The organism is Pseudomonas sp. E102, from assembly GCF_052660185.1.
Genome location: NZ_CP084025.1, coordinates 1715001 through 2176373, shown reverse-complemented (window position 1 = coordinate 2176373; position 461373 = coordinate 1715001). Strand labels below are relative to the sequence as shown.

General features: G+C 59.8%; 370 protein-coding genes, 3 tRNA genes and 10 pseudogenes (1 of these 383 cut by a window edge). 166 read left to right on the top strand and 217 right to left on the bottom strand.

What is annotated here, in order from left to right:
- Positions 1-726, bottom strand: the 5' portion of a protein-coding gene (locus DOCECA_RS09850; protein WP_434606115.1) for a LysR family transcriptional regulator. 150 nt of this gene lie to the left of the window's left edge; the window shows 726 of its 876 coding nt (coding positions 1-726); the start codon lies at positions 724-726; its stop codon lies off the left edge, out of view.
- Between the two features lie 117 nt (positions 727-843).
- Here DOCECA_RS09850 and DOCECA_RS09845 point away from each other — a divergent pair, with 117 nt between their 5' ends.
- The 3 genes from DOCECA_RS09845 (at position 844) to DOCECA_RS09835 (ending at position 5016) form a co-directional block, all read left to right on the top strand.
- Positions 844-1713, top strand: coding sequence for an NmrA/HSCARG family protein (locus tag DOCECA_RS09845; protein ID WP_445571882.1), 870 nt, complete (start codon positions 844-846; stop codon positions 1711-1713).
- Positions 1714-1826: 113 nt separating this feature from the next.
- Positions 1827-3188, top strand: coding sequence for a chromate efflux transporter (gene chrA, locus DOCECA_RS09840; RefSeq protein ID WP_445571881.1), 1362 nt, complete (start codon positions 1827-1829; stop codon positions 3186-3188).
- Between the two features lie 271 nt (positions 3189-3459).
- Entirely contained in the window at positions 3460-5016 is a 1557-nt protein-coding gene (locus DOCECA_RS09835) for a TerC family protein (protein ID WP_445571880.1), read from the top strand.
- 93 nt (positions 5017-5109) lie between these two features.
- Here the strand turns inward: DOCECA_RS09835 and DOCECA_RS09830 are convergent, their stop codons facing one another.
- Together DOCECA_RS09830 and DOCECA_RS09825 are read right to left on the bottom strand one after the other, a co-directional pair.
- Positions 5110-6012: a LysR substrate-binding domain-containing protein gene (locus tag DOCECA_RS09830; protein ID WP_445572157.1), complete on the bottom strand. Its 903-nt coding sequence runs from the start codon at positions 6010-6012 to the stop codon at positions 5110-5112.
- Positions 6013-6039: 27 nt separating this feature from the next.
- Positions 6040-6612 (bottom strand): TetR/AcrR family transcriptional regulator, encoded by a 573-nt coding sequence (locus DOCECA_RS09825; RefSeq protein WP_445571879.1) that lies wholly within the window; start codon positions 6610-6612, stop codon positions 6040-6042.
- Between the two features lie 116 nt (positions 6613-6728).
- Between DOCECA_RS09825 and DOCECA_RS09820 the strand changes: the two genes are divergently transcribed.
- Positions 6729-8165 (top strand): amidase, encoded by a 1437-nt coding sequence (locus DOCECA_RS09820; RefSeq protein ID WP_445571878.1) that lies wholly within the window; start codon positions 6729-6731, stop codon positions 8163-8165.
- 101 nt (positions 8166-8266) lie between these two features.
- Here DOCECA_RS09820 and DOCECA_RS09815 read toward each other — a convergent pair whose 3' ends face one another.
- Positions 8267-8674 carry a VOC family protein gene (locus tag DOCECA_RS09815; RefSeq protein ID WP_420763671.1) on the bottom strand — a complete coding sequence of 136 codons (408 nt, stop codon included), beginning with the start codon at positions 8672-8674 and terminating at the stop codon, positions 8267-8269.
- A 23-nt stretch (positions 8675-8697) separates the two neighbouring features.
- Complete coding sequence (locus DOCECA_RS09810) at positions 8698-9123, bottom strand: YciI family protein (RefSeq protein ID WP_445571877.1); 426 nt, start codon at positions 9121-9123, stop codon at positions 8698-8700.
- 52 nt (positions 9124-9175) lie between these two features.
- Between DOCECA_RS09810 and DOCECA_RS09805 the strand changes: the two genes are divergently transcribed.
- From DOCECA_RS09805 to DOCECA_RS09795, 3 genes are all read left to right on the top strand, one after another.
- Entirely contained in the window at positions 9176-9745 is a 570-nt protein-coding gene (locus DOCECA_RS09805; RefSeq protein ID WP_434701946.1) for a hypothetical protein, read from the top strand.
- Positions 9746-9817: 72 nt separating this feature from the next.
- Positions 9818-10765 carry a glycosyltransferase family 2 protein gene (locus DOCECA_RS09800; protein WP_445571876.1) on the top strand — a complete coding sequence of 316 codons (948 nt, stop codon included), beginning with the start codon at positions 9818-9820 and terminating at the stop codon, positions 10763-10765.
- A gap of 25 nt (positions 10766-10790) precedes the next feature.
- Positions 10791-11627, top strand: coding sequence for an NAD-dependent epimerase/dehydratase family protein (locus tag DOCECA_RS09795; RefSeq protein ID WP_434647831.1), 837 nt, complete (start codon positions 10791-10793; stop codon positions 11625-11627).
- Here DOCECA_RS09795 and DOCECA_RS09790 read toward each other — a convergent pair.
- From DOCECA_RS09790 to DOCECA_RS09775, 4 genes and pseudogenes are all read right to left on the bottom strand, one after another.
- Positions 11594-13753: a glycosyltransferase gene (locus DOCECA_RS09790; RefSeq protein WP_445571875.1), complete on the bottom strand. Its 2160-nt coding sequence runs from the start codon at positions 13751-13753 to the stop codon at positions 11594-11596. The two genes, DOCECA_RS09795 and DOCECA_RS09790, sit on opposite strands and share 34 nt — an antisense overlap.
- Positions 13746-14432 carry a 2OG-Fe(II) oxygenase gene (locus DOCECA_RS09785; RefSeq protein ID WP_434647836.1) on the bottom strand — a complete coding sequence of 229 codons (687 nt, stop codon included), beginning with the start codon at positions 14430-14432 and terminating at the stop codon, positions 13746-13748. Before DOCECA_RS09785 ends, DOCECA_RS09790 begins: the two co-directional genes overlap by 8 nt.
- A pseudogene (locus DOCECA_RS09780) lies at positions 14426-15739 on the bottom strand (polysaccharide pyruvyl transferase family protein); the annotation flags it as partial. The pseudogene DOCECA_RS09780 and the gene DOCECA_RS09785, both read right to left, overlap by 7 nt.
- A gap of 153 nt (positions 15740-15892) precedes the next feature.
- Positions 15893-17149 (bottom strand): annotated as a pseudogene (locus DOCECA_RS09775) (ABC transporter ATP-binding protein); the annotation flags it as partial.
- A gap of 181 nt (positions 17150-17330) precedes the next feature.
- Here DOCECA_RS09775 and DOCECA_RS09770 point away from each other — a divergent pair.
- The 10 genes from DOCECA_RS09770 to DOCECA_RS09725 all read left to right on the top strand — a co-directional run bounded on the left by DOCECA_RS09770 (position 17331) and on the right by DOCECA_RS09725 (position 30633).
- Positions 17331-18149: an ABC transporter permease gene (locus DOCECA_RS09770; RefSeq protein WP_420763665.1), complete on the top strand. Its 819-nt coding sequence runs from the start codon at positions 17331-17333 to the stop codon at positions 18147-18149.
- A 122-nt stretch (positions 18150-18271) separates the two neighbouring features.
- Complete coding sequence (locus DOCECA_RS09765; RefSeq protein ID WP_445571874.1) at positions 18272-20746, top strand: glycosyltransferase; 2475 nt, start codon at positions 18272-18274, stop codon at positions 20744-20746.
- Positions 20747-21033: 287 nt separating this feature from the next.
- Positions 21034-23343: a phospholipid carrier-dependent glycosyltransferase gene (locus tag DOCECA_RS09760; RefSeq protein WP_445571873.1), complete on the top strand. Its 2310-nt coding sequence runs from the start codon at positions 21034-21036 to the stop codon at positions 23341-23343.
- Between the two features lie 12 nt (positions 23344-23355).
- Positions 23356-24378: a glycosyltransferase family 2 protein gene (locus tag DOCECA_RS09755; protein ID WP_445571872.1), complete on the top strand. Its 1023-nt coding sequence runs from the start codon at positions 23356-23358 to the stop codon at positions 24376-24378.
- A 92-nt stretch (positions 24379-24470) separates the two neighbouring features.
- The gene (locus DOCECA_RS09750; RefSeq protein WP_445571871.1) at positions 24471-25157 is read left to right on the top strand and encodes a class I SAM-dependent methyltransferase; all 687 of its coding nucleotides are present in this window, start codon (positions 24471-24473) and stop codon (positions 25155-25157) included.
- A complete protein-coding gene (locus DOCECA_RS09745; protein ID WP_445571870.1) occupies positions 25154-25555 on the top strand; it encodes a GtrA family protein in 402 nt (133 codons plus the stop codon). The genes DOCECA_RS09750 and DOCECA_RS09745 overlap by 4 nt, the downstream gene beginning before the upstream one ends.
- Positions 25556-25558: 3 nt before the next feature.
- The gene (locus DOCECA_RS09740; protein ID WP_445571869.1) at positions 25559-26833 is read left to right on the top strand and encodes an NAD-dependent epimerase/dehydratase family protein; all 1275 of its coding nucleotides are present in this window, start codon (positions 25559-25561) and stop codon (positions 26831-26833) included.
- Positions 26823-28409: an NAD(P)-binding protein gene (locus DOCECA_RS09735; protein WP_445571868.1), complete on the top strand. Its 1587-nt coding sequence runs from the start codon at positions 26823-26825 to the stop codon at positions 28407-28409. Before DOCECA_RS09740 ends, DOCECA_RS09735 begins: the two co-directional genes overlap by 11 nt.
- Positions 28406-29515 carry a non-hydrolyzing UDP-N-acetylglucosamine 2-epimerase gene (gene wecB, locus DOCECA_RS09730; RefSeq protein WP_434647854.1) on the top strand — a complete coding sequence of 370 codons (1110 nt, stop codon included), beginning with the start codon at positions 28406-28408 and terminating at the stop codon, positions 29513-29515. Before DOCECA_RS09735 ends, wecB begins: the two co-directional genes overlap by 4 nt.
- On the top strand, positions 29506-30633 hold the full coding sequence (locus DOCECA_RS09725; RefSeq protein WP_445571867.1) for a glycosyl transferase: 1128 nt from the start codon (positions 29506-29508) through the stop codon (positions 30631-30633). The genes wecB and DOCECA_RS09725 overlap by 10 nt, the downstream gene beginning before the upstream one ends.
- 66 nt (positions 30634-30699) lie before the next feature.
- On the opposite strand, the gene DOCECA_RS09720 is transcribed toward DOCECA_RS09725, so the two are convergent.
- On the bottom strand, positions 30700-31617 hold the full coding sequence (locus tag DOCECA_RS09720) for a LysR substrate-binding domain-containing protein (RefSeq protein WP_420763655.1): 918 nt from the start codon (positions 31615-31617) through the stop codon (positions 30700-30702).
- 195 nt (positions 31618-31812) lie between these two features.
- On the opposite strand from DOCECA_RS09720, the gene DOCECA_RS09715 reads away from it, so the two are divergent.
- The 6 genes and pseudogenes from DOCECA_RS09715 to DOCECA_RS09690 all read left to right on the top strand — a co-directional run bounded on the left by DOCECA_RS09715 (position 31813) and on the right by DOCECA_RS09690 (position 38932).
- Positions 31813-32562 carry an SDR family NAD(P)-dependent oxidoreductase gene (locus DOCECA_RS09715; protein WP_420763654.1) on the top strand — a complete coding sequence of 250 codons (750 nt, stop codon included), beginning with the start codon at positions 31813-31815 and terminating at the stop codon, positions 32560-32562.
- Between the two features lie 99 nt (positions 32563-32661).
- Positions 32662-33959 (top strand): annotated as a pseudogene (locus DOCECA_RS09710) (MFS transporter).
- Positions 33960-33976: 17 nt separating this feature from the next.
- Entirely contained in the window at positions 33977-34825 is an 849-nt protein-coding gene (locus DOCECA_RS09705; protein ID WP_434701934.1) for a transketolase, read from the top strand.
- Positions 34822-35844 carry a transketolase family protein gene (locus DOCECA_RS09700; RefSeq protein WP_434647864.1) on the top strand — a complete coding sequence of 341 codons (1023 nt, stop codon included), beginning with the start codon at positions 34822-34824 and terminating at the stop codon, positions 35842-35844. The genes DOCECA_RS09705 and DOCECA_RS09700 overlap by 4 nt, the downstream gene beginning before the upstream one ends.
- A gap of 64 nt (positions 35845-35908) precedes the next feature.
- The gene (locus DOCECA_RS09695) at positions 35909-36880 is read left to right on the top strand and encodes an alpha/beta hydrolase (RefSeq protein WP_445571866.1); all 972 of its coding nucleotides are present in this window, start codon (positions 35909-35911) and stop codon (positions 36878-36880) included.
- 108 nt (positions 36881-36988) lie between these two features.
- Positions 36989-38932: a sigma-54-dependent Fis family transcriptional regulator gene (locus tag DOCECA_RS09690; RefSeq protein WP_434647870.1), complete on the top strand. Its 1944-nt coding sequence runs from the start codon at positions 36989-36991 to the stop codon at positions 38930-38932.
- A gap of 55 nt (positions 38933-38987) precedes the next feature.
- On the opposite strand, the gene aldA is transcribed toward DOCECA_RS09690, so the two are convergent.
- Both aldA and DOCECA_RS09680 read right to left on the bottom strand, forming a co-directional pair.
- The gene (aldA, locus tag DOCECA_RS09685; RefSeq protein ID WP_434606128.1) at positions 38988-40424 is read right to left on the bottom strand and encodes an aldehyde dehydrogenase; all 1437 of its coding nucleotides are present in this window, start codon (positions 40422-40424) and stop codon (positions 38988-38990) included.
- A 41-nt stretch (positions 40425-40465) separates the two neighbouring features.
- A complete protein-coding gene (locus DOCECA_RS09680) occupies positions 40466-42643 on the bottom strand; it encodes a PQQ-dependent dehydrogenase, methanol/ethanol family (RefSeq protein ID WP_445571865.1) in 2178 nt (725 codons plus the stop codon).
- A 290-nt stretch (positions 42644-42933) separates the two neighbouring features.
- On the opposite strand from DOCECA_RS09680, the gene DOCECA_RS09675 reads away from it, so the two are divergent.
- Together DOCECA_RS09675 and DOCECA_RS09670 are read left to right on the top strand one after the other, a co-directional pair.
- Positions 42934-43830, top strand: a complete 897-nt coding sequence (locus DOCECA_RS09675; protein ID WP_434606133.1) for an alpha/beta fold hydrolase — start codon at positions 42934-42936, stop codon at positions 43828-43830.
- A 66-nt stretch (positions 43831-43896) separates the two neighbouring features.
- Positions 43897-44013: pseudogene (locus tag DOCECA_RS09670) on the top strand (ACT domain-containing protein); the annotation flags it as partial.
- 57 nt (positions 44014-44070) lie between these two features.
- On the opposite strand, the gene glcC reads toward DOCECA_RS09670, so the two are convergent.
- Entirely contained in the window at positions 44071-44838 is a 768-nt protein-coding gene (glcC, locus tag DOCECA_RS09665; RefSeq protein ID WP_434559267.1) for a transcriptional regulator GlcC, read from the bottom strand.
- A gap of 232 nt (positions 44839-45070) precedes the next feature.
- Between glcC and glcD the strand changes: the two genes are divergently transcribed.
- From glcD to glcF, 3 genes are read left to right on the top strand one after another with little or no spacing between them, the layout of a single operon-like run.
- Positions 45071-46570 carry a glycolate oxidase subunit GlcD gene (gene glcD, locus DOCECA_RS09660; RefSeq protein WP_434647880.1) on the top strand — a complete coding sequence of 500 codons (1500 nt, stop codon included), beginning with the start codon at positions 45071-45073 and terminating at the stop codon, positions 46568-46570.
- Positions 46570-47634 (top strand): glycolate oxidase subunit GlcE, encoded by a 1065-nt coding sequence (gene glcE, locus DOCECA_RS09655; protein ID WP_445571864.1) that lies wholly within the window; start codon positions 46570-46572, stop codon positions 47632-47634. Before glcD ends, glcE begins: the two co-directional genes overlap by 1 nt.
- Before the next feature lie 3 nt (positions 47635-47637).
- Complete coding sequence (glcF, locus tag DOCECA_RS09650) at positions 47638-48855, top strand: glycolate oxidase subunit GlcF (protein WP_434647883.1); 1218 nt, start codon at positions 47638-47640, stop codon at positions 48853-48855.
- A 52-nt stretch (positions 48856-48907) separates the two neighbouring features.
- On the opposite strand, the gene DOCECA_RS09645 is transcribed toward glcF, so the two are convergent.
- Positions 48908-50074 (bottom strand): MFS transporter, encoded by a 1167-nt coding sequence (locus DOCECA_RS09645; RefSeq protein ID WP_434647884.1) that lies wholly within the window; start codon positions 50072-50074, stop codon positions 48908-48910.
- A 94-nt stretch (positions 50075-50168) separates the two neighbouring features.
- Between DOCECA_RS09645 and DOCECA_RS09640 the strand changes: the two genes are divergently transcribed.
- Positions 50169-51062, top strand: coding sequence for a LysR family transcriptional regulator (locus tag DOCECA_RS09640; protein ID WP_445571863.1), 894 nt, complete (start codon positions 50169-50171; stop codon positions 51060-51062).
- A 25-nt stretch (positions 51063-51087) separates the two neighbouring features.
- Here the strand turns inward: DOCECA_RS09640 and DOCECA_RS09635 are convergent, their stop codons facing one another.
- The 3 genes from DOCECA_RS09635 to DOCECA_RS09625 all read right to left on the bottom strand — a co-directional run bounded on the left by DOCECA_RS09635 (position 51088) and on the right by DOCECA_RS09625 (position 54129).
- Positions 51088-51633 carry a cytochrome b gene (locus DOCECA_RS09635; RefSeq protein ID WP_420763639.1) on the bottom strand — a complete coding sequence of 182 codons (546 nt, stop codon included), beginning with the start codon at positions 51631-51633 and terminating at the stop codon, positions 51088-51090.
- Between the two features lie 130 nt (positions 51634-51763).
- Complete coding sequence (locus tag DOCECA_RS09630; RefSeq protein ID WP_434606148.1) at positions 51764-53086, bottom strand: APC family permease; 1323 nt, start codon at positions 53084-53086, stop codon at positions 51764-51766.
- 161 nt (positions 53087-53247) lie between these two features.
- Positions 53248-54129 carry a DMT family transporter gene (locus DOCECA_RS09625; RefSeq protein WP_434647890.1) on the bottom strand — a complete coding sequence of 294 codons (882 nt, stop codon included), beginning with the start codon at positions 54127-54129 and terminating at the stop codon, positions 53248-53250.
- 135 nt (positions 54130-54264) lie between these two features.
- On the opposite strand from DOCECA_RS09625, the gene DOCECA_RS09620 reads away from it, so the two are divergent.
- The 3 genes from DOCECA_RS09620 to DOCECA_RS09610 all read left to right on the top strand — a co-directional run bounded on the left by DOCECA_RS09620 (position 54265) and on the right by DOCECA_RS09610 (position 57656).
- Positions 54265-54972 carry a TetR/AcrR family transcriptional regulator gene (locus DOCECA_RS09620; RefSeq protein WP_445571862.1) on the top strand — a complete coding sequence of 236 codons (708 nt, stop codon included), beginning with the start codon at positions 54265-54267 and terminating at the stop codon, positions 54970-54972.
- 72 nt (positions 54973-55044) lie between these two features.
- On the top strand, positions 55045-55434 hold the full coding sequence (locus DOCECA_RS09615; protein ID WP_434606155.1) for a DUF2946 family protein: 390 nt from the start codon (positions 55045-55047) through the stop codon (positions 55432-55434).
- Between the two features lie 71 nt (positions 55435-55505).
- Positions 55506-57656 carry a TonB-dependent receptor gene (locus DOCECA_RS09610; RefSeq protein ID WP_434647895.1) on the top strand — a complete coding sequence of 717 codons (2151 nt, stop codon included), beginning with the start codon at positions 55506-55508 and terminating at the stop codon, positions 57654-57656.
- Between the two features lie 111 nt (positions 57657-57767).
- Here DOCECA_RS09610 and DOCECA_RS09605 read toward each other — a convergent pair whose 3' ends face one another.
- From DOCECA_RS09605 to peaA, 9 genes are all read right to left on the bottom strand, one after another.
- The gene (locus DOCECA_RS09605) at positions 57768-58694 is read right to left on the bottom strand and encodes an AEC family transporter (protein ID WP_434611594.1); all 927 of its coding nucleotides are present in this window, start codon (positions 58692-58694) and stop codon (positions 57768-57770) included.
- Between the two features lie 188 nt (positions 58695-58882).
- Entirely contained in the window at positions 58883-59761 is an 879-nt protein-coding gene (locus tag DOCECA_RS09600; RefSeq protein WP_434559287.1) for a LysR substrate-binding domain-containing protein, read from the bottom strand.
- A gap of 45 nt (positions 59762-59806) precedes the next feature.
- Entirely contained in the window at positions 59807-60175 is a 369-nt protein-coding gene (locus tag DOCECA_RS09595; RefSeq protein WP_420764028.1) for a RidA family protein, read from the bottom strand.
- Between the two features lie 165 nt (positions 60176-60340).
- Positions 60341-62326 (bottom strand): M10 family metallopeptidase C-terminal domain-containing protein, encoded by a 1986-nt coding sequence (locus DOCECA_RS09590; RefSeq protein ID WP_445571861.1) that lies wholly within the window; start codon positions 62324-62326, stop codon positions 60341-60343.
- Positions 62327-62399: 73 nt separating this feature from the next.
- Positions 62400-64100, bottom strand: coding sequence for an AMP-binding protein (locus tag DOCECA_RS09585; protein WP_445571860.1), 1701 nt, complete (start codon positions 64098-64100; stop codon positions 62400-62402).
- An 80-nt stretch (positions 64101-64180) separates the two neighbouring features.
- A complete protein-coding gene (gene peaD / locus DOCECA_RS09580; protein WP_445571859.1) occupies positions 64181-65299 on the bottom strand; it encodes a quinohemoprotein amine dehydrogenase subunit beta in 1119 nt (372 codons plus the stop codon).
- Between the two features lie 24 nt (positions 65300-65323).
- Positions 65324-65647 carry a quinohemoprotein amine dehydrogenase subunit gamma gene (gene qhpC, locus DOCECA_RS09575; RefSeq protein ID WP_007933151.1) on the bottom strand — a complete coding sequence of 108 codons (324 nt, stop codon included), beginning with the start codon at positions 65645-65647 and terminating at the stop codon, positions 65324-65326.
- Between the two features lies 1 nt (position 65648).
- Positions 65649-67079: a quinohemoprotein amine dehydrogenase maturation protein gene (peaB, locus tag DOCECA_RS09570; RefSeq protein WP_434606170.1), complete on the bottom strand. Its 1431-nt coding sequence runs from the start codon at positions 67077-67079 to the stop codon at positions 65649-65651.
- Positions 67080-67160: 81 nt separating this feature from the next.
- Positions 67161-68741, bottom strand: coding sequence for a quinohemoprotein amine dehydrogenase subunit alpha (gene peaA / locus DOCECA_RS09565; protein ID WP_445571858.1), 1581 nt, complete (start codon positions 68739-68741; stop codon positions 67161-67163).
- 476 nt (positions 68742-69217) lie between these two features.
- Here peaA and DOCECA_RS09560 point away from each other — a divergent pair, with 476 nt between their 5' ends.
- Positions 69218-70708, top strand: a complete 1491-nt coding sequence (locus DOCECA_RS09560; RefSeq protein ID WP_445571857.1) for an aldehyde dehydrogenase family protein — start codon at positions 69218-69220, stop codon at positions 70706-70708.
- Positions 70709-70829: 121 nt separating this feature from the next.
- Here DOCECA_RS09560 and qhpG read toward each other — a convergent pair whose 3' ends face one another.
- Genes qhpG through DOCECA_RS09540 form a run of 4 tightly spaced genes read right to left on the bottom strand, consistent with a single transcriptional unit; the run spans position 70830 to position 76411 of the window.
- A complete protein-coding gene (gene qhpG, locus DOCECA_RS09555; protein ID WP_445571856.1) occupies positions 70830-72125 on the bottom strand; it encodes a flavin-dependent monooxygenase QhpG in 1296 nt (431 codons plus the stop codon).
- Positions 72122-72799 carry a subtilisin-like serine protease QhpE gene (qhpE, locus tag DOCECA_RS09550; protein WP_434647920.1) on the bottom strand — a complete coding sequence of 226 codons (678 nt, stop codon included), beginning with the start codon at positions 72797-72799 and terminating at the stop codon, positions 72122-72124. Before qhpE ends, qhpG begins: the two co-directional genes overlap by 4 nt.
- A complete protein-coding gene (locus DOCECA_RS09545) occupies positions 72789-74507 on the bottom strand; it encodes an ABC transporter ATP-binding protein (protein ID WP_434647923.1) in 1719 nt (572 codons plus the stop codon). The genes qhpE and DOCECA_RS09545 overlap by 11 nt, the downstream gene beginning before the upstream one ends.
- Positions 74507-76411, bottom strand: coding sequence for a sigma-54-dependent Fis family transcriptional regulator (locus DOCECA_RS09540; protein ID WP_434611597.1), 1905 nt, complete (start codon positions 76409-76411; stop codon positions 74507-74509). Before DOCECA_RS09540 ends, DOCECA_RS09545 begins: the two co-directional genes overlap by 1 nt.
- 367 nt (positions 76412-76778) lie before the next feature.
- Here DOCECA_RS09540 and DOCECA_RS09535 point away from each other — a divergent pair, with 367 nt between their 5' ends.
- Complete coding sequence (locus DOCECA_RS09535) at positions 76779-77774, top strand: lipase family protein (RefSeq protein WP_434647926.1); 996 nt, start codon at positions 76779-76781, stop codon at positions 77772-77774.
- A 143-nt stretch (positions 77775-77917) separates the two neighbouring features.
- Here DOCECA_RS09535 and DOCECA_RS09530 read toward each other — a convergent pair whose 3' ends face one another.
- Both DOCECA_RS09530 and DOCECA_RS09525 read right to left on the bottom strand, forming a co-directional pair.
- Entirely contained in the window at positions 77918-79162 is a 1245-nt protein-coding gene (locus DOCECA_RS09530) for a cation:proton antiporter (protein WP_445571855.1), read from the bottom strand.
- Positions 79163-79190: 28 nt separating this feature from the next.
- A complete protein-coding gene (locus DOCECA_RS09525; protein WP_434606183.1) occupies positions 79191-80003 on the bottom strand; it encodes a DUF1206 domain-containing protein in 813 nt (270 codons plus the stop codon).
- Between the two features lie 197 nt (positions 80004-80200).
- On the opposite strand from DOCECA_RS09525, the gene DOCECA_RS09520 reads away from it, so the two are divergent.
- Positions 80201-80704: a MarR family winged helix-turn-helix transcriptional regulator gene (locus DOCECA_RS09520; protein WP_434559309.1), complete on the top strand. Its 504-nt coding sequence runs from the start codon at positions 80201-80203 to the stop codon at positions 80702-80704.
- Positions 80705-80864: 160 nt separating this feature from the next.
- Here the strand turns inward: DOCECA_RS09520 and DOCECA_RS09515 are convergent, their stop codons facing one another.
- Positions 80865-81368, bottom strand: a complete 504-nt coding sequence (locus DOCECA_RS09515) for a YkgB family protein (protein WP_445571854.1) — start codon at positions 81366-81368, stop codon at positions 80865-80867.
- Positions 81369-81515: 147 nt separating this feature from the next.
- Between DOCECA_RS09515 and DOCECA_RS09510 the strand changes: the two genes are divergently transcribed.
- Positions 81516-82511, top strand: coding sequence for an MBL fold metallo-hydrolase (locus DOCECA_RS09510; protein WP_445571853.1), 996 nt, complete (start codon positions 81516-81518; stop codon positions 82509-82511).
- Between the two features lie 105 nt (positions 82512-82616).
- On the opposite strand, the gene DOCECA_RS09505 is transcribed toward DOCECA_RS09510, so the two are convergent.
- A complete protein-coding gene (locus DOCECA_RS09505; RefSeq protein ID WP_445571852.1) occupies positions 82617-83867 on the bottom strand; it encodes a serine hydrolase domain-containing protein in 1251 nt (416 codons plus the stop codon).
- Between the two features lie 280 nt (positions 83868-84147).
- Here DOCECA_RS09505 and DOCECA_RS09500 point away from each other — a divergent pair, with 280 nt between their 5' ends.
- Positions 84148-84681 (top strand): sterol desaturase family protein, encoded by a 534-nt coding sequence (locus tag DOCECA_RS09500; protein ID WP_434647935.1) that lies wholly within the window; start codon positions 84148-84150, stop codon positions 84679-84681.
- Here DOCECA_RS09500 and DOCECA_RS09495 read toward each other — a convergent pair.
- From DOCECA_RS09495 to fni, 5 genes are read right to left on the bottom strand one after another with little or no spacing between them, the layout of a single operon-like run.
- Positions 84563-85564, bottom strand: coding sequence for a phytoene/squalene synthase family protein (locus DOCECA_RS09495; RefSeq protein WP_445571851.1), 1002 nt, complete (start codon positions 85562-85564; stop codon positions 84563-84565). The genes DOCECA_RS09500 and DOCECA_RS09495 overlap by 119 nt on opposite strands.
- Positions 85561-87051 carry a phytoene desaturase gene (locus DOCECA_RS09490; protein WP_445571850.1) on the bottom strand — a complete coding sequence of 497 codons (1491 nt, stop codon included), beginning with the start codon at positions 87049-87051 and terminating at the stop codon, positions 85561-85563. Before DOCECA_RS09490 ends, DOCECA_RS09495 begins: the two co-directional genes overlap by 4 nt.
- On the bottom strand, positions 87048-88226 hold the full coding sequence (crtY, locus tag DOCECA_RS09485) for a lycopene beta-cyclase CrtY (RefSeq protein WP_434606195.1): 1179 nt from the start codon (positions 88224-88226) through the stop codon (positions 87048-87050). Before crtY ends, DOCECA_RS09490 begins: the two co-directional genes overlap by 4 nt.
- Entirely contained in the window at positions 88223-89521 is a 1299-nt protein-coding gene (locus DOCECA_RS09480) for a glycosyltransferase (RefSeq protein WP_445571849.1), read from the bottom strand. The genes crtY and DOCECA_RS09480 overlap by 4 nt, the downstream gene beginning before the upstream one ends.
- Positions 89518-90573: a type 2 isopentenyl-diphosphate Delta-isomerase gene (gene fni / locus DOCECA_RS09475; protein ID WP_445571848.1), complete on the bottom strand. Its 1056-nt coding sequence runs from the start codon at positions 90571-90573 to the stop codon at positions 89518-89520. Before fni ends, DOCECA_RS09480 begins: the two co-directional genes overlap by 4 nt.
- A gap of 157 nt (positions 90574-90730) precedes the next feature.
- On the opposite strand from fni, the gene DOCECA_RS09470 reads away from it, so the two are divergent.
- A complete protein-coding gene (locus DOCECA_RS09470; protein WP_434676370.1) occupies positions 90731-91708 on the top strand; it encodes a polyprenyl synthetase family protein in 978 nt (325 codons plus the stop codon).
- Positions 91709-91711: 3 nt separating this feature from the next.
- On the opposite strand, the gene DOCECA_RS09465 is transcribed toward DOCECA_RS09470, so the two are convergent.
- The 6 genes from DOCECA_RS09465 to DOCECA_RS09440 all read right to left on the bottom strand — a co-directional run bounded on the left by DOCECA_RS09465 (position 91712) and on the right by DOCECA_RS09440 (position 98822).
- Entirely contained in the window at positions 91712-92212 is a 501-nt protein-coding gene (locus DOCECA_RS09465; protein ID WP_434559329.1) for a hypothetical protein, read from the bottom strand.
- 161 nt (positions 92213-92373) lie between these two features.
- Positions 92374-93681, bottom strand: coding sequence for an OprD family porin (locus DOCECA_RS09460; protein WP_445571847.1), 1308 nt, complete (start codon positions 93679-93681; stop codon positions 92374-92376).
- A 113-nt stretch (positions 93682-93794) separates the two neighbouring features.
- Positions 93795-95384, bottom strand: coding sequence for an AMP-binding protein (locus tag DOCECA_RS09455; RefSeq protein WP_445571846.1), 1590 nt, complete (start codon positions 95382-95384; stop codon positions 93795-93797).
- Entirely contained in the window at positions 95381-96127 is a 747-nt protein-coding gene (locus DOCECA_RS09450) for a nitroreductase (RefSeq protein WP_434647958.1), read from the bottom strand. Before DOCECA_RS09450 ends, DOCECA_RS09455 begins: the two co-directional genes overlap by 4 nt.
- A 41-nt stretch (positions 96128-96168) precedes the next feature.
- On the bottom strand, positions 96169-97512 hold the full coding sequence (locus DOCECA_RS09445) for an MFS transporter (RefSeq protein WP_445571845.1): 1344 nt from the start codon (positions 97510-97512) through the stop codon (positions 96169-96171).
- A gap of 284 nt (positions 97513-97796) precedes the next feature.
- Positions 97797-98822, bottom strand: a complete 1026-nt coding sequence (locus DOCECA_RS09440; RefSeq protein WP_445571844.1) for an AraC family transcriptional regulator — start codon at positions 98820-98822, stop codon at positions 97797-97799.
- 321 nt (positions 98823-99143) lie between these two features.
- On the opposite strand from DOCECA_RS09440, the gene DOCECA_RS09435 reads away from it, so the two are divergent.
- Positions 99144-99608: a MaoC/PaaZ C-terminal domain-containing protein gene (locus tag DOCECA_RS09435; RefSeq protein WP_445571843.1), complete on the top strand. Its 465-nt coding sequence runs from the start codon at positions 99144-99146 to the stop codon at positions 99606-99608.
- A gap of 77 nt (positions 99609-99685) precedes the next feature.
- On the opposite strand, the gene DOCECA_RS09430 is transcribed toward DOCECA_RS09435, so the two are convergent.
- Positions 99686-100564 carry a LysR family transcriptional regulator gene (locus DOCECA_RS09430; protein ID WP_445571842.1) on the bottom strand — a complete coding sequence of 293 codons (879 nt, stop codon included), beginning with the start codon at positions 100562-100564 and terminating at the stop codon, positions 99686-99688.
- Between the two features lie 184 nt (positions 100565-100748).
- On the opposite strand from DOCECA_RS09430, the gene DOCECA_RS09425 reads away from it, so the two are divergent.
- The 4 genes and pseudogenes from DOCECA_RS09425 to DOCECA_RS09410 all read left to right on the top strand — a co-directional run bounded on the left by DOCECA_RS09425 (position 100749) and on the right by DOCECA_RS09410 (position 105642).
- Positions 100749-101879 (top strand): serine hydrolase domain-containing protein, encoded by a 1131-nt coding sequence (locus DOCECA_RS09425; protein WP_445572156.1) that lies wholly within the window; start codon positions 100749-100751, stop codon positions 101877-101879.
- A 69-nt stretch (positions 101880-101948) separates the two neighbouring features.
- Positions 101949-103160: an MFS transporter gene (locus DOCECA_RS09420; RefSeq protein WP_445571841.1), complete on the top strand. Its 1212-nt coding sequence runs from the start codon at positions 101949-101951 to the stop codon at positions 103158-103160.
- 432 nt (positions 103161-103592) lie between these two features.
- Positions 103593-104585, top strand: a complete 993-nt coding sequence (locus DOCECA_RS09415) for a zinc-dependent alcohol dehydrogenase family protein (protein ID WP_445571840.1) — start codon at positions 103593-103595, stop codon at positions 104583-104585.
- Positions 104586-104698: 113 nt separating this feature from the next.
- A pseudogene (locus tag DOCECA_RS09410) lies at positions 104699-105642 on the top strand (LysR family transcriptional regulator).
- A 288-nt stretch (positions 105643-105930) separates the two neighbouring features.
- Here the strand turns inward: DOCECA_RS09410 and DOCECA_RS09405 are convergent.
- The 3 genes from DOCECA_RS09405 to DOCECA_RS09395 form a co-directional block, all read right to left on the bottom strand.
- A complete protein-coding gene (locus DOCECA_RS09405; RefSeq protein WP_434676362.1) occupies positions 105931-108321 on the bottom strand; it encodes a TonB-dependent siderophore receptor in 2391 nt (796 codons plus the stop codon).
- A gap of 119 nt (positions 108322-108440) precedes the next feature.
- Positions 108441-109421 (bottom strand): FecR domain-containing protein, encoded by a 981-nt coding sequence (locus tag DOCECA_RS09400; RefSeq protein WP_445571839.1) that lies wholly within the window; start codon positions 109419-109421, stop codon positions 108441-108443.
- A complete protein-coding gene (locus DOCECA_RS09395) occupies positions 109408-109923 on the bottom strand; it encodes a sigma-70 family RNA polymerase sigma factor (protein ID WP_434676569.1) in 516 nt (171 codons plus the stop codon). Before DOCECA_RS09395 ends, DOCECA_RS09400 begins: the two co-directional genes overlap by 14 nt.
- A 250-nt stretch (positions 109924-110173) precedes the next feature.
- Here DOCECA_RS09395 and DOCECA_RS09390 point away from each other — a divergent pair, with 250 nt between their 5' ends.
- Entirely contained in the window at positions 110174-112264 is a 2091-nt protein-coding gene (locus tag DOCECA_RS09390; RefSeq protein WP_434676353.1) for a TonB-dependent siderophore receptor, read from the top strand.
- Positions 112265-112318: 54 nt separating this feature from the next.
- On the opposite strand, the gene DOCECA_RS09385 is transcribed toward DOCECA_RS09390, so the two are convergent.
- Positions 112319-112480 (bottom strand): EAL domain-containing protein, encoded by a 162-nt coding sequence (locus DOCECA_RS09385; RefSeq protein WP_445571838.1) that lies wholly within the window; start codon positions 112478-112480, stop codon positions 112319-112321.
- A gap of 520 nt (positions 112481-113000) precedes the next feature.
- Here DOCECA_RS09385 and DOCECA_RS09380 point away from each other — a divergent pair.
- The 3 genes and pseudogenes from DOCECA_RS09380 to DOCECA_RS09370 all read left to right on the top strand — a co-directional run.
- Positions 113001-113432, top strand: a complete 432-nt coding sequence (locus DOCECA_RS09380) for a LexA family protein (RefSeq protein ID WP_420763597.1) — start codon at positions 113001-113003, stop codon at positions 113430-113432.
- Positions 113419-114699: a translesion error-prone DNA polymerase V subunit UmuC gene (gene umuC / locus DOCECA_RS09375; protein WP_445571837.1), complete on the top strand. Its 1281-nt coding sequence runs from the start codon at positions 113419-113421 to the stop codon at positions 114697-114699. Before DOCECA_RS09380 ends, umuC begins: the two co-directional genes overlap by 14 nt.
- Before the next feature lie 189 nt (positions 114700-114888).
- Positions 114889-115017 (top strand): annotated as a pseudogene (locus DOCECA_RS09370) (LysE family translocator); the annotation flags it as partial.
- A gap of 595 nt (positions 115018-115612) precedes the next feature.
- Here the strand turns inward: DOCECA_RS09370 and DOCECA_RS09365 are convergent.
- From DOCECA_RS09365 to DOCECA_RS09325, 9 genes are all read right to left on the bottom strand, one after another.
- Complete coding sequence (locus tag DOCECA_RS09365) at positions 115613-116056, bottom strand: PaaI family thioesterase (protein WP_445571836.1); 444 nt, start codon at positions 116054-116056, stop codon at positions 115613-115615.
- A gap of 36 nt (positions 116057-116092) precedes the next feature.
- Positions 116093-117790 carry a fatty acyl-AMP ligase gene (locus DOCECA_RS09360; RefSeq protein ID WP_445571835.1) on the bottom strand — a complete coding sequence of 566 codons (1698 nt, stop codon included), beginning with the start codon at positions 117788-117790 and terminating at the stop codon, positions 116093-116095.
- Positions 117772-118503 (bottom strand): thioesterase II family protein, encoded by a 732-nt coding sequence (locus tag DOCECA_RS09355; RefSeq protein ID WP_445571834.1) that lies wholly within the window; start codon positions 118501-118503, stop codon positions 117772-117774. Before DOCECA_RS09355 ends, DOCECA_RS09360 begins: the two co-directional genes overlap by 19 nt.
- A 20-nt stretch (positions 118504-118523) precedes the next feature.
- Entirely contained in the window at positions 118524-119774 is a 1251-nt protein-coding gene (locus DOCECA_RS09350) for a cytochrome P450 (protein ID WP_445571833.1), read from the bottom strand.
- Positions 119775-119799: 25 nt separating this feature from the next.
- A complete protein-coding gene (locus DOCECA_RS09345) occupies positions 119800-120663 on the bottom strand; it encodes a class I SAM-dependent methyltransferase (RefSeq protein WP_445571832.1) in 864 nt (287 codons plus the stop codon).
- Positions 120660-120935 (bottom strand): acyl carrier protein, encoded by a 276-nt coding sequence (locus DOCECA_RS09340; protein WP_445571831.1) that lies wholly within the window; start codon positions 120933-120935, stop codon positions 120660-120662. The genes DOCECA_RS09345 and DOCECA_RS09340 overlap by 4 nt, the downstream gene beginning before the upstream one ends.
- Positions 120936-120951: 16 nt before the next feature.
- Positions 120952-121941 (bottom strand): acyl-CoA desaturase, encoded by a 990-nt coding sequence (locus tag DOCECA_RS09335; protein ID WP_445571830.1) that lies wholly within the window; start codon positions 121939-121941, stop codon positions 120952-120954.
- Positions 121942-122023: 82 nt separating this feature from the next.
- A complete protein-coding gene (locus DOCECA_RS09330; protein ID WP_445571829.1) occupies positions 122024-122425 on the bottom strand; it encodes a PaaI family thioesterase in 402 nt (133 codons plus the stop codon).
- A gap of 66 nt (positions 122426-122491) precedes the next feature.
- Entirely contained in the window at positions 122492-123277 is a 786-nt protein-coding gene (locus DOCECA_RS09325; RefSeq protein ID WP_445571828.1) for an alpha/beta fold hydrolase, read from the bottom strand.
- Between the two features lie 792 nt (positions 123278-124069).
- Here DOCECA_RS09325 and DOCECA_RS09320 point away from each other — a divergent pair.
- Both DOCECA_RS09320 and DOCECA_RS09315 read left to right on the top strand, forming a co-directional pair.
- Positions 124070-125501 (top strand): annotated as a pseudogene (locus DOCECA_RS09320) (IS1182 family transposase).
- Between the two features lie 334 nt (positions 125502-125835).
- Positions 125836-126831: a hypothetical protein gene (locus DOCECA_RS09315; RefSeq protein WP_445571827.1), complete on the top strand. Its 996-nt coding sequence runs from the start codon at positions 125836-125838 to the stop codon at positions 126829-126831.
- A 431-nt stretch (positions 126832-127262) separates the two neighbouring features.
- Here DOCECA_RS09315 and DOCECA_RS09310 read toward each other — a convergent pair whose 3' ends face one another.
- The 6 genes and pseudogenes from DOCECA_RS09310 to DOCECA_RS09285 all read right to left on the bottom strand — a co-directional run.
- On the bottom strand, positions 127263-127883 hold the full coding sequence (locus DOCECA_RS09310; RefSeq protein WP_420763594.1) for a hypothetical protein: 621 nt from the start codon (positions 127881-127883) through the stop codon (positions 127263-127265).
- Positions 127884-128307: 424 nt separating this feature from the next.
- Positions 128308-128946 (bottom strand): DUF2459 domain-containing protein, encoded by a 639-nt coding sequence (locus DOCECA_RS09305; protein WP_445571826.1) that lies wholly within the window; start codon positions 128944-128946, stop codon positions 128308-128310.
- A 319-nt stretch (positions 128947-129265) separates the two neighbouring features.
- A complete protein-coding gene (locus DOCECA_RS09300) occupies positions 129266-129865 on the bottom strand; it encodes a hypothetical protein (protein WP_434647988.1) in 600 nt (199 codons plus the stop codon).
- A gap of 359 nt (positions 129866-130224) precedes the next feature.
- The gene (locus tag DOCECA_RS09295) at positions 130225-130608 is read right to left on the bottom strand and encodes a hypothetical protein (protein WP_434559377.1); all 384 of its coding nucleotides are present in this window, start codon (positions 130606-130608) and stop codon (positions 130225-130227) included.
- A 741-nt stretch (positions 130609-131349) separates the two neighbouring features.
- A complete protein-coding gene (locus tag DOCECA_RS09290; protein WP_445571825.1) occupies positions 131350-131772 on the bottom strand; it encodes a hypothetical protein in 423 nt (140 codons plus the stop codon).
- Between the two features lie 24 nt (positions 131773-131796).
- Positions 131797-132125, bottom strand: a pseudogene (locus DOCECA_RS09285) (GNAT family N-acetyltransferase); the annotation flags it as partial.
- A gap of 85 nt (positions 132126-132210) precedes the next feature.
- Between DOCECA_RS09285 and istA the strand changes: the two are divergent.
- The 4 genes from istA (at position 132211) to DOCECA_RS09265 (ending at position 135585) form a co-directional block, all read left to right on the top strand.
- Positions 132211-133233: an IS21 family transposase gene (gene istA / locus DOCECA_RS09280; RefSeq protein ID WP_445571824.1), complete on the top strand. Its 1023-nt coding sequence runs from the start codon at positions 132211-132213 to the stop codon at positions 133231-133233.
- Entirely contained in the window at positions 133230-134018 is a 789-nt protein-coding gene (gene istB, locus DOCECA_RS09275) for an IS21-like element helper ATPase IstB (protein WP_445571823.1), read from the top strand. The genes istA and istB overlap by 4 nt, the downstream gene beginning before the upstream one ends.
- Positions 134019-134083: 65 nt before the next feature.
- Positions 134084-134725 carry a hypothetical protein gene (locus DOCECA_RS09270; RefSeq protein WP_445571822.1) on the top strand — a complete coding sequence of 214 codons (642 nt, stop codon included), beginning with the start codon at positions 134084-134086 and terminating at the stop codon, positions 134723-134725.
- 503 nt (positions 134726-135228) lie between these two features.
- A complete protein-coding gene (locus tag DOCECA_RS09265; protein WP_445571821.1) occupies positions 135229-135585 on the top strand; it encodes an antitoxin Xre/MbcA/ParS toxin-binding domain-containing protein in 357 nt (118 codons plus the stop codon).
- A 663-nt stretch (positions 135586-136248) separates the two neighbouring features.
- Here DOCECA_RS09265 and DOCECA_RS09260 read toward each other — a convergent pair.
- Positions 136249-136587: an ATP-binding protein gene (locus tag DOCECA_RS09260; protein WP_445571820.1), complete on the bottom strand. Its 339-nt coding sequence runs from the start codon at positions 136585-136587 to the stop codon at positions 136249-136251.
- Positions 136588-136886: 299 nt separating this feature from the next.
- On the opposite strand from DOCECA_RS09260, the gene DOCECA_RS09255 reads away from it, so the two are divergent.
- Both DOCECA_RS09255 and DOCECA_RS09250 read left to right on the top strand, forming a co-directional pair.
- Positions 136887-137336, top strand: coding sequence for a hypothetical protein (locus tag DOCECA_RS09255; RefSeq protein ID WP_445571819.1), 450 nt, complete (start codon positions 136887-136889; stop codon positions 137334-137336).
- 516 nt (positions 137337-137852) lie between these two features.
- Entirely contained in the window at positions 137853-139253 is a 1401-nt protein-coding gene (locus DOCECA_RS09250) for a hypothetical protein (protein WP_445571818.1), read from the top strand.
- A gap of 423 nt (positions 139254-139676) precedes the next feature.
- Here the strand turns inward: DOCECA_RS09250 and DOCECA_RS09245 are convergent, their stop codons facing one another.
- The gene (locus DOCECA_RS09245; RefSeq protein ID WP_445571817.1) at positions 139677-140744 is read right to left on the bottom strand and encodes a DNA-binding protein; all 1068 of its coding nucleotides are present in this window, start codon (positions 140742-140744) and stop codon (positions 139677-139679) included.
- Between the two features lie 196 nt (positions 140745-140940).
- Here DOCECA_RS09245 and DOCECA_RS09240 point away from each other — a divergent pair, with 196 nt between their 5' ends.
- The 3 genes from DOCECA_RS09240 to DOCECA_RS09230 all read left to right on the top strand — a co-directional run bounded on the left by DOCECA_RS09240 (position 140941) and on the right by DOCECA_RS09230 (position 146572).
- Positions 140941-141888: a tyrosine-type recombinase/integrase gene (locus DOCECA_RS09240; protein ID WP_445571816.1), complete on the top strand. Its 948-nt coding sequence runs from the start codon at positions 140941-140943 to the stop codon at positions 141886-141888.
- Positions 141889-142403: 515 nt separating this feature from the next.
- Positions 142404-144701 (top strand): AAA family ATPase, encoded by a 2298-nt coding sequence (locus tag DOCECA_RS09235; RefSeq protein ID WP_445571815.1) that lies wholly within the window; start codon positions 142404-142406, stop codon positions 144699-144701.
- The gene (locus DOCECA_RS09230) at positions 144698-146572 is read left to right on the top strand and encodes a UvrD-helicase domain-containing protein (protein ID WP_445571814.1); all 1875 of its coding nucleotides are present in this window, start codon (positions 144698-144700) and stop codon (positions 146570-146572) included. The genes DOCECA_RS09235 and DOCECA_RS09230 overlap by 4 nt, the downstream gene beginning before the upstream one ends.
- A 109-nt stretch (positions 146573-146681) precedes the next feature.
- Here the strand turns inward: DOCECA_RS09230 and DOCECA_RS09225 are convergent, their stop codons facing one another.
- Complete coding sequence (locus DOCECA_RS09225) at positions 146682-147320, bottom strand: HAD family hydrolase (protein ID WP_445571813.1); 639 nt, start codon at positions 147318-147320, stop codon at positions 146682-146684.
- A gap of 241 nt (positions 147321-147561) precedes the next feature.
- Between DOCECA_RS09225 and DOCECA_RS09220 the strand changes: the two genes are divergently transcribed.
- Complete coding sequence (locus DOCECA_RS09220; RefSeq protein ID WP_314399582.1) at positions 147562-148335, top strand: hypothetical protein; 774 nt, start codon at positions 147562-147564, stop codon at positions 148333-148335.
- A gap of 160 nt (positions 148336-148495) precedes the next feature.
- Positions 148496-148993 carry a hypothetical protein gene (locus DOCECA_RS09215; RefSeq protein ID WP_445571812.1) on the top strand — a complete coding sequence of 166 codons (498 nt, stop codon included), beginning with the start codon at positions 148496-148498 and terminating at the stop codon, positions 148991-148993.
- Between the two features lie 64 nt (positions 148994-149057).
- Here the strand turns inward: DOCECA_RS09215 and DOCECA_RS09210 are convergent, their stop codons facing one another.
- The 5 genes from DOCECA_RS09210 to DOCECA_RS09190 form a co-directional block, all read right to left on the bottom strand.
- Positions 149058-150962 carry a caspase family protein gene (locus DOCECA_RS09210; protein ID WP_445572155.1) on the bottom strand — a complete coding sequence of 635 codons (1905 nt, stop codon included), beginning with the start codon at positions 150960-150962 and terminating at the stop codon, positions 149058-149060.
- Complete coding sequence (locus DOCECA_RS09205) at positions 150962-151582, bottom strand: hypothetical protein (protein ID WP_445571811.1); 621 nt, start codon at positions 151580-151582, stop codon at positions 150962-150964. Before DOCECA_RS09205 ends, DOCECA_RS09210 begins: the two co-directional genes overlap by 1 nt.
- Positions 151583-151814: 232 nt before the next feature.
- Positions 151815-154661: a UvrD-helicase domain-containing protein gene (locus tag DOCECA_RS09200; RefSeq protein ID WP_445571810.1), complete on the bottom strand. Its 2847-nt coding sequence runs from the start codon at positions 154659-154661 to the stop codon at positions 151815-151817.
- Between the two features lie 278 nt (positions 154662-154939).
- A complete protein-coding gene (locus DOCECA_RS09195) occupies positions 154940-156046 on the bottom strand; it encodes an AAA family ATPase (RefSeq protein WP_445571809.1) in 1107 nt (368 codons plus the stop codon).
- 264 nt (positions 156047-156310) lie between these two features.
- Complete coding sequence (locus DOCECA_RS09190; protein ID WP_445571808.1) at positions 156311-156640, bottom strand: hypothetical protein; 330 nt, start codon at positions 156638-156640, stop codon at positions 156311-156313.
- Positions 156641-156984: 344 nt separating this feature from the next.
- On the opposite strand from DOCECA_RS09190, the gene DOCECA_RS09185 reads away from it, so the two are divergent.
- Positions 156985-157788: a hypothetical protein gene (locus tag DOCECA_RS09185; protein ID WP_445571807.1), complete on the top strand. Its 804-nt coding sequence runs from the start codon at positions 156985-156987 to the stop codon at positions 157786-157788.
- A gap of 57 nt (positions 157789-157845) precedes the next feature.
- On the opposite strand, the gene DOCECA_RS09180 is transcribed toward DOCECA_RS09185, so the two are convergent.
- The 4 genes from DOCECA_RS09180 to DOCECA_RS09165 form a co-directional block, all read right to left on the bottom strand.
- A complete protein-coding gene (locus DOCECA_RS09180) occupies positions 157846-158052 on the bottom strand; it encodes a hypothetical protein (RefSeq protein ID WP_281881656.1) in 207 nt (68 codons plus the stop codon).
- Between the two features lie 83 nt (positions 158053-158135).
- Positions 158136-158633, bottom strand: coding sequence for a hypothetical protein (locus DOCECA_RS09175; RefSeq protein WP_445571806.1), 498 nt, complete (start codon positions 158631-158633; stop codon positions 158136-158138).
- Between the two features lie 194 nt (positions 158634-158827).
- Positions 158828-158959, bottom strand: coding sequence for a hypothetical protein (locus DOCECA_RS09170; RefSeq protein WP_256576552.1), 132 nt, complete (start codon positions 158957-158959; stop codon positions 158828-158830).
- A gap of 177 nt (positions 158960-159136) precedes the next feature.
- Positions 159137-159868: a metallophosphoesterase gene (locus DOCECA_RS09165; protein WP_445571805.1), complete on the bottom strand. Its 732-nt coding sequence runs from the start codon at positions 159866-159868 to the stop codon at positions 159137-159139.
- A 222-nt stretch (positions 159869-160090) separates the two neighbouring features.
- On the opposite strand from DOCECA_RS09165, the gene DOCECA_RS09160 reads away from it, so the two are divergent.
- The gene (locus DOCECA_RS09160; protein ID WP_445571804.1) at positions 160091-160546 is read left to right on the top strand and encodes a helix-turn-helix domain-containing protein; all 456 of its coding nucleotides are present in this window, start codon (positions 160091-160093) and stop codon (positions 160544-160546) included.
- 135 nt (positions 160547-160681) lie between these two features.
- Here the strand turns inward: DOCECA_RS09160 and DOCECA_RS09155 are convergent, their stop codons facing one another.
- The 10 genes from DOCECA_RS09155 to DOCECA_RS09110 form a co-directional block, all read right to left on the bottom strand.
- A complete protein-coding gene (locus tag DOCECA_RS09155) occupies positions 160682-160942 on the bottom strand; it encodes a hypothetical protein (protein WP_445571803.1) in 261 nt (86 codons plus the stop codon).
- The gene (locus DOCECA_RS09150) at positions 160935-161384 is read right to left on the bottom strand and encodes a hypothetical protein (RefSeq protein ID WP_414880915.1); all 450 of its coding nucleotides are present in this window, start codon (positions 161382-161384) and stop codon (positions 160935-160937) included. Before DOCECA_RS09150 ends, DOCECA_RS09155 begins: the two co-directional genes overlap by 8 nt.
- A gap of 846 nt (positions 161385-162230) precedes the next feature.
- On the bottom strand, positions 162231-164405 hold the full coding sequence (locus DOCECA_RS09145) for a TniQ family protein (protein ID WP_445571802.1): 2175 nt from the start codon (positions 164403-164405) through the stop codon (positions 162231-162233).
- Positions 164406-164477: 72 nt separating this feature from the next.
- A complete protein-coding gene (locus DOCECA_RS09140; protein WP_445571801.1) occupies positions 164478-165440 on the bottom strand; it encodes a TniB family NTP-binding protein in 963 nt (320 codons plus the stop codon).
- Positions 165437-167371, bottom strand: coding sequence for an integrase (locus tag DOCECA_RS09135; RefSeq protein WP_445571800.1), 1935 nt, complete (start codon positions 167369-167371; stop codon positions 165437-165439). Before DOCECA_RS09135 ends, DOCECA_RS09140 begins: the two co-directional genes overlap by 4 nt.
- Before the next feature lie 8 nt (positions 167372-167379).
- On the bottom strand, positions 167380-167898 hold the full coding sequence (locus DOCECA_RS09130) for a hypothetical protein (protein WP_445571799.1): 519 nt from the start codon (positions 167896-167898) through the stop codon (positions 167380-167382).
- Between the two features lie 465 nt (positions 167899-168363).
- A complete protein-coding gene (locus tag DOCECA_RS09125) occupies positions 168364-169803 on the bottom strand; it encodes a hypothetical protein (RefSeq protein WP_420763958.1) in 1440 nt (479 codons plus the stop codon).
- A 73-nt stretch (positions 169804-169876) separates the two neighbouring features.
- Positions 169877-171025, bottom strand: coding sequence for an iron-containing alcohol dehydrogenase (locus DOCECA_RS09120; RefSeq protein WP_434564043.1), 1149 nt, complete (start codon positions 171023-171025; stop codon positions 169877-169879).
- Positions 171026-171196: 171 nt separating this feature from the next.
- Positions 171197-172570: a sigma-54 interaction domain-containing protein gene (locus tag DOCECA_RS09115; RefSeq protein WP_434611435.1), complete on the bottom strand. Its 1374-nt coding sequence runs from the start codon at positions 172568-172570 to the stop codon at positions 171197-171199.
- Positions 172571-172737: 167 nt separating this feature from the next.
- Positions 172738-174591, bottom strand: coding sequence for an ABC transporter ATP-binding protein (locus tag DOCECA_RS09110; RefSeq protein WP_434564041.1), 1854 nt, complete (start codon positions 174589-174591; stop codon positions 172738-172740).
- Positions 174592-174772: 181 nt separating this feature from the next.
- Between DOCECA_RS09110 and DOCECA_RS09105 the strand changes: the two genes are divergently transcribed.
- Complete coding sequence (locus DOCECA_RS09105; RefSeq protein WP_445571798.1) at positions 174773-174913, top strand: hypothetical protein; 141 nt, start codon at positions 174773-174775, stop codon at positions 174911-174913.
- Positions 174914-174950: 37 nt separating this feature from the next.
- Positions 174951-175685, top strand: a complete 735-nt coding sequence (locus DOCECA_RS09100; protein WP_445571797.1) for an NADPH-dependent F420 reductase — start codon at positions 174951-174953, stop codon at positions 175683-175685.
- 4 nt (positions 175686-175689) lie between these two features.
- Here the strand turns inward: DOCECA_RS09100 and DOCECA_RS09095 are convergent, their stop codons facing one another.
- The 6 genes from DOCECA_RS09095 to pstS all read right to left on the bottom strand — a co-directional run bounded on the left by DOCECA_RS09095 (position 175690) and on the right by pstS (position 180927).
- Positions 175690-176316, bottom strand: coding sequence for a hypothetical protein (locus tag DOCECA_RS09095; RefSeq protein ID WP_420763962.1), 627 nt, complete (start codon positions 176314-176316; stop codon positions 175690-175692).
- On the bottom strand, positions 176316-177014 hold the full coding sequence (locus tag DOCECA_RS09090; RefSeq protein ID WP_420763963.1) for a hypothetical protein: 699 nt from the start codon (positions 177012-177014) through the stop codon (positions 176316-176318). The genes DOCECA_RS09095 and DOCECA_RS09090 overlap by 1 nt, the downstream gene beginning before the upstream one ends.
- Positions 177015-177108: 94 nt before the next feature.
- Positions 177109-177870, bottom strand: coding sequence for a phosphate ABC transporter ATP-binding protein PstB (gene pstB, locus DOCECA_RS09085; protein WP_025214260.1), 762 nt, complete (start codon positions 177868-177870; stop codon positions 177109-177111).
- Positions 177871-177945: 75 nt separating this feature from the next.
- Entirely contained in the window at positions 177946-178857 is a 912-nt protein-coding gene (pstA, locus tag DOCECA_RS09080) for a phosphate ABC transporter permease PstA (protein ID WP_039588462.1), read from the bottom strand.
- Entirely contained in the window at positions 178857-179822 is a 966-nt protein-coding gene (gene pstC / locus DOCECA_RS09075) for a phosphate ABC transporter permease subunit PstC (RefSeq protein ID WP_420763964.1), read from the bottom strand. The genes pstA and pstC overlap by 1 nt, the downstream gene beginning before the upstream one ends.
- 73 nt (positions 179823-179895) lie before the next feature.
- A complete protein-coding gene (pstS, locus tag DOCECA_RS09070) occupies positions 179896-180927 on the bottom strand; it encodes a phosphate ABC transporter substrate-binding protein PstS (RefSeq protein WP_420763965.1) in 1032 nt (343 codons plus the stop codon).
- 246 nt (positions 180928-181173) lie between these two features.
- Here pstS and DOCECA_RS09065 point away from each other — a divergent pair, with 246 nt between their 5' ends.
- Entirely contained in the window at positions 181174-181932 is a 759-nt protein-coding gene (locus DOCECA_RS09065) for a hypothetical protein (RefSeq protein ID WP_445571796.1), read from the top strand.
- A 77-nt stretch (positions 181933-182009) separates the two neighbouring features.
- On the opposite strand, the gene DOCECA_RS09060 is transcribed toward DOCECA_RS09065, so the two are convergent.
- Positions 182010-183017, bottom strand: coding sequence for an NAD(P)-dependent oxidoreductase (locus tag DOCECA_RS09060; protein ID WP_445571795.1), 1008 nt, complete (start codon positions 183015-183017; stop codon positions 182010-182012).
- Between the two features lie 109 nt (positions 183018-183126).
- Between DOCECA_RS09060 and DOCECA_RS09055 the strand changes: the two genes are divergently transcribed.
- Positions 183127-183762 (top strand): TetR/AcrR family transcriptional regulator, encoded by a 636-nt coding sequence (locus tag DOCECA_RS09055; RefSeq protein ID WP_445571794.1) that lies wholly within the window; start codon positions 183127-183129, stop codon positions 183760-183762.
- Positions 183763-183784: 22 nt separating this feature from the next.
- On the opposite strand, the gene DOCECA_RS09050 is transcribed toward DOCECA_RS09055, so the two are convergent.
- The 10 genes from DOCECA_RS09050 to DOCECA_RS09005 all read right to left on the bottom strand — a co-directional run bounded on the left by DOCECA_RS09050 (position 183785) and on the right by DOCECA_RS09005 (position 195425).
- Positions 183785-184216, bottom strand: coding sequence for a DUF1810 domain-containing protein (locus tag DOCECA_RS09050; protein ID WP_445571793.1), 432 nt, complete (start codon positions 184214-184216; stop codon positions 183785-183787).
- Positions 184217-184271: 55 nt separating this feature from the next.
- Complete coding sequence (locus tag DOCECA_RS09045) at positions 184272-184964, bottom strand: type 1 glutamine amidotransferase domain-containing protein (protein ID WP_434611422.1); 693 nt, start codon at positions 184962-184964, stop codon at positions 184272-184274.
- Positions 184965-185084: 120 nt separating this feature from the next.
- The gene (locus DOCECA_RS09040) at positions 185085-186407 is read right to left on the bottom strand and encodes an NTP/NDP exchange transporter (RefSeq protein ID WP_434674854.1); all 1323 of its coding nucleotides are present in this window, start codon (positions 186405-186407) and stop codon (positions 185085-185087) included.
- 70 nt (positions 186408-186477) lie between these two features.
- A complete protein-coding gene (locus DOCECA_RS09035) occupies positions 186478-187533 on the bottom strand; it encodes an SDR family oxidoreductase (protein WP_434647339.1) in 1056 nt (351 codons plus the stop codon).
- 41 nt (positions 187534-187574) lie between these two features.
- Complete coding sequence (locus tag DOCECA_RS09030) at positions 187575-187835, bottom strand: DUF2790 domain-containing protein (RefSeq protein WP_434564033.1); 261 nt, start codon at positions 187833-187835, stop codon at positions 187575-187577.
- A gap of 1611 nt (positions 187836-189446) precedes the next feature.
- Positions 189447-190820: a heavy metal sensor histidine kinase gene (locus DOCECA_RS09025; RefSeq protein ID WP_420763974.1), complete on the bottom strand. Its 1374-nt coding sequence runs from the start codon at positions 190818-190820 to the stop codon at positions 189447-189449.
- A complete protein-coding gene (locus DOCECA_RS09020) occupies positions 190820-191524 on the bottom strand; it encodes a heavy metal response regulator transcription factor (RefSeq protein WP_420763975.1) in 705 nt (234 codons plus the stop codon). The genes DOCECA_RS09025 and DOCECA_RS09020 overlap by 1 nt, the downstream gene beginning before the upstream one ends.
- Positions 191525-191637: 113 nt before the next feature.
- Entirely contained in the window at positions 191638-192891 is a 1254-nt protein-coding gene (locus DOCECA_RS09015; protein WP_445571792.1) for an OprD family porin, read from the bottom strand.
- 91 nt (positions 192892-192982) lie between these two features.
- Positions 192983-194287 carry a CitMHS family transporter gene (locus DOCECA_RS09010; RefSeq protein ID WP_420763976.1) on the bottom strand — a complete coding sequence of 435 codons (1305 nt, stop codon included), beginning with the start codon at positions 194285-194287 and terminating at the stop codon, positions 192983-192985.
- A 55-nt stretch (positions 194288-194342) separates the two neighbouring features.
- Positions 194343-195425 (bottom strand): 4-oxalomesaconate tautomerase, encoded by a 1083-nt coding sequence (locus DOCECA_RS09005; protein WP_434564030.1) that lies wholly within the window; start codon positions 195423-195425, stop codon positions 194343-194345.
- Positions 195426-195583: 158 nt separating this feature from the next.
- Here DOCECA_RS09005 and DOCECA_RS09000 point away from each other — a divergent pair, with 158 nt between their 5' ends.
- Entirely contained in the window at positions 195584-196474 is an 891-nt protein-coding gene (locus tag DOCECA_RS09000) for a LysR family transcriptional regulator (RefSeq protein WP_039588554.1), read from the top strand.
- A gap of 138 nt (positions 196475-196612) precedes the next feature.
- Here the strand turns inward: DOCECA_RS09000 and DOCECA_RS08995 are convergent, their stop codons facing one another.
- On the bottom strand, positions 196613-199717 hold the full coding sequence (locus DOCECA_RS08995) for an efflux RND transporter permease subunit (RefSeq protein ID WP_445571791.1): 3105 nt from the start codon (positions 199715-199717) through the stop codon (positions 196613-196615).
- Positions 199714-200853, bottom strand: coding sequence for an efflux RND transporter periplasmic adaptor subunit (locus tag DOCECA_RS08990; protein ID WP_445571790.1), 1140 nt, complete (start codon positions 200851-200853; stop codon positions 199714-199716). Before DOCECA_RS08990 ends, DOCECA_RS08995 begins: the two co-directional genes overlap by 4 nt.
- Positions 200854-201062: 209 nt before the next feature.
- Here DOCECA_RS08990 and DOCECA_RS08985 point away from each other — a divergent pair, with 209 nt between their 5' ends.
- Genes DOCECA_RS08985 through DOCECA_RS08970 form a run of 4 tightly spaced genes read left to right on the top strand, consistent with a single transcriptional unit; the run spans position 201063 to position 204085 of the window.
- Positions 201063-201866 (top strand): MipA/OmpV family protein, encoded by an 804-nt coding sequence (locus DOCECA_RS08985; RefSeq protein ID WP_434651066.1) that lies wholly within the window; start codon positions 201063-201065, stop codon positions 201864-201866.
- A complete protein-coding gene (locus tag DOCECA_RS08980; RefSeq protein ID WP_434564026.1) occupies positions 201866-202552 on the top strand; it encodes a response regulator transcription factor in 687 nt (228 codons plus the stop codon). The genes DOCECA_RS08985 and DOCECA_RS08980 overlap by 1 nt, the downstream gene beginning before the upstream one ends.
- Positions 202521-203930, top strand: coding sequence for a sensor histidine kinase (locus tag DOCECA_RS08975; RefSeq protein WP_445571789.1), 1410 nt, complete (start codon positions 202521-202523; stop codon positions 203928-203930). The genes DOCECA_RS08980 and DOCECA_RS08975 overlap by 32 nt, the downstream gene beginning before the upstream one ends.
- The gene (locus DOCECA_RS08970) at positions 203927-204085 is read left to right on the top strand and encodes a hypothetical protein (protein ID WP_445571788.1); all 159 of its coding nucleotides are present in this window, start codon (positions 203927-203929) and stop codon (positions 204083-204085) included. Before DOCECA_RS08975 ends, DOCECA_RS08970 begins: the two co-directional genes overlap by 4 nt.
- Positions 204086-204198: 113 nt before the next feature.
- Here DOCECA_RS08970 and DOCECA_RS08965 read toward each other — a convergent pair whose 3' ends face one another.
- The gene (locus tag DOCECA_RS08965; RefSeq protein ID WP_445571787.1) at positions 204199-205128 is read right to left on the bottom strand and encodes an MBL fold metallo-hydrolase; all 930 of its coding nucleotides are present in this window, start codon (positions 205126-205128) and stop codon (positions 204199-204201) included.
- 260 nt (positions 205129-205388) lie between these two features.
- Here DOCECA_RS08965 and DOCECA_RS08960 point away from each other — a divergent pair, with 260 nt between their 5' ends.
- Together DOCECA_RS08960 and DOCECA_RS08955 are read left to right on the top strand one after the other, a co-directional pair.
- Complete coding sequence (locus tag DOCECA_RS08960) at positions 205389-205862, top strand: (2Fe-2S)-binding protein (protein WP_420763984.1); 474 nt, start codon at positions 205389-205391, stop codon at positions 205860-205862.
- A 14-nt stretch (positions 205863-205876) separates the two neighbouring features.
- Positions 205877-208117 (top strand): molybdopterin cofactor-binding domain-containing protein, encoded by a 2241-nt coding sequence (locus DOCECA_RS08955; RefSeq protein ID WP_445571786.1) that lies wholly within the window; start codon positions 205877-205879, stop codon positions 208115-208117.
- Between the two features lie 71 nt (positions 208118-208188).
- Here the strand turns inward: DOCECA_RS08955 and DOCECA_RS08950 are convergent, their stop codons facing one another.
- The gene (locus DOCECA_RS08950) at positions 208189-208452 is read right to left on the bottom strand and encodes a DUF2790 domain-containing protein (RefSeq protein ID WP_445571785.1); all 264 of its coding nucleotides are present in this window, start codon (positions 208450-208452) and stop codon (positions 208189-208191) included.
- Positions 208453-208664: 212 nt separating this feature from the next.
- Between DOCECA_RS08950 and DOCECA_RS08945 the strand changes: the two genes are divergently transcribed.
- Positions 208665-209813: a MalY/PatB family protein gene (locus DOCECA_RS08945; RefSeq protein ID WP_434611394.1), complete on the top strand. Its 1149-nt coding sequence runs from the start codon at positions 208665-208667 to the stop codon at positions 209811-209813.
- A gap of 147 nt (positions 209814-209960) precedes the next feature.
- On the opposite strand, the gene DOCECA_RS08940 is transcribed toward DOCECA_RS08945, so the two are convergent.
- Positions 209961-210365, bottom strand: a complete 405-nt coding sequence (locus DOCECA_RS08940; protein WP_434564019.1) for a VOC family protein — start codon at positions 210363-210365, stop codon at positions 209961-209963.
- A gap of 185 nt (positions 210366-210550) precedes the next feature.
- Here DOCECA_RS08940 and DOCECA_RS08935 point away from each other — a divergent pair, with 185 nt between their 5' ends.
- Entirely contained in the window at positions 210551-211408 is an 858-nt protein-coding gene (locus DOCECA_RS08935; protein ID WP_420763989.1) for an SDR family oxidoreductase, read from the top strand.
- 62 nt (positions 211409-211470) lie between these two features.
- Here the strand turns inward: DOCECA_RS08935 and DOCECA_RS08930 are convergent, their stop codons facing one another.
- The 3 genes from DOCECA_RS08930 to DOCECA_RS08920 are packed head-to-tail and all read right to left on the bottom strand — an operon-like array spanning position 211471 to position 212950.
- Positions 211471-211914 carry a DUF421 domain-containing protein gene (locus DOCECA_RS08930; protein WP_420763990.1) on the bottom strand — a complete coding sequence of 148 codons (444 nt, stop codon included), beginning with the start codon at positions 211912-211914 and terminating at the stop codon, positions 211471-211473.
- A 7-nt stretch (positions 211915-211921) separates the two neighbouring features.
- The gene (locus DOCECA_RS08925; RefSeq protein ID WP_420763991.1) at positions 211922-212440 is read right to left on the bottom strand and encodes a hypothetical protein; all 519 of its coding nucleotides are present in this window, start codon (positions 212438-212440) and stop codon (positions 211922-211924) included.
- Positions 212441-212449: 9 nt separating this feature from the next.
- Positions 212450-212950, bottom strand: a complete 501-nt coding sequence (locus DOCECA_RS08920; RefSeq protein ID WP_420763992.1) for a CinA family protein — start codon at positions 212948-212950, stop codon at positions 212450-212452.
- A 167-nt stretch (positions 212951-213117) separates the two neighbouring features.
- Here DOCECA_RS08920 and DOCECA_RS08915 point away from each other — a divergent pair, with 167 nt between their 5' ends.
- Complete coding sequence (locus DOCECA_RS08915) at positions 213118-213729, top strand: Yip1 family protein (protein ID WP_420763993.1); 612 nt, start codon at positions 213118-213120, stop codon at positions 213727-213729.
- A gap of 152 nt (positions 213730-213881) precedes the next feature.
- The gene (locus DOCECA_RS08910; protein WP_445571784.1) at positions 213882-218027 is read left to right on the top strand and encodes a CheR family methyltransferase; all 4146 of its coding nucleotides are present in this window, start codon (positions 213882-213884) and stop codon (positions 218025-218027) included.
- 109 nt (positions 218028-218136) lie between these two features.
- Here DOCECA_RS08910 and ligD (DOCECA_RS08905) read toward each other — a convergent pair whose 3' ends face one another.
- From ligD (DOCECA_RS08905) to DOCECA_RS08890, 4 genes are read right to left on the bottom strand one after another with little or no spacing between them, the layout of a single operon-like run.
- A complete protein-coding gene (gene ligD / locus DOCECA_RS08905) occupies positions 218137-220779 on the bottom strand; it encodes a DNA ligase D (RefSeq protein ID WP_445571783.1) in 2643 nt (880 codons plus the stop codon).
- Positions 220776-221939 carry a carboxylate-amine ligase gene (locus DOCECA_RS08900; RefSeq protein ID WP_420763996.1) on the bottom strand — a complete coding sequence of 388 codons (1164 nt, stop codon included), beginning with the start codon at positions 221937-221939 and terminating at the stop codon, positions 220776-220778. Before DOCECA_RS08900 ends, ligD (DOCECA_RS08905) begins: the two co-directional genes overlap by 4 nt.
- The gene (locus DOCECA_RS08895) at positions 221911-222912 is read right to left on the bottom strand and encodes a methyltransferase (RefSeq protein ID WP_445571782.1); all 1002 of its coding nucleotides are present in this window, start codon (positions 222910-222912) and stop codon (positions 221911-221913) included. Before DOCECA_RS08895 ends, DOCECA_RS08900 begins: the two co-directional genes overlap by 29 nt.
- Before the next feature lie 9 nt (positions 222913-222921).
- Positions 222922-224307 carry an iron-containing redox enzyme family protein gene (locus DOCECA_RS08890; protein WP_434611385.1) on the bottom strand — a complete coding sequence of 462 codons (1386 nt, stop codon included), beginning with the start codon at positions 224305-224307 and terminating at the stop codon, positions 222922-222924.
- A 197-nt stretch (positions 224308-224504) separates the two neighbouring features.
- On the opposite strand from DOCECA_RS08890, the gene DOCECA_RS08885 reads away from it, so the two are divergent.
- Positions 224505-225848 carry a cation:proton antiporter gene (locus tag DOCECA_RS08885; protein WP_434674865.1) on the top strand — a complete coding sequence of 448 codons (1344 nt, stop codon included), beginning with the start codon at positions 224505-224507 and terminating at the stop codon, positions 225846-225848.
- Here DOCECA_RS08885 and DOCECA_RS08880 read toward each other — a convergent pair.
- Complete coding sequence (locus tag DOCECA_RS08880; protein WP_420764000.1) at positions 225845-226381, bottom strand: hypothetical protein; 537 nt, start codon at positions 226379-226381, stop codon at positions 225845-225847. The two genes, DOCECA_RS08885 and DOCECA_RS08880, sit on opposite strands and share 4 nt — an antisense overlap.
- A 141-nt stretch (positions 226382-226522) precedes the next feature.
- On the opposite strand from DOCECA_RS08880, the gene DOCECA_RS08875 reads away from it, so the two are divergent.
- A complete protein-coding gene (locus tag DOCECA_RS08875) occupies positions 226523-226753 on the top strand; it encodes a hypothetical protein (RefSeq protein ID WP_434564014.1) in 231 nt (76 codons plus the stop codon).
- A gap of 69 nt (positions 226754-226822) precedes the next feature.
- Here DOCECA_RS08875 and DOCECA_RS08870 read toward each other — a convergent pair whose 3' ends face one another.
- From DOCECA_RS08870 to DOCECA_RS08860, 3 genes are all read right to left on the bottom strand, one after another.
- Positions 226823-228757 (bottom strand): PAS domain S-box protein, encoded by a 1935-nt coding sequence (locus DOCECA_RS08870; RefSeq protein ID WP_445571781.1) that lies wholly within the window; start codon positions 228755-228757, stop codon positions 226823-226825.
- Between the two features lie 114 nt (positions 228758-228871).
- Positions 228872-231208 (bottom strand): ATP-dependent DNA helicase, encoded by a 2337-nt coding sequence (locus tag DOCECA_RS08865; RefSeq protein WP_445571780.1) that lies wholly within the window; start codon positions 231206-231208, stop codon positions 228872-228874.
- Positions 231205-232857 carry a VRR-NUC domain-containing protein gene (locus tag DOCECA_RS08860; protein ID WP_434674868.1) on the bottom strand — a complete coding sequence of 551 codons (1653 nt, stop codon included), beginning with the start codon at positions 232855-232857 and terminating at the stop codon, positions 231205-231207. Before DOCECA_RS08860 ends, DOCECA_RS08865 begins: the two co-directional genes overlap by 4 nt.
- 221 nt (positions 232858-233078) lie before the next feature.
- On the opposite strand from DOCECA_RS08860, the gene DOCECA_RS08855 reads away from it, so the two are divergent.
- A complete protein-coding gene (locus tag DOCECA_RS08855; RefSeq protein ID WP_420764005.1) occupies positions 233079-233303 on the top strand; it encodes a YgdI/YgdR family lipoprotein in 225 nt (74 codons plus the stop codon).
- A 96-nt stretch (positions 233304-233399) separates the two neighbouring features.
- Here DOCECA_RS08855 and DOCECA_RS08850 read toward each other — a convergent pair whose 3' ends face one another.
- The gene (locus DOCECA_RS08850; protein WP_445571779.1) at positions 233400-234302 is read right to left on the bottom strand and encodes a LysR family transcriptional regulator; all 903 of its coding nucleotides are present in this window, start codon (positions 234300-234302) and stop codon (positions 233400-233402) included.
- Positions 234303-234425: 123 nt separating this feature from the next.
- Here DOCECA_RS08850 and DOCECA_RS08845 point away from each other — a divergent pair, with 123 nt between their 5' ends.
- Both DOCECA_RS08845 and DOCECA_RS08840 read left to right on the top strand, forming a co-directional pair.
- Positions 234426-235889, top strand: a complete 1464-nt coding sequence (locus DOCECA_RS08845; protein WP_445571778.1) for an MFS transporter — start codon at positions 234426-234428, stop codon at positions 235887-235889.
- A 192-nt stretch (positions 235890-236081) separates the two neighbouring features.
- Positions 236082-236360 (top strand): DUF1652 domain-containing protein, encoded by a 279-nt coding sequence (locus DOCECA_RS08840; protein WP_003201764.1) that lies wholly within the window; start codon positions 236082-236084, stop codon positions 236358-236360.
- A gap of 60 nt (positions 236361-236420) precedes the next feature.
- On the opposite strand, the gene DOCECA_RS08835 is transcribed toward DOCECA_RS08840, so the two are convergent.
- From DOCECA_RS08835 to DOCECA_RS08815, 5 genes are all read right to left on the bottom strand, one after another.
- The gene (locus DOCECA_RS08835) at positions 236421-238889 is read right to left on the bottom strand and encodes a UvrD-helicase domain-containing protein (protein WP_445571777.1); all 2469 of its coding nucleotides are present in this window, start codon (positions 238887-238889) and stop codon (positions 236421-236423) included.
- Between the two features lie 220 nt (positions 238890-239109).
- The gene (gene pgm / locus DOCECA_RS08830) at positions 239110-240756 is read right to left on the bottom strand and encodes a phosphoglucomutase (alpha-D-glucose-1,6-bisphosphate-dependent) (RefSeq protein WP_445571776.1); all 1647 of its coding nucleotides are present in this window, start codon (positions 240754-240756) and stop codon (positions 239110-239112) included.
- Between the two features lie 90 nt (positions 240757-240846).
- Positions 240847-242244, bottom strand: coding sequence for an aminotransferase class I/II-fold pyridoxal phosphate-dependent enzyme (locus tag DOCECA_RS08825; RefSeq protein WP_434564005.1), 1398 nt, complete (start codon positions 242242-242244; stop codon positions 240847-240849).
- A 75-nt stretch (positions 242245-242319) separates the two neighbouring features.
- The gene (locus DOCECA_RS08820) at positions 242320-243807 is read right to left on the bottom strand and encodes a hypothetical protein (RefSeq protein WP_445571775.1); all 1488 of its coding nucleotides are present in this window, start codon (positions 243805-243807) and stop codon (positions 242320-242322) included.
- Positions 243808-244477: 670 nt separating this feature from the next.
- On the bottom strand, positions 244478-245503 hold the full coding sequence (locus DOCECA_RS08815) for a zinc-dependent alcohol dehydrogenase family protein (protein WP_420764012.1): 1026 nt from the start codon (positions 245501-245503) through the stop codon (positions 244478-244480).
- 258 nt (positions 245504-245761) lie between these two features.
- Between DOCECA_RS08815 and DOCECA_RS08810 the strand changes: the two genes are divergently transcribed.
- Entirely contained in the window at positions 245762-246676 is a 915-nt protein-coding gene (locus DOCECA_RS08810) for a LysR family transcriptional regulator (protein ID WP_434564004.1), read from the top strand.
- Between the two features lie 124 nt (positions 246677-246800).
- On the opposite strand, the gene DOCECA_RS08805 is transcribed toward DOCECA_RS08810, so the two are convergent.
- Together DOCECA_RS08805 and DOCECA_RS08800 are read right to left on the bottom strand one after the other, a co-directional pair.
- On the bottom strand, positions 246801-247307 hold the full coding sequence (locus DOCECA_RS08805) for a nuclear transport factor 2 family protein (protein WP_434651033.1): 507 nt from the start codon (positions 247305-247307) through the stop codon (positions 246801-246803).
- A 79-nt stretch (positions 247308-247386) separates the two neighbouring features.
- On the bottom strand, positions 247387-248145 hold the full coding sequence (locus DOCECA_RS08800; RefSeq protein WP_434611365.1) for an SDR family NAD(P)-dependent oxidoreductase: 759 nt from the start codon (positions 248143-248145) through the stop codon (positions 247387-247389).
- A 221-nt stretch (positions 248146-248366) separates the two neighbouring features.
- Here DOCECA_RS08800 and DOCECA_RS08795 point away from each other — a divergent pair, with 221 nt between their 5' ends.
- Positions 248367-249824, top strand: coding sequence for an MFS transporter (locus DOCECA_RS08795; protein WP_445571774.1), 1458 nt, complete (start codon positions 248367-248369; stop codon positions 249822-249824).
- Between the two features lies 1 nt (position 249825).
- Here DOCECA_RS08795 and DOCECA_RS08790 read toward each other — a convergent pair whose 3' ends face one another.
- From DOCECA_RS08790 to tssB, 29 genes are all read right to left on the bottom strand, one after another.
- Positions 249826-250686, bottom strand: a complete 861-nt coding sequence (locus DOCECA_RS08790) for a LysR family transcriptional regulator (RefSeq protein ID WP_434563984.1) — start codon at positions 250684-250686, stop codon at positions 249826-249828.
- A 128-nt stretch (positions 250687-250814) separates the two neighbouring features.
- The gene (gene cydB / locus DOCECA_RS08785) at positions 250815-251825 is read right to left on the bottom strand and encodes a cytochrome d ubiquinol oxidase subunit II (protein ID WP_445571773.1); all 1011 of its coding nucleotides are present in this window, start codon (positions 251823-251825) and stop codon (positions 250815-250817) included.
- Positions 251825-253198 (bottom strand): cytochrome ubiquinol oxidase subunit I, encoded by a 1374-nt coding sequence (locus DOCECA_RS08780; RefSeq protein ID WP_445571772.1) that lies wholly within the window; start codon positions 253196-253198, stop codon positions 251825-251827. Before DOCECA_RS08780 ends, cydB begins: the two co-directional genes overlap by 1 nt.
- A gap of 13 nt (positions 253199-253211) precedes the next feature.
- Entirely contained in the window at positions 253212-253694 is a 483-nt protein-coding gene (locus DOCECA_RS08775; RefSeq protein ID WP_434563978.1) for a DUF1641 domain-containing protein, read from the bottom strand.
- Positions 253694-256669, bottom strand: a complete 2976-nt coding sequence (gene fdhF, locus DOCECA_RS08770) for a formate dehydrogenase subunit alpha (protein WP_445571771.1) — start codon at positions 256667-256669, stop codon at positions 253694-253696. The genes DOCECA_RS08775 and fdhF overlap by 1 nt, the downstream gene beginning before the upstream one ends.
- Positions 256670-256872: 203 nt before the next feature.
- Positions 256873-257859, bottom strand: a complete 987-nt coding sequence (gene acuI, locus DOCECA_RS08765) for an acrylyl-CoA reductase (NADPH) (protein ID WP_434651019.1) — start codon at positions 257857-257859, stop codon at positions 256873-256875.
- A 54-nt stretch (positions 257860-257913) separates the two neighbouring features.
- Positions 257914-258726, bottom strand: coding sequence for an oxidoreductase (locus DOCECA_RS08760; protein ID WP_420764019.1), 813 nt, complete (start codon positions 258724-258726; stop codon positions 257914-257916).
- A 241-nt stretch (positions 258727-258967) separates the two neighbouring features.
- Positions 258968-260086 (bottom strand): OmpA family protein, encoded by a 1119-nt coding sequence (locus DOCECA_RS08755; RefSeq protein WP_445571770.1) that lies wholly within the window; start codon positions 260084-260086, stop codon positions 258968-258970.
- Positions 260083-260550 (bottom strand): type VI secretion system baseplate subunit TssE, encoded by a 468-nt coding sequence (gene tssE / locus DOCECA_RS08750; protein WP_434651015.1) that lies wholly within the window; start codon positions 260548-260550, stop codon positions 260083-260085. Before tssE ends, DOCECA_RS08755 begins: the two co-directional genes overlap by 4 nt.
- 3 nt (positions 260551-260553) lie before the next feature.
- Positions 260554-261090: a type VI secretion system lipoprotein TssJ gene (gene tssJ / locus DOCECA_RS08745; RefSeq protein ID WP_445571769.1), complete on the bottom strand. Its 537-nt coding sequence runs from the start codon at positions 261088-261090 to the stop codon at positions 260554-260556.
- Complete coding sequence (gene tssG / locus DOCECA_RS08740) at positions 261071-262168, bottom strand: type VI secretion system baseplate subunit TssG (RefSeq protein ID WP_434651011.1); 1098 nt, start codon at positions 262166-262168, stop codon at positions 261071-261073. Before tssG ends, tssJ begins: the two co-directional genes overlap by 20 nt.
- Positions 262132-263901: a type VI secretion system baseplate subunit TssF gene (gene tssF / locus DOCECA_RS08735; protein ID WP_445571768.1), complete on the bottom strand. Its 1770-nt coding sequence runs from the start codon at positions 263899-263901 to the stop codon at positions 262132-262134. The genes tssG and tssF overlap by 37 nt, the downstream gene beginning before the upstream one ends.
- Positions 263902-263920: 19 nt before the next feature.
- Positions 263921-265507: a type VI secretion system protein TssA gene (gene tssA, locus DOCECA_RS08730; RefSeq protein ID WP_445571767.1), complete on the bottom strand. Its 1587-nt coding sequence runs from the start codon at positions 265505-265507 to the stop codon at positions 263921-263923.
- A complete protein-coding gene (locus tag DOCECA_RS08725; protein WP_445572154.1) occupies positions 265504-268809 on the bottom strand; it encodes an ImcF-related family protein in 3306 nt (1101 codons plus the stop codon). Before DOCECA_RS08725 ends, tssA begins: the two co-directional genes overlap by 4 nt.
- Positions 268810-268843: 34 nt before the next feature.
- Positions 268844-269974: a hypothetical protein gene (locus DOCECA_RS08720; protein WP_434674883.1), complete on the bottom strand. Its 1131-nt coding sequence runs from the start codon at positions 269972-269974 to the stop codon at positions 268844-268846.
- Positions 269971-270228 (bottom strand): PAAR domain-containing protein, encoded by a 258-nt coding sequence (locus tag DOCECA_RS08715; protein ID WP_420767927.1) that lies wholly within the window; start codon positions 270226-270228, stop codon positions 269971-269973. The genes DOCECA_RS08720 and DOCECA_RS08715 overlap by 4 nt, the downstream gene beginning before the upstream one ends.
- Before the next feature lie 27 nt (positions 270229-270255).
- The gene (locus DOCECA_RS08710; RefSeq protein WP_445571766.1) at positions 270256-270780 is read right to left on the bottom strand and encodes a DUF3304 domain-containing protein; all 525 of its coding nucleotides are present in this window, start codon (positions 270778-270780) and stop codon (positions 270256-270258) included.
- A gap of 37 nt (positions 270781-270817) precedes the next feature.
- Positions 270818-273109 carry a T6SS phospholipase effector Tle1-like catalytic domain-containing protein gene (locus DOCECA_RS08705; RefSeq protein ID WP_445571765.1) on the bottom strand — a complete coding sequence of 764 codons (2292 nt, stop codon included), beginning with the start codon at positions 273107-273109 and terminating at the stop codon, positions 270818-270820.
- Positions 273097-273582, bottom strand: coding sequence for a DUF3304 domain-containing protein (locus DOCECA_RS08700; RefSeq protein WP_445572153.1), 486 nt, complete (start codon positions 273580-273582; stop codon positions 273097-273099). Before DOCECA_RS08700 ends, DOCECA_RS08705 begins: the two co-directional genes overlap by 13 nt.
- A 338-nt stretch (positions 273583-273920) precedes the next feature.
- Entirely contained in the window at positions 273921-274442 is a 522-nt protein-coding gene (locus DOCECA_RS08695; RefSeq protein ID WP_445571764.1) for a DUF3304 domain-containing protein, read from the bottom strand.
- A gap of 4 nt (positions 274443-274446) precedes the next feature.
- Complete coding sequence (locus tag DOCECA_RS08690; protein ID WP_434650997.1) at positions 274447-275181, bottom strand: DUF4123 domain-containing protein; 735 nt, start codon at positions 275179-275181, stop codon at positions 274447-274449.
- A gap of 59 nt (positions 275182-275240) precedes the next feature.
- Positions 275241-277631 (bottom strand): type VI secretion system Vgr family protein, encoded by a 2391-nt coding sequence (locus tag DOCECA_RS08685; RefSeq protein ID WP_434650995.1) that lies wholly within the window; start codon positions 277629-277631, stop codon positions 275241-275243.
- Positions 277628-280285, bottom strand: a complete 2658-nt coding sequence (gene tssH, locus DOCECA_RS08680) for a type VI secretion system ATPase TssH (RefSeq protein WP_445571763.1) — start codon at positions 280283-280285, stop codon at positions 277628-277630. Before tssH ends, DOCECA_RS08685 begins: the two co-directional genes overlap by 4 nt.
- Before the next feature lie 141 nt (positions 280286-280426).
- Complete coding sequence (locus DOCECA_RS08675; protein WP_420234474.1) at positions 280427-280918, bottom strand: Hcp family type VI secretion system effector; 492 nt, start codon at positions 280916-280918, stop codon at positions 280427-280429.
- A 13-nt stretch (positions 280919-280931) separates the two neighbouring features.
- Complete coding sequence (locus DOCECA_RS08670; RefSeq protein WP_445571762.1) at positions 280932-282659, bottom strand: OmpA family protein; 1728 nt, start codon at positions 282657-282659, stop codon at positions 280932-280934.
- An 8-nt stretch (positions 282660-282667) separates the two neighbouring features.
- Entirely contained in the window at positions 282668-283336 is a 669-nt protein-coding gene (gene tssL, locus DOCECA_RS08665; protein WP_420766879.1) for a type VI secretion system protein TssL, short form, read from the bottom strand.
- The gene (gene tssK, locus DOCECA_RS08660; RefSeq protein WP_445571761.1) at positions 283333-284688 is read right to left on the bottom strand and encodes a type VI secretion system baseplate subunit TssK; all 1356 of its coding nucleotides are present in this window, start codon (positions 284686-284688) and stop codon (positions 283333-283335) included. Before tssK ends, tssL begins: the two co-directional genes overlap by 4 nt.
- Positions 284689-284711: 23 nt before the next feature.
- Complete coding sequence (gene tssC / locus DOCECA_RS08655) at positions 284712-286247, bottom strand: type VI secretion system contractile sheath large subunit (protein WP_434700837.1); 1536 nt, start codon at positions 286245-286247, stop codon at positions 284712-284714.
- 35 nt (positions 286248-286282) lie between these two features.
- A complete protein-coding gene (tssB, locus tag DOCECA_RS08650; RefSeq protein WP_434674892.1) occupies positions 286283-286786 on the bottom strand; it encodes a type VI secretion system contractile sheath small subunit in 504 nt (167 codons plus the stop codon).
- A gap of 477 nt (positions 286787-287263) precedes the next feature.
- On the opposite strand from tssB, the gene DOCECA_RS08645 reads away from it, so the two are divergent.
- From DOCECA_RS08645 to DOCECA_RS08615, 7 genes are all read left to right on the top strand, one after another.
- Complete coding sequence (locus DOCECA_RS08645; protein ID WP_434651121.1) at positions 287264-288016, top strand: substrate-binding periplasmic protein; 753 nt, start codon at positions 287264-287266, stop codon at positions 288014-288016.
- Positions 288017-288227: 211 nt separating this feature from the next.
- Positions 288228-289481 carry a multidrug efflux RND transporter periplasmic adaptor subunit MexE gene (gene mexE / locus DOCECA_RS08640; protein ID WP_445571760.1) on the top strand — a complete coding sequence of 418 codons (1254 nt, stop codon included), beginning with the start codon at positions 288228-288230 and terminating at the stop codon, positions 289479-289481.
- Positions 289482-289496: 15 nt separating this feature from the next.
- Positions 289497-292676: an efflux RND transporter permease subunit gene (locus tag DOCECA_RS08635; protein ID WP_420766874.1), complete on the top strand. Its 3180-nt coding sequence runs from the start codon at positions 289497-289499 to the stop codon at positions 292674-292676.
- Entirely contained in the window at positions 292673-294097 is a 1425-nt protein-coding gene (locus DOCECA_RS08630) for an efflux transporter outer membrane subunit (RefSeq protein ID WP_434611311.1), read from the top strand. The genes DOCECA_RS08635 and DOCECA_RS08630 overlap by 4 nt, the downstream gene beginning before the upstream one ends.
- 213 nt (positions 294098-294310) lie before the next feature.
- Positions 294311-295366, top strand: a complete 1056-nt coding sequence (locus DOCECA_RS08625; protein WP_445571759.1) for a tetratricopeptide repeat protein — start codon at positions 294311-294313, stop codon at positions 295364-295366.
- A gap of 152 nt (positions 295367-295518) precedes the next feature.
- The gene (locus tag DOCECA_RS08620) at positions 295519-297021 is read left to right on the top strand and encodes an ATPase domain-containing protein (protein ID WP_420766871.1); all 1503 of its coding nucleotides are present in this window, start codon (positions 295519-295521) and stop codon (positions 297019-297021) included.
- Positions 297018-298688, top strand: coding sequence for a response regulator (locus DOCECA_RS08615; protein WP_434611306.1), 1671 nt, complete (start codon positions 297018-297020; stop codon positions 298686-298688). Before DOCECA_RS08620 ends, DOCECA_RS08615 begins: the two co-directional genes overlap by 4 nt.
- 248 nt (positions 298689-298936) lie before the next feature.
- Here the strand turns inward: DOCECA_RS08615 and DOCECA_RS08610 are convergent, their stop codons facing one another.
- Genes DOCECA_RS08610 through DOCECA_RS08590 form a run of 5 tightly spaced genes read right to left on the bottom strand, consistent with a single transcriptional unit; the run spans position 298937 to position 305456 of the window.
- Complete coding sequence (locus DOCECA_RS08610) at positions 298937-299314, bottom strand: response regulator (protein WP_030142671.1); 378 nt, start codon at positions 299312-299314, stop codon at positions 298937-298939.
- The gene (locus DOCECA_RS08605) at positions 299307-300572 is read right to left on the bottom strand and encodes a hybrid sensor histidine kinase/response regulator (RefSeq protein ID WP_434611303.1); all 1266 of its coding nucleotides are present in this window, start codon (positions 300570-300572) and stop codon (positions 299307-299309) included. Before DOCECA_RS08605 ends, DOCECA_RS08610 begins: the two co-directional genes overlap by 8 nt.
- 5 nt (positions 300573-300577) lie before the next feature.
- Entirely contained in the window at positions 300578-301165 is a 588-nt protein-coding gene (locus DOCECA_RS08600; protein ID WP_420766868.1) for a chemotaxis protein CheB, read from the bottom strand.
- Positions 301162-301977, bottom strand: a complete 816-nt coding sequence (locus DOCECA_RS08595) for a CheR family methyltransferase (protein ID WP_420766867.1) — start codon at positions 301975-301977, stop codon at positions 301162-301164. The genes DOCECA_RS08600 and DOCECA_RS08595 overlap by 4 nt, the downstream gene beginning before the upstream one ends.
- Entirely contained in the window at positions 301977-305456 is a 3480-nt protein-coding gene (locus DOCECA_RS08590; RefSeq protein ID WP_445571758.1) for a response regulator, read from the bottom strand. The genes DOCECA_RS08595 and DOCECA_RS08590 overlap by 1 nt, the downstream gene beginning before the upstream one ends.
- 257 nt (positions 305457-305713) lie before the next feature.
- Between DOCECA_RS08590 and DOCECA_RS08585 the strand changes: the two genes are divergently transcribed.
- The 10 genes from DOCECA_RS08585 to DOCECA_RS08540 all read left to right on the top strand — a co-directional run bounded on the left by DOCECA_RS08585 (position 305714) and on the right by DOCECA_RS08540 (position 317158).
- A complete protein-coding gene (locus DOCECA_RS08585) occupies positions 305714-306085 on the top strand; it encodes a response regulator (RefSeq protein ID WP_420766865.1) in 372 nt (123 codons plus the stop codon).
- A 76-nt stretch (positions 306086-306161) separates the two neighbouring features.
- Complete coding sequence (locus DOCECA_RS08580; RefSeq protein WP_445571757.1) at positions 306162-307451, top strand: glycosyltransferase; 1290 nt, start codon at positions 306162-306164, stop codon at positions 307449-307451.
- Positions 307452-307533: 82 nt separating this feature from the next.
- On the top strand, positions 307534-308439 hold the full coding sequence (locus tag DOCECA_RS08575; protein ID WP_420766863.1) for an AraC family transcriptional regulator: 906 nt from the start codon (positions 307534-307536) through the stop codon (positions 308437-308439).
- A 297-nt stretch (positions 308440-308736) separates the two neighbouring features.
- Positions 308737-310047, top strand: coding sequence for an ABC transporter substrate-binding protein (locus DOCECA_RS08570; protein WP_445571756.1), 1311 nt, complete (start codon positions 308737-308739; stop codon positions 310045-310047).
- A gap of 164 nt (positions 310048-310211) precedes the next feature.
- Positions 310212-311144, top strand: a complete 933-nt coding sequence (locus DOCECA_RS08565; RefSeq protein WP_030142680.1) for a carbohydrate ABC transporter permease — start codon at positions 310212-310214, stop codon at positions 311142-311144.
- A gap of 10 nt (positions 311145-311154) precedes the next feature.
- The gene (locus DOCECA_RS08560; protein WP_445571755.1) at positions 311155-311985 is read left to right on the top strand and encodes a carbohydrate ABC transporter permease; all 831 of its coding nucleotides are present in this window, start codon (positions 311155-311157) and stop codon (positions 311983-311985) included.
- 39 nt (positions 311986-312024) lie between these two features.
- Positions 312025-313128, top strand: coding sequence for an ABC transporter ATP-binding protein (locus tag DOCECA_RS08555; RefSeq protein WP_434611291.1), 1104 nt, complete (start codon positions 312025-312027; stop codon positions 313126-313128).
- A gap of 16 nt (positions 313129-313144) precedes the next feature.
- Positions 313145-314626 (top strand): mannitol dehydrogenase family protein, encoded by a 1482-nt coding sequence (locus tag DOCECA_RS08550; RefSeq protein ID WP_445571754.1) that lies wholly within the window; start codon positions 313145-313147, stop codon positions 314624-314626.
- Positions 314627-314719: 93 nt separating this feature from the next.
- The gene (xylB, locus tag DOCECA_RS08545; RefSeq protein ID WP_445571753.1) at positions 314720-316207 is read left to right on the top strand and encodes a xylulokinase; all 1488 of its coding nucleotides are present in this window, start codon (positions 314720-314722) and stop codon (positions 316205-316207) included.
- Positions 316208-316219: 12 nt separating this feature from the next.
- Positions 316220-317158 (top strand): carbohydrate kinase family protein, encoded by a 939-nt coding sequence (locus tag DOCECA_RS08540; RefSeq protein WP_445571752.1) that lies wholly within the window; start codon positions 316220-316222, stop codon positions 317156-317158.
- A 71-nt stretch (positions 317159-317229) separates the two neighbouring features.
- On the opposite strand, the gene DOCECA_RS08535 is transcribed toward DOCECA_RS08540, so the two are convergent.
- From DOCECA_RS08535 to DOCECA_RS08520, 4 genes are all read right to left on the bottom strand, one after another.
- Positions 317230-317508, bottom strand: a complete 279-nt coding sequence (locus DOCECA_RS08535) for a DUF1652 domain-containing protein (protein WP_420766886.1) — start codon at positions 317506-317508, stop codon at positions 317230-317232.
- 380 nt (positions 317509-317888) lie between these two features.
- The gene (ilvA, locus tag DOCECA_RS08530) at positions 317889-318896 is read right to left on the bottom strand and encodes a threonine ammonia-lyase, biosynthetic (protein ID WP_445571751.1); all 1008 of its coding nucleotides are present in this window, start codon (positions 318894-318896) and stop codon (positions 317889-317891) included.
- A 256-nt stretch (positions 318897-319152) separates the two neighbouring features.
- Positions 319153-320301: a PQQ-dependent sugar dehydrogenase gene (locus DOCECA_RS08525; protein WP_434650969.1), complete on the bottom strand. Its 1149-nt coding sequence runs from the start codon at positions 320299-320301 to the stop codon at positions 319153-319155.
- A gap of 40 nt (positions 320302-320341) precedes the next feature.
- A complete protein-coding gene (locus DOCECA_RS08520; protein ID WP_445571750.1) occupies positions 320342-320683 on the bottom strand; it encodes a hypothetical protein in 342 nt (113 codons plus the stop codon).
- Between the two features lie 221 nt (positions 320684-320904).
- On the opposite strand from DOCECA_RS08520, the gene ku reads away from it, so the two are divergent.
- Both ku and ligD (DOCECA_RS08510) read left to right on the top strand, forming a co-directional pair.
- Positions 320905-321795 carry a non-homologous end joining protein Ku gene (gene ku, locus DOCECA_RS08515; protein ID WP_420766855.1) on the top strand — a complete coding sequence of 297 codons (891 nt, stop codon included), beginning with the start codon at positions 320905-320907 and terminating at the stop codon, positions 321793-321795.
- Between the two features lie 33 nt (positions 321796-321828).
- Entirely contained in the window at positions 321829-323817 is a 1989-nt protein-coding gene (ligD, locus tag DOCECA_RS08510; protein ID WP_445571749.1) for a DNA ligase D, read from the top strand.
- 4 nt (positions 323818-323821) lie between these two features.
- Here the strand turns inward: ligD (DOCECA_RS08510) and lpxO are convergent, their stop codons facing one another.
- Positions 323822-324721 (bottom strand): lipid A hydroxylase LpxO, encoded by a 900-nt coding sequence (gene lpxO / locus DOCECA_RS08505; RefSeq protein WP_445571748.1) that lies wholly within the window; start codon positions 324719-324721, stop codon positions 323822-323824.
- 404 nt (positions 324722-325125) lie between these two features.
- Here lpxO and DOCECA_RS08500 point away from each other — a divergent pair, with 404 nt between their 5' ends.
- A complete protein-coding gene (locus tag DOCECA_RS08500) occupies positions 325126-326712 on the top strand; it encodes an ABC-F family ATPase (RefSeq protein WP_420766852.1) in 1587 nt (528 codons plus the stop codon).
- A 345-nt stretch (positions 326713-327057) separates the two neighbouring features.
- The gene (locus DOCECA_RS08495; RefSeq protein ID WP_445571747.1) at positions 327058-328251 is read left to right on the top strand and encodes an MFS transporter; all 1194 of its coding nucleotides are present in this window, start codon (positions 327058-327060) and stop codon (positions 328249-328251) included.
- Here DOCECA_RS08495 and DOCECA_RS08490 read toward each other — a convergent pair.
- Positions 328245-329282: an alpha/beta hydrolase family protein gene (locus DOCECA_RS08490; protein WP_445571746.1), complete on the bottom strand. Its 1038-nt coding sequence runs from the start codon at positions 329280-329282 to the stop codon at positions 328245-328247. The genes DOCECA_RS08495 and DOCECA_RS08490 overlap by 7 nt on opposite strands.
- Before the next feature lie 183 nt (positions 329283-329465).
- Entirely contained in the window at positions 329466-330074 is a 609-nt protein-coding gene (locus DOCECA_RS08485; RefSeq protein WP_434650961.1) for an FMN-dependent NADH-azoreductase, read from the bottom strand.
- Between the two features lie 129 nt (positions 330075-330203).
- Between DOCECA_RS08485 and DOCECA_RS08480 the strand changes: the two genes are divergently transcribed.
- Both DOCECA_RS08480 and DOCECA_RS08475 read left to right on the top strand, forming a co-directional pair.
- Positions 330204-331112 (top strand): LysR substrate-binding domain-containing protein, encoded by a 909-nt coding sequence (locus tag DOCECA_RS08480; protein WP_420766848.1) that lies wholly within the window; start codon positions 330204-330206, stop codon positions 331110-331112.
- Positions 331109-331459: an MmcQ/YjbR family DNA-binding protein gene (locus DOCECA_RS08475; RefSeq protein WP_445571745.1), complete on the top strand. Its 351-nt coding sequence runs from the start codon at positions 331109-331111 to the stop codon at positions 331457-331459. Before DOCECA_RS08480 ends, DOCECA_RS08475 begins: the two co-directional genes overlap by 4 nt.
- 4 nt (positions 331460-331463) lie before the next feature.
- On the opposite strand, the gene DOCECA_RS08470 is transcribed toward DOCECA_RS08475, so the two are convergent.
- Complete coding sequence (locus tag DOCECA_RS08470) at positions 331464-331886, bottom strand: DUF1294 domain-containing protein (RefSeq protein WP_445571744.1); 423 nt, start codon at positions 331884-331886, stop codon at positions 331464-331466.
- Positions 331883-332713, bottom strand: a complete 831-nt coding sequence (locus DOCECA_RS08465; RefSeq protein WP_420766845.1) for an undecaprenyl-diphosphate phosphatase — start codon at positions 332711-332713, stop codon at positions 331883-331885. The genes DOCECA_RS08470 and DOCECA_RS08465 overlap by 4 nt, the downstream gene beginning before the upstream one ends.
- A 273-nt stretch (positions 332714-332986) precedes the next feature.
- Between DOCECA_RS08465 and DOCECA_RS08460 the strand changes: the two genes are divergently transcribed.
- The 9 genes from DOCECA_RS08460 to DOCECA_RS08420 all read left to right on the top strand — a co-directional run bounded on the left by DOCECA_RS08460 (position 332987) and on the right by DOCECA_RS08420 (position 341200).
- Complete coding sequence (locus DOCECA_RS08460) at positions 332987-334621, top strand: methyl-accepting chemotaxis protein (protein WP_420766844.1); 1635 nt, start codon at positions 332987-332989, stop codon at positions 334619-334621.
- Between the two features lie 235 nt (positions 334622-334856).
- On the top strand, positions 334857-335420 hold the full coding sequence (gene pnuC / locus DOCECA_RS08455) for a nicotinamide riboside transporter PnuC (protein ID WP_420766843.1): 564 nt from the start codon (positions 334857-334859) through the stop codon (positions 335418-335420).
- Complete coding sequence (locus DOCECA_RS08450; RefSeq protein WP_420766842.1) at positions 335417-335941, top strand: AAA family ATPase; 525 nt, start codon at positions 335417-335419, stop codon at positions 335939-335941. The genes pnuC and DOCECA_RS08450 overlap by 4 nt, the downstream gene beginning before the upstream one ends.
- A gap of 306 nt (positions 335942-336247) precedes the next feature.
- Positions 336248-336694, top strand: coding sequence for a hypothetical protein (locus DOCECA_RS08445; protein ID WP_420766841.1), 447 nt, complete (start codon positions 336248-336250; stop codon positions 336692-336694).
- Between the two features lies 1 nt (position 336695).
- Positions 336696-337271: an adhesin gene (locus tag DOCECA_RS08440; protein ID WP_445571743.1), complete on the top strand. Its 576-nt coding sequence runs from the start codon at positions 336696-336698 to the stop codon at positions 337269-337271.
- A 60-nt stretch (positions 337272-337331) separates the two neighbouring features.
- Positions 337332-338309 carry a heme utilization protein gene (locus DOCECA_RS08435; RefSeq protein WP_445571742.1) on the top strand — a complete coding sequence of 326 codons (978 nt, stop codon included), beginning with the start codon at positions 337332-337334 and terminating at the stop codon, positions 338307-338309.
- Between the two features lie 76 nt (positions 338310-338385).
- A complete protein-coding gene (locus tag DOCECA_RS08430) occupies positions 338386-339066 on the top strand; it encodes a C39 family peptidase (protein WP_420766838.1) in 681 nt (226 codons plus the stop codon).
- A 57-nt stretch (positions 339067-339123) separates the two neighbouring features.
- A complete protein-coding gene (locus tag DOCECA_RS08425) occupies positions 339124-339870 on the top strand; it encodes a hypothetical protein (RefSeq protein ID WP_420766837.1) in 747 nt (248 codons plus the stop codon).
- A gap of 46 nt (positions 339871-339916) precedes the next feature.
- Entirely contained in the window at positions 339917-341200 is a 1284-nt protein-coding gene (locus DOCECA_RS08420) for a hypothetical protein (protein WP_434563902.1), read from the top strand.
- A gap of 286 nt (positions 341201-341486) precedes the next feature.
- On the opposite strand, the gene DOCECA_RS08415 is transcribed toward DOCECA_RS08420, so the two are convergent.
- On the bottom strand, positions 341487-342812 hold the full coding sequence (locus tag DOCECA_RS08415) for a sigma-54 dependent transcriptional regulator (RefSeq protein WP_420766835.1): 1326 nt from the start codon (positions 342810-342812) through the stop codon (positions 341487-341489).
- A gap of 343 nt (positions 342813-343155) precedes the next feature.
- Between DOCECA_RS08415 and DOCECA_RS08410 the strand changes: the two genes are divergently transcribed.
- Entirely contained in the window at positions 343156-343422 is a 267-nt protein-coding gene (locus DOCECA_RS08410) for a hypothetical protein (RefSeq protein WP_030142711.1), read from the top strand.
- A gap of 113 nt (positions 343423-343535) precedes the next feature.
- Here the strand turns inward: DOCECA_RS08410 and nhaA are convergent, their stop codons facing one another.
- From nhaA to gnd, 4 genes are all read right to left on the bottom strand, one after another.
- Positions 343536-344681, bottom strand: a complete 1146-nt coding sequence (nhaA, locus tag DOCECA_RS08405) for a Na+/H+ antiporter NhaA (protein ID WP_434650942.1) — start codon at positions 344679-344681, stop codon at positions 343536-343538.
- A 207-nt stretch (positions 344682-344888) separates the two neighbouring features.
- A complete protein-coding gene (locus DOCECA_RS08400; protein ID WP_445571741.1) occupies positions 344889-345710 on the bottom strand; it encodes an HAD family hydrolase in 822 nt (273 codons plus the stop codon).
- Positions 345707-347227: a glucose-6-phosphate dehydrogenase gene (gene zwf, locus DOCECA_RS08395; RefSeq protein WP_434563900.1), complete on the bottom strand. Its 1521-nt coding sequence runs from the start codon at positions 347225-347227 to the stop codon at positions 345707-345709. Before zwf ends, DOCECA_RS08400 begins: the two co-directional genes overlap by 4 nt.
- Positions 347224-348204, bottom strand: a complete 981-nt coding sequence (gene gnd / locus DOCECA_RS08390) for a phosphogluconate dehydrogenase (NAD(+)-dependent, decarboxylating) (protein ID WP_434563898.1) — start codon at positions 348202-348204, stop codon at positions 347224-347226. Before gnd ends, zwf begins: the two co-directional genes overlap by 4 nt.
- Positions 348205-348477: 273 nt before the next feature.
- Here gnd and DOCECA_RS08385 point away from each other — a divergent pair, with 273 nt between their 5' ends.
- Both DOCECA_RS08385 and DOCECA_RS08380 read left to right on the top strand, forming a co-directional pair.
- Positions 348478-348651, top strand: coding sequence for a DUF6026 family protein (locus tag DOCECA_RS08385; RefSeq protein WP_196304772.1), 174 nt, complete (start codon positions 348478-348480; stop codon positions 348649-348651).
- 269 nt (positions 348652-348920) lie between these two features.
- Positions 348921-350660: a phosphoethanolamine transferase CptA gene (locus DOCECA_RS08380; protein WP_445571740.1), complete on the top strand. Its 1740-nt coding sequence runs from the start codon at positions 348921-348923 to the stop codon at positions 350658-350660.
- Between the two features lie 17 nt (positions 350661-350677).
- Here DOCECA_RS08380 and DOCECA_RS08375 read toward each other — a convergent pair whose 3' ends face one another.
- The 4 genes from DOCECA_RS08375 to DOCECA_RS08360 form a co-directional block, all read right to left on the bottom strand.
- Entirely contained in the window at positions 350678-351172 is a 495-nt protein-coding gene (locus DOCECA_RS08375; RefSeq protein WP_420766829.1) for a GNAT family N-acetyltransferase, read from the bottom strand.
- 54 nt (positions 351173-351226) lie between these two features.
- Positions 351227-352348 (bottom strand): cell division protein ZapE, encoded by a 1122-nt coding sequence (zapE, locus tag DOCECA_RS08370; protein ID WP_445571739.1) that lies wholly within the window; start codon positions 352346-352348, stop codon positions 351227-351229.
- 93 nt (positions 352349-352441) lie between these two features.
- Positions 352442-352783 (bottom strand): nuclear transport factor 2 family protein, encoded by a 342-nt coding sequence (locus DOCECA_RS08365; protein WP_434611252.1) that lies wholly within the window; start codon positions 352781-352783, stop codon positions 352442-352444.
- Positions 352784-352834: 51 nt separating this feature from the next.
- The gene (locus DOCECA_RS08360) at positions 352835-353551 is read right to left on the bottom strand and encodes a helix-turn-helix transcriptional regulator (RefSeq protein ID WP_434563892.1); all 717 of its coding nucleotides are present in this window, start codon (positions 353549-353551) and stop codon (positions 352835-352837) included.
- A 147-nt stretch (positions 353552-353698) separates the two neighbouring features.
- On the opposite strand from DOCECA_RS08360, the gene DOCECA_RS08355 reads away from it, so the two are divergent.
- Positions 353699-354169, top strand: a complete 471-nt coding sequence (locus DOCECA_RS08355) for an LEA type 2 family protein (RefSeq protein ID WP_434563890.1) — start codon at positions 353699-353701, stop codon at positions 354167-354169.
- 1 nt (position 354170) lies between these two features.
- Here DOCECA_RS08355 and DOCECA_RS08350 read toward each other — a convergent pair whose 3' ends face one another.
- The gene (locus tag DOCECA_RS08350) at positions 354171-355094 is read right to left on the bottom strand and encodes a carbon-nitrogen hydrolase family protein (protein ID WP_420766824.1); all 924 of its coding nucleotides are present in this window, start codon (positions 355092-355094) and stop codon (positions 354171-354173) included.
- An 84-nt stretch (positions 355095-355178) separates the two neighbouring features.
- Here DOCECA_RS08350 and DOCECA_RS08345 point away from each other — a divergent pair, with 84 nt between their 5' ends.
- Positions 355179-356087 carry a LysR family transcriptional regulator gene (locus tag DOCECA_RS08345; protein ID WP_420766823.1) on the top strand — a complete coding sequence of 303 codons (909 nt, stop codon included), beginning with the start codon at positions 355179-355181 and terminating at the stop codon, positions 356085-356087.
- Between the two features lie 4 nt (positions 356088-356091).
- Here the strand turns inward: DOCECA_RS08345 and DOCECA_RS08340 are convergent, their stop codons facing one another.
- Positions 356092-356346 (bottom strand): hypothetical protein, encoded by a 255-nt coding sequence (locus DOCECA_RS08340; protein WP_039591001.1) that lies wholly within the window; start codon positions 356344-356346, stop codon positions 356092-356094.
- A 164-nt stretch (positions 356347-356510) separates the two neighbouring features.
- Between DOCECA_RS08340 and DOCECA_RS08335 the strand changes: the two genes are divergently transcribed.
- Complete coding sequence (locus DOCECA_RS08335; RefSeq protein WP_420766822.1) at positions 356511-356828, top strand: DUF883 family protein; 318 nt, start codon at positions 356511-356513, stop codon at positions 356826-356828.
- A 60-nt stretch (positions 356829-356888) separates the two neighbouring features.
- On the opposite strand, the gene DOCECA_RS08330 is transcribed toward DOCECA_RS08335, so the two are convergent.
- Positions 356889-357920 carry an Ldh family oxidoreductase gene (locus tag DOCECA_RS08330; RefSeq protein ID WP_445571738.1) on the bottom strand — a complete coding sequence of 344 codons (1032 nt, stop codon included), beginning with the start codon at positions 357918-357920 and terminating at the stop codon, positions 356889-356891.
- Positions 357921-358697: 777 nt separating this feature from the next.
- On the opposite strand from DOCECA_RS08330, the gene DOCECA_RS08325 reads away from it, so the two are divergent.
- Positions 358698-362990 carry a dermonecrotic toxin domain-containing protein gene (locus tag DOCECA_RS08325; protein WP_445572152.1) on the top strand — a complete coding sequence of 1431 codons (4293 nt, stop codon included), beginning with the start codon at positions 358698-358700 and terminating at the stop codon, positions 362988-362990.
- Between the two features lie 190 nt (positions 362991-363180).
- Positions 363181-364179, top strand: coding sequence for a FecR family protein (locus DOCECA_RS08320; RefSeq protein ID WP_445571737.1), 999 nt, complete (start codon positions 363181-363183; stop codon positions 364177-364179).
- Between the two features lie 44 nt (positions 364180-364223).
- Here the strand turns inward: DOCECA_RS08320 and pvdQ are convergent, their stop codons facing one another.
- A complete protein-coding gene (pvdQ, locus tag DOCECA_RS08315) occupies positions 364224-366572 on the bottom strand; it encodes a bifunctional acylase PvdQ (protein ID WP_445571736.1) in 2349 nt (782 codons plus the stop codon).
- A gap of 294 nt (positions 366573-366866) precedes the next feature.
- Between pvdQ and DOCECA_RS08310 the strand changes: the two genes are divergently transcribed.
- The gene (locus tag DOCECA_RS08310; protein ID WP_434563878.1) at positions 366867-367247 is read left to right on the top strand and encodes a fe2+ zn2+ uptake regulation protein; all 381 of its coding nucleotides are present in this window, start codon (positions 366867-366869) and stop codon (positions 367245-367247) included.
- A 7-nt stretch (positions 367248-367254) separates the two neighbouring features.
- Here the strand turns inward: DOCECA_RS08310 and DOCECA_RS08305 are convergent, their stop codons facing one another.
- Positions 367255-367443 (bottom strand): hypothetical protein, encoded by a 189-nt coding sequence (locus tag DOCECA_RS08305; protein WP_186631798.1) that lies wholly within the window; start codon positions 367441-367443, stop codon positions 367255-367257.
- Positions 367444-367700: 257 nt separating this feature from the next.
- On the opposite strand from DOCECA_RS08305, the gene DOCECA_RS08300 reads away from it, so the two are divergent.
- The 7 genes and pseudogenes from DOCECA_RS08300 to DOCECA_RS08270 form a co-directional block, all read left to right on the top strand.
- Positions 367701-368936, top strand: a complete 1236-nt coding sequence (locus DOCECA_RS08300) for an MFS transporter (RefSeq protein WP_445571735.1) — start codon at positions 367701-367703, stop codon at positions 368934-368936.
- A gap of 24 nt (positions 368937-368960) precedes the next feature.
- On the top strand, positions 368961-370088 hold the full coding sequence (locus tag DOCECA_RS08295; protein WP_445571734.1) for a LuxE/PaaK family acyltransferase: 1128 nt from the start codon (positions 368961-368963) through the stop codon (positions 370086-370088).
- A 1-nt stretch (position 370089) separates the two neighbouring features.
- Positions 370090-372504 carry an acyl-CoA reductase gene (locus tag DOCECA_RS08290; RefSeq protein WP_445571733.1) on the top strand — a complete coding sequence of 805 codons (2415 nt, stop codon included), beginning with the start codon at positions 370090-370092 and terminating at the stop codon, positions 372502-372504.
- A 48-nt stretch (positions 372505-372552) separates the two neighbouring features.
- Positions 372553-373827, top strand: a complete 1275-nt coding sequence (locus tag DOCECA_RS08285) for a phenylacetate--CoA ligase family protein (RefSeq protein WP_445571732.1) — start codon at positions 372553-372555, stop codon at positions 373825-373827.
- On the top strand, positions 373824-374768 hold the full coding sequence (locus tag DOCECA_RS08280) for a GNAT family N-acetyltransferase (protein WP_445571731.1): 945 nt from the start codon (positions 373824-373826) through the stop codon (positions 374766-374768). Before DOCECA_RS08285 ends, DOCECA_RS08280 begins: the two co-directional genes overlap by 4 nt.
- Positions 374769-374873: 105 nt before the next feature.
- Positions 374874-375959, top strand: a pseudogene (locus tag DOCECA_RS08275) (cache domain-containing protein); the annotation flags it as partial.
- A 378-nt stretch (positions 375960-376337) separates the two neighbouring features.
- Positions 376338-376865 (top strand): annotated as a pseudogene (locus DOCECA_RS08270) (methyl-accepting chemotaxis protein); the annotation flags it as partial.
- 172 nt (positions 376866-377037) lie between these two features.
- Here DOCECA_RS08270 and DOCECA_RS08265 read toward each other — a convergent pair.
- Positions 377038-379464 carry a hypothetical protein gene (locus tag DOCECA_RS08265; protein WP_445571730.1) on the bottom strand — a complete coding sequence of 809 codons (2427 nt, stop codon included), beginning with the start codon at positions 379462-379464 and terminating at the stop codon, positions 377038-377040.
- A gap of 265 nt (positions 379465-379729) precedes the next feature.
- Between DOCECA_RS08265 and DOCECA_RS08260 the strand changes: the two genes are divergently transcribed.
- The 15 genes from DOCECA_RS08260 (at position 379730) to DOCECA_RS08190 (ending at position 401833) form a co-directional block, all read left to right on the top strand.
- Positions 379730-380176, top strand: a complete 447-nt coding sequence (locus DOCECA_RS08260; protein WP_420766811.1) for a DUF411 domain-containing protein — start codon at positions 379730-379732, stop codon at positions 380174-380176.
- Positions 380176-380610, top strand: coding sequence for a YqaA family protein (locus DOCECA_RS08255; protein WP_434650915.1), 435 nt, complete (start codon positions 380176-380178; stop codon positions 380608-380610). Before DOCECA_RS08260 ends, DOCECA_RS08255 begins: the two co-directional genes overlap by 1 nt.
- Before the next feature lie 86 nt (positions 380611-380696).
- Positions 380697-381728, top strand: coding sequence for an alpha/beta fold hydrolase (locus DOCECA_RS08250; RefSeq protein WP_434650913.1), 1032 nt, complete (start codon positions 380697-380699; stop codon positions 381726-381728).
- Between the two features lie 11 nt (positions 381729-381739).
- Complete coding sequence (locus DOCECA_RS08245) at positions 381740-382702, top strand: D-2-hydroxyacid dehydrogenase family protein (protein WP_445571729.1); 963 nt, start codon at positions 381740-381742, stop codon at positions 382700-382702.
- A gap of 640 nt (positions 382703-383342) precedes the next feature.
- Positions 383343-384914: a glycogen synthase GlgA gene (glgA, locus tag DOCECA_RS08240; RefSeq protein ID WP_420766807.1), complete on the top strand. Its 1572-nt coding sequence runs from the start codon at positions 383343-383345 to the stop codon at positions 384912-384914.
- Between the two features lie 8 nt (positions 384915-384922).
- Positions 384923-386725 (top strand): malto-oligosyltrehalose trehalohydrolase, encoded by a 1803-nt coding sequence (gene treZ, locus DOCECA_RS08235; RefSeq protein WP_420766806.1) that lies wholly within the window; start codon positions 384923-384925, stop codon positions 386723-386725.
- On the top strand, positions 386722-388800 hold the full coding sequence (gene malQ / locus DOCECA_RS08230; protein ID WP_434563852.1) for a 4-alpha-glucanotransferase: 2079 nt from the start codon (positions 386722-386724) through the stop codon (positions 388798-388800). Before treZ ends, malQ begins: the two co-directional genes overlap by 4 nt.
- Positions 388797-391583, top strand: a complete 2787-nt coding sequence (locus tag DOCECA_RS08225; RefSeq protein ID WP_445571728.1) for a malto-oligosyltrehalose synthase — start codon at positions 388797-388799, stop codon at positions 391581-391583. Before malQ ends, DOCECA_RS08225 begins: the two co-directional genes overlap by 4 nt.
- Positions 391584-391603: 20 nt before the next feature.
- Positions 391604-391960 carry a DUF2934 domain-containing protein gene (locus tag DOCECA_RS08220; RefSeq protein ID WP_420766803.1) on the top strand — a complete coding sequence of 119 codons (357 nt, stop codon included), beginning with the start codon at positions 391604-391606 and terminating at the stop codon, positions 391958-391960.
- 146 nt (positions 391961-392106) lie between these two features.
- Positions 392107-394266, top strand: coding sequence for a glycogen debranching protein GlgX (glgX, locus tag DOCECA_RS08215; protein ID WP_445571727.1), 2160 nt, complete (start codon positions 392107-392109; stop codon positions 394264-394266).
- 246 nt (positions 394267-394512) lie between these two features.
- A complete protein-coding gene (locus DOCECA_RS08210; protein WP_434563848.1) occupies positions 394513-395277 on the top strand; it encodes a PIG-L deacetylase family protein in 765 nt (254 codons plus the stop codon).
- A gap of 190 nt (positions 395278-395467) precedes the next feature.
- Positions 395468-396268 (top strand): endonuclease/exonuclease/phosphatase family protein, encoded by an 801-nt coding sequence (locus tag DOCECA_RS08205; protein WP_420766800.1) that lies wholly within the window; start codon positions 395468-395470, stop codon positions 396266-396268.
- Positions 396269-396436: 168 nt separating this feature from the next.
- Entirely contained in the window at positions 396437-398857 is a 2421-nt protein-coding gene (locus DOCECA_RS08200) for an autotransporter family protein (RefSeq protein ID WP_445571726.1), read from the top strand.
- Positions 398858-399149: 292 nt separating this feature from the next.
- Positions 399150-400052 (top strand): autotransporter domain-containing protein, encoded by a 903-nt coding sequence (locus DOCECA_RS08195; protein WP_420766798.1) that lies wholly within the window; start codon positions 399150-399152, stop codon positions 400050-400052.
- 155 nt (positions 400053-400207) lie between these two features.
- On the top strand, positions 400208-401833 hold the full coding sequence (locus DOCECA_RS08190) for an NADP-dependent glyceraldehyde-3-phosphate dehydrogenase (RefSeq protein ID WP_420766797.1): 1626 nt from the start codon (positions 400208-400210) through the stop codon (positions 401831-401833).
- Positions 401834-401846: 13 nt separating this feature from the next.
- Here DOCECA_RS08190 and DOCECA_RS08185 read toward each other — a convergent pair whose 3' ends face one another.
- The gene (locus tag DOCECA_RS08185; protein ID WP_445571725.1) at positions 401847-402740 is read right to left on the bottom strand and encodes a DMT family transporter; all 894 of its coding nucleotides are present in this window, start codon (positions 402738-402740) and stop codon (positions 401847-401849) included.
- Positions 402741-402873: 133 nt separating this feature from the next.
- Here DOCECA_RS08185 and DOCECA_RS08180 point away from each other — a divergent pair, with 133 nt between their 5' ends.
- A complete protein-coding gene (locus tag DOCECA_RS08180; RefSeq protein ID WP_420766795.1) occupies positions 402874-403311 on the top strand; it encodes an Lrp/AsnC family transcriptional regulator in 438 nt (145 codons plus the stop codon).
- Positions 403312-403424: 113 nt separating this feature from the next.
- Here the strand turns inward: DOCECA_RS08180 and DOCECA_RS08175 are convergent, their stop codons facing one another.
- Entirely contained in the window at positions 403425-404096 is a 672-nt protein-coding gene (locus DOCECA_RS08175) for a Bax inhibitor-1/YccA family protein (RefSeq protein ID WP_039588756.1), read from the bottom strand.
- Positions 404097-404220: 124 nt separating this feature from the next.
- Here DOCECA_RS08175 and DOCECA_RS08170 point away from each other — a divergent pair.
- The 3 genes from DOCECA_RS08170 (at position 404221) to DOCECA_RS08160 (ending at position 407334) form a co-directional block, all read left to right on the top strand.
- Positions 404221-404308, top strand: a tRNA-Ser gene (locus tag DOCECA_RS08170).
- 122 nt (positions 404309-404430) lie between these two features.
- The gene (locus DOCECA_RS08165) at positions 404431-405285 is read left to right on the top strand and encodes a prohibitin family protein (protein WP_420766794.1); all 855 of its coding nucleotides are present in this window, start codon (positions 404431-404433) and stop codon (positions 405283-405285) included.
- Between the two features lie 255 nt (positions 405286-405540).
- The gene (locus DOCECA_RS08160; RefSeq protein ID WP_434674926.1) at positions 405541-407334 is read left to right on the top strand and encodes a DAHL domain-containing protein; all 1794 of its coding nucleotides are present in this window, start codon (positions 405541-405543) and stop codon (positions 407332-407334) included.
- Positions 407335-407391: 57 nt separating this feature from the next.
- Here the strand turns inward: DOCECA_RS08160 and DOCECA_RS08155 are convergent, their stop codons facing one another.
- Both DOCECA_RS08155 and DOCECA_RS08150 read right to left on the bottom strand, forming a co-directional pair.
- The gene (locus DOCECA_RS08155) at positions 407392-407583 is read right to left on the bottom strand and encodes a DUF2188 domain-containing protein (protein ID WP_420766792.1); all 192 of its coding nucleotides are present in this window, start codon (positions 407581-407583) and stop codon (positions 407392-407394) included.
- A 102-nt stretch (positions 407584-407685) separates the two neighbouring features.
- Positions 407686-408585 carry a polysaccharide deacetylase family protein gene (locus tag DOCECA_RS08150; protein ID WP_445571724.1) on the bottom strand — a complete coding sequence of 300 codons (900 nt, stop codon included), beginning with the start codon at positions 408583-408585 and terminating at the stop codon, positions 407686-407688.
- A gap of 227 nt (positions 408586-408812) precedes the next feature.
- Between DOCECA_RS08150 and DOCECA_RS08145 the strand changes: the two genes are divergently transcribed.
- The 3 genes from DOCECA_RS08145 to DOCECA_RS08135 all read left to right on the top strand — a co-directional run bounded on the left by DOCECA_RS08145 (position 408813) and on the right by DOCECA_RS08135 (position 410040).
- Positions 408813-409067, top strand: coding sequence for a DUF6555 family protein (locus tag DOCECA_RS08145; protein WP_039588765.1), 255 nt, complete (start codon positions 408813-408815; stop codon positions 409065-409067).
- 152 nt (positions 409068-409219) lie between these two features.
- Entirely contained in the window at positions 409220-409450 is a 231-nt protein-coding gene (locus DOCECA_RS08140; RefSeq protein WP_420766790.1) for a hypothetical protein, read from the top strand.
- Between the two features lie 164 nt (positions 409451-409614).
- Complete coding sequence (locus DOCECA_RS08135) at positions 409615-410040, top strand: hypothetical protein (protein ID WP_434563836.1); 426 nt, start codon at positions 409615-409617, stop codon at positions 410038-410040.
- Positions 410041-410064: 24 nt separating this feature from the next.
- Here DOCECA_RS08135 and DOCECA_RS08130 read toward each other — a convergent pair whose 3' ends face one another.
- Complete coding sequence (locus DOCECA_RS08130; protein ID WP_420766788.1) at positions 410065-410292, bottom strand: PLD nuclease N-terminal domain-containing protein; 228 nt, start codon at positions 410290-410292, stop codon at positions 410065-410067.
- Positions 410293-410386: 94 nt separating this feature from the next.
- On the bottom strand, positions 410387-410575 hold the full coding sequence (locus DOCECA_RS08125; RefSeq protein ID WP_420766787.1) for a hypothetical protein: 189 nt from the start codon (positions 410573-410575) through the stop codon (positions 410387-410389).
- Positions 410576-410841: 266 nt separating this feature from the next.
- Here DOCECA_RS08125 and DOCECA_RS08120 point away from each other — a divergent pair, with 266 nt between their 5' ends.
- The gene (locus DOCECA_RS08120) at positions 410842-411204 is read left to right on the top strand and encodes an NUDIX hydrolase (RefSeq protein ID WP_434611568.1); all 363 of its coding nucleotides are present in this window, start codon (positions 410842-410844) and stop codon (positions 411202-411204) included.
- Positions 411205-411292: 88 nt separating this feature from the next.
- On the opposite strand, the gene DOCECA_RS08115 is transcribed toward DOCECA_RS08120, so the two are convergent.
- Both DOCECA_RS08115 and DOCECA_RS08110 read right to left on the bottom strand, forming a co-directional pair.
- Positions 411293-411379: transfer RNA gene (locus DOCECA_RS08115), tRNA-Leu, on the bottom strand.
- 194 nt (positions 411380-411573) lie between these two features.
- A tRNA-Cys gene (locus DOCECA_RS08110) sits at positions 411574-411647 on the bottom strand.
- Between the two features lie 338 nt (positions 411648-411985).
- Here DOCECA_RS08110 and DOCECA_RS08105 point away from each other — a divergent pair.
- The 3 genes from DOCECA_RS08105 (at position 411986) to DOCECA_RS08095 (ending at position 414917) form a co-directional block, all read left to right on the top strand.
- The gene (locus tag DOCECA_RS08105; protein ID WP_434650892.1) at positions 411986-412825 is read left to right on the top strand and encodes an SRPBCC family protein; all 840 of its coding nucleotides are present in this window, start codon (positions 411986-411988) and stop codon (positions 412823-412825) included.
- Entirely contained in the window at positions 412825-413997 is a 1173-nt protein-coding gene (locus DOCECA_RS08100; protein ID WP_445571723.1) for a zinc-dependent alcohol dehydrogenase, read from the top strand. Before DOCECA_RS08105 ends, DOCECA_RS08100 begins: the two co-directional genes overlap by 1 nt.
- Before the next feature lie 140 nt (positions 413998-414137).
- Positions 414138-414917 carry a TSUP family transporter gene (locus tag DOCECA_RS08095; protein ID WP_434611200.1) on the top strand — a complete coding sequence of 260 codons (780 nt, stop codon included), beginning with the start codon at positions 414138-414140 and terminating at the stop codon, positions 414915-414917.
- Here DOCECA_RS08095 and nudC read toward each other — a convergent pair.
- The 14 genes from nudC to DOCECA_RS08025 all read right to left on the bottom strand — a co-directional run bounded on the left by nudC (position 414885) and on the right by DOCECA_RS08025 (position 435650).
- Positions 414885-415715: an NAD(+) diphosphatase gene (gene nudC / locus DOCECA_RS08090; protein WP_434563828.1), complete on the bottom strand. Its 831-nt coding sequence runs from the start codon at positions 415713-415715 to the stop codon at positions 414885-414887. The genes DOCECA_RS08095 and nudC overlap by 33 nt on opposite strands.
- Before the next feature lie 6 nt (positions 415716-415721).
- Positions 415722-416534 carry a crotonase/enoyl-CoA hydratase family protein gene (locus DOCECA_RS08085; RefSeq protein ID WP_434611198.1) on the bottom strand — a complete coding sequence of 271 codons (813 nt, stop codon included), beginning with the start codon at positions 416532-416534 and terminating at the stop codon, positions 415722-415724.
- A gap of 217 nt (positions 416535-416751) precedes the next feature.
- Positions 416752-418242, bottom strand: a complete 1491-nt coding sequence (locus DOCECA_RS08080; protein ID WP_434611196.1) for an efflux transporter outer membrane subunit — start codon at positions 418240-418242, stop codon at positions 416752-416754.
- Entirely contained in the window at positions 418239-421343 is a 3105-nt protein-coding gene (locus DOCECA_RS08075) for an efflux RND transporter permease subunit (RefSeq protein ID WP_434650882.1), read from the bottom strand. The genes DOCECA_RS08080 and DOCECA_RS08075 overlap by 4 nt, the downstream gene beginning before the upstream one ends.
- A 151-nt stretch (positions 421344-421494) precedes the next feature.
- On the bottom strand, positions 421495-424590 hold the full coding sequence (locus DOCECA_RS08070; protein WP_434611191.1) for an MdtB/MuxB family multidrug efflux RND transporter permease subunit: 3096 nt from the start codon (positions 424588-424590) through the stop codon (positions 421495-421497).
- Entirely contained in the window at positions 424587-425903 is a 1317-nt protein-coding gene (locus tag DOCECA_RS08065) for an MdtA/MuxA family multidrug efflux RND transporter periplasmic adaptor subunit (protein ID WP_420766777.1), read from the bottom strand. Before DOCECA_RS08065 ends, DOCECA_RS08070 begins: the two co-directional genes overlap by 4 nt.
- A 190-nt stretch (positions 425904-426093) precedes the next feature.
- Positions 426094-426594 carry a thiol peroxidase gene (gene tpx / locus DOCECA_RS08060; protein WP_420766776.1) on the bottom strand — a complete coding sequence of 167 codons (501 nt, stop codon included), beginning with the start codon at positions 426592-426594 and terminating at the stop codon, positions 426094-426096.
- Positions 426595-426700: 106 nt separating this feature from the next.
- Positions 426701-427372 carry a DUF3313 domain-containing protein gene (locus tag DOCECA_RS08055; RefSeq protein ID WP_434611188.1) on the bottom strand — a complete coding sequence of 224 codons (672 nt, stop codon included), beginning with the start codon at positions 427370-427372 and terminating at the stop codon, positions 426701-426703.
- A 199-nt stretch (positions 427373-427571) separates the two neighbouring features.
- Positions 427572-428369, bottom strand: coding sequence for a transglutaminase family protein (locus DOCECA_RS08050; RefSeq protein ID WP_420766774.1), 798 nt, complete (start codon positions 428367-428369; stop codon positions 427572-427574).
- Complete coding sequence (locus DOCECA_RS08045; protein WP_420766773.1) at positions 428366-429316, bottom strand: alpha-E domain-containing protein; 951 nt, start codon at positions 429314-429316, stop codon at positions 428366-428368. Before DOCECA_RS08045 ends, DOCECA_RS08050 begins: the two co-directional genes overlap by 4 nt.
- A gap of 3 nt (positions 429317-429319) precedes the next feature.
- The gene (locus DOCECA_RS08040; RefSeq protein ID WP_445571722.1) at positions 429320-430729 is read right to left on the bottom strand and encodes a circularly permuted type 2 ATP-grasp protein; all 1410 of its coding nucleotides are present in this window, start codon (positions 430727-430729) and stop codon (positions 429320-429322) included.
- 584 nt (positions 430730-431313) lie between these two features.
- Positions 431314-433359, bottom strand: coding sequence for a TonB-dependent siderophore receptor (locus tag DOCECA_RS08035; protein ID WP_445571721.1), 2046 nt, complete (start codon positions 433357-433359; stop codon positions 431314-431316).
- Positions 433360-433602: 243 nt separating this feature from the next.
- Positions 433603-435372, bottom strand: a complete 1770-nt coding sequence (locus DOCECA_RS08030; protein WP_420766770.1) for a sodium:solute symporter family protein — start codon at positions 435370-435372, stop codon at positions 433603-433605.
- Positions 435373-435383: 11 nt separating this feature from the next.
- The gene (locus DOCECA_RS08025; protein ID WP_420766769.1) at positions 435384-435650 is read right to left on the bottom strand and encodes a DUF4212 domain-containing protein; all 267 of its coding nucleotides are present in this window, start codon (positions 435648-435650) and stop codon (positions 435384-435386) included.
- Positions 435651-435893: 243 nt separating this feature from the next.
- Between DOCECA_RS08025 and DOCECA_RS08020 the strand changes: the two genes are divergently transcribed.
- Entirely contained in the window at positions 435894-437690 is a 1797-nt protein-coding gene (locus DOCECA_RS08020; RefSeq protein ID WP_420766768.1) for a methyl-accepting chemotaxis protein, read from the top strand.
- Positions 437691-439343: 1653 nt separating this feature from the next.
- Here DOCECA_RS08020 and DOCECA_RS08015 read toward each other — a convergent pair.
- Together DOCECA_RS08015 and DOCECA_RS08010 are read right to left on the bottom strand one after the other, a co-directional pair.
- On the bottom strand, positions 439344-439541 hold the full coding sequence (locus DOCECA_RS08015; RefSeq protein WP_072390895.1) for a YbdD/YjiX family protein: 198 nt from the start codon (positions 439539-439541) through the stop codon (positions 439344-439346).
- A gap of 15 nt (positions 439542-439556) precedes the next feature.
- On the bottom strand, positions 439557-441617 hold the full coding sequence (locus tag DOCECA_RS08010) for a carbon starvation CstA family protein (protein ID WP_045156376.1): 2061 nt from the start codon (positions 441615-441617) through the stop codon (positions 439557-439559).
- Positions 441618-441918: 301 nt separating this feature from the next.
- Here DOCECA_RS08010 and DOCECA_RS08005 point away from each other — a divergent pair, with 301 nt between their 5' ends.
- Both DOCECA_RS08005 and DOCECA_RS08000 read left to right on the top strand, forming a co-directional pair.
- Complete coding sequence (locus DOCECA_RS08005) at positions 441919-443280, top strand: cache domain-containing protein (RefSeq protein WP_445571720.1); 1362 nt, start codon at positions 441919-441921, stop codon at positions 443278-443280.
- A gap of 31 nt (positions 443281-443311) precedes the next feature.
- Positions 443312-443944: a response regulator gene (locus DOCECA_RS08000; protein ID WP_434674937.1), complete on the top strand. Its 633-nt coding sequence runs from the start codon at positions 443312-443314 to the stop codon at positions 443942-443944.
- Here DOCECA_RS08000 and DOCECA_RS07995 read toward each other — a convergent pair.
- Together DOCECA_RS07995 and DOCECA_RS07990 are read right to left on the bottom strand one after the other, a co-directional pair.
- Positions 443931-444803, bottom strand: coding sequence for an SDR family oxidoreductase (locus DOCECA_RS07995; RefSeq protein WP_445571719.1), 873 nt, complete (start codon positions 444801-444803; stop codon positions 443931-443933). The two genes, DOCECA_RS08000 and DOCECA_RS07995, sit on opposite strands and share 14 nt — an antisense overlap.
- Before the next feature lie 58 nt (positions 444804-444861).
- On the bottom strand, positions 444862-446091 hold the full coding sequence (locus DOCECA_RS07990; RefSeq protein WP_445571718.1) for an arabinose transporter: 1230 nt from the start codon (positions 446089-446091) through the stop codon (positions 444862-444864).
- A gap of 143 nt (positions 446092-446234) precedes the next feature.
- On the opposite strand from DOCECA_RS07990, the gene DOCECA_RS07985 reads away from it, so the two are divergent.
- The 4 genes from DOCECA_RS07985 (at position 446235) to DOCECA_RS07970 (ending at position 450447) form a co-directional block, all read left to right on the top strand.
- Complete coding sequence (locus DOCECA_RS07985) at positions 446235-446882, top strand: TetR family transcriptional regulator (protein ID WP_434611565.1); 648 nt, start codon at positions 446235-446237, stop codon at positions 446880-446882.
- A 90-nt stretch (positions 446883-446972) separates the two neighbouring features.
- Positions 446973-447764: a transporter substrate-binding domain-containing protein gene (locus DOCECA_RS07980; RefSeq protein ID WP_434611168.1), complete on the top strand. Its 792-nt coding sequence runs from the start codon at positions 446973-446975 to the stop codon at positions 447762-447764.
- 89 nt (positions 447765-447853) lie between these two features.
- Positions 447854-449731 carry a DUF294 nucleotidyltransferase-like domain-containing protein gene (locus DOCECA_RS07975; RefSeq protein WP_434563804.1) on the top strand — a complete coding sequence of 626 codons (1878 nt, stop codon included), beginning with the start codon at positions 447854-447856 and terminating at the stop codon, positions 449729-449731.
- A complete protein-coding gene (locus DOCECA_RS07970) occupies positions 449728-450447 on the top strand; it encodes a 3'-5' exonuclease (protein WP_434611166.1) in 720 nt (239 codons plus the stop codon). Before DOCECA_RS07975 ends, DOCECA_RS07970 begins: the two co-directional genes overlap by 4 nt.
- A gap of 39 nt (positions 450448-450486) precedes the next feature.
- Here the strand turns inward: DOCECA_RS07970 and DOCECA_RS07965 are convergent, their stop codons facing one another.
- The 4 genes from DOCECA_RS07965 to DOCECA_RS07950 form a co-directional block, all read right to left on the bottom strand.
- A complete protein-coding gene (locus DOCECA_RS07965) occupies positions 450487-452157 on the bottom strand; it encodes a BCCT family transporter (RefSeq protein ID WP_434611164.1) in 1671 nt (556 codons plus the stop codon).
- A 283-nt stretch (positions 452158-452440) separates the two neighbouring features.
- Entirely contained in the window at positions 452441-453460 is a 1020-nt protein-coding gene (locus DOCECA_RS07960; protein WP_445571717.1) for a TRAP transporter substrate-binding protein, read from the bottom strand.
- A 52-nt stretch (positions 453461-453512) separates the two neighbouring features.
- The gene (locus tag DOCECA_RS07955; RefSeq protein WP_420766519.1) at positions 453513-454793 is read right to left on the bottom strand and encodes a TRAP transporter large permease subunit; all 1281 of its coding nucleotides are present in this window, start codon (positions 454791-454793) and stop codon (positions 453513-453515) included.
- The gene (locus tag DOCECA_RS07950) at positions 454790-455335 is read right to left on the bottom strand and encodes a TRAP transporter small permease (protein WP_434611162.1); all 546 of its coding nucleotides are present in this window, start codon (positions 455333-455335) and stop codon (positions 454790-454792) included. Before DOCECA_RS07950 ends, DOCECA_RS07955 begins: the two co-directional genes overlap by 4 nt.
- A gap of 507 nt (positions 455336-455842) precedes the next feature.
- Between DOCECA_RS07950 and DOCECA_RS07945 the strand changes: the two genes are divergently transcribed.
- On the top strand, positions 455843-456100 hold the full coding sequence (locus DOCECA_RS07945; protein ID WP_445571716.1) for a phage infection protein: 258 nt from the start codon (positions 455843-455845) through the stop codon (positions 456098-456100).
- A gap of 229 nt (positions 456101-456329) precedes the next feature.
- On the opposite strand, the gene DOCECA_RS07940 is transcribed toward DOCECA_RS07945, so the two are convergent.
- Complete coding sequence (locus DOCECA_RS07940) at positions 456330-461198, bottom strand: NAD-glutamate dehydrogenase (protein ID WP_420766522.1); 4869 nt, start codon at positions 461196-461198, stop codon at positions 456330-456332.
- Between the last annotated feature and the right edge of the window lie 175 nt (positions 461199-461373).

Sequence of the window (461373 nt, the reverse complement as noted above, 5' to 3'; positions counted from 1 at the left end):
GCCGCGGGCCAATTGATTCCAGGCAATCGATTTCGGAAGCAGCGCGGCGCCCCCACCGGCGACCGCGGCGTCGCGAATCATCAGGTAGGAAGAGAACCACAGCTTGGGGATGGGCTCCAGGATCAAGCGCCCATCATCGAGATTCCAGTGGGTCGGCTGGAAATTGGAAGGCACGATACTGGGGACAGGCCTGACCGCTCCGGGTTCAGGCTTGGCCACGCCAGGCGCGGCCACGACCACCAACCGGTCCTTGGCGAAGCAACGTCCGACGAGATTGCTGTCCGGGCTTGGGTTGACTCGGATGGCGACGTCGAATTGTTCCTCGACGAGATCCACCAGGCGGTCCTCCGCCCGCACATCGATCGTCACCTGCGGATAGGCCGCGCAGAAATCCGCGCCAATGCGCCCCATCGTCAATTGGGAAAACAGGACCGGCGCCGCCACCCGCAAGCGTCCGTTAGGCGTCGACACGCCTTCCTGGGTCGCCGTCATGGCTTCGATCACCTCCCCCAGCGGCCCTTCGGTCCGGGCAATCAGCATTTCGCCAGCTTCGGTAAGCTTGAGGCCACGGGCGCTACGCTCGATCAGCCTGACGCCCAGCTGTTCCTCCAATTCGGCGATGCGCCGCGACAAGGTGGCTTTCGACCGGCCGCTGGCGCGGCTTGCCTTGCCCAATCCTTCGTTGGTGGCGACCAGCGCGAAATCAATGAGCGCATTCAGGTTCATGTTGTTCCATTTTTGAAACGAGGTGTTTGCATTCTGGCGCCTTCGTTTTATCCCTGCAACGCCCTATCGTCTGGTCACTGCAATGCCATTCCTTGATATCAGCGACAGGAGATTCACATGAGCATCTTGATCACCGGCGCCACGGGCACCATCGGTTCTCTCATCACCACACGACTTGCCGAGAAAGGCGCCGAAGCGAAGGCCCTGGTGCGTCAGCCCGGCAAGCGCGACTTCCCGGTTGGCGTGACGGAAGTTGTTGGCGACCTGACCGACGTAGCCTCGATGCGCGCCGCGCTCGCGTCGGTACGCACGTTGTTTCTACTCAACGCCGTCACGCCGGACGAAGTGACACAGGCCTTGATCACACTCAACCTGGCGCGTGAAGCCGGTATCGAGCGCATCGTCTACCTGTCGGTGATACATGCCGACAGGTTCACCAATGTCCCGCATTTCACCGGCAAGCATACGGTGGAGCGCATGCTCGAAAGCCTCGACATGCCGGCGACCATCCTGCGTCCGGCGTATTTCATGCAGAACGAGCTCATGGTCCGGCAGACCATCCAGGACTATGGCGTATACCCGATGCCGATCGGCTCGGCCGGGGTCTCGATGATCGATGCGCGAGACATCGCCGACATCGCCGTCGCCGAATTGCTGCGACGCGACCGGGCACCCGCTGCCCTCGAACGGCTCACGCTGGAACTGGTCGGCCCCCGGGCCCTGACTGGCGCAGCCGTGGCGCAAACCTGGGGCTCGGCGTTGGGCCGGGAGGTGGTTTATGGCGGTGACGACGTGGCCGCCTTCGAAACCCAGATGGCGTCGTTCGGCCCTGGCTGGCTGGCCTACGACATGCGCCTGATGATGGCCGGTATCCAGGCGTTCGGCATGCAAGCCGAGGCAGGAACGGTGGAGCGACTCCAAGCCATTCTGAGCCGTCCGTTGCGCAGCTATGAAGACTTCGTTCGCGAGGCCGTCGGCGGCGCTTGAATGACCGCTGCCGGTGGGAGGCGATGACCTTTCACCGGCTTGCGACAAATAGCTTTCAATTTCATATGCAGCCGATACTGTAGCGGCACCCTCACTTTTCCAAGCTATCGCCCATGAACCCCAAGTTTGCCGAATCTGCCCTTGAAAATGATCCTGCGAGACCTGAACCGATCAGCTTGCGCGTCGCCTTCTGGTTCTGGCTGAAGCTGGGCTTCATCAGCTTCGGCGGCCCAGCGGGGCAGATTTCGATCATGCATCAGGAGTTGGTCGAGCGACGGCGCTGGATCTCCGAGCGACGCTTTCTTCATGCCCTCAACTATTGCATGTTGCTTCCCGGGCCGGAGGCCCAGCAGTTGGCGACCTACATCGGCTGGCTATTGCATCGGTCCTGGGGCGGCGTAATCGCCGGCGCCCTGTTTGTATTGCCCTCTCTTTTCATCCTGATCGTCTTGTCCTGGGTGTACATCGCCTTTGGTGAAGTTCCGGTAGTGGCCGGCCTGTTCTACGGGATCAAGCCAGCAGTGACCGCGATCGTCGTGCAGGCGGCGCATCGAATCGGCTCCAGGGCGTTGAAGAATAATTGGCTTTGGGCCATCGCCGCCGCCTCGTTCACGGCGATCTTCGCTTTCAATGTTCCGTTCCCGCTGATTGTGCTGGGTGCGGCGCTGATCGGTTACATCGGTGGCCGCCTGGCACCAGGAAAATTCCAGGTTGGTGGGCACAGCGCCGCCAACAAGTCATTCGGCCCGGCCCTGATCGATGACGAGACACCCACGCCCGAGCATGCCCGGTTCAGTTGGCCAAGGCTGGCATTGCTGGGATTGATTGGCGCCTTGCTGTGGGCCTTGCCAATGGCCGCCCTGACCGCGCTGTTTGGTTGGGAAGGCACGCTGACCCAGATGAGTTGGTTCTTTACCAAGGCCGCGCTGCTGACCTTCGGTGGTGCGTATGCGGTGCTTCCCTATGTTTACCAAGGCGCGGTCAGCCATTACGGCTGGTTGACTCCGACCCAAATGATCGACGGCCTTGCGCTCGGCGAAACCACCCCCGGGCCGCTGATCATGGTCGTGGCTTTCGTAGGTTTCATCGGGGCGTATGTCTCGCAAGTGTTTGGCGCCGATCAAGTGTTCCTGGCCGGTGCCGTTGCGGCAGCGTTGGTGACGTGGTTCACCTTCCTGCCCTCCTTCCTGTTCATTCTCGCGGGCGGGCCGTTGGTGGAATCGACTCACAACGCGCTCAAGTTCACCGCGCCGCTGACCGCCATCACCGCGGCGGTGGTCGGGGTCATCCTCAACCTGGCGTGTTTCTTTGGTTACCACGTGCTCTGGCCAACCGGGTTCAGCGGCAGCCTCGACTGGCCTTCGGCGTTGATAGCGATCGGGGCGGCGATTGCGTTGTTTCGCTTCAAGCGGGGCGTGATCCAGGTATTGCTCGGCTGTGGGCTTGTTGGCTTGGCCGTGCACTTATTTCGCTAGATTGATGTTGGCCCGACCCGCCATGAAAATCACACGGTTTGCTGCGCTTCGCCGTTGCTTCGTCAGATCCTGTAATAAATCGTCTCGTGGGAAACGCTGGAAACCATTGTAGGATTTCTTCCCCATTTAACCTCAGGTCTGTATGAAAACCCTTCAGGAACCCCCCGGTCGCCGTTCAACGAACAACCGCCTCTCCCCCGTCGCCGCGCCCTGGGCAGGCTCGTCGCAGCCTCTTGCCCTCGCACTGACCGGTCGAGGGAGCAAATAAACCATGGAATGGATCGTTGATCCCACGGCCTGGCTGGGCCTACTGACGTTGATCGTGCTGGAGCTGGTGCTCGGCATCGATAACCTTGTCTTCATCGCCATCCTGGCCGATAAACTTCCCCCCGAACAACGCGACCGTGCCCGTGTCATCGGCTTGTCCCTGGCATTGCTGATGCGCCTGGGCCTGCTGGCGAGCATTTCGTGGATGGTGACCCTGACCAACCCGCTGTTCGAAATCTTCGGCAAGACGTTCTCGGGCCGAGACTTGATCATGCTGTTCGGCGGTGTGTTCCTGTTGTTCAAGGCAACCATGGAACTGCATGAGCGCCTCGAAGGCCACGTGGCGCAACGCTCCGGCAATGCTGCCTATGCGTTGTTCTGGCCCATCGTCGCGCAGATCGTGGTGCTGGACGCGGTTTTTTCCCTGGATGCGGTGATTACCGCCGTGGGCATGGTGAAGCACCTGTCGGTCATGATGATCGCGGTGATTTTCTCCATCGGCTTGATGATGATCGCGAGCAAGCCGCTGACCCACTTCGTCAACAGTCATCCGACCGTCATCATGCTCTGCCTGGGCTTCCTGATGATGATTGGCTTCAGCCTCACCGCCGAAGGGCTGGGCTTCCACATTCCGAAGGGCTATCTGTACGCCGCGATTGGCTTCTCGATCCTGATCGAATTGTTCAACCAGTTGGCACGCTCGCGGCGCAAGAAAAGCCTGCAGGGTCTGCGGCCGATGCGCGAGCGTACCGCCCACGCGGTGATGCGCTTGCTGGGCGGCCAGAAGCTCGGCCCCGACGAAGTCGGCGAGGAAATAGCCGACATGTTGGCCGGCGAAGAACCCGAACAGGTTTTCCATCGGCGGGAACGGGTGATGATCAGTGGCGTGCTGCAATTGGCGGAGCGCCCGATACGCAGCGTGATGACTCATCGCGCGCAGATCGATCACCTTGACCTGGCGAACACTGCGCAGGAAATCCGTACGACACTGATGCATTCGTCGTATTCACGCTTGCCGTTGATCCGCGAAGGTCGCGTGGACGAACCCCTGGGCTTCGTCCACAAGAAAGAGCTGCTTAAGGAAATGCTGGCGGGCAACCCGCCGAATCTGGAAGCCATGGCGCGCAAGGCCATCAACCTGCTGGACAGTTTCACGATCCTCAACGCACTGGAACAAATGCGTAAGGAGTCAACCCACATCGCCTTCGTGGTGAACGAGTTCGGTGATTTCGTCGGCCTGTTGACCATGACTGACATTCTCGAGTCCATCGCCGGGGAACTGCCCGATGCCAGTGAAATCGAGGGTCCGAACATCGTTGCCCAGGAGGGAGGTTTTTTGGTCAGCGGCGCCCTGAATCTCAGCCAGGTCCGCGAACATATCGGCTTCCAGGCGAAAGCGACGGAGGACTACCAAACGCTCGCCGGCTTGGTGATGAGCTTGCTGGACCGTCTGCCCATCATCGGCGATAGCCTGCGTTGGGAACAATGGAGCATGACGGTCGTCGAGGTGGAAGAGCGGCGGGTGACCCGGGTGTTGTTACGCGTCGAGGACCAGGGCTGACCTGATTGTCCGGGACCAGCAGCCGGGGCCGGCGGCCGCGAAGCGCATACCATGGCCGTTCGGTAGCCAGGGTACGCGCTGCAGCGCTGTCGCTCACCCGCTGATGTAACGCTCTAAACGCGCCACCAGGAATGCCCTCAACACCTGGACCGCCGGCGTCAGCGAGGTCCGGTGGGCGCACACCAGTTGCAGCGGCGCGGGCTGGCCATAGTCCGGCGGGAAGATTTCCACCAGGCGCCCGCTGCGGATATCGTCCATCACATCGAGCTTGGATTTGTAGACGACGCCAAGTCCCGACACCCCCCAACGCCTGACGATGTCAGCGTCATCGCTGATGCGGTTGCCCAGCACCTGGACGGTTTCCACTCCCTGCGGCGTCTGGAAACTCCAGCGTTCGAAGGTCTGCTCGCCCATCACATAACGAAGGCAATTATGCCTGCTCAGCTCGCCGGGTGTTTCTGGGCGGCCATGACGTGCAATGTAGTCGGGCGAGGCACACACCGTCCGTCTGTTGGACGGCGCGAGCGCCAGGGACACGAGACTTGAATCAGCCAACTGGCCATAACGAATGCTCGCATCCAGGTGTTCGGTAAACAGATCAGCCACCTGGTCGCTGACGCGCAACTGCAACAGGACCTTGGGATGCAACTGCTGGAACTCATCCAGCCATGGCAGAAGCAGGTTGCGGCCGATGTCCGAGGGCATGGACAAGCGCAGCGTCCCGGAAATTTCATCGCGCCCCTGGGCCAGGGCAAGCTCCCCATTTTCCAAGGCCTCCAGCGCCTGCCGCGCGTGGCTCAGGTACCGCTCGCCGTCATCCGACAAACGCAGCCGCCTGGTGGACCGCACGAACAACCTCACCCCCAGGCTGGCCTCGAGTCGTTGCACCGCGACGCTCGCCAATGCCGGAGAGATGTCCAGCAACCGTGCTGCCGCTGAAAAGCTTCCGGTATCCGTCGTGGTCACGAATACTTGGAGATCATCGACTCGAATGATTCTTTTCACGCTGTCATGTCTCTCGGTTTATCCAGCAATTTTTTTCTGAACCATTGTCATGAGGTTTGCGCCGACGTCCTCGATGCTTTTGTTCTGCGCAACGACCTGGGCCCCTTCCATCAGGTACGTGAGCTCCATTGCCACTTCGTCCGGCTCGGGCAGGCCAGCTTCTTCACAGAGCGCGACCAATCGCAAGAACTGACGCTTTTTATGTTCCTCGATCAGAACGCGGGCGGGATTGGCCGACTCGGGTATTTCCGCCAGCGAATTGGTGAATGGACAGCCTCTGTATGACGACGCCGAAAGGTCGTGGGCGATGAACTCGGCAAACCCGAGAATCTGCGCCTTGGGATCGTCGATGTGTTGCGCCGACAGCGCCTCGAAGACCTCGGCATATTTCTCGACGAGCAAACGTAGCCATTCAAGCACCAGCGCGTCTTTCGAATCGAAATGCCGGTACACCGTCATCTTGGTCGACTTGGCCTTCGCCGCGATGGCATCCACCGTCACCCGACTGATGCCCTCGCTGAAAAACAGCGCCTCGGCAGCATCGAGAATCCTTTCTTTGGGGGCTAACTGGGGAATACGTTCGGGCCGCATGATGCTCTCCGCTTGACATCGATACTCGACGGTATCTTACTATACCAATCAGTATCACTCGATACCGACGAGTAAATCATAACGCTTTTGCCAGGCAATTGGCTCGGAGAAATGTGATGAAAAGCGCTGAATACGCCGAATACGATGCACTGGGCCTGGCTGAGCTGATCGCCAACGGTCACGTCACCCAAGATGAAGTCCGGGCCGCGGCCTTGTCCGCTATCGAACAGCTCAACCCGAAAATCAATGGGCTGGTAGAGGTTTGGGAAACTGAACCCGAGGCTCCGTCCGGGCCGTTCCAGGGCGTGCCGTTCCTGGTCAAGGACCTCGGGCTGACCGCCAAAGGGCGTCTGAATGAGCTGGGCAGTCGCCTGGCCGCCGGATGCATCGCCGACGAAGACTCCACCCTGATGACGCGCTTGCGCCAAGCGGGACTGGTAACCCTCGGCAGGACCAACACGCCGGAACTGGCGGCCAGCACCACCACCGAAGCCGTATTTCCAGGGCCGACACGCAACCCGTGGGATCTGAGTCGCAGCGCAGGCGGGTCAAGCGGTGGTTCGGCCGCCGCTGTAGCCGCCGGCCTCGTACCGGCGGCGCACGCCACCGATGGCGGCGGCTCTATCCGCGTACCCGCCGCCGCCACCGGACTGTTCGGGCTCAAGCCCAGCCGGGGCAGGATTGCGATGGGCCCGGCGGTGGACGAAGTATGGGCCGGGCTTGCGGTGCACGGTGTCATCAGTCGAACCGTGCGTGACAGCGCTGCTTTACTGGATGCCATCGAGGGCGCCGCCCTGGGTGATCCCTTTGAGATCGCCAGGCCGCAGCAGCCCTATCTATCCGAATTGAATCGCGCCCCCGGGTCACTGCGCATCGGCCTGCTCCCGCATCCGCTGAACGGCACTCGCTGCGCCGAGCCGGTCGCGACAGCCACTCGCCAGGTTGCCGCCCAGCTCGAAGGCCTGGGGCACCGTGTGGAAGAGATCCGCCTGGACATCGGCCTGAGCTGGGACGCCTTCGTTGAAATGAATGCCCGCTTCTGGTCAGCCAACACCGCAGCCTGGATCAATGCCATCGCAGCGGCAACCGGCCGGCCCGTCGATGACAGCACACTGGAGCCCGCCACGCTTTCGCTGCATCGAATGGGCAGTGAACTCACTGCCATCGATCTGCTTGGGGCCATGCATTCAAGGAACCTCGTCACTCGCAGCATGGGCAGCTTTTTCTGCAACTTCGACATCTTGATGAGCCCGACACTGCCAGCGCTGCCTCCTGCCATTGGCCACTATAACGAAGGCCAGGAGTTCCTGGATGGCAGGGGCTGGATGGATCGGGTCTTCAGCCATTCGCCGTTCACCGCATTGGCAAACGTGACGGGGTCCCCTGCCATGTCCATGCCACTTGCGTTCGATCCGTATATCGGCCTGCCAATCGGCATGCAGTTCTCGGCGGGTTTTGGTCGGGAAGACAGGTTGCTGCGTCTGGCGGGACAGCTGGAGGGTGTGTTGCCTTGGGCTGGACGCAAACCCGAGGTTTGGGCTGGGAAGCTTTGACGCGGGGGGCTTACACCACGGCGGCTTCAACTTGAAAACATAAAGTCCGCACAACAAAAACCACTCATTCGAGTGGTTTTTTTGGCTGCACGCGACCCGGTTTATTTCCGCCCTTCGAAATTGACCATCCAGGCCACTCCGAAACGGTCTTCGAACATCGCAAAACGTTCCGCCCAGAATGTCTGCGCCAATGGCATTTGTACCTGGCCGCCCTCGCTCAAGCCTTTGAAGAGTCGCTCAGCCTCCTGCGCGCTGTCGACGTTGAGGGAAACCGACACGCCCTGCGGCTTGCTGAACGGCTGGCAAGGCGGGCAGTCGGAAGCCATCAGGCTGAAATCGCCGACCGTCAGGCAGGCGTGCATGATCAGGTTTGGGTCCTTGGGCATGCCCACGTCCTCTGGCGCGTCGGCGAAGGACATGGAAAACAGTTCGCCGCCAAGCACCTCCTTGTACAACGCAAAGGCTTCCTTGCAGCGGCCGTCGAAGGTCAGGTACGGAATGATTTTCATGGTGCTTTTCTCCTGTCACCGTTTCATTGTTGACCAGACATCTGAGCCCGCAAGCGATCTTCCTGCTCGCGCAACTCGGGGGTAAAGGACTCGCCAAATTCCTCGGCTTCGAAGATCTGGCGAATCTCGATTTCACTGTCGCTGACCATCGGGTTCGGGCAACGCTTGACCCAGTCGATGGCCTCCTGCAATGAATTGACCTGGAAGATCCAGAAGCCGGCGATCAGCTCCCTGGTTTCAGCGAAGGGGCCCTTGACGACGCTCCGGTCCTTACCGGAAAAGCGCACGCGCACGCCCTGGGCACTGGGATGCAGGCCTTCCCCGGCGAGCATCACCCCGGCCTTGACCAACTCTTCGTTGTAAGCGCCCATGGCGGCCAGCAGTTGCGCGCTGGGCATTTCCCCGGCTTCCGATTCCGGGCTGGCCTTGATGATAACCATAAATCGCATGCTCGAATCTCCTTAGAGTAGAGGACTGTTGAGCCGTCCGTGAGAGGGCTCCATGACTAATCGAATGGGGGCAGGCGAAATCGACAAGGTCGCTCGATTATTTTTCAGATGGCTTATGCAGACCGCTGGAGCATCTTCGCCAAGCGCGACGCTTGAACCTGGCAAGGCCCCGGGCCTGGGCCCGGAATTGCCATATGTGCGGCGTATCGCAGCAGATCATTACTTCTTGATCGCTATCAGCAGGTCGAAAAGCAACTGCGCGACGGGCGACAATGTTCGCCCGCGACGTGATATCAGCCCCAAGGTCCGGCTGATCGCCGGATCCATCAGCGGGCGCGTGCTTGACTTCACAGAACGACCGGGGCCGGACATCGCGATTGGCCAGGGCCTGGTCGATCAGAAAGCGGTTGCCGCTGCCTTGCGCCAGGCTGATGTAGTCCACCTCGGTCAGGTCGTCCCACGTCAGCGATTCACGTTCGGTCAATCGAGACCTCGGCGACTTCCAGAAAAGCACGATCAAGTGGGCGGTGCTGCTTTCGCTTCTGATGACGGGCTTGTCGTTGCTTACCGGGGCGATAAGCCTGTTTACCTGACGGCCCAAGACGAAACTGGTCGAAGTTAATGGAACTGCTATCGTCAATAAAGACCTGAGTAGTTGCGATCTATTTCGTATCCAGGTCTTCATGGAGTGATGATGTCAGAAGCAGTGGAACTGCTCGCTATAGATGAATGGGCCAAGCCATCGCCACACAGCGAGTGTGACGTGATTATCGTCAACTACAATGCCGGCGACCTTTTGCTGGCGAGTGTCAGGTCGGCGTTTGCGGCCGGTGCCTCCAAGGTGATCGTGGTGGACAACGACTCCCACGATGACAGCTTGATGCTGCTTGCGCGAATCGACGCTGCGACCGGCTCGCTTCAGATTGTCCGTAATGCCACCAACCTCGGCTTCGCTGCGGCGTGCAACCAAGGTGCCCGCCTGTCGGAGGCGTCCAATCTGCTTTTCCTGAACCCGGACACCGAGCTCGCCGCCGATGCCATAGACCGCATGCTGCAGGCACTGCGCAGCTCACCGGGGATCGGCATGGTCGGCGGCTTCCTGTGCAATCCGGACGGCAGCGAGCAAGCGGGTGGGCGCAGGGTGTTTCCAACGCCCAGGCGAGCTTTCATGCGGGCCTTCGGCCTTTCGCGACTCTCGGCCCTTTTCCCATCGGTGCTGTCCGATTTTTTACTGCACAAGGAGCCGCTGCCCCGCGTTCCCGTTGCCGTCGAGGCCATTTCCGGGGCTTGCATGCTGGTCAAGCGCGAAGCGATCGAAAGCGTCGGGCTTTGGGATGAGGATTATTTTCTTCATTGCGAGGACTTGGATTGGTGCATGCGGTTCCATCAGGCCGGCTGGCGCGTTCTGTTCGTGCCGGATGCCCGGGTGATGCACGTCTTCGGCGGCTGCAGCCGTCACCGTCCCTATTTCGTCGAGTGGCACAAACACCTGGGGTTCCTGCGTTTCTATCGCAAGTTTTTCCGTCGCAAGTACCCAACCGTCCTATGGGTCAGCGTGATCATCGGGGTCTGGCTTCGATTCGGCCTGGTGGTGCTTCGCCACGCGACTAACCGGCTTGGACAAACCTGGAATCCACGGTAAGAGAGCTCAAGTGCGGATAGGACTATTGGGCGGCTCCAGCTTCCTGGGCGAGCGCGCATTGCCATTGCTGACACAGGCCGGCCACTCGACGACATCATTCACCCGAAGCCCGCCAAAGCCGCCCTGCCCCGGTGTGACGTGGCGAAAAACCGGCGACTGGCACGGACTGACGCTGGACACTTTCCTATCCTTTGCTCCTCTTTGGGTGTTGCCCGATTATCTAGAGCGTCTTGCCAGCACCGGCGTCAAACGTGTTGTGGCCCTGTCCTCCACGAGCCGCTTTGCCAAGCAAGCATCGCCTGACGTTCGGGAGAAGGACGTCGCGCAACGCTTGATAAACGCAGAAGAACAGTTGGAACAGTGGGCGACCGAACGGCGGATCGAATGGGTGGTTCTGCGACCGACCCTGATCTATGGCTTTGGCGCCGACAAGAATATTTCAGAGATAGCGCGCTTCATCCAACGCTTTGGATTTTTCCCGCTCATTGGCGGCGCGACTGGGTTGCGCCAACCGGTGCATGGTGCGGACGTAATCCAGGCGTGCCTGGGCGCCTTGAGCGTGCCGGGGCTGCCCAGTGGCGCCTACAACCTTTCGGGAGGAGAAACGCTGCCTTACCACACGATGGTGGGCCGGATATTCCAGGCCATGGGACGCCCGGCGCGAACATTGCCTCTTCCCGCCGGAGCGGTGAGCCTGGGCGTTTCGATCCTGCGCTGCCTGCCCCGCTACCGACACCTTTCAAGCGCATTGGTGGCGCGGATGAATCAGGACCTGGTGTTTGACCACTCGAATGCCCGTGATCGGCTTGGCTTTGCTCCCAGGGCATTTCATTTGATGGATGAGGACTTGCCTGGGCGATGAACATGGGCCTGCCAAGCGCCCCATTTGCTTTCGTAGTACGCCTGGTTCTTATCCCAAAGGGCTTGGTACTCACCACTGGCGATCAGCTTCCTGAAGGACGCCTGCCCGTAGTGATGAACGAACGCATCTTCGGCACAGACGGTGCGATAGCCCGCCGCCTGCACGCGACGGCTGTAGTCATCGTCTTCGAACATTCCGATACCGAATGCTTCATCCAGATACCCCACCTCGTCGAGGATGCCTCGGCGAAATGCCACACAGAACATTGCGAGCATCGGGATATCGAACGACTGTCCGGTGTGAGCTTGGGTGTGACGGTCTGCAAACGCCTGCATGTGTTGAATATCGCTGTAGGAAATTTCAATTTTCGCTTCGTTTCCGACCGTGTTCGTGACCGGCCCGACCAAGCCGATGCTCGAATCCCTCAAATGCATGACCAACGGATCCAGCCAGCCGTCAGGCACTACCGTGTCGTTATTGAGCAGCAGCAACACGTCACCGTCGGCTTCGCGCAAGCCCTGATTGTTGGCCGCGGCAAAGCCCCGATTGTCAGGATTGAGGATGACTTTTGTCGTCGGCACCTCTCGACTCAGGCGCTCCAGATACTCCCTCGTGCCGTCCTCCGAGCCGTTGTCGACGACGATGAGCTGGTAGTTGGGCCAGGCGGTATTGCGCAAAATACTGTTTACGCATTGAACCGTCAGGTTGAGGTTGTTGTACGTCACCACGACGATGGAGACTTTTTCGTACAGCCCGACAATAGCCTGTTGCATGCTGTTGTAGCGGTCCTTCCAATCGTTGGCCCGGGCGAGTTCCACACGTCGCTTGAACAGGGCCAGGTCGCGCTCGGCCAAGGCCCGTTCGATCTGCTCGATGAACTCATCGACACCGGTTGCGAAGTACAGCAGGTCTTCATAAAGGCTCATCTCCGCCAGTGGCGTGGAGATCACCGGTTTGCCTGCGCTGATGTACTCATAGAATTTCACCGGATCAACCGCATGCGTCACGTTATAGAGCCTGAAGGGAATCAGGCAGGCATCGAAATGATCCAGGTAAAGCGGCATTTGCGAGTAAGGCTTGCGGCCCAGCAATTGCACATTGGGCTTGTGCTCCAGGCCCGCCATGTCCTCGACGAAAACGTCTCCCACCAGAATGAAATTCCACCCTGGGCGCCTGTCCGCCAACGCCGCCAGCAATGGGTAATCGAGCCATTGCGCCAGGGCGCCGTAGTACCCGATAACCGGGCCGCAAAGCCCGCTCAGCACATCGTTGCTAAAACAGTGCTGGCGAAAAAAAGCGAAATCCACGGCATTTCGCACCAGCACGCAACGAGGGTTATGGGCGGACCATTTCTGGTGTAGCAGCGCGGCGGAAACAGTGACGACGTCCGCCTGGGCGATCAAGGTCTTTTCCTCGTCCAGCAGCTGTTCGCCGATGTTCGGGAAACCATCCCAGTCATCCATGCAATCGTAGAGGACGCGCCAGCCACGTTCGGCACGCAGGCTGAGCACCACGGGACTCCAGTAGGCTATATGCACCACTGTGAGCGCGGTCCTGATGCGCATATCGGCAATCAGCGCAGCCAAGGCACCTGATAACGCCTGATGATTTTCAGGTGTCACTGTTTTTTCGTAATACGCCTCTTGCGCCCCTCGCTGCAGTGCGACTTCAAAGACATTGGGCGCCACTGACGTCAACCGATAGGGCTTTCCCTGCTCCGGCACACTGGAGGGGACGATGTAGAAAACCCGATGACCATGGTTCGCAAACTGACTCATCAACTGCTGGGGTCGCTGGAAGCGTGCGGCCCAATCGATGTTGGCGAAGCAGAGAATATCCAGGCGCCCTTGAGTGGCAAAATCCGGTTGCGCCTCAACGTTCGGCAACGGCTCCGGTGCCGCCGGGTAGACGAGTGCGGCGGCGGGTTCGGGAAGTTCCTGCGTTGCTGCGCCAAAACCATAACGCATCACACGGAAAAGCGAGCGCAGTGGCCGGGTGAAACGCCACGAACGGGTGTTTTGCAGGAACTCGACTTTTGCCAAGGCAGTGTCGCGCTCATTGATGGCCGCGTCTCTTTGGGCCAACGCGGCGTCGCGGTCGATCAAGGTTCGGTCGAGCTCAAGCACGTGGGTACCCATGCAGCGGTGTGTTGTCGCCGGGCGGCCACATGGAACTGACTGACCCTGGTCGATAGAACGTAGCCGTCAGGCTACGGCGGGAAGCATGGCAACCGCTCACCACGGGAGTGACCGCATGCCAGGAATTATCCGAGCGCACCAGAACCGCCGAATTGCCCACCAGCGGTTCAATCTCGGCCGCCACGGCGGTGGGATCGTTGCGATGCAGGATGTTCAGGCAACCGCCGTCGTTGCGGTCCCAGGACTCGTTGAAATACAGGATATGGGTGACCAGTTTATCCGGCAGGTCCGGATGGGCCCCGAGGCTCGCACCGGGACCGTAATGAAAAACGTTGACCTCCATGGGCACGGTACGCAGATCGATCCCGGTCATTTCCGACATGGCTTCTCGATAGCCGGCCGAGCCAAGATCCCGCGCCAGCCGCAACCACGCTTCGCTCAGCTCCTGCGGGAAGGCAATCGCGTTGGTGCCCATGCCCACCAGGGCGCGGGCCTCGTAGTCATAGTTTTTTTCGCCACCATATCCGCTCACGGTCTTGAAATGATCGTGGGGAAAGGATGCCGCCAACGCCGTTGCATCCTCGGCCGAATACAGGCCGTCAATTTGCGCCCATGAGTACGGGTGAGCTTTGAGCGCCGCACGCGTGAGACGAGAGATATCTAGCATTGTCTGTTCCTGTTCGCTGTCAGGTTTCTGATACCACGGGCGATGGAACGCAGTGGCGCGGTCATTCGGAACGAATTGGAATTCTGCAGCTCAAGCATCCTGGCGTCACTGAGGGCCAACTGCTGGCTGAGCTGGACTATCCGATGTTGCTGGGCCAGGTCCTGCGCAGCGAGGTCTGGCGCCGGCTCGATGATGCCCGGCTCCGGTACGATGTGGCTTGCCGTCGACTCAACCGCCAACGGTTCATGTCCCTGGACGGCGGCTTCGAGCAGATTGGGCAGGTGCTGCATAAACGCGCCCAATGCAGGTTGGGATGAGGTTTTACCCTGGCGAATGATCGTCGCGACCCGATCCCAGTGCTCGACCAACCGATCCGCCGCCTCTAGCGCCGCCGGCGATGGACGGGTCTTGCCGACGCGCGAAACGAACCATTGCGGGTCGATCGTCCCAGCCTCCGGCAAGGCATGAAGCGAGTCGAACCCCGCCAGTGCCGTGTACTTGCCCGTGGTCAGGTCCGCCGAGCAAAACACCGGGACGCCAAACGCCAGGGCGGTGATCGCCAAGTGGTAGCTATGGCCGATCACCGCTTGCGCCTGGCTGATAATCTCTGCCATCAGCAACGGTTCTGGCCAGACCTCCAAGGTAATGGCCCCGGGCAGGCGCGCGGCAATGACGGACGGATCGTCACCCAACACCGGACCTATCGGCACCACCAGGAACTGATAATCCTGGAACGCCTCGGGGTGGTCTTCGAACAGTTTTACGAAGGACTCCACCACGTGGATGGCGTGGATCACGATATAGGGCCCCGTCAGCCCAGCGCTCTCGCGCAGGCGAATGAACTCAGCGCAGGGCTGCTGCTCGTCGATCAAGCGGGGCAAGCCGAACGCGGTATCGGGCAGCACCTCGATCTCGGCGCGCTGGGTGAGCGCGCCAAGGGTGTCGCGCGTGAGGGCATCACGAACCCTCACGTACTGGCTTTGCTCCAGGGCCATCGTCAACAAAGGCCTGGCCCAATCGGGGACACCGTTGCAGTGCATCCCGGGGGCGTTCCAGATCACCGGAATCGCGTGCTGCAGCGCGATCAGCGCAGGCGTCAGCCAATAGCCGGTCGGGTGATGAATATCGGGCGTTGTCGGACCATAGCCGTGGGCAACGACTTTATCGAATCGAATCAGGAAACCGCCGCCGATCAAGACGCCATCCAGGCGGGCCGCGACATGGGGAAGCTCCGTCAGCGACGTTACCGCGTAGGGCCACTCAGGTGGTTTCTTTTCATGGTAGGAAAACCGATGCAGCTCGACTCGACCCAAGCGCTGGGCCAACTCCGCCTCGGCAATGATCGGAAACAGCAGGTCGCCGTAATTCTCGACATCAAAAGTGCCACATATAGCAACCTGCCATGTGTGCTCGTCCGGGTGTTCCGTCATCGTTTCCTCTCCTTGAGTCCGACAAGCCTCGGCAAGCGTCTCAACCGCTCGCGAGCCGACCCGCTGCAATCCCAGGTCGACCATGCCCAGAAAATTCCTGTGGTTTGGCAACATATCGAACGCTAATGGCGCGACCTGTTTCTCGATCAACTGCGAGGTCTCTTCCGTGGCGCCGTGCAACAGCTTGAGGGTGACATGATAGCGTCCCTCGGCGAGGTTGGCCGGGAAGCGCACCGTGATCGCCGACCGCCGCCAGCCGTTTTCGGCCGGGCCCGGTGACAGCGCGAAGTTGCCGCCGCCAATCACCAGCAGCCTTGCCTCCTGCACAGTGAAACTGATGTTGGGTTGCGTGATCGATTCATGCAGCACCACCTCGACGCGGATCTCGATGTCATCGCCATACAGGTAACTGGAGCAAGGCTGTTGGGTATTGGTGAAGCAGGCAGCGCTGATGTGCCCCTCTTCGGTCCCGAAGGCGATCCCCTCCTGGCCACCCATGAACGGCTTGCGCGTCACCTGTGTGGCACCGCCACTGGCCCAGCGCCGTTGCTCATCACGCATGTCGAGCAAGTGCAACTCGGCCATTTCATCGGGCGATCCGCTGGCGACGACCCGCCCGCCGCGCAGATAGATCACCCGGTGGCAGAAGCGCTTGACCATGCTCATGTCATGGGAGACGAACAGCAGCGTCGTGCCTTTGGCCGCCAGCTCTTCGAGCCGATTCAGGCATTTGAATTGAAAGGATGCATCGCCGACGGAAAGAGCCTCATCGACGATCAGGATCTCCGGCTCCACACAAACCGAAACGGCGAAAGCGAGCCTCACCAGCATCCCGCTGGAGTAGATCTTGGTGGGCTGGTCGATAAAGTCGCCGATGTTGGCGAAGGCGATGATGTCTTCGAACCGAGCGTCGATCTCCGCGCGACTCAAGCCCAGCACCGCCGCATTCACATAGACGTTTTCGCGGCCGGTGAACTCCGGATTGAAACCGGACCCCAGCTCAAGCAACGCCGCAATCCGTCCATGCCCACGGACGCTTCCCCGGGTCGGCGTCAACGTTCCGCAGATCAGTTGCAACAGGGTGGATTTGCCACTGCCGTTACGGCCGATGATGCCGACGGTCTCCCCCTTGGCGATGGTCAGGGAAACATCGTCCAGGGCCCAGAACTCGCGGTAGAAACGCTTCCTGCCGCGCACCAGCATCTGCAACAGACGGTCCTTGGGCGCCTCGTAAATCTGATAACACTTGCTCAGGTTCTCGGCACTGATGGCCACTTCAAACGACATCGGCAAAACCCTTCCATGAATCACGACCCTATTGCGGCGCTACTGAATCCGTCCTTCGCTGGGTGCTACGAATGAGTTAAGCACAGATGGAATAAAAAACTTTGAATGAAGCCGATTTGGTCTAACCTTCATGAGACCCAACCCAAGGAGCAATTGATATTGTCTTGAGGACCAAGCACCCATGCAGTCGTTCAGTATTTCTCCTGCCGCCATGATCAAGAGCGTCTTGATCAATCGGATCCTGATCTACGTGTTGATCCGCCGGGAAGTGACCGGTCGTTACAAAGGTTCGATGCTCGGTATCCTTTGGTCGTTCTTCACGCCGGTTTTCATGCTCGTGGTCTATACCTTCGTGTTCAGTGTCGTCTTCAAGGCTCGGTGGTCCGGCGGCGGCGAATCCAAAAGTGAATTTGCCCTGGTGCTGTTCGCCGGCCTGCTGGTTTTCAACCTGTTCTCCGAATGCCTGACCCGCGCGCCGGGCCTGGTGCTGGCCAATACCAATTACGTCAAGAAGATCGTGTTCCCATTGGAAACCCTGCCCCTCGTATCGCTCGGCGCAGCGCTGTTCCACATGGCTATCAGCGTGCTGGCATGGCTGCTTTTTTATGTGCTTCTGTTCGGCCTTCCCCCGATAACCGCGCTGCTGCTGCCATTGGTGCTGTTGCCGCTGATATTGCTGACGCTGGGTATCTCCTGGTTTCTCGCCTCGATAAGCGTTTATCTGCGCGATATCGGTCAGTTCATCGGCATCGTCGTCACCGCGATGCTGTTCCTGTCGCCGATCTTCTACCCTCGCTCGACGCTTCCGCAAAACTACCAGGTCGCCTTGCAGGCAAACCCGCTGACGCTGCCGGTGGAGATGGTTCGCGACGTGTTGTTCTGGGGCAGGCCGCCGCAATGGGAACAATGGGCCACTTACTCGGCAGTCGCCGTGCTGATTGCCTGCGTCGGGTTTGCGTGGTTCCAGAGGACACGCAAAGGCTTCGCCGATGTCATTTGAGCGGGTTGGCGTGGCGCGCTGCCCAGCAACCGCTATGATGATTCGTGGCGCGACTGGAGACTGGGCGCGGCTGGTAATTGAAGTCGACGACGATCCTGAAACACTTGGGGTGCGTTGCCGTAATGACCAAAGGACTCGAAAAACGCATGGACCAGATCAACCGTCTTGTTGATTGCATTGACCAACTGTCTCGCTCAACACAATCCAGATCCATTGAAGCCCAGCAGTTGGTCAAGGAAATCGAGAACCGAGATCGGCTTATCAGACAACTGCGTCTTGGTTCACAAGCGCTTCGCACACGCCTGGCGCTTCAGGAAGGCAAGACCGGGCGTTTGCGTGAGCAACTGCGAGTGGCCGAGCAGCGCCTCAAAGAAACCGAGGCACTGCTGCGGACAAAACACAGCGAGGCGGTCGCGCTTTCCGATTGGGCGGTGGACCTGCGCGCCCAGTTGGCGGCGAAACAGGCTGAGCTGTTCAAGCTTTCGGACTGGGGCAACGCCATCGAACGCGCCCCCCTGCGTTACTCCATACGCAAACAGCTTTATCGGATATCGCGCCGGGTCTATGCCTGGTTGCCCCTCACCGCGCACCAGAAAAGCAAGCTGGCGCATCGGCTTCGAAGCTGGTTGAAACGCCCCAAGGCGACGCCGGGCGAGCCCGCGACAGCCACCAGCCTGATCCCGCTGCAATCGCTGCCACCGCCCGTAGACCTAGCCATACCGTCGAGCCACGGCCAGCCCACGATCCTGATGTTCGGGGTGATCGACTGGCACTTTCGCATCCAGCGTCCGCAAAACCTGGCCAAGGAGCTGGCCAGGGCCGGACAGACCACTTTTTATATTTCCAACAACTTCATCGACGATGATGCCCCGGGCTTCGAAGCAGAACCCTTGGCAGGCTCCGACCGGCTGTTCCAGATCCGTTTCAAGGTGCGCGGCGCGCCGCCCATCTATCACGCCCCACCGTCCGCCGCCGCGATCCATCAGTTGTGCCAAGGCCTGGCGATGCTGCTGGAATCGGCGAATGTCTGCTCCGTGGATTGCATCGTCCAGCACGCCTACTGGTTCCCCATGGCGAGGCGTGTCCCCAACGCCACGCTGGTCTATGACTGCATGGACCACCACGAAGGCTTCGGCAATGTCGCCCAGGAATTGCTCGACCTTGAGATTGCCTTGATGCGCAGGGCGGACCTGTTGGTGGCGACCTCCGACTGGATCGAACAACACGGCAAACGGGAAAACCGCAACGTCAAGGTGATCCGCAACGCCTGCGAGTTCAGCTTCTTCAGGCAGCGTCCCGACAAGGTCTATCAGGACACCGAGAACAGGAAGATCATCGGCTATTACGGCGTCATTGCCGAATGGTTCGATCTGGACCTGGTCAAGCAAGTCGCCCGGACGTTTGCGCAACACTTGATCCTGTTGATCGGCAGCGACACCGTCCAGGCAAGGAAATACTTCAAATCCTGCCCGAACGTGGTCTTTGAAGGCGAAGTCCCCTATGCCTCCCTGCCCTACTACCTGCACGCCATGGACGTGTGCCTGCTTCCGTTCAAGGTCATGCCGCTGACCCTCGCCACCAACCCGGTCAAGGTCTATGAGTACCTGAGTGCGGGCAAACCGGTGGTGTCGGTAAAACTGCCGGAGTTGAGTCAGTTCGGCGAACTGGTCTGGACGGTTGAACAGCCAACGCAGTTCATCTCGGCCGTCCGCAACGTCCTGGATGCGCTGCCAGAAGCCGGCGCCACGCGACAGGCGCGCCAATCCTTCGCCCAGGGCCAGACCTGGCAGCATCGAGCCGCCAGCCTGCGCCAGGCCATCGCGACGTTGCCATTGCCCAAGGTCAGCGTCGTGGTGTTGACCTACAACAACCTTGAACTGACCAAGGCCTGCCTCGACAGCCTGCTGACCCAAAGCCAATACCCGAACCTTGAGATCATCGTCGTCGACAATCACTCCAGCGACCAGACCCCGACCTACCTCACGGCCTGGGCCGACGGCCATCCTGACCGGATCGTCATCCTGAACTCCGAGAACAAGGGGTTCGCCGCGGGCAACAACCTGGGCCTCGCGGCGGCCACTGGCGATTATCTGGTCATCCTGAACAACGACACAGTCGTCACCGCCGGCTGGGTCAGGGGCTTGATCCGCCATCTGCGGGACAACAAGGAAATCGGCATCATCGGCCCGATCACCAACAACATCGGCAATGAAGCCAAGGTCGGCACCCACTATGAGCGAATAGAGGACATGCCCGCCGAAGCCGCGCGACTGACCCGCGCCCGCATGGGCGAGTGGTTCGAAATCAACACCCTGGCGTTTTTCTGCGTGATGCTTCCACGCTCGACCTACGAGCAGATAGGCGGTCTCTGCGAAGAATATGGCCTGGGGTTCTTCGAGGATGACGATTACTGCCGCCGCGTGCAGCGCCGTGGCATGCGCGCGGCCTGTGCCGAAGACGTCTTTGTCCACCATCACCTGTCCGCCTCGTTCAACGCCTTGGGTGCCAGTAAAAAACAGGCACTTTTCGAGAAGAACCGGGCGATCTACGAGAGCAAGTGGGGCACCTGGGTCCCCCACAGGTACCGAGATGCATAGCAGACGTTGGCTCGTAATTGCTGACTCAAGAAGTCAGAGGAATCTATGGCGAGGGAGCTTGCTCCCGCTGGGCTGTGCGGCAGTCCCTTTTCATGAGTGCTTCGCACTCAAGCGAGAGCAAGCTCCCTCGCCACGGATTTTGGGCAGCCCTGAATGAGTAATGTTGTCCCTTCAGCCGAGACGATATTTTGCCGAGATACAGCCTGAAATACGCAATGGTGTTGGTGGTTCTGTTGGCCAGTGCGGCGGTAGGCGCGTACGGTTTTTCGACGCTTGAGCTGGCGCCCATGAACAGCGCCACCCGGACGATATTGCTGTCGGTGGCAAGCCTGGCCGCCCTCACCGTCTTCACTCGCAAGTCACCGTTTATCCTCTGCCTGGGTTTGCTGGCGTGCTTGTCCGTCATTTGTGGGCAGGCAGGGCCGGTGATCGTCGTCGCGGTCTTCGGTTTGTCTGCTGCTGTGCTCGGCAGGTGGATGCTCAGCCGGCACCTTGCGACCGATTGGAGCGTCCACCTGCTGGTGGGAGCGGGTACGCTCGGGACGTTCACGGGCTTGGCGGCCTATTGGCCGATCAATTACCCCGGACTGTATGGCGCGCTGCTGTCATTGCCGCTTTTACTGGGGCACAAACATGCCATGTCGATAGGTCGCGAACTGCTGGGGCACATCCAGGCCTTCCGCACGGCACAAACCTCTATCCAAACGGCGCTCGACGTACTGATCTGCGGCTTCGCCTGCCTCTACGTCTTGGTGGCCTTCATGCCGGAGGTCGGTCACGACGCATTGGCCATGCACCTCTTCGTTCCATCACAACTGGCGCAGCGGCATCAATGGTCGTTCGACGCGAGCACCTATGTCTGGGCGGTCATGCCGATGCTGGCCGACTGGATCTACAGCATTGTCTATCTGCTCGCCGGCGAAACGGCGTCACGCTTGAGCAACTGTGCATTCACCCTATTGGTGACCTGGCAGATCCACAACATGACGCTCTGGGCCGGAGGCTCTGCCTCCAGTGCTCGCTGGGCAAGCCTGATTTTTCTCTCGACGCCTCTCGCCTTTGCCGAGAGCAGCAGCCTGCACATCGAGTCGGCATGGACCGCCTTCCTGCTGGCCGGGACCCTGGCGATCCTGAAGGTCTCAAGCTTCACACCCAAGCCTGGGGAGCGCTTGTCGCAATTGCTCCTGGCCGGCCTCCTGCTGGGCTTCGCCATGGCGGCCAAGGCCGTGACCCTGAGCGTCCTGTCGGTCCTGCTGGTGGTTCTCTTGTGGCAGTACAAGGCCTGGGCGATCCAAGGCATCGTCAAAACGCTGCTGCTGGGCAGCGCTGGCCTGATACTGGCCGGTGCGACCCCTTACGTCTCGGCCGGGTATTTGACTGGCAATCCGGTGTTTCCGTTTTTCAATGCCATTTTCCATTCGCCGCTCTGGCCGAACATCAACTTCGAGCCGCCAGCCACTTTCGGCACTGGGATGACCTGGGACACCCTCTATCGAATGGTCTTTGACTCGCCCGAGTTCATTGAGGGGCGAGTCGGAGCGGCAGGCTTCCAGTGGCTGTTGCTGCCCACGGCCGCCCTCGCCGTGCTGTTGAGCGGCAGCCGCAAAGCCCTGTGCATTCTCCTGGTGGGTGCTGGCGCGATGTTCATGACGTTTCAATCGACGGCTTATCTGCGTTACGTGTTCCCCTCTTTCGCGCTGTTCTCGGTGATCCTCGCGCTGCCGTTTTCCCACGACAAGACCTTCCCACGCAGCCTCGCCATCGGGGCCGGTGTCTTGTTGATCCTGACCAATACCCGTTTCATCCAGGCCGCGACTTACTACGGCGAAATCAAACCCTCTGCATTGTTGAGCCAGGCAGGTCGAGAGAGGTATCTGCAGGAACGCTTGCCCATCCGGAAAATGGTCGACACCGTCAACGCCTTGAACACCAGCTATCAGCCCGTGGCGGTCTTTGCGGCTCCGTTGATGGCGGGCCTGCGCAGCGATGCCCTTTACGCGTCTTGGTACAACCTGAAGTGGAAAGGTGAGTTCGAGACAGCGACGTCTCCATCGGAACTTGCACGGCGCTTGCGCCAGCGCCAGGTCAACTGGTTGATCATCGACCTCAAGTCAGTTCCCCAGGCGCGACTCGATCTTCTGCGCAATGTGTCCACGTCATACGCCCGACTGGGTGACCTGGACCTGCGCAAACTCAACGTCTCGCACGTCGAGCACCTGCTCAACCCGGCGCTGTCCAGCCTCGAGGGATGGAACCTGACGTCGCCTTCGAGCTATGACCCGTCGCGCAAGATCCTCACGGTCGACGTGAAGATGCCGGCAACACAGCGGGTCGAAGTGACACCAGGGCTGACGTACATCAACGGCGTGTCTGCGCGCTGCGCAACGACAGCCACCACGGGAAGAATCCAGGCCAATTGGATGGATGCCAAAGGTGACTTCATTGCCGCCAGCATCGAGACGTTTGAATGCACCGAGCAATGGGAGACCCATGAGATGAATGTCGTTGCCCCCGCGAATGCCACGTCCGTGATCATTTATGCGTCCGGCCATACAGACACTCCCCTGGAGTTCAAGTCACTATCATTCAGGCAATAACGGGCGATATCGATGAATTCAAAAACAGCGCTTTTCACGGACGAACAACGCGTCGCCGTCGTCATCCCCAGCTATCGGGTCACCGCGCACATCCTCGGCGTCATAGACGCCATAGGGCCGGAGGTGTGGCGCATCTATGTCATCGACGATGCCTGCCCGGACGATTCAGGCGCGCACGTACTGGCGTCCTGTAACGACCCTCGGGTCAAGGTGCTGCCCCACCACGTCAACAAAGGCGTGGGTGGCGCGGTCATGACCGGCTACCGGGCCGCCCTCGCCGACGGTGCGAGCATCATCGTCAAAGTCGACGGCGACGGCCAGATGGACCCGGCCCTGATACCGCTGTTCATCGAGCCGATCCTCGCCGGTGAAGCCGACTACACCAAGGGCAACCGGTTTTTCAATCTGGAGGAAGTCCAGTCGATGCCGCGGCTTCGCCTGTTTGGCAACGCCATATTGTCGCTGATGGCCAAACTGTCGACGGGTTACTGGGACCTGTTCGACCCCACCAACGGCTACACGGCGATTCACCGCGACGTCGCCAGGCTGCTGCCCCTGGACAAGGTCAGCGAGCGCTATTTCTTCGAGACGGACATCCTGTTCCGCCTGAACACCGTGCGCGCCGTGGTGGTGGATATTCCAATGGAGGCCCGATATGGCGACGAAGTCAGCCACCTCAAGATCTCGAAAATCATTGGCGAGTTCCTGTTCAAACATCTGCGCAACTTCACCAAGCGCGTGCTCTATAACTACTACTTGCGCGACATGTCCCTGGCTTCGATCGAGTTGCCGATCGGGATCCTGATGTTCTTGTTCGGCATCCTCTTCGGCGGTTACCACTGGTTCGATTCGGCGCAGAACGGCGTTGCGACACCCGCCGGAACCGTGATGCTCAGCGCATTGCCCATGCTCATGGGGTTGCAATTGATCATGGCGTTCCTCGGTTACGACATCGCCTCGGTGCCTAGCAGGCCACGACATTCCAGGCGTAGTAAAGCCACATCACTGCGGGAAGAAAACTCATTAAAGCGCTAAGGGATTTTCTATCGGACCCGTCGCTCAAGGCACTGGATGTCGATGGCATCGAGCGCCTTGATCTTCACGGCAAAGTACTGGCGCGCAAGCGGATGCTGCGCGAAGTGTTCGTGGAGTTCCACCACACGTTTCATCGCCTGGCAGCGCGCTACTTCAAAGTCGAGGGCCTTGAAGTGGAATTGGGCGCCGGCATCGCGCCCATGCGTGACTCATACCCCGAGGTACTGGCCACCGACGTTGTCTGCACCGAACAACTGGACATGGCACTCAATGCCGAGGCCATGAGCCTGGACGATCATTCGGTCAGGGCCTTTTACGGCCAAAACTGTTTTCACCATTTTCCTCATCCCGATCGGTTTTTCACCGAGTTGCAAAGGACCCTCAAGATTGGCGGCGGCGTCACTTTGATCGAGCCCTTCCACGGTCCCTTTGCCGCGTTTCTCTACAAGCGCCTGTTCAGGTCGGAAGGGTTCGACCGGCACTTCCCGTCCTGGGAAACGCCGTCGACCGGCCCCATGAACGGCGCCAACCAGGCCCTGAGCTACATCATCTTCGTACGCGACAGGCAAGCATTCGAACGCAAGTACCCTGGCCTGGAAATCGTCCATCAGGAGATATGCGGCAATTACCTGCGCTATTTGATTTCCGGAGGCCTGAACTTCCGCCAGTTATTGCCTGACGCACTGATCCCCGCGCTCAAAGTCATGGAGAAACTACTGCATCCGTTGCGACGGCTACTGGCGCTGCATCACATTGTGGTGCTCAGGAGATCGTCTTGACCTTTATCAAGTACGGCGCCATCCAACTCATCGCCTATGCCTTGGACATGGGCGCTTTCGTGCTGTTGGTCGCGCTATTCGAAGATCACCCCATCCTGGCCAACATCGCTGGCAAAGGCATCGCCGGCGTGTTCGCGTTTTTCTTGCATCGGCACTTCACGTTCCAGTCGTTCCATGGCAGCGCCAAGGCCCAAGCGGTGCGTTATTTCTCTTTGCTGGCCATCAATATCCCGGTCGCTTCGGTGCTGTTCAGCGTGGGGCTGTATTTCGTCGACAGCCCGGCCCCGGTGAAATTTGTCTGCGACGTGGTCTGCGTGGCCTTGACCTATTGGATCAGCAAACTGTTCGTTTTTCATTCCAATACGCGCACGCCCGCTGACCGAGCCGAGGGCATTTGAGGCATGAAACTGGTGATCACCGGCGCGACTGGCTACATCGGACAACGTTTGTCAGCCCTTGCGGCGGCAAGCGGGCACGAGGTCATTTGCGCCACCCGCCGGCCGTGCGCCGCCGCTCATGCCTGGCTTCCCTATGACCTGCGGGGCCCGGCCCCCGAATGCCCCGCCGGTACCCAGGCGCTGATCCACCTGGCTGCCGACACTGCCCACACCGACCCGGACGAAGAACTCAGGGCGGCCCAGGCGCTGATTCGTTGTGCCCGACAAGGCTCGGCCAAGTTTGTTTTCATTTCCAGTCAAACCGCCGAGGCCGCGGCTCCCAGCGTTTATGGCCGGACGAAATGGCGCATTGAACAAGACGTGCTCGCCGCCGGCGGCACCGTGGTCCGCCCCGGCCAAGTCTATGGCGGGCCCGAACGTGGGCTCTTCGGCCTGTTGTGCGGGCTGGTTCGCCGAAGCCCGTTCATACCGGTCCTCCTGCCGGCGCCTCGGGTGCAACCCATTCATGTCGACGACCTCGCGGCCTCCATTCTGGCCGTTGTCGAGCGGGACGACATTCGTGCCGAAATCCTTAACCTGGGCGCCGCGCGACCGATTACCTTTGGCCACTTCCTGATGTCGATCGCGACGCACCGGGTCCGTGCCATGCGCCTGCCCATCCCCGTACCGGTGGCATTGCTCAGGCTGTTGCGCCGGTCACTGGGGCAATCCTTGAGTACGAAACTGGGCCTGACGCGAATTTTCTCCCTGGTCCAGCTGCCACCCATGGACAGCGAGCGCTCCCTGCAAGAAATAGGCATCCGGTTGCGTCCCCTTGCCCATGGCATGCACCGCTCCGGCCATGGACAACGTCGGGGCCTTCTTCGGGAAGCCGGGGTGCTCTTGAGCTATCTGCTCAAACGGCCCCCGCCAACAAGCTTGGTCATTCGCTACGCCAGGGCACTGGAGCACGCTGGCAAAACCCGACCCGTCGTCCACTCCCGCTTGTTGATGCGCTGGCCGATTCTACTGGCCCTGCTGGACGACCCTGGCCCCCAGCAGTCATCCGATGGCCAGGAGCTGGCCTGGCGCCTGCAGGTGGCACTGGGTATCGCCGAAGCCAGCCCCCGGGGCGCGCAGGTGTTTCTCGGCGCCCAGCCACCGGGCCGACTGGTCGGGACGCTGGTTGCGCTGGGCGTGGCCGTGCTCAAGGCCCTGGCGTGGAAACTGGCGGCGCTGGCGTGCCGTCCCCTTGCCCGCCAACTGCTGCGTGAAAGTGAAGCCCACCGTGACGCCTGAATTCGATGTGATCATCGTCGGCAGCGGCCCGGCCGGGACTTCGGCTGCCTACCCGTTGGTCAAGGCGGGCCTGAAGGTCCTCATGGTCGATGCCCACGCCGACATCGGCTCACCGGTACTACCGAGTCGACCATTCCTCGACGCACGGGCAAACGACGAGCATCAATGGAAATGGATGATCGGCGAAAACTTCCACGCCCTGAACCAACAGGAGGCTGTGTCGCCCAAGCTGAAGACACCGACCCACGCCCATGTCTTCGATGGATTCAGCGCCGGCAACCGCATCGAGACCGACCACTTCATCGGCGTCGGCTCACTGGCAACGGGTGGCCTGTCCAATGCCTGGGGCTGCGGCGTGGCGACGCTTGGCGCCAGCGACTTTGCCGGGCTGCCCATCGATTATTCCGAGATGCAGGCGTCCTACGAAACGGTCGCGCGCCGGATCGGTATCAGTGGCCGAATCGACGATGACCTGTCGAACTACTTCGGCCTCGATGAGTGGTCGCAACCGCCCCTGCCGCTGGACGCTTTGCACCAACGCCTGCTCGATCGATACGCGCGGCGCCGACCGGCGTTTCCTGAACTGGGGTTTCGCCTTGGCCGCTCCAGGGTCGCCGTGCTGAGCCAGCCCCTGGACGAGCGCAGGGCCTGCGACTTGTCTGGAAACTGTTTGTGGGGCTGTCACAACCAGGCCCTGTACAGCGCCTCGCAAGAGTTGGGAAAGCTCAAGCAGTACCCCGGCTTCCAGCATGTCCAGGGCTTTCTGGTGGACGACCTGCTGGGGCAGGACGGTTCATGGGTGATCAGTGATCGTCGTTCCGCCCGGCGTTTCTGCGCAACACGCCTGCTGCTGGCGGCCGGCACCCTGGCCTCGACCCGGCTCGCCCTCAAGCGCCTGAACCATTTGGCCCCGATACCATTGCTCTCATCGCCAACGGCGGCCTTTGTGCTATGGCTGCCCAGAATGCTCGGCACTCCAAGGGGGCCGACCTTTGGCCTGGGGCAGCTTTCGTTCGCCCTGGAGCTATCGGCCAATGCCACAGCCTTTGGCTCGACGTTCAGCACCACAGGCTTGCCGATGAGCGAGTTCGTCAGCCGGATACCCCTGGACAAACGCCACAGCATCGAACTGCTGAAGAACCTGCTCAGCGCCTGCCTGGTGGGGAACCTTTTCCTGCCGGGGCACTTGTCCCACAACACAGCGCGCTTGCGCCCCGATGGTTCGTTGAGCGTCACCGGCCAAATCCACCCTGAGCTGCCCCGGCTCATGAAGGCTGCCGAAGCAAAGCTGCGGCGGATCTACTGGAAAATGGGCGCGCTGATGATGCCCATGAGCTTCACCCCCGGCGGGCCCGGGGCCGATATTCATTACGCGGGAACCCTGCCCATGCACTCGGTGCCCAAGATCGGACAGACCGATAACCTGGGCGAAGTCGCGGGCCTTGGCGGCGTGCATATTGTCGACGGGGCCTGCCTGCCCAGCCTGACGGAAAAATCCCACACGCTGACGCTCATGGCCAACGCGGACCGGATAGCCCGCTCACTTGCCACAACGATAGGAAATCAGAAGGCATGACTCGTAAGGTACTTTGCATCGTCGGTACGCGCCCGGAAGCGATCAAGATGGCTCCCGTGATCAAGGCGCTGCAAGCCGAAAGGAATATCGTTTGCCGGGTGCTCGCCACCGCCCAGCACAGAGCCCTGTTGGACCAGGTACTGGAGGGCTTCGCAATCACAGCCGACCTGGACCTGGACATCATGCGGCCCGATCAGTCATTGGCAACATTGACCTCACGCTTGCTGCTTGAACTCGACGGCGTCCTGCAATCGGAAAAGCCGGATGTCGTGCTGGCGCAAGGCGACACGACCACGGTCATGTCCGCCGCACTGGCGTGTTTCTACTTGCGCATTCCCTTTGGCCATGTCGAAGCGGGCCTGCGGACCGGGGACATCTTCAATCCGTTCCCCGAAGAAGCCAACCGGGTGATCGCCGGCAAACTGACCCGCTGGCATTTCGCGCCAACCCAGCGCGCCGTCGACAACCTGCTATGCGAAGGCGTCGACGCCAGCGCCGTCACCCTGACGGGCAACACCGTGATCGATGCCTTGCTGATGACTGCGGCACAGGACTGCGACTTGGACGTCCCAGTGGACCCCGGCAAGCGCCTGGTACTGGTCACCTCCCATCGCCGGGAGAACTTCGGCGAGCCGTTCCAGGATATCTGCCAGGCCCTCAAGCGCCTGGCCGAACGCAATCCAGGCATTCAAATACTCTATCCCGTCCACCCCAATCCAAACGTCAAGGATGTCGCGCACCGCCTGCTCGGCCAGACCCCGAACATCCTCCTCTGCGCGCCTTTGGACTACGCGCCGTTCATCGCGGCGATGAAGCGCTCGTACTTGATCATCAGTGATTCGGGGGGTGTGCAGGAAGAAGCCCCGGCCCTGGGCAAACCGGTGCTGGTGCTGCGAGAGGAAACCGAGCGCCCGGAGGCGGTCGACCTCGGCGTGGTCAAGCTGGTGGGCGCCAACCGGACCACCATCGTCGAACAGGCACAGCGCCTGCTCGATGATCCCCAGGCCTATCAGAGCATGGCACGCGGGGTTTCTCCCTATGGCGACGGCAAGGCCGCAGCCCGCATCGTCGAAGTCTTGAGGCAGCACTTGCAGTCATGCGGATGATCTACCTGTCGCCGGTGCCATGGGCCAGCTTCAGCCAGCGCCCCCATCACTTCGTCGACTGGTATCACCACCGGACCGGGGCAACGGTGCTTTGGATCGATCCGTATCCGACGCGCTTGCCAACACTCGATGATTTCAGGCGCAAGCCACCTGTTGCCAACCCGCAAAACACCAACGCCCCTGCCTGGTTGCGGGTCTGCAAACCCCACAGTCTTCCCATCGAACCCCTTCCCGGCTCGGCGCTGGTGCTCAAGCGGCTGTGGCGCAACCTGTTCAGGGAGGTCATGGCATTTTCCGCGGAAAAGCCCTGCGTGGTGTGTATTGCAAAGCCTTCGGAACTGGCCTTGCAACTGTTGGCGCTCATCCCCGCAAGCCGTGCCGTCTACGATGCCATGGACGATTTTCCGGCCTTCTACCAGGGCCTGTCACGCAGGTCGATGGCACGTCGCCAGACGCAGCTCATCCAACGGGTGGATAAAGTGCTGGCATCGTCCAGCCCCCTTCGCGACAAGCTCCTGGGCATGACCGACCAGATAGAACTGGCCCTCAACGCCTGCGACATGCAGCGACTGGCACCGGTCGAAAGCCTCGACCTGGGCCCCAAACAACAAGTGATCGGCTACGTCGGCACGCTGGGTCATTGGTTCGATTGGGATCTGGTGATCGCGCTGGCCCAGGCCAACCCTGGAAACCGGATCAAACTGATCGGCCCCCTGTTCACTCCACCGCGTCGCGTCTTGCCCGCCAACATCGAACTACTCCCCGAGTGTTCCCATGCCGGTGCGATCGCCGCCATGGCCACGTTTTCGGTGGGTTTGATCCCGTTCAAGCTCAACCGCCTGACCGCTTCGGTCGACCCGATCAAATACTACGAGTACCGCGCCCTCGGCCTGCCCGTCCTCACCACCCGCTTCGGTGAAATGGCCTTGCGAGACAAGGAACCGGGGGTCTGGATCTTGGATGAAGACACGGACCTGCAAAAAGCCGCCACTGAAGCGCTTGCCAGTCGAAGCGACCGATCAGCCATTCAACAGTTTCGTGAGGCGCATCGTTGGGCGGTTCGTTTTTCTTCGATAAACCTCACCGGTTGCGCATTGGAAACGCCGCAAGCACCCTAAATGATCCGACTGTTACTGCCCTAAAGCCGTCGACCGCCACCGCCCAGGGGCAGTCTCCCTGACCCGTTAATACGCGAAGCCCTGCCCCAGCTCACTTTCCATCCACTCCAGGAAACGCCGGACGCGGGGGAAGCTCGAGTGGGCTTTCGGGAATACCAGGTGGTGGGCAGCCACAGGCGCGCTGAGCGCCTCGGGCGCCACCTCGACCAGGCTGCCGGTCGCCAGATATTTTTGCGCCAGCAATGTGCTTTCCAAGGCGAAGCCCAATCCATGACTGGCGGCCTCCAGCGACATGTACGACCGATCGAAACTCAAGGCGTAAGGCTTCTCCGGGCGCGCCAGGCCATGTTGCGCAAACCATTGCGGCCATTTGAGCAAAGTGGCTTCGGACAGCACCAGGTCGCAATTCAATAAATCGGACGCGCTGCGGATCGGACATTGTGCGAGCAGTTTCGGCGAAGCCAATACCGCAAAGGTTTCGTTCTGGACGGTGCGCACTTCATAACTGGGCCAGTTTGCAGTGCCGTGGCGGATGTCCACGTCAATCTTGTCCCGACTGAAATGCAGAGATTCGTAGGAGCACGAAAGGTTGATTTGGATGTCAGGGTTGCAGGCGCGGAACGCTTCCAGCCTCGGCATCAACCACAACAACCCGAAGCTGGGCGCCGAGTGCAGACGCAAACAGTCCAGGCTCACGTCGCTGGCCGCGCGCTCGGTGGCGACGGCCAGGCTATGGAGGATCCCTGAAACCTCTTTCAGGTATTGCTCTCCCACGGGCGTGAGCGTTACGCCTCGCGCGGCACGCACAAACAACTGCCGGCCAATCATCGCTTCAAGTTTCGCCAATTGATGGCTGACCGCGGAGGGCGTCAGGTCCAGCACTTCCGCTGCCCTGGCGACGTTGCTGAACCGGGCCGCCTGCTCAAAAGCCTGAATGGCTTTCAGCGGTGGGAGAATCAAGGGTGCATCGGCGTCGGTACGCATGGCAGATCACTCGACAATAGCTCTAATGATTGTTGAGCTTCGCCGTGAAACCTTCCAACCGCAAGCAAACGAGCGCTGAATTTTTTTCAGCACTGAATGACTTTTAGGCCATTGCTCAGCCAGGGGACCAAGACGAAGCTAAGTCATCGGTTTTTCCGAATCGACCCAATAAAAACAAATACGAGGTATCTCCCCATGCTTCTCCAAGGCAAAGTCGCGATCATTACTGGCGCCGCATCCGCCCGTGGCATTGGCCGCGCCACCGCTACGACGTTCGCGCAGCACGGCGCCCGCGTCGTGATTCTGGACCTGGACGAATCCGCCGCACGCGATGCCGCCAATGCCCTGGGCGAAGGCCATCTCGGCCTTGCGGCCAACGTCGCCGATGAAGCGCAGGTCCAACGGGCCGTCTCACGGGCCATCGAACATTTCGGCCGCATCGACATTCTCGTCAACAACGCTGGCATCACCCAACCCCTCAAAACCCTCGACATTCGCGGGTCGGACTACGACAAGGTATTGGACGTCAGCCTGCGCGGCACCCTGCTCATGTCGCAGGCGGTGATCCCGCTGATGCGCGAGCAGCAAGGCGGCAGCATCGTCTGCATGTCTTCGGTGTCTGCCCAACGTGGTGGCGGCATCTTTGGTGGGCCGCACTACAGCGCCGCCAAGGCCGGTGTGCTGGGCCTGGCCAAGGCAATGGCCCGGGAATTGGGTCCGGACAAGGTGCGTGTCAATTCCATCGCCCCGGGCCTGATCCACACCGACATCACCGGCGGCCTCATGCAGGATGAGCGTCGCCACGCCATCATCGACGGCATTCCGTTGGGTCGCCTGGGCGAGGCCCAGGACGTCGCGAACGCGGCCCTGTTCCTGGCCAGCGATTTATCCTCGTACCTGACTGGCATCACGTTGGATGTGAACGGCGGAATGCTGATTCACTGATGTATCTGGGCGGGCCAGTGCGGCCCGTGCGGTTCTGGATCGAAGACCCCTGCCGGGCTGTTTGCCTGGCGGTCAATAAAAACAAGAGATCAGGCCATCATGACTACTTTGTCGCTCGAAGCGGTTTCGACCGTGCGCTCCAATGCCTACCGGAAAACGGCCTGGCGGCTGATGCCCTTCCTGATGCTGTGCTATTTGTGCGCCTATCTGGATCGGGTCAACGTCGGCTTTGCCAAGCTGCAGATGATGAACGACCTGGCGCTCAGCGAAACCGTCTACGGACTGGGCGCGGGGATGTTTTTCATCGGCTACTTCCTCTGCGAAGTACCCAGCAACGTCATCCTGCACAAGGTCGGCGCTCGCGTCTGGATCGCGCGAATCATGATCACCTGGGGCATCATTTCCGCGCTGTTCGCCTTCGTTGAGACCGCTTGGCAGTTCTATGCCTTGCGCTTTCTGCTCGGGGTCGCCGAAGCAGGGCTGGCACCGGGTTTGCTGCTGTACCTCACCTACTGGTTCCCGTCCTACCGGCGTGCGCGCATGACCGTGCTCTGGTTTATCGCCATCCCGTTGTCGGGCATGGTGGGCGGCCCGCTGTCGGGCTGGATCATGAACCATTTCGCCGGCGTGCACGGCTGGGCCGGTTGGCAGTGGATGTTCGTGCTCGAGGCCATTCCCACCGTTGTTGTCGGGTTGCTGGTGCTGAGTTACCTCAAGGATGGCGTGCATCAGGCCCATTGGCTGGACGACGAAGAGAAAGCGCTGGTCAGCCGTGAGCTGGCCGAGGACAACCAGCAGAAGGTCACCCATGCCTCGGTGGGCGAGTTCGTCCGGGACCGCCGCCTGTGGCTGTTGGCCGGTATTTACTTCTGCGTGTCATGGGCCAATACGCCATTACTTTCTGGCTGCCGACGCTGGTGCGCAACGCCGGGGTTTCCAATCCGCTGCACATTGGTTTCCTGACCAGCCTGCCCTACCTTTGCGCGATTGCGGCCATGTTGTTGATCGGCCGCAGCGGCGACAAACACCGCGAGCGGCGCTGGCACCTGATTGCACCAATGATTGCCGGTGCCATCGGCCTGACGCTCGCTGCGCTGCTGGGAGGCAACATCTTGTTGTCCATCCTGAGCCTGTGCCTGGCGGCGTCCGGCATCCTGTCCGCCTCCTCGATGTTCTGGATGCTGCCCACGACCCTGCTCGGCGGGGTGTCCGCCGCCGCAGGCATCGCGGCGGTCAACAGCTTCGCCAACCTCGCCGGCTTCTGCTCGCCCTACCTGATTGGTTGGATCACCACGCAAACCGGCTCCAGCGCCATCGGCATGTACCTGATCACCGGCGTACTGCTGGGCGGCGCCTCGTTGGTGCTGCGCATTCCTGCCGCCCTGGTCAATCGTTAAGTCACCGGAGTTCCACCATGACTCGCTCGCTTTCACCTGCTTCCCCCCTGTCCCTGGCCGACCGTGCCCACAACATCCGTCATCACGCGCTGCGCATGGGGCAGGTGCAAGGCCAAGGCTATGTCGGCCAGGCCCTGGGCGCCGCCGACCTGCTGGCGGTCGCGTACTTCCACGCCATGAGCTATCGACCCCAAGACCCTGAATGGGAGCAACGTGACCGCTTCTATCTCTCCATCGGCCACTACGCGATTGCGTTGTACGCGGCATTGATCGAGGCCCAGATCGTTCCGCTCGATGAGTTGGAAACCTACGGCGCGGACGACAGCCGGCTGCCCATGTCGGGCATGGCGGCGTACACGCCGGGCATGGAAATAACCGGAGGCTCCCTCGGCCAAGGGCTGGGCATCGCGGTAGGCGCCTGCCTGGGCCTCAAGCGCAAAGGCTCGTCGGCTTTCGTCTACAACCTGCTATCGGACGGTGAATTGAACGAAGGTTCGACCTGGGAAGCGGTGATGTCCGCTTCGCACTGGAAGCTCGACAACCTGATCGCAATCGTCGACGTCAACAACCAGCAGGCCGATGGATACTCCAGCGAGATCCTCTCGTTCGAGCCGATCGTTGACCGCTGGCAAGCGTTTGGCTGGTTCACCCAGCGCGTCGACGGCAACGACCTGGACGCCTTGGTGACGGCCTTCGATGCCGCGCGCAACCACTCCTCCAGCGTGCCTCGGGTGATCATCTGCGATACACGCATGGGCAAGGGTGTGCCGTTCCTGGAGAACCGCGAAAAGACCCATTTCATCCGCGTCGAAGAACACGAGTGGGACCTGGCGCTGAACAACCTCGAAGAAGGAAGACACTCATGAGCAACGCCGCCAACACATCGAACGCGAAAATCGAGCCGGGCAAAAAACGCCTGACCACTTCGGCGATGATTGCCTCGATCGCGGCCGAGGGCCAAGCGACGAAACCTGCGCCATTCGGCCATGCACTGGCCGCATTGGCGGACCAGCGCCAGGACATCGTCGGGCTGTCCGCCGACCTGTCCAAATACACCGACCTGCACATCTTCGCCAAGGCCCATCCGGACCGTTTCTACCAGATGGGCATGGCTGAGCAATTGCTGATGAGCGCTGCGGCGGGCATGGCCCGGGAAGGTTTCGTGCCGTTTGCCACGACCTATGCGGTGTTCGCTTCCCGTCGGGCCTACGATTTCATCTGCATGGCAATTGCCGAGGAAAACCTCAACGTCAAGATCGTCTGTGGCTTGCCGGGTCTTACCACCGGTTATGGTCCGAGCCACCAGGCCACCGACGACCTGGCGATATTTCGCGCCATGCCCAACCTGATGATTGTCGATCCCTGTGACGCGCTGGAAATCGAACAGGCCGTGCCCGCCATCGCCGCCCACCAAGGCCCGGTCTACATGCGTTTGTTGCGCGGTAACGTACCCTTGGTGCTGGACGAATACGGCTACACGTTCGAGATCGGCAAGGCCAAGACTCTGCGTACCGGCAACGACGTGCTGATCATTTCCACTGGGTTGATGACAATGCGTGCGTTGGAAGCAGCCAAGCAACTGCAGGCAGACGGCGTCGATGTCGCGGTATTGCACATGCCGACCATCAAGCCGCTGGATGAACATACCCTGCTTGCCGAGGCCAGAAAGCCGGGACGATTGGTGGTGACCGCAGAAAACAGCTCCATCATCGGCGGGCTGGGCGAAGCGGTTGCCGGGGTCCTGCTGCGCAACGGGGTGACGCCGACGTTCAGACAAATTGCATTGCCAGACGCCTTCCTCGACGCAGGCGCGCTGCCGACACTGCATGATCGCTACGGCATTTCCACCCAGGCCGTTTGCGCGCAAATCAAAGCCTGGCTTTAACAGCAAACCGCCGGGTATCGGCGACGGGTACCCGGCGGCTCCAAGCAAAGGGGAGCGAAACCTGATGTCTGATGAATGGCTCGATCCCATATTCCGCGGTCTTGTGGCCTCGGGTGCGGAACAATGGTCGGTGGGCACGCTACCGGCCATCCGCGCCCGAGTACATTCGACCTTCAAACCCGAGCACCGCGCGCGATGCGAAGTGCGGTGGATTCCAGGCACCGATGACGAACGCCTGCGCCTGTGCATCTACCGGCCGGAAGGCCTCGAGCCTGATGCGAACCTGCCGGCGATCCTGTCTATCCATGGCGGTGGCTTCGTACTCGGAAGCCCCGAAATGGCCGATGACTTTCTGGCCGACCTGGCCGACGAGTCAGGTGCGTACATCGTTGCAGTGGATTATCGACTGGCGCCCGAATATCCCTTTCCAGCGCCCCTTGACGACTGTTACACCGCCCTCGCCTGGCTGTTCGAAAACAGCCAGGACCTGGGCCTGGATCCCCGGCGCATTGCGGTCATGGGTCATAGCGCCGGTGGCGGGCTGGCCGCCGCATTGGCCATCATGGCTCGCGACAAAGCGCGGTATCCGATCGTCGGCCAGGTGCTCGTCTATCCCATGCTCGATCACCGCACAGGCTCGACGCAATCACCCTACCCGAGCCGCGACACAGACACATTCAGTTGGCTGCCGGAGCCCAATCAGTTCTGCTGGCAGTGCCTTCGCGGGGGCGCCCCCCTGGACGACGATCGTGTGGGTCTGTTCTCACCGGCGCTGCAACCAGACCTGCGTAACCTGCCACCGACGTTCATTTCGGTCGGTTCTCAAGATTTGTTCCTCGAGGAGGACGTCGATTTTGCAATGAGGCTGATTCGCGCAGGCGTTGCCACCGAACTTTATGTCTATCCCGGCGCGCCCCATATGTTCGACCAGGTGCCAGGGCGCATCGCGGATCAAGCGTCCCGCGACATCGTCCGGGCGCTGAGCGTTTTTCTGAGGATGAGGTTAATCGGATCCGGACCTTCAACCCAACGATGAAAACTTACGCGCCAGCGTCTATGGTAGATACTTGCAACGGCGGCCATCGTCCAATAACAAGATCGCCGTGAAGCCCCTTCGCGGGATTCACGCCTGATGGAGCATTTCATGACCCTGCATAGCGCGCAGCCTATCCCGAGCGAACTGGCAGCCTTCGTCAACGATCATTTTTCCGGACGCGGCCTGAAGCCCGATGGCGTCATCGCCCAGTCCTGGTACCGCAGCGTCGTGGAGCACCGGCTCGACCCTGGCGCGGCGAGCCGCAAGAACATCCTCAGCGCCGAGGACATCCGGCGTCATCAGGAACAGCACCAGCAATATCTTTCCATCGCCAGCCAAGGCGTCAGCGGTCTGGCCCGGCGCGTGGTGCCCGCCGGTTTTGCCGTGCTGCTGAGCGACGAGCGCGGCATTACCCTGGATTCCCGACTGCCCGACCAGCACGACATCTATACGCAGTCCGGGCTGGTGGTGGGTGCGCAGTGGGAGGAATCGGTGGTGGGGACCAATGGCATCGGCACCACGCTAGCAGCCGCGCAGCCGTTGATCATTCATCGGGAGGAGCATTTCCTGGCGTCCAATTTCAGCCTGAGCTGTTCGGTGGCGCCCATTTTCGATGCCCAGGGCCTGTTGCGCGGTTGCCTCAATGCGACCTGCATGAACAGCGCAGGCCCCCGGGAAAGCCAATACCTGACGCTGCAACTGGTGATCATGTATGCGCGTCTGATCGAGAACGCACATTTTCGCCAGAGCTACCGCGACCGCTTGACCTTGTCCCTCAAGCCCCTGGATGAAATCGCCGACCTGGCCAACGAGCAATTGCTGGCACTCGATGAAAACGGCCGCGTCATCGGGGCCAACCGTGCGGCATTTGTCGCCCTGGAGCTGGCTCAGGGGCCGCGGTTGCTGGGCACGCCCATCGATCGCCTGCTTCCCACCACAATGGACGAATTGCTGAAGCTCACCAATGGCGGCGCCCAGGGCGTGCGTTTGCGTGGTCTTCGCGATGAAGCGCTGCTGGAGGTCGGCCTGCGGATTCCATCCCAACAACACCGCTCGCGCCCCATCGCCCGCCCTGCCCTTGACGCTCACCCGGAGCTGCAACAACTTGCCGGCCTCGACCCTCAACTGCAACAGAGCGTGCGGCGGGTGCGCAAGGTGATCGACAAAGGCATCCCTATTTTGATTACCGGCGAAACCGGCACCGGCAAGGAAGCCTTTGCCCGAGCCATCCACCAGGCCAGCCGTCGTCGCTCAGGCCCGTTCGTTGCGCTCAATTGCGCGGCCATCCCAGAGACGCTCATCGAGAGCGAGCTGTTCGGCTATCGCGCCGGCAGTTTTACCGGCGCCAACCGAAAAGGCATGAAGGGCAAGCTGGAACTGGCGAACGGCGGCACGCTGTTTCTCGATGAGATTGGCGACATGCCCGCCCATTTGCAAACCCGCTTGCTGAGGGTACTGGCGGAGCGGGAAATCGCGCCGCTGGGGGCTGAAGTGCCGGTGACGTTGGACGTCCAGGTCATCTCGGCGACTCACCAGGACCTGCCTACGATGATCGGCGAGAAGCGCTTTCGCGAAGATCTGTTCTATCGCCTCGCCGGCATGAACCTGGCGCTGCCCGCCTTGCGCGAACGCAGTGATCGCGCCGCGCTGATCGATCAATTACTCGCGGCTCAGGACCAAACTCGCGGGCTACGGCTGAACGCGGACGCCCGCCAATGCCTGCTCGACTATCAGTGGCCTGGCAATATCCGCCAATTACTCAACGCCCTGCGTTACGCGGTAGCCCTGGCCGAAGACGGGGTCATCGACTTGGACTGCTTGCCCAGCGAAGTGCTGGCGCCACGGCGGCTGTCATTGCTCGACAACACTACACCGTTGTCCGGCAAGCTGGGCGAACAGTTGGGCGACGAAGAGGCCCGCCGCTTGCTGGCGACCTTGCGTCAGCATCGTTGGAACATCAGCGCCGTCGCTACCGAACTGGGCATCTCTCGCTCCACGCTGTACCGCAAGATGAAAAAGCACGGCGTCGTCGCGCCCAACGACCAGTTCTGATACGCCCATGAAAATGCCGGCGCCCTTGCGGGTGCCGGCATTTTTTGTCGTCCGATCAGACCTGGATGTAAACCACATGGGTATGGGTGTATTCATACAAGCCGTGCTTGCCGTCCGCGCCGCCAATACCAGACTTGCGCGCCCCCGCATGGAAGCCCTGCATCGCTTCGAAGTTTTCTCGATTGATGTAGGTCTCACCGAAATCGAGCTCATTGCTGGCGCGCATGGCCGCGCTCAGGCTGCGGGTGTAGATCGATGAAGTCAGGCCGTATTCGCTGTCATTGGCCAGGGCAATGGCTTCGTCCAGGTCGTCGACAATCTGGATCGGCAGTACCGGGCCGAAGATCTCCTGGCGCATGATCGCCATCTCGCCGCCGCACCCGGCCAGCACCGTCGGCTGATAGTGAAAACCCTGGCCCTTGTCGGCCACCGCGCCGCCCGTGACCACTTCGGCCCCCTCTCCCTTCGCGACCGTGACCATTCGCGCAACCTTGTCCAGGGCCGCCTGGTTGATCAGCGGCCCCATGTCCAGATTGTCCTCGACCAGCGGGTCGCCGTAGCGGGTCGCGGCCATCGAGGCGGCAATCTGCTCGATGAACCGATCGGCGACCTTGCGCTCGACGTACACCCGTTCGGCGCAATTGCAGACTTGCCCTGTGTTGATCACCCGCGAAGCCGTGATGGCCTTGACCGCGAGGTCCAGGTCGGCGTCCGCCAGCACGATAGCCGGCGCCTTGCCACCGAGCTCCAGGTTGAGTTTGGTGATGTTTGGCGCTGCCGCCGCCATGATTCGCGAGCCGGTGCCGACGCTGCCGGTGAAGCTGATCAAGTCGATGCCGGCATGACGGGTCAGGTCATGCCCCACGGTCGCCCCCGTGCCGCTGACAACGTTGAACACACCGGCCGGCAGGTCGGTCTCAGCCACCAGGCGAGCAAACTCGAAGCAATTGATAGGGGTTTCTTCGCTGGGCTTGATCACGATGGTATTGCCGGTCACCAGCGCCGGCGCCATTTTGCGAGCAATCAGGAAGAACGGGAAATTCCACGGCAGAATCCCGGCCACTACGCCCAGGGGCTTGCGCAGCAGGAAGATGCTTTCGCCGGCACGGTCGCTGGTCAGCACCTCTCCCTCAAGGCGCCGCGCCCACTCGGCCATGTAGTCCAGGTAATCGGCGGTGAAGTTGACTTCCACCCGCGCCAATCCCAGCACTTTGCCCTGCTCGGCGGTGATGATATGGGCGAGGCGTTCGGCGTTGTCGCGCACTTTCGTGGCGATTTTTCGCAAGTAACCGGCGCGCTCGATGGCCGGACGGGCTGCCCAGCTTTTTTGCGCCTTGCGCGCTGCGGCAATGGCCGCTTCGACTTGCTCGCCACTGGCTTCGGGGACCCGTGCGAGCAAACGGCCGTTGGCCGGGTTGCGCACTTCGATGCTTGGGTCGCTGGGAACAAAAGCGTTGGCGATGAAGTTCTGGTAATCGGTGATCTCGGTCATGTGCTTGCTCTCGCGTCAGGGTCGAAATAATGCGGGGGCGCTCATTTGGCGGTGAAGGTCTTCCAGACCCCGCCTTCTTGCTGCAGGTCGTGGGCGCGCTTGATCAGGTATTGGTGGATCTGCTCCACCTGTTCCGGCGTGAAGGCGTCGGCAAAGGACGGCATGCCGTCCGGCACTCGGCCGCCGTAGAGAATGCCGAGGAACATCTGGTGCTTTTCCGCCGTCAGCTTGCGCAGGTCCGGCAGCACACCGCCGCTGACCGCGTGGATGCCGTGGCACTGAGAACAGTAGCCGTCGTACAGCTTGCCGCCGGCCTCCACTGCCGCCAGGTCGCCGGTCAGGGGTGGCGGTTTCGGGGCGTCGGCGAGCGGCGCCGGCTCGTTGAGTTTCGCGGTGCCGCCCAATTTATAGGTCAACACCTGGGAGAACGGCCGAACCCCGGCGCGTAGGGACAAGGCTCCGGCGAATGTCGAGAAGGCACCGCCCCAACCGGCCATGAACGTCACGTACTGTTCACCGTCCACGCTGTAGGTAATCGGCGCCGCCATCACACCGCTGGCCGCCGGCTGCTCCCAGAGTTTCTTGCCGCTGTCGGCAGCGTAGGCGATCATACGGCCGTCGGCGCTGCCCTCGAACACCAGGTTGCCGGCGGTACTCAAAGTGCCGCCGTTGAAGATCGTCACATAGGGCACTTCCCAGGCCGGTTGCTGCTTGACCGGGTCCCAGGCAATCAGTTTGCCTGACCAGCCCTTGGCCATTTCCAACAGCCCATCGGCGTCCTCCGGCATCATCCCGGTGCGCAGGCCCAGTTGGTACATACTCTTGAACGGGTTGCGCTTCGGCGCCTCGGGGATGTGCTCGTAATAGGCGGACATGATGTGCGCGGGGATATACACAAGCCCGGTGTTCGGGTTGTAGGACATCGGCTGCCAGTCATGGGCGCCCCAGAACGCCGGCGTGACCAGTTTACGTTTGCCGTCCTTCCAGTACGCGGCATTCTCGTCATCGACGATGGGCCGGCCCGTCTTCATGTCCATGCCCTTGGTCCAGCTCTGGGGCACGATGCCCTTGGCGGACAGCAGCTCACCCGTGGCGCGGTCGATCACGTAGAAAAAACCGTTCTTCGGCGCTTGCATCAGCACCTTGCGCGGCTTTCCGTCGATCGGCAGCTCCGCAAGGATCATGTGCTGGGTAGCGGTGTAGTCCCAGGCGTCACCCGGCGTGGTCTGGTAGTGCCAGGCGTATTCCCCCGTATCGGCATTGACCGCGACGATGGACGACAGGAACAGATTGTCGCCCTTGGCCTGGCTCCGCCATTTCGGGTCCCACAACGAACCATTGCCCACGCCGATGTACAGCAGGTTCAGATCCGGGTCGAACGCAAACGAGTCCCAGGCCGTGCCGCCACCGCCTTGGGCCACATAGGCGTCGCCGTGCCAGGTCTTGGCGGCGATTTCCATGGCCTTGTCTTCGGGCGGCAGCTTGGGGTCACCCGGCACCGTGAAGAAGCGCCAGGCCTGCTTGCCGGTCTCGGCGTCATAGGCGGTGACATAACCGCGTACGCCGAACTCGGCGCCGCCATTGCCGATCACCACTTTGCCGTTGACCACGCGCGGCGCACCGGTGATGGTGTAGCTGCGCGAGTGATCGGCACGGGTGTCCACCGACCACGCCCGCTGGCCGGTCTTGGCGTCGATGGCCTCCAGGCGACCATCGAGCACGCCCACGTAAACCTTGCCCTTCCACACCGCGACGCCCCGGTTGACCGCATCGCAACAGGCCTCGCCGGCGCGGTTGCGGTCGGACTTGGGGTCGTACTTCCAGATCAACCTGCCGTCGCGGGCGTCCAGGGCATAGACCACCGAGAACGGGCCGGTGGTGTACATCACGCCGTCGACCACGATAGGCGTGGCCTCGACACCGCGATCCAGGTCCAGCTTGTAGCTCCAGGCGAGCCCCAACTGGTCGACGTTCTGGTCGCTGATCTTCTTCAACGGGCTGTAGCGTTGTTCGTCGTAGGTGCGACCGGTGCTCATCCAGTTACCGGGCTCCTGGTCGGCGGCGATGATGCGCTTGCCGTCGACATTCGCCGGCATATCCTGGGCCCAGCTCGGAGCAGTATTGAGGGTAAGCGCCAGCACGACATATAGCGCCTTGAGGGGAGCGCGAAGGGGCGCGTTCCGAGAAGCAGTAGGCACGGCGAGGCCAATCTGTGTCATGGGAGGACTCCTGATTCTTATTAGTAGCGAAGCCATTGCGCTGCGCACTCAGGCAGGAGCAACCCCCATGCCACCGTCGGGAAATGCTCTGCAAGCCCCGTTCTACGGGGGCTGCGCTTGGTGTGGCGGGTTGCGAAGACGTGCGACAGTTGTCGCATTCACCGTGACAGCTGTGCCAGACGTGCGCCAGGTTGCACACGATTCGTGAAGAAAGCGGTCACACGCTGTGCCTTAGCACCTTGGCGCGAGGGGCCTAGAATAAAAGCCACCATCAGCAGGAGAGCCAAGCGATGTTCGCCTCATTTGAATCGGGCCGATGCCAAGTCAACGGCATTACCGTCAACTACCGCAAAGGTGGGAGCGGCCAAGGTCTGCTCTTGCTCCACGGGCATCCCCAGACCCACGTCATGTGGCACAAAGTCGCCGAACCCCTGGCGGAGCATTTCACCGTGATCGCGGCGGATCTTCGCGGCTACGGTGACAGCGACAAACCGGCAGGCGACGCAGAACACGTCGCCTACTCCAAGCGGCAAATGGCCCTGGACGGGCTCGAGCTCATGCGCGCGCTGGGGTTCGTGAAGTTTGACGTATTGGCGCATGACCGAGGCGCACGCGTGGCCCATCGCATGGCGATGGATCACCCGGATGCAGTGAAGCGCTTGATCACGCTGGACATCGCTCCGACACTGGCGATGTACGAGCAAACCAACGAAGCGTTTGCCCGCGCCTATTGGCACTGGTTTTTCCTGATTCGCCCGGCTCCGTTTCCCGAAACGCTCATCGAGGCCGATCCGGAGCTCTATCTGCGCAGCGTCATGGGCACTCGCAGCGCTGGCATGGCGCCTTTCACTGATTCAGCATTGGCCGAATACCTGCGCTGCCTGTCACTCCCCGGCGCAGCTCATGGTGTTTGTGAAGACTACCGGGCAAGCGCCAGCATCGATCTGGAGCACGACAAGAGCGACCGACAAGCCGGCCGAAAACTCTCAGTGCCATTGTTGGCCTTGTGGGGAGCGGACGGCGTCGTGGGCCGTTGCTTCGATCCGCTGGGGGAATGGCAAAAAGTCGCGACCGATGTGCGAGGGAAAGCGCTACCGTCGGGGCATTACATAGCGGAAGAAGCGCCGAAGCTTTTGCTGGACGAGGTGCTTGGATTTTTGCTCCCTTCGATCCCCCGGGGCCGGTAATTTACAGGCGGCAACCGTTCCTACGACACCTGCGGCAAATTCCTGGACACTGGGCCCCAATCCATCATCACCTTGGCCGTGCATTCCGGCCTGGACGCCGTCGGCTTGACCGCAGCCTTCGCAACGGCGTTGGGAAATGCGGGCATCAGTTGCAACGTCATCGCGGCTTACTACCACGACCACTTTCGTGGGGCGGGAAGATGAAAAGCCATCCATTAGCGCTCCCGCCAGCCACTGCCTCTACACCCACCCCTCAAGCCGCAACGTGGCGCGCACCAGGCGTTGTTCTTCGTTTTCGATTTCCTTGAGGTTTTCGCAAATGCTCTGGATGTGGGCGATGGCCGCCTTGCGTGCCTGCTCCGGCAGGCGTCCGGTCACGGCGTTGTAGAGCCGGGCGTGTTGCCGGTCGATCTGGCGCTTCTGTGGTTCACGGTGGTAGAGGTTGTTGACCGAGGCAAACACTGAACTGAGCAGCAAGTCCGTCAGCGAACGCAAGGTCTGCACCAGCACCGGGTTATGTGAGGCCTCGCAGATCGCCAGGTGAAACGCATGGTCGAGCCGGGCGTGGACGCTGGCCTCCAGGGGATGGCTATGGGCGTCGAGCATGGCCTCGTAGCTGCGGGTAATCAGTACGAAGTCAGCCTCGGTCCCGCGCAGGGCCGCCAAGCGCGCCGATTCGCCCTCAAGCAGGCTGCGCACTTCAAACAAGTCGTAGAGTGTGCGTGGCTGCGAGCTGAACAGGTGCATCAGCGGCGACGCCAAGCCATGCCCAGCCAGGTCGGCCACGAAGGACCCCTTGCCCTGCTCGGTCTTGATGATTCCGCGGGCGCGCAACAGCTTCAGGCCCTCGCGAAGCGCAGTCCGGGAGACGCCGAGTTTTTCTGTCAACCGGCGCTCCGAAGGCAACAATTGCCCGGTCTTGAGTACGCCATCGACAATCAGGCGTTCGATGCGCTCACAGACGACGTCGGCGACCTGCGGGTTGCGGCTCGTTTCCACGCTTTCCATCGAATCTCCCACTGGTATGACCAGATTCAGACCAATGTAATCGTCCGTTCGGACATGCTGATAAGCCATTGCCCTATAAAGCTTTTACCCTATAGCCCATGAGAACCCGCCCAAAGAACTGGTTCGACCAGCTGAACACCCCATAGACAGTAGAACGCGTCGGCCTAATGATGCAAGTCAGCCGTATCGGAACAGACCTCTAATAAAAACAACCGAGTGTCGCCTACGAACGATGAATATTCTCTACGACGAACGCGTCGACGGCGCCCTGCCTGACGTCGACAAAAACGCGCTGCTGCAGGCCTTGCAAACCCAGTTGCCCGACCTGGAAATCCTGCATCAGCGCGAGGAGCTCAAGCCGTACGAATGCGACGGGCTCTCCGCTTACCGCACCACGCCCATGCTGGTGGTGCTGCCGCGCCACATCGAAGAGGTCCAGGGCGTGCTGCGGCTCTGTCATGAGCGCAAGGTCCCCGTCGTTGCCCGTGGCGCCGGCACTGGTTTGTCCGGCGGTGCGCTGCCGCTGGAAAAAGGCGTGTTGCTGGTGATGGCGCGCTTCAACAACATCCTGCACATCGACCCTGCCGCCCGCACCGCACGGGTCCAGCCGGGGGTGCGTAATCTGGCGATTTCCCAGGCGGCCGCGCCGTTCGGCTTGTACTACGCGCCGGACCCCTCCTCCCAGATCGCCTGCTCGATCGGTGGCAATGTCGCGGAGAACGCCGGTGGCGTGCATTGCCTCAAGTACGGGCTGACCGTCCACAACCTGTTGAAGGTGGACATTCTCACCGTCGACGGCGAACACCTGACGTTGGGGTCGCAGACCCTCGACTCACCCGGGTTCGATCTGCTGGCGTTGTTCACCGGTTCCGAAGGCATGCTCGGGGTGATCACCGAGGTTACAGTCAAACTGCTGCCCAAACCGCAAACGGCCAAAGTCCTGCTGGCGGCCTTCGACTCGGTTGAAAAGGCCGGCCGCGCCGTGGGTGACATCATTGCCGCCGGCATCATCCCGGGCGGCCTGGAAATGATGGACAACCTGGCCATCCGCGCCGCCGAGGACTTCATTCACGCCGGCTATCCGGTAGACGCCCAAGCCATCCTGTTGTGTGAGCTCGACGGCGTGGAGGCCGACGTCCACGACGACTGCGATCGCGTGCGCCAGGTATTGCAGCAGGCCGGCGCCACCGAAGTGCGCCAGGCTCGCGACGAGGCCGAGCGCGTGCGTTTCTGGGCTGGACGCAAGAATGCGTTTCCTGCGGTGGGACGCCTCTCGCCGGATTACTACTGCATGGACGGGACCATACCGCGCCGGGAACTGCCCGGAGTGCTTCGCGCCATCGCGGCGTTATCGGCCGAACATGGCCTGCGGGTGGCCAACGTTTTTCACGCGGGCGACGGCAACATGCATCCGCTGATCCTCTTCGATGCCAATCAACCGGGTGAGCTCGATCGCGCCGAAGCCCTGGGCGGCAAGATCCTCGAACTGTGCGTAAAAGTCGGTGGCAGCATCACCGGGGAACACGGCGTGGGCCGGGAAAAGATCAACCAGATGTGCGCGCAGTTCAACAGCGACGAATTGACCGTGTTCCACGCCGTCAAAGCCGCATTCGATCCGAGCGGCCTGCTCAACCCTGGCAAGAACATTCCAACGCTGCATCGCTGCGCCGAGTTTGGCGCCATGCACGTCCACATGGGTCAGGTGCCCTTCCCTGAACTGGAGCGTTTCTGATGGGCAGCGAACATGATTTCGACGACAGCGCAGCGCTGCTGCAGCAGGTCAACCAGGCGCTGGAAAGCGCCACCGCGCTGCGCATCCAAGGCTCCAACAGCAAAGCGTCACTTGGACGCTGCGTCGCCGGTGAGGTCCTCGACACGCGCTCGCACCGAGGCATCGTCAGCTACGATCCGACGGAACTGGTGATCACCGTTCGCTGCGGTACGCCGCTGGCTCATCTTTGCGAGGTGCTGGACGCGGCGCAGCAAATGCTGCCTTGCGAACCGCCCTCCTTCGGCGAGAACGCCACCGTGGGCGGCATGATTGCCTGCGGGCTCTCAGGGCCCCGGCGCCCCTGGTCTGGGTCGGTGCGCGATTTCATTCTCGGCACACGGGTCATCACCGGTCGCGGTAAACACCTGCGTTTCGGTGGAGAAGTCATGAAAAACGTCGCCGGCTACGATCTGTCGCGCTTGATGGCCGGCAGCTACGGCGCGCTGGGCGTGGTGACCGAAGTGTCCCTCAAGGTCCTGCCAAAACCGCGGCAAACGTTGAGCATCAGCCTGGAAATGGACGCCGCCCGGGCTTTGTTGCGCCTCGCGGAATGGGGCCAGCAACCGCTGCCCATCAGCGCGGCGTGCCACGATGGCGAGCGCCTGCACCTGCGGCTCGAAGGTGGCGAAGGCTCGGTCGCCGCGGCCCGCGACCGTCTGGGCGGCGAGTGGTTGGACTCTTCGTACTGGCAGGATCTGAATGAACACCGGTTGAGCTTCTTCGATGAGGACCGCCCCCTTTGGCGCCTCGCCGTGCCCAATGGCACGCCTCGACTGCCCTTGCCGGGCGTTCAGTTGATCGATTGGGGCGGCGCCCAGCGCTGGCTCAAATCCGCTGCCGAAGCGCCCTTTATCCGCTCGCTCGTCGAACAAGCCGGAGGGCATGCCACCTGCTACACCCCTGGCGTGACCGACACCCCCTTCCAGCCGCTGCCCGACGCGCTGATGCGCTACCACCGGAACTTGAAGCAACAACTCGACCCGCGTGGCATCTTCAACCCCGGTCGCCTGTACGCGGAGCTCTGAACCATGCAGACCAACTTGAGCGACAACGCCCGCCAACTGCCTCGCGCCGAAGAAGCCGAACGGATTCTGCGAAGTTGCGTGCACTGCGGCTTTTGCAATGCCACCTGCCCGACCTACCAATTGCTGGGCGATGAACTGGACGGCCCGAGGGGGCGCATCTACCTGATCAAGCAGGTGCTCGAAGGCAACGAAGTGACCCGCAAGACCCAGGAACACCTTGACCGTTGCCTGTCATGCCGCAACTGCGAAACCACCTGCCCCTCTGGCGTCGACTATCACAATTTGCTGGACATCGGTCGGGCGGTGGTGGATGCGGCAGTCCCACGCTCACCCGGCCAACGGCTGTTGCGCGAGGGATTGCGCGGCGTGCTGCCCAATCCAGGATTGTTCAAAGGGCTGGTGAGCAGTGGCCAGGTTTTCCGTGCCGTGCTGCCCAATGCGCTGCAAGCCAAACTGCCTCGCAACACTCATCGGGCAAAGCCACGACCGACCCTGCGCCATGATCGGCAAGTGCTCATGCTCGAAGGCTGCGTGCAACCGAGCCTGTCGCCCAATACCAATGCCGCCGCCGCCCGGGTACTGGACCGGCTGGGAATCAGTGTCACCCCGATTCGCGAGGCCGGCTGCTGCGGTGCGCTGGATTACCACCTGGATGCCCAGGCCGCCGGCCTCGATCGAGCCCGACGTAACATCGACGCGTGGTGGCCGGCCGTCGAAAGCGGTGCCGAGGCCATTGTGCAAACCGCCAGCGGCTGCGGCGCCTTCGTCAAGGATTACGGGCATCTGCTCAGCACCGACCCAGCGTATGCCGACAAGGCCGCAAGGGTCAGTGCGTTGTCCAAGGACCTGGTCGAAGTACTGCGTGACGAGCCACTGGACAAGCTCGGCGTGCACAGCGATCAGCGCCTGGCCTTCCACTGCCCCTGCACCTTGCAGCACGCGCAAAAGCTTGGGGGAGCGGTTGAAGCCATCCTTGAGAAGCTCGGATTCAACCTCACGCCGGTGCCCGACAGTCACTTGTGCTGCGGCTCGGCGGGCACCTATTCGCTGACCCAACCTGCACTGTCCCGGCAACTGCGGGACAACAAGCTCAATGCGCTGGAAAGCGGACACCCCGAGATCATCGCCACCGCCAATATCGGCTGCCAGTCCCACCTCGACGGTGCTGGCCGAACCTCGGTCCGGCACTGGATAGAATTGGTCGAAGCCGCGATGCCTTGACCGAGCACTGGGATTCAACAGGCGTCGCGGCCCGCTTGTATTCAACCCCCGGTCACACTGCAGCAGCCGCAACCACCCTGGAACGCCAGGCAAAAGCCAGCACCATCAGCAACCCCAGGGCCGCCATCGCTGCTCCGGCCAGGGAGATCGCCGGATAACCCAACCCCGCATTGATCACCGCGCCTCCCAGCGCCGCGCCAATCGCGTTGCCTAGGTTGAAGGCACCGATGTTTACCGCAGACGCCAGGTTAGGCGCGTCCTTGGCGGCTTCCATCACGCGCATCTGCAAAGGCGGCACCAAGGCAAAGCTGGCGATGCCCCAGATCAGGATGGCTACCGCGGCCGGCAGCGGCCAGCGCATCAGCACGGTAAACGCCAGCAGGACAACAATCAGTATGCTCAGCGATACGATCAGCGTGCGGTCTATCGAGCGATCGGCGGCCTTGCCGCCCCACATATTGCCCAACGTCAGCCCGACACCGAACAACACCAACATCGCGGTGATGAAAGAGGTGCGAGCATGGGTCTCGCTGCTCAGGATCGGGGCGATATAGGTGAAGACGGTGAACATCGCACCTGAACCGACAACGGTCAGGGCCAATGCCCCCAACACCGGGCCACGGCCCAGCACCCGGATTTCCGCCAACACACCGATGCTTTGCGGCGTCGGCACGTTGGGCAGGGCGAACCACAGCGCGGCCATCGCCGCCACGCCCAGGCCAGTAATGCCCCAGAATGCCGTGCGCCAGCCGAACAGTTCGCCAAACCAGGCGGCCAGCGGCACACCGCCGATGGTCGCCAGGGTCAGGCCCATGAACATGGCCGCGACCGCTCCGGCACGTTTCTGCGGCGCGACCACGCTGGCAGCGACAATAGAGCCAACGCCAAAGAACGCTCCGTGATTCAGTGAGGTCACCACCCGGGCGATCATGAGGCTGTAGTAGTCGGTCGCCAGCGCTGACATCAGGTTTCCGAGGGTGAAAATCGCCATGAGCCCGATCAGCAGATAACGTCGGGGAATCCTGCCGGTGGTCAGGGTCATCAACGGCGCGCCGAGCAGTACGCCGAGGGCGTAAGCACTGACCAGCAGGCCGGCGGAGGGAATGGAAACGCCAAGATCCGCAGCGATGCCCGGCAACATGCCCATCGGCGCGAACTCGGTAACGCCGATGCCAAAGGCACCAATGGCGAGTGCAACAAGCGGTGGATTGATACGCATGGAAGTCTCCTCATCTATGTCGCAAATGCTACGATGCGGACTTTCAAGGCGGTAGATAGCCTTTCTGGCATACACCTTTGCGTGCGGAGCACAAATGGACTTCAACGGCAGATCAGGGGAAATGGCTGTGTTCGCCACGGTGGCGCAGGAAGGCAGCCTGTCGGCCGCCGCGCGCGTATTGGGGCTGACGCCCTCGGCGGTCAGCCGGACCATCGCGCGGACCGAACAGCGTCTGGGTACCCGCCTGCTGTTGCGCACCACGCGGGCGATCACCTTCACGGCCGAAGGCGAGGCTTACCTGCGCGGCGCTCGGCGGATCCTGGCCGACATGGCCGAGGTCGAAGAAGCCGTCGCCGACCAGGGCGTGCCCCGGGGCCGCTTGCGCGTCAGTGCCGCCCTCGGCCATGGGCGGCAAGCCATCGTTCCCTTGGTGGCGGCCTTCAGCGCCCGCTACCCGAACATCGTCGTCGACCTCACCCTCGGCGACGAAGTGGTCGACATCCTCGGCGGCCAGGCAGACGTCGCGGTGCGGTTTGGCCACTTGCCCGACAGCCCACTGACCGCGCGCCGGATCGGCGACACCGGCCAGGTGGTGGTGGCTTCGCCCGCCTATCTAGAGCGCCATGGCACACCCCAGGAACCGGAAGACCTGCTGCAACACAACTGCCTGCGCTTCAATTTCCGTCGCGCCGAACCCAACTGGCCGTTCATCCGCGACGGCGAAGAATTTTCCCTGAAAATCACCGGCAACATCGAATGCAGCAGCGGCGAGGCGCTGGCACAACTCGCGCGTGTGGGCGCCGGCATCGCCCGTATCGGCGAGTTCACCGTGGCCGAGGATTTGCGACGCGGCGATCTGGTACCGCTACTAGGTGCCTGGAACCCCGGGGACCGGGAACCGATCCACGCAGTTTTTGTTGGCGGGACGGCAATGCCAGCGCGGGTGCGGGTATTCGTCGATTTTCTGCTGGAGCATCATCGACTGTGAGCGTAGCCCGGGGGGACCAGGCGGCCTAGCGTCCGAACATTCGCACCAGAACGTCGCCTTCCCCGCCACGCCGCCGATGGATCAGCACCATGGCGACGTGGCCGATGATCAGTAGCAGCAGCAACCAACCCAACCAGCTATGCAGGAGGTTCGCGGGCAACATCATCCATTCGACTTTTTCATCGAAACCCGGCATCAACGGAATGCCCAACGGCGAAAAAGCCCGCCCGGAGCCGTATTGCCGGACCAGTGCGATCAGCGGAATGATGATGACCAGGGCATACATCGCCAGGTGTCCCAGTGTCGCTGCGATGCTCAGGGACGCGGGCCTATGGCCGCGATTGTGCAAGGACCAGCACGCCCGCAGTATCACCAGAAGTATCAATACGAACCCGAGTGTCTTGTGGGTGCCCCACAAAAATTTCTCGACGGCCGTGTCCTCCAGTAGAAGATGGGAAAACGCCGTAGCAAATTGCCACGCAAGCAAGGCGGCCATTGACCAGTGCAGGAAACGACTGACTGTTCCGTAGCGAACATGGCTGTCGTGTAGTTGCCAGTTTGATGAAGTCATCGTGCAAGCCCAGTGAGTGATCAGCCCAATGATAGATCATGCTGTCGGGTGACGGGCCGTTCTACGGCCGTACCCTGCCGCAATCAAGCTGCTTGGCTGTAGCCTCGCGTTCCTGCCTGCACTGCCCCGGCTAGTTTGGCTTCGCAACGGTAGGCACGGTCATCCGAGCAAAGACATACAGCAGCATGCCCACCAGGATGAGTGCCCCGCCGCGCAGCCAAGTGCCCATGTCTTGCTGACTCAGCAATACGAGACAAGACAGGATGGCTAGCACGGGTACCCACGTAGGCGTCTGATAATGCTCTTGTGCGACCTTGTCCTTGCGTAACACCAGCACCGCTATGTTGGTGCTGAGGAAAACGAACAGTAAGAGCAGAACCACGGTTTGCGCCAGGGTAGCCAAGGTCCCCGTGAGCGTCAGTGCGATTGCTACGAGGGTCGTTGCGACAATGGCCGCCCACGGCGTGCGCCGGTGGGGCAGTACCTTTTCCAGGAAGTCTGGCAAGAGGCCTAGATTTGCCATCCCATACGTGAGACGACTGGCCATGATCATGGTCAGCAGCGCCCCGTTGGCCACTGCGATGAGCGCGATGAACGCGAACAGGCGAGGCGGAATATCTAGCCCGGACGCACGGACCACCTCAAGTAACGGCGCCGAGGTCGCGAGCAGTTTCTCCGTGGACAGTACTGACGAGGCTGCGACCCCAACGGCCATGTAAACGACGCCCGCGGTTATCAGCGCCGCAAACAAGGCGCGGGGGTATACCTTGCGGACGTCCTTGATCTCTTCCGCGAGGTTGGCGGAAGTCTCAAAACCCACGAACGAATAGAACGCGAGCAACGCAGCGCCCAGGACGGCGAGCATCGGGCTGACTCCAGGCTTGAATTCCAGCGACCTTGCGAGTTGCGCTTCGCCAGAACTGAAGAAACTCCCCGCCGCGACGATGACCAGGATCAGCCCCGACAGCTCGATCACGGTCATCACCATATTCGCCCCGAGGGATTCCTTGATCCCTCTGGCATTCAACAGCGCGATGACCAACAAGAAAATCAGGGCAGCGACGTGGGCGGGTACTTCAATGAACGCTGCAAGGTAGTCCCCCGCAAAAGCCAGCGAGAGACCGGCAGCGCTTGTCACCGCCGCGGCGAGCATGCAAAAACCGACCAGGAACGATATCAACGGTGATTTGAAAGCCTTTTCGGCAAACACCGACGCTGCGCCCGCGTGAGGGTATTTCGAGACCAGTTCGGCATACGAACCCGCCGTCAGCATTGCGAACAATAACGCGATCAACAACGGCACCCAGATCGCGCCGCCGACTTCCCCTGCGATGGTACCCGCCAGCGCATAAACGCCAGCGCCCAGCACATCGCCAAGTATGAACAGAAACAGCATCGGCCCCGTGACAGCGCGACGCAAAGAGGTCTTGGATTGGGACGTGTTTACTTTCATTGAAGGCTCTGTCACAGATGTGAATGCGCGAAGGTATTCAAGCGTCATGCCTGCGCACAACGTCTGCACCAGTGGAATGGGTTCGTAGGGTAAAAGTTCACTAAATCACCCGTGACCAACTTAGCCCATAGCCAAACGAACGGTTATCCATCCAATGCCAACTAGCCGTGCCGTTTGCTACCCAGCACCAAAGCAACACCCCCCAGCACGGCGACGGATGCCAAGACCATCCTTACGCTCAGGCTTTCACCCAGAAATACGATACCCGCCAGCGAAGCCAGGATGGGCACGCTCAACTGCACCGTCGCGGCTTGAAACGCCGCAAGATGACGCACCGCGACATACCAGACCGCGTAGCCGACTCCTGACGCCAGCGCGCCGGAAAGAACCGCATAAAACATACCCAGCGCATCCCAACGCAGCGTTGAGAGAAACGGCAAGCTTGCCACCAGGACCAGGGGAATCGACCGCAGGAAATTGCCGGTTGTGGTCGCCAGCGGATCGGCGACAGTTTTGCCAAGCAGCGAGTAGATTCCCCATGCCAGCCCCGATAACAGCATCGTAAGCGCGCTAACGGGGTCGGGAGCGGCTGCGCCTGGCAGCAGCAGACTGACCAGGCCAGCCATCGCCAACAAAAACCCAACGATTGCCCGCGTATGCATCCGTTCGCCTTTGAACAAGCCGAACAGAACCATGCTCAGTTGAACCGCGCCAAACAACAACAGCGCCCCCGTCCCGGTCTCCAAATGACGGTACGCGAAGGAAAAAGCAAAGACGTAAACGAACAAGGCTGCGGCGCCCTTCCAACTGCCTTTGGTTAGGGTTGAGGACCGCCTCATGAGGCACATCAGCCCTAACACCAAGGCCCCGCTGACCAGCCGGACAACGCTGAAGCTCGCGGCATCGATATCAGTGTGCTTAAGCGCCAGGCGGCACAGCAATGAGTTAGCGGCGAAGGCGAACAGGGCGAAACAGGTCATCGCTACCAATCTGGCCGATGCTGACGAGTTGGACGCCAATGTGGGGTGTTTGCTTATTGTCATGGTCGATCCCAATGCCCAGGCAGGCTCTTAGAACGTTCGACGCCACCGCGCCCGTTGAAACACGTTCAACTACGCTGGGCTTATAGTCGTCTCTGTACCGATCGGTCAATACAACTATCTTCCTACGACCCTCGGATGAGCTTCTCCCATTTGTATCCTTCAACGCGCACGCATGGGTATGATTGCCGCTCAACCGGTTGGAATTGGCCCATGGGAAAAAAGAACGCCGTCGTCGCTGCCGAACCTGCTGAAACCAGCACCAAGGAGCGGATACTGAAAGTCGCTGCGCAATTGTTTTCGACGCGCGGGTTTCACGCGACCGGCATGGCTGAGTTGGAAAAAGCCACCGGCCTGGCTCGAGGCGCGCTGTATTACCACATCGGCAGCAAGGAAGAGCTCCTGTTCGAGATCACCAGCCGGTACTTGCGGGTGCTCATCGCTGAGGGCACGCCTCTGTGCGAGAGTGACCTGCCCGCGGAGGATAAATTTCGCCAGCTCTCGGCCATTGTGATGCGCACGATTGTCACTCACCTGGCCGAAATGACGGTATGTTTCCGGGAGGTGTATTCCGTCATTGGCGAGCGCCAGACCGAGTTGCTCGACCTGCACCGGCAGTATGAAAAGCTCTGGTCGCAAATCCTCAAGGCCGGCGTGAACGAGGGGACCTTCCGTACAGCTGACGCGTTGGCCGTCAAGGCTATCCTTGGCATACACCATTACAGCTACTTGTGGATCAAGCCCGGCGGCCCGCGCTCGCCGGAATCCATCGCGACGTTTTTCTGCGACACCCTCCTGCCCGGACTGAAGGTTGAGCAAGGCAGTCCCTGTAGGTCGGACTGTTGAAAAGCCCACTGACGGATAAAAAATGTAGAATCCGCTCGCCAAAAAACCGTTCCTTCTCAACGAGCTTTGCTGATGAAGCTGGCCAGCCGCAAAAAATCGATGATTGCCTGGGTGCTGTATTTCAGCGTCCTGTTCGCATCGTTGCTGTGCGCGATGGGCCACGGGCAAATGGCCGGCTTGCGATTGAGCGGTTTGGACGGCGGACTGCTTTGCTCCACAGGCGGCGGTGCAGTCTTCGAAAGCCTGCATGATGCGCCCGCCCCGTCACTGCCCGTCGAGGCTGATTGCGTCATTGCCAGCCTGTTCGGTGCGATCCTGCTCGCGGCGTTCTTCGGGCTGCTCGCCTTGCTTGCCGGCGAACCAGCCTGGCCCTTGCCCGCACAACCTACCCGTTGCTTACCCAGGCAGCGCTGGCCCCTGATCAATCCTCGCGCCTCCCCCGCCCTGCTTCCCTCGCCTTGACATCATCACCACTAGCCGCTGCCTGACGCGCGGACGGTGTGTGCTCATCGAATTAAGCCAGGAAGCTATTCATGTTTCGCTTGACTACTTTGGCGCTGCTCGCGGGCAGCACCTGCGCGTGGGCGCAAGACACAACCCTGAATTTACCCACCAGCTATATCAACGCCTCGGCCGACCAGCCGAAACCGGCGACCAGCCTGGACCTGGACACCCCCATCGAAAGCGGCTCGCGTCTGAACCTCAGTGCCCGGGAAAACCCGGCCTCTGTGAGCGTGGCCGATCGCAAGACAATGGAACGCATCGGCGCGCGCAACTTTCAGGATGCGGCGAACGCTCTGCCAGGCGTAAACGCTTCTGCACCGCCCGGCTGGGGCGGCTATGTGTCGTATCGTGGTTTCAACGGTGCCCAGATCAGCCAGTTGTTCAACGGCATCAACCTGCAATACGGCGGCGCAGCGCGTCCGGTCGGCGCATGGATTTATGACCGGGTGGAATTGCTCGGCGGCCCCTCCTCGTTCCTCAACGGCAGCGGTGCCGTGGGTGGCAGCCTGAACGTGATCACCAAGCTCGCCAACCGCGAGGAAGATACCTTCGAGGGCCGGATGAGCTACGGTCGCTACGACACTTGGGAAACCGCAGTCGGCTTCAATAAGGCGCTCAACAGCGGTGACGGTCCACGTCACTATGCGCGGCTCGACTACAGCCGCACCAGCAGCAACGGCTACATCGATCGCCAGGAGAATGGTGCGGGCAACCTGGCCTTCTCCCTGCTCAGCGACATCAACGACCGACTCTCCCATACGCTGGCGATCGAATACCTGGAGGAGAAGGAAGACAGTCCCTACTGGGGCACGCCGGTATTGCAACCGCTGACCGGCAAGCTGCACATCGACAAGCACAACCGCTTCAACAACTACAACGTCGAGGACGGTCGTTACGAGCAGCGCACCCGCTGGATACGTTCAATCACCGACTACCATCTGGACGACAACACCCAATTGCGCAACACCTTCTATCACTACGACGGCCAGCGCGATTACCGCAACCTTGAGGTCTACCGCTACAACAGCGACAACAGCGCCATCGCCCGCTCCGGCGGTTACCGCCAGCGGCACGACCAGGAGGTCAACGGTGACCGTATCGAGCTGACTCACCAGGCTCAGCTGTTCGGCCTGGCCAGCGATTGGGCCCTGGGCATGGATTACAACACCAACCAGCAAACCAACTACCCACTGTCCAAAGGTGCCTTCGATACCATCGACCCAAATGGCTTTGAGCCGGGCCAGTTTTTGGACATTCCGGGGATGGACGCACCGCGCGCTAAAGGTCGCAGCAGCTGGACCGATACCTCCTCGGCTTTCGTCGAGAACCGTACGCGCCTGACCGAACAACTGGCGCTGATCACCGCGCTGCGCTATGACCACATCGACTTCGAGGTCGTCGATCATGTGGCCCAGGCCAGGCTCGACAAGCGTTGGGATGCAGTCACGGGTCGCGTGGGCCTGGTGTACGACCTGACGTCCAATGTCAGCCTTTATACCCAATACAGTACGTCGGCCGAGCCGCCGGGAGGCACGCTGACCAGCGCCTCCATTGCCCAGGTGGGCGATTTTGACTTGAGCACCGGTCGCCAAGTCGAGGTGGGCAGCAAGTTCGATTTTCTTGACGGTCGCGGCTCGGCCACCGCCGCGGCCTACCGCATCGTGCGCAAGAACATCTCCGTCCCCTCCTCGACGGTGCCCAACACCACCGAACAAGCGGGTCAGCAAACCTCCACCGGCATTGAGCTGGCAGCGTCGTTCAAGGTCACGCCCAAGCTGTTGGCGGCCGGCAACGTCACTTGGGTCAGGGCCGAGTACGACGAGTTCAATGAAACCATCGCAGGCGTCGTGCACTCACGCAAAGGCAATAATCCGGTGAACATTCCAGATCGGGTCGCCAATCTCTGGCTGACCTATGACGTGGCTCCTGGCTGGCAACTCGGGGCCGACGCGCGCTACGTGTCGTCGGTTTACGCCAACACCGCCAATACGATGTGGGTGCCTTCCTACACCCTGTACGGCCTGTCCATGACCCACGACCTGGACAAACACCTGCAAGTCAGCGCGCGCCTGCGCAACCTGACCGACGAGGTCTATGCCCGTTTCATCCACCAGAGCAACACTCAATATTACGTGGGGGAACCGCGCAGTCTGGAAGTCGCCATGCAGTGGAAGTACTGACAAGCCTGAACGCACTGCAACAAGTCGTCTGACGGCCTGACGTGTCTGATTATGAGTCGGAGCGCAGGCCGTCCCGCGTTGGCTAGCCTGGTAGCATGGCTGAGCGCGCGCTCAAATCCACTGGGTCATCACGAGGATTACAGCTGGAAGTGCCAGTCCTGCCAGCATGGTCTGGCAAGCGATGATCCCAGCCATAAGAGGGGCATCCCCTCCTAACTGCCTTGCCATGATGTAGGAGGACGAGGCTGTGGGCAGTGCTTGGAATAGAAGTGCTGCAACCGCGGCCTTTCCTTCAAGCCCGAATAGGTGGCACGCCCAAAGTGTCACCAGCGGCATGATTAAAAACTTGGTCAGCGACGAATAACCAACCGGACGCCACCATTGCCTGATGCTTGCGAACTCAAGCGCAGCACCCACGCAGAGCAATCCGAGCGGTAGTGACATTTGTCCCAAGGCTTTGAGCATCGGCTCAATGCCCACAGGTAATCCCCAGCCCGAGAATTGGATCAATCCGCCGGCGAAGCACGCAAGTATCAGCGGGTTCAGTGCCAACTGTTTGAGGACTTTGCCCAATGGCATCCTGCCGCCTGAGCCGTACTTTGCGAAGACCAATACACACAAAATGTTCACACTGGGCACGATGGCCGCGTTCGCTACCGCGGCCAGGGCTATACCCTGCACACCGAACAAACCCGCAGCTGCCGACACACCCACGTAATTATTGAAACGTATCCCCCCCTGAAAAACCGAAGTGAACGCAGCATCGTCCGTGGTGATCAGCGATCTGGCGCTCAACAACATTAGCGATACCACAACAGTCGAGAATACGAGCACCGAAACCATGCTTTGAAACGGCACGCCATCAAGGTTGGCGGTCGCCAGTCCGTGAAAGAAAAGAGAAGGCAACAACACGTAATACGCCAAGCGCTCTGCCTGCGCCCAGAACGTATCCGCCAAAAACTGACGATGCTTGAGCCACGCGCCCAGCACGATCAAAAGCGCGATCGGCAACAAGGCAGTCAGCAGGGAGAGGGTCATGCGCGTGCCTTGATTTTCTGTGCCAACGTTTCACATTCCGCAATCCGTCGGCTCATCAGCGGCATGTCTACGGTAGGTCTACTGATCATGGTGCCCCCAAGAACTCAATGACTGAGGTCCACGATAAGAGGTCGAACTCCAAAATAAAAACGTTTTAAACTTCAGCGATCAACAAGTATTACTCATGGTTAATCGGGCAAGACATGGGCTTTCACCGCGTTCGCCAGCGCTGCCGCCAGTCGCGCAAGCGGACGGTCTTCGCGCTCCAGCAATACCACACGCCTGGTTTTTTGAGGGATGCCGAACGGTTGAACGGCCAGTGTTTTCAGGCTTATGACTTGATGCCTAGAGAGCGGAACGATCGATACGCCCAACCCGCTTGAGACCATCTTGATAATCGCATCCTGGCTATCCAGCTCCATGCTGGTCTCCACACGCAGCCGCATAGCGCGAAGCTCTCGCTCAATGGTTCGACCTGCCCAGGCGCGACGATCGAATCGAATGAACGGCTGGCTTTTGAGTAGAAGCTTCAAGTCCTCATGCGCGTGTGATACCGGCGCGATGATCCAGAACCCTTCCTCGTAAAGTACCGTGCTTGCCAGGCCGTAAGGATGTGGTTTTACCGGTTCGGTGGTGATCGCAACGTCAAGCTCGCCCGCCTCTACGCGCGTGGCCAATTCGGCGGACATTCCCGACGCAACAGTGATGCGCAGATGAGGATGTTCGGCACGCAATGCCGACAGCGCGAGAGGCAACACGCTCGCCAGCGCTGTATGAATGGCACCGATTCTAAGCCTGCCGCGCAACTCAGTGTCGCCTCCAATCTCGGACGAGATGCCGTCGTATAAGGCCAGAATTTCTCGCGCGCGCTCAACGGCAATATGCCCAGCATCCGTCAGCACCGGCAACCGCCGTGAGCGATCAAACAGAAGTGTATTGAAATCTTCCTCCAAAGACCGGACGTGAAGGCTGATCGCTGACTGGGTCAAATGCACGGCGTCCGCGGCCCTAACAAAAGAACCGTATTGGGCAATGGCAAGCAGTGTTCGAAGTGCGCGTAGAGACATAGCCATTAATCCTGCAGATTGATGGCCGAGCTTGTCATAAAGGGATCAAGCATCAAGGGCAGGTTTCGCTGCTATTACCATGATCTCAACCAGCACCTCGGGTCGCGCCAGATTTGCCTGAACAGTGGCCCGTGCAGGAGCGCAGTCGGTTGGAAGCCAAGCATCCCACACTGAGTTCATCGCCGCGAAATCACGATCAATGTCTTTAAGCCAGATCTGTGCGCTCAAAAGCTGACCCTTGTCGCTGCCCGCCAATGCCAACAAGGCTTCGATTTTGGCCAGCACCTGCTGCGTCTGCTCTTCGATGCCAGCCTGTAGATCAGTAGGTACCTGGCCGGAGAGGTAAAGCAGATCGCCGTGACTAACCACACCGGACATCCGCGCGTTGCTCTGAAAACGTTCAATCGTTGCCATCGGTTTTAATCCATGAACTGGGAATATTAAGGTCGGGCCGTCAACCAGCCGAACCATACGCTGGGCACCACCAAATGCCAAGGTTATGCCCAGCGCAGCTGGATTGACATCCAAGCGGGCCTTTCATGCCAACGCCTTAGGCCCGGAACAGCCAGGTTTGCGTTTTCACGCCAGCGAGTCAGCCACTCCGATCAATTGAAAGACCTCCTCTTGCGGGGGCTCGGCGAAGATGATGTTCAAGTCACGGTAACCGGAGTGATCCCCGACCAGGCTCAACTCGAATCGAGCCCCTGATGCGTCGGCTTCGTAGCTCTTCAAGTAAGTCAGGTTCTTGGCTTCATTGACAACCACATCCAAGGTGCCGTTGTACCCATTGCCGAGTCGGGTAAAGCCCAAGGCGGACACATCGATCGTGTCTTCACCCGTGGTGTAGTCCATCAGGCGGTCAGTGTGGTTTTCGGTGGCGGTACGGTAGCTGTCGCTCAGCAGGTCGAAGCGGAACACGTCGTTGTTGCCGCCACCGACCAATTGGTCCCGGCCTTCTGCGCCAATCAATACGTCATTGCCTAACGCTCCATAGAGGCGATCATCGCCCGCGTGCCCTTCGATGATTTCGCCTCGGGCGTTGCCTTGTAAACGATCGTCCCCTTCGGTGCCCACCAACCTGGCTTGCTGGAACAGGACGTTGGTTTCATCCAGCGTTTGGCCCAGATTACCCTCGAAGACCACTTCGAAGCGTTCCCCATCCGCGTTGGCCTCGAAACTCTTGAGGTAGGTCCGCGTCCCGCTTTCATTGACGCGTATCGCCAGCGTTCCGTCATAGCCATTGCCCAGCCCGAGGAAGCCCAGGGATGAGAGATCGAGGGTATCGGTGCTGGGGTCGAAGTCGGTGATTCGGTCGCTATGGGCGGTGGTTGCGGTTCGGTAACTGTCTGCGATTGACTCGTAACGGAACGTATCGGCACCGGCCCCGCCCGTCAGCAGGTCACGACCTTCCTGGCCATCGAGCAGATCGTTACCGGCCCCGCCAGAGATCGCATCGTCGAATGACGCGGTACCGGGCAAGAAATCATCATCGCGGCCACCGTCGACGTGGTGATAGCCGTCGTCGGGATTGCCAAAGCTGTGGTCCAGGCTACCGTCGGGGTTCAACTGAACCAGGGAGGCCAGGTAGCCGTCCGCGCTTGTACCTTGGCTTGCGCCAATCAATACCTTGCCGTTGGCCAGCACAATCATGTCGGCGATCGCAAAAGGAGCGTTTTGCGAGCCCCAACTCACCTTACCCTGGTCACCGAAGCTGCTGTCGAGCGAGCCGTCGGCGTTGAGTCGGGTGACGGTCGCCACGCCCCCCGAGGCGCCCGCCAACAGGATTTTGCCGTCGTCCTGGATGACGAGGGCGTCCGCATGAACATCCAGGGCCAGGCTGCCCCCGTTCGCGAAGCCGCTATCCAGGGTACCGTCCGGGTTGAGGCGGGTCAGGGTATCTTGCCCTGTGACCAATACTTTCCCGTCTTCCTGCAGCGAAACGTCGATCGTGCCGCCGGGGTGAATGCCGACGGAGGCTGGCAGGTGCAAGACCCCTGCCTCTGCGAAAGACGGGATCAAGGCCCCCGTCGCGTCGAAGCGGGCGATATGGATCTCCCCGGAGGGATACCCCGCGCTTGCGAAAAAGCTTCCGTCGCGTTGCACGGAGAACGACGCTTGCTGGCCTAGATTGTCATTCCAGTAAAAAGGCACGATCGCGGTGCCGCCATTCCCGAAACTCGTATCCAGGCTGCCGTCCGCCAAGGTGCGACTTACCCCCGATACCCAGGCGTCGCCGACTTGCACGTACTGCGCCACCAGGTAACCGCCTCCCGGCTGCACCGCGGCATTACCGCCGTCCTCGATATCGAGCGACACAGGAAGAAGCGATTTACCGTCTCCACTGAAGCTGCGGTCCAGGCTACCGTCGGCATTGAACCGGACCACGCTACCGGTGAAGCCCGAGTCCTCTTCGCCTCCCAATCCCAGGCGACTATAAGCGCCCAGCCAGATAGCACCGTCCGGATCGACCGTGATACCTGCGACAGTGTCCGAGCCCCATAAGGTGGTGGCAACCATGCCTGTGTTCCGCGCCGCTGCAGCGGCGGGCGAAATGTCCTGACTCATGTCCATGTCTCCTGTAGCTATTAGGCGCCAAAAACTATAGACATGGGTCAGTCAGGTTGCCACTTTTCATCCCTCAACCGCCTATCAAGGGCATCGGCGAACCGGGCGCTCCCAGTTCCTCTACGCTGATTTCACGCATGCGGAACTTCTGCACCTTACCGCTGACGGTCATCGGAAAATTGTCAACGAACTTGAAGTGGCGTGGCGTCTTGAAATGAGCGATCCGGCCCTTGCAGTAATCGCGCAGCTCTTCAGCGCTTGCCTGGTGTCCCTCGTGCAGCCTGATCCAAGCAACGATCTCTTCCCCATAAACCTTGTCCGGAACACCGATGACCTGAACGTCTGCCACCGAAGGGTGGCTGAAGAAGAACTCCTCTATTTCGCGCGGGTAGACGTTCTCGCCCCCTCGAATGATCATGTCCTTATTGCGCCCGATGATCTTCAGATAACCCTCGTCGTCCATGATTGCCAGGTCGCCGGTGTGCATCCAGCCCGCATCGTCGATGGCCTGCGCGGTCGCCTGCGGGTTGTTCCAGTAGCCCAGCATCACGCTGTAGCCGCGAGTACACAGTTCGCCAATCTGACCGCGAGGAACGACCCGGTTCTGTTCGTCGATGACCTTGCTTTCCAAGTGCGGCTGGGTGCGGCCGACACGGGTGACTCGGTGTTCGATATCGTCGTCCGGCCCGGTCTGGGTGGAGACCGGGCTGGTTTCGGTCATGCCGTAGGCGATCTGCATCTCCTTGAGGTGCAGGTCTTCGATCACCCGCTTCATGACTTCGATCGGGCAGGTGGAGCCGGCCATGATGCCCGTTCGCAGATGACTCAAATCCAATGACTGGCGCTGCGGGTGGTCGAGCATCGCGATGAACATGGTCGGCACGCCATACACGCCGGTCGCTTTCTCCTGTGCGGCGGCCCGCAAGGTCTCCAGAGGATCGAACGCCGCACTGGGGTAGATCATTGTCGTTCCGTGGGTGACACAACCCAGGTTACCCATGACCATGCCGAAGCAGTGATACAACGGCACCGGTATTACAAGCCGGTCTTGCTCGCTGAGCTTCAGGCTTTCACCGACCATAAAGCCGTTATTCAGGATGTTGTAATGGCTGAGGGTGGCGCCTTTAGGGAATCCGGTGGTCCCCGAGGTGTACTGGATGTTGACCGGATCGTCGAACTGCAATTGTTCGCCGCGTTCGCGCAATTGCTCCGGAGCCACTCGTTCCGTCAGGTCTCGCAACCCCTCCCATGACAACATACCGGCGGCTGGCGCATCGCCAAGGCTGATCACGCCCCGCAACTCAGGCAACCGGCCACTTTGCAGTGCGCCTACGGCGCAGCGTTGGAGTTCGGGCAGCAGATCATGAAGCATCGCGTGGTAGTTGGAGGTCTTGAACGAATCGGCACAAATCAGCCAGCGGCACCCCGACTGCTTGAGGGTGTATTCAAGCTCGGTCAGGCGGTAGGCCGGATTGATGTTCACCAACACCGCTCCCACCTTGGCGGTTGCGAATTGGGCAATGCACCATTGCGCGCAGTTCGGCGACCAGATGCCGACCCGTTCACCGGCCTTGAGGCCCAGCGCGAGCAATCCTCGTGCGCAACAGTCCACCTCCTTGGCCAACTGTGCCCAGGTGTAGCGCAGCCCTTGATGCCGTACGACCAACGCTTCGCGATCGCAGAACCGTTCCACCGCTCGGTCGAACGCCGCGCCAATGGTCATCGCCAGCAAGGGTGTGGTTTGCGGTCCACGGGTGTAACTGGGGACACTCATATCTGTTCTCTCTGTACGATCCAAATGTGGTCCGGGGTTTCAACCACGGCGCTTTGTTGAATGGCTTGCCCTCTTTGTTTTTAACGCGTGAATATCTGCGCCGTGGTAATCGCCATATCACCGCCGGGCAATTTGATGTTGCCGATCTGCTTCAAACTGTCGGCGTCGAACACCGCTACGTCGTTGAAGGTACCCGCCAGGTAAATCTTGCTGCCGGCCTTGTTGAACGAAATGCAGTAAAAGGAATGGTCCAGCGTGGCGGCCTGAAGCAGTTTTTTCTGCTTGATGTCGTACTTGGCCAGACGGTTGAGTACACCGAACATCAAGTTCGGGTCCTTGGGCGAACGCATGCCACTGAAATAGATCTCCGTCAGAGGGCCGAAGTCGGTGGTTTCGGTCTTGCCGGTTTTCAGGTCGATGCTGAACAACCCATAGAGGTATTCGGCGGTGGCCGGGTCCTGCTGTTTGTCCTTGAATTTCGCGGCGGTGTAGAGCAGCGAAAAATCATGGCGGTACGTTTGCTGGTTCCACACATAAAGCACGTCCGGCGCGCTGTAGTTTTCACGCTTCCAATGACGACTGGGGATCAGCACGTCGAATGTGCCGGTGTTCACGTTGACCTTGTAGACATCCGCTCCCGCCACATACAGCGTGCCATCGTCACCGCTTTGCATGATGGTCAGCTGCCGCGGTGCCGGAAAACTGCGAACAGGTTTGGCGTTCATGCCGGCATCGGTGGCGTACACATCGAGCCGGGGTTGCTGTACTTCGTAACGGTCGTTGAGCATCAACGTCGGGTTGGCGATGGCAAAGAGTTCCTTGCCGTCGTGGCCAACAGTAAAAGCGAACATGGATTTCGCTTTCTCCCCCGGTTTCTGGGTGATGCTGGCGTGAAAGACCTGTTTGCAGCTGTCCAGCTCAACACCGTAAATATCCGCGTAATGGTTGTTCAACACGTAGGCGGTCTTGCGATCCGGCGACAGTTGCACGGTGCCGGGACCGAAGGCGTCCGGCATCTTGCAGGTCTTGAACAGGCTGTCGGTGGCCAGGTCGATCACGTGCAGGTTGTTCGGATAATTGGTGGTCACCATGTACTCGTGACCGCTTTGCAGTGCGGTGTTTTCATCGGCCAGGACATCGAGTGAGATAACGCCCAGGACACCGAACGCGGCCAAGCCGCAGGCTTTGATGCATTGCATGCTGGAATCCTTCTTCATGACCGATCACTTGTCTTTAGGAAAAACGGTGCCGAGGTTGCGCCAGTTTTCGTTGGACGCCTGGGCATCCTTGTTCCAGTCCGGATAGGTGCTCATCATGTCCGGCACCTGGGCCGGCCACCAGCAGGGGTCGGAGCAACCATACAGGTCGGCTTCCATCGGCTGGCACAGCGACGACACGCCGCCGAACGCGTCGATTTCCCAACCAGGATCGGTGGTCGAGGCGCAGCCGGCGACGGAGCTCATCGCCACCACTTCTTCGATTCGGTTCTCGGCCGCGGCCTGATCGAGTTTCTGGGCTTTGTTGTTGATTGCCTTGAGATGTTTCATATCAGTGAGCCTTGCGCGGAGTGATGTAACTGCTGATGAACGCAGGGTTGTGAGCCATGATCCGGGTGTAGACCTCGATGCCGAAGTCGACCCAGTCACGCATCAGTTCGCAGTAGTGGTAGGTCGGATGAGTCGGGTCGCCGTATCGGGCGTAGCTCTCGTGGTAGCAGCCGCCGGAGCAGAGATTGCGGATCTGGCAGTCTTCACAGCCAGTATTGGTACGGTCGAGCCGCTGGGACAGGAAGTCATTCAACTCGACCTGTTTCACCCCGCTGTGAACGTTGCCGAACGTCGGCAGGCTCGAACCGGTAAAGCGGTGGCACAGGTTCAATTCGCCCTTGTGATCCACCGCCAGCATCTTCAGGCCCGCGCCGCACGGCAGGGCTTTCTTGTGGCCCTCATGGATGTCGGTGATCAACTGGTGCAGGTTGGAGAACCCGATGTTGCGGTGCTCCAGTGCCGCTTCCAGGTAACGACGACCGAGCTTTTTCATGTTGGCGAAGACCTCGATCAGTTCGTCGCTGGACAGGTTGAAGCTGCTGATATCACCGGACGTCACCGGAGCAAAACCGACCTCGGCAAATCCCAGTTCGTTGAACAGGTGATCCCAGATGGTCTCTACATCGGTAACGCCAGTGGTCAGGGTCACCCGCGCGCCCACTGGACGGCTGTTGTAACGCGACAACAGCATCTCGGCCTTGCGCCGCACCACGTCATACGTGCCCTGCCCACCCACCGTGATGCGATTGCGATCATGCACGGTCTTCGGCCCGTCGATACTCACCGAGAGCCCGAAGCGGTGGGCGTTGAGGTAGTCCACGGTGTCTTCGGTGAGCAGCGTGGCGTTGGTGGTCATGACGAACTCGACGAACTTGCCCGCCTCGGCAAACCGCTTTTCACAGTAGTCGACCATGTACTCGATCAGCTTGCGGTTGCTCAGCGGCTCTCCCCCGAAGAACACCACAGTGAAACGCTCTTCATCGGGGGATTCGCGCAGCAGCATTTCTACCGAAGCGACCGCCGTTTCGACGTCCATCTTCTTGCCCGCCGAGGGCTTGTCGAGGTCTTCTTTGTAGCAGTAGGTGCAGCTCAGATTGCAGCCCGTGTTGACGTTGAGCACCACGGTATTGATTGCGGTGCGCTCCACCCGTTTGGTACCGATGTCCGGCGACAGCGGTGAGCCGTCGCTGACCAGTTCCAGGGAAATCAGCTCACGCAGGGTTTCGGTGATTTCTTCGCCGTTGAAGCGTGCGGCCAAGCGCTGGATCAGGTCGTCCGATGAGCAGCCGGGGCCGCGCAAGGTATCGATGATGGTGCCCGTCAGCTCATCGCTGGCGAACAGCGAGCTGCTGGGAATGTGGAACAGCATGCGGTCGGCGTCGACATGCACTTCGTGCAGATTGCGTTCGACCAGATTCAAAATAGCGCCCATTGCAAACCTCCTGTGCAAGCCCCGATTCACGAGGCCTGCGGTCATTCCGAAAAGTGTCTGGAACCGCTACAAACAGCCAACTTATGGAATGGGTGGATTGTTCCAGCGTTGCACGGTGACGATCATGTGGCCTTCGCCGGTCAGGGATTTCCCTGCGTCGTCGACGGCGGCGATCACCTTGAGATTGCCGGCATTGTTGGTGGACATCTTGCGCTGCGGGTTCGGCCCGGCATCGCCTGGGGTGAACACACCGGTATCGGCCTGCATGGTGCCGGCAAACTTGACGTCTCCATCCTCTTTGGCACGTTCATCGAAAGCCTCGACCTTCCATTGCGCAGGGAATACGCCGATGCGATAGGGCTTGCCGTCAGCGCCCTTGCCCCAGGCTTCGGCATCGAAACGGCCCTGGACTTTTGGCGTCGAACCACCGCCCTCGCCGATCCGCGCCACTGAGAATTCGGGCACGACTTTGACTTCAGCGATCTTGCTATAGACCGACAGTGTCGGGCCTTTCAGCGTGCCGAGCGTGACGTTGCGCAAGCCCGGTTGCGCATTGGCAGCGGCCTTGATCTTGACTCGCAGGCGCTCCGGACTTTGCTCAAGCACCTGAACCACTTCCACGCCTTTGCCAAAATCCGGTTTGCCGGTCAGGCCGCTGCCGATCAGGGTAACTTCGGTTTCGCTGCCCGCCTTCAGATACCCCGGCTGCACGGCCAGCAAACGGTTGGAGCCCTGTTTGGCGGCGACAAAGTCCAGGCCCCGCTCGTCGTGCTCGGCCTCGAACATCCGACCCTGCATGGCGTTGCCCTGGGCGGCGAACACCTGACGCATGACTACGCCATCGATGGTCACGTTGCCGCGCCATTCGTAACCGGTGTAGAGAATCGCACTGCCATCGCCGTTGAACGGGCTGCCGTCGGCATACTGACCTTTGACGTTGACCTTGAACGTGTCGCTGCCATCGGCAGTCACGCTCATGACGCCAGCCAGTTCACCTTTACCGGGCAGGTGCCCGCTGAAGCTCCAGTCGCCGACCAGCGCCTCGGCTTTCGGCGCGCTACCCACCCATTTCTTCCAGGCCGGGTTGTCCAGCGAATAACGCTTGGCCAGCAGCGGCACCATCTCTTTGCGGGCCAGATCGAACCAATCGCGGTCGCGGGACAGGGCCTGGTATTCGAGGGACGGCCATTGGCCGAGGTGGAAGTTCACCAGGCGCTCCCATTCCTGGGCAGGTCGACGCTGCAGGGCAACCCGCGCACCGGAGTGACAGCGGCCACACATCTGGCTGGTCTGGTCGTCGAACTTCTCGACGGTATTGAGCCGTCGCTCCAAGGCATAACGCACACCATCGGTCTCACTGGGCGCCAGGCCTTGGGTGTCAGCCAGGTATTTGACGAGGGTCCGGCGATCGTCATCGCTGATCTGCACACCATGCATGACCTGCATCCGGGCAATACTCATCAGCCAGCCTTCCGGCGTTTTGCGCTGGTGGCTGATACGGCTCAGGGCGTTATCGGCTTCGGGGATGTGACAGCCCTGACAGGTTTCCCTGAGGATGGTCTGGGCGTCGCGAGCTGCCAGGCTGTAAGGCGAATGCAGCGCTACACAGGCCGCCACGGTCAACAGACTGGCGCTCAGGCCTGATCGGAGTTTTCTCTTCATCAACGTCGAACCTCCCACGGTGCTTTCTTATTTTTGTGGCTTATCGTTTTTATGGTTTCTGCCGTCGGCGACAAGCCGCTGACGGAGGCAAGAGAAACGTCTGCGATGAGCAATACACGGAGCGTGCCAGCTTAACGAACAGCATTTAAATCAATGAGTTATAGGAATATCTTGGCTTTTCTACGCATCAGAACGAGATGACCTGCGTCTTATATCGCGACAGCCGTTGCAGTCTGAGACAAGCATAGGTGCCCCCGGCTGGAATACTTCATGGCCAGCGGCAATGTTCAAGTACACACGCAATGGCTCGCCGTCTCACCGATGTCGCGATTTGCGACAAAACCACTGGGTGCCATTTTCTCCTTTTATCGCTCAACCCCCGCCAACAAGGGGCCTTGGCCCGTTCCCGGTACTTGGCACAGCCATTGCCAACCTTGGAGAGATCCACGCTCTCACGCACAACAAGAGGTCTCATCATGCCCCTGCCTAATCTGCTTCCCGCCACCTCGGCCTTCGTCCAACGCGCCCCACGCATGCTCATCGGCGGCGACTGGGTCGAGGCCGCGGACGGCCAGACCATGCCCCTGCACAACCCGGCCACGGGCGAAGTGTTATGCGTGGTGCCACGGGCCACGCCCGAGGATGTCGACCGTGCAGTGCTCGCCGCCCGTCAGGCGTTCGACGATTCGGCCTGGACCCGCACCCGCCCTCGGGAACGGCAGAACCTGCTGTGGAAACTCGCCGATCTGATGCAGCGCGACGCCGAACTGCTGGCGCAACTCGAATGCCTGAACAACGGTAAGAGCGCGGCGGTGGCGCAAGTGATGGACGTGCAGCTGTCTATCGATTTCCTGCGCTACATGGCCGGTTGGGCCACCAAGATCGAAGGTTCCAGCGTTGACGTGTCGCTGCCGCTGATGCCCAACGATCAATTTCACAGTTTCATTCGTCGCGAAGCGGTGGGCGTGGTCGGGGCCATCGTCGCCTGGAATTTCCCGCTGCTGCTGGCTTGCTGGAAACTCGGTCCGGCCCTGGCCACCGGTTGCACCGTCGTGCTCAAACCTGCCGACGAAACACCGTTGACCGCGCTGAAGCTCGCCGAACTGGTGCTGGAAGCCGGTTACCCCGAAGGCGTGTTCAATGTGGTCACCGGCACCGGTGTCACGGCGGGCTCCGCCCTGACTCATAACCCGTTGGTGGACAAGCTGACGTTCACCGGCTCCACCGCCGTGGGCAAGCAGATCGGCAAGATCGCCATGGAATCCATGACCCGGGTCACCTTGGAGCTGGGCGGCAAATCCCCAACCATTGTGATGGCCGACGCCGACCTGAAGACCGCCGCAGCGGGCGCCGCCAGCGCGATCTTCTTCAACCAGGGCCAGGTCTGCTGCGCCGGGTCCCGGCTGTATGTGCAACGCAAGCATTTCGACAATGTGGTGGCGGACATCGCCGACATCGCCAATGCGATGAAACTGGGCAATGGCCTGGACCCTAGTGTCGCAATGGGCCCGCTCATTTCCGCGCGTCAACAGGAGCGGGTTTATGGTTACATCGAAAAAGGTCGGGAAAGCGGCGCGACCATCGCTTGCGGCGGTGAGCAATTCGGGCCGGGCTTCTTCGTCAAGCCCACGGTGATTGTGGATGTCGATCAGCGGCATTCATTGGTACAAGAGGAAATCTTCGGCCCGGTGCTGGTGGCGATTCCGTTCGATGACGAAGCCGATGCGCTGCGCCTGGCCAATGACAGCCCTTATGGCCTTGGGGCGAGTATCTGGTCGAATGACTTGGCCGCGGTGCACCGGGTGATTCCGCGGATCAAGTCGGGCTCGGTGTGGGTCAACTGCCACAGCGCCCTGGACCCGGCATTGCCGTTTGGCGGCTACAAGATGTCGGGGGTCGGGCGTGAAATGGGGTATGCGGCGATCGAGCATTACACCGAGTTGAAGTCGGTGTTGATCAAGTTGTGATTGGCGGCGTTCTTTAGACCGCTATCGCGAGCAGGCTCGCTCCCACAGTGGATATTCGGTCGACACAAAACCATTGTGGGAGCGAGCTTGCTCGCGATAGGCCAGCCCAGGCAGCCCAATGTCAGGGCTTGAACCCCTGCCCCGACAACCAGCTCCGAACCATCCTCCCCTGCTCCACCGTCAACCCCTCCAACACACGCTCGGCTGGCTCGCTGCGCAACCGTCGCACCAAGGGTGCCAACTCCACGCCTTGCAGATGCCAGATACCGAGCGGCTGATCCGCCGTGATCACCACCTCGGCCTCCTCCACGAAGCCATCGCGCAATACCGGTGCCCGCTCAACCCTCAACGTGGCGTAATCCACCTCGGCGTGGGCGACTTCAGCATCCGGCCACTGACGCCGCGCCAGCCAGAACGGCTGGTCCGGCCAACGCTGCTCATCGGCATAAAAATCCCGGCCGATGCGCGCAAAACGCAAAAACAGCTGCTCGACCCGCCGCTGATGAAAACGCTGCGCCAGCAACGCCCGCTCAGGTTTGCGCAACAGCGTGTTGACCACCGCAGGCGCCTGCAACGCCGAAGACAACGACTGAAAAATGCCATTTCCCGACAGTGGATCGACCGCCATGGCCGCGTCCCCTACCCGAATCCAGTTATCGCCACAGACGTGGGGACACAAAATCGCCGTGCTGCTGCGGGCATGCAAATGCAGTCCGGTTTCCGGTTCACTCCCGAAAAACTCCCGGGCCAATGGCGAATCCTGGCGGCGCTGACGGCAGTGATCGAGCAGCAGCGCCTTACCCGGCAACCCGGCACTGGCCACGTCCACCGTCCATTGCCAGTAACACTGGCCGTCAGCCCGACGCGCCATCCAGGCCCAGCCGTCCCCAAGGCTTTCCACGGCACTGGCGGTGGTACCCGGCGCGCCTCGCCAGCGATTGAGCAAACTGACCGTCTCCGGCCCCCGCAGGCCTTTGCCAAGGGCCGGTGCCTGACGTCCGCGAGCGTCCACCAGAAAATCCGCGAGCAGCGCTTCGCGCCCTTGCAGTTCGATTCGATGCCCCGAAGCGTGCGACTGCACCGTCAGCACTCGGCCATCGATCAACTCGACGCCGGCCAGCCGCAAATCCTCGCGCAAGCCTCGATCGAAGCTCGGACGGTCCAGCAAAAACTCAATGTTCTGCGCATGCCGCTGACCGTTCCAGGACACCTGCCGTTGGGAAGGCTGCGCCGCGTCCGTCAACGCCTGATGCAGCCCCGCGCCCCGCAACGCATCCAGCACCCGTGCCGAAACCCCTTCCAGCGCCGCGAAGCGCCGCCACTCGCTGACCAGCGTTACGGGGTAGCCGAGCCGCCGCAGCCCCAGGGCCACCGCAGCCCCCGCAGGCCCCGCGCCGAGAATCACAATCGGCTTCATGGGCCGACGCGCCGTTCAGGGCCGTGATAACAGGCGTTTCTTTGCAGCCATTCGACAATTTGCGCGTCGCTCGCCTCGGGATTTTCAACGAGAAAACTCGCAATGTGTCCGCTCAATGCCGCACAGCCCAGGCTTGCACCCGACTGCCCCGGGTGGGTGCCGTGAACACACGCGGCGAAATCTGCCTGGGCGCTGTCGAGCCACGACCATTGCTGTTCGGTACAACGCGCATCGCCGGTCACCCGTAGCACTTGCGGATAATTCGCTGGGAACACCCCTTCGCCTTGGGCCGGGCTGGACGCACACAGCAAAACACCCCGCGCCACCGCCGCGGCACAGGCCTCACGCAACAGGCTGCGATCCTGCCGAAGACCGAGGCTCAGGTTGATCACCCGCACGTCCTGCGCCACCAGCCAATCGATAGCGGCAGCGATCTGCAAGGCGCTGGTGATGCCTCGCTGGTCGAACACCTGGGCGATGCAAAAAACCGCCGCCGGCGCTCGTCGGCCGATGGCCTCGATTACCGCGCTGCCATGACCCAGCGGATCGTCGCGTAAATCGCTTTCGGCCAGTCCATCCTCCAACAGCGAGAACCGTCGACCGGCAATCACCCGCACTCGTTGCGCGGCTGAATGACCGCTGTCCACCACCCCAATCCGCAGCTCAGGTTTCATGCTGCACCGATTTTGACGTGAGCACGCCGTCCAGCAGTTCAAAGCGCAGATCGGCATCGGCCAGGGTCGACGGACGATGGCTGATCAGAATCCGCGTGCGCCCCGCGAACAGCCGGTCGATGGCCTCGATCACTTCGCGCTCGGTGGCTTCGTCGACCGCCGACGTCGCTTCGTCCAGCACCAGGATCAACGGATCCTGCAACAGCGCCCTGGCGATGGCGATGCGCTGTTTCTGTCCGCCGGACAACTGTTGGCCACGCTCGCCCAAAGGGCTGTCGAGACCTTCGGGCAGTGACTCGATGAGGCTATCGAGCTGAGCCAGGCGCGCCACTTCGGCGATGGCCTGGCGGCTGGCGTCCGGGACGGCATAGGCCAGGTTGTCCGCAAGGCTGCCGCGAAACAGCACGATGTCCTGACTGACCACGGCAATGCGCCGACGCAGCTGGAACAGGTCCAGTTCCCGCAGATCGACCTCCCCCAGCAAAACCCGGCCGGATTGCGGATCATGGTGCCGTTGCAGCAAATCGATCAGGGTTGATTTACCGACACCGGAGCCGCCGCTCAAGGCGACTTTCAAACCGTAGGGAATTTGCGCTTCAACGCCACGCAGGGTCGTCGCGCGACCGGGATGGGCGAAGTGCACGTTGTCGAAACGCAAATCGCCAGAAACCGGCATCGGTTTGGGTGTAACCGGAGTGAGGACGGTTGGCTCTTCACCGCGCAGTTCCATGACCCGCCCAAGGCTCACGGTCATCCGCTGAACCGCGACATAGAGCCCCAGCAGGCTCTGGACCGGGCCCACCGCCATTCCCAGATAGGTCGAAAACGCGATCAGCGCGCCCAACTGCCAAGCCCCTTGCACCACCCAGTAACCGCCAATCAAAAATACACAGGCCCGCGACAACGACGTCAGGGTGCCGGGCACCGCCTGTGTGAAGAACTCGGTCACTTGCAAGCGCAAGAGCTGGCTCATGTACCCCTGGCCCAACGTTTCCAGGCGCCGTGCTTCGCGCCGTTGCTGGCCGGCGGACTGGATGAACTTCATCACCGGCAAGGTCTCGACCATGAATGAGGACATGTCCGCCGAACGCTCGCGCAACTGCCGGACATCGCGCTCGACCTTACGGCGCATCCAGCGTAGCCAGAGCACGTCGATCGGAATCAGTACCAGGGCCAGCAACGAGAGTTTCCACGACAAGGTCACCAGCATCGCCACGGCGACCACCAGACCGATCACGCTCGACACCGCGGAGAACAGCGAGTCCACGGCGAAACGCTGGATCTCCGCGACATCACCATCGAGGCGCGACATCAGATCGCCGATTCGCCGCTGGCCGTAGAAACCCGGCGAGAGCGTCTGCAAATGCCGATAAAGGTCATCGCGCAGGGCAAACAGAATCCGTCCGGACAATCGCGTGTGCAGATATCGATTCACGCCCGACAGTGCCGTGCCCAGCAACCCGGCGGCCATCATCAACCCGGCGATCAGCACCAGCATCGTAAAGTTGCGCGCCAACAGACCATCGTCGATCAGCAGCTTGGTCAGCCAAGGTTGCACCAATACCAACGCCGAGGCGCAGGCCGACAGCCCGAGCAGCCCGGCAATCGCCAGCCGGTGCGGACGCACGAAGCCGTAGAGCCAGCGCAACGCCGCTTGCTGGGCCGCAGGGTTCTGGCTGTCGATCAGCCGAACGATCAAACGCAGCATCACGAGCGCAGCTGTTTAAGCTTGCGATACAGGGTCGCGCGGCTGATGCCCAGGGCTTCGGCGGCGGCCGAGACATTACCTTGGTGCGTGTCCAGGGACTGACGAATCAATTCCAGTTCATGCTCTCGAATACTGCCACTTGGAGGGCGCTCGCCGGCGGTGAGCTCATCGAGCGTGCTGTCGGGCAAATGGTCGAGGGTTAACACAGTCTCCCCCGGTTCACGCATGGCCAGCGCGGTGCGCAAGACCATTTCCAGCTGGCGGATGTTGCCCGGCCAGTGATAGCCGCCGAGCAACCGGTTCAAATCGTCATGCAGGACTACCGTCGGCGCATCGAGCTTGGCCAGCAAACGGTCGACCAGGCCAGTGAAGTCGTCGCGCTCGCGCAGGGCCGGGAGCATCACGCTGATGCCGTTGATTCGGTAGAACAGATCCTCGCGAAAGTGTTTGTCTTCCACCAGACGCTTGAGGTCGCGATGCGTGGCGCAGATCAGCGCGATGTCGATGTCTTGCTCTTCGCCAGCGCCCAGCGGCGCAACTTTGCGGTCTTGCAATACCCTGAGTAAACGGGCCTGCAAGGCCAGCGGCATGTCGCCGATTTCATCCAGAAACAACGTGCCGCCATGGGCCTGCTGCAGGCGCCCGACCATGCCGCCCCGGCGCGACCCGGTAAAGGCACCCTCGCGATAGCCAAACAGCTCCGACTCGATCAGGCCTTCAGGGATTGCCGCGCAGTTCACCGCCACGAAAGGTTTGTCGCAGCGCGCTCCAGCCGTATGCAACGCTCGGGCGATGACTTCCTTACCGGTGCCCGTTTCACCCTGCAGCAACACCGGTAATTCATTGGCCAGACCCTGGCGAGCCATGCGCAGCGCCCGGGCATAACGGGCATTGTTGCCGGCCAGGGATTCTAGATCGGGTTGTGGTTTAGCGCTTTTAGCTGGGGTGCGCGATACCGTGCTGACGTTGATCGAGCGCTGCGGTGCGCGCAGGGCTTTGTAGAAAAATTCACCCTTGGCGGTTTGCAGGCTGCCGACGCCGCCCTGATGCAGACGCGATAACAGCTGCAGGCCATCGACACCCAGGAAATCTTCACAGCGTCGCCCCACGAGCGCCGAACGCTCGGCGTGAAGCAACTGACACGCCTGGGCGCTGACCGCGAGAATCTGACCCCCGAGACTCACCGCGAGCAAGCCCTGCCAAGGGGATTCGAGGTACTGTCGACGGCTGTGGAAGGCGAGAACGATCTGGTCCGGGTAACAGGCATTGAACACGCGACTTTCGATCTGGCTGACGGCCATGGTCAGCAACGCGGTGCTGTCGTGAACACGGCCGAGCGGGCCTTCGCGGGTCAGGTCAAGGACGCCGAGGATGTCGCCCTGCGGGCAATGGATAGGCACCGAGGTGCAGGAAAAATCAGTCAGACGGTCAAGGTAATGTTCGCCGCAATCGATCATCGTCGGTCGGGCTTCCACCAGTGCGGTACCCAGGGCGTTGGTGCCGCGCACCGCTTCGCTCCAGCAAGCCCCCAGCGTGATGTCTTGCAGGCCACTGCCTTTGAAACGGTCGGCGTGCCCTTCGGCTGCAAGGATGGTGGCGTCGGAATTGGCGAGGATGATGAGCCCTTCCTTGCCCTGGCGTTCGGCCAGATAATCGATGGCCGGCATCGCCGCATCGATCAACAAGCGATTGCTCTCCAGCAGCACATCAAGGCTGGCGTTCGACTCCAACGCCAGTTCTTGCTTGGCATTGAAATGCACGCCATGGCTGAGGCTGCGCCGCCACGACGCATCGATTTCCGCACGCAATACGCCATCGGGGACGGTGCCTTCGAGGTGCAGCTTTTCCCGGGCCAGCCGTGCTTCGCGATGAAGTTTGGGATGAGTTGTTTTTATCAGCATCAGCAAGCGCTCCGGATCGGTCCGCCCTGCGCCCTTCTGAGTTCAGCGCTTTGTTGCCATCTTTACGTTAACGTCAGGGCATTGGCAAGTGCCTTACGGCGTTTGTGCTTGATCCTAGGCGGGGTGCTCGCTTCTCGGTCGCTCCTCCTCGCATTGAATACGCAGGGCACTGGTTCGGTGATATCAAGACCAGCTGCACCTCATCCTCGGTTCCGGATTTGCGGATCAAGGACCGTTCGAACTGCTAAGGCTGCGCATTAAGTTGTCGCTTCCAAAACTGCGACTACACTCGGTCTTGCTGGCCAAGAAGGATCGACGGCAGCGTGAGTTTTCGTTGGTCCCGTTGAATTATCTGAGACAAGGAGCAGTCATGACTTCGCTAGACTCAATTGAGCAAAGACAAATCAATCTTACCCACGCGTACGTGGTGAACAATGCGGCGTTGGCTTCGCCGGATTGGCAAAACATGAAGAAGCCTTCGCCGACCCAGGTCAAAGACAACATTCTTACGCGCCTTAACGGCTCCAAGTTTGGTGGCGGCTATGACGTAGCCTGGGGACCCGCCCTGGTCCCGGATGGCGAGCATGTGGCCCACATCACGGTGGTGTTGGTCGGCGGGCAGGACAAAAACGACATTGTGGTGGTGACGAGTGGAACCCTCGCCGATTCGGTCAAGGATCAGATAGATGATCTTGATATTTCTTCAATGGTGCCGCTGCAGAGCCTCATCAAGAACTGCCCGGTGCCGGCACACCTGGCGCAGGGAACTGCGGAAGGTGTAAAGGCGATATTGGGTCAGGAATCGACAATCGGTTTCCAGGGCACACTTTGCGATTTTCTGGCGGAACAGCGCAGTGGGGCAACGATCCGGTTGGTCGGGCATAGCCTCGGCGGTGCCTTGATGTCGGTTCTTGCGCTTTATTTGAAAGATAAATTCTCGAACTTTAATTTCCGTTGCGAAACAATTGCTGCACCAACGGCCGGCGACGGTGTTTTTGCAAGCTATTTCAATAAGCAAATGGCCGGCAATGCGCTACGCATCTACAACACGCTGGATGTCGTTCCGATGGCCTGGTGCGCAACCTCTCTCGACTTCTCCTTGACGCTTTATGAGCCGACCAATGTCATCGATGAAAAAATGAAGGGACTGGTTTGCTCCAATATCGATACCGTCACCCGTAATAACTCCAACTACACGCAATGGGGCATGGGCGGCGCAAACATGGAGCTGCGGCTCTGTGGAGAACTTCAATCCCCGTGCCCTAGCTATGAAGCGCAATCGGGCTACCAGCACATCTACGAATACATGACGCTGCTGGGGCTGCAGCTGGGTGATATTCCGATGCCGGCGCCGTCTGGCAGCTAGCGCGCAGCCTCGACGATCAGGTGTCGACTTGCAATTGTCGGCACCTGTTCGGCAAATCACAGAATTGCAATTCGCCTTTTTGTCGCCCGCTTTTTTTCAACCCGCAAACACTCACGAACCTAGGCGGACGGCACCCACTAACGTTACTGAGTGTCCGCGCATGGGATGACTCGTTTAACCACGCTTGCGATAGACATGCCTTGGATCAAAATTGAAAATATCACCACCATGTAGGTGAGTGAAACGACAATATCACGCGCGCCTCCGGCTGGCAGTGACAGCGCCAAGGCTACCGATATGCCCCCTCGCAAACCTCCCCAGGTCAAAACGCGCCATGAACCGCTGGGTAAACGAAAGCGTCTTCCAAGCGCAGCAATAGGAACGCCTACCGTAAGCAATCGAGACAGCAAGGTAAGTGCTATTACCGCCAGCCCGGCGACGATCAGGGAGTTCGAGAACTGGATGAGAACCACCTCCAGGCCGATCAGTACGAACAAAACGGCGTTCAAGATCTCGTCTATCAGCTCCCAGAACATGTCCACATGTTTTTCAGTCTGCTCGGACATTGCGTAGGATCGTCCCTGGTTTCCGACGATAAGCCCGATTACTACCATCGCCAGGGGGCCGGACACATGAAGATGGTTCGCCAGCGCGTACCCACCTAGCACCGCAGCCAATGTGATCAAGATTTCTTCCTGGTAGCTGTCGATGCTTTTCAGCATCAAATAGGCTAGATATCCAATGGCTGCGCCTAGAAGCACGCCGCCACCGGCCTCTGTCAGAAGCAACTTCGATGCGCCCAACGCCGACGGTGCTTCGCCACTGGCTATCATCGCCACAATGAGTGAAAACAGCACAACACTGACTCCGTCGTTGAACAGTGATTCGCCCGCTATCACCAGTTCGACGCTTTTGGGAGCCCCGGCGGACTTCAGGATACCCATGACCGCTATGGGATCCGTGGGAGAAATCAGGGCACCGAATACCAGGCAGTAGGCAAGGGGAAGTTCCAGAGACGTTAGTGACAGAAGTAGCCACAGCCCATAGCCAATCAACAATGTGGAGGCTGTTGTACCTACTAGTGCCAGAGAAGCCACCTGCCACCGGTAAGAACGCAGCTGCGAAAGATCGACGTGCAACGCTCCAGCGAACAGTAGTAAGGAAAGCATCCCCTGCATGAGCAGTTCGGAAAAATCGATCGATTCCACCAACGATTGCTCAAGCGTGTGGAGTGCATGAAAACCCATCGCATCCAACGCCATATTCAGCACAGAGAGGCCCAGCGCAATGCCCATGACACCAATCGCTGGCGGCAGCCCAACATAACGGCGATTGAGGAAGGCAAGAACCGCCGTGATACTCACAAAGACAGCAACGATATCCAGCATTCGATAATGGCCCTGTTGATGCGGTGCACTACGCTTTCGACAATCCGGGTACTTCCATATTTATCTTGCGCCAAAAGGCTTCAGAGAAGCTGTATGCCGAGAAAGCAATCAATCCGAAGGCCATCACCATCAAAACCAACCATCCAGCGGGCAAACCCTGAAGTGCGTCGAGGGCTTCCTTCATACCGGGGGGATCCATGGCTTGATAGGCCGAGCCGCTAAAGGCCAACAGCAATGCAATCTCTATAAAGACGACGCCACGTGCGATCAGGCCAAACCGAGACACCGGGCGGACGTACCGCATGACGTCTTCGTCAGCCTCGAAATACTTTTCAAACGATGCCTTCCAGCCCTTGTAAATGTGAGCAATTCCAACGCCAAGCGGAATGAGAGCAAGCAGATACACCAATAGGTTGGAATGCTTCCAGGACAATAGATGCGCCAGCCAATCTGTGTTCTGTTCTCCTGAGTTGCCAGAGCTACCCACTCCGCTTACAAGTAGGCCTAACGCAAAAAATGCCAGAGCACCATTGACCAACCCCCCCGCAAAAAGACCGGTGCGAATTACCAGTCCCTTGAGATTTTTGCCGTGGTGGTCGACATCACGGGTAGCTTGCAGAACACGCCAAGCCGAAAATGCGAGCAAACCCGCCACGACGATCCCAACTAAAAAATAGCCAAACGGCTGGCCCAATAAGGCTTCCAGGCTTTTCTGGCTATCTTTCGGTTTTGTCGAATCTTGTGCCGCAAGCAATGCGAAGATACCGATGATGAGGTAAATCACACCTCGCGCGGCGTACCCTCCGCGTGCTAGGACAATAAGGCTTTGGTGCGCTGACATTGGCTGCTTTCCCGAAAGTAGTACAGGAACAGACTCGTCTGGCTGGAAGGGGTTCTATCGTTAAATTCAAAACCGCAGCCCTGACCTACGCAGCGTCATTCGCTAACCCCGGGGGCGACAGGTAGCTCCCTCATTGGCCCTCTTCTAAACACCTTGCATTCTATGCTCGATGCACACATATTTAGCCCATGAAAGACATGAAACTAGAAAACATAGTTGGGGCGCTGTCGCTGGCGATTTCTGACTCTATCCACCAAGGCACTCAAGACGAAGCTCCAGAAGTGGGTCCGGCGGCAGCGGCCATCGCCCTACTCGGTCACGAGCCAGGCCTGTCTATAGAACGTTTGAGGCGAGCCTTAGGGTTATCTCATCCTGGGGCTGTGCGCCTGGTTGATAGGCTTGTCACTCAGGGTGTAGTGGAACGCAGACAAGCAGAAGCTGATCGTCGCTCCGTTGCGCTCCACCTTACTGCCGCTGGAAGTACGAACTGTGCTGCGGTGCTAGCGGTCCGCCATGAACGTATAGCGCGTGCTTTGGAAGTTCTTGATCCCGATGAGCGTGAAGTGCTTGAACGGATAACCGAAAAACTACTTAACGGCTTGGTGCATGATCTCGATCAAGCCTATTCAGTTTGCCGACTGTGCGACCCCACGGCTTGCAAGAATTGCCCAGTCGCACATGCGCTGGATGAAGATCACTGAATTCAGTTTTCCAGCAGGTTGAACAACCTTTGTAGGCGCTTTTGCTGACTGCGCTACTCAAGAAAAAAGGCAGCAAATCATTTATCAGAACTTCGACAAGTCTTGCCGCCATCCATCTTCCTGCCGCCCTCTTCGCCTCAGTCCTTCAACTACTCCTGGCTTATCCCAAATTTGGGCGCAGTCGCTGCAGGCCCTCGGTGAGGATCACCAGGCTGACGCCTAACAACGCAACGTCTTTTATCAGGAACGTGCCTAGGAAGTTCAGCCATGGAAAACCTCCCGATCCCGCTTCCCAGATTGGCAATACAAACAGCATGGAAATGGTCGTGAAGAAGATCAGCGAGGCTAACAAGCCACCCGCGATAGCTGTTCGAGCAGACCAGGGTGAAGCGATAAGCAGCAGTGCAGTCAATATCTCGACTACACCCAGTAAGTAAGAGGTACCGGCTTCGCCAAAAACTGGATAAAGCCAGGCTAGCCAAGGAGTGCCGCTGATAAGGGGTATGAGTGCCTGCACCTCAATCTGTGTGAACTTAAGCAGACCAATCATTAGCAGGGGAAGAACAACACCCGATAAGACAATCGCCCGGCTTACCTTCTGGAATTTCGGAACACTGGAAATGGAAGCAGCCTGGCTGCTGGTGACGCTCGTGATGTGCTGCATGACATCCTCCGATTGCTGATATGTGCTCGAAGCATATATTATCGAATGGAGAATTGCATGCGCCGTGCATATAATATTTCGCTATGGACTCTTTATCTACCTTTATCCCAGCGATCACCAATGGTCGCACTCACAAAGGTACTCATCATGCATAACCACGCGCGGTTCCAACTCGCGGCCCTTCTGACAGCCGCCCTGGTCACGGGCGCAACCTACTCACTGTCGTCCACCGCAGCGCAAGCCTCACAGACATCGACCGCAACGACTGCCTCGACCCGTAAGCCCGCACTCGCAGGCGTCTATGCCTTAAACCTGGGCAAGTTCCGCATCACCGCACTGAGCGACGGGACGCTGCCCCTCGATCTACATCCGCTGCTTAGAGGCATCAGTCCAAAGCAGATCGACGCAATGCTGCAACGCGGATTTGCTCGCAACCCGCTGGAGACGTCTATCAATGCCTACCTTATCGACACTGGCTCACGTGTCGTACTGGTCGATACCGGTGCCGGTGAATTGTTCGCAAGCGTTGGCGGCAAGCTACCCGAAAGCCTGGCGGCTGCGGGTTACCAGCCGGCGCAGGTCAGCGATGTGCTGATTACCCACATCCACACCGATCACTCTGGCGGCCTGACACGCGGCGGCCAGATGATGTTTCCCAATGCGACCATCCACGTCGGCCAGGCCGACGTCGACTTTTTCCTGGACCGCGCCAATCTGGACAAGGGGTTAAAGCCGGCATATCTGGAGGAAGCGTTGAAGACCATTGGCCCGTATCAGCGCGCAGGTAAGCTGAAGCCATTCTCTGCCGAATCCGAAATCCTCCCGGGTATCACTGCCATACCCACGCCGGGACATACCCCGGGCCACAGCTTTTTCCGGGTCACAAGCGAAGGCGAGAGCATCGATTTCTGGGGCGACATCATGCATGTCGGCCTCATTCAATTCTCGAGGCCAGAAGTGACAATAACCTTCGACGTCAATCAGAACGCTGCTCGCGCCCAGCGGCTAGAACAATTCGAGACAGCCGCGAGTGAACGACGGTTGTCAGCAGTCGCTCACTTGCCATTTCCGGGTATCGGCCACATCAGGCGCGAAGCCGGCAGGTATGAGTGGGTACCCGTCCAATACCGCAATCGCGACTAATACCGTAGGCCTGGATCGCAATTGATCCAGAACGAAATACATGGCTCCCCGCTACGCGGGGCCATAGGCTCGCGACGACTAGGTTGATGTCATCAACGCGCGAATTTACTTCAACGCAGCTACCACGGCATCGAAGAACACCATCGGGTCGATCGGCTCTTTGTCAACCGGCTTGGGTTGGGCACCGAAGGTGACAATCACCACGTTATTGGCAGGGTTGAGGTAGATGTTCTGGCCCTGGATACCGACCGCCGCATAGGCGCCGTCTTTCACCGACGGCTCGGTCCACGCCGTCCACCACATGTAGCCGTAGTCCAGGGTCTTACCGCCTTTGAGGGTGGTCGGCAGCGTCGCCTCCTTGACCCAACCTTCGGGCAGAATCGATGTGCCATTGATCTTGCCGCCGTTCATGAAAAACAGCCCGAAGCGTCCATAGTCACGCAGCGTGGCGCTGATACCGCTGCCACCGATTTCCACGCCGTCAGGCGAATCGAGCCACCACCGGGCATCACTTTCCATACCGAACGGCTGCCAGATCTTCTGCGATAGATAATCGGCCAGTGGCATCTTCACAGCGCCACGGACGATCTCGCCGAGTACCTGCGTTTCGCCAGTGCTGTACGTGTTGGCCGTGCCGGGCTCGGCCGCTCGCGGCAAACTTGCCATCAAGGCCATGGCAGAACGCGGTTTCTGCGAAATCTGCGCTTTGAGTAGCGCGCGACGATCGGACGCCGGATCGGTGTAGGTTTCGTTCCACTTCACGCCCGAAGACATCATCAGCACGTCGCGCACGGTCACGCCTTCGTAGGCGCTGCCCTTGAGCTCGGGAACGTAATCCACTACTTGCGCGTCAAGGCTCTTGATAAGGCCGTCTTTGATCGCTGCAGCCGCCAGCGTGGAGGTGATGGATTTGGCTATCGACATCGACATCCATCGGGTTTTCTCCGTGTTGCCACGCTGATAGGTCTCGAACACGATCTTGCCGTCCTTGAGCACGAGCATTGCCGTAATGCTGTCCAGTGCAACAAAGTCATACAGGTCGTACTTTTTGTCCCCGACAGTGAACCGAACGTTGGGCAACTGTTTGTCTGATTTGGGCAGTGCATACGGGTGATCGCCGGCCTTGATCCTGTGGGTGGGGAAAAGCCGGTCGATGTTGCGGTAGGTACTGACCGCCAGATCGGGGAGCATGGCGCCGTCATAGATCTGCTCCACCGTGCCAATCGGTTCCTTGGCGTGGGGATAATCCTCAGCCCATGCGCCCGAGGTGATACCCGCAGCGAGCAGACCCAGTGAGAGAAGCAGCGAGCGACCAGGCGCAGTCGCAGTCGCACGAAAAATCGCGGATGAGTGCATAACCGATCCTTTTTTTGTTTTGCTATTCACGCATGTTAAAAAACGCGGCCGCTTGAACCATAGTCTACTCATTGGAATCGCGCCCAAGCTGAAGGACGACACTCATCGCTTCTCGTCAGGTATAAACAACTGCGCGCCACTGAACGGTGAATATGTCGAGAATGACCGCCAATGAGGTGATTGAGCAGCTCAACGGGGCCAAGATCGCATTGTTAGATGTTAGAACGTTCACCGCCTCGGCGCAGTCCGATGCTGTGTCTTTGCTCGGATGACCCGCCTCATGACGAACGCACTGGTTTTTTTCGCGACCCTTATCGGTATGGAGGGTTTTGCGTTCCTCGCCCACAAATATGTGATGCACGGCTGGGGCTGGGGCTGGCACCGCTCCCATCATGAGCCCCGCACCGGCTGGTTCGAGAAAAACGACCTGTACGCGATCGTGTTTGCGCTGATCGCCATCGTACTGATCGCGCTTGGCACCCAGGGCATGCACCCGCTGGAATGGATAGGGGCCGGGATGACGGCTTACGGTTTCCTGTACTTTCTGGCCCATGATGGGCTAGTCCACAAACGCTGGCCATTGAAGTACGTCCCCCGCACCGGCTATCTCAAGCGTCTGTATCAAGCGCATTTGATGCACCATGCCGTGTCGGGCAAGGACCGCTGTGTCTCATTCGGTTTTCTCTATGCCCCACCTACCGCGGTGCTTCGGGTTCAGTTGCGCGATCTGCATGGCGGACCTCTTCGCAAGAATGATCCGGGCGCTGCCACAGGCTCGGCAGACGCTCAGGCCAGTGACGCCCGCGAGCAGTGACGGCGCGGCACAGGCCGCCGAGCACATGCCGCAACTTGTCGACCTTCGAGGTCGACACCCGCGTATCCCAGGCATGCTCGCCCCGCCTTGAGACCTTGATGCCAATTTGCCGATAGACACCCGACGCAGTCGCCACCGCCCACGCGGAGCGCCACGGCAATGCCCTTAATCCCGCCTCGGCACTGGCGTAAAAAGGCTCGGCCAGCTGCACCAGCCGTTGCGCGAGGATGGCCAGACCGGGCCGATGCTGATCGTCGGCAAGTGACGCCTCGGGGATCGAAAGCTCATCCAGCCAGTCTCGTGGCAGATAGCACCGGCCGACGGCAGCGTCTTCGACGATATCCCGGGCAATGTTGGTCAATTGAAACGCCATGCCCAGGTCGCAGGCGCGGTCCAACGTCTTTTGGTCGCTGACGCCCATGACCTGAGCCATCATCAGCCCGACGACCCCGGCCACGTGGTAGCAGTAGTCCAAGGTGTCGTTTACGCTCTGATAGCGGCGCTGGTGTACATCCATCGCAAAACCCGCCAGGTGCTCCAGGGCATAACGCTCCTGAATGCGATGTTTGACCACCACCTCTCTGAACGCAGCGAAGGCTTCGTGCTGCACAGGCAACCCGGCGTACACCGCCCGAGTCTGAGCGGTAAGGTCGGCAAGGCGCCGTTCAATGTCAAACTGGTTCAACACGGTCGCCGAATGCCCCGCCTCCTGACCATCTATCACGTCATCGCAATGCCGGCACCACGCATAGAGCATCATGGCGCTGGCCCGGGTCGAGGGGTCGAACAAGCGCGAGGCCGCGGCAAAGCTCTTCGAGCCCACAGCAATGCTGCGTTGGGCATGCTCCAGCAGGACTTGGTCCTGGTGAGCATCGCGATTCATGAGTGCAGATCCTCCAGCATCAAACCTGCCGTGGCCTTGGCCGAGCCGATGACACCGGGGACGCCCGCACCGGGGTGAGTGCCCGCGCCCACCAGGTAAACGTTGCCAAGGCTCGCGTCGCGGTTATGGGGCCGGAACCAGGCACTCTGCCAAAGGACAGGTTCAAGTGAAAACGCCGAACCCAAATGTGCGTTCAACTCACTGCGAAAATCATCCGGGTTGAAAATCCGACTGGTCACCAAATCTTCCCGCAGGCCAGGCATGTAGTGTTTTTCCAGATACGCGAAAATCCGATCACGGTAGCGTGGCCCCTCTACCTCCCAGTCGATAGGCGCGTTACCCAGATGAGGAACCGGCGAGAGCACGTAGTGGCTGGAGCAGCCCGGCGGGGCGAGACTCGGATCCGTGATGCAGGGCGCATGCAGGTAGAGCGAGAAATCCTCAGCCAGCTCAGCGCCATTGAATATTTCTTGAATCAATGACCGGTAGCGCGGCCCGAAGCAGACCGTGTGGTGTCGAAGCTGAGGTTGCGGCCGCTTGAGGCCGAAATGGATGACGAACAGCGAGTTGCTGAAACGCTTGCCTTTGAGGCGCGCGCTTTCCTTGATGCCACGGGCATGGCCGCCCAGAAGTTGCTCATAGGTATGCACCACGTCCGCATTGGAAGCGACGCAGTCGGCATTCAGCAAGCGACCGTTTTTCAAGCGCACGCCGCTGGCCCTGCCCGCTTGCACCTCGATGCTGGCGACGTCGGCATTGAGCTCGAGACGCCCGCCGAGGTCTTCGAAAAACCTCACCAGCCCCTGCACTAGCGCCCCCGTCCCTCCCTTGGGAAACCACACGCCCCATTCGCGCTCCAGTGCATGGATCAAGGTGTAGATCGATGAGGTGGAAAACGGATTGCCGCCCACCAGCAGGGAGTGAAACGAAAACGCCTGGCGCAGTTTTTCGTCTTCGATAAATTCAGAAACCATCGAGTAGACACTGCGCCACGCCTGCAGCCGAGCCAGTTGCGGCCCGGCATTGACCATGTCCCGAAACGACAAAAACGGCACGGCGCCCAGCTTGAGATAACCCTCGCGAAAAACCGCCTTGGAGTACGCCAGAAACCGCTGGTAGCCTTCAACATCCTTGGGGTTGAGCCTGGAGATATTGCGGTCCAGCTCGGCCTGATCGTTGGCATAGTCAAACTGCGTACCGTCCTCCCAGCACAAGCGATAGAACGGCGAGACCGGCAGCATCTCGACGTAGTCACGCATGGATCTGCCGGCCGCTGTGAACAATTCCTCGATGGCGGTGGGATCGGTAATCACTGTTGGCCCGGCATCGAAAGTGAATCCCTCGTCGTGATACACATAGGCGCGGCCGCCGGGCTTGTCGCGTTTTTCCAGCAAAGTGGTTTGCACGCCCGCCGCCTGCAGCCGGATCGCCAGTGCCAGGCCACCAAAGCCTGCGCCAATCACAATCGCGCTTTTCCCCTGGGTCATGCTTGATCCTTGTAGTGCCGAGGCAGGCAGCGACGTGCCGCGTGCAGGGCCTCATTGATGGGAACAGGCGGCTTGCCGATCAGCACTCTAAGCTTGTCCTGCAGCGTGCTGTCGCCCGAATAAAAGCGCCTGATCAGCCCCTCGGGCAGACCATAAAAACGTTGCATCACCCGCCAGCGGTCCTGGGGTTTGCCTGCCAGGAACAGCATACGATTAAGCAAACGGTAAAACCCCTGGCGCCGCCACGCCTGTTCAGCGAATGCGCGAATGCCAAGGTATAAGGCGTCCGCCTGCAGGTTCTGCTGGCGGGCGACCCAGTCCGCCAGTTGCACCGCCTGGGGCAACGAATAACCTGTTGTGCAATGGCAAAGACCGGCCCGCAAACCGGAACGCGGCTGGCCGGGCGCCTCGCGCCAGAAGCTGGAAAAGTCGCCTGCCAGGGTGATCGGCAACACGCCTTGCTCTTCGCGAAGGCAGCGGGCAATGATCCATCCGCGATCTTGCACATAATCACGGACATGCTGGCGCAGTTGTTCTGAGGAAAGGCTCTGACGGTCAACGTAGTGGGTGTCCTCCACCAGCACCGTGTCGGCTGAAAACGGCAAGACGTAGACGAAACGATAGCCCTGCCCTTGAGCCACCCGGGCGTCCATGATGATCGGCACGTCCAGCCCATGAGGGGCCTGTAGCTGCAGCACCTGACCCAGGAACGCCTGTTGGCCCAGCACCAGATGTTCGCTGTGCTGGACGCCACGCCCGTCGATGACGGCCTTGGCCCACAGCTGTTCGCCGTCCTCCAGCAACAGCGAAGTCGGGGTGATCTGTTCGATCCGCTGTGAGACACGCAACCCTGCCCGCCCCCCGTCACTGAGCGCCGGTTCGATCACTTGGGCAAAGCGTTCGGAGGTGATGCTGGCATAACCGCTGTTCAGCCGTCGCGAACGCCCCGGGAAATGCACCTCGTAGGCAGGCCAGGTTTGCACCACCAAGGGCCTGATCCACTGATGCTGCTCGGCCGTCAAGTCCGAGTCGTGAAAGGACCAGGTATGGTTACCACCGATCCGGGCCTGCTCTTCAACGCACAGCACCTGTAACTCAGGGCGCAACTGCTTGAGCCGCCAGGCGATCAGCCCATTGGCCAGCCCACCACCGGCGAGGATCAGGTCATAGTTCATGCCACCGCCTGCGTCAGCACGGGTTCGCCGCTACGCACCGCCGCCTCAACGATGTCCGCCGCTTTGCTGGCGCCACCGGCGCGCTGCAACTCAGCTGCCATCCGCTGCAAGGGCTCTCGTGGCAGAACAAGCAGCCGGGCCAGCCCATCAGCAATGGTGGCGGCGCTCGCCCGGCGGTTCAACTTCAGGCCCAGGTCTCGGTAGCTGACACGCGCAGCCACCCCCGGCTGGTCAAAACCGATGGGCATGACGAGCATCGGCGTAGCGGTGGCTATGGCATCCATCACGGTGTTGAGTCCTCCATGGGTCACGACTACATCGGCGTGTTCAAGCACCGCTTGCTGGGGGGCGAACGCAGTGACCCAGGTCGCGCCACTGTCGAGAAGCATGCGTTCCTGAACCGAATCAAGCCTGCCGCAATGGGCGACCAACAATTGCGCATCCAGGCGACGGCAAGCTTTTGCAATCTGCCGGAACATACCCAGGCGCCCGCCCTGCAAGGTGCCCAGGCTGGCGAAGACAAAGGGTCGATTTTTATCAATCTGCCACTCGAGGGTTTCACTGCCTGGCGAAGGTTGCCCCGTACCCGAAAAAGGCAGGCGCAACGGTCCGACTGCGTGGAAATGCGCGGGCTGCTGCAAACGGGGAAAATCAAATCCCGCAAGGGTCTGACTGATGTGGGCAAGCGGAGAAAGGCATTCATGCAGCGCATCGCGAGGCACGATGGCAAGCCGTCGACATGCACCCCGCAACACGTCTCTGAGCGGTCGCATCAGCCAATCGTAGACCTGCTGGCTACCGGCGTACATGCGTAGGCTACGTTCGTCGCGACCGTAGGCAAACGGCATCACCGGCAGCGGCAAGCCTGGCTCGCGGTTGACCGGCAACGCGCAAGCCACCGAGACATAAGGTAGCCCCAAGGCCTCGGCGACCAGCCCACCGGCAGCTTCCATCTGATCGCAGAGCAGTGCATCGACCTGCTCGTAAGCCAGCGCCGCGGGTAATTCATTACACAGCATGTTTGTGGTTGCACACATATCGGCAATAACCCGCCGCAAGGTCAGCGGGTTATTAGAGCTGGCCGCGCGCTGCAGCACAGCGTCCAGGCTCCCCGGTGGATGGCTGCTAGCAGCCATCGCATGAAAACCGATGCGCGGATCACCCAGCCAACGGCGCGCGTCGGCCTGCTGGAAGAACGTGACCTGATGCCCACGATTCAACAGCTCTACCGCCAGCGCCTGAAAGGCCTGGAAGTGGCTATGGAACGCCGGGGTCACCACGCCGAAATGGCTCATGGGCGATGAACCGGTGGCAGTAATCTGGCTTGACGCAATGCCGCCAGATCTCCGGAACCGGTGCAGAAACAGGCAATGCGCAGCTGCTTGATGACGATGTCGAAATGCTCGATGACCGACGCTGTCGACACCGTCGCATCGCGCAGCACTCCGGCCGCCTGCCCTACCAGGTCGGCCCCCAGACACAGCGCCTTGGCCACATCCACGCCGTTGCGAATGCCGCCGGATGCAATCACCGTCATGCCGGGCAATGCCTCACGCACGCTGATCAGGCTGGTGGACGTCGTTATACCCCAATCGGCAAACGCCATTGCCACCTCGTGATCGGCGGGGCTGCTGGCGCGTTCAGCCTCTACCGCTGCCCAACTGGTGCCGCCGCTGCCTGCCACATCGATCACGCTGACCCCGACTCCAGCCAGGGCCACCGCCACCGATGCCGATATACCCGCCCCGACTTCCTTGACGATCACCGGCACGCCGAGACTTTGCACCGTCAGCCCGATGGCATCCAGCACGCCTCGCCAATCCCGATCACCTTCGGCCTGAACGGCTTCCTGCAACGGGTTCAGATGAATGATCAAAGCGTTGGCCTGCAAAGTCTCCACGGCGCGGCGCGCCAACTCCTGGCCATCCTTTTCCAATAACTGTGCCGCGCCGATATTTCCCAGTAACGGGATGTCGGGCGCCAGCCGCCGCAGCTCACGGGTCAAGCCCTGATCGTTGCCACTGCGCAGACCGACGCGCTGCGAACCTACGCCCATGGCGATGCCAAGCTCCTGGGCGGCCTCAGCCAGATGGCGGTTAATGGCTGAAGAACGCTGCGCCCCGCCGGTCATTGAACTGATCAGCAAGGGCGCTCTGAGGGGGATCCCAACCAGCGCGCTGGCAAGGTCAATGTCGTTCAGATTCAGCTCGGGCAGCGCGCAATGCTCGAACTGAAAGGCATCCAGCCCGTTGCCGCCACCCTGTCGTGGGTTATGGCTCACACCACGGCCGTCCAGCACGATATTGAGATGATCATCCTTTCTCCGACTTAAGGGATGCTCGGTCATGAAAGCTCCAATTCGGTTGAATCATTTCGCGGCGCGCGTGGTCATTTTGTTGAGTGGCGTTATACAAGCTTAGGCCGATCGTACAACTTGTGTGCAACGCTGACTGATAATTGAGGCACTGGTTATTCGAAGTGGTTCAGAGTTTGAGGCCCATCACGTGAACCACCAGAAAGCAGATCCCCCTTCACAACTGCCCTTAAAGCAAAGGTCAAGACCGATGACCATCGAGCCTGACGCAACCGTCGAATATGGGTTTAGCGAACGTTTGGAAGATGTGCGCGCGGCTATTGAGCAGCGTCTGGACCAACTGCTGCCGAGCAGCAGCGACGAGCGCGACCTTGTCGCGCTGGCCATGCGTGACTCCACGCTGGCGCCCGGCAAGCGGATGCGGCCGATTCTGTTGATACTGGCTGCACAAGGCTTGGGGCACGGTGGTGATCAGGCACTGGAATTGGGCTGCGCCGTGGAATTGATCCACGCAGCGTCACTGGTTCTGGACGACATGCCGTGCATGGACAACGCCCGATTGCGCCGTGGGCAGCCGACCGTGCACCTGAAGTTTGGCGAAGACGTGGCGATTCTTGCCGCCGTTGCCCTCCTCAGCCGCGCATTCGGGGTGGCCGCCGGGATTACCGATCTGGCACCCGCAATCCGCATGCAATTGGTGGAGGTCATGGCCAATACCGTTGGCATGCAGGGTCTGGTCAAGGGTCAGTTCAAGGATCTGCGTGACGGCCAGAAAAACCGCCCCCCCGAGGAAATTGCACTGACCAACAACCTCAAGACGGGGGTACTGTTTAGCGCGATCATGGACATGGCCTGGCTGATCAGTGGTGCCAAAGCTCACACCCGCCCGATCTTGCAGGACTTTGCCGTTGAGCTGGGTCAGGCGTTCCAAATGTATGATGACCTTTTGGATCGTTGTCCGGACAGCAATAAGGACCAGGGCAAGGACGAGGGCAAGTCGACGTTCATTGCGCTTTACGGCGAGCAAAAAGTCCGCGAACAGCTAGAGGCTCATCTAATGAGCGCCGAAAGCCATTTGCGAGAAGTTTTCGGGCCCTCGCGAATGATCACCTGGTATGTGCGGATGATCTTCGAGAAAGCGGTGCGACAACGTGGCGCAAGGCTGTAGGGCCTACTTGGCCTGCTCGGCGATTGCTTGTTTCAACTTTTCGGCATCGGCAAAACGCTGCTCATTGACGACCGCGCCATTGTTCAAGGCGAGCCACTGAACGGTGTCCCGGTCGCCGCCATAGCGGGTGGCAACCCTGCCGTCCTGGTCGAGCATAATTCTGTATTTGGCCGAACGCATGGCCGGTACTGCCACCAGTTTGATCATGGAAGGCATCTTCTCGATATCGGCCAGGTACACAATGTGGCGCGCTTCCAGATAGCCCTCCGGGTGACCCTCCATCGCCGCATCCACTAACTTGGCGGCCGACATACTGCGCGCTATCAACAGCACCTGAGCGCTGTCGTTCAAGGTATACGCCTTCTCGTTCTGATCCAGCAGGGTCCACTTCATCGCGGGCTGGTTCAGATCTTTGGGTTGATCCAAATCTTTTGATTGGGCTGACTCCTGCGCCAACACGTGGAAGTTCAGTAGTGCACCGATCAGCAGGATCATAAGCCGCATGGTTTCGTACCTTATTCGAGGAAAGTCACGGAGTGAAACGCTGACGCCATCCTACGTCAGCCTGGCTGTCGCGCTCTAGCGCATTAATGCTTTTGTTGCCTGACCTGCTCGCAAGCGCGTTGCCACGGGGGCGCCGGGCCGAGGATGGCGATGCTGCGCCCTTAGAGCAGCGCAATGCTGTAGCTGACAAACACCCGGTTATGATCCTGGTCACGGGCGGCTTCGCTATTGGATTTACCGTTACGCCAGCCGAAGCCAACCCCTTTGAGCGCTCCCGACTGAATGACGTAGTCCAGAAAGATATCCCTCTCCCATTCTTTCTGATCGTCACCGGATCTCGTCTTGATGTTGTCACCGGAGAGGTACATGACCGAGGCTTTCAGGCCCGGGACACCCAGGGCGGCGAAGTCATAGGCATACTGACCGAATACTGTGCGCTCCCCTGCACGGGTTAAACTCTGGATCAGACGATCTGTGTGCAGGTACAAGGAGCTGCCTGCTGCGCCTTTATCTATCAGGCCACCCTGATTGAGCTGGGTGAAGCTGCTACCGTCCGAGACGCTTTGGTAACCCGCCGTCATCGCATGAGCGCCGATGCTGTAGATCAATGCAGCACTCCAGAGACGATTGTCGATAACGCCATCTCCGTTTTTGGTGTAACCGCTGATTCGGTAGCCCGATGTACCGGAACTGTTTTCACCTGACGCGTCAGTCCTGAAGTAACGCAGGTCGGTTTTCAACGATTGACTGTCCGAGAACGCGAGGGTGTGCGTCAGTCCGAAAAACTGTTGGTTATAGTAGTTTTCGAGCTGGGCATAGTAGTACTGAGCCGTCAGGTCCTTGGTGACTTTCCAGTCACCCCCGGCGAAGGCGAACTGGTTGCTTTCACGCGTACCGCCCATAGCGGCGAGCCCCGTCTGATCCGTTGAGGCACGACCGGTTGCCCGTTCAATTCGCCCACCCGTCAGGGTCAAGTCCTTGAACTCGCTCGAAGTCATCTGGCCGCCCTCGAAGGTTTGTGGAAGCACCCGTCCATCGTTGGCGACCAGAATCGGAAGTTTCGGAATCAAGGTGCCGTAGCGCAGTTCGGTCCCGGACATTTTGACCTTAGCGGTCAGTCCCAGCCGGCTCCACTCGTCGACGGCGCGGTTGTCACTGTCCGAGGGAATCATCGAACTGCCAACGTGACGTCCCTTGCCACTGTCCAGGGTGACGCCCAGCAACCCAAGGGCATCAACACCAAAACCAACGGCGCCCTCGGTATAACCCGACTTGAAGTCCAGCATGAAGCCCTGCGCCCACTCTTCGGTTTTTGAAGGGGCAGCGACACCATCGCGGTTGTCGTTATTGAAGTAGAAGCTCCTCATGCCCAAGGTGGCTTTGCTATCACTTAGAAAGTCGGCAAACGCCTGGCCACTGAGGGCGATGCTGCCAGACACCAACGTTGCAGTTATTTTTTTCAGGCTCACTTATAACGCTCCGATTCTTATTTTTAGTAGGTGATGGAAGCGACTACGACCTAGCCATTCGAAGCCAAACGGACAATGGCATCGCGACTGCCTGCCTGCTCACGAAGTACAAACTATTGGATTTTCCCGGTTGCGGTTTTCGGCAACACCGTAAAGACCACTCTGCGCGGACATTTGAAGCGAGCCAGACGTGCTTGGCAGAACTCCATTATTTCTGCTTCGGTGGGAGGCTCGACACCCGTTTTCAGCTCGACAAACGCGCACGGTACTTCACCCCATTTGTCATCCGGCTGAGCGACTACCGCGGCATACAGAACAGACGGGTGACAGTGGATCGCCTCCTCGATCTCTACAGACGAAATATTTTCCCCACCGGAGATAATCACGTCTTTGCACCGGTCGGTAATCTGGACGTAGCCGTCAGGGTGCACGACGGCGACATCACCCGTATGAAACCAACCGCCTTCGAATGCTTTTCGGGTTGCAATGTCATTCTTCAGATAACCCATCATTACGGTGTTGCCCCTGAGCAGCAGCTCACCCGTTGTCTGGCCATCTTTTGCGACTGGCCGCATCGTATCGGCGTCAGCCACCATCAAACCTTCGAAGGCGGCTGCACGAGCCCCTTGGCGTACTCGCAAAGCGCCTTGCTCACCGGGCGTTAAATCGTCCCAACCGTCTTGCCAGACGCAGCTGATCGGCGTACCGGACACTTCGGTAATTCCGTACACGTGGTCCACGTCGAAGCCTCGTGAAACAACTGCGTTGAGTATGCTGGCCGGAGGTGGAGAACCAGCAGTCAACACTCGAACCGGCGTCTTGAGCGCGGGGCGGTCTTCGGCGTTGGCAATCATGGCCATGACAATCGGCGCCGCACAGAAGTGATCGACACCGTGGTTATCGATCGCATCGAACACCGTCTCTGCGCACACTTTTCTCAGGCAGACGTGCGTGCCGGCCACAGCCGTGATCGCCCAGGTAAAACACCATCCGTTGGCGTGGAACATCGGCAATGTCCACAGGTAACGAGGCGCCCGCGTGAGCGGCCAGTTGGTCATCTGCAGCAGACTCATGAGGTAGGTGCCACGATGGCTCGCGACGACGCCCTTTGGATCACCGGTTGTACCGGAGGTGTAGTTGAGTGCTATCGGCTGCCACTCATCATCCGGCCAGACGCCTTCGAAATCAGGGCTGCCGCTGCGGATGAAGGTTTCGTAGTCAATGTCTGCGACACTCGCGCAAAGTGGCGCCAGGTGATCATTGATATCAATCACCATCGGGGGATGTTCGAGGAGTGCCAATGCAGCCTTCGCAAGCGCAGCAAACTCTCGATCCACCAGCAGCAACTTGCATTCGCCATGACGCAGAATGAATGCCACACCTTCGGCATCGAGGCGGTAGTTGACCGCATTGAGTACCGCGCCGCTGAGGGGGACCCCGAAATGCGCTTCGAGCATGGCAGGAGTATTAGGAGACAGAATTGAAACGGTGTCCCCTGCTCCCAGGCCTTTTTCGCAAAGTGCCGAGGCAAGTCGATAGCAGCGTTCGCGGGTTTCACGCCAGGTTCGTTGCAGTTCGCCATGCACCACCGCTACCCGATCCGGGTGCACAAGGGCTGCCCGATCCAGAAAACCAAGTGGCGTCAGGGGCAGATAGTTGGCCTTGCAGCGATCAAGCCCACTTTCATAAGCACCAGGGGTCATGATGTTGTTTCCTTATTATTGTGATGAAAAGTGCAGAACGCGCTCACCGGCTCCCGATCAGTGACCAAGGTGTTCTCGATGCTGCTCTCGTCGGCGTATCCAAGGCTCATTCCGCAAACCAGCATTTGATCCGAGGGAATCGCAAGGGCTTGCGAAATGACCTGGTGATATTTCAAAAAAGCGGCTTGTGGGCAGGTGTGCAGATGCCTTCCACGCGCAGCGACCATCACGGCCTGTAGAAACATGCCGTAGTCAAGAAGGCTGCCTTCCTTCAACACCCGATCCATGGTGAAGATCAGGCCGACTGGGGCGTCGAAGAACTGGTAATTGCGGCCGTGTTGCGCATGCATCCGCTGCTTGTCTCCCTTTTCAATGCCCAGCAGCCCATAGAGCTCCCACCCGACCTGCCTTCTCCGATCCACGTAGGGTGAAGTCCACTCGCGTGGGTAATAGTCATAGGCATCTTCAAGGTCGTTGCTCTGTGATGGATCGTTGTCAATTTCCGCGATGGCGCATGAAAGACGAGCCTTTGCTTCTCCAGTGACGACATGCACGCGCCAAGGCTGCATGTTCACCCCCGTAGCGCAGAACCGAGCGACATCAAGGATCGCCTCAATGTCTTCGCGCGGTACAGGAGTGGGCAAGAAAGCCCGAATACTGCGGCGCGAAGCGATCGCCCAATCAACCGTTTGAGCAAGCGGTTCAGGCGGTATGGGCGGTTTGGATAAGCGATTCATTTTCATGCATTCAATTCCACGGATTCAGCTACAGACGGGGACATCCATCAGTTCGACAGGGCCGGGGATTTTCTGACTTGGGTAGAGTCGGCGCGTGACTGATTGATCAGGGTTACGGCGACAGCGCCAATGAGGCCAGCCAGGCTGATGGCCATGAAGTTTTTCTCGAGCGCAAGGTTCAACGACACCAGCCAGCCAATCAGGACAGGGGCGACGATTGCGCCTATTCGTCCCACACCAGACGCGAAACCCACGCCGGTTGAACGAATCGATGACGGGTAGAAATCGCCGGCGTACGCATACGCCAGCAATTGAGTTCCCAGGGTCGATGCGCCGACGATGAACACCACTGGAAACAGCAACGACGTTGAACGCGTATAACCCAAAACGGTGAGTGCAATCGCACCGACGATATAGAAGCAGACCAATACGTGCTTGATGTTCAGCTTGTCGCTCAACCACCCTCCGCCTATTGCACCGGCGATGGCTCCCAAGTTGAAAACAATCACAAAATTCAACGCAGAACCCAGGCTGAATCCAGCCATCGCCATCAGCTTGGTTAGCCAGGAGTTAAGGGCGTAGACCATGAACAGGCCCGTCATGAACGCGGCCCAGATCATTAAAGTGCTGAAGCCCCGCCCCTCCCTGAATAAGTTACGAACCGGTGCTTGCTGCTTATCCAGGACCGTGGCGTTCCCAGTCATCAGCGTGTTTTCGTCGATAACGAGAGCAGGGTCCAGTTTACGAGCGATCGCTCGCAGTTCGTCCTGACGTCCGGTCTTGAGCAGGTAGCCGATGGATTCAGGCATGGTCTTCAGGATCAGGGGAATAAGCACCACGGGCAGCAACGCCACATAAAACACCCATTGCCATCCATGACTCTCGATCAGTTGCTTACCCGTCAGCGCGACCAGGATTCCGCCCACGGAGTACCCCGCGAAAACCAGGGTGACCAGCCGAGTACGCAGTTTGAGTGGAGAAAATTCACCCATCTGAGCGGTGCAGATAGGCAGTACGCCGCCGATGCCAAGGCCGGCGATGAAGCGGGCTACGCTGAAGCTGATCGGGTCACTGGTGAGGCCTGCCGCCGCCGTGAAAATACTGAACAAGGCCACGCAGATGGCGATCATCCTGGGACGCCCGATACGATCGGCTAGCGTGCCAAGAAAAATGGCCCCCAGCATCGTTCCGAAGAGCGCAGAGCCCGCCATGACGCCGGCGCTGGTTGGATCGACGTTCATGTCCTTCATGATCGCCGGAAGGGCTGCACCGACGACCGCAAGGTCATAGCCATCGATGATCAGAATGAGCACACACCAAAACAGGCTGAGCCCATGGAAGCGGTTGAACTTTGATTCAACCGCGAGTGTATAGACGTTTACCGGCTGCATATCGCGTCTCCTTCGATCTTGTTTTTGTTTGTGAAGTGCGAAGAGTTACTGGCTCGCTTGACAGGCGATGCCAGGGCTACCTGCAGCGCATCGTAGGAGTTGCCTTTGCGGTGGCCTATGCCCGACGGCATCGTTGTACGTGACCGTTTTGGACACTCGTGACTTACCCGCCACGCCCGGGATGACCCTGGTCTGTTGAGGTTTTGGTGGATGAAACGAGTTGCAGATCACAGGAGGTAATCTGGCGGGGACGCAGTGCTTTTGTATAAGCGCAAGAAACGCTTTTAAATCTCGCCCGATTCGTCAGCATTGGAGCGGCGGTAAGCGCCGGGACTCACGCCCGTCCACTTTTTGAATGCACGATGAAAGGCACTGCTTTCCTGGAAACCCGTGAGGGCAGCCACTTCAGTCACGGTCATATTCGGCTGGCACAACAGATTGATCGCCATGTCACGGCGCAGATTGTCTTTCAAACGCTGATAACTGACCCCCTCGGCCTGCAGTCTTCGCTGGAGCGTCGAATAAGACATGCACAGCGTGCTTGCCATCTTGTCCAGCTCTGGCCATTGCTCCGGATCGAGGCCTCTCAATCTGAGGCGGATCTGGGCGCTAATGCTGTCCTCGTTACGATATTTCACCAGCAGACTGGCAGGCGACTCCTTCAAGAACGCCGATAGACTGGCTTTGTTTTGCGCGACTTTGAGGCTTAGAAAACTGCGCTCGAAACGAATCATCGTCGCTGGCGCACCAAACTGAATGTCTTCACAGAAGCGCATCCGATAGTCGCTATCGTCGAGTGGTCGATTCGGCCTGAAGCAGAGCTCTTTAATGGGAATGCGTCTGTTACCCAACCAGCAGAGCAGTCCATGGACAAGGATCAGCCATGTTCCATAACTAAAGAGACGACGTTCAATGCCGTTGTCATGGATAACGATGACGGCGCAGTCGCCATCAAAACTCAGCTCACCGTGAATATCGTCCAGTACGAGACACAAAAATTTCAGAATCCGTCGCAACGCTTGCTCTAACGACTCGCAGTCAATCGACGACTGGCACATCAATCGGAAGCTGCCCCGTCGCATAGGATGGCTATCGATCGCGAAAAACTCATCGTCGAGCAGATCCGAGAGCGCGACCCACAGCCGAGAAAATGCTGCAGCCGAAACCCTGGCTTGGGGGGAAGTGAGGAGTACAGGGTCGATACGTGCTTGCTGCAGTGCAAGGGAGGTGTCCAGCTGGCGACGCAACGCGCCCTCCAGGGCCTCATGCACCAATCCGATTGAAGTCGTTCCTTTATCCTGGATGAGCACGCCCTTTCCCCTCTGCCGGTGGTTGCCTGCGGACTTGATGCTGACTTTTGAATCTCTTCGGCAGTCCTGCCTTGGGCAACCTGACGAGCCTGAACGCTTTCTACGTTCCGACTTCTCGACATGACCTGTCAACCCGAAGGTTTTGTTATCAACAAGCCCATGGGCCCTCTTCCCAGGCTTTGATGGCGGGTCTTGATAGTTGTCCAAAACATTCAACCACGCCGAGGCTTTTGGACATTGTCCAGGCCGTCGCCCACCGACACTATCGGCCGGCAACCTTCGGTTACGTTGAGTCTGACGCTACAGAATCCAGGAGTTACCGTGACAGAGAAAGAGCTGTACTGGGAAGACTTCACGCCAGGTAGCCTCTGGACGGCCAAGCAATCTGCGCCTATTACAACGCAGGCGATCATTGCCTTTGCCGCAGAGTACGATCCTCTCGATATTCACATAGATCCTGACCTTGCCCGTTCGAGTCCGCTTGGCGTGCACTGTGCCAGTGCAGTGCAAACCTTCGGTATTACGCAGCGGCTGATGTGCGACGCCTTGCTGCTTCAAACCAATGTCGTGGCGGGTGGCAAGATCGATGGTTTCAGGATGGTTGCTCCGGTGGTGCCTGGAGACACACTCAAGCTATCCGTTCAAGTCGTTCGATCATTCATTCATGCGTCAAATCATCAACGGGGCTGGGTCGTGTTTAAAGTCGATGTAACAACGAATGAGGGGAAAACGGTTCTCGTTTATGAGGTGGCAGTATTGATATTGCGCAGGAGCGAACGTGATTGAGATTGGTCGGGAGATTTAACGATAACCGTATGTACCGGTCTTGCCCTCCGTCCGCATCGCCCACGTCGCCCTCCCATTCACATATGCAAGGCAATGAAATCCACGAAACAGCGCAGCTTGGCCGTGATAAAGCGATTCGGCGGCCACAGCACACTGAAGTGAATGGTGCGGGTCACCTCTTGGGTCAGCACGGCCTGCAGCGCCCCGGACTCGAGGGCCTCCTTGACGGCAAATTCCGGCAGGCAGGCAATGCCCCGCCCTTCCATGGCGGCGTTGAAAAGCATGTCGATGTTGTTGCAGACCAGCACGGCCCGCAGGTCCTGCGTGCCGTTGTGGGACTTATCCGGTAGCGGCCAGCGCTCAAGCTTTCCGGTGGAAGGCACCCGGTATAACAGGCAGTCATGGTTGCTCAAGTCGCTGGCGTCCACCGGCGTCCCCTGGGCCTGGAAATAGGCCGGGGCGCCCACCAGCAGGAAACGGAAAGCACCCAATCGCCGTGCCACCAGGCGAGAGTCATTCAACTCACCGGTCCTGACCACCGCATCGAAGCCTTCCTCCACGACATCCACCAGGCGATCGCTGAAATCCAATTCCAGATGAATGTCCGGGTATCGCTTGGCAAAGCTGGACAGCAACGTGAACAGGAACTGCCCGGCCAAGGGTAGGCTCACGCGCAGCTTGCCGCGCGGTTCGCTGCTGGTGCTCGACAGTTCCAGTTCTGCTGCTTCCAGCTCATTGAGCACGCGCTGGCAGCGGTTCAGGAAAAGCATGCCCTCCGCCGTCAGGTTGATGCTGCGGGTGCTGCGATGAAACAGCCTGACGCCCAGGCGCTGTTCCAGGCGCGCGACGCTTTTGCCGATCGCCGATGAAGACACGCCTAATAGCCGTCCGGCCGCGATAAAACTGCGCGTTTCGGCGACCTGGACGAAAACCGAGATTCCGCTGAGGTTGTCCACGCTCTCTCCTTGAGATTCTTGCGCCTTGAATTGCGGAACGAAACGTCCGGTGTGTCCGGAATTCTAGCCTCTGTTTCCCCTGCCGTCTGCGACCTAGCATGGCGACGTCCATTACAGCAGGGGAATCGCGAACATGACCGCCAAAGAAACCATCCTACTCTCCAGCGCTATCGCCACCGACCCCATGCAGGTGCGAATCGACGCTGCCCTGAACAGCGCCATCGAAGAAAAACGCCTGGTGGGGGCCGTGGCGCTGGTTGCTCGTCGCGGCGAAATCACTTATCGCAAGGCCGTGGGCCTGGCCGACCGAGAGGCTGGCCTGCCGATGCGCACCGACGCCTTGTTCCGGCTCTCCTCGGTGACCAAACCTATCACCTCGGCCGCCGCCCTGGCCTTGGTCGCCCAAGGCCGCATTGGCCTGGATGATCCTATCGCTCGCTGGCTACCGGGGTTTCAACCAACCTTGGCGGACGGCACTGGCGTATCCATCAGCGTGCGCCAGTTGCTTAGCCATACAGCGGGCCTTGGTTACGGTTTTCTCGAAGGCACGGGCGGCGGCGCCTATGCACAGGCCGGAGTGTGTGACGGGCTGGAAAATGCGCCGGCGACCCTGGAGGAAAACATTCGGCGACTGGCGACGGCGCCGCTGCTCTATCGTCCTGGCACCGATTGGGGGTATTCAATTGCCACTGATGTGTTGGGCGCGCTTATCGCCAAGGTATGCGGGACCAGTCTGGCCGATGCAGTCAATCAACTTGTGTGCGAGCCACTCGGTCTGTCCGATACCCGTTTCAATGTCGTCGACACTTCCCGCCTGACGGCCGCCTATCTCAATGCCGATCCCGAGCCACGTCGTATGAATGGTGTCGAAGTGATCGAGGTTTTCGAGAACACCGCCGGCATCCGGATGGACGCGGATCGGGCCCTCGACAGCAATGCCTACCATTCGGGAGGCTCAGGGATGATCGGCTCCGCCGAAGAATTCCTGACCTTGCTCGAAACCTTGCGCCAGGGTGGTGGCCCGCTCATGCCGGCGAGCCTGGCAAAAGAAATGGGAACCGTCCAGACCGGCAACCTGGAACTCGCCAACTGGCCTGGCCGTGGCTTCGGCCTCGGATTCACGGTGATGACTGACCCGCAAGCGGCACAAGCGCCGGAGTCCGTCGGGACCTGGCGCCTGGGTGGGGCTTTTGGTCATTCCTGGTTTGTCGATCCGGCGCAGCAGATCTCCGTGGTGGCGTTTACCAACACCGCCTTCGAGGGGATGTTCGGACAGTTTACGGTCGATCTGTGCAACGCCGTATACGGCGCTTGATGGCCCTCGCCTTGCGCTGCCGTTCACGCTTTGAGAATGCGGTCACTCCTGATTCTTGCGAGAAATGACATGACTTGTTCTACCCGATCTAACGCATTATTCAGCCCGATGTTCTTCATTGCCCTGGGGTTGTTCGGCGTCTACACCATCGAGTTCGGCGTGGTTGGTATCTTGCCGGTGATCATTGAACGCTACAGCGTCAGCGCCTCCGAGGCAGGTTATCTGGTGGGTCTGTTCGCCCTGGTCATCGCGGTATGCGGCCCCTTCATGGTGCTGTGGTTTTCGCGCTACAACCGCAAGCGAGTCCTGACCCTGTCGCTGTTCATCTTCGCCGCCTCCAGCGCCTTATCGGCCTATGCGCCCAATTACGGATCACTGGCGATCCTGCGGATCATTCCGGCCTTCTTCCATCCAGTTTATTTCTCACTGGCATTTGTCGCGGTGGTGTCGCTTTATTCAGAGGAACAGGCTACACAAGCGACCGCGAAGGCGTTTGTCGGCACCAGCATGGGCATGGTGCTCGGCGTGCCTATCACCACCTGGATCGCTGCACGTTTTTCCTACGAAGCGGCCTTCCTGTTCTGCACCGCAGTCAACGTGATCGCCGGGCTGGGCATCATCGCCCGGTTACCCGATACCTTTGCCGGGCAGCGGACGCCTTATGGGGAACAGTTGGCTATCCTGCGTAAACCGACGTTGTGGCTCAATATCCTGGCCTCGACACTGATCTTCGGAGCAATGTTTTCGGTGTATTCCTACAGCGCCGAGTATCTGTCTCGGGAAGCCGGAATGAGCGGTAAAGTGATCAGTGCCATGTTGATTCTGTTCGGCGTAGGCGGTGTGGCCGGTAATCTGCTGACAGGCCGTTTGTTATCCAAAAATAAAGTGGGTACCACGCTAATGCATCCGATCATGTTGGGGGCGTCGTATCTGATCCTGCATTTCTTTGCCAGTCCGGACATCTTGCCGATGATTCTGATCGTCGTGCTGTGGGGAGCCACCCACACCAGTGGCCTGATCGTGACCCAGGTCTGGCTGACCTCCGAAGCCCCGGAGGCGCCTGAGTTCGTTACGGGTCTTTACATCTCGTTCATCAATCTGGGCGTGACGCTCGGTGCGACTGCCGGTGGCTGGTTCCTGGCCCGCATGGGAATGGAAGGCACCATCGTAAGCGGCTTGGTTTTCTGCGTGCTGGCAGCCGCGACGATCGCGATCAAGGTACTTGTGTACGGGGCGCGACAGCCAGGTCTTGCGACGGAAACCCAAGCAGTTTTGCACTAAGTCATTCATCGGAGACCGTGGCAAGCCACGGTCTCTCTCGAACTCAGCGGAGTTTCTATCGGTCAGAACCACTTGGATGGAGTCACGATAGGAAACGTGCAGGCACTGTTGCAGTTGGAGCCCTAGCGCGGGGGTGGTGCAAGTTCATGAAAAAACCAGTCTTAAGCGAACCTACGGGAAGAATGCCTCACCCGGTGAAGCTCCGCAGAGGCAACCAAGAGCCGATTAGCGACCCTTAGATCGTCTGGTCCTGAAGATAGTCAGAAGGTGTAGACCCTATTCAGGACAAGACAGCCTTTGAATCCGACATTAGTTCTTTTTGAGTACCAATCTATGAATTGATCAGCGCTCTGCCGTAGGCAAGAGGGTCGGTAGCATTAGCACAACCTTTCAGAAGTAGCTTTTTATATCTTGCCGTCAATGAGGTGTGCCATGCCCAAGGTTGTCCAATTTCACCGTACCGGTGACGCTGATGTTCTGACTCTCGATGAAGTCGCTGTAACCGCGCCGAAAAGCGGCGAGGTTCAGATCGAAGTAAAAGCCATCGGCTTGAACCGTGCGGAAATCATGTACCGCACTGGGCAGTACGTGATCGAGCCCCAGTTCCCGGCGAAGCTGGGCTATGAAGCGGCCGGGATTGTCCGGGCGGTCGGCAGTAACGTCAGCGACATTGTTCCTGGTGACATAGTAAGCGTCGTGCCGGCGTTCTCTTTCGCCGATTACGGTATGTATGGTGAGGTGGTCAATGCGCCTGCGCATGCCGTCGTCAAGCATCCGTCCAATCTCAGCTTCGTGGAGGCAGCAGCCAGCTGGATGATGTTTGTTACTGCATACGGCGCCTTGATTGAGTACGGAAATCTACAGGCTGGCGAAACCGTGCTCATCCCGGCTGCATCAAGCAGTGTCGGTCTGGCAGCAATCCAGATCGCCAACATGCAAGGCGCCATCCCGGTGGCCCTTACCCGCACAAGTGCCAAGCGTCAGGCATTGCTGGACGCTGGTGCGAAATATGTCATTGCCACCCAGGAGGAGGACGTGATCGCCGAGGTGGCCGCGATTACCGGGGGCAAAGGTGCGCGTATTGTTTTCGACCCTGTTGGTGGTCCCGAGGCGACCAAGCTGATCAAGTCCATGGCGAACACCGGAATCTTCTTTCAATACGGTGCTCTGGATCATCGCGATATCCCGGTTCCGGTCTTCGACATTCTCGGCAAGCATCTGACCGTGCGGGGCTACGAGCTGTTCGAAATCACCACGGATATGCAAAAGCTGGCCAATGCCAAGGCATTTGTTGCCAAAGGCTTGGCAGGCGGTCAACTCAAGCCCGTCATCGACCAGGTCTTCCCGCTTACTGACATCGCGGCGGCACACCGCCGAATGGAGTCGAATGCGCAGATCGGCAAAATAGTCGTCGTAGTCGACTGAGTAAAAATGCTGCGGCAGCCAGCTTGGCTGCCGTACGCCAACGCTGCCTGCCCTCAAGCGATGATGGCCTATTTTTTGGGTCCCCAAGAGAGAGGCAGCCCGGCTTCGCTATCATGTGCAGAGTAGGTCTGGCCCGATGCGCAGGTAAATGGAGATTGGCGATGAACCTGATTGAAGCCATGCAAATGTTCGTGGCAGTGGTTGAGCATGGCAGCTACACCAGAGCGGCCGAGGCGCTGAGTGTGCATCGCCCGGCACTCTCCAAGAATATCCGTAATCTTGAGCACGAACTGGGTGTGCAGCTGTTGCACCGCACCACGCGCAGGGTGAACACCACGCCAGCTGGCGATGAGTTCTATGACCGCAGCCGGAAGTTACTCGCTGAACTAGCGGACACACTGGACTGGTTTTCGCCGACTCGTCCGCCGCGAGGCAAGCTAAGGATCGACATGCAGACCGTACTCGGTCACGCGGTGATAATCCCGCGACTGCCCGAGTTCATGGAGCGCTACCCTGGCCTGGAAATATCTCTGGGAGCCACTGACAACCTGAACGACCTTATTGCAGAAGGCATCGATTGTTCCGTGCGGCTCGGTGATCTGGATGATTCGAGCCTGGTTGCCAAACGTATCGGCGAGGTTGCTTTGGTGACCTGCGCGGCTCCCGCCTACGTAAAGAAACATGGTTTACCAGCCACGCTGGATGATCTGCAGGCGCACCTGGCTGTCAACTTCATGGTTGAACAGCGCCGCCAGATCATGCCCTGGCGGTTCAGGGGCAACGGTAAAATTATCAGTGTGAAGATGCGCAGCGGCATCGTCGTCGACAACGCAGAGGCATGCTTTACTGCGCATTGGCGGGGATTGGGATGGTGCAGGGGCTGCGCCCGGCGCTGCAGCGATACATCGATAGCGGGCGTCTGGTGGAAGTTCTGCCGGATGTTCCAGTCGAGCCGAAAACCGTTTCCGTGTTGTTTCCGGATCGCCGTCATCTATCACCCAATGTGCGGGTATTTGTCGAATGGGTGAGTGCGTTGTTCCAAGAGAAGAGGCATTAGCGCGGCCTCATTGGTGTTGGCCTGATTAACAGTCCCACCTTCCTCTGCCCGCCCCCAAGGCGAATGACTCGCGGCTCGGACCGAACATTTTCAGGTGCCACAACCGGACGAACATCAGGCGATTTTTTCCGGTGAGCATCGTTGGATTTCGCGCGTAGTCAACCGCTGGCGCGTAACGATGAAAATCGAACGCCCTTGCTTTTCGTCCCGCACATTGATGGCCAAGTTGACGGTACCCGCGTATAGCGGGCACCGCTTCCCATAGGGAACAAAGGCTTACACGCCTGCTTACCAGCTGTAACTCACTTTGGCGGTAATCTCGCGACCCGGGTTGTAGAAGTTCGCTGTGCCGGAACCGACCACGTGCTGCTCATCCAGCAGGTTGCTGACGTTCACCGCAAGGTCGGTGCCCTTGGCGATCTCGTAGTTGAACGCGGCGTCGAACAGCGTGGCGCCATCGCTTTTGCCGGAGTTGGCTGCATCGAAGTAATAAGAGCCGACGTAGCGCGCGCCCAAGCCAACGCTGACATCAGTGCCGGGCACGTCGTAATAACTCCAGAGCGAAGCGGAATGCTTGGGTGCCGTGGTGAACTCATTACCCTTCAGGGAGCTGCCGTCGTACAACGAACCGCGCAGTACCTCGGACTCCATATAGGAGTAGCCACCAATCAGGCTGAGGTTCTGCGTCACCTGCGCCTTGGCCTCCAGGTCGAGGCCACGCGCCCGCGATTCGCCCACCGTCTGTTGCTCGATGATGCCGCTCGGCAGCACCACGGCGATGGTGACGTTTTCCTGGGTCAAGTCATAAACGGCCGCGGAGAACAGTGCGTCCATCCCCATCGGCGCATACTTCACGCCCACTTCGTACTGCCTGCCGGTCTGCGGTGTTACGCCAACCTGAGGCGGCGAGACGGACTCCACCATGCTCACATAGGTGGACACCTCATCGTTGACGATATAGGTCAACGCACCTCGGTAGGACGTTTCGGAGAAGTTGTCTTTTTCGGAGGATTGCAAGCCTTTGCTGGTAAGGTCCATCGAATCGTTACGCATACCGGCGGTGACGATGAAACGCTCGTAGAACGATAGGTTCTGCTGAAGGAATACGGCCTTGGTGGTCGCGTCTCGCTTGTTGACCGCATACGGGGTGATGGAGCGTGAAACGCCAGTAAACACGGGATTTGCAACGTCAATCGGGGTCGTCAGGGCGTAGACCGAGCTTTCCTTGGTAGTCGAATCGAGGTATTCCACGCCCACCAGGCTGCTGCTGTCGATGTTCTCGAAGCGGGCGTCGTATTGCAGCATCAGGTTGCCGTTGAACTGGTCGGCCTCACTGTCCGTTCCAAACAAGTACCGGTCAACGGTAGTACCGACACGCGCGGCGCTGTCGCTGATGTAAACGTAGCCAAAATCATCGGTCAATTTGCTGTAACGCAGATTGCTGCGCAATACGAAGCCGTTGTCGAAGTCATGGGTGACGTTACCGCTGAGGCTGGTGCGCTCGACATCGTGAAAGTTGTAGCTCGGCTCACCATAAAACTTGCTGCGGTCGTATTCCTTGTCCAGCGGATAGCCGCCACTGTTGGGCGAACTTTCGGTTTTCAGATAGTCCAGAATCACGGTGGCTGACGTGTAATCCGTGGGCGCCCAGGTGAGGCCACCCATCAGCAACTGGTTGTCGTCCTGTGAGTGATCGTATTCGCGGTCGCTGTTTTGGCCTTTGGCAGTAAAGCGGCCAGCCAAGGTTTTCTCGTCGTTCAGCGCATCCCCCACATCGATGCCTGTCTCGACATGGTCAAACGAACCGTAGGTCACATAGCCCTGGCCAAACTGCTCAAAGCGCGGCTGTTTGGTCACGAAATTCACCGAACCGCCCGGGTCCGCTGGGCCAAACAGCGTGGAGTTGGCGCCACGCAAAATCTCTATGCGTTCGTAAGCGAATGGATCTTCGCGTACGCCGCGCATCGAACTCAGGGTCAAGCCGTCACGGTAGGTGGTGGCCTGGAAGCCCCGGATCTGGAAATAGTCGTTGCGGTCATCCGTACCATAGAAGTCACTGACCACACCGGGGGTGTATTGCAGCGCCTCTTCCGTGGTGCTGACGCTGCGTTGTTCCATTTCTTTGTTGGTAACAACCGACACCGATGCCGGCGTATTGAGAATGCTGGTTGCCACCTTGCCGCCAACCCAGAGTTCCTTTGCGACAACCGAGTTGGCGTCGTCGTCGGCACTGACCCTGACCTTGGCATTGATGATGAGGGGCGCAAGGCGATAGTCCTCGACGGACGTTGTGTCGAGCTCCAGCGGGCCGGCGGGCGTAGGCTGAGGGAACAGTAGATAGGCATTCGGGCCTTGCTGTTGGATTTGCAATTCGCTTCCCTGTAGCAAGGATGACAGCGCTGCCGACGTATCGAGCGTGCCATTCACGCCAGCAGTGGTGCGGTTCGCTACACTCGACGCGTCGAAGGAAAGGCTGATGCCAGCCTCGCGCGCAAAGCGGTCAAGCGCCGGCGCCAGCGGGCCGGCAGCGATGTTCCACTGCTTGACCTGATTGCTGTGGTCAGCGCTCGGCGTTTGCGCCAGCGATGGCAAGGCGTAGCTGCTTACGATCAGCCCCAAAATCGCACCGTGCAAGGCACGACTTAATGGATGGCGCTGGGAAACAGGGGACGAACTCATATTCTCGCTCCAAGAAAGGACATCGGCAGACAGGCCTGTATTCCGGCCTTTCTAAGAGGTCGAACGAGAATGAGAATACACCTCATTATTTTTTCAGGTGGCACAAAGTTCTGATGGGCTTAGGTGGCAGCGGTCACGGTCACCCAATAACGGGTCCGATAATCAACGTGCAAATGCAGTGACTGCGCGATCAATGCCAGGACCTGATCGTTGTCGGCGAGTTGGAAGGTGCCGGAAACGCGACGATCCGCGACCTCGTCGGCGCAGCGCAGTACACCGGGGCGATAGCGCGACAACTCCACGATGAAATCATCGAGGCGCATATTGCGCGCACTGATCACCCCGTCACCCCAGCTCCATAGATCAAGGCCGTTGCCTTTGAACATTCGGGCCCCACTTGATGTGAACAGCAGCTGATTTCCTGCCTGAACACTGCGGCTGGCAGGCGTTTGACTGGAGCCGGGGAAAACCGTGACTGATCCTTCCTGAGCCGCGACCAGCGTGCCATCGTCGAACTCGCGTGCCAGAAAGCGGGAACTCTGAGCGCGCATGATCCCGTCACGTGATTGCACCCAGAACGGTCGCGCTCGAGGCGAGTGTTGATCCGCGCCGACATTCACGATGATTTCACCACGTCGCAGGATTATCAGACGTCGCTGGGCGTCGAAATCGCTGTCGACGGCGCTATCGCTATTGAGTTGGATTAGGCTGCCATCATCGAGTTGGAAGCGCCGTTGCTCGCCGGTACTGCTGCGCTGCTGCGCAAGCATGGCGGGTACGGGTGTGTAGTCCCGGCCGAGCCAGGCTGCAGTGCCAACAGTCGCCAATATGCCCAGGAGTTTCAGGCTTTCCCGCCGCCGCATTCCATGATTGGTCCCATTAAGGGTTTGCCGGGCCAGTTGAGCTGGCACGCCTGCGAATTCATCCCCAAGCGCTTCCACGCGCTGCCACGCCAACACGTGCTCCGGGCACTGCTGCAGCCAGTGCTCAAATGTGCGCTGTGTTTGCTCATCTGGCTGATCGAAGCGCAGGCGCACCTGCCAGTAGATCGCCTGGTCGACAATGGCCGGATCCAGCGTCTGGGACTCACGCCTCGACATAACGCAAGCGATAACAGTGTTGCAGGGCGGTGGCCAGATCGCGTTCCACCGTCGCACGGGAAACACCCAACTTTTCGGCTATTTGCGCGCAGGTCAAGCCGTCGAGCCGGGCATATAAAAACGCCTGGCGAACTCTCGGTTTAAGCATATCGAGCATGCGATCTATCCGCTCGAGCGTATCGAGAATCAGCAGTCGGCTTTCTTCCGAGGGAACCTCGTGTTGAGGCAGTAATGCGACGCTCTCCAGGTAGGCACGTTCGAGTTCGCGACGGCGATACTGATCAATCATCAACCCGCGGGCGATACTGCTCAAATAGGCGCGTGGTTCACGCAAGGGGCTGGACTGACGGGATTTGAGCAGGCGTACGAAGGTGTCCTGCGCCAAATCTGCTGCGTTATCGCGACATCCAATGCGTCGGATTAGCCAGCCGTGCAACCACGAGTGGTGGGTTCGATAGAGCAGCCCTAGATCTGCAGTACCTAGTGGTTCATCGCTGCGCATCGGAATCCCGGCAAATACATGATTGATAATTAATCGCATTCTACTCATGCGGTAGGCCTGAGGCAAATACGTGGTGCTTAGTGTCTGCTTTGGGCGAACGCTGTCATTCTGTAGAGGCTGCGAGGGAACGCCAGGCACGCAGATGATCATCAGGACAGTGCCCAGTCAACAAGCAAGTGGCGATCTATAGGTTGTGGTGTGACTGGCCCCATAAATGTTATGTTATTACATCTTTATGGGAGAGTTCATTTTGAAACATCACGTTCCGCTGCTGACAGGATTCACCCTCGGGCTACTTGGACAACCTATTTCAGCCGCACAACCTCTGACGCTGGACGCGTTGACTATCACCGGATCCACCGTGGAGGAGCGTGCCGATGGACCAGTGCAAGGTTATCGAGCAACGCGTTCGAGCACAGCTACTCGCACCGACTCCGACATTCGCGATACCCCGCAAAGCATCGATGTAATACCCGCCCAGGTGATCAAGGACCTCAACACCACGCGAATCGATCGCGCCCTGGATTTCGCAGGCGGTGTCTCACGACAGAACAACTTTGGCGGACTAACTTTTCTCAACTACAGCGTCCGTGGTTTTACCACCGGCGAACTCTACAGGAACGGCTTTGCCATCAACCGTGGCAGCTACAGCGCGCCGGACACTTCCAATATCGAACGTATCGAAGTGCTCAAAGGCCCGGCGGCAAGTCTCTACGGTCGCGGCGATCCCGGCGGCCTGGTCAATATCGTGACCAAGCGTCCGCAGGCTGAGGCGTTCAGCAACCTGAACATCAGCGCCGGCACCTGGGACCGTTACCGCAGCAGCCTCGACGTCAACTCGCCACTCGACAGCGAGGGCAACCTGCTGGCACGAGTAAACATGGCCATCGAAGACAATGGCAGTTTTCGCGATCACGTTGACAGTCAACGACGGATCATCAGCCCGTCGTTGAGCTGGCAGATTTCACCAGACACCCGCCTGATGCTCGACACCGAGTTCTCCCGTACCGAATCGGTGTTCGACCGCGGCATTCCGGCAGTCAATGGTGAGCTTGGCTCGGTCAAGCGGTCGACCTTCATGGGTGAGCCCAACGATGGCCAGATACGCAACGACAACCAGACCATTGATCTGGCGCTGGAACATTATTTGAACGACAACTGGAAGGTTCGCCTGGCCAATCACTACACGCAGGGCACGCTCAATGGCGCGAGCTCGGAACCTCAAGCATTGGTCGGCACCACCATCACGCGTTTCTATCGCGAGCGTGACTTTGAATGGAACGACAACATCACCCAGGCCGAGCTACATGGCAACTTCGAACTGGCCGGCTGGCAGCATCAGACGCTGGCGGGACTGGAGTATGAAAACTACCGCAACAGCCAGAAGTACCCCCAGAGCGCCACGCTTGCAAGCTATGGCTTGGATATCTACAACCCCGTTTATGGTCAGCCCAAGCCGGCCCTGACCCGCGCCAACGATTTCCACGAGCACACCGAGAGCTACGCGCTCAATTTGCAGGACCAGATCGCCTTTACCGATCGTCTGCGCGGATTGATCGGCGTGCGCCTGGAGCGCATCGAGCAGACTTCGCTGAATCGCACGACAGCTGTCAGCAACAGCCAGGAAAAAGACGTCGCCACTCCACGCGTTGGGCTGCTTTACCAATTGGCACCACAGGTCGGCGTATTCGCCAACGCGTCCACGTCTTTCAAGCCCAATACCATCGGCACGCAAGGCCAGGTCTATAAACCGGAAAAAGGCCTGGGTTATGAAACCGGTTTAAAACTGGACCTGTTCGACAGCCGTATTGGCGCGACCATCGCTCTGTTTCACATCGACAAGGAAAACGTCGTGACGACCGACGCGCTCGGTGAAAGTGTCGCAGCCGGTGAGGCTCGCAGCCAGGGCCTGGATCTGCAGTTCAGCGGCCAGATCACCGATGCCCTGCGTGTTATCGGTGCTTATGCCTACATCGACGCCGAGGTGACCAAAGGCGACTCCGCGCTACCCAAAGGCAGCGACCTGTTAGGCATCGCCCGCAACAGCGGTAGCCTGATGGGTGTTTATGAGTTTCAGGACGGCGCCTTGCGTGGGTCGGACATGGGCGCAGCCTTCAACTATGTCGGCGAACGCTCAGGCCAGGCTGGCAGTAGCTTCAAACTGCCGTCGTATAGCACTGTCGATCTGCTCGCGCACTACAAAGCCAGCGAAGACGTTACGCTCGGGCTGAACCTGAACAATCTGTTCGATCGCAAGTACTACGAACGATCCTATAACAGTGCCTGGGTCCTGCCCGGAGAGCCGCGTAACCTCAGTGTGAGTCTGAGCCTCGACCTCTGACAGTGATCGCCAAGGTCGCAATGCATTCACCGCTCGAGCGCCAGGAATCGATTTTCAGGAGCGCCTGCTGAGAGGCCTCCTCGACACCTTCGGCACCAGGGTCAACCGAAGGCTATGAGCCATGGAGATAATCGCCTTGACCAGTTCCGCGCTGTCGCGGTTGTGTTCGATGTCGTTGATAAACGAGCGGTGGATCTTGAGCGTTTCGATGGGCAAGCGACTCAAGTAGCTGAGGGCCGAATAGCCGGTGCCAAAACATCAACCAGCTTCAGTTCCACCGTGAATTCTTCCGTCGGATGTTCCACCGATAGCTGTGGATCAGCGCAGACGGGTACCGTTGCCAGGGGAAAGCGGCTGGGCTAATGAGGTAGCTGTCCATATGCCTACACAGAACGTGAGGCCTCTGCAGGGCTACGGTGTCCGTCTCCGCTCAATCATCGGCATCAGAGGCAAAGGAAAGCGGCTGAATCAGGTGCGAGCCCTGATTGCGAACATTTCCGACATCCTTACCAACCTTGTACCAATGAAAGTCTGTTGCTGGTCGACAATGCTCCATCGCTAATTCGCGCGCTCGGTCAGGTGGCGTGTCGGGATCAATCCATTCACGAGCATGCTCAGGCGCCATGCGTCCGCACATGCTGTCACCCGTCGAATAGTGCTGCTTATGACATTGACCGCAAACGATGCAAATCGTTAACTGTATATACGTACAGTTAATCCCTTTAAGGCTTGCATCATGAGCATCACCATCCTGGGCCTGTTGGCTACCGGCGGCGAGAAGCTGCCTCTTTATTCATTCAAGGTGCCTGCAGGCTTCCCTTCGCCCGCTGCTGACCACATCGAAAAGCACATTTCCCTGGATGAGCTCTTCGATGTACGAGCTCCCCACGTCTATCTCGTGAGGATCGATGGCGACAGCATGCAGGGCGCGGGGATCTATTCGGGGGATATGGTGGTGGTTGATCGAAGCATAGATCCGATCAGTGGGGACATCGTTATAGCTGCGCTTAACTCCGAGCCACTGCTCAAGCGTCTGCATTTGCGCGACAACGCCGTAATACTTCTGTCGGAAAATCCCAAGTATCCGGCAAGGCACGTGATGGAAGGCGACGAACTCATGATTTGGGGTGTAGTGAAATACAGCGTCCGCGATCATGACAACACGTGAACCTGTCTTCGCCCTGATTGACTGCAACTCGTTTTACGCCAGCTGCGAGCGCGTCTTCAGACCTGACCTCGCGAAGACACCTATTGTGGTGCTGTCCAACAACGACGGCTGTGTAATTGCGCGTAGCTACGACGCAAAACCTTTCGTAAAGATGGGCCAGCCGTACTTCCAAATCAAAGATCATCTACGTCGGCATGGGGTTGTGGCGTTCAGCAGTAATTACGCTCTGTACGGCGACATGAGCGAGCGTGTCATGACGATCATTGAATCGTTAGTACCGACGCTTGAGGTCTACAGCATTGATGAGGCGTTCGCCGACCTCACCGGTATCCCAGGTGACTTATCTGCGTTTGGCCGGCACATGCGTTCTACCCTTCTCAAACGCACTGGCATTCCTGTCGGGGTTGGAATCGCGCACACCAAGACGCTGGCCAAGCTTGCCAACCATACCGCCAAGCGGCTGCTGGATATCACGGGCGGCGTAGTGGATCTCTGTGATCCCTTCAAACGGGACTGGACGCTGCGCAACACTGATGTCGGCGAGGTCTGGGGCATCGGCAGGCGCATGAAGGCGCATCTGGAAACAATGGGGATCCAGACCGCGATGGACTTGGCCAAAGCCGACCCGTGGATGCTTCGTCAAAAATTCAGCGTGGTGATCGAGAAAACCGCTCGCGAACTTGCCGGCACCCCATGTTTGGAGTTGAGTGAGGCTGATCCACCCAAGCAGGAGATTTGTTGTAGCAGGATGTTCGGCACGCGGCTCACCGAGATTGAGCCAATCAAGGAAGCTGTCGCCACCTACACACAACGCGCGGCGGAAAAGCTCCGAGCTCAAAGCTCGCTGTGCAAGAAAATCCGCGTGAGCATTAGAACCGGCATGTTCAACCCTCAGGAAGCGAAGTATGCGAACGGGGCGTTGGTCGAATTACCTTACCCGACCAACGACGTGCGGCTCATGACCAAGGCCGCAACCGAAGCGGTAAACCGTCTATTCCGGCCTGGCTTCAAGTACAGCAAAGCAGAAGTTTTGCTGATGGATCTGCGCCAGCCTGGCGAATTCACTGATGATCTGTTCGCTCATTCTCAACCCGTCATGGCTGATAAGGTGATGAGTGTTTTGGATGAAATCAATGGTCGATGGGGAAAGGGGGTTATTCGGATAGCGAGTGTGCCTGCAGCGCCTGGTTGGGCAATGCGTCGAGAGCTGATGAGTCAGAGCTATACGACGAACTTTGATCAGTTGTGGACGGTGAAAGCCCGCTAGCGAGGACGCGTTCGGCATCTGCAGCTTAAAAAATGCGCCTCCTATGCCGACTACTTACGGCCAGAGTGTGTAAAAACACAACTACGCTCAAAAGCCCTGTATCGAATTTTTCGTTGTACGTTGAAGCCGCGGACGGCTTTGAACTGAATGATGACCGTCCCCTGCCACAACGTTCGCAAAGGAATGCAGATGATCGATGTTCCCGCCGTTTTGACAGTCTTTTTGGTTTACCTGGCCGGTGTCGTTATTTCAGGGCCAAATTTCGTTGCAGTAGTCCACAAAGCGGTAGCTGCTACGCGGTCAGGAGTTTTGGCCTTGGCAGTCATTCATCCAAGGGGTCGTTTAACGTGGTGATTGTCACCTTCGGTGCCCAGCCCAAGCCGGTTGACAAGAGCCGATCGACCCGATGGTGTTCTTCGATGCCGCGGTAGCTGCATTGAAGTAAATCCGCGCCCCGGATGACGTTAGTCTTAGCGGCGCGGAACGACGACAACTGCGGGAGCAACGAAGATCGACCCTGTTCCGTCGGATAATTGCAGGTCTCCGTACGCGTACGGCGCGAGGCTTCATTACAGATCTGGCTGCGTACAGCACCGGCTCAATTAGAGCGCATTGAGACAGGCAGCTTTCGGCCAGAAGCAGACATTCAGTCGTATCTACGGATTCAGGGTCGACTCACTATCAAGGCATGCAAAAACCTGAAGGCTTGGTACTAGCTTTAAATAGATCGACAGAAATCTGATTTGATGGCCAGGCTTCAAAATGAAAACGATGTTTGGAATGAGATTTACTGGTTCTCGAAGGTGCTGCCAGCGCCTTACGGAGAACACCGACAATTCCCATGGGAGCACTGTCGGCGTCCGGATTTTCAGGTGTGTCCGCCGCTATATAATTAGCGGTCAGATCTTTACCTTCATGCTTTGAGGGGAATATTTCGCATAGTCACCAGAGCGGTGGCGCAAAGGGTTTCCTTGCCTTGTTTCACGGCAAACAAATCGGCAGCGGCAACAGTAGTGTTGTTCGATGCATTGATGACACGTCCCCTGGCTAGTAGCTTTTCACCCTCTGCCGGGGCAACTAGTTTGACAGTGAAATCTGAAGTCATATTTATCCAGCCAGGTGGCAGCAAGGTTCCGGCGGCCGAACCTCCGGCAAAATCAGCCAACGCTCCGATGATACCACCTTGAAAGAAGCCGTTATGCTGGGTGAGTTCTTTGCGCGTTGGCTGTTCGATTTCACAATGACCTGGCTTCAGGTAATTGTAATGAAATCCCAGTAATTTTGCCGCTGGCATACTGAGTACCGCTCCTTGGACGTGCTTAGCAAAGTCGGGATTGCTTGCAGCGAAATCTTCCATGGCATTCATCCTTATAGTCTGCATGTGTGAACGACACTAACCAAGCCATCGCTCGAGTTTTTTATCAATGTATTGAGTGCGTATCGCATTGCGCATAACCTTGCCACTACTGGTTTTAAGTAGTTTTCCAGGCATCAATAAAACAATGTCGTGGGGAGTAATCTCATTGTTTAAAACCACTGCCTGTCGAATGATCGAGATAATTTCGTCCCCCTCGATTTTTTTTCTCCACTCTCTTCGCACTTCTTGAACGATAATCAGTTTATCCTCAGCATCTAGGAGTGTAAACACCGCGCACCCCGAACTCTCTAGGCTATGGTGAGCTGTCGAAACATTGTGCTCGATATCATGCGGGTAATAATTCTTACCGCGAATAATAACCATATCTTTTATTCGGCCCGTTACATATAACTCTCCTTGGTGAACAAATCCAAGGTCTCCGGTACGTAAATAAGGCGGTTGAATGGTCCCTGATAAATGATTTGCGAAGGTGCCTGCGGTGAGCGCTTCCTGGTTCCAGTAACCCCGCGCAATGTGGGGACCCGCTATCCAGATCTCTCCAATTTCGAAGGGTGCGCGGGCTTTTCGGGTTAGCGGATCAACAATTTCTATATGTGTTCCCGGCAACGCTTTACCCGAACCCACCAATGTTTGGCAGGAAGCGGTATCCGGCGGCAGAATCTTTCCATCACGCAGCGCCTGCCTGTCAACGTTCATTGTAATCGGGCCTTTTCCCTTGACGCCTCCTGACGCTTGTAACGTGCATTCGGCCAAGCCATAACAGGGATAAACAGCCTCTCTGCTGAAACCGAATCGCTGGAAAGCAGCCTGAAACTCACTCATGGTATCGTTACGAATTGGCTCGGCACCATTGAATGCGACTTGCCAAGTGCTCAGATCCAGTTCTATATCCGGTTCTCGCTCAAGGGCCTTAACACAGGCACCAAAAGCAAAATTTGGTCCACCGCTTGTATGTGCTTGATAAATAGATATTGCTTGAAGCCAGCGCAATGGCCAGCGCATGAATGTTACTGGCGACATCAGAACACTGGTTGCGCCGACAAACATCGGTTGAAAAATATTCCCGATGAGACCCTGGTCGTGATAATGCGGAACCCACCCTATGACGGTAGACGCTTCGTCATGACTGAACGCATCACGAATCATTGCCTGATTTGCAACAATATTTGCATGCGTCACCATGACGCCTTTAGGAGTGGATGTGGAGCCTGACGTATATTGAATAAACGCCAAGTCTTCAGCATCGACCGCCAAGTAGTCAGGGGGAAACGTAGACTGTTGACGCCCCCTCAAGTCGTCCATCTCAAGCCATGATAACGATTCTCGATGATCTTGATCCTGAAGAGAGCCGCTTAGTGCTTTGAGTGTAATAATCAGACGTGGGGAGCAGTCGTCGATAATGCCTTGCAGCGTGCGTTGTGAGCGTTTTTTGTTGGGTGGGCAGAGGGGTATAGCGACTACTCCTGCGTACAGGCAGCCAAAAAAAGCGATGATGAAATCTAATCCCGCCGGGAATATTAATAACGCTCTATCGCCACGCTGGGTTGTCTCTAACAGACGACCGGCAAACTGCCTCGCTTCAATTCTCAACTGTGCAAAGGTCAGCGTTTTTTCCGCCAACAATTTTTCAGAAAGAAAAATATAGGCCGGTTTTCCCGGGTAACGCTCGCTATGGCTGTCTAGGCAGTCGGTCATCATACGAAATTTTTGCATTCAACCCTCCTGGTGCTTTGTGCGCTCAGTGAGTGATGAATTATGTCGACCAGCCCTTGCGGCCGTGAAGAGTGGAAAAAGTGGTTGCCGCTCAACTCATGGAAACTGAAGTCCCCGGTCGTTCTCTCCTGCCACGCCATTAGTTCGTCAGAATCAACCACAGGATCATGGGTGGCATAGATGGCGCTGATTGGACATTTCAATGTGTGCATGGGATGGAATTGATAAGTTTCTACCAGAGCCAAATCACTACGGATGATCGGTATAAGTGTATTCAACAGTCGGCTGTTGGTACCGATTGCGTCAGGCACACCGCCATAAGCCATCAACTCATTCAGAAACGCCTGGTCCGATAGGTCATGGATCGGCGCCAGTCGTGCTGCCAACTGTGGTGCGCGTCTACCCGAAACAAATAAATGCTCCACTTGAACAGTATTGCAAATTGAAAGCTTACGGGCGACTTCATAAGCCAATACTGCACCCATGCTATGACCATACAACGCGAGTGGCTGGCTCTCATGACAGAGCTGTTCAGCGATATGAGCAGATAAGCTGTCGACATCAGTAAACGTGGCTCTTTGGGCAGGCCCATCGAAGCATTCTGGTTTGATTCTTTGAATGGTTTCCGAGAGACGGGATCCCCACCCGTTATAAGTCGCGTTACTGCCACCTGCGTGAGGAAAACAGATCAGAGAGATTTTGTGTTTGTGCATTTCACCTTATCCCGGGAGAGTCAGACAAACTGAACATCGAGAGACGACAAGCTTCGAACGATGAAACTGCCCGCCTGCCAAGTCGGTTTGCTGTGACGGCGTATCAAGCGAGGCCCTTCCAACAATCTGGAAAGTACCGCCTGCATCTGGCGCTCGGCTAACAATGCACCTAAGCAACCGTGCATACCGTAGCCAAATGCTAAATGCCCCTTTGTCTTACGCTCAATATCAAAGCGATCAGCAGCAGGAAAAACGCGATCATCCCTATTGGCCGAACCCAAACACAGCAGAATCTGATCCCCTGCCTTAATAATGTGCCCATCCAGGATCAACTCTTTTGTCGCGAAGCGTTTGGTATGTTGAAGAGGTGTCTCGAAACGCAAAACCTCTTGTACACAGCAGGGTATTAACTGCGGTCGCTTCTGGAGTAACCGGTATTGCTCAGGATGCTCCAGCAACGCGTTTATGCCGTTACCAATCAGGCTTTTGGTGGTTTCATTTCCGGCAACAAAGCACATGATGCAGACGAAGATCAGCTCCTCCTGAGTCAAGCGATCACCATCAATTTGTAGATCAAGCAGTTGACTGATCAAGTCTTGCCTTGGATTATTCTTACGTTCGGCAATGACACTGGAGAGATATTCCATATATTCATCAAGAACAGTACTGACTTTTTCAAAATCGTCCTTGATCATCAATCCAGGTTCTAACAGAAAGCGGATGGCATGAGTCCAGGCATCGATGGTCGAGTGCATTTCGGCAGGTAGCCCGATCCATTCACACATAACTCGTAGCGGCGTGGGTTGGGCCAGGCCGGAGATGATGTCCATACCTCCTTGCTGATAGGCGTCCCGCAGCAAGTCTTGGATAGTGTCTTCTATAGAGCGTTGCAACTGATCTATCGCCGACTGCGAAAACGCGATGTTCATCAATTTTCTCAAACGATGATGGTCGGGATTCTCGGTGAATACGATTGATTTGTAGGCCAGCCGCTGAAATGGTGCGTTATCGCGACCAAACTTAGCGGCTTGATTATCAACCAGTTTCGGAATAATGCTTGCATTGCAGCTACGATCACGCAGAACACTCATGACATCGGCATGTCGGGTGACGACCCACATACCCAAGACTTTGTGCAGAGGGTTCAGCTCCCGTAACTGGCGATAAATACCGTACGGTGTCTCACGAAATTCAGCGGAAAAAGGGTTGAAGCGGGGTAAATTCACTAATTTACCGGGTGTCAACATGTGATCCTGAGCACCATCAGACATCGTGAGGTTCCTTCCATCAGATTGATTATCGGATAGCTTGAAGTTGGAGTCTCAACAACTGAATTTTTCCGAACTGAAAACCGTAAGCCGACATTTTCAAGTAGCGTAGATAACGGGTAACGACTGCATCGCCGACACGTTCCGCAGCAACTGCTTTATTGGCGGACAACCGGCGATACCACTCTTCACACGTTTTCGCATAATCCAGCCGGCCATTGTCGACACGTTGAATTTCGAAGATCCCCTCCGCCGCTTGAGCTATTTCTGTCAACGTGGGCAGGTCCGCATTGGGAAATATTTCCTCGTTGAAAAAAGTGCTCGCTTGTTCTCTGGACATGGAACCATAAGCAATTGTTTGCAACGAAAGCCGCCCCCCAGGTTTCAACCAGTCTCGGCAGGCAGTGAAGAATCTTCGGTAGATTGCTATTTTCTCTTCAACACTATCTGAAGGAGAAGCGAAGTGCTCAAAGGCTCCAATGGAAATGATTCCATCAAATGGTGTTGCGGGGACGAACTCCTGCCAGTTTTTTACCTCTATGGCCACTTTCGAATATAACTGCCTTTGTATATAAGCCGCTTGCTGATCACTCAGCGTCAGTCCTACGGCGCGCTTGATGTTTGGCATATTCTCCAGCGCATCAAGCACGCCCCCCCATCCGCAGCCAATATCAAGCACCGATTGTAAATTTCCCGCATCAATGGCCTCAAGGTGATACGCGATTTTTTTTACTTGTGCATTCTCCAAGGTTTCACTACCGGCCCACACAGCGCAAGAGTAGGAAAGAGTAGGATCCAGCCACAACTCATAAAAGTCGTTACCCACATCATAATGATGGCGTATCGCTTTCGACTCTTCTTCCAGTCGATGCTCGGTTGTTAAAACACTCATTTTTCCGACTTCCTGTCTCCACCCATAATCAAACCAGTCACGGCCTTGATACTGGGATTATCGAACAGCTCTTCTGCTGAGATTTCCACGCCATATTTTTGTTCGATTTCGATTAACAAAGAAACTGCCAAGGAAGAGTCCAGCCCCAACTCACCGAAATCTTTATTTTCATCGATGCTGATTCCGGGAGTATTGAGAAGCTCGCCTATCTGGTCCTTACACCACTGGACTACGGTGTCTTTTTCTAACGAGACAGATTCATATGCAGACATGATTGAATTTTCCTTATTAGAGAGGTTGTACGTTTCTTTTTTTACGACTGATTCTTCGTTGCAATGTGGGGACTCGTAAATCCCATGCCACCCCCATCAAGCACAAGCCACGGATAAACCAGTAACCAGGATCGAATACTGACCATTGCAACCCAAATGAAGGAGACTCGGGGAATGCATGGTGATTGTTGTGCCATGACTCCCCGAAGGTGACTAAGCCAAATAAACCACCATTGCGGCTGTAATCTTTGGATTGATAAGGTCGAGTACCGAACCGATGAAGTAGGGAGTTGATGGACCAAATGATGTGACCCACGACGAACATGCGGATAGCCCCTCCCCAAAGGAAGCCGCTCAACGCGCCCCATAACGATTGGCTAAGCAGCCCGCCCAGTAACGCCGGCGCTAGCAGGCCAAGAAAGACCCACGTGTAGTAATGACGCGCCGTTTTGGCGATGAGTGGATCTCGAATCAAATCTGGAGCGTAATAGGCAGCGTTGGGGTAATCGTGCTCCTTCATCCACATGAAGTGTGAGTGCGCCAGCCCCTTGATGAGGCCTGCCAATCCGGAGCCATGCAGATTGGGTGAGTGCGGGTCGCCTGGTTGATCACTCAACTCGTGGTGACGCCGATGCATGGCCACCCAAGACAGTAGAGCCCCCTGCCCGGCCATGGAACCCAGTATCGTTAAGGCAACACCAACTGATGGCTTGGCCTTAAACGAGCGGTGAGTAAAGTATCGATGATAGCCCACACTGACGCCGATCCCAGTCAGAGCCCAAAAGGCAATGAACAAACCAACATCTAGTGCGCTCACGGGTATGTAAAATGCCAACAACCCCGCAAGAACAACGCCAAATACAGGAAGAATATCAAACAACAGGAAATGCTTACGTTGAAGTCGATGAAAGTACGGACTACTTATCGCCTTGCGTTTCAGATCTTTACGCTCGGCTTTATCTTGGGGAATTTGATCTACTTCGGGTGAGCGCGCAGCACTGTCCATCGTCAATCACTCCGTGACATATCGTTAATTGCGCTAATCGTGGCACTAATTATTGTGTTGGATAATAATCGCGGTCCGTGCTTCAGCTAACCACTAGAAAAGAAGCGCTGGCTCGAACCACTCGCTCATCTCCAACGCTAATATAACTGTTAGCAAAAACCAATCGGCTTCCGGTTTTTTGAATATCCACCACGGCTTCCAACCAATCGTCGATCTTAGCGGACCCGGCGAAATCAGCTGTCAGTGTGGTAGTCACGAGTTTAAGAGGTGGATCTTTCGAGAAGGCAGCGCTATAGCCCAAGGCAATATCAGCCAGCGCCATGAACAACCCTCCGTGGGCGAGTCCACGCGCATTGGTGTGTCTCTCCTCTACCCGAATCCCAATGGTAAAACCTTCAGAATTCTCCCGATAGTAGAAGGGACCCAGAAGATCAAGAAAAGGGCTACTTCGAAATAACGGCTTGAAATCTTGTGGAATATCCATATCACACCCCTTTATTATTTTAATAAACACGAAGAGCTTTGGGAGTTTCAGGTATATATCAACTCATCACAGCGCGTCAGACAAAAACTGCTTGATGGTCGAGTTGACGATTTGGGCGTGAGTCATGCTGACCGAATGTACGGCGTCAGGAACCACTAAGAATCGACTGTGAACAAGCCCTCTGCTCAGTTGCTTAGCCTGCTCAATACTGATCGCACTGTCGTCGCTGCCCCAGATCACTAGTGCCGGCATCTGCAACTTACTCAACGCAGGAACAAGATCATCGCGCTCTACCAGAGCCTTAAAATTCAAACCTAATGTGCTGTTGTCGATGGCGTGCCATTTTTTGATCCAGGGTGCAGCTAATTCCTTGTCGGCGCCCAAAATAAATCCCGACACACTTTGTGCAATTTCATCAGTCAGGGAGTTTTCAAGCCATGCACTCAGGAGATGTGAGTACACGACTATCTGGTTTTCATCTTCCACGCCAGCTTGCGTAGCGATCAGAACCAATGCTTGAACCTTTTCTGGGTAACGCAGTGCGGCCCGCAGACTGACGTAGCCACCTTGCGACATACCCAGTAAAACGGCCTGATCTATATTAAGGTGGGCCAGAAGAGCAGACAGGTCGTCTGCACTATCCCAGAGACTGAATGGCTCACTGACGAAGGCAGCCTGTCCATGCCCTCGTTGGTCCCATGTGATGACTCGATAGTACTCACGTAATGCGCAGACCTGAGCGTCGAACATGCTTTGGTCCATGAATAGACCATGAGAAAGTATTATTGCCACCTCCCCGACCAGCGTATCTGTAAAGCTGATCAGCCTTCCATTAATCAATGCAGTAGTCATTTTATCTTCCATGATCTTAGGCAATGGCAGTGAGAGTAGATTAGGAATCGTCCTTGTCAAATTTGTTGGCTATCCTCATTTGTCACGAGTCGAGGACCCGAATTTTAGACTGAATCGCCCCCAGTTCCGCAGGCATGCCCTTCCGTATGATTCTGGCCAACTCAATTCTTGCCAGCGGCCACCGGCAGCTATCGGCCCAGAGTGTGTAAAAACGCCAAGGGGTTCACTTTTAGGTTCTTCACCTGCCGGAAATCTATAAGCCTCGTGTCTGCGCACTCATACCGTCTTGACGTTAACAGCTGCGCCGATAGTGCCTCCGGAAACAGATACGATGTAGTCGGCCGCTCTTTGGCAGAGGGTGGCGTGCGATGAACGGATTACGAGGGTAAGAGGCATGAGCGAGAGCGGGTCAATGTCGATACGTTCTCCTGATGTGCCGCGAAGCGACAATGTCAGTTCCGTCCATTGGCGATCATCTGAACCTGCGCAGTCACCGTCAGAGTCAACATCACATCCGGTTCCCCATAGATGTTCAGCAATGCAATAGAAGGCCGGCAATGGTCTTTCTGGCGTGATTTGAATGGAATAGCAAGTAGACATGATTTGTTGGCCGCGCCTATCTGTCAGGAGGAGAAAGGGTATCTCGGAGCCTGAGGCTGAGCAATCAGAGTCGCTGCCCCCAGACCGCCTATATATCGGCATCCATTGGTGTCTGCGATTGCCCCGGCGTATGTAGAAACGACACCGTGATCCCTTGCTATGATTACTGAGGATTTTATCGCGGGGATTGCTATGAAGCGCTTTATCCAAGGTGAACACCGAGGCCAAGGCACCTTACTTCCCGAAAGCCTCGACGACTACGTCAGCGATACCAATCCGGTACGCGTAGTTGATGTTTTCGTCGACGAACTCAACTTGGTCAATCTAGGTTTTGAAGGTGCCATTCCAGCCGATACTGGACGGCCGGCTTACCACCCCGCGATCCTGCTAAAGATCTACATTTACGGCTATCTCAACCGCATTCAGTCGAGCCGGCGGCTGGAACGAGAAGCTCAACGCAACGTCGAGCTGATGTGGTTGACCGGGCGTTTGATGCCGAATTTCAAGACCATCGCCAACTTCCGAAAAGACAACAGCAAGGCCATCCGAGGCGTCTGTCGCCAGTTCGTTATGCTGTGTCAGCAGTTGGGACTGTTTGGAGAACATCTGGTCGCCATTGATGGCAGTAAATTCAAAGCAGTCAACAACCGCGACCGCAATTTCACCAACGCCAAATTGAAGCGGCGCATGGAAGAAATTGAATCGAGTATCAACCGTTACCTGGTGGCACTCGATGCTGCCGATCGGCAAGAACCCACAGCTTCCGAGCCCAGTGCCGTGCGGCTGGAAGAGAAAATCGCCAAGCTCAAAACTCAAATGAAGGAGCTTCAAGCGATCGAAATCCAGCTCAATGAATCGCCGGATAAACTGGTCTCACTGACCGATCCAGACGCCCGTTCCATGATAACGCGCGGCACAGGAATCGTCGGCTACAACGTGCAGACCGCGGTCGATACTCAGCACCATTTGATCGTTGCACATGAGGTGACCAATGTCGGTTCCGACCGCGATCAACTAAGCTCGATGGCCAAGCAGGCCCGCGAGGCGATAGCCTCAGAAACGTTGTCGGTGGTGGCGGACCGAGGTTATTTCAAAAAGCGAACAAATCCTGGCTTGTCACGATGCTGGCATCACCGCCTATGTGCCCAAACCGATGACTTCTGGAGCCAAGGCTGACGGGCGTTTCAATAACGATGCCTTCGTCTATGACACGGCAAAAAACGAATACATTTGCCCGGCTGGGGAGGCGCTGATCTGGCACTACTCCTACGTTGAAAAAGGCCTGAAGTTGCATCGTTACTGGAGTTCGAAATGCCAGGGCTGCGCGTTGAAATTGCAATGCACACCGAGCACGGAACGACGAGTTCGACGCTGGGAGCACGAAGCCGTATTGGAGGAGATGCAGCTTCGGCTGAGCAAAGCACCAGAGATGATGCGAGTCCGAAAACGGACGGTTGAGCATCCCTTCGGGACGCTCAAGCAATGGATGGGTGCGACGCACTTCCTGACCCGAAAGCTGGCCGGGGTGAGCGCGGAGATGAGCTTGAATGTGCTCGCCTACAACTTGAAGCGGGTCATGAAAATTCTCGGTATCAGCAGTTTAATGAAGGCACTTTCGGCCTGAAGAGGTCTTTATTTTGAACACCCAGCAAGGTAGAAGCGACGCAGGGGGCTCCCAGGCCCAAGTGATGATCCGCAGGACTTGTTGTGAGCAATTACTCAGCTAACAGCCGTCGGCGCTTCGAGCCGACAGTGTACAAATGCGTTTTTACACACTCTGGGCCGATTGCGGCCGTTCGTGAAACGCATCAATTGGCTACTGGCTGAACATCCCGGTGCGAATGCTCACGTGCCTGATTACGCGGCATCGGAGTAAAATTGACTCAACGTAACGGCTCGCCCTCTTTGTGTCGTAGGTGCGTGCAAACCCCATCACCCGTTCAGGAAGTTTGGCTCGCATGATCCCCGTTGCACTGCCCTCCGCCGAACTACTGCTTTACCTTGCCTTTTTCGTCGCCACGACGCTTTTCTGGTTCGGGTGGACGATAAGGCTGGGGGTTCGATATATCAAAGGTCGCTGGCGCCGCCCTCTCCTCCTGCCTTACATGCTTGTCACCGCGTGTGCGCTTTTTACCCTGTGGCAGTCCGCGGCTTTTTATGTGCAGATGCGCAGCTATGAACGGAAGAGAGAGGCAAGTTATCGCCCGGAACTAGTAGAGCCGATGCGCCTTGGCCAGATCGACATGCCCAAAGGCACAAAACTCGAATTAGCCGTTGCGGATCATCGGGAATCCTTCAAACGAGCCGTGTTTCCAAGCCCTGTGCGCATGCTCGATATGGATGCCGTCGAAGTAGCCCGCTACATCGCGATTCAAACCAACGAAAAATACGAAACGGTGGGCTTCACGCCAGAGAACATGCGGCTAACCGGCCACGGCACGACAATGCAGATCGGCTGGCGGTGCAATGCGCTGCAACCGGTGGAGTTTGAGCTCAAGCCAGATGGCGGCGTATCGAGGTTCAGCACCTGTACGCTTGCTGATGGCAATGTAGTCGATGGCATCACCTTGCCCGAAGGCACCTCGCTCCGGGCTTCGACCGGCAATGTCTATGCCGATGGGTTTGTAGACTCTGACCGGTGGGTTCTCGATATGCCGGAAGGCGTACCCGTGCGTATCGATAATTTCGAGCTTGCGGATGCCAGTATTGCGCTCGACGCAGAGCGAAGGCTCTATGAAGTCAGAGTTGCGGTGCTTTCGAGCGTTGCCACACTCGCAGGGCGCCGTTATGCGGCGGCAAGCGCTATCCGCTTCAATCCGCTCCATATCCGGGAAGACTATGCGGGTGCCTGGTTGATAACCCCACCGCCGGGCGCCGACGGCTCACAGCCGGTAGCGCCTAAGACCATCGTGCAGCGCAGAGACGGAAAGGTGTTGGCCACACTTACTGACTAAACGCGCGATCGTTTGAGTGAATGGTTGGCCCAGCATGTGCCGGTCACCTTGCCGGGGGTGCCGAAAGGCAGAGCCGACAGCAACAGGTGCAAACCACTTGGTCCTTCTTCACTGCGAGGGCTGGTTGGCCCTGAGCAGGTGCGCCAGTTTTCCCGCAGCGCTTTTTACCTGGGCGCGGGTGAGCGCGGCAAAGCCCAAGACAAACGCTGGTCCTGGTTGAAGGTTGTGACAAGAATAGCGAAGCGGTTGCAGCTGCAGCCCGACCTGTTTCGCTGCTTCGACTAGCTGGTTTTCGTTTTGGTCTGTAGTCAGCCAGAGAATCAAATGAAAACCCGCGTGTTTACCGCTAAGGGAAACCGGGGACAGACCACGATTTTGGCTCACCTGTAATCGGACTGTCTCATATCGTGGTCTGTCCCCGTTTCCTCTCGTTAATCTGTAACCTGCGGGCAAGGGTTAAATACCTCGGTTACGTCGAGTGTTGTATGCCACGGGACGGCAGTGCCTGACACCATTCCGCCTACGGTTTGCTGTCGACCCGACTTGCGCACATATCCGCCATCCGTCCCAGTGAAGACGTGCTGCCCTGGCTTCGTCAGATAATCAAAGAAACTGACTTTCACAGGCACATTCATTTGTCCACCCGGAGTAATGACGGCGAGCATGATCGCTCGGTCTTTGGTGAATACAACGAACGGTTCGACTCCAGTGCGGCCACCAACCGTCTTCACGCACTGCACTTGTTCTGGGAGGATGCGTGCGGTTTCAGTGTAGGTGTGGTTGTTGTAGAGGCTGAGGATCAGGCCTTTGCTGGTCAACACTCCCAGGCCTTGAGTGGCTCTGCAGTTGCCTTCGCTTCCATATGGGAACAAGCACCAGTTCGTTTCCGACACGGCTTGAATATCCGATGGTGCAATTTTCAGATCGCGCTGGATTTGGGCTTTTGATTCCGGCGTGTCGTAAGGGATCATCACGCATCCTCCGACTGTCACTGCTGCGATAAGGCCTATGGCCGCAGCTACGTTTTGAACTGACGATTTGAAGGTGTTCATCGTTCGCTCCCCTTGCTGTATTACCACCACTGGAAGGCTGTGGCGATTTTGGTAGCGAACCTTACGGCATGGGCGGCTACCAGTCATCCTCGTGCATATAGCTGCATCGGTAGATGACTTGACTGGACGCTTACATTACGGTGGCGAAATCGTGGATCAATATTTCGGAAATGCCGAACCTCACCTTCTGTTCAGATATTGGTGCCAGGCAGATCCAGATCAGGTCTTTTCGCATATCAAGGCCGGAAAAGAGCCACCATCACGTTTTTAGGATTGGCGGTGGACATTTCTTTCGATCAATGCGGTTCAGATGACTGCTATGGGTCGAATGCTGCCCCTCCTGACAGCCAAACGCGGTAATTTGCGCGCCAGTATCATTCGACACTAGGTTGAAATACATCCCCACCCCCATCGTCAGCGCGGGTTAGCGGATAACCAGGCAAGAGGCACCGACCGCTGTCGCACGACGTAATTGCGACATGACGTTCCCCGCCGTAATCACCGTTGTAGGCGACATTGGGCAGCTGCTGGTGGCCAGCGCCTCTGCGACCCAGGCATTGCAGGTATAAAACAGCGAATAGCTACCCTCGGACCGATAGAATCGGCTGTCTCCATACAGGCCAGGCCCGAGCACCGTCAAAGTGCCCGTCGCTGAGTGGGTGAAGGTCCCGGCCACGAACGCGAGCAGTCGCCGGTAGCCGTCCTCCGTCACCCGCACCTCAATGACCTCGCTTACGGCGAAACGCCGCCTGGGGTCCCCGTCAATCTTGACCGCATGCAGCACGGTTGCCGTCGACCCGAACAAGGCTCGCAGGGCGAGGCTCAACGTGGCGTGTGGGGCTCGGTAAAAGTCCTCGTCACCCCACCCGAACTCAACGAAGTCGCCGTCGCCGAAGTCTTCGGCCAGTGCGGGAAGCACCTGAAGTAGATCGGGGCGCGCAATTGCCAGCCCGGTATGCAGTCCATGATTCACCACATAGAAGGACCGCCAATCGCCACCCTCACCCCTCGGCGGGTCCGACGCGGTAGCGCAGCCGAACAGTGTCAGGATCAGGGCCAGCACTACAATGCGCATGCACAAGGGTTTGGAGGCTCACTAACGAACGTGGAAGACCCCCGCAGGGGCGGGTGCTGTATAGAAGCATAGAAGCTGGCTCGCACCATCAAGCAGGCGTTCATGGACAATCGCGGCAGGCAGCCATCGGCCAATTGCCGATATTAAAAAAGGGGAACAAATTTATTTTCAGGAAATAAATCTGTTCCCCTTTTTGTCTGTCCGGTGGAATGAGGTAATACGCCAAACGACTCTCAAATTCCAAGCCCAGCATTCAAGGCTTTGGGACATTCGCCAACGCTCTCGCTGGCGAGTTGCCCGACAATTACTAATTGTCACCACCGTCAGCGCAGGGATTGTGGATTTCGAGCACGTCAATCATTTCAGTGGTACTTACGGTAGACAGACCGACAGGAATGACAGTTATCTTTTTGATTTTTTCACCGGTCGGACGCTGAAAGTTCACTTCCGGCCCGCTGTAGCTGTGCTGACCCTTGCTATGAAGATAATTAAACATGTTGGCTTTGAAGCGCGTATTGATCTCATCCCGATCTGCTTTCAGAGGGCCCAGCATATAAGCCGCATTGGCAGCGAACGCAAAAAAATACCCGTCGGCATATGCTCCGCCAGGTACAGCTGAGCAGATCACCTCCCCAGATTTGATAATACGTGCTAGCACATACTTACCTTCGACAACATGGGCCATCACTAAGCCGTCCGGAGTAACAATGCCAATGCCCTTCTCCGGCTTACATCCCGGAGCGCTGCCGTAGGGGTGAACGCACCAGTTCATTCTTGAGGAGTCTATGATTGTAGCCAGATGCAGGTCCTGCTTCATCTGCTGCTTAGCTTCAGGTGTGTCATGAGCGATGCCTGCACAGGCGCTTATAAGTAGAGCGGTTGCTGCCATAAGTGAGATGCGAAGCATGGTCTTTCCTTCGGTTAATCTTGAGCCATGTAGGTCCTTCAGTTCGGATGATGCCATAAGCTGATCGTGCGCTGACGCCGGCACGGAGCAAAGTCCTGAACTCATTTATCCATCTGACTTATATCTTCCAGTACGGAAGTAGTTCCTATTAATAGGATGCAGTGGATCCGCATCGCTCTTGTTCTCATAGTCATCCGACGGGCCGCCGAAAATCGGTCGAAGCCCTTCGCGCTAGGCAGCTATCGGACAGAACCGATCGGTCCTGAAGGAGAAAACAGCATTAACCGCGCAGCTTAATCATTCAGTGGCTAACCCCCGCCCAGACCGAGGACAGCCACAGAAGATGCGTTATAGATGACTTATTTGATTATTGTCCAGCCTTTGCTGTTTACATCATTCGCTTCCTTTTCGGTCATGCAGCTCAAGACCTGCATACGTTTCATGCTTAGCAGTTTTTGAGGCGTAATGCTTTGTCCGTAAATGTTCCCAAGTTTTGCACTGTTCGCCAGCGCTTCTTCAAAGTGCTTTTGAGCTTGCATTTCACAGCCATCGATATCCGCTTTGAAGCCGGTGGCTTTTGTCGGCAGCGGCATTCCCGGCTTATCGAAGCGAGTGTCTTCGTAACGCAGCTGTGCGTAGTCGATATTGGCAGATACGGAAGTCGGAGTCGTCGGAGTGGAGCAACCTGTAAGGGTCGTAATCAGAACAGCTGCCAAACAGGTGAACGATAGATAGCGTTGCATAGAGCCTCCTTGGAAAAATCTCCATCATCAAGAACGGTGATAGCTGAATCATTAAGTCGGCAGCTGTGGCGCGTTCTTGAGTGTGGCCCGTGTGAGAGGCACGCCTTCGCGACATCTCGGCCGACGAGAGCTGCCGCCCACTAACGGATGATCCGACTCACCGTGTTCAGCTGGCTCGCCAAATAAGGGAAGCTGTTGAGAACATAAAATTCGGGCAACCCCCGATTTCCTTCCTAGCAGTAGTCAAAGCCCATTCGTTTTTTTCGCAACGAGCAAGCCCATTCAGTAGCCAGCGTTCAAATTCGATTACCGCGCTCAATCAATGCCCTCGTTTGTTTCTGCGTTCGATAATAAGCTGGATTACCGCTGCGATGCGCCACAAGGCGAGACAGTGCGCCGGGAGAGTCTTGTTTTTTCGGTGGCCGCTTTTGGCCGAAAGCCGCCGGTCGTGATCGGCAGCTATCGACCCAAAGTAATCTGTCGTGGAGGGCTGTTCTAGGCTCCGAGCGGTCAGCCGACAGACCTTTGAAATAAATCCATCCCCTTTCACGCGGTAATGATGCGCAGGTCTTGTTGGGAGCGATTACTCAGCTAGCAACCGTCAGCGCTGCGCGCCGACAGTGCATCCGCACGTTTTTACACGCTCTGGGCCGAAAGCGGCCCCAAAAATGTCCCAAGGCGAGTATCTAACCACGCCAATCGGGCCGTCATGTGAGCAGCGCTAGAGGTTTCAGGCACTTGCTAACTGGAGGTAATCGCAAACAGATTTTTACACAAATAGGCGTCCTCTCTTTGGATGAAATCTTCGGGGCTTTCATTGCAAGAATAAGCTTCGAAAACGTGATTGATAATTTTTTTCGCTTGTTCCGTAGTAAGGACGCGAATGTCTATCAGGTCAAGAAGAGCATCGGCTATCTCGTTTAAACTAATGCAGTACTCTTCAGCGGCAACCATAAGTAGTGCCCGTATCTCACCATGTTTACTATCTGAATTTACATCGTTTTTGAGAAATTCAAGTGGCTGTTCCAAGATCTCAAAGGGGTAAAATTTTTGATACCTGTCGCAGTATTCTATAAGAATCCGCCTAACCTTCACGCCATCAGGTTTTGTAGAGCTAGCCCCTAACAGCGCATTGATTTTCGTATTAGCTATCCAGTTTTTCATCGCGAAATTTACCTTGCTTAGCGCTTATTTAAGGGGCATCGACTGGCAGCTCTTGGCCGAAAGTTGCCGGGTCAGGGGTTGACCAACATCCCTGATGTGGGTGGCATGGGCGTCTTCTGTTCGCATGAAGCCGCAGCGCAGGTAAAACGCATCGCTGCAGAAGTATCGGTAGAAAGACGCACCTTCTGAAAGTGAAGAGCGGCGTGTGCAACCAACGCCTTTACCAGCGCGTGACCGACGTGTTGATTTCTTGCCGCAGGTGCCACGTACACTCGCCGTAGCCTTGCGGTATTGGTCTGATTAAAGGGATCAACTGATAGCCCTCCGATTCCTATCAATTGCTGGTTCGAATACGTGTCAGTACCGATGCAAAACTGACCCACCCTACCGGTTGAAAACTGACCCACTTGGGCAAAATGCAGCTTTTGCGAGCTGCCCATGCTGTCCAAGGAGCAACACGTGGAAATCAGTGTTCTTGTTCGTCAGGGTTTATCTATTCGAGCTATTGCTCGGCAGATGGGCTGCTCACGCAATACCATTCGACGCCACCTCAAACTACAAGCCCAGCGCCAACCCGTGGTCTACGGCCCGCGCGCGGAGCGCGTGGGCAAGCTTGCGCCTTTCGAGGCCTTTCTGCGTCAGCGCGTAGAAGCAGCTCGGCCGCACTGGATCCCTGCGATTGTTCTGCTCAGGGAGATCCGAGAGCAGGGCTACACGGGCGGTTACTCCATTCTCACCAGCTTTCTGCTGACCTTTAAATCCAAGGTTGACGAGCCCGTTGTGCGCTTTGAAACAGAACCTGGCGAACAGATGCAGGCAGATTTCACGATCATTCGACGTGGCCGCGATCCGTTGCTGGCATTTGTCGCAACGCTGGGTTGGAGTCGCGCCACTTACGTTGTTTTCTCGCGACGGGAAGACTCCGCAGCTTGGTGCGCTGGCATTGAAAAAGCCCTGCATTTCTTCGGCGGCACGCCACGCAAAGTGTTGTTCGACAACGCCAAGACCATCATCCAAGAGCGCGATGTCTATGGCCCTGGCGAGCACCGTTGGAATCCGGCTCTGTTGAGCTTGGCAGAACGCTATGGCTTTACGCCAAAGGTCTGCCGGCCCTATCGAGCGCAAACCAAGGGCAAGGTTGAGCGCTTCAACCACTACCTGAAAAACAGTTTCGTCGTGCCGCTGGCAGCGACACTTAATCAGGTTGGTTTGGTGCTGGATGTCGAAGTCGCGAACAGCAAAATCGGCCCTTGGCTGATCGATATCGCCAATGCCCGAACTCACGCTACGACCGGTGAAATCCCTCAGCATCGCCTGGATAAAGAGGTGCGCTATTTGCTGCCGCTGCCAGCGCTTCAAGGCGTTCCGAGCGCTCTGATACAAGCCATTCAGCCCATACCGGTGGAGAGCCTGCAACATCCACTGTCGGTCTACCAAGCCCTGCTTGAGGTGCGAGCATGAGCCTTCAACACCTGCGCATTGAAGCGCTCTGTCAACAGTTCAAACTTGATACCTTCGCCACGGACTGGCCCGCTCTGGCGCAGCGAGCAGCCGAAAAAGAAACGAGTTACGCCGACTTCCTGGAACAACTTCTGTTGGGTGAAGATCGCGCCAGAAACGAACGGCGACGACAGACACTGCTGCACTTGTCCGGGCTGCCGGCTGTAAAAACCGTTGAGCAATACGACTTCAAATTCGCCAGCGGAGCGCCGCAAAGTCAGATCCTTGAACTGGCCGGACTGGCCTTTATCGAGCGTAAGGAAAACGTGGTGCTGCTGGGGCCGTCCGGCGTTGGCAAAACGCACTTGGCCAGCGCGCTAGCTCACCGGGCGATCATGGCGGGCATCTCGACAAAGTTCATCACCGCCGCCGATCTGACATTGCAACTGGTCGCCGCGCATCACCAAGGGCGCTTGGCTCAGTATTTCAGTCGAGTGGTGCAGCGCTCGAAATTGCTGGTGATCGATGAAATAGGCTACCTGCCTTTTGGCCGTGACGAAGCAAATCTGTTCTTCAACGTCATCGCCAAACGCTACGAACATGGCAGCATCGTGCTGACCAGCAATTTGCCGTTTAGCCAGTGGGCAATGACCTTTGCGGATGACTCGACACTGACCGCCGCGCTATTGGATCGGCTTCTGCATCATGCGCATATCGTTCAGGTCAGCGGGCAAAGTTACCGGTTGAAGGACAAGCTGAAATCTGGCCAGGTGGTACCGCGAGAGACGGCTTCGCCGAAGCTATAAACAGACTTTAAATACCGCCGGGGTGGGTCAGTTTTACTTCGGTAGGGTGGGTCAGTTTTCAACCGGTGTTGACAGCATTCGGCGGCCTGTTGGAGAGCATGTCGGATCGAATAGCCGAACTGGACGACACCCACCCAGAGTTGCGGGCGCCGATTGAGCAATACCTGCGACACCTACAATCCCAATACGAGCAAGTCTCAGCTATGGCTGGTGCCGAAATGACAAAACACATTGGTGAAGGCTCAGGTTTGTCAGGAGTGAATACCTATCGGGCTGGCGTGGGGATTGGGCCGAAGGAACTCAACAACGTTAAACCACCCCGGGCCATCGAGAAGATATGGCAGATCTATCAAGATCTTGATGGCTATCGTGGCCAAGGCTATTCGATCGAAAACTTTCTAGGCATCGCTGGTAGCCCGCTTTACAACCGTGAGATGCACATCCCCGAGAAGGTCACTGCCATGTATAACCTCCTCAATGTCATCGGCTATCGGACTGACAGTAAGCTCAACCGTGAACATCGACATATCGCAGCTATCAGCGACGCTGCTCATGCTGCAATCGCTTCTCGCAGCAATTGCCTGCTGAGCGCAGATGAGGTATTCGTAGACAAAGTGCGCGCCATCTATGAGTACCTTGGAGTGACCGCCGAAGTAGGGCTTGTAACGCTGGTCGATGGCAAGATCCTTGTCAGAAGCCAGGACTAGTCGAAGGTAACAGGCGGCCAAGACCGCAATCAGGCCAGCATTGCATCGCCCGCTTCAACACCCTAAATCAGCAGCAAACCTGAGCCCACGCAACGGTGGGCTGAGCACGTCGACGGTAATGCTTGCAGCAGTGCACCGAAAAGTATCCTGTGGCATTTACAGTAGAACGGGACTTCCCGACCGGGCCGTTGGATGGCCGACCGTTCCATATGACCACCGAGATACAAGCAGAGTCTATTGATGAGCAGCCCACCGTCGATGCACAGCCAGCTAGGTGTCGTAACAAACCCGTGTAAAGAGCTGTGCCGGTCATATTGCTCGCGCAGCCAGCGACCTAGCCCCTCTTCTCCCATGATATCAAGCGCTAAGCTGTACAGCTTACGCTCATGGCTCCAGCTATCCATTGTCCCGGTTGACCTCAAGTAATTTTCGGAATCCAGCGCACCGGCTTCGAATGCCAGTATCATTTCCATACCCCCTCAGCCTTACGGACATGCATCGAGATGCTGATCGAACTCGACCTGAACATGAATCACTCCGAGTCACTTCTGCGCCACTGTGCTGACTTTCGGCCGGCGTCTGGGGACTGCAAAGAGGACTCCCGACTCGCTGACGCTTTGTCAGCCCTGGCTTTTGCGATCAAAGACTCTATGAACGCGGAGCGCTCAATCGTTGAGCCGGTGGAAGCGATTGATCCCAAGTTGCTGGGCGCAGCGATTGGCCTGTTTCAAGACAAAGCACTGGCGATTGGCTGGTTGACCAGGCCAATGCGGGGGTTAGGTGGCAAGCGCCCGCTGGATGTCCATATTGAGGAAGCCCTCGCACTCGTCGCGCGCTTAGAACATGGTATTGTTGCCTAAGCGTTGGTGGACAATGCCCTCTTTGTTTCCCTCGGCTATGTTTAGCCGGCGATACACCTTCCACTGCTTGCCCAGAGCTCGATGGCGCTCCTCCATGATCAGAACAGTACCGGGGAAATAACGCTCACCAAGCATTAGGCGGCGTCGGTTAAGCAAGTGCTCTGCAACAGAGGATTTAGGGCAGCCCACCAATGGCACTTTTGCAGGATGGGCGCTCCACCAAGCCAGACTGCTGTCGCGGATGCCCCGGCTCGTCCGGAGAGCGCGTCTTCTTTAGGTTCGTTCTGGAAATTCCTAGGTGCACGACCGCAGTAATTACTGATGCTGTGAGCTCATTCCCCGTTCTAGGCTCCCGGCGCTTAGCGCGCACATCTGGACGTCTGCGCGCTCCGCTTACCTTTCAGAACTCCATGCACGGTGCTCACGACCCAGAGCTTGGTAACAACAACTCCCCAGAGGCTGCCGCATTGGGGTCTTACGCAACCCCACTTTAGATAATCAGTCCCAGGGGCGTTCCATTAACGCGGATCTGAAAAGCAGGATCATGAATGAATCGCGCGGCGAGCACCGTGACGATCTCTTTGATGTCTGGCAGCTTACGGGTGACCGATACAGACAGTCGGGTGCCGGAGCCTTCACGTTCGGAAAACTCCTCTGAGCGCACTACAAGGGGGCTGGGCCCAGACCCAGTGCCCACCACGAAGTTGCTGAGCTTGCCGTCACGCCAAGTTTCAACCTGATACTGACACCAAAGCAAAGCAGCTCATGTCGCCCCACCCCGTTGCGCCCGTAAGCTTTCCTGCCCTTGGAGCTCCTGCCTTTGGGAAACTCAACCTTGAAACTCTGGTGCTTGAGCCGGTTATACCGCAGGGTCATCCAGCGCTTGCTGAACTGCTTAGCCGTCATCCCATGGCCATCGTCAACAACGGTCAGTGTGCCGCCGAGCTCGGTGGGGAGAAACAGATTGACTTTGCTCGCGCCTGCATCCCAGGCATTTGCCACGAGCTCGGTCAGAGCCACTTGGGGCAAATGCGCAACCGGGCCCAGTTCACGGAGAAGGTAATCTTCCTCAAACAGCGAAAGGTGACGGGTTTATTCAGACATCAATCCCTCCATGGAGTAGTGTTTTCAGACAAATTGCCCGGGCAAAGATGGTCTCAATCCTACCTCAAGGGCCCGTCCAGCAGAATCGCGAGTTAACCCCGTCCCTCTACCATCTTGTTGGGTCGCGCGCCTTCGGGTCGACCCGAGGGGTTGGGCTATGCCACGATCAGGTACCTTACTATTGGAGTGACGATCACATGGCTTTCAGCGATGACGGCGGCGGATTCGCTTTCGAGTGCACTGGCGCAAAGATGTCTATCGGCGCTTCAACATGGGCTACGCGCTTGAGCCAGATTAGCCAAGCCACCGGTGAGATTTTGATTCTCACCCGCAGCTTGCCTGACACTGAATATATAACCAGGATCCTAGACAAGCGCCCTCGCGACATCTGGATCGTCGCGCATGCTGATTTTGTTGCGCAGGCGAAGGCTTTGAAAGCAGCCAGGCCGTGGCTGCACATCGCTGTACATCGTGAAATAGGTGCAAAAGCGGTTCTAGTGGCTCCTGAAACCCTCTGGCTTTCAAGCAGTGATTTTGGCAAGGCCGGCAAGCTTGAGTCAGCAATCGGTTTTCACTCGGCACAGCTGTACTCAAGAACGCGCGGACAGCTTTTCGAGAAGGCATGGGCAGAAAGCCAAGAACTGTAGATCGAAGCCGATGCGGTGACCCGGGTGCCGCACCGTTGGCGAGAGCAGGCAGTTCGAGGCAGCTGAAGTCGCTCACGCGTCACTGCAAGAGCTCCGCCCCCCACCCGCTTCAGAAAGTCTGATGAGGTTTGCGAGGATGATGATTGAGCTTGATTTGAACCAGAACGACGCTGATGCCCTCCTGCGCCATTGTCGATCATTCACGCCCGCGAGCGGAGATGCGCGGGAAGATCGAAGGCTGGCTGACGCGGTTCAGGAGCTGGCGGAAGCGATTGAGAGGGGTGCGGCTCTCAAACTCCCCTCACCTGACAATGCCTAGCTACTCCAATAGTAGGCTGCTTGTAGACCTGATCTACTCTCAATACTCCGGCTGATCAGGTCGAGACCGAGCTATTCTCAACCCTCTGACACACGCCAAAAACTTCCTTAGCGAGTCGTGCCCCAGAGCCATCCGCCATTAACGAATGGGCGCTGGGCTTGATCAAGACTGTGGCCAACGCCCAGACGGAGAAATAGATGACCAATGTGCCGATCACCAGCATGGACTTAAAGCGTTTCTCAGCACTTATCGGTGAGTCTCGCAGCCCTATGACGGAGTTTTTTACCCGAGAGATCGGATGGTTTTCCAACCAAGAGGAGACGGTTCTTGGTGTTATCCTGATCGATATTATTGATCGCGATTTCTCCGCCATTTTGCTAGGGAGAGATGCGGTTGGACGGTATCGTTGCATTGACCAGAAAGTGTCAATGGAAACGCCTCGCGACGCACATAGCTGGCTGGTGGACAGAATAACGGCCACGACCTTGAGCGGCCAGGCGGTCTTCCTGCAAGACGATGAAAACGGTGAGGCATTGGATCTGTTTACTCCGGTCAAGGCGGAGGAAAAGCTTCATCCCTACTTCCTCATCCTGTCAACGCAACCTTCCCATGTGGCAGCTAGAGGCATTATCCGAGAAATGATGCCCCACTACGTCGATATCGATGGCAACTTCATCGAGCAATTCCAGACCACCGGGTTTGATGCCAGGATTTGGGAACTGTACCTCAATGCGTACTTGGTGGAAGAAGGTCTTTTCTTGGATCGCAGCCACCATGCCCCTGATTTCATGGTGCAAAAATACGGGCATACCGTTGCGATCGAGGCAACCATCGTGGGGCGTAAAGGCAAGCTGACGGACGCGGACATAGCAAACATCACCCAACTGACGCCTGAGCAGATTCAGGAGAAAACTCGGAATGAAATGCCCATCAGATTCGGCAGCCCGCTCTTCTCCAAGCTGCAGAAGAAGTATTGGGAGCTTGAACACGTTGCTAGCAAGCCTCTGGTCATCGCGATCGCCGATTTTCACGAAAACCAGTCGATGCTGTGGACGTCAACGGCCCTCATCAATTACCTATACGCGGTGCACCACGATCATCACTACGATGAGTCGGGGAAGCTGGTAATTACCTCTCAGAAAATAGATAAGCACATCGTGGGCGAAAAAGAGATTCCGTCGGGATTTTTCTTCCAGCTTGGCGCCGAGAACATCAGTGCAATCATGTTCTCCGCAAGCGGCACCGTCTCCAAGTTCAGCCGCATGGGCAAGCAAGCAGGTTTTGGGGGTGACAACGTTAAGCTCTTCAGAATGGGGACTTACCACGACCACGATCCTGATGCTTCACTGCCGAAAATGTTCACTTATGAGGTCAACGAGGACTGCGCAGAAACGTGGGCGGAGGGCATGAGCATGTTTCATAACCCGAATGCCCTACACCTCGTGCCAGAGGAGTTATTTCCTTCGATCGCTCACCACTACTTCCAGGACGACCGTATCGTGAGCCATCTCCCCGAGTTTCACGTCTATTCCTCAATGACCACGATCCTGAATGTGGTAAGTGACGAAGAGTGGGAGCGCCGAAAGCAAGGCCAGTAGATTCAGGCTTTAGGGGAGCGGTGGCGCGCTGACCCGACTGGGCACGTCATCTGCGATATGGACGACTACGAGGCCAGGCTTGGGGCTGCTTCTACTCTCTGCCAGTCTATCTGCCAGTCAGGCGTTATCAACGGGTGTTCGTTGAGCTTAAACCCCTGGCGCTGACTTGAAGCACTTCTCAACAAACGAATTGGCCTCAAAGAATGCCGGGGCCTGTGACCTCGCCTTTGTCCCACCAAGCCCTGCGTCAATAGATGGCGTGAGGTTCCTCGCACCTAAGCGAGTTATTTGCAACCGGGGGCGCCTTACGTCCCAAGGCTTCATCAAGAAGCCCGCGCCCAACCAGTCGATGGATCTTCTCGTGGGCCCACTGCATTCCGATGTCCTTCTGACGACCCTTCACTGATTCTTGGCAAGCAGCTTTCATGGCCTTTTCCCTCTTCGATTGTTGGGCGGTACTTTCGGCGTTGGAACGTCCCGAGTCGCAGCAACAGGTTCGGCCGGAGACAGGACTGAGCCATCATCATTGCTCGTATAGCTGGCAAGCTCTATCTGCAAGTCGACGATCTGCCTGCTTAGGTCAGCCTCTCGGCCGGTCGCCATTGCGGCCGCAATGTTTAACCCTTTGACCTCTTCACGAAGCCCCAGCACTTGGGCTTGGTGGTGTTCGATGATTGCGCCTGCTTTCGCTTCGGAGAGTGTTAACGCTTGAACCTGAGCGGTGAGCGATTGCACCTGATGGGTTTGCGTATGTAGTGCTTTAGCTTGCTGGCGAGCCTCGCCGATTAGTCGCTCGTTGTCTCGGTTCAGTCGTGTCAGCTCATCCTGTTTGACTACAAGAGTCTCTCGAACCTGGCGGAGTTCTTCCTGGCAGGCCTGGAGCTGGCTTTCATCTCGGCGTTGGTCTTGTTCACGCTGTTCCTTGATCGCCTCGCGGTAGTGCTCTAGGGCGTTGCGCGCATGCACATGTTTTTCTTCCAGGGACTGGATCAGCTCATCCTTTTCGCGGATCCGGCGCTCCAGCTCTCCGCACGTATGGCTCAATCGAGCGTTGCGGCCCAGCTCTTCCCGCAGGGAAGCTTCACTGACTTTCAGCTCAGCAGTTTGAGCCTCCAGCGCAGAGTGCTGGGCCTCGAATTGACGCCTCAGCGTTGTGAGCTCTGCCTGCAAATTCTGATTGCTCGCCTCCAGGGCTCGTACCTGCTCATCGAACTGGGCTTGAGCAACAGAGAGTGTCTCGCTGCCCTCCTCCATAACCTGGTCGAGCAGGCTCTCAACACTTGCTTTAAGGGCGTTGCCAATGCGATCGCGAAGCTCGATGGCTGGGCGCCCTGACGCTTCGAGCTCTTTCAAATAACGCGAAATCGTGGACTTGGAGCCCGTATTTCCCAATTCGATACGCACAGCGTCGATGCTCGGGTGCGTACCCTTCGCCAGCAGCGACTGCCGTGCTTTTTGCACCACAGCCTTATTGATTCCGCCCCGAGCCATGCGTCTCTCCTACAATTTCGTACTGTGTTACATGTCATGTAATTACATGAAACGATCATCAAATTTTAGCTTCATTTACGTTGATATGCTAGGAGTCTATAATGGAGATTATGGCCTCTAGAAAGCCAATTCTGCTATTCGAGCGTCCAGATACCCTGCTCTCGGCGCCAACACTCCGATTTCAAGGTCAAGCGAGATGGACAAGGCGAATCGATACCTACAGGCGGGAACCCGGGAAAACACACGCAAGAGCTACCGGGCTGCCATTGAGCACTTCGAGGTAACCTGGGGTAGCTATCTCCCTACGACAGCAGATGGGATCGTTCGCTATCTCGCCGAATACGCTGACAAGCTGTCACTGAACACTCTCAAGCAACGCCTGGCGGCCTTAGCGCAGTGGCATATCACCCAGGGTTTTCCCGATCCGACGAAATCTCCAAATGTGCGCCAGATGATCAAAGGCATCAGGGTTGTGCACCCCACGAGGGTCAAGCAGGCCGCCCCGCTATTGATCAGGCATTTGGAGCAGGCGATTGAGTGGCTGGAAAGTGAAGCGGCGGCGGCTCTGGAGCGTGGTGACTACAAATCGCTCGTGCGCCACCGCCGGTCGGTCGCAATGGTGCTTATTGGATTCTGGAGAGGATTTCGTGGCGACGAGCTCTCCAGGCTGACTGTTGAAAATACAGAGGCCTCAAGCGGTGAGGTGATCAGCTTTTACTTGCCTTACACCAAGGGTGACCGCGCTCATGAAGGCCAAACCTTTCAAACGCCGGCGCTGACAAAGCTCTGCCCTGTCGAGGCGTATATCAATTGGGTTACTGTCGCCGGACTCGCCAAAGGGCCGGTGTTCCAGCGTATCGACCGGTGGGGGAACCTCTCAGGCAAAGCCATTCAGCCGCACAGTCTCATCCCGCTACTGCGCCGTATCTTCAAGGAAGCTGGCCTGCCCGAGGCGCTCTACACCAGCCACTCGATGCGCCGGGGATTTGCGACTTGGGCGTCGGCGAATGGCTGGGACATCAAGGCGCTAATGGGCTATGTCGGGTGGAAGGATATGAAATCGGCTCTGCGCTATGTAGATTCCAGCATGTCTTTTGGAGGCTTGGCCGTGCGCTCTGCCCCCAAGCGGTTGAACGACGATTAGTTTTCTCCACCTTCCGGCCTGCTCGCCCGCCACACATTGTCGACCGTCAAGAGCGCCCTGCCCATCAGTCAGATTTGTGGGGACGTTTAGTGGCGCTAATCTTCTTTCTGAAATTATCTCCCACTAACCATTCCAAGCGGACTACCTCCAGAGCAAGAGCATCTCGGTGCATGGTTACCTCGGTATGCATTCGTACCAACGACTGAATGTCGTACGCGCGAGCACAAGCTGGTTCTGAAGTTCGCCAATTTCCGCAGCGAGCATATGCGATTGATGCTTCCAGCAGTCCAGTGCCGAGGACGTGCCGCCATCCTCAAATCCGTCGCAATCGATGAGATCGTTTATCACCACAAGCCTCCCAAGAGTACAAATGTTCTCGGGGTAGGATAAAGGCGACTACTGGTTGGATCATAGTATCCAGACCAAGGGCCTTGGTGCCTATTCGCCGGTTAATGAGCTACAGTTTCCTGACTCAAGGTGGCTCACTGCCATCGCCTTACCTCAGGGACGACCCAATGCGTATCCAGCATCTGGAGCTTGCCAATTTCCGTAAGCTCAAATCCGTAAGAATCGACTTGGCGGCCGAAGCCACCCTTCTAGTGGGCGCCAACAACAGCGGTAAATCATCAGCAATGCTGGCACTACGCAAATTCTTGGTTAAGCCGACGACGTTCCGACTGCAGGATCTCACCCTCTGCCATATCGCCACGCTCGATGCGATTGGCCAGGAGTGGGAACTGGCCGATGACAGCTTCGCTATTCCAACATCCAACGCTTGGGCTAAGTGGCTGCCAACGTTGGACGTTTGGATACGAGCAGCTCAGGGCGAGCTCCACCACATCCGCGACCTGATTCCGAATTTTTCCTGGTCAGGCGGCATGGTAGGTATGCGATTTCGGCTGGAGCCTGATGATCTTCCAACGCTCTACTCCGACTACCGAAAAGAACGGGCACGGGTCGCTACACTCCTGGAGGAAATTGAAAATCAGGCTGCGGATGGCCAAGTGCGCCCGACCCTCCAATTATGGCCGCAGAACCTGCATGACTACCTCAACCGGCGCTTGGCCAAGGCGTTTAAAGTGCGTTGGTACCGCCTTGATCCAGATAAGCTTTCGCCACCTAACGCAGAAACCAGGACTGCCAATCTTCAGCCGCTGAGTGATATGGCAATCCCGCTGGAGCGGAATCCCCTACTTAACTTGATCAGAGTTCACGAGATCAATGCGCAGCGCGGTTTCGGGGACAGCGCCGATGAGGGACAAGACGAAAGTAAACCCGGAAGCGGCAGGAAGCTTTCTGAACAGTTACGCACTTATTATCGTCGCCACCTTGACCCCGGTGATAGCCCGGATGTGCATGACCTAGAGGCACTGCGGGCGATTGAGGCGGCTCAAAGTGCCTTCGACAGCAGGCTCTCTGTCAGCTTTGCACCAGCACTGAGAGAGGTCGCAGGCCTCGGCTACCCGAACAACAGCGACCCGAACATCAAAGTAGCAACTCGTCTCGCGCCAACAGACGGAATGGATCATGAGGCGGCTGTACTATTTGAGTTGGACTCTGTCGCAGGAGCACCAGGGGAACCGCGCCTGAGCCTCCCCGAGACATCCAATGGCCTTGGCTACCAAAACCTCATTTCCATGATATTCCGTCTCATGGCGTTTCGAGATGACTGGCTTAGGAAATCTCGTACCCCTGAGGAGCGCAGCGCCGCCAACGTTGAGCCAATCCATCTCGTACTGGTCGAAGAGCCTGAGGCTCACCTGCACGTTCAAGTGCAGCAAGCCTTCATCAAGCATGCGTACCACGTGCTGTGCAACGATCCTCTACTTGAGGAGTTTCCAAACCTGAGAAGTCAGCTGGTTGTGAGTTCCCATTCAAGCCATGTCGCGCATGAAATCGAGTACGAGCACCTTCGTTACTTTCGGCGGCTCCCATCTGGGATGGCGAATATCCCGATACCGGTATCCACGGTCTCGAACCTGAGCACGGTGTTTGGCCAACCCGGGAAGACCAAGGAATTCGTCACACGATACCTCCGGGCGCATCATGCCGATCTTTTCTTCGCTGACGCGGTAATCCTGGTCGAAGGCGCAGCGGAGCGCATGATCCTTCCCCATTTCCTGCGCCAGCATTTCAAGTTCCTCGACCAGTGCTACATCACTATTCTCGACATCGGCGGAAGTCATGCTCATCGCCTCAGACCACTGATTGATGCCCTGGGGATTGCGACCTTGGTAATCACTGACCTCGACGCAGGAAAAGCCAAGGCGGCACAGCCAGTTGCTCGGGGGGCCGGGCAAATCACGAATAACCCTACCGTCCGCCACTGGATGCGCGTGGTTGGACGTGGTCATGATGTGGATACATTGCTAGACCTCCCTGCCGAGCAGAAGGTGGAAGAGATCGATGCGCTCTATTCGATCAGAATCGCCTACCAAACCCCTATCACCATTCGTCTGCCAAAAACCGGAGCACAAACCGAGGCCTTGCCCAATACATTTGAGGACAGCTTGGTATTGAGCAACGTCGAGCGTTTTGCTAGAAAATCACGTCGTGGGCTGATGCGTGCGTTCAGCGAGGCCATCCAGACCGCCGACACGGCTCAAGTACTGGGTGAAGCGTTGTTCGAGAAGCTGCGTACAGGCGACAAGGCAGAGTTTGCCCTGGAGATCCTGGGCGATCCAGAATTCAGTCAACTCGTGGTTCCCACTTACATCCGTGAAGGCCTGACCTGGCTGCAGTCGAAGCTGGAACTCAAACGCAAAGACCTTCTGGTGGTTCCACCCGCAATCGTCGAGGTGACAGAAGAATGAGTCCGTCAGCGCCGGAGCGCGATAACCCCATTCGTGATGCTGACGACATTATCCGAGAATGCCTGGATCTGGATCACCCACGTAGTTTTTTCCTCTACGCCGGCGCGGGGTCGGGGAAAACCCATTCTCTGGTAACCGCTGTCAGGGAGCTGAAATCACGCGCGCAAAAGAGACTGACCTTCGAAGGACGTCAGGTTGCGATCATTACCTACACCAACGCAGCATGCGAGGAGATTGCTCGCCGGCTGGAGCATGATCCCTTAGTGGTCGTTTCAACCATCCACGCATTTTCATGGCGAATGATCCAAGGTTTCAATGACGACATTCGCGATTGGCTTCGCACCAAACTCGCTGAAAGCATCGAGGAACTGAAAGACAAAATCGCAAAAGCTCGGGATCCCAACAATAAAACCGCTCGCGCCAATCGTGCATCTCTAGAGAGTAAAACGCGCCGACTTGCGGGGTTAGATGAGGTTCTCAGCTTCACCTATAGCCCCACCGGAGAAAATCGGGGACGCCAAGCCTTGAACCACGCCGAGGTCATTCAGATGGCGGCTGCATTTATCCAGCGTCCACCTTTGCTGGACGTGATGGCCGATCAGCATCCTGTACTTCTAATTGACGAAAGCCAGGACACCTACGGCCCTCTCATGGACGCGTTCCTGACCGCTCAATCGCTGATCCCGAATCGGTTTTGTCTTGGGCTATTGGGCGACACCATGCAGCGGATTTACAACGATGGTAAAGAGCAACTGGAACAGGCAATACCCGCCGAGTGGGCCACCCCCGAAAAGCCAGTAAATAGAAGGTGTCCAACGAGGGTAGTGGAGCTCATCAACGTCATCCGCAGCGCCGCCGATGATCATCAACAGGATCCAAAGCCTGGTGCGATTCAAGGGTCAGTGCGCATGTTCTGTACCCGGCAACCTGCAAATGGCGGCTTTGAGTTGGAGAGCCAGATTGCTCAACGAATGGCGCAAATTACAGGCGATGAGCAGTGGGCAGCAGGAGCATCTGAGCGCAAAACACTGATCCTTGAGCACAAAATGGCCGGTCGGCGCCTAGGATTTGAGGGCATTTTTACTCCTCTTTACGCAGTTGAGCACCTGCGTACCAGCCTGCTGGATGGAACGCTGCCGATTCTCAAATTGTTCTTCGACGGGGTAATGCCGATTTTGGACGGCGCCAGGAGCAGCGAATTCGCACTCATGGAAGCTGTGCGGATGAGATCACCTCTCCTCGACAGTGAGCACATGAAAGCGGCCCCTGATCAGTTGGGGTTACTTCAACAAGTCGGTGCCGGTTGCCAAACCTTGTGCGATTTGGTTGCAGGCAATGATCCATCTTTGGCCGATGTCGTGCTGGTGCTGGCGGAAACAGGTCTACTCGAAATACCCGATCGTCTCGTAGCTGCCCTGGCACAGGGTGTGACTGATGAAGAACCGCCCGAGACAGCTGATCGTGAAGCACTTGAAGTACACGCCTACCGTATCCTGTTGGGACGCCGATATTCTGAAATGGTGGCATTCGCTGGATACGCTCAGGGCTTGTCACCCTTCGATACTCACCAGGGTGTCAAAGGCTTGGAGTTTCCACGAGTCATGGTGATTCTCAATGATGAAGAGGCCGGAGGGTTCCTCTTCAGCTACGAAAAACTGTTGGGCGTTAAGGCTCCGTCCGACAGTGATATCAAAAATCAGCGCGCTGGAAAGGATGATGCGCTATCCCGAACGCGCCGCCTGCTTTACGTCACCTGCAGCCGGGCAGAGAAAAGCCTGGCGATTGTGGTTTATACAGCTCAACCGGAAATCGCCAAAGAGCGCGTAGTCGAGGCTCGTTGGCTCGAAGCAGACGAGATAGAGATCATCTGAGCCGCTAGGTTGGGCCCTCTCCGCCTCGCGCACCCCGATGCGCTAGCGGAGAGCGCTGACCGTTGACGGGCCCAGCCCACGCCGTTCTGTCCACGGCTTGTATCTCAAATCAATGGCTGTTGTTCAGGACAACCATCTCAGCGAACTCCAGTAGGCTCGTCATCTGCCCGGCTCCCCTACGACCGAGGTGGTGGCCTGCGATGCCCACGGCCGTTGGGCCATCACGATCACATCGGATCGAGTCGCCGATCATATGCACCACGTCCCCGGATCCGAACGCGGCACCTGGGTTGACTCCCAGTTGATCACACGCCCATTTGTAGATCTGAGGCTCGGGCTTGAGGAAGCCCAGTTGATAGCTGTATGCGTAGACATCAAGGTTGGGGAACAGGCTACTTACGACTGCACCATAGGGCTGAGCGAGATTTGAGCATATGGCGATGGCCACGCTGTGTTTTTGCAGCAATTCGATGCCGGTCAAAGCATCCGCATAGGGTTCCATGCTGGCCAAATCGGTATCCAGCACTGCCTGAATTTCAGCCAGACGCCCCTGAGACAGATGGATACCCAGGTGCTCCGCCGCGCCCTCAAGGCCGCAATCCAGCGTCATTACGAGACGGGCATCATTTGGCGTGGAACGTCGTCCTTGGCGAAGCCCCTCCTTGAACAACAGGCGATAAGGTTGAACCGATGCCTGGCTGGAAAGGATTGTTCCGAACGCATCCGAAATCACTGCTTTGATCGTCATGATGTCCCCGACTTAGGATCAGGCTCCAAGCATACTACGGGTGCCAGTGGTGCGGATCAGCGAACCGAGGCTTGCGACAGCGAGCAGTGACTCATGGCGACTTGAAGTGACGTCAGTACCCCTATCGCCGGCGAGCCACACCGCAACGTGCGTTATTGCAGGGAATAGATTTCCACTCCATCATCGGCGTGAAAGCGTTGAGTAATCTGCCTCGACGCACGACTGACCGTGAGTAGAGTCAATGAGCATTACGGATAGCGGCGCATTCATCCGAGAGGTCAAGAAGGCCCCTCAGATTTTCTACACCATTCACTACTCCTGCCAGAGCCTGTACGACGATAACGAAGGCCTCTCTCCCCGCATCACCTCCATTGCCATTACGCACTACGCGACCGGTCAGGCCGTTAGTTTTTCGACGCATTCCATCGCTGAAGAGCTTCGAATCGGGCGTGAGGACGTTCTCGGGAATTTCGACGCGGTAGAGCTCCAGTTGCTAACCGGTTTTTATCAGTTCGTCCGTGACAGGCGCGACAAGTACTGGGTGCACTGGAATATGCGAAACCTTACCTACGGATTCGAACACCTTGAGCATCGGTACCGAGCATTAGGCGGAAGGGATGCGTCCGTCATCCCCGTGGAGCGCCGGCTGAATTTGAATGACCTACTGGCCGACCGCTATGGCTCTGATTATGCGCATCACCCCAAAATGAAATCCCTGATGGAGCTCAACGGTGGCATTCCCCGGCATTTTCTTGAGGGCAAAGAGGAGATCCAGGCCTTCGAAAACAAAGAGTTCATCAGGATGCATAACTCAACCTTGTCAAAGGTAGGGTTTCTGAACTCCACCATCCGGAAAATGGTAACCGGAAAACTTAGAACCGCTTCAAGAGGTTTCGGCGTTGCGCTTGACCGTATTTTCGAAGGCAGATCAGCGAAAGCGATTGCCCTCGTCGGCGCGCTGATCGGGATTGGTGTTGGAGTTTGGCAGTGTATTCTCTGGTTCAAGGACGTTTAGCAAGCGTCCCAGCTGCGACTTGTGCATAGTTGATGCACAGTTGTCATTTACAGAGTAGCCATTCTAGGGATCACCTAGGCTCCTGAAAACGCGCGCATCATGCATCGCTGAATGATCAAACAATTGCCGCCTACTGGAGGTGGCTAGGAATATGTAAACCATGAGCACTGATGCAGAATTCGACGCTATTAAAAGCCTAGGCCGCGTGGCCTTACCTCGTAGCAATACCTACCTGTTTCGTTTGGGTATTGCCTTGTACGGTTTCGCCTCGATCGCCAGTTTCATGGCCGAGGTTACCTGCCACCTTGATCCCACTTTGAACCGGACGAAGCTTGAGGAGCAGATGGGCGCAGGCTTGCTTAACGCCTTTCGAAAGGCAGTGGAGAAAGGGGCTCTGTCCTACCCCGATGTCGTCGCACCCGGACAATTGGCGGCTGACTTGTTTCAGGCGATGAACGCCGAACGCTCAGACATTGTCCATGCCTACCCCATCACCAATCCTGAGGGTGAGCAGATCCTCCATCGCCGCAAGGACAGTCAAGGCAAATACTTCGAAGTGACCGATGTGCTCCTGGACAGTTTCAACTCACGCTTGCACGAGGTAAGTCTGCAACTTTGCGCCATACGCAGAATCTTGAGGCCTGATCTGGGGGACTGAGCAGGCAATTACTGCTAACCCACCGGTTGACCGGACTCATAAGCCTCAACTGCGTTTCAGGTCATCAGTCGCTGAGCAGAAACCATGGCACTCGATCGGGGAAGATCAGTGATGCGCAGATGGCACCGATCCGCGTTGCAGGATTTTGCAGCGATGTATCCTGAAGCATCTGGGGCCTGCATGCTTCCTCCCAGCGCTGCACGACATCCGCCACCTTCCATACCTTCTGGCCGACCTGGAAGACGTGATTTATACCATTACGAACGAATGGCTGGCTGAACTCCAGGTAGCTTTGCGGAAGGAAGATGTTGAGGTGTGCGTGATCGAGGCTTGCCAGGTTGTAATCCAGCTCTTCCTCAAGGGAATGACGACGGCTGATGAGCAGGACAAGCGCCAAGGTCTCCGAGGGTGAGCTGCTCAAACGCTTCAACTCGGCGGGATCTTTGTCGGCGCGTGCTTTGAGATAGCCGAAAACGTTCTCTGCCGACAACATCGGCTGGGCAAGTCGACCCTCGTGCTCAACGAGCGCGTTAGTCAGCGTACTGACGACCAATTCCCCAAGGCCATTCGCGTCATCCGTATTAATGGCAGTAAGGAAGGCGGCCCAGTACGGTGCTTCGTCTTCACTCATGCCCGCACAGGCGCTAGCGTAGTGCTCCACCAGGGGGGCACTCATTTGCTCCAGAGCCTCTCTGAGATTAGCGTCACTGACACCAAGCTCCCGAGCCAAGTGCACAGCTGCGCCTGCCCAGCCTAAAATCCGAGAAATGCGCTGCGGGAGGTAGAACAGATCGGGGATGCCATGCCGTGACAGCGAACAAGGATTTTCTCGAAGCCCATTGACGATGTCCCACAGCCGGTACTCAATCTCTGTAACGATCTCGTGAGCGAGTCCCAGAATGCAGTCGCGAGAGGCATTGTCCTTCTGGGACGACTGAAGGAGCAGCGCTACGCACGTTGCGCTCAGTTCGACCCGAGAAAAGCTATTGGTGTGGCGCCCTGCACCCTTCTCCAAGGATTGCCAAATGCCGCCGATAAACGCGCCGGCTGCGTTGGGTATGTCGGCCAGGCGATCAACGCACGTGGAAAGGACAGGAAAAAGCTTTTCGGCGGTGAGTTCATGTTCCGGGGCAAACATCAGCTTGTACAGCTCGGCGGAATGAGCACTGATGGCTTGTCCGGCCGGGGACACGGGGGAGATGCCTGTAATCCCCAACAAAGAGGACGCGGGATTGTCGGAAGCATGCGGATTGCCGAACAGCGGCATATGACCGTATAGGTTGACGCCCCACACGGATGGCATCTGTCCTCCCCGGGTCTGCTCCGACACGAACTGTGCAGCTGGTCGACCAATATCCAGTAAATCGAGAACGCCCGCTCGCGATCCGGTATCGATCTCGCCACTCAACACTTTGAGCAGTGCAAGGGTTCCACACCCGCCTTGACTGGTTTCGCTGGCGTACTGATCTGCCGCTGACGATACAAAAAACGACACGCCAAATGTCTTGGCCTTACCAATCACTTCAGGCTTGAGCAAGATACCGAGGTTGGACACCATGCCACCGGCGTGGCACGCATCAATGATCACATTGCAGTGGGCAGCTTTGAGTTCGTTAAAGTATTCGAAGAGTCGACTGAGCGCAAAACCCGTGGTGGAGAGACGATCTGCACGGGTGTCGCTGAGGCAGAGAAAATAGCTGTCGTTGGCCTCACCGCCATGCCCGGCGAAAAATAGCGTGAAGCTGTCGATTTCATCGTACTTGTCCTGAATCTCAAGCAGCATTGCATCCAACTGACTCCTGACAGGAGAGCGTAGCAAGTACGCGTCCTCTGACTGGATGCGACTCAAGGGCCCTATCGAGAGTGCAGAGTGGATTGAGATCGCGTCATGCTCAGCCCCGGACAATTGGCTGAGCGATGGAGATTGGTAATTGTCACAACCGATGCACAGCAAAACCCTGGCGCCCATCATTCGCCCCTACTACGAAATTTAGATTTTCGCGCGGCTTCTGCTGCCAACGCCTGGGTGATTTTGATCTTCTTCACCTCCTCGACCCTGGCGAGCAATTCTGGGTCATACAGCGAGGGATCCGTGTTAAGGCGCTTCGCGAGGTTGGGATGCATGCGAAATTCTGGAAGCGATACCTGACCATCCCGATCAACCGAGTATTCGACTGTTTCGATAGCCTTGAGCATCTGTTCGCCAAGGCTGGACGCGGAACCATCGATGACATTGCCATGCTCTTCGCAGGTGTCGGAGAGCATCTTGTAGAACGCCTTGGCGTAGCTGTCGGCCATGCTGCTGGATATTTCATCAACCGTGCTTTCAATGACGTCTAGCCGCCCCCCCATGATGTCCTCAAAGCGCAATCTTGTTTCGTGCTCGATCGTCTGCATCTGGTCGACGCGATCAGGATCGTAACTGTGGTGCGACTGCCACGAACCACCGTGACTGAATCGCTGGACGTTATCTCCTCCACTGACCTGTCTTTGTGCCCGGTTGAGTTTTTCTCCGGTGGCTTGCATGAACGTCTTCATGACGATTTCTGCTTGCGCATCAAAGGGGAAAGGATGGGCTTTATCCCTCATGTCTGACTCCTGACTGACCATGCGCGAATTATTAGACGCCATGATTCAGAGAGATCTTTCCAGCTCCCTCTTCGTGGCATGGCAATAGTATGACCAATCCTCCACTCAATGCGCTGAACAACCTCCATGGAATGAAGGGGTGGCAATGGATGGAAATTGAAGGCTGAAAGCAACTCAAGCTCTCCTGCGCGCCCGAGTCGCCTTGCCTCCAACCTTCTGGTTTTGAGGCCCGCTACACGCGGAACCTTTTTTTGCCGTATCGATTGCCTGTATACCGAGCTTTCTTCACGGGCTTTTTCTTGGGAGGCTTGTAATCGCACTCCGGGAAGTTGGTGCATCGAACGAACGGGCCGTTCTTGCTCTCCTGCACGACCAAGTCGCCGACGCAGCAACGGGGGCATGGATGGAGCCTGACCGGAGCTCCGTGTACGTCCTCAACCTGAAGCGCACTGTCGCTCGCCAGTTCCTTTATGAAAATCGAGACCTTGCTCGCAACGGTGTACATCACCACTGTACGTCTAGCCCGGGTCAACGCAACGTAAAAGAGGCGGCGCTCTTCTGCGAACGGATAAGAATCCCCATTGGGCATGACGAGACCAAGGACTGGGTCGTCAGTCATGGTGCTGGGGAAGCTGCGGCCACGCTTCATGCTCACCATCGATGGCAAGATCACGTAGTCAGCCTCGGTACCCTTGGAGCGATGTACGCTTAAGAATGACACTTCAATAAATTGACCGAAGCGCGCCTTCCAGTTGCCGGGGACGAATTTGATCTCTTTGTTGTACCTTCCGAGAATGCAAACCTTGATCAACCGGTCATCTGCTTTAGGGATCGTACCATCTTTCAGCCCAGCTACCAGGCTTTCCAGGAAGCTGTTGATGCCGTGATCAATACTATCTGCATCCGGCACCATTACCGCCTTAAGCGCAGGCCCCACAGCGGGAGTCTTCGAGTACACCGTCTTAGTCAGCTGCACCGGGTTTCTACTCACGAAGCGGCTGGATACGTCACATAAAGCCTGGGGGCACCTGAAGGTCTGCTCCAGCTTCAACAACTGACCAGATCCAAAGTACTCCCTGAACTCAGTCATCACCGACACGTCAGCGCCGGCGAATCTGTTGATGGATTGCCAGTCGTCGCCGACAGCAAAGAAGTGGCGACCCGGGACGCTCACCAGCGCCCGACAAAGGCGCGCTCTCGCTTTTGATGCGTCTTGAAACTCATCGGCCATGACCAACCGGAAGTTCGGTACGCATCTGCCCTGCTCCACATGCTCGGCGGCCTGCACCAGCATGTCCTCGAAATCGAGACCGTTATCATCCTTGAGGGCATTGTTCCACGCTTCCATAACCGGCCAGAATATGTCGAGGAACATCTTGTAGCGATGTTTGAACAACCCCATAGGAAGCTCATCCACCCGCTTGAGCAACTCATCTTCCGTCAGGCAGTTACTTTTGACATGGGCGATGAAGGTGCGGATGAGACCAATCAGCTTGGTAGTGGATAGCGGCGGCTGGCGGTCTGGGGGAACGGGACGATCAGGGTTTGGGTCGAGCTCAATCCCCCGGCTGGTGAGTTCCTGCGTGAGATGTTCAACCCACGTGTTCTGTCGGATTTGGTGCGATGTTGTTTCGATCAGATGGGTACCACGCTCACGGTGCAGCGCGCGCTTCCATAGCGCGTCTTGCAGATACCCCTCGAAGTGCCCCGGTGGCTGTCCCTGCTCGTCCAAAGCAAAATGCTCGTGATACAGGCCAATCTTTGGGTAGTAAAAGTCAGGACGGTACTGGCTATGAGTCGCAGTAGCCGTGTCATGCTCGTAGGGGCGCTCATAGACGTACTCGACACCGTTATAGTGGAGCCAGTTCGCAATCATGCACTCCTCCAGGCTCTTCACCGGATCACCTTGGATCGGATTGAGCCGGCCAGCTTTTGTCCCGGCCTTTGGAGGTGCTTTCATGGATTTAAAGTCGGGAAGATCCCGACCGAACACTAGGCGGAACAGATCCCAGCGACTGCGGAATGCCACCGAGTTGTCCTTGAGATGATCGACCAATTCCTCCAGCTTCTTAAATGCCAACGGCTCTTTTACAACCCACTCAGGAACTCGTGGTTTCTTTTTGGTGGCATAGCCAATGATGGCGAGGCCGAGCCGGTGGAACGTCTTGGCGCGTACCGTGACGCCCTCCATCTTCAGCCGCTTGAATGACTCCTCAGCGCGCTCCGCCAGCTCTTTGGCTGCATCCTTGTTGAAGGCCAGCATGACGATTTCTTTTGGCTGAAAAAAACCTCGATCAATCGCGTACGCTGCCTTGGCAACCATGGTAGAGGTCTTGCCGGAGCCCGCTGAGGCCGCAACCAGAACGCGATTATCAAAGCAGATCACCGCCCGCGCCTGCTCATCGTTCAGAGGCCGCTTTTCGACCTTTGACAGGAGCGGTTCACAAGCAACGAGTTCTCGTTTGATGTGTTCTTTGTTGAACTCGCGCCACTTAATGCTCCAGTCCGCTCGCCAAAAAGTAAGCACGCGCTCGATATCTTCAAGGCGAATGCGAAGAGCAACCCTCAAGTCATGGTCTTGAAGTAGCTCATTCAAATCTGTCTCAGGGATTCCCAATCTTGGCCTGGTTGCCTGCAAACCCATCTGCTGCTCATGAGTTACCCATCGCCGCTGGGCCATCGCATCATTGAAGATACGAGCAGCTTCCCCAAGCCAGTCTCGAATCTGCATGTACGCGATTCGAAAGCGTTCATGCCGCGCCAGGGTGCGTTTCTCGGCCTCACGCAGCGTCTCCTCGCGCAATCGGTCGTGGGCCTTGGTGACATCTTTTATGACCGCGTTGAGCCCCGAAACTGAAGCTTTCGGTAACCCGCCTACGCTGCCGCCCGGGTAACTCACTCGGCCCGAGAACAGACCTCTTGTCGCTTGCATGCTGGATACTTCGTCGGATCGAATCACAACGCGCTCGCCATGAACATCCAGCTCAAAAAAACCGTCTGCAAGACGCAGTGACCATGGTGGTGACATCGACAGTATTCGGCCGAAAAACGAAGGGCCCCAAACGTATTCCTTACTCAAACCTTCCTCCGTTACGACGATTGATCGCGAGCGAACAATTGCTCGTGCCCCTGTGGGATCGTCATTCATACCTTAAAAAAGATCCGGCCCCAACGGCCCAAAATTAAACACCGACCCTAATGAGCCACCCTGATGGATCATAGAGTGGGTTGAAGGCAGAGCAGCCCTGCATCATGAGTTTCGGCCAGATCATAGCGATGGTGATCAGTCACAGTGCCCTGCGGTTCGGTTAACGACCCTATCAACTTCCAGTTGCCGATCTGCAGGCGTACGCATGGCTATAACCGATAATCAACGAGCTCTGCCGCCAATCGACGTATCTCGTCCGCCGCATGCGATTCGGGAGAGATATCCAGGACGGAATCGAAGTACGAAAAACCCTCCATGAATGGTTGGTCATAGTTGTATTTGTCGATCACGACTTCATGAGCGTTGGTCAAGTGAGTCATCAGGCGAGTCAAAGGCAAGGACTTGATGTCCTTGAGAATATGTTCTCGGAATTTACTGGAGCTGAGCCGCTTTGCTTCCAGCCCTTCTACCAGCGCAGGAGGAATCTCCAAGCCTCCACAAAACTCCTCTAATTCTTGGCTTCTGCCACCGACATCATTGCGCGTGACTAACCCATAGCATCTCGGTGTACGGCGTCCGCCCTTGCTTGTGAGCAATCGCACATTCAATCGCTGGGCGCTATCCACTGATTGATGGCATGCGCTGTCGATAATGATCACAACCAGGTCTGAATGGGCACGAATGAGGTCGACCTTGAGATTGAGGTCAAGCAGGACATAGTCATAGTCAGCCTTGATGTCCTTGAACATTCTGGAGGATGCAATCCTTTCGACCATTGAACCCAGCGTTCCACCCATTTCGAACTCCAGTCCGCTGCGATCCATGGGGGATCCATGATCCACGATGTGTCGCAGTCGCTTGGTGAAACTGCTTTTTTCGGCCACGCTAAAAAATACGTCTGTATAGCCAAAGAAGTCGACACCGGCAGCCAGTGAATGGGCCTTGGGGTGCTTCCCATTTGAAGCGTCATCCTCATAACAACAGTCGTGCGTAATGATTGCGACGTTGCTTCCTCGCTCCACCAAACATGCTGCTACATCAACGGTAATGGGCGACTTACCGACCCCTCCCTTGAGAGATGTAATGCTCAGCACGCGGGCTGATCGCGCAACCTTAAGCAGCTTGGCGATGTTCGAGGGCATCGAAATGCCCGATCGGTCAAAAAAATTTCGTACGACGCTTTTGCGCGGTGAGCGCTGACCCTGCTCGTAATATCTCCAGGTTCGTTCGCTCACGCCTGCGCATTCTGCGGCCCTGAATCTGGACATCGAATGTTCGATCCGGGAATTCATGAGCGCAGTGGCCAGTGGGGACATAGCAATTCTCCTTGTCTGTCGAAACAGCCTAAGGGTTTGCGAGACGAGAAAAAAGATGGCACAGAGTTCCGCAGGATTCGCGCGCAAAGGGCACTAAATTAGTCGAGGGCAGAGTACCAAGCGTGATCGTTGGATTGATCTCGTAAGAGGATGGAAGAAGGGATGGAGATGAACCTGACCACCCTGATGTGGGCCAGCGTCGCACGTGGACAATCACTCAGGCTCAAACCACCGAGCATCAGGTGATCATGCCGGCGTCAGCGACTACATCGACTTAACGTCCACCACCTCGACGTAGCGAAATTTCTTCCGGGCAGCCTTCACCGCCTCCTGCTCCGCCAGCAACTTGCTCAGGGTGTCGGCTTGATGGATCAACTCAAACATCTTACCTTCGTATTCGTTGCCGACCATCAGGGTCACTTGCAACCTGGGTGTGAAGGCCTTTGCCGCCTTCTTCTGCAAAGACGCCTTCGGTTTCTCGAACACGAGTTCACCAGTCGCCTCCGGCACTGGTGGAGGCGTCACCGGCGGTGCGGGCTCAGCATCACCAAAAAGCGCCCTGCGCATTTCCTCTTCACTTAGATCTGAAGTCATCGTAATTCTCGGCGGGGTCATCTTTAGATAAGCAGATTCTACTAGGATTGCTGCACACGGCTATCGGCGATGCTCACGGGGGTGACGCTCAACCAGGCTGCTCGTCAGAGCCCGGCTAGCTGCGCAGCATGCGCAGATTTCTGGATTGAGAGACCGATCGCGATGCGCCATGCGTAGTCATGCTTCCGGATCGTGTGGGCAGCATTGGACGTTTACTACAAACTGACCAGTCGTCTACCAACTTGTAGACAGTCGTCTATCCGCCACACGTGCCCCCACTCCCACCCTATGGCCCCGGTGTACAATCACGATTACAACTTCCCGAAGCTGAGCATAAGCACTCAATGAGCAAAAGCACCGCGATCGCCAGCCTGGATCACGAATTTTCAGAGACCTGCAGGAGCGCCTGCGCCGATTATCTTAAGTACTTGGACACACTCCTCGTCCCCGTTTTTGAAGAGCTCAGAAGCCACTCTGATAACCGCAGCCTGAAGCTGCATCAGGTTATCGGGGCCAATCTCTGCGCCGCACACGCTATCGACTACATCATCGCTATCCGGCGCGCGCTCGGTTTAAAGGAGGGCCGGGGAGCTCTGATCCAGGTGTTTGACGCTGAATATGCAGTTGCTGGTGCTCGGATCCAGGGCGGAAAGATGACGCTAGTGGATGCAGTAAACAACGCCATGAAACATATACGCATTGAGCCGAAGCGCTATGAGGAATTAATTCAGCAGTACGGCCAGGTCAGCTTCGAATGCTTAGTCGAGGACGACGGCAGGATCCTTTGCCTCCTTGACGGATTTCGATTTGACTACGTCCGAGTCGTGCTTCTTCCGGTCTTGGAAGCCCTATGCACTTGGCACTTCGAAGACGAGGAGGCAGTAGCGGAGTTCGCCCGAGGCGGTATGGAAGACATGGATTTCGGAGCGCACAGCGGGATCGATGACGACGACCCGATTGATGCCCTGATCAACGCTTGCAACCCCACGTGCATAAACTGCGATGAGGGTGAAGAGGATTGCCAGTGTGCGGAGTACGTGTTCGCTGGTGAAACAGGGGAATTTGAAGCCCGGTTTGCGACCAGTGCAGAGCTTGACACCCTCCTCTACGCAGTGTCCGGCGCTTACCGGCGCGACAGGTTAGTCTGAGCAAGTACCTCAGAGGAATTCAAGAGGGCGCGAATTCCTCCGCATTTTGGTTGCAAGCTAGTACGAGATCGCTTCCGCAGCGTACTGATAGGAGCGGCAGCGTGCGACAGGGTCATAAATCCTGTAATCGATCATCACCTCATCGGCGCCCTTCTGCTTGATGAAGTCGGTGAGTAACTCCCCGATCGCTTCCTTGTCACCGATGGTTGAGTATTCCAGCGTTCGCGCAAGGTCGTACCGGCGGACGTCGTTCAGACCCGCCAAGTACCCGTCGATCGGTTTGCTTAGCGGCCCAGGTCGGCCCATGTGCAACTGCGCAAACCAATGCCTGTGCGACGCACTCGTCATCACTGCACGACAACACCATGAGATGCTAAATCACTGATCAAGGTCTTGCGGCGCAGCATTTTCGGGAGTTTGAAAATATTCCTGTAGCTGTAAAAAAGGAACACAGGAATAAGCAGCAAACCAATACCGTACGTGGCTGTGCCAACAATCACACCTGCGGGTACTGCCGCCAACCCGTACACAATGCCCTTCAGGAAGGTCGATTTGGCAACGAGTCGCATATGATCAAGGTCGTACTCAACCTTCCCATTGCCCTTTTCAAATGCCACAAGCACGATTGATTTTTTTCCTAAATGCTTGAAGAACCAAGTTATGGGGGTATCAGTAGTCATCGCACCATGTCTCTTGAGGTAGTTCAGCATCACAACCTCTTTGAAGTGGTAAGTATTTCCTTCCTCATCTTCGCATCGCACCATTGTAAAAAGCGCGTCAATATCTCCGCTCGCTTTCAGACTGAAATTCTTGACAATAACTGTAATTTTTTTGAGTTCCGACATACCTTTCCTTAAATATTTGTGGAACGTTATCTGCTGGAAGTTAGCTGTATAAAAGTTTCGTGACAGGCAAGTGCGCCCTTAGTGCATGACATAGATTGCCAATCACAAAAGTTCAGATACTGATACAACTAGTCAGCCAGCCTGCCTCGTGGATCTAGCCCCCTGCCCCGCGCTGGTACTGCAGCACAGTGGCTTCAAGCGTCTCCAGCATCACGTTCCGGAAGCTCGGTGACGATGACATAGTGATCATCGCCGCTCCGGCTACGCACCAGCGTGAAGCCGCCGCGCTGCTCGACAGCGCGAACCGATGGAGTAACGACAGTCATGCCATCGCTAATCGTTCCTGACTGGTCTCTGTAGACAGTGGCCGCGTAGCGATCGCCTACCCGCGCTGCGTTTACTAAATAACCATCGACGGTCACGCCCCACCCTATGGTGCTCGCCCGTACAACCCCTGTTGGGAGTTCGATCAATTCACAGGCACTCACGCTGTTCTCCATACCTCATACAATTTCAATGATTTTGCCTGGGTCAAATCCGCAGACTTCACCTGGATAACCTCGTTGGTTCGACACCAGTCGGCACCCGCCCAATACGGTGTCGATGGAGTAATGGGTATGGCCGAACGCCCAATAGTCGGCCCGCTCCACCAAGGAGTGCCATCTGTTGTAGTACGCAGCGCTGACATGCCCATCCTGCTCATCGCCCGCTACCTCAGCCATTGGGGCATGGTGAGTGACGACAAATGTTTTCCCCGTGAATGGCCGGCTCAACTCCTGGCTAAGAAACCCCCGCGTGGCGTGGTTCTTGGCAATGAGGTCGGCCGGCCGCAGGCGCCGGTAATTCGAGTCGGCCCTGATCATTTTGAAGTCGTTCATCACACGGCTGCATTCCATCGACGCAGCGACCGTATTGCCCGTGGCTGAAAAATCCGTCCACGCAGTACCCACCAGGAACCTCACGTTTCCCAGGGTCAAGGCTTCGTTCTCCATCACGTGCACGTGGGGGGCGGCCGCAGCTTTCATCTTCTCGATTGTTCGATCAAGATGCCCTTTGTAGCACTCGTGGTTGCCTACGCAGTAAACAACTGGGGCCTTGAAGGTCTCATTTGCCCACAAAACGCCTCTTGCTTGTAGATCAATGTCGCCGGCGAGCACCACCAAATCCGCCGGCACATCTGGTGGGATGAACCGGTCAAATTCGTTATGCAGATCTGAGTAGATGAGGACTTTCATGGGAATTGTGGTTTTGGCCTTGCTGCATGGGTGTGGCTTGCAGAGTCAACCCCGATTCACCGCATGTCCGAGCGGAAATTCGGTTTATGCGTATATTGGGAGCGCCTGCTTGGATGGGCGCGCGCCGGCAAGCAGCGAACACCTCGTCAACTAATGTGACTATAGGCATTTGCGTATGACAAAGCAAATTCAGCATATCGTTCCGTTTACACGGAAACGTCTATGTCGCTCCGAACCGCTTACGCCTCTGCCCTGAAATTCTTACGCACCCGACGAGAGGCTTCTCAGCAGGCGTTGGGCCAGGCTGCCGATCGCTCCTACATCAGCCGGCTGGAAGCGGGTACACGCTCGGTGACGCTCGACGTCAGTCATTCCCTTGCCAAAGCGCTGGAGGTGGATCCTCTAACGCTCTTGCTACTGGCTTACGCTGCTGAGCGAGGCCAGACGCCGCAACAGGTGCTTGAACACTTGGCGAGTGACCTCAGCGCGAATGGGCTGTTGTCCAGTGAGATCCCTTCGCAACCTGCCGACGCCCCCCACCCAGTGGCTGCTGCGGCTAGAGAGCTAAATGTAGAAATCAAGGAGCTCATCGATCAGGGGCTGAGCCAAGCTGAGATTGCACGACTGCTCGGTGTGAGCAGACAGGCCATAAGCAAGCACGTGAAGAAGATGTCTTGATGCTCATTCGGCCCAGTTGCTGAGAGCTGACGGATAAGGTTAGACCCTGTAGGGTCACTGCTGACCTGAGTTAGATTCGGCCAGCAGCTGGGAATTGTGGTAGTTATTGCTTTCTGAAGCGGGCGCCGGTAGTTCTTAACGCACTGCGCGCTGATTCCGCATCTGGGGCTTCTTAGTTTTTTCTTTCTGATTTTTTTCAGATTGTATAGCACGACCAGGATCAATTAATTTCATGATGTCCAAGGCACTAAAGTCATAATGCTGAGCCAGTTTATCAAGCTCGCCTAAAAATCGTGCAGCCTTAACAACTTCCGGATCACGCAAGAGAGGTGCAATGGCCTCGTAATCCATGGTGATACGATTGCTGAGAGCAATGAACTCTTCAACATTAGTCATTGAGTTTCTCCCCGACGCGGCTTTCAGACTCTACCGAAGCCACTAATGGGCGTTCGTCACTAGCGCTTCGTCCAGAACCTGACTCGTAAAATTCTCCATTTCCACCATCAGTATTTACGGGAGCAGTATGTTTGTCTGACAACCCAGGGGACAACGCCTCAAGTCGCTGGATCATCTCCAGCAGCTTGGCATTTGTCCTGGCTTGCAGCCCATCAGCATCAACACCTAAGCCACTGTTCTCCTTCTCATACCTTGCCAAAAGCAGCTCAAACACTTGGCTCAGGGTATATCCGTAATCCTTGGTGAGGGCTTCCAGTTGGAGGTAGAACTCCACGTCCAGCTTGTAATCGAGGCCCTCCTGCTCCTTTTTCAGACGGCGCAAGGCTTGCTCAAGCTCGTACTCCTTGAGTCGGTACTCGACAAGCGTATGTGTTCTGACCATCTGCTACTCCTGCATGCCATACGAACTTGGGAGGAGACGCGCCCAGTATAATAGCATTGAGAATCTATAAAAACCCTTAGAAGCTTAACGAAAATTACCAATTAATTCAGTGGGTTGGATTTTCATGAGTGGCTCCGCTACCTTTCGTCGGATTAAAAATGCCAGCATCATTGGCCCCCGTAGCGCATCATGAATAGCGCTCAAGATCATAAAAACGTCCGGATCCCACTGTTACCTAGCCTGTAGCAATGGGAGAGGAACGGCCGACTAGGGCTGGATCGCAGGCCTTCCGTGCATTCTGTCAATTTATGAATAATATGAGGTAAAGGATAGGCCAGCGCTGCTAGGTGTGCAGGCTATTCATTTCCCTTCTCGGATCGCGCAAAACAACCCTCCACACCGGCAATCGAGTTTTCACTCCTCACACCTTACACACGTCTTAATACTTAAATATCAATATGTTAATGCTGGCACCAAAGGTCGATTGTTGCCGGCCATCGAGCTCTTTGCTCCAATCCGCCACGCAATGCGTCGCTGCCAATATTCTGATAAAGCGCATACCGAACGCTACCCGAGAGCTGCACCAAGCAGCTGATACAGCTTGAATACGGGCTATTCGCCCACCTACTCACCCTCACCAGTCAGGTCAGTTACCCCGCGCCCTCCTAGTTGACGATGGCCATGTCGGCTTACTCACTTAGAGGTGAATGTCCAGCTTGGCGTAAAGCTCTCTGGCCTAGGCCCTGGGTAACGTTGATAGTACCTAAAGTCCTCTCAACATAGGATTCTAAAGTTGAGACTTTTATCGACGCAAAGCAGCACAAGGTTAATTTATGACGCCTTGACCTACGACTTAGCACGGCCTTTGTTTCGACCTCTGTAAAGAGCACCCTCGTACTTAAGTGCCCATTCCACAGTTCTATATTCTGCATCATTCAGCATTAATTTGGCATACTCCAAATAGGCATGTTGCTGACCTTTGCCGTAAGCCATTCCACTTACTGAAGAAGCCTCATCTCGGGTAGTCGGAAATGGAATTGAATAGGGCCTGGTGGTATCTCGTATGAATTCCGCCTCGGAAGTATCAATGACACCGAACCCGATACCGAGCATCCAGTACGCCACGGCCGCATCACGCGGACGTGACGAATCAGGCTTGAGCTCAGTTGATGTTTCTCCATACTGCTTCTTCGTCGCCGCCTGCGGCTTGGTGAGCCGGTAAAAGAAGTAAGTTCGAGCGTAGCCTTGTGCCCCGCTTACATTTGGGTCTTGGAGCCAGTAGGACATTAAGAACTCAGCAGCCTTTGCCGAAGGCGTAGTGTCGGCGGTAAGCTCGAAAAACCACCCTTGCATCCTGGCGGCCAAAGCTAACAATCGATCATTGTCTGCTTTGGCATGCTTCGACGATGCATGCTGCAGCGGGAACTGGGTGGCGAGTCTGGAAGCTGGGCTCCCAGCGTACTCGGCGAAAGCCCTCCAACCCTTGTCTAGTAGAGTGAAGGTCGAAGTGGCCATTCGTTCGAGGAGTACAGGCGCGTTGTGCCGCTGGCAAACACACAGCCACGGTTGCCGCCATTCCACGCGCATGGCCGGAGCGAGGCCGGCCGCGACATCAACCTTGAAGCACTCTGGGCAGTAGTTCAGCGCTTTTGAGTACGGAATGATGTCACTGCTTAGGTTGCCAGAGCTTTGGGCACAGTTGCTTTCATCACCAGGAATCTGCAGCGCGAACTGGCCAGAGACGTAGAGTCGGTCTGACAAGCTCAATGGTTGCAGAAGTTCTAGGTTCGCCCACTGCAGATCAGGGTCAGCGCCGCCCTTGCCACAATGCATAACAAGGGCATCACCCAAGCTGAGCCCAGCGCTATGACCTTGCCCCATGCCAAGCCTGGCAACCCAAGAAGAGAAGGACTCGTTCTCCACTGCGGGGTCGCAGTGACGGAAGTCAGTTTCGGTTGACCCTGAATGATTCCATGACTGTGTAGCCGAGGGCTGACGCTGACTTGAGCTTTCCCGCTCCCAGCCGCTGCTCCTTCTCACGCTATCTGCCTGAGCTCGAATGCTGCCTGTCTGACCTCCAATGCTGCCTGTTGGTTGAAGGACTTGGAGATTTACAGGGGCATCGAACGAGGCGGTGATCGATCTATCAGCCTGGCCGCCGTCCAAGACGGAGAACTCGTCCTCATCGCATACCCAAATGGCGGAGTTTTGATCAGCGCCTGCATCGACCGGTGATCCGTTGTCCATTATTTGATGGATCAAGACTTTGATCGCGAGCCCGACCTTACCCCCTGACTCTGTATGTATCGTATCTACATCCAGTGCATCTATACGTCCTGGGGGACAGGGCTGAAGAACGCGCAGAGCTACGCTAGTAACGAAGTGTCCAAACCTCGAATTGGCGGGCATGGGTTCGAGCTGAACCGTTCTGCAGTCCACACGAGCGGCCCTCAACTCAAGCGTCAGCCATTCCATAATGTCGGCTGCGCCTAGGAACACAAATCGAGCGGCTCGATTGGCTCGCATCAGCTGAATGATCGCTGCCGCGTTTGCAGCCTGTGCCGTCTCGTCAGAAGCGTAAATCTCCATATCGTGAACGATGAAGCAGTCATAATTCCGCGCCTCCAAGACTGCGCGCTGAAGCGCACTCAGGCCAACCGAGGTTGATCCCGAGGAAGTGTTACTGACGCTCGGCGGAACCCGGATCGCTGCATCGAAATTTGCCTTGAAACTACCAGGTTCCAAGGACGAAATTTTATCCATGGTCAAAACTTTAAGACCTGCCGTCCGTAGCCGATGATCAAGCTGACAGGCCAAAGCAGTAGCACCACATCCTGGATCACCTACGACTAGCATGACTTCCTGTCGGGCTTCACCTCGCCCGCCCTCGCCTCGTTGATCCTTGACTGTCCCGGCCGCTGAAGGGTTATCCTGCCGCGTCATGAACTGATAGCAATCAATGAGAGCGTCTTGGTTGCCAGAGGCTTCAGACCAAAATTCTTGGGGTTCATGACTGAGCAACGCCAAGCTCCTGTTTGCATTTTCGCAGAATCCAGAAGGCCCATTTCGAAACCAGAGCCCCCATACTCAGCCTTAGAGTGATGCCTCCTGGACTACCATGGGCATGGGCCGCTCCAGAATTTCAAGCGCCTCTTGGGCGCCCTGCATACTTTTCCATGCCTCAAGGATGCTATCCGCGTTGATGTACTCCTGCCCGCTCTCGACTGCCATCCGACATGCTTCCCTCAAGATTTCGACCACTGCTCGGCGGGAGCGGTACACCACCTGGATTTTTCCAACCGTTGTTGTCGTTCGTGCGCAGTCAAACAAGTTTTTGAGGAGAGCAGCGTTTACGATCGATTTTTGAGCCAGAGGCATGTAGCACAGATACCCGCTCACGAAGGATTCACCTTCGAAATCATTTTCCCATGCGGATAGCCCGGTTTGGCGAAGGTTGAATCGAGTAGAAAGCGTTGCGTCAGAATCGAAGACGTTGATGAGACCATCTGGCGTGCCGCTCAAAATTACATTCAACTGCCAATCAGGCCCGGAAAGCCCCTTGAGCGCACCATACTCGCCATTGAGTCGCTTTTCAGACAGAGCCTTGCAAAGCAGCGGGATTTCATCGATGAATACCCCGCGAACGTTATTTTCCCGTATCAGCTTTTGAGCGAGAGCGACATCCCGGTAGGACAGCGTTAGCGGTCTTTTTTTAAACCTCTTACCTACCTCAGCCAGAAAAAGCTTCATGATGTTTAGGTTTGCTTGGTTTTGCACAAGGTCGATGTAAATCACCTTCCCAGCCCATGTGGAATCAGGCTTGAAGCTCTGAGTCTGCCACCGCTGGCCCAGCAACGATTTTCCGAGCCCGGGGGGCGCGATTAAGGACATACCGGGATTAGAGGTGTACCTAGGCAACGTCACCAAACGCTGTGCGCTCATCTCGGCCGCCATCGCGGTAGGATGCATGAGGAAGAGCTCGCGCATGCAGGCGAGCGCTCGCTCTTCCTGCGGCAGGTCTAACATGGCTTGGGTCTTTTCGCTGAGATGGCTCATAGATCATCGTCTCCCATCATAGGTGGCGCGGGGCCACGGTGTTGCGATGTAGAGCGCCCATGCGGTATGCCAGAGACATGGCTGCCCTTGGTAGTCGTTGTGGCCAGGTCGGTCGGCTCCTTGGGTTGAGGAGCTTTATTCACTAGGCCTGGACTTAGTGATGAAAGTACCCGCTCTTGAAGCTGTCGAGACTCTTCGAGTCGCCTCTGCTGCGTATCTGTAATAATGTGGCGCTGTATATTGACGTAATACTGGCCTAGGATTGTGAGCTGACCAGCTTTTGGGCCATGCTTTCTTTTGATATCCCATGCCCACATTGTTTTGGGGATATCAGCATTTCGATTGTTGAGTAACTGCACCTCCTCCCACTTACCTTCAAACTCAACCCAAGCATGATGTATGTTGTTGTGATCAATTTTAAGCCTGACCGGGGTGCCAACTTTATTTTTGTAAGGGCCGACTTCATAAATCAACTCAGTAGTTCTGAGCCCTCCGCGACTCACACTGCAATGATACTCATGAAGAATATCTATCCAAAAGTGCTTTGGGTCAGGAATTCTTCTTGGCACCCTGATAACGCCGTTTGTTCTGCCGAAACTCTTGAGCCAGCGTTCATTGGGAGTAAGTTGGTCACTCCCGCGGAACTCGTGCCAAATACAAATTTGCGTAATTATAAGAATAAACAGATCAGTAAGGTTGTACGTCGCCATCGACTGGGGATTTTCACCTCGCCGCATTTTTCGATTTGAGGCAATGGCACCTCTTAGCCTCTGCATGAAAAGTGGGTTGATTTTCCCAAAGGCTCGCTCAACCTTTCCCCCACTTTGAGGGCGAATTCTTTGCTGCGGGATAATGCCGTGCTTGTCTAGGCCAGCTAAAACTGTTTTGGCATTGAGGTCACCACCCTTATCTACTCGGTAATTTTCTCCTGCCCCATATTGCATCCAAAGAAACTTACCTTCCAATCCAAACTCTCGCATTAGAGCATCTTTGGGCTGAATCGCCATAAGCATGGCGTCAGCCAAGGTGTTTCGTGAAGATGCTCGGAACGTAAGAGCAAAACCAAGGTACGAATCCGTGTGATCGTCAACGATGAGAGTTAGATTGGGTCGCCCTAGCCACCGACCTGTTTCGGGATCAGTTGCATGGCAGTCCAGCGGGCTGTTGTCTGCATGGATAATTTGCAAAGCATGGGTAGTGACCGCTCCATGGTCATAAGTGTCATATATATCGCGCGCAACTTTCGGCCCAGCATCATTTGCTACTGCTTCGCGTGCAGAAATGTTTTGGCGGTGCCGACGCCTGATCGTCGCAGGGGATGGAGGTTTTTTGTTTTTTTCTAAACACCGTGCTTGAACACCGTTAATTCCAGCTTGCACAGTCCCGCCTGGGCCTGTCACGTCTTCCTTACTGGCTGTAGCCATGATGGCTTCAACCTCTTGGTCGAACCTAGTTGCGCCCTTGCGCCGCCCAGACTTGCCTGGAACTAAGCTTTCCCAACTAGACCATTTCCTATACTTGGCTAACAGGTCATTGAGAACCGTCATTTTTATCTCAAGCTTCGCCATAGCCTGTTCTTTGTCGGGCTTGGTTATTTTATTCCCGGCTTTTTCAATCGAATATAATGGTTCTACGACACGCGCACGCCTTCTGGCTATCAACACCTGATCGTCAGTGTAACGGGAGGAAATCTTAGGCTCTTCGTCCTTTACGCGTTTCTGTTCCACACCGACTAGAACTTCCTGCCGGATACGCTCCAGTATATCCGTTGAGACTTTCAAGAGATCATCTCTAGAAACTTTAATAGGCGCCGCTGACTTCTCTGGAGTCTGGACTGCATATCTGTCTGTATCAGGGTAATAGTCAATAATGGTGTGAACCCCAGCGGTCTCTTTGAGGAACACACTCTCGCCCACAACGAACTCGTCCATGATGGTCGCTACCGCAGCGGATCTTTCAGCGATGTAAGAATTTGACCTGCAAACTCCCTAAGCCTACTGCGCACCACACCGACAGTTGGGGAGGGAACTTCGAGGAGCTCGCACATATGGCACACGTGCTTCCAGCAGTCTACCGCGGTGTATGCCGAAAAATGTGAGCGCTCGAACTCTCTCTGAATGATGTATGTGGTCAAGGGCAAGCTGCGGTAACTCGCCGACGTATCCTCGTTGATCCTGATGTATTCAGAGAGCCAGTCATCCGGCATTTGGGCGGTATCCGACGCAGTCGTCGCGAGGGTGACAGACTTCCGGGCCTCATTCACCACAGCTAGGGCATGCTTTTCGAAAGAAGCGCAGCCGTTCTTCAAAATCTGCACCCGCGAAGGATTGAGCGAAAAGCAGTGGCCATCGGAGAGTCGGCAGAGCTTCACCCTGTCACGGGGAGGCCGGTGGATGGCTACAACTACCAGCAATTCCGGGCCGAGATCAGAGGTTGCGAACGCGCCTACGTAGCTCATAAACCCCTCTCTATTTAGGATCTGGACGCCTTGGAAATGACCGCGTGAAGAGAGAATAGCTGGGTTTCGTGGGGATGGTACTACCGGCTGTCCAAATCAACGGAGATATGTAACCTATTGATTTGTATAGACCGTGTTTCACTTATCTCCGTTTATTTTTGAAAATTTGCCGGAGGTTTCTGACAGATATTTTGAGGGGCTTTATTTTTCAGGGAAATGCAGAACGAACGGAAGATAGTGAAAGTGGATACCTGTTGTCCACTTCCAGTAACCCCGCTTCTCGAAAATCAGAAGATTGACCCACATTCATAATCCACCTCTCGACATCGACGCTCACTAACGGCTTGGACTGTTTCCGGCTCACACGCTCGCTACCAGAATTTTCCTAACGTCCAAGCGAGGGAGATGCCGGGCCGGAGCTTTGCAGCTGCGGCCCGGCTGATATCGACGGACACGTCGCCCAGGTTAAAGCACATTCTCCGTTGCAACCCGCTTGATCGCGGGGGCCGACCCGACATCTCTGACAGGGTTGCCGCCCGGCGCCTTCAGGTCCTTGGCAAACGTCCCATCCACCTCCCCCTTGAAAAAGTTCTTGCCGTAGATCAGCAAGCACAACACAACGCCAATTCCAAATGCCCAGCTCGCGCCTTTGATCGCCAGCACCGCGCCAATCACGCCCGCGATGCCCAGGTCACGCTGGCTTCGGGCTTCGAGAATGCCCAGGCGTACGCTAACGTACCCTTGGATCAGCAGCGTCAGTGACAAGGCGACACCGAGAATCGGCTGTACCAGCGTGACGACCGGCAACAACAGCAGACCGCTGTTGGTACCCCAGCGGAACGACCCGACGCCGCCGATGATCGACTTCATTGCCTTCGGTCCACCTTTGAAACGCTCGATCACCACCACCAGCATCGCGGCCCATTTTGGCCCGCACATGGCGACATCGGGACCAAAGATGCTCATGAACGCGTTGCGCGCGCCGAAGATCAGGTGAGCGCGATCGGCGTTGTAGTCGACGACTTCGTCGGTGCGCACGGTTTCTGCCTCATCGAGGAGCGATTTGGCGCTGAGCACGTCGCCGAACACGATGATGTAGGCCGCCAGCATGGTCGGCAACGCTGAGATGAACATGGAGACCGGCGGCATGCCCAGACCGAAGACGGTGTAGTCATTCCACAATCCAGCAAAGTCCGGTTGGCTGATTCCCCACTGAATCGTCGGCCATGGCGCCTCACCAAACAACGGTGCAATCACCACCGCCAGCAGGATGATCGGCAGGATGCCGAGCTTGGCGAAGTTCCACCAGAAGCGGTTGCGTTGCTTGAGCTCGTTGAAGTGCTGGGAAAAGATCAGGTAGAAGGCTATGCCCACCGCAATGGAGATGGTCCAGGGCAGTACATTGAATTTCCCGCCTACCTGGAACACCGCGATCACGGCACTCAAGCCAGCCCCGACGATGATGCCGGACTTGATTGCCGAGGGCACGAATTCCACAACCTTTTTCGCCATTCCAGTCGCCCCAAGGGCAATTGAAAATACGCCAAGCATCAGCTGGAAGGCTATCAAGGCATGGACACGCTCCGGGCCCATTGGGAACTGTGCGCAGTAAGCCATCAACAGAGGAACCGCCGGCGTGATCCAGCCAGGAACGGTCGGGTCACCGAGCAAATGGTGCGCCAGGTAAAGCAAGCCGTTGAGCATCACCACGGCAAGCGCGACTTCGAAAGGCATGCCCAGCAGTTCGGTCATCAGCGGGATCGCGGCCAGGTCCACGGCACACATCAACAAGCCTTGGAGGTAGTCTGGAAGTTCGATTTTGTAATGGAGAAACGGCAACCGGACCTTGAAAGGACCGAGCGGGATGTATGGACTTTCGCCCCGCTGCGCAGGAGTGTCAGACATTGGGTTCACCTGTGTTATTGGTCTTGTAGTGGCGGGCGCAGGCTCCGGGAAACCGGAGCCATGGCTTTATGGATCAGTAAGCGGCGCGATAGATCTTCTCGATATCGGCGGCCGTCAGCTTGCGCGGGTTGTTGCGCATCAAACGGTCGATCTTGCTGGCCTCCTCCGCCATCGCTGGGATGGCCTCTTCGGGCACGTTGAAACTGCGCAGCCCGGAGGGAATATCAACGCCAGCACACAGATCCGCCATGGCTTTCACAGCCTGGTCCGCAGCGTCCCTGTCGCTCAGGTTCGCGACGCGCACGTCCATGGCTTCGGCGATGTCACGGAAACGCTCGACGCAAGCTGTCTTGTTCCACTCCATTACGTACGGCAGCAGCAAGGCGTTGCTGACGCCGTGGGCGATGTTGAACCGTCCGCCGAGCGGGTACGCCAGCGCATGCACCGCCCCTACCCCCGCGTTGCCAAACGCCATGCCGGCCATCAGGCTCGCGGTGGCCATGTCTTCCCGGGCTTGGAGGTTGGTTGGGTTGGCATAAGCCTTCGGCAGCGCCTTGCTGATCAACTTGATCGCACCGAGCGCGATGGCATCGGTGATTGGCGAAGCGTTGACTGAAAGATAGGACTCGACCGCATGCACCAGCGCATCGACGCCACTGGCCGCCGTCACACTGCGTGGGCAGGTCAACGTCATGGTCGGACTGACCAGCGCCACGTCCGGTAGCAGGTAGTCACTGACGATGCCTTTTTTCAGCTGTGCTTGCTTGTCGGAGAAAATCGCGACGTTGGTCACTTCCGAACCTGTGCCGGCGGTTGTCGGGATAGCAATCAAGGGCGGGCCCTTGCGTTTCACCAGATCGACTCCGAACAGTTCCGTCAGCGGACCTGCATGACCGGCATACGCCGCGACGCCCTTGGCAATATCGATGGCACTGCCGCCACCCACCGCAATCAATCCGTCGTGTCCACCCTCGCGATAGGCGCGAGTGCACTCCTCCACGATGGCCACCTCAGGCTCCGGTTTGACCTGGTCGAAAACGCCGTAGTGGCGATCACCGAGTTGCGCCAGCGCCAGGTCCACAGTGCCGGAGTTCACCAGGACGGTGTCCGTGACGATCAGTGGGTTCTTGATCTCAAGGCGCGTCAGCTCAGCGCAAAGCTGCTCGATTGCGCCGGGTCCGGTGATTAATTTATTGGCGATTTTGAAAGAAGAAATGTTCATCGGGCTCGTCCAGTTGATGTTGTTTTATGGAAGACGTGCCAAATGGGATAGCGAAAGACGTGCCAATGCCCTGGAAGCCCCGTCCTACGGGACTTTGCGTGGATTATGGGCTTTTTTACCGGTGAGCTCCGATTAGTTTTCTGATCGTTTTACCCTACATTGATCAGAATCCTAATCAGACTGTTCCCAGCGTTTCATTTTCTGCACCACAGTCGCCTGGCTCACCCCTAACGCCTTGGCCGCAAGGCGCGTGGTCTTGTGCGCAAGCAGCGCGGCGCGAATCGCGCTGCGCTCGGCATTTTCCAATACCTTGCGCAGTGGCAGCCCCGCGTCATTGGTTTTCGACGGATTAAGGTTGAGGATCTCTTCCGGCATATCAAGCGCCTCGACAGTCCCGGTCTGATTGGTCACCACCAGCCGTTCGACGACATTGATCAACTCGCGAATATTGCCGGGCCAGGCGTATTCGCACATCAAGTCGAGGGCATCCAGACTCCACTGGACCTGGCGTTCATAACGAACGTTGAATCGGTCGAGGTAGTAACGCAGGAGTGGCGCAATCTCCTCCCGACGTTCGCGCAGTGCCGGTATGTGAATCGGCACCACGTTGAGCCGGTAATACAAATCAGCCCGAAAATGCCCCTCCGCCACCCGCTGCTTGAGGTCATGGTGGGTGGCGCTGATGATGCGTACATCCACCTCCTTCAATTCCAGGCCGCCGACAGGAATGAAGCGGTTCTCTTCGATGACCTTGAGCAGCTTGACCTGCACCGGCAGCGGAAGATCACCAATCTCATCTAGAAACAACGTGCCGTGATGCGCCAGTTCCAGCAGGCCACGCTTGCCTTTGGGACCTGCGCCAGTGAACGCCCCAGGTGCATAGCCAAACAGCTCGGCTTCGATCAGATTCTCGGGCAGCGCGCCGCAGTTGAGCGCGAGGAAGGGTTCGCTGGCACGTGGGCTGGCGTTATGGATGAATTGCGCGACGAGGGTCTTCCCGACGCCGGTTTCGCCTTGAAGCAACACCTTCACCGAGCTGCTCGCAACCTGCCGGGCCAGCGAAAGGACGCGGCCGGAAACCTCCTGATCGGCCATGAGCGGAGAACGCAGCAGATTGTCCCGTTGCCCGGCATGAAGCTTGGCGGTGCTGTTGCGCAGTTGTTTGAGCTGTTGCAACTCATCGCGCTCGTGTTTCATGCGCAGCAGTTCAGTCATGTCGCGCACGGTGCTGACCACGTATGAAATTCGCTTTCCAGCGTCGAGAATTGGCGTGGCACTGACGAGCAGCTTCTTGCCATGGCTCAGGCTCTGCATCACCGATACCGGCCGACCACCCTGTAGCACGCGCAATGTGGCCGATTGCGAGATGACGCCCTCCTTCACCAGCTCCTGCATGGATCGACCGACGAGATCCGCACCACTGAGCCCGGTCAGGCGCTCATAGGCTTGATTTACTTTTAGCGTATTGCCGTCGCCATCCGTGATGTAGACGCCGTCATGGAGAGCGTTGAGCAGTTCTTCGAAGCTGGCGTCATTGACGTTCACCGGGGAGGTTCCTTCAGGGGGAGCTGTCATATGCAGAGGGTACATTCTTGCAAAACCCCGCCTGCGAGAAAATCGCTTCCCTGGAACAAGCCCTGAAATGCGCGGGTCTTTCGGTTTGCGCGATTACACGGAACCGAAATCGTGTGTTGTTCCGATACTGAGCCAGCCTACTCCACCGCCTCAACCACCCCCTGATCCTCCCCCAGGAAACCGCCACTCTGGTGATGCCACAATCGCGCATAGGTCCCGTTCTTCCCGAGCAGCTCGGCGTGGGTGCCCTGCTCGATGATGCGGCCTTCATCCATGACGATGAGCCGGTCCATGGCCGCGATCGTCGACAGCCGATGGGCAATGGCGATCACGGTCTTGCCCTTCATCATTTCATCGAGGCTTTCCTGGATGGCGACCTCGACTTCTGAGTCCAGTGCGCTGGTGGCTTCGTCAAGCAGCAGGATCGGGGCGTTCTTGAGCATCACCCGGGCAATGGCGATGCGTTGTCGCTGGCCTCCCGAAAGCTTGATCCCACGCTCCCCAACCAGGGTGTCGTAGCCGCAATGACCTTGCTTGTCACTCAGTTGGCTGATGAATCCATCGGCTTGAGCGCTGATCGCGGCGCTGCGGATCTGCGCGTCGGTTGCATCGGGGCGGCCATAGGCAATGTTGTCGCGGATGGAGCGGTGCAACAGCGACGTGTCCTGGGTGACCATGCCGATGGCACTGCGCAAGCTGTCCTGGGTGACGTGGGCGATATTCTGCCCATCGATCCGAATCTCGCCGCTGTCCACGTCGTAGAAACGCAGCAGCAGGTTGATCAGCGTGGATTTCCCGGCGCCGGAACGGCCTACCAGGCCAATCTTTTCGCCCGGGCGGATGCTCAGGCTCAGACCATCGAGCACCTGTCGTTCGCCGTTATAGTTGAAGCGCACCTTATCGAAGGTCACCGCGCCGCCCGTGGTGACCAGCACGCCGGCGTCTGGCGCATCCTGCACCTTGGGGCCGCGGGTCAGGGTCGCCATGCCATCCTGCACCGTGCCGATGTTCTCGAACAGCGAGGTCATTTGCCACATGATCCAGTGCGACATGCCATTGATGCGCAACGCCATGGCGGTAATCGCCGCGACGGCACCGGTGCCGACTTCGCCTTGGTGCCATAGCCAAAGGGCATAACCGCCCGAGCCCATGATCAACCCGACCACCAAGGCCTGGTTGACGATCTCGAACTGGCTGACCAAGCGCATCTGGCGAAAGCCGGTTTGCTTGAAATCCTCCATGGCGGCGCGCGCAAAATGCGCTTCGCGCTTGGAGTGGGAGAACAGCTTTACCGTGGTGATGTTGGTGTAGGCGTCTGAAACTCGCCCGGTCATCGACGACCGCGCATTGGCCTGTTCCTGCCCTACTTTCTCCAGGCGCGGCACGAAGTAGCGCATGGCGACACCGAACAAGACCATCCAGGCAATGAAAGGCAGCATCAGTTTCAGGTCAAAACCGCCTGCCAGGGCGATGATCGCGATGAAGTACACGCCGATCCCGGGAACGATCTCGATGATGGTGAACAGCACCTCACGCACCGACAGCGCCGTCTGCATCACTTTGGTGGTGACCCGGCCGGAAAACTCATCCGAAAAGAACGACAGGCTTTGCCTCAGCATCAGCCGGTGAAAATCCCAGCGCAGGCGCAACGGCAAGTTGATCGCTAGAATCTGGTGCTGCACCATCGTGCGCAACGCGACCAGCCCAACGCTGGCCACCAGGATGATGCCGATGCCCCACAGCACCCGACTCTCTTGCGCTGCCGCATCGCCGCCTGCCTGCCAGGTCGAGAGCAAGTCCACGACCTGACCGAGGAAAGAAAACAGCCAGGCTTCGTAGATCGACACACCGGCACTGAGCAGCGCGAATGCGAGAATGTAACCGCGTGCGCCTCGCGTGCAAGCCCACAGGAACCGCGCCAGACCGTCGGGTGGCGGGGGGACTTCATCGGGTGGGAAAGGGTCTAGCCGTTGTTCGAATAGGCGAAGCATGGTGATTTCCAAAACGATCTGACGAATAGATAGTCGCATTTAAAGGATGCGTTGAGGGTTTTGGACGCGCAGGCAGTGCCGTTTGCTCAGAATTTTTACCCGCAGAGGGCCGGAATTTCTCCGGCTCCCGCTGAAATACGAAAAATGAAGAAAAACGCCATGCCCTTGGACGAGTTCCTGCATGACGTTCTTGAATTGCTCGAAATCGAATCCACAGGAACTTGTCGTCGAGCGCGCCAAGCCATTACGGTTTGCCGAATCCAACGGCTCACATGACGAGATTCTAAGTTTGCTGGCCGGATACAGGCCGGCGCAGGAATGATGAAACTTGCAGACTGTCCACAAGCGAGGTGACTGAAATGAAAATCGGGATTATCGGCGCAGGCAACATTGGGGCGACCCTTGCCCGCAAACTCGCGGCGTGCGGCCATGACGTCAAACTGGCGAACTCGAAAGACCCCCAAAGCATCCAGAAACTTGCCAGCGAAATCGGCGTGCATGCCGTGACCAAGGACGATGCGGTGTCTGGCGTGGACGCTGTAATCCTGTCGATTCCATTTGCTAGATACCCTGACCTCAAGCAGACGTTGAGCAATGCTTCCCCGAAGACCGTCGTCATCGATACTTCCAATTACTATCCGGGTCGCGACGGGGCAATCAAGGAAGTTGAGGACGGCAAGCCCGAGAGCGTCTGGGTGAGCGAACAGCTTGGTCGCCCGGTGGTCAAGGCATGGAATGCCCTGCTCGCCGCCACGCTTGCCGACAAAGGCCAGCCGACGGAAGCTTCAACGCGCATCGCGATACCCGTGGCTGGGAACGATGCCGCCGCTGTGGCGCTAGCGCAGGATCTTGTCGAGCAGACAGGCTTTACCGCTTTTGCCGCCGGTAGCCTCGAAGCCTCATGGCGTCAGCAGCCAGGCACACCGGCTTACTGCACCGAGTTGACACTGCCGGAGCTGGAAATGGCGCTGGACGCGGCTGAAAAGGCACGGGCACCGGAGAACCGCGACGCACTGATCGCCAGGTTCATGGATCCCGGCAGTCAGCTTACCCATGAGCAGATTGTGGCCCTGAATCGCACGATGACAGCCTGACTTGCTAGCCGGTCGTAACCCGGCGCAACGGAGCCCGCTGGACCGGCCTCTGCTGCCAATCAAGCTGCGCCTGGACCATGGCCACCGCATCCAGCACCTTCTGCGCCCAGCCTTCATCCTCCGGATGCACCACGACAACGCGAAACCCGTGGTCATCCCCTTCAATCTGCACACCCTCGGAATCATCGACGTGCAAGTCGATATCGAACGCCGGCGGGTACTTGGAGGGTGAGTTGGACAGCCCATGCACCGTCAAGGCGCGGTTGTGCAGCACGCTGTTGACGACACCGTCGACGCGGATGCCGTACAGCAGCAGCCAACGCCTGATGTAGGACGGCGTGCGCCCAGATGATGTGTAGACCCAGATACTGCAACCCTGGCGACGCAGCTCCCGGATCAGCGAGCGCGTACCCATGCGCAGCGGCTCTCCCAGCCAGCGGTGAACACAGGCCGGCAACCGGCTTCGCTCGACATCGCAGTGGTGGAGTTGGCAGGCGAGCGTGTCGTCGATGTCGAACGAAATGCGTATGCGCTGGCGTTGGAGCAGCCGCGTCGGATTGACGCTACGGATAGCCTGCCCTACCCGGCCACCTAAGGTTTTGCATCCGGCGAGCACAAGAGCCCTGCTCATCAGTGGCGGCCCTGTGAGACGGGCAAGGATTTGCCCTCGAGAAAGAATTTCATTGGGTCCGGTGCCTGTTCTTCGAGGAACGCTGCGTATTTCTTCTTGATCTTGGGCAATTCATACAAAGCCTTGACGCCATGCTTGGCGGAGTTGCGTATGACCGAGGACGGATTGAAGTAGCCCTCGGCGTTTTCCAAAGACAGCACAAAAGGAGGAAGCCCCGCGCGCATGAGCAGATAGCTGACGATGAGCGACCCACTGCGGTTGTTGCCCTCGATGAACAACTGCGGCTTGCTGAGAATGCGTACATAGACGCCGGCCGCACGCTTCCACACCGACTCACTGCGATACGCGCAATACCAGTTGTACAAGTCCTTGATGCCGCCCTCAACGTTGTTGAAGAAATGCGCCTCGGTCGCCGCCAGGTGCTGGGCGTATTCCAGCCGGCGCACGGGGTCTCGGCCACACAGCACCGTGGCGTTGATCTCAAGCATCAGGTTCAGTTGCTGGAGATCGAACAGGTCGACGCCGCGGGCCACATAGTCGTCAATCAGCCCATAGCCTTCAAGCACATTTTGCAGCACTTCATCCGTCAGGGGGTCCCGCGGCTCCGTGAAGTGCCGGCTCAGCGCGGCGAAGCTCTTTTGCACTTCGCGCAGTGCGCGCTCAATCGCAGGCAAATCAAGGCGATGCGTAGCAGGCATTGGTGCTCCTTGGAAACGCTTGGTAAATGTCTACCGGATGCCCGCCAAATCCATTTGGCTTCTGCAGGGATGCGGCCTCGACCGGGGATGTGGCTTAGCTGAACTTGCCGCTGATGTAATCGCCGGTCATCTGTTCACGGGGGTTATCGAAAATCTGCGTCGTCGGGCCCATCTCCACCAGATAGCCGGTGCGTGTGCCCTGGGAGATGTCCACCGAGAAAAACGCTGTGGTGTCAGCAACGCGGATGGCTTGCTGCATGTTGTGAGTCACCAGCGCGATGGTGTAGTCCTTTTTCAACTCGACCATCAGTTCCTCGACCCGCCGGGTAGCGATCGGGTCGAGCGCCGAACAGGGTTCATCCAGCAGCAACACTTCCGGCTCGGTGGCGATGGCGCGGGCAATGCACAGCCGTTGTTGCTGGCCACCGGAGAGCGACAGGCCGCTGACCTTGAGCTTGTCCTTGACCTCGTCCCACAGCGCCGCGCCTTGCAGCGCATGCTTGACCCGGTCGCCAATGTCACCTTTATAGCGATTGAGGCGCAGGCCGAACGCGACGTTGTCGAAGATGCTCATCGAGAACGGGTTCGGCTGTTGGAACACCATGCCGATATAACGGCGCACCACCACCGGGTCGACACCCTTGCCGTAGACGTCCTGGCCAAGAAAATGCACGTGGCCCTCGAAGCGGAACCCCTTCACCAGATCGTTCATCCGGTTGAGGCTGCGCAGCACGGTGCTCTTGCCGCAGCCGGATGGGCCGATGAAGCCGGTGATCTTGTTTTTCTCGATCGGTACGTGGCTGTCACGCACCGCCATGAAGTTGCCATAGAAAATCTTGTCCAGTTTGCAGTCCATGACTACAGGCGCCTGGGTGACAAACGGAGCGGCTATTTGCGCAGTGGATACGTTCAAGATCAGATGCTCCCGTTCTCAATACTTGGGCTTGCCGAAAATACGGCTGATGATGTTCACGACCAGCACGATCATCACCAGCACCAACGAGGCCGCCCAGGCGAGCTCCAGTTGGTTGTCGAAAGGCATGCCGGAAAAGTTGTAGATCAGCACGGCAAGCGATGCCGTCGGATTCATGACCTCCAGGTTGCCTTGGTGGTAGATCCAGTAGTTGCTGAACAGCGCGGTAAACAGCAACGGCGCGGTTTCGCCGGCGGCGCGCGCTACCGCCAGCATCACGCCGGTGAGGATCGCGGGCATGCCGGTGGGCAAGATGATTTTCCAGATCACCTGCGAGCGGGTGCAGCCCATGCCATAGGCGGCGTCTTTCATGATCTTGGGCACCATCCGCATCGACTCTTCCGCCGTCAGCACGACGATAGGCAGCATCAGCACCGCCAGCGCCACACCACCGGCCGGTGCCGAATACGTGCCGGTGGTCATCACCACCAGGGCATAAGCGAAGACACCGGCAAGAATCGATGGCAGACCCGTGAGCATCTTGGCCGCAAAACGCGCGGCGTTTGCCAGTTTGCTGTCCGGCCCCAGCTCTGCGAGGAAGATCGCTGCCATGATGCCGACGGGCACCGCGATGGCCGCCGCGATACCCACCATTACGAAGGTGCCTGCCATGGCGTTGCCGAAGCCGCCGCCCATCTCGAAGCCAGTCGGTGGCAGCTCGGTGAACACTTCCAGGTTCAAGCGCGCACCGCCGCGGGTGATCAGCATGTACAGCACCGAAATCAGCGGTACGCTTGCCAGCAGTGCCCCCGCCCAGACCAGGGTGGTCAAGATCAGGCTGCGCAGGGCCCGGCCCTCGAACCTGCGTTGCAGGCTGGGCATCGCGCCCGCTGGAGCCGTCAAATCTGTTGCAGCAGTGAGATCAGTCATCACTTGTTACCCCGTTGGGCGTACATCATGATCATCGAACCGATGATGTTCACCAGCAGCGTGATGAACATCAGCACCAGCGCGGCATACATCAACACCTCGATCTCGTTCGGCCCGGCCTCGGGGAAGTTCAGCGCCAACAGCGCCGCGAGGGTGTTGGCCGGTGCGAACAGCGAGAGCGAAAGCGTGTTGGCGTTGCCGACCAGCATGGCCAGCGCCATCGTTTCACCCAGCGCCCGGCCCAAGCCAAGGACCAGCGAGCCGAAGATGCCGGTGGCGGCAGACGGCACCATTACCTTGAGAATCGCTTCCCAGTGGGTGGTGCCCATGCCGTAGGCGGCCTGCTTGGTTTTCATCGGTACGGCCGTGAGCGCATCCTGGGAAACGGCGGCAATGGTTGGCAGGATCATGATGGCCAGCACCAGCGCCGCAGGGAGCAGCCCCGGCCCGCTCAAGGAAGTGCCAAAGAACGGGATCCAGCCCAGTTCGCTGTTCAACCAAGTCGTCAGCGGACGGATCGCAGGGATGACCACGTAGATGCCCCATAGGCCGTAGACGACGCTGGGGATAGCCGCGAGCAGTTCGACGATGGTGCGAAAAATGGCGGCGAGCTTGGGGGGCAGAAAGTCCTGGGTCAGGAAAATCGCCATGCTGACGCCGAAGAAACCTGCAATGAGCAATGCGATCAACGCGCTGTAGAGCGTGCCCCAGATCGCCGGGAGGATGCCGTATTTACCTTGGTTAACGTCCCAGACAGTGCCGAAAAGCACATCCGTGCCATGCTTCTCCATGCCCGGAAGCGCCTTGCGCCCCACCTCGAACACCAGCGCGAATACCAGCGCCAGGATCAGAACCACCCCGATGCGTGCAAGCGCACGGAAGGTGCGATCAACCAGGAAGTCCTTCGCCGATGGTGGTTGGCAGGCAGAGTCCGGATTAACCGGTACGACAAAAGGTTTGTTCATTGGCTAAGTCCGAACAAGGGAAAAGCTCTCCCGGCGCGGCTGATCGCGCACGCACCGGGAGAGGCCTCATGCATTACTGAATGTTGGCGGACGCTTTGCGAACCTGCTCGACGACGGAGGCCGGCAGTGGGATGTAACCCATCGAGTCGGCAATCTTCTGGCCTTCGGTCAGGCTGTATTCGACCATTTCACGCATGGCCTTGGCCTTGGCCGGATTGCCGTTGTCCTTGCGGAAGATCATCCAGGTGTAGGACGTGATCGGGTAGGACTTGGCACCGTCCGGATCAGGCAGCCACGACACCAGGCTTTGCGGCATCTTCACCGCAGCCAAGGCCTCGGCACCGCTTTCGGCGTTCGGCACGACGTACTGACCGGCCTTGTTCTGCAACTGGGCAAAGTCGACCTTGGCGAGTTTGGCGAAGCCGTATTCGATGTAGCCAATCGCACCCGGGGTCTGGCGCACGGTGGCCGTCACACCATCGTTCTTGGGCGACTTGATGAACTTGTCGCTGGCCGGCCAGTTGACCGTATTGCCCTCGCCCAGCGCCTGCTTGAACTCAGGGTTGATGGTCGCCAAATGCTTGGTGAACACCGCAGTCGTACCGCTGGAATCCGCACGCACAACGACGGTGATCGGCGTATCGGACAGTTTCAGGTCCGGGTTGGCGGCGACGATCTGAGGATCGTTCCAACGGGTGATCTTGCCCAGGAAAATGTTGGAGTAAACGTCCCTTGGCAGCTTCAGGCCCTTGGGATTGCCCGGCAGGTTATAGGCCAGGACGATTTCACCGGCCGTCATCGGCAGCAACTGCACGCCTTCGGCGACCTTGGCGATGTCTTCGTCTTTCATGGCCGAATCGCTGGCGGCGAAATCGACGGTCTTGTTCAGGAAATCCTGAACCCCGGCGCCACTGCCCTTGGATTGGTAATCCACGGTGACACCGTCGGACTTCTTGCTGAAATCCTTGAACCAGGTGAGGTAGATCGGCGCGGGGAAACTGGCGCCAGAGCCCGTCAGGCGGACGCTCTCTGCGGCGAAGGATGCCGAGCTGGCACAAAGAGAAACCGTAACGGCAAGCGCAGCAGACTTCATCAAACTTTTCATTAAAGGAAACTCCTTGTGATGACGGGCTGAGGAACTCTGCAACAGAGTTGTTACGTTTTTATGAAGATCGAATGGCAACGTCGCTTTTTTCGACCTGACATGTTCCTGTCAGCGGCCCGTCACCCTGACGTCAGTTCCCTGCGCCTAATGTAGGCCTTGATCTCTCTGAGGTGGTTGCGCGAGCAACAGGCCCGGTGGGACGTCGTTTTTTGCTGGCCTCATGCATCAGCGGAAGGAGAAACGCTAATGAGCCATCCCGATGGGCACGACAGCACGCTCGATCAATTGACCTGGCGGGCGACCCTTGACCGCAATCTGGACAAGAAAGACCTGTTGCTTCACATGCTCGCCGAACAGCAGTTCGTGGTCGCGCAGCTGCGAGCCCGCAATATGGATCATCGGGACTATCTGCTCGCGGTGATTGATTCGGCATCGGCCGTGAGCGAAGGCGCAGGCCAACCCTTCCCCTTCGATGCCCATCGAATGCGTCGCGTCATTACCGAGGCGGCCGCGAGGGGCCATTGGGGCAAGGCAGGCGAACGTGGCCGGACTCAGGGGATCGCCGCTCATTACGATGCCCAGGGCTGCGCAGCGATCGTCGTCGATATCGAGATGAGCGATGAGCGCCGCTTGATTGTTCATCATGCGGTCGTAGTGGCGGACCTGGGTCATGTAGAGAGCCCAGGCCGTGTGCGCTCGCAGCTTGAAGGCGCCTGGCTGATGGGCGTGGCTCTGGTGACGTCTTGTGATATCGGGCCCGCGATGGGCAATCGTTGCGCGATACTGGCCAACCGTGCGAGTTGGCCACTGGTTCCATGGTTGCCAGGCGAAATCGCCGTGCACCTGATCAACCCAACGGGTGCTGTCAATGTCGGTCAGCCCAGTCAGGTGAGCTACGTACCGGTCGTCCGGGCCCTTTGCAGCGCAATTTGTCAGGGCCCGGACAACCGAGCCAGCGACGCGCGGCTCAGCAGCCAGGTGCTCGAAAAAGCCGGCGAACGTTGAGCCGTTGCCTGGGGCAAGAGTCTGCCCTGCGGCGACGTTTTGCCAGGCGCCAGCTTAGGGAGCGCTGATTCGCAGCATCATTGCACCTGCAACCGGCGCAACTCGCCGCCCTCTTGTTTCAAGCGTTCCAGGTACGCCGCAGCGTCCAACAACTGATAGGGAAAATAAAGCCCTGCCGACGTCACCGGCTGACCATCCAACCCAAGCAGGCGTTCAAGAAGCATGGCGACGCTAAGGCCGGTCAGCGGCGCCGTGCCCTCCGGGTGAACAACGGCGTGACGGGTGCGCAGCGGTTCGCCTTTCAGGTCCGCGCCGGCAAGCTCGATGATGATTTCGGTGGACATCGGTTGTCCTTGTCGCCGACTGGAGCTCACCCCGATGCCAATGTTGAACTGGACATTGGCCGCGCCCGTCGCAGCCGCCAGGCCGGCGACATCAATGGATGAGAAGCCGCCGGCGTCGATTGACGTACCGTCCACGGCTTGGAACTGCGTATTGGAATGTTCGCCTTCACGCCATACGAATACCCCGTCGCGCCTTGTCAGCGCTGCGGGGAGCATCTTGTTGAGGTGTTCGAAATCGCTGGCGACGGTCGGCCCGCCAGTGTCCTGCTCATCGACCAGCGCATCGATGCGGATATCATCGATCCGGCCAAATTCCCGGGCCACGCTCAACGTCGCCGCCGTCGTTGCGCCGGCCATCCATTCGTAACCCAGAACAATGGGCGAGGCGCCTGGCGCATGCATGTACATTGCGATTTCGGGGGCGATCTCGAAGACCCCGGAAGATATGCTCAGGTGCGGCACCCCGCGCTTTTGCGCATAGCGCAATCCGGCGAGGGCGTGGTCCATGTAGAAAACCACCACGGCGCTGACCGGACGATCGCCGAGGCCCAGGTCGTCTGCGCTGGAATCGATCACCACGGCCTGCGCCCCGCCCATCTGCGCTGCGACCCGTTGGGCCTTCGCAAGGTCCCGCCCACCAATCAGCAGCGGCACGTCTGGATAAGCGGCGCGTAGCGCTCGGGCTGTGTGGTGGCCGATTGCGCCGGAACCGCCCATGAACAAGATAGGATTGAGTGACATTGTTTGTTCTCCTTGTTTTCGGGTTAACCTACTGTTAGTAGGTAACCTAGCACACCCTCACCGACTGTTACCTACCATTGGTAGGTTTTTTTGAATTGGAAGCGACAACGTGCAAAAAGAAATCGAGCCGCCCCCTGTCAGCGCTCCGCCCCGCAGGCTTTCCAAAGCCGAACGGCGACGCCAGCTACTGGACACTGCCTTGTTGATCGTGCGCGAGGAAAACGCCGACCGACTGACCCTGGGCCATCTGGCCGTCCGCGCCGGGGTGTCCAAGCCCGTCGTCTATGATCATTTCGGCACACGCTCGGGGCTGTTGATCGAGCTCTACAAGTGGATCGATACCGAGCGGGTCAACGCGTTCCGGGACGCGATGTCCAGCACCACCCTAAGCCTGGAGGAAACTGCCCAGGCCCTGGCCAGCGCCTACATCCAGTGCGCGGCGGACCATACCGACGAGTTTCACGCGGTGGGCGCGGCCTTGGCCGGCAGTGACGAAAAGGCGGCGTTCCAGGAATTGCTCGACAATTGCGTAAAGATGTTCATGGCCGTTCTCAAGCCCCACGCCCGTCTGGCAGAAGCCGAACTTGAGCGGTGCTGCATCGGCCTGGTTGGCGCGGGAGAAGCGCTCTCCGGCGCCTTGGTTAGGGGGCGACATGGCGAGGACGAAGTGATCGAAGCGTTCACGGCATTGATACAGGGCGTTCTGAAGCCGATGTCCTCGCAGCCTCAGGGGCCTGCTGATTAGGTCGGTGTGACGCGTCCGCCGTTCATACCTGTTGCTCAAGCAGGGCGAGGGTTTTGCGATCCGGCTCGCCGGAATAGAACTGGTCGAGCGCCTGTTGATACAAAGGAGAGCCCGACTGGGCGCTGACGAACAGCGTAAGACAGGAACGAAACTTCATATCATCGGGCGAGCCGAATATACGCTCGGCGCTGACGTCGCTGTGTTGCAACACCGCTTCAACAGAGCCCTCCAGTCGCGGACCGAGCACATCGTGTTGCAGATACGCGCGGGCCTCGGCAAGGCCGGAAATGGCGAAGCGACTGGCCATTTCGGAACGGCCAAGCCCGCGCAATTGCGGAAATATGAACCACATCCAGTGGCTCGTCTTACGGCCCGCACGCAACTCATCCATGACGCGACTGAATACCGGGTGTTGCGCGTCAACGAAACGGGCCAGATTGTATGGGTCGTGCATGTTTGATGCTCCTCCAACGGGAGCGACTTGATCGGTCGCCCCCACAAAGCCGGATTCAAGCGCTCTGCTCTTGCTTCAGCCGCTTGAGCAACGCATGGGCGGCCGCTTGCGATGAGGCCGGATTCTGGCCGGTGATCAGGTGCCCATCCTCCACCACATGACTCGCCCAGTCCGCGCCCTTGGAGTATTGGGCGCCTTTGGCCTTGAGCATGTCCTCCACCAAAAACGGCACCACTTGCGTCAGGCCCACCGCCTCTTCTTCGGAGTTGGTGAATCCGGTGACTTTTTTACCTTTCACCACAGGCTCGCCATCCGGTGCGTTGACATCCTTGAACACCCCAGGCGCATGGCAGACCGCGGCGATGGGTTTGTTCGATGCATAAAAGGCTTCGATGAGGGTCTTGGAGTCGGTATCTTCGGCGAGATCCCACAGGGGGCCGTGGCCGCCAGGATAGAACACCGCATCGAAATCATAGGGATCGACCTCTCCCAGCGGCACGGTATCGGCCAGTGCCGCTTGGGCGCTGGTATCCGTGGCGAAGCGCCGCGTGGCGTCGGTCTGGGCTTGTTCCTCATCGCTCTTGGGGTCCAGAGGGGGCTGCCCGCCCTTCGGGGACGCCAGCGTCACCGCGGCGTTGGCGTCGATGAACACGTAATAAGGGGCCGCGAATTCTTCCAGCCAGAAACCGGTCTTCTTGCCGGTGTCGCCCAACTGATCATGAGATGTAAGTACCATCAAAATTTTCATGTACACCTTTCCTCCGATCGGTAATGGGCGAAATGCATCCGCCCTGCATTATTGTCAGAGGCTGCATCGCGGTAGACGTTCAAGTCGTTAGCGCCACGCCGCGATGCAAATGCACAGGCGTCATGCCCTGGCCGAAATGGCCGCCAGGCGCAGTTCCCTTGATGCGGCGTAATCCGCCTGTCGCCCCAGTTGCCAGCCCAGGTAACCCCACAGTAACGCGCAACACGCACCCACCATCGCCGCCACCCCTGCCCCTTGGCCCAGCTGGTCGAGCAGGCTCTTGGCCCAGCCGCTCATGGCGTCGCCGGCGCGATAGACCACGGTGTCGATGAAGTTCTTGGCCGTGTATTTACTTTCAGCATCCAGCGGTGCGAAGAGCATCTCCCGGCCCGGCCGCACGAATGCGTATTCGCCGATGCGTCGCACAATCATCAGGGTCGCCAGCAGCGCAAACCCAGGCGCCAGGGCCAGGCCCAGGAAGCCGATGCACATCAGCAACGGGACGATAGCCAGCAACGCGCGCACGCCAAGCCTCGGTGCGATTCTGCCGGTGATGAATAGCTGGGACAGCAACGCACCGGCCTGCACGATGATGTCGATGGTGCTGAAGATGCGAACTTGTGAGGCGCGGTCCGGATAGTGTTCGGCCACCAGACGCGCTTGCTCGAAATAGAGAAACGTACTGACCGTCGCCAACAACACCACGAAACCGGCGATGCCCAACAAGTAAGGCGAGCGAAGCACGGCAACCATCCCACTCAACGGATTGCCGGCCAACGGCTGTCGGGGGCTTTGCGTGGGCGCAGCACCGGGCCGCCCCGCCCCACCTTCTTCACGCCAGTTCATCAAGGTCCGTTTCAACACCAGCGTCGCACCGAGCAACACCGCCGCCAACAGCATCAAGCCTGACGCACCCACGATGTCGATAAGCAAAGCGCTCAGGGCCGGCCCCAAGAGGCCGCCGACACTGGCGCCGGCGGCGATGAACGCGAACAAGCGCTTGGCCTGCTCGCTATCGAACACATCCGCCATCAAGCTCCAGGCCACCGACACGACGAACAGGTTGTAAACCGATATCCAGACATAAAACACCCGGGCCAGCCAGACGCTGTCCGGTTGGAATTGAAAGAACTCGACGAACATCAACAGGTTGATGCCGAAAAAGCCGTAGACCCAGTCGATCAGACGCAATCGCGGCACCCGGGAACTGAGCCAGGCGAACAGCGGAACGGCCGCGAGCATGACCAGGAAGGTCGCGGTAAACAGCCATTGCAAGTTCTCGACGCCTGCTGCAATGCCCATCGATTCGCGGATCGGACGCAGCATGAAGTAACCGGTAAACAGGCAAAGAAACAGCAGGAACCCGCACAGCGCCGGACGCAGCTCGCCGTCGCGGGCGTTGAGGGCGAGACTCAGCCGATGCAAGTAGGAAGTCGTACTCATGAAAACTCCAGAGGGAGGCGGCAGCAGGCTAGAGAGCAGGCGCGAGACGGACACTCGCGCCATGACCGGTTCAGCGATAGGTAACGCCGGTCAGACGTTCGGAGGCGGCCCAGAGCCGTTCGGCGTCCGCTTCGTTGGTCGCGGCTGGCGGTGTCTTGGCGAACCCCAGCGGGCCGCGTTTTTCCTCATCGCCCGTCGGACCGTAGTAGGCACCGCCAACGGCCTGCTCGGCGGTGGCCCCGTAGAGCGTGGGCAGCGCACCTTGTGCCGCGGAATGGTACGCATCGCGGTCCTTCGCCCAGCGCTGGCCGAACACGCTATTGACGCCCGGGCCGCGGGCGATCAGTTCGGTGACGGCCACGCCGGGATGGGCGGCAATGCTGCGGATACCCCATTTTTGCGCGTCACTACGCCGTTGTAATTCGAACGACCACTGGAGCACAGCCAGTTTCGACTGGGCATAGGCTGCATAAGGGTCGTATTTCTCCTCGGACTGCAAGTCATCGAGATTCACCGCGCCGCGCGTGGCCGCGATGCTGGAAAGGCTTACCACTCGCGCGTCGTCGCTTTGGCGCAGAAGCGGAACCAGCAGGCCAGTCAGCGCGAAGTGCCCCAGGTAATTGGTCGCCAGCTGAAGCTCAAAGCCATCGGCGGAGGTGCCCCGCTCCGGCGGCGCCATGATGGCGGCGTTGTTGATCAGCACGTCGAGGCGCGGCAATCGCTGGTTGAGCCGCTCGGCCAGGCCGCGCACCGATGACAGGTTGGCCAGGTCGACGGGCTCGAACTGCAACTTGGCGTCGGGTACGGCCTGGCGGATACGCTTGATGGCCTCCGCGCCCCGCTCCGGGTTACGCGCCGCGATAATCACTTCGGCGCCGGCGCGCGCCAACGCCAGCGCATCTTCGTAGCCCATGCCGCTGGTGCCGCCGGTCACCAGCACGATCCGGCCCTTCTGGGAGGGCATGTCACGGGTCGACCAGTCGGGTTTCGGCGCGGCACGATCCGATGCTTCAAGACTCATCGCACTGAGGAGCGCGACGCCGGCCGTCAACGTACGGGCCAGCCTCATGAGCTTGCTGATGTTGTATGAAAAGGCAACGGCGGGGGTGATCGTTCTATTCCACATGATTGAGTTCCTTGATTGGGTGGCAACCGGCGCGACCGGGCTTACTGAATGGCGCAGGCGTCAGTCTGCTGAAGGAAACTGACGTGCCGGATCTGTCCTTGGGTGTCTACGTAGGTCATCTTTGCCTGCGCGACCTCGCATACGGCTGATTTCGGCTCCTCGATACGCAGGGCCTGGGCAACGTCCAGCGGCATGCCGTATTCATAAGCCGGAATAGGGGTTTGCTCTTTGGCAAACAGAGGCGAACCGCTCAACGTGATCACTGCCAGCAGACTTGCGACCGACAAGGTTTGAATGTTCATGGTGGACTCCACTGTCCTGACCGGGATGGTGGTTGAACTTTAAGAGCGGGACGCTGACGTCAAGGTGACCGGTGCCTGTCAGGAACATGTCAAACGCCAATGCGATGAAGGTGCTTCAGTTGATGAAGATGCTGAATGTGCCGGCGTCTTCGCGAGCAAGCTCGCTCCCACGGGGTTTGTGTTGCCCTCAAGATTCAAGTCACCCGCAGATCCAATGTGGGAGCAAGCCTGCTCGCGATGGCGGTGCTTCAGTTGAGGAAGATGCTGAACGTGCCGGCGTCTTCGCGAGCAGGCTCGCTCCCACAGGGGGTTGGGTTGCCCTTGGGATTCAAGTCAGCCGCAGATCCAATGTGGGAGCGAGCCTGCTCGCGATGGCGGTGCTTCAGTTGAGGAAGATGCTGAATGTGCCGGCGTCTTCGCGAGCAGGCTCGCTCCCACAGGGGGTTGTGTTGCCCTTGGGATTCAAGTCAGCCGCAAATCCGGTGTGGGAGCCAGCCTGCTCGCGATGGCGGTGCTTCAGTTGATGAAGATGCTGAATGTGCCGGCGTCTTCGCGAGCAAGCTCGCTCCCACGGGGTTTGTGTTGCCCTCGGGATTCAAGTCAGCCGCAGATCCAATGTGGCAGCGAGCCTGCTCGCGATGGCGGTGCTTCAGTTGATGAAGATGCTGAATGTGCCGGCGTCTTCGCGAGCAGGCTCGCTCCCACGGGGTTTGTGTTGCCCTTGGGATTCAAGTCAGCCGCAGATCCAATGTGGGAGCGAGCTTGCTGGCGATGGCGGTGCTTCAGTTGATGAAGATGCTGAATGTGCCGGCGTCTTCGCGAGCAGGCTCGCTCCCACAGGGGTTGGGTTGCCCTTGGGATTCATGTCAGCCGCAAATCCGGTGTGGGAGCGAGCCTGCTCGCGATGGCGGTGCTTCAGTTGATGAAGATGCTGAATGTGCCGGCGTCTTCGCGAGCAAGCTCGCTCCCGCAGGGGGGGTGTGTTGCCCTCGGGATTCAAGTCAGCCGCAGATCCAATGTGGGAGCGAGCCTGCTCGCGATGGCGGTGCTTCAGTTGAGGAAGATGCTGAATGTGCCGGCGTCTTCGCGAGCAGGCTCGCTCCCACAGGGGGTTGGGTTGCCCTTGGGATTCATGTCAGCCGCAGATCCAATGTGGGAGCGAGCCTGCTCGCGATGGCGGTGCTTCAGTTGATGAAGATGCTGAATGTGCCGGCGTCTTCGCGAGCAGGCTCGCTCCCACAGGGGGTTGTGTTGCCCTCGGGATTCAAGTCAGCCGCAGATTCAATGTGGGAGCGAGCCTGCTCGCGATGGCGGTGCTTCAGTTGAGGAAGATGCTGAATGTGCCGGCATCTTCGCGAGCAGGCTCGCTCCCACAGGGGGGTTGTGTTGCCCTCGGGATTCAAGTCAGCCGCGAATCCGGTGTGGGAGCGAGCCTGCTCGCGATGGCGGTGCTTCAGTTGATGAAGATGCCGAATGTGCCGGCATCTTCGCGAGCAGGCTCGCTCCCACGGGGTTTGTGTTGCCCTTGGGATTCAAGTCAGCCGCAAATCCAGTGTGGGAGCGAGCTTGCTCGCGATGGCTGTATCACGGGCAACGGGGACTGAAGGCGGGCTAACGCGCTGCCTGGCTTGTCAACGAGAACCCGAAGGTATTGAGCCCGTCCTTGCTGTGGGCGAACACGCGACCGCCGTGCATGGAGGCCACCGCCCGTACGATGGAAAGCCCCAAGCCATGATGCGCGTCACTGCGGGCCCGGGCGGCGTCGGCCCGGTAGAAGCGCTCGAACAGACGCTGCAGATGAACGTTATCAATCGGCTCGCCAGCATTGGACACGCTCACCTCGGCCTGCATGCCATGGCTGACCAGGCTTACCGTGATCGTGCTGGTCGGTACCGCGTATCGCGCAGCATTCTGGATCAGGTTGGCCAGGGAACGGTGGAACAGACGTCGGTCGATGCACACCCGCATGTCGCCTTGAATCACCACGCTCAACTGTTTGTCGTGCAAGACCGGCTCCAGGTAGTCCACTGTCTTGGACGCCTCTTCATAGAGCGAGACATCGCTCAGCTCCGTGGCTCGCTGCCCGCTTTCGGCACCCGCCAGGAACAGCATGTCATTGACGATGGTGCCCATCCGCTCCAGCTCTTCGAGGTTCGATTGCAGCAGGTCTTGAAGCTCATTCACGTCCCGGCCGTGGGCCAGGGCGACCTGGGTCTGGCCGATCAGGTTGGTCAAGGGCGTGCGCAATTCATGGGCGACATTGGCATTGAACCCTTCGAGCTGGCACCAGGCGGCCTCCTGGCGAGCCAGGGCGCCGTTGAACGACACCGCCAGCTCCTGCAACTCACCAGGCAACGCCTCGGTGTCCAGCCGTTGCTTGGAATCCCCCGGCGGCAGGCTGTTGGCCTGGCGGCTCAGGCGCCGGACCGGTCCCAGGCCAAAACGCGCGATCCAATACCCCAGCAGCGCGACCAGCACGACACCCAACGCGGACGTTACGATCAACGTCTTGGTGAAATTATTCAGGGTCTTCATGAACGGCGTCGAATCGAGCCCCACGATAAAACGCACCTCCGGCCGGCTGCCCATGGCCGCGATGGTTTCGATCATCAGCACCATGGGGCGATCCCGGTCAGGGATGGCGACCGTGGAAAACCCATCCGGACGCTTTGACCAATCCTGGCCGTCCGGCATCGCCCCGCCATAGCTGTAGGCCGGGTTATCGACCAGGACCCAGTAACGCACGCGCTCATCGGTGGGTGTCAGGCCGTCGAGCTTCTGCCGCAGCCCCACCCAGAATTCCGGTGAGTCATATTTGGCGAGCACCGGATCGAGAACCGAATGCCGCAGGATCAGCTCGTTCTGCATCTGGTCTTCGAGCGATTGCTTCAAGGAACAGCGCAGCAGCGTTGCGCTGACCGCGGTGATAAGCATGACCGCGAGGGCAAACATCAGGGCGAGCCGCTTGGAGATCGATCCTTTCATCACACCATCCCAACGTGCCTGTCGTCCGCTTCACGACTTTCCAATACATAGCCCATTCCGCGCACGGTATGCAGCAATTTGCGTGGATATGGCGCATCCACCTTGGCGCGCACACGCTTGATCGCGACCTCCACCACGTTGGCATCGCTGTCGAAATTCATGTCCCAGACCTGCTCGGCAATCATCAATTTGGAAAGAATCTCCCCCTGGTGTCGCGCCAGCAGGCTCAACAGGCAGAACTCCTTCGCCGTGAGGTCCAGCCGCAAACCGGCCCGGGTGACCTTGCGAGCTTGCAGGTCGACTTCCAGGTCGTCGATGCGCAGATGCGTGGGATCGGCCGCGTCATCGGCGCGACGGCGGATCAACGCCTGGACGCGCGCCACCAGCTCGGCAAACGAAAAGGGCTTGCCCAAGTAGTCGTCAGCACCCTCGCGCAACCCCCGGACGCGATCATCCACCGTGCCCCTGGCCGACAACATGATCACCGGGGTTTTCTTGTGCAGGCGCAGGCCCTGCAACACGGCATAGCCGTCCTTGCCCGGCAACATGACATCGAGGATGACCACGTCGTACTCAAGCTCCAGGGCGTAGTGCAAGCCATCGATGCCGTTCGTCGCGACATCGACAATGTAGCCGAGCTCGCTCAAGCCGCGGTGGACATAGGAGGAGGTTTTTTCTTCATCCTCGACGATCAGCAAGCGCATCTGGTGACTCCTCTACGAAAGCGGGGCAACCAGAAGAGTCTAGACGCAGAAGGTGTCCGGAGGCTGACGGCTTGCTGACATTCTTGTCAGAAAGCCCCCCGCGAACCCAGACCCTACCAAAGCGCGACGTCATAAGTGACGTAGACACGGTTGCTATCGCGTCCCCGTGAAAAGTCGGAGCGATAGACATAGTTACGCAATTTGACACCCAACCCCTTCAACTTACCTTGCTGCACAATGTAAGCGACTTCGGCGTCGCGCTCCCACTCGTTCACGACGCTGTTGGATTTGCCATCGGCGCCACTGAGGTAGCGGCTGGAAAACGTCAGGCCGGGCACGCCTAGGCGAGCGAAATCGTAGCCGTAGCCGAGCATCCAGGTCTTTTCATCTTCCTCGATGAACTTGCCGATCCCAACGTTGCTGAAGGAATAGACCGTGGCGCCGCTGATGTATGGCAAACCCCCTTCCCCGCTGAGCTTTTGGTAACCGGCACTGAACGTGTGGCCGAGGGCAACGTACGACAGCGAGCCGCTGAACATGTCATTGTCAACTTTACCGCCATGGGCCAAGCCCGAATCGGCACTGTTGAAGTAGCGCAGGTCGCTGGTGAGCACGCCGGGACCGAGCTGTAGGTCATGTTGGACACCGGCGAAGTTCTGCCGGTAGAAGTTTTCCAGTTCGCCATAGAAATAGCTCAAGCGAATGTTCTTTCCCAGCTTGTAGTCGGCGCCGGCATAAATGAAGTCACCTGACTCGTTGCCACTGTAGCCGTCGGGCACGATCGGCATGCTGTCGCTTGAATCGCGCAGTTTGAATCGTTCCAGCCGCCCCCCCGTCAGGGTGAGGTTGTCGATGTCGTTGCTGCTGACCTGCCCCCCCTGATAGGTCTGGGGCAGCAGCCTCGCGTCGTTGTAGATCAATACTGGGTTCTTGGGCAGCAGCGTGCCGTATTTGAACGTGGTTTTTGCCAGTCGGGCCTTGGCGGTCATCCCCGCGCTGGCGAACTCTTCTGCGGCACGACCGTCGTCATGGACCGGTAGCAAGCCAGTGCCGCTACGACCGCGCCCCGAATCAAGCCTGAATCCGAGCAGGCCCAGGGCATCGACGCCGAAACCGACCGTGCCTGACGTGTAGCCTGACTGATAATCCAACAGCAAGCCCTGAGCCCATTCGGTGCGCTCGCTTTTGGCGGTCCGCGCCGCTCGCGCACTCATGCCATGTTCATCGCGAAAGTTCTCGTTGAAGTAAACATTGCGCAACTGCAATTTGAGCTTGCTGTCGTCGACGAATCCCTCTGCACTGGCGTTGGCCAACGGCAGCAGACCAAGGATCGGAAACAGAACCCCGCGAATCAGGTAAATACTCATGTCGAGTGTCTCGTTGTTGTTATTTGGCGCGCAGGCCGGCGCACTCCCCATGCGGGGAGCGTCAGGCAAGGACTAAAGGGTGTCGGGTGAATCAGGAGAACAGCGTCAGCGCCCCGGTCAGAAGCGCCAGCGCCGTTATTACGATTGAGGTGAGCACCGCCCATTTGATGGTGGCTTTCTGGAAATCGCCCAGGTCGCGATCGACCATGCCCACCAGCAACAAGGTCGAGGCCACCAATGGGCTCATCAGGTGCACCGGCTGACCGAGGATGGACGCCCGAGCTATTTCGACCGGGTGAATCCCGTAGGCGGCAGCGGCGTTAGCCAGGATAGGAACGACTCCAAAGTAATAGGCATCGTTGGACAATACGAACGTCAGCGGCATGCTGGTAATTGCCACCACCAAGGGGAACAAATGGCCCCAGGAAGGCGGAATCCAGTCGACCAGCGTTTGCGCCAGGGCATCGACCATTTTCGTTCCGGAGAAAATTCCGGCGAAAATACCCGCCGCGAACACCAGCAGGACCACGGTCATGGCGTTACCCGAGTGGGCGAGAATGCGCTCTTTCTGGATGTCCAGCTGCGGATAGTTGATCACCAGCGCCAGGACGAAACCGATCAGGAACAGGATCGCCGAGTGCATGAGGCCCATTACCAGCGCGACCATGACTGCGACGACCAACAGCAAATTGACATAGGCCAGTTTCGGACGCTTGTGCGGCGTGTCCTCCAGGATGGCCTTGATATAGCAATCGCCGCCTCCGCTCTGTAGTTGAATGTTGCCGATACGCTTGCGCTCGGCACGGCCCAGCAGGAACGCGGTGAACACCACCCACATCGCGCCACCGATCATAGTCGGCAACAAAGGCACGAAGTACTCGCCGGCATCCAGGCCGAGTGCCGCGATGGCCCGGGTCGCCGGCCCGCCCCAAGGCGTCATGCCGCTCATGATGCTCAGCGAAAGCATCGCGACGGTCGCCAGGATCATCGGATTCATGCCGATGCGCTTGTACAGTGGCAGCATCGCGGCGCAGGTAATCATGTAGGTCGTCGTGCCGTCACCGTCCAGTGCAACGAGAAGCGACAGCAGTGCGGTGCCCACGGCGATTTTCATCGGGTCGCCATTGACCCGCTTGAGGATCTTGCGGATCAGCGGGTCGAACAGGCCCGCGTCGATCATCAGACCGAAAAAAAGAATCGCGAACAACAGCAGTGCCGCCGACGGTGCAACCATCTTCAGCCCATCCAGCATCATCTTGCCAGTGGTCCCACCGAAGCCGCCGATCACCGCGAAGACTATCGGCACGATCGTCAGGGCGACGATCGGCGACAGCCGTTTGGTCATTATCAGAAAGGTGAAGACCACCACCATGGCCAAGCCAAGTAAAGCGAGCATAAGTCAGTTCTCTTGTTGTTATGAGTCGCAGATGCAATGACAAAGTCTGCCCGGGTCATCCGGCCAGGCGCTGGGGAACCGTGGCGTAGACAAAACCTGAAAAAAGCCTGCGGGCGGTACGGACCACCGAGGCGCGGATGGTCTCACCCTTTTCGCCGGTGTAGGACAACACGACATCGATACCGCCACTGGGGTGCTCGATGCGCACCCGCTGAAGGCGTGGTTCGCTGACGCCGCCAAGCAGGTTGGCCGCGACACTGCCGTCGGTCACGCAGGCCGTCGCCAGCCCGATAGAACCGGTAATCGCCAAGGCGCGATGACAGCTATGCGGCATGAAGTAGCGCACCTGGATCGTCCCGCCGCACGTGGCCGTCGAGACCAGCACTGGCTTGGGAATCACTTTGTCGCTGACGTCGCCCAGGCCCATCGCCAGGCCGGCCTTCAAGCGCAAGGACTCCAAACGCTGCAAGAACGCCGTATCGCCATCAAGCTCGGCGGGGCTTTCGTCGCCACGCTTGCCGAGCTGGCCGGCCTCGACAATCAGCATCGGCATGGCCATGTCGATGCAAGTCACCGGGATGCCATCGATCAAGTCGACGGATTGCCCCGTGGGGAAGAGTTTTCCGGTCTTGCTGCCGGCTGCGTCGAGAAAGGTCAGTTGCACCGGAGCGGCCGTGCCCGGCACACCGTCGATGGCAGTGTCGCCTTCGTAGCTGACCTTGCCCTGCGGTGTCTGGACCTCGGCATTGACGAAGGTTCCGGTATTGAGGTTGCGGATCCGCACGCGGGTCAGGTCGCCTGTGGCCTTGACCAGCCCTTGCTCAATTGCGAACGGGCCGACGGCACAGAGCATGTTGCCGCAGTTGGGTGCAGTGTCGACCCGGCGCTGGGAAACCATGACCTGGACAAACAGGTAATCCACGTCGGCTTCAGGGTGCAGCGATGGGCTGACGATCGCCACCTTGCTGGTTTGTGGACTACCACCCCCGATGCCGTCGATCTCCAGCTCATGGCCAGAACCCATCAGGTTGAGCAGCAACTCGTCACGTTCGGGAATCGTTGCCGGCAAATCCCAGGCGAGAAAAACCGGACCTTTGGAAGTGCCGCCGCGCATGAGTACACAAGGAATTCGTTGCATGACCACTAACTCTTGTTGATCAATCTGGATAATTGATGCTCTGTGCACAAGAGTGGCAGGGTTTAAAAAGTGTTTCCAATGCAAAGATCGGAGTTATTATTGCGTTTCACAAAAGAATTATTTTGGAGTTCCTTGGAACCTGGTAGCGAGAAAAATTGATGGAATATGAACTTCAGGACATCCGATCTTTCGTTAAGATCGCCGAACTTGGCAGTTTCCATGAAGCCGCCGATGCACTGCACCTATCCCAGCCCGCCCTCAGCCGACGGATGAAAAAGCTTGAGGAAGGATTAGGCACCGCCTTGCTCGACCGCACGACGCGAAAGGTCAGCCTGACCAGCGTTGGGCGTGATTTCCTGCCTAAGGCGCGGCGCTTGTTGGATGATTTTGACGATTCCATTCTCAATATCCGCGAATTGGCCGAGCGGCAGATCGGCCGAGTCACCTTGGCCTGCATCCCGACGGCGGCGTTCTATTTTCTGCCCTCGGTAATCCGGCTCTATAACGAACGCTACCCGAAGATCCGCATACGCCTGCTCGATCTCAGTGCCAACGAAGGATTGGAGGCTGTACTGCGTGGCGAAGCTGACTTCGGCATCAACATGATGAGTGGCCAGCACCCGGACATCGAGTTCGTGCCCCTGGTCAACGAACCCTTTGTGCTGGCCTGCCGACGAGACCATGAGCTCGCTGGCCGCAGTGCTGTCACCTGGTCGGAGCTCAGCGACTATCGGCTGATCGGTGTCGGTCGCTTGAGTGGCAACCGCATGCTGCTTGACCACGCCTTGTCAGGCCTGAGCTGGCGTCCGCAGTGGTTCTACGAAGTGCAGCACCTGTCCACATCCTTGGGCTTGGTCGAGGCTGGCCTCGGCGTGTCGGCGATGCCCAGCCTGGCGATGCCGGCGGTCGATCATCCGACGCTGGTCAGCGTACCGCTGATCGAGCCGGTGGTGAATCGATCGCTGGGCCTGGTTTATCGACGCGGTGCCTCCCTTTCCCCCGCTGCGGAAAAATTTGTCTCGATCCTGCTGGAGCAGTGGCCACAGTAGAGGCCAACGCTATGCACCGGCCAATCGATGCCATACTCGCTCACCACAACGCTTGGTCGAGAACAAGGCGCCAGGACGCTGACGCATTGTTTCTCAGAGCGCCTTGTCCCTGTCGCGCAACAGGGGCTTGGGTCGGCTTCATGAGTGCTCGGAGTGACCCCCCACCGTTTCATTACCCGTGATGTTACGCATACGCGCATATATTCCCTGCGCGCCGTCGTCCACCAAGGAAAACACCACGGGAATGACCAGCAGGCTCAGCACTGTCGAAGTGATAAGCCCGCCAATCAACACGATGGCCATCGGCGCGCGGAAGCTCGGGTCAGCCCCCCAACCGAGTGCGATGGGCATCATGCCGGCGCCCATGGCGATTGTCGTCATGACAATGGGCCGCGCACGCTTGCCGCAGGCATCGATGATCGCTTCAGAGCGCGTCAGTCCGTGGTCTCGGCGCGCGAGGAGGATGTAGTCGATCAGCAGGATCGAATTCTTCGTGGCAATCCCCATTAGCATAATGAGCCCAATCATCGACGGCATCGACAATGTCGAGCCGGTGACGAACAGCGCAAGGAAGGCGCCTGGCACCGAGAGCACCAGGGCGGCGAGAATGGTCAGCGGTTGCAGGAAGTCCTTCAGTAACAGGACCAGGACCATATAGATGCACAACACCCCGGTCAGCATCGCCACGCCGAATCCCGAGGCAAGCTCCCCCATGGCTTCGGCATCTCCCACCGAAGTGCGCACCAGGCCGGGCGGCAGTGCTTGCAGGCTCGGCAAGGCAAGCACTGCCTGTTCAATGTCGCCCAATGGCTGGCCGTTTGTCTCGATTTCGATGTTGACGTTGCGCATGCGGTCGAAACGTTCGATCTGCGCCGGGCCGCTGGCGATCTCCAGCGACGCGACATTTTCCAGCGGCACCGGACCACGGGCGCCGGGCACCGGTAGGCGCTTGAGCGTCTCGAAATCCTGACGAGCGGCGTCGGTCAAGCGCACGACAACAGGCACTTGCCGTTCACTGAAATTGAGTTTGGCGAGCGCCTGGTCGTAGTCACCCAAGGTGGCGACGCGCAGGGTGTCGGCGATAGCTGCGGAGGTCACGCCAAGGTCGGCCGCCCTGGCGAAATCGGGTCGCACCAGCAGTTCGGGGCGTTTCAGGCTCGCGGTCGAAATCACCGCGCCCACGCCAGGCACGCCGCGCAGTTCGCGCTCCACCAGCTGCGCATGCCGGGTGAGCAAGGCGCCGTCTTCGCCGGCAAGCACCAGCACGTAGTTCTCCGACTCGCCCATGCCCACCTTCACCCGCGTTGCGGGCAGTATCGCGAGGGCTTCGCGCAATTGTTTCTCGATCTGTTGCTTACTCAGTCCGGGTCGATCGTTGCGGTGCGTCAGGTTAAGTGTCAGCACCGCCGTGCGGACATTTTTGACGTTGCCGCCCGCTCCTATAGGGTCGGTGCCGGCATTGCCGTCCCCGACGGCGGTGTAGACCTTTTTCACCTGGGGGTTGTGCCGGACTATCCCCCGCGCCTGCTCGGCCAGCACCAGGGTGTCGCCCAGTCTGCTACCGGGCGCAAGCGTGAGGGTGACCTGGGTTTGCCAGTCGTCATCGGGCGGCATGAAGGTGCCCGGCAACGCTGCCGCGAGCATCAACCCGCCGACAAAAAAAATCGCTGCGCCAACAGCGGTCACGGCTCGATGACGCAGGCACCAGCGGGCCCAGGACAAGTAGTGCATCACCCATCCGGCCACCCTGGGCTCGGGTTTTTTCGGGGCGCGCATCAGGTAGGCCGCCGTCATGGGCGTCAGCAGGCGCGCGACAACGAGAGAGAAAAATACCGCCGTGGCCGCCGTCCAGCCGAACTGGACGAAAAACTTGCCGACCGTGCCGCTCATGAACGCGGTGGGCAGAAACACCGCAATCAACGTAAACGCCGTGGCGACCACCGCGAGACCGATCTCCTCAGAGGCATCCATGGCCGCCTGGTAGGGTTTCTTGCCCATCTGCAAGTGACGCCCGATGTTTTCCACTTCGACGATGGCGTCGTCCACCAGCACACCGACCACCAGCGACAGCGACAGCAGCGTAACGGTGTTGATCGTGAACCCCATCCAGTGCATCACCGCGAATGTCGGTATCGCCGACAGCGGCAGCGCGACAGCCGAGACGAAGGTCGCTCGCCAATCCGGCAAGAACAGGAACACCACCAGCACCGCCAGTGCCGCGCCCTCGTAGAGCAGGTGCAGGGAACCCTGGTAATTTTCGATCACCGGCTCGACGAAACTGAACGCCTGGTTGAACGTGACTCCAGGATGTCGGTTCTTGAGCTGCTCAAGGGCGGCGCGTACACCTTCATCGACCTCGATTTCCCCGGCCCCTTTTGCCCGTACGATTTCGAACGCGACCACCGGCTCGCCGTCCAGCAGCGCCGCCGAACGTCGCTCGCCAACGGTATCGGATACCGTCGCGACCTGGTCGAGCCGCACTCGTCTGCCGTCACTCAAGGTCACGTCCAGCATCGCGACTTCATCGGCCGACCGTACCGTGGCAAGCGTACGCACCGTTTGCTCGATGCCACCCAGATCCACGCGCCCGCCGGAGGCCTCTTGCTGGATCTGGCGAAGTTGACGGGAAATATCCAGCGCCGTGGTATTCAAAGCCAACAGGCGTGCCGGGTCCAGATCGATGCGGATTTCCCTCGTCACCCCACCGACACGCTCGACTGCGCCCACGCCAGGGACAGCCAGCAAGGCCTTGCTGAGGGTGTTGTCGACGAACCATGACAGCGCCTCTTCGTCCAGGCCCGCGGCCGACACCGTATAGGTCAGGATCGGCGTGCCAGCAACCTCGATCTTGCTGATCACCGGGTCGCGCAGGTCGGCGGGCAGGTCTGCCCGGACCCTGGAAACCGCATCACGAACGTCATCGAGCGCTTCCTGGGTGGGTTTGCCGAGGCGGAACTCAACCGTGATATCGGCGTTGCCGTCGGTCAAGGTGCTCTGGATATGCTTGACGCCCTGCACGGTGGCGAGAGAATCCTCGATCTTGCGGGCCACATCGTTTTCCAGCTGGACCGGCGAAGCACCCGGCAGCTCGGCTGAGATAGCGACCATGGGCAGGTCGATGTCGGGAAAGTTCTGCACCTTCATCTTCCAGAAGGCCATCGCGCCGGCAAATGTCAGCAGGATGAACAACAGCACCGAAGGCGTCGGGTTGCGGATCGACCAGGACGACACGTTAAGGCTCATTGCGCGCTCCCGCTGGTGAGATTGTGTATCGGTTGGGTGCGCCCCTGGACGACGCGGACAAGGTCACCTTCAGCGAGAAAACCGCCTCCGGCTTCGATCACGGCGGCGGTGCTGTCGATGCCAGCGGTGATCTCGATTCGATCGCCGACGCGGCGCCCTACTGTCACCTTGGCCTGGGCCACTTGGAACGCCGCGCCGACCTGCAAGACGTAACTGAAGCCGTCGTGCTGCAGCACGGCAGTTTGCGGCAGCGTCGCCATCCGCTCGGCCCCGACGTCGAACTCGCCACGGGCAAACATCCCGGCACGCGCCGCCGTGTCGGCGGGCAGGTCGACATACACCAGGCCATTGCGGGTCTGCATGTCCACCGTGGGCGCAACCCTGCGCACCCTGCCCTCGATCGCCGCGCCGTTGACCGGCACCACACGCGCAAGCTGGCCGGGATGGAATTTCGCGAGATCCGCTGCCGCGACCTCGGCGCGCCATTCGAGCCGGCTCTCGCGGATCAGGCGAAACAGCTCCTGGCCGGCGGGTAATACGGCGCCCACCGTGGCACTGCGCGCCGATATCACTCCGTTGTCGGGCGCCAGGACGCGGGTCTGGGCCAGGCGCAGGTGCTGCAATCGTTCGGCGGCCTCGCCCGCCTCAAGCCTTGCCTGCGCCGTGCGTTCGGCTGTCACATGTTGATGGACCTGCTGCTGCGAGAGCGCCCCGCTCGACTGCAACTGCCGGGCACGCCGCGCGATGGCCCGGGCTTCGGACAGGGCCGAGTGTGCTTCGGCGGTGGCTGCGCGACGTTGCGCGAGTTCGGCGGCCACCGTATCGGAGCTGAACGTTGCAAGCACCTGGCCACGCCGCACCACATCGCCAACGTTCACCATGACCTCGGCCAACCGCAAGCCATCGGCCTCGGTGCCGACGCTCGCTTCCTGCCACGCCATGATGTTGCCATTGGCCTGGATGCGAACCGGCAGCATGGCCGATTCAAGCCGGGTGACGGCCACGGTCAGTGCCGGTTTGGGGTGATGTTCAGAACCGGGCGGTCGCGGGTCCGGCGACAGGCCCATCATCACCAATGCAACGGTGCAGGCGATGGTCGCGACAAACAGAACGACGTGGAGAGTTTTTCTTTTCATGGGGATCGAATTCCTGCGCAGGGTTCGCATCGCTCGCGGGTGCCGATACATCCACATGGCGCGATTGCTCGAGACGGCCACTATCCGACAGGCAGTCTTTCGCAACACTTACCGGCAAAAGGCGGTTAGCCATGCCGAACCGTAAGTGTTCAGTAAGAAGAAGTTCTCAACGATAGGCATGCATTCATCCCACCGATCCGGAGACTTCCATGCGCGCCTTGACCTTATCGAAACCTTACCTTGCGATCCGGCTGACCATCGCCAGCTCCGCGCTTGTGCTGGGCGTGTGCTCACCGATCGCGGCCAGTGCCGACGAGTCTGAAGGCTCCGCTTGGGGCCTCGGCGTGGGTGCAGCCAGCAGCCAACAGCCCTACAAAGGCATCGACCGTGACAGCGAGGTCCTGCCGCTGATCTATTTTGAAAACGAATATGTGCGCGTCTTTGGCCCAACCGCCGAGATCAAATTGCCGAGCCTGGACATCAGCGACACCCAGCAACTCGAATTCAGCCTCGTCGGTGAGTACGATTTCAGTGGCTATGATGACGATGACGCCCGCATCCTGGACGGGATGAGCGACCGCAAGGGCGGCTTTTGGGCGGGGGCCAAGGTGAAGTGGCGCAACGACCTGGCCGATGTCAGCGCCGAGTGGTTGGGCGACGTTTCGAGCAACAGCAAGGGCCAGCGCTTCACCCTGGGCCTGGAACGGTCGTGGAATTTCGGCGAGCACATCAGGCTCACGCCACGGCTGGCCGCCATCTGGCAGGACGACAACTACGTCGACTACTACTTCGGCGTCCGGGAAAATGAAGCTCGCGCCGATCGGGCAGCCTATGATGGCAAGTCCGGCATGAACACCGAAATCGGCTTACGTGGAAACTATATGTTCGATGATCATCACTCCGTGTTTCTGGACCTCAAGGCCACGAGCCTGTCCGATGAAATCAAGGACAGCCCGCTGGTAGATCGATCTACCGAAAACAGCGCGCTGTTCGGCTACCTGTACCGTTTCTGATGAGCCGCATACTGCTGGTCGAAGACCATGAGCGTCTGGCGCAACTGGTGTGCAAGGGTTTGTCGAGCGCAGGCATCGCCGTCGACGTCATCAGCCGCATCGATGCGGCATGGGCGGCCATCCAACAGGTGCCCTACCAGGCGTTGATTCTCGACCGGGGTTTGCCGGATGGCGATGGGCTGCTCCTGCTCGAACGCTTGCGCAACGCCGGGTTGGGCGTGCCCTGCCTGGTGCTGACGGCCCGCGACGCGCTGCATGACCGGATCGAAGGCCTGGACGCCGGGGCTGATGACTACCTGCCCAAGCCATTCGCCATGGACGAAATGGTCGCACGCGTGCGGGCCTTGTTGCGCCGCCCCGTGGAGCGCCGCCCCTTGGCGCCGTCACACGGCGACCTCAGCGTGCAACCCGACGCAGGGGTCATGTGCAGCGTCAAAGGCAGCGTTCCACTGGCGCCGGCGGAAATGCAGATCATGTTGTTGTTACTGCGCAAGCCCGGTGAAATCGTCCGTCGCAGCGCCATCGAGGCGGCTGCGTGGGGCTTGAGCGAAGCCGTGACGCCAAACGCCCTCGACGTGGCCTTGCATCGTATTCGCCGCAAGCTCCTGGCGATCGGCTCCCACCAACGGATAGTCAACTTGAGAGGCCTGGGCTATGCCCTTCGTCAAGACGACCTGGCGCAATAGCATCAGTTTCAAGGTCCTGCTCGCCTACGTCGCCGGCGTGGGCTTGAGTATCTTGCTGATTGCGCTGGGCGCTGTCGCGCTCATTACGTCCAGGAGCGATATCCTCCTGACCACCGACGTCGCCGAACGCACCCATGAACTCGCCGGCAAGCTGATGTTCGACGCTGCGGGCCATCCTACCGGCTTCGATGACAGCGAAGGTGATCGCGTCTGGACCTTCAAGAGCCTGGGGGTGGAAATCGGCTATCGCGTGCTGGACTCGCAGGCAAACGTCGTCCTGGCCTCCACCGACGAGGCATTCTGGTCGCCGGTCGCCAAATCACCGCCTTCGGACCAAGGGCGCTTCAAGTTCGAGCGTGAGGGCATGCTGATGTACGCCGCCACCGCCCCGGTGGAGCGCGACGGCACGATCTGGTATCTGCAATTCGCCGTCAGCGAACGACTGATGGAACTGCTTCATCAGGGTTTCGCCTGGCCTTTCATGGGGGCCGGTATCGTCCTGTTCAGCCTGGTGCTGCTTTTTGTCTTCGGCGCTTGCGCCTATTTCACGCTGGGGTATGCGCTCAAGCCACTGCGCGAAGTCTCGGAATCAGCGGCGGCCATTTCCCCTCGATCCTTGCATTCACGCCTGGACAGCAAAACCGTGCCGTCGGAAGTCGCGCCACTGGTCAGCAGCTTCAACAGCGCCCTTGAACGCCTGGAACAGGGATACCGTGTGCAGCAGGAGTTCCTCGCGACCGCGGCCCATGAACTGAAGACGCCACTGGCGCTGATCCGCGCGCAAATCGAATTGATGGCTCCAGACAAGACCCGCGACTCGCTGCTCAATGACGTCGAGCACATGACACGCCAGGTTCAACAATTACTGCTGCTGGCCGAGACCAGCGAGGCCCACAACTACAGCTTTGCCGCCGTGAACGTCGGGGAAGTGGTGCAGCAAGCCGCAGACTACCTGCAACGCATGGCCGACGCCGCGCGGGTCGGCATCGTCCTGACAGGGCACACGGCCACGCAAACGCCTTGGCAGGCCGACCGCAGCGCCCTGTTCACGCTGCTGAAAAACCTGCTGGAAAACGCCATCCAGCACGCGCCTGAAGGCACGCAGGTGCAGGTGCAATGTACCGCCGACCAGTTGACCGTGCGCGACTGGGGCCCCGGCGTGGAGCAAGCGCAACTGCCCCACATATTCACTCGTTTCTGGCGCGGCGCCCATCGGCGCGATCACGGCGCGGGACTGGGGCTGACCATCTGCCAGGAGATCGCTCGCGCACACGGGTGGACACTGGTTGCGCACAGGGCGGAACCGGGATTGGCGTTTTGTTTGTCCCCGCCTGTCACCGATTCACCGGGTATAAATAGCAGTCAGGAGAGTTCATGAAAATCCATCGCCTGTTTTTCGCATGCGCGTTAGTACCGGGTCTCTTTGCTGGTGGCTGGGCATCGGCGCAAAGCTTCCCTTCCACGGCCGGGGTCCGTATCGCGCAACTTGAGATCGACATTTCAAGCTTTACGTCGAGCAAACCAAGTCGATGATACGCTCGCGACGGCTGATCGAGACGACGCCGGTGCAACTGAGTTCGAAGTGACAACGTCGCGACTTGGTTCGTTACGCTGGGCCCGAACTGACATCCAAGCCCAGCCAGCACTCAATAATCCCAGGACCCCGCCACCCAACGAAACGCGTCGCCATCCACCGCCACACGGCCCACGGAAGGAAACGAAAGGTGGGTCGCCACGAACAGCTCCCCGCTTGCCGCGGCCTCTTGCATCAACCGTACGCGAACGCGCACCGCTTCTTCAGGGTCATGCTCGAAGCCGTTTTGCCAATCGGGATGGTCGAAAGCCACCGGAAACAAGGCGTCGCCGGCAAACGTGAGCTTTTCGCGGCCAGACGTCACATGCACCACACTGTGCCCCGGGGTATGCCCGCCGGTGCGTTTGACCACGACACCCGGCGCCACTTCATGCTCCTGCTCGAAGGTGTGCAGTTTGTCGTGGTATGCCTCCATGAACTGCCGCGCGGTCGTGTGCAGCACGTCCGGTATCGGCGCGGGCATGACGGTGCGGGAGAAGTCAGGCTCCGCCCAGAAATCGACCTCGGTTTGGCAAACATGGATCCGCACGTCCGGGCTCAGGCGGTTCCGTACCTCGTCGACGAGCAGGCCGCCTATGTGATCCATATGCATATGGGTGATGACCACGTCGGTAATGGAGGAAAGCTCGATGCCGGCCGCCTCCAGCCGCTTTGGAAACAGCCCTGCACGTGGGAAGCCGGGGAACTGCCCGCCCAGCCCCGCGTCGACCAGCAGGGTTTGCTCGCCGCTGCGCACCACCAGCACGTTCAACGCCCAATCGAACGCGTCCGGGCCAAGGAACATGTCCTTGAACCAGGCAGCACGTGCGGCGGGGTCGGCATTGGTGGACATGGTCGAGGTCGGCAGCGGCAGCACGCCGTCGCTCACCACCAGTACATCGATGTCGCCGACCTTGAGTGCGTAGCGCGACGGAACCAGTTCCTCGGTCGCGGATACTCCCTGGATGGTTTTTTGCGGCGTGTCTTGCAGATGCATCGTCATGATCGCTCTCCTGTGCTGGATGAGGCGAATCCGTATCCATTGGCAGAACAACGGATCACCTGGAGGACGAGTGTGCATCGCGGTATGGCGCGCCCGATATCATACGCGGGTATGCCGTGCCCACATCTTGGCGTGGTCGTTTCAAACGAATGGCTGGGTGATTTGCAAGATTGGGCAATCATCGGACCGGATCGTGCAAGCTATCGCGCCCAATGCTTTCTATAGTAATCGGTGCCCAACCATCTGGAGCTGGTCCGACTATGAGCGCCCTCAATATCAATGGCCGTGAGCACACGGTTGACGTAGACCCTGGCACCCCTATTCTCTGGGCCCTGCGCGACACGCTGGGCATGACCGGCACCAAGTTCGGCTGCGGTGCGGCCTTGTGCGGCGCCTGCACCGTTCATCTGGATGGCCAAGCCATTCGCTCCTGCGTGACGCCGATAGCCGCGGCGGTCGGCAGGAAGATCACGACCATCGAGGCGGCCACCGACGGCAGCGACCCGGTAGGCACCGCGGTGCACGAAGCCTGGGTCAAGCATGACGTGGCGCAGTGCGGCTACTGCCAGAGCGGGCAGATCATGAGCGCGACCGCGTTTCTCAAGGCCCAGCCCAAGGGCAAGCAGCCGACACCGGCCGAGATCGACTCGGCCATGGCCGGCAATATCTGCCGCTGCGGCACCTACGCACGAATCCGCGCCGCGGTGGCCGACGCCGCCAAAGCCCTCGCCTGACAGGGAGTTGCGCCATGCTGAACGAGATTTTTCCAACCGAACTTCCGCGAGCCTTGCAGCACCTGCTCGAACGCGATGACGCGGACGGTCCCGCGACCCTGCCCCGCCGCAGCTTCCTCAAGATCGTCGGCATCGGCGGCCTGGCCTTGGGGGCTTTTCCTCACCTGGCCCTGGCCGAACAGGCCAACGGCGCGGGCGAAGGCCCACTCAAGCCGACCCAGCAACCCTCTGCCTTCGTCCAGATCGCGCCTAACGGTGAGGTGACGGTGACCATCAATCGCCTTGAGTTCGGCCAGGGCGTGCAGACCGGCCTGCCGATGATCCTCGCCGAAGAGCTCGACGCCGACTGGAGCCTGGTGCGCACGCGCAACGGCAGCAACGACGCGGCGTACATGGATCCGGCCTTTGGCATTCACCTTACCGGCGGCTCCAATTCGATCAAGAACAGCTACACCCAATACCGCGAACTGGGCGCCCGGGCCCGTTCGATGCTGCTGGCCGCCGCAGCGGCGCGCTGGAATGTCGACGCCTCCAGCCTGACCACGCAAAACGGCGCGGTGCTTGGCCCTGGCGGTCGCAAGGCCACCTACGGTGAGTTGGCCGAAGCCGCCATGGCGATGCCCGTGCCGGAGAAGGTCACGCTCAAGGACCCCAAGGACTTCCGCCTCATCGGCCAGGCCACCACCCGCCTCGACGCCAAGGCCAAGAGCAGCGGCCAACAGAATTTCGGCATCGACGTGCATCTGCCGGGGCAACTGACCGCCGTGGTCGCCCATCCACCGGTATTCGGCGCCCGCATCGCCTCCCTGGACGACAGCGCCGCACGCGCGACCAAAGGTGTAAAAGCCGTGCTGCGCGTGCCGTTGGACGGCGGTGCCGAAGGCGTCGCGGTGATCGTCGACGGCTACTGGCAGGCCAAGCTGGCGCGTGATGCGCTGAAGGTCGAATGGGACGTTGCCAAGGTCGAAAAAGTCGACACGGAAAAACAACTGGCCCAGTACCGCGAACTGGCCGGCCAATCCGGACCGCTCCACTTCGATGCCGACATGAAGCCCCTGGCGTCGGCGCCCCATCAACTGGAAGCCGAGTTCGTATTTCCTTATCTGGCCCATGCGCCCATGGAGCCGCTGAACTGCACCGTCCAGCTGTCCGAGGGCCGTGCGCAGTTGTGGGTGGGTACGCAGTTTCCCGGCGGCGACGGCGCGGCAGCGGCCAAGGTGCTCAATCTCAAGCCTGAGCAGGTCCAGGTGAATGTGCAGACGGCGGGCGGTGGCTTCGGCCGGCGCGGCGTGCCCACCAATGATTTCGTCGTACAGGCTTGCGAAGTGGCCAAGGCGGCCCGCGCCGCCGGGCTCGATGCCCCCATCCGCACCCTTTGGAGCCGTGAAGACGACATCAAGGGCGGCTACTACCGCCCCATGCACCTTCACCGCGCGCGGATCGGCTTCGACGACAGCGGCAAGGTGTTGGCCTGGGACCACGCGCTGGTGGGGCAATCCATCTTGACCGGCACCTTGTTCGCCGGGCAGATGAAAAACGGCATCGACCCCACCGCCACCGAAGGCCTGCGCGATCCGTATCCGCTGCCGATGCGATTGACGGTGCATCATCCCAAGCTCAACGTGCCCGTACTGTGGTGGCGCAGCGTCGGCTCGACCCACACCGCCTTCGTAATGGAGACGCTGCTCGACGACATCGCCCGCACGACCAAGCAGGACCCGGTGGCGTACCGCATGAAGCTGTTTGGCGACCAGAACCCGCGTCATCGCGACGCGCTACAGTTGGCGGTCGACCGCAGCGGATACGGCAAGCGCCAGTTACCCGCCGGTCAAGCCTGGGGCGTGGCGGTGCACGAGTCGTTCAGCTCGGTGGTGGCCTACGTGGTCGAAGCCTCGGTGCAGGATGGCCGTCCCGTGCTCCATAACGTCACGGCGGGCGTGCACTGCAATCTGGCGGTCAACCCACGCAGCATCGAAGCCCAGGTCCAAGGCGCTGCGCTGATGGGCCTGTCGATGTGCCTGCCTGGTGGCGCCGTGACGTTGAAGGACGGTGTCGTGCAACAAAGCAACTTTGCCGACTTCAGCGTGCCGCGTATCACCGACATGCCGCAAATTGCCGTCCACATCGTCCCGAGCGCTGAGCCACCGACCGGCATGGGCGAACCCGGCCTGCCCGCCTTGGCCCCGGCGTTTGCCAATGCCATTGCCAGCCTGACGGGCAAACCCCTGCGGCAGTTGCCGTTCAGCCTGGCTTGATTGGGAGCAAACGCCAAACCTTGGCGAGGGGTTTTATCCCCTCGCCACAGCCACATGGGACACCCGTTTCTTCAATTGCCCTGACCGCAATCCTGCTCGATCGCGCTGTAGTCCAGCGCCTGGATCGCCCCGGTGGAATCCAGGTAGGTCATTCGCGACTCGACGACGCCGCAGCCTGAGCCCATCCCTTGCTTGACCGAAAGCACCTTGGCGATGTCCAGGTGATCACCGTACATGTAGGTATGCGGCTTGACGGCGTCCTGGGCGTTGGCTGCCACAGCGCCGAGGCTGAGGACGGCGAACAGTGAAGCAATGCTGAGATTCTTGACGTTCATGGCGATGTCTCCGACGTTTGAGTGAGTAGCTGAGACGGCTTGTGCTGTCTCGATGGGCTCATTTGACGCCGGCGAGGTATCTGGGATGTGTCATCGACAGGCCCAAAGGAATCAGTGCGTATCGGCAAAGGGTCTGGATACACAGCGATACAATCATGCCGTTCACGCTTTATCATGGCGCCATCCCCATTCCCTGACCTGATGGAACGACCATGACTTTCGATTTCGACCTGGTGTTCGAGCGCCACGGCACCGGTAGTACCAAGTGGAGCCGCTACCCGGCGGATGTATTGCCAATGTGGGTGGCCGATATGGATTTCGCCGCGCCACCGGTCGTCGTCGATGCGCTGCGCAAACGCCTGGAGCACCCGATGCTCGGCTACAGCGTTGCCCAGGACAATCTGCGCGCGGCCATCGTCGCCGATCTCTGGAGCAAATACGCCTGGCGCGTCGAGCCCCAGCAAATCCTATTCCTGCCTGGGGTCGAGCCGGGTTTCAACATGGCACTGCATGCGCTGGTGGAACCGCAGCAGAACGTCGTGGTGCAGGTGCCCAACTATCCACCGCTACGCAACGCGCCTGGGAACTGGAACCTGAACAAGGTGGAATTGGCATTCGACACGGTCGATGGCGAGTTCCGCACACCGCAGGCCGAACTACGGGATGCCCTTCAAGGCGGCGGTGCACTGTTGCTGAGCAACCCTCATAACCCACTGGGCAAGGTATTCGGTCGCGACGAACTCAAGGCGGTGGCGGATATTTGTGTCGAGCAGGACGCCTGGATCATCTCCGACGAAATCCATGCCGAGCTATGCTTCGATGGCCGCGTGCACATCCCCACCGCCAGCCTGGGCGCGGACATTGCCGAACGCACCATCACCCTGATGTCCGCCAGCAAGGCCTATAACATCGCGGGGCTGAAAACCTCCTTCGCCATCATCCAGAACGCCAAGCTGCGCGAGCGGGTCAACGGCGCCAGGGCCGGCATGGTCGACAGTGTGAACGCCCTTGGCCTGGAGGCCACCCGCGCCGCGTACAGCGAAGCGGGACCGTGGCTGGAGGCCTTGAAGCAGTATTTGCAGGCCAATCGTGATTACCTGGTCGAGGCGGTGAAGACCCGCTTGCCGGGCATCACCATGACCGTGCCGCAGGGAACGTACCTGGCGTGGCTGGATTGCTCCGGATTGGGGTTGGACGACCCACAGGGCTTTTTCCTGAAGCAAGCCAAGGTCGGCCTGAGCGCCGGGCTGGATTTCGGCGACGACGCGGGGCAGTTCGTGCGGCTGAACTTCGGCTGCCCACGGGCGTTGCTGGAGGAAGGGATTGCGCGGATGGAGCGTAGCCTGAAATCCCGAACCTGACCGGATCCCCTGGGGCGAGGGAGCTTGCTCCCGCTGGGCTGCGAAGCGGCCCCAAAATCTTGCGGTCGCTGCGCCCGAAGCGTCGGGCCGACCGAGCGGGAGCAAGCTCCCTCGCCACAGAAGCCTCCACCACCGCCCATGCCGAAGTCAGTCATGCATATCCGGCGTATGCACAAAACACAGCTTGTTCCCCTCCGGATCCCGGCAATAGGCGCCGAAGTAATCCTTCGAATATTGGGGCCTCGGGCCCGGCTCGCCTTCGTCGAAACCTCCCATGTCCATCGCCATCTTCCAGGCCTCGCGCACGGCTTGCTGTGATTCAGCGGCAAAGCTGACCTGCATCCCATTGCCCCAGGTCGCCGGCAGCCCGTTGATGGGCACCTGGACGAACACCTGCGGCCAATGCCTGCCGGGCTGATGCCAGCCCTCGCCGGGTGGGCCAGAGTCGTCCTCGCTGTCCATGCGCACCAGGCCAAGGCAGCCCAGGACCGCATCATAAAACGCGACCATCTTCGGTAGGTCGCGCGCGCCGATCTGTATATGACTGAACATGCCCTTCTCCTTCTGAGACCTTATTCGATTGGAAAAGGCGGCTTCGCCCACGTTCACCTTAATCGGTGATCGGTCGATGAAACGCTCGTGGTCACGCTTATCGACCGGCAGGAAAATCCGACCGAACTCCGGCCAAAACCCCAGGGTCCACCCTCCATCGCAACCACTGGAGATGGAGAACGAAAATGGCCGATTACCCAACCCCACCCTTCCCTAAGCAAAACCAACCCGTACCTGGCAGCCAGCAGAAAATGGACCCTTATCCAGACTGCGGCGAACAGAGTTACAAAGGTTCAGGACGCCTGGCGAACAAGATCGCCCTGATCACCGGCGCCGACAGCGGCATCGGGCGCGCCGTGGCGATTGCCTTCGCCCGTGAAGGCGCGGACGTGGCCATTTCCTACCTGAACGAACACGAAGATGCCAAGGAAACCGCGCGCTGGGTTGAACAGGCCGGTCGCCAGTGCCTGTTGCTGCCGGGCGATCTTGCCGACAAGGCCCAGTGTCGCAAGGTTGTCGATGAAACCGTGGCGCGCTTCGGGCGTATCGATGTCCTGGTCAACAACGCCGCGTTCCAGATGACCCATGAAACCCTCGAAGAAATTCCCGATGAAGAATGGGTGCGCACGTTCGATATCAACATCACGGCGATGTTCAGGATCTGCCAGGCCGCGGTGCCGCACATGAAGGCCGGAGGCTCGATCATCAACACCACATCGGTCAACTCCGACATGCCCAAGCCGACGCTGCTGGCCTATGCTACGACCAAGGGCGCCATTGCCAACTTTACCGGCGGTCTGGCCCAGATGCTCGGGCCCAAGGGTATTCGTGTGAACAGTGTTGCGCCGGGGCCGATCTGGACGCCGCTGATCGTCGCCACCATGCCCGAGGAAGAAGTGCAGAATTTCGGTTCCCAGACGCCGCTGGGCCGCCCCGGCCAACCGGTGGAAGTGGCGCCGATCTTCGTGCTGCTGGCGTCGGATGAGTCCAGCTACATCTCCGGCTCGCGGTATGCGGTGACAGGGGGCAAGCCGATCCTGTAAGCGCAGGCACATATTCCGTGGCGAGGGAGCTTGCTCCCTCGCCACGGAAAGCGCCCTTCGGATCACTCCTTGGCAATCACCGAAATCTTCCCGTTGCGCTCGATGATCGCGAATTTGATCTGGTCCAGGGTCTCGATGCCCTGGCTCGAGCGTGCCGCTTCCATGATGTCCGCTTCAACCAGCCGCGCGTGGCGCATGCGGCCCTGGAGGATGCGCCCGTCCTCGACGATGATGGTCGGGCCGCCATCAATGAGCCGGGACACCCAGTCGGAGCGCAGCTTGAGCAACGAAAATCCGACATCAATGGCGATCAGCGTGACGATGACCATGAACGAGTTGGTCATCGAAAAGTCATCCCCCAGCAGCGCTTGCTGGGTCGCCTCGCCAATGATCATCAAGAGCACGAAATCGAACGTGGTGATTTCCGCCAACGAACGACGCCCGGCGATCTTGAACAACACCATCAGCACCGCATACATCGCGGCGGCTCGCAGTACCGAATCCATATGTCACCTAAGGAAAGATGAATTGACTGAACGTGACCACGGCGCCGTTGGGCGTTGCGATGCGGCTCTGGTACGTGCCGAGGCCTTCGCTGAGCAATGACAGGTGCAGGTTCGCCTGCCCCTGACCATCCGCCTGGAGCCAGAGCTTCATGCCCGGACCCGCGGCGGCCGAGCGCATGGGCGTAGGTTGCACGCTTTGCACGTCGAATCCCTCCAGCCAGTCGCCCCCGAGCTCGATTTCCAGCACTGCATTGGGTGCTCCCTTCAAGCGCACGATCACGGGATTGGTCGAGCCGTTGCGATGGAACCTCTCGTATTCGACCCCGATGCTGCCGTCAGCACTGTGAATCTCGCTATTGCTCAGTGGCCCATGGGAAAACAGCCCGAGCAACGTCAACAAGACCAGCAGCACCAACGCATACCAACCCACCCGTTCGAAACGCCAGACCTTGTGCTGGAACGCCATGTCCTCGCATACCGGGTACTGGCGACTGCGATGATCGTCCTGTTCGCATTGGTCGGTCATGGGGTCCTCCTATCGACGTTCACCCGCCATGGCGCGCCGGTGATAGCTGGGCAATTGCTGCAAGGCGTATTCACTGGATAACCGTTGCACCTGGCGCCGATCGCCGAAAAAACGCTCTCGGCGGCTGAACAGCGCGCGCTGCCCGTTCAATTCGAACGCCCAGGCAAAACACACCGTGCCGGCGGGAATACCGTCCTTGTCGTCGGGCCCGAGCAGGCCGGTGGTGGCCACCGCCACGTTGGCGTTGGCGTCGCGCAATGCGCCAAAAGCCATTTCCTCGGCGACTTCGCGGCTGGTCAGGTTGAAGGTATCGATGGTCCGCGGCTTGACACCCAGCAGCCGCTGCTTGGCTTCGGGGGAATACACCACGTAACCGCTTTCGATCAGCGAACCGCTGCCCGGCACTTCGGCCAACAGCGTGACGATAAGCCCTGCGGTGCAGGACTCGGCAGTGGTCAGGCGCAACTCATGTTCACGCATGTACTCGATCAGGGAATGGGCAACAGTCATGGCATACAGTCCTTCATGGATGCTGATGGGTTGACCCCCGCCGCCTCGAATCATTCCCTTTATCGCGCCGTCGCGCCAAGCGGTCAAATAAATGAAACCCCTGGTCATTCCTGTACCTCATAACGGTATGAGCCTCATGCAGAGGCTGTCTTGATCAGGAGGTCGTTATGTCCGTGCTTTTCGTCAAACTGTTCACCCATCCGGAATTCGCCTGGGGGGACATTCGCGAGCAGGAACAGGCCCATCCCCACCATTACCTGGCGCATCTTCTGTTGCTCGCACTGATTCCGGCGGTATGCCTGTTCGTCGGTACCACTTGGACCGGTTGGAGTCTGGCCGAAAACGAAACCGTGCGACTCAGCCACGCCAGTGCGCTGCAGCTGTGCGTCTTGCTGTATGTGACCATCGTTGTCGGCGTGACGTTGATGGGGCTGTTCATCCGCTGGATGTCGCGCACCTTCGAGGCCCGGCCAACCGTGAACCAATGCATCGGTTTCGCTGCCTACACCGCGACCCCCTACTTCCTGGCCGGAATATTCGGCGTGTACCCCAGCCGGTGGCTGGCAGTGGCGGTCCTGCTGGCGGCTTCGGTGTACTCGACTTTCCTGCTGTTCGTCGGCCTGCCTAAGTTCATGGGTTTGAAGAAGGAACAGGGCCTACTGTATTCGGCCAGTGTCTGGGGCGTCGGCCTGCTGGTGCTGGTCACGATTCTGGTGGAGATGATCCTGCTGTGGTTCAACTATTTGCAGCCGGAGTATTTGCGGGTTCCGGTAGGCTGAACGGGTTTTGAGGTACACAATGACGGTGGCGGCGGTGTTGCGAAGCGTCAATTTCGCAATGTTCGTGTAACACGACTATCCTGCGGCTTTGCATCCTGAAATCGAGTCGGCAGCGCTGGACCGCCCCGCCGCCCTTTAAGGCCTAACCTAATATGTCATCTCCAAGCAAACGCTCTCCCAACGTTCCACAACGAAAGGAGCTGAGCCCCAGTCACCTGGATTTCGCCGTCGTGGGCATCGGCGCCTCGGCGGGTGGGTTGCAAGCCATCAAGCAGTTTTTCGAGCACATGCCCAAGGACAACGGCATGGCGTTCGTGATCGTACTTCACTTGGCGCCGGATCATCAGAGCATCGCCGACAAGATCATCCAGGAATCCACCAAGATGCCTGTATTGCAGGTGACCGAGGCGGTGCCGATCGAGAAGAACCATGTCTATGTGATTTCCCCGGCCCATCATTTATCGATGAACGACGGGTATCTGAAGGTTACCCCGGCCGAATCGCGCCAGGGTGGGCACGTGGCGATCGACCTGTTTTTCCGTGACCTGGCCGATGTGCACAAGGACCGCGCGTTTTGCCTGGTGCTGTCGGGCACCGGTTCCGACGGTGCCGTGGGTCTGTCGAGAATCAAGGAACAAGGCGGGGTGACCCTCGCTCAGTCGCCCCAGGACGCCGAATTCGATGGCATGCCACAGGCGGCCATCGACACCCAGATGGTCGATCTGGTGCTGCCGGTGGCGGAAATGCCGCAAAAACTCCTGGAGCTGTGGCAAAACTCCCAGGCCATCCGCCTGCCGACCGCCAACGACCCTGAGATACATACCCAGCCGCCGACATCCGAGCGAGAAGCCGTTGCCGCCGAGCAATCGCTGCACGACATCCTGGTGCAGCTGCGGGCAGGCACCGGCCATGACTTCAAGCATTACAAACGGGCCACCGTGCTGCGGCGTATCGAACGACGCATGCAAGTCACCGCCCAACCGGACCTCAACGCCTACTACAGCTATCTGCAGAGTCATCCGGAGGAAACCAAGGCCCTGCTCGGTGACCTGCTGATCGGTGTGACCAACTTCTTCCGGGACCGTGAGGCTTTCGAAGCCCTGGAGCGCGACGTACTGCCCAACCTGCTCAAGCCGGTGGAACCGGGCAGCGTCCCGCCGGAGGAAATCAGGGTCTGGTCGGCCGGCTGCTCGACCGGCGAGGAAGCCTACACCCTGGCCATGTTGATCAGCGATCAACTGCAACACGATGCCAGCAACGCCAAGCTGCAGATATTCGCCACCGACATCGATGAGCGGGCAATTACGGTGGGCCGCGGCGGGGCCTACCCCGAAGCGATCATCACCGACGTACCGCCCACCCGCCTGCGCCAGTACTTCGTCAAGGAAAACTCGACTTTCCGTGTGCGCAAGGAAGTCCGCGAACGGGTGCTGTTCGCCAAGCACAGCCTACTCTCGGACCCGCCGTTCTCGCAGATCGACCTGATCGTGTGCCGCAACCTGCTGATCTACCTCGACCGCGAGGTGCAGCGTGAAATCCTGCAAATGTTCCACTTTGCCCTGCGGCCGGGCGGCTATCTGTTTCTCGGCTCTTCGGAATCGGCCGACGCCTGCAGCGAGTTGTTCAGCCCGGTGGACAAGCGCAACCGGATCTTCCGCGCCAAGTACGGCACCGCCAGCAGCCGCCGCACACCGACCATGCCCCGTGGCGGTTATGTGCGCAGTACCTCGGCGTTGGTCCCGCCCCAGGTCGCGGTGCCACGCAAAGTCTCGTTCGCCGATATCCACCTGCGCGCCATCGAGCGTGCCGCGCCGCCCAGCATGATTGTCGACAACAATGGCGACATCCTGCACATGATCGAAAGTGCCGGCCGCTACCTGCGCCATGTCGGCGGCGAAATGTCGCGCAACCTGCTGACGCTGATCAATCCGCAACTGCGCCTGGAAATCCGCACGGCGTTGTTTCAGGTCAACCAGAACGGCCAACCGGTCAAGTCACGCCAAGTCAACATGGAACGCGACGGACGGCGTTTCCTGGTGGACCTGCTGGTCCAGCCCTATCGCGACGAACAATCCGATGGCGACTTTGTGCTCGTCGTCTTCGAAGAGGAGGAAGTCGACCCCGGCCAGCAGGTTGCCGCCATTACCAGCCAGACCGAAAACCAAGTGCTTGCCAACCTGGAACGCGAACTCCAGCGCACCAAGTCGCACCTGCAGGACACCATCGAGCAGGCAGAAGTCTCCAGCGAAGAGCTCAAGGCTTCCAATGAAGAAATGCAGGCCATCAACGAGGAATTGCGATCGGCCACCGAGGAGCTGGAGACCAGCAAGGAAGAGCTGCAATCGATCAATGAGGAACTGCTGACGGTCAACTACGAACTCAAGACCAAGGTGGAGGAAACCGACAAGATCAACGACTACCTCACCAACCTGATCGCCTCCACCGATATTGCCACGGTATTCGTCGACCGCAGCATGCGCATCAAGTGGTTCACGCCTCGGGCCACGGAGATTTTCAGCATGCTGCCGGTGGACACCGGCCGTTCGTTGCTGGACATCACCCATCGGCTGGACTACCCGGACATGGCGGCGGACGCCACCCAGGTATTCGAATCCCTGAACATGATCGAGCGCGAAGTCAGCAGCAGCGACGCTCGCTGGTACATTGCCCGGCTGCTGCCATACCGCTCCAGCGAAGATCATATCGACGGCACGGTGCTGACCTTCATCGATATCACCAAGCGTCGCGCGGCCGAAGAAGAGCTGCGCTTGGGCGAGGAACGCATGCGCCTTGTGGCTGAAAGCACCCGCGACTACGCGATTATCCTGTTGGACGAGCACGGCGTGATCACCAGCTGGAACACCGGGGCGGAGCTGATCTTCGGGCATACCAAGAGCGAAGCCGAAGGCAGTTACTACGACTTCGTGTTCACGCCCGAGGACCGCGCCACTGGCGTACCCGAAACAGAATTGAGCACCGCTCGAACCAAAGGCCGTTGCGAAGACGAGCGCTGGCACCAGCGCAAGGATGGCAGCCGCTTCTTCTGCAGCGGCGAAGTCACACTGCTCAGCGGCGAATATCTGCAGGGTTACGTGAAGATTGCCCGTGACCTCACCGGCCACAAGCGCCTGCACGAGGAACAGACCCAGCGGCTCATGGAAACCCAGAACTCCAGCCATTTGAAGGATGAGTTCTTCGCCGTCATGTCCCACGAGCTCAAGCACCCGCTGAACCTGATCCAGCTAAACGCCGAATTGCTTCGCCGCCTGCCGGTGACCAAGGCCGCCACCACCGCGGCCCGGGCCGTCAATACCATTTGCGATGCGGTCAACAGCCAGGCACGCATTATTGACGATCTGCTGGACGTGGCCCGTGTCCGCACCGGCAAGCTCAAGCTCAAGCGCCAAGCCGTCGATCTGGCGCGGGTGCTGCAAGACATCTACACCGTGGTGATCAACGACAATCATCCCAACAAGGTCACTCTGGACCTGCCCGAGGGTTCCAATGGAGAACTGATCGTCAATGCCGACCCGACCCGGCTGGAACAGATCATCTGGAACCTGGTGAACAACGCGCTGAAATTCACCCCTAGCGGCGGCCGCGTGCAACTGGTCGCCAGCCACGACGACCATATGGCGCGCCTGGACGTAAAGGATTCCGGCGTGGGTATCGCGGCGGAGCACCTGAGCGAAGTGTTCGACCTGTTCGGCCAGGCCGAGACCCAACACGCGACACACCAGCGCGAAGGCCTGGGGATCGGCCTGTCACTGGTCCGGCAATTGACCGAAGCCCACGGCGGCAGCGTCGAGGTCAAGTCCGAGGGGCTGGGGAAAGGTTGCACCTTCACGATTCGCCTGCCCCTGAGCAATGCCGCGATCGTGCCCAAACCGCAGGCTTGCGAGGAACAGTCGGGACGCCTGAGCGGCCTGACGGTGTTGCTGGTGGACGACTCCCCGGACGTGCTCGATACCCTCAAGTTGCTGCTGGAAATGGAAGACGCCAACGTGGTCGCCTTCGACCAGCCGCTGCAAGCCTTGCAGGCCGCCAAGGACGCCCGTTTCGACGTGGTGATCTCCGATCTGGGCATGCCGGAGATGAATGGCCATGAATTGATGCAGGCGCTGCGCGAGCTGCCTCACATCAAATACATCCCGGCCATCGCCCTGACGGGCTACGGTGCGTCCATCGACCTGCATAAATCACAACAATCGGGCTTCGACCAGCACATCGGCAAGCCGGTGTCCTATGACGAGTTGATTGAAACGATCGAGCAGTTGCGGCGTTCGCGGGTTTACTAGCTGGGGCTGGCTAGAACAGCCTCTGTAGCGGGGGTGCTTGCTCCCTCACCACAGAGGCGGGTTATTTTTAGCTACTCATTGCCTCGCCAAAAAAGCGAGGCCGATCAAGCTACTTCGCAGTCTTCTTCATCCCAATCCGCCGCCGCATGTCGGCGGTGATGCTCTGGCGGGTCTTGGGCAAGTCAGCCCAAGGCTCATGCCCCACCTCCGCCAGCCGCTCGTGGACGTTGTTCACGTTCCAAAGGTTGGCGCCCTTGAGCTCGGCCACTTCTTCCCGGTAGATGGGCACCGACACCGGCAGCCCTTCCCTGGTACGCACTGCGTAGGCACAAATGGTGGTTGCGCCCAAACCGTTGCGCAGGTAATCGATGAAGATCCGCCCTACCCGGTTCTTGGGACCCGACACTGCCGAGAAGCGATCGGGCAACAGCTTGGCCATGTGGCTGACGATGGCATGGCTGAAGCCCTTCACCTCGTCCCAGCCCAACTTGCGAGTAATCGGCACGACAATGTGGATGCCCTTGCCGCCGCTGGTCTTTAGAAACGCCTTCAGGCCCAGCTCATCCAGCACTGACAAAGTCAATTGCGTGGCTTCCACCATGCTTTTCCACGGCAGCGCCGGGTCCGGGTCAAGGTCGAGGACGAAGCGGTCAGGCTTGTCCAGATCGGCAGAAGTCCCGTTCCAGGTGTGCAGCTCCACGGTACTCATCTGTACCGCGCCGATCAGCGCTTCGGCGTTGTTGATGATCATCACTGGTTGCCCGGTCAGGTCCTTGTCCAGGCTGGTGATGCCGGGAATTGCCAGGCGCTCGGGGTTCTTCTGGAAGAACAACTCGCCGGCGATGCCATCCGGCGCCCGTACCAGCGCCACCGGGCGATCGGCCAGCTCCGGCAGGATAAAATCAGCAACGCTGGCGTAATACTCGGCGAGTTGCATCTTCGTGGTGCCGCTGCTCGCGTCGATAATCCGATCCGGATGGGTAATGCGGACCTTGCCTTCCAAGGTTGGCGACTGCGTGGTCTTGGCCGTGGCCGTGGCCGTGGCCGTGGCCTTGGATTTGGATTTGGCTTTCGGCTCGGCCGGCGCCGGTTCAGCATTGTCCTTGGCCGCCGCTTTTTTCACGGTTTTGGGCAATTCCTGGGTAATCGCCTTTGCCGGTTTGTCATTGCGCAGGCCATGGAACACGGCATGGCGTACCGAGCCTTCCTTGGTCATTTCGGCAAACGCCACTTCCGCCAGCAACTCCGGTTTTAGCCAGTGCACACCCTTGGCGTCATACCCTGTGGGCGGATTGACCACGGCGGCCTTTTTGGTTTCCAGGGGCAACAGCTGCTGATGGATGCTTTTGAGCGTGGTTTCGTTGAAACCGGTGCCAACCTTGCCGGCATAGCGCAGCTCGCCGCTGTCGACGTCATGCAGGCCCAGTAACAAGGCGCCAAACGCGCTGCGGGCGCCCTTCGGCTCGCTGAAGCCGACCACGACGAATTCCTGGCGGTTCTTGCACTTGAGCTTGATCCAGTCGCTGCTGCGCCGGGACACATAGGCGCTGCCCTGGCGCTTGCCGATCAGCCCTTCCATGCGCATCTGGCAGGCACTGTTGAGCAATGCTTGCGGGGTTTCTTCGAAGGAGTCGGAGTAACGCAGCAAGGGATCTTCGTTGGGTTCCAGCACCGCAGCCAACGCCGCCCGGCGCTCCTCCACCGGCACTTTGCGCAAGTCCATGCCGTTGAGGTACGGCAGGTCGAACAGGTAATAAGCGATCTTGCCACTGCTGCCAGCGTCGAAGGCGTTTTGCAGGGCCTGGAAGTCCGGCACGCCTTGCTCGTCGGCGACGACCATTTCACCGTCCAGCCAGGCTGATTCCAACCCCAGCCCCGCCAGAGCCTCGGCCTGTTTCGGCAGTTTGTGGGTCCAGTCATGGCCGTTGCGGGTAATCAAGCGCACGTCGCCATTATCGATGCGCGCCATGACGCGGTAGCCGTCGAACTTGATTTCGTAGAGCCATTCGCCATCGGGTGCGCTTTCCACCAGGGTCGCCAGTTCCGGCTTGAGGGTCTCGGGGATGGGCCCGGCCACGGCGCCGCTGAGGGTGGTCTTGCCGCTCTTTTTGGATGGCTTCGCCTTGGCGGGTTTTTCCGGCTGCTTTACAGCCTTGGCGGCGGCCGCCTTGCCCCGCCGCTTGGGCACGATGGTGCGGTCACTGAGCACGCTGTCGGGCTCGGCCTGCACCACGTCGTACTCGCTTTCCGGCCGGGCGGCGTCATCTTGATGCTTGATCAGAAACCATTGTTCCTGCTTGCCCGGCATATGGGTGCGCACCAGGTTCCACAGCCCCGCGAGCTTTTCCCCCCGCAGCTCGAACTTGAGCCGGCCTTTTTCGTAGGCTTCGTGCACGTCACCCTGTGGAATCCACACGCCCCGGTCCCAGACGATGACGTCGCCCGCGCCGTAGTGCCCCTCCGGGATACTGCCCTCGAACGTCGCGTAATCGATGGGATGGTCTTCAACGTGAACCGCCAGGCGCTTGACCTTCGGGTCCAGGGACGGCCCCTTGGGCACCGCCCAGCTCTTGAGCGCGCCATCCAGCTCCAGGCGAAAGTCGTAATGCAGACGAGTTGCATCGTGCTTCTGTATGCAGTACTGCAACGCGTGGGTGGTTTTTGCCGATTTGCGAGAGCGCTTCGCCGACGGCTCCGAGGTGGCGCCGAAATCGCGCATGCGGTTGTAGTCGTCAAGGGTTTTGCTGGTCATTGGCCACCTGCAACTTGCGCGAGGGTGGGATCGGCCACCGGCAAACCGGCGGTTTCCGACAACAGCTGATCGACCACCCGGCCCAGGGCCTCTTCGGTCGTATCGCCCAGCAGCAGGCCTTGCTCGTAGAGGACCACTTGTCGATCAGCGCTGGTGCCCTCCTGGATGATCCGGCGCGCTTGCTTGAACACGTCCTGCACGCCCAGCGCCGTCGCGGTGTCGCCGAAGGTCTGCTCGGCCAGGTTCAGCCACTCGCCAATCAGCATCGGTTGCTCCTGGCCTTCGACAATAAATTCCGCGAGGATGCCGTGGCGCTTGGCCCGATAGCGGTTTTCCTTGAGGATCCAGTGGGACATCAAGCTGTAGTGGGCGCCTGGCTTGGGCTGGGCGACGGCGTGGGCAATCATCAGCCGAAACAGCGAGACGAGGCACAGCACATCTTCGGTCCGTGGGCAGGCATCGCAGATACGCAGCTCCAGGGTCGGATAGTGCGAGGAAGGCCTGATCACCCACCAGCAATCGCTGGGCTGGCGGATGGAGCTGGTGCGGGTGAGCATGTCCACGTAGCCATTGAAGGCTGATTCGTCCTCGAAGAATTCCGGCACGCCCATGCGCGGCCATTCATCGCAGGCCACTTGCCTATAACTGCTGAAGCCACTGTAGGCGCCGTTCCAGAACGGCGATGACGCGCTGAGCGCCAACAGCATCGGCAGCCAGGGCAGCACCTCATTCATCACCTTGACCCGGTCATGATCGCCCGGCACTTCCACATGTATGTGCAGGCCCGACAGGACGCTGCGGCGCGCCACGCGCTGGTAGTCGTCGAACAACTGCTGGAAGTGCAGCTCGTCGGTGGGTTGCAAGCCAACGGTCGCCATTGGATGGGATCCGGCGCTGAGCAATCCCAGGCCATGGGGCGCCAAGCGCTGGGTCAGGCCGTTACGCACCTGGGCCAAGTAATCGGCCGCTTCGGCCAGGCTGCGGAAGATGGGCGAAGCCATTTCCACCTGGCTCTGGAACATTTCATGGGCGAAGTGCTTGCCCAGCTCTTCCCGGCACGCCGTCACCGCCGCCGCCGACGGTTGATCGGGCATGCGGCGGGTTTGCAGATCGGTGATGAAATATTCCTCTTCAATGCCGAACTTCAGACGCCTGTTCATCGATATTCCCTCCGATACCCGCACCCGTGCGGGTGACAACCAACGCCACCACGGCGATCCGTTCCACGTCCTGATAACCGGGTGTCAGCAGTTCCTCGCCAAACACATCCGGGTCCAATTCCCTGTAGGTCCAGGCGAACTGCGGTGAATCGCGCCAAGGGCCCAGAGCCTCCAGAAACGGATCACGACCGTCGACCATCGCCACGCCGGTGTAGAGCACCAGCGAACCGCCGGGTGTCAGCCGTGACAATGCCTGTTCGACGATACGCAGCGACAATCCCGCGCCCAGCGTTCCGCCGCCATGGCGATAAGCACGCTCGGCGGGGTCGGCCATATACGGGGGGTTGGCGACGATCAGGTCGAAGTCGCCCTCGACGTCCTTGAGCACGTCGCTGCGGGCGATCTCGACATTTGCCACCTCGGCCAGCGCCGCGTTGACGGCGCACAGCCGCAAGGCCATCGGGTTGATGTCGATGGCCAGTACCTGGGCTTCGCGTCGGGCGCGGGCAATCACCATCGCCCCGACACCGGCACCGCAGCCAATGTCCACCGCGCGATGCACGGCCGTGAAGTTCTGTTGCAGATGGGTATGGATCAGGTGGGCGAAACGGTAGCTGTCGGGGCCAAAGAACACCGCGTCGTTGGCCTGGGTCGGAAATTGCGAATGGGCGAACAGCATGCCGTCCAGGCTTGACCAGCGCACGCGGCTGCGCAGCAGGCCGTCGTGTTCTTCCAACACTTCTGCTTCTTGCAATTGACGCTGCTCGTCGGCGGAAATAAGCCCCGGCGCGAAGGGCCTGGACCAGCCGAAAACATCCCGCAAGGTCTTGGAGCGCTCGTTGCCTGGCCGCTGGTTGACGCGCTCGTGAGTAAGCGGCGTTGGGGTGATGAAACGGTAGCCGTCAGCGTGCAGGCGGCGACCTAGCTGCAGCAGGGCCAGGTCGGGTTCGGACAGGCGGTCTTCCTGATTCATGCAGGGCTCCTAGCGAAGGGCGGATTTGAGTTCGATGAACCGGCGGGTCGCCAACAACCCGGCCGGGTGGCTGTGGCAGCGGGCCGAGAGCCAGGGCATCAGAATTTGCATCTGCTCATCGGGGGCCTTGCCCCGTAGCGTTTGCTGCAGGTTCTGCACATCCGGGTCTTGGGCCGGTGCCGGCGATTCATGGGCCGCGCCATGATTGCGGCGGGCGCCGGGACGACCGCGCTGGTCCAGCCAGTCGCCGGCAATCCAGTCGTGCAGCAGCTGTTTTTCGTAAGGGCTGAAAACCCCGAACATGGCCGCGCCCGGGCCTTCGATCAGGGTCCAGAAACGGCTGTTCTGGGGATCTTCATGGCGACGGATCCAGCCTTTGCCTTGCATGGCCTTGAGGAAACCCTCCAACTGCCCCGGTTCCGCCAGCCATTGGTTGACGGTCTTGCCTTCGAACTTGCAGTAATCGGAATGCATGTGCTGGCCGAACGGGCGCTTGCGCTCAAGCATGTCCAGGACTTCGCGCTCAAGGTCGAACGACTCGATGACCGCCCGGCTGCCCTGCCCCAGGTCGTTGAGGCGATAGCCCAGTGTGACCCGGCGCCAGAACGACTCGCGGTCAGCTTCCATCGGCATCAGTTGTTGCAACGCTTGCACGGCTTTGTGGGCGTGCCCGGTGCTGGCGTTGTCGATGGTCACGTGAAGCGTGAAGTAATACGGGTCGATGTCCAGCTCGCTCAGCTCATAGGCGCTGATCAGCAAATGCAGGGGCAGTTGCTCATAACCCAGGTTGTAACCGATGACCTCGGGCAGGTATTCGTCGCCGGCATAGCCCAGGGCCAATTGAACAGCACCTTGCAGGTAGCGTTCGTCATCGATGTCGGGCATGTCCTGTAAGCCGTGTTCGGCCAACAGCTTGCGGTAGAGCACGACATGGTTCTGGGCCGGAACGCCATCCCCAAGCTCTTCCAGATAGGTGCACAGCAGCCCTTCGAAGCGATGGTCATGCCAGTGTTTGAGCACACCGTACAGCCATGCGCCGTCCACGAGCTTAGTCGGCGCCACGGCCTGGATAAAATACAGGGCATGGGCCTTGGTCTGGAAAAACTCCCGACCGCCGCCGCTTTTGCGCCGTTCCAGGTAGTCGGCATATTGCCGGGCCACGCCGGCGCTGTGCTGTTCTACCCAGGCAAGCAACGCGCCAGGGTCGTCAGGCATTTCTTGAGGCAATGCGCTCGCTTGTTCGAGACACGGTTGCAGGAAGGCCTGGGCAACCGCTTGTTTGTCAGCATCGTCGGCGCCTTGCAACAGCCGCTCGTAACACTGGCGAACGTTACCAGCACTTGTGAATGGCTGCGCGGTGGCAGGCCTGGATTGGAGGGGTGTCAGCGCAGTCATATAGGCCTCTTGGGTTCTTGGCTGGACGCTCGAATCGGCACGTCTCTTCCTTTGCAGAGCCTCGCGCAGGGCAAAAAATTCCCCTGGATCGAAAAGCGCCCGGATAAACGGAATCGCCCTGATATGCGGCGGAACCCTCGCTTCGCTATCGCCCTCGAACGTTGGACAGGCGCCTTTTCATCACCCAAGGAGCAATCATGATCTTTACCGTGTGGGTAGCCGTACTCGGCGCTGTCTTGCTGACCTTGGCCCTGACCTCCTCCTACCTGCGCTGGATGCCCGTCACCACCTCCGCCGTGTGCCTGGCGCTGGGCGTCGCCATCGGGCCGGCTGGGCTGGGGCTGCTAAGGCTCGATGTCAATGACTCGTCCGGGTGGATGGAGCACCTGACCGAAGTCGCCGTCGTGTTTTCGCTGTTCGTCAGCGGCCTCAAGCTGCGCCTGCCCCTCAAGAACCGCAGCTGGCGCGTGGCTTACGGGCTCGCCGGGCCGGTGATGATCTTGACGATCGTCGGGCTTTGCCTGGCGCTGCATTACCTGTTTGGCCTCGGTTGGGGCATGTCGATGCTGATCGGCGCGATACTGGCGCCGACCGACCCGGTGCTCGCGGCCCTGGTGCAGGTCAACGATGCCCGCGACGACGACCGGGTGCGGTTCGGGCTGTCCGGTGAAGCCGGGCTGAACGATGGCACGGCGTTTCCCTTCGTCATCCTTGGCTTGCTCATGCTGAGCGAGGAAGGCAGCGGATTCCTCGGCGAATGGGCGTTGCGGGACGTCCTGTGGGCGGTGCCGGCGGGTTTGCTGGTGGGCTACTGGCTGGGGCGCGGCATCGGCGGGCTGACGTTGTCGATGCGTATCAAGAATGCCGACAGCACCTTGTCACCCAATGACTATCTGGCCCTGGCCCTGATCGCCCTCGCCTACGTGGCGGCAGAAGCGATCCACGGCTACGGTTTCCTGTCGGTGTTCGCCGCTGGCCTGGGGCTGCGCCAGGCCGAGGTCGAGTCCACTGACGAACACTCGCCACCGGCAGAACACCTGGTACAGCCGGTGGTGGGCCACGAAACGGTCGAGCCTCAGCAGGCGGTGGTCGGCGACACCCAGGCCTTGGACGACGGCCAAGTGGCGGCTGGCGTGATGATGAGCGACATGCTGGCGTTCGGCAGCCTGGTGGAGCGCTCCATGGAGGTTTTCCTGGTGACACTGCTGGGCGTCGTCCTTGCCACTCATTGGGATTGGCGGGCCCTCGCCGTCGGCGCCCTGTTATTCGCGGTCATTCGCCCGTTGAGTGTGTGGGTGATGCCCTGGGGGCGGTTGCTGGACCATCCGCAACGGCTGTTGATCGGCTGGTTCGGTATCCGCGGGATCGGCAGCCTGTTTTATTTGTTCTACGCCTTGAATCACGACGTGCAATCGGAAGTGGCGCAGCAGTGCATCAACCTCACGCTGTCGGTGGTGGCGCTGAGCATCCTTGTCCACGGTGTCACCACCCAACCCGCCCTGGCGTGGTATGAGCGCCGCAAAGACGGTCGCGCGGGCTAGCCGCCCGGATCGGTCACTTGGATAAACACCGAGTAAATGCCCAACAGCACCCAGAACGCTGCGAATATCCACGGCGTGCGTACCGAAAACAGCAGCGATTTACGGTAGCCCTTATGGGTCGACTCTCGCTCGCTGAACAGCGGCGATTCGTCGTAGGCCAGCCCCATCAGCGGCTCGCTGCGCAGCAATTCGCTTTGTTTGAAATGCCAGTGGTCGATGATGTCGTAGGCGGCCCGAATGCCCGGCCATGCATTGAGGGAACTCAAGACGCCGAGCAACGCCAAAAATGGCGGCACGATCAGTGTGAAGAGCTTGCCCCACTCCGGGTTCAGATTGGCCATGCAGGATGCAAACGCGATCACCAGGAATGACTGGGCGGTCAGGTAGGCGTCGGTGCGATTGGCCAGAATGCTGGTTTCGTACTGGATTTCCCGACGATAAAAGTCCAGCCGCTCCTTGGGCGAGCCGAACATTTTGGCGTTGTGTTCGGTCAGTTCTTCTTCAGGGGTCAGGCGGGTGAGGATTCTGGGCATTGCTCAGGTTTTCCCTCGGTTTGATTGGGGTACATCTAGAAGGATGAGGACCGGGCAAGTTCAAGCCGATGGACCAAAGGTCAACGAAACGCTGCTGCACCGCCGGGGTCTTTAAAGGATTGAAGGCAAGAGGAAAAAAGCGTGGATTATCTTGGATGGGTGCAATGGCCAGCAATGGCGATCACGGTATTGGCGGCATGGTTGATCGGATCGCGCCAGCCCCGTCGGCGAGTGGCGGGCTTTAGTTGTTTTATTCTCAGCAATATCCTGTGGGTCATTTGGGGCTTGCACACGGATGCCTACGCGCTGATCGTCTTGCAGTTCTGCCTGTGCGCGATGAACCTGCGGGGCTTCAAGAAAAATACCCAATGACACACCATCTGATCGTGGCGAGGGGTTTGATCCCCTCGCCACAGCGGTCGCACATCACGACTTGGCGGTTTAACCCATCGTCTGCCCGATGATCTGCACCAGGTCGATCTGCTTGAATGGCTTGGTCAAACGCGGCAATTGCGTTGCAAACCCTTCCAGGCGCTCGGCGTAACCAGTGGCGAGGATAACCGGCAGGGTCGGTTGGCGCTCGCGCAGCAATCTGGCCAGCTGCGCGCCATCCATCTGGGGCATGGCCATGTCAGTGATCACCAGGTCGATACCTTCATTGCGCTCGAACAGCTCCAGCGCTTGGGCGCCAGACAACGCGCAGAGGACCCGATGCCCCAAGTCTTCGATCAGCAAACGGGTGCTGGTCAGCACCAGGCTGTCATCGTCCACCACCAGCACCGTCAGTTTCTGGACGTGTTGCGTTGGTATCTCGGTGGCGGGTGGCTTGTCCCTGACCGAATCGTCGGCCACTGGCAACCACAGCTCGGCACTGGTGCCGACGCCTTTCTCGCTCTTGAGAATCAGCCGGCCGCCCAGCTGCTCGGCCAGGCCATGCACCATGGACAGACCCAGGCCAGTGCCTTTGCCGACGCCCTTGGTGGTGAAAAAAGGATCCACCGCCGAAGCCAGCGTCTCCTCGTCCATGCCCTCGCCTTCATCGCTGATGGTCAGGCAGATGTAGCGTCCGGTCGCCAGCGGCTTGCTTGCCGTCGGAGCATCGCTCCCCTGTCGCTCCTGTGCCTGGATCAAGATCCGGCCGCCCTGGGGCATCGCGTCCCGGGCATTCGTCGCCAGGTTGAGGATCGCCAGTTCCAGTTGGTTGACGTCGGCCAGCACCGGCGACAACGCCTCGTCAAACTGGGTCTGGATGTGTATCGAAGGGCCCATGGAGCTTTGCAGCAAACCGCTGATGCCGTCCACCAGCGCCGACAATTCGACCGGTTCGGCGCTGAGTTTCTGCCGCCGGGCAAACGCGAGCATGCGCTGGGTCAGCGATACGCCGCGCAGCGCGCCCTGGGTGGCGTTGTCCAGCAGTTGGGTCAGCTTCGGCTCGCTGGGCATACGCTTGCGCACGATCTCCAGGTTGCCAAGGATCACCGTCAGCAGATTGTTGAAATCATGGGCGATGCCGCCGGTGAGCTGGCCGATGGCTTGCAATTTCTGGGATTGGAACAACGCCTCGCGAGCCTGTTCAAGGGCCTGCTGCGCTTGGGTGGCATCGGTGATGTCCCGGGTGATCTTGGCAAACCCCAGCAACGTACCGGTATCGCTGCGAATCGCATCGATAACCACGTGGGCCATGAATCGCGTGCCATCCCTGCGCACGCGCCAGCCCTTCTTTTCGAAACGCCCCTCCGTGGCGGCGATGCTCAGAGCGCGCTGCGGCTCCCCGGCTTCGCGGTCTTCAGGGGTGTAGAACATGGAAAAATGCTGGCCGATGGCTTGAGCCGGCAGATAGCCCTTGATGCGCTGGGCACCCTGGTTCCAGTTGGTGACTTGTCCATCCGGATCGAGCATGTAGATGGCATAGTCGGTGACGCTTTGCACCAGCAGGCGAAATTGCTGTTCGCTTTGCTTGAGGGTTTCCTCGGCCACCTTGCGATCGGTCAGGTCACGGGTGATCTTGGCGAAACCGAGCAGCTCGCCGCTCTGGGCGTCGATGATCGGGTCGATCACCACGTGAGACCAGAACAGCGTGCCATCCTTTCGCACTCGCCAGCCTTCGCCTTCGAAGCGTCCTTCGCGCACGGCGGTGTCCAGCGCCCGCTGCGGCAGGCCGGCGGCGCGGTCCTGGTCGGTGTAGAAACGGGAAAAATGCTGGCCCAGGATTTCCGATTCTTCATAACCTTTGAAGCGCCGGGCACCGGAGTTCCAACTGATGATAATGCCCGACGGATCGGTCATGTAGATGGCATAGTCCACCACCGCATCGATCAACAGTCTAAAGCGCTGATCTTCATCGATACGGGCGGTCTTTGGGTTCTTCTCAAGCATGTGGCCGAGGCATCCAAGGGAATTTGGGTGGAGTATGGAACAACTGACCCGCCGGGAAAAACCTGATTTTCGTGGGGCTATAGGCTGTTGGGCTTGTGACAGCGGTGCATCCGCCTAAGAAGAGGCAGGATATGCAGGCGCCATCGCGATCAAGCTCGCTCCCGCAGGTGCCTTGGGATGCTCAGGATTGATTGACCACCACCGTGGCAGCAACTGCTGCACCTTGGCCTCGCCGAAGCGATCGTCGATCAGCATCACCACTCCGCGATCCAGCTGGGTACGGATGACGCGCCCAGCCGCTTGCACGACCTTCTGCAGGCCGGGGTACAAATAAGTGTAGTCGTATCCATCGCCGAAGATCGCCGCCATTCGCTGCTTGATCTGTTCATTGACCGGGTTGAACTGCGCCAGTCCCAAGGTGGCGACGAAGGCGCCGATCAGGCGCGAGCCCGGCAGGTCGATGCCTTCCCCGAACGCCCCGCCCAGCACGGCGAAGCCGATGCCCTGGCCCTGCTCCGTGAATCGCTCGATAAACGCCTGTCGTGGGGCCTCGCCCATGCCGCGCGATTGCGCCCAGGTCTCGACGTGCGGATATCGCTCGGCGAACAGCCCGGCCACCTGCTGTAAATAATCGAAACTGCTGAAGAACGCCAGGTAGTTGCCAGGGCGCTCATCGAACTGGCGGCCCATCAACTCGACGATCGGCTCAAGGGAAGCCTGGCGACGGGCGAACCGGGTGGAAATGCGACTGACCACCTGTACGTCCAATTGTTGGGCCTGGAACGGTGACTCAACGTCGATCGATACCGTGTCCGCCGGCGTACCCAGCAAGTCAGCGTAGTAGCGCCGTGGACTCAGGGTCGCGGAGAACAGCACGCTGCTGCGTGACGCCGTGAACCGGGGCCGCAGGAAACCGGCCGGGACCACGTTGCGCAGGCACAGCGTGGACAGGCTGCGCTGGCGACCGGTTTCGCGCTTATGGATATCGAACAGGAAGTGCTCATCGAACGACTCCGCCACGCGCCCGAACTGCAAGATGTCGAAATAGAAGGCCTGCAGACCGCTGTCCAGGCCTTGGGGGTGGTCGTTGAGGTAATCGCCCATGGCCGTGGCGCAGGAGCCCAGCGCAAGGAGCAGCTTTTCCGGGGGGCGGCCATAAGCCTGGTAAGCCGCTACCTGTGGTGCGTGCAAGGCATTCCACTGGCGATTGAGCTTTTGCAGGGGTTTCTTCAGGGGCTCGGGCGCGGTTTTGAGCACCGCCGACAAAGTGGCCTGATCCAGGGTCGCGCTGTACATCTGCCGCCCTCGCTCCACCAGGTTGTGGGCTTCGTCCACCAGGGTCGCGACCGCCCAGCCATTGGCCTGGGCAAGGCCGAAAAGCAAGGCGCTGAAATCGAAATAATAGTTGTAGTCTGCCACCACCACGTCGGCCCAGCGGGCCATTTCCTGGCTCAGGTAATACGGGCAGACCTCGTGTTGCAGGGCGATGTCACGCAACGCGGCTTGATCGAGGAGCGTTACCTGGCTCGCCGCTGCCCGGGCCTGGGGCAGGCGGTCATAGAATCCACGGGCCAGCGGGCAGGATTCGCCATGGCAGGCTTTATCCGGATGTTCACAAGCCTTGTCCCGGGCGATCATTTCCAGCACCCGCAGCGGCATCGCGGTCGTGCTGTTGGTGAGCAGCCGGGCGGCGTCCAATGCCAGTTTGCGTCCTGGGGTTTTCGCCGTGAGAAAAAACACCTTGTCCAGGCGCTGCGGCGCCAAGGCCTTGAGCATGGGGAACAAGGTGCCAACCGTCTTGCCGATGCCAGTGGGCGCCTGGGCCATCAGGCAACGACCGGTGCTGACGGCCTTGAAAACCGACTCGGCCAGGTGGCGCTGCCCCGGCCTGAAGGTCGCGTGGGGAAAAAGCAGGGCCTGTGCGCCCTGGTTGCGTGCCTGGCGATGGCGCATTTCCTGCTCTGCCCAGGCCAGGAACCGTGCGCATTGCTGCTCGAAAAACGTCTGGAGTTGCGACGCTTCGAAACGCTGGTCCAGGCAGGTTTCCTTCTCGCTGACGATGTCGAAATACACCAAGGCAACGTCAATGCGCGGCAGCTCCAATTTCTGGCACATCAGCCAGGCGTAGATCTTCGCCTGGGCCCAGTGCAGCTGCCGATGGTTGTCCGGTTGCTTGCTGAGGTCGCCGCGGTAGGTCTTCACTTCTTCGAGGCGGTTGGTCGCAGGATCGTAGCCATCGGCCCGGCCCTTGACCTTCAGGCTCTGGTAGGTGCCTTCCAGGCTGACCTCGGCCTGGTAGCCCTCGCTGCGCCGTGATGCCACGGTCCGGTGGCCGACAATCCCTTCCAGCGCGGTGGGTGACGGAGTAAAGCGCAAATCGAGGTCGCCGACCTTGGCGGTGAATTCACACAATGCCCGCACGGCGATGCTGTAGCCCGGCGCCTCGGTCATGCGCCCTGCTCCGCCCATTGCACGTAACAGACAGCCACCGGCATACGGTGCTCATGGCAGAAGTCCAGCCATCGCAGCTGGTTGTCCTGCAGGCGATCGCCAGGGCCTTTGACTTCGATCATGCGGTAGGTCTTGTGCTGCGGCCAGAACTGGATCAGGTCCGGCATGCCCGCGCGGTTGGCCTTGATGTCCAATAGCAAACGACTGAACCAGTGTTTGAGGTGCTCTGACGGCAGACAGTCGAGCGCCTGGTCCAACAGCGCTTCGGACAGCGCCCCCCAGAACACGAAAGGTGATTGCACGCCACATTTTTCTGAATAACGACGGCGGATGGTTTCACGGTAGCGCCCGTCATCCAGCTCGGCGAAGCACGCCGCGAACAGCTCGGCGCGACGGTCGTGAAAGTCCTCGTTGAGCAGGTCCACCGGGCCGCGCTGGAACGGGTGGAAGAACGACCCTGGCAACGGCGCGAAAATCGCCGGCCAGCACAGCAGGCCGAACAGGGAATTGACCAAGCTGTTCTCGACGTAGTGCACCGGCGCGGCGTCGTCATGCAAATGGGCCTGGACGCAATATTCCACCGACAATGCCGGATCGACCCGGGGTAAGTGCAAATCCAGCCGCTCGACGCTCCGGGCCATCGGGCGCGGCACGGGTGGCCCGCCCAGTTTGCGCCGCAGCCGCGGCACGATCCGCAACAGGGCTTGTTGTTCGGCGGCGCTTTGCGGCGACTGCGCCGCGGCTTCGCCCAGGTCAAGAGCCAAGGCATATTCACCGACGCGTTCAAGCACCCGGATCATGCGCAACCGCGCGCCGGGATAGGTGCAATCGCGATAGATGCACAGGGCCGTGGCAAAGTCGCCGATACGTTCAGCGTGCTGGCCGATCTGGAACAACAGCTTGCCCCGACGCTGCTCCAGCCAAGGATTATCCAATTCCAGGGTATTGATCCGGGCGACGATCGCCTCAAGCGCTTCACCGGCTTCGAAGCACTGCTGGCATTCATGCAGGAAAAGACAGGCATCGATGTCCTGCCGGCTGCGCAGCCCCCGGGACTCGACACTGAACTCAACGGCCTCGTAGGTAAAAATACCCAGATCCGCCAGCACGAACTCCGACCAATCCTGGTAGAGATTGCCGAAGAACATCAAACGCAAGCGGTCGCACAGCGCCATGACGGTCAGACTGAACAACCGATCCTGGAGCTGAGGGCACCAGGCGCGAAATGGCTGGGGTTGGCTGAACCCCTCGCTCAACGCCAACAGCCAGTCAGCCTTCTTTGCCTTGGGCTGCTCGATACCATGGCCGAGGCAGAGCAGGATTTCAGGCTTGAGCAACACTTCGAACAATTCTTCCAGGCTCAGCTCAGCCTCTTCCTCCACCCAGCCCAAGGCGATCAGGGGTTGCACCGCCGTGCCGATGTCGCCGATCTCGGGGTAATGCAATTTGCCGTGGCGAAAGTGCCGCCCCTTGCGCATCACCATCCGCACCAGCAGGCCTTGGGCGGCACGCGGCAGTGCGGCGAAATCCTCGATGAAACGTTGTTCCTCGACGCTGAGTACATCGGCGTAGCGTTGCGCCAGCCAGGCGAGCACCCGCTGGAAATTGTTCAGGTAGTAAAAGGGATCGTCGAGGGGGTTGGCTGTCACGGAAAATAGCGCCACGGTGCTTGAAGTACTGGTTATGCGTACAGATAGCAGCTAGTCGCAGCCCAGGCAACTGCAAAAGATGAGCGGTCTCCTATATTTAAAGGGGAAAACCTTCAAGCGGCGATGAACTTTCCTACAACAAGCGGGACCAATGGCGGTTAACTCAGTGATGGCCCGGTCGAATCAGCTGGGCTTCACCCCTATGCATAGAGGTTATGGATATGAACATCAGGTTTCTGGGCCTGCCCTGGGTCGCCGTGGCATTCCTGGCGCTGGCCGGCTGTGCATCACCAACCGTGGTGACGTTGCAGAACGGTACCCAATACTTGACCGAGGACACCCCCAATACCCGCACGGCGGATGGCTTCTACGAATTCGAAGACATTTCAGGCAAGAAAGTCCGCGTTCGTGCCGATGAAGTCGCCACGATTCGCAAGGAAGACTGAACGGATCCCGGGCCCTCCCCTTGGAGGGCCGGCAGGTCTGTCCACCTGTACCGGACCGCCCCCCGCCAGTCCATGGCCCTAGCCTCGCTGGCTTCGCTATATCGGTTTTTTCCCCGAACATATTTCCCGCAGACAGCCCCTCAACCAACGGTGCACGGGGTCAGCATCCATTCGCGGATGCCAGAGCATTGCGACAGTGAATTCAGGAATCGGGACTGGCAGCGCGAAGCTGTGCATGCCGTGGCGCAGGCGCGTGGTGTAGCGCTCCGGCACGCTGGCAATCAAATCGCTGGACCGCGCGAGCCCCAGGGCAGTGGAAAAACCCGGGACGCAAGTCACGATGTCGCGGGATAGATTCAACGCCCCCAAGGCCTCATCGATCGGGCCATGCTCGATTCCGCGCAGGGAAACGCCGACATGCCTGCCGGCCGCGTAACCAGCTACATCCACCTCGGCCCGACTCAGCGGATGCCCCGCACGCACCACGCCTATGATGCGGTCGACGAACAACGCCTGGGTGCGCAGTTCCGGGCGCGTGTCCTCATCGACGACGGCGGTCTCCAGGTCCACGCTGCCCTCGCGCAGCGCCGTGCCGTCCCGGTCGGTCTTCTCGACAAAACGCAACCGTATTCCTGGGGCGTGCTCGCTTAGGTATGCGATCAGGTCGATCGCGAAGTTCTCCACGAATCCTTGGCGGGTGCGCAACGTAAATGTCCGGTTGATACGGCGCAAGTCCGGGGCCTGCACCGGACGCAAGGCGGCCTGGGCGCCCTGCACCAACTGGCTGACTTGCCCGCGTAGTTCCATGGCCCGGGGCGTTGGAACCAGGCCGCGCCCCGCCCGGACCAGCAACGGGTCCCCCGTCGCCTGCCGCAACCGCGCCAACGCTCGGCTCATGGCCGAGGCACTTAGCCCCAGCCGCCGGGCCGCACCGGCCACGCTGCCTTCGGACAACAACGCATCCAGGGTGACGAGTAGATTCAGGTCGATTGCAGACATTGGCGGGCCTTTGGCTGGGTTGGATGGCGTCACATGCAGCTATAACCTGCAACTCATGCGTCTTCCGCCATGTTAAGCCTCGACGTACCGTTGTAACAGCAGGTTGCAAACAACGGAGACATGATGAAGCCAGCCAATGCAGAACAAAGCTTGCCAACGACAGCGGCTCACTCGCCGAGTACCCCGGTGCGCTGGGCCCTGACCAGCCTCGCACTCTCGACACTGCTGGCGTCACTGGGTGCCAGCGTAGCCACCGTCGCCTTGCCGGTGCTCGCCGAGGCGTTCGAGGCCTCGTTCGCGCAAGTCCAATGGGTCGTGCTGGCCTACCTGCTCGCGATTACCACGCTGATCGTGAGCGTGGGCAGGCTCGGCGACTTGCTGGGCCGGCGCAAGCTGCTGCTGGCAGGCATTGCGCTGTTTACCCTTGCGTCGGCGCTGTGCGCCCTGGCGCCGTCGCTCTGGTGGTTGGTCGCGGCCCGGGCCCTGCAAGGCCTGGGGGCGGCGATCATGATGACCCTGACGCTGGCCCTGGTCGGCGAAACGGTGGAAAAGAGCAGGACTGGCAGCGCCATGGGGCTGCTTGCCACGCTGTCGGCGGTGGGCACCGCCTTGGGCCCGTCCCTGGGCGGCCTGCTGATCACAGGGTTTGGCTGGCACGCACTGTTCTTGATCAACCTGCCCCTGGGCCTGCTGACGCTGCTGTTGGCTTGGCGATTCCTGCCTGTCGTGCCCAGGCCGATTGCCATCGGGCGCTTGCGCTTCGACGGCCTGGGCACACTGTTGCTCGCCACCGGGCTGGGCGCCTATACCTTGGCGATGACCGTCGGACGCACAAGCTTCGGCTGGCTGAACAGCGGGCTGTTACTGGTAGCGGTTATCAGCGGCGGGCTGTTCGTCCAGGTGCAACGTAGGCTCGACTCGCCACTGATTCCCCTGGCGATGTTCCGCGACCGCCCCCTGATGTCAGGCCTGGCGGCCAGTGCATTGGTCGCGGCGGTCATGATGGCGACTTTGCTGGTCGGCCCGTTCTACTTGTCCATCACCCTCGGTCTGCCTCCGGCAATCGTCGGCCTGGTGCTGGCGGCGGGCCCCTGCGTGGCCGCGCTCGCCGGTGTGCCCGCCGGACGCCTGGCTGATCGGTTCGGGGTACGTCCAATGCGGCTAGCCGGGCTGGCGACGATGGTCCTCGGCACCCTGCTCTTGTCGCGGATTCCCCCCGCGCAGGGCATTGCGGGCTATGTTCTTGCCATTGCGGTGACTACCCTTGGCTACGCGCTGTTTCAACCCGCGAACAACGCGGCGGTGATGGCGCCGGTCCCCGATGACAAGCGTGGCGTCGTTGCCGGCCTGCTCAATTTATCGCGCAATCTTGGCTTCCTTTCTGGCGCGTCAGTGCTCGGTGCGGTTTTTGCCGCGGTTTTGCCGACCAACGGTATCTCTGTCGCAAGTCCGGAAGACGTAACGAACGGCATGCATCTCACGTTTGCCGCCGGCCTGGCCCTGACCGCCCTGGCGTGGTTGATAAGCGCCGCAACCCGCGTGCCAGAGCGGTTGAAGCAAGGCGCGGAGCGCACCAGCAAACGGTGATGGCGTTCTGAACATTTAGCGTTAGGTCATGACGCAGATCAAAAAAACTGAACCAATCGCCAAACGGACTGAAAAAATCCACGTGCCGTTCATTTTCAAATGCTATTTTTAGTACTCACTGGTAGAGCCAAGATGGCTCTTCCTTCCTGACATGAGCAAAAGGAAGCGCTTGATGAAGAAGGCGGGCTACAGATGAATAAAGGATCTTTCAGCAAGGTAACGTTCCCCAACGCCTGCCAGTTGATGCGCTGGCACTTCCATCCCATGGGCTTCGAAGCCAGCATGGACGCCCCGGGCAGTATGGTTGCCCGGTTATTTGACCGCGCGAGCGGCGAAACCATGATCGCGATTGCAGGCATTCCCTGCGCGACCGTGATGAACGCCCCCGACGTCGAGCGAATCATCGAAGCGGTGGAAGCCGAGCTAGAAGCCTTCGTCCCCCCGGTTGGTTTGCGACGATTCGCCTCGTGACGAAAAAAGCCCACATTTTCATGTGGGCTTTTTTGTCGTTAAAAGTTTTGCCAAGGCAGCTCAGCCGCGCGCACGGCGGTGATCAGCGAAAAAAGGTTTGCCTACCCCGACCCGGTCCGAGGCCTTCGGTGCGTTAGCCGCCTGGCTGTCCTGACCATCGACATACCAGTAGCAATGCTGCACCGCCCGTGTAATGCCCACATACGCCAAGCGCAGGATCTCATCGCGCTGCGCCGAGTCGTAAGGTTCGGCGTCGCCTTCCTGGCCCAACCCAGCCATTCGATACACCTGGTTTTTGTACGGCGAACGGGTCAAATGTTGGCAGTCGCCTATCAAGAACACGGCATCCGCCTGGAGACCCTTGGCGCTATGGTAGGTCATCTGCCTGAGGCGCCTTTGAGAATACGGCAAGCTAGAATCCACATTAACTGTTGGCTCAATATACTTTTGTATCAATAGCTTATCGCTGCTTTTTCGATACAACATCAAGATCGAATCGCCGTTGCGGTAGTGCTCGCCGAGCCGCCTCGCCAAGCCTTCGTCGTCCCGCTCCAGCACATTGACCGGGCTCGGCGAACGAGGCTCTCCACTGGCCTTGGCTTTTTTGCCGGGAATGGAAGGCGTCGTACCGACGATATGTTCGGCCGCGTCGATGATGTATTGGTGGCTGCGGTAATTCTCGGTGAGCATGACCCGCGTATTCGCCGGTGACGGAAATTGCTTGTTGAATCCCACGAAAAAACTCGGCGAACTGCCACGCCACCCGTAGATCGACTGCCAGTCGTCACCCACGCACAGCAACGATGACCGTTGGGCGCCCCGCCCCACATGCATGGCGGGCCCGCGCTTGCGCACCTCACTTAGGGTCGCTCGCAGCCAGGAGACGATCTGTGGCGAAACGTCCTGGAACTCATCGATCATCAAATGTGACATCGACCTCAGCAGCGCGTCATCGAGCAGCTTGAAGTTCTCCGGCGAATGCTCGCTGAACAGCGAGAACATCCGGTTGTAGGTCATGACCGGAGGGGACTGGTCGAGCAAATGGTCCTCGAAAGCCCGCCAGAAACGGCTCAGCGCCTCGAAAAAATACCGATCCGGGTCGTCCTTGGAGAAACACAGCCTGCCCACGGCGTCTGGGACATCCAGGCCGAGGTTTTCGATGAAGCCCGCCGCCGAAACGAAACAATCCAGCAACGGTGCCGAAGCCAACTCGCCCTTTATCTTGTAATCAAAGCCGGGGCCCGCGGTGGCGTTTCCCGCCAGCGAGGCGAGGACCCGCCTGGCCTCTTCATAGCTTTCGAGCCAAATCAACGGCTTACGGCAGAAAGCTTGAAACAGAGTTCGCTTAACTGCCCATTCGGCGCGCAGGCTGAGCTTGGCGCCGGGCCGACTCAGTTGAGTATTTTCTCGCGGATCGAACCCTAGCATCACCCAGGCATCGAGGGTCGGTATGTAGCCGTGGCAATGAAACCTCGACCCATTGATCTCAAACGTTTCGCGCTTGGGCTCAACCCCTTTGATCGGCCAGGCGCCCGCGCGAAACCAGAGGTCTTCGATCGCATCGCACAACGCTTCGTCGCGCTGGGCCGCCAGCTCGGTCACGGCGATGCGCTTTTGCACATCCGGGTGGTCGCGCTCCAGCTCCTTGAGCCGCAAGGCGTGACGGGAAAGTGCCATCATCAGCTCACAGAACCGCTCGTCACGCTGGTAAAGCCCATGGTAGCAGGCGTTGAGCTGCTGGCGCTGGGCATCGTTGATGCGCAGATCGAACGGATTGCCTTGGCCGTCCTCATCATCAGGTCCGGTTCGATGGCTCAGGGTCTCGAACGCCTGGAGCCGCTCGAATCCCGGCAAACTGCGGACCATGGGCAGGATACGAGAATGGAAGGTGCGCACCAGTTCGCGCGCCTCCTTCAACCCGATCGCCCGCCCCCAAAGCGCAAAGACCGAGATGAGCTTCTCGATGAAATCCTTGCGCGACTCCCGGGTAAATGTCACCACGGTCATCGAGCCCAGCTCGAAGCCCAGGTACTGTGAGAGCAGCACGATGCGCAGCACCAAGGTGGTGGACTTGCCCGCGCCCGCGCCCGCAACAACCGACGTCGCCGGCGTATCGCTGAAGATCATTTTCCATTGGGCGCTGCTGGGTTGCGCCTGCGCCGGCAACAGCCGGGCAACGTCAGCCTTCATGCGTTTTTTCAGCTCGGCCGTCAGGGGGAAGCGCCAGTCATCGAACAGCAGGTCATCGACTTGGGGAGCGGGATGTTCAGTGCTTCGCGAATCCCGGATCAACAGGACCTGGCGACCCTCTTCCAACCCCTCGGCCTTGCCTTCGCTGAAACCATAGTCAAACCCGGCGGTGTGGCCGCTCCGAAAGCCATCGGCCTGACCGTGCAGCCAGGACGCCCGGTGTTGGGCGCGCAAACGTGTCAGGCCGTGGCCGAATAAACGCGCGGCCAGGCGCTTGAACCAGGGCATCTGGGCCAGGGGCAAGAGGTCGGAGGGAAGATCGGGACGGTGTTGCGGCACGCTTGGGGACTCCGGTGTTCAGAACCATGGCGACTATGGTGTCTGGATTTACCGGCGGATTCCAGCCAAAAGCTTTTAAGTCATGGATTTAGGCGATGAAATGAAAGTGCTATGGCAGGTTGGTATCGCAAGGTTTGCTGGCATGGCAATGCTTCGCGAGCAGGGTCACCCACCCCTGTATTGGCATCGCTGCAAATACAGGGGGGAGCGTAACGTTCGGTTACTGCCCGGAAATGGCCCCGTCCACCAGCGCCTGGGCTTCGATCACCAGTTGTTTAAGGTGCTCGTCGCTCACGAAGCTCTCCGCATAGATCTTGTAGATGTCTTCAGTGCCCGACGGACGCGCTGCGAACCAGCCGTTCTCGGTCATCACTTTCAGGCCGCCGATGGCCTGGTCGTTGCCTGGCGCATGGCTGAGGATGTTCTTGATCGCCTCCCCGGCCAGTTCGGTGGACTGGACCTGGTCCGGCGACAACTTGCTCAGCAGTGCTTTTTGCTGCGGGCTGGCCTTGGCGTCGACCCGCACCGAGAACGGTTCACCCAACTCGTCCGTCAGGGCGCGATAGGCCTGGCTTGGATCGCGACCCGTGCGAGCGGTCATTTCCGCAGCCAGTAACGCCGGAATCAGACCGTCCTTGTCGGTACTCCAGACGCCACCGTCCTTGCGCAGGAACGAGGCGCCGGCGCTTTCTTCGCCGCCGAAACCGAGGGAACCGTCGAACAGCCCATCGGCAAACCACTTGAAGCCCACCGGGACTTCATAGAGGCGTCGTCCCAGACGGTTGGCCACGCGATCGATCAGGCCACTGCTGACGACAGTCTTGCCGACAGCGGCATCGGCACGCCATTGCGGGCGGTTCTGGAACAGGTAGTCGATCGACACTGCCAGGTAGTTGTTCGGCGCCAGCAGGCCGCCGCTCGGAGTCACGATACCGTGGCGGTCATGATCCGGGTCACAGGCGAACGCCACGTCAAAACGTTCTTTCAGGCCGATCAGGCCTTGCATGGCGTGACTGGAGGATGGGTCCATGCGGATTTGCCCATCCCAGTCGACCGTCATGAAGCGGAAGGTCGAATCGACGTGAGTATTGACCACGTCCAGATCCAGTCGATAGTGCTCGGCGATGGCCGGCCAGTAGCGCACGCCCGCGCCACCCAGCGGGTCGACGCCCAAGCGCAACCCGGCATTGCGAATGGCATCAAAATCGATGACGTTGACCAGATCTGCCACGTAGGTATTGAGGAAATCATGGCGGTGGGTGGTGTCGGCCTTGAGCGCCTGTTCGTAGCTGATGCGCTTGACGCCGGCCAGCTGGTTGGCGAGCAGCTCATTGGCCTTGGCTTCGATCCATTTGGTGATATGGGTATCCGCCGGGCCACCGTTGGTGGGGTTGTACTTGTAGCCACCGCTTTGCGGCGGATTATGGGACGGCGTGATGACGATGCCATCGGCCAGGCCAGTGGTGCGGCCTCGGTTGTAGCAGAGGATGGCGTGGGAAACGGCCGGCGTAGGGGTGTATTCATCGCCTTCGGCAATCATCACGGTGACACCGTTGGCGGCCAGCACTTCCAGGGCGCTGGCTGCCGCGGGGGTCGACAACGCATGGGTGTCGATGCCGACGAACAGCGGCCCATCGATACCTTGGGCTTCGCGGTAAAGGCAAATCGCCTGGCTGATGGCCAACACATGCCATTCATTGAAGCCCAGGTCGAAAGAACTGCCGCGGTGCCCCGAGGTGCCGAAAGCGACGCGCTGGGTCGCAACCGAGGCATCGGGTCGGCCCGTGTAATAGGCCGTAACCAGTCGCGGGATATCGATCAACAACTCTGCCGGTGCCGGCTTGCCCGCAAATGGACTGACTGTCATGCAAAACCTCGGAATGGAGTGGCTCGAAAATGGATGCAGTTTACTGACAGTTCGACCATCACGCGATGGGTTCGATCCCTGGCCCAGCGATCAAGATTGCTCGAGCTTCAAAGCGTCGGCCAATGCAGATAGGGCGGCCTGCCGATCGTCCACTGAGCTGAATGCGTGGGTCAGGCGCAGATGCTGGCCGTACATCCCCTGGATGCTGAACAATTCTCCCGGCGCGATGACGATTCGACGGGCCAGCAGGCGCTGAAAGACCCGGCGCATGTCAGCTGGGCGCGAAGTTCGCGCCCAGACCGTCGCCCCTCCTTCGGGCTCCACCCATTGCAGGCAATCACTCACCCGCTCGCGCAACAATTGCGAGGTCGACGCGGCGCTTTCCCGTAGCAAGCGGCGCAAGACCAGGAGGTGCTGGTCGATCCTTCCATTGCTGTACAGGCGTGCAATCGCCTTCTGGCGAATCGGCGACAGGCGAAATGCGCGCAGCAGGAAGTGCCGTTGCAAGGTCAACGTCAGTTGCCTGGACAGCACGTAACCGTAGGGCGCCTCGGCACCGATGGTTTTCTCGAACGTGGAGTAGACAATCAGACGATCCGGGTCCAGCAGATCCCGAAATGGCGTGCTCCCTGGCTCGAATACCAAGTCGGTGTAGCTATCGTTCTCCAGCACCCAGGTACCGTATCGTTCGAGCAACCGCGCCACGGCGCGGCGATTACCCTCGCTCGCGCGCGTCCCCCTGGGCATGCTCAAGACCGAGGACAGCACCACCAGGCTCACCGTTTCGCTCGCAAGCAATCGCTCCAGTTGCTCGACGTCCATGTCCCCGCCCGCCGGTGATGGCAGCTCGATCACTTGCACATCGGCCGCTTGCAGCAGGCGCAGGACAGTCCAGTCGCCGGGTGACTCCATCAGCACCGTCGCCCCCTTGAGGGCCAATACCGCGATGAGGATCTCCAGGACACCTCGCAGGTCGGCACCGATATAAACGTCGTCGGCATTCCAGCATCGGGCCGGCGAAGACGTATAGCGAGCCGCAAGGGCCGTTCGCAGCTCCTGTTCGCCCCAGGGTTGTGAGGGCAATTGTGAAGCGCGCGGGTATTGGCGGAGCAACTCGCGCTCAAGCAAAAGCAGCGGGCTGTCCAGCGGCTGCAGGGAAGCCGGCTCATCATCGCTGAGCACCAGCATGCCAGGCCTGCGGGCGTTGACATACAAGGTTTCGAGCAAATCCTCACCGTCGCCCAGGTCGGCAACGCAGGGCACCGGCGACGCGTAGTAACCGGACTTGGCGATTGAATACACGCGCCCTTCCTTCTCCAGTAGCGAGTAGGCGTACTGGATCGTCGAGATGGATACGCTCAGGCGCTCGGACAACTGCCGCAACGATGGCAATCGCACCTTGGCGTCTGCGCCAAGCTCATTGATGAGGTTCGTCAGGTATCGGTAGACCGCCTGGTAGGCGAAATCTGTTTCCCGGCCTACCTTCATGAGCCCGCGCCAACGATACGAGCCATGGCCAGCCGTGCCGGGACGAGAAAAGCCAACCCCTTCAAACCCCGTTCCTCAGCGTCGCGCCGAGCGTTCGCGCAATCCATCGGTACCCTGCTCATCTTCATCCGTATCGAAGCCTTGCTCGACTGATTGCGGGCCGACCACCGAAACCGCCCCCCGTTCCGCAGGGACGAGTCGGACGCGGTACAACTTGCCAAGCATCGGGATAGACAGGCCGCTGACATCCACCATCCATTGCGCAACCTGATCGGCGACGGTCCCTCCCTGCAAGGCTTTGTGCAGGTCCGGCATTGCCACCAGCATGCCCGGATGGCTACAGCGCAGGAAATGCTCCAGCCCCGCGCCATTGTCCACGAAGGGCGCAAACAGCATGCACACCAGTTGGGTTTCATTGAGCCTCAGGGTGTTTTGCACCTCGTTGGCTGCCTGGGCGCGACGCTCGGGGATGGCCGCCGGCGAGCCGAACAGTTCCTGGACCTGTTGGCAGACATGGAGGGGTAATTGCTTGCGATGCATGAGCATGACAGTGCGCTGCACATAGTCGCCATAGCCGGTTTCATAGCTGCGGCCTTGCAGATAGCAGGCCTGCAAGCCGTACAGGTGAGCGGACAGGAACGGACTGAGGAACTCATGCTCGATCGTTGGCGCAACCAGCCCATCGGGACGTACCCGCAGAAATTCACTGAACAGAGGCCAGTTGTTTTCCTCCAGGCGATCGACGATCAGGTCGTCGATGCTGATATGCCCTATCCGCCGACAGGCCTCGAACTGACCTTCGGGCCGCCACGGCCCCAGGCGGGCCCGGCCATAGAACTGTTGGAAGAAATCGCCGCCTATCGTGTCGAGCTGCATGAACAGGCCGTCGAAGCCACAACTCGGATCGACCGGCTGGCCAACCTTGCGGGTCGCACGATGAAGGCCCGCCATGAATTGCTTCTGCTGGCGTGGCGTGTCGCTGCTGACCCATGAATCGACGCCCGACTCCCAGCGCGCCACATGCCTGTAGAATTCCGCCATTGCCAGGTAGCCCTCATCCCCCAGGCCCAAGAGGCTGTCGGACGGACGCAAGTGGCCCAGCATCAGCATGTGGGTCCGATTGGACTCATACCACGCCTCCGAAGGTACCTTGCGATGGTCGAATGGCACCACCTCACGGTTGTCGGCCATAAGCAGCTCCACCCTGGGGTCGTCGTAGAGGAACAGCGCGCTGTAGCAGCGATGAATATTCTCCAGGCTGGCCTGGGTCGTCTCCCCCAGGCGAGGCGTGGCGACGCGAAGATCAAACGTCGCCGGGTGCCGACCGGCGATGCTCAATTGCGCCGCTCGCAAGGCCGTCAGGACGTAGAACCCCTCCCGGCTCCCGTTCTGCACCGACAGCACCCGGTAATCGCCGATTCGCTCGATGCCCCCAGCGGCGACGATCAAGCGTTGGATCAGGAGCTGCAGCGCAGTCCGTTCCGCTCGGGAATAAAAATCCAGCAAGCGTTGCAATACTTGCTGATAAACGTAAGTCATTGCCTGTTCATGAATTGCACTCATAACCATTTACCTGGAAATTCGATTATCGGCGTCGCGCCCGCACCAATCCGATTGCGCGACGCAGTGTTCTGAATATTGCTTTGTTATTGCCAACAGTATTGGCAATACGCTCCACATTTGCCTTGGGTAATCATTTGACACATACGAGGCAACTTGACCCAGCCGCCTCATCAGAGCCCAGGAAAACCCCGCAATCATTGCCCCTCGCTGAACAATCGTTACGTCCTAGGAGATTTCTTACAACTTCCCACAGACTAGAGAGACAACAGATAAAGAACATGCCGAAAAGCAACTCTCCTGTTGACCAACTCGATTTTCCCCATGATCGACGGGCAGGACCAAAGCAACTACCATCCGGGCCATTTTGAATATTCGCTGAAGGGTCGAAACCTGAGTAAAGTCTGTATTGCGCCACGACTTCTTCCTTGAGTTGGAAACAAGCGTTCAATTATCAGCACTTAAATAATGATTAGAAGATACAGATTGGCGCCAAAAACCAGTTCAGTTGCGCGACTTCGGTTTTCAACGCGGGGAAAAGCGGCATAGGTAACGCGCACAAGCAGGCGCAGGGCCGCCTTGGATAAGGCAAGACGCAATGAAAAGGCGCGTGGCCAGGCAGGCCAGGGCCGCGCAAGAGCCGAAACCGCTGGCTCTTGCGCAAGGAGGGGAATCAGGCGGGGTCGACCACCTGAAGGGCAACACGTTCGCGGCAAGGGCATTCGCCCATGTAGCGGTGGGCCTCGACGAACTCGGAGAAGGGAAAGACCCGAGTCTTGAGTGGCAACACGACACGATCGGCGGTGAGCTGGTTGATATCACGCAATGCGCGCTGCAAGGCCACCTGGTCCTGGACAATCCCCAGTTCCGGCTTGCCGGTGAAATTGCCGATGCAGTGCACGAAGAACTGGATGTTCTTCTGGAAGGCCGCGCAAGCCGGAAATGGCGTCTGGTTGCCACCCTGCAAGCCATACAGCACCAGGCTGCCACGAGGTGCCAGCACGTCACCCAGGAGCGACATCTGCGGACCGCCAAGGCCGTCGAACACGACGTCGACGCCACGATTGTCCGTCAGCTTGTTGATTTGCATCAGCAAGTCCTGCTCTTCGGTAACGATCACCTTTTCGGCGCCCAGCGACAGCAGATATTCGCGCTCGTCGGCAGTCTTGGTCGCTGCGATCACCCGCACACCCAAGGCCTTGCCCAGCTGCACGAACGACGGACCGGCGCAATGGCTGGCATCGGTGACCAGGGCAAACTGCCCAGGCTTGACCCGTGCCAGGTCCATGTAGGCGAAGTAGGCGATCAACAGCGGCGTGTAATGCACCGCGGCCTCGATAGGGCTGAGCACATCGGGATAGCGAGTCAGCGCGGTGCGTGGCAGCACGATGACCTCGCCATACACCGGATAATCGTTCGGACTCTCTGCGGGGAAGCTGGCGACCTTGTCGCCGACGGCCAGATCGTCGACACCGTCGCCGATGGCGGTGACCACGCCAGCCATTTCATGGCCAAGCCCCGAAGGCAGGCGCGCCTGGGACGACGCCAGGTTCTGGCGCCACAGGGTGTCATACCAGCTGATGCCGATCGCTTCGACGCGGACCTGCACTTCTCCCGGCGCAGGAAGAGCCGCCGCATGCTCTTCGCATTTGAGCACCTCGGCACCACCAAACTTGTGAAAACGGATCGTGCGGGACATCGCAAACCTCGTCAAAGTAACCTCTAATGCCATGAACTCTATCCGGGCTTTGTAGCCAAGACCATCAGTGGCTATTAATAGTCGACATGCCTGTCATTGATTCCGCAGCAAGAAAACCTAACCAGTCCTGTAGGACTTATCCCTAAGAAAATGCATTTACCCGATGCAGAGTACCAGCCTTTCCCCGTAAGATTCATGCCGGTCATTGTTCCCATATGGCCGCCCACGTCAAGCTTGCCGAATCTGCCAGGACCCCAGATGAATCGTAATGACCTGCGTCGTGTCGACCTGAACCTGTTGATCGTGTTCGAAACATTGATGCATGAACGCAGTGTGACCCGCGCCGCCGAGAAGCTGTTTCTCGGCCAGCCGGCCATCAGCGCCGCGCTGTCGCGCCTGCGCAGCCTGTTCGATGACCCCTTGTTCGTGCGCACCGGGCGCAGCATGGAACCCACCGCCCGAGCGGTGGAAATCTTCGCCCTGCTCTCTCCGGCCCTGGATTCAATCTCCACCGCGGTCAGCCGGGCGGCGGAATTCGACCCGGCCACCAGCACTTCGGTGTTTCGCATCGGCCTGTCGGACGATGCCGAATTCGCCCTCCTGCCCATGCTGCTCAAGCGCCTGCGAGCCGAAGCACCGGGCATTGTGCTGGTGGTGCGCCGGGTCAATTACATCCTGATGCCGGGCTTGCTGGCCTCGGGGGAAATCTCCATCGGCGTCAGCTATACCGACGACTTGCCGGCCAATGCCAAACGCAAGGTATTGCGTCGCAGTTCGCCGAAAGTGCTACGGGCCGACACCGCGCCGGGACGGCTGACCCTGGACGAATTCTGCGCCCGGCCCCACGCCCTGGTGTCATTCGCCGGGGATTTGAGCGGCTTTATCGATGAAGAACTGGAAAAACTCGACCGCAAGCGCCATGTGGTACTGGCGGTTCCGCAATTCAACGGCCTGAGCACACTGTTATCGGGCACCGACATCATCGCCACCGTACCCGATTACACCGCCGACGCATTGACCGCCGCCGGCGGCGTGCGCGCCGAAGACCCACCCATCCCGGTGCGAAGCTTCGAACTGCACATGGCTTGGCGGGGATCACAGGATAATGACCCGGGAGAACGCTGGTTGCGGTCGCGGATCCAGATGTTTTTTGGCGACCCTGATAGCCTTTAGGTTTCGTCCTGCAGGCTGTTTAGCTGATCATTTCTGACTTTTCATAGGTCGTAGCGACCCATTCACACCGGGCAGCGCTCGTCGTTCGCGCCACTCACTACTCACTGGACGTCATGCAAGCACGTCATTTCTGTGAAGGCATGTTCAGGCGCTGATGTTGATCCGCTGTGTACTTTTCATCGCCCGCTACAGGTACCCAATCCTTTAAAGGTGTCAGAAAGTGCAGTTCAAAACGACGTGACAGGAACGCCCATTTTCCGTCGCGACGTTCAAACCTGTCGTGGTACAGCCCACTGGCTTGAACCGGACCTTTTTCAATGTCATGGAACAGGCAATCCGCGGCCACCGTACCCGCCGCGCTGTCACCCTTGATTTCGATCAGTGGGTTGGCCATCCAGTGGTGCATATAAGGCATCTGGTGCCAGCTGTTTTGCGCCATCGCCAGGATTTCGTCACGGTTTCCGGCCTTGCCGAAACCCGGTAGGTCCAGTGTCGATTCTTCGTGCCAGATTGCGCTCAGGAGCAACACGTCAACGCGATCGAAGGCATTGGCGTAGGCGCTGATCAGCGACTCGATTGCGGCGCGACTTTCCAGGGCGTCCAGTCGGGTGCTCAGTTCTTCAATGTTCATGATGAGGTTCCCTGCTGAGACTTCGCAAAAGCGCAAAACGCAACCCTCTGCGAGGGCTGCGCTGCGGTTAAGCAAGTGTTCAGATCTGCGACAGGCCGCCGTCGACCATCAGCTCCACACCGTTGACGTATTTCGCATCGGCGGATGCAAGGAACAGCGCCGACGAGGCGATTTCTTCAGGTTGGGCCATATACCCCAGCGGAGTGATCTGCTCGACATGTTGTCGCAGCGCGGCGATGTCGCGTTCGCTCATCTTCAAGCCGTTATCCATCAGAGGCGTGCGGGTGAAGCCAGGGCTCAGGACATTCGCTCGAATCCTGCGACCTTTGAGTTCGTTGGCCCAAGTCCTTGCGAAGGACCGCACCGCGGCCTTGGATGCGTTGTAAAGGCTCAGCCCTTCCATCCCGTTGCTGGAACAGATAGAGGCCGTCAACACGATCGAAGCGCCATCTTTCAACAATGGCATTAACGTCTGAACGGTAAAAAAAACGCCCTTTACGTTAATGTCGAACATATTGAAATAAGCCGTCTCCGTGGTCTCGCCCACCGGGTTTTTTTCACAAATGCCCGCGTTGGCAAACACTGCGTCCAATTGATCGTCACGGGCCACAATGGTCGCCTTGAGCTTATCGAGATCAGCCTGGCGCGCGACATCCGAAATGACCGCGACGGCTCTGTCGCCCAGCTTTGCCACCGCAGCTTCCAGCGTGGCTGCAGAACGACCCGTGATGTAAACACGCTTGGCTCCCTCTGCAATCAAACCCTGCGCAATCGCAAATCCGATCCCGGTGGATGCGCCGGTGACAACTGCAACCTGATTGGCGAATTTACCTGACATATCTGACTCCTCAGCCTCGGTTGTGTGGCTCGATTGAAACCACAGTACGGCCATTTTGAGAGGAGTCAGGGGCTGAGCGGCACTGCCAAAAATGAACATTGGCCGTTCAGTTATGTGAGGCGTCAGCGAGGGTTTGATCGTTTAGATTCGAGTCAGCTGATCCAGAGCATGACCCGCAATCGAGAATATCTGGAACCGAAGTGTTTCAGGAAGGAGACCTTATGCCTCAGACTAAAATCGCCCCCCCGGAACCGCGGCGCTGGTTGATGTTCGCCATTTTGTTGGTCGGTGCGTTTTTACCGCCGCTGGATTTTTTCATCGTCAACGTAGCACTGCCCTCGATTCAACAATCGCTGGGCACGGCCTCCTCCGCCGAACAGTTGATCATCTCGTCATATGCGGCTCTTTATGCCGTGACATTGATCACCGGGGGTCGGCTCGGCGATATCTACGGCCGCATGAGAATGTTCTTCGTTGGCCTGGTTGGCTTTGCAATCGCCTCATTGATCTGCGGTGTCGCCGAGTCACCTTGGATGTTGATCGCCGGACGTTCGCTGCAAGGCGTGACGGCAGCGGTCATGGCGCCCCAGGCACTCGCTTCAGTGCAGGCCATATTCCCCGAGTCCGAAAAACCTTTGGCGTTGAGCCTCTATGGCGCAGTCTTTGGTCTGGCGTCGGTGGTCGGCCAGGCCCTTGGCGGAATATTGATATCGCTCAACTTGATGGGCTTGGGGTGGCGGGCGATATTTCTTGTGAATTTACCGATTGCGTTACTGGTGATTCTGATCGCCATTGCGGTGGTCAAGGAAACCCGCGCACCACATACAAGCAAGCTTGATCTGGGCGGAACGGTACTGTCCATGGTGACGCTGGGAGCGCTGATCGTGCCGCTGATCGAGGGGCGTGAAGCGGGCTGGCCTTTGTGGGCCTGGCTGTCGCTTGCGGCGGTGCCGCTGCTGGCCTGGCTGTTCTGGCGCTACGAAGCGCGTTTGCACCAAGCGCAAGGCGCGCCGTTGCTGAATCCTGCCGTACTGCACGCGCCTGGGTTGGGCCGGGCACTGTTCGTCGCTCTGACCTTTTACGCGATCGGCGTGTTTTTTCTGCTGTTTTCTATTTATTTACAGGAAGCGCTGCATACGAGCCCACTCAATGCAGGCCTCGTCTTCCTTCCTTTCGGCGCGGGCTTTTTGCTGGGACCGCTCTCCACTCCTCACTTCAGGCATTTGCTGGGGGCGTACGTCAATCCGGTCGGGATGGGACTTGAAGTGTTGGGGCTCATGCTCCTGGCCTGGCTCGTGGCGCACACGCCGATGTCCGTCAGCCCCGCTGCGCTGCCCCTTGCCGTCATTCTGTTTCTGATCGGCTTCGGACAAGGACTGGCCCTTCCGACATTGATGCGCATGATCACAGGGCGCGTGGCGCCAGCGTACTCCGGCATGATTGCGGGCATTGCCAGCTCTACTCTGCAAATCAGCACATCACTGAGTGTCGCGATAATAGGCGGAGTTTTTTACACCCTTCTAGGCACGGACACAGACGCGGCTGCCATCAGCCACGCCTTCACCGTCTCAATACTCTGTATCGCGGCATGCCTGGTCGTAGGCACGGGACTCAGCCTTACCCTGGCGCGCCAACCTGCTGCGCAACTGCAAACGACAGCCATGTACCCAGCGGAGTGAGTCAACCGCCTGCCTGGTTGCCGATCATGATGGAAGCAAGGTCGGCAAGAGCACGCAGGCTGTCCATCTGTCGCATATCCTGGTGGTAGCCCATCCATATGTCGCGGCCCGGTGGCGCCTCATGCGGATCAATCAGGCGCAGCGCCGTTAACCGGTCGCCCAGGGCACGGGGCAGCACAGCGATGCCCTGCCCTTGCGCGCACATCTGCGCCTGGACGGTGCGACTACTACTGGTGAACACCGTACGGGCCAGAGGGTAACGCTGCCGCAGCCACTGCACATCGGGATAATGTGATTGGGCGACACTCATGGTAATCAAGCCAACCCCCTCGCCCTGCGGCTCGAGGTCAGGAGATCCGACGGCGGTGTACAGCCCATAGCTCAGGGAAGTGAGTTTGCGGTGAACAATATCGGGTTCGGTGAAAGGAACGATCCGAAACGCGATGTCGGCGTCGCGACGGGCAAGGTCGAACAATCGATGCCCGGCGATGACCTCGGGCACGATCAGCGGATAACGTCGCCCCAGTTCGCTCAGAACCGGGGCCAGCACGTAACAGGCAAACCAGTCAGCGCAGGAGATGCGCAACACACCTTCTGGCTGCGCGCTGTCGCCCGCAAGGCGCCGCTCGATGGCCAACGCACTTTGCTCCATTTGCTGCGCCAGGCTGAGTAGCTTCTCTCCGCTCTCGGTCAGTATCAGACCTTGGGTGGTACGCAGGAAAATGGGCTGGCCGCTGGACTGTTCAAGCACCTGCAAGCGCCGCCCCACGGTCGGATGGCTAACACCCAACAGCTTGGCAGCAGCGCCCAATGACCCACTGCGGGCAATCGCGAGAAAGACCCGCACATCACTCCAATCCATGCTCCGCCCCGATGCAAAAATGAAGAGTGAGAGTGCAGCAATGGCAATGCCGTAGCAATCCCGCGCTCGACAAGCATGTCTACAAACTAGTCGACACACCATTCGGGGACGGGAAATGAAGACAGGCTTTATCGATCTGGGAAGTACTGCGCTTTGACCTTACCGCGAAACACCCAGAACCCCCACGTGTTGTAGGCCAGCGTGACCGGCACCAGCACCGCGAATCCCACGAGCATGAACCCTTGGCTCGAAGCGGGAGCAGACGCTTGGCTGATCGCCAGCGACGGCGGCAGGATTAACGGATAGAGGGTAATGATCGCGGCAGCGAACGCCGTGCCAAACCATCCCAATACCGCAAACAACGGAAGGAAATGGTATCGGCTGGAAAAAGCCCGGTAAAACCCGACCAGCAACGCGCACTGAACAAGCAGAAGCGCCGGGCTCAGGTTCGATTCAAGAAGATGGTCTCGATAGGACGGCGCCAACTCGCTGGTCCACACCACAATGATTGCAATGCCTGCCAGTGTCAGCCACCCCAGCCATCGCGCCTGCCTTCTGGCCGCCGCTTGCAGCGCGCCTTCGGTTCGCCAGAACAGCCAGCAACTGCCAAGCAGTGCGTAGCCAATCACCAGCACCACGCCACACGCCAGCGCAAATGCACTCAACCACTCCCAACCGTTTCCGGCGAACCGGCCCTCGTGGTGATCGATTCCCTGTACCACGCTGCCCATGATGACACCCTGGCAAAGCGTTGCGATCAACGAGCCGGTCACGAGGCTGACGTCGAGCCAGCGCTTCATTCGTGCAGGCGCGTCGGCCCGGAACTCCAACGCGACGGCCCTGACAATCAATGCCAGCAGCATCGCGATCACGGGGATATACAGGGCGGAAAACAAGACGCTGTAAGCCACGGGAAAAAGCGCGAGCAAACCGCCGCCACCGAGCACCAGCCAGGTTTCGTTCCCGTCCCAGATCGGCAGGATGGAGTTGACCATGATCTGCTTATCGTCGGGGTGTTGGCGGGTCGCGAAGAGGATGCCGACGCCCAGGTCGGTGCCGTCCAGAATCACGTAGGTGATGATCGTAAAGGCAATTGCGGCGGCCGACAGATTGGGCAACAGCGCTTCAGAGATGAACATCACGATTTCCCCTGCGTTGCGCTGGCTTGGTCGTCGGCATCCGTTGAAGTTGCCGGCAGTCGGTTGATGGCGCGTATCAGGTAAAACAGCCCCAGGCCGAAAACCAGCAGGTACAGGATCACCAGGGCGAGTGTGCTGCCCAGGACGAATGAGAGCGGTTGCTGCGAGCTGCTGTGAACGGTGCGCATCAAGCCATAGACCGTGAATGGCTGGCGCCCGACCTCGGTAACCACCCATCCGCAAACCATCGCTACGAACCCGGCCGGGGCCATGAGCACCGCACAGCGCATCAGCCATCGACACTCGAACAGACCGCCGCGCCAACGCAAGAAGAGACTGGCGATACCCATGGCCACGATCAGCAAGCCGATGCCCACCATGATACGAAACGCGAAAAAGACCACGGCCACGGGCGGGATGTCTTCGGGCGCGAACTCATCAAGGCTCTGTATGGTGCCGGTCCAGTCGTGGCGCAGATAAAGCGAGCCGAGATGGGGTATCGCCAGTTCGAAATCATTCCTGCGGTTGGCCTGGTCCGGTATCGCAAACAACCTGAGCGGCTCGCCCTGGCCGGCTTCCGGGCGTCGCCAGGAACCTTCCATCGCGGCCAGCTTCTGCGGCTGGTGATCTCGGGTATTTTCGCCGTGCAGGTCCCCCGCGACGAGCTGGATAGGCCCGACCACGGCCGCCATCCACAGTGCCATTGAGAACATCACTCGCGCAGGCGCGTGGGTATTGTCGCGCAACAAGTGCCACGCGCCCGCGGCGCCCACGAGGGTGGCCGTGCCGAGAAAGGCGGCGATGCTCATGTGCACCATACGGTAGGGAAACGAGGGGTTGAATATGATCTGCAGCCAGTCTTCGGGCACGAACCGGCCATCGCCGGCAATGCTGAAGCCTGCCGGGGTGTGCATCCAGGAATTGGCTGACAGTATCCAGAATGCACTGAACAACGAGCCGACGGCGACCGCGCATGTAGACAGGAAGTGCAGGCGCGGCCCGACTTTATTCATGCCAAACAGCATGACCCCGATGAAGCCTGCTTCCAGGAAAAACGCGACCATGACTTCATAGAACATCAGAGGCCCGAGGATGCCCCCCGCCCGGCTGGCCAGCGCGCTCCAGTTGGTCCCGAACTCGAACTCCATGACCAGCCCTGATGCCGTGCCCACGGCGACCGTCAAGGCGAATATCTTCAGCCAGAATCGGTAGACGTCCATATAGACCTGACGCTTTCGCCACAGCCAGAGGGCTTCCAGCACCATCAGGTAATTGGCCAGGCCGATGGAAAATGCGGCAACCACGATGTGGAAGCTAATGGTGAACGCAAACTGGTAGCGCGCCAGCATCAACGCCGAATCCATCGATTCCATGGGCAGGCCCCGCTCAAGCGCCGCTGGGTTTGCCGCAGAATTGGCTGATCGGTTTATCGATCGGCCTCTTCATGCCCTCACCCATCGCTTTCAAGCCCTCCAGGAGCGGCAAGATCGCGCGCCAAAGCGATTCGTCATGCAGCAAACGGTATGAGCCCCGCACGCCTGGCGCGACGTCGTCGTTGTTGGGCGCGGTCCATTGACTGACCGCAGCGCCGGCATCCTTCAGCGCGAAGACCAGCCGGTAGAATTCATCGGGCGGCACGCGGGACAGTGCCATCGCCAGGATCGACAGGTTCTGAATGACGTTGAGCGTGCCTTCCTTGTTCAGGCCATCAACCAGCACTTTGGCAATCGCCGTGTTGGCACAGACCAGGTCATTGGCCATGCGCAGCACGCCGTGTTCATGGAGGCTCTGGACCAGACGATCGAGTTCATCCTGCGCGTCAGGCTCGGTCTTGCTTGGTTTTACGTCGTAATCAATAGGTTCGGCCATCAAAACCTCTCCGGATGGGGCGCCGGTGCGTCGATCGGCGCGTAGTCGTCTCTGGCCCACTTCACCTCAACAGCCACGCCATTGTTCGGTGTCCTGTGGCCGTTTCGGAAATTGCCGCGCGGCAATGCCGATTGCGGAGGGGGATCCCTCAGGATCGTCATCTTCACAGCGGTTTCCTTGTAGGCCGGCGTGTTGACGTCTGGATCATGATGTTCCCCGGTGAGTTCATTAATGCCGGGCTTGCCCTGGTGAATCGGCATGAACAGCACCTTGCCGCGCACTCGATCGGTGATCAGAACCGGCACCGTGACCGAACCACGGCGAGAAGTGATCCGCACCTGGGTCCCATCCTGGATACCCCGCTCGTCTGCAAGCTCGGGACTGATTTCGACGTACCAATGCGGTGACAACGAATCGACACGGTCGCCACGTCCCGTCTGGTTGTTGCCCTGGAAATGCTCCAGCATGCGTCCGTTGTCCAGCATCAGGTCGAATTCGCTGTCGGGCGCTTCCGCCGGAGGTTTCCACTCCAGCGGGTACAACACGGCTTTGCCGTCGTCGGTGTGGAACCGGTCGGTATAGAGCAACGGGGTATCGGTGCCATCCGGCTTTACTGGCCAGAGGAGAGATTTCCAACCGTCCAGGCGCTCATAGCTGGCGCCGGCGAACAGGGTGGCGATACCGGCCACCTCCGCGAAGATCTGCGAGGGATGCTTGTATCCCCAGTCATGGCCCATTCGCTTGGCCAGATCGGTCAGGATGCGCCAGTCCGGCAGGCTGTTGCCCAGCGGCGGAAACACCTCATGAAAACGTTGGATCCGCCGCTCGGTGTTGACGAAGGTGCCCTCCTTCTCAACGCTTGGGCAACCTGGCAGCACGACGTCGGCGAACTGCGCGGTGCGGCTGAAGAAAATGTCCTGCACGACCATGAAATCGAGTTTTCTGAAAGCCTCATGCACGTTTTCAGTGTCGGCGTCGGAAAACGCCGTCTCTTCACCGATCACATACATGGCTTTTATCTTCTGCTCGGCGGCATGCTGAACCATCAGGAAGTTGTCTTCACCGACCTTGTTGGACAGTCGTTCCGGCGCCACACCCCAGGCCTTCGCCCACTTGGCTCGAACCGCTTCGTCAGTGACTTTTTCATAACCGGGATAGACGTTCTTCAAACACCCGAAGTCGCTGGCCCCCTGGACGTTGTTGTGGCCGCGCATCGGATAACCGCCGGTTCCGGGGCGGCCGTAGTTGCCGGTAACCAACAAGAGATTGGACAGTGCGGTGCTCGTGTCGGCCCCGTGGCTATGCTGGGTAATGCCCATTGCCCAGAGCAGGCAGACCCGTTTGGCCTTGCCGATCATGTTCGCGGCGCTGACCAGATCCGCCTCCGACAACCCGGTGACCTGCGACGCGAATGGCAGGGTAAAGGGTTCCAGGGAGCGTCGGTACTCGTCCACCTGATTCACCCGCGCTTCCAGGAATGCCGCGTCCGCCATGCCATGATCGAACAGGTAACGCGACATGGCGCTGGCCCAGACTATGTCGGTGCTCGACCTGATCTGCAGGAACAGGTCGGCGCGCTCCGCCATTTCATGCTTGCGTGGATCGACCACCAGCAGTTTTTGCCCTCGATGCTTGCGCGCGGCCTTGATTTTCGAAGCGATAACCGGATGGTTCTCCGCCAGGTTGCTGCCCACCAGGACGATGAGGTCCGCCTGCTCAAGATCGGTGATCGTGCCGGCGTCGCCGCCGTAACCGACCGTGCGGAACAACCCCTGTGTCGCGGGGTTCTGGCAGTAGCGTGAAGAGTTGTCGACGCTATTGGTGCCGATGATCAGGCGAGCGATTTTCTGCGTCAGGTAAGCTTCTTCATTGCTGGCCTTGCTGGAGCCAATGAAGCCGATGGCATCGGCGCCGTGCTCACGTTTTATGGCCAGAAGACGGCCTGCGACCAAGGTCAGCGCCTCGTCCCAGCTTGCTTCACGAAACCGGCCGTTTTCCCGGATCAGCGGCGTCGTCAGGCGTTTCTCGCTGTTCACGAAATCCCAGGCGAACTTGCCCTTGATACACGTGGAAATGCCGTTCGCCGGTGCGTTCACCACTGGCTGCACCTTGAGCAGCGTGCGGTCGCGAGTCCACATTTCGAACGAGCAGCCCACGCCACAATAGGTGCACACGGTCTTGGTGCGTTTGATTTCAGGCTGGCGCCAGTGCATGTCCATGACGGAAATAGCGGTAATGGGCGGCGCACCGATCGTATTCTCGATCGTCTTCACCGCGTCGATGAGCGGCCGCTTGATGTCCTCGGGCATCGACGTCAACGGTCCGGCATCCGGCTGCATGGTTTTTTCGAGCAACGCGTTGCAGGGGCAAACCGTGACGCAATGACCGCAGCTCACACAACTGGAACCCTCTATCTTGGTTCCGCCATCCCACAACACCCTTGGATGCGCCTGGGTGAAATCGATGCTCAGCGTTTCATTGACCTCGACGTTCTGGCACGCTTCCACGCAACGCCCGCACAGGATGCATTGATCGGGATCGTAGGTATAAAACGGGTTCGAGTGGTCCTTGCTGTAGGGCTTGCGCTGGTATTTGTAGCGCTGGATCACGGGGTTCATGTCGGCGACGGTATTGTGCAGCGTGCAGTCACCGGTGTTGTGCTCGCAGACCGTGCAATAAAGCTCGTGCTTGGCAAGGATCCGGTCCATGCCTTCTTCCTGCGCCGCCTTCACGCGAGGCGTTTCGCTCACCAGCTTCATGCCGTCGGCGGAACGCAGCGCGCACCCGCGGACCAACTCGCCATCATGCTCGATCCAACAGACATCGCAGGTCTGGATCGGCCCGAGGGCGCGGTGATAGCAGACGTGAGGCAGGTCGATGCCCTGCTCTGCCAAGAAATCGATCAGCGGCTGGTCAGCGTCACCCCTGAGGGTGCGACCGTTGTACTCGACGCTGCACTGGTATCTGCCATTCATGGAAACTCGCCCCGTTGGCCGACTGACCGCCCGGACAGCGGCCCAACGAAGCTAGAGACCGAATGCCCACACGGAAATGTTCAGTTACAGAATCGATATCCCAGTGCTGCAAATGTTCATTAATTTTTGCGCGAAGCCGCTACAGCGTGTGGCATCCGAATGCTTGTAACGCTCCGCTAATAAATGCTGGCTTGTCCTTTCGCTCAAGCATTCACATCCACGACCGTGCGCCCGCGAACCTGCCCTTGCAGCACCCGAGCCGCGACTTCCGGCACTTGCGCCAGGCCGACAAGCTGCGTGGTGCGAGCAAGCTTGTCCACATCCAGATCCCGGGCCAGACGCGACCATGCCTGCAAACGGACAGCCTGGGGCGCATTCACGGAGTCGATACCGGCCAGGGTCACGTTGCGCAGGATGAAAGGCAGCACCGACCCCGGCAGATCCGCGCCCTGGGCGAGGCCGAAGGCGGCGACGACCCCGCGGTATCGGGTCTGGGCTAGGGCATTGGCCAAGGTATGGCTACCGACCGAGTCGATGACGCCCGCCCAACGCTCCTTGGCAATCGGTGCGCCCGGCTCCGACAGGGTGCGCCGATCAATCACCTCTGCAGCGCCCAGGTCACGCAGATAGTCGGCTTCTTCCAGGCGTCCAGTCGACGCGATCACCCGATAGCCCAGCCCCGACAACAGCGCTATCGCCACCGAGCCCGCGCCGCCGTTGGCGCCGGTCACCAGGATATCGCCCCCATCGGGCGCCAGGCCGCCGTGTTCCAGCGCCAGCACGCTGAGCATCGCGGTGTAGCCCGCCGTGCCAATGGCCATGGCTTGGCGGGTCGAGAATACGTCCGGAACCTTCACGAGCCAGTCACCACTCACCCGGGCCTTCTGGGCGAAACCGCCGTGGTGCGTCTGGCTCAGCCCCCAACCGTTCAGCAGTACCCGGTCGCCAGCCTGGAAACCTGCGTGGCTGGAGCTTTCAACGATACCGGCGAAGTCGATGCCGGGAATCAACGGGAACTGGCGGATCACCGGCGAGCGGCCACTGAGGGCCATGGCATCTTTGTAGTTCACCGTGGAATATTCGATAGCGACGGTGACATCACCGGGCATCAGGTCTTCTTCGGTGAAGTCGACCAGGCCGGTCGACATGGCTTCATCGGTTTTGGTGGCAAGCAGCGCTTTGAAGGTCATGGTTGTTTTCCTGTGCATTTGAGCGGCGAATGTCGTGGGCCCGGTTGAGCAGATTCACGCCAGTTGCATTGCCTTGCGGATACCGGTATCCAGCATGCCCGCCGGCGCGAAGCGGCGCATGAACTGCAATTGGGCTGCCGCCTTGCCGGCGGTGTAACGCAACTTCGGACGCTCGGCGCGAGCGGCCTTGAGCACCACGTCAGCGACCACATCGGGCCCCTCAGCCGTGGCCATTGCGTGATTGACGACCTTGGTTACCTTACCCCGGATATCCTCGTACAGGTCCAGCTTAGCGTCAGCCTGCAGGCTGTTGCTCTCGAATGATGTCTTGGTATAACCGGGCTCGATGACGACGACCCGGATGCCATGGGTCCGTAATTCATGATCAAGGGCTTGGGAATAGCCATCCACCGCGTGCTTGCTCGCCACGTACAGCGCCACATAGGGCACGGATACCACGCCGAGTATGGAACCGATGTTGATGATGCGACCGACACCCTGGCGACGCATATGCGGCACAACGGCGCGCGTCATTCGCACAACACCGAGGAAATTGGTATCGAAGATCGCCTTGGCCTGGTCGATCGAGCTTTCTTCGGCCGCGGCCGGGGCGAGCCCGAAACCGGCGTTGTTGACCAGCAGGTCGATACGCCCTTCCAACCGCATCAACTGCGCAACCGCGGCCTCGACGCAGGCATCGTCGGTCACGTCGAGTGCCAGCATCTCATACGCCTGATGATCGGCCCGGGCTCCGCGCCGGCTGGTGCCGTATACCTGATAGCCGGCCGCTACGAGGGAGTTGGCAATGGCTTCGCCGATACCGGAAGAAGCGCCGGTCACCAAGGCTACGGGTTTGTGGATCGTCATGGAGTGTTCCTCGGCAACTGGGTCGGGCCCGACATCGATACGTGTCGGGGCAGCTCTATGATGATGAGCATAATCATAGCCGTCAACAGTTTTGATTTTGATCGACATCTAATTTAGATCCAGCCTGATGCTGTCCGTCGCTTCGAGGTTACCTTGGCATTCATGCACTGGAACCTAATGCTCGCCAAAGTGGATTTGCCACGCTGCGTCTGTAGGCCGAAGCAGGTTTCAAGGAGGACGTTCAAAGCGGCGTCTCTTGTCCAACCTTCCCCGAAAGCTCACAAGCCACCACTTGCGGCACCACGCGGATAACGACACGCCGATTGGCCCTTCGCCCAGCTTCGGTGTCGTCTCCAGCTATGGGCTGACCGGCGGCGACGCCCTGGACGGCTAGGCAACCGGCGGGGATTTTGCCCACGTGCTGCATCCAGTCCCGCACTGCAACAGCACGGGCGTTTGAGAGTTGCAGGTTCTGTTCCGATGAACCTGTCCCGTCGGTATGGCCTGAAATGACGATCAACCCGTCTGGCTGGGCCTTGATATCCACCAAGGCCTTGACCAAGGTATCGGTCCAACCAGGCTTGAGCTGCGAACTGCCGACATCGAACAGCGACAGGCTGTCCAACTGCACCGGAGCGGGCAAGACCAACGCTGACCTCGCGCTCATCCGCCACCCGACAACCCCTGCGACGAGAGCGAAGACGAGCGCCGCGCCGCACAGCCATGGCGAAAAATGCCCCTTACGATGGGTCATGTCCGGCGGGGGCAGGACCACAATGGGTATCGCCAATGCCGGCTCTGTCATTCCCATGGGAAGCAGTGCCGCTTCGATACGTTGATCGCATCGTTCCAAACGTTGGATCAGCTGGTTGACCTGCTGGCGCAGAGACTGGAGAGCCGGCAGCGGCGTGGATGCGTAGCTTGCCAGCCGCTCAGTCAGGCAGCCCAACGCACCATCGAGCTCAAGCAACGCGCGCTGATCGTTGGTCGTCAGCGCCAGGCCACGCAGCAGCGTTTGCAGCTGTGCGAACAACCACCCCAACGTATCCAGGCGCACCCGCACCGACGGCGGCCACAGGCTGGGCCATTGACCGCAGAGCGTCTTCAACAATCGAACGCCTTGGACCATGCCGTCCAAACCGTGACGCTGGCTTCGAGCCAGCGCATAGAAGCTGACGGTTTGCAGCTCCGCACCGTTGAGTTGCAGCAGCACAAGGCATAACTGCTCGACTTTTTGCCAATCCACGTCTGGGCAGGCGCCATGGCCCAATCTGGCCAACTCGTCGCGCAAAGCGACGAACTCAGCATAGCCGCGCGGATCGCCACCGATTCGAACATGCACTTCAAACAACGCGCTCATCGCGCTTGCCTTGCGTTATCCGTTCCCGTTGCCGCCACATGGTTCTGTCGCTTCAGGTGACGCATCAGGACTTTGCCCTCCGGTCCCAACGTGGTACCGAAAGTTACCCGGCGCCCTCCTTTCAACTGCACGTCCAGGGCGCACTCCAAATGCCCCGGCAGTAATTGCGGCAGTAGCTCGATGGCGAGCGCCGTCAATCGCGGTTCGTATTTGAGCAGGGTATGGGTCATGGCCTTCATCAACGTATGGGCGGTAGCCGGTAGCCCCTGCAAAATGGTTCCCATGTCGGGAAGTCCATAATCCGGTAAATGGCTGAGGCTGCCGGCCCGGCTGTTGAGGATGCGTTGCAGGTTGTCCAGGACCGACAGCGTGTGCTGGTCCTGCCCGCTGACGCGATGCAAATCCAGTTCACCATTGAAGTTTTGCAGTAGCATTTCATAGAGCGAAGGGTTGGGCTCGGTCATGGATCAGTCCTTCGCCAACGGGCGCAACGTCAGTTGGTTGGCGCCTATCTCGATGAGCCGTGCCCGATCCGGGTCCAGGTCTTCGCGCCTCAGCACCAAGCGCCAGGAGCCTAACGCGGCGTCTGGACTTCGAAACAAGCCCACCAGCGCCACTACCCGCGTGCGGGGGTCCATGGGCACGCTCAACAGGACCCCTGCCCCGGGTTTCACCACCACGGCGCGTTTGTCCAGCAATGCACCTTCGAACAGGTTGTCGTCTGTGTTCACCAGCCCGTCGTAGGTGGCCTGCTCCAACGCGGTACTGTCGCGTAACTGGTAAACCCGCACCAAGGTGGGCAGCGATAAGGCGTTCATGTCCGCGGTTTCGGTGTTGAGCGCGGTTCGTGCGTTGAAATCCAGGTGCAAGGTCTTGACCTGTTTACGGAACATCGTCCCGGTGGTGAACCCCGTGCTCGGCTCGACGGTCTGCGCCGCTCCACACCCGCCAAGCGCAGCGACCAGCACCGTGAGTGCCAACCGGTTAATAAAGGTATGTGACATGTTGTGTTTCCCTGATCCGTGGGTTGGTCGAAAGGCCCTGGTAGCGGCCCATATTGATCGTGAGGGTGTCCTGTTCTCGCGGCTGCCAGGTGTCTGAACCCAAGCCCAGCACACCGGTCATTCCCAGTCGTATCTGCCGATGCCCCAGTATCGGAGTTGGCAGGCTGCTTACCGCGATGGTCAATTGCAGCGTCGCGGTGCAGCGCCATCCCAGGTACACCCGCAGGAGTACAAGCAGGTCGCGGTGAAGCGCTCCGCCGGGCAACCAGTCATTGGCCTCCTGCGCGTCGTCGGTGGACAGCACCAAGTGCAGCTGGCTGTTGACGTCTTGCCCGACATTGCCCAGCGGCGTGCCCTTGGACAAGCGTACCGGGCAAGACGGACACAGGCTGGCCGGTTGCGGCAAGGGAATCTTCTGCGGCCGGTACGGGGTTATCCGTGCCTGGGTATGGACGGCAAGCAGCTTGACGAGCGCCTCGATGCCTTCGGCGTTGCGGGTAGGCAGGCGCATGACGCTGAGCAACGCGAGGAAACGGGAGACCGGGGTAGCGACGCGTTCCGCTGTTCCGGGAATGCCCAGCCCGATCAAACCGAACAGGCACTGCGATGTCGCATCGCTGCCGCCCGCTGCAAACGTCGCTGGATAAGAGTACTTGCGCCAGATTCGATAGAACTGAGTGAAAATCCGGTGATTGAAAATGTCGAGGAAAGCTTCCAGTGCCTCATGCCCCTCCCGGCGTTGAGCGATGTCATCCACAAACCCCGTCGGCATTGGCGAATCTAGGCCGTACAAACCCATCAGACGGGTGCGCACCGTAGCCGGACGTTGCGGGTTGTTCGTGTCGATTTCGATCGCCTTCAGCTCACCGGCGGGAAACCCCATGCCGGGATCGGGTCGAAAGCGCACGGGATCATCTGCCGGATGCGCGGTGCTGCCAAGCAGAGGACGGCCGGGCAGCGCTTGTTCCAACAGTTGGCAGAAACGATACAGGCTGGCCTCGGCCACCCGCCCTCGCAACGCGTCCAGCAAACCGTCGGCGTTCAACCGGGAATGCGCTGGCTGTGGTTCTCGTTCCATCGCAGGCACGCTCCGGTAGGTTGAAGAATCAGCGTGAGCTGGGTGAACAAATGAATGTCGGCGTAGAGCGCAAAAAAGCGGTTGAGCATTTCACCGAACAGACTGATATCGCCGTCCCCCGAAAAGCCGTGGGCATCCAAGGTGATTTCAATATCCACCCCGCGCAGCAAAAAGCCATTTTCAAAACGTTGGACCAGGTGATGGTTCACCTCGACAATCGCCGCCAGGCGACGCCGGTTCTGCTCGCTGCCGGTCCAGTCATACAACGCCAACGTCCCGCGCAACACCTCTGCGCTGTCGAGCATCGGCAAGAAATTGGAGCCCAGGTGGCTCAGGATGCGCCAGTGGAAACGGTCGCGGTTTGGCGGATAGCACGGCAACGTCGGCGCACACAGGTTGCGCACCCGCAGGCCGAACTGGGTGGTTTGCACCGCTGTATCGAGCACCGTGCTCTGCAGCGCTTTGCGTGGCAGCTGGCCGTGGGTGCCGATCAGGTGTAACGACAGGCTGGCGTGGGTATGCAGCCGATCCTCGTCGAAGCCTTCTCCGCCCAGGATCAACCAGGTGTCATACAGCCCATTGGCGGCCCGCTTCAGGCGGCTATGGAAATAACGTTCCGGCGCCTCATCACGCAGCATGCCGCCTTTATGGCGAAAACTGGTGAACGGCACGTAGTCCATGCGCTCGGCGCCTTTGGATGCGGTCACCTGGTCCACCGAATAGATTTCCAGATGGCCATCCTGCAAGCGCATCGGACGCAGCAAGTAATCGGTTTGCAAGGGGTCCAGCGCCAACGGGTCGGCCTCCAGTACGAACAAGTTGATCACCGGCACCGAGTGCAGACGAATATGTTCACGGTTCAGGTCGAAGTTCTGCGGCCAGGGCTTGGACAGCACCACTTCGAGCTCGAACCAGGGCGCGCCGGACTCAAGCGGCAGTTGCTCAAGGCCACAGAGGGTGACGAACATGAATTTTTCACGAAACGTGAAGTACTCAAGCAGCAGTTGATAGCCGCTGAAAGCGCTGTCGCCCTTGGGCCACAGGCGATCCTCGTCGCCAAAGCCCTTGGGGGTGAAATACCCGTCCACCGGCTTGCGATCCGACTGTCCTGGCAAGCGCACATACATCGCCTGCCTGTTCAAGGTCAGGGCTTGGTGCAGTGCGCTGGCCAGTGGCGCATCGGCATTCAAGTACAGCGGCAAGCGGCTCAGGTCGATTTGTGACCAAGGGACGGACACGCTTCGGACAAAACGCAAACGCAGCATTGAGCGGCCATCCGGTTCGTGGTCGCGCGCCACGACTGTCAACGCCAGCGGCTGTAACGTCACGTCTTGCGTGGTGGTGTAGCGACAGCAGGTGTGCTGCGGCCCGATGGGGCGCGACAGGATCTCGAACCCTCTGGGGATTCGTTCGCTGCGCTTTATCAAGGCAAGATCCGGCGCCAGCTCGATAATCGACAGGGACGGTATGGTCCGCAAGTAATGCGGCCACAGCAGGCTGACCAAGCCTTCGGTGAGCTCCGGCAGATCATCGTCGAGCTTCTCCCGCAAGCGCCCCATCAAGAATGCAAAGCCCTCGAACAAACGTTCTACGTAAGGGTCTTGCGCCCCCGGCTTGTCGAGATTGAGATATGCCGCCCGGTCCGGGAACGCCTCGGCGAATTCCTTGCCGGCCTCGCGCAAATAACGCATCTCGGCGTCGAAATAGCGCAGTGTCAGATTTTCCATGTCCATAAAAGTCCTGAAATGAGTGTCAGCCGCAAAGCACAGCGGCACGTACCGGATCGATGGCCACCAGCGCCGCCAACAAAGGTTCCATGCGTCGAGCCAGGGCAGGTTTGTCCGTGTCGTTGCGTTGGGCCTTGACCCGCAGCAACCTGAGCAGGCGAGCCTTGACCTCGAAATACAACTCGGGCTCCCACGCGCACAGGTCATGGTGCTGTGAAGCGGTGTCCAGTTCCCCCAGCAGGTGGATGGCCAGCTCACTTTTGCCGAACTGTTCTGCCACCCTCGCCATCAGCAGGCGCAGCAGCCATCGTTGGCGTGCGCAAACAATGTCCGGGCGCGCCGCCAGCCAAGCCAGCGCTTGCTCGACCCCTTCTTTGTCGGCCTGCGCCAGGGCTTCGGTTTCCCACGACAAGATGTCGGCATCCCCGATGACCGGTGCCGACGATGGCGCGGCCAACCCTTGCTCCGGGCGGTCTGCGCTGGCGTGCTGGGCAATCCACTCACGTGTGGTCTCATCGGCGAAAGGCGTGCCGTCGCGCCAGCGCAGCAGCTCCAACCCCGGCAACCGATCCAAAAACATGCCCAGGTCACGTCGGACGACATCAGCCCAGCACATCTGCGGCGCCGGTTGCTGACTCAGTGCCTGATACACATACCACTGCAAATCCAACCAGAAATGGTTCACGCCTTCGGCATAGATTCGTTCCGCGTGATCGAGCAACTGGGTCCAGCCCTGCTGCAAGTACAAACGCTTGAGCTGCGCCCGATAGTCAGCCCTGGGCGGCGTCAGCCGGGTGTTGCCATCGGCGTCCTCGGGCGGCGCCTCTTGCACCGTGTCCCAACGCAGGCTCTTCATCACGCGGTGGGCCGCCAGCCAACCCTGAGGTTGATCACGCAGATAACCAGCCAAGGCCCGGCCGTGATCCAACAGATCCCGACCGGACTTGATCGCGATAGCAGCCGAAGCCCCGGCCTGGGCTTGCGATTCCTGGCTGGCGGTACTCTGCGGGACCAGCGCCTCCATGCCTTCGGACCGAGCCAATCGGGCGGATAGCGCGGCATACAGGGCCCCCAGGCAAGGACGTTGATCGTCAGGCCATGCCGTCAGGCCCTGCTCCAGCCAGGCCAATGCCGCGGCGGTGCGCTCGGCCTCGGTTTTCACCACCTCCGGATACCGCCACAGCGTATCGAGCAGCTTTTCGCCGGCCAGCCACTGCAACGCCATCTTGCGGCTGTTCGGTCGCACGGGCAGTACCGTATCGGTGAACCGCTCCACCAGCGCCGCCAACAGGCTCAAACCGTCGGCCAGCCCGGCTTCGCCGTCCCTGCACAAGCGAGCCCACACGTAATAGGTGGCGACGCGTAAATCCTTACATTTGCGGGTCAGTAGCTTTTCACCCAGTTGGGCCACTCGTTCAGCATCGGCGCCGGACAGCTTGCCAACCTCTTCGCGCATGCATTGAAAATCATCGTCATAGCCAGGGTCGTGCCCAACGGGTGCCGCTTCGCTGATGGGCTGCAGCCAGGGTTGCCAGCGTGCGGCCTGTTCACGGGCGATGGCCAAGGCGTCGCGCTTGCCCAGGCAATGGGTGATCAGGTTTTGCAGGCTCATCGGAGCACCTCATTGCGCGCCAGGGGCACCGCTGGCCCGCCCTCAGCCAAAAATATCCGCCCCGGCAACGTAAACCCTCGCAACTTCAAAAGCGCCATCGGCCCGGCATCCAGTTCGGTGCGCAGGTGCCACGTCAGGCCCAGACCATCGGGCGCCTTGAGCACCATGCGGTAGCGGCTGTCGCCATCGTCCAGCGCGGTGAACGTGGCCTGTTCCAGCAAGCGGATCAGCCCCCAGGCGCCGGCGTAGTCGGCGAACAACCGTTCGCCGGTGTGGACGCTGGTCCACGTCAGGCTGACGCCGGGGTAGTCGCTGCGTCCCGGCCAGCCGAAGCGCTGCCAGCGCTCCTTCTGGTTGAAGTAGTGGTGTTTCTCTCCGTTGAGGATGAAGGTGGTTTGCACCACATCGCGCACGCCTTTGCCGCTAAGTTCAAAACTCAAGCCCAGGCCGCCGTCGGTGTAGAGCACGTCGGCCAGATCGCTCAGTTGATTGACCGCCTCCAGGAATTGGGGATTGACGCGCAAACCGCGACCGTGGCGGGGATCGGCCACCCAGCGGTTGCCCTCCTTGCGCAACACGCCGCTCAACTGGCTGTGGAGAAAACGTTCGATGCGCCCCGTGTCGGCGCGGATCATTTGCCCCAGCATCGGCAACGAAGCATCGCTGGCCGTCGCGGCGAAGGGATAACGCCCGGTAAAGGCCGCGTTCCAATGCTCGACGATCGAACGCCGCCATTGGCTGTTGAGGCCCGCCGCCGACGGTTGCAGCACTCGCTGCCAGGCCTGTTCCAGCGGTTGCACGAACAGCGTTTCGCCCACGCCAGCCCATTGCGCACCGAGGCTGGCGGCCATCAGACGGCCATAGGACTGGGTATCGGTGAGGTCGATGCCCCGGCCCTGGAACACCGTCTGCGCCAGGGCCTGGGTCATTTCCATGGGGTCGCTGGCCGTGTTGATCTGTTGCAGTTTCAGGCGCACGCGGGTCACTTGGGTGAGGTAGGCCTGGAGGCTCAAATGGTCAGCGCCACCCTTGCCCAGCAAGGCCAACAACGGGCCGAACGTCGGATCCAGCGGGCCGCTCGGCAGGTCGGCCAGCGGGTCTATGGGCGGGGCCTTGTCCGGGCCGATGAGCTTGTGCGCGGACCTCATAAGCGAATCGCCCAGGGCCGGGACGCGGGTGCCCGCTTGCCCTTGATAGGCCAGGGTATTGATCAACGCGAGCAGCGGCGATTGGCGCACGTCGCTCATCAGCGTCAACTGGTCGATGACCTGTTCCAGGCTTTTGGGTTGATTGCCCCGCAGGCTGTTGAGAAACACCAGCCAGGCGCCCGCGTAGTCCTTGAAATAGCGTTCGGTCAGGCGCGCCTTGAGCTCGCCGGGCGTCAAGCGCACATCGATGTCACCGGGGCGATCACTGAGCACCCAATCGATTTCTTCGCGGCGCGCCTGGGTGATGTCATCGATGGCCTGGCGCACCTGGCCCTCCCAGGCCTGGCGCGTGAACACTCCCGGCACGCTGGCCTTGCTGGAAAACAACCCAGCGGCTTCGGTGTCGCCCACCATCTGTTGCAGGCCCAGGGCTGGATAGTGCTGGGTGGCCTCGTCCAGCACCCGTTGATACAGGCTGGCCTCGGCGTTGCGTTGGCCCAATTGGTCGAGCAGCACCTGGCGCACCTGCGCCGCCAACCGCGGGTCGGCCTCGATGCGCCAGTCCGGGTGCGCGGCCAGTTGCTCGGCGTAGAACTGCCACAGGTTCGGTGCGAGGGTCCGCCAGAGCCCTGGCGAAATTCCGTCACGCGTGGGTTCGGCGTGGCCCAGGGTCTTGACCAACAGGGGCGCCTCGGCTTTGTCCGGGCGCGCCATCATCAGGTAAGCCTTGAGCTGATCGTAGGCCATACGCGTGCGCTCAACGCGCTCTGCGCTGCCCGGCGCCAGCTTGACCAGCGCCTCCAGTTGCCCGCGCAACCTCGCCGCCGCCGGGTCGCGCACCAGGCGGTTATTGGCCTCGACATACCGGGGCCACAACAGTTCGAGCAAGCTTTCATTGCGGTTCAAGCCAAAGCGCTGGTACCACGGCGCACCGGACACGACACGGTGATCCAGGCGAGCCAGCACGTGGACGAGCGCTTCGAGCGCCAACAGTTGCTCCTCTTGGGTGGATGACTGTTGTAACGCCGTCGACAAGGCCTGCGCCTCGACGATCTGCGCCCGATTGCTCACAAAGGACAGCGCCATCCCCGCGCCCCACACCAGCGCCAGGCCCATGAACAGCCCATAGACGACTCGCGGCGCGCCCCACCCCAACCGCGCGCCGACGGCCTTGTCGCGCTGCACGCCGTGCCACGCCGGGTCCGGCCACCAGAAGTGCTCGCCGTCAGCGCTTTGCGTCACGCGCAGTGGCAGGCTGAACCACAACCCTCGCAGCATCACCCCTGGGTTGAACCCACTCAACGACGGCGCCAGCGCCTGCCGCCAACGGGCAATGCCCTCGGCCTGCAAATCCCGGGACAGGCGCAGCAGGAAATCGTGGTGCATCCGCTTCTTGATCTTCATCTGGGCAAAGCCCTGGCAACGCAACGGCTCGACCAGATCCTCCAGGCACGCCTCCAGCAGCGACGGCGTCACCTTGGCCGGCAACAGACAACCCACCGGCTGGCTCTCGCGCCCGTCCTGGGACCAGCCGCTCTCGCACACCTGCCACAAGTGCAACGGCAACCGTCGGCGTAGCCGCCGAGCCAGCCCCTGCAACTGCCGCATGCCCTTGGCCAGCGCCACCGCATCGGTGCTTTGCGGTTTGTCCAGCGCCCAGACCACCCCGTCCAGCGCCCGCCAACGGCGCAGGGTGAGCCATGGATTCAACAGTGGGGTTTGCAATTCTTCCTGGACGCTGCCGCCCCATAGCAGCACGGTGCGTTCGCCTTCGAGCCATTTCTTTTTCGCCAGCTCCGGGGCGATGGCGGCGATCTGGGTGGGCTCGCCGACGATGAGCAGCAGGCGGACCTTGTGGCGCCAGAGGGGGCCGTATTGGAAGTGGAGGTTTTCGCGTAGCTCTGCGCCCAGTATCGATTCAGGCGTCCTGACCTGAGGTCGTGATGAGGTCACCTGGGTGCTACGCACCAGAACTCTGATCCAGTTCTGCAGGATTTGCCACATCAATATCGCCATCGCGAACAACAATGCCCAGCAAAAAAATGCCTTGAGCAGCAGGTCCGACAGCACAACGCGGTCGACGGGTTGCCCAGCCCATAACCACCACCCCCCGCCTGCCAAGGCAACAAACACGGCCAAGATCAACGCCAACAGAAGCGCCGTAAGCCAGGAAGAGATTTTTTGAGGTTCATCTGTTTGAGTCATGGGGTTTCACAATTCCGAGGGCCAAGGTGTAATGGGAATCGCAAGCCAGCCAGGCACAGGGCTCACCGTGTTGCTCGGCGTGCCAGGCGGCAAGGGTTTGCGCGACCATGGCCTCCAGATTCGCCAGCGTGCCGAAATTGTGGTCTTGCACGTTTTGCTTGGTGTTCCAGCCAATGGCAGACAGGTCGACTATGTCGGGCTGGGAGAACGACACACACACTTTGGCGGGCGCCTGCAGTTCGCTTTGTTGGACGGCTCGTTCGGCCACCTTTACCACCGACTCTTGATCGGTGAACCATTCTCCCCGCAACAAACCCATGCCTTGCTCAAGGCCCAGCAGCCAAAGCAGCGCCGCCTCGCCGGCCGGTAAGCGGCTGTCTTTTTGTGGTGACGAGGATTGGCAACCGCCGCAGAGAACGCGCGCATCCGAAGGGGCGCTCTGCAGCTGGTTGATGATTGAGTCCAGGCTGCGAATGCCCTGCCAGGGCTCAGGTCGCTCCGGCAGTTCAACCTGGGGACAGGATTCGGCCATTTGCTCGACGAACGCCGCCCAGGACTCGACGGAACCCTGCCAATAGCAACGCACCGGCTGCAAGACGATGGGCTCGGTTTGTTGCTCACACCATTGCAGGGCGAGCAAAACGGCCAATTGCCGCTCGCGCTCGGTAAGGTCGTCACCGAATACCTGAAGCAGACGAAGCGCCAGGCCTTCGGGCGTTTCTTGCGGTATGGGCGCAGGTTGATCCGGGTTGAGCAGATTCTGCCTGTGTTCCTGGGTCAGGCAGGCGGGCCCGAGCAAGACAGTGTCCACCAACGCGGCTTTCTGCCGATGATGCGCCCACCAGGTTCGCTGGATCCGTTGCGCCGCCTCGGCATAACAACGAGCGTTGTGTCGGTTGAATCGGTAGCGCAACACACGCAACAGCAACACGAGCAACCATGCCAGCAACGTCGTGATCGCGCCGACAACCATCAAGCGCGGCTCTACGACCCCATCCAGGAGCGCGCTGGCGCCGCCCAACAAAATCAGCAGCCCCGCGACTCCGGCTATCCAGCGCCTGTATCCGGGCGCCCGTGACGCAGGGTAAGGCGCGAACTCCGGCGCCGGGATCATGAGGCCACCAGCGTATCAGGCCCGGAGCTGACCAACGTGCAATTGCAGCCGCAGCGGTGACCATCCAGCGCCACGGGGCACCCGTCGACTTCCATCAGGTCACTGCCCTCGGCAATCTCGGTACGGCCGTGCAGGTTGCAGCGCACCGCATCCCCCTGACAGGCAATGGACAGGCCGTCGCATAGGTAGTGGCCCCCCAATACCTCGCCTCCGTATTCCTTGAGGGTGTCGCCTTGGCGAATGATGGCTTTCATAATTTCAACTCCTTGTAATGAATGGGGTCAGGACTGCGGGCACGACGTAGGCACCGGCAGGTTGAGCGGGATCTTGATCGGGTATTCGGGACTGCCATAGGCGTAGCAGGACGTGGTGACCTGGATGTCGTCGCAGGGCAGGAAGTGCACGGTCAGGCCGCAGACTGTTTGGTTGGTGTAGTCGGGGATGGGGACTTGCTTGGTGTGCCGCCTCTTTTGCGCGACGATCTTGTCGAGCCAGGCGTCGTATTTGGCTTCATCAGCAAGACCTGGATTGTCATAGGAGTAAGCGACACCCGTCTCCCAATCGATCCGCACCGTAATACCCTGCTGCCAACGCGACGGCGCGACGTAACAACATCCGCCCCCGCCACCCTGGTAAGGCCCGATAACGTCAATCCCCGAACGCCCATCCACACTGAATCGGTTGATCGCCCAGTGAGTGTGATTGATGGCTTCGAGCGTACTGGCAGAGACGTTGGGCGCGAGCACCGCGCCCAACAAACCACACCAGGCTAGCAATAGCGCATGCCACGGGCTGGGCCCGAGCATCGGAGCGTTGCCTCTTGAAGGGTGGCGAAGCAAAGGTTCAGCTCGGCGCATCGTTCGTCTCCCTGGCCTTTGCATAAAAATCCTTCCAAAGCTCATCGATGTCCTTCTGCACCTGGGCCAGGCGTTCAACATCCATGTGTAGCGGCACCGGGTCGCTGGTTGACTTTGGCTGTCTTTGGGCCCACTGGCCTTGGGCGTTTTCGCTGTAGAGCGCCAGCGCCCGGCTGTCGCTCTCGCCGAAGAACATCATGCAGTCTCGCAAGAAGCTGCCCCAAGGTTCGCGCCCAAGCTTGTAGAGGAACCAGGCGCGGGAGTCGTGCACGTGGTCGTCGAATAACGCACGCAACAACCCTTCGGGTTGTTCGGCATTGCGGCTTTCGTCGACGTTGCCGCGAAAGGTTTCGTTCTGATGGTTTATCTGGGACCGAGGGGGTGGAAACAATTGGCTGACCAACTTCTGGCCGGCCGCTTTCATTCGTTCACGCTCGGCACGGATCTGGGTGGCAACCCAGAACGGCTCTGGGCCGGCAACCAGACCAAGCGCCAGCAGGGCCAACGGATCCTGGCGACCCTCGCTCCGGTAAACCTCAGCGAACTCTTCGGCCGCTTCGCGCAGCTGGGTTTTCGCCATGTCCGCGTCGAAATCCTTTACGCCGGGTTTCAGTGTTTTTTTCGGGACACGGCCTATACGTTCGGCGACCATCTGCAGTTTGCGATGCCTTTCGATCGCTTGTTGTTCTGCATCACGCTTGTGTTCGGCAGCTTCACGGACAGTCTTGTCGGCTTCGGTATCGCTTGCCTGTTGGTAGAAGCCTGTCTGTTTAAGGCTGGCAAAGGCGTAGCGGTCGATGCGCCAGGCGGTGATCCAGTCCAGTTGCGTGCGTAGGGCTTCTTCCAGGCTGAGGGTGGTCGGTAAGGGTTGGTAGCTTTCGATCTGTTCGATGGGCAACGGTTGCGTTACCGCTGGCAGGTCCAAGGTGACTTGGCGCCAGGCGTTGAATCGACTTGCGGTTATTGGAGCGACTTCAAACGCTTCGGCCACGTCATCCGCCATTGCCCTCCAAAGCTCATGGCCCAACTCTGACGGCAAGGAAAGAGGCGAGACCTTCAATGGGGCACCATAGGCAAAGGCATCTGCATACAAATCGTTTAAGGCTATTTGCGACAGCAGCAAACCATCGCTCTCGCCCATCGCCTTCCCCTGATCACCTGGCGGATACCCCCCACCCTGATCCGAATGTACCCCCGGATAGATCACCTCCTGGCTATTAGCCGGGTACTCCCCGTTTTCACGGCGAATCGATTCCAATGGAAAACACAACCGCTGCTCATGGCTTGCCACCAAATGCAGGCAACGCTTCACCAATCCGCTCTCCGGCAGGTGCTGGTTGCCATCGGCCCAGCTCATGTGCCCCTGGGCGCCTGGAATAATGTCGGCGATACCCACAGAGGCCACGGTGTCCAGCAGACCCAGATATTCCACGCTCAGGGGCACCCGTATATCCGCCATCGGCAGCGTCAGCGCCAAGTCGGACAACAATCGATCCAGCCAACTTACAAAACCCCGGGCCGCCGTCGCTCCGCGGGAAAAACCGTAGACATACAGCTTCAATCCCAGCAACTTGACCTGGCCGGGCTGCGGCTGCGTCAGGGCCAGTTGCAGGGGCTTGGCCAACGCCTGCAACTGTTTGCGAAACTCGCGGCTGCGATTGGCGTGGCCGGTCCCCCAACCCAGGCCGAGCGCCGTGCCCATGGCCTTGACCGCCACCTGCAGCGCGGCATTGTCCAGGCGTGGTTGGTTCAAGGTGCGGCGCAGGGCATCGATGAGCATCATCAACCCCCAGTTGATCCGCTCTTCACCGTACCAGGCGGTGGCCAAGCCCGATTCGCTGTAATCAAGGTCTCCGACTTCCGGGAAAGGTGTGCCCACGCCGGGCATGTAGTACTTGAAATACTGGCCATTGCCATTACCCGGCGCATCGACCAGGCGCTCGGCCTTGTCGCTGTGGGCGGTACCGCCGGCATGGCCGGCGCCAATGCTGGCGCGAAACAGCCGGGCGATATTGGTCGGGTGCGGTGTCGAGGACTCGTACAGGTCGTTGTTCAGGTTATTGCCGGTGCCGTCGAAAAACAGGCTGATGTGCACAGTCTTGCAGCATGGAGGCATCACTCTGCGCCCAGCGGCGACGCACAGGGAGTCGTGATAGTCATGCTCCAGAGCGCATTGGCGATTGAGGTTCTGGTGAACCAGCCCGACATCTCTGGGTAAGCGGCCCTGGACCGGGAATGCCGGCGGATACCAGACCGGGGTGTGCTTCAGCTCGGACATGAGGTGGGCTCCGGTAAGTTGAGGGGGGTCTTGATCGGGTATTCGGGACTGCCATAGGCGTAGCAGGACGTGGTGACCTGGATGTCGTCGCAGGGCAGGAAGTGCACGGTCAGGCCGCAGACTCTTTGGTTCGTATAATCTGGGACCTCTACCATCTTGCTATGCTGCTGCTTTTGCGCTTTTAGCTTTTGTTTCCAGGCTAGGTACTTAGGCCAGTCCGCATAGCCAGGATTGTCATAGGAGTAAGCGACACCCGTCTCCCAATCGATCCGCACCGTAATACCCTGCTGCCAACGCGACGGCGCGACGTAACAACATCCGCCCCCGCCGCCCTGGTAAGGCCCGATAACGTCAATCCCCGAACGCCCATCCACACTGAATCGGTTGATCGCCCAATGAGTGTGATTGATCGCTTCCAAGGTGCTCGCCACCCCACTTGAAGTGATTGAAATGGCGGTCAAACCTGCGGCCATCCCAACGACGCGTCTGGCTATCAAACACGTGGCCATAAAGTCACTTCCCTCTGTTAACAGCCAACTTACAAAACCCCGGGCCGCCGTCGCTCCGCGGGAAAAACCGTAGACATACAGCTTCAATCCCAGCAACGTGACCTGGCCGGGCTGCAACAGGCTGATGTGCACGGTCTTGCAGCATGGAGGCATCACTCTGCGCCCAGCGGCGACGCACAGGGAGTCGTGATAGTCATGCTCCAGAGCGCATTGGCGATTGAGGTTCTGGTAAACCAGCCCGACATCTCTGGGTAAGCGGCCCTGGACCGGGAATGCCGGCGGATACCAGATCGGGGTGTGCTTCAGCTCGGACATGAGGTGGGCTCCGGTAAGTTGAGCGGGGTCTTGATCGGGTATTCGGGACTGCCATAGGCGTAGCAGGACGTGGTGACCTGGATGTCGTCGCAGGGCAGGAAGTGCACGGTCAGACCGCAAACTTTTTGGCCGGTGTAGTCTGGGACGGGCACCTGTTTGCGGTGCTGCCGCGTTTGCGCGCTTATTTGCTTCTCCCAAGCCAAATATCTAGGCCAGTCGGCATACCCAGGAAACCCATCGGGGTAAGCCACACCTGCCTCCCATTCAACCCGCACCGTCATTCCCTGCTGCCAACGCGACGGCGCGACGTAACAACATCCGCCCCCGCCACCCTGGTAAGGCCCGATAACGTCAATCCCCGAACGCCCATCCACACTGAATCGGTTGATCGCCCAATGAGTGTGATTGATCGCTTCCAAGGTGCTCGCCACCCCACTTGAAGTGATTGAAATGGCGGTCAAACCTGCGGCAATCCCAACGACGCGTCTGGCTATCAAACACGTGGGCATAAAGTCACTTCCCTCTGTTAAATGCTGGCGATTCGGGCGCGAGCAATCGTTTGAGAACGAACGCTTCCCGCTCGGGCCCCAGAAGCAATCCCGCTTCGGTGGCGTCGAGCATCGCCGCGTAACACTGGTGAAAAAATTGTTCATTCCCATATGTCGCTGGGCGTGCAGCAAGCAGCTTGCTCATTGCCAACGTCGCATCACTTGCGCAACCAAGAACTTCCAACTGGCTGTCGCTAAGGTCCAAGGGGCGAAAATCTTCCGAGCCCAAGGGTTCGCCAGGAGCGCCAGGCAAGTGGCCGGGAACGCCGTCACGATCAAGCCAGCTCCAGAACACTGCGGGACGAAGTAGCAGTTGCTGTTGTGCAGGCTCCAATACGTGGCTGAACAGCAGCGGAAACAGACGCGGGTCGTAATAGCGCAGCAGCCCCGTACAGCCGCCGTTGGTCACTTCCAAGCAGCGACCGAGGTGTTCGGCCAATGCTGGGAACAGCCAAGGCGAGGCCAACACCATCAATTGCGAACGATCGCGTACCTCGTGCATCAGGCAGCCAAGCCACTGCCGTTGCAGTGGCTGCGTCAGGTCGATACGCAGCAACAACGGCGCCAGTTCGCTAGCGCCTTCCTCGGGCAGACCGGTGAACAGCGAACGCCATTGCAACGGCGGCTCGACGCTCAATACGCTGGGCAATAACGGGGCGTTGCTGCCAGCCTGATCCACAACTACATCGAGATGGTACAAGCCGCTCCTGGCACCAGAGGCCTCTAGCAAGTCAAGCCAGACATGGCGTTGCATTGAAGTCATATCGATGCCCCCCTGGGCATGAAGCCCTGGGCGACTGCCCTAGCCCTTTTCAAACATTCTTTGCACACCGAACCGGGTAACTCAGGCAGCGGAAACGTCTCGCCACCGGGGCGGTCGAGTCTGTGCTTCCCTTTGATACTGACTAGGCCAGGACTATGAATCTGGATTTCGCCTTCGGCTGTAATCCGAATGAACCCACCCCCACACGCCAGGGTGAGGCCATTCTTCGCCGTCACCTGCACATGCCCCTGCACCGACTGCACGGTGATGTCCTGCTGGGCTTTCATGCCCAGCCCATCGCCGTGGGATTCGATGTCCAGGGGTCCTTTGCCGGAGACCAGGCGCAGGCCTTCCTGTTGGGCCAGCAGCGAGATGCCCTGGTTGGCGTGGGCCGACAGCCGCTTGGCGGCGGCGAGGTTGATTTCGTTGTGGCTTTGCAGGTACAGCGCGTCGCCGCTCTTGAGCAGCAGGCTGGCCGGGGTGACGGCGCCGATGCCCTGGGGGGCGCTGAGCAGGATCGCGGCGGCCGAAAGGTCTTTTGCGTCGGCCCGGAGTTGTTCCAAGCCGCGCAGGTCGGGTTTGCGGCTGTGGTGGGCCTGGGCGATGTCCTGCCATTCGGCCATCTGCTGTCTGGCACCTTCGACCTGGGCGGTGGCCGGGTCCATGGTGAGGACGTCGCCCTTGGCCTGGGTTTGCTCATCAGCACTGATAAACACCCCCTTGCCCGCACGAAGGGCGCCATGTCCATCGGTGCGCAACTCAAACCCTTCCCCCCGCTTCGTCTGCTCGGCATCCACCAGATGCCCCAGGTTCAACTGGCTCTTGCCGCTGTGCTCGGTGCTGAGCTTGATGTGCTCCTGCCCTCGGGTGTCGTCCATGCGCAGTTTGTTGTTGGTCGGAGTGCGCAGCACGTTGCGGCGCTCGTTGCGGGCGGTGACGGGGTCCGGGTGCCGGTCGTCGTGCAGGGCGTGGGCGATGTAGGGGCGGTCGGGGTCGCCGTGCTCGAAGGCCACCGCCACTTCGGTGCCGGCCTGCAGCGGGAAATGCAGGCCGTGGGTGTCGCCGCCGTAGGGTCGGGCCAGGCGCAGCCAGGCGCTTTCGCGGCCGGCTTGCCAGGTGTCGCGGTCGAACAGGAAGCGCACCTTGTAGCGGCCCTCGAAGTCGAGGTCAGCGTACGGCGGGTTGACTTCCGGGTGACTGACGCGGGCGGGAATGGTGCCGCTGATGCGCGGCTTGGGCGGCAGCGGTGGGCGAAAGCACACGGTTTCCGAGTAAGGAATCGCTTGGAAAGTGGCGATGAAGCTGCGGTCCCGAGCCGCTTCGGTGCGCAGGCTGACGATCACCGCGCCGAACTCGAAGGCCTGGGGCGCGCCGCCGGTGATTTCGAGCATCTGGGCCGGGGCCAGGGTGGCGCTGCTGGTGGTGCCGCTGAGGCGGGTCTGGTCGTTGAGGTAGAGTTCATGGCGCAGGCGCGCGTAGAAAAAACCGCTTTCGCTTTGCAGGTCCTCGTCCAGGGCGTAGCGCTCGCCCAGCACCGTGTAGGGTTCGCCGTAGTGATAGGCCTCGCCGTAGGTGCCCTTGGCGCGGCGGGTATGGTCGACCTCGCCGTCGAGGAATGCGTAGGCCTCGCGATGGTGGTAGGCGCGAAAGTTGATGTTTTTTTCCACCACCTGGTGGGCGGTTTGCAGGTGCCAGACCGCGTCCTGCTCGTTGGCGCACAAGCCGGACGGCGGGCGACACGGCAACTTGACGCCGCGCTGGTAGTGCCGCTGGTCGTCGTGAAACTCCACCACGTCGATGCTCAGGCGGTCATCGCTGACGACCCGGTACCAGATGCCGACATCAGCCAGCAGGCGCTCGATGAAGGCCAGATCGCTTTCGTCGTATTGCATGACCTGTTCACGCCGGGGGTAGTCGCGCACCACATTGAAATAGAAATGCTGGCCCCGGAAATCGTGGCGCGTGCGCAGGATGTGTTCGACGATCTGCGGCACCGACTGGTGCTGGTAGATCCGAAACTGCTTGCCCCGCGCCAGCAGCGCGAAACGCGGTTGCAACGTGATCTCGTAGCGGGCTTCGTCGTTGGAGCCGGACAGGCGCTTGAACGCCGTGATCGCGCCATTGAACGTGCGCAGCGGCTTGATCTCCGGCGGCGCGAAGCCCTTGGGCGTCGGCGGTGGCGGCAGCGGGTAAAGACTGAAGTAAGCATCCCGGTTGAGCAGGTCGGTGACCACCAGGTCGCGCTCGGTGCAGGTGAATTCGATGCGGTAGTGGTAGGGCCGGCTCAGGTGCTCCTCGCCGGTGAAGGCCAGGACGTCGAGATGGGCTGTGAGGTCGCAGACGCTCAGGGTGTGGCGGCTGTGGTCGAAGAAGGTGGCCATGTTCATCGGGCAGGCTCCATGGCGACGGTGCCGGTCCCGGCCGTGTCCGCGACATCGATGAAACACAGGGTGATGCCCTCCTCCTGGCAATAACCCAGGCGCACCCCGTTTGTCCGTATCTGCGCGGCCCGGCGTTGCAACAACTGTTGGCTCAGCACCGGCAAAATCTGTTCGTTGAGCAGGCTATCGATGTTGCGCGCCCCGGTATCGGGCAGCAGGCAAGCGGCAACCATCGCTTCGCCGAGGGCATCGTCGAACTCGCAATCCAGGCCATAGTGGCGCCGCAAACGGTGGGCAACCTGGCCCAGCTTGATCGCAACGATGCATTGCAGCGCACCGACTTGCAGCGGGCGATAGATGAGGGTCTGGAAACGCGCCAGCAAGGCCGGCTGAAAGTGTTCGCGCAGGATCGGTCGCAGGCATTCATGCAACGTGCCGTCCGGCGCGTCGGGTTGAACGTGAAGGCAGGCCTGCAACGCGTCGCTGCCCAGGTTGGAGGTCATCAGAATGACGGTGTTGCGAAAATCGACCTCTCGCCCTTCTCCATCACGCATGAAGCCACGATCGAACACTTGGTAGAACAGGTTCAGGACGTCGCGATGGGCTTTTTCCACCTCGTCGAGCAGCACGACGCTGTAGGGCCGTTGACGCACGGCTTCGGTCAGCACACCACCTTGTCCGTAACCGACGTAACCGGGCGGCGAACCTTTGAGCTGGCTGACAGTGTGGGCTTCCTGATACTCGGAAAGGTTGAGGGTGACGAGCGCCTTTTCGCCGCCGAACAGGGCGTCGGCCAAGGCCCGGGCGGTTTCGGTCTTGCCTACCCCGCTGGTGCCCACCAGCAGGAAAACGCCCAGGGGGCCTTTGTCATCGGCGAGCCCGGTCTTGGCGGCACGCAGGCGCTGGGCCAACGCTTCGAGGGCTGGGGCCTGGCCGACGACGCGCTCCGCCAATTGTTGTTCAAGCTCCAGCAGGTGCGCTTGTTCATCTTTGAGCAAACTGCCCAGGGGCACCCCAGTCCAATCGGCGATCACCTCAGCTACGCTGTGGGCGTCGACATCCAGGGATAACATCGGCTGATTGCCTTGGATCGCATCCAGTTCCTGTTGCAACTGGACACAGTCCACCCAGCGCGGCGGCTCTGCCTCGCGAGCATCGAGTAATTGTTGAGAGAGATCGAGCACCTGCCTGTATCGGCTCAGCAGCTCGATTCGGCCGCGTTCCAATTCGGCATGTTGCGCAGCGATCTGCCCGAGGCGTTCGGTGTCGACGCGACTGCCCAGGCCCTGGTCGGCTTCCAGTGCCTGTCGCTCCAGTTCCAGGGCAGCCTGCCGCGCCTTGACGTGGACCAACGCCTGGGGTTCGCAATCGACACTCATGCGCACCCTTGCACAGGCCGTGTCCAACAGGTCGACGGCCTTGTCCGGCAATTGACGGCCCGTGAGGTAGCGCCGCGACAGGCTGACGGCCGCCTGCACCGCCGCATCCTGGATGTGGACGCCGTGGTGGCTCGCGTAGCGGGCCTTGAGGCCGCGCAACATGAGGCAGGCATTGGCATCGTCCGGTTCGTCGACCTTGACCTGCTGGAAGCGACGCTCCAATGCCGCATCCCGCTCGAAGTATTGCTTGTATTCGCCCCAGGTGGTCGCGGCGATGGTGCGCAATTCGCCACGGGCCAGGGCGGGTTTGAGCAGGTTTGCCGCGTCGGCGCCCCCCGCCTGGTTGCCGGCGCCGATCAGCGTATGGGCTTCGTCGATGAACAGCAGGATCGGCGTTTCGGACTGCTGCACTGCGTCGATGACGCTTTTGAGGCGGTGTTCGAACTCGCCCTTGACCCCGGCACCGGCTTGCAGCAACCCCAAATCCAGCGCGCGCACGCAGACGGACTTCAGGCTGTCGGGCACGTCGCCTTGGGCGATGCGCAGGGCGAGGCCTTCGACCAGCGCGGTTTTGCCCACGCCCGGCTCACCGACCAGGATCGGGTTGTTCTTGCGTCGGCGACTGAGTATGTCAATGACCTGACGTATCTCATCGTCGCGACCGAACACCGGATCAATTTGCCCTTCCCCAGCCCGGGCGGTCAGGTCCTGGGTGAATCTGTCCAGCAGTAGCGTGCGTGCATCAGGCTTGGCGTCTCCGTTCAAGGCGGCGATGGGATCGCTTATCGCAACAGGCTCCTGCCCTTGGGGACGCTCTTCGGAGACTTGATCCAGCAAAGCAAACAGGCGTTGCAGTTGGAGCTCGCCGAGGCTGAGCAACGGCCAGGCCGCTTCGCAAACCAGCAGCCCGGGGTCGTCCATCAGCGCACCCAGCAGATGGGCGGAGCGCAGCCGGTCGTTGTCGTCATCCAGCGAGGCCCGCAGCCAGGCATGCTTGATCAGTATTTGCAACGGTTCAGACAGCTGTGGCTTGGCCTGTACGCTGCGCGGCAGGTTATCGAGGTGGTTGAGCAGGCCGCACCAAAGCACCTCCAGGTCCAGTCCGTGACGACGGGCGATGACGGTCAAGTCGCCCTCGCCCTGCCCCAGCAACTTGAGCAACCAGTGCTCGATGGTGATGTGGGCATGGGCGCGGCTCTGACACATTGAGGCCGCGTCGCTCAGGGCCTGGGCGCAGTAGGGATTCAAACGACGAAGCAGACGCGAGGGGCTTTGTGCCATGGGGAGCATCCTTGTTCGGGTTCCGGTACAGGTCGGGTAAACGGGGGAAACAGATGTTCTTGGCTGAGCGCCCGCGAACGGACGCTCAACCCAGCACACCGGCAATCGGCGGCGCCGCGGTGGCCTTTGGGCTTATTCGCCTCAGGCGCTTTGGCGTTCGCTCCAGGAATCGGAATGAATGATGTTGCCGTCCTTGTAGGTCCAGGTGACCTTCTCGTAGCGCAACTCAATCTGTTCCAGGTGGTTATGCTTCTCTTTGGTCGGGTCTTTGATGTCGTGCATTTTTGGCGCGACCTTCACCACCTTGACGTTCTCCAGTTTGGTGATGAAGTACTCGACCTCCTGCCCGGCATCATCGATGCGGTACCACTTGAATTCGGCGCTCTTGAGCGTCTGCCCGGTGGTAACGGCCTTGTAGAGGTAGGGACTAGAGGCGTCGATTTCCTTTGAAAACAGGAACGGCGTATGAACCCGCGCGCCGGTCAGCTTGCCGGTGTTGTTATCGGTCGGGATGTACAGGCTGTGATCCTGAGCAACCACTTCGATGCTGCCCTCGCGCTTTTGTACATCCACGGAACCTTTGATTTGCGCGCCGCCGTCATCTTGCAGCCAGAGGTAAACGGGAATTGCCATGTGAAGCTCCTTTTCAAGATTGAATGTCGCTGAATGCGACTGGGGGTTGACTGTCCGACCCTGTCGTGGGGAACGCACAAGCGCCCACTTCAGGTACCAGACGGATATCGACTCGGCGGTTGGCCGCACGCCCCGCCTCGGTGTCATTGCTGGCGATCGGCTGGGTTGCGCCAAACCCTTGCACGGCGAAACACGTGTCGGGCATGCCGCCCACATGCAGCATCCATTCATGCACGGCGGCGGCACGGGCTCGGGACAGCTTGAGGTTGTGCGCGGCTTCGCCGGTGGCATCGGTGTGCCCGGCAATCACGATCAGCCAGCCGGATCGTGCCTTGATGCCGACCAACGCTTTGACCAGTACCTTGGTTGAACCCGGCTTGAGCCGCGCGCTGCCCGGGCTGAACAGGGACAGGCTGTCTAGCCTCACGGGTTCGGACGCTTGCGCAGGCATTGGCCCGGACGACGTCAGACGACTGGAAAGCGCCGCCCTCAATGGCTCGCGCAAAAGGTCACCGCGATATAGCCCCATGCCCAGCGCCAGGGGTTCACCCTGTCGGTGGTAGGTCTGCAGCCGATGCGCGGTCTCACGGAGGTTGACCTCGGCTTGCTGGCGCCAGCGAGATGTTGGTTGTTCCTGAGGTTCCATCTCAAGGAGCGGCGCATAGCGGCGCAGGTCATCAGTGACCTGGCGGACCAACAAGTTGTTCTGCCATGCGGAACTGACCAGGGCGATCCCGCCGGCCAGGGCATACATCCACACCGCGATGATGGCGGCACGCTGCATCGAGGTACGTTGGGCCCGCAGTGGAATCAGGTTCAGCAGAGGATCCGGAAACGGCAGCACCGCTTGCATCTCCCCGGGCCTGGTGTCGACCAGCGCCACTTTGCTACGTAGCCGCTGCTCCCAGAGATTCCCCTCCACGGTTTGCGGTATTGCCGGCACCAACTTTATCGACCAGCACACCGCCGAGCCTCGCCCGTCACCGCGTGAATTGAAATGCGGCAGCACCTCCTCGTGCAGCCACGCCACCGCATTGTTCAGTTGCACGCCCGCATGCAACCGTGTCGCCCGCAGCGCCGAACGGGTGGGCTGTTGCAGCCAGTCAGCCAGATCGACACAGGCTCCGGCATCATGAACACGAGGATTATTGGGAGGACCATCCACCCAGCAGAACCATGGGTCCACGCGCTGAGGTGCGCGGACATAACTCACCAGCATCATTGGCAAGGACGCACCCTGCCTGCCTGCCAGCGCGGCTTGGTGACGAAACGCTCGTATCCGCCCCGCCAGTTCAGCTTCATTCCCGTGTGCCGCAGGGTTGATGACGAACATCACGCTGAGCTGAGCACCCCACCCCGGACGCAAGGCCAGCAGGCTCTCGGTCACGTTCGGCAACTGCTCGACACTCGGCACCCGTACATAGCAACCTTGATGGGTGACGCGTAGCGCCCATCGCTCGGCGGGGACGGTGCCGAACAGGCCATCCAGGGCGTCGCCGCAGACCAGGACCACCGGTTGACGAAACGACGAGGGTGGCATGGCCACATCGGCGGCGAACTCTACCGACTGGCGCAATCGAGCCGCACGATGATTGGCCATCGCCCAAACCACCGTCGCAACGCCGATCATGACCAACACCCCGATCACGCGTATCCGGGTGTCGAGCGGGAGGATGAACAGCAATATCACGCCAAGCATCCCGGCCCATGCCCAAAGGACTCGTTTCAATGGAATCGTCATAGGGCCCCTCATGCCTGGCCGGGCATGAGGGAAACAACCACGCCGGCCAGCCAGTGATCCATTGCCCACCAGACACCGGCATGCAGCAGCGCCACCGCTATTCCATGGAACCATGGGGATTGATGCCGACCCAGGCGACCGCCCTTTCGCGTAGCAAGGTTCTGGCTGATGTTCAAAGGCGGGACCTGAGCGTCGAGGGCGGCAAGCACTTGCTCGCGCTCAGGGTCGTCAGGGTCCGTGTAGCGGCCTCCGAAACCCAGCATCAGTACCCGATGGAACACAACAAGCACCCGTGGATCCGGTGATGGTTCGCGCAATACCAGGCGCATTTCCTCGTAGAGAAACTCACCGGCCTGATGCCGGTTGAACAGCTTGGCCTGTAGCGGTTCGCGGCTCCATTCTGCTCGTATCGGGCCCTTCGTGCAGACGAGGATGGCTTCGTCGAGCAGCGCACATTGGGCATGACTGATGTGTTCGATGCTGCGCGGTTCCACCGCGAGCTGTTCGAGCTGCCGTCGAACCTGCTCGACCTGTTCCAGGCAAAGCTGCTGCAGCGCCTGGGTGTCGTGTACCGAAGTACCATGGCGTAACTCGACCACCAGCAAATAACTGTCCTGCAGCAAGGCGTCGATATGCTTCGCCATTGCGTGGGTTTGTTTCGTGAAGTTCAGCGTCATGTGCGTAACACCGCAAACAGTTCAAGTTGGACTTGCGACAAAGTGCTGGGCACGTAGCAAGCAAAAGCCCCGGCGGCCAGCATGGCCTGGCCCTTGGCGTGACCGAGATCGAGGGCGAAGTACTGGTTTTCCAGGCGCAGCGCGATGGCCGCGGGCACATGGCTGAGGGGCTTCAGGGGGACGCCGTCGAGCGCCGCATTGATCAGGTTGTCGACATCGGCCGGCGCGCCGACCTTGCACAAGCGAGGAAATTGCTCCTGCAACTGTGCCGCCGGTAACTGGCAGCGCACCGAGAGGTAGAAATCAGCACCGTCAGGTTCACGTAGCCGGGCATCGTTGAGCGTTACCTGCCAGCGATTGGCGCTCGTGTTCTCCAGAACCAGTGCTATGACGCGCGAAGGCAGGCTGGCTTCAAGCAACGTTGCGATACAACGCATCAGCGGTGCAAACACCGTCTCCAGTTGCTCATGCCGATAGGCTGGAATCCTGTCGATATCGTGTTCCAGCGAAAACGTCAGCAGCCCCCCGGCCAGCTTGGCGAGCTCCAGATAGACCTGCTCGGGATGTCGCTGGGGATAGGACTTGATATCAGCCAGCACCGGCTCGTAGGTGTTCAAGGCGTTGAGCAACCAGAACAACGACACATCGGCTACAGCGAAGTCAGCCATGTGTTGATTGCTCTCCCGGCGCATGCCCATCAGGCGCTGCCGCTTGGCCGACAGCTGCGTCAATAGGTTGTCCAGCTGGAGCAACAGACCCGGGTGCGCGGCGAAACTGAGCAATGGCGGTACGTAGGCCGGATCGAGACGCCACTTGCCCTGCCCTTCACGGATCAGGCGCGCGATGGGACAGACCAGGTAATCACCGTTGTCGTCCTTGTCCAGGCGCAGCGACAGGTTGTGCTCCAGCACGGCGATCGACTGCACTTCCTGCGCATAGAGATCCTGCACGCTACGCCAGTCTTGACGGTAACGGGTGGGCCGATCGGCGCGGCCCTCCTCCATCAGGCAATTGTTTCCGTTGGCCTGTTCCAGGGGCAGGGCCAGCAGCACGAGCGCCTCCCGGGTGTCGTCGGTCAATAACCGCGACAACTCCAGCCCAGGCGGAAGACGATCCACCCGTTCGCTGTCGAGCAGGGTACCGTCGGGCATGCACACGCTTAGCCGGGTTGCCTTGAGCTTACCAAGGCCCAATGCGTCGGTATCGAACTCGACGGCCGTCACGCCCCAGGGATGCGCCAAGGCCAAGCCGGCGCGTTGCTCGTTGGCCCACGCTTCCCAGCGCGCCTGTTGTTGAAACTGTTGCGCAGACAACAGGGTGCCGGACGTCCATAAGGGACGATCGATTTTCATGGCGTCATTTCCTTGAAAGCGAGTCAGGCTTTCGCCTTGGGCATTTGCGAGACCAGGGATAAGTTGACGTCCATGCCCTCGACCTGAAAGTGCGGCACTGCGTACAACTTGACCCGGAAGAAACCGGGGTTGTCCTCGATGTCCTCCACCGTCACCTTTGCGTCACGAAGAGGGTGCGAAGCCTGCAGGTCATCGCCCGGATCGGTCATTTCGGTGACAAGTCCGCCGATCCACTTGTTGAGTTCCAGCTCCAGCAAACGACGATCCTTGGTGGTGCCGATGTTTTCGCGTTGGATCAACTTCAAGTAATGGGCAATGCGCGAGAGCAGGAAGATATAGGGCAGCCGTGCGTTGATCCGGCTGTTGGCGGTAGCATCCGCGGTGTCGTACAACGCAGGTTTCTGAGCCGAGCTGGCGGAGAAGAAACAGGCGTAGTCGCGGTTCTTGTAATACGACAAGGGAATGAAACCGAGATTGGCGAATTCAAATTCGCGGGTTTCCGGGATCATCACCTCTGAAGGAATCTTCACCTGGTTGCCAGTGCCCAGGTCATACAAGTGGATCGGCAGGTCGGTGACTGCGCCGCCCGATTGAGGCCCACGGATCTGCACGCACCATCCATTGGCGATGAAGCTCTTGACCATGTTGGCGGCAAAGGCAAAGGATGCGTTGGTCCACAAATACCTGTCGTGATCGGGGCCCTTGACGCTCTCGATGTAATTGAAGCTGCGCACTGGCACGGTATCCGGGCCATAGGGCAGGCGACCCAGGACCCTCGGCATGGTCAGGCCGATGTATCGCGCATCGTCACTGTCGCGAAACGCCTTCCACTTGATGTATTCGGCGCGATCGAAATAGTTGCCGATGTCCTTGATGGCAGCCACTTCCTCCATGGATCGCTTGCCGAAAAATGCCGGCCCCACCGAACCGATGAAGGGCATATGGGCTGCCGCGGCGACTTTCGAGATATTACGCAGCAAGGCGATGTCCTGCGGGCTACGATCGAACTCGTAGCTGGAGATCGCTGCCGCGATCGGCTCTCCGCCCGGCGTGTCGTATTCACGGGTATAGGTATGCAGGTACAGCCCGCTCTGGGCGATTTCGGGGGCGTCTTCGAAGTCTCGTACCAGATCATCCTTGCTGATATCCAGCAGTTCTATTCGCACGTTCTGTCGAAAATCGGTCTGGTCGACCAGGGACTTTACGCCGCGCCAGGTTGATTCGATCCTTTGGAATTCGGCGTGATGCATGACCGCATCAAGTTGACGACTGATTTGCATGTCGAGCAACGCTATATGCTCATCCAGCAGCACTTTGTCCAATCGTTCCACTCTGTGCGGCGATTCCTTGAGCAACTTCAAGAACACACTGACAGCGGCAGTGACGCGCTCGTCAACCGAGGCCTCGGACAGCGCCTCGGCATGCTGGAAAGTTTCGATGCTTCCCAACTCTGCGATGGGATTCAAATTGATCTTACTGAACAGGGCTGCATAAACTCCCTTATCTTCAGCCAATACTGTAGCGCCGCGCGATTGCACGTTATTACTTTCAGTAGACATATGAATTTACTCTTTGGGCTGCCGCCCGTATTTGATTAGCGAATGTCTTTTGGCGCCAAGGCCGCCAATTCGTCCCGCAGTTCATTGCTGAGCGCATCATCCTGGAGGATGCGCTCCAATTCTAGACGGAAGGCCATGTTATCAAGCAGGTTCGACTTCAAGTCGCGTAGAAGATTGCGCATGGCCAGCAGCGCCCGTAATTGAGGGATCTGCCTGGCTACTTGTTCCGGCTCAAAGTCTTTCATGCGATGAAACTGCAGTTCGATTGAAATATCCTCCCCGTTGTCCGCCAATGTATTATGCGCAGCGATCGTCAAAGTTGGCGAAAACTCGGCCAGGACATGATCGACGTTGTGCTTGTTGATATTGATCTTGTCTCTGACGGATAAAGGGCGCTGTTCGCTGCCGTTGCTGTAATCTCCCATCACCATCAATTTGAGTGGCAACTCAACTTTCTTTTGCGCGCCGCCAGTGTGCAGATCAAGTTTGATATTGATCCTGCTCTTGGGTACTTCATTCTGGAAACTGTATGAAGCCATGCCTATTCCTCTCAAACCGGATGTTAAGTGTTCGCTGTACAAACATAGCGAAGCGGCGCAGAGCCGGACAGGTCTAAACCCAGGCCATTTCTACGAAAGAGAATGGACTCACAAGCTGTCGGAAAATGGCCTACAGATACGGTTTACAACGAAGCGTTGCCGACGTCGGTGCGCGGTTGACACCCGAGACGCGAGGGAGAGGCTTACAAACGAGGAATGACGCAAACCCATTTTCAAGCCGGGTTTCGCGGCGTCTATCTTGGGAGCGGTTGCCGCCATGCGAAGTTCAAGGCTTTTGTCTTCCGGATGATCTATACCTTCAGGTACACGTCGTCAGGCCAAGGGACAGGCCGACGTGTAGCCAATAATAATGTCGTGCCCTCGGTCGGGTGCTGCTTGCTTTGGACAGCAGGAGGCTATTTGCGCGCCGCCTCCCTCAATAGAATGGCGCGCCTTTCAATGCCTGAAGTAACGATCATGAGCCGGATCACCCGCGTATTGAATGACCGTACCAGCGTATTGTCGCTGCTCTGCCTGCTCCTGGCTGTCGATAGCGCGTGCGGCGAGCCCCGGGTCATTGAACTGCACATCCTCGACGCGCCCCCGTTGACACTGCTCAACGACCCCAGGGGCCACGGCATTGTCGGCGATGTCGCCGTGAAGGCGATCACCCGCGCCGGGTATGCGGTAAAGATCCATGTGCTTCCCTGGGCCAGGGCGCAAAAGCACGTCAGTGAGGAGCATGACTTCTTGATAGCGCCGCTGTCGCGCATTCCGGGGCGAGAAACCCGCTTCACCTGGATCTCGTCGATCATGCCCATGGAGCGCGCGTTCTTCAGCCTCGATCATAAGGTCGGCAGCTTTGCCCAAGCGAAAGAAACCTTTCGCAAGGTGGGCGTCGGCCTGGGTAGCGCGCAAGAGGAAATCCTGCGCACCGAGGGCTTCCGGGACGACCAGATCTACCCGTTGGCCATCGGCGACAACCCTGCCCAAATGCTCCTGATGGGGCGCATCGATGCCTGGTTCAACGGCGTGCCCGAAAGCCGATATATCTGGCCAAAAGTTTCCAAGCGCAAGCTGCTCATGAGTTCAGTGGGCAGCAGTGCCGACCTCTATCTCGCGTGCTCCAGGCAATGCTCGGCGAAACTCGTCGAGGATTTGCGCGGCGCGGTGGAAGCGTTGCGCAATGAAGGGGCGATCAAGCGTATCCATGATCTTTATGTCCCGTGACATCGCCGAGCGGGCGATGGCATCAGTCTTGCGAACCACCTGAAGGGATATCAACTAGATTGATAGCCAACTAACGAAAGCCCCGCGATAGAGGCCTCGTCGATGACTTATATCATTCCGGATGATAGTTACCTTTGTTTCATTCGATTCGTTCCTCTGCGCCTCGACACGCATCATCCGCCCATCTCAATACACTTGGCGGATGCTATCCATGGAACATTCACTTTCTAAATTGCGCTTTCCCCTCGCACTGTTGGCGGTGCTGGTGATCAGCGCTTGCGGTAAGACTCCCGATACGGCAGCTTCGATGCCGGCGGCCAAAGTCAGCGTGGCCAAGGTGCTGGAGCAGCGCGTCAACGAATGGGATGAATTCACCGGGCGCCTCGAAGCGCCGGAAACCGTCGAGATTCGCCCGCGGGTTTCGGGGCAGATCGATCACGTTGCTTTCACCGAAGGCGCCCTGGTCAAGAAAGGCGACCTGTTGTTCCAGATCGACCCCCGCCCCTTCCAGGCGGAAGTGCGTCGTCTCGAAGCGCAACTGGCGCAGGCCCGCGCCACCGCGACCCGCAGCGAGAACGAGGCCCAACGTGGCGAACGCCTGCGTCTGAGCAATGCGATTTCCGCTGAACTGGCGGATTCGCGTACGACCGCTGCACAGGAAGCCCGCGCCGCCGTGGCAGGTATTCAAGCGCAGCTGGACCTGGCCAAGCTGAACCTCAGCTTCACCCGGGTTACCTCGCCCATCAACGGTCGTGTCAGCCGGGCGGAAATCACCGCCGGCAACCTGGTGACCGCCGACGTCACGCCGTTGACCAGTGTGGTGTCCACCGACAAGGTCTACGCCTACTTCGACGCCGACGAGCGTGTGTTCCTCAAGTACACCCAACTTGCCCGCCAAGGCCAGCGCGGCCAAGCCACGCCTGTCTACATGGGCCTGTCCAACGAAGACGGCAATCCGCACCTGGGCCAGATGAACTTCGTCGACAACCAGGTCAACCCACAGACCGGCACGATCCGTGGTCGCGCGGTGTTCGACAATAAAGACGGCGCCTTCACGCCAGGCCTTTATGCCCGACTGAAGCTGGTGGGCAGCGGCACCTATTCCGCCGTGCTGATCAACGACGAAGCCGTAGGCACCGACCTGGGCAAGAAATTCGTCCTGGTGATGGATGGCGAGAACAAGCCGGCCTACCGCGCTGTCGAGCTGGGGCCAAAGATCGAAGGCCTGCGCATCGTGCGCAACGGCCTGAGCAAGGACGACACCATTATCGTCAAGGGGCTGCAACGGGCCCGTCCGGGTTCGCCGGTTACGCCTGAAACCGTGCCGATGGCCAGCGAGCAAACCCTCGCCGCCCTGGCACAACAACGCAAAGCGCTCGAAGCCAGCAACCTGCCCCAGGTCGCGCCCTCCAAGGCAGCGTCCGGAGCGGCAGGCAAACTGGCCTCTGCGTCCCCACGCGGTTAAGGGACTGAACTCAAGATGAAATTTTCCCAGTTCTTCATTTCGCGGCCGATCTTCGCAGCGGTGCTCTCGCTGTTGATTCTGATCGCCGGCGCTATCTCGCTGTTCCAACTGCCGATCAGCGAATATCCGGAAGTCGTGCCGCCTACCGTAGTGGTCCGCGCCAACTTCCCGGGCGCCAACCCCAAGGTCATCGGCGAAACCGTGGCCGCGCCCCTGGAACAAGCCATTACCGGCGTCGAGAACATGCTGTACATGTCCTCGCAATCCACCGCCGACGGCAAGATCACCCTGACCATCACCTTCGCTCTGGGCACCGACCTGGATAACGCGCAGGTGCAGGTGCAGAACCGTGTCACCCGCACCGAGCCCAAGCTGCCGGAGGAAGTGACCCGCATCGGCATCACGGTGGACAAGGCGTCGCCCGACCTGACGATGGTCGTGCACTTGACCTCGCCGGACAAACGCTACGACATGCTCTACCTGTCCAACTACGCCTTGCTCAACATCAAGGACGAGTTGGCGCGCCTGGGTGGCGTGGGTGATGTGCAGCTGTTCGGCATGGGTGACTATTCCCTGCGGGTCTGGCTGGACCCGAACAAGACCGCTTCGCGCAACCTGACCGCCACCGACGTGGTGACCGCGATTCGTGAGCAGAACCGCCAGGTCGCTGCCGGTGCCCTGGGTGCGCCGCCGGCACCGAATGCCCAGGCCTTCCAGCTCTCGATCAATACCCAAGGCCGCCTGGTCAATGAGGAAGAATTCGAGAACATCATCATTCGTTCCGGTGCCAACGGTGAAATCACTCGCCTGAAGGACATCGCTCGGGTGGAGCTGGGCTCCAGCCAATACGCCCTGCGCTCGCTGCTGGACAATCAGCCGGCGGTGGCAATCCCGATCTTCCAGCGTCCTGGCTCCAATGCCATCCAGATCTCCAACGATGTGCGGGAGAAAATGGACGAGCTGAAGAAAGGCTTCCCGGCCGGCATGGACTACAGCATTGTCTATGACCCGACGATCTTCGTCCGTGGCTCCATCGAAGCGGTGGTGCATACCCTGTTCGAAGCGCTGATCCTCGTGGTGCTGGTGGTCATCCTGTTCCTACAGACCTGGCGCGCCTCGATCATCCCATTGGTGGCCGTACCGGTTTCGCTGATCGGTACCTTCGCGGTCATGCACCTGTTCGGATTCTCCCTCAACGCCCTTTCGCTGTTCGGCCTGGTGTTGGCCATCGGTATCGTGGTGGACGACGCCATCGTGGTGGTGGAGAACGTCGAGCGGAACATCGAACTGGGCCTCACCCCCGTGGAGGCGACAAAGCGCGCCATGGGCGAAGTGACCGGCCCGATCATCGCCACCGCCCTGGTGCTCTGCGCGGTCTTCGTTCCTGCGGCGTTCATCAGCGGCCTGACCGGTCAGTTCTATAAGCAGTTCGCCCTGACCATTGCGATCTCCACGGTGATCTCGGCGATCAACTCGTTGACCCTGTCGCCGGCCCTGGCCGCAGTTTTGCTCAAGGGGCATGACGCACCCAAGGACCGTTTCTCCAGATTCCTGGACCGGGTCTTTGGTGGCTGGCTGTTCCGTCCGTTCAACCGCTTCTTCGAACGTGCCAGCCATGGCTACGTGGGTACTGTCGCTCGGGTGATCCGCAGCAGCGGGATTGCCCTGATCGTCTACGCAGGCTTGATGGTATTGACCTTCTTCGGCTTCTCCAACACGCCGACCGGTTTCGTGCCTGGCCAGGACAAGCAATACCTGGTGGCCTTCGCCCAACTGCCGGACGCCGCGAGCCTGGACCGCACCGAAGATGTGATCAAGCGCATGTCCGACCTGGCCCTCAAGCAGCCTGGCGTGGAAAGCGCCGTGGCCTTCCCTGGTCTGTCGATCAACGGCTTCACCAACAGCCCGAACGCCGGCATCGTGTTCGTGACCCTCAAGCCTTTCGACGAGCGCAAGGACCCGAGCATGTCGGCCGGCGCCATCGCCGGTGCCTTGAACGGCCAGTACTCGGAAATCCAGGAAGCCTACATGGCGATCTTCCCGCCGCCGCCGGTGCAAGGCCTGGGCACGATCGGTGGTTTCCGCCTGCAAATCGAAGACCGGGGCAACCTGGGCTACGACGAGCTGTACAAAGAAACCATGAACATCATCGCCAAGAGCCACAACGTGCCGGAACTGGCCGGATTGTTCACCAGCTACACCGTGAACGTACCCCAGGTCGATGCCGCCATCGACCGTGAAAAGGCCAAGACCCACGGCGTGGCCGTCAGCGACATCTTCGACACCCTCCAGATCTACCTGGGTTCGCTGTATGCCAACGACTTCAACCGTTTCGGCCGCACCTACCAGGTCAATGTCCAGGCCGAGCAGCAGTTCCGTCTCGAATCGGACCAGATCGGCCAACTGAAGGTGCGCAACAACCGTGGCGAGATGATCCCGCTGGCGACCTTCATCAAGGTCAGCGACACCTCGGGGCCTGACCGCGTGATGCACTACAACGGCTTCATCACCGCTGAAATCAACGGCGCCGCCGCCCCTGGCTACAGCTCCGGCCAGGCCGAGAAAGCCATCGAGAAACTGCTCAATGACGAACTGCCCAATGGCATGACCTACGAGTGGACCGACCTGACGTACCAGCAGATCCTCTCGGGCAACACTGCGCTGTTCGTGTTCCCGCTCTGCGTATTGCTGGCGTTCCTGGTGCTCGCCGCGCAATACGAAAGTTGGAGCCTGCCATTGGCGGTAATCCTGATCGTACCGATGACGCTGCTGTCGGCAATTACCGGGGTAATTCTGTCCGGTGGCGACAACAACATCTTCACCCAGATTGGCTTGATCGTATTGGTAGGACTTGCCTGTAAGAACGCGATTCTGATCGTCGAGTTCGCCAAGGATAAACAGCTCGAAGGCATGAGCCCGCTGGCGGCGGTCCTGGAAGCGTGCCGCCTGCGTCTGCGGCCGATCCTGATGACCTCCTTCGCCTTCATCATGGGCGTGGTTCCCCTGGTGTTCTCCAGCGGCGCCGGTGCGGAAATGCGTCACGCCATGGGTGTGGCGGTGTTCTCGGGCATGCTCGGCGTGACCTTCTTCGGCCTGCTGCTCACCCCGGTGTTCTACGTACTGATCCGTAATTTCGTCGAGCGCAGCGAGGCCCGCAAAGCGGCCCGGGCCCTGAAACTGGAGGCGCAACAATGAGTTTGAAAGCGTTCCTGCCGAGCCTGCTGATGCTTGCACTGAGTGCCTGCGCCGTAGGCCCGGACTACAAGGCACCGCAAACGGAGGCGGCGAATATCACCACCGCCACCGACGGCGCCGCCGGCCAGAAGAACTTCGACCGCGCCCGCTTCGAAGGCGTCTGGTGGCAGCAGTTCGACGATCCGACCCTCAACTCGCTGGTGACGCGTTCTCTGGAAGGCAACCGGGAATTGCGCGTGGCCTTCGCCCGCCTGCGGGCTGCCCGGGCGATTCGCGACGACGCCAGCAATGACGCCATGCCGACCATCACCAGCCGCGCCAGCAGCGAACTGGGCAAAGGCCAGAACCCGATGGGGCAGACGGACGATCGGGTCAACTCCGAGCGTTATGACCTGGGCCTGGACATGGCCTGGGAGTTGGACCTGTTCGGACGCATCCAGCGCAACCTGGAAGCGACCGATGCCGACCAGCAGGCCGTCGAAGCCGATCTCTACCAACTGCAGGTGACCATAATCGCCGAGCTGGTGGACGCCTACGGCCAACTGCGTGGCGCGCAGCTTCGGGAGAAAATCGCCCTGGCCAACCTGGAGAACCAGCAGGCGTCCCGCAAGATCACCGAAAGCCTGCGTGATGCCGGCGTCGGCGATCAGCTCGACGTGGTGCGTGCCGACGCTCGCTTGGCAGCGGTGGAAGCCAGCGTGCCGCAACTGCAGGCCGAACAGGCGCGTCAGCGCAACCGCATTGCGACATTGCTGGGCGAGCGCCCGGACAAGCTGAGCGTGGACTTGAGTCCTAAACAGCTGCCAGCCATTGCCAAGGCTCTGCCGATTGGCGATCCGGGCCAATTGTTGCAACGCCGTCCCGATATCCTCAGCGCCGAGCGTCAACTGGCAGCCGCCACGGCGCGCATCGGCGTGGCCAAGGCCGACCTGTTCCCTAGGGTCAGCCTGAGCGGTTTCCTCGGGTTTACCGCCGGACGTGGTTCGCAGATCGGCTCCTCGGCCGCCAACGCCTGGGCGCTGGGCCCGAGCATTACCTGGGCCGCTTTTGACCTGGGCAGCGTGCGGGCTCGCTTACGCGGCGCCAGCGCCGACGCCGACGGAGCACTGGCGAACTATGAGCAACAAGTGTTGCTGGCCTTGGAAGAGTCGGAAAACGCCTTCAGTGATTACGGCAAACGCCAACAGCGCCTCATCTCGCTGATCCGCCAGAGCGAATCGAGCCGCGCGGCCGCCGACCTGGCCGAGATCCGTTATCGCGAAGGCACCGAGGACTTCCTCGTGCTGCTCGACGCCCAACGTGAACGCCTGGCGGCCGAAGACAGTCAGGCCCAGGCCGAAGTGGACCTGTATCGCGGCATTGTCGCGATCTACAAGGCCCTGGGCGGCGGCTGGCAACCGGAAACCGTCGCCAGCAACTGACACCCTTCCCAACCGAGCTCCTTTGGTTGGCCGCAACCAACCAATTGTTTGCCCCGCGCCTCATTCGGACGCGGGGCTTTTTTATGGATGTCAGAACCCATTGTGGGAGCAGGCTCGCACCCGCGGGTCCCTCACCGCGATTACAGGTTTGACTCAAACGCGGACCTGACCGAAGCTTGCGGCATTTCACGCTCCTGGTTATGGATTACCTGCATGTCTTCGTCTCGCCGCTACCTGCTGTTCACGCTTGCGGTTGTCTTGGCAATCGGTCTCGTCGCGATATGGCTGCGCAATGCCACACCGCAGATTCCCGAGGCCATCAAGCGTGGTTACAGCGAAGCGTTGGAAAGCGCCCGCAACGGACAGCCAGGAGCAGCGCGGATGCTGTACCAGCAACTGGGACGTCCGGACCTCTCCCCCAAGCGCCGGGTATGGCTGCACGGCGAACTGCCCAACTATCCAAGCCCCCAAGCGTTGAAACTGGCGCAGGCGGATTTGCACAGCGAATCGCCGCAGGTCCGCCGCGCGGCGATCGTCAGTATTGTCGGGCTGGTGCCGAACGCCCAGCGCAGCCTGCTGCTCGGCCCGCTCCTGGATGAAAACGACCCGGATGTCCGGTTCGCCGCCGTAAATGCATTGCTGGGGCTGTCACCCGATGAACTCGGGCTTTATTTCGGTGCGATGCAGATCGCCGTCGATACCTGGAAGCAGTCGTTGAACGACAGCCCACCCTCCCCCGAATCCCTCTTTCAGCTTGCCCGGCTGTACAGGCATGACGCCGAACTGGAAAAAGCCCAACAGGCATTGGAGCATCTTCTGCGCCTGCAACCCGACAACCTGCCGGCGCTGGTCATGCAGGTCGATGTGCTGGATAAACAAGGCCAGGGAGAAGCCGCCCGCCAGTTGCTCGCTCGGCAGTTGCAAGCACAGCCGGCATCGGCTTATCTGCAACATGCGCTGGGCATGTGGCTGTTGCAGCACGGCCAGAGTGAATACGCGGTGCTAGGCTTGGCGAAAGCGGTGGAATTGGAGCCTGATAACCGGCAATACCGTTTTGATCTGGCGACTACGCTGCATGAAGAGCAGGAAGTGGAAGCGGCGCAGAAACAGTTGCAGGAAATCGTCCAGCGCTACCCCGCCGACCGCAACGCCCGGGTGTTGCTGATCAACTATTGGAAGGAGACCGGTCAGTTGCAGCATGTCCAGGTGCTGTTGGCCCAGTTGGAACAACTGAACCCCGACGACCCGGCGATACAACAAGGTTTATAGGGCAATAGGCGTATACCGAAAGTTGTGCAACAGTACGCGTTTTGTCAAAGGAAGCGGAACCGCCGTGACTGCCGAAGGTCAAGTGTTCAGGCAGTTCATTTCAGGCGCTAACCCGCCAGCTGCCTACTTCCCTAGTCATGAGAGGGTTATTTTTGATTACATCTAACGAGTTGATCAGCGCAAAAGCCGCCACCGGTATCGAAGGGCTGGACGACGTCCTTTCCGGTGGTTTGTCCCGAGGCCATGTGTTCCTACTGGAGGGAGAACCGGGCACTGGCAAAACCACGGTCGCGTTGCACTTCCTGCTAGCCGGCGCAAAGGCCGGCGAGCGCTCGTTGTACATCACGCTATCGGAAACCGAGCGTGAACTGCGCCAGGGCGCAGCCTCCCATGGCTGGACCCTGGATGAAAACATCCATATCTTCGAATTGACCCCGCCCGAGAGCCTGCTCAATGCCGAGCACCAGCAAAGCCTGCTGTATTCCTCGGACCTGGAGCTGGGCGAAGCGACCCGGCAGATCTTCGAAGTGGTCGAGCGCGTCAAGCCGACCCGCGTCGTGCTGGACAGTCTCTCGGAGATCCGCCTCCTTGCGCAGAGTTCCCTGCGCTATCGCCGGCAGATCCTGGCGATCAAGCACTATTTCGTGCGCTACGACGCTACGGTAGTGCTCTTGGATGACCTGACCACCGAGTCCCTGGACAAGACCGTACACAGTGTCGCCCACGGCGTTATCCGCCTTGAAGAACTGACCCCCAGCTACGGTGCCGAGCGGCGTCGGCTGCGGGTGGTCAAGTACCGTGGGCAGAAATACCGTGGCGGCTACCACGACTTCACCATCATGGGCGATGGCGTGCATGTATTCCCTCGCCTGGTGGCCGCCGAACACCGTGGCCAGTACGTGCGCCAGCAACTGTCCAGTGGCATCAAGGAAATGGACGCCCTGCTGGGGGGCGGCATCGAGACCGGCTCCAGCACGCTGATTCTTGGCCCGGCGGGTACCGGCAAATCCTTGATTTCCTTGATTTTCGCGGCGGCAGCGGTGCATCGCGGCGAAAAAGCCGCACTATTCATTTTCGATGAAGAGCTGGGGCTGCTGTTCGAGCGCATGAAGCACATCGGCATCGACCTGCTGGAACTGCAAAATACCGGCAATCTGCTGATCGAACAGGTCGATGCGGCCGAGCTTTCGCCCGGCGAGTTTTCCCACCGGGTACGCCGTTGCGTCAACGAAGGCGACATCAAGACCGTGGTCATCGACAGCATCAATGGCTATCAGGCCGCCATGCCCGAAGAAAACGCCTTGGTTCTGCACATGCACGAGCTGTTGCTCTACCTCAACCGCAAAGGCGCGGCGACGTTCATGACCGTCGCCCAACACGGCCTGGTGGGGGACATGCAAGCGCCGGTGGACATCACCTACCTGGCCGACACCGTCATCCTATTGCGTTATTTCGAGGCGCTGGGCAAGGTTCGCCGGGCCATTTCCATCATCAAGAAACGCACCGGCAGCCATGAATCCACCATCCGCGAATACCGCATCAACAAGCAGGGCATGACCATCGGTGAACCGCTGGAAGCGTTCCAAGGCGTATTGCGCGGAGTGCCAACCTATATGGGAGCGGGACACCCGTTGCTTGAGGATGATCCCCAGTGACGTCGGGCGAGCCACTGTCCGAGCGGGCGCTGATTCTCGCGCCCCTGGGACGGGACAGCCAGATTGCCCTGATGATTCTCAACGAGGCCGGCTTTAATGGCCTTGTATGCAGTCATCTGGGTCATTTGTGTGAAGAGTTGGAACACGGGGCGGGCCTGCTGGTGATTTCCTCGGAAGCGCTGGTAGGGCCCGACCTGGAGAACCTGCTCCAATACATCGAGCAGCAACCGGCATGGTCCGACCTGCCCATCGTCCTGCTGACGCACCACGGGGGGCCGGAGCACAACCCAGTCGCACGTATCGGCACACAACTGGGCAATGTGACCTTCCTGGAGCGGCCGTTCCACCCGGTGACGCTCGTCAGCCTGGTGACCACCGCCCTGCGCGGCCGCCGAAGGCAATACGAAGCCCGGGACCGCCTGATCGACCTGAGCACCAGCGAACAACGCCTACAGAACACTTTGGAAACGCTGGAACAGCAAGTCGAGGAGCGTACCGCCCAACTGCGTCACAACGAGGAAGCCCTGCGCCAATCGCAGAAAATGGAGGCGGTCGGCCAGCTCACCGGCGGCATCGCCCACGACTTCAACAACATGCTCACCGGCATCATCGGCAGCCTCGAACTGCTGCGTCGACGCCTGGCGCGAGGTCGCACCGAAGATCTCGACAGCCTGATAGACCTGGGCGTGACCTCGGCTAATCGCGCCGCGGGCCTGACCCACCGGCTGCTGGCCTTCTCCCGCCGCCAGTCGCTGGATTCCAAGGCCGTGCAGATGAATACCCTGGTGCTGTCAATGGGCGAACTGCTTCAGCGCAGCCTCAACGAAAGCATCGCCCTGGAAATGCGCCTCGACGAACACCTATGGATCGCCGAAGCCGACCCCAACCAACTGGAGAGCGCCCTGCTCAACCTGGTCCTCAACGCCCGCGATGCCATGCCCGGCGGCGGCAAGCTGGTGGTACAGACCTTCAATAAATACCTGGACACCGGCTTTACCGATGCCTACAGCAACCTCGAGCCCGGCGACTATGTGGTGTTGAGCGTTCAGGACACCGGTTGCGGCATGCCCGAAGCGGTGATGCATCGCGCGTTCGACCCCTTCTTCACCACCAAGCCCATCGGCCAGGGCACGGGCCTTGGGCTTTCGATGATCTATGGGTTCAGCAAGCAGTCACGCGGACACGTGACCATCAACAGCGAGGTCGGCAACGGCACCACCGTGAATCTCTACCTGCCGCGCTTCATCGGCGAAGAAATGCACGAACCGCAAGTCGTCGTCCCACAGGCGCCTTATGCGCAAGATGGCGAAACCGTATTGATCGTTGAAGACGACCCAGCGGTGCGGGTCCTGGTCAGCGCGGTGCTCAGCGAATTGGGCTACGCCTTCGTCGAGGCCGGCGACGCCAACGGCGCGGTGCCGATCCTGCAATCGAACCAGCGCATCGACCTGCTGATCAGCGACGTGGGGCTCCCCGGCATGAACGGAAGACAACTGGCCGAAATAGGCCGCCAGATCCGCCCTGACCTCAAGGTATTGTTCATCACTGGCTACGCTGAACACGCGGCGGTGCGCGGTGGTTTTCTTGACCCGGGCATGCAAATGATCACCAAGCCGTTTACCTTTGATTTGTTGACGGCGAAGGTGCGGGAGATGATCAAGGTTTGAGGCGTGGCACCGCTTTTGATTTTGATCTTGATCTTGATCTTAACGCCCCGTTAACCACGCTGGCCTGCGTGAGGGCACACCGAGCCTCGGCGAGGTGCCGAGTGGTGGGGCGAAGCCTTTTTTGCTTGCTTTTTTTGGCGTCTGAAAAAAAGTAAGCCGCCGTAAGGGCGGAACCTCCAGCAGCAATTACCACAGAAACGGATATGTACCCAATCAGCCGTATACCCCAGTCAACCGCAGAAACAAAACTAAGACAACATCCCCTGCATAATCCCCTGCAACACATCCAAATCAAACGGTTTATCCAAAATCGGCGCCTTGCGGGTAATGGGGCTATCCGTCTCGCGCACTTCCTGGGCGTAGCCACTGATGAAAATAACCTTCAGGTCCGGACGCAACCTCACCGCCGGCTCAGCGATCTGCACCCCGGAAATACCCCCGGGCAGACGGAAGTCGGTAATCATCATGTCCAGATGAGGCTTGCTCGCCAGGATCTCGAACGCCTGCTCGCCGTTTTCAGCCTGCAGCACCCGATACCCCTCCCCGGAAAGATAGGCCGACAGCACCATCAGGATCGAAGGGTCATCCTCGACGATCAATACAACGTCTTGCGCATCTTCACTCATGAGAAGCCTTTGTTGAATCAATAGCTGCTGATACGACCCTGGGGTCGCTCAGAGGTTGCGTCCGTTCGCCAGTTTTCTGAAAAGGCAGACAAACGCGAAACAACGCCCCTTCGTTGAGGCGGCTGTTGACCGTGATGATGCCGCCGTGGGCGGTGACGATCTGCTCGGAAATGAACAGCCCAAGGCCCAGGCCGGCGGCGGCGGCCTTGGACGACACCCGTTCGAATTGCTGAAAAATACGCTTCTGGTTCTCTTCGCTGATCCCGATCCCGTGGTCCTGGACCTCGATACAGGCATGCTCCGACGTCTGGTAAACGCGCACCTCAATCGGGCTCTTGCAGCCATAGCGCAACGCGTTCGTCAGCAGGTTCGAAACCACCTGCTCGATACGAAACTCATCCCAATGCCCTTCCACCGAAGGTTCGGCGGTACAAGTCACGGTGCATTCGGCGGCACTGATCTGTGGTTGAAAGTTGTGCAGCAGGTTTTGAACCAGCGCCGTCAGATTGAAACGGGTCGGACGGATGGACAACTTGCCGGTGCGGATCCGCGATACGTCCAGCATGTCCTCGATCAAACGGATCAAGCTCTTTATCTGGCGTTCGTCGCGCTCGACCATCGCCTTCACTTTATCCAGGGTGAAGGCGGCGGCGTTGTCCCGCGCCAAGTGCATTTTACGCAACTGCGTTTCCAGGATCAGGCCGTTGAGTGGCGTGCGGACTTCGTGGGCGACGATCGACATGAAGTCATCGCGCATGCGCACGGCCTGCTCCAGCTCGCCGCGAGTGGCTTGCAATTGCTCAAGCAACAGCTCTTGCTCCCGGCGGCTCTGCTCCAGGGCAAGCACTTGCTCCTTCATCGCCTTTCGCTGGCGATAAAGTTCGACGAACACATTGACCTTGCTTTTGACCGCATGGGTATCCAGCGGCTTGTGCAGGAAGTCCACCGCGCCGTTTTCGTAGCCGGTGAACGCGTAGTTGCGCTCCCGGCCGGCCGCGCTGACAAAGATGATCGGGATACTGCGGGTCTTTTCCGTGCCGCGCATCAACTCGGCCAGTTCGAAACCGTTCATGCCCGGCATCTGCACATCGATGATCGCCAAGGCAAAATCATGTTGCAAAAGCAGCGACAGCGCTTCGTCCGCCGACAAGGCCTTGAACACCTCGCGGTCATCGCGCTGGATCAGCGCTTCCAGGGCCAACAGATTCTCAGGCAGATCGTCGACGATCAGCAGTTTGGCTTGAATATCTCTTGGCATTTAGTTCATTCCAGCCCGGCCAGCAATTGGCCGATGCCCTGCAAAGTTAGGATATGGTCAGGCTCGTGCAAGCTAAGGGCCGCTTCAGGCATGGTGCAAACCTGCGCCTCCTTCGGGTCCTGGACGACCGTGATGCCGCCCAGCGCCTTGACCCTGGCCAAGCCTAGGGCGCCATCGCTGTTGGCGCCGGTCAATACCACCGCCAGCAGACGAGGGCCATAGACATCGGCGGCTGACTCGAACAGCACGTCGATCGACGGCCGCGAATGGTGAACCGGCTCTTCGAGGCTCAGCGACAGGCTACGGTCGGCCTCGATCGAGAGGTGATAACCAGGGGTTGCAACGTACAAGGTGCCCGGAAGGATGTCTTGCTTGTCGCGGGCTTCTTCAACGGGTATCGCCAGGCGATGACGCAATACCTGGGCTAACTGACTGTCCCGCTCATCGGGCAAATGCAACACCACCAGCACAGGCAGGCTGAAGCCTTTGCGCAAGTGGCTGAAAATCTTGAGCAACGCTTCGACGCCGCCGGCGGATGCGCCGACGACGACTGCTTCGATCAAGTGGCTGGATCTGTCCGTCAGTGGATTCATAACTTGCGATAGATCCGTTCCTGTTTGACCAGCGGTTCGAACTGCGCACTGAACGCCGAAAAATCCAGCGTCTCCTTGCTCCCCAACACCAGGAACCCACGGTGGCAAAGGGACTCATGAAACAACCCGAAAGCGCGATCTTGCAGCTTTTTATTGAAATAAATCAATACGTTACGACATGAAACTAATTGGGTTTCTGAAAATACGCTATCGGTTGCCAGGCTGTGGTCGGCAAAGGTCACATGCTTGCACAAGGTCTTGTCGAACATCGCGTAATCGTAGGCGGCCGTATAGTAGTCGGCAAACGAACGCTTACCGCCGGCGAGCTGGTAATTCTGGGTGTAGGCCCGGACATTTTCCAGGGAAAAGATGCCCTGCTTGGCTTTTTCCAGGGAGCGCGGGTTGATGTCCGTGGCGTAAATGAACGTACGATCCAGCAACCCCTCTTCTCTTAGCAGGATGGCCATGGAATAGACCTCCTCCCCTGTGCTGCAACCGGCGATCCAGATCTTGATCGACGGGTAGGTCTTGAGCAGCGGCACCACTTCCTCGCGGATGGCAAGGAAATGCGCAGGATCGCGAAACATCTCACTGACAGGGATCGTCAGCAACTGCAGCAGTTGCATGAATGCGCCAGGGTCGTGCAACACACGTTCCTGCAAGGCCGATATGGTCTTGCATTCGAATTGGTTCAACGCATGCAGCACCCGGCGCTTGATGGAAGCGCCGGAGTAGTCGCGAAAGTCGTAGCTGTACTTCAAGTAGATCGCTTCGATCAACAAACGAAGCTCAATGTCTGTGTTTCGTTCCACTAGATTCTTTCCATATTCGGCAACCACACGCGAATCAGTGAGAACAGGCGATCCAGGTCAATCGGCTTGGCCAGGTAATCGTTGGAGCCCGCCGCCAGGCAACGCTCCTGATCATCCTTCATGGCCTTGGCGGTCACGGCGATAATCGGCAATTTGCGCCAGCGGGGGTCCTTGCGGATCAGCGTGGTCGCTTCGAAGCCATCCATCTCGGGCATCATCACATCCATCAGCACCAGGTCGATGTCTTCCACTTCATTCAAGCGATCAATCGCCTCATACCCATTGCGCCCGATCACCACGATCGCCCCCTTGGCCTCCAGGGCGCTGGTCAGAGCGAAGATATTGCGCACATCGTCGTCCACCAACAGCACCTTGCGGCCTTCGAAGACCTTGTCGCGGCTGCGGGCGGTCTGGAGCATGCGCTGTCGTTCATGGGACAACCGGGATTCGACTTTGTGCAGAAAGAGAGTGACTTCGTCCAACAGGCGTTCCGGCGAGCGGGCGCCCTTGATGATGATCGAGCGTGAATATTTGCGCAGCTCCGCTTCCTCATCCCGCGTCAGGTTACGCCCGGTGTAGACGATCACGGGCGGAAATGAACAGATCTCTTCGCTGGACATGCGCTTGAGCAAGTCATTGCCCAGCATGTCCGGCAGCTTGAGGTCGATGATCATGCAGTCGTAGACGTTATTGCGCAGCAGGTCCAGGGCTTGCTGCGCCAGGCCTACGGCGGTGATCTCGATGTCGTCGTCGCCGATCAGACGGGTAATGCTGTCGCGCTGCAAGTCATCGTCTTCAACCAAGAGCACCCGTTTGACCTTCTGGGTCAGCTTGGCCTCCAAGCGCGCAAACACGTCCTTGAGCTCCTCCCGGGTGGTCGGTTTGACGGCGTAACCGATGGCGCCCATGTGCATCGCCGCTTCGACGCGGTCTTCGACGGAGATGACGTGCACCGGGATGTGGCGGGTCTGGGCCTGTTCCTTCAGGCGTTGCAAAACGGTAAGCCCGGAGTGATCCGGAAGGCGCATGTCCAGCAGAATGGCATCGGGACTCAGTTGCAGGGCCAGATCAAAGCCTTCGTCGGCGCCATGGGCCACCAGGCACTGGTAGCCCAGCTCATGGGCGAGGTCGAACAGGATGCGGGCAAACTTGGGTTCGTCCTCGATGACCAGGATGCAACGGGAATCGAACGGCGCCTTGTCCCGGTCGTCGGCGAATTGCGGGAGGGGTGCGTCCACCTCGGCAATCAGCGGCACGGGTGCCGGGGCACGGGTCGTTGCAGGCACGGTTGCGGTCGGGGTAAAGGTCACTGGATTCACCGGATTTTCCCCGGGCTCGACGTAACGCTCCGGCAAGACCAGCGTAAAGACACTGCCCTGCCCTGGCTCGCTGGTCACCGAGATCGAACCGCCCAGCAAGGTCGCCAGGTCTCGGGAGATCGACAGCCCCAGCCCGGTGCCGCCATAGCGGCGGTTGGTGGTGCCATCGGCCTGGCGGAACGCCTCGAAGATACTCTGTTGCTGATCGGCGGCGATGCCGATGCCCGAATCACGCACCATGAAGGCAATGCCCGAGCCCGGCTGGCCGGTTACGGACACCTGGACCGAACCCCGTTCGGTGAACTTCACCGCGTTGGACAGCAGGTTCTTGAGTATCTGTTCGAGGCGCTGGCGGTCGGTGTACAGCATCGACGGCGCGTCCGGCAGCAACTGCACCTCGAAGTCCAGTCCCTTTTCAGCCGTCAACGGCTTGAACGTATCCTGGAGCCCTTCCACCAAACGCGCCACGCTGGTGTTTTCCGGCCGCACTTCCAGCTTGCCGGCCTCGACCTTGGAAATGTCGAGGATGTCATTGATCAGGTTCAGCAAGTCATTGCCGGCGGAGTAGATCGACTCGGCAAACTTCACCTGTTCATCGCTGAGGTTATTGTGAGGGTTTTCCGCCAGCAATTTGGACAGGATCAGCGAACTGTTGAGCGGTGTGCGCAGCTCATGGGACATGTTGGCCAGGAACTCGGACTTGTACTTGCTCGAACGCTGCAATTCTTCGGCGCGTTCCTGCAATTGGATCTGGGCCAGGTTCAGCTCGCTGTTCTTCTGGTCCATGGCGTCGCGCTGCTCGGCCAGCTGTTCGTTGGTCTGCTCCAGTTCCTGTTGCTGGGCTTCCAGGTGCGCCTGGGATTCCTTCAGGATGCGCGACTGTTCTTCTAGCTCTTCGTTGGCGGTCTTGAGCTCTTCCTGCTGCACTTGCAACTCTTCGTTCAACTGCTGGGTTTCGGCCAGCACTTCTTGCAAGCGTTGACGATAGCGGGCCGCTTCGATGGACGTGCCGATGTTCCCGGCCACCAGCTCCAGCAGCTCGATGTCGCGCGCGGTCAACGGCCGCAGGAAGCCCAGTTCAACGACACCATTGATGCGGTCATCGTCACGGGTCGGCACCACCAGCACGCAGTTGGGCAGTCCCTCGCCGAGCCCGGAGCTGACCTTGAGATAATCCTGGGGCACATCGTCCAGCCGGATAAGACGCCCCTGCCGCACGGCCTGCCCGGCGATGCCCTCGCCATCGATGATGACGTGCTGGAGTTCGTCATCCTCCTTGGACATGCCATAGGTGGCGATACGCCGTAGCGTGCCGTTTTCTTCCCGTGCATAAAGGGCGGCGACCACGGTGCCCAGGTACTGGGCACAAAACTGCAAGATGTTGCGCCCCAGCAGATTCAAGCTCAACTGACCGAGGACCTGTTCCGCCAACTGGGTCTGGCCATTGCGCAACCAGGCCTGTTTCTCCAGGTGCAAGGCACTCTCCTGCTGGACTTTCAGGCTGGCGCTGTAGTTGCCAGACAGAGTCAGCAGATCCCGACGGCCAACATAGGCCAGCAGCCCACTGACTGCGGCGACGAACAGCAGATACAGAGCGATGCTCCAGACCGTGGTGGTGCGCACCTGTTCGTTACGTTCGGCGCGCAGTTGTTGCTCGGTCTCGACGACATCCTCGAAGGTCTTGCGTATTTCGTCGGTCAACCGCTTGCCCCGCCCGGCCTTGAGCGCACCGCGATAGTCGCCGCCGCTGCGATGAAGATCGATCATGCCTTGGGCGTAATTGGCCCATTCCACCTGGAGTGCCTCGATCCGGCGCAAGCGGTCGGTCTGTACCGGATTATCGGCTGTCAGTTCCAACAATGTGTCCAGTGCCACCGCAATCCGGGGCTTGGCCACTTCATAGGGGTCGAGGAAGTGCTCGTCGCCACTCAGCAGGAACCCGCGCATGCCTGTTTCCAGGTCAACGCTCAGCTTCAGCGCTTCGTTGGCGTTATTGATCACCCGGTCGGTGTGCCCGACCCATTGGATCACCGAGAGAAGGTAGGTGATCAGCACGATGAAAAACACCGCGCTGAGCGCACCGATACCCAAGGGGAGGCTGATGTTACGGCTCAGAAGCTTGCGAAAACTTTGTTCGTCAACCGAAGACGAAGGAGTCATGGAAAAGGCCTTGGTGAGCAGTTGAAAATCATGGAGTTTGCCCAAAAATACGGACTGGATCCACATTTCTGACGATTCAAGGTCGCAAATCCAAGGCGCTGTACCCCGGTTGTAAGGATGCGACTATCCTTGTCAGCTCTTGTACTATAGATCCTTTCTTGTACAGCTTCGGGAACTTGTGCCGCCTCTCGACTTACTCATGCATTACGGCCGGTTATTACCAAGCCCTTACGATTCCACCTTCCGAGAAGTTCATTATGTCCGTCCCTGCCCCTGTCACCCCTCCCACCATCCTGGTCGTCGAAGACGACAACATCGTGCGCATGTTGATTGTCGACGTGCTGGAGGAACTGGAATACGAGGTATTGGAGGCAGAAGGTGGCGAAGAGGCGCTTAAGCTCCTGGAGGAGAAGGACCGTTCCATCGACCTGATGATGACGGATGTCAGCATGCTGCCCATGGACGGTCGCGAGTTGGCAACAAAAGCACGCGAAGTGCGCCCCGGACTCCCCATCCTGTTCGCCAGCGGCTACGCCGAAAGCATCGACGTGCCAGAAGGCATGAGCGTCATCGGCAAACCCTTCTCCATCGATCAATTGCGCGACAAGGTCCAAAAGATTCTTTCTTGAGCGCGGACGCATTGTTGGTCACTATCGGCGCCCCGCGCGCCGACTGCGCCTGAAAATGCTCCAAGGATTGCCCGTCATGCCTCACCCCACCACCAAAGTCCTGGTTATCGGCTACGTCTGGCCCGAGCCACGCTCATCGGCGGCCGGCGGGCATGTCATGCAACTGCTCGAAGCCTTTCTCGAACAAGGCTGGGACATCACCTTCAGCAGCCCCGCCAGACCCGGTGAGAACCGCGCCGACCTGATTGGCCTGGGCATCCGGGAAGTACCGATCGAGCTCAATAGCAGCAGTTTTGATGTGTTTATCAGTGAGCTGGCGCCGGATATCGTCCTGTTCGACCAATTCATGATGGAAGAACAGTTTGGATGGCGGGTCGAAAAGCACTGCCCCGACGCCCTGCGCGTGCTCGAAACCTCGGATCTGCAAAGCCTGCGTCATGCACGGCATCAGCGCCTGAAAGACCGCTTGAAGTCCGATGAGTCCTCCCAGGACTTCACCGACCTGTTCGCCCCGGCCTTGCGCGAGGAATTCGAGCTGATGGCGGACACTGACATGGCAAGGCGGGAAATTGCAGCCCTCTTGCGTTGCGACCTGAACCTGATGGTATCTGAGTTCGAGATCGAGCTGCTGGTGGAACACTTCAAGGTGCCCCGCGAGCTGTTGCTCTGGTGCCCGTTGATGCTGGACTTGCCGACCGAGCCGTTCGTGCCCTTCGAAGACCGAGCGCATTTTCTCAGCATCGGCAATTTCCGCCACGCACCGAACTGGGACGCCTTGCTCTGGATGAAAAACGCCATATGGCCACTGATTCGCCAACGATTGCCGGGTGCGCAGCTGCATCTCTACGGGGCCTACACCCCGCCCAAGGCAGCGGCACTGCATAATCCTACCCAAGGGTTTCATATCATGAACTGGGCCGAGGACGCCTTGCAGGTCATGTCCGCGGCACGTATCTGCCTGGCGCCGCTGCGTTTCGGCGCCGGCATCAAGGGCAAGCTGATCGAAGCCATGCTATGCGGCACGCCCAGTATCACCACGCCCATAGGTGCCGAAGCCATGCACGGCGGCATGCCCTGGCCCGGGGTGATCGCGCAAAGCGCCGAGGCCATCGCCGAAGCCGCCGTACAGCTGTATACCGACCAGGCGCGCTGGACCCATGCCCAGGGGGCCGGGTTGGCCTTGCTCGCGGAACGTTTTCGTAGGCAGGTCCACGGCCCTGCCTTGATTGACAGTATCAATGCCTGCCGCGTCGACCTTGCGCGGCGCCGTCGGGACAATTTCACCGGCAGCATGCTGCGCCACCACCAGCACAAGAGCACCCAGTACATGTCCCAATGGATCGAGGAAAAGAACCGCAACAGCTGACTCCATCGTCGCTCCGAGGGCTGGAACCCGGGCGGCGAAGGGGGCATTATCCAGCGGCGATAACAACAAAAGCGCCAAACCCATGACCCGCACAGCCAGAGTCACCGACCCTTCCTATGAGTTGATGGACGACCACAACGGGCTGTCCATCATCTACCGCCAGCACGGTTTTCCCTGTCCGCTGGTGCGCTGGCATTTCCACAAGGAATACGAGCTGCACCTGATCGTCGCCAGCTCGGGCAAGGTTTTCATTGGCGATTACATCGGCAATTTCTCCCCGCAATCGCTGTTCCTCACCGGCCCCAACCTGCCCCATAACTGGATCAGCCAGGTCGCCGAGGACGAAGTGGTGGCCAAGCGCGACATGCTGGTGAATTTCACCGATGAGCTGTTTGAAAGTGGGCACCAGGTATTTACCGAGCTCAAGACGCTCGCGCCGCTGCTCGAACGCGCTCAACACGGCATCGAGTTTCGCTGCAAGCGCACCGTCCGCCAGGCCATGACCTTGATGCAGCGCATCGCCGATGCGCAGGGCATGAGCCGGCTCGGCTACTTTTTCATCCTGATGGAGCTGTTGGCCAGCTGCGATGACTATCAATTGCTCTCTGGCGCCACCGCCCCACAAGCGGCTGATGAGCACAGCATCGACCGCACCAACCGCGCGGTGGACTATATTTTTGCCCACTACGCCCGGGAATTGCCCCTGGAAGAAGTGGCCGAGCACCTGGGGATGAAACCCACCTATTTCAGCCGGGTGTTCAAGCAAGCCACCGGGCGTTGCTTCATCGAATTCGTCAATCGGCTGCGCATCAGCAAATCCTGCGAATTGCTCGCCGATGGCGACAAGCCGGTGACGGACGTGTGCTTTGAATCCGGCTTCAACAATATTTCCAACTTCAACCGGCGCTTCCAGCAACTCAAGGGCATGACCCCTTCTCACTATCGGCGGCTGGCGGTGCAGCGGTTGACCGAGCAGAACCAGGGCTGAATTTCACCGCCCCTCCCCCGTGGCGAGGGAGCTTGCTCCCGCTGGGCCGGGCTGGCGCTCCAGCGCGAAGCGGCCCCAAAAAGGGGCTGCTGCGCAGCCCAGCGGGAGCAAGCTCCCTCGCCACAGGTTTTTCGCGAATTTCACTCAGTGCAAAAAAGTATCAGTAAAAGTGCGACGGATGATTTGTCATGCCGTCCATTGAGGGCTGTAATCAGCGCACATTCTTCCTCTCATCCGGAAGACACAAAAACAATAACTGTCCTTCTGCAGCCCGTGGGCGCGGAAAAGGAGTGCGCGATGAAACCTTCGGTAAAAGCTCTGCTTGTCTCCACCTGCATGATCCTCAGCAGCGTCAGTTTCGGCGCACAAACCCTTACCATTGCCACCGTCAACAACAGCGACATGATCCGCATGCAAAAGCTTTCGAAGACCTTCGAGGCCGAGCACCCGGACATCAAGCTGAACTGGGTGGTGCTTGAAGAAAACGTCCTGCGCCAGCGCCTGACCACCGACATCGCCACCCAGGGCGGTCAGTTCGACGTGCTGACCATTGGCATGTACGAAGCCGCACTCTGGGGTGCCAAAGGCTGGTTGGAACCGATGAAAGACCTGCCGGCCGCCTATGACCTGGACGACATTTTCCCGTCCGTGCGCGATGGCTTGTCGGTAAAGGGTTCGCTATACGCCCTGCCGTTCTATGCCGAAAGCTCGATCACTTACTACCGCACGGACCTGTTCAAGGACGCCGGGCTGACCATGCCCGAGCACCCGACCTGGACCCAGATCGGAGAGTTCGCGCAAAAACTCACCGACAAATCCAAGGAACAATATGGCCTGTGTCTGCGGGGCAAGGCCGGTTGGGGCGAGAACATGGCGCTGATCACGACCCTGGCCAACGGCTTTGGCGCGCGCTGGTTCGATGAGAAGTGGCAGCCGCAATTCAATGGACCCGAGTGGAAGGATGCCCTGAACTTCTACGTCGACAACATGAAGAAATCCGGCCCGCCGGGCGCTTCCAGCAACGGTTTCAACGAAAACCTGGCCCTGTTCAACAGCGGCAAGTGCGCGGTCTGGGTCGATGCCAGCGTCGCGGGCTCGTTCGTGACCGACAAGACCCAGAGCAAGGTGGCCGATCACGTAGGCTTCACCTTCGCGCCCCACGAGAAAACCGAAAAAGGCACCTCGTGGATGTACTCCTGGTCGCTGGCGATCCCGGCCAGTTCCAAAGCCAAGGAAGCCGCCAAAGTGTTTACGACTTGGGCAACGTCCAAGGAGTACGGCCAGTTGGTCGCCAAGACTGATGGCATTGCCAACGTACCACCGGGCACCCGCGCCTCCACTTACAGCGACGAGTACATGAAGGCCGCGCCGTTTGCCAAGGTAACGCTGGAATCGTTGAAAGTCGCCGACCCGAAAGCCCCCACCCTCAAGCCTGTGCCCTACATCGGCATCCAGTTGGTCACCATTCCCGAGTTCCAGGCCATCGGCACCCAGGTAGGCAAGTTCTTCTCGGGCGCACTGACCGGCCAGCAAACCGTGGACCAGGCGTTGACCGCCGCGCAATCCACCACCGAACGCGAGATGAAGCGCGCCGGGTATCCCAAGTAAAGGCCTGTAGGTATCCATTTGTGGCGAGGGAGCTTGCTCCCGCTGGCGGGCGAAGCCCGCCCTGGCGATCTGAAAGATTGCCTATCGATATGGGTCCGCTACGCGGTCCAGCGGGAGCAAGCTCCCTCGCCACAGGGAAACGCGTCGCATAAGAGTAAGCACTCATGAATACTTCAACAACGACAGTCAAAGCCCCCATCGAAATAGCCCCGCCGGCCCGCAAGATCCGCCTGGCCAACCCCGGCTGGTTCCTGGTCAGCCCTTCGGTCGCCTTGTTGCTGCTGTGGATGATTGTGCCCCTGGGCATGACCGTCTACTTTTCGATGATCCGCTACAACCTGCTGTACCCCGGCGAAAACGAATTCGTCGGGCTGGAAAACTTCACCTATTTCCTGACCGACTCGGGCTTCATGCCCGGCGCCACCAATACCCTGTTGCTGGTGGGCAGCGTGCTGTTGATCAGTATCGTCCTCGGGGTGTTGATCAGCGCGTTGCTGGAGGCCAGCGAGTTTTTTGGGCGCGGCATCGTCCGCGTGCTGCTGATCTCGCCGTTCTTCATCATGCCCACGGTCGGTGCGCTGATTTGGAAAAATCTGATTTTCCATCCAGTCTCCGGGATCCTCGCTTCGGTGTGGAAGCTCTTCGGCGCCCAACCGGTGGATTGGCTGGCGCACTACCCGCTGCTGTCGATCATCATCATCGTCAGCTGGCAATGGCTGCCCTTCGCGATCCTGATCCTGATGACCGCCATGCAGTCCCTGGACCAGGAACAGAAAGAAGCTGCCCGCCTGGACGGCGCCGGCCCCATCGCGATTTTCTGGCACTTGACCCTGCCACACCTGGCCCGCCCGATTGCCGTGGTGGTGATGATCGAAACCATTTTCCTGCTGTCGGTGTTCGCCGAGATCTTCACCACCACCAACGGTGGCCCTGGTTATGCCTCGACCAACCTTGCGTACCTGATCTACAACCAGGCACTGGTGCAGTTCGACGTCGGCATGGCGTCGGCCGGCGGGCTGATTGCCGTGGTCATCGCCAACATCGCAGCCATCATCCTGGTCCGGATGATCGGCAAAAACCTCACCGACAAGCACTGAGGCCGTCGCCATGACTCTTCAACAATCCCGTCGACTGCAAAGCCTGCTGTTGGGCACGCTGGCCTGGGCCATCGCGATCCTGATCTTTTTCCCGATTTTCTGGATGGTGCTGACCAGCTTCAAGACCGAAATCGACGCCTTCGCCACGCCGCCGCAGTTCATCTTCGCGCCGACGCTGGAGAACTACCTGCACATCAACGAGCGCAGCAACTACTTCAGCTTCGCCTGGAACTCGGTGGTGATCTCCTTCAGCGCCACTGCTCTTTGCCTGCTGATCGCGGTGCCGGGGGCCTACTCCATGGCGTTCTACGAAACCCAGCGCACCAAAGGCACGCTGCTGTGGATGCTTTCCACCAAGATGCTGCCGCCGGTGGGCGTACTGATGCCGATCTACCTGCTGGCCAAGCAATTTGGCCTGCTGGACACGCGCCTTGCGCTGATCATCATCTACACGCTGATCAACCTGCCGATCGTGGTCTGGATGATTTACACCTATTTCAAGGACATCCCTCGCGACATCCTCGAAGCCGCGCGGCTGGACGGCGCCACCTTGTGGCAGGAAATGGTTCGTGTGCTGCTGCCCATCGCCAAGGGCGGGTTGGCGTCTACCGTGCTGCTGTCGCTGATCCTGTGCTGGAACGAGGCGTTCTGGTCGCTGAACCTCACCTCGTCCAAAGCGGCGCCGCTGACTGCCTTGATCGCCTCTTACTCCAGCCCGGAAGGCCTGTTCTGGGCCAAATTGTCCGCCGTCTCGACCCTGGCCTGCGCGCCGATCCTGATCTTCGGCTGGATCAGCCAGAAACAATTGGTGCGCGGCTTGTCCTTCGGCGCGGTGAAATAACGCGCCTTATACAGTTATCAGAAGTGGAGGCCCATCATCATGGCCAACCTGAAAATCAAGAATCTGCAAAAAGGCTTCGAAGGTTTCTCCATCATCAAGGGCATCGACCTTGAAGTGAACGACCGCGAGTTCGTGGTGTTCGTCGGCCCGTCGGGCTGCGGCAAGTCCACGCTGCTGCGGTTGATCGCCGGCCTTGAAGAAGTCAGCGACGGCACCATCGAACTGGACGGCCGCGACATCACTGAAGTCAGCCCGGCCAAGCGCGACCTGGCGATGGTGTTCCAGACCTACGCCCTTTACCCGCACATGAGCGTGCGCAAGAACATGTCCTTCGCCCTGGACTTGGCCGGCGTGCCCAAGGCCGACGTCGAGAAGAAAGTCAACGAAGCGGCGCGCATCCTCGAACTGGGGCCGATGTTGGAGCGCAAGCCCAAGCAACTGTCCGGTGGACAGCGCCAGCGCGTGGCGATCGGCCGGGCCATCGTGCGCAATCCGAAGATTTTTCTGTTCGACGAACCTCTGTCCAACCTCGACGCCGCCCTGCGGGTGCAGATGCGTTTGGAATTGGCGCGTCTGCACAAGGAACTGCAAGCGACGATGATCTACGTGACCCACGACCAGGTCGAAGCCATGACTCTGGCCGACAAGGTCGTCGTGCTCAACAGCGGGCGCGTCGAGCAGGTGGGCTCGCCTCTGGAGCTGTACCATCAGCCGGCGAACCTGTTCGTCGCCGGCTTCCTCGGAACGCCGAAGATGGGCTTCCTCAAGGGCAAGGTCACCGGCCTGGACGACCAGGGTTGTGAAGTGCTGCTGGACGCCGGCACTCGCATCAGCCTGCCGCGAATTGGCTCGAACTTGAGCATCGGCGGCGCGGTAACCCTGGGGATTCGCCCGGAGCACCTTAACCTGGCCCAGCCGGGCGATTGCACGCTGCGGGTGACCGCCGATGTCAGCGAGCGCCTGGGCAGCGACACCTTCTGTCACGTCATCACCGCTTCCGGCGAAGCCCTGACCATGCGCGTGCGCGGTGACCTGGCGAGCCGATTCGGCGAGCAACTGGACCTGCACCTGGACGCCGAACACTGCCACTTATTCGATGCCGAGGGCGTAGCGGTTTCCCGCGCGCTACGCGCTGCCGCCTGATTGCCGAGATTTTGAGATGAAACTCAACCGACAGAACCTGCACAACCTCAACGCAGAGGTCGTCCTGCCCGCTTATAACCTGGACGACCGGCGCCAAGGCATCGCCCACATCGGTGTCGGTGGCTTCCACCGTGCGCACCAGGCGTATTACACCGATGCATTGATGAACACCGGCGAAGGCCTCGACTGGGCCATTTGCGGCGTAGGCCTGCGCCCCGAAGATCGCCGCGCCCGGGACGACCTGGCCGGCCAGGATTTCCTGTTCACCCTCTATGAACTGGGCGACACCGACGACACCGAGGTCCGGGTGATCGGTGCCATCACCGACATGCTGCTGGCCGAAGACAGCGCCCAGGCATTGATCGACAAGCTGGCCGACCCGCAGATCCGCATCGTCTCGCTGACCATCACCGAAGGTGGCTACTGCATCGACGACAGCAACGGCGAGTTCATGGCCCACCTGCCGCAGATCCAGCACGACCTGGCCCACCCCGACGCGCCGAAGACCGTGTTTGGATTTCTGTGCGCAGCCCTGGCCAAGCGCCGCGCCGAGGGGACGCCGGCGTTTACCTTGATGTCTTGCGATAACCTGCCCCACAACGGCGCGGTGACGCGCAAGGCGCTGCTGGCCTTCGCCGCGCTGCGTGATCCGGCGCTGGGGCAATGGATTGACCGCAACGTGAGTTTCCCCAACGCCATGGTCGACCGCATCACCCCGATGACCAGTGGCGCCCACCGCTTGCAGCTGCATGACGAGCATGGCATCGATGACGCTTGGCCGGTGGTATGCGAGCCGTTCGTGCAGTGGGTATTGGAAGACAAGTTCGTCAACGGTCGCCCGGCCTGGGAGAATGTCGGCGTGCAATTTACCGACGACGTTTCGCCTTACGAAGAAATGAAGATCAAGCTGCTCAACGGCAGCCATCTCGCCCTGACCTACCTGGGTTTCCTCAAGGGTTATCGCTTCGTCCACGAAACCATGAACGACCCGTTGTTCGTGCGCTACATCCGCGCCTACATGGACTTGGACGTCACGCCCCAACTGGCGCCCGTACCCGGCATCGATCTGACGCTGTACAAGGACACCCTGGTGGAGCGCTTCTCCAACCAGGCCATCGCCGACCAACTGGAACGGGTGTGTTCGGATGGCTCGTCGAAATTTCCGAAGTTCACCGTACCGACCCTCAATCGCCTGATTGCCGACGGCGGCGAGACCCGCCGCGCGGCGTTGGTGGTGGCGGCCTGGGCGGTATATCTAAAGGGTGTGGACGAAAATGGCGCGGTCTATTCAATTCCCGACCCTCGCGCGGCTTTCTGCCAGGCGCTGGTGGCTGACGATGCCCTGGTGACCCAGCGAATGTTGGAAGTAGAAGAAATCTTCGGCACGGCTATACCTCGCTCACCTGAATTCGTGGCAGCCTTCGAATGGTGTTGCAACAGCTTGCGCGAGCATGGGGTAACGCGGACGCTTGAGCGAGTGCTGGCGGATCAAGGCTAGGTACGGCCCGCCTTTCGTGGCGAGGGAGCTTGCTTCCTCGCCACAGGTTTTGTATGTCCCTGACGATAATCTGATGCTGATCCGAGGATTTCCATGGCAAACCAACAACTGTTCCTGGGCATCGACTGCGGCACCCAAGGCACCAAGGCGCTGATCCTCGACGCGGCCAGCGGCCAGGTACTCGGCCTGGGCGCCGCGGCCCACAGCATGATCAGCGGCGCCAACGGCCGCCGTGAACAAGAGCCCCAGCAGTGGCTCGACGCATTCACCCAGGCGACGCACCAGGCATTGGCCGCCGCCGGGGTCGATGGCCAGGCGATTCTCGGCATCGGCGTGTCCGGGCAGCAGCATGGCTTGGTGCTGCTGGATGACCAAGGCCAGGTCCTGCGCCCGGCCAAGCTTTGGTGCGACACCGAGACCACCCCGGAAAACGATCGGCTGCTGGCGCACCTGGGCGGTGAAAGCGGCAGCCTCGAACGCCTCGGCGTGGTGATCGCGCCGGGCTATACGGTATCCAAATTGCTCTGGACCCAAGAGCAGCACCCCCAGGTCTTCGAGCGCATCGCCAGCGTCCTGCTGCCCCACGACTTCCTCAACCACTGGCTCACCGGTCGCCATTGCAGCGAATATGGCGACGCCTCGGGTACGGGTTATTTCAACGTACGCACCCGTCAATGGGACATGGCGCTGTTGCGGCATATCGACCCCAGCGGCCGGCTGCAATCGGCTTTGCCCGAACTGATCGAGGCTCACCACCCTGTCGGCAGGATCCTACCGGAGATCGCCGCGCACCTGGGGCTGAACCCCGAGGCGGTGGTGTCCAGCGGTGGCGGAGACAACATGATGGGCGCCATCGGCACCGGCAACATCCAGCCCGGCGTGATTACCATGAGCCTCGGGTCCTCCGGCACCGTGTACGCCTATGGAGCGGAGCCTACCGTCAGTCCGCAGCCATCGGTAGCGACCTTTTGTTCCTCCAGCGGCGGCTGGCTGCCGCTGATCTGCACCATGAACCTGACCAACGCCACCGGGGCCGTGCGCGAGCTGCTGGACCTGGACATCGACACCTTCAACACCCTGGTATCCCAGGCACCGATCGGCGCCGAGGGCGTCTGCATGCTGCCATTCCTCAACGGTGAACGTGTCCCCGCCCTGCCCCACGCCACTGGCGCCCTGCTGGGCCTGACGACCACCAACCTGAGCCGGGCCAACCTGTGCCGCGCGGTGGTCGAAGGCACGACATTCGGCCTGCGCTACGGCCTGGACCTGTTGCGTGCCAATGGCCTCAAGGCCCAGAGCATCCGCCTGATCGGCGGCGGCTCGAAGAGCGCGGTCTGGCGGCAGATCGTCGCGGATATCATGGACACCACCGTCATCTGCACCGAGCAGAGCGAGGCGGCGGCCTTGGGCGGGGCAATCCAGGCTGCGTGGTGCCATGGCGGCGCGCAAGAATCCCTGGCCGATCTGTGCGAACGCTGCGTCACGCTCGACCCGGCCAGCGAAACCCGCCCCGTCACCGAGCATGTCGCGGCGTCGCAACACGCCTACGAACGTTACCGGCAACACGTCGCAACCCTTTGAGAGCAGGCAATTATGTATTTGGTGTGTGGTGAAGCGCTGTTTGATTTCTTCAGCGCAAATGAAGCAGGAACCCCGGCTTCCCAAGTGAATTACAAAGCGATTGCCGGCGGCTCGCCCTTCAACGTGGCGGTGGGGCTGCGGCGGTTGGGGGTCGAATCAGCGCTGTTTACCGGGCTTTCCGCCGACTATCTGGGTCGTCGTCTGCACCAAGTGCTGGTCGACGAAGGCGTCAGCACCCGGTTCGCCCACGACTTCGATGTGCCAACGACCTTGGCGATGGTAGCTGTCGGGGCCAACGGCTCGCCGCATTACAGCTTCCGTGGCGAAGGCTGCGCGGACCGCCAACTGAGCCTCGACCATCTGCCGACCCTGGGCCCGGAGGTGCGCGGTTTGCACGTCGGCTCGTTTTCCCTCGTGGTGCAACCCGTTGGCGATACATTGCTTGCGCTCGTGCAACGCGAGAGCGGCAAACGCCTGATCAGCCTGGACCCGAACGTGCGGCTCAACCCGCAACCGGATATCGAGCTCTGGCGTTCGCGAATAGCGACACTGGTACCGTACGCCGACCTGATCAAAGTCAGTGACGAGGACTTGAGCCTTCTTTATCCCGACCGCGATCCACAGGATGTCATCGCAGGTTGGCTGGAACACCGCTGCCAACTGGCGTTCCTGACCCGTGGGGGCCAGGGCGCGACGGTGCTCAGCCGTCAGCATGGGGTGTGGTCGCTCCCCGCTTGCCCGGTGCAAATTGCCGATACCGTGGGCGCAGGCGACACGTTCCAGGCGGCGTTGATCGCTTGGCTGACCGAACAGCGATTGGATAATGTGGAGGGTTTGCATTCGCTGGACGCTGGGCAAATCGGCAAGATGCTCGACTTCGCGATGCGCGCTGCTGCGTTGACCTGCGCCAAAACCGGACCGGATTTGCCGTACCGCCAGCAGCTTGATTAGAAAGGAATGACTCGACGCCGGGTTCGAACACATCGGACCCGGGCGTCAGGCTTGCTTAGGTTGGGCTGGGGTTAGCGCCCGTTCATTCGGTGCTGCTGATGAAAATAATTGCCTGAACCGTGACCGTGATCCAGTTCAGTTCGCAGCTCGGCAATCAGATCATTGATCGCCCGGCAGCCCGTGAGCTTGGTGGCATCGATGTCGCTCTTGACCAGTGCTACGCGATCGGTTTCATGATCGTCGTAGATCTTGACGGTCATGGACAAGTCCGGTGACAAGGTGCATTGCGACCGCTTGGGCAGCAGGCTGCTTTCGATGATGTTTCGCATTTCGAGGGCAGATAAAAACATGGCAACTCTCTCCTGTTGAGCCAGCCAATTCATGTTCACGGACGGCGGTATTTTCGTCCGTTTCTTCCCTGCGGACTGGACTGTGAATGCCGTGCCGTTCGTTCATTTTGGCGTTTTCTGGTGTCGGGGCCCGTAGATCGGGCTCCTGTATTTACCCGCAATTAATATGCCCATATCTGAATACTTCCAGACAGTTACAAATCAATGACTTAGCCAGTAACGCCCCTAGAAGGACCATGCAAAATGCATGGCGAGGGCCTTTCTTCCATGCAAACTGCAATCAGTCAGTTCGACTTGCCACGCTCAGAGTAGCCACTGTTTCGACTTGATGGCCGGGCGTCCGTCGGCTGATTCAAAAAAGTTCGCCTGACGGTTCAACATCAAGCGATTTCCACGGCAGCACGTTCCGCCACGTGGCGCAAGCTGTCGAAGTTAATGTTGGCACCAGAATCGATAGCAACGAACGTTTGCCCTTGCGCTCCGCTTTGCGCCACGTGTTGCTTGATTCCCGCTACCGCCAGTGCACCGGAGGGTTCGGTGATCGAACGTGTATCGTCGTAAATATCTCTGATCGCCGAGCAGAGCTGGTCATTGGTCACGGTGATCACATCATCGACACAGAAGCGACAGATATCGAAACCGTGGGCGCCGATCTGCGCCACCGCCACACCATCGGCAAAAGTGCCCACGCTGGGGAGCGTCACCCGCGCACCCGCTGCCAGCGCGGCTTGAAGACAGGCGGAGTGTTCTGATTCAACGGCGATGATGCGGACTTCGGGGCGTAGATATTTGACGTACGCCGCCACCCCGGCGATCAGCCCTGCGCCGCCCACTGGAACGAAAATCGCGTCCAATCGGCCTGGGTGCTGGCGCAGGATCTCCATCGCAACGGTTCCCTGCCCGGCGATAACATCCGGATCGTCGAACGGCGAAACGAACTCCCGTCCGCTACGGCGAGCCAGTTCCAACGCGAACGCCAGGGCAAACGGGAAACTTTCACCGTGCAACAACGCCTCGGCGCCTCGGCTGCGTACACCCGCGACTTTCAACTGCGGCGTGGTCTGCGGCATCACAATGCAGGCCGAAATGCCCAGCTCCCGCGCCGCCAGCGCCACGCCCTGGGCATGATTGCCCGCCGAGGCGGTGATGACCCCACGGCTGCGCTGCTCCGGGGTCAGTTGCACCAACTTGTTGTAAGCACCGCGGATCTTGAAAGAAAAGGTCGGCTGCAGATCTTCACGCTTGAGCAGGATCTGATTGCCGAGGGCCTGGGATAGCGCGGGTGCCGCCTGCAACGGTGTGGCCACCGCCAGCTCGTAGACCGGGGCGGCAAGGATCCTTTTTACATACTGTTCCAGCAAATCCAGCTCGGCACTGGTCGGGGTCATGGCGGTCTCCTGGTTCTGAAGAAGCCCTGGAGACAGAAAGAAGAAACCCGCCTCTAGGGCGGGTTCGGTGCAGCCGTCAGCTAGCCCGCCAATCAGGAATGGCGGTAATAATGCTTGGCTGGCTGCGCAACACGGTGGAAGTCATGGCTGGAAATTAGCCGCGACGAAGCGGTAAGTCAACGGAAATCAAGTCGCTGCAATCTTGTGGCGAAGGGGTGAATCCCCTCGCCACAACTTTAGTTTCATCGCATCGCGATTACTTCAGTCCGACCTTGTACAACGCGCCGTCATCTTCGTCCGTCAATACGTAGAGGAAACCATCCGGGCCCTGGCGAACATCGCGGATGCGCTCCTTGAGCTCACCCAGCAAGCGCTCTTCATGAACGACCTTGTCACCTTCGAACTCCAGGCGAATCAGGTCCTTGGACACCAGCGCGCCGATAAACGCGTTGCGCTGCCAAGGCTTGAAACGATCGTTGTCGTAGAACGCCATGCCGCTGAGCCCCGGCGATACCTGCCAGACGTGGTGCGGCCCTACGGTGCCTTCGACAGTCTTGCCCTGGGCCTCGGGAATCGGCGCGCCGGAATAGTTGTCGCCATGGGTCGCCAACGGCCAGCCATAGTTCTTGCCTCGCTCGATGATGTTGATCTCGTCACCACCCTTGGGACCGTGCTCGTTTTCCCACAACGTGCCGTTCCAGGTGTTCAGCGCAGCGCCTTGGGGGTTACGAATGCCGTATGACCAGATCTCCGGGCGTACGTTTTTCTGGCCGACGAAGGGGTTGTCGTCAGGCACCTTGCCGTCGGGGTAGACCCGCACGATCTTGCCCTGCAGCTTGTCCAGGTCCTGGGCGGTGGCACGGTCGTTGTTCTCCCCAAGCGTAATGAAGAGATAGCCATCCCGGTCGAACACCAGGCGGGAACCGAAGTGGTTGCCAGTGGAGAGCTTGGGCTGCTGTCGGAAAATCACGTCGAAGCCGTCAAGGCTTTTCAAGTCCTTGGACAATTGCCCCCGGCCCACGGCAGTGCCGGCCTTGCCGTCCTCCCCGGCCTCGGCGTAGGACAGGTAGATCGTGCGGTCCTGCTTGAAGTCCGGAGACAGCACCACATCCAGCAAACCGCCCTGTCCCTTGGCCCAGACCTGCGGAACACCGTTCAGCGGTGCAGACAATCTTCCATCGGTGCTAACCCACCGCAGGTTGCCGGCGCGCTCCGTCACCAGCATGCCTTGCTGGTCAGGCAGGAACGCCACGGACCAAGGGTGCTCGAGCCCCCTGGCTACCGTCGTGACTTCGAGGGTGCCCTCCTCGCTCTTGAATGCCTGGACTTGCGCGGCGAAGACCGGCGTGGCGAAGACCACCATGGCGCTGGCAAACAGGGTGGCCCGGAATGTTTTACGCAACATGCACACTTCCTTCTGTGGTGACATGGATCAGGACGGCGCCTCAGCGATTGCCGTTGTTCATGTTCCTGGGGGGTGTCGGAGATTCGATCGTCGGCCGTGGCGAACCGGCTGGCGAGCCAGCCCGAGGATAGCCGTTGCCGATACCGCCATTTTCCAGGGTCGGGGGCCGCGGCACCGGCACCGTCGGGTTGCTGCGAATGGTTGGCACGTTGGGCTGGGTGCCCTGCATGCTGTTGGGGTTGGCCCGGCGGATCGGGCTGTTGTACGGATTGTTGTTGCCCGGCACGTTCTGCGTTAGCAACACGGGCCCGGTGACCGGGGTAACGGCCTGGGCCGTGGCGCTCATGAAAAGCGCTATCAAGGCGAGCACCCGCCTGTTCATGGAAACCTCCCTGCAACACGAGACGATACCGGCATATCGAAAGCACGCTACGCCGCAGGTTCGTTGTTGTTAAGCGAAATATCCCACTGAAGATGTAACGAGGCATCTCCGCCTGCGGCCTCCCATGGACGTCAACCGCAGCCAGCCGGCGCCCGGCGGAAACTTTTCCCAAGCCAGTGGGGTCACCAGAGAGACCACTCACCGGTAAGGAAAAATGCACCATGGCACGGGCAATCTGGAAAGGCGCAATCAGTTTCGGACTGGTCCACATTCCCGTGGCGCTGGTGTCGGCCACAGCGTCCCAAGGCGTGGATTTCGACTGGCTGGACAAACGCAGCATGGATCCGGTGGGGTATAAGCGTGTCAACAAGGTCACCGGCAAGGAAGTGACCAAGGATGACATCGTCAAAGGCGTGCAGTACCAGAAGGGTCAATACGTGCTGATCAGCGAGGAGGAAATTCGCGCAGCCCACCCCAAGTCCACCCAGACCATCGACATTTTCTCTTTTGTCGACAGCGAGAAGATCCCGCTACAGAACATCGACAAGCCTTATTTTCTGGCGCCGGACAAGCGCGGCGGCAAGGTCTATGCGCTGCTGCGCGAGACCCTGCTCAAGACCAACAAAGTCGCCCTGGCGAATGTGGTGCTGCATACCCGCCAGCACCTGGCGGCGCTCATGCCGCTGGAATCGGCCCTGGTGCTGGTGATGCTGCGCTGGCCTGCCGAAGTCCGCGAACTCGATGTACTGGAACTGGGCGACGAAGTGACCAACCCCACGTTGGCGAAAGGCGAACTGGAGATGGCCAAACGCCTGGTGCAAGACATGAGTGGTGACTGGGAGCCCCAGGAGTACCGCGACAGTTTCCAGGAAAAAATCATGGAGCTGGTGGAGAAAAAGGCCACCGAAGGCCGGCTCGAAGCGGTGGAAACCGACCCTGGCGAAGAACAGCGCAAGACCGCCGACGTCATCGACCTTACCGAACTGCTCAAGCGCAGCCTTGGCGGCAAGGGCAAGGCCCCGGAAAAACCAGCCGAAAAGACTGCGGCAAAATCGACCAAGACGCGTAAATCCGCTCCAGCTAAAAAAGCCACCAAGGCCTCCCAGGGCTAAACCCCGGGCGCCTGCAATACAAGGGAATCTGTCATGGCCAAGGCCGAGAGTGAATCTGCCCGTCTGTCCGATGTGGAAGCGGACCCAATAACGACTCGTACCCGCGCCCGACGGGGCGAACAGGTAGACAACGGCCGGCTCCCGGAACGTCTGTCACCACCGTTGGCCACGCCGGTGGAGCACCCACCGGCGGGTGAATGGCGCTATGAAGTCCAGTTCCACGGGTATCGACTCCTGGCGCGAATCGAGAACGGCGAAGTACGCCTGTTGAATCGCAGCCACACGGACTGGACCGAACGGCTCAGGCTGCACGCCGACGCCCTGGCGAGGCTGGACCTGGGTGACTGTTGGCTCGATGGGGAACTGGTGCTGCTCGACGACACCGGCCATTCCGACTTCCCTGCCCTGCGCCAGGCCTTCGAGATCGGTCGTAGCGTCGACATGGTCTACTTTCTTTTCGACGCGCCGTTTCTCAATGGCATCGACCTGCGCCAACAGCCGTTGGAAGAACGCCGCGCCGCACTCAAGAACGCGCTGAAGAACAACACCAGCAAGCGCCTGCGGTTTTCCGAGGCATTCTCCGCCAGCCAACACGACATCTTCGAAAGTGCCACCGCCCTTTCCTTGGACAGTGTGGTCGGCAAGCGCCTGGGCAGCCCCTATGTCTCCGGCCGCAACCCCGATTGGGTCAAGCTCAGATGCCGGCTGCGCCAGTGCTTCGTCATCGTGGGGTTCACGCGCCCGCAAGGCAAACGCAGCGGTTTTGGCGCACTGTTGCTGGCGGTCAACGGGCCGTCGGGGCTGGTGTACGCCGGTCGGGTCGGCACGGGCTTCAGCCAGTCCCAACTCAAGCAACTGCATGAACAACTCTGCGCCCAGGAGCGCGAAACCTCACCGCTGGACAAACCGCTCAGCGGCGCACAGGCACGCGGCGTGCATTGGGTCGAGCCGACACAAGTCTGCGAAGTCGAATTCGCTGAATGGACCGGCGACGGCCTGGTCCGCCAGGCGGTATTCCTTGAGCTACCGGGCGACGGGCAAGCCAGTCGCGTTGTGCGCGAACAACCCATGCCGATAAAAGCGGCGGCCCCCAAGCCCAAGCGTCGGACCAAGGCCAACGCCGCCAAGGTCGACGGCGTGGTGATCACCCACCCCGACCGCGTCGTCGACAGCGTCAGCGGCGTGCAAAAAGCAGAGCTGGCGCGATACTACCTGGACATTGGCCCGTGGATCCTGCCCCACCTCAAGTTGCGCCCGGTCGCGCTTGTGCGGGCACCGGAGGGGATCGGCGAAGAACTGTTCTTCCAGAAACATGCCGACCGCCTGGAGATCCCCCATATCAAACAGCTGGACCCGGACCTGGACCCAGGCCATGCGGCGCTGATGGAGATCGACAGCGTCCATGCGCTGGTCGGCGCCGCGCAGATGGGTGCGGTGGAGTTGCACACCTGGACGGCGACCCATGACCGGATCGAGACACCCGACCTGTTCGTCCTGGACCTGGACCCCGACCCGTCGCTGCCCTGGAGCGCCATGCTGGAAGCGACACGCATGACCTTGTCGGTGCTTGACGAACTGGGCTTGCAAGGATTTCTCAAGACCAGCGGCGGCAAAGGCATGCACGTCATCGTGCCGATGGCGCGCAGCGAGGGGTGGGATGTCACCAAAGCCTTCGCCAAGGCCATCTCACAATTCCTGACCCGGCAGATGCCGCAACGAATCACCGCGACCATGGGGCCGAAGAACCGAGTGGGCAAGGTGTTTGTCGACTATCTGCGCAACGCCCGTGGCGCCAGTACCGTGGCCGCCTACTCGGTGCGCGCAAGACCAGGCCTGCCGGTTTCGGTCCCGATAGCACGGGACGAACTGGACGGCCTGCGCAACGCCCAGCAATGGGACATCCAGACGGCACTGGAGCGGGCCAAGGGCCTGGGCGCCGATCCGTGGGAAGGTTATAGCCATCGCCAGCGGATCACCACCAGGATGTGGACACAGCTGGAGGCTGAAAAGCCCGGTTCCTGAACTTTCAGATCCAGACGAAAATAGCCAGCAGAGCGCCGAAGAACGCCCATTTCTGCAAGTAGTACAACTTGCGGTTGCGTTTCTTCAGCGCTTTGCCTTGCAGACGAATCTTGTACAACCGTGAAAACGCCCGGTTCAGGCCGCCAGTCTTGTCACCGGCATCGTTCGGCGCTCCAGCGGCGGACATCACGGTACGGCTGAACCAACGGTTGAACGCCGTGGCCCAACGGTACTTCATGGGCCGTTCCACGTCGCAGAACAAGATGATGCGGTTATCTGGCGTCGTGTTTTCGGCGTAATGGATGAACGTCTCGTCGAATATGACCGCCTCGCCGTCCCGCCAGTGATACGACTGGCCGTCGACATCGATGTAGCAGCCGGCATCATTGGGCGTCTGCAGGCCCAGGTGGTAGCGATAGGAGCCGGCGTACGGATCACGATGTCGGACCAGTTTCGAGCCCGGCGGCAGTTCAGCGAACATGGCCGCCTTGATCGAGCCGATGCCCTGCACCAGCTCGGTGGTGCGTGGGCACAGCTTCATGGCCGACGGATGGCTGTCGCCATACCACTTGAGATAGAAACGCTTCCAGCCGGTCTTGAAAAAGGAGTTGAAGCCCACGTCGTCATATTGGTTCGAGCGCTTGATCTCGCCTGCTTGCAACAGGTTCTGTCCCTCGGCGCGAATTTCTTCCCAATGGGCCTGCAACGGGCTCAGGTCCGGGAACTCGCCTGGGCTGAGGAACGGCTTGTTGGGGAATTTCGAGCACAGGTAGAGCAGGCAATTGACCGGCGCGAGGAAGGACGAGTGATCGCTCAGCTGGCGTCCGAGCTTATGCCGCACGCGCCCACGCAGATGCACATAGCCGATGGAGAGGATATAGATCGCAACGATGATGAGCTTCACGGAGTCCGTCACAATGCAAGAGTTGACAGGCGGCGTCTCCTGGCCAGCCAAGCGGCGAGGTAGAGGGCGTCGAGTGAGATGGCATTTTAGCCAGACTTTGTAACTGAAAGTTATCCTCAGTTGTGAAAAACTGTCTCGCCCGGGCAATACCCTATCGTTAACGCGTCCAGATCAGTACAATCGCCGCCCAATATCACGCGCCCCCTTTTGGCCGATGCCGGAAAACCGACCTCGGCGCCTATCCATTCGGGCGAGGCGCTCCGTATGCAGCTGTCCTCTTATGCCGGATGGACCCTTGCGCTTGCGACCGCGAAGCTTCCAGCGCGGTGCGGATCGGCGCAAACAGGTACTGAACAGGTACTGCCGCACCCTTAGCTACTCTGAATGTTCCGCAGGATAAACCTTTGATTTCTACAGCTAACATCACGATGCAGTTCGGCGCCAAGCCGCTGTTCGAAAACGTCTCTGTCAAATTTGGCGCGGGTAACCGCTACGGCCTGATCGGTGCCAACGGTTGCGGCAAGTCGACCTTCATGAAAATCCTCGGCGGCGACCTCGAGCCATCCGGCGGCCAGGTGATGCTGGAGCCGAACGTGCGCCTGGGTAAACTGCGCCAGGACCAGTTCGCCTACGAGCAATTCACCGTGATCGATACCGTGATCATGGGCCACGAAGAGCTGTGGAAGGTCAAGGCCGAGCGCGACCGCATTTATTCGCTGCCGGAGATGACCGAAGAAGACGGCATGGCCGTGGCCGAGCTCGAAACCGAGTTCGCCGAGATGGACGGCTACACCGCCGAATCCCGCGCCGGTGAACTGCTGCTGGGCCTGGGCATTCCCCTGGAACAGCATTTCGGCCCGATGACCGAAGTCGCCCCAGGCTGGAAGCTGCGTGTGTTGCTCGCCCAGGCATTGTTCTCCGATCCGGAAGTGCTGTTGCTCGACGAACCGACCAACCACCTGGACATCAACACCATCCGTTGGCTGGAAAACATCCTCACGGCGCGTAACAGCACCATGATCATCATTTCCCACGACCGGCACTTCCTCAACAGCGTCTGCACCCACATGGCCGACCTGGACTACGGTGAGCTGCGCCTGTTCCCAGGCAACTACGACGAATACATGATCGCGGCCACCCAGTCCCGCGAGCAGTTGCTGTCGGACAACGCCAAGAAGAAAGCCCAGATCGCCGAATTGCAGACGTTCGTCAGCCGGTTCTCGGCCAACGCCTCGAAAGCCAAGCAGGCCACTTCCCGCGCCAAGCAGATCGACAAGATCCAGCTGGCCGAGGTCAAGCCATCGAGTCGCGTCAGCCCGTTCATTCGCTTCGAACAGACCAAGAAGCTGCACCGCCAGGCCGTGACCATCGAGCGCATGTCCAAGGGCTTCGACGGCAAGACGCTGTTCAAGAACTTCAGCTTCACCGTCGAAGCCGGCGAGCGCGTGGCGATCATCGGCCCCAACGGCATCGGCAAGACCACCCTGCTCCGTACCTTGATGGGCGAGCTGACACCGGACGCCGGCTCGGTCAAATGGACCGAAAGCGCGGAACTGGGCTACTACGCCCAGGACCACGCCCACGACTTCGAGGACGACGTCAGTTTGTTCGACTGGATGGGCCAGTGGACTCAGGGCGAACAGATGATCCGTGGCACCCTGGGTCGCATGCTGTTTTCCAACGATGAGATCCTCAAGTCAGTCAAAGTCATCTCCGGTGGTGAACAGGGCCGCATGCTGTTTGGCAAGCTGATCCTGCAAAAGCCGAACGTACTGGTGATGGACGAACCGACCAACCACTTGGACATGGAATCCATCGAAGCGCTGAACCTGGCGCTGGAGAACTACCCGGGCACGTTGATCTTCGTCAGCCACGACCGCGAATTCGTATCGTCCCTGGCGACCCGCATCATCGAGCTGAGCGCCGATGGCGTGGTCGACTTCAGCGGCACCTACGATGACTACCTGCGCAGCCAGGGCGTGATGTTCTAAGAACAGCCACAAGCCGTAAGCCTCAAGCTGCAAGCGAAAGCCCTGTCCATGTGACGGGGCTTTTTCGTTCTAAACCCAAAAACCGGTGGGAGCGAGCCTGCTCGCGGAATGGCCACTCCTGCCAGCATCCCATTGCCTGACCCACCGCCATCGCGAGCAAGCTCGCTCCCACGGGGCACTTGTGGCCTGCCCCAAGGCTCAAGTACACCCAAACACTGTGGGAGCGAGCCTGCTCGCGATGGCGTTGGCACAGCCATCCCGCTCAACAACCGTTAGCCAGCTTCCTTTTCTCCCCGCCACGCGCCATGATGAAGCACTCCTGCCGCTGCCCGCGAACGAGCCACCATGCCAACAGCCCAGCCCGCTCCCAGCTCCTTGTCGATCACCTTGCAGATCGTCTCCATCGTTTTCTACACCTTTATCGCCTTTCTTTGCATCGGACTGCCCATCGCCGTGTTGCCAGGCTATGTCCACGATCAATTGGGCTTCAGCGCCGTCATCGCGGGGCTGACCATCGGCTCGCAATACCTGGCGACCCTGCTCAGCCGCCCCATGGCCGGAAGGCTGTCGGACAGCGTCGGGACCAAGCGGGCCATCGTGTATGGTTTGCTGGGGATTCTGCTCAGCGGCGTGCTGACGCTGATCTCGACATTGCTGCAGGATTTCCCGCTACCAAGCCTGGTGATCCTGATCGCGGGACGTTTGCTCTTGGGGGTCGCCCAAGGGCTGATCGGTGTCGGGACGATCAGTTGGTGCATGGGCCAGGTCGGCGTGGAGCACACCGCCCGCTCGATTTCATGGAATGGGATTGCTTCCTACGGCGCCATCGCCATCGGTGCGCCGCTGGGGGTGGTGATGGTCGGCAGCCTCGGCTTCGACAGCCTGGGCATCGCCTTGTCCTTGTTGGCCGGCATGGCGCTGCTGCTGATTCGCAACAAGCCGTCGGTACCGGTCGTGCGTGGCGAGCGCCTACCCTTCTGGGCCGTGTTCGGGCGCATTTCGCCCTTTGGCGCGAGCCTGTGCCTGGCCTCGATCGGCTACGGCACGCTCACCACCTTCATTACGCTGTTCTATGTCAGCCGCGGGTGGACCGGCGCGGCGTGGTGCCTGACGGTCTTCGGCATCTGCTTCATCCTGTCGCGGCTATTGTTCATTTCCAGCATCGCCCGTTTCGGTGGCTTCAGCTCGGCCATTGTCTGCATGAGCATCGAGACCGTGGGGCTGGTGATGCTCTGGCTCGCCCCCTCCACCGCGTTTGCCCTGGTGGGCGCGGGCTTGGCCGGTTTTGGCTTGTCGCTGGTCTACCCGGCGTTGGGCGTGGAAGCCATCAAGCAGGTGCCCAACAGCAGCCGAGGTGCCGGGTTGAGCGCCTATGCGGTGTTCTTCGACCTGGCATTGGCGATTGCCGGCCCGCTGATGGGCGCGGTGGCGTTGAACCTCGGCTACCCGTCGATCTTTTTCTTCGCGGCCTTGTTGTCGCTTATCGGCCTGGGCCTGGCGCTACTGCTGCGCCGGCGGGCCGAGCGTAGCGATCACTGATCGGCCGTCCTCATGCCCGCGCGGGTCGGCTTGCCCAGTGCCTGGCTGAAGAAGCGACTGGCCTCGGAGATCATGGTGCGGTGGATGTCCTGGCGATCGACCCCATCGGCATCGGTACACAGCGCCGGCATTGCCGCGATCTGCTCGTCGGTGCATGGGGCCATGAAGACGAAGTGGCCGGCCCCGGCCAATGTCTTGAAGTCCGGCGCGGTGGGCAGCTTGCGCGCCAGGGCCGCGGCGTTCTTGTCGAACGCCACCAGTTTGTCGCCGTCGCCACTGTAGAGCAGCACCGGCACATGGACGTCGGCCAACGTGTGACGGCCGAATTTCAGGCTCGACGGCGCCATCAGCAGCAATGCGCGAACCCTGGGATCAGCCACCGGCGACAGGTCATCGCGATCGGCAATCAGCTCACCCTGGGTATTGCAGGCGTCACGGTCATCGGGCCGTTCCTGGCAATAGCGCCGCAGGCGATTGAGGTCTGGCGTGGCGCCAGAGAGAATCAGGGCGGTTTCACCGCCGGCCGAATAACCGATCACGCCCACCTGTCCGGCATTGACGAATGGCGAGAGCATGGGGTCGTTCAACGTTGCGGTGATGGCTTCGGAGATCTGGATCGGCCGCCCGTACAAATTGCTTAAAGTACCGAGTCGGCTGTGATCCTGGGCGTTGTCCCCCGGATGTATCACCGCCACCACCACGAACCCCTTGCGTGCCAGCGAGGTGGCCAGGTCATGCAGGTCCAAGGGCGTGCCGGTGTTGCCATGGGAGAGCATGAGCAATGGAAACCGGCCGATGGCGATCTGGGCATCCGGCGCCGCGTCGATCTGATAGCCGCCCAGGGAGCTGGACTGATCCTTGGCGGTGGACGGATAGAACGCGATGGCATGCATCGGCCGCTGGTCCAGCGGATCGAGAAAATCCAACTCATGGAAACCGGCGCTCCAATGCGGATGCGGCGCCGGCGCGGCCTGCACCGGACTGAGGCTGGCAAACAGACAAAGCAGTAATGCTGCACCAACACGTGTCATCGAATCTTCCACCTTCGCACGCACGGGGAAGGCCCCGTCGCTACCGTTCTGGCCGTGCATAACCTGCGCCATCAAGCCCAGCGCCGACATACGAAAAAACCCCGTATTCCAGCCGCTTCATGACGACGAGAATACAGGGTTTTACAAAGGTTGCCCGAAGCGCCTGGCGCCTTTACGCAAGCCTTACGCGGCGGCGAATTGCTGACTGATTTGCGCGTGAGCTTCGCTCATGCCCTTGCTGCGCATGGCGTCGCCCTTGGCAAGCCCTTCTGCACGGACAAACTCGATATCGGTGATGCCAAGGAAACCGAACATTTGCTTGAGATAATCTTCATGGCCTACACCACTCGGTTGCCCAGCGTGCAAACCGCCTGCGGTGGAAACGATTACCAGCTTCTTGCCACCGCACAAGCCCTCGAAGCCCGCCTCGCCGTAGCGGAACGTCTGGCCGGCCACGGCAATGCGGTCAATCCAGGCCTTGAGCTGGGTTGGAATGGTGAAGTTGTACATGGGCGCGGCGATGACCAGCGCATCTGCCGCTTGAAATTCGGCCATGGTTTCAGCGCTAAGGTCAGCTTCGTATTTCAGGGCAGCATCGCGCAATTCAACGCTGGTGCCGGCGGCGACCAGCGTCTGGGCGGAAAAATGGCTGATCGCATCGGCTGCCAAGTCGCGGTAGATAACCGTGATGCCCGGCTCCGAGGCGACCCACGCGTCAACCACTTCACGGCTCAATTGGCGCGAAGCGGAGTTGTCGCCGAGGATGCTCGAATCGATGTGCAACAGTTTCATGTGAGTGCTCTCCAAGTGAGGATCGCGACCAGGCGATCAATTGAGAACAATCCTACCGATGAAACCAATAGCCGATAAGACACCAACAATGCGATAGTTCGTTCCACTGACAGGACAATCGAGCTGGCCATGCAGGACCTCAACGATCTTTATTACTTCGCCAAGGTGGTCGAGGCCGGCGGCTTCGCGGCGGCCGGGCGCTTGCTCGGCATACCGAAATCGCGGCTCTCACGGCGTATAGCCGAGCTGGAAGAGCGTCTCAATGCTCGCCTGTTGCAACGTACGACTCGCCAACTGAAGCTGACCGCCGTGGGTGAACGCTACCTTCGCCACTGCCAGGCGATGTTGCTGGAAGCGGAGATGGCCGACGAGGCCGTGGCGAGCATGTCCAGCGAACCCCGTGGACGGCTGCGGGTGTCGAGCCCGGTGGGATTGGCGCACCAGTTTTTGCCATCGATCATCGAAACCTTCCTGGCGAAATACCCGCAGGTCCAACTGGAGATGATTCTGCTCAATCGGCGGGTGGACCTGGTCAGCGAAGGCATCGACGTGGCGCTGCGGGTGAGAGACTTGGGTGACGAGGACCCGCTGTTGATGACCCGCCGCTTGCGCCAGGCCCGGTTGATCATGGTCGCCAGCCCCGCCTTTACCGAGGGGCGCCGAATCGAAACCCCGGAGGATCTACGGCAACTGCCGGTGCTGGGGGCGTTGGAAGCAGATCGACAGGTTCACCTGCGCCTGCTCGACCGCCGTGGTCAAAGCACCGAACTGGCCTTGGAAGCGCGCCTGGGCATCGATGATTTCATCGTGCGCCGCGCCTGCGCCCTCGCCGGCCTGGGCTTCACCCTGCTGCCGAGCATGTACTGCGAAGAGGAATTGCGCGACGGCAGGTTGGTGGAGTTATTGCCTGGCTGGTCATCCCCCGATGGCTGGCTCTTGGCGGTTTATCCTCACCGGCGCGGTATGCTGCCGGCGGTGCGCGCCTGGATCGATCATTTGGTGGCGGCGTTTGAACAATGTGGAGAGAAAACGCTATGAGCTTGAGCGAAGAGGATGTCGCACGGTTTTGCCTGGACCTGCCTGGGGTCAGGGAAGACTACAAGTGGGGCGGCGTGCGGGTATTTTCCATCGCTGGAAACAAGATGTTCGCCTTGCAGGGCCTGCGCAGTGATTCGTTGGCGTTCAAGGTCGACAAGGACCTGTTTCTAGGCCACTGCGACCGGCCCGGCATTCACCCCGCGCCTTATCTGGCCCGGGCGCAGTGGATCATCATGAACGTGCCCTACCCGCTGGGCGATGACGAATTGCGGGGGTTGCTGCAACGCTCCCATCAACTGGTGGTCAGCAAATTGCCGAAGCGGACGCAGGTTGGGTTGTTGCTGTAGCGTCCTAGAACAACGCCAGCAGATGCCCACCCAGGAACAACTGATCCACCCAGAACCCCTGGTGCAATAACACGACGAACCAGAACACCACCTGAAACGAAACCTTGCGGGTCTTGTGGCGAAACACCTGTTGAGCCAGCAACGCACCGGGCCAGCCACCGGCCAGCTCGACGGCGTGCAACACATTTTCCGGCGTGCGCCAGGCGTCCGAACGCGCCTTGCGCTTATCGCTCCAGTAGAGCAAAAACGCCACGACACTGACGACGCCGTAAGCCGTCATCGGCACCCAGGACTCGCCTTGCAGCCCCAGCAGTAGCGAACCCGCGAGCGGCAAGGCGCACAGCAGCGCGAACACGCCCAGCTTGAGCCGCAGGTTCTGCACGGCCCCGCTGGTGTGACGCGCGCCGCGCCGGCCTGAATCGTTCATGGCTTGGCCGCTGTCCAGTCCACCCAGCCAAACTGCCAGGTCGCCAGGATCAACAGGCCGAACGCAATCCGATACCAGGCGAAGACTGCATAGCTGTGGCTGGCGATGAAGCGCAGCAGGCCCTTGACCGCGATCATGGCGAAGATGAACGCGGTAATGAAGCCGATGGCAAACACGGGGAAATCCGCCGGAACGAACAATTCGCGGTATTTATAGCCGGAGTAAACCGCCGCGCCGACCATGGTCGGCATTGCCAGGAAAAAAGAGAATTCCGTGGCGGTCTTGCGCGACAGGCCGAACAGCAGCCCGCCGATGATGGTTGCCCCGGAGCGGGAGGTGCCGGGAATCATCGCGATGCACTGGGCCAGGCCGACTTTCAGGGCGTCCTTCCATGTCATGTCATCGACGGTTTCGGCGTGCACCGTGTGCTGGCGCTTCTCGGCCCACAGCATCACCAACCCACCCACTACCAGCGCCGTCGCAACGGTAATGGCGTTGAACAGGTAATGATGGATCCAGTCGGCGAGCAGCACGCCCAATATCACCGCGGGAAAGAAGGCAATCAGTAGGTTGGCGGTGAATCGACGGGCGCCGGGCTGGGTCGGCAGGCCCAACACCACATCAAAAATCTTGCGCCGAAACTCCCAGACCACCGCCAGGATCGCGCCGAGCTGGATGATGATGTTGAACGCCATCGAACGTTCGCCACCAAACCCGAGCAAATCCGCAACAACGATCTGGTGCCCCGTGCTGGAAATCGGCAGAAACTCCGTCAGGCCCTCTACCACGCCAAGAATCAATGCCGAAAAGGCAGTCCACAAATCCATTCATCCCCCAAAAAAAAGCCTGTCTATCCAGGCCTTTCTATATTCAAACATTACGCGGCGAGCGCAGCGGGCTGCACGATAACCGCGACCTTGCAAAAAAAACCAATGAAAAAAGCAGAACCGGCTCAGGTTTTGCGCTGCGGGGCCGAAATCCTATCAGACAAGCCCTGATAACGCTGCCGCGTCATGACCCAGGTCCATCACGCGTACCTGCCGAGCGTTAAAGTGCCGGCCGTCGTTAAATGACAAGAATAAGAACCGGAGTGACAGCGTATGAATAGCTTGCGCAGTGTATCGATCAGCCGACGCTTGTGGCTCATCCTGGTCGTGGCCATCGTGATGTTGTTCACGCTGGGCGCGTTTATGCTCAAGCAGATCCACACGGACCTGTATCAGGCCAAGGTGCAGAAGACCCAACACGTGGTCCAGACCGCCAGCGGTGTGTTGAGCTACTACCATGGCCTGGAAACCGCCGGCACGCTGACGCGCGATGCGGCGCAGAAGCAGGCCCTCAGCGCCGTCCGCGGGCTGCGCTATGACCAGAACGACTACTTCTGGATCAACGACCTGACGCCGGTCATGGTCATGCACCCCACCAATCCCAAACTCGAAGGCCAGAACCTCTCGGCGATCCGCGACCCCAACGGGTTTGCGCTGTTCAACGAGATGGTCACCATCGCCAAGGCCAAGGGCGCCGGGATGGTCGACTACCTCTGGCCCAAGCCGGGCGCCGACGCGCCGGTCGGCAAGACGTCATACGTCAAACTGTTCGAACCGTGGGGCTGGATCATTGGCTCCGGTGTGTATGTGGATGACGTCCAGGCAGAATTCCAGTCCCAGGTGATCAAGGCCGCGTTGATCGGTTTGGCGATTACCTTGGTCATGGGCCTGCTGCTGACGCTGATCGTGCGCAGCATCGTCCGTCCGCTTCAGGACACCGTCAACGCCATGGCCAACATCGCCAGCGGTGAAAGCGACCTGACCCGCACCCTCGACACCCACGGTCAGGACGAAGTCACCCAGTTGGCGCGACACTTCAACGCCTTTACCGCAAAACTGCGGCAAGTCGTGGGCCAGTTGCAGATCTCCGCCAGTGCGCTGGGGCAATCATCCAGCGAACTGGGCAACGACGCCGCGCAGGCCCAGCAGCGCAGCCAGCAGCAATCCCAACAGATGGAACTGGTGGCGACCGCCATCAACGAAGTGACCTATGGCGTGCAGGACGTCGCCAAGAACGCTGAACATGCCGCCAGTGAAATGCGCGACGCCGAATCCCAGGCCCAGCAAGGCCAGGTCAACATCGACGGCAGCCTGCAACAGATCGACCGGCTTTCGCAGACCATCGACCAGGCCGTGGAAGTGATTCGCACCCTGGCGAGTGAAAGCACCCAGATCGGCAGCGTGCTGGAGGTGATTCGCTCCATCGCCGAACAAACCAACCTGCTGGCGCTCAACGCCGCGATCGAAGCCGCCCGCGCCGGCGAACAAGGCCGCGGCTTTGCCGTGGTGGCCGACGAAGTGCGTCTGCTGGCCCAGCGCACGCAGAAATCCACGGCGGAAATCCAGGCCATGATCGAACGCCTGCAAAACCACTCCGAAGCCGCGGTGAAAGTCATCAGCGACAGCAGCCGGGCCTCGCAGTTGACCATCGAACAAGCGGGCCTGGCCGGTGCCAGCCTCAACGCCATCGGCCAAGCCTTGCGCAACCTCAACAGCCTGAACGCTTCCATCGCCAGCGCCACTCTTCAACAGGCCCATGTGGTGGAAGACATCAACCAGAACGTCACCCAGGCCGCCGGCCTCTCCCACAGCACCGCCGTGGCCGCCGAGCAGTCGAGCCTGGCGAGCGCGCGCCTGAAAGACTTGAGCGAACAGTTGAACGGGTTGCTCAAGCAGTTCCGGGTCTGAGATGCATCCTGCTCGCGATGCGCTAGCACATCCAACATGGATGCCAGCTGACCCGGCGCCATCGCGAGCAAGCTCGCTCCCACAGGGTTGCGAGATGATCTAGAGTGCGGATTTACACCGTAATCCCTTGTGAGCTTGCTCGCGATAGCGCCAATGCGTTCAGCGCTGAAGTTGGAGCTCTGCGCCCCATAGCGTTTACAATCCCCGCCCTCTCCGACTTCCCCAAGGAATCGCCATGTCCGGGCTTGAACTGTTTGCCGCAGCCCTCGGCGTGATCGCTGTCTGGTTGACCGTCAAGCAGAACCCCTGGTGCTGGCCGATCGGCCTGGTCATGGTGCTGCTGTACAGCTGGATTTTCTTCGAAGTGAAGCTTTATTCCGACATGTTGTTGCAGGTGGTCTACGCGGTTTTGCAGCTGTATGGCTGGTGGCAGTGGACCCGCGCCGGGCGCGATCACGAGGGACGCCAAGTCACTCGCCTGGGCGCGCCGTCGGTGTGGCTCGGCCTTGCCATCGGTGCGGCGGGTAGCTTGATGTTGGGCGGTGCGATGGCCCATTGGACCGACGCCGCGCAACCCTGGCTCGACGCGGCGCTCACCGGGTTCAGCTTGGTTGCCCAGTGGTGGATGGCACAGAAACGCGTGCAGTGCTGGCCGTTGTGGATTGTCCTCGACGTGACTTTCGTGGGTTTGTTCATCTACAAGGATCTGTACCTGACCGCCGCCCTTTACGCCCTGTTTACCCTGCTGGCGGTGCAAGGCTGGCGGGAATGGCGTGCCGACCCGGCGCTGCGCACATGAAGGTGGTGGTGCTGACCGGTCCGGAATCCAGCGGCAAGAGCTGGTTGGCGGCCCAGTTGCAGACTTATTTCGGCGGCGTGCGGGTGGATGAATACGTGCGCCACTTCATGGAACAGACCCAACGCGAGACGTCCCTGGACGACATTACCGCTATCGCCACGGGGCAACTGGCCTGGGAAGATGCGGCCCGGGCGCGACAACCGGCCTTGTTGATCCTCGACACGCACCTGTTGAGCAATATCCTCTGGAGCCAGACGCTGTTCGGCGACTGCCCGGCCTGGCTCGAACCGGCCCTGCTGGCACGCCATTACGACTTACACCTGCTCCTCAGCCCCGAACAGGTCGAATGGATCGGCGACGGTTTGCGCTGTCAGCCTGCCCTCGCCGAACGGGTGATTTTTTTTGATGCCATTGAAGACTGGCTGGTTCGCCACCGGCAACCCTTCCTGAAAATCGAAGGTGACTGGGCGCAGCGCCGCGAGCAAGTTCTGGCTGCCGTCTCCCGGTTGCTCCAAGCGTGATGTTTCATCCCTGATACATCCCGCTCTCGCCAAACGCGGATCCACCGCCGCCTCAAGGGTTTGGCAGCCTGACTGTCAAGTCACTGATACACCTTCTCCCAACCCCGATTCTGGGGCCAAACAGTGGCCTGTGGCCGGTAGCCCGTCGGCAGGCATGTTTCATCGATGAAACAGACTGCCTGACGCTCGCCTGGTCATTCCCGCAACTTACTGAAAACCCGCGCTTTTCCAAATCCGGCACAACACCTGCTCCGCTCCTTCGCAACGCTGACTAGGGCCAGCGCCAAGTGCAGAAGGAACGAAGTCATGGGGACTATCAACACAAGCTTGACCTGTCTGTTGCTGTTCGGCTGCGCCACCGCGGCAACGCTCAGCCTGCCGGCACAAGCCGAGGGCAACGGCGTCATCGTACTCGACCGTGACGTGCAGCCCGTCCATATCGGTCGCAACGGCGGCAAAGACCCCTACCCGACCACCGTCAACGCCAACCCTTCCGATCGGATCAACCAGGCAACCGCGAGCACTGAGCTCAGCGACGGCGAATTCGCCGGCATTGCCAGCGGCTCGACGATCCGCAACACGGTCAATCCGAATACCGGCGTGCAAGGCCTCAACGTGGTGACCAATCCCAACGGCATGCCGGGCATGAGCGCTGGACACGGTGGCGGTAGCGGCGGCGCCATTTCCGGCACCATCAACCGCTCGCTGAGTTCCGGCCTGGCCCCATTGGGCCGCTTGGCGGGGGGCCAGTGAGATGAAATCGACTTGGCTCCTGATCGCGCTGCTCGGCTCATCCGCCGTGCTCGCCGATCCAGGCGTGGCGGTGAGCCATGCCGATCTGCAGAACTCCGGCAGTCGCTATACCGGCAACCTCAATGTCAACCAGGCGGCCGGGGACCGGACCCAACAGACCAACACCCGGGCCATTGCCATTGGCACCGACGCCCAGGCGACCACCGTCGTGCGGCAACGCCTCGACACGCCGGCCAGTGCATCGATGAACGCAAGCGCGCGCATTGGTGGCAGCTCATTCACCAACGGCAACGGCGTGCTGGGCGTCAACCAGTCCGCCGGCGCCAACAACCAGATGGCCAATGTCATGCGGGTGAGCATCAGTGCCCGCCCGCAAAGCATTGACGACAGCGCCCTGTCTCAACAGAACGTGGCGCTGGTACCGAACTCCGGAGCAACTGACACCCCAACCGGCAGCCGCCAGGTCGCAACGAGCGACCAGGCCTTCACCGGCAGCCGAGGGGTTATCCAGGTGCATCAGAGTGCCGGGGTGGGGAACCGCATGGCTAACACCCTGAGCATCCGGGTCGCTGACTGACCCGGCGCAGCGCATAAGAAAGTACCGACACTTAACCAACGACACGCAAGGAGAAACACCATGAAACCCACAATGGCGCTCAAACCATTGGTTTTCGCTCTCGCCGCTGTCATGGCAATGGCTGCACAGGCTGACGGAAACGGTCACGGCAATGGTCATGGCAACGGCCATGGCAACCACGGTCCTAAAGGGCCAACGCTGGAACAACTGCTCTCCATCAGCGCCGGCGCTGGGGCCACGGTGCTGGATGTGCAGAACAGTGATGGCAACGAAGTGACCAACCAGGCGACCCGAAACACCGCCGAGGCCACTGATTCCCTCAATGGCAGCAACGGCAACATGGGCGCCAACATCGCCGCCGGGGATGGCAACCAGCAGGACAATGCCGCCGCACTGGCCACCGCCGATGAAAGCTTCATCTTCGGCTCGGCTGTCGCCATGTCCAGCGCCACGCAAGTCAATAACAACAACTACGTCAAGAACTACTCCACGCTGAACAACGCGTCGCTCACCAACGCGGGCAACAACGGCTCCGGCAACATCGGCATCAACGTGACCGCCGGCAACTTCAACCAGCAGAAAAACAACCTGGCCATCGCTGTGTCGGGCGGCCGGGTGGCTCAAGCCGCTGCGTCGGCTGACCAGTCTTCCACCGGCCTGGTGGTCGACAACAAAGGCGTGAAGAAAAACGAGGTTGTCACCCTTACCAACAGCTACGAGGCTTCTGGCACCTTCAAGGCCAAAGGCAACGGTACCGTCGAAGATGACGGCGGCTGGGGCAACAGAGGCGGTTACGGTGGCGGTCACGACGACGACAAGTTCAAGTTCTCCGCCGTCGGCACCTTCGAACTGGCCGGCAGCAACACCCAACAAGTGTTGACCCGCGACGGCTGGAAAAACCCTGTGATCAACAACGCAACCATGACCAACTCCATGAACGGCTTCTCCGGCAACGGCGGCGCCAACGTGTCGGCGGGCGTGGGCAATCAGCAGAGCAACTCGCTGTCGATTGCTGCGGGTTGCAAGGCCTGCATGTAAAAAAAGCTTCCCTGTGGCAGCGGGCCCTGCTCGCTCCCACAGGGGCTTTTCCCGATATCCACTAGGCGTATCGATCATGCGTGCGAGAGCGCTTTGCCTGTGTCTATGCTTTGCCTGCGCGAGCGAAGCCGCGCAGATGCCCGTTGCCGCCCTGCCTGGAGGCATGCTCGTCTACAAACCGGTGCAGAGCGTGCGCGAACGCAAGTTCAGCGACATCGTCGAGCAGAAAACCGACTTCAGCTGCGGTGCCGCCGCACTGGCCACCGTGTTGCGCCAGGCCTACTGGCTCGACGTGGATGAAGAACAGGTTATCAAGGGCATGCTGGTCAATGCCGACCACGACCTGGTTCGTACCCAGGGCTTCTCCATGCTGGACATGAAACGCTACGTCGAAACCATCGGCATGCGCGCGCGGGGCTATCGGATACCGCCGGAGAAACTTTCCGCGGTGACGATTCCAGTCGTGGTCCTGATGGATATACGCGGCTACAAGCACTTCGTGGTACTGCAGCGATCCGACAAGCAATGGGTCTACATCGCTGACCCGGTGCTGGGGCACAAACGCTACGCCCATGACGAATTCGTCAAAGGCTGGAACGGCATCGTCTTCGCCATCGTCGGCCCCGGCTACGACAAGACCAACGCGTTGCGCAGCCCACCGCAACCCCTGACGGCACGCAACAAACTGGACGGCTTCAACCCGGTCAAGGACGCGGAACTAATGGATTTCGGCTTCATTCAGAGCGATTTTTTCTAATCGCCGGACAACTGCCAATAAAAATACAAAAGGAGCAGGAAGCTCCGGGAGCAACACATGAAAACCTCATACTGGCTCACGCTGGCCTGCCTGGCCGCAACGACGTCGGGTCTTGCCCACGCCGGTTTCAAACCCATCGAAGTCAAGGATCAGGAACTCGCCGAGCTTCGGGGTCGTTATGTCATGCCTGGGCGAGTCATCAGCTTTGGCATCGTCATGAGCAGCACCTGGCGGAACGCCAGTGGCGACGTGATCGGCGCGTCAAGCTCCATGCAGATCCAGGCCTCGACGGTCAAACCGCAGTTCTATGTGTCCACCATCAAGCAGACCGGCAACGGCAGCGTCCCGGAACAGGGCAACGGCACGGTCACCGGCGGCGCCGGCCTGGGCTCGGGCCAGGGCGTGACCCAAAGCGTGCGAGCCGCGGGTGACGGCAACACGGCCTATAACAACGTCAGCATCAACGTGAAGGAAAGCAGCCACGCCCCTGCCCTGGCCCCCTCGCAAGGCCAACTGTTGACCAAGGGCCAGACCATCAGCGGCAGCAACGCCGCCGGCAGCGTCGCTGTCACCGCGACCGGCAGCGGCGTGCAGATGGCGATCCAGGCCAACCATAACCAGGGCAATACCCTGCAGCAGGTGGCCCAGGGTGGCTTGCTGCAGAACACCCGCTTGCTGGGTAACAGCAACCTGGTCAACAACATGACCCAGCTCAATGTCGTACTGAACAATAATGGCCCCAGCACCGGAGCCCTGGACTGCAACCTTACGCAGCTGCGCGGCCTTCGAAACCTCGGATATTGATCTACGCTGATCTCCAATCATTGGGCAAATAGGGACGGCATATTTCATGTATCGATCCGTATCGTTGCGCGCTGTGATGTGTTTAAGCACGATGTTCCCGGCAACTCTGGTGCAAGCTGCACCGGACTCGGACATCGAGGCCCTGAAACAAGAACTTCTAGAGCTCAAGCAACGGTACGAGGTCCAGCAAAAAGCCCTGGCGGTCCTCGAACAACGCGTCCGCCAGGTGGAAGACCAACCCACCGCCCCGCCGCCCAAGCGCCTGGCTAAATCCCCGGCCGACATGAAAGGCAACCAGGGCGTGGCGGGCAGCGGCGCGGCCAGTTCAGGAGGCAGCGGTTACGGACAGTCCCTGGCCGACGATTCGCAGCCGGCCCAGAGCGTCTCCAACCTCTACGATGAAGCCAGCGGCTTCTTCGGCGGCGGAAAATTCAGCTTCGAAACCGGCGTGACTTATTCGCGCTACGACACGCGACAGCTGATCCTCAACGGTTTCCTGGCCCTGGATTCGATTTTTCTGGGTAATATCAACCTCGATCGGATCAAGGCCGACACCTGGACGCTGGACCTCACCGGTCGCTACAACTTCGACAACCGCTGGCAGTTCGACCTCAATGTGCCGGTGATCTATCGCGAATCAACCTACCAGTCCGGTGGCGCCAATCAAGGGGCCGCCGGGGTGACCAGCGAAGAAACCGTCACCCGCGACCCGACCATCGGCGACGTGAATTTCGGCATCGCCTACAAATTCATGGATGAATCGGTCAGCAGCCCGGATGCCGTGGTGACTCTTCGCGTCAAGGCACCCACCGGCAAGGATCCGTTTGGCATCAAGCTGCGCCAGTCCCAGGCCAACACCAACCTGTTCGTTCCCGAAGACTTGCCCACGGGCAACGGCGTCTGGTCGATCACCCCGGGCATCTCCCTGGTCAAGACGTTCGATCCGGCCGTGCTGTTCGGCAGCCTTTCCTATACCCACAATTTCGAAGAATCCTTCGACGACATCAGCTCGACCGTCAACCAGGAGGTGCCTGGCAAGGTGCGGATCGGCGACAGCTTCCAGATCGGCGCGGGTATCGCCTTTGCCCTGAACGAGAAAATGAGCATGTCGTTTTCGGTCTCCGACTTGATCCAGAAGAAAAGCAAGCTCAAGCAGGACGGCGGGGATTGGGAATCGGTGGTGTCCAGCGACGCCAACGCGGGCTACTTCAACATCGGCATGACCCTGGCCGCCAGCGACAACCTGACCATCGTGCCCAACCTGTCCATCGGGCTGACCGACGACGCACCGGATTTCACCTTCAGCCTGAAATTCCCGTATTACTTCTGATGCAAAGGCTGATCATGCAATCGACAACTGTGGGAGATCACAGCCTTGCGCATTAGCCAGGTCGGCGAATCCTGGTGATGGAGATTGCTGGCTTCGATGGCGACATTTACTGGCGCGGGCAATCCCAGTACAAAATCTCGAATGTCATCGCGAGCAAGCTCGCTCCCACAAGTATCGTGGGGGCGTCCTACCGGTCGGTTGTGGGGGCTGGAAGCGACGGACGTATTTGGCCTGATCGAACGACGCGGTCTGGAAAGCTGACTCCCCACTGTGGGAGCGAGGCCGTTCAGCGAATCTGGTGCTTGTGCAGCAGCCGATAGAACGTCGGACGCGACACGCCCAGCACACGGGCCGCCACGCTGAGGTTGTCGCTGTGGCGATTGAGCACGTCGCTCAAAGCCTGGCGTTCGGCGCGGGTCTTGTAGTCTTCCAGGGTACCCATCGGGGCGACGACGCCCTGATGGCTGGCCAGGCCCAGGTCCCGGGCTTCGATCTGTCGCCCTTCCGCCAGTACCAGGCCGCGACGGACGCGGTTGGCCAGCTCGCGCACGTTGCCGGGCCAGTCGTGCATCCCCATCGCCACTAATGCGTCCTCGCTGAAACTGCGAGGTCGGCGACCGGTTTCGTGACTGTAGAAATGGGAAAAATGGCTCGCCAGCATCGCCAAGTCGCCATGACGCTCCCGCAACGGCGCCATTACGACTTGCAGAACGTTCAAGCGATAGTACAGATCCTCTCGGAAACGCCGGAGCTCGATGGCCGCTTCCAAGTCCACATGTGTCGCCGCCAACACCCTGACATCAACGGCAATCGGCTGGCTGCCACCGACCCGCTCGATGTGTTTTTCCTGGAGGAATCGCAGCAGATTGGCCTGCAATTCCAGCGGCAAGTCACCAATTTCGTCGAGGAACAACGTGCCACCGTGGGCGGCTTCGATCCGTCCGATCTTGCGTTGATGGGCGCCGGTGAAGGCGCCCTTCTCGTGGCCAAACAGCTCGGACTGGATCAGATGCTCCGGGATCGCGCCACAATTGATCGCAATGAACGGTTTGTTACGCCGATGGGACTGGCAATGCAGGGTGCGCGCCACCAACTCCTTGCCGGTGCCGCTCTCGCCGCGAATCAGTACGGGCGATTCAGCCGGCGCCAGTTTGCTCAGTAACTTGCGCAGCTCGCGAATTGGCTTGCTGTCGCCCAGCAGCTCGTGTTCAGGCTGATCGATGTGGACAGAGCCCTGCCCCCGCAACCGCGCCATGCCGAACGCCCGCCCCAGCGTCACCTGGACCCGGGACACATCGAACGGCAGGGTGTGGAAGTCAAAGAACCATTCGCAGACAAAATCCCCGACGTTCTGCAGGCGCAGCACTTCCTGGCTGAGCACGGCGATCCATTCAGTCCCGCTGCGGCTGATCAGTTCCTTGACCGCTTCCGGCCGCTCCAGATGGAAGGGCTGCAAGCGCAAGAGGCCGACGTCACAGCTCCGGTCGCTGGCATGCTCAAGGGAACAGCTGTCGACATCCCAGCCGATGGCGCGCAAGCCTGGCATCAGGCGATGGCAATCATCACAAGGGTCAACCACGAGAAGGCGACGCAACGCACTGGCTTCGATCATGACTGATCCTTGGCGCCAAAATTAAGGAAATATGATTAGAAACAGGCGTTTGGCGAACCTGCATGTAACAGTAGCAAGAAGTTGACACTTGCTTGTATCGATTAGTTATCAAGTCGACCACAAACCGGTTATAAGAAATGCGCTTCGTTAGTTTCCGCGCGTCGAATCTTTCACCACGCTTTCAAACAAAAGCCGAAAAGCCTGGTCTGAAAGAAAATCGAAATTTATTCAAAGATTGTGTGACCTGGTCCCGGGTTCGGGACATCAGTACAAGTAACCCGCCGCACGGTATGCCCAACCGACGGCACATCATTTGATTGGGCACCCTTGAGAGATAAACGCCATGAACGCCCCGCTCCGTATCAACGAAGCTCTTTTGATTGCCGACCGCGCATTCCGTCCTTTCCAATGCGTGGCCTGGGCCCCACAAGACGGTAACGGCGAACTGAGCCTGACCGTCATTGACCGCACCAATACCCATATCGGTCGTACCCAGATTCCAAGCAGCGCCTACACCGACCCGGCGCAACTTGCCGACCTGTTGAAACAGGCCCGTGCCGAACTGAGCCAGGAAGGCTACAAACTTCAATCCTGGTCGATGCCGGAATAACTTCCCCAAGAAATACCGGTTCTTTTTCAGAACCAAAAAAACGGCGCTTTCCATTTCTGGATAAGCGCCGTTTTTTTATAGGTGAGATCAAGCCGTTCGGCGGTCTTCTTCTTTCAAGCCTTGGAAGTGGCGCAAAACCGCAACACCAGAATGCCCGCAAGTGCAGCCAATGTAGAACCAGCCAATACGCCAACCTTCACTTCATCGATCAACAACTGCGCACCGGGAAACGCCAGGTTGCCGATAAACAAGCTCATCGTGAACCCGATCCCGCACAACAACGCCACGCCATATACTTGCCGCCACGAACTGTGGGTCGGCATTTGCGCCAGCCCGGTCTTGATCGCCACCAGCGCGAAGGTGAAGACGCCGAGCTGTTTGCCCAGCAACAGTCCCGCGGCGACCCCCAACGGCACGGGATCCAGCAGATTGCTCAATGACACACCCGCCAGGGAGACGCCGGCATTGGCAAAACCGAAGATCGGCATGATGAGAAAAGCGACCCACGGCGATAACCGTCGTTCAAGCCTGAGGGATGGGGAATCCTCCGCAGGGGCGTCTTTGTTCAGCGGGATGCAAAAGGCAAGTGCGACCCCCGCCAGCGTTGCGTGTACACCGGATTTTAGAACCAGCACCCACAACACCAAACCCAGCGCCAGATAGGGCAACAGTCTGGTTACCCCGGCCTTGTTCATGATCAGCAACACTGCAATCACCCCAGCGGAAGCCGCAAGCATGGTCACGTCCAGGCCGCTGGTATAGAACATGGCAATGATAGCGACCGCGCCCAGGTCATCCAGAATGGCAAGGGCTGAGAGGAAGACCTTGAGAGACATCGGCACTCGGTTGCCCAGCAACGAGAGCACACCCAGCGCAAATGCAATGTCGGTTGCTGCGGGGATGGCCCAACCCGCCAACGTTTCAGAAGAATGCCTATTGACCCAGGCGTAGATAAGCGCGGGGACAATCATGCCCCCCAGGGCGGCAAAACCCGGCAGTGCCCTCTGGCTCCATTTGGCGAGTTCGCCAATCTGCATCTCACGCTTGATCTCGAGGCCTACCAATAGAAAAAATATCGCCATCAGCGCATCGTTGACCCAGTGTTCAACAGACATACCCAGAAAAGAGGCATGCAGTACGCTGGTATAAGTGGTGAACAGTGGGCTGTTAGCCACGATCAGCGCGGCGAGCGCCGAAAACATGAGCACGATGCCGCCCGAGGACTCCGATTGCATGAAGCGTTCCAGTGGCGTGGCCATGCGCGTATCACCGCCCTGAGTTGAGCTATTCCCCATTGTTTCCTCCCATAATCCGATCAGCGTCGGATTCTACCCAATACTCAAGCCAGCGGGGCAGTTGTCTTACAACTTGATGGAAACAAATTTCAGGCTCGGGAAAAAACGGCGGCTGGCAAGCATGACCACCATAAGAAAGAGCCCGCCCAATCATCCGGGATGGAAGGGAAGTCACCGCGGCAGGATGTACCGCTCGATCGCCAACGCCGCACCGTCCTCGGTGTTGGCTGCGGTGACAACGTCAGCCTGGCGCTTGATCGCCTCTTCGGCCTGCCCCATCGCAATCGAAAGCCCCGCGCGATGGAACATCGCCGGGTCGTTGCCACCATCCCCCATTGCGGCGGTCTGCTCCAGCGGCACGCCGAGGAACTCGGCCAGGGTCGACAGCGCCTCCCCCTTGTTCGCCTTCATCGCGGTCACGTCCAGATAGATCGGTTGCGAACGCGATACCTGGGCCTGGCCTTTGAGCAGTGGGTGCAAGCGCGCCTCCAGCTCCACCAGCAAGTCTGTGTTGGCGCTTGTCGCAACGATCTTGTCGATGCGCTCCAGATAGGGTTCGAAACTGTCCACTTCGACAGGCGGATAACCCAGGCCACGGGTTTCCACCGGCACCATGGGCCCATTGGCGTCGCGCACCAGCCAATCGCCGTCGGCAAACACCCAGACCTCGATGCCGGGCTGATCGGCGTACAAGGCCAGGGTGGCCAGCGCCGCCTCGGGCGGCAGGTAATGCACGGTCAGGAAGGTGCCGTCCGGATGCACCAGCGTACCGCCGTTGAACGCTGCTGTCGGCAGGTCGACGCCCAGCGCCTCGATCTGCTGCAACATTGCCCGTGGCGGCCGTCCGGTGGCGAGGCTGAACAACACGCCGGCCTCGCGCAACGAGCGGACGGCGGCGATGGTGCGCTGGCTGAGGCTGTGATCAGGCAGCAGTAAGGTGCCGTCCATATCACTTAGCAGGAAGCGGATCGGGCGTTTCAGCTGATTACTCATCCGAGGCCATGCCAGACGCGACCGTCGCGAGTCAGCAGATCATCAGCAGCCGCCGGGCCATCCTCTCCGGCCTTGTACGGCTGCACCGTTGCGTCTTCTCGCCACGCGTCGAGGAACGGCTGCACCGCGCGCCAGCCGTTTTCGATGTTGTCGGCGCGCTGGAACAACGTCTGGTCGCCTGTCAGGCAATCGTAGATCAGGGTTTCGTAACCCGTGGACGGCTGCATTTCGAAGAAATCCTTGTAGGCAAAACCCAGCTCGATATTCGCCATGTCGAGGGCCGGCCCAGGCCGCTTGGCCAACAGGTCGAACCACATGCCTTCGTTAGGCTGGATCTGGATTCTCAAGTAGGTAGGTTGCAATTCGTCGACTTCAGTGTCACGGAACTGAGCGTAAGGCGCCGGTTTGAAGCAGATAACGATTTCCGTGTCGCGCACGCTCATGCGCTTGCCGGTGCGCAGGTAGAACGGCACGCCGACCCACCGCCAGTTATCGATCATGACTTTCAGGGCGACGTAGGTTTCGGTGCTGCTGTCGGGCGCGACATTGGTTTCCTCGCGGTAACCCTTCACTGCGTTGCCGCCTACTTCCCCGGCCGTGTATTGGCCACGTACCGAATTGGCGCGCGCCTGTTCCACCGACCAGGGGCGGATCGCCCCCACCACCTTGGCCTTCTCGCCGCGCACCGCGTCGGCACCGAAAGCGGCCGGCGGTTCCATGGCGACCATCGCCAGCAATTGGAACAAGTGGTTGGGCACCATGTCCCGCAGGGCGCCGGTGTGCTCATAAAAACTGCCACGGGTTTCGACGCCAACGGTTTCGGCGGCCGTGATCTGCACGTGGTCGATGTAGTGGTTGTTCCAGAACGCCTCGAACAAGCTGTTGGAGAAACGGCTGACCAGAATGTTCTGCACCGTCTCCTTGCCCAGGTAATGGTCGATCCGATAGATCTGCTTTTCGCCCATGACCTTTAGCAGGCAGGCATTGAGCGCCTCGGCGGTGTGCAGGTCGGAGCCGAACGGCTTCTCGATCACCACGCGCCGGAAGGCGTCATCCTGCTCTTGAAGCAGCCCGGCCGCGCCAAGGCGGCGGACCACTTCACTGAAAAAACGTGGCGCGGTCGCCAGATAGAAAACCGCATTGCCAGTGCCGCTGGCGGCGATTTTCGCCGCCAGCGCTTCGTAGGTGCTGTCATCGAGGAAGTCACCCTGGACGTAACTGATGCCTTGGGCCAGCCTGGCCCACAGCGTCGGATCGAGCGCGCGGTCGGGATCGCCGCCCTTGCTCGCCGCTTCGCTACGAATGAAATCCTCGAGCTTTTTTGCAAAATCCACATCGCTGATGGCGTTGTGGTCAACACCAACGATCTGCAGGCCATCCCCCAACAGCCCGTCACGGCTGAGGTGGTAAAGCGCCGGCATGAGCAAGCGCTTGACCAGGTCTCCATGGGCACCGAACAGGAACAGCGTGGTCGGTGGCGCAGGTTGAGCCTTGGACTTCCTGCCGATCGAGGTCATTTTTTCGTAGTCTCCACATGGCCGCCGAAGCCAAAGCGCATGGCCGAGAGCATCTTGTCGCCATAGGTGGCCTGCTGACGGGAGCGGAAACGGGCAAACAGCGAACTGGACAGTACCGGCACCGGCACCGCTTGCTCGATGGCGGCCTCGATGGTCCAGCGCCCTTCCCCACTGTCGGCCACTTCGCCGGAAAAGCCATCCAGCTTCGGATCGCTGGCCAATGCATCGGCGGTCAGGTCCAACAGCCAGGACGACACCACGCTGCCACGACGCCAGACTTCGGCGATGTCGGCCAGGTTCAAGTCGAAGCGCTGTTCAGGCGGCAGGCTTTCGCTGGATTTTGTCTTGAGGATGTCGAAGCCCTCGGCGAACGCTTGCATCATTCCGTATTCGATGCCGTTGTGGATCATCTTGACGAAGTGCCCAGAGCCGGCCGGGCCCGCATGGATATAGCCTCGTTCGGCGCGATCGTCGTCGGACTTGCGGTCACGGGTGCGTAGAATATCGCCCATGCCTGGCGCGAGGCTTTCAAACAGCGGGTCCAGGCGACGAACGACGTCGGCGTCGCCACCGATCATCATGCAGTAACCGCGCTCGAGCCCCCAGACGCCACCGGAGGTGCCGACATCAATGTAGTTCAAGCCTTTTTCCGACAGCGTCTGGGCGCGGCGGATGTCGTCCTTGTAATACGTGTTACCGCCATCGATGACCACGTCGCCCGGCTCCAGCAGTTCGCTGAGCACGTTGATGGTGTCCTCGGTGGGTGCGCCGGCCGGCAGCATGACCCAGACCGCCCGAGGCTTTTGCAGCCCGGCGACCAGCGCCGGCAGGTCCGCGACCCCCGTCGCGCCTTCCTGGCTCAGGTTTTCGACGAAAGCGGCATTGCGGTCATAAACAACGGTGGTGTGCCCATTGAGCATCAGGCGCCGTGCAATATTGCCGCCCATGCGGCCCAGTCCGATGATCCCGAGTTGCATGTGCTGATGCTCCCTACTACAAATTAAGGTGTGTCAAAGGTTTAGCTCAAGGTGACTTGTGGAGGTTAGTCCAGAGCATTGCCGCATAGTTTCCGGGTAAATCGCCCGATCACAAAGGATAACGTTCAATAACCCGCCGAAGACACGTCGACCATGAAAAATAAAAAAGTTCCATCAACGGGCAAAAGTATTCAGAATTGGTGCCGATAAAGAATTGTCGCCAAGAAACTGACGACATCTCTCTAGTTGATGTAGCCATTTGCGAGGTGAGCAATGGGCCCTGTCGTTACCGCACGTCCTCCTCAGACCCTTTACGTGACCATTCGTCGCGACGAACTACGCCTGCTGAAAGAAGAGCGTGATTTGCTGCTTGATGAAGTGACGCAGTTGCGCTTGCAGTTGCAACACGCACAGCTTCCTTACCAGAGCCAGGCTTTGGCTCGCTGATTCTGGCCCAGGCGGCACGTGGCACCGGGCGAGCCGGTGTCACACTGACAAACACTCCCAATTACCCTTGTGGCGATCGAGCTTGCTCCATCGCCACAAAGCCGTTCCCGCCACACCAGCGGAACCGGACGCCATGATTCGCCTGCAAAAAACTCACGAAGTTTTCACACCACCCTCGCAATACTCCTGCGCTGACAAATAGTTACGACGCATACTGCCGGCGCCAGATCGGTGCCAGTGGACCCCGTCGGCAAAAGCTGGAGCGCTTGATGAGTGTGTTCAAACGCAGCAAAACGACTGCGAAAAGTTTCGATTGGGCCGGGTTCGGCTGGCTTTTTCTGTTCTTCTGGTATTTTTCCGGCATTACCCAATTGCTTATCCTGGCAAGCGATACCTCAGGTTTCACCGGGTTTCGCCAAGCCTTCGTCATGAGTGCGTTCTGGCTGGCGCCGCTGCTGCTGTTTCCGGCTCGCACGCGCCTGCTCGCCGCGGCGATCGGCGTGGTGCTGTGGGCATGCTCGATGGCCAGCCTGGGCTATTTCTTTATTTACCAGCAGGAATTTTCCCAAAGCGTCATCTTTATCATGTTCGAGTCGAACGTGAACGAAGCCGGCGAATACATGACCCAGTATTTCGCTTGGTGGATGGTGCCGGCGTTCCTCGCACACACCCTGGTTGGCTATTTCCTCTGGACACGCCTGCGCCCGGTCTATTTGCCCCGGGGCCAGGCGATGATCGCCGCCGGCCTGATCGTCGTTGCCGTCGTCGGTTACCCATTGGTCAAGCAGACCCTGCGTACTGGCACGCTTGCCGGCGGTCTGGAGAAATTCGAGGATCGCATCGAGCCGGCCGTGCCCTGGCAGATGCTGGTGGCTTATCGTCGCTACGGTGAACAGCTGGAAAACATGCAAGGCATGCTTCACAGCACCAGCAAGATCGCGCCCCTGCGCAACCTCAAAGACAGCGCGGCCAACCAGCCCGCGACCCTGGTGCTGGTGATCGGCGAATCCACCAATCGCCAGCGCATGAGCCTGTATGGCTATCCGAGGGAAACGACGCCGGAGCTGGACAAGCTCAAGGATCAACTCGCGGTATTTGACAATGTCATCACCCCGCGGCCCTACACCATCGAAGCCTTGCAGCAGGTGCTGACCTTCGCCGACGAGGAAAGTCCCGACCTCTACCTCAGCACACCGTCACTGGTGAGCATGATGAAACAGGCCGGCTACAAGACGTTCTGGATCACCAACCAGCAGACGATGACCAAGCGCAACACCATGCTCACAACCTTCTCCCAACAGGCCGATGAGCAGGTCTACCTGAACAACAACCGCAACCAGAATGCCGCGCAATACGATGGCGACGTGATCGAACCGTTCAACAAAGCCCTGGCGGACACCGCGCCACGCAAGCTGATCGTGGTTCACCTGCTCGGCACACACATGAGTTATCAATACCGCTATCCGCCGACCTTCAATAAATTCACCGATCGCCAGGGCGTGCCCGCCGGCGTACGTGACGACCAGGTGCCGACCTACAACAGCTACGACAACGCGGTGCTGTACAACGACTTCGTCGTCTCCAGCCTGATCAAGGACTACGCCCGCACCGACCCCAACGGTTTCCTGTTGTACCTGTCGGACCATGGCGAGGACGTCTTCGATTCGCCAGGGCATGACACCCTGGGCCGCAACGAAGGCAAGCCGACCGCGCCGATGTACACCATTCCGTTCATGGCCTGGGCCTCGCCCAAATGGCGCGAAACCCATGACTGGAACTTCACCGGCGACCTGTCACGTCCTTACAGCAGCTCACACCTGATCCACACCTGGGCGGACTTGGCGGGCTTGAACTTCGATGAGCTGGACCGGAGCAAAAGCCTGGTCAGCGATTCGTTCACGGCGCGCCCATTGCTGATCGGCAACCCCTATCAAAGCCAGCATAAGGCGCTGATCGATTTCAGCCTCATGAAACCCAAGGGGCCGGTGGGCCAGGTCGTTTTGAAGTAGCCGAAAAGTCCCCGTTGCTACAGGGGTTTGATCCAGAACAACATACGGCCATGGGCCGGGTCGAACATGCCGGCGGCAAAACCGAACTTGGCATAACTGGCCTGGGCCACGGCGTTGCCTTCCAGCACTTCCAGGGTGATCTTGCAGCACCCACGCTGGCGGGCAATATCTTCGACTTTCTGCAACATCTTCTGGCTCAAGCCCAGCCCGCGAAACGCTGGCATCACCGCAACGTCGTGGACGTTCACCAACGGTCGGCAGGCAAACGTCGAGAAACCCTCGAAGCAATTGATCAACCCTGCCGGTTCACCATTGACGAACGCCAGCACACTGAAGGCATGCGCGCGCTTGGCCAGCTCCTGGGGCAAATGCGCAAGCACTTCGGCCGGTAGCGAATGGCCGCCACCCATCGGATCCTCGGCATAGCCGTTGAGCACGTGGCAAATCGCTTCGGCATGGATCGGATTGCTGTAGCTGGCTTGCAATACAAGGATTTCCTTGGCTTCTTCCATGATCTTCCATCTCGTTTTCGGTATGGCCGGCGGCTTGGCCGCGGCGGGATCCGGTCAGGCGAGGTGACCGAAACGTTGCAATTGCATTTCCTGGAGGCGACTGAGAGTACGGCGAAACGGGAATTGCAGATAGCCCTCCGTGTACAACTGGTCCATCGGAACCTGGGCCGACAGATACAACGGCACCTTTCGGTCATAACACTCATCGACCAGGGCGATGAACCGACGGACGCCATCGTCGTGTATCGACAGCTGCGGCAACTCGCGGTCGCCGGCCTCGACCCGCTCCACCCCGTCCTCGGTGCCACGGGCGATACGCCCTTCACGCTGTTCGGCGCTCAGGCACGGGACATCGCTGAGAAGGATGGCGCTGAAACGGTCGCACAGCGCCATGAAGTCGACGGCCGAGAACGGTTGTTCGCAGAGATCCGGATAGCGGCTCCAGAGCACCTTGTCACAAGCCTTGAGCGCCACAACCTGGCGATGGCCGACTTCGATCGGCTGACTGACAGGTGCCTGCCCCTTGCTCAACCGGTCGAAGACCTCCGCCAAAGGGTCCGCCTGGGCCGGGTCACGCACCCAGTAGCGCTGCTGCAGCGCCCCCGGGTGCTGGCGGTGGTCTTGCCAGCCGTTGACCGGAACTACTTGCATGTAGCGTTTGATGGACGCGATGGTCGGCAGGAATCGCTCCCGGTTATGGCCGCTGGCATAAAGTTCATCCGGCGGCAGGTTGGAGGTGCTGACCACAACCATGCCCAATTCGAACATGACCTGGAACAGGCGGCCAAGAATGATCGCATCGCCGATGTCCGTGACGAACAGCTCGTCGAAGCACAGCACGCGCACTTCTCGGCTCAACTCCCGCGCAAGCGCCTGCAACGGGTCCGGTGTGCCGGTGAGCTGGAACGAGCGCTGATGCACCCAGGCCATGAAATGGTGGAAGTGTTGCCGACGGGCCGGAACCTTGAGGCTTTCATAGAAGCGGTCCATGAGCCACGTCTTGCCGCGCCCGACCGGCCCCCACAGATAGACGCCCTTGATCGACTTGCGGCCCTCATGCAATGCCTTGTGGCATTGCTCAAGGGCCATGATGGCCAACTCCTGGGCTTCATCCTGGACAAAACCATGGTGTTCGATAGCGTGTTGCCAAGCGCTCAAGGGTGAGTCGAAAGTCATACGGCCCGGGTCCGGAAGGCAAAGGTGGGGAGTATGCCATGCGGGGCGATCCCGTGCGTTTCTCCTCAATTGGGTTTACCCAAACCCCACCCCCTAGACAGAAATATCCAACCGGCTGATCTTCCCCTGCTCATCGAGTCGGAAGGTATAGCGCAACTCGAGCGGGCTGCCAGGGAAGGTCCCGGAGATCAGGTTGTGGACCAGCACCTTTCCAGTACGCTGCTGCACGTTGAGCACTTCCACCCGTGGCTGGTAGCGCCGCGCGGTGTCTTCCATCCATTGAGCGATGGCCCGGGTGCCGACCCGATGGTTGCCTTCATCGAACACATTGGCGTCTTCGGCAAAGAAACGCGTCACCGCCGAGCTGTCACGGGCGTTGGCGGCGGCAATGTAGCCGGCGATGGCCGGCGCCAGGGAAGAGACGGGATTGGACATGTCAGGGCTCCTTGTTTTTTCGTTTCAAGGCCATGCTAAAACAGCGCTGTGTCAGTTTTTGTCAGGAGTGAAACGCCCCGTCTCGTCGAGATTCATCAGCGCAAACCAGGCGCGCAGCCAGTCACTGCGCCTGCCTGGATAACGCTCGCCCTGGACGACGGCCGAGGCAATCCGGTCCGTGCGAAAAGTACGATAGGCGCCACGCAATTCGCACCAGGCCACCACCACCCGAGCCTCATTGAAAAAACCCAGGGCCAGCGGCCAGATCAAGCGCTGGCTCGGGGCCTTGTTCACATCGGCGTAGTCGATATGCAGCTTGGCCTGCGTGCGAATGGCCTGGCGATAGACATTCAGCTCGACAGTGTTTTGCGGATAGCCGTAGCCCGCCGGGCCCGGTAATACGGTGGGGTTGTGCAGCGCATCGCGCAAACCGGGCGCCAGCACCGCCTCGACCTTGGCCAGGGCATCGGCGGCTGCCTTGCCCAGCACCTCGTCGCCGCGCTGGTCGACATAACGCAAACCCAGCACGATGGCCTCGATTTCATCGGCGGTGAACATCAAGGGCGGCAAGAACAGGCCGCTGCGCAGCACATAGCCGATGCCTGCCTCGCCCTGGATCGGTGCGCCGAGGGCCGTGAGTTCGGCGATATCGCGATAAAGCGTGCGCTCGGAGACCTTCAACTCGCCCGCCAATGTCGCAGCCGTGACTGGGCATCGCTTGCCCCGCAAGACTTGCAACAAAGTAAGCAGCCGAGTGGTTCGCGACACGATGATAGGCCCACGAGGAAAGTTGCAGCAGATTAGCAGAGGCTGGTGTCAGAAACTGTCAGTAGGCGACACCGCTTTGACTTGAGCCTCATGGCGAGTGGAATGTTATTGTCCTGTCCCACCCGCCCCAACGCGAGAGCCCCTTTCATGCGCACAATCCGCGGCTTGTCCTTCATTTTGATAGTGCTCAGCCTGAGCGCCTGCGCCCTCTTCCAGCAACGGGATCCGCTGAACATCAACGTGGTCGGTATCGAGCCGTTACCCAGCCAGGGCATGGAACTGCGCTTTGCGGTGAAACTGCGCTTACAGAACCCCAACGAAACCACTATCGAGTACAACGGCGTCGCGCTGGACCTGGAAGTCAACGGCCACACCCTGGCGACGGGGGTCAGTGACCAGAGCGGCTCGATCCCACGTTTCTCCGAAGGCGTATTAAGCGTGCCGGTGAGCATCTCGGCCTTTTCGGTGCTGCGCCAGACGCTGGGCCTGAGCCAGACCCAGCGCCTGGACAACCTGCCCTATGTACTCAAGGGCAAGCTCGCCGGCGGTGTATTCGGCACGATGCGCTTCGTCGACCGCGGGACCCTTGACTTGCCAGGCGCCTCGGCCACCTGGTGACTCATGCAGTGAAGCGCACGCCCGGCTTGGCCCGCTCGTCCACCACCAGTTCGAACACGTCGGGCCGGGCGTAGTGGCCGACCACATCATAGTCATAGCGCGCACGCACCAATTCGTCGGTGTCGATTTCAGCGGTCAGCAACCCGGCGGTACCCTTCAACGGGCCAGCCAGCACGTCCCCCATGGGGCCAACGATCACGCTGCCGCCGGCGATCAATGGCCGTTGTGCCGGCCAGTTAGCCACTTCGACTCCCAGCGCCTCGGGGGATGCCTGGACCTGGCAGGCACTGACCACGAAGCAACGACCTTCGTGAGCGATATGCCGCATGCTCACTTGCCACATCTCCCGCTCATCCACCGTTGGGGCACACCAGACGTCGACGCCTTTGGCATACATCGCCGTGCGCAGCAGCGGCATCATGTTTTCCCAGCACACCGCCGCGCCCACGCGACCCACCTGGCTGTCGATCACCGGCAGAGTCGACCCGTCGCCCTTGCCCCAGATCAACCGTTCTGTGCCGGTGGGCATCAGCTTACGGTGCTTGGCCACCAAGCCGGCGTCGGGCTCGAAGTACAGGGCCGTGCAATACAAGGTATTGCCGGCCCGCTCGATAACACCCAGCACCAGGCTTGCCCCGGTGCGCGCCGACAGGCCGGCCAATGCCTCCGTCTCGACGCCAGGTACGTCGATGGCGTTGGCGAAGTAGCGAGCGAACGCCTCGCGTCCTTCCGGTAGCCGATAGCCCAATTGCGTTCCAAAACCCTCGCCCTTGGGATAACCACCCAGCAGCGCCTCCGGCATTACGACCAAACGAGCGCCCGCGTCGCGAATTGCCTCTTCATAGGAAAGGATCTGCGTCAGTGTTTCGGCTTTGCCACCCGGTAGCGAGCCGATTTGCAGGGCAGCGACGATGGATTTGGGCATGGTCTTGAACTCCGTGGTTTCAGGTGTTGCTGATTTTCACGCCACGGCCGATCATCAATAAAGCCCGAAATGCTGCTAAAAGATATGAGCCAAATGAATATCGTCGACGTCGATCTTAACCTGCTGAAAACCTTCGAAGCCTTGCACGACGAATCCAGCGCAAGCCGCGCCGCGTTGCGCCTAGGGGTTACCCAGTCCGCCATCAGTGCGGCGCTGCGCAGGCTTCGCGGCATTTATGACGACCAACTGTTCGTGCGCACGGGTCGGGGCCTGGCCCCTACCTTGCGCGCCAACCAGTTGAAACCCGTCATCAGTGAAGCCTTGGACAAGTGCCGCCAGAGCCTGGCAATGGTCGATCCTGGCGCCAGCCACTACGAAGGTCGATCCGTCATCCTCGGCTTGTCCGATGATTTCGAGATCGCCTATGGACGCCGCCTGATAGAGGAAGTGGCACGACGGGCGCCGGGCCTGCGCTTGATCTTTCGCCAGACCCATAGCCAGATCGTCGGCAGGGCCTTGATGGAGCGCAGTCTGGACCTGGCGATTACGGCGGGGGGATTTACCGAACGGCTGCTGAGTCGCAGGGTCCTCGGCGAAGGTGGCTACGCTTGCCTCATGGATCCGGCCAGTCTGGCAGCGGGCCAGCAGGACCTTACCCTCGAAGCCTTCGTGGCGCGGGAGCATCTGTTGGTGTCGTCCGGCGGCTTCATCGGCATCACCGATGAGGGGCTGGCCGCGCTGGGCCTGCGACGAAGAGTATGTGCCTCGACCACGCATTTTGCGGCGCTGCCGTTCCTGCTCAAGGACAGCCAGGCCGTGGCGACCATCCCAGACCATGCCGCCCGCGCCATCGCCCAGCTCAGCGGCCTGGCATTGGTGCCCTGCCCGCTGGCCTTGCCGCGCTATCCCATCGAGCTGGGGTCGCGGACCCACGGGCAGAAGGACCTGGCGGTGGACAAGGTGCGCGAGGCTATCATCGCGACCTTTGCGTAAGTTTTTATTTATTGGCGGCCATCAGTCGATTGACCTCGCTGCGCACCATGTTGGCGTATTCCGGAGGCGACATGCCGTCCAGTTCTGCGCGTACCCATTCGGCCCACTTGCCCTTGCGCTTGGAACGCTCGCCGAACAACCGGGCGGCGTCGCCCTTGGCCTTGCCCAGGTTGTTCTGCCAAAGCTCGAAGAGCCGGGATTTTTCGTCTTCCAGCGCGGCGCGCTCGGCCAGGGGCCTGTCAGCCAGATTGAAACTCATGGGGCATTTCCTGTTGCGTAAATAGGCGGCATCTTACACCTTGCGGGGAAACGGCTTAACACCGAATTGGCCCTGCGCTGTACGGACGCACCCCTGGCGCTGCAACTTTTACCGAAGCGTGGCACTCCACTGTTTACTGCCATCCATCCTCAAGGAGCACCTCAATGGCCCGTAAAAGCGCCGCGCAACCGAACGGAGAGCAAATCAAGGATCAAGCCTTCAGCGAACTGAAGGCATTGATCGAAGAGTCGGAAAAATTACTCAAGAGCAGTGCGTCCTTGGTCGGCGAGGATGCTGAAAACCTGCGCGGCCAGATCGCCCTGAAACTGCAACAGGCTTTGGATGCGGTTGCCAGCGCCCGGGAGCGCACGCGGCCGATGGTCGATGCAACGCAAGTCTATATTGGCGGGCACCCTTGGCAGACTGTGGCTATTTCCGCGGGGTTTGGCCTCGTGGTGGGATTATTGCTCGGGCGACGTTGAGCACCGACCCATGGCAAGGGAGACCGCTCCCTTGCCATGAAAAAACCACTGGCCTTCGGTCTACGCTCCCGCCAGTTCCCTCAACTGAGCGTACGCCTGCTCATCCAGCGTGATGCCCTGTTCTGTGGACTTGCCGCGCTCCCGGTGCCGACGATCCCCGGGCAAACGGCGTAGCCCCACCCCGTGCATCTGCCTGACGAGTTCCTGGCTGCGCTCGGCAAATCCTTGCCCAGCGGCCTTGCTGGGGTCGATCACGATCAACAATTGCCCAGTCCAAGGCGTTTTGGCGCCGGGGTGATTGCGCCAGTCGAACTCGAAGGAAAAATTGCCCCCGGTTAACGCCGCCGCCAGCAATTCGACCATCATCGACAACGCCGACCCCTTGTGCCCACCAAATGGCAAGAGCGCCCCGCCTTCGAGAATTGCCTTCGGGTCGCGGGTCGGCTGGCCCAGGATATCCACCCCCATTCCCGGCGGCAGCAGCTCGCCTTTGCGCGCGGCAATCTGCACATCGCCGTGGGCGATGGCGCTGGTGGCAAGGTCGAAGACGATCGGCTCGCCACCGGCGCGTGGCGCGGCGAAAGCGATGGGGTTGGTGCCGAACAAGGGGCGGTCCGCGCCATGAGGCACTACGCAGGTCATGCTGTTGACAACGCTCAGTGCCACCAACCCTTCATAGGCAAACGGCTCGACGTCCGGCCAAAGCGCCGCGAAATGATGAGAGTTGCGGATCGCCAGCACCGCGATACCGGCGCTGCGGGCCTTTTCCACCAGCAAGGGCCGCGCGGCCGCCAGAGCGGGCTGGGCAAAGCCATTGCCGGCGTCCACCCGTACGAAACCTGAGGCGACATCCTCGACCACCGGCACGGCTCGGCCGTCGACCCAACCGCTTTTGAGCGTGGAGACATAACCCGGCATGCGGAACACTCCATGGCTATGGGCCCCGTCGCGCTCGGCTGCGGCGCAGTTTTCGGCGAGGGTGCGGGCGACCTCTGCCGATGTGCCGTGGCGCAGGAAGATCTGCTCCAACAGCCCAACCAAGGCGTCAAGGGATAACGTGCAAGGACCGGTGTGATCGGGAAGCGCGGACATCTGAAGCTCCTGAGTGATTGTAGGAGGTAGCAACAGCGTTGAAACGACAAGACTTGGGCTGATTAACACTGCCCCATGAGCGCGCTGTCAACCTTTGCGCAAGCAACCCTTTGGGCCGGGGCGTTCGCCAGCGAGCCTGGCAGACACGCCCATCGTCCATGCGGTAACTATGTACCACCTGTGCCCTTTCAGCGTGGCCTAGTCTGGCCGCTTCATCCACCGGGACGCCGCATTGGCCTGCCCTGACGAGAAGCGACGATGAGCACAGCAGCACTGCCGTTATTATTTCCCCAGCTGTTGGCCGCCAAGGGCTTGGATGAGCTGGAGGCACACCATGGCCTGACGCAGGCCGACCTCGACTGGCTGCAAAACGTTTCGCTGCCCACCCATGCGCAACGCGCCGCACAGACGCCTCCGATGATCGCCGAGACCATCCAGTTCAGCGCCGAAGGCAAGCCGGCCATTGCGTTGGCTGGCTGCTTTTGCCTGCGAACCACGCCCAGACGCGGCGATACCGCCGTCGATCCAGCATTCCTGTACACGCCATGGGACGGCGTTCGCAAGTTCGACAGTCCCGCAGCGCTCCGGGCCTGGATTGACCAGACATTGCTGGACAACCGCGATCGCAACAATCTGTTTCGGCTCCTGTCGATTGCCCAGCGCAGCGAACTGAAGGGCACGACGGATATCGAACAATCCTGGCAGGCCATCGACGGGGACGTTTTCGAGACTCAAATCAACACCATCGAACATGCCCAGCACCACAACGTGCTGTCCATGGTGGAGGAATTGGTCAAGTTGCCCCCGCTCGCGACGCTGCTGGACCAGATACTGGGCGACGCGCTACCCGGCCTCGATCCCAGGCAGGTACGCATTGCGCTGTCCAGGATCGACTACACCCAGGCGCCCGAGGCGATTCATGTCACCCAAAGCATTCCCCTGAGCGAGGCGGTGCTGGTCTATTTCCACCATCAAGGCTGGCCAGCCGGGCATCTTGCCGACCTGACCCACCCTGACACGCCTGCGTCGTCCTATTCCGGACAGGAGTGGGAAGCGATCATCAAGGGTGCGGCGATAAAGCTGATCCCGAAGCTGATCGATCGTGTCAACGCGTTCTGGGACACCAGCGGCCCCTTCCACACGTCTCGGCGCCAATTCCTGGCCCAATTCATTCAGGACGCCCTGTGGGCGGCCATTCTGATCAAACGAGAAAAAAACCAGCTGACGGAGGCCCAGGGCCGCGAGTTGCTTCGGCTGTTCAGGCCGTCGCGCCGGGACGAGGCAGTGCTATTCATCGAGACGGTGCGCCTCTGGGAATATGCACCTAACTTCGTGGAGCTCGCTGGATCGCTGATGGTCAGCGGGCAAGGTCATTACCTCTACACGCCCACCGACGGCCTTCAAGTCGTTGGCAATTACCTTGGATTCAAAGAAGCGCTGGTCAGCACGCCCGAGCAGAAGGAGGCGATCTACAGCCTGCTGGACCTGGACGAGCGCAACCGGCTCCTGGGTTTCGAGCATCCGCAAATTTGCGGCGAACCGATAGACATGCCTATCGCTGATTCATTGGCTGGCGCGATCATCGACAAACAGACGCACAACCTGCGGTATGCGCTGCAAATGTCCCGCCAGGGCCGGGTGAATGTCCATGCACTGGTCGACAAGGCCCTCGACATACGAGCCTTCATCAGCAACAAGCTACTCAATCAAAAGACCGCCGGACATTGGGGGACCCAGCCCGCTTTCCATGGAAAATTGCGACTTTCCAACTTCCTGGCCGATCAGATGGAAAGAAAGGCCAAGAGCTACATTGATGTGGAAGGCGCCTTCGCTAGCGAATTTTGCAGGCTGCCATCGTTTCTCCGGTCTTCGCTTCAAAACGGACTCAGGCAATTGCTTGCACAGTTGACCAATGTGTTTTCAGTGGGGATTCGCGCAGAGGCTGATCTACGCTCGATCGACGCCACGCTGCCGACAATCGCCCATGAACTGATCACGACGGTGTTCGCCTTCGACCCCGACTACCCGGATCGCCGGCGGCGCATCGGCGTCAGGGGATTCCGGCCAGACGTTTATTCATTGAAACTGACGTGCGCATCGTCCGGCGTCGCCATCTCGCTGCCACTGGCCAACTGTTTTCTATTGACCGAGCGTGGTGGCCTCGATACGCCGTACTCGGGCATGGCGATCGTCTGGACACCTGCCGACGGGCTACAGGCATTCCCCTCGGTCGACCTGGCCACTCGACAATTGAATCGGCAATTGCTCGATTCCCGCAGGCGATTTGGCTTGCTGTCCAACCTTCCCCCGGCCCAGCGCCAGCCCCACCGACGCTATCAACTGGACACCTACGAACTGATCGACGACAACGTTCTGATGAATCGAATGACCTCGTTCATCCACCTTTTCGAGACTGAGTACGCCTACCTGAGTGCCCTGAAAAGCGGGGATTGGCAACTGACCCGCTCGGCACTGGCAAACGGTCTTGAAGCCCTGCTGGAAAAAGGAGCGCCCACCAACCTGAAACGCGCCACGGCCATCGCCCAGGCCAGCAAATACCGGCAAAAACTGCCCGCCTGGCTCGGCGCTGCCCCCCTCGAGGATCAACGTTTGCACGTCGAGATCCTGGAGCAATACAAAAGCAGCGTAGCCGATGGCAAGGATTACCTGGACGGCATCGAACCCCTGCGTACCTACGTGCATAATCGTCTGCAAGCACTGCTGGACGCACGTTTCCCCGAGGACAGACTCAACCCCGAAACCATCCAGATCACGCCAAACCTGGCGGTGGTCGGCCCTGCCAGTTCATTGACCGACTTTGCCTTGCACCCCATCGATGTCACCAGCAAGGGCTTCAAGGTTTCCTCGACCTCCACGCAATCATTGCCAGACAGCCTGAACGAACTGGCGGTGCGGCAGATGTTGTCGTCGCTCGATATCCAGAGCACTTACAAACATCAGGTGAAACAAGCGCTTTGCGGCGCAATTTCCGATGTCCAGCCCAGGAAGCGACGCTTTCGCCAGCAGCTGCCATGGCAATTGTTGCAATACGCTCACTCACATCTTCTGCAACAGCACATTTCCCCGAAGGCGTTCGACTTGATCCTCCAGGTCCTGGACATGCCGGACGCCATCGCCCGTCGAGCGGTCAGGGGTGCCGGTGCGTTCATACGTCCACTGGAGCTGATCAAGACCGGCGGCGCCGCCGCGGTAAGGGCGCTCGGGCTCTATGTGATCAGCTCGAGCGCCGATCCGGCGGACCCTCATGTTTTATATGCTCCCTACCACGAGGGGCATTCCCTGGCCGAGTTCAAGGATGAACCAAGCATCGTCGCCGCCCTCAATGCCCCCGGCGCGCTTCAGGACCTGCTGGTCCGCCGGCTGCCCGAAGACCAGCGAGCCACCTTCCGGAATCTGTTTACCGCCACCCTCGGGCAACTGTCGGAGATTACCCTCGCTTCGAATCCGATCGACACCGATGTATTCGAAACCCTGTACAACGACAACGCGACGTTGCTACTGGATATGCTGGGGACGAAGAACCAGGACCATCGCCCATTCGACTGGGCAACGGTGCTGCACCTGTTCAGTTCTGGGATCGGATTGGTGGGTAGGCAGCTACCGGCCAGGTTGACGTTCCTGGAAACGCTTTGGGAGAGCTATCAGGACTTCAAGGGTTCGGCCGAAGCCCTGCAGCAGCACGACTGGAAAACCGGCCTGCATGATTTCATCGCCGGCGCCGCGGAAATGGTGTCGCTGGGTTTGCTCAATCGCGACGATACATTCGGCCTCCTCGATCCCGCCGAACCGGCCTCGCCAAGCGGCTCCTCGACGCCCGGGTGGCAGGAAATCGCCTGCACCGCGCCACTGCGCACCGACTTACAGGCCTTCGAAGCCATAGGCATCAGCCTCTGGGCGCTCCAGCAGAACCGGGCCGACGGCACCTATGAATCAAACGACGGCGGCAAGTTCTACGTGCCCCTGGCCGGCAAGGTCTATCAAGTGGCAAGGGCCGGCCGGGGCTGGCGCATTATCCACGGTGATGACGAAGGCCCGTTGCTGAGGTATAGCGCCGACGAAACGACATGGGCAATCGACCCAGAGCGACAGACCATTCGTTTCGGCAAGGCGGGGTCGAAAATGGCGGTGACCTATAGCGACTTCAAGGCAAAGGGATCCTTGAACATCGAAGCGCGCGGCATGGCTGAGATACGCAAGAAATATCCTTATCGCGCCAACGTCATCGTACAAGCATTGGAAACCGCCAGATTCTATTCACTGAACGCCTTGCTCAACCTGGAGCAGTTCAAAAAGCAGCCTTTGCCAGGCTCTCGGCTGGATAGTTTCCTGAAGTCATTCTTTGGGGTCCGACAGGTCGACAGCGCCCTGATCGGCAAAGTGGAGACCGCCATTTTCGCGATATGCAGGGCGTTGGCCGACCCCACCTGGGAACAGCAGAACGCCAGCCGTATCGTCATTGGCAATTTGAAATACCTGGAAGACCGGGCAACCGCATTTGTGCTCGAACCTGCGGCCCGCGGGCGAATCTACCTGACGCAGTTTTTCTTCGAACCGGGGCTGGACTGGTACAAGACCGTGGTGCCGGCGTTCTTCAACGTCGACGCGCATGCCCAAGGCGCAACGCTTATCCACGAGATATCCCATCAGCTCATCGACACGATCGACATCATCTACCTGGACGCTGCGCTGCCGTTTCCCGACTTGATTTCAACCTCGACCCACCTGGGGCAAACACGTCATGACACGCAGAAGGAGCTGCAACTCAATGGGCTTTCCCTGGGCACGGCAAAATCCAAGCTGTTCAGACAGTGGGACAGTACCGACAACAGTTACAAGAGCCTGGAGTTGTTGCCAATGTATAAAGACATTGCCAAGGCCATTTTGAAAGTCACCGACACACGGAGTATGGACGAAGCACGAAACGCGTTCTTGAACCCGATTTTGCCGCACAAGCGCATCGACGTCATACTCCGTAACGCCGATTCGGTCACGCTGCTGATTTGTGAATTGGGGCGCCAGCTCGATCCGAGCCCATCGCGTTCCACTTGAGTGCGTTGAGCCGTGGGCATGCCAAGGCCGTTGATCTTTTTTTCACGGCATGTGTGCGACAGTACGACCCGGACCTGGACGCTCCTACGTCTGACCAACGGAAAACTCGATGCATGCCGTGCAAATGCCATCATCCCTGTTCTCGGCAATGGGCCCCGAGGGTTAGAATGCGGCAAACCAGGAAGAGCCCATGACCGAACGTACACTCCCGGAAGCCGAATACGATGCCATCACCGATGCGGCCGCGCATTGGTGCATGCGTCTGCACGCGGACGACTGCACGGATGCCGAACGGCTGGCGTTCAAGCAATGGCACGACGCCGATCCGCTGCACGCCTTTGAATACGCAGCCATGCTGGAAATCTGGGGCGTTGCCGAGCATCTGCCGCGCGTCGAGCCAATGGCCATCCCTGCGACCCAGCGCCCGCGGTCTCGCGCAGGCTCCATGGCGATCGCGGCGACGGTGCTTGCCCTCGGCCTGCCCCTGGCTGCTTTTACCGGTTGGAACATGGGGTGGTTGCCCAACGCCTACCAGCGATTCGAGGCAGGTACGAGCGTGCGTCACATCACTCTTGATGACGGCAGTCAGGTAGAGCTCAACCTCGCAAGCGAGCTGGTGTTTGCCAACTACAAGGACGAACGCCGGGTCACGATGAAAAAAGGCGAAGCGTTTTTCGATGTCCGCCACGATAGCCGCCACCCCTTCGTCGTTCGGGCAGGCCAGGGCCAGGTGCGCGTGACCGGGACCCGTTTCAACGTGTGGATGTACCAGGATCAAGTGCGGGTTACGCTGGTGGAAGGTTCCGTGTGGGTAACCAGCCATCGGGCATCCAAAGCGGGCGGCCAGCAACTGTCACCTGGGATGCAGGCGAGCTACAGGGCTGGCGATTTCCAGCCGAAGGTTCGTGACGTCGCCCTCGATGACAGCTCGCTGGCATGGCGAAGTGGCAAGCTGGTGCTGGATAACCTGGCCCTGTCCGACGCGCTGCCGCTGATCAACCGCTACCTCGACCGTCCCGTGATGCTGGCGGACAACGCAACGGGCACTCTGCGCATCGGTGGAAACTACAACCTGAACGAAGTGAAGAACCTGGTGCCTTCGCTGCCCAAGGTCTTGCCGGTGTACCTGACACAGAACAGCGACGGCAACCTGGTATTGAACGCCATCGCTCGTCCTACCCGAAACTGACATAGGCCGCCTCCCTTGGGGACGCGGCCTGATTGCTCCCACGGCTATTGCGTCGCCACCCTGCCCGCCTGCGCGCCCTCATGGATGGTCTGCGCCTGGTAATGCGGGTCGGCCTTGATCTGCTGTTCAGAGAAAGGCAGCACACTTAATTGCCCCTTCGAGAATGCCTGGGTCTGGTCCGCCGAATAGGGCGATGAAGGATCGCTGGACAGTGAGAACGCCAAGAGTCCCTGTGCGTTGGGTCCGTTGCCGTCAAACGTCACCACTTGCAGATAACTGGTGCCGCTGACCACTTCCCGCTGGCCGTTCGCGCCCGGCATGCTCTGGATGGCGTTATAGATGCCCAGCTCGCCCGGTCCACCGTGAATGGGTATCCGGCGGTCGCCGCTGCGGGTCACCTGCACGTCCCGCCATTGGCTATCCGCTTGCAGTCCCGCAGCGTCCACCGCTTGGACCGATGCGACCATGGCCTGGCTCAGCGCATCAGCCACTGGCGATGCTTCGATCGCCAGGCCGCGCGGGGTATGTTGCGGATCGTTCGGGTCGAACGCGACCCGCCAGATGCCCGGCGCCGCCTGCAATGCCTGCATGATGTGCTGGAAATGGACGAACCCCACGCCGCTGTCCAGGCTGGCGGTACGGTCCCAGGCCTTGAGCTGACTGCATGCCTGCGTCAGGGCCGGTGCATCGGCCCCCAGCTTCTCGGCACAGAAAGCCAGCAGGTCCGGCATGACCTGATCGGCCAGGTATACCCGGTCGTCCATGACCATGCCCTGCAAATCGCTCACCGTTACCGGCCCCGCCTTTTCCAGTTGTCCCAGTCGGTCCAGGGCAAAACGCGCCCGCAGGCCCAGTGGCAGGTCCTGCTGGCTGATCACCGGGGAATAACCGGCCAACGGCTGCGACGGATTGACCATCCACGCCGAATCGTTGGAGTTCTGCACATAATCGCGGCGCAACAGTTGCGGGAGCTTGTCCGCCGCATAGGTACCCTTCTGCACCGCCTTGGGGTCCACATCCCAGGCGCATTCGCCGCGTGAACCGTCCAGCACGATCAGCCGCAGCCCGGCCTTGGGGTCGCTGCATCGGGCAAGCTTGCCGGCATCGACGTTGGGCACCACCGACACGTTCATATAGAGGCTTTGTCCCTGGTCATCAACGGCCAGGGTATTGACCCAGGGAATCCCCTGAATGCGATGTACGGAATCTTGCAGGTCCTTGAGCGTAACGGCTCGATTCATCGCGTACCACTGCGCCAGCACCCGGTCGTTTTCCAGGTTGGCGTCCCGCAGGCTATAGGCGAACCGGTTATCCCAATCCAGTTTCCCGGGCCATTGCACGATCGGTCCGAACTGCGAACCGTAGACCACACGGGAGACCGGCTTGACCTGCCCATCGGCCTGCTTGATGTCCACCGTGACCGTTTGCTGGCTCATGGCAACGGACTTGCCATCCACCAGGTAGCGAGTCGGGTCCTTGGGGTCCAGTTGTAGCCGATACAGGGTAAAATGCTTGGACGTATCGACGGTATGGGTCCAGGCCAAGTGCCGGCTGAAGCCGATATTGATCACCGGTAGGCCCGGCAACGCCGCGCCCATCACGTCCAGCTTTCCGGGGATGGTCAAATGCATCTGGTAAAAACGCATGCCTCCCACCCACGGGAAATGCGGATTAGCCAGCAGCATGCCGCGCCCATTGAACGAGCGTTCGCTGCCGATAGCCAGGGCGTTACTGCCGCGCTCCAGGGCGAAGCGCTGTTGCCGTTGCGCCGCGATGGCGAAACCGGACGCCGAGCCCCCCGCGTCTGCCGTAGCCTTGGGCGGCTGCGCCCCGGCCAACGCCTCGGTGAACTGGCCGACGCCACCCTCCACCAACAGGCGCCGGGTGAGCTTGACAATATCCAGCGCGGTGATTGGCCGCACCCACTCGCTTGCGCATTGTTCCGGCAGGCCTTTGACCTTGCGCTCAGCCAGCGCGCGGTTGTAGCCGGCGGCATAACCTTCCACCAACTGCTGGACCTGGGGCGTCTGCGCCTGCCAGAAACCGGAAACCGCCCGGGGCGTGTTGAGCCACGCAAAAAACACGTCGCTTGCACGATTCTCGCGCTGCTCGACGGTGACCTGTTCCGGACCAAAATAGCGCGAGCGTTGGCCGTTGACGGTCACGATCTCATTGGCCAACAGGCATAGGTTGTCCTGGGCGTACGCATAGCCGATGCCGTATCCCAACCCCCGCTCATCCTGGGCGCGAATATGCGGCACGCCAAAACTGGTGCGACGAATTTCGGCAGTGGCCTGCCCGGCCTCGCCTCGTGCGCTGACAACGGTACTCAAGCCCAGGGACATCCCCAGCAAGACACCGGCAAGGCAAAACCTCGATAACTGCCCGGACATTCCCACACTCACTCCTGATCGATAGCGTACAAAAACCAGGACGGCCGCCGATACGCCCTTGTACGTCCGCCCCGGCCTGGAAGTTCACATGCGCCGCGCTTCAACGCGGATGTGCCTACCTTGAGAACGAACCGGATGAAAAAAAATTAATCGGCTGGCAAGCCGCTTCTACCGGGGTTTGACGGTATCCAGGCATTTTTTTCACACCCACGTCCTCATGATTGGCCGCCCTCGTTCGTCCTATACAGGAGAGCGTTGATGATCTTTTCTGTCAGGCTGGTAAGGAGTCTTTACATGCATAACGCGCAAATGCCCATGGAGGGCAAGCCAGGATCGGCCCGTGTCACGATGACAGCCACAAACCGTACGTTCCCTGGGCCAGCGGAACGAGGCGGCAACGAGCAGATCAAGCGTCTGCTCAAGAGCTATGGGCTCAGGACGAGCCTGATTCGCTTGAAGGTCATCGACGCCTTGCTCAAGGCCGCCGATGAAAACCGCCGGCTGGGTGTACGCGGCGTCCATAGCCAATTGTTGGGGCTGGACATTCCCTTGTCCTTTCTGAGCGTGCGTGAGGTGCTAAAGCGCCTGTGCGGCGAAGGCGTGGTCACGCTCAATTCGGATAAAAGCTACAGCTTGCACCACCAGGCCGTGGCCCTGCTCAACACCGAAGAATGAGCGGCGCTCAAGGCTTGACCTTGCGTCGCATCACGCCGTTGATCACCACGACGATGACCGCCACGGCAATGGCGATGTATTGAAACAGCTGCTCGCTGATCATGCCCTTGCCTTGCATCCAGGACAGTCCGAGCATGATCGCCAGTACGACGAGAACCACCAGAATCGAGTATTTCAAACGTTGCGAATGAGTCATTTGCCAGTTTCCTGAAGTTTTCGTTCTACCCCCTAGCCCTGCGTTTCTTCCACCATAGGCAAGGTGGGTAGGCAGCCAGGATCGCATGGTACAACCGCCTGGGCATATTCGCGCAACGAAAGAGACCTTTCCCACACCTGCCCGTCTACTTTCCTTGGCTCATTATGGGAAAAGTCGTCTTTCGATCCTGGATCTCGCCAACGTACGCTCGGAAAAGAAGAAATTTCCTTCTTTCCGAGAACCGACGTTGGGAATCCATGCCAAATCAGCCCACCCTTCTTTCACCCTTTCGCCTGACAGGTTTCTGCCTGGCCATCGCTCTTTTCGAGTTCCTCACTTACATGGCCAGCGACTTGATCATGCCCGCCATGCTCACCGTGACCCAGGACCTCGATGCATCCCCCGATCAGATTCCCCACGCGTTCAATCTGTACCTGCTGGGCGGCGTCCTGCTGCCGTGGCTGATCGGCCCGTTGTCGGATCGTCATGGGCGGCGCCCCTTCATGCTCGTGGGGTGTGCCGGGTTCGTGCTGGCTTGCGTGGCGATCACCCAGGTCACCGGCATGCAGGGTTTCAATGGGCTTCGTCTGGTCCAGGGGATGGGGCTGGGCTTCGTGATTGCAGTCAGCTACCCCGCCATACAGGAAATATTCTGCGAATCCGCCGCCGTGAAGGTCATGGCCATGCTGGGCAATCTCGCCCTTCTTTCACCGCTTTTAGGCCCTTTGGCGGGCGGGCTGCTGCTGCAGTGGCTGTCGTGGCGCGAGCTGTTCATGTTGCTGGCCGGTCTCGGGGTGGTCAGCTGGTTGGCCCTGTGGGGGTTCATGCCGCGAACGCCCCCTGGCACACATGCCGGCGCTGAAACACCGGTCGTAGAAGCATTCGACCTGCGTTCGCTCGTAAGGCGATACGCAGCGCTGCTGGGCCACGGTGGCTTCATGTCGGCCAGCGTCGCGCTGGGGTTGATGAGCCTGCCGCTGATTGCCTGGATCGGCCTGTCGCCCCTGCTGTTGATCCAAGGACATGGCCTGTCCCCCTTGGCGTATGGGGTTTGGCAGATTCCGGTTTTCGCGGCGGTCATCCTCGGCAATCTCGTCCTCAACGCCCTGGTGGAACGGGCTGGGGTGCATCGGGTGGTCCGCTACAGCTTGTGGCCGTTGTGTACAGGCCTGACCGCGCTGGTGGCCGGCAGTCAGTTCGCCCTGTCCGTTCCCGTCCTGGTCAGTGGGCTGTCGCTGTATGCCATCGGGCTCGGCATGGGCAATGCCGCGCTGTATCGACTGGCCCTGTTCGCCACCGACGATAGCAAGGGCTTGGTTTCGGCCATGGTCGGGATGATCTCCATCGCCGTGATGAGCGCGACAGGGTCGCTGTTGGCGCTGCTGGGTGCCGGGGCGAACCTTGAGTCCTTCGCGCTGATGGTCGGCATCGCCGGGCTCAGCTGTCCTGTCGTGCTGCGCCTGTTCACCTCGCGCCCCGCTGCTCTCCCTTGATTTGCCTTCCCATAGGATGACCCGATGATTCACTTTCCCCATGCCGATGCGCTGTGCGCATGGCCCCAGCCGTATGACGGCGATTCGCTGCCACCGGGGCTGTTCGACAGAGCCATGGCTGAAATAAGCCTGTTCCATAGCCACCACACGCCAGGCTACGAACATTGGCTCAACACCAACGGGCTTCGGGCCGACGACCTGGACCGTTTGACTGACTGGTCGCGCCTGCCGCCCATTTACGCCAGCTATTTCAAGCAGCGACTGCTGCTCAGCCCCACCGCCGAAGGTGCATTGGAACTCACGTCCTCGGGCACCAGCGGGCAGAAAAGCCGCATGCGCTACGACGAGCGCAGCATGGCGGCGGCCCAAGGCATGGTGGCAAACATCTTTGAGTATTACGGCTGGTCGACACCCGACTCGCCGTGCAACTACTTGCTCTTCAGCCATGAGCCCGAAGCGGCCAATCGCCTGGGCACGGCCTACACCGACCAGTTCCTGTGCCGCTTCGCACCGGCCAATCGGATCGCCTACGCCTTGCGATGCACGGGAAAAGGCCACGAATTCGACGTCTTCGGCGCCATCGGCACCCTGCAATCTTTCGCCGAAGAGGGCCTGCCGGTGCGCATCTTCGGCTTCCCGGCGCTGCTCTGGCATGTGCTTGAGCGCATGCGTGAAACCGGCATGCAAGACCTGAAGCTCGCCGCCGGTTCGCTGGTCTTCCTGGGCGGCGGCTGGAAGAAACAGGCGGCCGAGGAAATCCCCCGACGTCACGTTTACGAGCGCATCACACAGCAACTCGGCATCGAGGTCCAACGCTGCCGCGACGGCTACGGTGCGGTCGAGCACGCGGTGCCTTACATCGAGTGCGCCCATCATCGGTTCCACGTGCCGGTCTATTCCAAAGTCTTCATACGCCACCCCTCGGACTTCAGTGTCCAGCCGTTCGGCGAACCAGGGTTGTTGTCGTTCGTTTCGCCCTACATCTCGTCAAGCCCCGCGCACGCCGTGGTGATGAGTGATCTGGCGACCCTGCACCCGGCCAACTGCAAGTGCGGCCTTCAAACCCAGTGGTTCGAGCTGCATGGCCGGGCCGGCACCAGTGCCAGCCGAAGCTGCGCCATGGCCGCTGCCGAATTGATCAAGGAAAACTGATATGTACCTCATCAACGGCCAACTGAACGCCGGGCTGCCGCTCGATGCAGCGCTTGAACGCCTCCAAGCGCAACTGCCCGTCTTGCTGGAAACGCCACCTCGCAGCGAGGAGGTTATCGACTGTGCCGAGGCGTTCGCGCAATGGCTGCGTGCGGCAGACCGAAGCCCGCTGCTGGACGAGGACCAGCGCCAGGCCCTGATTGCTTTCTGCGCCCGCAAGTCGTTGAGCTTCAAGCTGGAACGGGAGCTGGGCGTCGATGCACGTTCGCTACGGCGAATCGATTATTGCGACGGGCCCTTCGAGAGTTGGCAGCCCTTGGGCCTGGTGGTTCATGTCACGCCGGGCAACTCGCCGTTGCTGGGGTTTTGCGCGGTGCTGGAAGGCCTACTTGCGGGCAACGTCAATTGGCTGCGCCCCAGCACCCGCGAGGGCGACCTGACGGCGCAACTCCTAGCGGCGTTCCTGGCGTGCGATCCAGGCGGCCGGCTACGTGGTTATCTGGCGGTATTGCCGGTGCCCTCTGAACAAACCGGGCGTCTTTTTGCCGTTGCCAATGGCGTCAGTGCCTGGGGCGGCGAAGCTGCCTTGAAGGCATTGCGCGAGCGCATTCCAACGGGTTGTCGCTGGATCGATTGGGGCCACCGGATCAGCTTCGCCTATATCACGCCTCTGGCCGCCAGCGAGCAGGCCTTGGATGCGCTGGTGGACGAAGTCTGCCGCCTCGACCAGCAGGCCTGCTCCAGCCCGCAATGGCTGCTGGTGGACAGCGATGATCCTGGGCAATTGCAAGCAGTGGGAAGCGCCCTGGCCGCCGCGTTCGAACGCCGGACCGGGCGCTGGCCCACCCTGGAGACCACCGCCGCCGAAGCCAGTGAGATCACCACCCGTACGGCACTGGCCCGCCTGGACTTCAGCTTTGCCAACGAAACCGGCCAGGTCTGGACGGGCAATGGCTGGCGCATTCTCTGGGAGCACCACCGCGAACTGCAACCTTCGCCATTGTTTCGCACGCTCCTGCTACGGCCGATGCCGCAAGTGCTGCTCGCCGAAACCTTGCTGCCATGGCGCAATGTGCTGCAGAGCTGCGCCCTCATCTGCGAGCCGGAACGCGCTCCTGGGCTGGTTCGGCGCCTGATGACCGCTGGGGTTGGCCGGGTGACCTCCACGGGAGAAATCCAGCAAGGTTACGACGGCGAGCCCCACGATGGGGTCTACGGGCTGCAACGATTGAGTCGCCGGGTATCGGTCAGCCTTGATGCAGGCATTGCCAGCCATCGCGTCACGCTGGATGCCGCCGCGAGCCCATTGGCGCTGACCCCTTCGACGCCCATCATGGACAAAGCAGCGTTCGTGGCGCTGCCCCCGGCCCCTCAGGCACAGCTGTTCTTCCGTTCCGGCGGCAGCAGCGGTGCGCCGATTTTGTCCCCCTATAGCCATCGTGATTTCGACCGCCACATGCGGGCCGCCGCCGATGGGCTGCGCGCCGCGGGGCTCGACCCGACGTACGATCGAGTGATGAACCTGTTCTATGGCGGCAGCCTGTACGGCGGGTTCCTCAGTTTCACCAAGATCCTCGAACAGATGGATGTCGTGCATTACCCGATGAGTGCGCCGCCGGATGACAACTTTGCAGAGATCGCGCAGTTGATCGTCGAGCATCGAATCAACACGCTCATGGGCATGCCCAGCACGTTGCATCGTCTGTTCTCAAGCCAGCAATCAGTCCTTCAAGGCTACGGCGGTGTGCGCAAGATCATGCTTGGTGGCGAACACCTGGGGCAGGACTGTCGTCTCCTGTTCGAGCAATGCGGCGTCACCTGCGTTCGCTCGGCAATCTACGGCAGCGTCGATGCGGGCCCCCTCGGGCATGCCTGCATAGCCAGCGGCGACGGTGTGTTTCATCTGATGGAGGATATCCAATCCTTGGAAATCGTTGACCTGGAACGGGATATGCCGGTCGGCCCTGATGGTATCGGGCGCTTGCTGTTCACCTCCCGCGTACGCCAGGCGCGCCCGCTCCAGCGATACGAAGTCGGCGACCTAGGGCGCTGGCTACCCGGCCCATGCGCGTGTGGCCTGGAGTCGCCCAGATTCGAGCTGCGCGAGCGCCACGGCCAACTGGTGCGCATCGCCACGGAGTTCATCAATACCCGGGACCTGTCCGAGCACGCGCAGACGGCCATCCAGATCGTTCTGAGCCATGCGGGCTGTGGCGGTGAGCGTTTGCTGATTCGTACCGATGGCGACGCCGAAACGGTACGGCGCCAGGTGCTGGGCCTCGCAGCGCTGCGCACGTCGGTCAACGCCGGGTTGGTGGTTCTGGACGTCGAGCACTGCCCGGTTGAGCGGTTCGAACATAACAAGCACAGCGGCAAAGTCCCGCTGGTGATCGATTGCAGGTTAGCCGGCCGTTGATTTCGCCCGGTACCCGATAAGCCGACCCATAGCCTTGAGAATATTCCGATGAGCGCCCCATCAACCTACGACCAATGGCTCAACCATATCCGCACGCATTCGATGTTCTATCGCACGCAGCTGAGCCATCTACCCGTCCATGGCTGCGAGTTCCACCAGTTGCCGATCGTCAATCTCAGCGAGTATTGGAAAGGCAGCCACGACCTGGACCATTGGCCGGTGTTGACCAGCCGCGTTAAGGACGCACTGGTCTTCAAGACCGGCGGTACGACCAGCGAAGGCAAGTTATCGGTGTATACCCACGCAGAATGGCAACTGATGCTCGATTGCTTCGGTCGCAGCTTGACAGCCCAATTGGCTGCGGGAGATCGCATTGCCAATCTGTTTTTCTCGGGGGATCTCTACGCCAGTTTCCTGTTCATCCACGGCGCCCTGTGCAGCGTCGATGTTGCGATTACCGAGTTTCCCTTCTCCGGCTCGGTGGAACTCGATGTGTTGGCCGACGCCATTGCTGGACACCGCATCAACGTACTCGTGGGCGTGCCTGCGCACTTGCTGGCCTTCGCCAGCCATGTCATTGGCAAAGGGCGCAGACTGCCACAGATCACCACCGTGCTCTTTGGTGGGGAAAACCTGTTCGAAAGCCAGATGCCGACATTGAAGCGCGCCTTCCCGGGCGCGCGTTTCGCGTCCATCGGATACGCCAGCGTGGATGCCGGACTGGTAGGTGCGAGCACGCCTGATTGCGGCTTGGGCGAGCACCGGGTATTCGATCAGCACACGCGGGTGGAAATCGTCGACGACCTGAGCGGGGAAGCGATCGAGGCCATTGGCCAAGCCGGAAACCTGGTGGTGACGAATTTCAACCGGACCCTCATGCCCATTGTCCGATACCCGGTGGGAGACCGCGCCAGTTGGTGCGAGCCGGCAGGCACGCCGGGGCGCAAATTCGCCCTTCGAGGACGCAGCGCAGAGAGCCGGCGCGTACGCGTTGGCGTGTTGTCGCTGTTTCCCGAAGAAATAAGCGACATCGCGCGGCGCGTGGCCGGCGGTGTGCAGTGGCAACTGATCATCGAGCACAGCCAGGGCAATGACTGCGTGTTGCTCAAGTGGCTGCCGGAAAAAGCCGAGGATGCAGGCCCAACGCGATCCCATGCGCTTAAAGCGGCCTTGATCGAGCAATATCCAGGCCTCGATCGACTTCATGTGGATACCCAGGCCTGTACCGCACAGGACCTGGAGCGCCACCCCCGTTCCGGCAAGCACCTGTCGATCATCGATCGTCGGGTATACGGTTCGCGGGCACCGGAGGATGCCGGATGAGCCTTCTGGCATTCAGGCCATTCCAAGCCACCGACAGCGCCGGTACGTGCGAGCTGTTTCGTCGGGTGTACGGCGATCACTACGTCTCCCCTGACGTCTACATGCCGCAAATGATCTGCCAGCACAATCTCAAGGGGCGCTGGCATTCGCAGGTGGCGGTGGTCGACGGGCGCGTGGTCGGTCATGCCGCGTTGTGCCGCCAGGGACACGCCACTCAAGATGCCGAGCTGGCGCTGGTTGCGGTGGACCCCGAGTTGCAGGGCAGGCAGATCGCCTCGCGGCTGGGGCAACAATTACTGGACGGTTGCCGGCAGCTCGGGCTCGCCAGGCTATCGATCAAGCAGGTCACCAGCCATCCCTACAGCCAACGGCTGTCCCAACGACTTGGTTTTCATGACATCGGCCTGCTACCCGACTTCGTGCCCTCTCCGTTCGCCACGGACCAGCCCGAAACCATCGTGATCGGCTGCCAAGTGATCGGCGACCACCCTCGACCGCTGCCACGTCTTCAATGGCCCGCGCCCCACCAATGGCTGATGGGCGCTTTGGAAACGCGTTTCGGGACCACCCTTGTGGAAAGGCCGCCGGGCATTCGGCCGTTGCGGCTTAGCCATTTACCCGGCCGGATCGAGATCGTGGCGGATCGGGTGGATACATGCCTCGTCGGGCAGCTTCGGCGCTTGCCGGCCCATTGGCCGCTTTCGGTCCGAATCGGCCTCGGTCGACACTTTTGCGCCGACCACCAGCTGCTGCTGGCTGCGGGTTTTTTCTTCACTGGGATGATGCCCACGGACGCCGGGCAAGGTTGGCAGGCGCTGTTCCACCGAGTTGCACATCCGCGCAGGCTCAGCCTGCACTCGGCCCCCATGCAACGCCTTCACGATGAATTGCAGGCTCACGCTCAAACCTGGAAAAACGCCCAGGCCCATTCCGCCGCCTGACGGCTGGTCAGGCCCCACACTCAAGCTCCTGGCAGAGAAGCCGACATATATTGGAACGTTCATCCCATTTGTTTCCGAAAGTCGCCCCGTGCAAGGAACACCCACATGCCCTCATTGCGCACCATTCAGGCCCGCTACACGTTGTTTTTGGTTCTGTTCATTCTGGTGTTATCCATCCTGACGGTCGTCGGCATCAGTTACCTCGTCGCACCCAAGCTGCGCCACACCGAGGAACAAGTGGCGCTGAACCGCATTGCCGAGGTCGCCGAGCAGATCCAGGGCGAACTGAACAAGGTCCAGGCCCAGCAACGCAGCATTACCCAGACCATCCCCTTGCTCGACAGCGATGCTATCGACAAGGTACTGCCAGGCCTGGTGGACCAGTACGGTGAGCTGAAAGTGTTCGGCGGCGGGATCTGGCCTTTGCCCAACCAGCGCGCCGAAGGTCGCAGCAAATTCAGCACCTTCTGGCACCGCGACGCTTCCGGCAAGCTGATCGTCAACACCTTCTGGAACAGCGATGCGGCGCCGAACTACTACGAGCAACCCTGGCACAAGGGCGGCATGGCCACTCCCCCTGGCAAATGCGCCTGGGCGGCAGCCTACAAGGACGACGCGAGCGCCGAACCCCGGACCAACTGCGCCATGGCCATCCAGAAGAATGGCGCGCCGTATGGCGTCTCCACCATCGACGTGACCCTCGGCTTTTTCAACGAGCTGATCGCACGCAAGGAAGCAGAACTGAACGCCGAGATGCTGATCGTGGAAAGCGACGGCAAGATCATCAGCAACAGCTCGCGGATCAGCGGCCCGATCGTGCTCAAGAACATCAGCGAACTGGCGGCTGGCTCGCCATTTGCCGCCCAGGTCAAGGCTGGCCTGGCCAACCGTGACCAACCGCAGCGCGTCGAATTCGACAACAACGGTGAAGCCAGCACGTTCTTCATGCGACCTATCGAAGGCTCGCCCTGGTTCCTCGCCACTGCCCTGCCGACCCGCCTGATCACAGCCCAACGTGATGACGTATTGAACACGCTGAGCCTGTTGCAGATACCCATGGTGATCCTGTTGGTGCTGATGCAGCTGTATGCGATCCGCCAATTGACCAACCGCATGAAAGTGCTCAAGGGCAACATCGATGCGCTGTCCACGGGCGACGCCGACCTGACCCGCCGCATCACCATCCGCGCCGAAGACGAACTGGGCGCCATCGGTCATTCGGTCAACCGCTTTATCGCGTACCTGCAAGACATGATCGGCGAAGTCACCCAGGCCACCGGCGCCATGGCATCTAGCCTGGACAAGCTGCAGCAGACTTCGGCCCACACCAGTGAAATCCTGATGCGCCATGCCTCGGAGACCGACCAGACGGTAACGGCCATCACCGAAATGAGTTCCACCGCCGAAAGCGTGGCGCAGAATGCCGCTGAGACGGCCGCCTTCACCCAGCGGGCCAATGAACATGCCGATCGCTCCCGCGTCGTTGTCGGTGAGGCATCGAACAGTGTCGTCGCGTTGATCGAGGAAGTGGCCAGCGCCACCCACAAGGTCGAGAGCATGCAGCAGGATGCGCAGCGCATCACCGAGATCCTCGGGGTGATCGGGGCCATCGCCGGGCAGACCAACCTGCTGGCGCTCAACGCCGCCATCGAAGCCGCCCGGGCTGGCGAGCAAGGCCGTGGCTTCGCGGTGGTCGCCGACGAAGTCCGCGCCCTCGCCGCCCGCACCCAGGCCAGCACTTCGGAGATCAACGAAATGCTGACGCGCCTGACCCAAGGCGTGAGCTCGTCGGTCGCGGCCATGGAAAACACCCAGACCAGTTGCCAATCGGCTGCCGACGCCACCTCCCGAGTGAACTCGGGCCTGGACGAAATGGCCGGCTCCGTCAGCCAGATCAACAGCCTCAGCACCCAGATCGCCACCGCCGCAGAGCAGCAAAGTGCAGTGACCGAAGAGATCAACCGGAGCATGGTGCAGATCCGGCACATGGTCGAAGAGCTGGTGGAAAGCGGCCTGGCCAGCGAGAACAACACCCGTCAGTTGCTGGAAGCCAACAGCCGGGTGAATGCGATCATGGGGCGGTTCAAGGTTCGCTGAAACATCGCCTGAGTAAAAGGGGGCCTCCTGTCAGGGTTGATAGCAGGCCCCCTTTCAGTTCAACGTTAAAGGGCATTGCGCCTGCCGCTGTGGCGATTGAAAGCGGCCTCTCCAAGCCCATCGACGAAGGCGAAGGTGGCGCTTGGACACAGCCCAGCGAGCCCCGACCGGGTTAACTTCCAGATGGCTCAGGTGGCTCGGGGGGCTCACCCAACTCAGTTCGCTCTGAAAGCAACAATGTGCCTTGGTTATAAGGCACCCGACAATAAGCGCCTAAATAACTTTCAATGGTCGATGTAGATTTGGTGCCTTGATAGATGTTTGCAAAACATGGCCATAATGGATTACCGCTATCATAGCGGCCGGTCCAGTTGTTGTAGTTCCAGCCTAGGTCCCGCTCATAATAAGTGCGGATTGCCTGCATAGTGCCGCCATCGGGATAGGGATTTTGGTTAAAAGAACTTTGCGCGCCCTGACCGTTTGCCCAGCCCTGCGCCTGGCCGCCTCGAATGGAGCGTGTCGATCTTAGTGTCCAAGCATTTGAGCGGCTCACTGTATATGACGCAGTTTGCCCGTAGGCGTCGGTTATTGTAATGGTCGCCTCGCCGTTTCCTCCACCGACCACGACCCCCTGATCATTCACAGTGGCAACACCGGTATTTGACGTGCTGTATGCATACGGAGGATTTCCACGCGAGGGGGTGCGAGTAACGGTTGTGCCCGCCGGCATCGGTGTGCTGTTTCGTGCTCCGTTGTAGTACAGGAAGAAGCCATCAAGATTGGCGATGCGGTTATCTATCACCAAGGGTTCTATCACCCTAAGACGACGAACAGCCGACGTCGGACGATCACCGTAAAGGCCAGTGGCCTTGAAGTTATGTTCACCTACCGCCACCGTAATTGCCGTGCTGGTCCAGTTACCAGCGACAGCCATAAATTCTCCTATGGACGTGTTCCCATCGAACAGTTCAATCTTTTGCCCTACCGAGGCGGCACCGTTCAATATCACGCTGGTCTCCACCGTGGTGCTGTTGTCCGGAATCTCAGCGTTGCTCGGCTGGCCCCTCACAGAGGTGATCGTCGGCGTCACCACCACAATTGATTTGACGGTGTAAGTACGCTGCGGAAACGTTATTGCATTGGCCTCGTCGATGGTCTTGCTGAAATCCGCCTTGAACTCCACGGTCAGCGTGCTGCCGTCTTTCAGGTCCTTCAGGTAGTTGTAAGAGTTGCCCAAGGGTCCTGGCTGATAGAAACCGTTGTTGACCCAACCTTGATTGACCCTAGGCCCTTTAGTCGGCGGCTTTGGCACCCAGATATCGAGGTTGTAAGGCGTGGTGTTATCGGCCTTCGTGCCCTTGAAACGCAGCCACACGTCCTGGTCAACGGCAATCAGGGGCCAGGTACCGAACCAGCAGGTGACATTCGCAATGATGGAAGCCAGGTTCAGTTCGCTGCCCTCGCCATTATTGGCGGCTTCCAGGATCCTTGGCTTGCCGAGTTCAAGATCACCTGGAGCCAGGGGTTGTATCGCCAAGGCAAAGGGCGGTGACGCCACAGGGGCTTCGCTGCCTCGAATCACCGCATAGGACACCGTCACCGACCTGCCCAGGTTAAACGCGACCACACTGTTGGGAATCGGGATTTCCAACCCCGCACTGACCAACGATTCGCCTGAGGTGTGTGAGCCGCCGGCTGGGGTTCCCGGTGCGCCCGTCCAGGTCACCGTCAGTTTGTCCGTGGGAAGCAACTCGGCGTTGACCGGCACGACGATGGTCAGGGTGTCCTTGGCGTTGACCGGGTTCAAGGACGCGCCGCTGGCCTCTTTCACCGAAGGCGGTGCCAAGGTCAACTGCCGGTCCAGGTGGACATCAATATATTTGTCAGACGACAGGTTGGAGTTACCCAGTTGATCGGTCACCTTGAACTGGACCGCAGTAAAGGCGCCGTCTCCCACGTCTCTGAAGGTGTCGGTGAACAGCGTATATTCCGCCGGAGCCGGAGCACTCGGCACATCGTAAGGTTTAGCCACCGCGCCTATCCGAAACTCGATGCGATCGAAATCTCGCCGGTTGCCATAAGTAAAACCAAACTTCACCCCTTGCGCCGCCCTGTCAGCGCTGACCCCATCGCTGATCACGTCGGGCGGGATCACCAGATCCATGTTCTGGGGGGCGGGTTCACCGGGCGCCCTAAGGTGATAGAGCACGTCCAAAGAGATCGAGTCGTCGAAATTCCCGCTCAGGCGCGTCACTCTGTAGTGCAGGGCGTTGACCCCGTCTCTTAACTCCCCATGGGGAAGGTACAGGACGATGAACTTAGCTTCATCTCCCGGCTGAACGGTGTGCCCTGCCCCGGTGCTCCGTATTCCATTGACGTACAAGTCGACGTGATCAAACGCCGCCATTATCCAAGGGCCGCTTTTGAGATCGGTCAATGGATTGATCACGCATTGCAGTCCCTGAAGCCGGTCGTCATAGATGCTTTTAGGAATGCCGCCGTGCGCGATATTTGGCGGCTGTAAAAATGTCACCCACCCAGGAATATGCACTGGATACAGTTCGAAGGGATGGCTCAAGGCTGAAGCTGGGATATCCATGATTTTTACCTGGCAGATGGTTGGCCTTTCGGCATGAGCCATCACACATCAGGCAAGCAACATTGGCTACTGTCAGAACCTACAGGTATGCGCCAAATCTGGACGAGCGGCAGGGCTTACAGAACCGCGAACGAATGTGATCGCCATGTTCCCCGGGGCCGCTGCCAACTGATAGTTCCGTCATCCGCCCTTCAGCCTGCTGTCAGGCCACCGCCGCTACTCTGTTATCCTTCCATCCAAAGCCGTTCGCCAAGAGACCTGACCCATGGCCAATCCCCTGCACCTGCTCGCACTGAGCGCCGTTTTCACCTCTGCCCTGGCCCAGGCTGCCGAGCCGGTCACCATCGATGTACACCGCGACGCCAATTGCGGCTGCTGCAAGAAATGGATCTCCCATCTGCAAGCCAACGGTCTTAAGGTCAATGACCATGTCGAAGCCGACATGAGTGCGGTCAAGCAGCGCCTGGGCGTCGCGCCCAACCTGCGTTCCTGTCACACCGCCGAGATCAACGGCAAATTCGTCGAGGGTCACGTTCCCGCCGAGCAGGTGCTGGCGTTAAGCAAACGCGACGATCTGCTCGGCATTGCCGCGCCAGGCATGCCGATGGGCTCGCCGGGCATGGAAATGGACGGCATGAGTGATGCCTATCAGGTGATCGGGCAGAAAAAGGACGGCTCCCAAACCGTCGTGGCGGACTATCCAGCCCACTGATGCCCGAGGCATATGTCGGGCTGTTCCTGGCGGCATTTGGCGCGGCGACCCTGTTGCCGCTGCAATCGGAAGCGCTGCTGATCGGCCTGGTACTCAGCGAGCGCCACGCGGTCTGGCTGTTGCTGGGGGTCGCCACCTTGGGCAATGTGTTGGGCTCACTGGTGAACTGGTGGCTAGGGACCCGCGTTGAGCAGTTCAAGGACCGCCGTTGGTTCCCTGTCAGCCCGTCTCACCTGGACAAGGCCCGCCAGCATTACAAGCGCTATGGCTATTGGTCGCTGCTGCTGAGCTGGGTGCCCATCATTGGCGATCCCCTGACGCTGGTGGCGGGCGTGATGGGTGAACCGTGGCGACGCTTTCTGTTGATGGTCACCCTCGCCAAAGGCCTGCGTTATGGCGTACTCGTGCTCGCAACCCTAGGCTGGATGGGTTGAACGTTCCCACGGTTCGGTTGCCTGTGATTAATGTCGCCATAATCCAACCGTTCCAGGATCGGTCGGTTGCCTAAAGGAGTTTGACAATGCCGCGTTTGACTACCCGCTGGAAGTCCAGCCTGTTCTTGCTCGCTGCCCTACCGCTGTTCGCCCAGGCCGAGAACCCGCCCGAAGGTCCGGCCTATGGCCCTCAGCTCGAAGGCTTCAAATACCCCTACACCCTCAAGCACTTTTCCTTGCAGTCCCAGGGCAAAGCATTGCAGATGGGCTACATGGACGTGCCCGCCCAAGGCAAGGCCAACGGTCGCAGTGTCGTGCTGATGCACGGCAAGAATTTCTGCGCCGCGACCTGGGGCGACTCGATCAAGACCCTCAGCGAGGCTGGCTACCGGGTCATCGCGCCGGACCAGATCGGCTTCTGCACCTCGAGCAAGCCAGACCACTACCAGTACAGCTTTCACCAACTGGCGAACAACACCAACGCGCTGCTCAAGACCCTGGGTGTGCAAAAAGCCATCGTGCTGGGCCACTCCACCGGTGGCATGCTTGCCACCCGCTATGCGCTGCAATTTCCCGATCAGGTCGAACGCCTGGCGATGGTCAATCCCATCGGGCTCGAAGACTGGAAGGCCCTCGGCGTTCCCTACCGCAGCGTGGACCAATGGTATGAACGCGAGCTGAAACTCAGCGCCGACGGCATCCGTACCTACGAGCGCAATACATACTATGGCGGTCGCTGGAAGCCGGAGTACGAGCGTTGGGTGGACATGCTGGCCGGATTGAACAAAGGCCCGGGACATAAGCAGGTGGCATGGAATTCAGCACTGATCTACGACATGATCTTCACCCAGCCGGTCTACTACGAGTTCAAGGACCTGAAGGCGCCGACTCTGCTGCTGATCGGCACGTCCGACACCACCGCCATTGGCAGCGACATCGCTGCGCCGGCAGTGAAGGCCAGGTTGGGCAAATATGACGTGCTGGGCAAGCAGGTCGCCCAGCTGATTCCCCGATCGACACTGGTAGAGTTCCCCAATCTGGGTCACGCGCCGCAGATGGAGGAACCAGACCGGTTCCACAAAGCCCTGCTGGGCTGGCTGGACAAACCCATTCTCTGACGAGGTATTCCATGGCGGTGCAGATTGCAGTCATCGATGATTGGCAGGACGTGGCAAGGGATGTGGTGGATTGGTCCGCACTGGAGAGCGTCGGCCAGGTGACGTTCCTGCATGACTATCCCTCCGACCACGACACCCTGGCCGCGCGCCTGCAAGGCTTCGATGTCATCTGCGTGATGCGCGAACGGACGCGTTTCGATGAAGCGCTGCTGCGCCGCTTGCCCAAGCTCAAGCTATTGCTGACCGGCGGCATGCGCAATGCCGCCCTCGACCTCAAGGCTGCCGCCGCGCTGGGTATCCAGGTGTGTGGCACCGACAGCTACAAGCACGCCGCGCCCGAACTGACCTGGGCACTGATCATGGCGCTGACGCGCAACCTCGTCCCAGAAGCCAACGCGTTGCGTGCCGGGCTTTGGCAACAGGGCCTGGGCGGCGACTTGCACGGCAAGACCCTGGCAATCCTCGGCCTGGGCAGCATCGGCACGCGCGTGACGCAGTTCGGCCAAGTGTTCGGCATGCGGGTGATCGCCTGGAGCGAGAACTTGACGGCCGAACGGGCAGCCGATGCCGGCGTCACCTATGTAAGCAAGCAAGCGCTGTTCGAGCAGGCCGATATTCTCTCGATCCACCTGGTCCTCGGTGACCGCACCCGGGGCCTGGTCGATGCCCAGGCGCTGGGCTGGATGAAGCCTGGTGCGCTGCTGATCAATACTGCCCGCGGGCCGATCGTGGACGAGGCTGCCTTGATCGATGCGCTGCAGCACAAACGCCTGGCTGGGGCGGGCCTGGATGTATTCGCCCAGGAACCGTTGCCGCCCGACCACCCGTTCCGGACGCTGGACAACGTACTGGCAACACCTCACGTGGGTTACGTGAGCCGCCAGAATTACCAGCAATTCTACGGCCAGATGATCGAAGACTTGCAGGCCTGGGCGGCAGGCAAGCCGATTCGTGTGTTGAAGCCGATAGCCTGAGTTTCCCCGTCCCTGTGGGAGCGAGCCGTTTCCGGGCGGCGTGCCGACGAAGACGGTGTGTCAGTTAGAGGAGATGTCGTCTGACCTGGCGCTTTCGCGAGCAGGCTCGCTCCCACCCAGCGCCAACCATGAAGCATCTGCACCCTGCTTGAAAGCCATCAAAACGCCTCCATCCTGCCCGCCCCTTTATGGTGCGATGCGCTGTTGAACCGCGCACGCGATTGAACCGGCGCCTTTCCCTACAACACGAATGTTTCAAAGAGGCTGCATTTCGTCGGCTCGTATTCCACTTCGTCGTGTAAGACATTGCCGACAATAAATGTGATTGTCCGACAATTCGACGAAGCGAACCGCACCGCTCTAGCTTCTGACCTAGACTGCCGGTCCGGGCGCAAAACCGACCGGTCATCAGGACGAAAAAAAGTCGAAACTTTTCACAACGGCGAAAGGTCAGGTTAGAGGAAGGGCAACAACGGCTGGAGCATTCCTTGCAACGGCCCCCTCACCTGATTCGCTTCGCCGCATTGGGCAGCGCTTTGCTCTCCTTGCGTAGCGCTCGTGCGCCTGGCCGCAGGATTCGGCCAATGTAACAACAGCTCTGGCGCTTGCCGGAAACAGATCGAGAACATAGGAGTTATTTATGATCAGTGCTGCCTTGGAACCACAGCAAGTCCGCTCTCAACTACCGCCGGCGGCAGAATCGCCGACGGCACCGGTGCTGGCCACCGGAGGCAAGGCACTGCTCCCTGTCGTTCGACAGAATCCAAATCGCAAGAAAATTCTGTTCGTGACGTCCGAAATCGCCGACCTGGTGAAGACCGGCGGGCTGGGTGACGTTTCTTCCGCCCTGCCCCGGGCGATGGCCGGGCTGCACGACGTGCGGATACTGATCCCTGGGTACCCGCAAGTCATGAACAGCGGCAATCCTATCCATATCATCGGCGAACTGGGCGGCCATGCCGCACTTCCGCCCTGCAAGATCGGCCGCATGGACATGGCCGACGGTCTGGTGATCTACGTACTGATCTGTCCCGAACTCTATGCCCGTGAAGGTTCTCCCTACGGCGCCAACAATGGCCGCGACTGGCCCGACAACCACATCCGCTTTGCCCGCCTGGGCCTCGCCGCGGCAGACATCGCCGCCAACCTGGCGCAAATCCACTGGTGCCCCGACCTGGTCCACGCACACGACTGGCCAGCCGGGCTGGCGCCTGCCTATATGCACTGGCGCGGTCAACGCACCCCCACCCTGTTCACCATCCACAACCTGGCGTACCAGGGCGTGGTCAGCCTCGCGTCCTGCCCTGAGTTGGGTATTCCCGAGCACGCGCTGCAACAGGAAGGCATGGAGTTCTACGGCAAGCTGTCGTTCCTGAAGGCCGGCATGGCCTATTCCAGCCACATCACCACCGTGAGCGCCACCTACGCCCAGGAGATCACCACACCGGCGTTCGGCTGTGGACTCGATGGGTTCCTTGCCTCCAAGACTCAACAAGGCTTGCTCAGTGGCATCCCCAACGGCATCGATGAAAGCTGGGACTCGGCCACCGATACCCACCTGCAGCGCCAGTTTTCCATAGGCGACTGGGATGGCAAGGCAGCCAACGCCGCGCATGTACGCGACCTGTTCGGCCTGGATGATTCCACCGGCCCACTGTTCGCCGTGGTATCGCGTCTGGTGTATCAGAAAGGCCTGGACCTGACCGAAGCCGTTTCCGAATTCATCGTCGAGTCCGGCGGGCAGATCGCGATCATCGGCCGCGGCGAGCCGGAAGAAGAACAAGCCATGCGTGAACTGGCCCTGCGCTTCCCAGGCCGGATCGGCGTGCGCATCGGCTTCAACGAAACCGACGCTCGGCGGATGTTCGCCGGCAGCGACTTCCTGTTGATGCCGTCCCGCTACGAGCCCTGCGGCTTGAGCCAGATGTATGCGCAACGCTTTGGATCGCTGCCCGTAGCCCGGAATACCGGCGGGCTTGCCGACACGATCGAGGACGGAGTCACCGGGTTCTTGTTCAACGAATCCACCGTCGACAGTTACAAAGAGGCGCTGACCCGTGCGTTCAAGGTGTACGAGTTCCCCGAACTGCTTAATGCGATGCGCTGCCGGGCGATGTCCGCGCCGTTCAATTGGAGCAAGGCTGTGGAACCCTACGCCGAACTTTACGAACAACTGGTCGCTAAATCATTAGGAAAATCTGCCAGACAATGAGGTAACCGATGCCGTCAAGGACGCCTGAAACCTGGACCCACGGCGCGGTCCTGCTTGATCCAGAGCACACCCGTTTCGCCCTGTGGGCCCCTGATGCCCTTTATGTCAGTGTCGAACTCGACACTGGAGAATCCATACCGATGCTGCCCCAGGCCAACGGCTGGCACATGATCCAGGCCCGTTGCCCCGCCGGCACTCGCTACCGCTACAACATCGATGGTGAACTGCAAGTGCCTGACCCGGCTTCCAGGTCCCAGGATGGCGATATTGACCGCCACAGCGTAGTGGTCGACCCCCACGCTTATCAATGGCGGCACACCGGTTGGCGCGGACGCCCCTGGTACGATGCCGTCATCTATGAGCTACACGTCGGCGCCCTGGGCGGTTTCGAAGGTGTCGAGCAACAGCTGGCGCGCCTGGCCGGGCTTGGCGTCACGGCCATTGAACTGATGCCGCTCTCGCAGTTCCCCGGAGACCGCAACTGGGGCTACGACGGCGTGCTGCCGTACGCGCCCCAGGCTTCTTACGGTACGCCGGACCAGCTCAAGCACTTGATCGACAGCGCCCATGGCCATGGAATCGCAGTCATCCTGGACGTGGTCTACAATCACTTCGGCCCCGACGGCAACTACCTGCACCGCTACGCCAAAGGCTTCTTTCGCGAAGACAAGCACACGCCATGGGGCGCGGCGATTGATTTCCGGCGCCGCGAGGTCCGTGACTTCTTCATCGACAACGCGCTGATGTGGCTGTCGGAGTACCGTTTCGACGGCCTGCGCCTGGACGCGGTTCACGCCATCGAAGACCCCGACTTCCTTCAGGAACTGGCCGCCAGGGTGCGTCAGCAGGTGGACCCGACACGGTATGTCTGGCTGACCGTCGAGAACGAACACAACCAGGCCAGCCTTCTGGAACAAGGCTACGACGCCCAGTGGAACGATGACGGACACAACGCGCTGCACGTGCTGCTGACGGGCGAGACCGACGCTTACTACGCCGACTATGCCGAGCAACCGACGGAAAAACTCGCCCGCTGCCTGAGCCAGGGCTTCGTGTTCCAGGGCCATACCAACCGCCATGGCGAATCCCGCGGGGAGCCCAGCGGTCACTTGCCGCCCAGCGCGTTCGTACTGTTCCTGCAGAATCACGACCAGATCGGCAACCGCGCCCTCGGTGAACGTCTGCATCAACTGGCGCCGCCGCAAGCCCTGCAAGCCGCGACTGCCCTATTGCTTTTGTCGCCGATGATTCCGCTGATGTTCATGGGCGATGAGGTCGTCGCTGAACAACCGTTCCTGTTTTTCACCAGCCACCACGGCGAACTGGCCGAACTGGTGCGTGAAGGCCGCCGCAACGAGTTCAAGGCCTTCAGCGCCTTTGCCGATCCGCAGAAGCGTGAACGGATCCCCGACCCGAACGCGGCCAGTACGTTCGACGCCTCAAGGCCCAACCTGGAGGCGCACCAGCCAGAGCAACTGGCCAGTGAAGCTCTTTATCGCCTACTGCTGAAAATCCGTCGGGAGGAAATCGTTCCGCGCCTGCCCGCCGCCCATGCCTTGGGCGCCGACGTATTGGGTCACGGCGCCGTCAGCGCACGCTGGCAAATGGGCGATGGCAGCGTGTTGCGCATCGACCTGAACCTCAGCGACAAGCCTGTCAACCACAGCGCCCCGCAAGATGCGCAGATTCTTTTCGAACATCCACCGCAGGCCATGGGTCTGTTGCAACAGGGGGTACTCACGCCCTACAGCGCGCTGGTCAGTCTGACGCAAGCGGCAACCTTGCCCACCCTTACTGGAGAGCGCCTATGAGTGATGCGCAATTGGAAATCCTCGCTGGCCGGGCAGGCCTGGCGGTGGACTGGATCGACGCCAACGGCCGGGCCCAGAAAGTATCGCCGGCGGTCCTGCGTTCGGTCCTCACCGGCCTGGGCCATCCCGCCGGTAGCGCGCAGGAAATCGACGCCAGCCTGTTGCAATTGCAAGAGGACCAACAGAACCACCGCCTGCCACCGCTGATTACGGCGGACGTGGGCGTCAATGTCGACCTGAGCCGTTATTTCGAGCCCGGCACGCCTTGCGAAATCCAACTCGAGGACGGCGCGACGATGAGCTCAAAGCTCGATGCCGACGCCGCTCTCCCCGGGATCGTCCCGGTGGGGTATCAGCACGTGAGCATCCAGGGCCAACATTTCACCCTGGCGGTGGCGCCGGCCCGTTGCTACAGCGTGGCCGATGCCGTGGATGATCCAACGCCTCGGGCCTGGGGTTTGAGCGCACAGCTTTATTCGCTACGACGCCCGGGTGATGGCGGCTTCGGCGACACCCAGGCCCTCGAAGAGCTGGCGCGGGTCGCGGGCGAACGCGGCGCCGATGCCCTGGCTATCAGCCCGATGCATGCGATGTTCAGCAGCGATACCGGCCGCTACAGCCCTTACTCGCCTTCCAGCCGGTTGTTTCTCAACAGCTTGTATGCCGCGCCGGGCACCATCCTGGGCGAGCGTGCGCTGCGCACGGCGATCGACGCCAGCGGCCTGACCAACCAATTGCGCAGCCTTGAAGAGCAGCCGCTTATCGACTGGCCGGTTGCTGCCCAAGCCAAGCAACGGGTGCTTCGCGCCCTGTATGACGGCTTCAGCCAGGGCGAGCACCCTTTGCACGAAGACTTCAGCAGCTTCCGCCATAGCAGTGGAGAAGCCTTGGAGAATCACTGCCGCTTCGAAGCCCTCCAGGCCGAACGCGCGGCTCGCGGCGAAAGCCTCGACTGGCGCCAGTGGCCCGAAGAATGGCGGGACCCGCGCAGCCCGGCAATCGCCCGTTTCGCCGAAGAAAACGCTGACGAAATCGGCTTCTACGCTTTTTGCCAATGGCTGATCGCCCGCTGCCTGGAGCGTGCCCAGAGCGCCGCCAAATCCAGCGGCATGAGCATCGGCCTGATCGCCGACCTCGCGGTGGGTGCCGACGGCGCCGGCAGCCAGGCCTGGAGCCGGCAGGACGAATTGCTCGCGTCCCTTACGGTGGGCGCGCCCCCCGACATCCTCAATCGCTCGGGCCAGGGTTGGGGCATCTCCGCGTTCTCCCCCGAGGGCCTGGTTCGCAATGGTTTTCGCGCCTTCATCGAGATGCTGCGGGCCAATTTCGCCCACGCGGGAGGCTTGCGCATCGACCATATCATGGGATTGCAACGGCTATGGGTGATCCCCAACGATGCCCCGCCCACCGACGGTGCCTATCTCTACTACCCCATCGACGACCTGTTGCGACTATTGGCCCTGGAGTCCCATCGTCACCAGGCCATCGTCCTGGGCGAGGACCTGGGTACGGTGCCCGACGGCCTGCGTGAAAAACTGGCGGCGCGCTCGATCCTCGGCATGCGCGTGTTGTTGTTCGAACAGGACAACACGCACTTCAAGCCCATTCTCGATTGGCCCGACGACGCCCTGGCGACCACCAGCACCCATGACCTGCCCACTCTCAACGGCTGGTGGCACGGCCACGACATCGACTGGAATGCCCGGCTGGAGCTGATCGATTCCCACACCGAAATGGATTGGCGCAAACATCGCCAGCGTGAACGCAAAGGGTTGCGCAACGCGCTGAACCAGGACCCGCAGAACTTCCGCGAGGAACACCGCGAAACCGACCAGGTGCTGGACGCCAGCGTGCGCTTTCTCGGGCATACCCGAGCGCCGTTGGTACTGCTGCCGTTGGAAGATGCCCTGGGCATCGACGAGCAGGCCAACCTCCCCGGCACCACCGACACCCACCCTAACTGGCGGCGGCGCCTGGCTCTGGAGAGCGGAGCGCTGCTGGACGACCCGGACGCCGCACGGCGTCTGGAAATACTCGCCTGCGCGAGGCTTCAGGCGAACGAGCGTGACCGATGAACGATAAAATGACTCCATCCCTGCGGGCCACCTTACGCCTGCAATTTCACAAGGGCTTCACCCTCGACGACGCCATACCGCAAGTGCCTTACTTCGCGTCGCTGGGTATAAGCCATATCTATGCCTCACCGCTGCTCAAGGCGCGGGCCGGATCCATGCATGGCTACGATGTGGTCGACCCGACCCAGGTCAACCCCGAGCTGGGGGGTGAAGCCGCGCTCAAGCGCCTGGTCGCCACCCTGCGCGAACATCGGATGGGGCTGATCCTCGACATCGTGTCCAACCACATGGCCGTCGGCGGCAATGACAATCCGTGGTGGCTGGACCTGCTGGAATGGGGACGGCTGAGCCCCTATGGCGAATTTTTCGACATCCAATGGCATTCCCCCGACCCGTTGATGGAAGGCCAACTGCTCCTGCCCTTCCTGGGCAGCGACTACGGCGTGGCCCTGCAAGAAGGCACGCTGAAACTGCGCTTTGATGCCACGCAGGGCAGCTTTTATGTCGAGCATTATGAGCATCGCTTCCCTGTCTGCCCCATGCAGTACGGTGAGTTGCTAAAGCCTTCGGACGACCTGGCAGCCGAGCAGATCGAGTCGCTCAAGGGCCTGGCCGAGCGCTTTACCACGCTGAACTACCAGACCGATGCCCACTCCCTCGCCCGTCCCTTGCAACAGGAACTGCGAGACCTGGCAGCGGAGCCCGCGATACTCGACGCCATCGAGGTCACCCTGCGCGGCTACGACTCCACGCAGCCGGAAGGTTTCGAACGCCTGCATCGGCTGCTGGAACGTCAGAGCTACCGTCTCGCCAGTTGGCGTACGGCGGCGGACGATATCAATTGGCGGCGTTTTTTCGATGTCAATGAACTGGGCGGCCTACGGGTCGAGCGGCCGGCGGTATTCGAAGCGACCCATGCGAAAATCTTCGAGCTGATTGCCGAAGGATTGGTGGACGGGCTGCGGATCGATCACATTGACGGCCTGGCCGATCCTCGGGGCTACTGCCGCAAGCTGCGCCGGCGCGTCGACTCGCTGTCCCCGTCACGGCATCTGCCGATTTTCGTGGAGAAAATCCTTGGCGATGGCGAAACCCTGCGCCGGGATTGGAACGTTGACGGCAGCACCGGTTACGAATTCATGAACCAGATTTCGTTGCTGCAACACAACCCGGCCGGCGCCGAGCCCCTCGCTGAATTCTGGAGCCGCCACAGTGAACGGCCAGCGCATTTTATCGAAGAGGCGCGCCTGGCCCGCCAGCAGATTCTCAATGGATCCCTGGCCGGGGACTTCGAAAGCGTGGCCCAAGCCCTGTTGCAGGTGGCGCGGGATGACGTGATGACCCGCGACCTGACCCTGGGTGCCATTCGACGGGCATTGCAGGAACTGATCGTGCATTTCCCGGTGTACCGCACCTATATCACCCCGCTGGGTCGCTCCGCCGAAGATGAGGTGTTTTTCCAGAAGGCCCTGGAAGGCGCCCGGCAAACCCTCAGCGAAGCCGACTGGCCGGTGCTTGACTGCCTGGCCGACTGGCTCGGTGGCATGCCTTGGCGCGGGCGACCTCGGGGCAGCGAGCGCAAACGGCTGCGCCACGCTTGCGTGCGCTTCCAGCAACTGACTTCGCCGGCCGCCGCCAAGGCTGTCGAAGACACTGCGCTGTATCGTTCGGCGGTGCTGCTGTCGCGCAATGACGTGGGGTACAACACCGAACGGTTCAGCGCCCCGGCTCAGGAGTTCCACGGGGCCTGCTTCGAGCGGTTGGAGCATTTCCCAGACAACCTGGTGACCACCGCCACCCACGACCACAAACGCGGGGAAGACACTCGAGCACGGCTGGCGGTGATCAGCGAACGCCCGGATTGGTACACCGCGTGCGTGGAGCAATGGAGCATCCTCGCCCCGTCACTGCACAGCGATCCGGCCGCCCCTTCGGCCGGTGACGAGTTGATTCTTTACCAGGCCCTGCTCGGAAGTTGGCCGCTGGACCTTGACTTGCAGGACCCCAAGGCCTTGGCCAGCTATGCCGAACGCTTGTGGCAATGGCAGCGCAAGGCGTTGCGCGAAGCCAAGCTGCAAAGCAGTTGGGCCGCCGTCAACGACTCTTATGAGCAGGCAACGCAGATGTTCCTGGAGCGGTTGCTGCTGTGCGATGAGGGCTTGCCTCTGCGCTGCGCCATCGCCGAAGCCGTGCAGGCCATCGCTCCAGCGGGCGCCCTCAACAGCCTGGCGCAAACCTTGCTGCGCATGACCGTCCCCGGCGTACCGGATCTGTACCAGGGCAACGAGTTCTGGGACTTCAGCCTGGTGGATCCGGACAACCGTCGCCCAGTGGATTTCGAGGCCCGCCGTGAGGCGATGCAGGCCGACAGCGCCCCCGTGGCGCTTGTGCGTGATTGGCGCGACGGGCGTGTCAAGCAGGCACTGATCGCGCGGACGCTGGCCTTGCGTTCCGAGTATCCGCAACTGTTCCGCCAGGGCAGCTACGAGCCGTTGCCGGTTCAGGGTGAGCATGCCGAGCACGTATTGGCATACATGCGCCAACACCAGCAACAACGGGCGATCGTCGTGGTGCCGATTCACACGGCGCGCCTGCTGGAAAACAGTGCCCTGCCCCAGGTCGCTGCATCGGACTGGGGCGACACGCGCATCTCGCTACCGTTTGCCACCGAGGGAGCAAAACTGAGGGGACTTTTTGCAAGCGCAGCAGTCACACCCCAAAGGGAGCTGATGGTCAGCGCCGCACTGGGGGATTTCCCGGTCAATGTCTTTATTGAATCTTGAGTCAAGTCAGGAGCACTGCGATGAGTACCGACGATAAACGCATTCGTGAATTCGCCTATCAGATCTGGGAGTCGGAAGGTAAGCCTGCCGGGCAAGAAGAGCGCCATTGGGAAATGGCACGCAAGCTGGCGGAGGCCGAAGCCCTGGCGCCAAGCAAACCACCGAAAGCACCGAGCAAATCCGCGGCCAGCAAGACTGACGGCACCAAGCCGGCTGCTGCCGCCAAGGCCACCGTCGCCAAGGCCGCCGCCAAGAGCACCGCGCCCAAGGCCAAGCCCGCGACCAAGCCTTCGGCAGCCACCGCGGCAATGGTCCCGCCCGCCGACAAGGCTAGCGCTAAAAAGCCACGCGCCACGCGCAAGCCCCCGGCGGTCTGAATCCGCGAACTCATCGTTCCCAAGCCAGTGCTTCTTTCAACGAAGAGGCCTGCTTGTGGCGTGCAGACTTGTCTTCTCGCCACAAGCGCAAAGCACGCAGCCCTGCGTGCAGCGCACCACCGTATCTGTCTTTTGCAGGAGCAACTATGACCCGTCCGAAAAATACCACGCCGCCGCCCGTTATCGAGGCTTCGCGGATACGTGAAGGGCTGCCGTTTCCACTCGGCGCGACCTGGGATGGCCTGGGGGTCAATTTCGCGTTGTTCTCGGCCAACGCCACCAAGGTCGAACTGTGCATCTTCGACGACACAGGCGAGGTGGAACTCGAGCGTATCGAACTGCCGGAATACACCGATGAGATCTACCACGGCTATCTACCGGACGCACATCCGGGGCTGATTTATGGCTACCGCGTCTACGGTCCGTACGACCCCGAGAACGGCCACCGCTTCAACCCCAACAAGCTGCTCATCGACCCCTACGCCAAGCAACTGGTGGGCGAGCTGAAATGGTCGGAAGCCCTGTTCGGCTACACCATTGGCCATCCCGATGGCGATCTCAGTTTCGATGAGCGTGACAGCGCGCCATTCGTGCCCAAGTCCAAGGTCATCGACCCGGCCCATACCTGGGGCCGCGATCATCGGGTCAGCGTGCCGTGGGACAGGACCATCTTGTATGAAACTCACGTGCGCGGCATCTCCATGCGCCATCCCTCGGTGCCGGAGAACCTGCGTGGTACGTTCGCTGGCCTGATGGTCGACGATGTCCTGGAACACATTCGCAAGCTGGGCGTGTCGTCTGTGGAATTGCTGCCCATCCACGCGTTCGTCAACGACCAGCACCTGCTGCAAAAGGGCATGACCAACTACTGGGGCTACAACAGCATCGCCTTCTTTGCCCCGGATCCGCGCTACCTGGCCAGCGGCAAGATTGCCGAGTTCAAGGAAATGGTCGCGCACATGCACGAGGCCAATCTGGAGGTCATCCTCGATGTGGTCTACAACCACACCGCCGAGGGCAATGAACAGGGGCCGACGTTGTCCATGCGAGGCATCGACAACGCGTCGTACTACCGGCTGATGCCCGACGACAAGCGCTACTACATCAACGATTCGGGCACCGGCAATACACTGGACCTGAGTCATCCCTGCGTGCTGCAAATGGTCACCGACTCGTTGCGCTACTGGGCCACGGAAATGCACGTGGACGGCTTCCGCTTCGACCTGGCGACCATTCTGGGCCGGTATCACGACGGCTTCGACGAACGCCACAGTTTCCTCGTCGCCTGTCGCCAGGACCCGGTACTGCGCCAGGTAAAAATGATCGCCGAGCCCTGGGACTGCGGCCCCGGCGGCTATCAGGTCGGACGCTTCCCGCCAGGTTGGGTCGAGTGGAATGACAAATTCCGCGACACCGTGCGCGCCTTCTGGAAAGGCGACGATGGCCAACTGGCCGACTTCGCCAGCCGCATGACCGCCTCGGGCGAGATGTTCAACCAGCGTGGCCGACGGCCGTACGCCTCGGTCAACTTCGTCACGGCCCACGACGGCTTCACGTTGCACGACCTGGTCTCCTACAACGACAAGCACAACGAAGCCAACGACGAGAACAACCAGGACGGCAGCAACAACAACCTGTCCTGGAACCATGGCGTCGAAGGCCCGACGGATGATCCCGAGATCAATGAGCTGCGTCATCGGCAGATGCGCAACTTCTTCGCCACCCTGCTCCTGGCCCAAGGCACACCAATGATTGTCGCTGGCGACGAGTTCGCCCGAACCCAGCACGGCAACAACAATGCCTACTGCCAGGACAGCGAAATCGGCTGGGTCAACTGGGACCTGAGCGCTGATGGCCAGGCGTTGCTGAAGTTCGTCAAGCGCTTGATCAAACTGCGCATGTCCTACCCGATCCTGCGACGCGGTCGATTCCTGGTCGGCAATTACAACGAGGACATCGGCGTAAAGGATGTGACCTGGCTGGCCCCCGACGCAAGCGAGATGACCGTCGAACAATGGCAGGATGGCCAAGGCCGTTGCCTCGGCATGTTGATGGACGGCCGCGCACAGGAGACCGGCATCCGCCGCAAGGGCGGCGACGCGACATTGTTGCTGGTGGTCAACGCGCACCACGACATCGTCAACTTCCGCCTGCCAGAGGTGCCCGAAGGGAGTTTCTGGACCTGCATGGTGGACACCAACCAACCCGCGGTGCGTGGCCAGGAGCGTTTCGATTTTGATTTCGAATATTCCGTGACCGGGCGCTCACTGCTGCTGTTCGAGCTTCAACGCGAAGAAGAGGAATAAGGGACCTTCCCCGAGTCGGCTGGCGCAAGGACGCGCCCTGCTGCACGCGCAACACAGTTCGAACAAAAAAAACCGGTTCAGATACACATTCTGACGCGACGAATCCGCTGGCATGGTCAATACTTCGCCTGCGGTCGATTCCAGGACTCGGAACATCGCGAATCACAGTCATCGCTCCCAAGGGGCGACATTGGGCGGCTGGCCCGATGCGTGACTGAACGATTGGACACGACAAGGACGTATCTCATGAAACCTGCCTCTCGGTTGCAAGGCCGGCATCACCCGCAAATCTGGAACAGCGCGCCGCAACTGGCCGATATTCCGATCATCAGCACCCAGACACTCATACCTGCGGGCGCCCGCGCGGTCATCCTTGCCCCGCACCCTGGCGACGAAGTCGGCGCCTGCGGTGGGTTGCTCCAGTTGTTGAGCAACCTGGGCCAACCGATGTTGCTGATCTCGGTCACCGACGGCAGCCTGAGCCATCCGGGCTCGCCACTGTGGTCCGATGAGCGGCTGCGCACGTTTCGCCCGCATCCCCAGGAGAGCGTGGACGCCCTGCATCGCCTGGGCGTGCCTTCCAATGGCCTGCAGTGGGTGCGCGGAGGGTTCCCGGAAAAGGGCCTCGCCGAACATGAAGCCCAACTGACCGCGTTCATCGGCCATTACCTCAAACCTGGCGACGTGGTGTTCAGCACTTGGCGCCTGGACGGCGACAGCGACCACGACACGGTCGGCCGCGCTGGAGCCTTGGCCGCTGAAACCGTCGGAGCGGTGTTCAACGAACTGCCCGTATGGGCCTGGCACTGGCCGGTTCGTGAGCAGAACAGGATCCCCTGGCATCGGGCGCGCAAATTACGGCTGGACGTGTGGACCACCGCCCGCAAGCGTCACGCCATGCACGCCTATGCCAGCCAGCTCGGCAGCGAGCCCACCAACGGCATCGCACCGCTGGTGCCGAGGGTCATTCTCGATCGCATGGGCATGCCGTACGAAATTGTATTTATCTGACCTCCAGCCCTGTGGGAGCGAGCTTGCTCGCGATAGCGGCCCAGCCAATATTTCGTCAAGCTGACCTACTGCTATCGCGAGCAGGCTCGCCCCCACATTTTTCGCCTTGGAGTTTTGTCCGGCAAGAATTCCGGAACTGCCGCAGTCGCCATGAGTCGCATGAACAGAGACGTCTGACTCAGGAGTGAACGTGACTCGCGATCCCCACTGGCGGGTCGAAGAATCAGTGCCGCTGGACGCACCCGCGGCGATTCATCGACTGCGTGTTCTCACGGTGAATACCCATAAAGGCTTTACAGCCCTCAATCGTCGTTTCATTTTGCCGGAGCTGCGCGAAGCGGTGCGCGCCACAGGTGCCGACCTGGTTTTCCTTCAGGAGGTGCTTGGTGAACATGATCGACATGCCCTGCGCTACGACAACTGGCCCCAGACCTCGCAATACGAATTTCTCGCCGACAGCATGTGGAGCGACTTCGCCTACGGCCGGAACGCGGTGTACCCCGACGGACATCACGGCAACGCGCTGCTTTCCAAATACCCGATCCGCCAGTTCCGCAACCTCGACGTGTCAATCACCGGTCCCGAACGGCGCGGGTTACTGCATTGTGTGCTAGACGTGCCGGGCCATGCCGAAGTCCACGGGATCTGCGTGCACCTGAGCCTGCTGGAAAGCCATCGCCAATTGCAGCTCAAGCTGCTCTGCAAATTGCTTGACTCTCTCCCCGAGGACGCTCCGGTGATCATCGCCGGGGATTTCAACGATTGGCAATTGCGCGGCAACACCACGCTTGCCCGTCGCCAGTACCTGCACGAGGCCTTTGAACACCATCACGGGCGTCCTGCCCGGACCTACCCCGCCCGCTTCCCCCTGCTACGCCTGGACCGCATTTACCTGCGCAACGCCACCAGCCACGCCCCGCAGATCCTCGGGAACAAGCCCTGGACGCACTTGAGCGATCACCTGCCGTTGGCGGTGGAAGTGCATCTGTAGCCCCTGATCCGGGTAAACCGACCTGTAAGATCTGACAGTAGCGACGCCTTTGATTCGTTGCTAGCGTGCCTTTCCATACAGCGAGCGTTGCCGGGTCCTGTGTGCCATCTGTCGTGCAACCCATGCTGAAACAGGCATGCCATGGATGCCCATGCAGAGGGATAGCACATGATTCGGCGCGATCGGCATCTCAATCGTCTGTTCAACGCCTTGTGGGTAGCGGCTCCGTTCCTGCTTCCTGCCTCATCAGCGATGGCGGCTTGCACATTGTCACCCACGGCAGGCGACGATACTTACGTGTGCGACAGTGGCACGAGTGCAACCGGGCTTACGGATCTGTCGGGCAACAACAACCTGACGGTCTCAGGCAGTGGCCTCGTTCAGGGTGACGTCGTGTTCGATGCCGGAACCGACCGCATCGAAATCAACGCCAACGGTGTGATCGATGGCGACGTCGAGCAAGGCTCGCAAGCCGACGCGTTTGAAATGAATGGCGGCCGGATTCTATCGATCTCCCAAGGCGATGGCCTCGATACGTTCCTGATGACTGGCGGCACCATCGTCGACGCGTTCGAAGATGGCGACATCGCCCAGATGACCGGCGGCACCATCGGCAGGGTCGACATGAAGCTCGATGACAACGTCTTCGACATGTCAGGTGGGGAAATCATCGGCAACCTCGTCACTGGCTTCGGCAGGGACACCATCATCCTGTCCGAAGGACGCATCGGCGGTAATGTCAGCGTCAGCGGTGGCAACGACAGCGTGACCGTCAGTGGCGGGGAAATCGGCGGCGAGGTCCGGACCAGTGCCGGCGACGATCGATTCCAATGGAGCGGCGGCACCATCCGCTCAGCCATCCTGATGGGCGACGGCACCGACGCCGCTCTGTTGCAGAATCTCACCGAGGCGGGACTCGCCCCCACGCCCAGCCTGGACGGAGGCTTGGGCCAGGACAACCTGACCTTCGAGGGCAGCACGTCCAGTACCGGAGCCCGCTATGACAACTGGGAAACCGTCAGCCTGACCCAAGGCTCGCGCCTGGACTTGGGCGACACGCTGCTGCTGGGCGACAACGTCACCGGCACGGGTGTGTTCAACATCGACAGCAGCAGCGTATTGACCTCGACCCAAGGCGTCATCGCGCCGTTTACTTCAGGCCAGATGAGCACGCTCAACAATGCCGGAGCAATTGATCTCGCCGACGGCAACACCCGCACCAACGACACCCTCACCGTGCAAGGCAATTACGCCGGCAATGGCGGCCAGCTACGCCTGCAAACGGTGCTTGGGGCCGATGATTCGCCCAGTGACAAACTGGTGGTCAACGGTGGCACCCTGACAGGCGGCACCGCTATCACCGTCACGAATCTGGGTGGAGCCGGCGGCCTGACTACCCAGGACGGCATCGAACTGGTCCAGGCCCAGAGCGGAGCCGTCAGTGACAGCAGCGCCTTTTCACTGGCGCAATCCGTCTCGGCCGGTGCATTCGACTATCGCCTGTTCAAGGGCGGCGTGGCCGGCAACGCCAACAACTGGTACCTGCGCTCCACGGTAGTGGCGGGCCCGGTCGCAGCGCCCAGCCCGACGCTGCCGCCGCTGCCGGCCGCCGTGCCGGGCGCTGCGCCGATTCCCTTGTACCGCCCCGAAGTCCCTACCTGGTCAGTACTGCCCCCAGCCGCCGCGCAATTGACGCTGATGGCCCTGGGTACGTTTCACGATCGGCAAGGCGACCAGCGCCTGCTGTCGGAAACCGGCGCGTTCGGCGCGGGTTGGGGCCGGGCCTACGGCAAGGACCTCGATCAAACCTGGGCCGGCACGGTAACGCCCCGGTTCGACGGTTCCATCAAGGGTTTCCAGGTCGGCCACGACTTGTACGCCGCCCCGACGTCCGACGATCGGACCCAGCGTATCGGTTTTTTTGTCGGCCACACCGAACTGAACGGCAACGTTGACGGCTTCAACCTCGGGTTCGAAGGCCGGCGCGCTGGCAAGATCGAGCTCGATGGCGACAGCTATGGCCTTTACTGGACCCTCATCGACCGCTCGGGTGGCTACGTCGATGCGGTGGTCATGGGCACCCGCCTGAATGGCGATAACCGCTCCGAACGTGGCGTCAAAATCGACAATCGCGGGCACGCCTTGACCCTATCGGCGGAGGCCGGCTATCCGTTTGCGGTAGCTCGCGACTGGGTCTTTGAACCCCAGGCCCAGATCATCCATCAGAAGATCAGCCTGGACAGCCAGGACGATGGGATTTCAAAGGTCAAATTCGACTCCGACAGCGCCTGGACTGGCCGCCTAGGCGCCCGGCTCAAGGGCAGCTATCAAGTCAGCGGCTTGCCGGTGGAGCCCTATCTGCGAGCCAATATCTGGCACACCTTTTCCGGCACCGACACGGTGACATTCAACGACACCCAACGGATCGAGACCGAACAACGCGCCTCCACGGCGGACCTGGGCGTTGGCTTGGTCGTGAGCCTGGCGTCTAGCGTCAGCGCCTATGCCGGCGTGGACTACAGCAATAACCTGGACAGCAACCAGCAACGCGGCGTGGCGGGCAATGTGGGTGTGAGAATCAGTTGGTGAGGCGCAGACGACGATGAATTGACGCCTAAATAGGATCGTTTTTATCCGCGTAAAATCATTGGGTTAGCGCTCCCTGATTTCACTATGCCATTTGTCGGCCAATTTCTTGACGCAACCGCTTTGGTCTTCTTGAATACAACGTACTACCCCCGGAAACACAGTCAGGGGCAGGCCTCTGGAACCCCGCCATCGCGGGTCGCCAGAGGTTTGCCTCATCCATTCGGTCGCCCCTCATTCGGGGTAGGAGAGACGCCCTAAGCGAGAAATGCATGCGATTGCAAGGCAGACCCCCATGAAAACTTCCCCCCGCCCGCAGGAACTCAAAACCACCCTCTGCACCGTCTCGACCTCCCTGTTGCTGTGTTCGTCGATGCAAGTGCTGGCCGAACTGGAAGACCCTCTCACTGCCCCCTGGTACGACCGAACACCCGCCGACCACCCAACGGGCAACGACCCCGCGTCGGGCAAAAGTCCCGCGCTCTTCACGCTTCGCAACAACAATGGCCATACCCAGCGCGTCGGTTTGATCAGCGGCCAGAGCCGGATCACAGCCAATGGCAGCGCAATGCTGGTCGCGCCGGCTCTCGCCAAGCCGGGCCAGGAAACCCTGAGCCTGGAGGGGCAGAATCTTGGAGCCTACTGGAGCCTGACCGGCCCCGCGGGCTGGCACGTGGACCTGAGTGCCAGCGGGGGGCGGGTCAACGGTTTCAGCTTGAACGAACAGGGTCAGCGTCAAGCCACCGAGGGCAGCGCCGTCACGCTGTCGGTCGAAGGCGGCTTCCCCATCGGCATCAGCGAAAACTGGGTGGTCGAACCCCAGGCGCAGTTGATCAACCAGCGCATCAGCCTTGATACGCCGAACGGCGAAAATGGCGACAGCAGCGAACTGAGCACTTGGAGCGGTCGCGTCGGCGCCCGGCTCAAAGGGGCCTACCAAGTCAACGGCCTGGGCGTCGAGCCGTACGTGCGCACCAACCTGTGGCACACGGTCCAGAGCGCCGACACCGTCACCCTGGACAAAGTCGACAAGATCAGCAGCAGCCGCAAATCTTCGACCGTCGAAGTCGGCCTGGGCCTGGTTGCCCGGGTCACCCCAGTGGTGAGCCTGTATGTCAGCGCCGACTACAGCAGTGACGTCGACGACAACGACCTCAACGGCGTCATCGCCAGCCTGGGCGTGCGGATGCGTTGGTAAACACCGGCTTCATGCATTCAACGCAATGGTGGCAGGGGCGTAGGCAGGACAGCCGCACGCCCTTGCCACTTCGAAATCACCTTCATTAAGGCGTATAACGCTAGAAGCGCCGCAGACTGTCAGCCCATGGCTCATTTCATTGATGGAGTAACGATATGACCACCGCCACCCTGCTCTCCCATTTATTTCCCAGCGCCGCGGATATCCCAGAGGCCTACCGTCTCGGTGATCCCGTCGAACAACGGGAATACCTGGTCGATGGCGTCTTGAGAACCTGGCAAGGACCACTGGCCACCGTGCGCAGCCCGGTTTACCTGGCCGGCCCGAACGGCGATGAACAAGTGATCCTCGGCAGCACGCCGCTGCTGGACGCCGAGACGGCGCTCACCGCGCTTGACGCCGCCGTCCGGGCCTACGATCGCGGCCAAGGCACATGGCCGACGATGCGCGTCGCCGAACGCATCCGCCATGTCGAGAGTTTCCTGGCGCGCATGCGTGAACGACGTGAAGCAGTGGTCAAGCTGCTGATGTGGGAAATCGGCAAAAATCTCAAGGACTCCCAAAAGGAATTCGACCGGACCTGCGACTATATCGTCGACACTATCAACGCCCTCAAGGAGCTGGACCGTCGTTCCAGCCGCTTCGAGCTGGAACAGGACACGCTGGGGCAGATCCGCCGCGTGCCCCTCGGCGTCGCCCTCTGCATGGGCCCGTACAACTATCCGCTGAACGAAACCTTCACCACGCTGATTCCCGCGCTGATCATGGGCAACACCGTGGTCTTCAAGCCGGCCAAGCTCGGCGTGCTGCTGATACGTCCGCTGCTGGAAGCCTTTCGCGACAGCTTTCCTGCGGGCGTCATCAATGTGATCTACGGCAGCGGCCGAGAGACCGTCAGCGCACTGATGGCCAGCGGCAAGATCGACATATTTGCCTTCATCGGCACCAACAAGGCTGCCAGCGACCTCAAGAAACTCCACCCGCGCCCGCATCGCCTGCGCGCCGCCCTGGGGCTGGATGCAAAAAACCCCGGCCTGGTGTTACGCGATGTCGACCTGGACAATGCCGTCAGCGAAGCGCTCACCGGTTCGCTTTCTTTCAATGGGCAGCGGTGCACGGCTCTGAAGATCCTGTTCGTTCATGAAGACGTCGCCCCGGCGTTCATCGAGAAATTCAATGCCAAACTCGCCGCGCTGAAACCCGGCATGCCTTGGGAAGATGGCGTGGCGCTGACGCCACTGCCCGAAGCCGGCAAGGTCGATTATTTGCACGCCCTGGTGGCCGATGCCATCGCCAAGGGTGCGGGGGTGATGAACCAGCACGGTGGCGAATCCCGGGCTTCGTTCTTCTATCCGGCGGTTCTATACCCGGTGAACACAGCGATGCGTGTGTATCACGAAGAACAGTTCGGCCCCGTCGTGCCCATCGTGCCGTACCGTGACCTGAACACCGTGGTCGATTACGTGCTCGAATCCGACTTCGGCCAGCAACTGAGTATCTTCGGCACCCACCCAGCTGAAGTCGGCAAGCTGGTGGACACCTTCGCCAACCAGGTCGGGCGCATCAACATCAACGCCCAGTGCCAGCGCGGCCCAGACACCTTCCCTTTCAACGGCCGGAAAAATTCCGCCGAAGGCACATTGTCGGTCCATGATGCGCTACGCACTTTTTCGATCCGTACGCTGGTGGCAACCAAATTCCAGGAGAGCAACAAGGCGCTTATCAGCGACATCATCCGTGAGCGGGATTCGAATTTCCTGACCACCGACTACATTTTCTGAGACCGCTCGCTGGTTACGACAGGGCCGGGCGCCGCCATTTGACGCCCCAGCCCTGTTGCATGCCGGCAGCAGCCAGCAGGATCGCCGCCACCCCCAGCCACTGAAGCGGTTCGAGGCGAGGACCGAAGGCGAACCAGTCGACGAAGATCGCCGCGATCGGATAGATAAAGGACAACGCGCCGGTCACGGCTGTCGGCAACCGCTGGATCGCGCTGTATAGCAGCACGTACATGATACCGGTGTGAATCATGCCGAGGGTCAGCAGGCTGGCCCAGGCCTCGGGTTGCTGCGGCAACGTCGAGAGATTCGCCCATGGCGCCAACAGCAGTATCCCGGTGCTGACCTGGATCAGCGCGATCAAATGGGGTGGCGTGCCGCTGAGCCGCTTGATGATCAACGCCGCAATGGCGTACAGCAAAGCCGCACCCAACGCCAGGGCGATGCCCGCCAGATAGTCCTCGCCACCCTGCCCTTGTTCGCCATGGGCGCTGACGATCGCCAGCATCCCAAGGAACGAAACCGCGAGCCAGAAGAGCTTTTGCGCGGTGATCTTTTCGCCCAGGAACAACGCCGCCAGCCCGACCAGCATGAACGGTTGGACGTTGTACACCGCCGTACCGATCGCAATCGAAGCGCGGGAATAGGAAGCGAACAGCAATACCCAATTGCCCACGATTGCCACGCCGCTGAGTACCGCCAGCAGGAACGTTGTGCGCGTCAGCACATCCCGACGCAGGAAACCAAATCCCGCGCAAATCAGCAGCAGCGTGACGGCGCCAAATACGCAACGCCAGAACACCACATCCAGTACGGGCAGGCCCGCCACCAGTACAAACCAACCTATGGTTCCGGAAATCAGCATGGCGGCGGTCATTTCGAGCGAACCGCGGCGTAGGGTCTTGTCCATCTTCAGGCTCCTTCGGTAAGTGGCTACAGTATGCCGAGCCGCCGGGCCGCTTCTCCATGGCCTGAAAAAGGCTAAACTGGTTTTTGACCTTTTTTATAAAGGCCATTTTGACCATTTACCTAACGGAGCCGTTATGACCGACGACATCGACCAGATCCTCATCAAGGCGCTGATGGAAGATTCCCGACGCTCGCTCAAGGCTTTGGCGAACCTGAGCGGCCTGTCGTCCCCCAGCGTTGCCGAACGCCTGCGTAGACTCGAGGAGCGTGGCGTGCTCAGGGGCTATACCGTTGAAGTCGATCCGAAGTGTTTTGGTTATCAACTCCAGGCCATCGTGCGCATTCGCCCATTGCCAGGGCAGTTGCAAGAGGTGGAGCGGCAGATCCAGGCCATTGGCGAGTTCACTGAATGCGACAAGGTGACTGGCGAGGATTGTTTCATCGCGCGGCTGCATGTGCGGTCGATGGAACAGTTGGATGTTTTGTTGGATAAGTTGAATGTTCTTGCGGAAACCAATACGGCTATTGTCAAGAAGACGCCGGTGAAGCGGCGGTTGCCTCCGATGGGTTGAGGGCTGTTGATGGACGCCGACCTGGTGCAAGCCCCAGACAAAAAAAGGCGCCTTTCCTTCAGGAAAAGCGCCTTTTCTCAAATCAACAGCTCAAGCCGGACATTCCGGCAATATCAGTCATCACGTCCCATCAACCCAAACAGCTGCAGCAAGCTGACAAACAGGTTGTAGATCGACACATACAGGCTGATGGTCGCCATGATGTAGTTACGCTCGCCGCCATGGATGATGGCGCTGGTCTGGTACAGGATGCAGACCGACGAGAACAGCACGAAGCCGGCGCTGATCGCCAGTTGCAGGCCGCTGATCTGGAAGAAGAAGCTAGCCACCACCGCACCCAGCAACACGAAGAAACCGGCGGTGATGAAACCACTCAGGAAGCTCATGTCCTTGCGAGAGATCAGTACGTACGCCGACAGGCCACCGAACACCAACGCGGTCATTGCGAAGGCCGAACTGACCACTTCTGCGCCGCCCTGCATGCCCAGGTAACGGTTGAGGATCGGGCCGAGCAGGAACCCCATGAACCCGGTCAGGGCGAAGGCCGAAACCAGGCCCCAGGCCGAATCGCGGAGCTTGTTGGTAAGGAAAAACAGGCCGTAGAAACCGATCAGCACGACAAAGATGTTCGGGTAACCGACGCGCATCTGTTGTGCGACGAAGGCCATCACACCGCTGAAAGCGAGCGTGAGTGCCAGCAGGCCATAAGTGTTGCGCAGGACGCGGCTAACTTCTAGCTGCTCAGCCTGCACGCTGTTGTTCACTGCGTAATCCTGTTCGCGCATGGCGACACTCCTCCGGTTTTGAAACATTCAGTGGCAAGGATCATAACAGACGCTCTGTAACAAGCTACGTGGAGAGTTTGACAGTGTGTTTCATTCGGGTATTATGGCGCCCGCAACGCAATACGGAGGTGTGGCCGAGTGGTTTAAGGCAACGGTCTTGAAAACCGTCGACTGTAACAGGTCCATGAGTTCGAATCCCATCGCCTCCGCCATCTTCTAACGTTAAAGCCCTGACTTGTCAGGGCTTTTTCGTGTCTGGCGTTTGAAAAAACAGTGACGGTCTTCACAAAGGAAACAGTGCATGCCATCCCCTAGCCTACTCAAGGAAAGTAAAGTGCCCCGTAAAACAATCGGTTCGATCGCTGCTGCAATTGTCGGCGTGGTCCTGTTATGCGTGTTCTTCGGAAGTTGGTACACGGTTGATGAAACCGAGCGCGGCGTGCTTCTGCGCAATGGCGCGCTGGTCGGGGTGGTTGAGCCGGGGCTGTCGTTCAAGACGCCATTTATCGAATCGGTACGCCTGATCAGCACGCAGAGCCAGGTAACCTCCTACGACGACTTGCAGGCCTACAGCAAAGACCAGCAATCGGCCGAGCTCAAAGTGTCGGTGTCGTGGCACATCGCGCCTTCCGACGTGGCGAAGGTCTATACCCAGTTCAAGGATCTGGAAGGCATCCGCGACCGGATGATCAGCCGGCAGGTGCCGACGCAGGTGGAGAATGTGTTCGGCAAGTTCAACGCCGTGGCCGCCGTGCAGAACCGCGTCCAACTGGTCAACGATATCTCCGCTGCGATCAAATCGACGATTACCGGGCCGGTGATCATCGACAGCGTCCAGGTTGAAAACATCGATTTCAGCGATGCCTACGAAAAGGCCATCGAAGCGCGCATGGCCGCCGAGGTCCAGGTCAAGACCCGTGAGCAGCAGCTCGCCACCGAACAGGTCCAGGCGCAGATTCGGGTGACCCAGGCCCAGGCGGAAGCCGATTCGCAAGTGGCCCAGGCCAAGGCCGATGCCCTGGCAACGGAACTGCGTGGCAAGGCTGAAGCCGAGGCGATCAAGGCCCGCGCCCAGGCGCTGGCCAGCAACCAGAACCTGGTGGAGCTGACCAAGGCCGAGCGCTGGAACGGTGAGTTGCCCACCACCATGCTGCCGAACAGCGCGCTGCCTTTTATCGATTTGAAGTAACCTCCCTCGGCGCGGTCGATTCCGGCCGCGCCATTTTCCCGTGCAGCGTCTGGACAGATACGTCGACGCCGGTGGTTGACGCTACACTTGCTTCACTGATGACCAGACGTTCACCGTTAGCAGGGAGCTCACCGTGTACCCAGGCAAACAAACAACGCAACTCCCCTCCTGTATCCCATTCTCCGCCCGTCATCCCGATAATTGCTCACACTCGCCAGGTCCGGTTTCGGCATCCGTTCCGCGCAGGAGAAACCTGTGACCATTCTGATCAATAAATACAAGTGGCCCGTCCTGTTGGCCGCGGCGCTTGTTGTCTTTTCCGCATTGATCTTCTTTTTAATAAAATCCTATACATACGACTCAGCGACCTATTTCGAATCACGGGACTTCATTCGCCAACTCAAGCAAGCCGACGCCAACTGGAACGTAAAAATCCTCAGGAAGAAAATCGGCGTCAACAATAACCTGTCACTCACCCCACCCCCCGAAGCGCAGACTCGCTGGGAGCAATTGGAGCGTTTGAACAGTTCCGGCCCGCTAGCGGCGCTCTGGGCGTCAAGGCGCCAGGGATACGTGGATGCGGTCAAGAACAAGAATCTGCTGGTCGAGCAGTTCGAGCAGCACAACGCCACCCTGCGGGCGTCACTGGATGAGTTGCCAACGGTTGAAGACGAAATACAAAACCTGTTGCAGGAGATGAAGGCGAACGGGGAGATCGCGCGCCTGACCGCAGCCTCGAATGTCCTGGACCTGGCGTTGACCACCCTGGAGTTCGCCCTTTACGTCACGGCGGATAAAGAACGGGAAGTGCGGGATCAGTTAAGCGAACTCGAACATCAGATTGACCAACTGCCTGCCCTCTATCGGCCCGCGTTTGTGTCTCTGATACACCACGTCAAGACCATCATCCACGAACAGCCCCAGGTCAACGACCTGCTGGACCGCATCAGCGTCATCCCAGTGGCCCAGGAGCTGGACAGCATCAACGAGCTGTTGAACGAAACGCAGCGCAGGACCGCCGCCACGGACCGTAAGTACCATATATACCTGGCGGTGTGCGCCGGCCTGATGGCGCTTTTGATGATCTATCTGGCCGTACGGCTGGTGCGCAGTTATTCAGTCATCAACCAGATCAACCATGAGCTGCAAACTTCCAATGACAAACTGGAAGAACGCGTCCAGGAACGCACTCGCGAGTTGAAGGAGGCCGAACGGGAGTTGGTGGATGCCGCTCGCATGGCAGGCATGGCCGAGATTGCAACGAACGTGTTGCACAACGTCGGCAATGTCCTCAACAGCGTGAATATTTCCGCGGACCTGGTCACTCGCAAGTTAAAAAACAGCAAGACGCAAGGGTTGGGCAAAGCCGTGAAAATGATGAACGAACATGCCGACGACCTGGGTCATTTCATCACCGAGGACGAAAAAGGCAAGTTGTTGCCCCGCTACTTCAATGAACTGGTGGACTCTGTTGCAGGCGAACAAGCACTGCTCATCGAGGAACTGGCGCAGTTGACCAAAAGCATCGATCACATCAAGGACATCGTCACCACCCAACAAACCTACGCCGGGGCTGCGAGGCTGATCGAGCCGCTGAACGTCGCCGATCTGTTCGAGGATGCCCTGCGCATGAATTCAGGGGCGCTGAGCCGGCATCATGTCACCGTGATCAAGGATTACCAGGACGCTCCCGTGATTCTCGGCGACAAGCACCGGCTGCTGCTGATCCTGATCAACCTGATCAGCAATGCCAAGTTCGCCATGTCCAGCGTTGAGCACCCACGGGAGATGACCCTGGGAATCCGCATCGTCGACCAGACGACGTTATGCGTCAGCGTCAAGGACCGTGGCGAAGGGATTTCCAAGGAAAACCAGGCGAGGATCTTCAATCATGGCTTCACGACCCGCAAGGACGGCCATGGCTTTGGCCTGCACAGTTGCGCCCTGGCGGCGGTCGAAATGAACGGCCGTCTCTTGGCCTACAGTGACGGACCGGGGCACGGCGCCCTGTTTACGCTGGAACTGCCCCTGGAGCTGGCAGCCTCATGACCCGCTTTGACTGCGCGACTGGCATCCGTGCCTGCGCGCAGTCAACAGAACGCGGCCCTACTTGACGTTCCCGGACGGGGCGTTACGGCGTCTCCTGGCGGGTAATGCGGCGGCGTAGGCCAGCGCTTCCTCCCGTGAGGCGAAGGAACCCAGCCGATCAGCCTGGGTACAGACTCGCCAAGGGCCGCTGTTGACGCTCAGTACGTCATAGCCATTGATGTGCATTTTCGTCAGCATCGCAGTACTCATGGTGATCACCTCCTGCAAAGTACCGAGTTACGCTGCCTACCATACTCCCGGTTCACCCGTCGGTGCCTACCGGGCGTCGCGACAGTTCATCGTCCATGCAATTCAATGGGAGTCCGAATCCCACAGCCAATCCCATAAACCGGGCAGATGCACGGGCTGGGACGTGTCGCGAACCGTGCGAGCCAGCGCCGCTCGTTCCAAGGCGCGGCTGTCGTCGTAGAACGGCTTCGCATCGGTCCTGAGCCCGGTCTCACTGGCACTGTCCAAAAGGATCTGTAGGTATTCACGGGCGTGGCGGGCGGTATATCGGTTGAGGTCGTGGAAGGTCACGACGACCGGTATCACACCGTCCACAGTGGGCAATTGACCATCCGCGATGCGCTCGCGGACCTCGGAGAGCTGGCGCGTGAGGTTCATCCGCCGTCGTGGGCTCACGGTAATGCCCCAAACCTTGCCATCATTGGCGCTCAAGTCAGTCAGCAATACGTGCATACCGTGTCGTTGATAAGCGGCAAACGTGCGCTTGTCGAAACTCCAGAATGGCGGCCGTACCAGGTTTGGCGATGCGCCTGTGATCACAGCGATATCGTTGGCGCCATTGGCCAGGGACTGCTCCAACTCATCCGGATCCAGGAATCGATGATTGGTATGCCAATAGGTAGCCGTGTGGAATCCCAATAAGTGTCCGTTCGCATGCTCACGACGCATGAGCGAGCGGCCGATTTCGCTGCCACCGGCCCGTGGCGCTCGGGTCTGGACGAAAAAAACCGCCTTGATCCCAGGCTGCACCGGATTACGGTCCAATGCGTCCAGCACGTCGGCGCTCGGATTCCAGAAAGACGATGCGCTGGGCCCATCATCGAATGTCAGCAGGAAACGGATCGGGGCCTGGACGCGCAGGCGTTCCTCGGTTTGCGGGGTCAATTCGATGGGCGGGCCGATGCAGCCCGACAAGTGCAGGACAAACAGCGCCACGACCAGCGCCCTGGCGAAATTGTTCATGTCTTGCCTTTATTCAGTGCCACGTTACGTCGCCTTTGATCCTTGGCACCGGTGCTTTCAAGCTCACCTTGGAGAAGGTTACCCGGGTTTGGTTCCGCACCGTGAGCACGGTGTTCAGCAACCCTCGACACTCTCCCTGTAGACCCCATTCTTGACCGTCCGGAAATCCAATGGAATTTTCCGAACGCCTCCGTATCCATCCGTATAGGATCAATTAGGGAGGATTTATGGGCGGTCCATCGCTTTACATCATCGACTACATGCTCCATGGCGAGCCCAAGTCTTTCATCATTCGCGCCGAAGTGATGAATAACTCCGAAGCTTGGCATTGGGCCAGTTGCGACGCGGGTGTTGGGCGCATCCCCAAATTCGGCAGGGAGAAGGTCAAGCGGGTTTCAAAACCCATGGCAGAAAAATATGGCATTACCGATGTGCGCTGGCGAGCCTCCGTCGCGCCATCCTGGGTCAAGGAGTCTGGCTGAACAAGACATGAAAGGGTCCGGCGCACCGACTGTCCAGTCGTGCGCCGGATATCCAACGCCGCAGAAATATCTCAACTACCCTTATTGCAGCCTTACCCGTCCATAGCGATGGGTTTCGTGCTGCCTCATCCAACGTTGAATGGAGGTGTGACATGTCCGAAAAAGAGTCCATCACCACCCTGCTCACTTTATTGGAATCGCGCCAGGCGGGGCTGACCGCGGCCTGTAAGGAAATTGCCGACTGGGTCGACCATCAGGGCGGCCATCCCGCTGCAGTGCGCATCCGCGATCGGCTCAACGACATCGAAAAGGATGCCCCGTCGATCCAGAGCGCCCTCTCTTCACTCAAACCTGTGGAACGTCCGTTGCCAAGATTTCGCTAATAGGTTTCGCTATATGTTTCGTTGATGGAAAGCTTCGTCAACGACGCTTGCCGCACCGGTTTCCCTGAGCTCCACCGGTTGTAAACCCGATGGAACGACGGCGTACGTTTGCACCTCGATATTGATAGGTATCGATGCAAGAGCCGTCATAAGGGAGAACCAACATGAATGCCAGAGTCCTGCTGCTGATTGCCTGTGCCTGCCCCGCCACCGTCATGGCGCAGGGTTGCGAGGTCCTTACCCGATCCCAAAGCCAGGCGGTACAGGAAATCGAAACCCGCAGTTGCTATGAGTACAAGGGCGTCCCCTCGGAGGCCATCGGCTGGTCCTGCAGCAACGAAAGCAAAGGGACCCTGAGCACTCAAAAGAAACCCGTCGAGCGTTGCGCCGAAGGCTACGTGGCAACGTGTCAGGCAAGACTGACCCAGGAAGCCCTGGCCAATCCCCATTCCACCAGCAAGGATCGCAGCGGCGGCTCGGCGAATATCCCGGACAACGCCCAAGTCACCTGGTACTACTACGACGCGCAACAAGTGCAGCAAGCACAAAAGGATTGCGAAACCACCGGCGGCCAATGGAAGAACCGCTGACCGGGTGGTTCGCATCACATGGCGTCAGCCCTTGCTGTGTTCTGGGGAAGAAGGCGGGTTCTTGACGCCTCGTGGCCCGGCCACGCCCCAGATGATCAAGCCCAAGACAGGCAAGATAATCAGCAACAGCGCCCAGCCCGCCTTGGTACCGGCCGACTTGTCGCTGCGAAAGACGCTGACGATCGCCCACAAGTCTACGAGCAACAGCAACACCGCTACGGCGATCCAGAAATAACTGGCTAGTTCAGACATGGCCTCAATCCTCTTGTCGGTCTATGGATTAGGCATGGCCGCGCCAGCTCCGTTCAAAGAATCTGACTTGCTGTTACGGTTGACGATCGTGCAGCTACAAGCGCTCGTTGAGGTAGGCGACCCATTGCTCATAGGCCTCGTGCTGACGCCGGACCGCCTCGTCCCAGGCGGTTCCCGACATTTGATGGACACAGATAAGCGCCATCATCTCCGACGTTGCTGCGTCGAGCTCAACCAGAAGCTCGTGGGATCTGACTTTGAAGTCTTCAACGGTGGTCATCATTCCTCGCTTCCCCCATCGGGGCCGGCTCGTCCACCCAACATTGATGCGTTTTTTCGGCGCTGATTCATTTTTGGCGATGATCGGTCGTCGACAACGGCCCTGCCTCGACGTTTTCCAACCGTCCGCGAAATAAACGAAGCCTTTTCCATGGGGCGCGATCCCATGGACAGAAACGAAACATTTCGTTTTTTGAACGCCGAAACGGCGCGAGGCTCAAATATTGCAGTTATATTGCATTTTAATGACAGTCGGAATTGGACCAGGTTATGAAGATTCGAGCGACCGTCATCTGCGAAGAAGACCGCCACATCCTGCTGGTACGTAAGCCCAAGAGCCGCTGGGCGTTGCCTGGCGGAACTGTCGAGCGCGGCGAAACCCACGCCGACGCCGCCCTAAGGGAACTGGCGGAAGAAACGGGGCTGAGCGCCGAAAGCCTGCTTTACCTGATGCGGATCAATGACGGCGGTACCGAGCATCACGTGTTCGAGGCGGCGGTCAACGATTCGACGGCCGCCAGGCCACAAAATGAGATCAGCGACTGTGTATGGCACCCGTTGGACGCCATTGCGCAGTTGCAGATGAAAAAAGGGATGCGGGAAATATTGGAAGCGTTTCGGCGCAGGCTGTAGACCGCTTAAAACCTGACGAACAATTTTTACGGACCAGAAACAAACAAGGGTTTGCATTAGCTTTCGCTCGCAAACCCTTGATATTAGATGGTGCCCGAAGCCGGAATCGAACCGGCACGCCCTTACGAGCGGGGGATTTTAAGTCCCATGCGTCTACCAGTTTCGCCATTCGGGCGGTAGCGCGGTCAAGCCATGTGACACTGTCGGATAGGCATCCCACAGGATCGAGGCTGGTGCAACAGAGGGGGAAATATATACATCCCTCCTGGGTGAAGCAAGGCGGCCATTGCCCTTTTCAAGACAAAACCTTTCACCGCCCCCTAAATAAAAAAGCTCCGTAGATCATGAATCTACAGAGCTTTTTAGAAGTGGAGGCCGAAGTCGGAATCGAACCGGCGTAGGTGGATTTGCAATCCACTGCATAACCATTTTGCTATTCGGCCTCAATACGCCTGATGCAATGAAACCGCATCAAACGGATAAAAACTTATCCGGACAAAGCCGCTAATAGCGAGCTATCTCCTTGAAAACATTGAAGTTTTTTACGCCTCGATGCATTCGATGGGCGCAATTATGTACTCATTTGCCTAAGCTGACAACCCCTTGATTTCAAAAAAAATTTGCCTGGCGGTGAGACCTTCGGATGTATTTCCTGGGCAACACGACGGGCCGAAACCTCTGCGAACCGGCTCATCGGGAAACCACTCACACCAACGGAACAACCGCCGTTGCCCTCGGTTCATTCGTTATGTCGTCCCCTGGATCAGCAAGGAGAACCATCATGACTGAACGCCCAAAACTGGTGGCGAGCCGGGCTCCGGTGCCCACCTCATCACGCCCCAATCTTGGCACGCCGGAGCGCCTGGTGTCGCTGGTGGCCGGCTCGTTATTGCTTGCCAATGGTTTGCGCCAGGGCGGTCTCAAGGGCTGGCCGCAGGTGCTGCTCGGCGCGTGCGCTGCCTGGCGAGCCTATTCAGGCACATGCCGGATCAAGCAAGCCCTGACCCACAGCCCTTTCGAACAAACATTCGAACAGGATCGCGATTGGGACGGCAGCAAGGTCATTTCCCGCAGCATCACGGTGGGCAAGCCGAGGGACGAGGTCTACGCGTTCTGCAGCGAACCGGCCAATCTGGGAGCGCTCATGCCATGGGTGGACGCCATCGAACAGACGGGCGAACGAACTTATCGCTGGGTCGCCCATGGCCCGATGGACAAGACGTTGCAGTGTGACCTCGAACACTGCGAACCCAAGGAAGGCCGCAAGCTGCACTGGATTGCCGGTCCGGACCGACGCTTCAAGCATGACATCCAGATGCATTTCAGCGATGCGCCCGCCGGTCGCGGTACGCAGATCAAAGTCATCGTGGCTTGCGAGACGCCTCTCGGCGCGGCCGGCTATGCGCTCGCCGCCGCTATTTCCCGGTTCTCCGACAAGGCCCTGCTCAATGTGCTGCGCAGCATCAAGCAGCAACTGGAAACGGGCGAAGTCAGCACCAACAAGATGCGCGATCCGCATACCAAGGATTTTCTGTTTGTCCACTTGGCTACCCACGCGACGCAAGCTCCAGCCAATGACTCATCCTCTGACAAACCCGAACTCAATGGAGGTACCGTCTGATGCGCGCATTGACTTGGCAAGGCCCCAACAAACTGCAGGTCGAGACGGTGGACGATCCCTCCATCCTGAATCCCCGCGACGCCATCGTGCGGGTGATCCTATCCTCGGTGTGCGGCTCGGACCTGCATCTGCTGGGCGGCTACGTGCCGACCATGCAGGCCGGCGATATCATCGGGCATGAGTTCATGGGCGAAGTGGTGGAAACCGGCTCGGCTGTCACGCAGATCAAGAAAGGCGACCGGGTCGTCACAGTGTCGATTGTCGGCTGCGGAGAATGCGAGCATTGCCAGCGTTCGGACTTTTCCTGCTGCGACAACTCCAATCCGAACCCCACCGCCACCGACATCGCCTACGGTCAACCCGCCTGCGGCATCATTGGCTACAGCCATGCGTTCGGTGGTTATGCCGGCAGCCACGCCACCTATATCCGCGTGCCGTTTGCCGACGTCAACCTGTTCACGATCCCCGATGGCGTCAGGGACGAGCAGGCCGTGTTCGTCTCCGATGCGGTGCCCACCGGTTATTTCGCCGCCGACAACGCCGATATCCAACCCGGCGATACGGTGGCGGTCTGGGGTTGCGGCGGGGTTGGGCTGATGGCGATGTCCAGCGCCTACTTGCTAGGCGCAGAACGGGTGATTGCCATCGACCGCTTTGCCGATCGTTTGCGCCTGGCCGAGGAAAAGGCCGGCGCCATCGCCCTCAACTACGAGACCAGCGACGTGCATGCCGCCCTGCTGGAACTGACCGGCGGCCGTGGACCGGATCGCTGCATCGATTGCGTCGGCATGGAGGCCCACGGCACGGAAGTCGATTATTTCTACGACAAGACCAAACAGATGCTGCGCCTGCACACCGAACGCGGGACCGTGCTGCGCCAGTCGATTCGCGCGTGTCGTAAAGGCGGGACGGTGTCGGTGGTCGGCGTGTACGGCGGCTTGCTGGACAAATTCCCGATGGGCGCGATCGTGAACAAGTCACTGACTCTGCGTTCCGGCCAGCAACCGGGACAGCGTTATGTGAAGCGTCTGTTCGAACACATCCAGAACGGTGACCTGGACCCCTCCTATCTGCTGACGCATCCCATGGGCCTGGAGCAATCGGTTGAGGGCTACGCAATGTTCAAGGAGAAACGCCAGGATTGCCTACGGGCGGTGTTCCGCCCGGAATAGATCAACTCCATGGCGAGGGAGCAACTCCCTCGCCACCGGGATTGCAGGGCCTCACCGGACAGTCGCGGCGCGCCGTCATAATCGGTAACATACCGGCCTTTCCCGCAGCCCTCCTGCGCCCTGCCGACTAAGTCCATTCCATGCCTTTCGAACTCAGCGTTGAACTTTCCACCCTCGCGATACTGGCCGTTGTGGCGTTCATCGCCGGCTTCATCGATGCCATTGCCGGCGGTGGCGGGCTGCTCACCACCCCGGCCCTGTTGACCGCCGGCCTGCCGCCACACTTGGTGCTGGGCACCAACAAGCTCAGCTCGACCTTTGGCTCGGCCACGGCCAGCTTTACCTTTTACAAGCGCAAGCTGTTTCACCCACGGCAGTGGACCCACGCCCTCGTCGGCACGCTGATCGGTGCCCTGGCCGGTGCCGTCGTTGCCCATTACCTGCCCGCCGAGTGGCTGAACAAGATGCTGCCGGTCATTGTCTTTGCCTGCGGCCTCTACTTGCTGTTCGGCGGCACGCCCAAGGCACCGCTGGACAGCAATGCGCCGATCAAGAAGACCTGGCAGTCGCCGCAAGGCTTCGCCCTCGGTTTCTATGACGGCGTGGCCGGCCCGGGCACGGGTGCGTTCTGGACCGTCAGCAGCCTGCTGCTCTACCCCATCGACCTGGTCAAGGCCAGCGGCGTGGCCCGCAGCATGAACTTCGTCAGTAACATCGCGGCGCTGACGGTGTTCATCGTCTCGGGCCAGGTGGACTGGATCATCGGCCTGAGCATGGGCCTGTCGGTGATGGTCGGTGCTTTCTTTGGCGCGCGCACCGCCATCAGCGGCGGCGCGAAGTTCATCCGGCCAGTGTTCATCACCGTGGTGCTGGCCCTGACCGTGCGCCTAGCCTGGCAACACTGGTTCAGCATGGCCTAAGCGCCGCGCCACGTAGAGGTCGATCAGATACCGGGCAATCGAGCGCGAGGCGGGAAGCGGTGGCAGATCGTGGATGCTGAACCACTGCGCGTCTTCGATCTCGTCCTCTTGGGGCACGATGTCGCCGCTGGCGTATTCGGCGTGGAAGCCCAGCATCATCGAATGGGGAAACGGCCAGCACTGGCTGCCCACGTACTGGATGTTCTTCACTTCGATACTGACTTCTTCGCGGACTTCCCGGACGAGGCAGTCCTCGGCCGACTCACCCGGCTCGGCAAATCCTGCCAAGGTGCTGTAGACACCCGAGACAAAACGGGGCGAACGTGCGAGCAGGACTTCATCGCCACGGGTGATCAGTACGATCATGCTTGGTGAGATCCGCGGGTAATGCCGCAGATCGCACGCCTGGCAATGCATCGCCCGCTCGCGCGGCACCTGGCTCATGGGCTGGCCGCAACTGCCGCAAAAGCGGTGTTCCCGGGCCCAGGTCCCGACCTGAGCGGCATAACCCAACACCTTGAACAGCGTGTGATCTTCCTCGAGCATGAACGCGCGCAAGCCTTTCCAGCTGCAACCGGGAATATCCAGGGGGCTGTGCAGTTCCAGCAGGTAGACCGGCTCGCCATCGAAATGGCCGATGCCGTGCTCGGCGAGGATCGACAGGTCTTGGCGCTTGAGCCAGTCGCGAGGAAACAGCGCGCCGTTATCGTCGTACAAAAAACCTTCCGGGCTGCGGGCCACGGCCCAGCCGCCGGGAAGGTCGGTGTCGAGTACTGCGGTGGTCCAGCGTGAAATCATGATCGATCAATCCAGAAATTCGGGTTTCTGTTTGCTCATATGGGCGGCCATGGCCACGCGCAGGTCATTGGATTGCAGCATGGCGGCATTCCACGTGGCGACATATTCCAGGCCGTCGTCGATGCGGTGGTCGCGCATGTAGCTGATCATTTCCTTGGTGCCGGTGATGGCAATCGGCGACTTGGCGGCGATTTCCCGGGCAATGCCCATCACGCCGTCGAGCAGGCTGGCGGTGTCATTGTAGACACGATTGACCAAGCCAATGCTGCGCGCTTCGTCGGCACCAAAGGTGCGCCCCGTATAAGCGAGTTCACGCAGCATGCCGTCCCCGATGATCCGGGGCAAGCGTTGCAATGTCCCAACATCGGCCGCCATGCCGATGTCGATTTCCTTGATGGAGAACTGCGCGTCTTCGGCGGCGTAGCGCATGTCGCAAGCGGAAATCAGGTCGATGGCACCACCGAGACAATAGCCCTGGACCGCCGCGAGTACCGGTTTACGGCAGTTGTCCACGGCATTGAACGAGGCTTGCAGCTGCAGGATCTTGCGTCGCAGCACGCGGGCGTTACGGCCCACATCCTTGCCCAGTTCGTTCGCCACGCCAGCCAGCATCATCAGGTCGATGCCTGAGGAAAAGTGCTTGCCGGCACCGCTCAGGACCACCACCCGCACTTCGTCGGTGTCGTCGATCCATTGGAAAATCTCGACGATTTCGCTCCAGAACGCCGCGTTCATGGCGTTGATCTTGTCCGGTCGGTTGATCTGCACATGGGCGATGTTGTCTGCAAGTTCGACGTTGAACGCTTGGTATTGCGACATGGCAGTATCCTTTGACCGGCTGGAAGAGGCCTGAACTATAACAAGCGATCACGACAGGACGTAGGCAGCGCATCGGCCAAAAGCGGGACTGCATCACGCTGCGCAATCTAATGTGGGAGCGAGCCTGCTCGCGAAGGCGGCAGGTCAGTCAACATTTTCATAAGCTGAACCACTGCTTTCGCGAGCAGGCTCGCTCCCACAAGGTCTGGGGCGGGTATCAGTCCGTTGCCGGCTGCTCGGACGCCTCCAACCGCCCATCCCAACCACCGCCCAACGCGGCAATCAACTGCACACTCGCAATCAACCGGCTCTGTTGCAGGCTCAACACGCTGCGCTCGTTGCTCAGAGCTGTAGCCTGGACAGACACCACGTCGAGATAGCCGATCAGCCCTGCCCTGTACTGATTCTGCGTCAGGCGCAGGGACTCGCGGGCGGCGTCGAGGGCTTCCTGGCGCACGCGGGCTTCGTCTTCGAGCACCTTGAGCTGGATCATGTAGTTCTCGACTTCGCGGAAACCGTCGAGCACGGTCTGGCGATAGGTGGCGACCGTCTGATCATACGCCGCCACGCTGCGGTCGACCTCCGCCGAGCGCTGGCCGCCATCGAACAGGGTCATCGCCAGTTGCGGGCCGACCGACCAGAAGCGGTTCGGCACGCTCACCCAGTTATCGTAGGTACTGCTGCTGTAGCCACCGCTCAGGCTCAGGGTCAGGTCCGGGTAATAGGCGGCCTTCGCCACGCCGATGTTGGCGTTCGCCGCCATGACCGAGCGCTCCGCCGATGCGATGTCTGGACGGCGTTCGAGCAGTTGCGACGGCACGGCCACCGGGACTTGCGGCAGCGCTGGGACATCCTGGGTTTCGGCCAGGCTGAATTCGGCCGGCGGCAGACCGATCAGCACGGCAATGGCGTTTTCGAACTGCGCACGCTGCCAGATCAGGTCGATCAGGTCGCCCTGGGTGGTCTTGAGCTGGTTCTGCGCCTGGGCCACCGCATCCTTGCCGGACACCCCGGCGCGGTACTGGTTTTCGGTCATTTTCAGAGAGCGCTGGTAGTTGTCGACGGTAGTCTGCAACAAGCGCTTCTGCTGATCGATCACCCGCAACTGCAGGTAGTTCTGCACCAGCTCCGATTGCTGGCTCAGACGCATCGCCGCCAGGTCGGCAAAGCTGGCCTGGGCGCTGGCTTCATCGGCCTCCAAGGTACGGCGCAACCTGCCCCACACGTCCGCTTCCCAGCTCACGCCGGCCTGGGCGCTGTAAGTGTCGCGGATGCCGCTGGAGGAACTGCTCAGGCTCGAACTGCTGCTGCCCGTGCCTTGGCTGGAGCGGGTCTTGCCGACCGAAAGGTCGACCGTCGGAAAGAACGCCCCGCGAGCACTGCGCGCCAAAGCCTGGGCCTGACGGTACTGGGCTTCGGCCTGGGCCACGGTCTGGTTGGAGGCGTTGAGCTGTTCCACCAGGTCGTTGAGCCGGGTGTCAGCGTACAGTTCCCACCAGGCGCCACGGGCCAGGGCGTCGCTGGGGTTGGCCTGGCGCCAGCCCTGGGCCTCCTTGTACTGCGACGGCGCGGCGGCTGACGGGCGCTGGTAATCGGGACCGATTGCGCAGGCACTCAGCAGTGCCACGCAGAGCGCCAGGCTCAAGACACGCGAACCACGGGCAGTCGCCAGCGCAGCGACAAGGTTGAACAACGAACGATCGGTCATAGCGGAGTTTCCAGGGCAGCATCAGTGCGCACCCCACGCCAGCGGTTGAAACGATGGCGCAGGTTATCAAGATAGAGGTAGACCACCGGGGTGGTGTAGAGCGTCAGGACCTGGCTGAATACCAACCCGCCGATAATGGTCAGGCCCAGCGGTTGGCGCATTTCCGAGCCTTCGGCGCCACCGAGCAACAGCGGCAGGGCTCCGAGGATCGCGGCCAGCGTGGTCATGAGGATAGGCCGCAGTCGCAACAGGCAAGCGCTGCGGATCGACTCCAACGGCGTTTGGCCGGCGCGCTCCAATTGCAATGCGAGGTCGATCATGAGGATGGCGTTTTTCTTCACGACGCCAATCAGCAGGAACAACCCCAGCAGCGAGATCAGGCTGAACTCGCTGCCCAGGACATAGATCGACAACAACGCGCCCACCCCGGCCGAGGGCAAGGTGGACAGGATGGTCAGCGGGTGGATATAGCTTTCGTACAGCACGCCGAGCACTAGGTACACCGCCAGCAACGCGCCGAGGATCATGAACGGCTGGCTTTTCTGGGTCGCGGCGAACGCGTCGGCGGTGCCGGCCATTTTCGCGATGACATCTTCGGGCATCCCGAGCTTGGCTATCGCCCGCTCGATCGCCGCGGTGCCCTGCTCCACCGTGACGCCTTCGGCCATGTCGAACGAAATACCTTCTGAAGCGAACTGGCCTTCATGGCTGACCCGGTCGTCCTCCAGGCTGTTTTCATAATGGGCAATCGCCGACAGCGGGACCCGCGCGCCATCGGCGGTAATCACCTGGACCTGCTCGAGCGTATTCGGGTCCTGGGCATATTTGGGATTGACCTCCATGACCACCTGATACTGGTTCAGGCTGTCGTAGATGGTCGAGATCTGCCGCTGGCTGTAGGCGTTGTTCAGTACCGAGGTGACCATGTCCATGTCGATGCCCAGGCGCTTGGCCTGGTCGCGGTCCACGATCAGCGTCACCTGCTGCGCCCCGCCACCGTCGCGGGCGTCGATGGCGGTCAGTTCCGGCAAGGCGCGGAAGGCGGCGACGACCTTGGGATACCAGATGCGCAGCGACGCCAGGTCGGCGCTCTGGAGGATGTAGGAATACTGCGACGTGGTCTGCTCGCGACCGCCACCGAATTGCAGGTCCTGGTCGGCCATCAGCATCAATTGGGCACCGGGTACCTTGGGCATTTCCTTGCGCAAGCGCTCGATGACCTTTTGCGCGGAAATCCCGCGTTCCTTGATCGGCTTGAGGCGTACCAGCATGAAAGCATTGTTGGTGCCGTTGTTGCCGCCGATGAAACCCGCCACGCTCTGCACCGCTTCGTCCTTGAGCACCGCGCGACGGAAGATTTCCATTTTCGGCTGCATCACGTTGAACGACAGCCCATCGTCACCGCGCACGAAGCCGATCAATTGGCCGGTGTCCTGCTGGGGCATGAACGTCTTTGGCACCACCACGTACAGTGCGATATTCACGCCGATGGTCACCAGCAGGCTGAGCAAGGTCAGGCGCCGATGGCGCAGCACCCAATCCAGGCTGCGGGCGTACCCCCGGACCATGCGCTCGTTGAGGCCGTGGCTCCAACGCTGCAAGCGGTTTTCCTGCCCCGGCACGTGGGGCTTTAGCCACCGGGCGCAGAGCATCGGGGTAAGCGTCAGGGACACCACCAGCGAGACCACGATGGCGGCCGCCAGGGTGATGGAAAATTCGCGAAACAGACTCTCGACGATCCCGCCCATGAACAGGATCGACAGGAACACCGCCACCAGCGAGGCGTTCATCGACAGCAAGGTGAAGCCCACTTCCTCGGCGCCCAGGTAGGCCGCTTTCATCGGCGGCACGCCCTCGTCGATGTGCCGGGAAATGTTCTCCAACACCACGATGGCATCGTCCACCACCAGCCCGGTGGCGAGGATCAGCGCCATCAGCGACAGGTTGTTCAGGGAAAAACCGTAGAGGTACATCACCGCGAACGTGCCCACCAACGACACCGGCACCGCCAGGGTCGGGATCAGCGACGCACGGAAATTACCGAGGAACAGGAACACCACCAGCACCACCAGCGCCACGGCGATCAACAGGGTCATTTCCGCTTCGTGCAGGGTGGCCTTGATCACCGGCGAGCGGTCCATGGCCAGGTTGAGCTTGACGCTGGCCGGGAGCACCGCTTGCAGGGCCGGCAGCTGGTTCTTGATCTCGTTGACGGTTTCGATGATGTTGGCGCCGGCCTGGCGGTTGATGACCAGCAGCACGGCGGCATCGTCGTTGAAGAACCCACTGTTGTAGCGGTCCTCCACGCTGTCGCTGACCTTCGCCACGTCCTTGAGCCGCAACACCGAGCCGTCCTGGTAGCGGATGACCAGCGTTTCGTAGTCCTTGGCCTTTTCCAACTGGTCATTGGCCTGGACTTGCCACATGCGCTTGTCGTCTTCGACCGACCCTTTTGGCCGGCGGACATTGCTGTCGGCGATCGCCGTGCGGACGTCGTCGAGCGCCACGCCGTACTGGTTGAGTAATTGTGGCTCCAGCTCGATACGCACCGCCGGCAGCGAACTGCCGCCGATCTGCACTTCCCCTACCCCCGCCACTTGGGACAGGCTCTGGGACAGGATGGTGGAAGCCAGGTCATAGAGCTGGCCTTTCTCCAGCACGTCGGAGGTCAGCGAAAGCACCATGATCGGCGCCTGGGACGGGTTGACCTTCTTGTAGGTCGGCATGCTGCGCATGCCACTGGGCAGCAGATTGCGCGAGGCGTTGATTGCCGCCTGTACTTCCCGCGCCGCGCCATTGATGTCGCGGTCCAAGTCGAATTGCAGGATCACCCGGGTCGAGCCCTGGCTCGAACGGCTGCTCATGGTATTGACCCCGGCGATGGCGCCGAACGAGCGCTCCAGCGGCGTCGCCACGGTGGAAGCCATCACCTCCGGGCTCGCCCCCGGCAGGTTGGCCTGGACCACGATCACCGGGAAATCCATTTGCGGCAACGGCGAAACCGGCAGCAAGCCAAAGCACACGCCGCCGAGCAGCATGATCGCGAAGCTCAGAAGCATGGTCGCCACTGGACGGCGGATGAAGGGGCCGGAGAGGTTCATCGACCGCAGCCCCATGCTTCAATGGACAGGCTTTCGTGGCGAGGGAGCTTGCTCCCGCTTGAGTGCGCAGCGCTCACAAAAGGGGCCGCTGCGCAGCCCAGCGGGAGCAAGCTCCCTCGCCACGAAAAGCCCTGGCACGGCACGAAAGCCGTCATACCCGCACCTCATCGGCCTCAGGCCTGACGAACCGCCGCCCCAGGCGATCGAAGTACAGGTAGATCACCGGCGTGGTGAACAGCGTGAGCACCTGGCTCACCAGCAAGCCGCCCACCATCACCAGGCCCAGGGGCTGGCGCAACTCGGCGCCGGAGCCGGTGGCGAGCATCAGCGGCACGGCGCCGAACAGCGCAGCGAGGGTGGTCATCAGGATCGGCCGGAAGCGCAGCAACGCAGCCTGGTAGATGGCGGTCTGCGGGTCCATGCCCTGGTTGCGCTCGGCGTCGAGGGCAAAGTCGATCATCATGATCGCGTTCTTCTTGACGATACCGATCAGCAAGATGATACCGATGATCGCGATCATGCCCAGGTCATTGCCGGTCAGCATCAATGCCAGCAACGCGCCGATGGCCGCCGAGGGCAAGGTGGAAAGAATCGTGATCGGGTGAATGTAGCTCTCGTAGAGCACGCCCAGCACGATGTACATGGTCACCACCGCCGCCAGGATCAACAACAAGGTGCTCGACAGCGACGCCTGGAACGCCTGCGCCGCGCCCTGGAATTCGGTCTGCACGCCGACCGGCATGCCGATGTCCTTCTGCACTTTCTCGATGATATCGACAGCGTGCCCAAGGGCCACGCCCGGTGCCAGGTTGAACGACATCATCACCGCCGGGAACTGGCCAATGTGAGCAATCGCCAACTGCGCCTGACGTTCTTCGACCCGGGCCAGGCTCGACAGGCGGACTTGCCCACCGTCGGTGGTCTTGACATGGATCTGCTCAAGGGCCTGCGGGCCGATCTTTTCCCCCGCCTGAGCCTGCAGCACCACGCGGTATTGGCTGGCCTGGGTATAGATGGTCGAAATCTGCCGCTGGCCGAAGGCGTCGTAAAGCGCATCGGTGATGTTCGACACCGACACGCCCAGTCTCGATGCGGCGTCGCGGTCGATCACCAGGTAGACCTGCAAGCCCTTGTCCTGCAAGTCACTGGCGACGTCGGTGAGTTCCGGCTGTTGCACCAGGGCTTCGACGAGCCGCCCGCTCCAGAGGCTGAGCAATTCGGCATCCGGCGACGACAGGCTGAACTGGTATTGGGTACGGCTGACCCGGTCTTCGATGGTCAGGTCCTGCACCGGTTGCATGAACAGCCGGATGCCCACCAGTCGGTCCAGTTGCGGTTGCAGGCGGGCGATGATCGCGCTGGCGCTGTCGTCCCGTTCACTGTGGGGCTTGAGGTTGATCAGCAGGCGGCCGCTGTTGAGCGTGGCGTTGTCACCGTCCACGCCTATGTAGGAAGACAGGCTTTGCACGGCGGGATCGGCGAGGATGACCTTGGCCAATTGCTGCTGGCGCTCGCTCATGGCAGCGAAGGAGATCGATTGCGGTGCCTCGGAAATGCCCTGGATCACGCCCGTATCCTGCACCGGGAAAAAGCCCTTGGGCACGGCCAGGTACAACACCACGGTCAACACCAGGCTACCCACCGCCACCAACAGCGTCAGCGGTTGGTGCTTGAGTACCCATTGCAACTTGCGCCCGTAGGCGGCGATCAACCAATCGATCCAGGCGCCGCTGGCGCGGTAGAAGCGGCCCTGCTCCTCTTCCTTGGGTTCACGCTTGAGCAGCCGCGCGCACATCATCGGCGTCAGGGTCAGGGACACCACCAGCGAGATCAGGATCGCCACCGCCAGGGTGATGGCGAACTCGCGGAACAGGCGACCGACCACGTCCGCCATGAACAGCAGCGGAATCAGCACCGCGATCAGCGACAGTGTCAGGGAAATCAAGGTGAAGCCGATCTGCCTCGCACCCTTGAGCGCCGCCTGCATCGGGCTGTCGCCCTCCTCGATGTAGCGGGCGATGTTCTCCAGCATGACGATGGCATCGTCCACCACAAAACCGGTGGCGATGGTGAGGGCCATCAGCGTCAGGTTGTTGATGGAGAAACCGGCCAGGTACATGACGCCGAACGTACCGATCAATGACAGCGGCACGGCCACCGACGGGATGATCGTGGCACTGACCCGGCGCAGGAACAGGAACGTCACCATGACCACCAGGGCAATGGCGATGAGCAATTCATGCTGAACGTCGGTGACCGAGGCGCGGATGGTCTGGGTGCGGTCCGTTAGCACGGCAACGTCCAGGCCGGCCGGCAGGTTGTCGGTGATGCTCGGCAACATCGCCTTGATCCGGTCCACCACCTCGATGACGTTGGCCCCTGGCTGGCGCTGGATATTGAGCAGCACGGCCTGGTTTTCGTTGGCCCAGGCGGCGAGGCGTTCGTTCTCGGCGCCATCGACGATCTCTGCGACGTCCTTGAGCCGCAGCGGCGCGCCGTTGGCGTAGGCCAGGATCAGTTCGGCGTAGTCCTCGGGCGAGGTCAACTGATCGTTGGCATCGAGCATCGAGACCCGGGTCGGACCGTCGAAGTTGCCCTTGGGCTGGTTGACGTTGGAAGCGCCGATCAAGGTGCGCACATCCGCCAGGTTCAAGCCCGCGGACGCCAGGGCTTGCGGATTGACTTTGATCCGCACGGCCTGGCGCTGGCCACCGGCGATGGTCACCATGCCAACGCCGCTGATCTGCGCAATCTTCTGCGCCATGCGCGTGTCCACCAGATCATTGAGCTTGGGCAGCAGCATGGTCTTGGAGGTAATCGCCAGGGTCAGCACCGGGGTGTCGGCCGGGTTGACCTTGTTGTACACCGGCGGCGCCGGCAGGTCGGTGGGCAAAAGGTTGGTAGCGGCGTTGATCGCGGCCTGCACCTGCTGCTCGGCGACATCCATGTTGATGTCCAGGTTGAAACGCAGGGTGATCACCGATGCGCCGCCGGAACTGGTGGACGCCATCTGCGTCAGGCCCGGCATCTGCCCGAACTGACGCTCCAGCGGCGCGGTCACGGCGCTGGTCATCACGTCAGGGCTGGCGCCCGGGTACAGCGTCATCACGCGGATGGTCGGGTAATCGACCTGGGGCAGTGCCGACACCGGCAGCAACCGATAGGCAATCAGGCCGGCCAGGACAATGGCCAGCATGCTCAGCGTGGTGGCGACCGGGCGAAGGATGAACAGCCGCGAGAGATTCATGCGCCGCCCTTTTTCGCCTTGTCGGCCATGGCCGGCTCAGTCGGGGCCGCGGCGGTCTTGCCCTGCAAATGCTCGGTCGGCGTGGTCGGCACCTCCTGGCTGTCGTTGACCACTTCCACTTCGCTGCCCTCTTTCAGGCGGTCGGTGCCTTCGAGCACCACCCTGTCGCCAGCGGCAAGCCCCTCGGTGACGACCGTCCTGTCGCCATCGCTGGCGCCGATCTTGAGCTTCTTGATGGTGACTTTCTTGTCGCCATCCAAGGCATAGACGAATGTGCCGTTGGTGCCGAACTGGATGGCGGCGGTCGGCGCAAGGACCACGCCTTTGAGCGTGTCGGCCAGCAGGCGCACGTTGACGAACTGGTTGGGAAACAGCGACTGGTCGCGGTTCTCGTAGCGAGCCTTGAATTTCAAGGTGCCGGTGGTGATGTCGATCTGGTTGTCCAGGCTTTGCAAGACGCCGCTGGCCTGCAGCTTCACATCACCACGATCCCAAGCCTCGACCGGCAGTTTCGCCCCGCCGCGGTAGCGGGCGAGCACGGTTTCGAGGTTGTTCTCAGGCAGCGTGAAGACAACGCTGATGGGTTGGGTCTGGGTGATGACGGCCAGGGCCGTGGTGTCATTGGCCGCTACCAGGTTGCCGATGTCCAGTTGACGCAACCCTACGCGCCCGCTGATCGGCGCGCGGATCTTGGTGAATTCCAGGTTGAGCTTGGCGTCGTTGACCGCCGCCTGGTTGGTCTTGACCGTGCCCTGGTATTGGCCCACCAGCGCAGCGGCGGTGTCGAGGGTCTGCTTGGCGATGCTGTCCTCGGCATACAAGCCGCGATAACGCTCGAGGTCGACCTGGGCGTTCTTCAATTGGGCCTGGTTCTGCAGCAACGTGCCTTCGGCCTGGAGCAAGGCGTTCTGGTACGGACGCGGGTCGATCTCGGCCAGCAGGTCCCCGGCCTTGACCATCTGCCCTTCCTCGAAGGCGATCTTTACCAATTCGCCGCCCACGCGGCTGCGAACATTGATGGTATTGAGCGCGGTAACCGTGCCCAGGGCCTTGTAATACAGCGGAAAATCCCCGGTCACCGCCGGCGCCACCCGAACCGGGATCGGCCCCGTCGCACCGCCAAAGCCTGGCCGCATGCCGCCCGAACGCCCCATATGCCCGGCCGCGCCTTTCTGCCCTGCTTCGTTGTTCGAGCCGGTGCCGGCAGGCCAGAATTTCCAAGCCAGCAACGCAACGGCCAAGAGGATGAGCAGGCCGAACAGCCAGCGACGAGATTTACGGGAAACAGAGGATTGCATTGAATGGTCAACCATTGGGCGCGTGGGCTTCTTCTACAGGAGGCTGAACGATAAGCACTGGCGGGTATTTAGCAAAGCGCCTTTACCGGCAATTTACCTTGGGCTTACCTTTCTCATACTCGGCTAAGGCCTTGAAACACAAATGAAAACGGCCTGGTCAGGCCAGGCCGTTAACAATTGTAATAAATACTTTGTTTCGGAACAGTTATTTCAGGGCTGCGAGCGCCGCCTCGTAGTTCGGCTCTTCAGCGATTTCCTTGACCAGCTCGCTGTGCAGCACGGTGTCGTTTTCGTCCAGCACCACCACGGCGCGGGCAGTCAGGCCTTTGAGCGGGCCGTCCGCGATGGCGACGCCGTAGTTCTCGATGAACTCGGCACCGCGCAGCGTGGACAGGTTCTGTACGTTTTCCAGGCCTTCGGCGCCACAGAAGCGGGCCTGGGCGAACGGCAGGTCGGCGGAAATGCACAGCACCACGGTGTTATCCAGGTCGTTGGCCTGGGCGTTGAACTTGCGCACGGAAGTGGCGCAGGTCGGGGTGTCGACGCTTGGGAAAATGTTCAGCACTTTGCGCTTGCCCGCGAAGTCTTGCAGGGACACGTCCGACAGATTGCCGGCAACCAGGGAAAAGGCTGGCGCCTTGGAACCGGCTTGTGGCAATTGGCCGTTGACTTGGACTGGGTTGCCTTTGAGGGTGACTTGAGCCATGAACGGATTCCTTCTGACAGGTTTGAAAACAGTGAGGCCGGAGTTAACCATGAAATGGAGCTCCGACCTATGCCTGCACACAAAAAGTCACGAGTGGCGGGGCCCGCTATTTAGCCTTGAGCTGCAAATACGACTGATGCAGATCTGAGGCCCAGCCGTCGATCACCCCTTTGACATCATCGGGCTTCATGACCTGAGACTCGTTCGACAACGGCTTACCCGTGCCCTTGCGCACCACCTGTGCGACCACCGCATTATTGCCACCGTCCAGAAACACCGCTTCGGTGCCCAGCGTGGTTTCCTGATCGCGAATGCCGCTGGCCGTACTGACCGCGGCGGCCACCAAGGCAATCGGAATCACTTCATAAGGTTTGAGCCCCTCGGTCTTGCTGCTGACCGCGGTGATGGCCGCCCGTACTACCAACACACCCGGCCCGGGACTGGTCGCCAGAGGCAACGACCTGCCCGCCTCCCGCTTGAGCGCCTGGTCGTAGTAGCTGGTAATGCCGGCCAACGTGCCGGCGGGAATCTTCACGGTCGGTTGCGGCTTGGGATAGAGCTGCGTCGGCTCGATATACACACTGGAGTATTTAGCCAGATCGATCTGCGGATCGACCCAACGCATCACTTCGGCCCCCGAAGGCGACTTTTCTTCCTTGAGGCGGCTGTAGTCTCCCAGGAAGCCGGAGTATTCGTCCGGCTGGGTGACTTTGCTCGAGCAGCCCATCAGCGCGAGCGAAGCGATGCAGACAGTGCCGATCATGGACGCGAGTTTCATGCTGTTACTCCTGTAGGCCACACCTGAGGAGGGGCGGAACTACAGGTATAGCCAATGCGCAGGGTTTTGCCTGTTCAGTAGCCGTATAGAGGTTGGATATGCCTGCCTCATCGCGAGCAAGCTCGCTCCCCCAGGGTTAACTCGAACCTTTGGGGAAACGAGCCTGCTCGCGAAGAGGCCTTAGGCTTCAATGGTCAAATTACTGATGCTGCACCTGAACCATCGAGCTTACCTGCACCCGCGCGTGCATCTGCTCCGCCCCGCCACCACGGCGCATGCCGCGAACCGGACAGGCGTCAAGGTAATCCAGGCCAATCGCCAACTTCAAATGGCGGTCGGGACGAAGCAAGCGATTGGTCACGTCAAAGCTGTACCAGCCGTCATCCAGCCAAGCCTCGGCCCAGGCGTGGCTTGCCAGATGGCTCTCGTCCTCGGTACACAGATAGCCGGACACATAACGCGCCGGCACGCCGAGGCTGCGGGCGCAGGCCACGAACGCATGGGCATGGTCCTGACAGACCCCGGCGCCACCGGCGAACGCCTCTGCCGCCGTACTGCTGACGGCAGTAGTGCCGGGGCTGTAGGGCATGCGATCGGCAAGGCCATTCATCAAGTCGGCCAACGCAGCACGGTCACGGCGTGCGCCGCATTGCGCCACGGCGAAAGCGCTGAGGGTGTCGTCGGCCAGGGTGAGGCGGCTGGTGCGCAGGAACGGCAGCGGTGATTGGGTATCGGGCTCCATTTCCACTGTCTGGTCGATCTGCACTTCACCATAAGCGGTCAGGATCAGGGCGCCGTGAGGCTCGTCCATGGTCATGACGTGCAGGATATTGCCGTACGGGTCGAGCTGGCTGCGCACCAGGCGCGGCAATTCAAGATGCCATTGCAGGATGGTCTGGCGTCGGGTGTCCTTGGGCGTCAGGCGCAGGAACTGGATGCTCGTGCAGACCTCGTCGGCATAGCTATAGGTCGTGTCGTGGCGGATGGACAGTTTCATACGACCTCCAGATAGGCGTCATGGATGGTCTGGCCCAAGTGGCGGATCTGGCCAATCAGCTCGGTCAACCATTGGTGCAGGCCCGACGCGAGGATCTCGTCGATCCCCGAATAACGCAGCCGCGCATTCAGCTCGGCGGCCAGCCGCTGCGCCGGCCGACCGTTATTGCCCGGCAGGCTGGCGAGAATATGGTCCAGTTCTTCAATGCAGGCGTGCAGCGAGCGTGGCACGTCGGCCCGCAGCAGCAACATCTCAGACACCTGCTCGGCATTCGGCGCGTTACGGTAGATCTCGTTGAACGCCTCGAATGAAGACAACGCCCGCAGCAACGCACTCCACTGGTAGTAACCGCGCGCCGAGTTGTCGCTGACCTCTTCCGATTCTTCGCCGAACATCTCGTAGCGCGCATCCAGCAGCCGCAAGGTGTTGTCGGCGCGTTCGATGAATGTCCCCAGGCGAATGAAACAGTAGGCATCGTTGCGCATGATCGTGCCCGACGTCGCGCCACGGAACAGGTGCGAACGCTCCTTCACCCATTCGCAGAAATGGCTGATGCCATAACGGCCCAGGCCGTTGCTGGCGATGCTGCGCATCTCCAGCCAGGTGGCGTTGATGTTCTCCCACATGTCCGCGGTGATGCGTCCGCGCACGGCATGGGCGTTGGTCCGCGCCGCCCGCAGGCAACTGTAGATGCTGCCGGGGTTGGTTTCGTCCAACGCAAAGAAATGCAGCATGCGCTCGGTGTTGAGGGTGTCATAACGGGCGTTGTAGTCATCCAGCGTACCGGCCGCCAGCAACGACATCGCCAGCTCGGCCTGACCATCGCCGCGTCCGGCCTGGGGCATCAGCGACAGCGAATAACTGACTTCGAGCATGCGTGCCAGGTTCTCGGCGCGCTCCAGGTAGCGGGACATCCAGTAGAGGTCCGATGCGGTTCTTGAAAGCATGTCTTAGTCCTCCACGACCCAAGTGTCTTTGGTACCGCCGCCCTGGGACGAGTTCACCACCAGCGAGCCCTCGCGCAGCGCCACGCGGGTCAAGCCGCCGGGCACCAGACGGGTTTCCTTGCCGGACAGCACGAAGGGGCGCAAGTCGATGTGGCGTGGCGCGATGCCGCTTTCGACGAACGTCGGACAGGTGGAAAGGCTCAAGGTCGGCTGGGCGATATAGGCCTCGGGCCGGGCCTTGAGGCGGGCCCGAAAATCTTCGATCTCCGCTGCGGTGGCAGCTGGCCCGACCAACATGCCGTAGCCGCCGGAACCCTGGGTTTCCTTGACGACCAAGTCGGGCAAGTTCGCCAGTACGTGGGACAGGTCCTGGGGCTTGCGACACTGCCAGGTCGGCACGTTCTTCAGGATCGGTTCTTCGGTCAGGTAGAAACGGATCATGTCGTCGACGTAGGGATAGATCGACTTGTCATCCGCCACGCCCGTGCCGACGGCGTTTGCCAGCACCACATTGCCTGCACGGTAGACCGCGATCAGCCCCGGCACGCCGAGCATGGAATCAGGGTTGAAGGACAGCGGATCGAGGTAGGCATCGTCCAGGCGACGGTAGATTACATCCACCTGCTGGGGCCCGGCCGTGGTGCGCATATAGACATGGTCGTCACGCACGAACAGGTCCGCACCTTCCACCAGCTCCACTCCCATTTCCCGGGCCAGGAACGCGTGCTCGAAATAGGCGCTGTTGAAACGCCCCGGCGTCAGGACCACGGTGGTCGGGTTGTCCAACGGGCTTGAGCTTTTGAGCGTGTCGAGCAACAGGTTCGGGTAATGATCGATGGGCGCTACGCGCTGGGCGGCGAAGAGTTCGGGGAACAGGCGCATCATCATCTTGCGGTCTTCGAGCATGTAGCTCACGCCACTTGGCGTGCGCAGGTTGTCCTCCAGCACGTAATAGCTGCCATCGCCATCGCGGACCAGGTCGACGCCTGCGATGTGGGCATAGATGCCTCGGTGCAGGTCCAGGCCCTGCATCGCAATTTGATAACCCTCGTTGGCGAGCACCTGCTCGGCGGGGATGATGCCTTCCTTGAGAATGCACTGGCCATGGTAGATGTCGGCCAGGAACATGTTCAGGGCCTGGACCCGCTGGATGCAGCCGCGTTCGACGATTTGCCATTCGCTGGCCTTGATGCTGCGCGGAATGATATCGAACGGGATCAAGCGCTCGGTGCCCTGCTCGTCCCCATAAAGCGTGAAGGTGATGCCCGCCCGATGAAACAGCAGGTCGGCTTCACGGCGGCGTTGTTCCAGCAGTTCCAGCGGCGTGTCCGCCAGCCAGCGCGAGAATGCTTGGTAGTGCGGGCGGCAGTCACCCTTCGCGTCGTACATTTCATTGAAAAAAGCGTGGGGCATAGCCAACTCCCAGCCGTGTCGTACACGGCATTTCTTATTACGTCGTCATTCCACCAAGTACGGCCTTGCCTCGTTTATGAGCCCTGGTTCTTTGAATACCTCGTCAGGCATGGGTCTCTGATCAGGCCTTTGCGTCTGGATGACGTGCGCCCCTTTTTTATATTTGCGTATCGAAACTCCTTTCTGCTGGGTCTCGTGGAGCCGTAGCAAGGGCTGTGCCTAAGTGCGGCGGATTGAAGCAATGCTGGAAAAACCGGCGCAAAGCGGTGAAAAAGCGAAATTTATTTTTGATTTCGCGACGAAAAGAGATTCGAGCCCTGAAACGCTGACTCCAGTTTCAAGCGCCGGCACAGCAAACGGGTCGAATCGGTGCAGACAGACCGGGAAGTCGAGGCCGAACGCCCCGAAAAGGGGAAATTATTACTCACCGCTAAAGCGCTGCGCTTGGCTCAACCATAGCTCACGGGCGAAGACTTCGCTGAAAGAGCGCTTCGTTGGAAGCGAGCTTGCGCGAAGACGGCCTGAAGCCAGAAACAAAAATGCCCGGACATGGCTGTCCGGGCATTTTTGTTGGCGCGCTGCGATCAGAACGTAACGCTGGCGCTCAACCTGGCGGTACGCGGCTCGCCGACGGCGACCTGAAGTTCACTGCCGGTGGATGACGGGTAGTATTGCTTGTCGAACAGGTTATCGACGTTCAACTGCAACGACGTCTTGTGCCCGAACACCGGCGACTCCCAGCGCAGGAAAGCGTCGGCGACGGTGTAGCTGCTGAGCCAGAAATCGTTGGCGTTGTTGGCGGCGCGCTCGCCGACATAACGCGCACCGGCACCGGCGTGCCAGGCACCGAATTCGGCCGGGACGTTCAGGTGGTGGCTCAGGTACAGGCTGGCGGTGTGCTTGGGGGCGTCGGCCAGACGATGGCCTTCATCGTCCGGATCATCAAGGATCTCCGTGTGGGTATAGGCGTAGGTGCCGATCAAGTCCCAACGTTCGGCGAGGCGACCAGTGATATCGAGTTCGAGGCCTTGAGAGCCGACTTTGCCAGCGGCTTCTGCCAACGTTACGCCGTTGATCGTAGAGGACGTCACGACGTTTTTCTTCACGATATCGAACAGGGCGAGGTTGATATTCAGGCCCGGCAGCGGATCGTATTTCGCGCCGACTTCGTAGCTGCGGCCCTCCTCCGGCTTGAAGGTATGACTACCCTCGTCCACCACGTCGTTAGGCTTGAACGAGCGACTGTAGTTGCCATATAGCGACAGTTCTTCCGTGGCTTTGTAGACCAGGCCGAGGAATGGGACGAAGGCGTCTCCATTATCGTCGCGAACTGGCTTGGCAGGGACGAGTCCCTGCGTCGTGTATTGATCGTAATGCTGATAACGACCGCCAAATACAAGGATCCAGCGGTCGTCCAGGTGCCAGTTGTCCTTCAGATACACCGAACTGGAGGTCAGCTTGTTGCTCAGGTTGCTCTGCGCAGCATTCACACGACTTGGCTCATCCAGGCCACCGTACACCGGAGTCGTAGGGTCGAAACCTGCTTGGTTAGCGCCACGGTAAGTCTTGCCCCGAAACTGGTCTGAAACCTGGTTGTCGACCCCGACCAACAGATCATGACGCTGGCCGAACAATTCTTGATTGCCAATGAAGTCCCAACTGGCGTAGCGGGTTTCATCGTCATAATGGGCACCGTTGGCGGCGCGCTGAAGGACACCATTCGACAGGCGCGGCTGGGCAATCGAAAGGCTGTAACGGTCATTGTTCCAGCCGTAGGTCACCCGCGTCTTCCACGCGTCACTCAATTCATACTCGAACCGCGCAGTGGCCGTCTCACGGATGCCAACGCTTTTGGCCCAAGGTTCATCCAGGCGCTTGTCATAGTCGATGTCAGCCGGATGCCCATTGGTGAACATCGTCCCCCGGTCAAACGGGTTGGAATATTCGTTGTACTCATAACTCAAATTCAACGAAGCCCGCTCGCCGGTCCAGGCCAACGACGGCGCCACCAGCGTGCTCTCGTTAACCCCGTAGTTGCGCCAGTAATCCTCATGGCCGCGCTCGGCGATCAGGCGATAGGCCAATCCGGTATCGCCCAGCGGTCCGGTGGTGTCCAGGGCCATGGTGCCGCCGCCTTCGCTGTAGGCGGAACCGCTGAGCGTGGTGCTCTGGGTGTATTGCGGCTTCTTGCTGATGACGTTGATCAGGCCGCCAGGTTCCAGCGCGCCGTACAACATCGAGGCCGGCCCCTTGAGTACTTCGACCCGCTCGGTGGTGGCGCTGAAGTTATGGCCCAGGTTGGAACGCACGCCGTCGCGCAGGATCGAGCCGTCGTCGTTGGTGCCGAAGCCGCGCTTGACCAATGAGTCCCGCGAGCCGCCAAGGGTGTTGCCCTGGCTGACGCCGCTGACGAACTTCATCGCGTCCTCCAGCGAGCGCACCTGGTAGTCCGCCAGCGTCTGCTGAGTGACTACGTTGATCGATTGCGCCTCTTCCTTGATCGGTACATCGCTCTTGCTCGCCGTGCTGGCTTGCGTCGCCGTGTAGCCCTCGTCCTGAATGATCCGACTGCCTTGCACATCCGTAGTGGGCAGTTCGAGGGTGTCCTGTGCCCTCAAGGGACTGGCCATGAAACAACAGGACAGCGCAGGTAAAACACATTTGACGAGGGCGTTGCGGTAGGCGAAAGGGGTGAAACGATTCAAGACGCGCACTCACAGAGGGTTGGAAATGAGAGCGAATATACTTTGAGAATGATTCCCAGTAAATCTTTCCAACATTTCCACGCTTGACTCTGAATGCATTAAAGGGCGCCGGAGGATGACTCCGGCGCCCTTTATCGGTCCCCTTTCCGTTTTGGGGCTCGTTGAAGGTCAGTGATCGATGGCGGCGCCGGCGCCCCTCGGTACGCGGATATCCTCCACCAAGTGCTGGATGTGCTCCGGTGGCGGCGCGGTGAAGCGTGACACCACCAGGGCCGCCAGGAAGTTGAATACCATGCCCAATGTGCCGATGCCTTCAGGGGACACACCAAGCCACCAATGTTCAGCCGTGTTCATCGTCGGGTTGATGAATTTGAAATAGACGATGTAGGTGAACGTGAAGGTCAGCCCGACGATCATCCCGGCAATCGCGCCTTCGCGGTTCATGCGCTTGGAGAAGATCCCCATGACGATGACCGGGAAGAACGAAGACGCTGCCAACCCGAAGGCGAACGCCACCACCTGGGCGACGAATGCGGGTGGGTAGATGCCGAACAATCCGGCGATCAATACCGCCACACCGGCCGCGATACGCGCCGCGAGCAACTCCTGCTTTTCGTTGATCCTGGGCATGATGTTGCTTTTGAGCAGGTCATGGGAGATCGAGGTGGAGATCACCAGCAACAGCCCCGCTGCCGTCGATAGCGCCGCCGCCAGCCCACCGGCAGCGATCAAGGCAATTACCCAACCGGGCAGCCCGGCGATTTCAGGGTTGGCCAACACCATGATGTCGTTGTCGACATACAGCTCGTTGGGCACCGGCGAAAGCTGGTTCTTGAGCAACCGCTGCTCATGCGCCCCACGTTCGCCGGTAAAGCTCGGCGCCCCGACCAGCGCCGCCCCAGGGCTGTACTGGATGATGCCGTCGTTGTTCTTGTCCGCCCAGGCAATCAGTCCGGAATTCTCCCAGGCCTTGAACCAGTCCGGCGCGGTGGCATAACTGACGTTAGGGATGGAGGTCAGCAGGTTGGTACGAGCGAACGCTGCCACCGCCGGTGCGGTGGTGTAGAGAATGGCGATGAACAGCAACGCGTAGCCGGCAGACTTGCGTGCGTCCCGGACGGTGGGAGTGGTGAAGAACCGCACGATCACATGGGGCAGGCCCGCGGTCCCTACCATCAGCGCCATGGTGATGAAAAACACGTCCATGGTCGACTTGGTGCCATTGGTATAGGCAGAGAAGCCCAACTCGGCGCCCAGGCCATTGAGCCGTTCGATCACACTCTGCCCCGAGCCGGCGGCTTCGCTGATGAAGCCCAGCTGCGGGATCGGATTGCCGGTGATCATCATCGAGATGAAGATGGCCGGCACCATGTAGGCGAAGATCATCACGCAGTACTGCGCCACCTGGGTGTAGGTGATGCCTTTCATGCCGCCCAGCACCGAATAGAAGAACACGATGGCCATGCCGATCATGACGCCGGTGTTGATGTCCACTTCCAGGTAGCGGGAAAACACGATGCCTACGCCGCGCATCTGCCCCGCCACGTAGGTAAAGGAAATGAAGATCACGCAGATTACCGCCACCACCCGCGCCGTCTGCGAGTAATAACGCGCCCCAACGAACTCGGGCACGGTGAACTTGCCGAATTTGCGCAGGTACGGCGCCAGGCACATCGCCAGGAGGACGTAGCCGCCGGTCCAGCCCATCAGGTAGACGGAACCGTCGTACCCCGCGAAGGCGATGATCCCCGCCATGGAAATGAACGACGCCGCCGACATCCAGTCCGCACCGGTCGCCATGCCGTTGAGCACGGGGTGCACGCCCTTGCTGGCGACGTAGTACTCACTGGTGGAGCCGGCCCGCGTCCAGATCGCGATCGCGATGTACAACGCAAAGGTGGCGCCTACGACCAGGTAGATCAGGGTTTTTGTGTCCATGTGCGCCGCCCTCAGTCTTCGTGAACGTCATATTTGCGATCAAGCTGATTCATCTTCCAGACATAGAAGAAGATCTCGAGCACAAAGACGTAGATGGACCCCTGCTGGGCAAACCAGAACCCCAGGGGCGTGCCGAAGAAACTGATGGTATTGAGTGAGTCGACCAGCAAGATGCCGAAACCGAACGACACCACGAACCAGATGACCAGCAACACCAGCATCCAGCGTAGATTTTCCGTCCAGTAGGCACGCGCAGCCTGTTGTTTTTCAGTGGACATCGAAGCGCCCTCTTGTTTTGTTGTTATTGTTTTGCACTTCAAACCGTAGCAGTCGCCGGGCAAGGCGCTAGTACGACTTTCGTCTAATTCGTAACAACAGTTATTGACATCCCTTTCGCACCGAAAAGACAGGGCCAGGCCGCGTCAGAATCCCAGGGTGATATCAAATCGCCCCAACCCCCTAAAGCTTTGCCGTTCTCGGTCGAATGTATGCCATCGAATCTATTTTTCCCTGGAGCTGTGATGCAGACGTTAAAGGCCTTGTATGAGTCTATCGAAATGCAATTTTTCGATACCCTCACCAAAAAGCTTTCAAGCCTTTTCCTCTTGGTCGCGGTCAGTGCCTTGCTTTATTGGGTGGCCCTCAGCGCCCGCGCCGATATCGTCCTGCAGTTGCGCACTGCCCAGCTTGACGCCGCGCTGCTGGGACAGATTCAAGACCGCCTCGACAGCCTCACCCATGCGCTGCTCTTCGGCGCGCTTTTGACGCTGGCCATGGTCAGTTTCATGGTCTGGTACTTCCGCCACCTCATCGTGCGCCCCGTTACCGCCATGACCAAAGCCCTGGAAGAGATCGCCAACGGCGAGGGCGACTTGTCCAAGGACCTGCCGCTGGTGACCCACGACGAGATCCGCACGCTGGCCGCCACCTGCAACCGTTTCCTGGCCAAGCAGCGCGAGATCATTAGCAACGTCCAGGCATTGACCGTCCATATCGCCGTCGAATCGGCCCGCTCGCTGAAGAACATCAGTGATTCCAGCGACAGCGCGACGCACCAGGCGCGCTTCGCCAAGGAAGTGATGGAGCAGAGCAATACCGCCGTGGGCCGTATCGAAGAGGTGTCGCGCCAGACCCAGGGCATATCCGGGACCACCGCGCAGAACCTGAGCATGGCCCGGGACTCCTACGCCGAGTTGCTGGAAGTGACCGGCAACATCAGCGAGATTTCCAGCAGCCTCGGCGAGTTCGCCGGGCTGGTGGACGCCCTCAACCAGCGCTCTTCGAGCATCAAGTCGATCGTCGGCCTGATCCAGCAGATTTCCGCCCAGACCAACCTGTTGGCCCTCAACGCCGCCATCGAAGCCGCGCGTGCCGGGGAAAGTGGCCGTGGCTTTGCGGTGGTCGCCGATGAAGTGCGCACCTTGGCGCAGAACGTCAGCCGCGCCACCGACGATATCTCCCGTAACATCGACGCCATGTTGCAGGAAGTCAGCTCGACCCACGAACAGACCACCCAGATCAGCCACAGCGCCCGGGAAACCCAGAAAGTGGTGGAGCGTGCTTCTGGCCATTTCGAGAGCATGATCGTCGACTTCGAATCCACCAACGGCAAGTTGGCCGACATCGCTGACCATATCCAGCAATTCGCCGATACCAACACTGGCATCAACGAACGCGTTACCCAGATCCACGCCGACAGCCAGTCGATCGACCAACGCATGCAGCAATCGGCGACCGCCACCCGCGACCTGTCTGGCGTGGCGGAGAAAGTCCAGACGCTACTGGGCCGCTTCGTGCTTGGCCACGGCAAGCTGGACGCCGCCATCACCCGTGCCAGCGAATGCCGCGACACGCTGCAGGTTCATTTGCAGGCGTTGCAGGATGAAGGTGTCAACCTGTTCGACCAGAATTACCAATTGATTCCCGGCACCGATCCCAAGCAATACATGACCAGTTATACCGAACGCTTTGCCCGGGTCTGCCAGGAAGAATGCGACAAGCTCACCCGCAGCACGCCGGGCGGCAAGGTCTCGTTCATTGTCGATACGAAGGGGTATTGCCCGGTCAATAACAGCTGGGTCTCCAAGCAACCCACCGGCGACCGCGCGGTTGACCTGCCGGTGTGCCGCAACAAGCGGATCTTCAACGACCCGATCGGCCTGCGCGCTGCGGGCAACGTCCAGCGCTTCCTGCTCCAGACCTACCTGCGCGACACCGGGGAAATCATGACCGAGATCGACGTGCCGTTCTTCTTCGGCGGCCGTCACTGGGGCAACTTGCGGGTGGGGTTTGATGCGGCGGTGTTGTTGGCGGACTAAGCGTTTCGACCAGCCGTGTGGGAGCGGTGATGTACGCAAATCTCGAGACCAGCCCAAAACAACTGTGGGAGCGAGCCTGCTCGCGATGGCGTCGGGTCAGTCAATTCATCACCAACTGACACTCCGCTATCGCGAGCAAGCTCGCTCCCACAAGGGAACCGGTGGTGTACAAAAATCCCGAGACCAGCCCAAAACAATTGTGGGAGCGAGCCTGCTCGCGATGGCGTCGGGTCAGTCAATTCATCACCAACTGACACTCCGCTATCGCGAGCAAGCTCGCTCCCACAAGGGAACCGGTGGTGTACAAAAATCCCGAGACCAGCCCAAAACAATTGTGGGAGCGAGCCTGCTCGCGATGGCGTCAGGTCAATCAAATCCTCGTCAACTGACACTCCGCTATCGCGAGCAGGCTCGCTCCCACAAGCGAACCGGTGGTGTATAAAAATCCTGAGACCACCCCAAAACAACTGTGGGAGCGAGCCTGCTCGCGATGGCGTCAGGTCAGTCAAATCCTCGTCAACTGACACTCCGCTATCGCGAGCAGGCTCGCTCCCACAAGGGAACCGGTGCTGTACAAAAATCCTGAGGCCAGCCCAAAACAACTGTGGGAGCGAGCCTGCTCGCGATAGCGTCGGGTTAGTCAATTCATCACCAACTGACACTCCGCTATCGCGAGCAGGCTCGCTCCCACAAGGGAACCGGTGGTGTACAAAAATCCCGAGACCAGCCCAAAACAATTGTGGGAGCGAGCTTGCTCGCGATGGCGTCAGGTCAGTCAATTCATCACCAACTGACACTCCGCTATCGCGAGCAGGCTCGCTCCCACAAGGGAACCGGTGGTGTACAAAAATCCTGAGACCAGCCCGAAACAACTGTGGGAGCGAGCCTGCTCGCGATGGCGTCGGGTCAGTCAATTCATCACCAACTGACCCACCGCTATCGCGAGCAAGCTCGCTCCCACAAGGGAACCGGTGGTGTACAAAAATCCCGAGACCAGCCCAAAACAACTGTGGGAGCGAGCCTGCTCGCGACGGCGTCGGGTCAGTCAATTCATCACCAACTGACACTCCGCTATCGCGAGTAAGCTCGCTCCCACAAGGGAACCGGTGGTGTACAAAAATCCCGAGACCAGCCCAAAACAACTGTGGGAGCGAGCTTGCTCGCGATGGCGTCAAGTCAGTCAATTCATCACCAACTGACATTCCGCCATCGCGAGCAAGCTCGCTCCCACAAGGGAACCGGTGGTGTACAAAAATCCTGAGACCAGCCCGAAACAACTGTGGGAGCGAGCTTGCTCGCGATGGCGTCTGGTCAGTCAATTCATCACCAACTGACACTCCGCTATCGCAAGCAGGCTCGCTCCCACGAGGGAACCGGTGCTGTACAAAAATTCTGAGACCACCCCAAAACAACTGTGGGAGCGAGCTTGCTCGCGATGGCGTCAGGTCAGTCAAATCCTCGTCAACTGACACTCCGCTATCGCGAGCAAGCTCGCTCCCACAAGGGAACCGGTGCTGTACAAAAATCCTGAGACCAGCCCAAAACAACTGTGGGAGCGAGCCTGCTCGCGATGGCGTCGGGTCAGTCAATTCATCATTAACTGACCCACCGCCATCGCGAGCAGGCTCGCTCCCACAAGGGATGGGCCTCAGTTCAACAGCACTTGGGCCCGGCCTTGCCGCCGTAACGGGCCTCTTGGCGCTCTCGGAAGAACGCCTCGTAGTCCATCAGCGGCTTGTCCGGGTGCTTGGTTTGCATGTGCTCGACGTAGTTGTCGTAGTCGGGCATGCCGACCATCAGGCGGGCGGCCTGACCGAGGTATTTACCGAGGCGACTCAAGTCATTGAACATCGTTGCAATCCTCTATCAAGCGTCCGGCAGGGCCTGGAATGGCGCTTCTTTGTCCGTGCGCTCTTTCGTGCCCCAGGCGGCGATGCCGACCTTGAGCGCGTAGAACAGGATGCTGAAGACCACGAACAGGAACAATACCGTCAGCGTTGCGTTGGTGTAGGCATTGAACACCACGTGCTGCATCTGCTCGATGCTCTTGGCCGGGGCCAGGATCTGGCCGGCGGCCAGGGCATCGTTGTATTTGCGCGCCAGGGCCAGGAAGCCGATCGCCGGGTTGGCGTCGAACAGCTTGATCAGGCCCGCGGTGGTGGTGCAGATCAGCAGCCAGCTCGCCGGCAGCAGCGTGACCCAGACGTAGCGCTGGCGCTTCATCTTGATCAGCACCACGGTGGCGAGCATCAGGGCGATACCGGCCAGCATCTGGTTGGAGATGCCGAACAGCGGCCACAAGGTGTTGATGCCGCCCAGCGGATCGATCACGCCCTGGTACAGCAAGTAACCCCACAGCGCGACGCAGCCGGCGGTGGCGATCAGGTTGGCGGTCCAGGATTCGGTTCGCTTGAGGGCCGGCACGAACGAGCCGAGCAGATCCTGCAGCATGAACCGCCCGGCACGGGTGCCGGCGTCCACCGCGGTGAGGATGAACAGCGCTTCGAACAGGATCGCGAAGTGGTACCAGAAGGCCATGGTGTTCTCACCCGGCAGCACCGAGTGCAGGATCTGCGCGATACCGACCGCCAGGGTCGGCGCACCGCCGGCACGGGCCAGGATGGTGGTCTCACCGATGTCCTTGGCCACCGCTTGCAGCGCGTCGGGGGTGATTGCAAAGCCCCAACTGCTGACGGTCTGGGCCACGGCCACCACGTCAGTGCCGACGATCGCCGCCGGGCTGTTCATGGCGAAGTACACGCCCGGCTCGATCACCGAGGCGGCAACCATCGCCATGATGGCCACGAAGGATTCCATCAGCATGCCGCCGTAACCGATGTAGCGGGCGTTGGTTTCGTTATCCAGCAGCTTGGGCGTGGTGCCCGAGGAGATCAGCGCATGGAAACCCGAGACCGCGCCGCAGGCGATGGTGATGAACAGGAACGGGAACAAGCCGCCCTTCCACACCGGCCCGGTGCCGTCGGTGAACTGAGTCAGCGCGGGCATTTTCAGCTCGGGCATGGTGACCAGGATGCCGATCGCCAGGGCGACGATGGTGCCGATCTTGAGGAAGGTCGACAGGTAGTCCCGTGGCGCCAGGATCAGCCACACCGGCAGGACCGCCGCGACAAAACCGTAGCCGATCAGCATCCAGGTGATCTGGATTCCGGTGAAGGTGAAGGCCTTGGCCCAGACCGGATCGGCGGCGATCTGCCCGCCCAGCCAGATCGAACCCAACAGCAACAGCACGCCGATGATCGAGATCTCGCCGATGCGGCCCGGGCGGATGTAGCGCATGTAGATGCCCATGAACATTGCGATCGGGATGGTCGCCATCACCGTGAAGATGCCCCACGGGCTCTCGGCCAGGGCCTTGACCACGATCAGCGCCAGCACCGCGAGGATGATGATCATGATCAGGAAGCAGCCGAACAGCGCGATGGTGCCGGGAATACGGCCCATTTCCTCGCGCACCATGTCGCCCAGGGAGCGACCGTTGCGGCGGGTGGACAGGAACAGGACCATGAAGTCCTGCACCGCACCGGCCAGCACCACGCCGGCGATCAGCCAGAGCGTGCCGGGCAGGTAGCCCATCTGCGCGGCCAGCACCGGCCCGACCAGCGGCCCCGCGCCGGCAATGGCCGCGAAGTGGTGGCCGAACAGGATGTGCTTGTTGGTCGGGACGTAGTCCAGGCCATCGTTGTTGAGCACGGCAGGCGTGGCCCGGCGCGCATCGAGTTGCATCACGTTGTTGGCGATGAAGAGGCTGTAGTAGCGATAGGCGACCAGGTAAATGGCCACGGCTGCGACGACGATCCAGAGGGCGTTGATCGGCTCTCCGCGGCGCAAGGCCACGACACTCAGCGCACAAGCTCCCAGAACAGCCACGGCAAACCAGGCGAGGTGTTTAACCAGACGGGTTGTCATTGCGTGTCTCCTGCCGATATCCAATGGATTGCGGCGATTGTTTTTATAGTGTGCCCCGGCTATTCGGAGCCGGCCCAATATCCCTGCATGCCGTCAATAAATAAATCCGTAGTACTACGTAGAACCTCGATTCCCTTGTGGGAGCGAGCCTGCTCGCGAAAGCGGCGTGTCCGTTAATGATGATTTGACTGCCCCATCGCCTTCGCGAGCAGGCTCGCTCCCACAGGTCTTATGCCGCGCGCACAGGTTTGGCATATGATGCCGCCATTCGCCTCCCCGCCGCGCCCGGACTGGAGTAAAGATGCTGCTCAAACACAAAATCGTTGCTCTCGGGATCCTGCCGCTGGTCCTGGCGATTGCTGTCATCGGTGCCTTGGTCATCTCGCTCAACCGCCAGTTGGGTGATCAACAGGCGCAACTGATCGAAGACAGCATCCTGGCGAGCAAGCGCGCCGAATTGAAGAACTATGTCGAGATGGCGCAGAGCCTGATCGCGCCGCTGTATGACAACGGCCAGGGCGACGCGCGGGCACAGCAGCAGGTACTGGAAGAGCTGCGCAAGCTCAGCTTCGGTATCAACGGATATTTCTTCGTGTACGACCGCCAGGGTCGCAGCCTGATGCACGCCCGGCAGTCGGAACTGGTCGGGCAATACCTTTGGGACATGAAAGATCCCCAGGGCCTGCCCGTCATCCAGGCGTTGCTCAAGAGCGCCGAATCGGGTGAAGGCTTCCAGCGTTATGCCTGGAACAAGCCGTCCTCCGGCCAGGTGACCGACAAACTGGCCTATGTCGTGATGCTCGATCGCTGGGGCTGGATGCTCGGCACCGGGATTTACCTGGAGGACGTGGAGCGTGCCACCCAACAGGCCCGCGCCGAAGTGGCCCAAGGCATCCACACCACCATGCAGGCGATCGCCGCCATTGCTCTGATCGCGGTGCTGCTGGTGTTCGCCGGCGGCATTACCCTCAACGTCAGCGAGCATCGCCTGGCCGACAAGAAACTGCAGCGCTTGAACCAGCGCATTGTCAGCTTGCAAGAGGAAGAGCGCTCCCGGGTATCCCGTGAATTGCATGACGGCATCAGCCAACTGTTGGTGTCGATCAAGTTCCAGTTCGAGCTGGCCAGCCACGTCATCGAGAACGGCCAGGAAAATGGAGTGGGCATCTTGAGAAACGCCACGGACCGACTGGGTGAAGCCATCGGTGAAATCCGTAGCATCTCCCACGACCTGCGCTCGTCTTTGCTCGACACCCTGGGCCTGCCTGCCGCCATCGGCCAGCTTGCGGCCGAATTCGAGCAACGCAGCGGCCTGGAAGTGTCCTACCGAAGCAACGAATTCGACTGTCGCCTGGAAAACGGCGCACCGGTCTCGCTGTTTCGCATCGCCCAGGAAGCGCTGACCAACATCGAGCGTCACGCCGGGGCGAAGCGTGTGGCCATCACCCTGTTCGGCTCCGGCCAGTCCTTGCGCCTGACCGTTGTGGATGACGGGATGGGCTTCAACGTTCCACAGGTCGAGCGCGGCCATACGGGCATCGGCTTGCGTAATATCCGCGAACGGGTCGAGCATTTTGGCGGGCGGCTGGACATGACATCGGTGCCAGGACGAAGCGAACTGGATATCCTCTTGCCCATGACCATGCCCACCACGGAAAGCTGATGCGCCTTGAATTCAACAAGAGCCCTTGTCGATGACCCTGTCTCCAGCCATACGCGTCGCCCTGGTCGACGATCATTCCCTGGTCCGGGACGGCATCCGCGCCCTGCTGTCCGTCATGCCCCGGCTGGATGTGGTTGGCGAAGCGGAGAATGGTGTACAGGCCATCGAAATGGTCGAACGCTGCCAGCCGGATCTCCTGTTGATGGACATCGGCCTCAAGGACATGAACGGCCTTGAGCTGACCCGACTGCTGGGCAGGCAGCACCCAGGCTTGAAGATCCTGATCCTGAGCATGTATGACAATCATGAGTACGTCAGCGAATCGGTGCGCGCCGGCGCCAGCGGCTATGTCCTGAAGAACTCGCCGTCGAAGGAAATCATCGCCGCCATCGAGGCCATCATCAACGGCGGCACCTTCTACAGCGCCGAGATCGCCCAGCGCCTCGCCACCGACCCGCACACCGACAGCGAGCTGACGCCGCGCGAGACCCAGGTGCTGAAGAAAATGGTCCAGGGCTTCAACAACAAGGAAATGGCCCGCGAGCTGGACATCAGCGTCCGCACCGTCGAAACCCACCGCCTGAGCATTCGCCGAAAGCTCAACATCGACAAGCCCGCGGCCCTGGTGAAATACGCGATCGACCACGGGATCATTCCGCGCTGATGTAGTAACCAGGATGTTCAATATCATCCAACAACCCCGGCCCGCTCGGCACCCAACCCAACAAACCGCGGGTGTACTCACTGGACACCGCCATGTTCGCGCCCGCCATGTGAGCGAACCAGCCAAAATGCTCGCGCTCTCGGGACTCGACCGGCACTCCCAGGCCACGTCCTATCGCCTGGGCAATGTCCTTGAAGGGTACAGCTTCGTCGGTGACGGCGTGGTAGACGGACTGGGTCACGCCCTGCTCAAGCGCCAATCGATAGACCCGTGCCGCATCCAGTCGATGCACGCCCGACCAGCAATGGTTACCGTCGCCGAGATAAGCCGATACGCCCTGCTCACGGGCCAGACGAATCAGGATCGGTACGAATCCATAGTCGCCGACGCCATGGACCGATGGCGCCAACCGAACCGTCGCCACGCGCACACCACGCTCGGTCAGATCCCGAGCCGTGGCTTCGGACTTGCGAGGCGAGGCCGGGCTGACCACTTCCAGCTCACTGGCGCCCCGGGTCAATCCGAACAAGCCCGAGGTCACCAATAGAGGTCGCTCGGAGCCTTGCAACGCGCCGCCCAGTGCCATAATCGCACGACGGTCTTGCTCGGCATTTTCGGCAAATCGTGAAAAATCATGATTAAAAGCGGTGTGAATAACCGCATCCGCCGCCGACGCTGCATGATGCAGGACATCCAGATCATCCAACGTCCCTTGAATTACTCTCGCGCCGGTGGCGGCGAGCGCGGCAATCTTTTCTTCGCAACGGGCCAGGCCGGTGACTTGATGCCCGGAGCCGAGCAAATCCTGCACCACGGCCGACCCAACCCAGCCCGTGGCACCGGTAACGAATACGTGCATGAGCAACGCTCCTGTCTGGAAAAGCGAGATAGAAAGTCTTCTATAACCTGAACAAGGCTCAGGATTTGTATTGAACTTGTATTTCCCGACTTCGGAGCAACATCAAGGCCACCCCGAACGACAACGCAACCGCAACAGCACCGCCCAGGTAAACCGCCTCGATGCCCCAACCACTGGCCAGCACACCAGCCAACGGGCTGGTCATGCCCAGGGAAATATCCAGGAAGGCAACATAGGCGCCCATGGCGAGGCCACGTGACTGCGGCGGAGCACGCCGCACTGCTTCCACGCCAAAACCGGGAAATGCCAGGGAATAACCGAAGCCGGTAAACGCGGCGCCGAGATAGGCGATGAATGCCGTATCGGCGCCCCAGATGAGCAGCAGCCCAACGGCCTCGATCACGACGCAGACCAATGCGACACGCGCGCCACCGATCTTGTCCGGAAGATGCCCGAACAACAGCCGCGCGCCGATGAAGGCCAGACCGAACGCCGTGAACGCGAGCGAAGCGTTGCCCCAATCCCTGGCCGCGAATAACAAGGCAATGAACGCTGTCACGACACCAAAGCCGACGCTGCAAAACGCCAGGCCCATGCCGGGAACCCATACCGCGCCGAACATCTTGTAGAACGGTGTACGCCGGGTCGCCGTAGGGGCTACGCCGCGGACGCCGGCGACAACCGCCAAGGCAAACAGTGCAATAAACGCCGACGCCACAACGATGCCCATGAATCCCCAACCCGAATCGAGCGCCACGCCAAGCGGGGCGCCCAGGGCGAACGCGCCATACATGGCAATGCCATTCCAGGCCATGACCTTGCCGGCATGCTGCCCCCCTACAAGACCGATGCCCCACCCCAACGCCCCGGTGACGATCAGGCTTTCACCGATCGCCAGCAGCACGCGACCGCCTACTAACAGCCAGACCGACAACACCGGCGTAGCGACGAACGCCAGGGACAGCAGATAGACCAAAGCGGAAACCGCCGCCGTCACCAGCCCGACCATGACCGCGCGCTTGCCGCCGCGCAGGTCGGCGAAATTGCCGGCCCAGGATCGCGACAGCAGCGCCGCGGCGAACTGTGCACCCACTACCAGGCCAATCACCAACGTGCCCATCCCCAGCGTGTCGTGCAAATGAAGCGGCAAAACTGGCAGTTGCATGCCGATGGTGAGAAAACCGATGAACACGGTCAACGTGAGCGGCAACAACTTGAATACCGGATTGGTTTCGACGGCTGCCGGGGGCGCCGCAGAGGCACCCGGATGAATATTTTCTTGAGTCATAACCCTACCCATGGAAAGGGACGCGAAGTGAAGTGGAATGCCGCTTGCGCAGCCGCCTAAAATGCGATCAATTAGTCGCATTCAAGATACGAATAATCCGTCGTATTTCCTATTCGCATTCCTTTTCCAAGGCCGATGCCGCCATGTCCGATCGCCCAAGCCCGCAGATTTCCTCACGCAAGCAGCCAAAACAGGCACGGTCCACCGAGCTTGTGGCGGCAGTCCTGGAAGCGGCTGTTCAGGTTTTGGCGAGTCAGGGCGCCCAACGCTTCACCGTTGCCCGCGTTGCCGAGCGAGCGGGTGTGAGCGTCGGATCGGTGTATCAGTACTTTCCGAACAAGGCAGCGATCCTGTTTCGGCTGCAAAGTGATGAATGGCGGCAGACCAGCGATATGTTGCGAGACATTCTGGAAGATCCCTCCACACCGCCCCTCTCGCGGTTACGAACCCTTGTGCAGGCGTTCATCCAGTCCGAGTGCGACGAAGCGCAGATTCGCGTCGCGCTCAACGACGCTGCGCCACTTTATCGGGATGCGCCTGAGCACCAGGCGGCACGTACTTCAGTGCAGGCATCGGTGGATGCGTTCATGCAGCAAGTGCTGCCGGACGCGAGTATGCAAACCCGCGCCCTGGCCGGTGAGCTGATCATCGCCACCCTCAGCTCCGTGGGGAAACGGTTTTCGGCAATGCCTCGCGTTCAGCAAGAAGTCCAGAGCTATGCCGATGCCATGGCAGATATGTTCTGCGCCTACCTGAAAAACCTCCAGGCGTGCGAGAGCACGGCAGGCTGAGCATTCGCGTCGACGTTCCAGTGACAGCCCGCCGGCAGTTTTACTACACTCCCCCGTCTTGTCCCCTTCCCTTGCGAGGCGTCCCATCCCATGAAAATCATAACAAGCACGATGACGCTCTTTGGCCTGTTGGCATTCTGCGGCAGCGCCCTGGCCGAACCAACGGCTTCGCATCTGGACAAAGTGATCCAGCAAGGTGAACTGCGCGTGTGCACCACCGGCGACTACAAGCCCTACACCTACAAGGCCGAATCGGGGGAATACGAAGGCATCGACATCGACATGGCCCGCTCGCTGGCCGCCAGCCTGGGCGTCAAGGCGCAATGGGTCCAGACCACTTGGAAAACGTTGATGCCCGACATGCTGGCGGGCAAGTGCGACATCGGGATGGGCGGGATTTCGGTGACCCTGGAACGACAGAAGAAAGCCTATTTCAGCAACACCCTGGACGTGGATGGCAAGATCCCGCTGGTGCGTTGCGAAGACCAGTCGCGCTACCAGACCATCGAGCAGATGAACCAGCCTTCGGTGCGCCTCGTCGAGCCGGCCGGTGGCACCAACGAAGCCTTCGTGCGGGCATTCCTGCCCAAGGGCCAGCTCGCCTTCCATGACAACGTGACGATCTTCCAGGAGCTGTTGGACAAACGCGCCGACGTCATGATCACCGATGCCTCGGAAGCGCTCTACCAGCAGAAACTCAAGCCGGGCCTGTGCGCCGTCAACCCGACCCGCTACCTGCAATATGGCGAGAAAGCCTATCTGCTGCCCCGTGACGACAACACCTGGAAGATGTACGTCGACCAGTGGTTGCATCTGAGCAAGGCCAACGGCAGCTATCAGAAAGTCATCGGGCAGTGGCTGGCCGTGCCTCAAGCTCAATAACGAACCGGTGGCCGTACACGCTCCCGGGTTTGTGTGCGGCGCCATGGTCTGGCATGTTGGGCCTTCAAACAGAACTGTCACGAGGCCCCATGCAGATCGAATTACTGGAAATCAGTGAGCACCTTCATCGTTTTCCGCCATTCGATGCCCTTCCCCAGGAGACCCTGGAGGAAATTGCCCGGCGCGTCGAAGTCGCGTATTTCAAGGCCTCAAGCCCGATCCTCGAAGCAGGTGCGGCCATTCATGACCTGCACTACGTACGCAGCGGCGCAGTCGAGATCTATCGGCGAAGCGGCGAACTGTACAACCGACTGGTCGAGGGCGATATCTTTGGCCAGGCGGGCTTGCTGCGCAGCAACCGGGTGCGTTTCCCGGCCAAGGCCCTGGAAGACAGCCTGATCTATTTCATTCCGGCGGATGTATTCGCCCAGTTATGCGAGCGGCACGACAGTTTCGCCGACTTTGTCGAAGCCGAGGGGCATTCCAGGCTCAAGTCAGCCGTCGAGGCCCAAGGCCGTGCGAGCGAGCTGATCCAGCTCAAGTCCCGTGCATTGATTTCCCGGGATCTGGTCTGGGTTACGCCGCAAACCAGCGTCCGGGAAGCCGCACAGTTGATGACCGAACGAAGCGTTTCCTGTGTCGTGGTCCTTGAGCCAGCCGGGAAACACCCCGAGCAGATGCTCGGCATCGTGACCGACCGGGACCTGCGCACCCGCGTTGTGGCCGCCAACCGCAGCGGCGAAACCACCATCGGCGAAGTGATGTCGATCGACCCGGTGGCCATCCAGGCCGATGACTCGTTGTTCGAGGCGATGCTGTGCATGCTCAGGAGCAACATCCATCACCTTCCGGTGATGCACAAGGGCCGCACGCTGGGCTTGATCAATCTGTCGGACATCATCCGACACGAGTCTCAGAGCAGCCTGTACCTGGTAAACAGTATTTCCAACCAGACCAGTGTCGAGGGTCTTCGCTCATTGCTGCGCGACCTACGCGGGACCTACATTCGCATGGTCCGCGACGGCGCGACCGCCCACATGATCGGCAGCGCCATCTCGGGCATTGGTCGTGCCTTCACCCAGCGCCTGCTTGAACTGGCCGAACGCGAACTGGGACCACCACCGGTTCCGTATTGCTTCATGGTGCTGGGCTCGATGGCCCGTGACGAACAATTGCTTGTCACCGACCAGGACAACGCCCTGGTGCTGGACGATCGTTTCGACCCAGCGCTGCATGACGATTACTTTCGCAAGCTGGCTGCGTTCGTCAGCGACGGGCTCGCCCAATGCGGCTACAGCTACTGCAAGGGCGGGATCATGGCGACCAACGTCCAGTGGCGCCAGCCATTGCGAGTGTGGCGTGGCTATTTCAGCCAGTGGATCGAGAAACCGAACGCCGCCACCCTGCTCAACAGCTGCATCTTTTTTGACTTGGACGGGGTCTATGGCGCGCTGGACATGGTCGAATCGCTCAAGACGCTTTGCGCGCAGAAGTCCAGGGATACTCCGGCTTTCCTGGCGGCGATGGCGCGCAACGCATTGAATCGCACGCCGCCCCTGGGTTTCTTTCGTACATTTGTCATGGAAACGGATGGGGAACAAAAACAGATCATCAACCTCAAGGGCCGTGGCACGGCACCCCTCACCGACCTGATCCGCATCCACGCGCTGGCGTGTGGCACCACGGCGCAAAATTCATTCGATCGGCTCGATGCCATCGGCCAAACGCAATGGGTACCACCCGAGGCCATCGAGCATCTGCGCTACGCATTGGAGTTCCTGTCGATGGTGCGCATACGGCACCAGGTCGATGCCATCGAACAGGGTCGCAAACCGGATAATTACATCGAGCCCGAGCGCTTCTCAACCGCTGAGCGGCACAACCTCAAGGAAGCCTTCCAGGTGTTGAGCAATGCCCAGAAATTCCTGCGTTTCCGCTATCCCGGTCACGCCCGGCCATCCCGATGAACGCCCCACGAGTAGCGACCGAACGGACGATGCCGGACTGGGCGGCGCGCTTCGAACAACTGGCGCGACAAGCACGCCATCCCCTGCTGCAGCGTTTCTACCAGACCGGGGTGATCGACGGCCAGACCGCGTTGGAACAAGTGGAACTGCTGGCCATGGACTTGGAAACCACTGGTTTGAACGCCCGCAGCGACAGCATCGTCAGCATCGGCCTGATGCCTTTTACCCTCAAGCGAATACGTTGCGGCGAAGCCCTGTACTGGGTCATCAAACCTTCCACGCTGACCCATGAGTCGGTGACATTCCATCGCATTACCCATGCCGACATCCGTCATGCCCCTCGATTCCCCGACATCATGGACAACCTGCTGGAAGCATTGGCGGGGCGAATCATGGTGGTGCATTACCGGGCCATCGAGCGCGACTTTCTGGACGAGGCGTTTCGGCGTCACCTTGGAGAGGGCCTGCAGTTTCCGGTCATTGACACGATGCAGCTGGAGGCATGGCGGGTCAGGGGTCGGCGCCGTTGGCTGGACCGGCTGTTGCGGCGGCCACCGGCCTCCATCCGGCTGGCCGATACGCGTCTGCGTTATCGACTGCCCACCTATCACGCCCACCATGCATTGACCGATGCACTGGCCACGGCCGAGCTGTTGCAAGCGCAGGTAGCCACCCATTACAGCCCGTCCGTGGCGGTCGGGCAGCTCTGGGATTGAACGCTGGGGCGCGCCTCGCCCCAGCCAATCTTCAGGCGATCAGGATCGCGGTTCTGACATCAATCCCTTCACCAGGGAAATACAGCCCAGCAGCAGAACGATGGCAAAGGGAAGCCCGGTCGAAACCGCCATGGCCTGCAAGGCGACCAGCCCCCCACCCAACAGCAGCGCAATCGCGATCACGCCCTCGATGACAGCCCAGAAAACCCGTTGGGGCACAGGCGCATCGACCTTGCCGCCGGCCGTGATGGTGTCGATTACCAGCGAGCCGGAGTCCGACGAAGTGATGAAGAACACGATCACCAGCACGATGCCCAGCAACGAGGAAATTTCCTTGAGGGGCAGCGCCTCCAGCATCGCGAACAGCTTGAGTTCCAACACTGCATCCTTTACCCCACTCAATCCCTGCAAGGTGGCCTGGTCGATGGCCGTCCCGCCAAAAGTGGTCATCCATAGCACCGACACCAGCGAAGGCACCAGCAAGACAGAAATCAGAAATTCCCGGACGGTCCGGCCCCGGCTGACCCGCGCAATGAACATGCCTACAAAGGGCGACCAGCTGATCCACCAGGCCCAGTAGAACGCTGTCCAGCCCTGGGTGAACTCGGCGTCCGTACGGCCGAAAGGATTGGACAATGCGGGCAGGTATTCAGCGTAGGTCACCACGTTCTTGAAGAAGCCGGTAAGAATGGCCAAGGTGGGACCGACCACGATGATGAAGAGCAGCAACAGGAGCGCCAGGCCCATATTGATTTCCGAGAGCAGCTTGACGCCCTTCTCCAGCCCGGCTAGAACCGACCACAGGGCAATCAGCGTGATACCGATGATCAGTACAACTTTGCTGACGTTGGACGATGGAATGCCGAACAGATGTTCAATCCCCGCCGCGGCCTGCTCGGCACCGATGCCCAGCGAGGTCGCCAGCCCGAACAGCGTGGCGAACACCGCCAGGATATCGATGATATGCCCTGGCCAGCCCCAGACGCGCTCCCCCAGCAACGGATAGAAAATCGAGCGAATCGACAGCGGCAAGCCTTTGTTGAACGAGAACAGGGCCAAGGACAACGCCACGATGGCGTAGATGGCCCAGGGATGCAGACCCCAGTGAAAAATCGTCGCAGCCATCGCCAGGTCCGCAGCGCCTTTCATATCGCCCGCTGCGCCATCGAGGGGGGCCCAGTCCGTGCGTACCCCGCTGGGATCGAGCGTCACGCCCCCCATCGCGGCGGCATAATGCGACATGGGCTCCGCTACGCCGTAGAACATGAGCCCGATGCCCATCCCGGCGGCGAACAACATGGAGAACCAACCCACATAGGTATGATCGGGCGTGGCATCGCGACCGCCCAATCGCACCTTGCCCAGTGGCGAAACGATCAACGCCAGGCACAACAGAACGAAAATATTGCCTGCGCTCATGAAGAACCAGGCCAGGTGCCGGGTCAGCCATCCGCGCATGGCGCTGAAAAGCGGCTCGACTTCATTTTGCAGCGCCAGCGTCACGATGACGAACAACAAAACGGTGGCGGCAGAGATGAGGAAAACCTTGCCATGGATGTCCAGGGAGAAAGAAAACTCACCGCGGAAATTGTCCTGTCCGATGACGTAGTCTGTTTCGATGAGATTTGCCTCGCCGCTAGGGGCAGGTATCCCCTCCGTACCGGGCGTCTGGGATTTTCCTGATAGATCGTCTACAGGATCTTTACCCACGTGAACCTCCTTTGATTATGCAACACGCACGCGCGCGTGATGGTCTGAAAAGCCCCGCTGTTCCAAGTGAAAACGAGAGTAAGTGCCATAGCCTAACAAGTCTGGAGGCATGCCTGTGACATCGACCGGCCATGACTGTTCCACAAACGACATCAGGTTGGGCCTACGAGACGCCGCCACCGTACTGGTTGCGCATCGAAGTCATCCGCCCCAGGCAAAACGAAGGGCGCCGGGACAGTGTCCGGGCGCCCTTCGTATGGACCGTCCGTGGGGGTGCTTCAACTCACTGCGCGGCACGCACCTTGTTGATTTCGTCGTACATCATTTTCACCAGATCCCCGTCCAACGACTTGGCGAACTTGTCGACGACTGGCTTCGCGCGCTCGCGAAAGCGGTCTTTCTCGGCCGGGGTGATTTCATTGACGGTCATCGCACCGGCCAGCGTCGCCTTGGCCTTTTCCATGCTCGTCTCGGTGACTTCACGCTGGAAGGTCTGCGCCTCGGCTGCGGCTGCGCGAATCATTGCCTTTTCGTCGTCGTTGAGGCGGTTCCAGGTTTTCTGGCTGATGATCAACGACTGCGGGTTGAAGATGTGGCCGGTGACGGAAAGATATTTCTGCACCTCGTAGAACTTGTTGCCCTCGATCACCGTGAACGGGTTTTCCTGGCCGTCGATGGTGTGCTGCTCAAGGCCCGTGTACACCTCGGGGAACGCCATCGGCACCGGGTTGGCGCCCAGGGCTGAGAAGGTTTCCAGGTAGATCGGTGACTGGATGACGCGCAGCTTCAAGCCCTGCAGGTCTTCGAGCTTGGTCACCGGGTGCTTGCTGTTGGTCAGGTTACGGAACCCCAGGTCCCAATAACCCAGCCCTACCAGCCCCTTGCTGTCCAGCTGTGCCGCCAGTTTCTGCCCGACCGGCCCATCGATGACGGCATGGGCCTCCTTGACGTCGTTGAACAGGAAGGGGAAATCGAGCATGGCGTAATCCGGTGCCTGGGCGGCCAGGATGCCGGAGTTGAGCACGGTGATATCCAAGGTGCCGCCCTGCAATGCCGACACCGTTTGTACGTCGCCGCCCAGGGTTCCGCCAGGGAACAGGCGGACCTTTATCTTGCCGCCGCTCTTTTCACTGAGAAGGTCGGCGAACTTCTGCGCGCCCTGGCCCTGGGGATGTTCCTTGACGTTCTGGAACGCGAATCGCAAGGTCCGCTCACGGATCTCGTCCGCGTGGCTGGCCACGCCGGTCAGCAGCAAGCCCGTCGCGCACGCCCCGGCCAGCAAGGTTTTCATCAGTTTTCCCATGTCACTCTCCGATCGTTATTGTTTTTAAAGGTCGAGCCAGCGAGCACCGGTGTCAGCCGGTGAAGAATTTCAACGGTCCCAGTACCAGTTGCGGAAACAGCACCAACAGCAACAGCACCACAAATTGCGCAATCATGAACGGCCAGACACCCCGGACTATTTCCTCGAACTCCAGCTTCGCCACGCTGCAGACCACGTTCAGCACCGTGCCCACGGGCGGCGTGATCAAGCCAATCGCAGTGTTGATCAGAAACAGCACGCCGAAATACACCGGGTCGATCCCCGCCTGGATCACCGCTGGCATCAATACCGGCGTCAGGATGAGGATGGTCGGGGTCATGTCCATCACCGTACCGACCAGGATGATCAACGCCATCATCACCAGCAGCAGGAGCGTCTGGTTGTCCATGAACGGCGCGAGCAGTTCCGCCAGCTGGCCCGGCAGGTCGGCGATGGTCACCAGCCACGATGAAACCATGGCCGCCGCCACCAGCAGCATCACCACCGAGGTGGTCCTGGCCGAAGACAGGATCACTTCGTACAGCTGGCTGATCTTCATCTCCCGGTAGATCACCAGGGACACGAACAGCGAATAGACTGCCGCGACCACTGCTGCCTCCGTTGGCGTGAAGATGCCGAACTTGAGGCCCAGGATGATGATCAACGGCAAGCCCATCGCCCAACTGCCATCGAGCAACGTGCGTAGTACCTCGGCTCGGGAACGCTTGGGCGCCGTCTCGACGTTCTCGCGCCGGGAGATCAACCACCAGGCGATGGCCAGCCCGACGCCGAGCATCAGCCCCGGCACGATACCGGCCAGGAACAGCTTGGAAATCGACACGCCGGACGCCACGCCAAAAACGATGAAGCCGATGCTGGGCGGAATCACTGGCGCAATGGTGCTGCCGGCGGCGATCAGCCCGGCCGAACGTCCCCGGTTGTGCCCCGCCAACACCATCATCGGCACCAGCAACGCCGCCAACGCCGCCGCATCGGCCACCGCCGAACCGGAAAGCGAGGCCAGCAGGCAGGAGGCAATGATCGCGACGTAACCCAGGCCGCCGCGCTTATGCCCAACCAGCGCCATGGCAATGTTGACGATGCGCTTGGATAACCCGCCGACATTCATGACTTCGCCGGCCAGCATGAAGAACGGCACGGCCATCAGCGGAAAGCTGTCGGCGCCATTGAGCAAATTCTGCGCGATGATCTGCGCGTCGAACAAGTCCAGGTAAAACATCAACGCGACGCTGACCACCAGCAAGGCAAAGGCAATCGGGATACCCAACGCCATGCTGCCCAGCAGCGACCCGAGGAAAATAGCCAACGTCATGGGCGGGTACTCTTGAGGGTGTCAGGGTTGAGGCCGGCGGCTTCGCTTTCCTCGACTGACAAAGGATCGTCATCCCGCAGTTTGCCGAACAGTGTCAGGTACAGTTCGTACAGCAGGATCGCCGTGGCGCTGACCCCAAACACCAGCCCGGCGGCGTAGAACAGCGCCATCGAAAGGCCCGAAGCCGGCGCGACCACGTTGAGGTTGATTACCGCCTGCTGCCAACTGCCGCTGACGATCAGTCCGCAAATGTAGAGCATCAGCAGATGCCCGATGACCAGGCAGGCACGCTTGCCTGCTGGCGGCAAGCGCTTGACCAGGCTGTTCATGCCCAGGTGCGCGCGGTCCTTGAGCGCCACGAGGGCACCTAGAAAAATCATCCAGACGAAGAACCAGCGCGACAGTTCCTCCGACACACTGATGCCGGAGTTGAAGGCATAGCGCAGCACTACATTGCCGAACACCAGCACGATCATCGCGACCATGCACAGCACGATCAGCAACTTGAGCAGCTTGAAATACAGATCGACGACTTTTGTCATCTTGAACACCTCCAGGTTGATCCAGACACCGGCCGTGTAGCCGGCGCGACAGGGCGAGCGCTATCGGATCGACGCTGGAATATTCCGCAAAACACCGCAAAGGGAGGTATGCAATGAGGACAAGTTCGGTTGACGGGCACGCATGAGGGGATCCTCTGTTTTTATTATGGCCTCGCCTGGACATGGCAAGGCTGGGTGACCGCTAAAATGTACTACCCAGTTAATCCGGTCAATAACCTTGCTTGACCGGTTGACCGATCCAGGCGGAACTACCGTGCGATTATCGGTCACCGTTGCGAGGCGCCCCGCAGCCTCCCGGTTGGGCGAGGGATTTTTCGAAGACGTTTTGTATCGGTCTGTATAGGAGCAGCCGATTGATACGAATCCGCCGATTTCGGTCCTTTGCGGCACACATCCTCGATACACCCGGGCGCTTAACTGCACACACCGGACAGCAGCACACACCCGCTGCACTGGCCCACTCAATCAAGCGCAAGGAGAACTACCATGATCAACTTCTCGAAATTCTCGTCCCTGGCAATCGCCCTGACCCTGGTTGGCGGCGCCGGCCTATCGAACATCGCCGCGGCCGAAAGCGCACCGTCGTTTTACGAACAGGCTGCACATCAGTTGGCCGAAGGTGGCTCGGATCGACTGATCGAGAATCGCGTGGCTGAAGGCGGCTCCGATCGACTGATCGAGAATCGTATGGCTGAAGGCGGAGCTGATCGGTTGCAGGAGCTGCGTGAACGCAGCCCTGTCTGAGAGCGCTTTTCTGTGGCGAGGGGATTTATCCCCGCTGGGCTGCGCAGCAGCCCTAAAGCCTTCGCCTCTGTCTTACAGGCCCACCGAGCTGCCTGATTTGGGTCTGCTGCGCAGCCCAGCGGGGATAAATCCCCTCGCCACAAGAGCTTTCTGGCCTTCATGGGCTGGAACATCACCCATAAAAAAGCCCCGCATCTCTCAATGCGGGGCTTTTTCATTCAACGCCAGATCAGTTGGCCGTCACGACCGCCTGACCACTCAGCGCCAGGTCCAGCAGCTCGCGGTTGGCCACCGCATACATGGCGTAGTCGGTGCCGCTGGCGGCACGGATGTCCACCAGCATGGCGCGCCAGCGCTCGACCATTTCACGATGCTGCTCGAGCCACAGCGCCAGGCGGGTTTCCACGTCCTGGCTACCGTCACCTTCCTGCAGGACCGAGATGGTGATCGCCCGTTGCTGCCAGTCGATGTCATCGCGGAACGCTTCACGGGCCAGGGCCTGCCAGTTGTTTTCAACCGGCAAGGCACTGATTTGCTGCAGGTACCAGGTGATGTCAAGCGCGCTGCCCACGGCGAAGTAAGCCTTGGCCACGTCGGCGGCGTTCTGGCCGGTGACGTCGGACGCCTCGATGATCGGCAACAAGGTGTACAGGTGCGTAGTACCGGCAACCATGCGCGCCAGCAGTTCCGGCACGCCGGCCGCCACGTAGGCCTGGTAGCGAGTCTGCCAACCTTCGCGGGTCGGGCCTTCCAACAGTTCGTCGAGCTTGAGGCCCAACGCCGCCAGGTGCGGACCGAAGTGAGCGACGTCACGGGCAGCGTTCTGCTCGTTGCGGCGGCTGCGCAGGAACCAACGCGTGGCGCGACGACCCAGGCGCATCAGCTCATCCATCAGCTCCAGCTGCACGTCGGCGGAAACCTGGTGGTCCAGGGCTTCGATCTGGCGGAACCAGTGTGGGAGATGGAAGATATCCCGCACGATTACATAAGCACCCGCCACGTTCGCCGGGCTCATGCCCGTCGACTCTTTCAACCGCTGGACGAAGGTGATGCCCATGTGGTTGACCAGGTCGTTGGCGATCTGGGTGCTGACAATCTCGCGCTTCAGGCGATGGCGACGCATGGCCTCGGAGAACTTGCTCACCAGCGTTGGCGGGAAAGCCGTCTCCATGTCACGGGTCAGGTAATCGTCGTCCGGCACCAGGGAGTTGAGCAGCGCTTCCTTGAGGTCGATCTTGCTGTAGGAGATCAGCACCGACAGTTCGGCACGGGTCAGGCCGTGGCCCGCCGCGACACGTTCGGCCAGTTGTTCTTCGGTCGGCAGGAACTCGATGGCGCGGTCCAGCTTGCCACGGGCTTCCAGGTCGTTCATCAAGCGCTTGTACTCGGCGATCCGCACGAAGGCGCGGCGTGCCGCCAGGGACAAGGCCTGGGTCTGCTTGTAGTTGTTGCCCAACACCAGGCCACCGACTTCGTCGGTCATGCTCGCCAGCAACTGGTTGCGCTGCTTGTCGGTCATGTCGCCGGCCTGCACCACTTCGTTGAGCAGGATCTTGATGTTCACTTCGTGGTCGGAGCAGTCCACGCCACCGGCGTTGTCGATGAAGTCGGTGTTGGTGGCGCCGCCATTGAGGCCGAACTCGACGCGACCCAGTTGGGTCATGCCCAGGTTACCGCCCTCGCCCACCACCTTGCAGCGCAATTCGTTGCCGTTCACGCGCAGTGCATCGTTGGCCTTGTCGCCGACATCGGCGTGGCTTTCGGTGCTGGCCTTGACGTAAGTGCCGATACCGCCGTTCCACAACAGGTCCACCGGCGCCTTGAGCAAGGCGTTCAGCAGTTCTGTCGGGGTCAGTTTGTCGGCCTTGATGTCGAAGCGCTCTTTCATCTGCGGCGAGATCGCGATGCTCTTCGCGCTGCGCGAGAAGATGCCGCCGCCCTCGGACATGATGCTGGTGTCGTAGTCGGTCCAGGCCGAACGCGGCAGCTCGAACAGACGCTTGCGTTCGGCAAAGCTGCTGGCAGGCTCTGGGTTCGGGTCGATGAAGATGTGCAGGTGGTTGAAAGCCGCGACCAGTTGCAGCTTGTCGGACATCAACAAGCCGTTGCCGAACACGTCGCCGGCCATGTCGCCGACGCCCACCACGGTGATGCTGTCTTGCTGGACGTTGATGCCGCGCTCGCGGAAGTGGCGCTGCACGCCGACCCACGCGCCCTTGGCGGTGATGCCCATTTTCTTGTGGTCGTAGCCGGCCGAACCGCCGGAGGCGAACGCATCGCCCAACCAGAAGCCGTAGTCGATGGCGATGCCGTTGGCGATGTCGGAGAAGGTTGCGGTGCCCTTGTCCGCCGCGACCACCAGGTACGGGTCATCGTCGTCATGCCGCACAACGTTGGCCGGCGGTACCAGCGCGCCGTCCTTCAGGTTGTCGGTGATGTCCAACAGGCCCGAAATGAAGATGCGGTAGCAGGCGATGCCCTCGGCCGCGATCTCGTCCCGGCTGCCGCCCAATGGCAGGCGACGCGGCAGGAAACCGCCCTTGGCGCCCACCGGCACGATCACCGAGTTCTTCACTTGCTGGGCTTTTACCAGGCCCAGCACTTCGGTGCGGTAGTCTTCTTCACGATCCGACCAGCGCAGACCGCCACGGGCAACGTTGCCGAAGCGCAGGTGCACGCCTTCGACCCGTGGCGAGTAGACGAAGATTTCGAACTTCGGCACCGGCTTCGGCAGTTCCGGAATCAGGTGCGGGTTGAACTTGAAGCTGAAGTACGACTTGTTCTGGCCGTTGGCGTCGGTCTGGTAGAAGTTGGTCCGCAAGGTGGCCTTGATCAGGTCCAGATAGCGACGCAGGATGCGGTCTTCGTTGAGTACCTGCACCTCGTCCAGGGCCGAGAGGATCGCTTGCTCCAGACGCAGTTGCTTGTCTTCCAGGTCGTCGCCGCTGAGCTTGCGCGCCAGGTAGAAACGGGTCTTGAACAACCGGGTCAATTCGCGAGCGATGTCGGTGTGGTTGTTCAGGGTACTGGCGATGTAGCCGAGGTCGAAGCCCAGGCGGATCTGTTTCAGGTAGCGGGCGTAGGCACGCAGCAACGCCACGTCGCGCCATGGCAGGCCGGCGGTCAGCACCAGGCGGTTGAACGCATCGTTCTCGGCATCACCACGCACGATGTGGACGAACGCGTCCTGCAAGGTGTCGTTGAGTTGCTGGATGTCGAGGTCCAGGCCTTCGGCGGCGGTGAAGGCGAAATCATGAATCCAGAACTCGCGGCCATTGGTGTGGCGCAGGCGGTACGGGAACTCGCCCAGCACGCGCAGGCCGAGGTTTTCCAGGATCGGCAGCACGTCGGACAACGCCAACGGCGTGTCGGCGTGATACAGCTTGCAATGCAGCTCACGCTGGCCGGAGACCTGGCCCAACGGTTGATAGAAGCTCATCACCAGCGGGTTGGTTTCACTCAGGCTCAGCAGGTGTTGCATGTCCACCACGGCGGAGTGCGCGGCAAAGCGCTCGCGGTAGCCGGCCGGGAAGCCTTTCGGGAAATCCGACAGCACGTTGGTGCCCTGGGCTTCGCCGAAGCTCTCGATGACCAGGCTGGCGTAGTCGTCCTTCCAACTGCGGCAGGCCTGCACGACTTCTTTTTCCAGCAGCAGCGGGTCGATGTCGATGCGGTTCTTCGGATCGACGCGCAGGATCAACTGCACACGGGCCAACACGGATTCGGAGAAGAAGGTCCAGAACTCGCAGTCCGAGGCTTTCAGGCGATCCATCAGCACTTGCTGGATCTTCTGGCGAACTTCGGTGGAGTAGATGTCACGCGGCACGTAGGCCAGGCAGTAGCAGAAACGGCCGTACGGGTCCTTGCGCAGGAACACGCGAATCTTGTTGCGTTCCTGGATCTGCACGATCGACATGACGGTGCTGAACAGCTCGTCCACCGGGGTCTGGAACAGGTCGTCGCGGGGCAGCACTTCAACCACCTGGGCCAGTTCCTTGCCCAGGTGCGCCTTGGCCTGGAAGCCCGAGCGACGTTCGATTTCCTCGACCTTGCGGCGGATGTACGGAATGACCCGCACGCTCTCGCCATACACCGAGGAGGTGTAAAGGCCCATGAAGCGGCATTCCTTGACGACCTTGCCGTTGGCGTCGATCTCGCGGATCGATACGTAGTCCGGGTAGGCCGGACGGTGTACGCGGCTCGGGTGCGCGGCCTTGGCGAACGACAGCAGGGTCGGTTCGCGCAGGTAGTTGACGGCGTAGTCTTCGATGCGCAGGTCTTCGGCGGTCAGGCCGGCGCGCAGCAACTTGGTCAGGCCGAGGAAGGACTCGGGGTCGTACTCGATGTGACCGCCATCGGCTTCGTCGCGAACCACGAACTCTTCGTAGCCCAGGAAGGTGAAGTGGTTACCCACCAACCATTCCAGGAAGCTCTTGATCTCGGCTTTTTCGTCGGCGTCGGTGGCGTAGGCGCTGTTGTCCAGGCTCGCGAGGATTTCCTGCACCTTGGCTTTCATCGGCTCGAAATCAGCCACGGCGACGCGCACTTCGCCCAGCACCTGCTCAAGCTCCTTGCTCAGGACGTTGAGTTCGGCGGCGTTGGCGCAGCGGTCGATTTCCAGGTACATCAGCGACTCTTGCAGCACGTCGTCGCCCTGGGTGCCCTTCGGCAGGATCTCCAGCAACTCGCCCTTGCTGCCGCGACGCACGCTCAGGACGGTGGTTTGCAGGGTATGGATGCTGTAGCCGCGACGGTTCAGCTCGGTGCGGACCGAATCCACCAGGAACGGCAGGTCATGGTGCAGCACTTCGACGGCGGTGTGGGTCGATTGCCAGCCGTGGCGTTCGTAATCGGGGTTATAGACGCGCACCTGCGGTTGCGCGTGGTCGAAGCGCTCAAGCAGGCGCCAAGCGGACAGGGTGCAGCCGGCGAGGTCGGACAACCGGCGCTGGGTGAGTTCATCGAGGGAAATGATGCCGAAAAATTGTTCAGCGAACAGCGCCACTTGTGGCAGTGCCTGTTCACTGATGTGCTGCGCCAGTGCCGCTTGCAGTTGATGCTGGAAGTCGGCTTTGCTGGCTGCGGTGAAGAACGCCATCTGTGGTACTCCGCTTGGGCTTGTTATTGATGAAAGCGTCGCGTGCAGCCCCTTTAGGGGCCGTCGGCCATCCCGTTCCTGATTCTCGGGCAGAGGAAACAGGATGACAGGTGGGTGAAGCTGGACGCGACCCGCAGGTCACATCCTTTTCTCACCTAATTGCAACGTAATGACC

Excerpts from the sequence above, each read along its gene's own strand:
- nhaA (WP_434650942.1), bottom strand. The coding sequence starts at position 344,681 with ATGGCCACGCCACTGGAACGCTTCATGCAATCGGAGTCCTCGGGCGGC.
- DOCECA_RS09060 (WP_445571795.1), bottom strand. The coding sequence starts at position 183,017 with ATGTCACTCAATCCTATCTTGTTCATGGGCGGTTCCGGCGCAATCGGC.
- DOCECA_RS09220 (WP_314399582.1), top strand. The coding sequence starts at position 147,562 with ATGAGCATTACGGATAGCGGCGCATTCATCCGAGAGGTCAAGAAGGCC.
- peaA (WP_445571858.1), bottom strand. The coding sequence starts at position 68,741 with ATGAAGAGAAAACTCCGATCAGGCCTGAGCGCCAGTCTGTTGACCGTG.
- DOCECA_RS08870 (WP_445571781.1), bottom strand. The coding sequence starts at position 228,757 with ATGCTTGAGAAGAACCCAAAGACCGCCCGTATCGATGAAGATCAGCGC.
- DOCECA_RS08185 (WP_445571725.1), bottom strand. The coding sequence starts at position 402,740 with ATGGACAAGACCCTACGCCGCGGTTCGCTCGAAATGACCGCCGCCATG.
- DOCECA_RS07955 (WP_420766519.1), bottom strand. The coding sequence starts at position 454,793 with ATGACGTTGGCTATTTTCCTCGGGTCGCTGCTGGGCAGCATGGCGTTG.
- DOCECA_RS09695 (WP_445571866.1), top strand. The coding sequence starts at position 35,909 with ATGTCTGATGAATGGCTCGATCCCATATTCCGCGGTCTTGTGGCCTCG.
- DOCECA_RS09585 (WP_445571860.1), bottom strand. The coding sequence starts at position 64,100 with ATGAGTGTCCCCAGTTACACCCGTGGACCGCAAACCACACCCTTGCTG.
- glgA (WP_420766807.1), top strand. The coding sequence starts at position 383,343 with ATGATCAGTGCTGCCTTGGAACCACAGCAAGTCCGCTCTCAACTACCG.
- DOCECA_RS09150 (WP_414880915.1), bottom strand. The coding sequence starts at position 161,384 with ATGGTCAGAACACATACGCTTGTCGAGTACCGACTCAAGGAGTACGAG.
- tssF (WP_445571768.1), bottom strand. The coding sequence starts at position 263,901 with ATGGACATGGAAAATCTGACACTGCGCTATTTCGACGCCGAGATGCGT.
- DOCECA_RS08055 (WP_434611188.1), bottom strand. The coding sequence starts at position 427,372 with ATGAAACTCGCGTCCATGATCGGCACTGTCTGCATCGCTTCGCTCGCG.
- DOCECA_RS09345 (WP_445571832.1), bottom strand. The coding sequence starts at position 120,663 with ATGAGTGTTTTAACAACCGAGCATCGACTGGAAGAAGAGTCGAAAGCG.
- DOCECA_RS09465 (WP_434559329.1), bottom strand. The coding sequence starts at position 92,212 with ATGCGGCTTATGATCCTGCTGATCGGTGCACTACTGAACTTCCACGTG.
- DOCECA_RS09590 (WP_445571861.1), bottom strand. The coding sequence starts at position 62,326 with ATGAGTCAGGACATTTCGCCCGCCGCTGCAGCGGCGCGGAACACAGGC.
- DOCECA_RS08050 (WP_420766774.1), bottom strand. The coding sequence starts at position 428,369 with ATGAAACTGTCCATCCGCCACGACACGACCTATAGCTATGCCGACGAG.
- DOCECA_RS09545 (WP_434647923.1), bottom strand. The coding sequence starts at position 74,507 with ATGCTGCGTTTGATCGTTCGGCTGATCGACAGCCAGAACCCTGCGGCC.
- DOCECA_RS09235 (WP_445571815.1), top strand. The coding sequence starts at position 142,404 with ATGCGTATCCAGCATCTGGAGCTTGCCAATTTCCGTAAGCTCAAATCC.
- DOCECA_RS09805 (WP_434701946.1), top strand. The coding sequence starts at position 9,176 with ATGACTAATCGAATGGGGGCAGGCGAAATCGACAAGGTCGCTCGATTA.
- DOCECA_RS08700 (WP_445572153.1), bottom strand. The coding sequence starts at position 273,582 with ATGGCCGCAGGTTTGACCGCCATTTCAATCACTTCAAGTGGGGTGGCG.
- aldA (WP_434606128.1), bottom strand. The coding sequence starts at position 40,424 with ATGACCGAGATCACCGATTACCAGAACTTCATCGCCAACGCTTTTGTT.
- ligD (WP_445571783.1), bottom strand. The coding sequence starts at position 220,779 with ATGACCAGCAAAACCCTTGACGACTACAACCGCATGCGCGATTTCGGC.
- pstA (WP_039588462.1), bottom strand. The coding sequence starts at position 178,857 with ATGACTGATCTCACTGCTGCAACAGATTTGACGGCTCCAGCGGGCGCG.
- DOCECA_RS09425 (WP_445572156.1), top strand. The coding sequence starts at position 100,749 with ATGCAGGTGCGAATCGACGCTGCCCTGAACAGCGCCATCGAAGAAAAA.
- DOCECA_RS08260 (WP_420766811.1), top strand. The coding sequence starts at position 379,730 with ATGGCCAATCCCCTGCACCTGCTCGCACTGAGCGCCGTTTTCACCTCT.
- DOCECA_RS08960 (WP_420763984.1), top strand. The coding sequence starts at position 205,389 with ATGAGCGCCCTCAATATCAATGGCCGTGAGCACACGGTTGACGTAGAC.
- DOCECA_RS09605 (WP_434611594.1), bottom strand. The coding sequence starts at position 58,694 with ATGACCCTCTCCCTGCTGACTGCCTTGTTGCCGATCGCGCTTTTGATC.
- DOCECA_RS08880 (WP_420764000.1), bottom strand. The coding sequence starts at position 226,381 with ATGCCCAGAATCCTCACCCGCCTGACCCCTGAAGAAGAACTGACCGAA.
- DOCECA_RS09360 (WP_445571835.1), bottom strand. The coding sequence starts at position 117,790 with ATGCAAAAATTTCGTATGATGACCGACTGCCTAGACAGCCATAGCGAG.
- DOCECA_RS08570 (WP_445571756.1), top strand. The coding sequence starts at position 308,737 with ATGAAACCTTCGGTAAAAGCTCTGCTTGTCTCCACCTGCATGATCCTC.
- DOCECA_RS09785 (WP_434647836.1), bottom strand. The coding sequence starts at position 14,432 with ATGCTAGATATCTCTCGTCTCACGCGTGCGGCGCTCAAAGCTCACCCG.
- ilvA (WP_445571751.1), bottom strand. The coding sequence starts at position 318,896 with ATGACCCCGACCAGTGCCGAGCTGGATTTGCTGGAACAGTATGTAAAA.
- DOCECA_RS09265 (WP_445571821.1), top strand. The coding sequence starts at position 135,229 with ATGCTGATCGAACTCGACCTGAACATGAATCACTCCGAGTCACTTCTG.
- DOCECA_RS09050 (WP_445571793.1), bottom strand. The coding sequence starts at position 184,216 with ATGCACGACCCATACAATCTGGCCCGTTTCGTTGACGCGCAACACCCG.
- DOCECA_RS08915 (WP_420763993.1), top strand. The coding sequence starts at position 213,118 with ATGTCCGTGCTTTTCGTCAAACTGTTCACCCATCCGGAATTCGCCTGG.
- DOCECA_RS08145 (WP_039588765.1), top strand. The coding sequence starts at position 408,813 with ATGGGCGGTCCATCGCTTTACATCATCGACTACATGCTCCATGGCGAG.
- DOCECA_RS08425 (WP_420766837.1), top strand. The coding sequence starts at position 339,124 with ATGAAAACCTCATACTGGCTCACGCTGGCCTGCCTGGCCGCAACGACG.
- DOCECA_RS08015 (WP_072390895.1), bottom strand. The coding sequence starts at position 439,541 with ATGTTCAATGACTTGAGTCGCCTCGGTAAATACCTCGGTCAGGCCGCC.
- DOCECA_RS09835 (WP_445571880.1), top strand. The coding sequence starts at position 3,460 with ATGGAATGGATCGTTGATCCCACGGCCTGGCTGGGCCTACTGACGTTG.
- DOCECA_RS09405 (WP_434676362.1), bottom strand. The coding sequence starts at position 108,321 with ATGAGTTCGTCCCCTGTTTCCCAGCGCCATCCATTAAGTCGTGCCTTG.
- DOCECA_RS08565 (WP_030142680.1), top strand. The coding sequence starts at position 310,212 with ATGAATACTTCAACAACGACAGTCAAAGCCCCCATCGAAATAGCCCCG.
- DOCECA_RS08135 (WP_434563836.1), top strand. The coding sequence starts at position 409,615 with ATGAATGCCAGAGTCCTGCTGCTGATTGCCTGTGCCTGCCCCGCCACC.
- DOCECA_RS08440 (WP_445571743.1), top strand. The coding sequence starts at position 336,696 with ATGAAATCGACTTGGCTCCTGATCGCGCTGCTCGGCTCATCCGCCGTG.
- DOCECA_RS09045 (WP_434611422.1), bottom strand. The coding sequence starts at position 184,964 with ATGAAAATTTTGATGGTACTTACATCTCATGATCAGTTGGGCGACACC.
- tssK (WP_445571761.1), bottom strand. The coding sequence starts at position 284,688 with ATGAAAATCGATCGTCCCTTATGGACGTCCGGCACCCTGTTGTCTGCG.
- DOCECA_RS09000 (WP_039588554.1), top strand. The coding sequence starts at position 195,584 with ATGGAATATGAACTTCAGGACATCCGATCTTTCGTTAAGATCGCCGAA.
- DOCECA_RS08190 (WP_420766797.1), top strand. The coding sequence starts at position 400,208 with ATGACCACCGCCACCCTGCTCTCCCATTTATTTCCCAGCGCCGCGGAT.
- DOCECA_RS09530 (WP_445571855.1), bottom strand. The coding sequence starts at position 79,162 with ATGCTGGATATCGTTGCTGTCTTTGTGAGTATCACGGCGGTTCTTGCC.
- DOCECA_RS09535 (WP_434647926.1), top strand. The coding sequence starts at position 76,779 with ATGACTTCGCTAGACTCAATTGAGCAAAGACAAATCAATCTTACCCAC.
- DOCECA_RS09170 (WP_256576552.1), bottom strand. The coding sequence starts at position 158,959 with ATGACTGTCGTTACTCCATCGGTTCGCGCTGTCGAGCAGCGCGGCGGC.
- DOCECA_RS09700 (WP_434647864.1), top strand. The coding sequence starts at position 34,822 with ATGAGCAACGCCGCCAACACATCGAACGCGAAAATCGAGCCGGGCAAA.
- DOCECA_RS09635 (WP_420763639.1), bottom strand. The coding sequence starts at position 51,633 with ATGACTTCATCAAACTGGCAACTACACGACAGCCATGTTCGCTACGGA.
- zwf (WP_434563900.1), bottom strand. The coding sequence starts at position 347,227 with ATGACCTCGATCGGCAGGAAGTCCAAGGCTCAACCTGCGCCACCGACC.
- DOCECA_RS09160 (WP_445571804.1), top strand. The coding sequence starts at position 160,091 with ATGTCGCTCCGAACCGCTTACGCCTCTGCCCTGAAATTCTTACGCACC.
- DOCECA_RS08250 (WP_434650913.1), top strand. The coding sequence starts at position 380,697 with ATGCCGCGTTTGACTACCCGCTGGAAGTCCAGCCTGTTCTTGCTCGCT.
- fni (WP_445571848.1), bottom strand. The coding sequence starts at position 90,573 with ATGACCGAGCATCCCTTAAGTCGGAGAAAGGATGATCATCTCAATATC.
- gnd (WP_434563898.1), bottom strand. The coding sequence starts at position 348,204 with ATGCAACTCGGGATCATCGGACTGGGCCGCATGGGCGGCAATATTGCA.
- DOCECA_RS08380 (WP_445571740.1), top strand. The coding sequence starts at position 348,921 with ATGAGTGTGTTCAAACGCAGCAAAACGACTGCGAAAAGTTTCGATTGG.
- tssA (WP_445571767.1), bottom strand. The coding sequence starts at position 265,507 with ATGAGCCTGCAAAACCTGATCACCCATTGCCTGGGCAAGCGCGACGCC.
- glcC (WP_434559267.1), bottom strand. The coding sequence starts at position 44,838 with ATGGAAAGCGTGGAAACGAGCCGCAACCCGCAGGTCGCCGACGTCGTC.
- DOCECA_RS08705 (WP_445571765.1), bottom strand. The coding sequence starts at position 273,109 with ATGTCCGAGCTGAAGCACACCCCGGTCTGGTATCCGCCGGCATTCCCG.
- DOCECA_RS08520 (WP_445571750.1), bottom strand. The coding sequence starts at position 320,683 with ATGAACAGGCGGGTGCTCGCCTTGATAGCGCTTTTCATGAGCGCCACG.
- glcD (WP_434647880.1), top strand. The coding sequence starts at position 45,071 with ATGAATATTCTCTACGACGAACGCGTCGACGGCGCCCTGCCTGACGTC.
- pvdQ (WP_445571736.1), bottom strand. The coding sequence starts at position 366,572 with ATGTCCGGGCAGTTATCGAGGTTTTGCCTTGCCGGTGTCTTGCTGGGG.
- DOCECA_RS08460 (WP_420766844.1), top strand. The coding sequence starts at position 332,987 with ATGAATAGCTTGCGCAGTGTATCGATCAGCCGACGCTTGTGGCTCATC.
- DOCECA_RS09450 (WP_434647958.1), bottom strand. The coding sequence starts at position 96,127 with ATGAAAATGAATCGCTTATCCAAACCGCCCATACCGCCTGAACCGCTT.
- DOCECA_RS09010 (WP_420763976.1), bottom strand. The coding sequence starts at position 194,287 with ATGCTCGCTTTACTTGGCTTGGCCATGGTGGTGGTCTTCACCTTTCTG.
- DOCECA_RS08610 (WP_030142671.1), bottom strand. The coding sequence starts at position 299,314 with ATGAGTGAAGATGCGCAAGACGTTGTATTGATCGTCGAGGATGACCCT.
- DOCECA_RS09255 (WP_445571819.1), top strand. The coding sequence starts at position 136,887 with ATGGCTTTCAGCGATGACGGCGGCGGATTCGCTTTCGAGTGCACTGGC.
- DOCECA_RS08920 (WP_420763992.1), bottom strand. The coding sequence starts at position 212,950 with ATGACTGTTGCCCATTCCCTGATCGAGTACATGCGTGAACATGAGTTG.
- DOCECA_RS08175 (WP_039588756.1), bottom strand. The coding sequence starts at position 404,096 with ATGCGCGAACAGGATTACGCAGTGAACAACAGCGTGCAGGCTGAGCAG.
- DOCECA_RS09015 (WP_445571792.1), bottom strand. The coding sequence starts at position 192,891 with ATGAGTATTTACCTGATTCGCGGGGTTCTGTTTCCGATCCTTGGTCTG.
- DOCECA_RS09820 (WP_445571878.1), top strand. The coding sequence starts at position 6,729 with ATGAAAAGCGCTGAATACGCCGAATACGATGCACTGGGCCTGGCTGAG.
- xylB (WP_445571753.1), top strand. The coding sequence starts at position 314,720 with ATGGCAAACCAACAACTGTTCCTGGGCATCGACTGCGGCACCCAAGGC.
- DOCECA_RS09210 (WP_445572155.1), bottom strand. The coding sequence starts at position 150,962 with ATGGGCGCCAGGGTTTTGCTGTGCATCGGTTGTGACAATTACCAATCT.
- DOCECA_RS08445 (WP_420766841.1), top strand. The coding sequence starts at position 336,248 with ATGGGGACTATCAACACAAGCTTGACCTGTCTGTTGCTGTTCGGCTGC.
- DOCECA_RS08310 (WP_434563878.1), top strand. The coding sequence starts at position 366,867 with ATGCATAACGCGCAAATGCCCATGGAGGGCAAGCCAGGATCGGCCCGT.
- glcE (WP_445571864.1), top strand. The coding sequence starts at position 46,570 with ATGGGCAGCGAACATGATTTCGACGACAGCGCAGCGCTGCTGCAGCAG.
- DOCECA_RS09020 (WP_420763975.1), bottom strand. The coding sequence starts at position 191,524 with ATGCGCTTGCTGATCGTCGAGGATGAAGAAAAAACCTCCTCCTATGTC.
- DOCECA_RS07985 (WP_434611565.1), top strand. The coding sequence starts at position 446,235 with ATGTCCGATCGCCCAAGCCCGCAGATTTCCTCACGCAAGCAGCCAAAA.
- DOCECA_RS08800 (WP_434611365.1), bottom strand. The coding sequence starts at position 248,145 with ATGTCAGGTAAATTCGCCAATCAGGTTGCAGTTGTCACCGGCGCATCC.
- acuI (WP_434651019.1), bottom strand. The coding sequence starts at position 257,859 with ATGACCTTCAAAGCGCTGCTTGCCACCAAAACCGATGAAGCCATGTCG.
- DOCECA_RS09185 (WP_445571807.1), top strand. The coding sequence starts at position 156,985 with ATGAGCAAAAGCACCGCGATCGCCAGCCTGGATCACGAATTTTCAGAG.
- DOCECA_RS08635 (WP_420766874.1), top strand. The coding sequence starts at position 289,497 with ATGAAATTTTCCCAGTTCTTCATTTCGCGGCCGATCTTCGCAGCGGTG.
- DOCECA_RS09495 (WP_445571851.1), bottom strand. The coding sequence starts at position 85,564 with ATGAATCGCGATGCTCACCAGGACCAAGTCCTGCTGGAGCATGCCCAA.
- DOCECA_RS08815 (WP_420764012.1), bottom strand. The coding sequence starts at position 245,503 with ATGTCCCGCACGATCCGTTTTCACAAGTTTGGTGGTGCCGAGGTGCTC.
- DOCECA_RS08385 (WP_196304772.1), top strand. The coding sequence starts at position 348,478 with ATGGGCCCTGTCGTTACCGCACGTCCTCCTCAGACCCTTTACGTGACC.
- ligD (WP_445571749.1), top strand. The coding sequence starts at position 321,829 with ATGGCCAAGGCCGAGAGTGAATCTGCCCGTCTGTCCGATGTGGAAGCG.
- DOCECA_RS08850 (WP_445571779.1), bottom strand. The coding sequence starts at position 234,302 with ATGTCTGCAATCGACCTGAATCTACTCGTCACCCTGGATGCGTTGTTG.
- DOCECA_RS09760 (WP_445571873.1), top strand. The coding sequence starts at position 21,034 with ATGAACAGCGCCACCCGGACGATATTGCTGTCGGTGGCAAGCCTGGCC.
- DOCECA_RS09290 (WP_445571825.1), bottom strand. The coding sequence starts at position 131,772 with ATGAAAAACTGGATAGCTAATACGAAAATCAATGCGCTGTTAGGGGCT.
- DOCECA_RS08320 (WP_445571737.1), top strand. The coding sequence starts at position 363,181 with ATGACCGAACGTACACTCCCGGAAGCCGAATACGATGCCATCACCGAT.
- DOCECA_RS09365 (WP_445571836.1), bottom strand. The coding sequence starts at position 116,056 with ATGGAAGATTTCGCTGCAAGCAATCCCGACTTTGCTAAGCACGTCCAA.
- treZ (WP_420766806.1), top strand. The coding sequence starts at position 384,923 with ATGCCGTCAAGGACGCCTGAAACCTGGACCCACGGCGCGGTCCTGCTT.
- DOCECA_RS08495 (WP_445571747.1), top strand. The coding sequence starts at position 327,058 with ATGCCAACAGCCCAGCCCGCTCCCAGCTCCTTGTCGATCACCTTGCAG.
- DOCECA_RS08420 (WP_434563902.1), top strand. The coding sequence starts at position 339,917 with ATGTATCGATCCGTATCGTTGCGCGCTGTGATGTGTTTAAGCACGATG.
- DOCECA_RS08995 (WP_445571791.1), bottom strand. The coding sequence starts at position 199,717 with ATGAGCCTTAACGTGTCGTCCTGGTCGATCCGCAACCCGACGCCTTCG.
- pstS (WP_420763965.1), bottom strand. The coding sequence starts at position 180,927 with ATGAAAAGTTTGATGAAGTCTGCTGCGCTTGCCGTTACGGTTTCTCTT.
- DOCECA_RS08945 (WP_434611394.1), top strand. The coding sequence starts at position 208,665 with ATGACTTTCGATTTCGACCTGGTGTTCGAGCGCCACGGCACCGGTAGT.
- DOCECA_RS09030 (WP_434564033.1), bottom strand. The coding sequence starts at position 187,835 with ATGAACATTCAAACCTTGTCGGTCGCAAGTCTGCTGGCAGTGATCACG.
- DOCECA_RS08465 (WP_420766845.1), bottom strand. The coding sequence starts at position 332,713 with ATGGATTTGTGGACTGCCTTTTCGGCATTGATTCTTGGCGTGGTAGAG.
- DOCECA_RS09560 (WP_445571857.1), top strand. The coding sequence starts at position 69,218 with ATGCCCCTGCCTAATCTGCTTCCCGCCACCTCGGCCTTCGTCCAACGC.
- qhpE (WP_434647920.1), bottom strand. The coding sequence starts at position 72,799 with ATGAAACCTGAGCTGCGGATTGGGGTGGTGGACAGCGGTCATTCAGCC.
- DOCECA_RS08325 (WP_445572152.1), top strand. The coding sequence starts at position 358,698 with ATGGTGGAGGAATTGGTCAAGTTGCCCCCGCTCGCGACGCTGCTGGAC.
- DOCECA_RS08990 (WP_445571790.1), bottom strand. The coding sequence starts at position 200,853 with ATGAAAAGAAAAACTCTCCACGTCGTTCTGTTTGTCGCGACCATCGCC.
- DOCECA_RS09230 (WP_445571814.1), top strand. The coding sequence starts at position 144,698 with ATGAGTCCGTCAGCGCCGGAGCGCGATAACCCCATTCGTGATGCTGAC.
- DOCECA_RS08155 (WP_420766792.1), bottom strand. The coding sequence starts at position 407,583 with ATGAGTACTGCGATGCTGACGAAAATGCACATCAATGGCTATGACGTA.
- DOCECA_RS08480 (WP_420766848.1), top strand. The coding sequence starts at position 330,204 with ATGCAGGACCTCAACGATCTTTATTACTTCGCCAAGGTGGTCGAGGCC.
- DOCECA_RS08300 (WP_445571735.1), top strand. The coding sequence starts at position 367,701 with ATGCCAAATCAGCCCACCCTTCTTTCACCCTTTCGCCTGACAGGTTTC.
- DOCECA_RS09480 (WP_445571849.1), bottom strand. The coding sequence starts at position 89,521 with ATGAGCCATTTCGGCGTGGTGACCCCGGCGTTCCATAGCCACTTCCAG.
- DOCECA_RS08780 (WP_445571772.1), bottom strand. The coding sequence starts at position 253,198 with ATGGAATCGATGGATTCGGCGTTGATGCTGGCGCGCTACCAGTTTGCG.
- DOCECA_RS09615 (WP_434606155.1), top strand. The coding sequence starts at position 55,045 with ATGAAGCTGGCCAGCCGCAAAAAATCGATGATTGCCTGGGTGCTGTAT.
- tssC (WP_434700837.1), bottom strand. The coding sequence starts at position 286,247 with ATGTCTACTGAAAGTAATAACGTGCAATCGCGCGGCGCTACAGTATTG.
- DOCECA_RS08950 (WP_445571785.1), bottom strand. The coding sequence starts at position 208,452 with ATGAACGTCAAGAATCTCAGCATTGCTTCACTGTTCGCCGTCCTCAGC.
- DOCECA_RS09420 (WP_445571841.1), top strand. The coding sequence starts at position 101,949 with ATGACTTGTTCTACCCGATCTAACGCATTATTCAGCCCGATGTTCTTC.
- DOCECA_RS09720 (WP_420763655.1), bottom strand. The coding sequence starts at position 31,617 with ATGCGTACCGACGCCGATGCACCCTTGATTCTCCCACCGCTGAAAGCC.
- DOCECA_RS08200 (WP_445571726.1), top strand. The coding sequence starts at position 396,437 with ATGATTCGGCGCGATCGGCATCTCAATCGTCTGTTCAACGCCTTGTGG.
- DOCECA_RS08365 (WP_434611252.1), bottom strand. The coding sequence starts at position 352,783 with ATGTCCAATCCCGTCTCTTCCCTGGCGCCGGCCATCGCCGGCTACATT.
- DOCECA_RS09400 (WP_445571839.1), bottom strand. The coding sequence starts at position 109,421 with ATGTCGAGGCGTGAGTCCCAGACGCTGGATCCGGCCATTGTCGACCAG.
- DOCECA_RS08005 (WP_445571720.1), top strand. The coding sequence starts at position 441,919 with ATGCTGCTCAAACACAAAATCGTTGCTCTCGGGATCCTGCCGCTGGTC.
- ku (WP_420766855.1), top strand. The coding sequence starts at position 320,905 with ATGGCACGGGCAATCTGGAAAGGCGCAATCAGTTTCGGACTGGTCCAC.
- DOCECA_RS09190 (WP_445571808.1), bottom strand. The coding sequence starts at position 156,640 with ATGACTTCAGATCTAAGTGAAGAGGAAATGCGCAGGGCGCTTTTTGGT.
- DOCECA_RS08865 (WP_445571780.1), bottom strand. The coding sequence starts at position 231,208 with ATGACCGAGGCGCCGGGCTACAGCATCGCCGTGCGGGCATTGTGTGAA.
- DOCECA_RS09025 (WP_420763974.1), bottom strand. The coding sequence starts at position 190,820 with ATGAAAGGATCGATCTCCAAGCGGCTCGCCCTGATGTTTGCCCTCGCG.
- DOCECA_RS09245 (WP_445571817.1), bottom strand. The coding sequence starts at position 140,744 with ATGGCTCGGGGCGGAATCAATAAGGCTGTGGTGCAAAAAGCACGGCAG.
- DOCECA_RS08470 (WP_445571744.1), bottom strand. The coding sequence starts at position 331,886 with ATGAACGATTCAGGCCGGCGCGGCGCGCGTCACACCAGCGGGGCCGTG.
- pstB (WP_025214260.1), bottom strand. The coding sequence starts at position 177,870 with ATGGACTGCAAACTGGACAAGATTTTCTATGGCAACTTCATGGCGGTG.
- DOCECA_RS08970 (WP_445571788.1), top strand. The coding sequence starts at position 203,927 with ATGAAAATCCATCGCCTGTTTTTCGCATGCGCGTTAGTACCGGGTCTC.
- DOCECA_RS09120 (WP_434564043.1), bottom strand. The coding sequence starts at position 171,025 with ATGAACATTTCTTCTTTCAAAATCGCCAATAAATTAATCACCGGACCC.
- DOCECA_RS08525 (WP_434650969.1), bottom strand. The coding sequence starts at position 320,301 with ATGTTGCGTAAAACATTCCGGGCCACCCTGTTTGCCAGCGCCATGGTG.
- DOCECA_RS09845 (WP_445571882.1), top strand. The coding sequence starts at position 844 with ATGAGCATCTTGATCACCGGCGCCACGGGCACCATCGGTTCTCTCATC.
- DOCECA_RS08720 (WP_434674883.1), bottom strand. The coding sequence starts at position 269,974 with ATGATCCCGGCGCCGGAGTTCGCGCCTTACCCTGCGTCACGGGCGCCC.
- DOCECA_RS09525 (WP_434606183.1), bottom strand. The coding sequence starts at position 80,003 with ATGTCAGCGCACCAAAGCCTTATTGTCCTAGCACGCGGAGGGTACGCC.
- DOCECA_RS09300 (WP_434647988.1), bottom strand. The coding sequence starts at position 129,865 with ATGCTTCGCATCTCACTTATGGCAGCAACCGCTCTACTTATAAGCGCC.
- DOCECA_RS08435 (WP_445571742.1), top strand. The coding sequence starts at position 337,332 with ATGAAACCCACAATGGCGCTCAAACCATTGGTTTTCGCTCTCGCCGCT.
- DOCECA_RS08355 (WP_434563890.1), top strand. The coding sequence starts at position 353,699 with ATGCGCACAATCCGCGGCTTGTCCTTCATTTTGATAGTGCTCAGCCTG.
- DOCECA_RS09250 (WP_445571818.1), top strand. The coding sequence starts at position 137,853 with ATGACCAATGTGCCGATCACCAGCATGGACTTAAAGCGTTTCTCAGCA.
- DOCECA_RS09195 (WP_445571809.1), bottom strand. The coding sequence starts at position 156,046 with ATGTCCCCACTGGCCACTGCGCTCATGAATTCCCGGATCGAACATTCG.
- DOCECA_RS09415 (WP_445571840.1), top strand. The coding sequence starts at position 103,593 with ATGCCCAAGGTTGTCCAATTTCACCGTACCGGTGACGCTGATGTTCTG.
- DOCECA_RS08550 (WP_445571754.1), top strand. The coding sequence starts at position 313,145 with ATGAAACTCAACCGACAGAACCTGCACAACCTCAACGCAGAGGTCGTC.
- tssH (WP_445571763.1), bottom strand. The coding sequence starts at position 280,285 with ATGGCACAAAGCCCCTCGCGTCTGCTTCGTCGTTTGAATCCCTACTGC.
- DOCECA_RS09755 (WP_445571872.1), top strand. The coding sequence starts at position 23,356 with ATGAATTCAAAAACAGCGCTTTTCACGGACGAACAACGCGTCGCCGTC.
- DOCECA_RS08100 (WP_445571723.1), top strand. The coding sequence starts at position 412,825 with ATGCGCGCATTGACTTGGCAAGGCCCCAACAAACTGCAGGTCGAGACG.
- DOCECA_RS09510 (WP_445571853.1), top strand. The coding sequence starts at position 81,516 with ATGCATAACCACGCGCGGTTCCAACTCGCGGCCCTTCTGACAGCCGCC.
- DOCECA_RS08775 (WP_434563978.1), bottom strand. The coding sequence starts at position 253,694 with ATGGCCGAACCTATTGATTACGACGTAAAACCAAGCAAGACCGAGCCT.
- DOCECA_RS09490 (WP_445571850.1), bottom strand. The coding sequence starts at position 87,051 with ATGACCCAGGGGAAAAGCGCGATTGTGATTGGCGCAGGCTTTGGTGGC.
- DOCECA_RS09350 (WP_445571833.1), bottom strand. The coding sequence starts at position 119,774 with ATGTCTGATGGTGCTCAGGATCACATGTTGACACCCGGTAAATTAGTG.
- DOCECA_RS09005 (WP_434564030.1), bottom strand. The coding sequence starts at position 195,425 with ATGCAACGAATTCCTTGTGTACTCATGCGCGGCGGCACTTCCAAAGGT.
- DOCECA_RS09750 (WP_445571871.1), top strand. The coding sequence starts at position 24,471 with ATGCTGCGCGAAGTGTTCGTGGAGTTCCACCACACGTTTCATCGCCTG.
- DOCECA_RS09095 (WP_420763962.1), bottom strand. The coding sequence starts at position 176,316 with ATGAGCAGGGCTCTTGTGCTCGCCGGATGCAAAACCTTAGGTGGCCGG.
- tssE (WP_434651015.1), bottom strand. The coding sequence starts at position 260,550 with ATGACCGAGCCCAACCCTTCGCTCTATGAAATGCTACTGCAAAACTTC.
- DOCECA_RS09640 (WP_445571863.1), top strand. The coding sequence starts at position 50,169 with ATGGACTTCAACGGCAGATCAGGGGAAATGGCTGTGTTCGCCACGGTG.
- DOCECA_RS08020 (WP_420766768.1), top strand. The coding sequence starts at position 435,894 with ATGCAGACGTTAAAGGCCTTGTATGAGTCTATCGAAATGCAATTTTTC.
- DOCECA_RS08125 (WP_420766787.1), bottom strand. The coding sequence starts at position 410,575 with ATGATGACCACCGTTGAAGACTTCAAAGTCAGATCCCACGAGCTTCTG.
- DOCECA_RS09240 (WP_445571816.1), top strand. The coding sequence starts at position 140,941 with ATGGACAAGGCGAATCGATACCTACAGGCGGGAACCCGGGAAAACACA.
- DOCECA_RS09500 (WP_434647935.1), top strand. The coding sequence starts at position 84,148 with ATGACGAACGCACTGGTTTTTTTCGCGACCCTTATCGGTATGGAGGGT.
- DOCECA_RS08645 (WP_434651121.1), top strand. The coding sequence starts at position 287,264 with ATGAGCCGGATCACCCGCGTATTGAATGACCGTACCAGCGTATTGTCG.
- pnuC (WP_420766843.1), top strand. The coding sequence starts at position 334,857 with ATGTCCGGGCTTGAACTGTTTGCCGCAGCCCTCGGCGTGATCGCTGTC.
- DOCECA_RS08065 (WP_420766777.1), bottom strand. The coding sequence starts at position 425,903 with ATGGTTGACCATTCAATGCAATCCTCTGTTTCCCGTAAATCTCGTCGC.
- DOCECA_RS08985 (WP_434651066.1), top strand. The coding sequence starts at position 201,063 with ATGCGCGCCTTGACCTTATCGAAACCTTACCTTGCGATCCGGCTGACC.
- DOCECA_RS09705 (WP_434701934.1), top strand. The coding sequence starts at position 33,977 with ATGACTCGCTCGCTTTCACCTGCTTCCCCCCTGTCCCTGGCCGACCGT.
- DOCECA_RS09310 (WP_420763594.1), bottom strand. The coding sequence starts at position 127,883 with ATGAACACCTTCAAATCGTCAGTTCAAAACGTAGCTGCGGCCATAGGC.
- DOCECA_RS08040 (WP_445571722.1), bottom strand. The coding sequence starts at position 430,729 with ATGCCCCACGCTTTTTTCAATGAAATGTACGACGCGAAGGGTGACTGC.
- DOCECA_RS08940 (WP_434564019.1), bottom strand. The coding sequence starts at position 210,365 with ATGTTCAGTCATATACAGATCGGCGCGCGCGACCTACCGAAGATGGTC.
- DOCECA_RS08180 (WP_420766795.1), top strand. The coding sequence starts at position 402,874 with ATGACCGACGACATCGACCAGATCCTCATCAAGGCGCTGATGGAAGAT.
- DOCECA_RS09725 (WP_445571867.1), top strand. The coding sequence starts at position 29,506 with ATGCGGATGATCTACCTGTCGCCGGTGCCATGGGCCAGCTTCAGCCAG.
- DOCECA_RS08095 (WP_434611200.1), top strand. The coding sequence starts at position 414,138 with ATGCCTTTCGAACTCAGCGTTGAACTTTCCACCCTCGCGATACTGGCC.
- DOCECA_RS08580 (WP_445571757.1), top strand. The coding sequence starts at position 306,162 with ATGCCTCACCCCACCACCAAAGTCCTGGTTATCGGCTACGTCTGGCCC.
- DOCECA_RS09325 (WP_445571828.1), bottom strand. The coding sequence starts at position 123,277 with ATGACTACTGCATTGATTAATGGAAGGCTGATCAGCTTTACAGATACG.
- DOCECA_RS08120 (WP_434611568.1), top strand. The coding sequence starts at position 410,842 with ATGAAGATTCGAGCGACCGTCATCTGCGAAGAAGACCGCCACATCCTG.
- DOCECA_RS09225 (WP_445571813.1), bottom strand. The coding sequence starts at position 147,320 with ATGACGATCAAAGCAGTGATTTCGGATGCGTTCGGAACAATCCTTTCC.
- DOCECA_RS08935 (WP_420763989.1), top strand. The coding sequence starts at position 210,551 with ATGGCCGATTACCCAACCCCACCCTTCCCTAAGCAAAACCAACCCGTA.
- DOCECA_RS09395 (WP_434676569.1), bottom strand. The coding sequence starts at position 109,923 with ATGCGCAGCGATGAACCACTAGGTACTGCAGATCTAGGGCTGCTCTAT.
- DOCECA_RS09740 (WP_445571869.1), top strand. The coding sequence starts at position 25,559 with ATGAAACTGGTGATCACCGGCGCGACTGGCTACATCGGACAACGTTTG.
- DOCECA_RS08280 (WP_445571731.1), top strand. The coding sequence starts at position 373,824 with ATGAGCCTTCTGGCATTCAGGCCATTCCAAGCCACCGACAGCGCCGGT.
- DOCECA_RS08575 (WP_420766863.1), top strand. The coding sequence starts at position 307,534 with ATGACCCGCACAGCCAGAGTCACCGACCCTTCCTATGAGTTGATGGAC.
- DOCECA_RS08955 (WP_445571786.1), top strand. The coding sequence starts at position 205,877 with ATGCTGAACGAGATTTTTCCAACCGAACTTCCGCGAGCCTTGCAGCAC.
- DOCECA_RS09035 (WP_434647339.1), bottom strand. The coding sequence starts at position 187,533 with ATGTGGAATAGAACGATCACCCCCGCCGTTGCCTTTTCATACAACATC.
- DOCECA_RS09800 (WP_445571876.1), top strand. The coding sequence starts at position 9,818 with ATGTCAGAAGCAGTGGAACTGCTCGCTATAGATGAATGGGCCAAGCCA.
- DOCECA_RS08885 (WP_434674865.1), top strand. The coding sequence starts at position 224,505 with ATGATCTTTACCGTGTGGGTAGCCGTACTCGGCGCTGTCTTGCTGACC.
- DOCECA_RS08710 (WP_445571766.1), bottom strand. The coding sequence starts at position 270,780 with ATGCTCGGGCCCAGCCCGTGGCATGCGCTATTGCTAGCCTGGTGTGGT.
- DOCECA_RS08855 (WP_420764005.1), top strand. The coding sequence starts at position 233,079 with ATGAACATCAGGTTTCTGGGCCTGCCCTGGGTCGCCGTGGCATTCCTG.
- DOCECA_RS08755 (WP_445571770.1), bottom strand. The coding sequence starts at position 260,086 with ATGAGCGCGTTGTTTGAAGTGCATGTTCGAATCGGTGGCGATCCGCGC.
- DOCECA_RS09100 (WP_445571797.1), top strand. The coding sequence starts at position 174,951 with ATGAAAATCGGGATTATCGGCGCAGGCAACATTGGGGCGACCCTTGCC.
- DOCECA_RS09295 (WP_434559377.1), bottom strand. The coding sequence starts at position 130,608 with ATGCAACGCTATCTATCGTTCACCTGTTTGGCAGCTGTTCTGATTACG.
- DOCECA_RS08625 (WP_445571759.1), top strand. The coding sequence starts at position 294,311 with ATGTCTTCGTCTCGCCGCTACCTGCTGTTCACGCTTGCGGTTGTCTTG.
- crtY (WP_434606195.1), bottom strand. The coding sequence starts at position 88,226 with ATGAACTATGACCTGATCCTCGCCGGTGGTGGGCTGGCCAATGGGCTG.
- DOCECA_RS08330 (WP_445571738.1), bottom strand. The coding sequence starts at position 357,920 with ATGTCCGCGCTTCCCGATCACACCGGTCCTTGCACGTTATCCCTTGAC.
- DOCECA_RS08590 (WP_445571758.1), bottom strand. The coding sequence starts at position 305,456 with ATGACTCCTTCGTCTTCGGTTGACGAACAAAGTTTTCGCAAGCTTCTG.
- DOCECA_RS07975 (WP_434563804.1), top strand. The coding sequence starts at position 447,854 with ATGCAGATCGAATTACTGGAAATCAGTGAGCACCTTCATCGTTTTCCG.
- DOCECA_RS08070 (WP_434611191.1), bottom strand. The coding sequence starts at position 424,590 with ATGAATCTCTCGCGGCTGTTCATCCTTCGCCCGGTCGCCACCACGCTG.
- DOCECA_RS07960 (WP_445571717.1), bottom strand. The coding sequence starts at position 453,460 with ATGGGAAAACTGATGAAAACCTTGCTGGCCGGGGCGTGCGCGACGGGC.
- DOCECA_RS08375 (WP_420766829.1), bottom strand. The coding sequence starts at position 351,172 with ATGGAAGAAGCCAAGGAAATCCTTGTATTGCAAGCCAGCTACAGCAAT.
- pstC (WP_420763964.1), bottom strand. The coding sequence starts at position 179,822 with ATGAACAAACCTTTTGTCGTACCGGTTAATCCGGACTCTGCCTGCCAA.
- DOCECA_RS08430 (WP_420766838.1), top strand. The coding sequence starts at position 338,386 with ATGCGTGCGAGAGCGCTTTGCCTGTGTCTATGCTTTGCCTGCGCGAGC.
- DOCECA_RS09135 (WP_445571800.1), bottom strand. The coding sequence starts at position 167,371 with ATGGACGAGTTCGTTGTGGGCGAGAGTGTGTTCCTCAAAGAGACCGCT.
- DOCECA_RS08105 (WP_434650892.1), top strand. The coding sequence starts at position 411,986 with ATGACTGAACGCCCAAAACTGGTGGCGAGCCGGGCTCCGGTGCCCACC.
- DOCECA_RS08585 (WP_420766865.1), top strand. The coding sequence starts at position 305,714 with ATGTCCGTCCCTGCCCCTGTCACCCCTCCCACCATCCTGGTCGTCGAA.
- DOCECA_RS08075 (WP_434650882.1), bottom strand. The coding sequence starts at position 421,343 with ATGAACCTCTCCGGCCCCTTCATCCGCCGTCCAGTGGCGACCATGCTT.
- chrA (WP_445571881.1), top strand. The coding sequence starts at position 1,827 with ATGAACCCCAAGTTTGCCGAATCTGCCCTTGAAAATGATCCTGCGAGA.
- DOCECA_RS08305 (WP_186631798.1), bottom strand. The coding sequence starts at position 367,443 with ATGACTCATTCGCAACGTTTGAAATACTCGATTCTGGTGGTTCTCGTC.
- DOCECA_RS08085 (WP_434611198.1), bottom strand. The coding sequence starts at position 416,534 with ATGTCGCAATACCAAGCGTTCAACGTCGAACTTGCAGACAACATCGCC.
- DOCECA_RS09445 (WP_445571845.1), bottom strand. The coding sequence starts at position 97,512 with ATGCAGCCGGTAAACGTCTATACACTCGCGGTTGAATCAAAGTTCAAC.
- qhpG (WP_445571856.1), bottom strand. The coding sequence starts at position 72,125 with ATGAAGCCGATTGTGATTCTCGGCGCGGGGCCTGCGGGGGCTGCGGTG.
- DOCECA_RS09520 (WP_434559309.1), top strand. The coding sequence starts at position 80,201 with ATGAAACTAGAAAACATAGTTGGGGCGCTGTCGCTGGCGATTTCTGAC.
- DOCECA_RS09110 (WP_434564041.1), bottom strand. The coding sequence starts at position 174,591 with ATGCTTCGCCTATTCGAACAACGGCTAGACCCTTTCCCACCCGATGAA.
- DOCECA_RS09825 (WP_445571879.1), bottom strand. The coding sequence starts at position 6,612 with ATGCGGCCCGAACGTATTCCCCAGTTAGCCCCCAAAGAAAGGATTCTC.
- DOCECA_RS08840 (WP_003201764.1), top strand. The coding sequence starts at position 236,082 with ATGAATAAAGGATCTTTCAGCAAGGTAACGTTCCCCAACGCCTGCCAG.
- DOCECA_RS09165 (WP_445571805.1), bottom strand. The coding sequence starts at position 159,868 with ATGAAAGTCCTCATCTACTCAGATCTGCATAACGAATTTGACCGGTTC.
- DOCECA_RS08485 (WP_434650961.1), bottom strand. The coding sequence starts at position 330,074 with ATGAAACTGTTGCACATCGATTCGAGCATCCTCGGCGACAACTCCGCT.
- DOCECA_RS08685 (WP_434650995.1), bottom strand. The coding sequence starts at position 277,631 with ATGAACATGGCCACCTTCTTCGACCACAGCCGCCACACCCTGAGCGTC.
- DOCECA_RS09675 (WP_434606133.1), top strand. The coding sequence starts at position 42,934 with ATGTTCGCCTCATTTGAATCGGGCCGATGCCAAGTCAACGGCATTACC.
- DOCECA_RS09355 (WP_445571834.1), bottom strand. The coding sequence starts at position 118,503 with ATGCACAAACACAAAATCTCTCTGATCTGTTTTCCTCACGCAGGTGGC.
- DOCECA_RS09625 (WP_434647890.1), bottom strand. The coding sequence starts at position 54,129 with ATGACAATAAGCAAACACCCCACATTGGCGTCCAACTCGTCAGCATCG.
- DOCECA_RS09680 (WP_445571865.1), bottom strand. The coding sequence starts at position 42,643 with ATGACACAGATTGGCCTCGCCGTGCCTACTGCTTCTCGGAACGCGCCC.
- DOCECA_RS09595 (WP_420764028.1), bottom strand. The coding sequence starts at position 60,175 with ATGGCAACGATTGAACGTTTTCAGAGCAACGCGCGGATGTCCGGTGTG.
- DOCECA_RS08910 (WP_445571784.1), top strand. The coding sequence starts at position 213,882 with ATGTCATCTCCAAGCAAACGCTCTCCCAACGTTCCACAACGAAAGGAG.
- DOCECA_RS09040 (WP_434674854.1), bottom strand. The coding sequence starts at position 186,407 with ATGAGTACGACTTCCTACTTGCATCGGCTGAGTCTCGCCCTCAACGCC.
- DOCECA_RS08820 (WP_445571775.1), bottom strand. The coding sequence starts at position 243,807 with ATGAGTGCAATTCATGAACAGGCAATGACTTACGTTTATCAGCAAGTA.
- DOCECA_RS08285 (WP_445571732.1), top strand. The coding sequence starts at position 372,553 with ATGAGCGCCCCATCAACCTACGACCAATGGCTCAACCATATCCGCACG.
- DOCECA_RS08540 (WP_445571752.1), top strand. The coding sequence starts at position 316,220 with ATGTATTTGGTGTGTGGTGAAGCGCTGTTTGATTTCTTCAGCGCAAAT.
- peaB (WP_434606170.1), bottom strand. The coding sequence starts at position 67,079 with ATGGGCGCTATTTTGAATCTGGTCGAACGCAATCTGCACGAAGTGCAT.
- tssJ (WP_445571769.1), bottom strand. The coding sequence starts at position 261,090 with ATGTCACATACCTTTATTAACCGGTTGGCACTCACGGTGCTGGTCGCT.
- DOCECA_RS08670 (WP_445571762.1), bottom strand. The coding sequence starts at position 282,659 with ATGACGATTCCATTGAAACGAGTCCTTTGGGCATGGGCCGGGATGCTT.
- DOCECA_RS09215 (WP_445571812.1), top strand. The coding sequence starts at position 148,496 with ATGAGCACTGATGCAGAATTCGACGCTATTAAAAGCCTAGGCCGCGTG.
- DOCECA_RS08630 (WP_434611311.1), top strand. The coding sequence starts at position 292,673 with ATGAGTTTGAAAGCGTTCCTGCCGAGCCTGCTGATGCTTGCACTGAGT.
- DOCECA_RS09175 (WP_445571806.1), bottom strand. The coding sequence starts at position 158,633 with ATGTCGGAACTCAAAAAAATTACAGTTATTGTCAAGAATTTCAGTCTG.
- DOCECA_RS08340 (WP_039591001.1), bottom strand. The coding sequence starts at position 356,346 with ATGAGTTTCAATCTGGCTGACAGGCCCCTGGCCGAGCGCGCCGCGCTG.
- cydB (WP_445571773.1), bottom strand. The coding sequence starts at position 251,825 with ATGTTCATCTCTGAAGCGCTGTTGCCCAATCTGTCGGCCGCCGCAATT.
- istB (WP_445571823.1), top strand. The coding sequence starts at position 133,230 with ATGAGCCTTCAACACCTGCGCATTGAAGCGCTCTGTCAACAGTTCAAA.
- DOCECA_RS08335 (WP_420766822.1), top strand. The coding sequence starts at position 356,511 with ATGGCCCGTAAAAGCGCCGCGCAACCGAACGGAGAGCAAATCAAGGAT.
- DOCECA_RS09335 (WP_445571830.1), bottom strand. The coding sequence starts at position 121,941 with ATGGACAGTGCTGCGCGCTCACCCGAAGTAGATCAAATTCCCCAAGAT.
- istA (WP_445571824.1), top strand. The coding sequence starts at position 132,211 with ATGCTGTCCAAGGAGCAACACGTGGAAATCAGTGTTCTTGTTCGTCAG.
- DOCECA_RS09455 (WP_445571846.1), bottom strand. The coding sequence starts at position 95,384 with ATGACCCCTGGTGCTTATGAAAGTGGGCTTGATCGCTGCAAGGCCAAC.
- DOCECA_RS08195 (WP_420766798.1), top strand. The coding sequence starts at position 399,150 with ATGAAAACTTCCCCCCGCCCGCAGGAACTCAAAACCACCCTCTGCACC.
- DOCECA_RS09505 (WP_445571852.1), bottom strand. The coding sequence starts at position 83,867 with ATGCACTCATCCGCGATTTTTCGTGCGACTGCGACTGCGCCTGGTCGC.
- DOCECA_RS09515 (WP_445571854.1), bottom strand. The coding sequence starts at position 81,368 with ATGCAGCACATCACGAGCGTCACCAGCAGCCAGGCTGCTTCCATTTCC.
- DOCECA_RS09140 (WP_445571801.1), bottom strand. The coding sequence starts at position 165,440 with ATGAGCCATCTCAGCGAAAAGACCCAAGCCATGTTAGACCTGCCGCAG.
- nudC (WP_434563828.1), bottom strand. The coding sequence starts at position 415,715 with ATGATTTCACGCTGGACCACCGCAGTACTCGACACCGACCTTCCCGGC.
- DOCECA_RS08605 (WP_434611303.1), bottom strand. The coding sequence starts at position 300,572 with ATGCCAAGAGATATTCAAGCCAAACTGCTGATCGTCGACGATCTGCCT.
- DOCECA_RS08450 (WP_420766842.1), top strand. The coding sequence starts at position 335,417 with ATGAAGGTGGTGGTGCTGACCGGTCCGGAATCCAGCGGCAAGAGCTGG.
- tssL (WP_420766879.1), bottom strand. The coding sequence starts at position 283,336 with ATGACGCTGAACTTCACGAAACAAACCCACGCAATGGCGAAGCATATC.
- DOCECA_RS08790 (WP_434563984.1), bottom strand. The coding sequence starts at position 250,686 with ATGGATTGGAGTGATGTGCGGGTCTTTCTCGCGATTGCCCGCAGTGGG.
- DOCECA_RS09380 (WP_420763597.1), top strand. The coding sequence starts at position 113,001 with ATGAGCATCACCATCCTGGGCCTGTTGGCTACCGGCGGCGAGAAGCTG.
- DOCECA_RS09130 (WP_445571799.1), bottom strand. The coding sequence starts at position 167,898 with ATGAGCTACGTAGGCGCGTTCGCAACCTCTGATCTCGGCCCGGAATTG.
- mexE (WP_445571760.1), top strand. The coding sequence starts at position 288,228 with ATGGAACATTCACTTTCTAAATTGCGCTTTCCCCTCGCACTGTTGGCG.
- tpx (WP_420766776.1), bottom strand. The coding sequence starts at position 426,594 with ATGGCTCAAGTCACCCTCAAAGGCAACCCAGTCCAAGTCAACGGCCAA.
- DOCECA_RS09715 (WP_420763654.1), top strand. The coding sequence starts at position 31,813 with ATGCTTCTCCAAGGCAAAGTCGCGATCATTACTGGCGCCGCATCCGCC.
- DOCECA_RS08715 (WP_420767927.1), bottom strand. The coding sequence starts at position 270,228 with ATGAAAGCCATCATTCGCCAAGGCGACACCCTCAAGGAATACGGAGGC.
- DOCECA_RS08555 (WP_434611291.1), top strand. The coding sequence starts at position 312,025 with ATGGCCAACCTGAAAATCAAGAATCTGCAAAAAGGCTTCGAAGGTTTC.
- DOCECA_RS08925 (WP_420763991.1), bottom strand. The coding sequence starts at position 212,440 with ATGACCGACCAATGCGAACAGGACGATCATCGCAGTCGCCAGTACCCG.
- DOCECA_RS09155 (WP_445571803.1), bottom strand. The coding sequence starts at position 160,942 with ATGACTAATGTTGAAGAGTTCATTGCTCTCAGCAATCGTATCACCATG.
- DOCECA_RS09690 (WP_434647870.1), top strand. The coding sequence starts at position 36,989 with ATGACCCTGCATAGCGCGCAGCCTATCCCGAGCGAACTGGCAGCCTTC.
- DOCECA_RS09125 (WP_420763958.1), bottom strand. The coding sequence starts at position 169,803 with ATGTCTGACACTCCTGCGCAGCGGGGCGAAAGTCCATACATCCCGCTC.
- glgX (WP_445571727.1), top strand. The coding sequence starts at position 392,107 with ATGACCCGTCCGAAAAATACCACGCCGCCGCCCGTTATCGAGGCTTCG.
- DOCECA_RS08675 (WP_420234474.1), bottom strand. The coding sequence starts at position 280,918 with ATGGCAATTCCCGTTTACCTCTGGCTGCAAGATGACGGCGGCGCGCAA.
- DOCECA_RS09645 (WP_434647884.1), bottom strand. The coding sequence starts at position 50,074 with ATGCGTATCAATCCACCGCTTGTTGCACTCGCCATTGGTGCCTTTGGC.
- DOCECA_RS08080 (WP_434611196.1), bottom strand. The coding sequence starts at position 418,242 with ATGACCGATCGTTCGTTGTTCAACCTTGTCGCTGCGCTGGCGACTGCC.
- glcF (WP_434647883.1), top strand. The coding sequence starts at position 47,638 with ATGCAGACCAACTTGAGCGACAACGCCCGCCAACTGCCTCGCGCCGAA.
- DOCECA_RS07950 (WP_434611162.1), bottom strand. The coding sequence starts at position 455,335 with ATGACAAAAGTCGTCGATCTGTATTTCAAGCTGCTCAAGTTGCTGATC.
- DOCECA_RS08845 (WP_445571778.1), top strand. The coding sequence starts at position 234,426 with ATGAAGCCAGCCAATGCAGAACAAAGCTTGCCAACGACAGCGGCTCAC.
- DOCECA_RS07940 (WP_420766522.1), bottom strand. The coding sequence starts at position 461,198 with ATGGCGTTCTTCACCGCAGCCAGCAAAGCCGACTTCCAGCATCAACTG.
- DOCECA_RS09340 (WP_445571831.1), bottom strand. The coding sequence starts at position 120,935 with ATGTCTGCATATGAATCTGTCTCGTTAGAAAAAGACACCGTAGTCCAG.
- DOCECA_RS07980 (WP_434611168.1), top strand. The coding sequence starts at position 446,973 with ATGAAAATCATAACAAGCACGATGACGCTCTTTGGCCTGTTGGCATTC.
- DOCECA_RS07990 (WP_445571718.1), bottom strand. The coding sequence starts at position 446,091 with ATGACTCAAGAAAATATTCATCCGGGTGCCTCTGCGGCGCCCCCGGCA.
- zapE (WP_445571739.1), bottom strand. The coding sequence starts at position 352,348 with ATGACTTTCGACTCACCCTTGAGCGCTTGGCAACACGCTATCGAACAC.
- tssG (WP_434651011.1), bottom strand. The coding sequence starts at position 262,168 with ATGGAACGAGAACCACAGCCAGCGCATTCCCGGTTGAACGCCGACGGT.
- DOCECA_RS08035 (WP_445571721.1), bottom strand. The coding sequence starts at position 433,359 with ATGGCCAGTCCCTTGAGGGCACAGGACACCCTCGAACTGCCCACTACG.
- pgm (WP_445571776.1), bottom strand. The coding sequence starts at position 240,756 with ATGACAGTCAGTCCATTTGCGGGCAAGCCGGCACCGGCAGAGTTGTTG.
- DOCECA_RS08410 (WP_030142711.1), top strand. The coding sequence starts at position 343,156 with ATGAACGCCCCGCTCCGTATCAACGAAGCTCTTTTGATTGCCGACCGC.
- wecB (WP_434647854.1), top strand. The coding sequence starts at position 28,406 with ATGACTCGTAAGGTACTTTGCATCGTCGGTACGCGCCCGGAAGCGATC.
- DOCECA_RS08695 (WP_445571764.1), bottom strand. The coding sequence starts at position 274,442 with ATGCCCACGTGTTTGATAGCCAGACGCGTCGTTGGGATTGCCGCAGGT.
- DOCECA_RS09765 (WP_445571874.1), top strand. The coding sequence starts at position 18,272 with ATGACCAAAGGACTCGAAAAACGCATGGACCAGATCAACCGTCTTGTT.
- DOCECA_RS08265 (WP_445571730.1), bottom strand. The coding sequence starts at position 379,464 with ATGGATATCCCAGCTTCAGCCTTGAGCCATCCCTTCGAACTGTATCCA.
- DOCECA_RS08475 (WP_445571745.1), top strand. The coding sequence starts at position 331,109 with ATGAGCTTGAGCGAAGAGGATGTCGCACGGTTTTGCCTGGACCTGCCT.
- umuC (WP_445571837.1), top strand. The coding sequence starts at position 113,419 with ATGACAACACGTGAACCTGTCTTCGCCCTGATTGACTGCAACTCGTTT.
- DOCECA_RS08210 (WP_434563848.1), top strand. The coding sequence starts at position 394,513 with ATGAAACCTGCCTCTCGGTTGCAAGGCCGGCATCACCCGCAAATCTGG.
- DOCECA_RS08140 (WP_420766790.1), top strand. The coding sequence starts at position 409,220 with ATGTCCGAAAAAGAGTCCATCACCACCCTGCTCACTTTATTGGAATCG.
- tssB (WP_434674892.1), bottom strand. The coding sequence starts at position 286,786 with ATGGCTTCATACAGTTTCCAGAATGAAGTACCCAAGAGCAGGATCAAT.
- DOCECA_RS08150 (WP_445571724.1), bottom strand. The coding sequence starts at position 408,585 with ATGAACAATTTCGCCAGGGCGCTGGTCGTGGCGCTGTTTGTCCTGCAC.
- DOCECA_RS09105 (WP_445571798.1), top strand. The coding sequence starts at position 174,773 with ATGACGTTCTTGAATTGCTCGAAATCGAATCCACAGGAACTTGTCGTC.
- DOCECA_RS08980 (WP_434564026.1), top strand. The coding sequence starts at position 201,866 with ATGAGCCGCATACTGCTGGTCGAAGACCATGAGCGTCTGGCGCAACTG.
- DOCECA_RS09090 (WP_420763963.1), bottom strand. The coding sequence starts at position 177,014 with ATGCCTGCTACGCATCGCCTTGATTTGCCTGCGATTGAGCGCGCACTG.
- DOCECA_RS08535 (WP_420766886.1), bottom strand. The coding sequence starts at position 317,508 with ATGTTTTTATCTGCCCTCGAAATGCGAAACATCATCGAAAGCAGCCTG.
- DOCECA_RS08810 (WP_434564004.1), top strand. The coding sequence starts at position 245,762 with ATGAATCGTAATGACCTGCGTCGTGTCGACCTGAACCTGTTGATCGTG.
- DOCECA_RS09815 (WP_420763671.1), bottom strand. The coding sequence starts at position 8,674 with ATGAAAATCATTCCGTACCTGACCTTCGACGGCCGCTGCAAGGAAGCC.
- DOCECA_RS08290 (WP_445571733.1), top strand. The coding sequence starts at position 370,090 with ATGTACCTCATCAACGGCCAACTGAACGCCGGGCTGCCGCTCGATGCA.
- DOCECA_RS09620 (WP_445571862.1), top strand. The coding sequence starts at position 54,265 with ATGAGCTTCTCCCATTTGTATCCTTCAACGCGCACGCATGGGTATGAT.
- DOCECA_RS08400 (WP_445571741.1), bottom strand. The coding sequence starts at position 345,710 with ATGAGTAATCAGCTGAAACGCCCGATCCGCTTCCTGCTAAGTGATATG.
- DOCECA_RS09315 (WP_445571827.1), top strand. The coding sequence starts at position 125,836 with ATGATCCCCGTTGCACTGCCCTCCGCCGAACTACTGCTTTACCTTGCC.
- DOCECA_RS09600 (WP_434559287.1), bottom strand. The coding sequence starts at position 59,761 with ATGTCTCTACGCGCACTTCGAACACTGCTTGCCATTGCCCAATACGGT.
- DOCECA_RS08965 (WP_445571787.1), bottom strand. The coding sequence starts at position 205,128 with ATGACGATGCATCTGCAAGACACGCCGCAAAAAACCATCCAGGGAGTA.
- DOCECA_RS08295 (WP_445571734.1), top strand. The coding sequence starts at position 368,961 with ATGATTCACTTTCCCCATGCCGATGCGCTGTGCGCATGGCCCCAGCCG.
- DOCECA_RS08030 (WP_420766770.1), bottom strand. The coding sequence starts at position 435,372 with ATGGACACAAAAACCCTGATCTACCTGGTCGTAGGCGCCACCTTTGCG.
- DOCECA_RS08975 (WP_445571789.1), top strand. The coding sequence starts at position 202,521 with ATGCCCTTCGTCAAGACGACCTGGCGCAATAGCATCAGTTTCAAGGTC.
- DOCECA_RS08900 (WP_420763996.1), bottom strand. The coding sequence starts at position 221,939 with ATGAACAGGCGTCTGAAGTTCGGCATTGAAGAGGAATATTTCATCACC.
- DOCECA_RS08130 (WP_420766788.1), bottom strand. The coding sequence starts at position 410,292 with ATGTCTGAACTAGCCAGTTATTTCTGGATCGCCGTAGCGGTGTTGCTG.
- DOCECA_RS08825 (WP_434564005.1), bottom strand. The coding sequence starts at position 242,244 with ATGAAGGTAGGCCGGGAAACAGATTTCGCCTACCAGGCGGTCTACCGA.
- DOCECA_RS08600 (WP_420766868.1), bottom strand. The coding sequence starts at position 301,165 with ATGAATCCACTGACGGACAGATCCAGCCACTTGATCGAAGCAGTCGTC.
- DOCECA_RS08045 (WP_420766773.1), bottom strand. The coding sequence starts at position 429,316 with ATGCTTTCAAGAACCGCATCGGACCTCTACTGGATGTCCCGCTACCTG.
- DOCECA_RS09330 (WP_445571829.1), bottom strand. The coding sequence starts at position 122,425 with ATGGATATTCCACAAGATTTCAAGCCGTTATTTCGAAGTAGCCCTTTT.
- DOCECA_RS09205 (WP_445571811.1), bottom strand. The coding sequence starts at position 151,582 with ATGAGGGATAAAGCCCATCCTTTCCCCTTTGATGCGCAAGCAGAAATC.
- malQ (WP_434563852.1), top strand. The coding sequence starts at position 386,722 with ATGAGTGATGCGCAATTGGAAATCCTCGCTGGCCGGGCAGGCCTGGCG.
- DOCECA_RS08895 (WP_445571782.1), bottom strand. The coding sequence starts at position 222,912 with ATGAATCAGGAAGACCGCCTGTCCGAACCCGACCTGGCCCTGCTGCAG.
- DOCECA_RS08490 (WP_445571746.1), bottom strand. The coding sequence starts at position 329,282 with ATGACACGTGTTGGTGCAGCATTACTGCTTTGTCTGTTTGCCAGCCTC.
- fdhF (WP_445571771.1), bottom strand. The coding sequence starts at position 256,669 with ATGAATGGCAGATACCAGTGCAGCGTCGAGTACAACGGTCGCACCCTC.
- peaD (WP_445571859.1), bottom strand. The coding sequence starts at position 65,299 with ATGCAATGCATCAAAGCCTGCGGCTTGGCCGCGTTCGGTGTCCTGGGC.
- DOCECA_RS08805 (WP_434651033.1), bottom strand. The coding sequence starts at position 247,307 with ATGAACATTGAAGAACTGAGCACCCGACTGGACGCCCTGGAAAGTCGC.
- DOCECA_RS09770 (WP_420763665.1), top strand. The coding sequence starts at position 17,331 with ATGCAGTCGTTCAGTATTTCTCCTGCCGCCATGATCAAGAGCGTCTTG.
- DOCECA_RS08010 (WP_045156376.1), bottom strand. The coding sequence starts at position 441,617 with ATGACAACCCGTCTGGTTAAACACCTCGCCTGGTTTGCCGTGGCTGTT.
- DOCECA_RS09610 (WP_434647895.1), top strand. The coding sequence starts at position 55,506 with ATGTTTCGCTTGACTACTTTGGCGCTGCTCGCGGGCAGCACCTGCGCG.
- DOCECA_RS08000 (WP_434674937.1), top strand. The coding sequence starts at position 443,312 with ATGACCCTGTCTCCAGCCATACGCGTCGCCCTGGTCGACGATCATTCC.
- DOCECA_RS08350 (WP_420766824.1), bottom strand. The coding sequence starts at position 355,094 with ATGCCCAAATCCATCGTCGCTGCCCTGCAAATCGGCTCGCTACCGGGT.
- DOCECA_RS08760 (WP_420764019.1), bottom strand. The coding sequence starts at position 258,726 with ATGACGATCCACAAACCCGTAGCCTTGGTGACCGGCGCTTCTTCCGGT.
- DOCECA_RS09630 (WP_434606148.1), bottom strand. The coding sequence starts at position 53,086 with ATGAAAGTAAACACGTCCCAATCCAAGACCTCTTTGCGTCGCGCTGTC.
- DOCECA_RS08245 (WP_445571729.1), top strand. The coding sequence starts at position 381,740 with ATGGCGGTGCAGATTGCAGTCATCGATGATTGGCAGGACGTGGCAAGG.
- DOCECA_RS07970 (WP_434611166.1), top strand. The coding sequence starts at position 449,728 with ATGAACGCCCCACGAGTAGCGACCGAACGGACGATGCCGGACTGGGCG.
- DOCECA_RS08345 (WP_420766823.1), top strand. The coding sequence starts at position 355,179 with ATGAGCCAAATGAATATCGTCGACGTCGATCTTAACCTGCTGAAAACC.
- qhpC (WP_007933151.1), bottom strand. The coding sequence starts at position 65,647 with ATGAAACATCTCAAGGCAATCAACAACAAAGCCCAGAAACTCGATCAG.
- DOCECA_RS09810 (WP_445571877.1), bottom strand. The coding sequence starts at position 9,123 with ATGCGATTTATGGTTATCATCAAGGCCAGCCCGGAATCGGAAGCCGGG.
- DOCECA_RS07945 (WP_445571716.1), top strand. The coding sequence starts at position 455,843 with ATGATCAACTTCTCGAAATTCTCGTCCCTGGCAATCGCCCTGACCCTG.
- DOCECA_RS07995 (WP_445571719.1), bottom strand. The coding sequence starts at position 444,803 with ATGCACGTATTCGTTACCGGTGCCACGGGCTGGGTTGGGTCGGCCGTG.
- DOCECA_RS08795 (WP_445571774.1), top strand. The coding sequence starts at position 248,367 with ATGCCTCAGACTAAAATCGCCCCCCCGGAACCGCGGCGCTGGTTGATG.
- DOCECA_RS08225 (WP_445571728.1), top strand. The coding sequence starts at position 388,797 with ATGAACGATAAAATGACTCCATCCCTGCGGGCCACCTTACGCCTGCAA.
- DOCECA_RS08560 (WP_445571755.1), top strand. The coding sequence starts at position 311,155 with ATGACTCTTCAACAATCCCGTCGACTGCAAAGCCTGCTGTTGGGCACG.
- DOCECA_RS09065 (WP_445571796.1), top strand. The coding sequence starts at position 181,174 with ATGAGCCATCCCGATGGGCACGACAGCACGCTCGATCAATTGACCTGG.
- DOCECA_RS08255 (WP_434650915.1), top strand. The coding sequence starts at position 380,176 with ATGCCCGAGGCATATGTCGGGCTGTTCCTGGCGGCATTTGGCGCGGCG.
- DOCECA_RS08025 (WP_420766769.1), bottom strand. The coding sequence starts at position 435,650 with ATGTCCACTGAAAAACAACAGGCTGCGCGTGCCTACTGGACGGAAAAT.
- DOCECA_RS08930 (WP_420763990.1), bottom strand. The coding sequence starts at position 211,914 with ATGGATTCGGTACTGCGAGCCGCCGCGATGTATGCGGTGCTGATGGTG.
- DOCECA_RS08415 (WP_420766835.1), bottom strand. The coding sequence starts at position 342,812 with ATGATCGAAGCCAGTGCGTTGCGTCGCCTTCTCGTGGTTGACCCTTGT.
- DOCECA_RS08890 (WP_434611385.1), bottom strand. The coding sequence starts at position 224,307 with ATGACTGCGCTGACACCCCTCCAATCCAGGCCTGCCACCGCGCAGCCA.
- DOCECA_RS08220 (WP_420766803.1), top strand. The coding sequence starts at position 391,604 with ATGAGTACCGACGATAAACGCATTCGTGAATTCGCCTATCAGATCTGG.